Source organism: Variovorax sp. Varisp41, from assembly GCF_047325085.1.
Classification (GTDB): domain Bacteria; phylum Pseudomonadota; class Gammaproteobacteria; order Burkholderiales; family Burkholderiaceae_C; genus Variovorax.
In genome coordinates this window covers 336,890-782,850 of the sequence record NZ_CP168541.1, presented here as the reverse complement: position 1 = coordinate 782,850, position 445,961 = coordinate 336,890, and the positions used below count along the sequence as shown (strand labels likewise).

424 protein-coding genes and 5 pseudogenes (2 of these 429 running past the window's edge) are annotated in these 445,961 nt (G+C 70.0%); 200 read left to right on the top strand and 229 right to left on the bottom strand.

Annotated elements, in window-relative coordinates:
* The 5 genes from ACEN9J_RS34835 to wrbA form a co-directional block, all read right to left on the bottom strand.
* Positions 1–573, bottom strand: partial view of an FAD-dependent monooxygenase gene (locus ACEN9J_RS34835; RefSeq protein WP_413765610.1) — the start only. The gene continues 1,209 nt to the left of window position 1, outside the view; the window shows 573 of its 1,782 coding nt (coding positions 1–573); the start codon lies at positions 571–573; the stop codon falls past the left edge of the window.
* Positions 570–1,160, bottom strand: coding sequence for a hemerythrin domain-containing protein (locus tag ACEN9J_RS34830; protein ID WP_057594193.1), 591 nt, complete (start codon positions 1,158–1,160; stop codon positions 570–572). The genes ACEN9J_RS34835 and ACEN9J_RS34830 overlap by 4 nt, the downstream gene beginning before the upstream one ends.
* 83 nt (positions 1,161–1,243) lie before the next feature.
* The gene (locus ACEN9J_RS34825) at positions 1,244–2,089 is read right to left on the bottom strand and encodes a helix-turn-helix transcriptional regulator (RefSeq protein WP_413765609.1); all 846 of its coding nucleotides are present in this window, start codon (positions 2,087–2,089) and stop codon (positions 1,244–1,246) included.
* A 156-nt stretch (positions 2,090–2,245) separates the two neighbouring features.
* Positions 2,246–3,094: an IclR family transcriptional regulator gene (locus ACEN9J_RS34820; protein WP_057594191.1), complete on the bottom strand. Its 849-nt coding sequence runs from the start codon at positions 3,092–3,094 to the stop codon at positions 2,246–2,248.
* 55 nt (positions 3,095–3,149) lie between these two features.
* On the bottom strand, positions 3,150–3,767 hold the full coding sequence (gene wrbA / locus ACEN9J_RS34815; protein WP_413765608.1) for an NAD(P)H:quinone oxidoreductase: 618 nt from the start codon (positions 3,765–3,767) through the stop codon (positions 3,150–3,152).
* A 134-nt stretch (positions 3,768–3,901) separates the two neighbouring features.
* On the opposite strand from wrbA, the gene ACEN9J_RS34810 reads away from it, so the two are divergent.
* Complete coding sequence (locus tag ACEN9J_RS34810) at positions 3,902–4,609, top strand: NIPSNAP family protein (protein ID WP_296726860.1); 708 nt, start codon at positions 3,902–3,904, stop codon at positions 4,607–4,609.
* The gene (locus tag ACEN9J_RS34805; protein WP_413765607.1) at positions 4,609–5,208 is read left to right on the top strand and encodes an NAD(P)-dependent oxidoreductase; all 600 of its coding nucleotides are present in this window, start codon (positions 4,609–4,611) and stop codon (positions 5,206–5,208) included. Before ACEN9J_RS34810 ends, ACEN9J_RS34805 begins: the two co-directional genes overlap by 1 nt.
* An 18-nt stretch (positions 5,209–5,226) precedes the next feature.
* Here ACEN9J_RS34805 and ACEN9J_RS34800 read toward each other — a convergent pair whose 3' ends face one another.
* Positions 5,227–5,643 carry a DUF1801 domain-containing protein gene (locus ACEN9J_RS34800; RefSeq protein ID WP_413765606.1) on the bottom strand — a complete coding sequence of 139 codons (417 nt, stop codon included), beginning with the start codon at positions 5,641–5,643 and terminating at the stop codon, positions 5,227–5,229.
* Positions 5,644–5,742: 99 nt separating this feature from the next.
* Between ACEN9J_RS34800 and ACEN9J_RS34795 the strand changes: the two genes are divergently transcribed.
* The gene (locus ACEN9J_RS34795; protein ID WP_413765605.1) at positions 5,743–6,321 is read left to right on the top strand and encodes a hypothetical protein; all 579 of its coding nucleotides are present in this window, start codon (positions 5,743–5,745) and stop codon (positions 6,319–6,321) included.
* Positions 6,322–6,325: 4 nt separating this feature from the next.
* Here ACEN9J_RS34795 and ACEN9J_RS34790 read toward each other — a convergent pair whose 3' ends face one another.
* Genes ACEN9J_RS34790 through ACEN9J_RS34780 form a run of 3 tightly spaced genes read right to left on the bottom strand, consistent with a single transcriptional unit; the run spans position 6,326 to position 8,662 of the window.
* Positions 6,326–7,519 carry an MFS transporter gene (locus ACEN9J_RS34790; protein WP_413765604.1) on the bottom strand — a complete coding sequence of 398 codons (1,194 nt, stop codon included), beginning with the start codon at positions 7,517–7,519 and terminating at the stop codon, positions 6,326–6,328.
* The gene (locus ACEN9J_RS34785; RefSeq protein ID WP_413765603.1) at positions 7,516–8,334 is read right to left on the bottom strand and encodes an SDR family NAD(P)-dependent oxidoreductase; all 819 of its coding nucleotides are present in this window, start codon (positions 8,332–8,334) and stop codon (positions 7,516–7,518) included. The genes ACEN9J_RS34790 and ACEN9J_RS34785 overlap by 4 nt, the downstream gene beginning before the upstream one ends.
* A 4-nt stretch (positions 8,335–8,338) precedes the next feature.
* Positions 8,339–8,662: a 2Fe-2S iron-sulfur cluster-binding protein gene (locus tag ACEN9J_RS34780; RefSeq protein ID WP_057594183.1), complete on the bottom strand. Its 324-nt coding sequence runs from the start codon at positions 8,660–8,662 to the stop codon at positions 8,339–8,341.
* Between the two features lie 86 nt (positions 8,663–8,748).
* Between ACEN9J_RS34780 and ACEN9J_RS34775 the strand changes: the two genes are divergently transcribed.
* The 4 genes from ACEN9J_RS34775 (at position 8,749) to ACEN9J_RS34760 (ending at position 11,454) form a co-directional block, all read left to right on the top strand.
* Positions 8,749–9,747, top strand: coding sequence for a quinone oxidoreductase family protein (locus ACEN9J_RS34775; RefSeq protein ID WP_413765602.1), 999 nt, complete (start codon positions 8,749–8,751; stop codon positions 9,745–9,747).
* A 104-nt stretch (positions 9,748–9,851) separates the two neighbouring features.
* Positions 9,852–10,217, top strand: a complete 366-nt coding sequence (locus ACEN9J_RS34770; RefSeq protein ID WP_413765601.1) for a VOC family protein — start codon at positions 9,852–9,854, stop codon at positions 10,215–10,217.
* Positions 10,218–10,241: 24 nt separating this feature from the next.
* Positions 10,242–10,883 (top strand): hypothetical protein, encoded by a 642-nt coding sequence (locus ACEN9J_RS34765; protein WP_413765600.1) that lies wholly within the window; start codon positions 10,242–10,244, stop codon positions 10,881–10,883.
* 160 nt (positions 10,884–11,043) lie between these two features.
* The gene (locus tag ACEN9J_RS34760) at positions 11,044–11,454 is read left to right on the top strand and encodes a hypothetical protein (RefSeq protein WP_413765599.1); all 411 of its coding nucleotides are present in this window, start codon (positions 11,044–11,046) and stop codon (positions 11,452–11,454) included.
* A 61-nt stretch (positions 11,455–11,515) separates the two neighbouring features.
* Here ACEN9J_RS34760 and ACEN9J_RS34755 read toward each other — a convergent pair whose 3' ends face one another.
* Entirely contained in the window at positions 11,516–12,454 is a 939-nt protein-coding gene (locus tag ACEN9J_RS34755; RefSeq protein ID WP_413765598.1) for a LysR family transcriptional regulator, read from the bottom strand.
* A 120-nt stretch (positions 12,455–12,574) separates the two neighbouring features.
* Here ACEN9J_RS34755 and ACEN9J_RS34750 point away from each other — a divergent pair, with 120 nt between their 5' ends.
* From ACEN9J_RS34750 to ACEN9J_RS34730, 5 genes are all read left to right on the top strand, one after another.
* A complete protein-coding gene (locus ACEN9J_RS34750; RefSeq protein WP_413765597.1) occupies positions 12,575–13,807 on the top strand; it encodes an MFS transporter in 1,233 nt (410 codons plus the stop codon).
* A gap of 101 nt (positions 13,808–13,908) precedes the next feature.
* Positions 13,909–14,184 carry a hypothetical protein gene (locus ACEN9J_RS34745; protein WP_296785902.1) on the top strand — a complete coding sequence of 92 codons (276 nt, stop codon included), beginning with the start codon at positions 13,909–13,911 and terminating at the stop codon, positions 14,182–14,184.
* A 34-nt stretch (positions 14,185–14,218) separates the two neighbouring features.
* The gene (locus tag ACEN9J_RS34740; protein ID WP_413765596.1) at positions 14,219–14,641 is read left to right on the top strand and encodes a GNAT family N-acetyltransferase; all 423 of its coding nucleotides are present in this window, start codon (positions 14,219–14,221) and stop codon (positions 14,639–14,641) included.
* Positions 14,642–15,189: 548 nt separating this feature from the next.
* Complete coding sequence (locus ACEN9J_RS34735; protein ID WP_413765595.1) at positions 15,190–17,502, top strand: AAA family ATPase; 2,313 nt, start codon at positions 15,190–15,192, stop codon at positions 17,500–17,502.
* A gap of 306 nt (positions 17,503–17,808) precedes the next feature.
* A complete protein-coding gene (locus tag ACEN9J_RS34730; RefSeq protein WP_413765594.1) occupies positions 17,809–18,630 on the top strand; it encodes a hypothetical protein in 822 nt (273 codons plus the stop codon).
* Positions 18,631–18,648: 18 nt separating this feature from the next.
* On the opposite strand, the gene ACEN9J_RS34725 is transcribed toward ACEN9J_RS34730, so the two are convergent.
* The 3 genes from ACEN9J_RS34725 to ACEN9J_RS34715 form a co-directional block, all read right to left on the bottom strand.
* Positions 18,649–19,191 (bottom strand): nitroreductase family protein, encoded by a 543-nt coding sequence (locus tag ACEN9J_RS34725; RefSeq protein ID WP_413765593.1) that lies wholly within the window; start codon positions 19,189–19,191, stop codon positions 18,649–18,651.
* A 112-nt stretch (positions 19,192–19,303) separates the two neighbouring features.
* Entirely contained in the window at positions 19,304–19,912 is a 609-nt protein-coding gene (locus ACEN9J_RS34720; RefSeq protein WP_413765592.1) for a 7-cyano-7-deazaguanine synthase, read from the bottom strand.
* Entirely contained in the window at positions 19,909–21,126 is a 1,218-nt protein-coding gene (locus tag ACEN9J_RS34715) for a PfkB family carbohydrate kinase (RefSeq protein WP_413765591.1), read from the bottom strand. Before ACEN9J_RS34715 ends, ACEN9J_RS34720 begins: the two co-directional genes overlap by 4 nt.
* A 659-nt stretch (positions 21,127–21,785) precedes the next feature.
* On the opposite strand from ACEN9J_RS34715, the gene ACEN9J_RS34710 reads away from it, so the two are divergent.
* Positions 21,786–21,977 (top strand): hypothetical protein, encoded by a 192-nt coding sequence (locus ACEN9J_RS34710; protein ID WP_413765590.1) that lies wholly within the window; start codon positions 21,786–21,788, stop codon positions 21,975–21,977.
* A 128-nt stretch (positions 21,978–22,105) separates the two neighbouring features.
* Here ACEN9J_RS34710 and ACEN9J_RS34705 read toward each other — a convergent pair whose 3' ends face one another.
* Positions 22,106–22,615 carry a DUF1993 domain-containing protein gene (locus ACEN9J_RS34705; RefSeq protein WP_413765589.1) on the bottom strand — a complete coding sequence of 170 codons (510 nt, stop codon included), beginning with the start codon at positions 22,613–22,615 and terminating at the stop codon, positions 22,106–22,108.
* 849 nt (positions 22,616–23,464) lie between these two features.
* Positions 23,465–24,316 (bottom strand): LysR substrate-binding domain-containing protein, encoded by an 852-nt coding sequence (locus ACEN9J_RS34700; RefSeq protein WP_413765588.1) that lies wholly within the window; start codon positions 24,314–24,316, stop codon positions 23,465–23,467.
* 95 nt (positions 24,317–24,411) lie between these two features.
* Between ACEN9J_RS34700 and ACEN9J_RS34695 the strand changes: the two genes are divergently transcribed.
* The 5 genes from ACEN9J_RS34695 to ACEN9J_RS34675 all read left to right on the top strand — a co-directional run bounded on the left by ACEN9J_RS34695 (position 24,412) and on the right by ACEN9J_RS34675 (position 30,602).
* Positions 24,412–25,293, top strand: a complete 882-nt coding sequence (locus ACEN9J_RS34695; RefSeq protein ID WP_413765587.1) for a DMT family transporter — start codon at positions 24,412–24,414, stop codon at positions 25,291–25,293.
* A gap of 88 nt (positions 25,294–25,381) precedes the next feature.
* On the top strand, positions 25,382–26,560 hold the full coding sequence (locus ACEN9J_RS34690) for an alpha/beta hydrolase (protein ID WP_413765586.1): 1,179 nt from the start codon (positions 25,382–25,384) through the stop codon (positions 26,558–26,560).
* A 4-nt stretch (positions 26,561–26,564) separates the two neighbouring features.
* The gene (locus ACEN9J_RS34685; protein ID WP_413765585.1) at positions 26,565–27,806 is read left to right on the top strand and encodes an MFS transporter; all 1,242 of its coding nucleotides are present in this window, start codon (positions 26,565–26,567) and stop codon (positions 27,804–27,806) included.
* Between the two features lie 31 nt (positions 27,807–27,837).
* A complete protein-coding gene (locus ACEN9J_RS34680; protein ID WP_413765584.1) occupies positions 27,838–29,013 on the top strand; it encodes an acetyl-CoA acetyltransferase in 1,176 nt (391 codons plus the stop codon).
* A 14-nt stretch (positions 29,014–29,027) separates the two neighbouring features.
* The gene (locus tag ACEN9J_RS34675) at positions 29,028–30,602 is read left to right on the top strand and encodes an acyl-CoA synthetase (RefSeq protein WP_413765701.1); all 1,575 of its coding nucleotides are present in this window, start codon (positions 29,028–29,030) and stop codon (positions 30,600–30,602) included.
* Positions 30,603–30,612: 10 nt separating this feature from the next.
* On the opposite strand, the gene ACEN9J_RS34670 is transcribed toward ACEN9J_RS34675, so the two are convergent.
* Together ACEN9J_RS34670 and ACEN9J_RS34665 are read right to left on the bottom strand one after the other, a co-directional pair.
* Positions 30,613–32,112 (bottom strand): aminotransferase class V-fold PLP-dependent enzyme, encoded by a 1,500-nt coding sequence (locus tag ACEN9J_RS34670; RefSeq protein ID WP_413765583.1) that lies wholly within the window; start codon positions 32,110–32,112, stop codon positions 30,613–30,615.
* A 61-nt stretch (positions 32,113–32,173) separates the two neighbouring features.
* Positions 32,174–32,641: a Rid family detoxifying hydrolase gene (locus ACEN9J_RS34665; RefSeq protein ID WP_413765582.1), complete on the bottom strand. Its 468-nt coding sequence runs from the start codon at positions 32,639–32,641 to the stop codon at positions 32,174–32,176.
* A 210-nt stretch (positions 32,642–32,851) separates the two neighbouring features.
* Between ACEN9J_RS34665 and ACEN9J_RS34660 the strand changes: the two genes are divergently transcribed.
* Entirely contained in the window at positions 32,852–34,210 is a 1,359-nt protein-coding gene (locus ACEN9J_RS34660) for a cache domain-containing protein (RefSeq protein WP_413765581.1), read from the top strand.
* The gene (locus ACEN9J_RS34655; protein WP_413765580.1) at positions 34,207–34,932 is read left to right on the top strand and encodes a response regulator transcription factor; all 726 of its coding nucleotides are present in this window, start codon (positions 34,207–34,209) and stop codon (positions 34,930–34,932) included. Before ACEN9J_RS34660 ends, ACEN9J_RS34655 begins: the two co-directional genes overlap by 4 nt.
* Here ACEN9J_RS34655 and ACEN9J_RS34650 read toward each other — a convergent pair.
* Complete coding sequence (locus ACEN9J_RS34650) at positions 34,910–35,725, bottom strand: glycerophosphodiester phosphodiesterase (RefSeq protein ID WP_413765579.1); 816 nt, start codon at positions 35,723–35,725, stop codon at positions 34,910–34,912. The genes ACEN9J_RS34655 and ACEN9J_RS34650 overlap by 23 nt on opposite strands.
* A 144-nt stretch (positions 35,726–35,869) precedes the next feature.
* Between ACEN9J_RS34650 and ACEN9J_RS34645 the strand changes: the two genes are divergently transcribed.
* On the top strand, positions 35,870–36,160 hold the full coding sequence (locus ACEN9J_RS34645) for a DUF1330 domain-containing protein (RefSeq protein ID WP_057594164.1): 291 nt from the start codon (positions 35,870–35,872) through the stop codon (positions 36,158–36,160).
* Between the two features lie 33 nt (positions 36,161–36,193).
* Here the strand turns inward: ACEN9J_RS34645 and ACEN9J_RS34640 are convergent, their stop codons facing one another.
* Both ACEN9J_RS34640 and ACEN9J_RS34635 read right to left on the bottom strand, forming a co-directional pair.
* The gene (locus ACEN9J_RS34640) at positions 36,194–37,174 is read right to left on the bottom strand and encodes a tripartite tricarboxylate transporter substrate-binding protein (RefSeq protein WP_413765578.1); all 981 of its coding nucleotides are present in this window, start codon (positions 37,172–37,174) and stop codon (positions 36,194–36,196) included.
* On the bottom strand, positions 37,171–38,067 hold the full coding sequence (locus ACEN9J_RS34635; RefSeq protein ID WP_057594162.1) for a LysR family transcriptional regulator: 897 nt from the start codon (positions 38,065–38,067) through the stop codon (positions 37,171–37,173). Before ACEN9J_RS34635 ends, ACEN9J_RS34640 begins: the two co-directional genes overlap by 4 nt.
* 313 nt (positions 38,068–38,380) lie before the next feature.
* Between ACEN9J_RS34635 and ACEN9J_RS34630 the strand changes: the two genes are divergently transcribed.
* Positions 38,381–40,675 (top strand): TonB-dependent receptor, encoded by a 2,295-nt coding sequence (locus ACEN9J_RS34630; RefSeq protein ID WP_413765577.1) that lies wholly within the window; start codon positions 38,381–38,383, stop codon positions 40,673–40,675.
* Position 40,676: 1 nt separating this feature from the next.
* On the opposite strand, the gene ACEN9J_RS34625 is transcribed toward ACEN9J_RS34630, so the two are convergent.
* Entirely contained in the window at positions 40,677–41,144 is a 468-nt protein-coding gene (locus ACEN9J_RS34625; RefSeq protein WP_057594160.1) for a YybH family protein, read from the bottom strand.
* Positions 41,137–41,544: a hypothetical protein gene (locus tag ACEN9J_RS34620; protein ID WP_057594159.1), complete on the bottom strand. Its 408-nt coding sequence runs from the start codon at positions 41,542–41,544 to the stop codon at positions 41,137–41,139. Before ACEN9J_RS34620 ends, ACEN9J_RS34625 begins: the two co-directional genes overlap by 8 nt.
* A 386-nt stretch (positions 41,545–41,930) precedes the next feature.
* Between ACEN9J_RS34620 and ACEN9J_RS34615 the strand changes: the two genes are divergently transcribed.
* From ACEN9J_RS34615 to ACEN9J_RS34605, 3 genes are all read left to right on the top strand, one after another.
* On the top strand, positions 41,931–42,320 hold the full coding sequence (locus tag ACEN9J_RS34615; protein ID WP_057598454.1) for a hypothetical protein: 390 nt from the start codon (positions 41,931–41,933) through the stop codon (positions 42,318–42,320).
* A gap of 50 nt (positions 42,321–42,370) precedes the next feature.
* Positions 42,371–44,605: a hypothetical protein gene (locus ACEN9J_RS34610; protein WP_413765576.1), complete on the top strand. Its 2,235-nt coding sequence runs from the start codon at positions 42,371–42,373 to the stop codon at positions 44,603–44,605.
* A gap of 133 nt (positions 44,606–44,738) precedes the next feature.
* Positions 44,739–45,542, top strand: coding sequence for an alpha/beta fold hydrolase (locus ACEN9J_RS34605; protein WP_413765575.1), 804 nt, complete (start codon positions 44,739–44,741; stop codon positions 45,540–45,542).
* Positions 45,543–45,548: 6 nt separating this feature from the next.
* Here the strand turns inward: ACEN9J_RS34605 and ACEN9J_RS34600 are convergent, their stop codons facing one another.
* The 4 genes from ACEN9J_RS34600 to ACEN9J_RS34585 all read right to left on the bottom strand — a co-directional run bounded on the left by ACEN9J_RS34600 (position 45,549) and on the right by ACEN9J_RS34585 (position 49,244).
* On the bottom strand, positions 45,549–46,871 hold the full coding sequence (locus ACEN9J_RS34600; RefSeq protein ID WP_057591241.1) for a hypothetical protein: 1,323 nt from the start codon (positions 46,869–46,871) through the stop codon (positions 45,549–45,551).
* 142 nt (positions 46,872–47,013) lie between these two features.
* Entirely contained in the window at positions 47,014–47,370 is a 357-nt protein-coding gene (locus ACEN9J_RS34595; protein ID WP_261211093.1) for a hypothetical protein, read from the bottom strand.
* A 14-nt stretch (positions 47,371–47,384) separates the two neighbouring features.
* Complete coding sequence (locus tag ACEN9J_RS34590; protein ID WP_093347169.1) at positions 47,385–48,356, bottom strand: tripartite tricarboxylate transporter substrate-binding protein; 972 nt, start codon at positions 48,354–48,356, stop codon at positions 47,385–47,387.
* 141 nt (positions 48,357–48,497) lie between these two features.
* The gene (locus tag ACEN9J_RS34585) at positions 48,498–49,244 is read right to left on the bottom strand and encodes a GntR family transcriptional regulator (RefSeq protein WP_413765574.1); all 747 of its coding nucleotides are present in this window, start codon (positions 49,242–49,244) and stop codon (positions 48,498–48,500) included.
* A gap of 62 nt (positions 49,245–49,306) precedes the next feature.
* Between ACEN9J_RS34585 and ACEN9J_RS34580 the strand changes: the two genes are divergently transcribed.
* From ACEN9J_RS34580 to ACEN9J_RS34510, 15 genes are all read left to right on the top strand, one after another.
* The gene (locus ACEN9J_RS34580; protein WP_064262198.1) at positions 49,307–50,284 is read left to right on the top strand and encodes a Bug family tripartite tricarboxylate transporter substrate binding protein; all 978 of its coding nucleotides are present in this window, start codon (positions 49,307–49,309) and stop codon (positions 50,282–50,284) included.
* Between the two features lie 10 nt (positions 50,285–50,294).
* Positions 50,295–51,143 carry an HpcH/HpaI aldolase/citrate lyase family protein gene (locus ACEN9J_RS34575; protein WP_261211095.1) on the top strand — a complete coding sequence of 283 codons (849 nt, stop codon included), beginning with the start codon at positions 50,295–50,297 and terminating at the stop codon, positions 51,141–51,143.
* A gap of 38 nt (positions 51,144–51,181) precedes the next feature.
* The gene (locus ACEN9J_RS34570) at positions 51,182–52,312 is read left to right on the top strand and encodes a CaiB/BaiF CoA transferase family protein (RefSeq protein ID WP_413765573.1); all 1,131 of its coding nucleotides are present in this window, start codon (positions 51,182–51,184) and stop codon (positions 52,310–52,312) included.
* Positions 52,313–52,388: 76 nt separating this feature from the next.
* The gene (locus ACEN9J_RS34565; RefSeq protein WP_413765572.1) at positions 52,389–52,682 is read left to right on the top strand and encodes a type II toxin-antitoxin system Phd/YefM family antitoxin; all 294 of its coding nucleotides are present in this window, start codon (positions 52,389–52,391) and stop codon (positions 52,680–52,682) included.
* Positions 52,683–52,767: 85 nt separating this feature from the next.
* Positions 52,768–53,085: a toxin-antitoxin system YwqK family antitoxin gene (locus ACEN9J_RS34560; protein WP_413765571.1), complete on the top strand. Its 318-nt coding sequence runs from the start codon at positions 52,768–52,770 to the stop codon at positions 53,083–53,085.
* A gap of 116 nt (positions 53,086–53,201) precedes the next feature.
* Entirely contained in the window at positions 53,202–53,711 is a 510-nt protein-coding gene (locus tag ACEN9J_RS34555) for a hypothetical protein (protein WP_413765570.1), read from the top strand.
* A 215-nt stretch (positions 53,712–53,926) separates the two neighbouring features.
* Positions 53,927–54,541 (top strand): isochorismatase family protein, encoded by a 615-nt coding sequence (locus ACEN9J_RS34550; protein WP_296726997.1) that lies wholly within the window; start codon positions 53,927–53,929, stop codon positions 54,539–54,541.
* Positions 54,538–56,043, top strand: a complete 1,506-nt coding sequence (locus tag ACEN9J_RS34545; protein ID WP_413765569.1) for a GMC family oxidoreductase — start codon at positions 54,538–54,540, stop codon at positions 56,041–56,043. The genes ACEN9J_RS34550 and ACEN9J_RS34545 overlap by 4 nt, the downstream gene beginning before the upstream one ends.
* Positions 56,043–56,942, top strand: a complete 900-nt coding sequence (locus tag ACEN9J_RS34540) for an alpha/beta hydrolase (RefSeq protein ID WP_413765568.1) — start codon at positions 56,043–56,045, stop codon at positions 56,940–56,942. The genes ACEN9J_RS34545 and ACEN9J_RS34540 overlap by 1 nt, the downstream gene beginning before the upstream one ends.
* A 60-nt stretch (positions 56,943–57,002) precedes the next feature.
* On the top strand, positions 57,003–57,917 hold the full coding sequence (locus tag ACEN9J_RS34535; protein ID WP_261211103.1) for a LysR substrate-binding domain-containing protein: 915 nt from the start codon (positions 57,003–57,005) through the stop codon (positions 57,915–57,917).
* 139 nt (positions 57,918–58,056) lie between these two features.
* Positions 58,057–58,584 carry a 2,4'-dihydroxyacetophenone dioxygenase family protein gene (locus ACEN9J_RS34530; protein ID WP_057591227.1) on the top strand — a complete coding sequence of 176 codons (528 nt, stop codon included), beginning with the start codon at positions 58,057–58,059 and terminating at the stop codon, positions 58,582–58,584.
* Positions 58,581–59,321, top strand: coding sequence for an SDR family NAD(P)-dependent oxidoreductase (locus tag ACEN9J_RS34525; RefSeq protein WP_413765567.1), 741 nt, complete (start codon positions 58,581–58,583; stop codon positions 59,319–59,321). The genes ACEN9J_RS34530 and ACEN9J_RS34525 overlap by 4 nt, the downstream gene beginning before the upstream one ends.
* A gap of 49 nt (positions 59,322–59,370) precedes the next feature.
* Positions 59,371–60,354, top strand: coding sequence for a tripartite tricarboxylate transporter substrate binding protein (locus ACEN9J_RS34520; RefSeq protein WP_093347213.1), 984 nt, complete (start codon positions 59,371–59,373; stop codon positions 60,352–60,354).
* 25 nt (positions 60,355–60,379) lie between these two features.
* A complete protein-coding gene (locus tag ACEN9J_RS34515; RefSeq protein ID WP_057591225.1) occupies positions 60,380–61,099 on the top strand; it encodes an SDR family NAD(P)-dependent oxidoreductase in 720 nt (239 codons plus the stop codon).
* 95 nt (positions 61,100–61,194) lie between these two features.
* Positions 61,195–62,037, top strand: coding sequence for an IclR family transcriptional regulator (locus tag ACEN9J_RS34510; RefSeq protein WP_413765566.1), 843 nt, complete (start codon positions 61,195–61,197; stop codon positions 62,035–62,037).
* A gap of 12 nt (positions 62,038–62,049) precedes the next feature.
* Here ACEN9J_RS34510 and ACEN9J_RS34505 read toward each other — a convergent pair whose 3' ends face one another.
* On the bottom strand, positions 62,050–63,261 hold the full coding sequence (locus ACEN9J_RS34505) for an NAD(P)/FAD-dependent oxidoreductase (protein ID WP_413765565.1): 1,212 nt from the start codon (positions 63,259–63,261) through the stop codon (positions 62,050–62,052).
* Positions 63,246–63,425, bottom strand: a complete 180-nt coding sequence (locus ACEN9J_RS34500; RefSeq protein ID WP_413765564.1) for a hypothetical protein — start codon at positions 63,423–63,425, stop codon at positions 63,246–63,248. The genes ACEN9J_RS34505 and ACEN9J_RS34500 overlap by 16 nt, the downstream gene beginning before the upstream one ends.
* 235 nt (positions 63,426–63,660) lie before the next feature.
* Here ACEN9J_RS34500 and ACEN9J_RS34495 point away from each other — a divergent pair, with 235 nt between their 5' ends.
* The 6 genes from ACEN9J_RS34495 (at position 63,661) to ACEN9J_RS34470 (ending at position 69,045) form a co-directional block, all read left to right on the top strand.
* Positions 63,661–65,619 carry a PAS domain S-box protein gene (locus tag ACEN9J_RS34495; protein ID WP_413765563.1) on the top strand — a complete coding sequence of 653 codons (1,959 nt, stop codon included), beginning with the start codon at positions 63,661–63,663 and terminating at the stop codon, positions 65,617–65,619.
* Positions 65,620–65,656: 37 nt separating this feature from the next.
* Positions 65,657–65,992 carry a YnfA family protein gene (locus ACEN9J_RS34490; RefSeq protein WP_057591221.1) on the top strand — a complete coding sequence of 112 codons (336 nt, stop codon included), beginning with the start codon at positions 65,657–65,659 and terminating at the stop codon, positions 65,990–65,992.
* A 167-nt stretch (positions 65,993–66,159) separates the two neighbouring features.
* The gene (locus ACEN9J_RS34485) at positions 66,160–66,669 is read left to right on the top strand and encodes a hypothetical protein (RefSeq protein ID WP_261211116.1); all 510 of its coding nucleotides are present in this window, start codon (positions 66,160–66,162) and stop codon (positions 66,667–66,669) included.
* A gap of 71 nt (positions 66,670–66,740) precedes the next feature.
* Entirely contained in the window at positions 66,741–67,586 is an 846-nt protein-coding gene (gene kdsA, locus ACEN9J_RS34480) for a 3-deoxy-8-phosphooctulonate synthase (RefSeq protein ID WP_057591219.1), read from the top strand.
* Positions 67,587–67,626: 40 nt separating this feature from the next.
* Positions 67,627–67,863 (top strand): hypothetical protein, encoded by a 237-nt coding sequence (locus ACEN9J_RS34475; protein ID WP_413765562.1) that lies wholly within the window; start codon positions 67,627–67,629, stop codon positions 67,861–67,863.
* 57 nt (positions 67,864–67,920) lie between these two features.
* Positions 67,921–69,045 (top strand): 3-deoxy-7-phosphoheptulonate synthase, encoded by a 1,125-nt coding sequence (locus tag ACEN9J_RS34470; protein ID WP_413765561.1) that lies wholly within the window; start codon positions 67,921–67,923, stop codon positions 69,043–69,045.
* An 8-nt stretch (positions 69,046–69,053) separates the two neighbouring features.
* Here ACEN9J_RS34470 and ACEN9J_RS34465 read toward each other — a convergent pair whose 3' ends face one another.
* Complete coding sequence (locus ACEN9J_RS34465) at positions 69,054–69,677, bottom strand: NAD(P)H-dependent oxidoreductase (protein WP_413765560.1); 624 nt, start codon at positions 69,675–69,677, stop codon at positions 69,054–69,056.
* Between the two features lie 78 nt (positions 69,678–69,755).
* On the opposite strand from ACEN9J_RS34465, the gene ACEN9J_RS34460 reads away from it, so the two are divergent.
* The gene (locus ACEN9J_RS34460) at positions 69,756–70,364 is read left to right on the top strand and encodes a TetR/AcrR family transcriptional regulator (protein WP_413765559.1); all 609 of its coding nucleotides are present in this window, start codon (positions 69,756–69,758) and stop codon (positions 70,362–70,364) included.
* Positions 70,365–70,380: 16 nt separating this feature from the next.
* Here ACEN9J_RS34460 and ACEN9J_RS34455 read toward each other — a convergent pair whose 3' ends face one another.
* Entirely contained in the window at positions 70,381–71,268 is an 888-nt protein-coding gene (locus tag ACEN9J_RS34455) for a hypothetical protein (protein WP_413765558.1), read from the bottom strand.
* Between the two features lie 224 nt (positions 71,269–71,492).
* Here ACEN9J_RS34455 and ACEN9J_RS34450 point away from each other — a divergent pair, with 224 nt between their 5' ends.
* Positions 71,493–72,914, top strand: a complete 1,422-nt coding sequence (locus ACEN9J_RS34450) for a trypsin-like peptidase domain-containing protein (protein ID WP_413765557.1) — start codon at positions 71,493–71,495, stop codon at positions 72,912–72,914.
* Between the two features lie 39 nt (positions 72,915–72,953).
* On the opposite strand, the gene ACEN9J_RS34445 is transcribed toward ACEN9J_RS34450, so the two are convergent.
* Genes ACEN9J_RS34445 through ACEN9J_RS34435 form a run of 3 tightly spaced genes read right to left on the bottom strand, consistent with a single transcriptional unit; the run spans position 72,954 to position 75,607 of the window.
* A complete protein-coding gene (locus ACEN9J_RS34445; protein WP_413765556.1) occupies positions 72,954–73,961 on the bottom strand; it encodes an ABC transporter substrate-binding protein in 1,008 nt (335 codons plus the stop codon).
* Positions 73,962–74,003: 42 nt separating this feature from the next.
* The gene (locus ACEN9J_RS34440) at positions 74,004–74,738 is read right to left on the bottom strand and encodes an ABC transporter ATP-binding protein (protein ID WP_296792431.1); all 735 of its coding nucleotides are present in this window, start codon (positions 74,736–74,738) and stop codon (positions 74,004–74,006) included.
* On the bottom strand, positions 74,735–75,607 hold the full coding sequence (locus tag ACEN9J_RS34435; protein WP_413765700.1) for an ABC transporter permease subunit: 873 nt from the start codon (positions 75,605–75,607) through the stop codon (positions 74,735–74,737). The genes ACEN9J_RS34440 and ACEN9J_RS34435 overlap by 4 nt, the downstream gene beginning before the upstream one ends.
* A 215-nt stretch (positions 75,608–75,822) precedes the next feature.
* On the opposite strand from ACEN9J_RS34435, the gene ACEN9J_RS34430 reads away from it, so the two are divergent.
* The 5 genes from ACEN9J_RS34430 to ACEN9J_RS34410 all read left to right on the top strand — a co-directional run bounded on the left by ACEN9J_RS34430 (position 75,823) and on the right by ACEN9J_RS34410 (position 82,849).
* A complete protein-coding gene (locus tag ACEN9J_RS34430; protein ID WP_413765555.1) occupies positions 75,823–77,505 on the top strand; it encodes a hypothetical protein in 1,683 nt (560 codons plus the stop codon).
* A 218-nt stretch (positions 77,506–77,723) separates the two neighbouring features.
* Complete coding sequence (locus tag ACEN9J_RS34425; RefSeq protein ID WP_413765554.1) at positions 77,724–79,367, top strand: ABC transporter substrate-binding protein; 1,644 nt, start codon at positions 77,724–77,726, stop codon at positions 79,365–79,367.
* A gap of 7 nt (positions 79,368–79,374) precedes the next feature.
* On the top strand, positions 79,375–80,292 hold the full coding sequence (locus ACEN9J_RS34420) for an ABC transporter permease (protein WP_093352605.1): 918 nt from the start codon (positions 79,375–79,377) through the stop codon (positions 80,290–80,292).
* Entirely contained in the window at positions 80,289–81,164 is an 876-nt protein-coding gene (locus tag ACEN9J_RS34415) for an ABC transporter permease (protein WP_413765553.1), read from the top strand. The genes ACEN9J_RS34420 and ACEN9J_RS34415 overlap by 4 nt, the downstream gene beginning before the upstream one ends.
* The gene (locus tag ACEN9J_RS34410) at positions 81,161–82,849 is read left to right on the top strand and encodes a dipeptide ABC transporter ATP-binding protein (protein ID WP_413765552.1); all 1,689 of its coding nucleotides are present in this window, start codon (positions 81,161–81,163) and stop codon (positions 82,847–82,849) included. Before ACEN9J_RS34415 ends, ACEN9J_RS34410 begins: the two co-directional genes overlap by 4 nt.
* A gap of 9 nt (positions 82,850–82,858) precedes the next feature.
* On the opposite strand, the gene ACEN9J_RS34405 is transcribed toward ACEN9J_RS34410, so the two are convergent.
* Positions 82,859–83,884 (bottom strand): ABC transporter substrate-binding protein, encoded by a 1,026-nt coding sequence (locus tag ACEN9J_RS34405; RefSeq protein ID WP_413765551.1) that lies wholly within the window; start codon positions 83,882–83,884, stop codon positions 82,859–82,861.
* 232 nt (positions 83,885–84,116) lie between these two features.
* Here ACEN9J_RS34405 and ACEN9J_RS34400 point away from each other — a divergent pair, with 232 nt between their 5' ends.
* The 9 genes and pseudogenes from ACEN9J_RS34400 (at position 84,117) to ACEN9J_RS34360 (ending at position 92,466) form a co-directional block, all read left to right on the top strand.
* The gene (locus ACEN9J_RS34400; protein WP_413765550.1) at positions 84,117–84,935 is read left to right on the top strand and encodes a MetQ/NlpA family ABC transporter substrate-binding protein; all 819 of its coding nucleotides are present in this window, start codon (positions 84,117–84,119) and stop codon (positions 84,933–84,935) included.
* Positions 84,932–86,038, top strand: coding sequence for a methionine ABC transporter ATP-binding protein (locus tag ACEN9J_RS34395; protein WP_413765699.1), 1,107 nt, complete (start codon positions 84,932–84,934; stop codon positions 86,036–86,038). The genes ACEN9J_RS34400 and ACEN9J_RS34395 overlap by 4 nt, the downstream gene beginning before the upstream one ends.
* Entirely contained in the window at positions 86,019–86,675 is a 657-nt protein-coding gene (locus ACEN9J_RS34390) for a methionine ABC transporter permease (RefSeq protein ID WP_413765549.1), read from the top strand. Before ACEN9J_RS34395 ends, ACEN9J_RS34390 begins: the two co-directional genes overlap by 20 nt.
* Positions 86,676–86,739: 64 nt before the next feature.
* Positions 86,740–87,771: pseudogene (locus ACEN9J_RS34385) on the top strand (acyl-CoA dehydrogenase family protein); the annotation flags it as partial.
* Positions 87,720–88,058, top strand: coding sequence for an acyl-CoA dehydrogenase family protein (locus ACEN9J_RS34380; protein WP_413765698.1), 339 nt, complete (start codon positions 87,720–87,722; stop codon positions 88,056–88,058). The pseudogene ACEN9J_RS34385 and the gene ACEN9J_RS34380, both read left to right, overlap by 52 nt.
* A gap of 39 nt (positions 88,059–88,097) precedes the next feature.
* Positions 88,098–89,117: an ABC transporter substrate-binding protein gene (locus ACEN9J_RS34375; protein WP_413765548.1), complete on the top strand. Its 1,020-nt coding sequence runs from the start codon at positions 88,098–88,100 to the stop codon at positions 89,115–89,117.
* 4 nt (positions 89,118–89,121) lie between these two features.
* A complete protein-coding gene (locus ACEN9J_RS34370) occupies positions 89,122–89,910 on the top strand; it encodes an ABC transporter ATP-binding protein (protein ID WP_413765547.1) in 789 nt (262 codons plus the stop codon).
* On the top strand, positions 89,907–90,800 hold the full coding sequence (locus ACEN9J_RS34365; RefSeq protein ID WP_413765546.1) for an ABC transporter permease: 894 nt from the start codon (positions 89,907–89,909) through the stop codon (positions 90,798–90,800). The genes ACEN9J_RS34370 and ACEN9J_RS34365 overlap by 4 nt, the downstream gene beginning before the upstream one ends.
* A complete protein-coding gene (locus ACEN9J_RS34360) occupies positions 90,787–92,466 on the top strand; it encodes an amidohydrolase (RefSeq protein ID WP_413765545.1) in 1,680 nt (559 codons plus the stop codon). Before ACEN9J_RS34365 ends, ACEN9J_RS34360 begins: the two co-directional genes overlap by 14 nt.
* A gap of 6 nt (positions 92,467–92,472) precedes the next feature.
* Here the strand turns inward: ACEN9J_RS34360 and ACEN9J_RS34355 are convergent, their stop codons facing one another.
* From ACEN9J_RS34355 to ACEN9J_RS34340, 4 genes are read right to left on the bottom strand one after another with little or no spacing between them, the layout of a single operon-like run.
* Positions 92,473–93,279: an ABC transporter permease gene (locus ACEN9J_RS34355; RefSeq protein ID WP_413765544.1), complete on the bottom strand. Its 807-nt coding sequence runs from the start codon at positions 93,277–93,279 to the stop codon at positions 92,473–92,475.
* A gap of 13 nt (positions 93,280–93,292) precedes the next feature.
* The gene (locus tag ACEN9J_RS34350) at positions 93,293–94,060 is read right to left on the bottom strand and encodes an ABC transporter ATP-binding protein (protein WP_413765543.1); all 768 of its coding nucleotides are present in this window, start codon (positions 94,058–94,060) and stop codon (positions 93,293–93,295) included.
* On the bottom strand, positions 94,057–95,028 hold the full coding sequence (locus ACEN9J_RS34345) for an ABC transporter substrate-binding protein (protein ID WP_413765542.1): 972 nt from the start codon (positions 95,026–95,028) through the stop codon (positions 94,057–94,059). Before ACEN9J_RS34345 ends, ACEN9J_RS34350 begins: the two co-directional genes overlap by 4 nt.
* Before the next feature lie 14 nt (positions 95,029–95,042).
* Entirely contained in the window at positions 95,043–96,176 is a 1,134-nt protein-coding gene (locus tag ACEN9J_RS34340; protein WP_413765541.1) for an aryl-sulfate sulfotransferase, read from the bottom strand.
* A gap of 103 nt (positions 96,177–96,279) precedes the next feature.
* Between ACEN9J_RS34340 and ACEN9J_RS34335 the strand changes: the two genes are divergently transcribed.
* Entirely contained in the window at positions 96,280–97,233 is a 954-nt protein-coding gene (locus ACEN9J_RS34335; RefSeq protein WP_413765540.1) for a LysR family transcriptional regulator, read from the top strand.
* 3 nt (positions 97,234–97,236) lie between these two features.
* On the opposite strand, the gene ACEN9J_RS34330 is transcribed toward ACEN9J_RS34335, so the two are convergent.
* Both ACEN9J_RS34330 and ACEN9J_RS34325 read right to left on the bottom strand, forming a co-directional pair.
* A complete protein-coding gene (locus ACEN9J_RS34330; protein WP_413765539.1) occupies positions 97,237–98,448 on the bottom strand; it encodes an acyl-CoA dehydrogenase family protein in 1,212 nt (403 codons plus the stop codon).
* A 98-nt stretch (positions 98,449–98,546) separates the two neighbouring features.
* Positions 98,547–99,788 carry an acyl-CoA dehydrogenase family protein gene (locus ACEN9J_RS34325; protein WP_413765538.1) on the bottom strand — a complete coding sequence of 414 codons (1,242 nt, stop codon included), beginning with the start codon at positions 99,786–99,788 and terminating at the stop codon, positions 98,547–98,549.
* Positions 99,789–100,072: 284 nt separating this feature from the next.
* Between ACEN9J_RS34325 and msuE the strand changes: the two genes are divergently transcribed.
* Entirely contained in the window at positions 100,073–100,669 is a 597-nt protein-coding gene (gene msuE / locus ACEN9J_RS34320) for an FMN reductase (protein ID WP_093352586.1), read from the top strand.
* Between the two features lie 24 nt (positions 100,670–100,693).
* Here msuE and ACEN9J_RS34315 read toward each other — a convergent pair whose 3' ends face one another.
* Entirely contained in the window at positions 100,694–101,038 is a 345-nt protein-coding gene (locus ACEN9J_RS34315; protein WP_413765537.1) for a DUF3088 domain-containing protein, read from the bottom strand.
* A gap of 131 nt (positions 101,039–101,169) precedes the next feature.
* Between ACEN9J_RS34315 and ACEN9J_RS34310 the strand changes: the two genes are divergently transcribed.
* From ACEN9J_RS34310 to ACEN9J_RS34295, 4 genes are all read left to right on the top strand, one after another.
* The gene (locus ACEN9J_RS34310; RefSeq protein WP_413765536.1) at positions 101,170–102,243 is read left to right on the top strand and encodes an LLM class flavin-dependent oxidoreductase; all 1,074 of its coding nucleotides are present in this window, start codon (positions 101,170–101,172) and stop codon (positions 102,241–102,243) included.
* Positions 102,244–102,258: 15 nt separating this feature from the next.
* Positions 102,259–103,368 carry an LLM class flavin-dependent oxidoreductase gene (locus tag ACEN9J_RS34305; RefSeq protein WP_413765535.1) on the top strand — a complete coding sequence of 370 codons (1,110 nt, stop codon included), beginning with the start codon at positions 102,259–102,261 and terminating at the stop codon, positions 103,366–103,368.
* Between the two features lie 31 nt (positions 103,369–103,399).
* On the top strand, positions 103,400–104,302 hold the full coding sequence (locus ACEN9J_RS34300) for a class I SAM-dependent methyltransferase (protein WP_413765534.1): 903 nt from the start codon (positions 103,400–103,402) through the stop codon (positions 104,300–104,302).
* Positions 104,303–104,462: 160 nt separating this feature from the next.
* Positions 104,463–105,005 (top strand): hypothetical protein, encoded by a 543-nt coding sequence (locus tag ACEN9J_RS34295; protein ID WP_057591196.1) that lies wholly within the window; start codon positions 104,463–104,465, stop codon positions 105,003–105,005.
* A gap of 77 nt (positions 105,006–105,082) precedes the next feature.
* On the opposite strand, the gene ACEN9J_RS34290 is transcribed toward ACEN9J_RS34295, so the two are convergent.
* Positions 105,083–105,463, bottom strand: coding sequence for a RidA family protein (locus ACEN9J_RS34290; protein WP_413765533.1), 381 nt, complete (start codon positions 105,461–105,463; stop codon positions 105,083–105,085).
* Between the two features lie 254 nt (positions 105,464–105,717).
* On the opposite strand from ACEN9J_RS34290, the gene ACEN9J_RS34285 reads away from it, so the two are divergent.
* The 3 genes from ACEN9J_RS34285 (at position 105,718) to ACEN9J_RS34275 (ending at position 107,319) form a co-directional block, all read left to right on the top strand.
* The gene (locus ACEN9J_RS34285; protein WP_261211142.1) at positions 105,718–106,173 is read left to right on the top strand and encodes a surface-adhesin E family protein; all 456 of its coding nucleotides are present in this window, start codon (positions 105,718–105,720) and stop codon (positions 106,171–106,173) included.
* Between the two features lie 107 nt (positions 106,174–106,280).
* Complete coding sequence (locus tag ACEN9J_RS34280) at positions 106,281–106,601, top strand: hypothetical protein (RefSeq protein WP_261211143.1); 321 nt, start codon at positions 106,281–106,283, stop codon at positions 106,599–106,601.
* Positions 106,585–107,319 carry a Fic/DOC family protein gene (locus tag ACEN9J_RS34275; protein WP_413765532.1) on the top strand — a complete coding sequence of 245 codons (735 nt, stop codon included), beginning with the start codon at positions 106,585–106,587 and terminating at the stop codon, positions 107,317–107,319. The genes ACEN9J_RS34280 and ACEN9J_RS34275 overlap by 17 nt, the downstream gene beginning before the upstream one ends.
* Before the next feature lie 128 nt (positions 107,320–107,447).
* Here ACEN9J_RS34275 and ACEN9J_RS34270 read toward each other — a convergent pair whose 3' ends face one another.
* Positions 107,448–108,959, bottom strand: a complete 1,512-nt coding sequence (locus ACEN9J_RS34270) for a CoA-acylating methylmalonate-semialdehyde dehydrogenase (protein WP_261211145.1) — start codon at positions 108,957–108,959, stop codon at positions 107,448–107,450.
* A gap of 125 nt (positions 108,960–109,084) precedes the next feature.
* On the opposite strand from ACEN9J_RS34270, the gene ACEN9J_RS34265 reads away from it, so the two are divergent.
* Genes ACEN9J_RS34265 through ACEN9J_RS34255 form a run of 3 tightly spaced genes read left to right on the top strand, consistent with a single transcriptional unit; the run spans position 109,085 to position 113,878 of the window.
* Positions 109,085–110,029 (top strand): LysR family transcriptional regulator, encoded by a 945-nt coding sequence (locus ACEN9J_RS34265; RefSeq protein ID WP_057592669.1) that lies wholly within the window; start codon positions 109,085–109,087, stop codon positions 110,027–110,029.
* Between the two features lie 58 nt (positions 110,030–110,087).
* On the top strand, positions 110,088–111,221 hold the full coding sequence (locus ACEN9J_RS34260) for a metallophosphoesterase family protein (RefSeq protein ID WP_057592670.1): 1,134 nt from the start codon (positions 110,088–110,090) through the stop codon (positions 111,219–111,221).
* Positions 111,218–113,878, top strand: coding sequence for an AAA family ATPase (locus ACEN9J_RS34255; RefSeq protein ID WP_413765531.1), 2,661 nt, complete (start codon positions 111,218–111,220; stop codon positions 113,876–113,878). Before ACEN9J_RS34260 ends, ACEN9J_RS34255 begins: the two co-directional genes overlap by 4 nt.
* Positions 113,879–113,899: 21 nt before the next feature.
* Here ACEN9J_RS34255 and ACEN9J_RS34250 read toward each other — a convergent pair whose 3' ends face one another.
* The 12 genes from ACEN9J_RS34250 to ACEN9J_RS34195 all read right to left on the bottom strand — a co-directional run bounded on the left by ACEN9J_RS34250 (position 113,900) and on the right by ACEN9J_RS34195 (position 124,250).
* On the bottom strand, positions 113,900–114,136 hold the full coding sequence (locus ACEN9J_RS34250) for a hypothetical protein (RefSeq protein WP_057592671.1): 237 nt from the start codon (positions 114,134–114,136) through the stop codon (positions 113,900–113,902).
* Between the two features lie 118 nt (positions 114,137–114,254).
* A complete protein-coding gene (locus ACEN9J_RS34245) occupies positions 114,255–114,719 on the bottom strand; it encodes a carboxymuconolactone decarboxylase family protein (RefSeq protein ID WP_057592721.1) in 465 nt (154 codons plus the stop codon).
* A gap of 120 nt (positions 114,720–114,839) precedes the next feature.
* Positions 114,840–116,261, bottom strand: a complete 1,422-nt coding sequence (locus tag ACEN9J_RS34240) for a PLP-dependent aminotransferase family protein (RefSeq protein ID WP_413765530.1) — start codon at positions 116,259–116,261, stop codon at positions 114,840–114,842.
* 16 nt (positions 116,262–116,277) lie between these two features.
* A complete protein-coding gene (locus ACEN9J_RS34235; RefSeq protein ID WP_413765529.1) occupies positions 116,278–117,066 on the bottom strand; it encodes a class II aldolase/adducin family protein in 789 nt (262 codons plus the stop codon).
* Positions 117,067–117,110: 44 nt separating this feature from the next.
* Positions 117,111–118,079 (bottom strand): Bug family tripartite tricarboxylate transporter substrate binding protein, encoded by a 969-nt coding sequence (locus ACEN9J_RS34230; RefSeq protein ID WP_413765528.1) that lies wholly within the window; start codon positions 118,077–118,079, stop codon positions 117,111–117,113.
* 17 nt (positions 118,080–118,096) lie between these two features.
* Positions 118,097–119,080, bottom strand: coding sequence for a Bug family tripartite tricarboxylate transporter substrate binding protein (locus ACEN9J_RS34225; RefSeq protein WP_413765527.1), 984 nt, complete (start codon positions 119,078–119,080; stop codon positions 118,097–118,099).
* Between the two features lie 80 nt (positions 119,081–119,160).
* On the bottom strand, positions 119,161–119,355 hold the full coding sequence (locus ACEN9J_RS34220) for a hypothetical protein (RefSeq protein ID WP_093352531.1): 195 nt from the start codon (positions 119,353–119,355) through the stop codon (positions 119,161–119,163).
* Between the two features lie 9 nt (positions 119,356–119,364).
* Positions 119,365–119,955 carry a 3-phenylpropionate/cinnamic acid dioxygenase subunit beta gene (locus ACEN9J_RS34215; RefSeq protein ID WP_413765526.1) on the bottom strand — a complete coding sequence of 197 codons (591 nt, stop codon included), beginning with the start codon at positions 119,953–119,955 and terminating at the stop codon, positions 119,365–119,367.
* 26 nt (positions 119,956–119,981) lie between these two features.
* Positions 119,982–120,791, bottom strand: a complete 810-nt coding sequence (locus tag ACEN9J_RS34210) for an SDR family NAD(P)-dependent oxidoreductase (protein WP_413765525.1) — start codon at positions 120,789–120,791, stop codon at positions 119,982–119,984.
* Positions 120,792–120,811: 20 nt separating this feature from the next.
* Positions 120,812–122,176: an aromatic ring-hydroxylating oxygenase subunit alpha gene (locus ACEN9J_RS34205; protein ID WP_203207009.1), complete on the bottom strand. Its 1,365-nt coding sequence runs from the start codon at positions 122,174–122,176 to the stop codon at positions 120,812–120,814.
* 53 nt (positions 122,177–122,229) lie between these two features.
* Complete coding sequence (locus ACEN9J_RS34200; protein WP_413765524.1) at positions 122,230–123,237, bottom strand: 2Fe-2S iron-sulfur cluster-binding protein; 1,008 nt, start codon at positions 123,235–123,237, stop codon at positions 122,230–122,232.
* A 23-nt stretch (positions 123,238–123,260) separates the two neighbouring features.
* The gene (locus ACEN9J_RS34195) at positions 123,261–124,250 is read right to left on the bottom strand and encodes a Bug family tripartite tricarboxylate transporter substrate binding protein (RefSeq protein WP_413765523.1); all 990 of its coding nucleotides are present in this window, start codon (positions 124,248–124,250) and stop codon (positions 123,261–123,263) included.
* Positions 124,251–124,425: 175 nt separating this feature from the next.
* Here ACEN9J_RS34195 and ACEN9J_RS34190 point away from each other — a divergent pair, with 175 nt between their 5' ends.
* The 3 genes from ACEN9J_RS34190 (at position 124,426) to ACEN9J_RS34180 (ending at position 126,744) form a co-directional block, all read left to right on the top strand.
* Positions 124,426–125,190: an IclR family transcriptional regulator gene (locus ACEN9J_RS34190; protein WP_261211158.1), complete on the top strand. Its 765-nt coding sequence runs from the start codon at positions 124,426–124,428 to the stop codon at positions 125,188–125,190.
* A gap of 65 nt (positions 125,191–125,255) precedes the next feature.
* Positions 125,256–125,534, top strand: a complete 279-nt coding sequence (locus ACEN9J_RS34185; protein ID WP_413765522.1) for a helix-turn-helix domain-containing protein — start codon at positions 125,256–125,258, stop codon at positions 125,532–125,534.
* Positions 125,524–126,744 (top strand): type II toxin-antitoxin system HipA family toxin, encoded by a 1,221-nt coding sequence (locus ACEN9J_RS34180; RefSeq protein ID WP_413765521.1) that lies wholly within the window; start codon positions 125,524–125,526, stop codon positions 126,742–126,744. The genes ACEN9J_RS34185 and ACEN9J_RS34180 overlap by 11 nt, the downstream gene beginning before the upstream one ends.
* Before the next feature lie 18 nt (positions 126,745–126,762).
* Here ACEN9J_RS34180 and ACEN9J_RS34175 read toward each other — a convergent pair whose 3' ends face one another.
* From ACEN9J_RS34175 to ACEN9J_RS34105, 15 genes and pseudogenes are all read right to left on the bottom strand, one after another.
* Entirely contained in the window at positions 126,763–127,140 is a 378-nt protein-coding gene (locus ACEN9J_RS34175) for a VOC family protein (protein WP_208512416.1), read from the bottom strand.
* 31 nt (positions 127,141–127,171) lie between these two features.
* Positions 127,172–128,644 (bottom strand): SRPBCC family protein, encoded by a 1,473-nt coding sequence (locus ACEN9J_RS34170; RefSeq protein WP_413765520.1) that lies wholly within the window; start codon positions 128,642–128,644, stop codon positions 127,172–127,174.
* On the bottom strand, positions 128,644–129,084 hold the full coding sequence (locus ACEN9J_RS34165) for an SRPBCC family protein (RefSeq protein WP_057592685.1): 441 nt from the start codon (positions 129,082–129,084) through the stop codon (positions 128,644–128,646). Before ACEN9J_RS34165 ends, ACEN9J_RS34170 begins: the two co-directional genes overlap by 1 nt.
* A 3-nt stretch (positions 129,085–129,087) precedes the next feature.
* Entirely contained in the window at positions 129,088–130,776 is a 1,689-nt protein-coding gene (locus ACEN9J_RS34160) for a flotillin family protein (protein WP_413765519.1), read from the bottom strand.
* A 17-nt stretch (positions 130,777–130,793) separates the two neighbouring features.
* Positions 130,794–131,624 (bottom strand): phosphoenolpyruvate hydrolase family protein, encoded by an 831-nt coding sequence (locus ACEN9J_RS34155; RefSeq protein WP_413765518.1) that lies wholly within the window; start codon positions 131,622–131,624, stop codon positions 130,794–130,796.
* 31 nt (positions 131,625–131,655) lie between these two features.
* Positions 131,656–132,873 (bottom strand): Tm-1-like ATP-binding domain-containing protein, encoded by a 1,218-nt coding sequence (locus ACEN9J_RS34150; protein ID WP_413765697.1) that lies wholly within the window; start codon positions 132,871–132,873, stop codon positions 131,656–131,658.
* Positions 132,874–133,410: 537 nt separating this feature from the next.
* Positions 133,411–133,908: pseudogene (locus ACEN9J_RS34145) on the bottom strand (ABC transporter ATP-binding protein); the annotation flags it as partial.
* Positions 133,908–134,729 carry an ABC transporter ATP-binding protein gene (locus tag ACEN9J_RS34140; RefSeq protein ID WP_413765517.1) on the bottom strand — a complete coding sequence of 274 codons (822 nt, stop codon included), beginning with the start codon at positions 134,727–134,729 and terminating at the stop codon, positions 133,908–133,910. The gene ACEN9J_RS34140 and the pseudogene ACEN9J_RS34145, both read right to left, overlap by 1 nt.
* A 71-nt stretch (positions 134,730–134,800) precedes the next feature.
* Positions 134,801–136,063: an ABC transporter substrate-binding protein gene (locus ACEN9J_RS34135; protein WP_413765516.1), complete on the bottom strand. Its 1,263-nt coding sequence runs from the start codon at positions 136,061–136,063 to the stop codon at positions 134,801–134,803.
* Between the two features lie 16 nt (positions 136,064–136,079).
* A complete protein-coding gene (locus tag ACEN9J_RS34130; protein WP_413765515.1) occupies positions 136,080–137,234 on the bottom strand; it encodes a branched-chain amino acid ABC transporter permease in 1,155 nt (384 codons plus the stop codon).
* Entirely contained in the window at positions 137,231–138,181 is a 951-nt protein-coding gene (locus tag ACEN9J_RS34125; protein WP_057592689.1) for a branched-chain amino acid ABC transporter permease, read from the bottom strand. Before ACEN9J_RS34125 ends, ACEN9J_RS34130 begins: the two co-directional genes overlap by 4 nt.
* Positions 138,178–139,473, bottom strand: coding sequence for a metal-dependent hydrolase family protein (locus tag ACEN9J_RS34120; protein WP_296785574.1), 1,296 nt, complete (start codon positions 139,471–139,473; stop codon positions 138,178–138,180). Before ACEN9J_RS34120 ends, ACEN9J_RS34125 begins: the two co-directional genes overlap by 4 nt.
* Positions 139,474–139,501: 28 nt before the next feature.
* Positions 139,502–140,809, bottom strand: a complete 1,308-nt coding sequence (locus ACEN9J_RS34115) for an amidohydrolase family protein (protein WP_208512426.1) — start codon at positions 140,807–140,809, stop codon at positions 139,502–139,504.
* Positions 140,810–140,811: 2 nt separating this feature from the next.
* Positions 140,812–141,609: an alpha/beta fold hydrolase gene (locus tag ACEN9J_RS34110; RefSeq protein ID WP_413765514.1), complete on the bottom strand. Its 798-nt coding sequence runs from the start codon at positions 141,607–141,609 to the stop codon at positions 140,812–140,814.
* Positions 141,606–142,481 carry a fumarylacetoacetate hydrolase family protein gene (locus tag ACEN9J_RS34105; RefSeq protein WP_413765513.1) on the bottom strand — a complete coding sequence of 292 codons (876 nt, stop codon included), beginning with the start codon at positions 142,479–142,481 and terminating at the stop codon, positions 141,606–141,608. The genes ACEN9J_RS34110 and ACEN9J_RS34105 overlap by 4 nt, the downstream gene beginning before the upstream one ends.
* Before the next feature lie 173 nt (positions 142,482–142,654).
* Between ACEN9J_RS34105 and ACEN9J_RS34100 the strand changes: the two genes are divergently transcribed.
* From ACEN9J_RS34100 to ACEN9J_RS34090, 3 genes are all read left to right on the top strand, one after another.
* Positions 142,655–144,196, top strand: coding sequence for an alpha/beta hydrolase fold domain-containing protein (locus ACEN9J_RS34100; RefSeq protein ID WP_413765512.1), 1,542 nt, complete (start codon positions 142,655–142,657; stop codon positions 144,194–144,196).
* Positions 144,197–144,338: 142 nt separating this feature from the next.
* Complete coding sequence (locus ACEN9J_RS34095) at positions 144,339–145,364, top strand: alpha/beta hydrolase (protein ID WP_057592692.1); 1,026 nt, start codon at positions 144,339–144,341, stop codon at positions 145,362–145,364.
* A gap of 32 nt (positions 145,365–145,396) precedes the next feature.
* Entirely contained in the window at positions 145,397–145,783 is a 387-nt protein-coding gene (locus ACEN9J_RS34090) for a response regulator (RefSeq protein WP_057592693.1), read from the top strand.
* Between the two features lie 16 nt (positions 145,784–145,799).
* On the opposite strand, the gene ACEN9J_RS34085 is transcribed toward ACEN9J_RS34090, so the two are convergent.
* Together ACEN9J_RS34085 and ACEN9J_RS34080 are read right to left on the bottom strand one after the other, a co-directional pair.
* Entirely contained in the window at positions 145,800–146,903 is a 1,104-nt protein-coding gene (locus ACEN9J_RS34085) for an NAD(P)-dependent alcohol dehydrogenase (RefSeq protein WP_057592694.1), read from the bottom strand.
* A 59-nt stretch (positions 146,904–146,962) separates the two neighbouring features.
* A complete protein-coding gene (locus ACEN9J_RS34080; RefSeq protein ID WP_413765511.1) occupies positions 146,963–148,450 on the bottom strand; it encodes an aldehyde dehydrogenase family protein in 1,488 nt (495 codons plus the stop codon).
* Between the two features lie 247 nt (positions 148,451–148,697).
* Here ACEN9J_RS34080 and ACEN9J_RS34075 point away from each other — a divergent pair, with 247 nt between their 5' ends.
* The 3 genes from ACEN9J_RS34075 to ACEN9J_RS34065 all read left to right on the top strand — a co-directional run bounded on the left by ACEN9J_RS34075 (position 148,698) and on the right by ACEN9J_RS34065 (position 151,086).
* The gene (locus ACEN9J_RS34075; RefSeq protein ID WP_057598457.1) at positions 148,698–149,651 is read left to right on the top strand and encodes an AraC family transcriptional regulator; all 954 of its coding nucleotides are present in this window, start codon (positions 148,698–148,700) and stop codon (positions 149,649–149,651) included.
* Positions 149,652–149,707: 56 nt separating this feature from the next.
* Positions 149,708–150,199 (top strand): GNAT family N-acetyltransferase, encoded by a 492-nt coding sequence (locus ACEN9J_RS34070; protein WP_413765510.1) that lies wholly within the window; start codon positions 149,708–149,710, stop codon positions 150,197–150,199.
* 467 nt (positions 150,200–150,666) lie between these two features.
* Positions 150,667–151,086 carry a BLUF domain-containing protein gene (locus tag ACEN9J_RS34065; RefSeq protein WP_413765509.1) on the top strand — a complete coding sequence of 140 codons (420 nt, stop codon included), beginning with the start codon at positions 150,667–150,669 and terminating at the stop codon, positions 151,084–151,086.
* Positions 151,087–151,124: 38 nt separating this feature from the next.
* Here ACEN9J_RS34065 and ACEN9J_RS34060 read toward each other — a convergent pair whose 3' ends face one another.
* On the bottom strand, positions 151,125–151,778 hold the full coding sequence (locus tag ACEN9J_RS34060; RefSeq protein ID WP_261211184.1) for a hydrolase: 654 nt from the start codon (positions 151,776–151,778) through the stop codon (positions 151,125–151,127).
* 152 nt (positions 151,779–151,930) lie between these two features.
* On the opposite strand from ACEN9J_RS34060, the gene ACEN9J_RS34055 reads away from it, so the two are divergent.
* Positions 151,931–152,812 carry a LysR family transcriptional regulator gene (locus ACEN9J_RS34055; RefSeq protein ID WP_413765508.1) on the top strand — a complete coding sequence of 294 codons (882 nt, stop codon included), beginning with the start codon at positions 151,931–151,933 and terminating at the stop codon, positions 152,810–152,812.
* Positions 152,813–152,861: 49 nt separating this feature from the next.
* On the opposite strand, the gene ACEN9J_RS34050 is transcribed toward ACEN9J_RS34055, so the two are convergent.
* The 6 genes from ACEN9J_RS34050 to ACEN9J_RS34025 form a co-directional block, all read right to left on the bottom strand.
* A complete protein-coding gene (locus ACEN9J_RS34050; protein ID WP_057592704.1) occupies positions 152,862–153,218 on the bottom strand; it encodes a hypothetical protein in 357 nt (118 codons plus the stop codon).
* A 35-nt stretch (positions 153,219–153,253) separates the two neighbouring features.
* On the bottom strand, positions 153,254–153,916 hold the full coding sequence (locus tag ACEN9J_RS34045; RefSeq protein WP_172705240.1) for a hypothetical protein: 663 nt from the start codon (positions 153,914–153,916) through the stop codon (positions 153,254–153,256).
* A gap of 3 nt (positions 153,917–153,919) precedes the next feature.
* The gene (gene pip, locus ACEN9J_RS34040; protein WP_413765507.1) at positions 153,920–154,876 is read right to left on the bottom strand and encodes a prolyl aminopeptidase; all 957 of its coding nucleotides are present in this window, start codon (positions 154,874–154,876) and stop codon (positions 153,920–153,922) included.
* A 133-nt stretch (positions 154,877–155,009) separates the two neighbouring features.
* On the bottom strand, positions 155,010–155,900 hold the full coding sequence (locus tag ACEN9J_RS34035; protein WP_413765506.1) for an SDR family NAD(P)-dependent oxidoreductase: 891 nt from the start codon (positions 155,898–155,900) through the stop codon (positions 155,010–155,012).
* A gap of 202 nt (positions 155,901–156,102) precedes the next feature.
* Positions 156,103–156,663, bottom strand: coding sequence for a peroxiredoxin family protein (locus tag ACEN9J_RS34030; protein ID WP_413765505.1), 561 nt, complete (start codon positions 156,661–156,663; stop codon positions 156,103–156,105).
* Between the two features lie 41 nt (positions 156,664–156,704).
* Positions 156,705–157,250 (bottom strand): carboxymuconolactone decarboxylase family protein, encoded by a 546-nt coding sequence (locus ACEN9J_RS34025; RefSeq protein ID WP_413765504.1) that lies wholly within the window; start codon positions 157,248–157,250, stop codon positions 156,705–156,707.
* Between the two features lie 100 nt (positions 157,251–157,350).
* On the opposite strand from ACEN9J_RS34025, the gene ACEN9J_RS34020 reads away from it, so the two are divergent.
* Positions 157,351–158,220: an AraC family transcriptional regulator gene (locus ACEN9J_RS34020; RefSeq protein WP_057592710.1), complete on the top strand. Its 870-nt coding sequence runs from the start codon at positions 157,351–157,353 to the stop codon at positions 158,218–158,220.
* Here the strand turns inward: ACEN9J_RS34020 and ACEN9J_RS34015 are convergent.
* Positions 158,127–158,861 carry a class I SAM-dependent methyltransferase gene (locus ACEN9J_RS34015; protein ID WP_413765503.1) on the bottom strand — a complete coding sequence of 245 codons (735 nt, stop codon included), beginning with the start codon at positions 158,859–158,861 and terminating at the stop codon, positions 158,127–158,129. The two genes, ACEN9J_RS34020 and ACEN9J_RS34015, sit on opposite strands and share 94 nt — an antisense overlap.
* Positions 158,862–158,957: 96 nt before the next feature.
* Between ACEN9J_RS34015 and ACEN9J_RS34010 the strand changes: the two genes are divergently transcribed.
* Positions 158,958–159,581 carry a TetR/AcrR family transcriptional regulator gene (locus ACEN9J_RS34010; RefSeq protein ID WP_261211196.1) on the top strand — a complete coding sequence of 208 codons (624 nt, stop codon included), beginning with the start codon at positions 158,958–158,960 and terminating at the stop codon, positions 159,579–159,581.
* Here ACEN9J_RS34010 and ACEN9J_RS34005 read toward each other — a convergent pair.
* The 7 genes from ACEN9J_RS34005 to ACEN9J_RS33975 form a co-directional block, all read right to left on the bottom strand.
* Positions 159,565–160,068: a hypothetical protein gene (locus ACEN9J_RS34005; protein WP_057592712.1), complete on the bottom strand. Its 504-nt coding sequence runs from the start codon at positions 160,066–160,068 to the stop codon at positions 159,565–159,567. The two genes, ACEN9J_RS34010 and ACEN9J_RS34005, sit on opposite strands and share 17 nt — an antisense overlap.
* Before the next feature lie 67 nt (positions 160,069–160,135).
* Entirely contained in the window at positions 160,136–161,122 is a 987-nt protein-coding gene (locus tag ACEN9J_RS34000) for a Bug family tripartite tricarboxylate transporter substrate binding protein (protein ID WP_057592713.1), read from the bottom strand.
* Positions 161,123–161,166: 44 nt separating this feature from the next.
* Entirely contained in the window at positions 161,167–162,201 is a 1,035-nt protein-coding gene (locus tag ACEN9J_RS33995; protein ID WP_413765502.1) for an alpha/beta fold hydrolase, read from the bottom strand.
* Between the two features lie 35 nt (positions 162,202–162,236).
* Positions 162,237–163,103, bottom strand: a complete 867-nt coding sequence (locus ACEN9J_RS33990; RefSeq protein WP_413765501.1) for an isocitrate lyase/PEP mutase family protein — start codon at positions 163,101–163,103, stop codon at positions 162,237–162,239.
* A gap of 2 nt (positions 163,104–163,105) precedes the next feature.
* The gene (locus ACEN9J_RS33985) at positions 163,106–164,098 is read right to left on the bottom strand and encodes a tripartite tricarboxylate transporter substrate binding protein (protein WP_057592716.1); all 993 of its coding nucleotides are present in this window, start codon (positions 164,096–164,098) and stop codon (positions 163,106–163,108) included.
* The gene (locus tag ACEN9J_RS33980; protein ID WP_413765500.1) at positions 164,095–165,039 is read right to left on the bottom strand and encodes a hydroxymethylglutaryl-CoA lyase; all 945 of its coding nucleotides are present in this window, start codon (positions 165,037–165,039) and stop codon (positions 164,095–164,097) included. The genes ACEN9J_RS33985 and ACEN9J_RS33980 overlap by 4 nt, the downstream gene beginning before the upstream one ends.
* A gap of 8 nt (positions 165,040–165,047) precedes the next feature.
* On the bottom strand, positions 165,048–166,244 hold the full coding sequence (locus ACEN9J_RS33975) for a CaiB/BaiF CoA transferase family protein (RefSeq protein WP_413765499.1): 1,197 nt from the start codon (positions 166,242–166,244) through the stop codon (positions 165,048–165,050).
* A gap of 163 nt (positions 166,245–166,407) precedes the next feature.
* Between ACEN9J_RS33975 and prpR (ACEN9J_RS33970) the strand changes: the two genes are divergently transcribed.
* Positions 166,408–168,372: a propionate catabolism operon regulatory protein PrpR gene (prpR, locus tag ACEN9J_RS33970; protein WP_413765498.1), complete on the top strand. Its 1,965-nt coding sequence runs from the start codon at positions 166,408–166,410 to the stop codon at positions 168,370–168,372.
* Between the two features lie 18 nt (positions 168,373–168,390).
* On the opposite strand, the gene ACEN9J_RS33965 is transcribed toward prpR (ACEN9J_RS33970), so the two are convergent.
* Together ACEN9J_RS33965 and ACEN9J_RS33960 are read right to left on the bottom strand one after the other, a co-directional pair.
* Positions 168,391–169,131, bottom strand: coding sequence for a cobalt ABC transporter substrate-binding protein (locus ACEN9J_RS33965; protein ID WP_057592719.1), 741 nt, complete (start codon positions 169,129–169,131; stop codon positions 168,391–168,393).
* Between the two features lie 23 nt (positions 169,132–169,154).
* Positions 169,155–171,338, bottom strand: a complete 2,184-nt coding sequence (locus ACEN9J_RS33960; protein WP_413765497.1) for a TonB-dependent receptor — start codon at positions 171,336–171,338, stop codon at positions 169,155–169,157.
* A 277-nt stretch (positions 171,339–171,615) separates the two neighbouring features.
* Here ACEN9J_RS33960 and ACEN9J_RS33955 point away from each other — a divergent pair, with 277 nt between their 5' ends.
* Positions 171,616–172,605, top strand: a complete 990-nt coding sequence (locus tag ACEN9J_RS33955; protein WP_413765496.1) for a DUF4434 domain-containing protein — start codon at positions 171,616–171,618, stop codon at positions 172,603–172,605.
* 3 nt (positions 172,606–172,608) lie between these two features.
* Here ACEN9J_RS33955 and ACEN9J_RS33950 read toward each other — a convergent pair whose 3' ends face one another.
* Positions 172,609–173,298 carry an NBR1-Ig-like domain-containing protein gene (locus ACEN9J_RS33950; protein WP_261211209.1) on the bottom strand — a complete coding sequence of 230 codons (690 nt, stop codon included), beginning with the start codon at positions 173,296–173,298 and terminating at the stop codon, positions 172,609–172,611.
* A 161-nt stretch (positions 173,299–173,459) separates the two neighbouring features.
* Here ACEN9J_RS33950 and ACEN9J_RS33945 point away from each other — a divergent pair, with 161 nt between their 5' ends.
* The gene (locus tag ACEN9J_RS33945; protein WP_413765495.1) at positions 173,460–174,359 is read left to right on the top strand and encodes a DMT family transporter; all 900 of its coding nucleotides are present in this window, start codon (positions 173,460–173,462) and stop codon (positions 174,357–174,359) included.
* Between the two features lie 34 nt (positions 174,360–174,393).
* Here the strand turns inward: ACEN9J_RS33945 and ACEN9J_RS33940 are convergent, their stop codons facing one another.
* From ACEN9J_RS33940 to ACEN9J_RS33920, 5 genes are all read right to left on the bottom strand, one after another.
* Positions 174,394–177,183, bottom strand: coding sequence for an NfrA family protein (locus ACEN9J_RS33940; RefSeq protein ID WP_413765494.1), 2,790 nt, complete (start codon positions 177,181–177,183; stop codon positions 174,394–174,396).
* Positions 177,180–178,877: a glycosyl transferase family protein gene (locus ACEN9J_RS33935; protein ID WP_413765493.1), complete on the bottom strand. Its 1,698-nt coding sequence runs from the start codon at positions 178,875–178,877 to the stop codon at positions 177,180–177,182. The genes ACEN9J_RS33940 and ACEN9J_RS33935 overlap by 4 nt, the downstream gene beginning before the upstream one ends.
* Positions 178,878–178,895: 18 nt before the next feature.
* Entirely contained in the window at positions 178,896–181,106 is a 2,211-nt protein-coding gene (locus tag ACEN9J_RS33930) for a cellulose biosynthesis cyclic di-GMP-binding regulatory protein BcsB (RefSeq protein WP_413765492.1), read from the bottom strand.
* Between the two features lie 50 nt (positions 181,107–181,156).
* Positions 181,157–182,290 (bottom strand): non-hydrolyzing UDP-N-acetylglucosamine 2-epimerase, encoded by a 1,134-nt coding sequence (wecB, locus tag ACEN9J_RS33925; protein WP_208510019.1) that lies wholly within the window; start codon positions 182,288–182,290, stop codon positions 181,157–181,159.
* 246 nt (positions 182,291–182,536) lie between these two features.
* A complete protein-coding gene (locus ACEN9J_RS33920; protein ID WP_261211219.1) occupies positions 182,537–183,574 on the bottom strand; it encodes an alpha/beta fold hydrolase in 1,038 nt (345 codons plus the stop codon).
* 284 nt (positions 183,575–183,858) lie between these two features.
* Between ACEN9J_RS33920 and ACEN9J_RS33915 the strand changes: the two genes are divergently transcribed.
* The 3 genes from ACEN9J_RS33915 to ACEN9J_RS33905 all read left to right on the top strand — a co-directional run bounded on the left by ACEN9J_RS33915 (position 183,859) and on the right by ACEN9J_RS33905 (position 184,810).
* A complete protein-coding gene (locus ACEN9J_RS33915) occupies positions 183,859–184,152 on the top strand; it encodes an antitoxin of toxin-antitoxin stability system (RefSeq protein WP_413765491.1) in 294 nt (97 codons plus the stop codon).
* Positions 184,149–184,436 (top strand): type II toxin-antitoxin system RelE/ParE family toxin, encoded by a 288-nt coding sequence (locus ACEN9J_RS33910; RefSeq protein ID WP_413765490.1) that lies wholly within the window; start codon positions 184,149–184,151, stop codon positions 184,434–184,436. The genes ACEN9J_RS33915 and ACEN9J_RS33910 overlap by 4 nt, the downstream gene beginning before the upstream one ends.
* A gap of 134 nt (positions 184,437–184,570) precedes the next feature.
* The gene (locus ACEN9J_RS33905; RefSeq protein ID WP_057594656.1) at positions 184,571–184,810 is read left to right on the top strand and encodes a hypothetical protein; all 240 of its coding nucleotides are present in this window, start codon (positions 184,571–184,573) and stop codon (positions 184,808–184,810) included.
* A 42-nt stretch (positions 184,811–184,852) separates the two neighbouring features.
* On the opposite strand, the gene ACEN9J_RS33900 is transcribed toward ACEN9J_RS33905, so the two are convergent.
* On the bottom strand, positions 184,853–185,272 hold the full coding sequence (locus ACEN9J_RS33900) for a LysR substrate-binding domain-containing protein (protein ID WP_413765489.1): 420 nt from the start codon (positions 185,270–185,272) through the stop codon (positions 184,853–184,855).
* 199 nt (positions 185,273–185,471) lie between these two features.
* Between ACEN9J_RS33900 and ACEN9J_RS33895 the strand changes: the two genes are divergently transcribed.
* From ACEN9J_RS33895 to ACEN9J_RS33875, 5 genes are all read left to right on the top strand, one after another.
* Positions 185,472–186,359 carry a LysR family transcriptional regulator gene (locus tag ACEN9J_RS33895; protein ID WP_261211223.1) on the top strand — a complete coding sequence of 296 codons (888 nt, stop codon included), beginning with the start codon at positions 185,472–185,474 and terminating at the stop codon, positions 186,357–186,359.
* 94 nt (positions 186,360–186,453) lie between these two features.
* Positions 186,454–188,457 carry an aconitase family protein gene (locus tag ACEN9J_RS33890; protein ID WP_413765488.1) on the top strand — a complete coding sequence of 668 codons (2,004 nt, stop codon included), beginning with the start codon at positions 186,454–186,456 and terminating at the stop codon, positions 188,455–188,457.
* A gap of 38 nt (positions 188,458–188,495) precedes the next feature.
* Positions 188,496–189,479 (top strand): Bug family tripartite tricarboxylate transporter substrate binding protein, encoded by a 984-nt coding sequence (locus ACEN9J_RS33885; protein WP_413765487.1) that lies wholly within the window; start codon positions 188,496–188,498, stop codon positions 189,477–189,479.
* Positions 189,480–189,482: 3 nt separating this feature from the next.
* Positions 189,483–189,968, top strand: coding sequence for a ribonuclease E activity regulator RraA (gene rraA, locus ACEN9J_RS33880; protein ID WP_413765486.1), 486 nt, complete (start codon positions 189,483–189,485; stop codon positions 189,966–189,968).
* Between the two features lie 115 nt (positions 189,969–190,083).
* Positions 190,084–192,210, top strand: coding sequence for a putative bifunctional diguanylate cyclase/phosphodiesterase (locus ACEN9J_RS33875; RefSeq protein WP_413765485.1), 2,127 nt, complete (start codon positions 190,084–190,086; stop codon positions 192,208–192,210).
* 17 nt (positions 192,211–192,227) lie between these two features.
* Here the strand turns inward: ACEN9J_RS33875 and ACEN9J_RS33870 are convergent.
* Positions 192,228–193,049 (bottom strand): annotated as a pseudogene (locus tag ACEN9J_RS33870) (LysR substrate-binding domain-containing protein); the annotation flags it as partial.
* A gap of 149 nt (positions 193,050–193,198) precedes the next feature.
* Between ACEN9J_RS33870 and hutU the strand changes: the two are divergent.
* The 7 genes from hutU (at position 193,199) to ACEN9J_RS33835 (ending at position 202,449) form a co-directional block, all read left to right on the top strand.
* Positions 193,199–194,935 carry a urocanate hydratase gene (gene hutU, locus ACEN9J_RS33865; RefSeq protein WP_413765484.1) on the top strand — a complete coding sequence of 579 codons (1,737 nt, stop codon included), beginning with the start codon at positions 193,199–193,201 and terminating at the stop codon, positions 194,933–194,935.
* Between the two features lie 17 nt (positions 194,936–194,952).
* Complete coding sequence (locus ACEN9J_RS33860) at positions 194,953–195,909, top strand: ABC transporter substrate-binding protein (RefSeq protein ID WP_057598460.1); 957 nt, start codon at positions 194,953–194,955, stop codon at positions 195,907–195,909.
* Between the two features lie 10 nt (positions 195,910–195,919).
* The gene (locus ACEN9J_RS33855) at positions 195,920–196,813 is read left to right on the top strand and encodes an ABC transporter permease (RefSeq protein ID WP_413765483.1); all 894 of its coding nucleotides are present in this window, start codon (positions 195,920–195,922) and stop codon (positions 196,811–196,813) included.
* Positions 196,810–197,604, top strand: coding sequence for an ABC transporter ATP-binding protein (locus ACEN9J_RS33850; protein ID WP_413765482.1), 795 nt, complete (start codon positions 196,810–196,812; stop codon positions 197,602–197,604). Before ACEN9J_RS33855 ends, ACEN9J_RS33850 begins: the two co-directional genes overlap by 4 nt.
* A 7-nt stretch (positions 197,605–197,611) precedes the next feature.
* Positions 197,612–198,799 carry a CaiB/BaiF CoA transferase family protein gene (locus ACEN9J_RS33845; RefSeq protein WP_413765481.1) on the top strand — a complete coding sequence of 396 codons (1,188 nt, stop codon included), beginning with the start codon at positions 197,612–197,614 and terminating at the stop codon, positions 198,797–198,799.
* Positions 198,800–198,846: 47 nt separating this feature from the next.
* Positions 198,847–199,767, top strand: a complete 921-nt coding sequence (locus tag ACEN9J_RS33840; RefSeq protein ID WP_261211241.1) for an NADPH:quinone oxidoreductase family protein — start codon at positions 198,847–198,849, stop codon at positions 199,765–199,767.
* Positions 199,768–199,902: 135 nt separating this feature from the next.
* Positions 199,903–202,449 (top strand): PAS domain S-box protein, encoded by a 2,547-nt coding sequence (locus ACEN9J_RS33835; protein WP_413765480.1) that lies wholly within the window; start codon positions 199,903–199,905, stop codon positions 202,447–202,449.
* Here ACEN9J_RS33835 and ACEN9J_RS33830 read toward each other — a convergent pair.
* The 6 genes from ACEN9J_RS33830 to ACEN9J_RS33805 form a co-directional block, all read right to left on the bottom strand.
* On the bottom strand, positions 202,446–204,569 hold the full coding sequence (locus ACEN9J_RS33830; RefSeq protein ID WP_057594671.1) for a putative bifunctional diguanylate cyclase/phosphodiesterase: 2,124 nt from the start codon (positions 204,567–204,569) through the stop codon (positions 202,446–202,448). The genes ACEN9J_RS33835 and ACEN9J_RS33830 overlap by 4 nt on opposite strands.
* Positions 204,570–204,662: 93 nt before the next feature.
* Complete coding sequence (locus ACEN9J_RS33825; RefSeq protein ID WP_413765479.1) at positions 204,663–206,738, bottom strand: hypothetical protein; 2,076 nt, start codon at positions 206,736–206,738, stop codon at positions 204,663–204,665.
* Between the two features lie 142 nt (positions 206,739–206,880).
* On the bottom strand, positions 206,881–207,294 hold the full coding sequence (locus ACEN9J_RS33820; protein WP_057594672.1) for a transcriptional repressor: 414 nt from the start codon (positions 207,292–207,294) through the stop codon (positions 206,881–206,883).
* 129 nt (positions 207,295–207,423) lie between these two features.
* Entirely contained in the window at positions 207,424–207,585 is a 162-nt protein-coding gene (gene hemP / locus ACEN9J_RS33815; protein ID WP_261211258.1) for a hemin uptake protein HemP, read from the bottom strand.
* 229 nt (positions 207,586–207,814) lie between these two features.
* Positions 207,815–208,654 (bottom strand): isocitrate lyase/PEP mutase family protein, encoded by an 840-nt coding sequence (locus ACEN9J_RS33810; protein ID WP_413765478.1) that lies wholly within the window; start codon positions 208,652–208,654, stop codon positions 207,815–207,817.
* Positions 208,655–208,738: 84 nt separating this feature from the next.
* Positions 208,739–209,221, bottom strand: coding sequence for a TIM barrel protein (locus ACEN9J_RS33805; protein ID WP_413765477.1), 483 nt, complete (start codon positions 209,219–209,221; stop codon positions 208,739–208,741).
* Here ACEN9J_RS33805 and ACEN9J_RS33800 point away from each other — a divergent pair.
* Both ACEN9J_RS33800 and ACEN9J_RS33795 read left to right on the top strand, forming a co-directional pair.
* Positions 209,118–209,837: a LysR substrate-binding domain-containing protein gene (locus ACEN9J_RS33800; protein ID WP_413765476.1), complete on the top strand. Its 720-nt coding sequence runs from the start codon at positions 209,118–209,120 to the stop codon at positions 209,835–209,837. The two genes, ACEN9J_RS33805 and ACEN9J_RS33800, sit on opposite strands and share 104 nt — an antisense overlap.
* Positions 209,838–209,942: 105 nt before the next feature.
* Positions 209,943–210,914, top strand: a complete 972-nt coding sequence (locus ACEN9J_RS33795) for a tripartite tricarboxylate transporter substrate binding protein (RefSeq protein ID WP_261214301.1) — start codon at positions 209,943–209,945, stop codon at positions 210,912–210,914.
* A 24-nt stretch (positions 210,915–210,938) separates the two neighbouring features.
* Here the strand turns inward: ACEN9J_RS33795 and ACEN9J_RS33790 are convergent, their stop codons facing one another.
* The 3 genes from ACEN9J_RS33790 to ACEN9J_RS33780 all read right to left on the bottom strand — a co-directional run bounded on the left by ACEN9J_RS33790 (position 210,939) and on the right by ACEN9J_RS33780 (position 212,700).
* Positions 210,939–211,343 carry a hypothetical protein gene (locus tag ACEN9J_RS33790; protein WP_057595744.1) on the bottom strand — a complete coding sequence of 135 codons (405 nt, stop codon included), beginning with the start codon at positions 211,341–211,343 and terminating at the stop codon, positions 210,939–210,941.
* Between the two features lie 40 nt (positions 211,344–211,383).
* Positions 211,384–211,656: a hypothetical protein gene (locus ACEN9J_RS33785; RefSeq protein ID WP_413765475.1), complete on the bottom strand. Its 273-nt coding sequence runs from the start codon at positions 211,654–211,656 to the stop codon at positions 211,384–211,386.
* Positions 211,657–211,767: 111 nt separating this feature from the next.
* Positions 211,768–212,700, bottom strand: coding sequence for a LysR family transcriptional regulator (locus ACEN9J_RS33780; RefSeq protein ID WP_296728538.1), 933 nt, complete (start codon positions 212,698–212,700; stop codon positions 211,768–211,770).
* Positions 212,701–212,789: 89 nt separating this feature from the next.
* Between ACEN9J_RS33780 and ACEN9J_RS33775 the strand changes: the two genes are divergently transcribed.
* The 3 genes from ACEN9J_RS33775 to ACEN9J_RS33765 are packed head-to-tail and all read left to right on the top strand — an operon-like array spanning position 212,790 to position 215,634.
* A complete protein-coding gene (locus ACEN9J_RS33775; RefSeq protein WP_413765474.1) occupies positions 212,790–214,100 on the top strand; it encodes an MFS transporter in 1,311 nt (436 codons plus the stop codon).
* Positions 214,097–215,002 (top strand): polysaccharide deacetylase family protein, encoded by a 906-nt coding sequence (locus tag ACEN9J_RS33770; RefSeq protein ID WP_057595740.1) that lies wholly within the window; start codon positions 214,097–214,099, stop codon positions 215,000–215,002. The genes ACEN9J_RS33775 and ACEN9J_RS33770 overlap by 4 nt, the downstream gene beginning before the upstream one ends.
* Positions 214,999–215,634: an aspartate/glutamate racemase family protein gene (locus ACEN9J_RS33765; protein WP_413765473.1), complete on the top strand. Its 636-nt coding sequence runs from the start codon at positions 214,999–215,001 to the stop codon at positions 215,632–215,634. The genes ACEN9J_RS33770 and ACEN9J_RS33765 overlap by 4 nt, the downstream gene beginning before the upstream one ends.
* Before the next feature lie 16 nt (positions 215,635–215,650).
* On the opposite strand, the gene ACEN9J_RS33760 is transcribed toward ACEN9J_RS33765, so the two are convergent.
* From ACEN9J_RS33760 to ACEN9J_RS33720, 9 genes are read right to left on the bottom strand one after another with little or no spacing between them, the layout of a single operon-like run.
* On the bottom strand, positions 215,651–216,760 hold the full coding sequence (locus ACEN9J_RS33760) for a CaiB/BaiF CoA transferase family protein (protein WP_413765472.1): 1,110 nt from the start codon (positions 216,758–216,760) through the stop codon (positions 215,651–215,653).
* On the bottom strand, positions 216,757–218,505 hold the full coding sequence (locus ACEN9J_RS33755) for an FAD-dependent oxidoreductase (protein WP_413765471.1): 1,749 nt from the start codon (positions 218,503–218,505) through the stop codon (positions 216,757–216,759). Before ACEN9J_RS33755 ends, ACEN9J_RS33760 begins: the two co-directional genes overlap by 4 nt.
* Positions 218,498–218,953 carry a Zn-ribbon domain-containing OB-fold protein gene (locus ACEN9J_RS33750; RefSeq protein WP_413765470.1) on the bottom strand — a complete coding sequence of 152 codons (456 nt, stop codon included), beginning with the start codon at positions 218,951–218,953 and terminating at the stop codon, positions 218,498–218,500. Before ACEN9J_RS33750 ends, ACEN9J_RS33755 begins: the two co-directional genes overlap by 8 nt.
* A complete protein-coding gene (locus ACEN9J_RS33745) occupies positions 218,950–220,131 on the bottom strand; it encodes a thiolase C-terminal domain-containing protein (protein WP_413765469.1) in 1,182 nt (393 codons plus the stop codon). Before ACEN9J_RS33745 ends, ACEN9J_RS33750 begins: the two co-directional genes overlap by 4 nt.
* On the bottom strand, positions 220,128–221,420 hold the full coding sequence (locus ACEN9J_RS33740; RefSeq protein ID WP_413765468.1) for a CaiB/BaiF CoA transferase family protein: 1,293 nt from the start codon (positions 221,418–221,420) through the stop codon (positions 220,128–220,130). The genes ACEN9J_RS33745 and ACEN9J_RS33740 overlap by 4 nt, the downstream gene beginning before the upstream one ends.
* 11 nt (positions 221,421–221,431) lie before the next feature.
* Positions 221,432–222,412 carry a Bug family tripartite tricarboxylate transporter substrate binding protein gene (locus ACEN9J_RS33735; protein WP_261214272.1) on the bottom strand — a complete coding sequence of 327 codons (981 nt, stop codon included), beginning with the start codon at positions 222,410–222,412 and terminating at the stop codon, positions 221,432–221,434.
* 31 nt (positions 222,413–222,443) lie between these two features.
* Positions 222,444–223,193, bottom strand: coding sequence for a FadR/GntR family transcriptional regulator (locus tag ACEN9J_RS33730; RefSeq protein WP_261214255.1), 750 nt, complete (start codon positions 223,191–223,193; stop codon positions 222,444–222,446).
* Positions 223,194–223,209: 16 nt separating this feature from the next.
* Positions 223,210–224,181 carry a PDR/VanB family oxidoreductase gene (locus ACEN9J_RS33725; RefSeq protein WP_413765467.1) on the bottom strand — a complete coding sequence of 324 codons (972 nt, stop codon included), beginning with the start codon at positions 224,179–224,181 and terminating at the stop codon, positions 223,210–223,212.
* Entirely contained in the window at positions 224,178–225,497 is a 1,320-nt protein-coding gene (locus tag ACEN9J_RS33720) for a Rieske 2Fe-2S domain-containing protein (RefSeq protein WP_261214252.1), read from the bottom strand. Before ACEN9J_RS33720 ends, ACEN9J_RS33725 begins: the two co-directional genes overlap by 4 nt.
* 252 nt (positions 225,498–225,749) lie before the next feature.
* Here ACEN9J_RS33720 and ACEN9J_RS33715 point away from each other — a divergent pair, with 252 nt between their 5' ends.
* Positions 225,750–226,451: a nitroreductase gene (locus tag ACEN9J_RS33715; RefSeq protein WP_413765466.1), complete on the top strand. Its 702-nt coding sequence runs from the start codon at positions 225,750–225,752 to the stop codon at positions 226,449–226,451.
* A 15-nt stretch (positions 226,452–226,466) separates the two neighbouring features.
* Here the strand turns inward: ACEN9J_RS33715 and ACEN9J_RS33710 are convergent, their stop codons facing one another.
* From ACEN9J_RS33710 to ACEN9J_RS33700, 3 genes are all read right to left on the bottom strand, one after another.
* The gene (locus tag ACEN9J_RS33710; RefSeq protein WP_413765465.1) at positions 226,467–228,074 is read right to left on the bottom strand and encodes an MFS transporter; all 1,608 of its coding nucleotides are present in this window, start codon (positions 228,072–228,074) and stop codon (positions 226,467–226,469) included.
* 159 nt (positions 228,075–228,233) lie between these two features.
* On the bottom strand, positions 228,234–229,409 hold the full coding sequence (locus ACEN9J_RS33705; protein ID WP_413765464.1) for a PDDEXK nuclease domain-containing protein: 1,176 nt from the start codon (positions 229,407–229,409) through the stop codon (positions 228,234–228,236).
* Between the two features lie 45 nt (positions 229,410–229,454).
* Positions 229,455–230,438, bottom strand: coding sequence for a Bug family tripartite tricarboxylate transporter substrate binding protein (locus ACEN9J_RS33700; RefSeq protein WP_413765463.1), 984 nt, complete (start codon positions 230,436–230,438; stop codon positions 229,455–229,457).
* Between the two features lie 154 nt (positions 230,439–230,592).
* Here ACEN9J_RS33700 and ACEN9J_RS33695 point away from each other — a divergent pair, with 154 nt between their 5' ends.
* Positions 230,593–231,321, top strand: coding sequence for a FadR/GntR family transcriptional regulator (locus ACEN9J_RS33695; RefSeq protein WP_413765462.1), 729 nt, complete (start codon positions 230,593–230,595; stop codon positions 231,319–231,321).
* Positions 231,322–231,343: 22 nt separating this feature from the next.
* Here the strand turns inward: ACEN9J_RS33695 and ACEN9J_RS33690 are convergent, their stop codons facing one another.
* On the bottom strand, positions 231,344–233,593 hold the full coding sequence (locus ACEN9J_RS33690) for an acyl-CoA dehydrogenase (RefSeq protein WP_413765461.1): 2,250 nt from the start codon (positions 233,591–233,593) through the stop codon (positions 231,344–231,346).
* A gap of 166 nt (positions 233,594–233,759) precedes the next feature.
* On the opposite strand from ACEN9J_RS33690, the gene ACEN9J_RS33685 reads away from it, so the two are divergent.
* The 6 genes from ACEN9J_RS33685 to ACEN9J_RS33660 all read left to right on the top strand — a co-directional run bounded on the left by ACEN9J_RS33685 (position 233,760) and on the right by ACEN9J_RS33660 (position 239,143).
* Positions 233,760–234,638 (top strand): FadR/GntR family transcriptional regulator, encoded by an 879-nt coding sequence (locus tag ACEN9J_RS33685; protein ID WP_413765460.1) that lies wholly within the window; start codon positions 233,760–233,762, stop codon positions 234,636–234,638.
* Between the two features lie 163 nt (positions 234,639–234,801).
* Positions 234,802–235,599: a CoA-transferase subunit beta gene (locus tag ACEN9J_RS33680; protein ID WP_413765459.1), complete on the top strand. Its 798-nt coding sequence runs from the start codon at positions 234,802–234,804 to the stop codon at positions 235,597–235,599.
* A gap of 11 nt (positions 235,600–235,610) precedes the next feature.
* Entirely contained in the window at positions 235,611–236,507 is an 897-nt protein-coding gene (locus tag ACEN9J_RS33675) for a CoA transferase subunit A (protein ID WP_413765458.1), read from the top strand.
* The gene (locus tag ACEN9J_RS33670; RefSeq protein ID WP_413765457.1) at positions 236,500–237,711 is read left to right on the top strand and encodes a CaiB/BaiF CoA transferase family protein; all 1,212 of its coding nucleotides are present in this window, start codon (positions 236,500–236,502) and stop codon (positions 237,709–237,711) included. Before ACEN9J_RS33675 ends, ACEN9J_RS33670 begins: the two co-directional genes overlap by 8 nt.
* Positions 237,712–237,749: 38 nt before the next feature.
* The gene (locus tag ACEN9J_RS33665) at positions 237,750–238,778 is read left to right on the top strand and encodes a Bug family tripartite tricarboxylate transporter substrate binding protein (RefSeq protein WP_413765456.1); all 1,029 of its coding nucleotides are present in this window, start codon (positions 237,750–237,752) and stop codon (positions 238,776–238,778) included.
* Between the two features lie 131 nt (positions 238,779–238,909).
* Complete coding sequence (locus tag ACEN9J_RS33660; RefSeq protein WP_413765455.1) at positions 238,910–239,143, top strand: DUF1778 domain-containing protein; 234 nt, start codon at positions 238,910–238,912, stop codon at positions 239,141–239,143.
* A gap of 271 nt (positions 239,144–239,414) precedes the next feature.
* On the opposite strand, the gene ACEN9J_RS33655 is transcribed toward ACEN9J_RS33660, so the two are convergent.
* Positions 239,415–239,813: a Zn-ribbon domain-containing OB-fold protein gene (locus tag ACEN9J_RS33655; RefSeq protein ID WP_413765454.1), complete on the bottom strand. Its 399-nt coding sequence runs from the start codon at positions 239,811–239,813 to the stop codon at positions 239,415–239,417.
* A 2-nt stretch (positions 239,814–239,815) separates the two neighbouring features.
* Positions 239,816–240,985, bottom strand: coding sequence for a thiolase domain-containing protein (locus ACEN9J_RS33650; RefSeq protein ID WP_413765453.1), 1,170 nt, complete (start codon positions 240,983–240,985; stop codon positions 239,816–239,818).
* A 190-nt stretch (positions 240,986–241,175) separates the two neighbouring features.
* Here ACEN9J_RS33650 and ACEN9J_RS33645 point away from each other — a divergent pair, with 190 nt between their 5' ends.
* Genes ACEN9J_RS33645 through ACEN9J_RS33615 form a run of 7 tightly spaced genes read left to right on the top strand, consistent with a single transcriptional unit; the run spans position 241,176 to position 248,596 of the window.
* Positions 241,176–242,840 carry a long-chain-fatty-acid--CoA ligase gene (locus tag ACEN9J_RS33645; protein ID WP_413765452.1) on the top strand — a complete coding sequence of 555 codons (1,665 nt, stop codon included), beginning with the start codon at positions 241,176–241,178 and terminating at the stop codon, positions 242,838–242,840.
* Positions 242,841–242,899: 59 nt separating this feature from the next.
* Positions 242,900–243,673 carry an SDR family NAD(P)-dependent oxidoreductase gene (locus ACEN9J_RS33640; RefSeq protein ID WP_413765451.1) on the top strand — a complete coding sequence of 258 codons (774 nt, stop codon included), beginning with the start codon at positions 242,900–242,902 and terminating at the stop codon, positions 243,671–243,673.
* Between the two features lie 14 nt (positions 243,674–243,687).
* Positions 243,688–244,725, top strand: a complete 1,038-nt coding sequence (locus tag ACEN9J_RS33635) for a hypothetical protein (RefSeq protein ID WP_413765450.1) — start codon at positions 243,688–243,690, stop codon at positions 244,723–244,725.
* On the top strand, positions 244,722–245,513 hold the full coding sequence (locus ACEN9J_RS33630; RefSeq protein ID WP_413765449.1) for an enoyl-CoA hydratase/isomerase family protein: 792 nt from the start codon (positions 244,722–244,724) through the stop codon (positions 245,511–245,513). Before ACEN9J_RS33635 ends, ACEN9J_RS33630 begins: the two co-directional genes overlap by 4 nt.
* A 47-nt stretch (positions 245,514–245,560) precedes the next feature.
* A complete protein-coding gene (locus tag ACEN9J_RS33625) occupies positions 245,561–246,427 on the top strand; it encodes a MaoC/PaaZ C-terminal domain-containing protein (RefSeq protein WP_413765448.1) in 867 nt (288 codons plus the stop codon).
* Entirely contained in the window at positions 246,424–247,431 is a 1,008-nt protein-coding gene (locus ACEN9J_RS33620) for an NADPH:quinone oxidoreductase family protein (protein ID WP_413765447.1), read from the top strand. The genes ACEN9J_RS33625 and ACEN9J_RS33620 overlap by 4 nt, the downstream gene beginning before the upstream one ends.
* Before the next feature lie 28 nt (positions 247,432–247,459).
* The gene (locus tag ACEN9J_RS33615) at positions 247,460–248,596 is read left to right on the top strand and encodes an acyl-CoA dehydrogenase family protein (RefSeq protein WP_057594645.1); all 1,137 of its coding nucleotides are present in this window, start codon (positions 247,460–247,462) and stop codon (positions 248,594–248,596) included.
* Positions 248,597–248,633: 37 nt separating this feature from the next.
* Here ACEN9J_RS33615 and ACEN9J_RS33610 read toward each other — a convergent pair whose 3' ends face one another.
* From ACEN9J_RS33610 to ACEN9J_RS33580, 7 genes are read right to left on the bottom strand one after another with little or no spacing between them, the layout of a single operon-like run.
* Positions 248,634–249,773: an acyl-CoA dehydrogenase family protein gene (locus ACEN9J_RS33610; RefSeq protein ID WP_057594630.1), complete on the bottom strand. Its 1,140-nt coding sequence runs from the start codon at positions 249,771–249,773 to the stop codon at positions 248,634–248,636.
* On the bottom strand, positions 249,770–250,138 hold the full coding sequence (locus tag ACEN9J_RS33605; protein ID WP_057594631.1) for a DUF6285 domain-containing protein: 369 nt from the start codon (positions 250,136–250,138) through the stop codon (positions 249,770–249,772). Before ACEN9J_RS33605 ends, ACEN9J_RS33610 begins: the two co-directional genes overlap by 4 nt.
* Positions 250,139–250,155: 17 nt before the next feature.
* On the bottom strand, positions 250,156–251,160 hold the full coding sequence (locus tag ACEN9J_RS33600) for a phosphotransferase family protein (protein WP_413765446.1): 1,005 nt from the start codon (positions 251,158–251,160) through the stop codon (positions 250,156–250,158).
* A 1-nt stretch (position 251,161) separates the two neighbouring features.
* On the bottom strand, positions 251,162–252,685 hold the full coding sequence (locus tag ACEN9J_RS33595; RefSeq protein WP_413765445.1) for an acyl-CoA synthetase: 1,524 nt from the start codon (positions 252,683–252,685) through the stop codon (positions 251,162–251,164).
* Positions 252,673–253,578 carry an enoyl-CoA hydratase-related protein gene (locus tag ACEN9J_RS33590; protein WP_413765444.1) on the bottom strand — a complete coding sequence of 302 codons (906 nt, stop codon included), beginning with the start codon at positions 253,576–253,578 and terminating at the stop codon, positions 252,673–252,675. Before ACEN9J_RS33590 ends, ACEN9J_RS33595 begins: the two co-directional genes overlap by 13 nt.
* Complete coding sequence (locus ACEN9J_RS33585; protein ID WP_413765443.1) at positions 253,575–254,708, bottom strand: acyl-CoA dehydrogenase family protein; 1,134 nt, start codon at positions 254,706–254,708, stop codon at positions 253,575–253,577. Before ACEN9J_RS33585 ends, ACEN9J_RS33590 begins: the two co-directional genes overlap by 4 nt.
* 6 nt (positions 254,709–254,714) lie before the next feature.
* Positions 254,715–255,899: an acyl-CoA dehydrogenase family protein gene (locus tag ACEN9J_RS33580; protein WP_413765442.1), complete on the bottom strand. Its 1,185-nt coding sequence runs from the start codon at positions 255,897–255,899 to the stop codon at positions 254,715–254,717.
* Between the two features lie 258 nt (positions 255,900–256,157).
* On the opposite strand from ACEN9J_RS33580, the gene ACEN9J_RS33575 reads away from it, so the two are divergent.
* Complete coding sequence (locus tag ACEN9J_RS33575) at positions 256,158–258,149, top strand: hypothetical protein (protein WP_413765441.1); 1,992 nt, start codon at positions 256,158–256,160, stop codon at positions 258,147–258,149.
* On the opposite strand, the gene ACEN9J_RS33570 is transcribed toward ACEN9J_RS33575, so the two are convergent.
* The 6 genes from ACEN9J_RS33570 to ACEN9J_RS33545 all read right to left on the bottom strand — a co-directional run bounded on the left by ACEN9J_RS33570 (position 258,139) and on the right by ACEN9J_RS33545 (position 264,343).
* On the bottom strand, positions 258,139–258,564 hold the full coding sequence (locus ACEN9J_RS33570; RefSeq protein ID WP_413765440.1) for a hypothetical protein: 426 nt from the start codon (positions 258,562–258,564) through the stop codon (positions 258,139–258,141). The two genes, ACEN9J_RS33575 and ACEN9J_RS33570, sit on opposite strands and share 11 nt — an antisense overlap.
* 186 nt (positions 258,565–258,750) lie before the next feature.
* Positions 258,751–259,647 (bottom strand): LysR substrate-binding domain-containing protein, encoded by an 897-nt coding sequence (locus tag ACEN9J_RS33565; protein WP_413765439.1) that lies wholly within the window; start codon positions 259,645–259,647, stop codon positions 258,751–258,753.
* A gap of 3 nt (positions 259,648–259,650) precedes the next feature.
* Positions 259,651–261,114, bottom strand: a complete 1,464-nt coding sequence (locus ACEN9J_RS33560; protein WP_413765438.1) for an efflux transporter outer membrane subunit — start codon at positions 261,112–261,114, stop codon at positions 259,651–259,653.
* The gene (locus ACEN9J_RS33555) at positions 261,111–262,073 is read right to left on the bottom strand and encodes a biotin/lipoyl-binding protein (RefSeq protein WP_413765437.1); all 963 of its coding nucleotides are present in this window, start codon (positions 262,071–262,073) and stop codon (positions 261,111–261,113) included. The genes ACEN9J_RS33560 and ACEN9J_RS33555 overlap by 4 nt, the downstream gene beginning before the upstream one ends.
* Before the next feature lie 45 nt (positions 262,074–262,118).
* Positions 262,119–262,325: a DUF1656 domain-containing protein gene (locus ACEN9J_RS33550; RefSeq protein WP_057594640.1), complete on the bottom strand. Its 207-nt coding sequence runs from the start codon at positions 262,323–262,325 to the stop codon at positions 262,119–262,121.
* A complete protein-coding gene (locus tag ACEN9J_RS33545) occupies positions 262,322–264,343 on the bottom strand; it encodes an FUSC family protein (RefSeq protein ID WP_413765436.1) in 2,022 nt (673 codons plus the stop codon). The genes ACEN9J_RS33550 and ACEN9J_RS33545 overlap by 4 nt, the downstream gene beginning before the upstream one ends.
* Before the next feature lie 153 nt (positions 264,344–264,496).
* Between ACEN9J_RS33545 and ACEN9J_RS33540 the strand changes: the two genes are divergently transcribed.
* Both ACEN9J_RS33540 and ACEN9J_RS33535 read left to right on the top strand, forming a co-directional pair.
* The gene (locus ACEN9J_RS33540) at positions 264,497–265,291 is read left to right on the top strand and encodes an AraC family transcriptional regulator (RefSeq protein ID WP_057594647.1); all 795 of its coding nucleotides are present in this window, start codon (positions 264,497–264,499) and stop codon (positions 265,289–265,291) included.
* A 54-nt stretch (positions 265,292–265,345) separates the two neighbouring features.
* Entirely contained in the window at positions 265,346–266,263 is a 918-nt protein-coding gene (locus ACEN9J_RS33535; RefSeq protein ID WP_296723371.1) for a DMT family transporter, read from the top strand.
* On the opposite strand, the gene ACEN9J_RS33530 is transcribed toward ACEN9J_RS33535, so the two are convergent.
* Positions 266,258–267,442, bottom strand: coding sequence for an MFS transporter (locus ACEN9J_RS33530; protein WP_413765435.1), 1,185 nt, complete (start codon positions 267,440–267,442; stop codon positions 266,258–266,260). The two genes, ACEN9J_RS33535 and ACEN9J_RS33530, sit on opposite strands and share 6 nt — an antisense overlap.
* 10 nt (positions 267,443–267,452) lie before the next feature.
* On the bottom strand, positions 267,453–268,286 hold the full coding sequence (locus ACEN9J_RS33525) for an isocitrate lyase/PEP mutase family protein (RefSeq protein ID WP_413765434.1): 834 nt from the start codon (positions 268,284–268,286) through the stop codon (positions 267,453–267,455).
* 114 nt (positions 268,287–268,400) lie between these two features.
* On the opposite strand from ACEN9J_RS33525, the gene ACEN9J_RS33520 reads away from it, so the two are divergent.
* A complete protein-coding gene (locus ACEN9J_RS33520) occupies positions 268,401–269,348 on the top strand; it encodes a GlxA family transcriptional regulator (protein ID WP_057593004.1) in 948 nt (315 codons plus the stop codon).
* Between the two features lie 21 nt (positions 269,349–269,369).
* Here ACEN9J_RS33520 and ACEN9J_RS33515 read toward each other — a convergent pair whose 3' ends face one another.
* Entirely contained in the window at positions 269,370–269,744 is a 375-nt protein-coding gene (locus ACEN9J_RS33515) for a nuclear transport factor 2 family protein (protein ID WP_057593005.1), read from the bottom strand.
* Between the two features lie 103 nt (positions 269,745–269,847).
* Here ACEN9J_RS33515 and ACEN9J_RS33510 point away from each other — a divergent pair, with 103 nt between their 5' ends.
* The 7 genes from ACEN9J_RS33510 (at position 269,848) to ACEN9J_RS33480 (ending at position 274,479) form a co-directional block, all read left to right on the top strand.
* A complete protein-coding gene (locus ACEN9J_RS33510) occupies positions 269,848–270,789 on the top strand; it encodes a LysR family transcriptional regulator (protein WP_413765433.1) in 942 nt (313 codons plus the stop codon).
* Between the two features lie 249 nt (positions 270,790–271,038).
* Complete coding sequence (locus ACEN9J_RS33505) at positions 271,039–271,509, top strand: PA2169 family four-helix-bundle protein (protein ID WP_413765432.1); 471 nt, start codon at positions 271,039–271,041, stop codon at positions 271,507–271,509.
* A 2-nt stretch (positions 271,510–271,511) separates the two neighbouring features.
* The gene (locus tag ACEN9J_RS33500; protein WP_413765431.1) at positions 271,512–271,718 is read left to right on the top strand and encodes a hypothetical protein; all 207 of its coding nucleotides are present in this window, start codon (positions 271,512–271,514) and stop codon (positions 271,716–271,718) included.
* Between the two features lie 19 nt (positions 271,719–271,737).
* Entirely contained in the window at positions 271,738–271,920 is a 183-nt protein-coding gene (locus tag ACEN9J_RS33495; RefSeq protein WP_296723326.1) for a DUF3606 domain-containing protein, read from the top strand.
* Positions 271,917–272,234, top strand: coding sequence for a hypothetical protein (locus ACEN9J_RS33490; protein ID WP_413765430.1), 318 nt, complete (start codon positions 271,917–271,919; stop codon positions 272,232–272,234). The genes ACEN9J_RS33495 and ACEN9J_RS33490 overlap by 4 nt, the downstream gene beginning before the upstream one ends.
* A complete protein-coding gene (locus ACEN9J_RS33485) occupies positions 272,231–273,103 on the top strand; it encodes an SDR family oxidoreductase (protein WP_413765429.1) in 873 nt (290 codons plus the stop codon). The genes ACEN9J_RS33490 and ACEN9J_RS33485 overlap by 4 nt, the downstream gene beginning before the upstream one ends.
* Positions 273,104–273,216: 113 nt before the next feature.
* A complete protein-coding gene (locus tag ACEN9J_RS33480; protein ID WP_413765428.1) occupies positions 273,217–274,479 on the top strand; it encodes a putative Na+/H+ antiporter in 1,263 nt (420 codons plus the stop codon).
* Between the two features lie 4 nt (positions 274,480–274,483).
* On the opposite strand, the gene ACEN9J_RS33475 is transcribed toward ACEN9J_RS33480, so the two are convergent.
* Genes ACEN9J_RS33475 through ACEN9J_RS33465 form a run of 3 tightly spaced genes read right to left on the bottom strand, consistent with a single transcriptional unit; the run spans position 274,484 to position 277,106 of the window.
* Positions 274,484–275,962 (bottom strand): aldehyde dehydrogenase, encoded by a 1,479-nt coding sequence (locus ACEN9J_RS33475; protein WP_413765427.1) that lies wholly within the window; start codon positions 275,960–275,962, stop codon positions 274,484–274,486.
* 11 nt (positions 275,963–275,973) lie between these two features.
* Complete coding sequence (locus tag ACEN9J_RS33470; protein WP_413765426.1) at positions 275,974–276,570, bottom strand: thiamine pyrophosphate-dependent enzyme; 597 nt, start codon at positions 276,568–276,570, stop codon at positions 275,974–275,976.
* A complete protein-coding gene (locus tag ACEN9J_RS33465; protein WP_413765425.1) occupies positions 276,570–277,106 on the bottom strand; it encodes a phosphonopyruvate decarboxylase in 537 nt (178 codons plus the stop codon). Before ACEN9J_RS33465 ends, ACEN9J_RS33470 begins: the two co-directional genes overlap by 1 nt.
* 109 nt (positions 277,107–277,215) lie before the next feature.
* On the opposite strand from ACEN9J_RS33465, the gene ACEN9J_RS33460 reads away from it, so the two are divergent.
* Positions 277,216–278,148 carry a LysR family transcriptional regulator gene (locus ACEN9J_RS33460; protein WP_413765424.1) on the top strand — a complete coding sequence of 311 codons (933 nt, stop codon included), beginning with the start codon at positions 277,216–277,218 and terminating at the stop codon, positions 278,146–278,148.
* A 6-nt stretch (positions 278,149–278,154) separates the two neighbouring features.
* On the opposite strand, the gene ACEN9J_RS33455 is transcribed toward ACEN9J_RS33460, so the two are convergent.
* The 14 genes from ACEN9J_RS33455 to ACEN9J_RS33390 all read right to left on the bottom strand — a co-directional run bounded on the left by ACEN9J_RS33455 (position 278,155) and on the right by ACEN9J_RS33390 (position 290,366).
* A complete protein-coding gene (locus ACEN9J_RS33455) occupies positions 278,155–279,159 on the bottom strand; it encodes a biotin-dependent carboxyltransferase family protein (RefSeq protein ID WP_413765423.1) in 1,005 nt (334 codons plus the stop codon).
* Positions 279,152–279,853: a 5-oxoprolinase subunit B family protein gene (locus ACEN9J_RS33450; protein ID WP_413765422.1), complete on the bottom strand. Its 702-nt coding sequence runs from the start codon at positions 279,851–279,853 to the stop codon at positions 279,152–279,154. Before ACEN9J_RS33450 ends, ACEN9J_RS33455 begins: the two co-directional genes overlap by 8 nt.
* A gap of 8 nt (positions 279,854–279,861) precedes the next feature.
* The gene (locus ACEN9J_RS33445; protein ID WP_413765421.1) at positions 279,862–280,620 is read right to left on the bottom strand and encodes a LamB/YcsF family protein; all 759 of its coding nucleotides are present in this window, start codon (positions 280,618–280,620) and stop codon (positions 279,862–279,864) included.
* Between the two features lie 16 nt (positions 280,621–280,636).
* The gene (locus ACEN9J_RS33440) at positions 280,637–281,089 is read right to left on the bottom strand and encodes a VOC family protein (RefSeq protein WP_413765420.1); all 453 of its coding nucleotides are present in this window, start codon (positions 281,087–281,089) and stop codon (positions 280,637–280,639) included.
* Between the two features lie 3 nt (positions 281,090–281,092).
* Positions 281,093–281,866, bottom strand: a complete 774-nt coding sequence (locus ACEN9J_RS33435; protein ID WP_203207251.1) for an SDR family NAD(P)-dependent oxidoreductase — start codon at positions 281,864–281,866, stop codon at positions 281,093–281,095.
* Positions 281,867–281,879: 13 nt separating this feature from the next.
* Positions 281,880–283,055, bottom strand: a complete 1,176-nt coding sequence (locus ACEN9J_RS33430; RefSeq protein ID WP_413765419.1) for an NAD(P)/FAD-dependent oxidoreductase — start codon at positions 283,053–283,055, stop codon at positions 281,880–281,882.
* A gap of 22 nt (positions 283,056–283,077) precedes the next feature.
* On the bottom strand, positions 283,078–283,860 hold the full coding sequence (locus tag ACEN9J_RS33425) for an NAD(P)H-dependent oxidoreductase (RefSeq protein ID WP_413765418.1): 783 nt from the start codon (positions 283,858–283,860) through the stop codon (positions 283,078–283,080).
* 33 nt (positions 283,861–283,893) lie between these two features.
* Positions 283,894–284,664, bottom strand: coding sequence for an AraC family transcriptional regulator (locus ACEN9J_RS33420; protein WP_261213131.1), 771 nt, complete (start codon positions 284,662–284,664; stop codon positions 283,894–283,896).
* Between the two features lie 23 nt (positions 284,665–284,687).
* A complete protein-coding gene (gene hutC / locus ACEN9J_RS33415; RefSeq protein ID WP_057593077.1) occupies positions 284,688–285,407 on the bottom strand; it encodes a histidine utilization repressor in 720 nt (239 codons plus the stop codon).
* Between the two features lie 63 nt (positions 285,408–285,470).
* Positions 285,471–286,214, bottom strand: a complete 744-nt coding sequence (locus ACEN9J_RS33410; RefSeq protein WP_413765417.1) for an amino acid ABC transporter ATP-binding protein — start codon at positions 286,212–286,214, stop codon at positions 285,471–285,473.
* A 14-nt stretch (positions 286,215–286,228) separates the two neighbouring features.
* Complete coding sequence (locus ACEN9J_RS33405) at positions 286,229–287,368, bottom strand: amino acid ABC transporter permease (RefSeq protein WP_413765416.1); 1,140 nt, start codon at positions 287,366–287,368, stop codon at positions 286,229–286,231.
* Between the two features lie 15 nt (positions 287,369–287,383).
* Positions 287,384–288,259, bottom strand: coding sequence for an ABC transporter substrate-binding protein (locus tag ACEN9J_RS33400; protein ID WP_413765415.1), 876 nt, complete (start codon positions 288,257–288,259; stop codon positions 287,384–287,386).
* A 68-nt stretch (positions 288,260–288,327) separates the two neighbouring features.
* Positions 288,328–289,299: a Bug family tripartite tricarboxylate transporter substrate binding protein gene (locus ACEN9J_RS33395; RefSeq protein WP_413765414.1), complete on the bottom strand. Its 972-nt coding sequence runs from the start codon at positions 289,297–289,299 to the stop codon at positions 288,328–288,330.
* Positions 289,300–289,415: 116 nt separating this feature from the next.
* Entirely contained in the window at positions 289,416–290,366 is a 951-nt protein-coding gene (locus ACEN9J_RS33390; protein ID WP_261213141.1) for a TauD/TfdA family dioxygenase, read from the bottom strand.
* 498 nt (positions 290,367–290,864) lie between these two features.
* Here ACEN9J_RS33390 and ACEN9J_RS33385 point away from each other — a divergent pair, with 498 nt between their 5' ends.
* From ACEN9J_RS33385 to ACEN9J_RS33330, 12 genes and pseudogenes are all read left to right on the top strand, one after another.
* Positions 290,865–291,506 carry a GntR family transcriptional regulator gene (locus ACEN9J_RS33385; RefSeq protein ID WP_057593057.1) on the top strand — a complete coding sequence of 214 codons (642 nt, stop codon included), beginning with the start codon at positions 290,865–290,867 and terminating at the stop codon, positions 291,504–291,506.
* 54 nt (positions 291,507–291,560) lie between these two features.
* Entirely contained in the window at positions 291,561–292,475 is a 915-nt protein-coding gene (locus ACEN9J_RS33380) for a LysR family transcriptional regulator (RefSeq protein WP_057593058.1), read from the top strand.
* A gap of 257 nt (positions 292,476–292,732) precedes the next feature.
* The gene (locus ACEN9J_RS33375) at positions 292,733–293,575 is read left to right on the top strand and encodes a transporter substrate-binding domain-containing protein (protein WP_413765413.1); all 843 of its coding nucleotides are present in this window, start codon (positions 292,733–292,735) and stop codon (positions 293,573–293,575) included.
* Positions 293,576–293,627: 52 nt separating this feature from the next.
* Positions 293,628–294,377 carry an amino acid ABC transporter ATP-binding protein gene (locus ACEN9J_RS33370; protein WP_057593060.1) on the top strand — a complete coding sequence of 250 codons (750 nt, stop codon included), beginning with the start codon at positions 293,628–293,630 and terminating at the stop codon, positions 294,375–294,377.
* A 21-nt stretch (positions 294,378–294,398) separates the two neighbouring features.
* A complete protein-coding gene (locus ACEN9J_RS33365; protein WP_261213147.1) occupies positions 294,399–295,079 on the top strand; it encodes an amino acid ABC transporter permease in 681 nt (226 codons plus the stop codon).
* A gap of 21 nt (positions 295,080–295,100) precedes the next feature.
* Positions 295,101–295,787: an amino acid ABC transporter permease gene (locus ACEN9J_RS33360; protein WP_057593062.1), complete on the top strand. Its 687-nt coding sequence runs from the start codon at positions 295,101–295,103 to the stop codon at positions 295,785–295,787.
* A gap of 45 nt (positions 295,788–295,832) precedes the next feature.
* On the top strand, positions 295,833–296,768 hold the full coding sequence (locus ACEN9J_RS33355) for an N-carbamoyl-D-amino-acid hydrolase (RefSeq protein WP_057593079.1): 936 nt from the start codon (positions 295,833–295,835) through the stop codon (positions 296,766–296,768).
* Between the two features lie 20 nt (positions 296,769–296,788).
* Positions 296,789–298,300, top strand: a complete 1,512-nt coding sequence (gene hydA, locus ACEN9J_RS33350) for a dihydropyrimidinase (RefSeq protein ID WP_413765412.1) — start codon at positions 296,789–296,791, stop codon at positions 298,298–298,300.
* Positions 298,297–298,986: an aspartate/glutamate racemase family protein gene (locus ACEN9J_RS33345; protein ID WP_413765411.1), complete on the top strand. Its 690-nt coding sequence runs from the start codon at positions 298,297–298,299 to the stop codon at positions 298,984–298,986. Before hydA ends, ACEN9J_RS33345 begins: the two co-directional genes overlap by 4 nt.
* The gene (locus ACEN9J_RS33340; protein ID WP_413765410.1) at positions 298,986–299,708 is read left to right on the top strand and encodes an aspartate/glutamate racemase family protein; all 723 of its coding nucleotides are present in this window, start codon (positions 298,986–298,988) and stop codon (positions 299,706–299,708) included. Before ACEN9J_RS33345 ends, ACEN9J_RS33340 begins: the two co-directional genes overlap by 1 nt.
* A gap of 148 nt (positions 299,709–299,856) precedes the next feature.
* Positions 299,857–300,840 (top strand): annotated as a pseudogene (locus ACEN9J_RS33335) (IS5 family transposase).
* A gap of 246 nt (positions 300,841–301,086) precedes the next feature.
* Positions 301,087–302,565 carry a benzaldehyde dehydrogenase gene (locus ACEN9J_RS33330; RefSeq protein WP_413765409.1) on the top strand — a complete coding sequence of 493 codons (1,479 nt, stop codon included), beginning with the start codon at positions 301,087–301,089 and terminating at the stop codon, positions 302,563–302,565.
* A gap of 30 nt (positions 302,566–302,595) precedes the next feature.
* Here the strand turns inward: ACEN9J_RS33330 and ACEN9J_RS33325 are convergent, their stop codons facing one another.
* Positions 302,596–303,720 (bottom strand): YeiH family protein, encoded by a 1,125-nt coding sequence (locus ACEN9J_RS33325; RefSeq protein WP_413765408.1) that lies wholly within the window; start codon positions 303,718–303,720, stop codon positions 302,596–302,598.
* 85 nt (positions 303,721–303,805) lie between these two features.
* Between ACEN9J_RS33325 and ACEN9J_RS33320 the strand changes: the two genes are divergently transcribed.
* The 7 genes from ACEN9J_RS33320 (at position 303,806) to ACEN9J_RS33290 (ending at position 310,788) form a co-directional block, all read left to right on the top strand.
* Complete coding sequence (locus tag ACEN9J_RS33320; RefSeq protein WP_261213158.1) at positions 303,806–304,759, top strand: LysR family transcriptional regulator; 954 nt, start codon at positions 303,806–303,808, stop codon at positions 304,757–304,759.
* A 190-nt stretch (positions 304,760–304,949) separates the two neighbouring features.
* Complete coding sequence (locus tag ACEN9J_RS33315) at positions 304,950–305,285, top strand: DUF305 domain-containing protein (RefSeq protein ID WP_057593081.1); 336 nt, start codon at positions 304,950–304,952, stop codon at positions 305,283–305,285.
* Positions 305,286–305,324: 39 nt separating this feature from the next.
* Complete coding sequence (locus ACEN9J_RS33310; RefSeq protein WP_413765407.1) at positions 305,325–306,812, top strand: YncE family protein; 1,488 nt, start codon at positions 305,325–305,327, stop codon at positions 306,810–306,812.
* A gap of 40 nt (positions 306,813–306,852) precedes the next feature.
* The gene (locus ACEN9J_RS33305; RefSeq protein WP_057593069.1) at positions 306,853–307,416 is read left to right on the top strand and encodes an RNA polymerase sigma factor; all 564 of its coding nucleotides are present in this window, start codon (positions 306,853–306,855) and stop codon (positions 307,414–307,416) included.
* Positions 307,413–308,237 carry an anti-sigma factor family protein gene (locus ACEN9J_RS33300; protein WP_413765406.1) on the top strand — a complete coding sequence of 275 codons (825 nt, stop codon included), beginning with the start codon at positions 307,413–307,415 and terminating at the stop codon, positions 308,235–308,237. The genes ACEN9J_RS33305 and ACEN9J_RS33300 overlap by 4 nt, the downstream gene beginning before the upstream one ends.
* 172 nt (positions 308,238–308,409) lie before the next feature.
* On the top strand, positions 308,410–308,922 hold the full coding sequence (gene msrB, locus ACEN9J_RS33295; protein ID WP_057593071.1) for a peptide-methionine (R)-S-oxide reductase MsrB: 513 nt from the start codon (positions 308,410–308,412) through the stop codon (positions 308,920–308,922).
* A 30-nt stretch (positions 308,923–308,952) separates the two neighbouring features.
* Positions 308,953–310,788: a cytochrome c biogenesis protein DipZ gene (locus tag ACEN9J_RS33290; protein WP_413765405.1), complete on the top strand. Its 1,836-nt coding sequence runs from the start codon at positions 308,953–308,955 to the stop codon at positions 310,786–310,788.
* A gap of 1 nt (position 310,789) precedes the next feature.
* Here ACEN9J_RS33290 and ACEN9J_RS33285 read toward each other — a convergent pair whose 3' ends face one another.
* The 3 genes from ACEN9J_RS33285 to ACEN9J_RS33275 form a co-directional block, all read right to left on the bottom strand.
* The gene (locus tag ACEN9J_RS33285) at positions 310,790–311,290 is read right to left on the bottom strand and encodes a guanylate cyclase (RefSeq protein ID WP_413765404.1); all 501 of its coding nucleotides are present in this window, start codon (positions 311,288–311,290) and stop codon (positions 310,790–310,792) included.
* A gap of 13 nt (positions 311,291–311,303) precedes the next feature.
* Positions 311,304–311,984 carry a M24 family metallopeptidase gene (locus ACEN9J_RS33280; RefSeq protein ID WP_064262252.1) on the bottom strand — a complete coding sequence of 227 codons (681 nt, stop codon included), beginning with the start codon at positions 311,982–311,984 and terminating at the stop codon, positions 311,304–311,306.
* A gap of 91 nt (positions 311,985–312,075) precedes the next feature.
* On the bottom strand, positions 312,076–312,957 hold the full coding sequence (locus ACEN9J_RS33275) for a substrate-binding domain-containing protein (protein WP_413765403.1): 882 nt from the start codon (positions 312,955–312,957) through the stop codon (positions 312,076–312,078).
* A gap of 194 nt (positions 312,958–313,151) precedes the next feature.
* On the opposite strand from ACEN9J_RS33275, the gene ACEN9J_RS33270 reads away from it, so the two are divergent.
* From ACEN9J_RS33270 to ACEN9J_RS33250, 5 genes are all read left to right on the top strand, one after another.
* The gene (locus tag ACEN9J_RS33270) at positions 313,152–316,415 is read left to right on the top strand and encodes a GLUG motif-containing protein (RefSeq protein ID WP_413765402.1); all 3,264 of its coding nucleotides are present in this window, start codon (positions 313,152–313,154) and stop codon (positions 316,413–316,415) included.
* Positions 316,416–316,486: 71 nt separating this feature from the next.
* A complete protein-coding gene (locus ACEN9J_RS33265; protein ID WP_261213172.1) occupies positions 316,487–318,211 on the top strand; it encodes a ShlB/FhaC/HecB family hemolysin secretion/activation protein in 1,725 nt (574 codons plus the stop codon).
* A 21-nt stretch (positions 318,212–318,232) separates the two neighbouring features.
* The gene (gene exbB / locus ACEN9J_RS33260; RefSeq protein WP_057589813.1) at positions 318,233–318,673 is read left to right on the top strand and encodes a TonB-system energizer ExbB; all 441 of its coding nucleotides are present in this window, start codon (positions 318,233–318,235) and stop codon (positions 318,671–318,673) included.
* Between the two features lie 4 nt (positions 318,674–318,677).
* A complete protein-coding gene (locus ACEN9J_RS33255; protein ID WP_216087390.1) occupies positions 318,678–319,037 on the top strand; it encodes an ExbD/TolR family protein in 360 nt (119 codons plus the stop codon).
* A complete protein-coding gene (locus ACEN9J_RS33250; protein WP_413765401.1) occupies positions 319,034–319,735 on the top strand; it encodes a TonB family protein in 702 nt (233 codons plus the stop codon). The genes ACEN9J_RS33255 and ACEN9J_RS33250 overlap by 4 nt, the downstream gene beginning before the upstream one ends.
* Before the next feature lie 156 nt (positions 319,736–319,891).
* On the opposite strand, the gene ACEN9J_RS33245 is transcribed toward ACEN9J_RS33250, so the two are convergent.
* From ACEN9J_RS33245 to ACEN9J_RS33230, 4 genes are all read right to left on the bottom strand, one after another.
* The gene (locus ACEN9J_RS33245; RefSeq protein WP_413765400.1) at positions 319,892–321,328 is read right to left on the bottom strand and encodes an aldehyde dehydrogenase family protein; all 1,437 of its coding nucleotides are present in this window, start codon (positions 321,326–321,328) and stop codon (positions 319,892–319,894) included.
* A gap of 138 nt (positions 321,329–321,466) precedes the next feature.
* On the bottom strand, positions 321,467–321,973 hold the full coding sequence (locus ACEN9J_RS33240; RefSeq protein ID WP_413765399.1) for an HPP family protein: 507 nt from the start codon (positions 321,971–321,973) through the stop codon (positions 321,467–321,469).
* Positions 321,974–321,979: 6 nt separating this feature from the next.
* Positions 321,980–323,179, bottom strand: coding sequence for an NAD-dependent formate dehydrogenase (locus ACEN9J_RS33235; RefSeq protein ID WP_039262297.1), 1,200 nt, complete (start codon positions 323,177–323,179; stop codon positions 321,980–321,982).
* A gap of 140 nt (positions 323,180–323,319) precedes the next feature.
* Positions 323,320–326,919: an ATP-binding cassette domain-containing protein gene (locus tag ACEN9J_RS33230; protein ID WP_039262296.1), complete on the bottom strand. Its 3,600-nt coding sequence runs from the start codon at positions 326,917–326,919 to the stop codon at positions 323,320–323,322.
* Positions 326,920–327,042: 123 nt separating this feature from the next.
* On the opposite strand from ACEN9J_RS33230, the gene ACEN9J_RS33225 reads away from it, so the two are divergent.
* The 3 genes from ACEN9J_RS33225 (at position 327,043) to ACEN9J_RS33215 (ending at position 328,746) form a co-directional block, all read left to right on the top strand.
* A complete protein-coding gene (locus tag ACEN9J_RS33225) occupies positions 327,043–327,966 on the top strand; it encodes a LysR substrate-binding domain-containing protein (RefSeq protein WP_413765398.1) in 924 nt (307 codons plus the stop codon).
* A gap of 116 nt (positions 327,967–328,082) precedes the next feature.
* Complete coding sequence (locus ACEN9J_RS33220; protein ID WP_057589819.1) at positions 328,083–328,322, top strand: DUF6364 family protein; 240 nt, start codon at positions 328,083–328,085, stop codon at positions 328,320–328,322.
* Between the two features lies 1 nt (position 328,323).
* On the top strand, positions 328,324–328,746 hold the full coding sequence (locus tag ACEN9J_RS33215) for a TA system VapC family ribonuclease toxin (RefSeq protein ID WP_413765397.1): 423 nt from the start codon (positions 328,324–328,326) through the stop codon (positions 328,744–328,746).
* Positions 328,747–328,927: 181 nt separating this feature from the next.
* On the opposite strand, the gene ACEN9J_RS33210 is transcribed toward ACEN9J_RS33215, so the two are convergent.
* Positions 328,928–330,400, bottom strand: a complete 1,473-nt coding sequence (locus ACEN9J_RS33210; protein WP_413765396.1) for a PLP-dependent aminotransferase family protein — start codon at positions 330,398–330,400, stop codon at positions 328,928–328,930.
* Between the two features lie 193 nt (positions 330,401–330,593).
* On the opposite strand from ACEN9J_RS33210, the gene ACEN9J_RS33205 reads away from it, so the two are divergent.
* Together ACEN9J_RS33205 and ACEN9J_RS33200 are read left to right on the top strand one after the other, a co-directional pair.
* Positions 330,594–331,769: a pyridoxal phosphate-dependent aminotransferase gene (locus ACEN9J_RS33205; protein WP_413765395.1), complete on the top strand. Its 1,176-nt coding sequence runs from the start codon at positions 330,594–330,596 to the stop codon at positions 331,767–331,769.
* Positions 331,770–331,813: 44 nt separating this feature from the next.
* Positions 331,814–332,695 carry a PhzF family phenazine biosynthesis protein gene (locus ACEN9J_RS33200; RefSeq protein ID WP_413765394.1) on the top strand — a complete coding sequence of 294 codons (882 nt, stop codon included), beginning with the start codon at positions 331,814–331,816 and terminating at the stop codon, positions 332,693–332,695.
* 11 nt (positions 332,696–332,706) lie between these two features.
* On the opposite strand, the gene ACEN9J_RS33195 is transcribed toward ACEN9J_RS33200, so the two are convergent.
* Positions 332,707–333,399, bottom strand: a complete 693-nt coding sequence (locus ACEN9J_RS33195) for a glutathione S-transferase family protein (protein WP_413765393.1) — start codon at positions 333,397–333,399, stop codon at positions 332,707–332,709.
* Positions 333,400–333,584: 185 nt separating this feature from the next.
* On the opposite strand from ACEN9J_RS33195, the gene ACEN9J_RS33190 reads away from it, so the two are divergent.
* Both ACEN9J_RS33190 and ACEN9J_RS33185 read left to right on the top strand, forming a co-directional pair.
* Positions 333,585–334,406, top strand: a complete 822-nt coding sequence (locus ACEN9J_RS33190; RefSeq protein WP_413765392.1) for an SDR family oxidoreductase — start codon at positions 333,585–333,587, stop codon at positions 334,404–334,406.
* Between the two features lie 35 nt (positions 334,407–334,441).
* Entirely contained in the window at positions 334,442–336,025 is a 1,584-nt protein-coding gene (locus ACEN9J_RS33185) for a class I adenylate-forming enzyme family protein (RefSeq protein WP_413765391.1), read from the top strand.
* Between the two features lie 34 nt (positions 336,026–336,059).
* On the opposite strand, the gene ACEN9J_RS33180 is transcribed toward ACEN9J_RS33185, so the two are convergent.
* Both ACEN9J_RS33180 and ACEN9J_RS33175 read right to left on the bottom strand, forming a co-directional pair.
* Positions 336,060–336,920 carry an isocitrate lyase/PEP mutase family protein gene (locus ACEN9J_RS33180; protein ID WP_093349771.1) on the bottom strand — a complete coding sequence of 287 codons (861 nt, stop codon included), beginning with the start codon at positions 336,918–336,920 and terminating at the stop codon, positions 336,060–336,062.
* Positions 336,921–336,961: 41 nt separating this feature from the next.
* Positions 336,962–337,915, bottom strand: a complete 954-nt coding sequence (locus ACEN9J_RS33175) for a tripartite tricarboxylate transporter substrate binding protein (protein ID WP_057589879.1) — start codon at positions 337,913–337,915, stop codon at positions 336,962–336,964.
* Between the two features lie 207 nt (positions 337,916–338,122).
* Between ACEN9J_RS33175 and prpR (ACEN9J_RS33170) the strand changes: the two genes are divergently transcribed.
* Positions 338,123–340,090, top strand: coding sequence for a propionate catabolism operon regulatory protein PrpR (gene prpR, locus ACEN9J_RS33170; protein WP_413765390.1), 1,968 nt, complete (start codon positions 338,123–338,125; stop codon positions 340,088–340,090).
* 134 nt (positions 340,091–340,224) lie between these two features.
* Here the strand turns inward: prpR (ACEN9J_RS33170) and ACEN9J_RS33165 are convergent, their stop codons facing one another.
* From ACEN9J_RS33165 to ACEN9J_RS33150, 4 genes are all read right to left on the bottom strand, one after another.
* Positions 340,225–342,063 carry a hybrid sensor histidine kinase/response regulator gene (locus tag ACEN9J_RS33165; RefSeq protein WP_413765389.1) on the bottom strand — a complete coding sequence of 613 codons (1,839 nt, stop codon included), beginning with the start codon at positions 342,061–342,063 and terminating at the stop codon, positions 340,225–340,227.
* 106 nt (positions 342,064–342,169) lie between these two features.
* Complete coding sequence (locus ACEN9J_RS33160; RefSeq protein WP_413765388.1) at positions 342,170–343,510, bottom strand: amidohydrolase family protein; 1,341 nt, start codon at positions 343,508–343,510, stop codon at positions 342,170–342,172.
* Positions 343,511–343,571: 61 nt separating this feature from the next.
* Complete coding sequence (locus tag ACEN9J_RS33155) at positions 343,572–344,360, bottom strand: alpha/beta fold hydrolase (RefSeq protein ID WP_413765387.1); 789 nt, start codon at positions 344,358–344,360, stop codon at positions 343,572–343,574.
* A 10-nt stretch (positions 344,361–344,370) separates the two neighbouring features.
* On the bottom strand, positions 344,371–345,240 hold the full coding sequence (locus ACEN9J_RS33150) for a fumarylacetoacetate hydrolase family protein (protein WP_413765386.1): 870 nt from the start codon (positions 345,238–345,240) through the stop codon (positions 344,371–344,373).
* A 185-nt stretch (positions 345,241–345,425) separates the two neighbouring features.
* Between ACEN9J_RS33150 and ACEN9J_RS33145 the strand changes: the two genes are divergently transcribed.
* Together ACEN9J_RS33145 and ACEN9J_RS33140 are read left to right on the top strand one after the other, a co-directional pair.
* Positions 345,426–346,352 (top strand): helix-turn-helix domain-containing protein, encoded by a 927-nt coding sequence (locus tag ACEN9J_RS33145; protein ID WP_261213212.1) that lies wholly within the window; start codon positions 345,426–345,428, stop codon positions 346,350–346,352.
* Between the two features lie 22 nt (positions 346,353–346,374).
* Positions 346,375–346,611, top strand: a complete 237-nt coding sequence (locus ACEN9J_RS33140) for a hypothetical protein (protein WP_413765385.1) — start codon at positions 346,375–346,377, stop codon at positions 346,609–346,611.
* A 32-nt stretch (positions 346,612–346,643) separates the two neighbouring features.
* On the opposite strand, the gene ACEN9J_RS33135 is transcribed toward ACEN9J_RS33140, so the two are convergent.
* Positions 346,644–347,279, bottom strand: coding sequence for a TetR/AcrR family transcriptional regulator (locus tag ACEN9J_RS33135; protein ID WP_413765384.1), 636 nt, complete (start codon positions 347,277–347,279; stop codon positions 346,644–346,646).
* A 199-nt stretch (positions 347,280–347,478) separates the two neighbouring features.
* Between ACEN9J_RS33135 and ACEN9J_RS33130 the strand changes: the two genes are divergently transcribed.
* The 3 genes from ACEN9J_RS33130 to ACEN9J_RS33120 are packed head-to-tail and all read left to right on the top strand — an operon-like array spanning position 347,479 to position 350,642.
* Positions 347,479–349,098, top strand: a complete 1,620-nt coding sequence (locus tag ACEN9J_RS33130) for a tannase/feruloyl esterase family alpha/beta hydrolase (protein WP_413765383.1) — start codon at positions 347,479–347,481, stop codon at positions 349,096–349,098.
* Between the two features lie 39 nt (positions 349,099–349,137).
* Entirely contained in the window at positions 349,138–349,965 is an 828-nt protein-coding gene (locus ACEN9J_RS33125; RefSeq protein WP_413765382.1) for a TatD family hydrolase, read from the top strand.
* Positions 349,962–350,642: an alpha/beta family hydrolase gene (locus ACEN9J_RS33120; RefSeq protein WP_413765381.1), complete on the top strand. Its 681-nt coding sequence runs from the start codon at positions 349,962–349,964 to the stop codon at positions 350,640–350,642. The genes ACEN9J_RS33125 and ACEN9J_RS33120 overlap by 4 nt, the downstream gene beginning before the upstream one ends.
* A gap of 7 nt (positions 350,643–350,649) precedes the next feature.
* Here the strand turns inward: ACEN9J_RS33120 and ACEN9J_RS33115 are convergent, their stop codons facing one another.
* The 6 genes from ACEN9J_RS33115 to ACEN9J_RS33090 are packed head-to-tail and all read right to left on the bottom strand — an operon-like array spanning position 350,650 to position 355,412.
* The gene (locus tag ACEN9J_RS33115; RefSeq protein ID WP_413765380.1) at positions 350,650–351,870 is read right to left on the bottom strand and encodes a pyridoxal phosphate-dependent aminotransferase; all 1,221 of its coding nucleotides are present in this window, start codon (positions 351,868–351,870) and stop codon (positions 350,650–350,652) included.
* Positions 351,867–352,532 carry an RraA family protein gene (locus ACEN9J_RS33110; RefSeq protein WP_413765379.1) on the bottom strand — a complete coding sequence of 222 codons (666 nt, stop codon included), beginning with the start codon at positions 352,530–352,532 and terminating at the stop codon, positions 351,867–351,869. The genes ACEN9J_RS33115 and ACEN9J_RS33110 overlap by 4 nt, the downstream gene beginning before the upstream one ends.
* 35 nt (positions 352,533–352,567) lie before the next feature.
* Positions 352,568–353,233, bottom strand: a complete 666-nt coding sequence (locus tag ACEN9J_RS33105; protein ID WP_413765378.1) for an RraA family protein — start codon at positions 353,231–353,233, stop codon at positions 352,568–352,570.
* A gap of 24 nt (positions 353,234–353,257) precedes the next feature.
* On the bottom strand, positions 353,258–354,160 hold the full coding sequence (locus tag ACEN9J_RS33100) for an amino acid ABC transporter substrate-binding protein (RefSeq protein ID WP_413765377.1): 903 nt from the start codon (positions 354,158–354,160) through the stop codon (positions 353,258–353,260).
* A 34-nt stretch (positions 354,161–354,194) separates the two neighbouring features.
* Entirely contained in the window at positions 354,195–354,881 is a 687-nt protein-coding gene (locus ACEN9J_RS33095) for an RraA family protein (protein ID WP_413765376.1), read from the bottom strand.
* Positions 354,882–354,887: 6 nt separating this feature from the next.
* Positions 354,888–355,412: a Bug family tripartite tricarboxylate transporter substrate binding protein gene (locus ACEN9J_RS33090; protein WP_413765375.1), complete on the bottom strand. Its 525-nt coding sequence runs from the start codon at positions 355,410–355,412 to the stop codon at positions 354,888–354,890.
* A gap of 95 nt (positions 355,413–355,507) precedes the next feature.
* Here ACEN9J_RS33090 and ACEN9J_RS33085 point away from each other — a divergent pair, with 95 nt between their 5' ends.
* The 13 genes from ACEN9J_RS33085 (at position 355,508) to ACEN9J_RS33025 (ending at position 370,347) form a co-directional block, all read left to right on the top strand.
* Positions 355,508–356,431, top strand: a complete 924-nt coding sequence (locus ACEN9J_RS33085) for a LysR family transcriptional regulator (RefSeq protein ID WP_057589843.1) — start codon at positions 355,508–355,510, stop codon at positions 356,429–356,431.
* Between the two features lie 102 nt (positions 356,432–356,533).
* A complete protein-coding gene (locus ACEN9J_RS33080) occupies positions 356,534–356,983 on the top strand; it encodes a hypothetical protein (RefSeq protein WP_413765374.1) in 450 nt (149 codons plus the stop codon).
* A 194-nt stretch (positions 356,984–357,177) separates the two neighbouring features.
* Positions 357,178–357,741 (top strand): phosphatase PAP2 family protein, encoded by a 564-nt coding sequence (locus tag ACEN9J_RS33075; RefSeq protein ID WP_413765373.1) that lies wholly within the window; start codon positions 357,178–357,180, stop codon positions 357,739–357,741.
* Entirely contained in the window at positions 357,738–358,751 is a 1,014-nt protein-coding gene (locus tag ACEN9J_RS33070) for a glycosyltransferase family 2 protein (RefSeq protein WP_413765372.1), read from the top strand. Before ACEN9J_RS33075 ends, ACEN9J_RS33070 begins: the two co-directional genes overlap by 4 nt.
* On the top strand, positions 358,748–360,313 hold the full coding sequence (locus ACEN9J_RS33065; RefSeq protein WP_413765371.1) for an ArnT family glycosyltransferase: 1,566 nt from the start codon (positions 358,748–358,750) through the stop codon (positions 360,311–360,313). The genes ACEN9J_RS33070 and ACEN9J_RS33065 overlap by 4 nt, the downstream gene beginning before the upstream one ends.
* Positions 360,310–361,161, top strand: a complete 852-nt coding sequence (locus ACEN9J_RS33060; protein ID WP_413765370.1) for a ChbG/HpnK family deacetylase — start codon at positions 360,310–360,312, stop codon at positions 361,159–361,161. Before ACEN9J_RS33065 ends, ACEN9J_RS33060 begins: the two co-directional genes overlap by 4 nt.
* A 103-nt stretch (positions 361,162–361,264) precedes the next feature.
* A complete protein-coding gene (locus tag ACEN9J_RS33055) occupies positions 361,265–361,774 on the top strand; it encodes a sigma-70 family RNA polymerase sigma factor (protein WP_413765369.1) in 510 nt (169 codons plus the stop codon).
* Positions 361,764–362,774, top strand: coding sequence for a FecR domain-containing protein (locus tag ACEN9J_RS33050; RefSeq protein WP_413765368.1), 1,011 nt, complete (start codon positions 361,764–361,766; stop codon positions 362,772–362,774). Before ACEN9J_RS33055 ends, ACEN9J_RS33050 begins: the two co-directional genes overlap by 11 nt.
* Positions 362,775–362,909: 135 nt before the next feature.
* Positions 362,910–365,351, top strand: coding sequence for a TonB-dependent siderophore receptor (locus tag ACEN9J_RS33045; RefSeq protein WP_413765367.1), 2,442 nt, complete (start codon positions 362,910–362,912; stop codon positions 365,349–365,351).
* 11 nt (positions 365,352–365,362) lie between these two features.
* A complete protein-coding gene (locus tag ACEN9J_RS33040; protein ID WP_413765366.1) occupies positions 365,363–366,100 on the top strand; it encodes a DUF4198 domain-containing protein in 738 nt (245 codons plus the stop codon).
* A gap of 88 nt (positions 366,101–366,188) precedes the next feature.
* Positions 366,189–366,716: a sigma-70 family RNA polymerase sigma factor gene (locus ACEN9J_RS33035; RefSeq protein ID WP_057589852.1), complete on the top strand. Its 528-nt coding sequence runs from the start codon at positions 366,189–366,191 to the stop codon at positions 366,714–366,716.
* Complete coding sequence (locus tag ACEN9J_RS33030; protein ID WP_314733652.1) at positions 366,713–367,669, top strand: FecR domain-containing protein; 957 nt, start codon at positions 366,713–366,715, stop codon at positions 367,667–367,669. The genes ACEN9J_RS33035 and ACEN9J_RS33030 overlap by 4 nt, the downstream gene beginning before the upstream one ends.
* Before the next feature lie 128 nt (positions 367,670–367,797).
* Entirely contained in the window at positions 367,798–370,347 is a 2,550-nt protein-coding gene (locus ACEN9J_RS33025) for a TonB-dependent siderophore receptor (RefSeq protein ID WP_413765365.1), read from the top strand.
* A 25-nt stretch (positions 370,348–370,372) separates the two neighbouring features.
* Here the strand turns inward: ACEN9J_RS33025 and ACEN9J_RS33020 are convergent, their stop codons facing one another.
* From ACEN9J_RS33020 to ACEN9J_RS33010, 3 genes are all read right to left on the bottom strand, one after another.
* Positions 370,373–370,903, bottom strand: coding sequence for a transcriptional repressor (locus ACEN9J_RS33020; RefSeq protein WP_413765364.1), 531 nt, complete (start codon positions 370,901–370,903; stop codon positions 370,373–370,375).
* 73 nt (positions 370,904–370,976) lie between these two features.
* Complete coding sequence (locus ACEN9J_RS33015; RefSeq protein ID WP_413765363.1) at positions 370,977–373,130, bottom strand: TonB-dependent receptor; 2,154 nt, start codon at positions 373,128–373,130, stop codon at positions 370,977–370,979.
* 378 nt (positions 373,131–373,508) lie between these two features.
* Positions 373,509–373,850 carry a hypothetical protein gene (locus ACEN9J_RS33010; RefSeq protein WP_057589884.1) on the bottom strand — a complete coding sequence of 114 codons (342 nt, stop codon included), beginning with the start codon at positions 373,848–373,850 and terminating at the stop codon, positions 373,509–373,511.
* Positions 373,851–373,997: 147 nt separating this feature from the next.
* On the opposite strand from ACEN9J_RS33010, the gene ACEN9J_RS33005 reads away from it, so the two are divergent.
* Positions 373,998–374,753: an FTR1 family protein gene (locus ACEN9J_RS33005; protein WP_296724706.1), complete on the top strand. Its 756-nt coding sequence runs from the start codon at positions 373,998–374,000 to the stop codon at positions 374,751–374,753.
* Position 374,754: 1 nt separating this feature from the next.
* Here the strand turns inward: ACEN9J_RS33005 and ACEN9J_RS33000 are convergent, their stop codons facing one another.
* From ACEN9J_RS33000 to ACEN9J_RS32950, 11 genes are all read right to left on the bottom strand, one after another.
* Positions 374,755–375,237, bottom strand: a complete 483-nt coding sequence (locus ACEN9J_RS33000) for a transcriptional repressor (RefSeq protein WP_057598520.1) — start codon at positions 375,235–375,237, stop codon at positions 374,755–374,757.
* Positions 375,238–375,381: 144 nt separating this feature from the next.
* Positions 375,382–376,173, bottom strand: a complete 792-nt coding sequence (locus ACEN9J_RS32995; protein WP_413765362.1) for an ABC transporter permease — start codon at positions 376,171–376,173, stop codon at positions 375,382–375,384.
* Complete coding sequence (locus ACEN9J_RS32990; RefSeq protein WP_413765361.1) at positions 376,170–376,820, bottom strand: ATP-binding cassette domain-containing protein; 651 nt, start codon at positions 376,818–376,820, stop codon at positions 376,170–376,172. Before ACEN9J_RS32990 ends, ACEN9J_RS32995 begins: the two co-directional genes overlap by 4 nt.
* Positions 376,821–376,899: 79 nt before the next feature.
* Positions 376,900–379,497 (bottom strand): PepSY domain-containing protein, encoded by a 2,598-nt coding sequence (locus ACEN9J_RS32985; RefSeq protein WP_413765696.1) that lies wholly within the window; start codon positions 379,495–379,497, stop codon positions 376,900–376,902.
* A gap of 6 nt (positions 379,498–379,503) precedes the next feature.
* On the bottom strand, positions 379,504–380,223 hold the full coding sequence (locus ACEN9J_RS32980) for a hypothetical protein (protein ID WP_413765360.1): 720 nt from the start codon (positions 380,221–380,223) through the stop codon (positions 379,504–379,506).
* 3 nt (positions 380,224–380,226) lie between these two features.
* Positions 380,227–382,707, bottom strand: a complete 2,481-nt coding sequence (locus tag ACEN9J_RS32975) for a TonB-dependent siderophore receptor (RefSeq protein WP_413765359.1) — start codon at positions 382,705–382,707, stop codon at positions 380,227–380,229.
* Between the two features lie 124 nt (positions 382,708–382,831).
* On the bottom strand, positions 382,832–383,836 hold the full coding sequence (locus tag ACEN9J_RS32970) for a FecR domain-containing protein (RefSeq protein ID WP_296724691.1): 1,005 nt from the start codon (positions 383,834–383,836) through the stop codon (positions 382,832–382,834).
* The gene (locus tag ACEN9J_RS32965) at positions 383,833–384,339 is read right to left on the bottom strand and encodes a sigma-70 family RNA polymerase sigma factor (protein WP_057596271.1); all 507 of its coding nucleotides are present in this window, start codon (positions 384,337–384,339) and stop codon (positions 383,833–383,835) included. The genes ACEN9J_RS32970 and ACEN9J_RS32965 overlap by 4 nt, the downstream gene beginning before the upstream one ends.
* Before the next feature lie 131 nt (positions 384,340–384,470).
* Positions 384,471–385,247 carry a tetratricopeptide repeat protein gene (locus ACEN9J_RS32960; RefSeq protein WP_413765358.1) on the bottom strand — a complete coding sequence of 259 codons (777 nt, stop codon included), beginning with the start codon at positions 385,245–385,247 and terminating at the stop codon, positions 384,471–384,473.
* A 29-nt stretch (positions 385,248–385,276) separates the two neighbouring features.
* Positions 385,277–387,643 (bottom strand): TonB-dependent receptor, encoded by a 2,367-nt coding sequence (locus tag ACEN9J_RS32955; RefSeq protein WP_296724685.1) that lies wholly within the window; start codon positions 387,641–387,643, stop codon positions 385,277–385,279.
* A 425-nt stretch (positions 387,644–388,068) separates the two neighbouring features.
* Positions 388,069–389,031, bottom strand: a complete 963-nt coding sequence (locus tag ACEN9J_RS32950) for a GlxA family transcriptional regulator (protein WP_296724819.1) — start codon at positions 389,029–389,031, stop codon at positions 388,069–388,071.
* A 74-nt stretch (positions 389,032–389,105) separates the two neighbouring features.
* Between ACEN9J_RS32950 and ACEN9J_RS32945 the strand changes: the two genes are divergently transcribed.
* The 6 genes and pseudogenes from ACEN9J_RS32945 to ACEN9J_RS32920 all read left to right on the top strand — a co-directional run.
* Positions 389,106–389,804, top strand: a complete 699-nt coding sequence (locus tag ACEN9J_RS32945; protein WP_413765357.1) for a GNAT family N-acetyltransferase — start codon at positions 389,106–389,108, stop codon at positions 389,802–389,804.
* 33 nt (positions 389,805–389,837) lie between these two features.
* Positions 389,838–390,554 carry an SDR family oxidoreductase gene (locus ACEN9J_RS32940; protein ID WP_208510179.1) on the top strand — a complete coding sequence of 239 codons (717 nt, stop codon included), beginning with the start codon at positions 389,838–389,840 and terminating at the stop codon, positions 390,552–390,554.
* A gap of 67 nt (positions 390,555–390,621) precedes the next feature.
* Positions 390,622–391,413, top strand: a complete 792-nt coding sequence (locus ACEN9J_RS32935; RefSeq protein ID WP_413765356.1) for an exodeoxyribonuclease III — start codon at positions 390,622–390,624, stop codon at positions 391,411–391,413.
* 75 nt (positions 391,414–391,488) lie between these two features.
* Positions 391,489–392,085, top strand: coding sequence for a TetR/AcrR family transcriptional regulator (locus ACEN9J_RS32930; RefSeq protein WP_057596267.1), 597 nt, complete (start codon positions 391,489–391,491; stop codon positions 392,083–392,085).
* 129 nt (positions 392,086–392,214) lie between these two features.
* Positions 392,215–393,300 carry an NmrA family NAD(P)-binding protein gene (locus ACEN9J_RS32925; protein ID WP_296724239.1) on the top strand — a complete coding sequence of 362 codons (1,086 nt, stop codon included), beginning with the start codon at positions 392,215–392,217 and terminating at the stop codon, positions 393,298–393,300.
* Between the two features lie 74 nt (positions 393,301–393,374).
* Positions 393,375–393,875: pseudogene (locus ACEN9J_RS32920) on the top strand (GNAT family N-acetyltransferase); the annotation flags it as partial.
* Between the two features lie 67 nt (positions 393,876–393,942).
* On the opposite strand, the gene ACEN9J_RS32915 reads toward ACEN9J_RS32920, so the two are convergent.
* Together ACEN9J_RS32915 and ACEN9J_RS32910 are read right to left on the bottom strand one after the other, a co-directional pair.
* Positions 393,943–395,310 (bottom strand): amidohydrolase, encoded by a 1,368-nt coding sequence (locus ACEN9J_RS32915; RefSeq protein WP_296724238.1) that lies wholly within the window; start codon positions 395,308–395,310, stop codon positions 393,943–393,945.
* Between the two features lie 21 nt (positions 395,311–395,331).
* Positions 395,332–396,714, bottom strand: a complete 1,383-nt coding sequence (locus ACEN9J_RS32910) for a nucleobase:cation symporter-2 family protein (protein ID WP_413765355.1) — start codon at positions 396,712–396,714, stop codon at positions 395,332–395,334.
* Between the two features lie 128 nt (positions 396,715–396,842).
* On the opposite strand from ACEN9J_RS32910, the gene ACEN9J_RS32905 reads away from it, so the two are divergent.
* On the top strand, positions 396,843–397,733 hold the full coding sequence (locus ACEN9J_RS32905; protein WP_296724232.1) for a LysR family transcriptional regulator: 891 nt from the start codon (positions 396,843–396,845) through the stop codon (positions 397,731–397,733).
* 104 nt (positions 397,734–397,837) lie between these two features.
* Here ACEN9J_RS32905 and ACEN9J_RS32900 read toward each other — a convergent pair whose 3' ends face one another.
* Both ACEN9J_RS32900 and ACEN9J_RS32895 read right to left on the bottom strand, forming a co-directional pair.
* On the bottom strand, positions 397,838–398,224 hold the full coding sequence (locus ACEN9J_RS32900; protein ID WP_413765354.1) for a hypothetical protein: 387 nt from the start codon (positions 398,222–398,224) through the stop codon (positions 397,838–397,840).
* Between the two features lie 48 nt (positions 398,225–398,272).
* Positions 398,273–398,932 (bottom strand): MSMEG_1061 family FMN-dependent PPOX-type flavoprotein, encoded by a 660-nt coding sequence (locus ACEN9J_RS32895; RefSeq protein ID WP_413765353.1) that lies wholly within the window; start codon positions 398,930–398,932, stop codon positions 398,273–398,275.
* A 71-nt stretch (positions 398,933–399,003) separates the two neighbouring features.
* Here ACEN9J_RS32895 and ACEN9J_RS32890 point away from each other — a divergent pair, with 71 nt between their 5' ends.
* Positions 399,004–399,792, top strand: a complete 789-nt coding sequence (locus tag ACEN9J_RS32890; protein WP_413765352.1) for an AraC family transcriptional regulator — start codon at positions 399,004–399,006, stop codon at positions 399,790–399,792.
* A 9-nt stretch (positions 399,793–399,801) separates the two neighbouring features.
* On the opposite strand, the gene mobA is transcribed toward ACEN9J_RS32890, so the two are convergent.
* Genes mobA through ACEN9J_RS32855 form a run of 7 tightly spaced genes read right to left on the bottom strand, consistent with a single transcriptional unit; the run spans position 399,802 to position 405,709 of the window.
* Positions 399,802–400,401, bottom strand: coding sequence for a molybdenum cofactor guanylyltransferase MobA (gene mobA / locus ACEN9J_RS32885; RefSeq protein WP_296724220.1), 600 nt, complete (start codon positions 400,399–400,401; stop codon positions 399,802–399,804).
* 21 nt (positions 400,402–400,422) lie between these two features.
* A complete protein-coding gene (locus ACEN9J_RS32880) occupies positions 400,423–400,992 on the bottom strand; it encodes an NADPH-dependent FMN reductase (protein WP_057596263.1) in 570 nt (189 codons plus the stop codon).
* Between the two features lie 14 nt (positions 400,993–401,006).
* Entirely contained in the window at positions 401,007–401,978 is a 972-nt protein-coding gene (locus tag ACEN9J_RS32875) for a tripartite tricarboxylate transporter substrate binding protein (RefSeq protein ID WP_413765351.1), read from the bottom strand.
* Between the two features lie 18 nt (positions 401,979–401,996).
* A complete protein-coding gene (locus tag ACEN9J_RS32870) occupies positions 401,997–402,854 on the bottom strand; it encodes a fumarylacetoacetate hydrolase family protein (protein ID WP_296724214.1) in 858 nt (285 codons plus the stop codon).
* 34 nt (positions 402,855–402,888) lie between these two features.
* The gene (locus ACEN9J_RS32865; RefSeq protein ID WP_057596260.1) at positions 402,889–403,626 is read right to left on the bottom strand and encodes an IclR family transcriptional regulator; all 738 of its coding nucleotides are present in this window, start codon (positions 403,624–403,626) and stop codon (positions 402,889–402,891) included.
* A 33-nt stretch (positions 403,627–403,659) separates the two neighbouring features.
* Complete coding sequence (locus ACEN9J_RS32860) at positions 403,660–405,159, bottom strand: bifunctional 3-(3-hydroxy-phenyl)propionate/3-hydroxycinnamic acid hydroxylase (RefSeq protein ID WP_413765350.1); 1,500 nt, start codon at positions 405,157–405,159, stop codon at positions 403,660–403,662.
* Positions 405,152–405,709 carry a VOC family protein gene (locus ACEN9J_RS32855; RefSeq protein WP_413765349.1) on the bottom strand — a complete coding sequence of 186 codons (558 nt, stop codon included), beginning with the start codon at positions 405,707–405,709 and terminating at the stop codon, positions 405,152–405,154. Before ACEN9J_RS32855 ends, ACEN9J_RS32860 begins: the two co-directional genes overlap by 8 nt.
* 148 nt (positions 405,710–405,857) lie before the next feature.
* On the opposite strand from ACEN9J_RS32855, the gene ACEN9J_RS32850 reads away from it, so the two are divergent.
* Positions 405,858–406,847: a Bug family tripartite tricarboxylate transporter substrate binding protein gene (locus ACEN9J_RS32850; protein WP_261213298.1), complete on the top strand. Its 990-nt coding sequence runs from the start codon at positions 405,858–405,860 to the stop codon at positions 406,845–406,847.
* 18 nt (positions 406,848–406,865) lie between these two features.
* Here the strand turns inward: ACEN9J_RS32850 and ACEN9J_RS32845 are convergent, their stop codons facing one another.
* Both ACEN9J_RS32845 and ACEN9J_RS32840 read right to left on the bottom strand, forming a co-directional pair.
* Positions 406,866–408,569 (bottom strand): long-chain-fatty-acid--CoA ligase, encoded by a 1,704-nt coding sequence (locus tag ACEN9J_RS32845; RefSeq protein ID WP_413765695.1) that lies wholly within the window; start codon positions 408,567–408,569, stop codon positions 406,866–406,868.
* A 15-nt stretch (positions 408,570–408,584) separates the two neighbouring features.
* On the bottom strand, positions 408,585–409,022 hold the full coding sequence (locus ACEN9J_RS32840) for a nuclear transport factor 2 family protein (protein WP_413765348.1): 438 nt from the start codon (positions 409,020–409,022) through the stop codon (positions 408,585–408,587).
* A gap of 151 nt (positions 409,023–409,173) precedes the next feature.
* Between ACEN9J_RS32840 and ACEN9J_RS32835 the strand changes: the two genes are divergently transcribed.
* A complete protein-coding gene (locus ACEN9J_RS32835) occupies positions 409,174–410,232 on the top strand; it encodes an AraC family transcriptional regulator (protein WP_296724197.1) in 1,059 nt (352 codons plus the stop codon).
* A gap of 174 nt (positions 410,233–410,406) precedes the next feature.
* Positions 410,407–412,068 carry a tannase/feruloyl esterase family alpha/beta hydrolase gene (locus ACEN9J_RS32830; RefSeq protein WP_413765347.1) on the top strand — a complete coding sequence of 554 codons (1,662 nt, stop codon included), beginning with the start codon at positions 410,407–410,409 and terminating at the stop codon, positions 412,066–412,068.
* Between the two features lies 1 nt (position 412,069).
* On the opposite strand, the gene ACEN9J_RS32825 is transcribed toward ACEN9J_RS32830, so the two are convergent.
* Complete coding sequence (locus ACEN9J_RS32825; RefSeq protein ID WP_296724190.1) at positions 412,070–412,741, bottom strand: TetR/AcrR family transcriptional regulator; 672 nt, start codon at positions 412,739–412,741, stop codon at positions 412,070–412,072.
* 166 nt (positions 412,742–412,907) lie between these two features.
* Between ACEN9J_RS32825 and ACEN9J_RS32820 the strand changes: the two genes are divergently transcribed.
* Both ACEN9J_RS32820 and ACEN9J_RS32815 read left to right on the top strand, forming a co-directional pair.
* Entirely contained in the window at positions 412,908–413,711 is an 804-nt protein-coding gene (locus ACEN9J_RS32820) for a crotonase/enoyl-CoA hydratase family protein (RefSeq protein ID WP_296724188.1), read from the top strand.
* A 33-nt stretch (positions 413,712–413,744) separates the two neighbouring features.
* Complete coding sequence (locus tag ACEN9J_RS32815) at positions 413,745–414,734, top strand: Bug family tripartite tricarboxylate transporter substrate binding protein (RefSeq protein ID WP_296724185.1); 990 nt, start codon at positions 413,745–413,747, stop codon at positions 414,732–414,734.
* Between the two features lie 9 nt (positions 414,735–414,743).
* Here the strand turns inward: ACEN9J_RS32815 and acs are convergent, their stop codons facing one another.
* The 24 genes from acs to ACEN9J_RS32695 form a co-directional block, all read right to left on the bottom strand.
* Positions 414,744–416,741: an acetate--CoA ligase gene (gene acs, locus ACEN9J_RS32810; RefSeq protein WP_413765346.1), complete on the bottom strand. Its 1,998-nt coding sequence runs from the start codon at positions 416,739–416,741 to the stop codon at positions 414,744–414,746.
* Between the two features lie 38 nt (positions 416,742–416,779).
* Positions 416,780–418,063, bottom strand: coding sequence for an MgtC/SapB family protein (locus ACEN9J_RS32805; RefSeq protein WP_413765345.1), 1,284 nt, complete (start codon positions 418,061–418,063; stop codon positions 416,780–416,782).
* A gap of 25 nt (positions 418,064–418,088) precedes the next feature.
* The gene (locus ACEN9J_RS32800; protein ID WP_296735775.1) at positions 418,089–419,693 is read right to left on the bottom strand and encodes an alkaline phosphatase D family protein; all 1,605 of its coding nucleotides are present in this window, start codon (positions 419,691–419,693) and stop codon (positions 418,089–418,091) included.
* 50 nt (positions 419,694–419,743) lie between these two features.
* Positions 419,744–420,766, bottom strand: a complete 1,023-nt coding sequence (locus ACEN9J_RS32795) for a porin (RefSeq protein ID WP_413765344.1) — start codon at positions 420,764–420,766, stop codon at positions 419,744–419,746.
* Positions 420,767–420,924: 158 nt separating this feature from the next.
* The gene (locus tag ACEN9J_RS32790; protein WP_296735772.1) at positions 420,925–422,184 is read right to left on the bottom strand and encodes an alkaline phosphatase family protein; all 1,260 of its coding nucleotides are present in this window, start codon (positions 422,182–422,184) and stop codon (positions 420,925–420,927) included.
* The gene (locus ACEN9J_RS32785) at positions 422,181–422,981 is read right to left on the bottom strand and encodes a phosphodiesterase (RefSeq protein ID WP_296735770.1); all 801 of its coding nucleotides are present in this window, start codon (positions 422,979–422,981) and stop codon (positions 422,181–422,183) included. The genes ACEN9J_RS32790 and ACEN9J_RS32785 overlap by 4 nt, the downstream gene beginning before the upstream one ends.
* On the bottom strand, positions 422,978–424,678 hold the full coding sequence (locus ACEN9J_RS32780; protein WP_296735767.1) for a dipeptide ABC transporter ATP-binding protein: 1,701 nt from the start codon (positions 424,676–424,678) through the stop codon (positions 422,978–422,980). The genes ACEN9J_RS32785 and ACEN9J_RS32780 overlap by 4 nt, the downstream gene beginning before the upstream one ends.
* A 14-nt stretch (positions 424,679–424,692) precedes the next feature.
* Positions 424,693–425,538: an ABC transporter permease gene (locus ACEN9J_RS32775; RefSeq protein ID WP_057591920.1), complete on the bottom strand. Its 846-nt coding sequence runs from the start codon at positions 425,536–425,538 to the stop codon at positions 424,693–424,695.
* 3 nt (positions 425,539–425,541) lie between these two features.
* Positions 425,542–426,498 (bottom strand): ABC transporter permease, encoded by a 957-nt coding sequence (locus ACEN9J_RS32770; RefSeq protein ID WP_093346069.1) that lies wholly within the window; start codon positions 426,496–426,498, stop codon positions 425,542–425,544.
* A gap of 49 nt (positions 426,499–426,547) precedes the next feature.
* A complete protein-coding gene (locus ACEN9J_RS32765) occupies positions 426,548–428,113 on the bottom strand; it encodes an ABC transporter substrate-binding protein (protein WP_413765343.1) in 1,566 nt (521 codons plus the stop codon).
* Between the two features lie 109 nt (positions 428,114–428,222).
* Positions 428,223–429,668 carry a phosphonoacetaldehyde dehydrogenase gene (gene phnY, locus ACEN9J_RS32760; protein ID WP_413765342.1) on the bottom strand — a complete coding sequence of 482 codons (1,446 nt, stop codon included), beginning with the start codon at positions 429,666–429,668 and terminating at the stop codon, positions 428,223–428,225.
* Complete coding sequence (gene psrA / locus ACEN9J_RS32755; RefSeq protein WP_413765341.1) at positions 429,665–430,762, bottom strand: iron-containing alcohol dehydrogenase PsrA; 1,098 nt, start codon at positions 430,760–430,762, stop codon at positions 429,665–429,667. The genes phnY and psrA overlap by 4 nt, the downstream gene beginning before the upstream one ends.
* A gap of 10 nt (positions 430,763–430,772) precedes the next feature.
* Positions 430,773–432,011: a phosphonoacetate hydrolase gene (gene phnA / locus ACEN9J_RS32750; RefSeq protein WP_413765340.1), complete on the bottom strand. Its 1,239-nt coding sequence runs from the start codon at positions 432,009–432,011 to the stop codon at positions 430,773–430,775.
* 172 nt (positions 432,012–432,183) lie between these two features.
* Entirely contained in the window at positions 432,184–433,725 is a 1,542-nt protein-coding gene (locus tag ACEN9J_RS32745) for an amidase (protein WP_413765339.1), read from the bottom strand.
* A 55-nt stretch (positions 433,726–433,780) separates the two neighbouring features.
* Entirely contained in the window at positions 433,781–434,473 is a 693-nt protein-coding gene (locus ACEN9J_RS32740) for an ATP-binding cassette domain-containing protein (protein WP_057591914.1), read from the bottom strand.
* Positions 434,467–435,237 carry an urea ABC transporter ATP-binding protein UrtD gene (urtD, locus tag ACEN9J_RS32735; protein ID WP_296735752.1) on the bottom strand — a complete coding sequence of 257 codons (771 nt, stop codon included), beginning with the start codon at positions 435,235–435,237 and terminating at the stop codon, positions 434,467–434,469. The genes ACEN9J_RS32740 and urtD overlap by 7 nt, the downstream gene beginning before the upstream one ends.
* Complete coding sequence (gene urtC / locus ACEN9J_RS32730; RefSeq protein ID WP_296735750.1) at positions 435,234–436,349, bottom strand: urea ABC transporter permease subunit UrtC; 1,116 nt, start codon at positions 436,347–436,349, stop codon at positions 435,234–435,236. Before urtC ends, urtD begins: the two co-directional genes overlap by 4 nt.
* A 5-nt stretch (positions 436,350–436,354) precedes the next feature.
* Complete coding sequence (gene urtB / locus ACEN9J_RS32725; protein WP_057591911.1) at positions 436,355–437,248, bottom strand: urea ABC transporter permease subunit UrtB; 894 nt, start codon at positions 437,246–437,248, stop codon at positions 436,355–436,357.
* Positions 437,249–437,313: 65 nt separating this feature from the next.
* Positions 437,314–438,561, bottom strand: a complete 1,248-nt coding sequence (locus ACEN9J_RS32720; RefSeq protein ID WP_261210604.1) for a transporter substrate-binding domain-containing protein — start codon at positions 438,559–438,561, stop codon at positions 437,314–437,316.
* A gap of 259 nt (positions 438,562–438,820) precedes the next feature.
* Positions 438,821–439,420 (bottom strand): ANTAR domain-containing response regulator, encoded by a 600-nt coding sequence (locus ACEN9J_RS32715; protein WP_057591909.1) that lies wholly within the window; start codon positions 439,418–439,420, stop codon positions 438,821–438,823.
* A 16-nt stretch (positions 439,421–439,436) separates the two neighbouring features.
* Entirely contained in the window at positions 439,437–440,582 is a 1,146-nt protein-coding gene (locus ACEN9J_RS32710) for a transporter substrate-binding domain-containing protein (RefSeq protein ID WP_296735746.1), read from the bottom strand.
* Between the two features lie 153 nt (positions 440,583–440,735).
* Positions 440,736–441,989, bottom strand: coding sequence for a cation:proton antiporter (locus ACEN9J_RS32705; RefSeq protein WP_296735744.1), 1,254 nt, complete (start codon positions 441,987–441,989; stop codon positions 440,736–440,738).
* A 42-nt stretch (positions 441,990–442,031) separates the two neighbouring features.
* Entirely contained in the window at positions 442,032–442,598 is a 567-nt protein-coding gene (locus tag ACEN9J_RS32700; RefSeq protein WP_082321724.1) for an RNA polymerase sigma factor, read from the bottom strand.
* A gap of 11 nt (positions 442,599–442,609) precedes the next feature.
* Positions 442,610–445,961, bottom strand: the 3' portion of a protein-coding gene (locus ACEN9J_RS32695; RefSeq protein ID WP_413765338.1) for a filamentous haemagglutinin family protein. Its footprint extends 9,968 nt past the window's final position; the window shows 3,352 of its 13,320 coding nt (coding positions 9,969–13,320); its start codon lies beyond the right edge, outside the window; its stop codon occupies positions 442,610–442,612.

The following is a 445,961-nucleotide window of genomic DNA, read 5'->3' as shown; positions in this document are numbered from 1 at the left end:
GCCCACGGTCTTGCCGCCGTCGGCGCCGATCAGATACTTCGCGCGAACGCGGTATTCCTCGCCGCTGTCGCGGTCGAGCACGCGCGCGGTCACGCCGTTGTCGTCCTGCTCGAAGGACTGCAGCTGGTGGTGGTAGCGCACCTGCGCGTTCGCCTCGGCCGAGGCCAGCTCGCGCAGCAGCGGCTCCATGCGCACCTGCGGGTAGAGCGTGGATTCGCAGGGGCTGTCCTTCGCGTAGTGCTGCGCGAGCGAGCCACCGCCGAAGGACTCGATGCGGTAGAAGGTGCGGCGGTCGAGCTCGCCGTCGCCGGCCAGCGTGGTGCACCAGCGGATGTGCGAGATGTGGGCCAGCGGCATCGAGCGTTCGTAGACGCGCTCGGCCACCTCGAACTGGCGCAGCAGCTCCATGGTGCGCTGGCTGATGTAGCGCGCCTTGGGCAGCCGGCCCGGCGCCGGATGGCGTTCGATCAGCAGGCTGGCGATGCCCTGGCGCGAGAGGAACAGCGAGGCCGCGAGGCCGCAGCCTCCGCCGCCGACGATGAGAACGGGAACGTCGATGTCTTGCATGGTCATTTCTGGAGCGTGGGATCGGGGCAGGAGGTGCGGGCGGTGATGCGCGCGAACAGGGCGCGGTGGCCCTGCGTCATCGCGGCATCGGTGTCGCCGCGCTGGCGCGCGAGTGCCTCGGCGAGTTCGCGCCAGTCGGCGGGCGAGAGGTAGTCGGCGGCCACTGGCAGCACGTAGCTTTCCTCGACCTCCATGTGGCCGAGGTAGACGGTCGAGTGCGTGTGCAGCAGCAGCTGGAAGGATTCGCGGTGCACCTCGCCCATCAGCTCCCAGGCGGTCAGCGCATGCTCGAGCTCGCGCACCGACGACTCGCCGCGCTCGTGCTCGGCCTCGAGCCGGGCCAGCACCGGGCGCAGCGCCGGGCAGCGCTCGCGGATCTTCGGGAACAGCAGCTCGCTCTCGCTCGCGTGGTGCATGCGCGCGGGCATCTCGTCGAGGTAGAACAGCATGGCGCGCAGCTCGTCGAAATCGGGCCGGCGGGCCGAGCGGCGCGCCTGCTCGACGCTGTCGCCCAGTGCCCGCAGCACCGTCGCGAGGGCCTGGTGATCCTCGAGGATCAGCTGGACGGCGGAGGGTTGGAGCAGGGGCGGCATCGGTGCGACTCGGGCATGGCCTCATTGGGGCACAGCCGGGCGCCGGGGTCAGTCCCGCTGCAGGGGACGCGCGACGTCGCGCTCTAGTGCAGCGCGCGCGAGGCCATGGTCTGGAAGCGCTCCGCGCTCCAGCGGCCCCAGCGCGCGAGATACCAGGTCAGCAGCTCGCGCTCGCTGCCGATCACCAGCCGCTGGTAGGCGCGCTTGCGGTAGGTCTTCACGGTCTCCTCGCTCACCGCGAGGTCGAGCGCGATGCCGACCGACGACAGCCCGTAGAGGATGCGTGCGCAGACCTCGGCCTCGCGCCGCGGCAGCGGGCTGGTCGCCACGATGCAGTTCTCGATCTCCTCGAGCGTGGTCAGCGCCTGCGCCACGTCGGGCCGGCTCTGGCACACGTCGGCGTGCTTCGAGAGCATCGCCAGCAGCAGCTCGGCCGCCTGCGCGAGGCGCTCGATGCCGTCGTGCGCGAATGGCGTGTGCGGGTCGGCGCGCAGCACGCTGAGGCCGAAGGCGCCGTTGGCGCCACGGCCGCACAGCAGGATGCGGTCGCGCACGTGCGGGTAGACGCGCGGGCGCAGGTCGTCGTATTCGTGGTCGCTGAAGTCGACGTGGATGATGGTGGCGGCCGCGCCGTCGACGCGGCGCTGGGCTTCCGTCATGGCCGGGTCGTGCTTCCACAGGCCCTGCTTGACGTAGCTCTCGACGCGGTCGCGCGCGGTGCGCTCGGGCTGCACGCAGCAGGCCGCCACTTCGCGCAGCTCGTCCTGGCCGAGGCGGAAGGCCGCGAAGTGATCGGCGCCACACAGCGCATGCAGGTAGTTCGCGAGCGCGGGCGCGAAACGCTCGCTGCCCATGCCGTCGACCAGGCGCGCGAGCTGCGCTTCCGAGGAGGAGGCGGCCGCGGGCCGGTCCTGGATCATCACCGTCATCATCGTTGTCTCCTGGGGTACCGCCAGGCGCCTCCGGGGCGCCAACTGCCCGGACTTCTGTGTTCCGGGCAGGTTTCAAATTCCGTAATCAGATTACGCTCATCGAAATCCTGACTGTGTGAGGAGAAACCCTCCGCTGCGCTGCGGCAGGCGGTTTCAGCCCCAGCCCATGCGGCGCGAAACGTCCTCGGCGCGCGCCGACAGCACGGTCGCCACGTGGCCGTCGAGCCGGGTGTCGATCAGGCCGGCCGAGCCCATCACGGTCATCACGCCGGCCACCGCGCCCGCGTGGTCGAAGATCGGCGCCGACACGCCGTGCAGCCCCGGATTGAGATCGCCCTGGATGCGCGCGAGCTTGCGCTTGCGCACCGACTCGAACAGCGTCTCGACATCGGCGCGCGTCATCTTCCCGGCGGCCGGGTTCGGCGTCGCGCCCGGATGCGGCACGCCCGAGAGTTCGCGGTCGATCAGCGGCGCCGTCACCGAGGCCGGCAGGTAGGCACCGAAGATGCGGCCGGTGGAGGAGGTCAGCATCGGCATCACCGAGCCGGGGCGGCCGCTGATGATCAATGCGTCGTTGGTTTCCTCGAAGCGCACGAAGGTCGGACCGGCCGCGCCCCAGACCGCGAGGCCGACGGTGAAGCCGAGTTCGTCGCGCAGCTCGCCCAGCGTGGGCGAGGCCACCTGCACCACGTTGAGCCGGCGCAGTGCCGCGAGGCCCAGCCGCACCGCCAGCGGCCCGAGCCGGTAGCCGCCGCTGGCGGCGTCGCGCTCGGCCAGCCCGCTGCGGCAGAAGCTCACGAGGTAACGGTGCGCCTTCGGCGGCTGCATCTCGGCGCGCTCGGCCACGGTCTTGAGCATCAGCGGCGCGCCGGTGTCGATCAGCGCGGACAGCACGCGCACCGCGGTGTCGACCGCCTGCACGCCGCCCGCGTCCTCATCGCCGGCGCCAGGGCCCGTGCCGTTCGTCTCGTCGGCGCCATGGCCGGACTTCGCATCTTTCATGGGGGAGGGCGGGACCATCCGCACGAGACTAGCACGGGCATCGGAACCGCCTGCCTCAGCCGGCGGCCTGCGTCCGGGCCGCCGCGAGCACGCCCGCGAAGCGCGCGAGCCGCTCGCCCTGGTAGCGCGCGGCGTCGAGCTTCTCCGCGGGCAGGCCCTGGCCGCGGCCGTCGCTGAAGCTGCTGCCGTAGGGGTTGCCGCCGGCCGCCGGGATCCGCTTGTCGGTGTAGCCCACCGGCACGATGACCGAACCCCAGTGATAGAAGACGTTGTGCAGCGCGAGCAGCGTCGATTCCTGCCCGCCGTGCAGGTTGCCGGCCCCCGTGAAGGCGCCCGCCACCTTGTCCTGCAGTCCGCCCGCGGCCCACAGCGGGCCCAGCGTGTCGATGAACTGCTTGAGCTGCGCGGCCGGCAGGCCGAAGCGCGTGGGCGTGCCGAACACGAAGCCGTCGGCCCAGGCGAGGTCGTCGGGCGTGGCCTCGGGCACCTCGCGCGTGGCCTCCAGGTGTTCCTTCCAGGCCGGCTTGGCATCGATGGCCTCGGCGCCCGCGAGTTCGCGCACCTTGCGCAGGCGCGTTTCGGCGCCCATGGCGCGCGCGCCTTCCTCGATGGCCTGGGCGATGCGCCAGGTGTGGCCGGTGCTGCTGTAGTAGACGATGGTGAGCTTGGCCATGGTGCGCGGGTCGGGTTGTTGTAGTAGTTGCGGGCGCGGTGCCCGCCGCCGGCCAGCATAGGCAGCGCCCCGCGCGCGGTATGCCCCCCTGCGGCGGGACAGACAGCCGCCGTGCCATGGCTATGGTGGCGGCCATGATCCACGAACTGCGTCTTTACTCGGTGGCACCGGGCCGCATGGCCGACGTGCACGACCGCTTCAACCACCATTTCCCGGCCCTGTTCGAGAAGCACGGCGTCGACTGCGTCGCGCGCTGGCAGGCCGTGGCCGGCCCCGACGCGCCGCGCTTCGTCTACCTGATGGCCTACCGCGACTATGCGCACCGCGAGGCCGTGTGGGCCAGCTTCTATGCCGACGCCGAATGGTGGCGCGTGCGCGCCGAGACCAACGCGGGCCACGAGATGGTGGAACGCCACGACCTGTTCTTCCTCAAGCCGAACGCCGCCTGGCCGGCGCTCGCGGGAGCCGAGGCCGCCGTGCCGGTGGGCGGCCTGCACGAGCTCGTGCAGCAGCAGATCGCGCCCGGGCAGAACGCCAACGCCAATGTGTTCCTGCACGAGACCTGGCTGCCGCGCGTGCGCGAAGCCGGCGCGCGCGTGCTCGCCGTGTGGGACATGGCGGCCGGCGCCGGCATGCAGAAGGTCGTGCTGCTCTACGCCTGGCCCGACGCCGCGGCCTGGCATGCGGGCCGCCAGCGGCTGGATCGCGATGCCGCGCTGCAGGCCGAGTTCGCGGCGCAGCGCGCGCGCCATGGTACCGCGCTGTTCCAGCGCGCCGAGGTCAACCTGCTCGAGCCCGCGCCGGGCGCGACCATCCGCGCCGGGCTGGGCCGCATCGCCTGATGTCGCCGCTGAAGATCGCGCTGGTGGGCGGCACCGGGCGCGTGGGACGGCACGTCGCGCTCGAGGCCGCGCGCCGCGGCCACCTGCTGCGGCCCTTGCCGCGCGCCGAGTTCGACGTGTTCGATGCGGAGGCGCTCGCGCGCGGCTTGCAGGGGCAGGACGTGCTGGTCAGCGCCTATGGCGCGCCGGCCGAGGTGGCGCCCTTGCTGGTGCGCGCCACGGCCTCGATGCTGCAGGCGGTGCGCACGGCGGGCGTCGCGCGCATCGTCACCGTGGGCGGTGCGGGCGGCCTTGCGGTGGCGCCGGGCCGGCGGCTGGCCGACACGGCGGACTTTCCGGCCGAACTGCTGCCGAAGGTGAGGGCGCACGAGGAAGCGGTGGCCCTGCTCGCCGCCTCGGGGCTCGACTGGACCTGCCTCGCGCCCGCCGCGCGCATCGCGCCGGGCGAGCGCAGCGGCCGCTACCGTTGCGCGGTCGGCGCGCTGGTCAGCGATGCGCAGGGCCGCAGCGGCATCTCCTATGCGGACTTCGTCTGCGCGCTGGTCGACGAGCTCGAGGCCCGGCGGTATTCGCGGCAGCTGGTGGGCATCGGCGACTGAGCTTTCGCCCGCGGCGGGCTATGCCGAGCGCTTCGCCTTCGCCAGCCGCTTCGTCACGTTGAGCGCCACCGCCTCCTGGAACAGCGCCTTGAAGGCCTGCGCATCGACCGTCTCGCCTTCACCGATGTCGATCGCGCGCCGCGCATTGCCCTCGAGGCTCGCGTTGAACAGGCCGGCCGCATCCGCGAGCGAGGCGCCCTTGGCGAAGGTCAGCTTCACCTTCCCCTTGTACGACTCGCCGGTGCAGACGATGCCGTCGTGCGACCAGGTCGGCGTGCCCATCCACTTGAGTTCCTCGACGATCTCCGGATCGGCCTCCTTGATCAGCTGCCGCATGCGGCCCAGCGTCTGCGTGCGCCAGTCGCCGAGTTCGGCGATCTTGCGGTCGATCTGCTCCGAGATCGGGAGGTCCATCTTCGAATCCGGCTTCGTCATTCGTGCTGCTCCTGGTTCTTGTCGTTGCCCTTCGCGATGGCCGCGCGTGGGCGAGGAACGCATTCTGCATAGGGACGCGGCGAACGCGAAAGACGGCACGTGGCGGTGCTCGCCACCGGGAACGGCGCACATGGAAGTACCCTGCGGGTGATGACCGAGAAAAACACCGCCCCCTTGACCTGGCACTTCGATGTGCGCGCCTCGTCCGACGGCACGCATCGCTTCTGCCAGGTCCGCCTCGACACCGGAGCCGGCGAGATCGGCGACCCCGATGCCTGGTCGGTCGTCGGGCTGGTCCAGGCGGCGATCGACGACATGCTCGAGAGAACGGCGCGGCAGGCCTTGTTGCCCGGCATGGCGCAAGCGCCGGCCGAAGACCTGTTCGCCGATCTCGCCGCCTGGCACCGTGGAGAAGTGCGCCTCGCATTCGCCGTCGCCGGCACCGATTCGCGCCCTTATTCCGCGCTGCCCGAGGCAACCGAACTCTTCGATGGCGAGGAGGCCTTCCTCGTGCGCCTGGAGGGCGGCGCGGCGCGGCTGCTGTGGCGCGACTACGTGTCGGAGGATGCGCGCGCAATCGTGGTCGACTTCGAGGACTGGCGCGCGGGCTGGCTGCGCGTGCGCGAGGAGATCGGGCGCGACGGCGGGCAACGCACGGTGCGCCGGGACAGCGTGTGAGCGCTCAGCCGGCCGGGCGCGGATTCGCCGCCGCCCGCTGCCGCAGGCTCAGCGCGAAGCCCGCGCCGATCGCCAGCAGCGCCGCCGCGCAGGCCAGGAACACCGGCCGCGTGCCGATGCGGTCCACCGCCGCCGAGGCCACGGCCACGCCGAGCGCGATGCCGAGGAACATGGTGGAAGCGAACAGGCTCACCGCGGTGCCGCGCAGCGCGGGCACCATCTGCGTGGCATGGGTCTGCAGCGTGCCATGCAGCGCGTAGAAGCCCAGGCCCGCCACCAGGCAGGCCGGCAGCGCCAGCGCCCAGTGCTGGCCGAGCGCGAGCGCCAGCCAGCCCAGGCCCAGCGCGATGCCGCCACCCAGCACCAGCCCGCCTTCGCCGAACACCGTTAGCAGCCGGCGCGCCGCGAACGCATAGAAGAAGCCGCCAACGCCATAGAGCGCCACCACGCCCGCCGCGCTCGAGAGCCCGAGGCCGTATTCGCGCACCAGGAAGGCCGGCAGGAAGGCCAGGCCCGAGAAGGCGAAGGCGCCCTCGGCCATCACCACCAGCAGCATCCAGCGCGCCCAGGGCTCGGCCAGCACGCGCAGGATGTCGCGCAGATGCCCATGGCCGTGACCGGAGGGCGCGCGCACCGGCTCGGCGCGCACCTCGCGGTTGAGGCTGATCGCGAGGCCGCCGACGCAGAACACCACGGCCAGCAGCGCGAACACCGCGCGCCAGCCCAGCCATTCGGTGAGCACGCCCGACACCCACTGCCCGGCGATCATCCCGCCCAGCGACAGCATCAGGAAGCGCGCCAGCACCGGCTGCCTGTCGGCGTAGGGCACGGTGTCGCCGACCCAGGCCAGCACCAGCGCGATGATGCCGGCCGCCGCGGCGCCGGCGAGAAAGCGCGCCACCACGAGCATCTCGAGGCTCAGCGCCGCCAGCGCGAGCAGGTTGCCGGCCACGCAGCCCAGCGCCGCGAAGCCGATGGTGCGGCGCTTGCCGAAGCGGTCGCCGAGCGGGCCGAACAGCAGCTGCAGCAGCCCATAGGCCACCGCGTAGACCGACACCGTGAGCGCGGCGCGGCCGGTGGTGACGCCGAAGCTCTGCGCCAGCGCGGGCAGCATCGGGTCGCAGACGCGCATCATCGCGCTGCTGCAGCAATGCACCGTGGCCAACGCCGCCAGGCCACCGGGCCGCACGCCGGTCATCGCGCCTGCGCGTCCTGCTTCTCGAAGCCGGGGCGAGGGATCAGCGACAGCCAAGTAGTGCTGAGGCCGCCGTCGACCAGCAGGTCCTGCCCGTTCACGTAGCCCGAGCGCGGGCTGGCCAGGAAGGCCACCACCTCGGCGATGTCCTTCGGCCCGCTGATGCGCCCGGCCGGTACGATGGCCTCGCGCTTCGCGAGCACCTCGGGCTGGGTGTAGATGCCTTCGGTGAGCGGCGTGCGCACCATCGCCGGGCTCACCACGTTGCTGCGGATGCGGTGCTCGCCGAGCTCCACCGCCAGCAGCTGCGACAGCATCTTCACGCCCGCCTTGCTGATGCTGTAGGGCCCGCTGTAGGGCTGCGGCACGCGGCCCGAGATCGAGGCCACGTGCACCATGCTGCCGCCGCCCGCGGCGATCATCTGGCGGCCGAAGGCCTGCGCGCACAGCAGGAAGCCGTCGAGGTTGACCGCCATCAGCCGGTGCCAGCGCTCGATGTCGATGTCCATCAGTGCCGCGGCGTAGATCGTGGCCGCGTTGTTCACCAGCACGTCGCAGCGGCCGAGCTCGCGCTCGACGGCGGCCGCGGCGCGCTCCACATCGCCCTTGTCGGTGATGTCGCAGCCCAGCGCGATCGCGCGCGCGCCGCTTTCCGCGATGTCGGCGGCGGCGCGGGCCGCGCCCGCCTCGTCGCGGTCGAGCAGCGCCACCCTGGCGCCCACCGACGCGAGCTCGCGTGCGATCTCGATGCCGATGCCGCCGGCCGCGCCGGTGACCACGCAGACCTTGTCTTCCAGTTGCAACCAGCTTGCGGTCATGGCGTCAGACCTGCGGGTTGGCGATGCGCAGCACCAGGCCGTCGAGCGCCGCGCTCATCACGAGCTGGCACGAGAGCCGGCTCGTGGCCTGGCGCGGCGCGGCCGTGTAGTCGAGCATCTGGTCCTCGGTCGAGGCCATGGCGGGCAGTGCGTCCGCGGGGCCGTCTTCCACGAAGACATGGCAGGTGGCGCAACTGAGCGAGCCGCCGCAGTCGCCGACGATCTCGTCGATGCCGTGGTCGCAGGCGGCGCGCATGAGGTTGGTGCCGACGGGAACGTCGACGTCGCGGCGGGCGCCGTCGGCGCAGATGAAGGTGGCCTTGGTCATGGCGCCACTGTCGGGCGCGCTCGCCCCGGTGTCAGTCCCCTCGGAGGGGACGGGCGCGGCGCGGCACTCCTGCGCACACTCGCGGCATGCAATCCATCGCCATCCATCGCCACGGCGGGCCCGAGGTCCTCGAAGCCCTGAACCTCGAACTGCCGCCGCCCGCGCCGCGCCAGGTGCGCGTGCGCCACACCGTCATCGGTCTCAACTTCTCCGACATCAACGTGCGCAACGGCGGCTTCTACCTCGGCCGCGGGCCGCGCTTCCCCGTCATCCTCGGCAACGAGGCCGCCGGCGTGGTGGAGGCGGTGGGTGCAGAGGTCACCGAATGGCGCGCGGGCGACCGCGTGGCCTATGCCGGCACCGGCGGCCTGTTCTTCCAGGACACGGGCGCCTACGCCGAGGCGCGCAACCTGCCGGCCGACTGCCTGGTGCGCCTGCCCGACGACATCGACGACCGCCAGGCCGCCGCCATGCTGCTCAAGGGACTGACCGCCTCGGTGGTCATCCACCGCTGCCACCGGCCGCAACCCGGCGACACCATCCTCGTGCATGCCGCCGCGAGCGGCGTCGGCAGCCTGCTCGCGCAATGGAGCCGGCACCTGGGCGCCACCGTGATCGGCACCGTCGGTTCGCAGGCCAAGGCCGAGTTCGCACGCGCGCACGGCTGCGACCACACCATCCTCTACCGTCAGGAGGATTTCGTGGCCGCGACGAAGCAGCTCGCGCCGCAGGGCCTGGCGGCCGTGTTCGACGGCGTCGGCAAGGACACCTTCATCCCTTCCTTCGACTGCATGCGCCCCTTCGGTGCCGTGGTGAACTACGGCAACGCCTCGGGCCCGGTGCCGCCCTTCGACCTGATGCTGCTGGCGCAGAAGGGTTGCCTCGCGCTGCACCGGCCGGGCTTCGGCTTCCACGCCATCACGCCGGAGACACGGGCACAGGCCTGCGGAGAGCTGTTCGACCTGGTGCGAAGCGGCGCGCTGAAGGTCGAGGTAAGCCGGACCTATGCGCTGGCCGAGGCGGCGCTGGCGCATGCGGATGTGGAGCAGGGGAGGACGGTCGGGTCGGTGTTGTTGATTCCGTGAAGGGAGCGGTGCGCGGTCGCCGTTGACGATGTTGCTTGTCCTTGATGGAGGCACGCGTTTAGGATGCCGTTCGACCGCACCACACAGCCCCGGGGGGAGGCACCATGGAACTTCACACCGCGCGAATCTTCGTCCAGGACCTCGGCGATGCTGCCCGTTTCTACGAACAGACATTGGGCCTGCCGCTGAAGGCCGACGGACGCGAACATGGCTATTGCGTGTTCGGCTCGGGGCCGCTGAACCTGGTGGTCGAACGTGTCGACGAGGACGCCCCGACGGAGGACCAGGTGCTCGTGGGACGCTTCACGGGGTTGTCCTTCGACGTGAAGGACATCGACGCGAAGTACAAGGAACTCTCGTCGCTCGGCGTCGCGTTCAGCGGACTTCCCGAGCGGCAGCAATGGGGCGGGATTCTCGCGACCTTGCGCGACCCGGCGGGCAACGAGATCCAGATCGTGCAGCAGCCCTGACGACCCGACCCAAGGAAAGAAAACGTGCCGAAGAAATTCTTCAACCTGCGCTTCGACAGCGAATCTCCTCAGGACTCCGTGGGCGGCGCCTATCTGGCGCCCGAGGGCCAGGGCCTGCCGTGTTGCACCCAGTGCGAGCGGCAGATGATTCCCTTCCTTCAGTTCACGCTGCCTCGCGCGGCCGAGCTTCCGTTTGTCGACGGAAGCAGGCTGTCGGTGCTGATGTGCCCCGAGCACAACGAGATCCCGAGCTTCGAGTCCTTCGAAGCGCTGCCGCCGGCCTACTGGAACGAGGGCGAAGGCCACTGGTTCGCATCGCTCGAGAAGCCGCGGCCCATGCATCGCGTGCCCAGTCCCCCCGTTCTGCAGACCGCCGAACTCGTGATGGCCGATGCGCCCGCCGACGAGTACTACCGCATCGCGGTGGGTGGCGAGCCCGAGTGGGTGCAGGACGAAGAAAGCTTCACCTGTTCGTGCGGCTCGGCGATGGAATTCGTTTGCCAGGTCAGCGACAGCTTCCAGTTTCTCAAGCTGCCCGATGCACCCGAGCAGCCCGACGGTTCTTCGGCCCGAGGCTATGTGCTCTTTCTGGGCAACGAGGTCTACGTGTTCGCCTGCGCGCGGCAATGCGACCCGCGGGCCGTGTGGGTCACGGTGCAGAACTGAGCGCACCCTCTCTGCGCTTGCGCGCAGCCGTGGCCTCTGCCTAGCCCCCCGAGCGCCGTCGTCCTACCTGCTCGGCACCCCTGTTTTCCTAGAGTGCATTCACTGCAGCCGCACAGGGCGGCTCGGTGACAAAGACACTCAACCAGACAGGGGCCTTCTCATGAAAAAACATCTTCTCGTTCTCGCCATCGCATCGAGCTGCTTCGCCATGGGCGCAGCCAACGCGGCCGACGGCATGACCAAGGACCAGTACAAGGTCGCCAAGGAAAAGATCGAGGCCGACTACAAGGTGGCCAAGGCCCAGTGCGACACGATGAAGGACAACGCCAAGGACGTCTGCGAGAAGCAGGCCAAGGGCACGGAGAACGTGGCCAAGGCCGAACTCGAACAGCAATACAAGCCGACCGCCGGCCACGCCAAGAAGGTCGCCGAAGAGAAGGCCACGGCCACCTACGAGGTCGCTAAGGAAAAGTGCGATGACCAGTCGGGCGATGCCAAGAGCGCTTGCGTGAACCAGGCCAAGGCCGATCACGACAAGGCCAAGGCCGACATCAAGGCGATGAAGGGCTGAGAACGCCCATGAAGGTGCCCGCGCGAGCGGGCGCCTTGCAGTGGCCGCAACCGCTGCAGGCCTAGCGTTCGCCGGGCCAGATATCCCGCATCCGCTCGGCTTCCTGTGCGAATTGCTCGGCCAGGAAGTCAAGCAGCGCCCGCACCCGCGGGACCATGTACTGCGTGGCATGCCGTATCGCGTACACACCCGGTTCCTTCGCCACGTAGTCCGGTAGCAGGATCCGAAGCCGGCCGCGCCGCACATCCTCGGCCGCGTCCCAAATCGTCTTGCGCGCGATGCCTCGTCCCGCCAGCGTCCAGGCGCGCACGAGTCCTCCATCGTTCGTTTCCCATGCATCGGCCATCGGCACTGTGTGCTGCCAGGTCTCGCCGTCTCGTGCGAAGTGGAATTCGTTGAGCGGCCCGGCCGCGGTCACCAGCACGATGAAGCGATGGCCCGCGAGCGCCTCGGGCGTGCGTGGAGTGCCGTGGCGCTCCAGGTAGTCGGGCGAGGCGCAGAGCACCCGGCAATTGGGTGCCAGCCGCCGTGCGACCAGGGCGCTGCTCTCGGGCTGCCCGAAACGGATCGCGAGGTCGACGTTGTCCTGGTGGAGGTTCGACACCGAGTCGGTCAGTGTCAATGCCACCCGTACGCCGGGGTGAAGGCTCGCGAACATGTCCAGCCACCGATCGAGCACCTGCCGCCCGAAGTCGGTGGAGGCCGAGATCCTGACCTTGCCCTGCACCATGCCCTGCCCCTCGCGCAGCAGGGCTTCCACCTCATGGATGCTCTGCAGCGCGACCTCGCAGTGCGCCAGATAGAGCCGGCCTTCCTCGGTCAGCCGCAGGTGCCGGGTCGTGCGGTCGAGCAGCTTCGCGCGCAAGGCCGTCTCCAGCTTCTTCAGCCGGGCGCTCGCCGCCGCGGGCGACAAGCCCAGCTTGCGTCCAGCGGCGGAGAGGCTGCCCATCGAAGCCGTCTCCGCGAACAGGCGCATGTCGCCCCATCGATCGGTTGCCATCTTTCACTTGGATTTGAAGTTCATTCAATTTTCCGCCCAATTCTCAAAGTTGGAGCGCAGCCACACACTGCCGGCTTCCGTCCTGGCTGGCCAGGACCCCGCACACAGGAAGCATCCGACATGACACGAGCCATCGGCGCCGCGGCGCGCCCCAGCGACCTTTCCTCCGAGCCGGATGCGGCCACGCGGCTGCCCTGGGCCGCGCTGCTCGCGCTGACCCTGACCAGCTTCATGGCCACGGCGAACGAGGCGGTGCCCGCAGGCCTGCTGCCGCAGATCGCGCGGGGCCTGGGGGTGTCCGAGGCCTGGGCCGGACAGTTCGTCACGCTGTGCGCGCTCGGCGCCGGATTGGCCGCCATTCCGCTCACGGCGGCCACCCGTGCGTGGTCGCGCCGCAAGGTGCTGCTGCTCGCGCTGGCCGGGTTCTGTGCCTGCAATGCCGTGACCGCGCTCTCCACCCACCTGGCACTCTCGCTGGCTGCGCGCCTCGTCGTCGGCCTCGCGACCGGCCTGGCCTGGAGCGAACTGGCGACCTGTGCCCGGCGCCTGGTGCCGAGCCGGCTACAAGGTCGCGCGCTGGCGATCGTCATGGTCGGCATTCCGCTGGCCTTGTCGTTCGGCGTGCCGCTGGCCGCGTGGCTCGGTCGTCAGATCGGCTGGCGCTGGATGTTCGGCGGCATGTCCGCGATCGGACTGGTGCTGGTGGGCTGGGTGCGCGCGAGCGTTCCGGACCTGCCGGGCCGTGACAGCGGCGAGCGGGCGGACTATCGCCGGGTGCTGGCCACGCCCGGTGTCGGGCCGGTGCTGCTGATCGTCATGCTCTGGATCTTCGCGCACTACCTGCTCTACACGTACATCGCGCCATTCCTTGCGCAGCGCGGCCTGCTCGACCGGCTCGATACCCTGCTGCTGAGCTTCGGGCTGGCCACGGCCATCGGCCTCTGGGGCGTGGGCTGGCTCGTCGACCGTCATCTGCGCGCGTTGCTCCTGGGATCGCTCGGCACCTTCGCGGCGGTCGGCGTGGCGCTGGGAGAGGCCGGTTCATCCTTCGCGCTCGTGTTCATCGGCGTGTGCTTGTGGGGATTGAGCTTCAGCGGCGCGCCCACGTTGCTGCAGACCGCGCTGGCCGATGCGGCGGGAGACGCGTCCGACATCGCGCAGTCGATGCTGGTCACGGTCTTCAACCTGTCTTTCGCGGCCAGCGGACTGTTGGGAGGCGTGCTGCTAGGCACCGTGGGCAGCGCGGTGTTTCCCTGGCTCATGGCGATATTGGCATGTGCGGGAGCATGGGTGGCGTGGCGCTTTAGGGCCAGCGCGTTTCCTTCGGATCGGCGTCGCGCGCCGACGCGCTGAGATCGAGCCCTGGCCCGGTGCCGACGGCGGTGCGGTCCGGAACGGGCACTCGGCTCTATGGCAGGATGCGCGCAAAGAAACCCGAAGACGAGGAGACGGCCATGTCCTTGCTGCGACGCTTGCGCGGAGAGCCCCGATTCGCGATGCCCTGCCTTGGCAGAACCTTGACGCTGTACCGGCAGGGCTCGCAGCTCGGACTGCTCACCGGTCTGGGAACTGTCGCGCTGTTCAATCTTCCCTGGCATCTGGTGGCAGGAGGCGAGGAAGTGGCCCGGCCCTTGGTCGCCGTTGCCGGGGCCTATCTTGCTGCGACGCTCATCGCGTCGCGTGCGCCGGTCGAGATGGATGCGCGTGACGCCGCGTCTCGCTGGCTTTGACTACCGCTGCCGGCTGGAAGCCGGCTCTTGAATCATGAGCAACTTCGAGATCTACACCCCAACCGCTGAAGAGGTGCACTCGGGCGAGTTGGGCCGCCGTATGCGGCAGTTCAACTACCGCTTTGTCGGCGAGTACGGGCAGGTGCAACCGGTCTGGGTCAGCGCAAAGGACGACACGGGTGGGCTCGTGGGTGGGTTGCGCGGATTCGTGTTACTTCATTGGCTGAACGTGGAACTGCTGTTCGTGGACGATGCGGCTCGGAACCAAGGCCTGGGGCGAAGGCTGCTCGAAACGGCGGAACAGAAAGCCCGCGAGCTGGGTGCCCGCAATGCGACGTTGAATACCTTCGAATGGCAGGCACGTGAGTTCTATCTCAAGCAGGGCTACGAAGAGTTCGGGCGCATCGATGACTACGTTCAGGGCTTCTACGTGGCGTACATGAAGAAGGCGCTGTAGTCATAGTGCTTGCTGAGCATTGTGCGAATTCATTGGATGAGCGAGCGCGAAGCACATAGGGTCGGTCGTGTGCGGGTTCCATTTTGATAACGCGGACTTCAATTTGAAGGACGCGGCTGCTTCGATGGCCTTGACTGGCCGCAGAAAGCTTCCAGGCTGATTTGACCGATGTCCGCTTGAGACTGGGAGCCGCCGGTCAGGTTGAGTGGGCCTATGGCCGCTGTGACCAACACCGGTCATCCGGCATTTCGCAGGCGGAGGTCCGCTGCATTTTCAGAAGCAGGCGCACAAAATCTCAGGTGCGCTAACTGCATGGCGCGAGTTGCAGTTCCATCCAAGTGCAACTCAGGGCGCCGAACTGAGGTTCTCGACCCCGAGCCGTCACTCAGATCTTGGCAAACTCGTCCCTCCTTCGTGCCACCCGCGCGACCTTGCTCATGTTAGTTGTCGCTGAGCGCGCATTAACTCAATTCTTTTGCCGCCCCGGAGCCCAGAACTGGGCGGCGCCACCCGTAACATACGGAATCAGGTTTCGCCAAGGAGGTTGCGTGCTCGATAAAATCATCTGTTTGGACAACGTGGGGGTGTTCCAGCAGGGCATCCCCAAGGCGGTCGACCTAGGCAAGGTTACATTGGTATACGCCGAGAACGGCCGGGGCAAGTCCACGCTCGCAGCTGTTCTCTCCTCGCTTGGTTCCGGAGACACCGTCCCAGTGGTTGCGCGGCACACCTTCGGCGGGGGGGCACAGAAGGCCCACATTCGCGGGACCAGCGCTGGCAGGTCAATGAACGCCATACTCAACGGAACTATCTGGTCGGCGACCTGCCCAGAGATTCTCGTCTTCGACCAGCACTTCATTGAGCGAAACGTCCATGCCGGGTCAGAGGTTTCGACTTCCCATCACGAGGCGCTTCTTGAGTTCGCCTTGGGCGATGCGGCTGTCACTAAGAAGCTCGAAGTCGACGAAGCAAGTGATGACCAAACCAATGCAACAAGGCGGCGTACAGCGGCCGAGGAGAAGCTAAGGGGGTTCATGGGCAAGATGCCCTACGGGACCTTTGAGAAGCTGGTTCAGTTCGACAACGTCGACGAGCGCATCCTCGCCGTTGAGCAGCGGATCGCAGCCGCGCGTGACGCCGCGTCTATCACCGCTCGCGCGTCACTCTCCTTGCTCTCTACGCCATCCGTGGATTTCTTTGAAGTACGAGCTGTCCTTGCTCGGTCGCTCAAGGACGTTCACGCCGAAGCGTCCCGCATCGTGCGAACCCATTTGGCTCACCTCCCACAAAAGGAGGACGCCGACGCTGAAGCATGGGCTTCATCTGGCCTAGCCTTCATGCGGGGAACAGACTGCCCCTTCTGCAGCCAATCCACCGAAGGCCTTCCACTCATCGCGGCCTACCAGTCTTACTTCGATGAGGCCTACACCAGACTGATGGCCGAAGTTCACGACCTTGAACGCTTGGCGTTGAACTCTCTGGACCCTGGCGGAATTGCCGCCTTTGAGAGGACGGAAGAAGCGAACCGGGAGCGCATCAATGTTTGGAGCCCGCAGCTAGCACTGACCCTGGACCTTCCAGATATCAATGCAACTCGGAAGCAGATGGCTGCGGCAAAGGTTCGGCTTGATGGCATCGTGTGCGAGAAGCTGCACGCCCCACTGGTCGCAGTTTCCGACGCCGAGCTCAACGACATTCAGACCTCACTGCTTGAAGCCTTCGCAGTAGTGACCCGGTACAACCAACAGGTAGTCGCCGCCAACAAGCTGATCGCCGAGTATCAAGCGAAGCTGGCGAGCGAGAAGGTCTCTACGCTGCAAGAGCAGCTGGCCGCGATGCGCGCCAATAAAACTCGCTTCCAGCCCGAGGTTGTGGCGCTGGTTGCAGAGCGCCAGCAAGCAGATACGGACCGCAACACCGCAGAGGCCGCGAAGAAGGTTGCGCGCGAGCAGCTTGACACGCTGATGGAATCGGTACTTGGAAGCTTCCAGTCTGACATCAATACCTGGTTGGCCAAGTTTGGCGCCGACTTCACCGTGGTGAAATTGAAGCCCACGTACGTCGGTCCCACGGGAGCCCCACGGACAGAGTACGGGCTGTCGCTTCGTGGCAGTACAGTTCCCGCCGGGAGGAGGTCTCTGGGTCCGTGCTTCCAAACTGCGCTGAGCGACGGCGACAAGCGCTCGCTCGCGCTAGCGTTCTTCCTAGCTCGGCTGTTCGGCGACCCGGGTCCGGCAAATCGCGTGGTGATCGTGGACGACATGTTCACGAGCTTGGACAAGCATCGCAGAGCACAGACCGTCGACGCAATCGCTTACGTCGCCCGGAGCGTCGAACAGGTCTTCGTGTTCGCCCACGATGCGTTCTTCTTAAGAGACGTGAACCGCCGCTTGGTTGGAAAGGGCATCTGCACTCCCGTTGTCCTCGAAGCCGCACGCGCTGCCAATGGCTATTCGGAGCTGCGTGCCGCCTTCGACCTCGATGAGGTCTGTGCTACGGACTTTTACAAGCGATACCGCGCGCTGGAGGCCTTCTTGGACGGCAAGCCGTCAGAGAGCTCGCTATCGACAGCCCAGGGCATGCGGCCGCTCTTGGAAGGACATCTTCATCGCAGGTTCCCTGGTCGCATCAGCGAAGGCTTGACCGTTGGTGCAGTGCTGGCAACCATCAAGACCGAACCAAACTCCAGCCCGTTGTCCGTCCTACAGCCCAGCCTCGGCCACCTGAATGAGCTGAATGACTTTGCATCTGCCTTTCATCATGACACCAGTGGCATAGCGGCACGCACTGAAGTGACCGACTCAGAGCTGCATGCGTACGGCAAGCAAATGATGCAGTTCCTTCATACAGGCAGCCTCTGATCGACGCGGCGTTCGTGAGGCATGCCCACCGATCTTCGAAGTCTTGGGCGACGCGCCATAATGCCGCTCGGCCGCTACAAGGGAGGGCTTTCCGGGATGGAAATCGGGCCAAACACGGCCAGACTTCCATTGCCTCATGTAAGGAGCCTTCCCGCGGCGCTGTGACGCCTAGTTGCAGCGAAGTAAATGTCTATTGAGTGCGGCCGTCTGAGGGTGGTTGGAGTATGCGGGGTCGAGTTGAGTGAAGCTGTCCTTTCGAACGGACGTGTATGGGAGCAGTCCGTTGAACTACAGGATCCTCTAGCTATGACGCAGTCGGCGGTTGTTCTCACGCATCCCGGTTCCGTGCAGGTCCAACTTCCACATCCTCTTCACGAAGTTATGGATGGCGTCGTGTGGGGTGCCCTTGAGGCATTCCCCACTCCAGCCTACTGGCACTTTCAGGTTGTCGCTCGCCGCCTGACCGGTCAACCGGCACTCTACAAGCTTGGCCGTTCGCTGCTCGAAGAGGTAGGCGCATGCCTACTGGGTGGTTACGGCATACCTGCGACCGTCGGGCTCGCAGCCTTTGACCGCCTCAAGGAGCTCGGCGCATTTTCAGGAGAGCTGCACTCGCAGGATCGCCTCGAAGCCTGGCTCCGTGAGCCGTTGGTGCTTGGTGATCGAACCGTCAGCTACCGATTTGCCGCACAGAAGGCAAAGTACCTAGCGGCTGTGCTACCAATGCTTCGTGACGTGCCCTGCTTTACACAGGGGCGCGCCTTGAGGGATTGGCTGCTCCAACTCGCAGGCATAGGCCCGAAGACAGCATCCTGGATCGCACGAAACTGGCTGGATGCCGACGACGTTGCGATCCTCGACATTCACATCATGCGCGTGGGCCAGGTCATGAACCTGTTTCCTCGTCAGTTCACGGTCGAGCGCAACTACGTCGAGCTAGAAGAGCTCTTCCTCAGATTCAGCTCAGCACTGGGCGTCCGCGCGTCGGAACTCGATGCTGTGATGTGGCATGAGATGGCTTCGTCGCCCGCAGTTGCCGGATTCGTGCTTGAGCAGCTCGAAGTGGCCACACCTGCAACCCGCAACCGGCGAGCCAAGGCATTCGCCGGGCAGCTGTCGCTCGTCTAACGACGTTCAGCGACCCGACTATTCCCTCCCCACAACTGCCAGACCAACGCCGCGAAGTTCTTGCGCTGATGTGGTTAGGCCTTGCGTGATACGTCCTTCGCCCGTGATCCCAAGGGGGCAAAAGGCTAGCCCCAAGGCCTCGGCGACCATCGACATATAGCCAAGCACTACCCCTGCATCCCTCAGGACCAGCGAGTCCGGATGTTCGTACTTCGACCCTGTCTTTCCAGGTTCGGCGACAAGGGCAATGACCCAGCCTTGTCCGAGTTCCAGCGAACTGCTGGCCGCCCGAATAGCTTCAACTGCGCCAGCCTCGGAGCCCAGCACCTCCATGAGTGCGTGTAGGGCTGGGTCGTAGCGGCTGAGCAGGGGACCACCACGGCCCAAGAGCACATGAATTGGGTGCAAAGCGCCAGCCGATGGATGTGGACGAGATTCTTGGTTGGGACCGAATGGGCTCGGTCGGGACGAGCGGCTCCGGCATGCAAGCCACAGAAACTCGCCCAGCGCCTGAACGTCCATCTCTCGCTTGAACGTCCGCCTTGTTTGGCGAAGTTCCATCAACGTGACGATGTCTACCGTCAGTGACGCCGACCTCGGCGGGAGCTGAAAAGTGCGGCCGCTGGGCCACACAACTTGTTCGTACCAGGAAGGGTCGTCGCGGGGCCGCGCGTCAGGTAACACCAGAATACTCCGGCCCCAGTTCGAAATACGTGGACAGGTACTTGTTGCAGCCTCGGCAATCGCCGCAAGTGATGTCTGCTTTGTGGCAGCTATGCGACCAAGCGAGCAGACCTGGAGGCACCATTGATGCCCTAACCAACTCGACCGTAGTTTTGTCGATGGCCGGAGCCGCAATGCGCAGGCCTCCTTCTTGGTACTGCATCAAACCGTCCATGTACTCAACGAATTTCGGGGTGCCATCGAGGTGACTCTCTCCATCCGATTTGACAGTTCCGATATAGAGCGTCTTCACCCCAAGCGCTATGGCCCGCATGCTGGCCAGCGTTATCAGCATCTGGTTCCGATACGGCCACCAGTCGGACGTTGTCGCGAGCACCGCCGGTTCTGTATGGGCCATATCACCGGACCCAAGCGAGCTGCAGTCCACGGAAATCACTTCGTGGGGAACGCCCAACTCTTGACACACCTGACGGGCTGCCAATATCTCGGCCTTGGCCGCCTTTTGACCATAGTCAATGGTGAGTGCCAGGTCGGGCCGCTTCCACCATGCAATCGCAACGGAGTCCATCCCTCCCGATAACAGAAGTGCAGTCTTCATAACTTCACGGCCTCCCAGAGCGTCGAATAAACGGCCGTGGTGTAGTTGCCGCAAAGGACACAGTCAGAGCCCTCCATCATCTTCAGGCTTTCCTCCCCATGCCGCTCGCTATAGACAACCACTGGCTTTCCAAGAGCTCGCGCATACCCAATCTCGTAGACAGTGCCGGCATCGAGCCCATCAGTTATCGCAAAGAGCATGTCCGACTGGTGGATGCCTTCGATGTCCTTGGCAACTACGTCGGCGGCCGAGCCTAGGCCAATGTCGTGGTACGGCGAGAAGACCTTCAGGCCGAAGCTCTGAAGAGTTCCTCGCGCGAGCGAAACCATCCACACTTGAGCTAAATCGAAGAACGCGCCTGCAAGGTAAACCTGAGGGCGTCTGCCTGCCGCATAGGACGCTGAAACTTCGATAGGCGAGAAGCTTTCCGATTCAAGGGCCTGCCTAGTCGGCAAGCCCATGTTCTCGCTGTAGTAAGCGGTTGCGCGTGAGGCAACGGTCGCGGCTTCAACTGGGGAGAGCCCGTCGTGCATCCAAGCGTTGGCGAAGTGCGCGACAAAGCAATCCCCAGAGCCAATCTTCCAGACCCTCTTGGTTCTGAATGCGGGCACCATCTTAGCTCCATGAGCAGTCCAGACGTAGGCGCCTTCCGGGCCCATCTTGACGATGACAACCTCGGCCTTCTGCTTTTGGCCAATGACGGGTGCCGTCTCACGCGGATGACCATCGGGGATGCCGGCCATCTGGGCCGCTTCCCATGTGTTCAACACGAGAGCTAGGTGCTCTGCCGTTGAACCGTTCGCATCAAATGGCTCGGCAGAACTTTCGTTCTGGGGGTCATAGACCGCCCATTTGGCGTGGACGATGGCGTCACCTTCTAGCATCCCGAACCGCACAACGTGATCCGCACTCAACTCGATGGCTGGATGCGGTTTCGCTGGAACACCCCTGATCGACGGGACGCCCATGTCATGCAGATACTCGAAGCTCACCGCCCCGGTCACGAGAGTCTCCCGGATGACTAGGCCCGACTTCCACGCAGCTAGTTGCCCAAATTCCTCCAAAGTGCCCGCGTCAAAGTACGAGTGCAGTTCGACCGGTACGCCCATTTCCGCAATAGCAACCGCAGCACGACCGGCGGACCCATACACCTGAGCCCAATGGGGGTGGACACAGTCTTCGCGGTATACGCCGCCGACAACCTGGATCGCCATCAGACGTGCTCGATGCGAATTCTGACCTGTCCTCCATTCACGGCAAGGACCACGGCTACGTAGGTATGCCCTTCGCCAATGCAAGTTCGCAAGCGGGTTACGTCGGGACCAGCAAGACCCCCAACAAGTACCCCATCCTTGAGAACTTCCACAACTAAGACGTTCTGCCGACGGGTGACACTTACAACGAGCACATCGTTCGGCCGAAGCGTTGCTGCGGCCGGCTGAGGGCTCGTAAGCTGTGTCTCAAACCTCAGTCGCTCACACGGTGTCTCATCATTGATCCGACTGCCACCACCACCACCACCTCCTCCTCCCGACATTGTTCTCTCCCGTAGGTTGAATCTCAGGCATCCCAGAAAAGCGGCGATGAGGGCGCGGCTCACCCGTCAACCACATCACTAGGTGTTGCTTAGAGGTTCGCGAGTTTCAATTTGTATACGCCAACGCTGTTGTACCAGAACTGGCGGGCATTGCCAAAAAATCAGACTAGTTGTGGCAAGCCTCAGTTGTTTAGTACCTCTAAACGCATGCCAGGCTTGTTCTTCCGCTCGCCGTGGGGCACCCCATCGCAAAGTACTCCGCTTGGCCGGCCTGCGCGTCCGGTCGCCTCACGCCATGGGCGAACTGGCGGGACGCCGACAAGAACTCACCATGAGATGGAAGGCTTCGAAAAACTTGCAAAGATCTTTGCTTCGACCGCTTTCAGCAATCAAGCTGACGGTGCCGCCGGAGGCTTGACTGACCGCAAACGCTGCATAGCCGCCATCATCAAACCAACGTCAAAACGCCCGCAACGGGTCGGCCGCGTAATTCACAGCCCAACGCAGCAGACATTTGGTCGGCGTTGACCAGCCTCCAAGCAAATTAAGGCAGATAGAGCCTCCATCCACAGTCCGCTGAAATCGCGCAGCGACGGAGGCTCTAGTTGCTATCGAGCCGCAGTGGCCCGAGTCGCTGAACTCCTATCTGCCTTGGTTCAGTAGGCACCCATGTAGTCGCGCTTACCGACCTCAACACCGTTGTGGCGCAAGATGGCATAGGTGGTGGTCACGTGGAAGAAGAACTGCGGCAGTCCGTAGTGCAGAAGATATGCACTTGCGGCCAGCTTCTTTTCCTTGGGGGTGCCGGGGCGCAATACGATCTCGCGGCTCTCGCTTGAATCAAATTGCTCGGGCTTGAAGGAGCCGATATGGGTCAAAGCTTTGGCGATCAACGCTTGCAGGTCGGCGAAGCTGACCTCGGTGTCGGGCCAGGACGGCACCTCGGCACCAGCCAGGCGGGAGGCAATGCCCTTGGAGAAGTCCGCGGCGATCTGTACCTGACGTACCAGCGGAAACATGTCAGGGAACAGTCGCGCCTGCAGCAGCGCATTGGGGTCGATGTTCTTCTGCGTCGCGTGGTCTTCGGCCTTCTTGAGCACGTCGGACATGGCGCGCAGCATCTGCTGCATGACGGGAATGGAGGCGTTGTAGAGCGGGCTGGTCATAGTGAGTTCAGTTCTGAAATTGGGCGCGATGGCCGGAGTTGGCGTGGCAGAGATCCTGCCGACCATCCAAGGCTAACAGCACAGGGTGAACTGAATCGGCCCGGCTTCTGGGGCCAGCTTTTCTTCCGTCGCTCACGCCGATCGGGACCGGCCCGCCACGGCCTCTTCGAGGTCCGTGCCCCGCGCATCGCAGAAGCTGCATTTGTTGGCGCTTGCCGCAACTTCGTGCCAAACGGCACCGCACCCCGCCCACTTCTTCCCTAGAGTGAATGCCCCTCTCACTCGCGACCCCACCTAGGGAAGCAGAAAGGCGCAACACACCCAACCACACCGAAATGTTCAAAGACTGCTCGCCTCGCGGCAGGTCGTCATTGCGAAAGCAGCGACGCAAATGCGAGGTATCAAAAGGCGACGGCCAGGGTGTTGGAGCACCCCAGCCGTCTAACCAAGTTCGTGCAACAACCTTGGAAGGAAACGCACAAAAATGGCTACCAAGACTATAGCCCGGCGTCGCACGCCAGTAGCTTCCCGAGAATCCGCCCAAGCCCCGGCGGATCTCCTCGAAAACACCCTCTCCCAGCTCGAAGCGCTTCTGTGGGCCTCCCACGGAAAGGACATCGATTGGTGCAGCGGTGACGGGCCTCGCCAACTGGACAACCTTCTCTGGCTCGCGGCGGAACTCGCTCGCAAAGCCGGGGAGCTGTTTCAGTTGAGCGAGATGGCGCGACGTGGCGCGCTCGAGACTGGCGGGTAAGGGCCGGTCTGCGGGCCGCGATTTCGCGGCCCGCTTGGGAGACAAGTCCTATCCTGTCCTCGCTATTCGCAAGGACTGCCAACTGATCGCGCCAGTCAGAGCGCAATAGCCCGCACGATGTGATCCGCCAACAACCCAGCCGCCCGCGGCAGACCCGCTGCCCGATGCAGCCGTATATCCGCCCCAGGCAGCCGCGGCATGCCATCGCGCTCCGACAGCGCCCGCAGGCTCGGCGGAAAGGTGCCCGACTTCACCACCGTCACCGCCAGTCCCTGCGCCGCGATGGATTCCACGGCCGCGAGGCTGTGGCTCACGAAGGCCAGTCGCCATGGCCGCCCCGACGCATCGAGCGCCTCGGTCGCCCATTGGCGGAACAGGCAGCCCTGCGGATAGAGCGCGACCGGCAGCGGGTCCTGCGATTCCACCGAGTGCGAAACGGCCGTGGCCCACACCGCCTGTTCGCGCCGCAGCAATTCGCCGCCGCCCTGGCCTTCGGGATGCATCGCGATCACGAGGTCGAAGTCTTCGCCCAGCCGCTCGGGCATGCGCGCGGTCAGGCCGGTCTCCATCTCGATGTGGATGCGCGGATACGCGGCCACGAAGCTGGCGAGCACCGGCGGCACGACGAAGCTGCCGTAGTCGTCCATGACGCCGAGCCGCACACGGCCCTCGACCTTGTGCTGCTGCAGATGGCCCACCGCCTCGTCGTTGAGCAGCAGGATGCGGCGCGCATAACCGAGCAGCCCCTCGCCCGCGAGGCTCAGGTCGACGTTGACCTTGGTGCGGTGAAAGAGCTCGGTGCCCAGCCGCTCCTCGAGGCGCTTGATCTGCATGCTCACGGCCGACTGCGTGCGGTTCAGCGCCGTTGCCGCGCGCGTGAACGAACGGTGGTCGGCCACGGCCACGAAGGCCTTCAGCAGCTCGGGGTCGAGCGTAGGGATGCTCATTTCATTTGTTGATCAGAGTGACCAAATAAATTCCATTGATTGATGATAGAGGGCTGCCTACGCTGCTGTCACTTCATCGACAAGGGAGCACGAGCGTGAGAGAACTCTTGGGCATCGCGGCCGCGATGCTGTCCAGCGCGCTGGGCGGCGCGGCGGTGGGCGCAACGCGCTATGTCGCGGGCGTCATCGATCCGGTGGCGCTCGGTGCCTTTCGTTTCGGCATCGGCTTCTGCCTCTTGCTGCCGATGGCTCTGCTGCGTTCTGGCGAGTCGTGGCCCGCGCCGCGCGACTGGCCCGCGGCCGCCGGGCTGGGGCTGCTGTTCTTCGGCCTGTTCCCGCTGCTCTTCAATGCCTCGCTGCACCACACGACCGCCGCGCGCGGCGCGCTGGCGCTGTCGGCGCTGCCGCTGCTCACCATGGCCGTGGCGGGCGTGCTGCGCGTCGAGCCCTTCACGCGGCGCAAGACGGTCGGCGTGCTGGTCGCGATGGCGGGCGTGGGGCTGGCGCTGCTGTCGGGGCTGCGCACCGCCCCGCCCGATGCCTGGCGCGGCGACCTGCTGATGCTCGCGGCCGCGCTGTGCATGGCGTTCTACAGCGTGGGCTCGCGTCCGCTGATCCGCCGTTCAGGGCCATTGACCTTCACCGCCGTGGCGATGGCGGTCGGCGCGCTGTGCCTCACCGGCATCGCCTGGCAGGGCGGCAGCTTCGCGCCCGTGGTGTCCTTCGGCACGGCCCAGTGGCTGGCCATCGCCTACCTCGGCGTGTTCGGCGGCGCGATCGTCTTCTTCCTCTGGGCGTTCGCGCTGGGCCGCACCACGCCCACGCGCGTGGCGATCTCGGTGACGGTCAATCCGGTGGCGGCGGGCCTGGTGGGTGCCTGGCTGCTGGCGGAGCCGCTGCGGTGGAACCTCGTCGCGGGGCTGCTGGCCGTGCTGGCGGGGATCGTGATTGCGGCGACCGGGGCTTCGCGCGGATAGGCCGATTGCGCACTCGGCCAGGAAGGCCGGGCCCCTGTACCTCCACCGGGGGACTGCCATCCCCCCCGCCCGGTCCTACATTCCCCTCATGACCGAGTCCTTCACCGTCCAGACCGAGTGGGTGCACCTCCAGTACGACGAGCACGCCGCCTTCACCGAGACCTACGGCTTCTCCGGCAACCAGGGCGCGGTGAACCTCGAGGCGATCCGCTTCCGGCCCGAGGGCCAGGCGTCCGACACGCTGATGGTCTTCATGCATCCCGCGTCGACGCTGCAGCTGCTGCCGGTGCCGCGCGCGATGGCGGCCACCGGCGCGCACGTGCTGTGCGCGGGCAGCCGCTACCAGCGCAACGACACGGCGCTGATCATGGAAAAAGTGTTCCTCGACCTGAGCGCCTACATCCGCCATGCGAAGCAGGTCTGGGGCTATCGCCACGTGGTGCTGGTGGGCTGGTCGGGCGGCGGGGCGCTGGCGGTGAGCTACCAGGCCGAGGCCGAGGATCCGCGCATCACGCACACGCCGGCCGGCGATGCGGTCGATCTCAAGGGCAAGGGGCTGATCCCGGCCGACGCGGTGATCTACCAGGCCGCGCACCTCTCGCGCGCGCACCTGCTGGCCGAGACCATCGATCCCTCGGTGAATGACGAGCTGAATCCCGACGACCGTGACGTCGAGCTCGACATCTACGACCCGCGCAACCCGAACCAGCCGCCGTATTCGCCGGCCTACATCCAGCGCTACCGCGTGGCACAGCTCGACCGCATGCGCCGCATCACGGCCTGGGCGCGGGCGAAGCTGGCCGAGCTCCAGGCGCGCAACACCGGCGAGATGGAGCGGCCCTTTCTCGTGCACCGCACGCTGGCCGATCCGCGCTTTCTCGATCCCACGCTCGACCCCAACGACCGCCGGCCGCGCTGGTGCTACATGGGCAATCCCGAAACGGTGAACTCCGGGCCGGTCGGGCTTGCGCGCTTCACCACCTTGCGCAGCTGGCTGTCGCAATGGTCGCTCGACGATTCCTGCGGCAACGGGCTCGAAGGCGCGCGCCGCATCCGCGTGCCGCTGCTGGTGATCGAGAACAGCGCCGACGACGCGGTGCCGACCACGCATCCCAAGATGCTGTTCGAGGCCGCGGCCTCGCCCGACAAGCTCTTTCGCGTGGTGAAGGGCGCGACCCACTACTACGCCGGCCAGCCCGAGCTGCTGCAGGAAGCCACGGCGCTGATCCGCGGCTGGCTGCAGGAGCGCGACCTGCTCGAGCGCTGAGTCCGTGAAGACTGGCGCTGTCGCCGCAGTCGCTGCGATGGGGCCGGCGCTGGTCGTCGGCGTGGTCACGCTCTCGACCGCGGTCCAGCCGCTGGGCACCGACCTCTACCTCGCGGCGCTGCCCGCGATCCGCAACGAGTACGCGGCGCGCGTGGGCGTGGTGCAGCTCACGCTCGCGGTGCTGGTGTTCAGCTTCGGATTGAGCCAGCTGCTGTGGGGCCCGGCTTCCGACCGCTTCGGCCGGCGGCCGGTGCTGGTGGCGGGCTTCCTGCTGTACGCGGTGGGCGCCGCGGTGGGCGCGATGGCGCCGAACATAGAGGTGCTGATCGCCGCGCGCGCGGCGCAGGGCCTGGGCATCGCGGCCTGCATGGTCTGCGGCCGCGCGATCGTGCGCGACCTGTTCGAGCAGCAGCACGGCACGCACGTGATGACGGTCGCGATGTCGGTGCTGGCCTGCCTGACGATGCTGATCCCCGTGACCGGCGCGCTGCTGGCCCAGACCCTGGGCTGGCGCGCCACGCTGTGGTCGATGGCGTTGTGCGGCCTGGCCGGCGCGCTGCTGGTGCTCGCGCGCGTGCCCGAGACCGCGCGCTCGCTCAAGCCCGATGCGCTGCGCCTCGGCCCGTTGCTCGCGGGCTATGCGCGCATCGCGCGCGATCCGGCCTTCCAGTCGTGGACCCTGCTCAACGCCTTCGGCTACGCGGCCAACTTCGGTTTCTTCTCGAGCTCGGCCTATCTCTTCATCGAAACCTTCGGCGTCTCGCGCGTGGGCTTCGGGCTGGTGATCGGCGGCGCCTCGGTCACCTACCTCGCGGGCACCATGCTGTGCCGGCGCTGGATCGCGGCGCACGGCATCGTGACCTCGGTGCGGCGCGCGGGCTTCCTGTCGCTGCTGGCGGCGCTGGTGCTGGTGGTGCCGCAGCTCGCCGGCGCGCACACGGCCGGCACGCTCACGGCGGGCCTGTGGCTGATGCTGCTGGCCTACGGCATCCACCAGCCCTGCGGCCACGTCGGCATGGCCACGCCGTTCCCGCTGCAGGCCGGCGCGGCCTCGGCGCTCGGCGGCTTCATCTTCGCGGGCGCGGCCTTCCTCTGCGGCGGCTGGATGGGCCTGATGTACCGCAGCGGCAGCGCCGCCGTGCTGTCGCTCACCACCGGCGTGCTCGCGGCCGCGGCCGGCACGATCGCGCTGACCTTGGTACAACGTCATGGCCGGCCCGTGCCCGCGCGGCCCGCCGTGCCCTGAATCCCGCTTTCCATTCCTTCCAGGAGACATCATGCGCAACGACAACGCCTACATCGTCGGCTGGGGCCACACGCCCTTCGGCAAGCTCGACAACGCCGAGCTCGAGCAGCTCATCCGCGACGCCGTGCAACCCGCGCTCGACAGCGCGGGCGTGGCGGCCGAGGACATCGACGGCATCTTCGTGGGCCACTTCAACGCCGGCTTCGTAGGCCAGGACTTCACGGCCTCGCTGCCCGCGGTGGCCATGCCCGAGTTCCGCCACACGCCGGCCGTGCGCTGCGAGAACGCCTGCGCCACCGGCTCGGCCGCGATCTGGGCCGCGCTCGACGCCATGGCCGCGGGCCGCATGAAGCGCACGCTGGTGATCGGCATGGAGCGCATGAACGGCCTGCGCACGCCCGAGGTGGCGGCCACGCTGATCAAGTGCTCGTACGTGAAGGAGGAGGGCGCCGACCCGGCCGGCTTCGCGGGCATCTTCGGCGGCATCGCGAGCAACTACTTCGAGCGCTTCGGCGATCAGTCGGACGCGCTCGCGGCCATCGCGGCCAAGAACCACGCCAACGGCATGCACAACCCCTATGCCCACATGCGGCGCGACTTCGGCTTCGACTTCTGCCGCACGCCCTCGGACAAGAACCCCTTCGTGTCGGGACCGCTCAAGCGTTCCGACTGCTCGCTGGTGTCTGACGGCGCGGCCGCGCTGGTGCTGTCGACCGAGCCGCTCTCGGGCGCCAGGGTGCCCGCGGTGCGCTGGCGCTCGCGCACGCACGTCAACGACTTCCTGCCGATGTCGCGCCGCGACCCGACGCAGTTCGAGGGCGCGGCCATGGCGTGGAAGAAGGGCCTGGCCTCGGCCGGCGCCTCGCTCGACGACCTGGGCTTCGTCGAGACGCACGACTGCTTCACCATCGCCGAGCTGCTCGAGTACGAGGCCATGGGGCTCGCGCCGCACGGCGAGGGCGCGCGCGTGATCCTCGACGGCGTGACGCGCAAGGACGGCCGGCTGCCGGTCAACCCTTCGGGCGGACTCAAGTCCAAGGGCCATCCGATCGGCGCCACCGGCGTGTCGCAGCACGTGATGGCCGCGATGCAGCTCTCGGGCACGGCCGGCGGCATGCAGGTCGAGCGCACGCGCATGGGCGCGGTGTTCAACATGGGCGGTTCGGCGGTGGCCAGCTACCTCAGCATCCTGGAGCCGGCCTCGTGAGTGCGGCGCAGGCGATGAACCTGGGCCGGCTGCTCACGCAGACGGCCGCGCTCTTTGCCGAGCGGCCGGGCCTCATCCAGGAAGGCGGACGTAGCTGGACCTGGGGCGAGATCGAGGCGCGCGTGGCCGCGATGACCGCGGCGCTGCGCGCGCTCGGGCTGAAGAAAGGCGACCGCATCCTCGTGCTGTCGCGCAACAACCTGCAGATGTTCGAGAGCTGCTGGGTCGCGTTCCGCCTCGGCTGCGTCTGGGTGCCGACCAATTTCCGGCTCACGCCTCCCGAGGTGGCCTACCTCGGCGCGTCGAGCGGCGCGGTCGCGATGATCGTGGAGGACATCTTCCCCGGCCACACCGACGCGGTGCGCGCGGCCTCGCCGGCGCTCGCGCACGTGCTCGCGATCGGCCGCGCGCGCGAGGGCGAGCATTCGTACGAAGACCTGCTGCGCGCGCACGAGGCACACGACGCGGCGCAGGCCGAGCACGAGACCGTCGACCGCGACGACCCGCTGTGGTTCTTCTACACCTCGGGCACCACCGGCCGGCCCAAGGCCGGCGTGCTCACGCACGGACAGATGGCCTTCGTGGTCGCCAACCACCTGGCCGACCTGATCCCGGGCACGACCGAGCACGACTGCTCGATCGCGGTGGCGCCGCTGTCGCACGGCGCGGGCATCCATGCGCTGCTCAACGTGGCGCGCGGCGCGGCCACCGTGCTGCCGGCCAGCGAGAAGCTCGACCCCGAGGCCTTCTGGGCCTCGGTGCAGGCGCACCGCATCAGCAACCTCTTCACCGTGCCGACCATCGTCAAGATGCTGGTCGAGCATCCGGCGGTCGACCGCTACGACCACAGCTCGCTGCGGCACGTGATCTACGCGGGCGCGCCGATGTACCGCGCCGACCAGAAGCTCGCGCTGAAGAAGCTCGGCAAGGTGCTGGTGCAGTACTTCGGGCTAGGCGAGGTCACCGGCAACATCACGGTGCTGCCGGCCGCCATGCATTCGGCGGACGACGAGGACCCGAACGCCAACATCGGCTCGTGCGGCCGCGCGCGCACCGGCATGGAGGTGGCGATCCTGGATGCCGAGCTGCAACGCCTGCCCACGGGCGAGGTCGGCGAGATCTGCGTGCGCGGCCCCGCCGTGTTCGCGGGCTACCACGGCAACGAGGAGGCCACGCGCAAGGCGCTGCGTGGCGGCTGGTTCCACACCGGCGACCTCGGCCGGCTCGATGCGCGCGGCCTGCTCTACATCACCGGCCGCGAGTCCGACATGTACATCTCGGGCGGCTCCAACGTCTATCCGCGCGAGGTCGAGGAGGTGCTGCTCACGCATCCCGCGGTGGCCGAGGTGGCGGTGCTCGGCGTGCCCGACCCCAAGTGGGGCGAGGTCGGCGTGGCGGTGGTGGTGCGGCGCGAGGGCGCGCAGGTCGATGGCGATGCGCTGATCGCGCACCTCGACGGCCGCTGCGCGCGCTACCGCTGGCCGCACCACGTGTTTTTCTGGGAGGCGCTGCCGAAGTCGGGCTACGGGAAGATCGCCAAGAAGGACATCCGGCAACTGCTGGTCGAGCGCGGCGAGATCGCGGCGTAGGCGGTCCGTCTCAGGCCATGGCGCGCGACGTGGCCCACATCGCGTCGACCAGCCGGTCGATGTCCGCCGCGTCCGCCCACAGATGGGTCGACACGCGAACCACCCAGTGCCTGGCCTCGGAGCCGATGACCGGGACATCGACGTTGCGGATCAGGAAGCCCGGCGCGTGGTCGCTCATGAGCCGCGCCACGAAGCTGGCGGACTTTTCCTTGTTGCCGATGTCCGCCGGATTCACGAAGGGATTGAACGAGGTGATCGCCGACAGCAGCTTCGGATCGTCCTTGGGCGAGTAGAGCCGGTCCACGCCCCACTTCTCGGCGATGCGTTCCTTGAGGTAGCTCGCCAGCGTCAGGTCGTAGGTCTCGATCTTCTTGCGGCCGACCTGGTCCCAGAGCTGGCCGGCCTTGACCAGCGCGTTCCACAGCGGCAGATGCATGCTGCCGCACACGCTGACCTGCGCGGCGATGTCGTAGGTCGCAGTCTGGTTGGTGCTGCGTGCCATCGGCTTGGCGAAGCTCGAGGTGTGAACGGGATACCACGTCGGCAGGGGCAGCGGGTTCGATGCCGCGCGGATCTTGTTGCGCACGATCAGGATGCCGGTCGACCCGGGCCCGCACTGCCACTTGTGGCCGGCGCCGGACATGAAGTCCATGCCGAGCCTGGCGTAGTCGTAGTGCATCATGCCCGGCAGGTGCGCGCCGTCGACGATGCTGATCAGCTCGTGCTTGCGTACCACGGCCATCAGCTCCTCGATCGGCAGCATGGTGCCGGTCTTGTAGGTGGGCGAGGACCACATCATGGCGCGCACCCGCTTGCCCGCGTTGCGCAATTCGAGGATGCGCTGCTCGAAGAGATCGGCGTAGTCCGAGGCCCGCTGCGCATTGCCGACCGGCAGCTCCACCCTGGACACCTCGATGCCGTAGCGGGCCTGCGCGATCCACAGCGGCGTGTCGCCGCCGACGTGCTCGTGGTTGGTCGTCACGACGACGTCGCCGCTCTTCCAGTCCAGGCCCAGGATCGCGTGGCACATGCCCGAGGAGGTGTTGGCCGAGAGCGCCAGCTCGTCGGGGTCGACCCCGAAGGCCGGCGCCAGCGCCTTGCGCTGCTCCATGAGGTCGGTGTAGCCGCTCGCCGATTCCCTGGCCTTCGCGCGGTTCTCCTCGTCGAACAGGTCGAGCACCAGCTTGGGCATCGATCCCGCGGTGCCGATGTTCATGAAGGTCTTCGCGGGGTTGAGCACGAACATGCCCTGGACCTGGGTCCAGAAGGCCTCGTCCTGGAGCAGTCGGATGCGCAGCGCGTCGGCCGCGGTGGGGATCGTCGCCGCGAAGGCGACGCCACCGCCGTCGCCACCCCCGCAGCCCGCGAGCTGGCCCAGCGCGGCCAGTCCGGCGCCCGCGCCCAGGACCCGCATGAAATCCCTGCGCTTGGAGGACCATCGGCCCGCCGTGTGAATCGAGAACGCCGGTTCCGGTCCGGTGACTGGGGTGCGTGGCTGTGCTGCATGCATTGCTTCTTCCTCCCTGGGGTGACTCGATGAATGAATGGACTGCGGGTGCTCGCCGGCGGCGTCACCTTCTGCCGGCGACGACCGCGATCTCGATCAGCACGTCGCGCGGCAGCCTGGCCACCTGCACCGTGGCGCGCGCGGGTGGCTGGCTCTTGAAGTACTCGCCGTACACGCGGTTCATCGCCGCGAAGTCGTCGAGGTTCTTCATGTAGACCGTGCTCATCAGCACGTCGGCGTGCGAGAGCCCCTGCGAGGCGAGCTTCTCGCCGATGTGATCGAGCACCGCGCGGGTCTGTGCCTCGATGGTGGTGCCCTGGGTCGCGGTGCCCTTCGCATCCAGCGGGAGCACGCCCGAGAGATAGACGACGCCGCCGTGCGCAACCATCTGCGAGTACGGGCCGATGGCCGGATAGATCCTGTCGGTCGACAGCGCCTGCCTCGCGGGTTGCGGCGGCAGGGTGCAACCGGTCAGCAGCGTGGCGAGTGCGATCGCCGACGGCAGCGCTGGGCGGGGCAGGTGGTGGTGCATGCGGTGTTCTCCCTCTGGGCACGATGAAAGGAATCGGTGCTGTGTCGCCGCGCTGGCGACCCGGGAAATTCTGCGGACCGCGCCGCCGCGAACTCAGAGGACTTCTCCCTGCGTAGTCCTACGCGAAATATTCGCGAGTGCATCGCATGCCGGTGCGCGGGAGATCGCGGTGCAATATCGCGGTGTTCGAAGGAAGCCAGGGAGCAGAAGATGAAAAGCAGGACGATGGTGCTGTTCACGCTCGTGCCGACCGCATTCACGCTGGGTGCGATCCTGTTGGCCGTCTACTTCTATTCGATCGAGCTGAGCAACCAGCAGCACCGATTGCTCAAGGAGGCGTTGATCGCCAGCAAGATGGCCGAGCTGCGCGGCTACGTGAAGCTCGCCCGCAGCGCCTTGCCCGCGCGCGAGCAGACCGAGGGCGTCGCCGACCTGCTGTCGCGCCTCGACTTCGGCACCGACGGCTACTTCTTCCTCTACGACGACAAGGGCCGCAATCTGATGCATCCGCGGCAGCCCGACCTGGTCGGCAAGGACCTGATGGAGATGCGGGACCCGTATGGCGGCACGCCGATCAAGGACCTCGTGGCCGCGAGCAACCAAGGCGGGGGGTTCGTCTACTACTACTGGAACAAGCCCTCGGAGCGGCGTACCGTGCGCAAGCTCGGCTATGTCGAGCCGGTCTCGCCCCATCGGTGGATGCTGGGCACGGGCCTCTATGTCGACGACATCGAGAAGAGCATCCGCGAATTCGACGCGCAGGCGCGGGCGAACATCCACGGCGGGCTGCTGGTGCTGCTGGCCATCTGCGTGCTGTGCCTCCTGCTCATCAGCGGCACCGGGCTCGCGCTGAACATCCGCAACCAGCAGCGCGCGACCGGGGCATTGCGGCAGCTCGCGCGCAGGGTCGTGCGCTCGCAGGAGGACGAGCGCGCGCGGGTCGCGCGCGACCTGCACGACGGCATCGGCCAGATCCTGGTCTCGATCAAGTTGCTGCTCGAAACGGCCATGGCCACGGCCGACCGGCACGGGAACGACGTACCCGTCTCGCCCGGCAGTCCGGGCTCGGCGCGTTCCTTCGTGCAGCGTGCGCTCGACCGCCTGGGCCAGGCGCTGGTCGAGATCCATCACGTTTCGAACGACCTGCGCCCCGCCGCGCTGCAGGACCTCGGGCTGGCGGCCGCCTTGCGCGCGATGGTGCTGGCGATCGGCGAGGAGGGCGGTCCGCGGGTCCGTTTCTCGGCCCACGGAGCGCACTGTCCGCTGACGCCGCAGCAGGGAACGGCGCTGTTCCGCATCTGCCAGGAGGCCTTGACGAACGCGCGGCGGCATGCGGCGGCGCACCGCATCGACGTGCTGCTGCTGTCGACCGCGCGCCGCGTGGTCCTGAGCGTTACCGACGACGGCAAGGGATTCGACCCGCAGCGCGTGCGCCCGGATCGCGGCGGAGGATCGGGCCTGAATCACATGCGCGAACGCATGCTGATGCTGGGAGGCACGGTCTCCATCGACTCCACGCCCGCCGGCACCGTGGTCACGGCGGTGCTGGATCCGAGGAGCCGGCCATGAACGGGCGCGATGCCGTCGGCATCCTGCTGGTCGACGACCATCCCTTCGTGCGCGAAGGGGTGCGGGCCCGGCTCGAGGCCGTGGCGGAATTCCGGGTCGTGGCGGAGGCCGCCAATGGACTGGAGGGCCTCGATCTCGCGCTGATGCATGCGCCGTCGCTGCTGCTGACCGATATCGGCATGCACGGCATGACGGGGCTGCAACTGGCCGAGCGCTGCCGGCAACGGCTCCCTGCCACGGCGGTCATCGTGCTGTCGATGCATGGCGGCCTCGACTACTTCGAGCGTGCGTTCCGGGCCGGTGCCAGGGGCTACGTGCTCAAGCACGCGCCGGCCGAGGAACTCGTGACCGCGATCCGCACGGTCATGGCCGGAGGCTGCCATTTCAGTCCCGAGCTGATGTGCGAGCGCGTGGGCGAGAGCGATGCGCCGCCCGATCGGCTCCATCGGCTGACGGCGCGCGAGCGCTTCATCCTCGCGGGCCTGGCGCGCGGCCTGTCGAACCGCGACATGGCCGACGAGCTGCGGATATCGGCGCGCACCGTCGAGAGCTACAGGTTCAGCCTGAAGCGCAAGCTCGACATCAGCGGCCAGGCCGCGCTGGTGAAGTTCGCGCTCGAGAGCATGCCGCGCCTGGCCCGGGAAGCGCCGCTGCTCGGGCCGATGGACCAGCGATGCCCGGAGCGTGGCGACGCGGTCGTCAGCGGGTGGCGCAGGCCGTGACGGCGTAGTGGTCTTCGTCCGTCAGAACGACCTTGACTTCGGGTCGTGCCGACAGGTATCGCAGCATGCCGGCGTCGTTGACGGTCGACAGCAGGATCGCGGCCTCGTCGAAGGTGGCCGCGGTGACCGGCGTGTAGCGCGCGGCGGTCATCGAGATGGCGTCGGCGCCCACGAAGGCATAGGCCAGCTTCATGAAGGCCGCGTGCAGCCGGTACAGCGGCGCGCTGTACTTGCGGTCGTTGGGGCTGATGGCGTAGCTGGTGTGCACGCCCTGGTCGGCCAGCCAGGACAGGTACAGCGGCTGGCTCGATTCCACGAACGCGCGCTCGGTGAGGCCGTAGCGCTCGAGCAGCGCGCTGAGCCGGTGCGTCGCCTGGTGGGCGGTCCAGGGCGAGAGCTTGCGCAGGTCCTTCGCATCGAGCCAGAAGAGGCCGCTGCGCGGGAAACGCGACAGCACCGATTCCAGGCGCAGCGGCTGGCCGTCGAACAGGGTGTAGGGCCGGTCGTGGGAGACCACGAAGTCGTCGAGCTCGGGGTCGAACAGAACGTCGATCTCCACGCCGGCCGCGCCGCGCCTGAAGGCCTCCGCGATGCCCGCGAGGCTGTTCTCGCCGCCGGCTGCCGCATACCCGCGATGGGCCCAGGCCTTCTGGCATGCGGGAAAGGCAAAGGCCGGCGTCCGGGCCGCCGCGTACCGATAGAGCGGGTCGCTCATCGACAGCAGGAGGCCGAACAGCAGCAGAGGCACCAGCAGCCATCGCCAGCGCCGCCATCGAAAAATTGCACCAGCCATGGAACCTCGCGACGTGGAGTGGACGGAGTGCGATGCGAGCCAGGAGATTGGCCGGTGCAGTGTAGGTGGCTTGCGGCCGGGCCGAGGCGCGAGGCGCCTTGCCCCGCTATATTGAAAGCCTTTGGCAACTACAGAGAAATCGACATGGCAAAAGCCTATTGGGTCAGTGCATACCGTGCCGTCAAGGACGCCGACAAACTCGCGGCCTACGCGAAGCTGGCCGGTCCGGCCATCGCCGCGGGCGGCGGGCGTTTCCTGGCACGCGGCCTGCCCGCGAAAACCTACGAATACGGTCTGGCCGAACGCACCGTGCTGATCGAGTTCGACAGCGTGGCGCAGGCCACGGCCACCCACGACAGCCCCGACTACCAGGCCGCGCTGGTCGCGCTGGGCGACGGCGCCGAGCGCGATCTGCGGATCATCGAAGGCAGCTGAGCGAAGCGGGAGCGGGCCGGACCGGGGCCCGCTTCAGTCCAGCGTGATCCCCGTGCGCCTGGACAGCGCCGCGTACTTGTCGATCTGCTGACGCAGGAAGGCGGCGAAGGCCGCCGGCGGCGCGACCGAAACCTCGACCCCGCCGGCCGCCAGCCGGTCATGCACCTGCGGGGTCTGCAGGGTCCGTGCGAGTGCGCTGCTCAGCGCCTCGACCTGCACCGGCGGCGTGTGCGCCGGTGCCACGAAACCATAGAAGCCGATCAGCTCGAAGCCGGGCAGCGACTCCGCGATCGCGGGCAGCTGCGGATAGGACGCGGCCCGCCGGGCGCTGGTGATGCCCAGCGCGCGCAGGCGCCGCGACTGCAGGTGCGGCAGCGCGCTCTCCAGGGTGACGAAGGCCAACGGCAGATCGCCATTGAGCAGCGCGCGGTAGATCTGCGCGCTGCCGTTGTAGGGCACGTGCTCGAGCGTCACGTCGGCCTCGATGGCGAGCAGCTCGCCAGCCAGGTGCGACACCGAGCCGATGCCCAGCGACGCGTACTGCAGCGGCGGATCGGTGCGCCTTGCCAGCGCGATCAACTGGGCCACGTCGCGCGCGGCGAAGCCCGGCTGCGTGACCAGCACGACGATCGAATGGCCGCCGAGGCACAGGGGCTCGAAATCGTCGAGCGCGTCGTAGGGCATCTGCTGGCGCATCGCCTCGTTGGCGGCATGCGGCGAGAACACCATGCCGATGGTGTTGCCGTCGGGCGCGGCCATGGCCACGGCCTGCGTGCCGACGATCATGCCGCCGCCCGCGCGGTTGTCGACCACCACCGGCCGATCGAGCACGCTCGACAGCTCCCTGGCGATCAGCCGTGCCATGAAGTCGGCGGCGCCGCCCGGGGCCTGCGGCACGATCATGCGCAGGGGCCGGCCCGTGTCATTGGCGGCCAGCGCGTGGCGGCCGGACAGGCCGGCGCACGCGATGGCGGCGAGCAGAGCGCGCCGCGTCGCCAGCGTGCCGCCGTTCACCGCCGCAGCCTGCGCGAGGCGCGCCGGAACTCGTCGGCCAGCGCCGCGGCCGAGGGGGTCAGCGGCCGCTTCGTCGGCGTCACGAGGTGCTGCACGGCCGGCGGCAGATCGAGCTTGATGGGCAGGACCTTGAGCAGCCCGCGTTCGCGCAAGGGCTCCAGCCCGCCCAGGCTGTTGAGCGTGACGAGGTCGCTCTGCAGCAGCATCGACACCAGCGCGCTCGAGGAATCGCAATGCGCCACCAGCGTCGGCGCCGGCAGGCCCTGCCGCGTCATCAGCGTGACGATCATCGGCCCGCCCGACTGCTGCACGCTGTAGAGCCAGCCATAGGGCACCAGCGCGGCCAGGTCGCGCGCATCGGCGGCCGGGTGGCCCGCGCGCACGACGATGCCCATGTCGGAACTGCACAGCTGCTCGGTGTGCAGGTCGGACAGGCTCTGGTCGGTGGGCAGCGGGCCGACCGCGAAGTCGATCCTGGCTTCGCGCAGCGCCGCGATGGTCGACGACGAGCGACCGCCGAGCACGCTGATCAGCGCGTTCGGCGTGTGCTCGCGAAAGCGCGCCACGGCGGTGGGCAGCAGCATGGCCTCGGCCGTGGCCGACAGGCCGACCGTGATCAGCTTGCGGCCCTCGCCGCCGGCGCTCTCGAGCTCCTCCTGCAGATGGCGCAGCTCGGCATCGATCACGCGCGCGCGGCGCAGCACGATGCGGCCGAACTCGGTGGGCTCGACGCCGCGCGCGGAACGCACCAGCAGCGGAACGCCCAGCGATTTCTCGAGCGCGGTGAGGTTCTTGCTGACTGCTGCCTGCGCCAGGCCGAGCTTGCGCGCGGCGGACCGCACGCTGCCGGTTTCGATGACGGCTATCAGATCTCGGAGGTGGGCCTCGCGCACTTTGTCTCGTGTCTCGTTGTCGTTGTGGTCGCGAATTATCCGGCAAGCGTCCGCCGGGGTGCAGCGCCGCCGCGGACGTGTGCGGCATGCGCTGCAACGAGCGAAATACCAGCATCCATGCGGGTTTGCGGCGTTCGCGGTGCGCCGAAAGCCGCTCGCATGCGCCCACCTTTGGTGAACGAGTTAACCGCCGATGTCCTTCCGGGGCGCCACGGGCCGCGACTAACCTCTGCCGCTTTCGCGCCGCGGCGCCGGCGCATCCGAACAAGAACAGAGACATGCGACTTCCCGCTACAGATCGCGCCAGGCCTTCATGAACAGGTTCCTCCTGTCGCTCGCGCTGGTCGCGGCCTTTCCCTGCGTTGCAACCGATGCCATGGCCCAGGACGCGCCCGAGCGCGCCAGGTCGCTCGGCATCGTCACGGTCACCGGCGCCCGGCCGAGTTCGCTGCCCACGCAGATTCCCACCACCATCGAGGGCGTGACGCGCGCCGAGATCGAGACGCGCGTGAACGCCACCGACAGCGAGGACGCGCTCAAGTACCTGCCGAGCCTGCTGGTGCGCAAGCGCTACATCGGCGACTACAACCACGCGATCCTTTCCACGCGCGCCTCGGGCACCGGCAACAGCGCGCGCTCGGCCGTCTATGCCGACGGCATCCTGCTGTCGAACTACCTGGGCAACGGCATCGCCAACGGCACCAACTTCGCGCCGCGCTGGGGCCTGGTCACGGCAGAGGAGATCGAGCGGGTCGACGTGATGTACGGCCCGTTCTCGGCCGCGTACCCTGGCAACTCGGCGGGCGCGGTGGTCGACTACGTGACGCGCATGCCCGACAAGCTCGAGGCCCATGTGAAGGCGGGCTTCTCCTCGCAGCCCAACGAGCTCTACCGCACGAAGAAGAGCTTCAACGGCTGGCAGACCAGCGCCTCGCTGGGCAGCCGCAGCGGCGACTGGTCCTGGTGGATCGACGTCAACCGCACCGACAGTCAGGGGCAGCCGCTGACCTTCACCACGGCGACGCTGGCGTCCACCGTGGCCGGCGGCGCGGGAACGCCGGTGTTCGGCGCGGTGCCCGGCCTCAACACCACCAACGCCCCGTGGCTGATCCTCGGCGCGGGCACGCAGTACCGCACCGTGCAGGACCACGCCAAGCTCAAGCTGGCCTACGACATCTCGCCCACGCTGCGCGCGAGCTACACGCTCGGCTGGTGGCAGAACGCGGGCAGCGGGCAGAGCGAGAGCTACCTCGTCGATGCACGCGGCCAGCCGGTCTACAGCGGGCCGGTCAACATCGGCGGGCGCAGCTTCACGCTCGCGCCCACGGCCTTTCCGTGGACCGAGGACCGCGCCACGCACTTCATGCACGGGCTGTCCGTCAAGAGCAACACCCAGGGTGCCTTCGACTGGGAGGTGGCCGCCAGCCTCTACGACTACGCCAAGGACACGCAGCGCTCGCCCACGGTCGCGCTGCCGCTGGCGGCCCTCGGCGGTGCCGGCACCTTGCAGGACCAGGGCGGCACCGGCTGGAACACGCTCGCGGCCAAGGGCACCTGGCGCCCGCAGGGCGTGGGCGGCGCGCACGTGGTCGACTTCGGTGTCGGCCGCGATGCCTACAAGCTCGTCATCGCCAAGACCAACGTGCTCGGCGACTGGCGGGACGGCCCCGCGTTCACCCCCGTGAGCCAGGTCGGCGGGCGCAGCCGGACGCTCAGTGCCTGGGCGCAGGACGCATGGTCCTTCGCACCGCGATGGAAGACCGTGCTCGGGCTTCGCTACGAGAAGTGGAAGGCCACGGACGGCTTCACCGCCACGGCCACGAGCGCACAGCCCTATGCCTCGCGCAGCGAGTCCGACCTCTCGCCCAAGGCCGCCCTGGCCTACCAGCTCGCGCCTTCGACGGTGATCAAGGCCTCGGTGGGCCGCGCGGTGCGCTATCCGACGGTGGGCGAGCTCTACGGCGCGACCTCGGGCGGCGCGCTCTCGTTCGTCAACGACCCGAACCTCAAGCCCGAGAAGTCGTGGACCGGCGAACTCACGGCCGAGCAGGACCTGGGCAACGGCTTGCTGCGTGCCACGCTGTTCCACGAGACCACGAAGAATGCGCTCTACAGCCAGCTGATTCCGAACTCGACCGTCTCGCGCGTGCAGAACGTCGACCGGATGCGCACCACCGGCGTGGAGCTCGCATACACCGGGCAGGACGTCGGCATCCAGGGCCTCGATCTCGGCGGCAGCCTGACCTATGCCGATTCGAAGACGGTGGCCGACGCGGCCTTTCCGGCGGCGGTGGGCAAGTGGCAGCCGCGCGTACCGCGCTGGCGCGCCACGGCCTACGCCACCTACAAGCCCGATGCGCGCTGGGCCTTCACGGTGGCCGCGCGCTACAGCGGCCGGCAGTACTCGAACCTCGACAACAGCGACGTCAACGCCTTCGCCTATTTCGGGGCGAGTCGCTACTTCACGGTGGACCTGCGCGTCCGCTACCAGATCGACAGGCAGTGGTCGGCCGCCTTCGGCATCGACAACGCGAACAACGACCGCTACTGGAACTTCCACCCGTACCCGCAACGCACCTACACGGCTGAACTGCGCTTCGACCTCTGAGTCAGGGCGCGGCGGGCCGAGGCGGTTGCGCCCAGAGCTTGTCGCTCGACCAGTGCAGGTGGACGATGCGGAAGCTGTCGCCCGCGCGGCGCACGATCGCGGTCTCCTGCATCACCTGGTCGATGGGCTTGCCGTCGGGCAGCTTGCCCGTCACGTGGTAGGTGCTGAGCACCCAGCGCTCGTTGCCGCTGCCGCCGAGGCGGCGCGCCTGCAGGGTCCAGGTGGAGACGGCCGCCATGTCGATGTCGCCCGGCAGGTGGCTCAGCGCATAAGCCTCGATCGTCGGGTCGGTGACGCCGAACTCGAACACCACCAGCGAACGGTCGAGGTAGGAAAGCGCACCGCCCGTGTCCTTGCGCTTGAGCGCGGCGTGAAAGCCGTCGACCGCGTCGGCCGGCAGCTTCACGGTCTGCGCTGCCGCCGCGGTGGCCAGGACAGAGAACGTTGCGGCGAGCAGCAGCCTACGCATGGGGGTCGACCAGCTTGGGGTCGATCAATTCGATGACGACGATGTCGCCGGCGTTCACGCCTTCCATCGAGGGATCGGTGGCGCGCACCGTGAGTTCGTCGGGCGTATTGCTCTGGAGCCACAGGGTGCGGCCGAACATCTTGCCGCGGATGAAGGTGAGCCGCCAGCCGCGCATCTCGTTGCGCTTGGGGGCCACCATGCCCGGGCCGATCGGTTCGAAGCGCAAGGTGGCGATGCGGCCCGCCTTGCCGGCCTGGCCCAGGCCGGTCACCTTGGCCGTGAAGCGCCGCACGGCGGGATCGACCGCGTCGTGGCCGGCCACCGCTTGCTGCGCGAGCAGCAGGGCCGCGGCCATGGCCGAGGCCCGCGCGCCGGCGAGGATCCATGTCGTCAGCAACATCGCTGTCCCTTGCCTCCATTGAAAGAAGCCGGCGATGTTATCGACGCGGCGCGCGCGCGCAAGGGATAACGATGCATCGCGATCGACGTCCGCATGCGATGAAAACACGCGGCTTGCGTGCCGCGACGCCAGTGTCGGCGAGGGTCTCGGACAGGGCCCGCGATGCGATTCACGCGCTCACCTGCGACGAACGTTTTAACCGTTGGTCGTCTTCTGACGCAGGGCTTTCACAACTAATCTCTGCGCCCACTCCACGACCACATCGACACCTTATGCAGGCTTCCGTGACGCATCGCATCCGCTGGCCCTGGTGGCTTGCGGCGGTGTGCGTCATTGCGCTGTCGGCCACGTGGTGGTGGCCGTCGTCCGATGAGGCCGTCGTGCCGATGCCGCCGGTCGCTGTGGCTCCCGCGCCGGTGGTGGCGCCGGCGCCGAAGCCCGTGCCGGTGGCCGCGAAGCCGGTCGACGCCGCGCTGTCGGTCGCGGCCTTCAAGCTCGTCGGCACGGTCGTGGCGGCCGATGGCGTGGACAGCTTCGCGCTGATGCGCCGCACCGACGACTCGCAGCTGTTGCAACTGCGTGTCGGTGGCCACCTCGAGGGCCTCACCGTCAGCGCGATCCAGCCCGACAGCGTCGTGCTCGCGGGCGCGGGGCAGTCGGTCGTGATCGAGACCGACCGCACCGTCGCATCGCCGCTGCCTTCCCGCCCGGCCCACCCGCCGGAGCCGGACGTGGAACCGGCATTCGCGGGCGACCCCGCCCCCTTCGGACATTGACGCGAAGACTTTCCCCTGGCCCCGTGTTTTTTGACAGAGAAAGAAGAACCATGAAGAGAAGACAAGCCCCCAGAGCCAACCTGCTGTTGGTTGGCGCCCTGACCAGCGCCTTGCTGCTCGCCGCCTGCGGCGGCAGCAACGACAGCGCGCCGCTCATCGTCGGATCGGCGCCGCCCCCCGCGGGGTCCACCGACCAGCCGCCGGCCGACACGGGCCCGGTGGCCCAGCCGTACGTGACGCCGCCGCGGCTGTGCGAAGCCGGCCCCGGGGACCAGGCAGAGCCGGGCGTCAACGGCCACATCCCCAAGTCGGCGATGTACGACGCCACCGCTAATCCCGATGGCTTCCAGGGCTACTGGTGCGGTGCGCGCAAGGTCGCGCAGAACACGCTGTTCGGCCGCGGCGCCTTCGGCGACCTGCAGATCAAGGCCAAGGGCTCGACGCGTTGCGCGTACGCCTCCAACCGCGATGGCGCGGCCGGCGGCGATGCCGCGCTGACCACCGGCATCATCGTGTTCGACATGAAGACGCCGACGAAGATGCAGGTCGTGCCCGCGAGCGGCGACACCACGGTCGTCGGCACCGCGCCCTCGGCCACCGTCAAGGCCACGAGCACCAACAAGTGGGGCGAGGAGACCACCGCCGCCACGCCGGTCAACCCGAACGGGAAGATCCTGCGCACGCCGGCGGCGATCGAGGCGTACTCGGGCCTCGAGCTCTCGGGCGACCTGCTGGTGGCCGGCTACAAGGACAACAAGATGGTGGACGTCTACGACGTCAGCGACTGCCTGCACCCGGTGCCGCTGAACGCGAGCTACCAGTCCTCGGGCGGCCACCACGACGGCTGGCTCTCGCCCGACGGCAAGACCTGGTACGGCGTGCCCTTCGGCACCACGGCCAAGGACGGCGGCACCACGCTCATCACCGGCGGCACCTCGCCCACGGACGACAACTTCGCCAACTACACCATCGACAACAAGCGCGTCGACCTGCACATCACCAACCTCGACGATCCGAAGAACCCGAAGCTGCTGCTGAGCTGGAACCGCTCGCAGCTGCCCGACGAGGTGAAGAGCAACAAGAACTGGCGCATCATGGCCGCGACCAACATCCATGACGTCAGCACCAATCCCGACGGCACGCGGCTCTATCTCGCGGTGTACGGCGGCGGCGGCCAGGTGGCCGGCAACCTGCCGACGCCCACCACCACCTTCTGGCGCGACCAGACCTGCGCCAACGGCCTGCTGATCATGGACTCGAGCGACATCGTCAAGCGCGTGGCCGATCCGAAGCTCAAGTACGTGAGCTTCCTCTCGTGGTGCGACCAGCAGCCCAACCCCGAGTTCGAGCAGGGCGGCTATGCGCGCATGACCTCGACCGCCGCGACGCACGCCACCGAATGGGTGCGGCACGTCAACGGCAAGGAGTACATCGTCTCGACCGACGAGTCGTACGCGCTGACGACCAGCGACACCAACGGCCTGCCGAACCAGTGCAAGCAGCAGAGCTTCGGCCGCATGATCGACATCTCGGACGAGAAGCATCCGAAGATCGTCGGCACCTACGAGCAGGATGCCAACAAGGCCAGCGTCTGCCCGACGCTGGTGGCCGAGGGCGGCAACGTCCCGATGGTCCACTACCTGAACTTCGACGACCGCAACCACATGCGCGTGGCCGTCTACGCGGCCGCATCGGGCGGCATCCGCTTCGCCGACTGGACCGATCCCACCAGCCCGAAGGAAATCGGCTACTACGTCGCGCGGCGCAACACGCCGAGCAAGATGGACTTCACGCGTCCCGACCCGCGCTACGACGCCGAGAACTGCCTCTACTACACGGGCTGGAACCAGGGCGGCCTGGTCTCGCTCGAGCTGACCAACCCGCAATACAACCCGTGCATGAGCCGCAGCGCGAACGTCAGCGGCAAGGTGGCGACGGCGCAGGGCGACATCACGGTGGCGCTGAAGGCCGGCCGCGACAGCAAGGGCCCGAGCGTCAGCCTGAGCATCGAGGGCCTGGGCAACAAGGTGCAGCTGGGTGCGGTGACGCGCCTGGGCTCGGCGATCGACGCCGATGGCGCGCAGGTCACGGCCACCAGCAACTCGGTGCAGATCGACGCCGACGGCAGCTTCGACGGCCAGCCCGCGAAGTTCCGCCTGCAGGTGACCGACAACGGCGGCAACAAGGGCTTCTTCTCGCTGAGCTGCACCGAGGGCTGCTCGTTCACGACCAATGGCTACCTGCAAAGCGGCGGGAAGCTGGCGGTGGCGAACCTCAAGAGCTGAAGATGCGAAGGACCGTGCATGCCTGTTGACCTTCGCTCGCGCGGTCGATAACATCGCGGCACTTTCAAAACGCCCTCCCGGTTCGCCGGGAGGGCGTTTTCTTTTTGTTCCGCAACTTCCATGGAACCCAGAGATGAAAGCACCCCTCGAGATTCGCCCCGCATCGCACGCCGGCCTCGGATACGCCCGACATGGCCATGGGCCGGTCCCCGTGCTGATCCTGCACGACTGGCTCGGCGACCACGCGAACTACGACGCGCTCCTGCCCTGGCTCGACGGCCAGGCGTTCACCCATGTCTTCGCCGACCTGCGCGGCTATGGGCTGTCGATGGCGCTGCCGGGCGAGTTCACGGTGAAGGAGATCGCCGCGGACTGTCTCGCGCTCGCCGACCGCCTCGGCTGGCGGCGCTTCCACGTCCTCGGCCATTCGATGACCGGGATGGTCACGCAACGCCTCGCGGCGGACGCGCCCTCGCGCATCGCGAGCGCGATCGCCGTGTGCCCCGTTTCAGCCGCTGGCAACAAACTGAGTCCGGAGGCCTTGGCCTTCTTCGCGAGCACGGCCGACGACGACGATGCGCTTCGGCGGCTGTTCAAGTTCGTCGGCGGTGGCCTTTCCGACGAATGGATCGAGGGCAAGTTGCGGCAAAACCGGGAGGCGGTGGCGCCGGCATGCCGCAGGCGCTACCTCGACATGCTGGTCACGGCAGATTTCGCCGACGAGGTGCGGGGGCTCGACACACCGTTCCTGGTCGTCGTCGGCGACAGGGATCCGGGGCTCGATGCGGAGGCGATGGAGCGCACCTTCCTCGCGTGGCATCCGAACGCGGAGCTGCGGGTGGTGCCCGATTGCGGGCACTACCCGATGCAGCAGCATCCGTCGTACTTCGCGGGTGTGGTCGAGGGGTTTCTGAAGCGCCAGGCAGCCTTGCCTTGATGCCGCTCACCCCACGATCGGCTGCGCCATGATCCAGAGGCTCAGGCTCGTATAGGCCACCATCAGCACCAGCATCGGCAACTGGCTCAGCATCGCCGCGCGGTGGTTCGCGAAGCGGCGCGTGGCCTCGACATGGGCGACGACGACCGCGAGCACATGGCCGACGACGATCAGCGTCACGGCCGTGTACCAGTAGACGGCCGGGCTCACGATGCCGAGGTCGACCGCGCGGCCGCGCGTGCCGAACAGGTTCCAGCCCCAGCCGAAGGGATCGGAGGCGAGCGGGACGATGAACTGCCCTGTCGTCAGCAGCAGCGAGGCATAGTGGGCCAGGTGGTAGGCCACGGCAATCGGCACCAGGCTCCAGACCATGGCGTTCACGGCCGCGCGTTCGGTGCTGCCGGCCAGCCGCAGCATCCACGCGCCCACGGCGCGAAAGATCAGCACGAAGGCCACGGGGAACAGCAGCAGCATGACGCTGTTGAGCCATTGCGTCTCGTCCATGCCGGTCGCGGAAGACAGCGTGAACAGCGTCTCGGCCACCGTGCGCGAGGTCTGCGCGGCGGTGCCGATGCGGTCCATCAGCGGGGTTTCGTGGAAGCCGTCGAAGGTGACGGTCGCGAGCATCAGCAGCACGAAGGCCGCCACCGAGTTCGGCACCGGCTCGGTCGTCAGCAGGCCGGCGCCGTAGGGCCGAAGCCGCAGGCGCGCGGGCTCGGTCGGCGTCGAGCCGCGCAGCTCGAGCGGTGCGAAGCGGCCCAGCACGCGGAAGGCCATCGCGAAGGCATCGGCCCGGTGGCGCCAGGCCTCCACGCCGAACAGCAGCATGCCGGCCCAGCTCAGCAGCGCATAGCCCAGCAGGGCGCCGGCGAGGGCGGCGGGCAGGTCCTTGTCCTGCCACACCAGTTCGGTCCAGGCGAAGGCGAAGAACAGCGCGACCGCCGGCCAGGCACCCAGCCATTTCGGCCAGGGCAGGCCCAGCGATTCGCGGCCGCCGCCGACCAGGCGCGCGGCGGCGCGGTACAGCGTGGGCAGCGGATTGACGATCTCCCACAGGTCGCCGACCAGTGCGCAGAAGAAGGCCATGCCGACCCACCACAGCACCCAGACCATCGTGACGATCAGGTTCGCATAGGCGTCGGAATTGCCGAGGAAGCCGGTGGCCAGCGTCAGCACGAACAGCGCGCAGCCCAGCGTTCGCAGCACCACCGCGAGCGGATGCGCGATGCGGCGCAGCGGCGCGAAGCGCAGCAGGTCGGTGTCGCGCAGGAAGGAGGAACCGAAGTCGTGGCGCCGCGCGAACAGCGCGAGCGCCGCGAAGGTCAGCACGAGGGTCGCGCCGGCCCCCGTGAGCCACAGCCACAGCGGCAGCGGCAGGTCGAAGCGCTGGCCGAAGCCGTGCGCCCGCGCGCCGGCCGAGGCGCACGCGATCGCGAGACCGGTCCCGAAGCGAAGCGTTTTCAGGGCGCGCCTAGGGATGGACTTCGATGAACATCACGGCGCGGTGGTTGCCCGGGCCGTGGCGATGCTCGTGCACCGGGAAGCGGCCCGCGAGGCTGGCCTTGAAGCTCAGCAGCGCCGGCGCGGGCGGCGTCACCTGCGTTTCGATGTCGTAGCCGTGCAGGTGCAGCACCAGGGGCTGGTCGCTGACCACGCTGATCTGCACCTGGTCGCCCTGGCGCACCTTCAGCGTGTCGTCGCCCTTGATGCGGCCGCCCACGAGCTCGATGGAGAACTTCGGCGAGGCGGCCGCCGCGGCGCCCGCGAGCGGCGCCAGCGCCGCGAGGGCGATCAGCCGCAGGCGCAGGCGGTTCGGATTCGTCGTCATGGCGCGGTCCATGCTCAGTCCGCGTACTGGCCGGCCGCCTTGATGACCGCGCCCCACTTCTCGATCTCGGTCTCGACGAACTTCTTGTGCTCCGGACCGTTGACGCGCGCATCGGTGATGATCACGGCGCCGAGCCCTTCCTGGCTCTTGATGAAGGCCGGGTCCTTGAGCGCCACCTTCAGCGCCGCATTGAGCTTGTCGGTGACCGCCTTGGGCGTGCCCGCGGGCGCGAACAGGCCATGCCAGATGCTGACGTTGAAGCCCTTCAGGCCGCTCTCGTCGAGCGTGGGCAGGGCGGCCAGCACCGGCGTCTTCAGGCGCTGCTGCGTGGTCACGGCATAGGCCCTGACCATGTTGCCCTCGATCTGCGCGGTGGTGTTGGTGGTCTGGTCGCACATGATGTCGACCTGGCCGCCGATCAGGTCGGTCATGGCCGGTGCCGTGCCCTTGTAGGGGATGGTCTGCGGCGCGATCTTCAGTGCGCTCTGCAGCATCAGGCCGCACAGGTGCGAGGCCGAGCCGATGCCGGCGTTGGCGAGGTTGGTCTTGCTGCCGTTGGTCTCGAGCCACTTGCGCAGCTCGGTGAAGTTGTTCGCGGGCACCGACTTCGAGCTGATGAGCGTCATCGGCACTTCGTTGATCAGGCCCAGGTACTCGAAGCCCTCGAGCGTCTTGTAGGGCAGCTTGCGGTACAGCGAGGGCGAGGTCGCCATGCTCACGTGGTGCAGCATCAGCGTGTAGCCGTCGTTGGCCGCGCGCGCCGCCTTGGCGGCACCGAGCGTGCCGCCGGCGCCGCCGGTGTTGTCGATGGTGATCGCCACGTTGCCCAGCGGCTTGCGCAGCGCCTCGGCGAAGTCGCGCGCCACCTTGTCGGTGGGGCCGCCGGCCGCGAAGGGCACCACGATCATGATCGGTTTGTCGGGATACTCGGCGAACGCAGGAAGGGCGGCGAGGGCCGCGATCGCGATCGTGAACAGGCGCTTCATTGATGTCTCGTTATGGGTGAAGCCGAAAATGCTATAGCCCACCCACGCCGCGCAGAAGACGCCTGGTTGTTAAGGCGGTCACCTTAGGTGAACACCGACAGCCTGGGCATCGGTGGCGCCCGATGCCCGGCCGTTCCGAACTCAGAGGCTCGCGAGCGGCAGCCGAGACCGATAGCGCGAGCGCCCCTGCGGATAGAGGCCGACCGAGCACTGCACCAGCTTGCCCGCCGCATCGAACCAGTGGCGCGTGACCTGCAGGCAGGGTGAGCCGGGCACCGCATCCAGGCGCTCGGCCAGGCGCGATTCGAGCGGCGCCGCGTCGATCTCCTGTTCCACCACCGCGACGCCCACGCCGTAGAGCCGCTCGATCAGCTTGAAGACCGGGCCGTTCCATGCTTCCAGGCGCTCAGCCACGCCCGCGAACTCGGGCCGCATGTAGAGCCACAGCGCGCCGGTCGGGCGCGCCTCGCCGCGCAGGTAGCGCAGCGTGTCGAGGAAGAACCACTGGCTGCCCGGCTCTGCCTGCAGCAGCCCGGCCAGCTGTTCGTCGGCCGCGACGAGGCCGGCGCGCTCCAGCTTGAGTTGCGTGGTGCGCGCGGCCTCCATGATGCTTTCGAGCGTCTGCTGCGAATGCACGAAGAAGGGCGTGGGATTGCGCGCCAGCACATGGGTGCCGATGCCGGCGCGCGAGTCGATCACGCCGAGCTTGCGCAGCGCGCTCATGGCCTCGCGCAGGCGGTAGCGCGTGGCGCCGAACTGCGCCTGCAACTGGGCTTCGGAAGGCAGCAGGCTGCCGACGGGATAACGGCCTTCGTCGATCTCGCGGACGATGGCGTCGACGATGTCCTGGATGGTCAACGCCGCGCCGGCACTTGTTGGATGCGCCATGAAGAGATAATATTCGAATATTCGACTAATTAGGCGAAGCAGACGCCACTGGAGACAAACGCATGCATCGTAGAGACTTTATCCGCGCACTGTCCGCAGGCGCCGCACTGCCGCTGGCCGGCGTGGCACCGCTGGCGCTGGCCGACACCTACCCCAGCAAGCCGATCCGGCTGGTGGTGACCCAGGGCACCGGCTCGGGCAGCGACGTGATCGGGCGCCTGCTCGCGAGCAAGCTCGGCGAGCGGCTCAAGCAGAGCGTGTACGTGGAGAACAAGGCCGGCGGCGGCGGCATCATCGGCCACCAGTTCGTGCTCGATCAGCCGGCCGACGGCTACACGCTGCTGCTGAGCACCACCGCGCCGCTGGTGGTGGTGCCGGCGATGAACCGCAACGCGAAGTTCCACCTGCGCGACTTCACCGCGGTGGCCGCGGCGCTGCGCAGTCCCTACATGGTGCTGGTCGGCACCCAGCCCGACAGCCCGCGCAGCCTGCAGGAACTGACGAAGCGGCTGGCGGCCGCGCCGTCGAGCTATTCGTCTTCCGGCACCGGCACGCTCACGCACCTGGCGACCGAGATGTACCTGCAGCAGGTCAATGCCAAGGCCACCCACGTGCCCTACAAGGGCAGCGGCCAGTCGCTGGCCGACCTCGCGGGCGGGCAGGTGCTGTTCTCGACCGACTCGCCGATTGCCGCCGGTGCGCTGATCCGCGGCGGCCGGCTGCGGGCCCTGGCCGTGACCTCGGCGCAGCGCCTGGCCACTTATCCCGACGTGCCGACGATGGCCGAGCTCGGCTATCCCGGCCTCACGCTCAACACCATGGGCGGGCTGTTCGGCCCGTCGAAGCTGCCCGCGCCCATCGTCGAGCGCATCAGCACCGAGATGGCGGCCGTGATGTCCTCGCCCGAGGTCAAGGCCCAGTTCGCGAGCATGGAGACCGAGCCGCTGGTGATGCCGGTCGAGAGCTTCCGCACCCAGATGCTGAAGGACGCGCCGGTGTGGGAAGGCGTGGTGGCCCGCCTGGGCATCACCGCCGACTGAGGAGCCGCCGATGGACGCCCACCGCATTCGCTGCGCGCTGTTCGTGCCGGTGCTCGAGCCGCGCTTCTTCGCGCGCGCGGGCGAGCGCGGCGCGCAGGCGCTGATCCTCGATCTCGAGGACGCGATCGCGCCGCAGCGCAAGGCCGAGGCGCGGCTCGCGCTGGCGCATGCGGCCGGTGCGCTGCGCGGCACCGGCCTGCCGTTGATGGCGCGCGTGAATGCGGAGGCCGAACTGCTCGATGCCGACCTCGAGGCCTGCGTGGCCGCGGGCGTCGATGCCGTCATGCTGCCCAAGGTCGAGTCGCCGAGCGAGGTGCGCGCGGCCTTCGTGCACCTCGAGCGGCATGCGCGCGAGCGCGGTTCGACCGGGCCGCGCTCGCTGGTCGCGCTGATCGAAACCCCGCGCGGCGTGCTGCGCGCCGATGCGATCGCGGCCGCCCATCCCGCCCTGCGCGCGCTGGGCTTCGGCGCCGAGGACTACGCGGCCGCGATCGGCCGTCCTCCGCATGCCGACCTGCTGGTGCCAGCCGCGGCGCGCGTCGCGATGTGCGCCGCGGCCGAGGGCCTGGCCTGCTGGGGGCTGGCCGCCTCCATCGCCGAGCTCGACGACATGGACGCGCTCGAAGACGCGGCGCGCCTGTCGCACCGGCTGGGCTTCAGCGGAACGCCCGCCGTGCACCCGGCACAGGTGCAGGTCTTCAACCGCGTGTTCGCGCCCACCGAGGCCGAGATCGCGCAGGCCCGCAAGGTGCTCGAGGCGCATGCCCGCGCCGACGCCGAGGGCCTGGGCGCGCTGCGGCTCGATGGCCGCATGATCGATCGCCCCATGGTCGATCGCGCGCGCCGCCTGCTCGCCTAGTTCTTCATCACACTCCACGACCCGAAACGACGACATCGATGGCGCAACAGATACTCGACGGCATCCAGGTGCTGGACTTCACCACCTACATCGCGGGCCCCTACGGCGCGAGCCTGCTGGGCGACCTGGGCGCCGACGTGATCAAGATCGAGGCGCCCGAGGGCGACCCGATGCGTTACTACCCCTCGACCCTGCCCGGCGAGAGCCGCGCCTTCATCGGCGTGAACCGCAACAAGCGCAGCATCGTGCTCGACTTGAAGCAGCCCGCGGATCGCGAGACCTGCCACCGGCTCGTGGCCCAGGCCGACGTGGTGCTGCACAACTTCCGCCCCGGCGTGGCCGAGCGGCTGGCGCTGGACTGCGACACGCTGACCGCGATCCAGCCGCGCCTGATCTATTGCAGCTTCACCGGCTATGGCCCCGATGGTCCGCAGGCGCAGCGCCCGGGCTTCGACCAGGTGCTGCAATGCCGCACCGGCATCGCCAAGGCGCAGGGTTATCCGGGCGACGAGCCGCGCGTGGTGTGGGGTTCGGCCGTCGATTTCTACGGCGCGAGCCTGATCGCCACCGGCATCTGCGCCGCGCTGTTCCAGCGCGAACGCACCGGCCTGCCGCAGCGCGTCGATACCTCGTTGCTGCAAGCGGCGCTCGCGATGCAGGCGGGCCGCATGGTGTGGTCCGAGGGCGAGGGCCCCGGCGTCGACCGCGACCTGCGCGGCGGCGCGCTCTCGGGCATCCACCCCACGCGCGAAGGCTATGTCTACCTGCAGGCCCAGACCCAGCCGTTCTGGGAGGCGCTGTGCGAACTCACGGGCCTCGCGCATCTCGCGCGCGATCCACGCTTTGCCGACATGCGCCTGCGCAAGGCCAACGAGGCCGAGCTGGTGCCGCAACTCCGCGCCGCGTTGCTGCGGCACGACGCCCGCGAATGGGAAGCGATCTTCGGCACGCGCGTGCCGTGCACCGTGGTGCGCGGCATCGAGGAGGTGTTCGACGACGATCAGGTCGCCCACCAGGGGCTGCTGGAGACGCATGCGCATCCCACGCTGGGCAGCTATCGCGCGGTGGTGGAGCCGATTCGCTTCAATGGCGAGCGCGGGGTGAAGCGGGAGGCGAGGGCGCCGATGCTGGGGGAGCATACGGAGCAGGTCGTGGGTGGGGGTGGATAAGTCGAACGGGCTTGCGGCTATGAGCGAAGGCGGTTGCTAGACTGACGTCGACGCAATCCCTATCGGACTCAGCGAAATGGCATCGAGAGCATCGGACATTGTTCCCATCAGCGAAGCGCGCGCTCGTCTCTCTGCACTCGCCGCGGAGGTGGTCAAAAGCGGATCGGAGAAGATGTTGACCAGGAACGGTGTGCGCTACGTCGCGTTGGTCGATGCGCGTCGCCTGGACTACTACCATGCCCTCCAAGCGGAGCACGCAAATCTCGTGCTGGCTGAAGATGCCATCGCTGGCTTACGGGAGGCCTTGACCGGGTCGTTCGTGCCCGATGAGGAATTGGAAGAAGCACTCGGCGTTCGACCAGCACCGTGAGCGCTCGCGCCGGCGGCAGGATTCTGGCGATTCCATTGGCCGCCACTACCATCCGCCTGTCAACGCGTTTCTCAGCAACCACGACATGACCACCGAAGCCGACCTCAACATCGCCGAGATCCCCTACGAATCGGGAACCATCCGATTCCGCTACACGAGGGTGATGTCGCCCGACAAGACGCGATGGATCCGGCATGGCTCGTTCGTGGCCTATCACGAGAACGGCACGGTGGCATCGGAAGGCCACTACGTCGACGGGAAGGAAGACGGGCTCTGGCGCGACTTCCATCCCGATGGCCGGCGGGCCTCCGAGGGGCACTATCGCGACGGGCGTGAAGTCGGCGTGTGGCGCTTCTGGAATGCCGATGGGACTGAAGGGCCGAGCGAGAGCCACGGCGGTTGAGCGCAGAGGCCATGCCGAAGCCGTGGCAAATCAAGCTTCGATGAGCGCGCGTGGCGCGTCACCCAATGCACGAAACGACCCGGATTTCTGGACGTTGAAACCAGGAGGGAACCAGGATGAATCTCGGATTTCGCATCGCCACCTTCGCCGCTTTTTTCGTGGTCATCAACGGGTTGGTCGGCGGTGCTTGGGGTGTCATCCTCGGCTTGAGCATGGCATTCATCGGGACCGTGTTTCTGCACAGCTACTTGAAGGAGCGCAGGGAAAAGGCCGGCTTGGGCTCCGAGGCTGAAGTCCAGCGCACGCCGCCGTCGGCGGCCGAACTTCGCCTGATCGATGCCCACAAGACCTTGAATTGGGCACGCCTGTGTTTCCTGCTGATGGTGATGGGCTTCTTCTTCGCGGGCTCTCCGGACACACGGTATGCAACGTACAGCACGGCGGGATATGTCACGCTTTTCTTCGCGTTCCACGTGCTGATCGGGCGTGCGGCGGTACTGGCCGAACGAAGCTGGGTCGGCTATGGGCTGCTGCCTCTCTTGCTGCCCGGTCTCGGCGGGCTCGTCGCCTTTGGCGTGCTGCGTCACAAGGTCCCCTATCCCGACCAGCGTTCCCTGCCGCGGTAGTCCATGGAGGCTTTGGACGCCGGCCATGCTGAGGCGCGGTCGCTTGCGCTCGCGATCTCCAAAGCATCCGCCCCATTGGAACCTCTCCCACCCTCCAACCCATTGGAAGATCCTTCCAGCCCCGATCCCCGCCGATCTCGTTGACCCTGCCTGGCGCATCCGTTCGAATGCCTCACGTTTCGAACCCGCACCAACCATCGCAAGGAGTCACACCAATGCAAGCCCAACGCACCCGCATGACGCGGGACAACACGGCCGTCCTGCTCATCGACCACCAGGTCGGACTGATGACCGGCGTGCGCGACATGACGGTCAGCGATCTCAAGCACAACGTGGTCGGCCTCGCGAAAGCGGCCAAGGTCCTGGGCCTGCCGATCGTCGCGGTGACGACGGCGCGCGACAGCATGTGGGGACCGACGGCCTCCGAACTCAAGGAAGCGCTGGGCGGCGGCGAGATCATGGACCGCTCGACGGTCAACGCCTGGGACTACCCGCCCTTCGTGGAAGCGGTGAAGGCAACCAAGCGCGACCACCTGATCATCGCGGGGCTGTCGTTCGAGGTCTGCGCCTCGCTGCCGGCGATCTCGGCGCGCGAGGAGGGCTACCAGCCGATCGTTGCCATCGACGCCTGCGGCACCTTCTCGGCCGCCAAGCGCGAAGCGGGCATCGCGCGCCTGACGACGCTCGGCATCGAGATCTCCGACTACGCGACCCTGATGGTCGAGATCATGGGCGACAACGCCGATCCGAAGGCGCTCGACGTGTATGCCGCGCTCGACATGCCGTTCGCGGTGCTGATGGGCCAGGTGGCCGGAGCGCTGTCGCGATGAGCGCTGCCTTCGACGTCATCGTCGTCGGTGGCGGCTCGGCGGGCGCTGTGCTGGCGCATCGGCTCAGCGCCGATCCGGCGCGCAAGGTGCTGCTGCTCGAAGCCGGCGAAGCCTACCGGCCGAATGTGTTTCCACGCGACCTCGCCGATGCCGACACTGCGGGCGGACCCGACGGCCACGACTGGGGCTACCAGGCCGAGACCGGCCTCGCTGGCCGCAGCATCCACGCGCCGCGCGGCAAGACGCTGGGCGGCAGCTCGGCCGTCAACGCGGCGGTGGCGATGCGCTCGCGGCCCGCGGACTTCGCGAAGTGGCGCGCGCTCGGCATCGAGGGCTGGCAATGGCCCGAGCTGCTCGAGGCCTTCAAGGCGATCGAGAACACGCCCGACGGCGACGACGCGTTCCGCGGCCGCGCGGGTCCGCTGCCGATTCGCAACCGGCGGCGCGACGAACTGACGCCGGCGCTCAATGGCTTTGTCGATGCGACGGCCGCGCTCGGCTTCGCGCGCGTGGCGGACTTCAACGGCGAACAGCAGGCCGGCGTCGCGCCATACCCGCTCAACGTGATCTCGGGCCGGCGCATCAACACCGGCATCGCCTTCCTCGGCGAGGACGTGCGCGCGCGGCCCAACCTCACGATCCGTGGCGGCGTGGAGATCGACCGCGTGCTGTTCGAGGACGGCCGCGCGGTGGGCGTGGTCGATGCCGAGGGCGAGAGCCATCGCGCGGGCCAGGTGATCCTCAGCGCGGGTGCCTTCGGCAGTCCGGCGATCCTGCTGCGATCGGGCATCGGTCCCGCGTCGCACCTGGCGTCGCTGGGCATTCCGCTGGTGGCGGAACTGCCGGTCGGGCAGGGCCTGCAGGAGCATCCGTTCTATTACAACGTCTATGCGCTGACGCCCGAGGCGGCGGGCATGCATCCCGCGGCAGGCGCGATCCTCTGGGCCGCGTCCTCGCAGGCCGAGCCCGGCGACCTCGACCTGCACATCTCGGCCACCCATCTGTTCGATCCGGCGCTGAGCCCCACGGGCGGCGCGATCGTGCTGGCGGTGTCGGTGACGCAGCCCGAGGCGACCGGCAGCCTCGAGCTGGCCGACCGCGATCCGCGCAGCGCGCCGCGCATCCGCTACAACCTGCTGGGCACGCCGCGCGACATGGCGCGCATGCTCGAGGCCGTGCGGCTGTCGCGCGCGATCGGGCGGCAGTCGCCGTTCGCGCAGATGGTCGCGGCCGAGATGGCGCCGGGGCCGGAGGTCTCGGACGGCGACGACCTGCGGCGCGCGATCGAGCAGCAGCTCGACGGCTATGCGCACCCCACCTCGACCTGCCGCATGGGACCGCCCGGCCAGGGCGTGGTCGATGGCGGCGGGCGCGTCCACGGCGTGCCGGGCCTGTTCGTGATCGACGCGTCGATCATGCCCAGGGCACCGAGCGCGCCGCCCAACATCACCACCATGATGATGGCCTGGCATCTCGCGGGCCACGGTTTCGGAGTTCGCTGATGGCCCTCGTTCCCATCGATCCCCAGGACATCGCAGCGGCGCGCGCGCTGCGCCTCGAGTTCGGCCGCTTCTGGTCCACCGCGCCCGGCACGCCGCGCGACATCTACGACCGCTTCATCGCTCAGACGCCCACCGCTTCCGAGGTCGCGGCGCGCGAGGCCGTCGACGAAGCCGCTTCCGGCTGGTGGGTGGAGCCCGCGCAGGCCGTGCCCGGGCGCGCGCTGCTGTTCATCCACGGCGGCGGTTACGGCCTGGGCCATGCGAGCGCCTATGTCGGATTGGCCAGCCAGCTCGCGGTGCGCACGCGCGTGCCGGTCTTCGTGCTCGAGTACCCGCTGGCGCCCGAGGCCGTGCTGCCCGCGGCGCGCGACCTCGCGCTGCGCACGCTCGCGGGGCTGGCAGCGCGTTTCGGCGCGGTGGCGGTGGCGGGCGACTCGGCCGGCGGCGGACTGTCGCTCGCGACCGTGCTCGAGGCCGCGAAGCAGGGCATCGCCGTGTCGTCGCTGGTCGCGTTCTCGCCCTGGACCGACCTGAGCCTGAGCGGCGCGAGCGCGCAGGAACTGGCGGTGGGCGATCCGCTGCTCGACGTGGGCTATCTGCGCGCTTCGGCCGCGGCCTACCTGGGCGGCGCGCCGGCCAGCGATCCGCGCGGTTCGCCGCTGTTCGATGCGGACCTGTCGCGCCTGCCACCCACGCTGGTCCAGGTCGGCTCGGACGAGGTGCTGCGCGACGATTCGCGCCGTCTCGTGGAAGCGGCCAGCGGCGCTGGCGCCCAGGTCGAGCTCGAGGAATGGCAGGGCATGCACCACGTGTTCCAGCTCAACACGCGCGAACTCGCGAGTGCGCGCAAGTCGCTCGACCGCGCGGCTGCGTTCGTGGCTCGTCACTGGAGCGCCTGATCCGTCGCGGAACATGCTAAGTTGGCGCGGCTTCGAAGACTTCATCGGCGAAGGACACGCGTGCTCGACCTCAACGACTTTCGGTACTTCGTGGAAGTGATCGACCGGGGCAGCCTCTCGGCCGCGGCGCGCGCGCTGCAGCGGCCGGTCTCGACGATCAGCTACCGCATCCAGCAGCTCGAGGCCGAGCTCGGCCTGACGCTGCTGGCGCGCACCTCGCGGCGCATCACGCTGACCGAATCGGGCGAGGCCTTCTACGGCCATGCGGTCGCCACCATCGCGCGCGCCAACGAGGCCGAAGCGGCGATGCGCAGCCGCAGCACGGAGCCGACGGGCACCGTGCGCTACACGGTGTCGGTCGCGACCTCGCAGTTCGCGATGACCGGGATGGTCGCGAGCTTTCTCGCGAAGTACCCGAAGGTGAACCTGCTGCAGGACGCGAGCGACGCCAACGTCGACATCGTGGCCGACCGCTACGACTTCGCGATCCGCGCCTACTCGGGCGCGCTGCCCGATTCGAACCTGGTGCAGCGCCCGCTCGCTGAAGCGCCCTGGCACCTGTTCGCGGCGCCCGAGTTCCTCGAGGCCGCCGGCGCCATCGAGACGCCCGACGACCTGCTGGGCTGCGCGACGCTGTTCATGAAGCGCGGCGGCCTCGCGCCGCTGTGGCAGCTCAAGCGCGAGGACGACCGCGCGCAGACCGTGCAGGTCGCGATCCGCCCACGCATGGAGGGCACCTGCATGGTGACCCTGAAGCGCGCGGCCGAGGCGCGCATGGGCGTGGTCGCATTGCCGGCCTACATCTGCCGCGACGAACTGCGCGCCGGCCGCCTGCGGCGCGTGCTGCCCGACTGGGTGGCGGCCGACTCGACCATCTCGGCGCTGATGCCGAGCCGGCGCGGCATGAGCGCGGCCGCGCGCGCCTTCATCGAGCACCTCGTCGAAGCCTTTCCCGCCGCCGTCCGCCTCGACTGAGCGCAAACACCTCCTGTGATCCGAACCGCCGCGCCCATGCGGCGGCGCGGTCGCGCGCGCCATCAGGGTTTACGCAAAGATGTGCGCCGCATGTCGATGTCTACAATATGGACATACATCCACAATATGGACAAGCGACATGCCCCTCGATGATTCGGACCCGACCCCGAAGATGCCCTACCAGTACCCGAATCCTCCGGACGCGCTGCCGGAGATCGTGGTGCAGCATGCGATCCCGACCGACGAGCGCCTGTGGGTGCCGCAGGCCGAGAACGTGTGGTTCCGGCCGCTGTGCCTGAACGCGAGCCAGGGCTACTGGATGAACCTGCTGAAGGTGCGCAAGTCGGGCGTGCTGAGCCGCCACCGCCATCCGCAGGCGGTGCACGGCTTCGTGCTCAAGGGGCGCTGGCGCTATCTCGAGCACGACTGGGAAGCCACCGAGGGCAGCTACGTGTTCGAGCCGCCGGGCGAGACGCACACGCTGTACGTGCCCGAGGACGTCGAGGAAATGATCACCTACTTCCAGGTCAACGGTGTCATGTACTACACCGATCCCTGGGGCAAGGGCATGGGCTACGAGGACGTGTTCACCAAGATCGACATGTGCCGCAAGCATTTCGAGAACGTCGGCCTCGGCGCGGACTACGTCAAGCAGTTCATCCGATGAGCACGACGGCCTACGGCCGCGCCGGCTACGACTTCGCGGGCGCGGTGGCGGTGGTCACCGGCGGTGCCAGCGGCATCGGCGCGGAGGTCGCGGCGCAGCTGCGGCGCAGCGGCGCGCGCGTGGCGGTGTGGGACATGGCCGAGGCTGGCGCGAGCGACGACGCCTGGCAGGTCGACGTGAGCGATCTCGCCACGGTCGAGCGCGCCGCCGCCGCGGTGGCCGCGCGCTTCGGCCGCATCGACTTCGTGGTCAACAGCGCGGGCTTCGCGGGGCCGACGATGCCGCTCGATGCCTACGACCCCGCCACGTGGCGCCGCATCGTCGACGTGAACCTGGTCGGCACCTTCAACGTGTGCCGCGCGGTGGTGCCGCACCTGCGTGCCGCGGGCGCGGGCCGCATCGTCAACATCGCCTCGCTGGCCGGCAAGGAGGGCACGCCCAATGCCTCGGCCTACAGCGCGGCCAAGGCCGGCGTGATCGCGCTGACCAAGTCGCTCGGCAAGGAGCTCGCGACCACCGGCATCCTGGTGAACGCGATCGCGCCGGCCGCGGTGCGCACGCCGATCCTCGAGCAGATGTCGAACGAGCACGTGCAGACCATGATCGGCAAGAGCCCGATGCAGCGCCTGGGCGAGAGCGCCGAGGTGGCCGAGATGGTGGCCTGGCTGTGCTCGGGTTCGTGCAGTTTCAGCACCGGCGCCACCTTCGATCTCTCGGGCGGCCGGGCCACGTACTGAAGCAAATTTTTTCGGTCCCATTCATTTTCAAACCACGGAGACAAACCCCATGATTCGCTTCGCCTCGAAACTGCAACGCCTCGCGGCGCTGTCGCTGCTGCCGGTGGCGGCGCTGCTGGCCGCCGCGCCCGCCTCGGCGCAATCGCGCGACTATCCCAACAAGCCGGTCGAACTGGTGGTGCCGTTCCAGCCCGGCGGCGGCACCGACGCGCTGGCGCGCGCCTTCGCCGACGCCACGCGCAAGCACATGCCGCAGAGCATGATCATCGTCAACAAGCCCGGCGCCAGCGGCGCCATCGGCTGGCAGGACGTGATCAATGCCAAGCCCGACGGCTACCGCCTCGCGGTGGTCACGGTGGAACTCACGACGCTGCCGCACATGGGCCTCGCGAAGTTCACCTACGAGGACCTCGCGCCCATCGCGCGCCTCAATGCCGACCAGGCCGCGATCACCGTGCGCGCCGATGCGCCGTGGAACACCATCGAGGAATTCCTGGCCGCCGCGAAGAAGGACAGCGGCAAGCTCAGCGTGGGCAATGCCGGCAACGGCTCGATCTGGCACCTGGCGGCCGCCGCGCTCGAGGACAAGACCAGCGTGAAGTTCAACCACACGCCGTTCCAGGGCGCCGGCCCCGCGGTGCTCGCGCTGATGGGCGGCCACATCGACGCGGTGGCGGTGAGCCCGGCCGAGGTCACGACCTACGTGCAGGCCGGCAAGCTCAAGACGCTGGCCGTGATGGCCGAACAGCGCGTGAAGGGCTTCGAGAAAGTGCCCACGCTCAAGGAACGCAACATCGACCTGGTGATCGGCACCTGGCGCGGCATCGCGGCGCCGAAGAACACGCCGCCCGAGGTTATCGCCTACCTGAAGACCGTGAGCCAGCAGGCCGCCAACGAGCCGGCCTTCCGCGAGGTGCTCGACAAGCAGAACCTGGGCTTCGCCTATGCCGACGACGTCGCCTTCAAGGCCACGATGGCCAAGGACAGCGCCTACTTCAAGACGCTGATGGGCAAGCTCGACATCAAGAACTGATCCACGCAAAGGCAACTCCCGTTTCATGACTTACGAGGCAGCACTCTTCAAGGGCAAGCGGGCACTGGTGTCCGGTGCCACCCAGGGCATCGGCGCCGTGATCGCCAACCACCTGGCCGCGCTCGGCGCGCAGGTCACGGCCATCGGCCTGGGCAACGGCGACGGCACGCTCGATGCCGCGGTCGAGGTCCGGCAGGCCGACGTGACCTCGGACGCGAGCCTCGAGGCCGCGATCGGCGGCATCGAGCGCCTGGACATCGTCTTCAACTGCGCCGGCATCATCCAGCGCGGCGCGGAGCACGACCTCGCGGTGTTCGAGAAGGTGCTGGCCGTGAACCTCACGGGCACGATGCGCGTGTGCGGCATGACGCGCGAGCGCCTCAAGGCGAGCGGCGGCTGCATCGTCAACACGGCCTCGATGCTGAGCTTCTTCGGCGGCGGGCTGGTGCCCGGCTATGCCTCGAGCAAGGGCGGCGTGGCGCAGCTCACCAAGTCGCTGGCGATCGCCTACGCGGCCGACGGCATCCGCGTGAACGCGATCGCGCCGGGCTGGATCGCGACGCCGCTCACGAAGCCGCTGCAGGACGATCCCGCGCGCGCGGGCCCGATCCTCGCGCGCACGCCGCTGGGCCGCTGGGGCACGCCCGACGACGTGGCGCGTGCCGCGATGTTCCTCTGCACGCCGGCCGCGTCGTTCATGACCGGCGTGGTGCTGCCGGTCGACGGCGGCTACATGGTGAGCTGAGGGCGCGCCGCATGCGCGTGGACTGGATGGAGGGTATGGATAATGGCCCGGCCCTCGTTCCCGCCGGTGCCCGCGCCGGCCTCGTCCCTTCGTCCATGCCCGCTCCCCGGTCTTCCTCCGCCGCTCCCGCCTCTTCGGCTTCTTCCGCGAACCAGGTCGCGGGCACCGCGTCGTTCTCCAAGTTCATGCACGTGCTGCAACTGGTGGCCGATGCGCAGGAGCCGGTTAACGTCGCGGCGCTGATGCGCGCGAGCGGCTATCCGCGGCCCACGGTGCATCGCATCGTGGCGGCGCTGATCGCCGAGCGCCTGCTGGTCGAGCATCCGCACAGCGCGACCCTGGGGCTGGGCCCGCGGCTGATCCAGCTCGCGAGCCGCAGCTGGGGCCGTTCCGAACTGCGGCTGGCGGCGGTCGACGAGCTCAAGCGGCTGCGCGACCTCACGGGCGAGACCGTGCACCTGGCCGTGCCCAACGACACGACCATGGTCTACATCGAGAAGCTCGAGAGCCCGAGCGCGGTGCGCATGGCCTCGCGCATCGGCACCAGCGTGTCGCTGCATGCCACCGCCGTCGGCAAGGCCTACATGGCTGCGCTCGACGACGGCGCGCTCGAGGCGCTGGTGAAGCGCCTGCCGATGCCGCGCTACACGCCCAACACCACCGTCGATGCCGCCGCGCTGCGCGCCGAGGTGCGCAAGACGCGCGAGCGCGGCTGGTCGGTCGACAACGAGGAGAACGAGGCCGGCATCTTCTGCTTCGGCGCGGTGATCCGCGGCGTGGGCGGCGTGCCGGTGGCGGCGATCAGCGTGAGCACGCTGGTGTTCCGCCAGAAGGAAGATCCGGCGCAGGCCTACGTGGCGCCGCTGCTCGAGGCCTGCCGCGTCATCTCGGAGCGCATCGCGCAGACGCCTTCGCTGTCGGGTAGCGACGTGCTCTGACGCGCGTGCGGCTCAGGCCAGCGCCTTGAGCTGGAAGCCCGGCGCCCGCGCTTCTTCTTCGCTCAGCGCCACGCCCTTGGCCAGAAGCCGGCGCGCGAGCATGTGATCGCCCGCGCGGTTGAGGGTCTCGACCGCCGCGAGGCGCCCTTCGCGGATGCACAGCACGGTGGCGGCCGACGAGGCCGCATCGCGCAGCACCACGTGCGCGTCGTCGGCCGCGCGCAGCCCGGCGATCTGCAGCTTGAGTTCTCCCTGGTCGCTCCAGAACCACGGCACCGGGCCGTGCGCCACCGTCTTGCCCGCGAGCCGCGCCGCCACGCTGCGCGCCTGGTCGCCGGCGTTCTGCACCGATTCAAGCCGGATGTGGCGTCCGCTGACCGAGTCGGGAAAGGCCGCCACGTCGCCGATGGCCGAGATCGCCGGATCGGAGCTCAGCAACTGCGCATCGACGCGGATGCCGTTGTCGACCGCGAGCCCGGCCTGCGCCGCGAGCTGCGTGCGCGGCTCGGCGCCGATGCCGACCACCACGAGGTCGGCGGGCAGCGTCTCGCCGTCGGCGGTGCGCACCGCCGCGATCCGGCCCTCGCGGCTCTCCAGTGCGGTCACGCCGCAGCCGAAGCGCAGCCGCGTGCCGCGACCCTCGTGCGAGGCCGCCACGGCCTGCGCGCTGTGCGGCGAGGCGGCCCGCGCCAGCGCGCGATCGGCCACGTCGAGCACCGTCACCTCCAGCCCGAGGGCACGCGCCACCGAGGCGAACTCGAGCCCGATGAAGCCCGCGCCGACCACCACCGCGCGCCGGCTGTCGGCCATGCGCTCGCGCAGCCGGTCGGCATCGGCCAGCGTCTGCAGGCTCATCACGCCCTCGAGGTCCGCGCCCTCGACGCGCATGCGGCGCGGGCTCGATCCGGTGGCGATCACGAGATGGTCGTAGGCGATCGCCTGGCCCGATGTCAGCACCACGCGCTGCGCGGCGCGATCGATCAGCTCGACGCGGCCCTGCACGCGCTGCACGCGCTGTTCCTCGAAGAAGCGCTCGGGCCGGAAATGCAGGTCGCTCGCGCTCGCCTTCGCGAGCAGGTAGGCCTTCGACAGCGGCGGCCGCTGGTAGGGCAGGCCGGCCTCGTCGCCCACGAGCACGATGGCGCCGTCGAAACCTTCCTGGCGCAGCGAGGCGCAGCACTGGAAGCCCGCGTGGCCCGCGCCGACGATCACGACCTGCTGCATGGGGTGTGCCCCGGGAAAGGGGAGAGAAGGGCGCGCACGCGCGTCCATGCGTCGCGATGCAGCGCGGCGTGCGGCTGCCTTTCGGGCACGCGCGGCGCCTCGAGCGAAGGCCGGCCGCCATCGGGCGCGTCGGTGTCGAGCTTGTAAGGGATCAGCCATTCCATCTGCGTGTCTCCTGCAGCGCGATGGTCGGGCCGCGGGGGCGGCTTGTCTGTCCCCGCCGTAGGGGACGCTGCGGCGCAGCATGCGCGGCGCACCGGAATCCGGTGGGAGAGGCCGGCGCGCCGACCGCAAATGTAGGCAATGTCCCACGATCCTCTTTCCCGCAAGCGCGAATACTCCCCGGTCCACCCGCGGGGGAGAACCGGCGCGCCCCACTGTCCGAGAGAACAAACAAACATGCCAGACCCTGCCGCGACCGAGCGGCTGTCCCTCGCCAACCTGTCGGACGCCGATCACCGGCAGATGATCGACGCCGTCACCGACTACGCGATCTTCTTCCTCGACCCCGACGGCATGGTGCTGAGCTGGAACGCCGGCGCGCGGCTGGTCTGTGGCTACGAAGACGCCGAAGTCCTGGGCCGCCATGTCTCGATGTTCTATCCGGCCGAGGCACAGCAGCGCGACGCGCCCGGCCAGGAACTCGCGCAGGCACGCGAGGCGGGCCATTTCCAGGACGAGGGCTGGCGCGTGCGCAAGGACGGCTCGCGCTTCTGGGCCAGCGTGGTCATCACGCGACTCATCGCGCCCGACGGCAGGGTGCGCGGCTTCTCGAAGATCACGCGCGACCTCAGCGCGCGGCGCCAGCAGGACGAGCTGCTGCGTGCGAGCGAGGAGCGCTTCCGGCTGCTGGTCGAGGGCGTGAAGGACTATGCGATCTTCATGCTCGACCCCGCGGGCCACGTGATCAGCTGGAACGCGGGCGCGCAGAAGAACAAGGGCTACGAGGCGGCCGAGATCATCGGCCGGCACTTCTCGACCTTCTATCCGCCCGACGTGGCGGCCAGCGGCTGGCCCGCGCAGGAGCTGCGCAACGCGCTGCGCGACGGGCGCTTCGAGGACGAGGGCTGGCGCGTGCGCAAGGACGGCAGTCGCTTCTGGGCCAGCGTGGTCATCACGGCGCTGTACGACGCCGCGGGCCAGCACAAGGGCTTCGCCAAGGTCACGCGCGACCTCAGCGAGCGCCGCCGCATCACGGCGCTGGAGGACGAGGGCCGGCGCATGGCGACCTTCCTCGCGATGCTCGGGCACGAGCTGCGCAATCCGCTCGCGCCGATCTCGAACGCGCTCGAGCTGCTCAAGCGCGAGAAGATCGAGTCGCGCATCTTCAACAGCACGCGCGACATCATCGACAGGCAACTGCGGCAGATGACCCGGCTGATCGACGACCTGCTCGACGTGGGCCGCATCACCAGCGGCAAGATCCACCTCGAGGCCAAGCCGGTGCGGCTGCGCGAGGTGATCCACGACGCGGTCGAGACGGTGCGCCCGCTGATGGCGCTGAAGTCGCAGCTGCTCGAGCTGCAGGTCGACGGCGCCGATCCCTGGGTCACGGGCGACCGGGCGCGGCTGGTGCAGGTGGTCAGCAACCTCGTGCACAACGCCGCCAAGTTCACCGACAGCGGCGGGCGCATCGAACTGCGGCTCGGCCTCGGCCCCGCCGCGCCCGGCACCGCGGACGCCAGCCCGATCGAGGCCGAGATCGCGGTGCGCGACACCGGCCCGGGCATCGCGCCGCAGGACATCCGCCGCATCTTCGACCTGTTCGTGCAGGGCGAGCAGGATGCCGCGCGCTCCAAGGGCGGGCTCGGCCTCGGGCTGAGCCTGGTGCAGCAGCTGGTCGCGCTGCACGGCGGCCGCGTCAGCGTGTTCAGCAGCGGGCGCCCGGGCGAGGGCAGCGAATTCGTCGTCAACCTGGCGGCCGTGGCGCAGCCGCTGTCGGCTGAGGGTGCATCGGGCCGGGCGCCCGGCGAACGGCTGGTGCTGGTGGTCGACGACAACCAGGATGCCGCCGAGACCATGGCGCTGCTGATGGACGCGCTCGGCTATGCCAGCGCGGTCGTACACGACGGCTTCGCCGCCATCGAGGCGGTCAAGGCCGGCCGGCCCGACGTCGTGCTGCTCGACATCGGCCTGCCCGGCATCGATGGCCACGAGGTCGCGCGCCGGCTGCGCGCCGAACTGGTCGACCCGCCCGCTCTGATCGCCGTGACCGGCTACGGCCAGCCCAGCGACCGCGACACCAGCTTCGAGGCTGGGTTCCTCGGGCACCTGACCAAGCCGGTCGATGTGGACCGGCTGGCACGGATGCTGGAGCGGCTGTTCCAGGACCAGCAGGCAGGCGCGGCGACGGGTTGATGGCAGGGCGGGCCGTGCCCGGACCGAGAATCCCCGCATGGACCTGCTCAAGACCTTCGCCCTCTTCGTCGCCACCGCCCTGGCCGAGATCGTCGGCTGCTACCTGCCCTATCTCTGGCTGCGCCAGGGCCATTCGGCCTGGCTGTTGCTGCCCGCGGCGGTCTCGCTGGCCCTGTTCGCCTGGTTGCTGACCCTGCATCCGACCGCGGCGGGCCGGGTGTATGCGGCCTACGGCGGGGTCTACATCGGCGTGGCGGTGCTGTGGCTCTGGGCGGTCGACAAGGTGCAGCCGAGCGTGACCGACTGGGTGGGCGTGGGGGTCAGCCTGCTCGGCATGTTCATCATCATGGCCGGGCCGCGGCTGGCGCGCTGAGCCGCAAGGGGCATCGGATCGGGGTAGATTCCGGTTTTCGCTATGTCAGTTGGAATATGGCGAAATCCTGTTTCGCGGATGGCGGCCATACGCCGAAGCGGATCGCGCCGACCGGGCGCGCCGCGCAGAATGCCGGCCTGCCACCTGTCGATCACCGAGGAACCACGATGAGCCTGGATGCCGTTGTGCCCGTGGAGCAGCGTCGCTTCGCGGGCGAAGAAAGCCCGAATCCGCGCGCGGGGGCCCTGTTGCATGTGCTCGGCGGCGTGCCGCGGCCATCCGCGTTCTCGCGCGAGGCGCTCGAGCGCATGGCGCGCCACGACCTCGGCCCGACCCAGGTGCTGTGCTATTCGGGCCGCGCCGTGGCGCAGGTCGACAGCTACGCGGGCGCGCGGCTGGTCGACGTGCTCGATGCCTGCGGCTTCTCCGAGCGGCCGCGCTCGGAGCTCAAGCGCTGCGTGGTGGTCGCGCTGGGCGACGACGGCTACCAGGCCATCTTCAGCTGGAACGAGCTCTACAACAGCACGATCGGCGAGAAGGCGCTGGTGCTGTACGAGAAGAACGGTGGCCCGCTCGAGCCGCACCTGGGCGCGCTGTGCCTGATCTCGGCCAACGACGCGCGCCTGGGGCCGCGCCACCTGCGCGGACTGCTGCAGATCGCCGTGAAGATGCCCTGAACGCCCGGCCTGGGGCTCGGCCGCCGGGAGCGCCGACAATAGGCCCCAAGATTCAGGACAGGAGCTCCCCCATGAAAAACGTCACCATCCCCCCCGGTATCGGCGTGCGCAACGACGGCCCCTTCGTGCTGTTCGGCGGCGTCAACGTGCTCGAGTCGAAGGACCTGGCGCTGCGCACCGCCGAAGAATTCGTGCGCGTTACCGGCAAGCTCGGCATTCCCTACGTGTTCAAGGGAAGCTTCGACAAGGCCAACCGCTCGTCGATCCACTCGTACCGCGGCCCCGGCCTCGACGAGGGCCTGCGCATCCTGCAGGAGGTGAAGACGGCCTTCGGCGTGCCGGTGCTGACCGACGTGCACGAGCCGGCCCAGGCCGCGCCGGTGGCCGAGGTGGTCGACGTGCTGCAGCTGCCGGCCTTCCTCGCGCGCCAGACCGACCTGGTGGTGGCGCTCGCGAAGACCGGCCGCGTCATCAACATCAAGAAGCCGCAGTTCCTGAGCCCGAGCCAGATGTTCAACATCGTCGAGAAGTTCAGGGAAGCGGGCAACGACCAGATCATCCTGTGCGACCGCGGCACCTGCTTCGGCTACGACAACCTGGTGGTCGACATGCTGGGCTTCGGCGTGATGAAGAAGACCACGGGCGACCTGCCGGTGATCTTCGACGTGACCCATGCGCTGCAGCAGCGCGAGGCCGGCGCCGCCGCCTCGGGCGGCCGCCGCGAACAGCTGGTGGACCTCGCGCGCGCGGGCATGGCGCTGGGCCTCGCGGGCCTGTTCATCGAGGCCCATCCCGATCCGGCCCAGGCCAAGTGCGACGGACCGAGCGCGCTGCCGCTGCACCAGCTCGAGCCCTTGATGGCGCAACTCAAGGCGCTCGACGACCTCGTGAAGTCGTTCCCCGTCCTGCAGATCTAGCTTTCTTCAGACCGTCATGCGGGACTGCGAGCATCCCCGCATGTTGGGCCCTCTCATCTCCATCGCGCTGACGGTGGAACAACACGACACGAGCGAGTACTACTGGGTGCTGCTCGAGTCGTTCGACGGTTCGCCCGAGTACGAGCGCCTGCTCGAAGCCGCGGCGGGATTTGCCACCTACCTCGATGCGCTCCAGGCCGGCTATGCCGTGCTCAAGGGACTGTCGGAGGACCTCGCGGTCGGCCCGCGCGACGAAAGGCGCTCGCGCTTCCTCTGAGGGCCATGGGTGCGTTCGGGGACAATCGGCGGGCCCTCCGACATTCCACCCACGACCATGCCCCGCCTCGACGACCCCCTCCACGACGCCGAAATCGGCTCCCGCGACAGCACGCTCGACACCACCCGGATCGACGACGTGCGCATCGGCGCCGTGCGCCCGCTCATGACCCCCGCCCTGCTGCAGGAGCGCGTGCCCGTGCGCGACAACACCCTGGCGCTGGTCGAGGGCGCCCGCGCCGCGATCGCCGACGTGCTGCATGGCCGCGACGACCGGCTGGTGGTGGTGGTCGGCCCGTGCTCGATCCACGACCACGACCAGGCCATCGAATACGCGCAGCGCCTCAAGAAGTTGGCCGATTCGCTGCAGGACGACCTGCTGATCGTGATGCGTGCCTACTTCGAGAAGCCGCGCACCACCGTGGGCTGGAAGGGGTACATCAACGACCCGCACCTGGACGGCAGCTTCGCCATCAACGAGGGCCTGGAGCGCGCGCGGCGCCTGCTGCTCGAGCTGACCACGCTGGGCCTGCCGACCGGCACCGAGTTCCTCGACCTGCTGAGCCCGCAGTTCATCGCCGACCTGATCGCCTGGGGCGCCATCGGCGCGCGCACCACCGAGAGCCAGAGCCACCGGCAGCTGGCCTCGGGCCTGAGCTGCCCCGTCGGCTTCAAGAACGGCACCGACGGCAGCGTCAAGGTCGCGGCCGACGCCATCCTCGCGGCCCGTGCGCCGCATGCCTTCATGGGCATGACCAAGATGGGCATGGCGGCGATCTTCGAAACGCGTGGCAACGACGACTGCCACGTGATCCTGCGCGGCGGCAAGGCGCCCAACTATTCGGCCGCCGACGTCGAGTCCAGCTGCCAGGCGCTGCTGGCGAACGGCCTGCGGCCGCAGGTCATGATCGACGTCTCGCACGGCAACAGCAGCAAGCAGCACCAGCGCCAGATCGTGGTGGCCGAGGACGTCGCGACGCAGATCGCGGGGGGCGAGCGGCGCATCACCGGCCTCATGATCGAGAGCCACCTCGAGGAAGGGCGGCAGGACCTCCAGCCCGGCGTGGCGCTCAAGCACGGCGTCTCGATCACCGATGCCTGCATCGGCTTCGCGCAGACGGTGCCGGTGCTCGAGGGGCTGGCTTCGGCGGTGAAGGCGCGGCGGCGGTTGGCGAAGGGCTGAGCCTGGGGTTAGCCTGCCAGCTCGGCAGCCGCTCGTTGCGACGCTTCCTTCGCGAAGGCGTTGCTGCCGAGCCCCCGCGCGGTGACCAGATGCGCGGCCCCGCCTTGCCCATTCACATCGACCAGGAACTCCGAGGTGCGCACCGGCGCGCCGCAGAAATCGAAGATGCCGTGGTCGATCTGCGTGCGCATCGCCTTGTCGTAGCCGTGCCGCGCATAGGTGCCGCCGTCCGCGCCGCCAATGCCGATCAGGTGGATCGGGAGGTGGCCGAGCCGCTTGCCGAGCGAGCCGTCGGGCCGCTCGTCGTAGGCCCAGCCGTTGGAGAACACGCGGTCGATCCAGCCCTTGAGTTGGCCCGGGAACGACCACCAGTAGACGGGATAGACGAGCACCAGCGCGTCGGCGCGGTCGATGCGCTGCTGCTCGCGCAGCACGTCGGCCGGCAGCGGCGCCTGCAGCAGGTAGGCGGAAGCGTCGGCCTGGCCGAAGGCCGGCTGGAAGCCCTCCGCGGCGAGGTCGGCGATCTCGGTGCTGTGGTCGCCGGAGGCCGCCACGCCCTCGGCGTAGGCGCGCGCGACGGCATGCGTGAGCGATTTCGGATCGGGGTGGCTGACGACGACGAGGGCGTGCATGGAGCTTCCTTTCTTGCGGATGGATTTAAACTACTGTTGGTATATTACTTTCTGTAGGTTACCTTTGGTAGGTTAATCATGTCAAGCACCCCCCCGAAACCGCCCGCGCCCGTCGCGGCGAAGAAGCGCCTGCCCAAGGAGGAGCGCAACCGCCAGCTCATGGACGTGGCCTGGTCCATCGTGCGCGGCGAGGGCACCGACGCGCTCACGCTGGGCTACCTGGCCGAGCGCGCGGGCGTGACCAAGCCCGTGGTCTACGACCACTTCGGCACGCGCACCGGGCTGCTCGGCGTGCTCTACGAGGAGTACGACGGCCGGCAGCACGCGCTGATGGATGAGGCCCTGCGGGTCGCGGCCCGGTCGCTGCCGGCCGTGGCCAAGGTGATCGCCGCCACCTACGTCAATTGCGTGATGGAGATGGGCCGCGAGATGCCCGGCGTGAGCGCTGCGCTGGCCGGTTCGCCCGAGCTCGATGCGCTCAAGAAGGAGCACGAGGCGCTGTTCCTCGCCAAGTGCCGCGATGCGCTGCAGCCCTTCGCGAAACAGCCGCTCGCGCTGGCGGGCATGCGCGCGATGCTGGGCACGGCCGAGGCCGTGTCGTTCGCGGCCGCCGCGGGAGAGATCGAGCCGGCGGACGCGGAGCATGAGATCTACGACGCCATCATGCGCATCGCGCGCCGGAGCTGAATCGCTGCCGCCCGGGTCAGTCCTCCTCGAGCACCGACGAACTCTCGAGCCAGAAGCCCCCGATCATCCCGACCGTGAGCGCCCCGATGGCGCCCCACAGGCTCAGGAAGGTGTGGATGTTGTAGTGCCCGGGGCGCTGCGCCAGCGCGGCCGACAGCTCGGGCTCGACGATCCCGCCGAGGCCTCGCGCGGCCGCGAAATCGAAGCCGGCCGCGCCGAGGAAATGAACCGCCAACAGCAGCGGCAGCATCGTGATGAACGGCAGCCAGGCGCCGCGCACCTTGCGCCATGCCAGCAGATAGGCGGCCAGCAGCAGCACCGCGCCCACCACGATCGTGCCCAGCAGCACGGGCTGGCGTGTCAGCGGCAGCAGCCAGGGCCAGAGCCATTGCAGCGGATAGAGCGGCCATTCCGCGTTCGGCGCCAGCCCGCCCGGCCGCGCGAAGGCCTGCCAGCCCTGCGCGAGCGTGATGCGTCCCACCAGCGCCGAGGCACAGGCCACCGCCGCGATGCCGAGGCAGGCGATGCGCAGCGGCGAGCTGCGCGGCTGCGGCCACACATGCGGGGGCAGGGCGGGCATCGGTGGATCGCCCACGCGCCATGAGCGCGTCGTGACGATCGCCGAGGCACGCGGGGTGGCGAGCTCGCCGCGCACCAGCCAGTCGGTCGCCAGCACCGCGAGCGCGAAGGCCATCGCGGCCGTGAGCCAGGCGCAGGCACCGGGCATCTCGACGAAGCCGAAGGGCGTGAGCATCGGCAGCTCGCCATAGACGAGCCCGGCGCAGCCGTAGGCCAGCATGATCGGAACGCAGAGGATCAGGGCCGCGCGCGTCAGCAGCACATCGCTGCGGGCGGGCTGGTCGCGCAGCGACTGGAGGCGCGACCAGGCGCGGGTCAGGCTCATCGATCCCATCTTCGTCGGAGTGGTCGGAGCCTCGGCCGAGGCCCCCTTGGCGTCGACGTTAGCACGCGGCGTCGGCGCCCGGCCTTTCATGAAATTTTCATGACAAAGCGCAGTCCGGCAAGCGCCGGACCGTCTTGTCTTCGAGGCCCACGCCGTCTGCGCGCCTCGACCCCTGCTCGTCGGTGCGTCGTGCGGCTGGGCCATGTTCCTCCCGAAAGACTGCCATGCCCGCTTCGCCCGCCAGACCCTCGCCGCGCACCGCCGAAGCGACGGCGCGGACGCGGCGCCTCTGCGCGGCGCTGGCGGTCGCGCTCGCTGGGCTGGCGTTCGGCCTGCCGTTGCAGGCCGCGATGCCCTGGCCGAGTTCGGGGCTCGCGGAGCTGGTCAAGCGCTACGGCCCGGCCGTGGTCCACATCGGCGTGGAGCGGCCTTCGGCGCCGGCGCGCCGCCTCAGCGACCGCTGGCTGCTGCTTGTGCCCGGCGCGCAGCCGCAGCCCGCCGAGACCGAGCAGGCCAGCCTGGGCACCGGCTTTCTCATCAGCGCCGACGGGCTGATCCTGACCAACGCGCACGTGGTGGCGCGCGGCACGCAGATCACGGTGAAGCTGCCGGACCGGCGCGAGTTCCGCGCGCGCCTGGTCGGGCTCGACGCGGTGGCCGACGTGGCCTTGCTCAAGATCGACGCGAGCGGCCTGCCCACGGTGCGCATCGGCGAGCCCTCGAGCGTGGAGCCGGGCGACGGCGTGGTGGCGATCGGCTCGCCCTACGGCTTCGGCAACTCGGTGACGGCCGGCATCGTGAGCGCGAAGGGGCGCCTGCTGCCGGGCGCGGAGTACATGCAGTTCCTGCAGACCGACGTGCCGATCAACCCCGGCAATTCGGGCGGGCCGCTGTTCAACCTGCGCGGCGAGGTGATCGGCATCAACTCGCGCATCTACAGCCGCAGCGGTGGTTACCAGGGCCTCTCGTTCGCGATTCCGATCGACGCGGCCATGCGCATCAAGGACCAGCTGCTGGCCACCGGCAAGGTCACGCGCGGGCGCATCGGCGTGTCGGTGCAGGAGGTGGGGCAGGCGCTGGCCGACACCTTCCGCCTGCCGCGCCCGGCCGGCGCGCTGGTGAACTACGTGGAGCCGCGCGGCGCGGCCGAGACCGGCGGGCTGAGGCCGGGCGACGTGATCCTGGCGGTGCAGGGCCGCGAGGTGGTGCAGGCGGCCGATGCGCTGGGCTTCATCGCCGAGCAGACGCCGGGCGACAGCGTGCGCCTGATGGTGTGGCGCGACCGCACGGAGCAGGTGCTCGAGGTGCGCGTCGACGGCTTCGAGACGCCGCCGCTGGCGACAGGTGCCGCGAGCGCGCCGTCGCGCCTGGGCTTCGCGGTGCGTCCGCTGGCGCCGGCCGAGCGGCGGTTGCTGCGCGTGGAGGGCGGCCTGCTGGTGCAGCGCGTGAACGCGGCGGCCTCGCGCGCGGGCGTGCAGCCGGGCGACCTGATCCTCGCGCTCAACGGCCAGCCGATCGACAGCGCCGAGGCGCTGGCGCAGCAGCTCGACACGGCCGACGGCACGGCGGCGCTGCTGGTGCAGCGCGCTGGCACGCGCATCTTCGTGCCGATCTGCACCCGCGCGGGCGAGCCGCGCTGCGGCTGAGGAGCCGTCGCCTTCCTGCCGCGAGGCGTCGCCCCGTCCTCACAGCCGCGCGAGGTAGTCCGTGACCCTGGCCTTCTGCGGCAGGATCTTGCGCTCCGACAGCCAGTCGGAGGCCTTCTGGAATTCCTGGATGAACTTCGCGTCCTGCACGCCGCGCACGTCCCAGCGGCGCTTGAGCTTGACCAGTGTGTCGCGCACCGCGTCGCTGTAGCCCGCGTCCTGCTGGTTCAGCGTCTCGGCCTCCACCGGATGCTCGCTGATCCACTTCGCCTCGGCCGCGTAGGCCGCGTTCACGGCGCGCACGATGGCCACGTTCTCCTCGGCGAACTTGCGATGCGTGACGTAGGAGTTGAAGTCGATCAGGAAGTCGAGGTCGCGGCCCTCGAAGAAGACGTCGTGCGCCTTGTACTCGGTGCGCGCGATGTCCACGCCCGGGCTCCACATCGACCAGGCGTCGATCTTGCCCTGCGCGAAGGCCGGGCCGGCGTCGGGCGGATTGAGGTAGACGAACTTGACCTTGCCGCGGTCGATGTTGTGCTTCTCGAGCGCGGCCACCAGCAGGAACTCGCCGAGGCCCGAGCGGTTGACCGCGACCGACTTGCCCACCAGGTCCTGCACCTTGTCGATGCCCGAGCCGTCCTTGGCGATGATCGCGGTGCTGCGCGGCTCGACGATGGCGAACTGCGTGAACACCAGCGGCGAGCCCGCGAGCATGGCGGCCAGCGCGGGCGTGGTGCTGCCGCCGAAGCCGAAGTCGGCGCTGCCGCCGGTCACGGCCTGCAGCGAGGGCGCATGGTTGGGGAAGGGGCCGATCCACTGCACCTTGATGCCGTCCTTGGCGAGCAGCTTCTCGAACTCGCCGCGGTTCTTGGCCAGCGCGGGCAGGCCGCCGCGGCCCCAGGTGAGGCGCACGGTGTCGGTGTTGCGCGTGGCCTTGGCCGGGCCGGCGGCCTGCGCCTGGGCCAGGCCCGTGGCCAGGGCGCCGGCGCCGACGACGGCGGTCTGCAGGAAGCTGCGGCGCGAGGCCGGGGAGAACGAGGAGGTCATGAAGGGAAGAGGCCGGTGGAGAAAGGAAAACGAAAAGGAGGTTCAGGCGGGCACGCTGTCGGCCGCCACGCCGAGCTCGGCCAGCAGCGCCTCGCGCAGCGCCGTGGCATCGGGATGCGTGCGCCTGGCATTGGCTTCGGGCGACACGGCGTATTCGCTCGCGATCGCGCCGTCGCGCATCACGAGCACGCGGTCGGCCAGCGCCACCGCCTCGTCGACGTCGTGCGTGACCAGCAGCACGCCGGGCCGGTGGCGGCGCACCAGCTCCTTCACCAGGCCATGCATGCGGATGCGCGTGAGCGCGTCGAGCGCGGCGAAGGGTTCGTCGAGCAGCAGCAGCCGGGGCTCGCGCACCAGCGCGCGCGCCAGCGCCACGCGCTGCGCCTGGCCGCCCGAGAGGTTGCGCGGCCAGTCGTCGAGCCGGTCGCCGAGGCCGACCTCGGCCAACGCAGCTTGAGCGAGCGCCTTGCCGGTGGTCTCGTCGAGGCCCAGCGAGACATTGCGCCAGAGCGAATCCCACGGCAGCAGCCGGTGTTCCTGGAACACCACCGCGGGCTGGCGCGGTCCGTCGATACGTCCGCCGTCGATGGCATCGAGGCCGGCGAGCGCGCGCAGCAGCGTGGTCTTGCCGCAGCCGCTCTCGCCGAGCAGCGCGACGAATTCGCCGCGCGCGATGCGCAGGTCGAGCCCGCCGATCACGGTGCGCTCGCCATAGCGGCGCTGCAGGCCGTGCACGACGACGGCGGGCGCCTCGGGTTGCGATGGTTGCGCGCTCATCGCCGCTCTCCCGCCGCATAGTTGGGATGCCAGGCCAGCAGCCGGCGTTCGAGCAGCCGGGCCACCGCATCCGAAGCCACGCCGATGGTGGCGTAGACCACGATGGTCAGCACGATCACGTCGGTGCGCAGGAACTCGCGCGCATCCATCGCGAGGTAGCCGATGCCCGAGCTGGTGGCGATGGTCTCGGCGATCACCAGCGCGAGCCAGGCCACCGCGAGCGCATAGCGCACGCCCGCGAGGATCGAGGGCAGCGCGCCCGGCAGCACGATGCGCCGGATCAGCGTGGCGTTGCTCAGGCCCGTCACGCGGCCGAGCTCGAGCAGCTTGGGGTCGACCTGCCGGATGCCCAGCACGGTGTTGATGTAGATCGGGAACATCACGCCCAGCGACACCAGGAAGATCTTGCCGCCCTCGTCCACGCCGAACCAGACGATCACCAGCGGCAGCATCGCGAGGAAGGGAATGGCGCGGATCATCTGGATGCTGCGGTCGAACAGCGCCTCGGCCAGCCGCGAGAAGCCCACCACCGTGCCGAGCGCGAAGCCGATCGAGCCGCCGATCACGAAGCCGGTGGCCGCGCGCAACAGGCTGGTGCCCATGTCGCTGATCAGCCGCCCTTCCTGGACCAGGCCCCAGGCCGTGGCCGCCACCTTGCTGGGCGCGGGCAGCACGTGGATCGAGAGATGGCCGGCCCGCGCCGCCAGTTCCCACGCCACCAGCACCAGGGCCGGCACCAGCCAGGAGATCAGCAGCAGCCGGTTGCGCGACAGCACGCGTGGCGCGCGGCGCGGCGGCAAGGGCTTGGCGGCCGGCTCGACGGCAGCGGGTGCCGTGGGCAGCGGGAGGTTGTCGAAGACATGAGACATCGAGGCGAGGCTTTCCATGAGGGTCCCCGTGAGTCGGGAGCCGGCGCAGGCTAGCGTGCGCCCACCTGCAGGCCAAAGAACGAAAACGGATCAACGTATGCGGATTCCGTGCTTGCATTGCGCGCCCGAGGGCCAAGACTGGGGGCGCCTGTCCCCGGGGCCGCGTGTCTGCCCGTTGGTAACCCCACGCCGCGAGGCGGTTTATTCTTCCCGCCATGACCCTGCTGCTCGACGCCACCTTCCCCCGCACGCTGGTGCAACTGGTCGAACGCTTCGGCGCCAATCCGGTCACGCGCATCGAAGCCTGGCTGTTCGAGGACGCGCCCATGCGCCGCGCCGCCGAGCAGGCGCTCGCCGCGGCGGGCGTGCAGGCCGTGCTGCGCAGCGCCTACAAGCCGCTGGTGCATTTCTTTCTCGAGGAGTTCGAGGGCGATGGGGCGACCTCGATCGAGGTCCGCACGCCCGCGGGCCAGGGCCAGCGCTTTCGGCTCGAGGCCTATCCGCTGGCCGGCCTGCTCGGTAACGACATCGCGCTGCGTTTCACCGAAGGCGATCTGCCCGGCGAGCACCTCGTGACGGCCGGCGCGCGGCAGTGGCGCGTGTTCGCGCCCAACGACGCCACCGCCTCGCCCTGCGGCTGGCTGCGCGTCTGGGACGGCGATGCGCTGGTGCACGACGCCGCGCTGCCCACCGAGTTCGAGGCCGCCTGCGCGGCCGCGCTCGACGCGGTGCGCGGCCATGCCTGGCCCGACACGCTGCCGCTGTTCGACACGCTCGAGATCGCGATCGCCACCACCGGCATCGAACGCCGGCTGCCCTTCGGCGAGGAGACCATCGACACCTTCGAGGCGCTGCACGAGGACTGCTACTACGGCGCGCTCGAGTTCTTCAAGGCGCGCGCCGGCCTCGACGATGCCGACCGCACGCTGCAGCCCGGCCACATCGTGCCGCTGATCTCGCGCAGCGAGGACGACACGCGCGTCACGGTGCGGCTGGCCGCGCATCGGCGGGTGGACCCGCCCGTCGACGCCACCCTGGTGCTCGACAGCGCCGACCGCTCGCTGGCCCCGGTCGAGGTCGAGGCCGCGATGGCGCGCCTGCCCGGCGAGCGTTTCGGCGTGACCTCGTTCCAGGGCCGCCCGGTCGCGGGCCTGCATGTGCGCGGCACGCGGCAGGGCCTGGTGGTCACGGCCGGCCAGCATGCGAACGAGAGCTCGGGCGTGGTCGGCGCGTTGCGCGCGGCACCGCTGCTCAATGCGCTGCCCGGCGCGCACTATGCGCTGGTCGCGCTCGAGAACCCCGACGGCGCGGCGCTGCATCACCGGCTCCAGCAGACCGATCCCACGCACATGGCGCATGCCGCGCGCTACACCGCGCTGGGCGACGACCTCGAGGCACGCATGAAGCCGCCCTTCGGCGAGAAGGCGCCGCGGCTCGAGGCGATCGCGCGCACCGGCGCGCGCCTGCACCTGAGCCTGCATGGCTATCCGGCGCACGAATGGACGCGCCCGCGCGCCGGCTACGTGCCGCGCGGCAGCGAGCTGTGGACGGTGCCCAAGGGCTTCTTCCTGATCCTGCGCCAGCACCGCGGCCACGACGGCCTGCGCTTCCTCGATGCGCTCACGAAGGAACTGCTCGCGGGCTCGGCCGAGCTGGCCGCGTTCAATGCGCTCCAGCAGCGCATGTGGCATGCCCACGTCGGCGAGCTGCCGTTCGCGCCCATCAACGGCATTCCCTGCATGGTGATCACCGACGAGCGCTCGAGCGTGCCGTTCACGCTGGTCAGCGAATTCCCCGACGAGACCGTGCGCGGCGCGGCCTTCCGGCTCGCGCACACGACGCAGATGCGGACCGTGCTGGCTGCAGCGCGTCTCTACTGGGGCGGACTTCTGGATTGAGCGGATGAAAGGCGCGGAGGCGCTCCATGCGCGCTGAGCGAGATAGCTTCTGCGAAAACTTTCGTTAGCCGCGAAGCCCTGAGCTTCGAAGATCGGCGCTGCCCGTGCACGGGTGTTCGCCCGGGCCTGCACGGCCGGCGCCGCGCGCGCCGACTCCTTGTCCTTTCTTCCAGGCGCGGATTCGTCCGCGCGGCTTTCTCACGTTCCTTTCCGTCGTCATGAAGATCTCCCTTGCCCTTGCTTCCCCGCGGCGCGCGCTGCCGCGCATCCTCCAGGCCGGCCTGCTCGCGGTCTGCGGCATGAACCTCGCGCTGGCCGCCGACACGCCGCGCCAGGGCGGCGAGGTGGTCTTCGGCGTCACCACCGATCCGATCTGCTTCAACCCGCACCGCTCGACGCAGCAGAACTCCTACATCCTGATCCGCAACTACATCGACTCGCTGGTCGCCAAGGGCAAGGGCGGCAAGTTCCTGCCCTGGCTGGCGCAGGAGTGGAGCGTCTCGCCCGACGGCAAGACCTATGCCTTCAAGCTCAAGCCGGGCCTGCAATTCCATGACGGCACGCCGCTCGACGCGGCGGCCGTGAAGTTCAACTTCGACTTCGTGCGCGACACCAAGAACACCAACGCCGCCGGCGAACTGCTCAAGGCGGTGGAACGCGTGCAGGTGGTGTCGGCCAGCGAAGTGCGGCTGCAGCTGGCCCGGCCCGACTCGGGCCTGCTCGAATCGATCGCCAGCGTGCGGCTGGGCCTGATCTCGCCGAAGTCGCTGCAGTCGGGCGACGACCTGTGCGGCGGCGGCCCCGCCATCGCGGGCAGCGGTCCCTTCGTGTTCCAGAACTACGTGCGCGGACAGTCGGCCGGCTTCGCGCGCAACCCGCGCTACCAGTGGGCGCCCGGCTATGCGGCGCACCAGGGCCCGGCCTGGCTGGATCGCGTGACGGTGCGCTTCCTGCCCGAGTACGCGGTGCGCGCGGGCGCGCTGAGCTCGGGCCAGGTCGACGTGATCGAGGGCGTGCAGCCCACCGACGTGGGCCTGTTCAAGGACCAGCCGGGCTTCCAGTTCCTGGTCGGCCCCGCGGGCGCGCAGACCTCGTTCACGCTCAACGTCAACTACACGATCCCGCCGGCCACCGACGTGCGCGTGCGCCGCGCATTGCGCGACGGCGCCGACATCGATGCGCTGGTCAAGAGCGTCTACCGCGGCGCCTATCGCCGCGCCTGGTCGAACATCGGACCCGACAGCTTCTTCTACAACAAGGCGCTCGAGGGCAGCTGGGGCAACAACCCGGCCGCGGCCAACAAGCTGCTCGACGAAGCGGGCTGGACCGGCCGCGACGCCGAGGGCTTCCGCACCAAGGACGGCCAGCGCCTGACCATCGAGGTCGGCTATCCGCAGCCCTTCGTGCGCGACAACCGCGACGTGCTGATCCAGGGCCTGCAGGCGCAGCTGCGCAAGAACCTGGGCTTCGACCTGCGGCTGCGCTTCGTCACCGGCGGCGAGTGGGCGCAGCAGCTGCAGAAGGGCTCGTGGAGCATCTATCCCAACACCTACCTGCCGGCCGACGCGGCGCAGGAGCTGCAGGGCAACATCGGCGAGAGCGGCTTCATCCGCGCGGTGGCCGACAAGGGCGACAAGACGCTGTTCGGCTACATCAACGACGCGCTGGCTGCCACGAATCTCGAGGAGAAGAAGAAGCTGGTCGACGCCGCGCAGCGCCACGCGGTGGACCAGGGCATCATCGTGCCGCTGTTCTCGGCCAACTACCAGCTCGCGGCCAAGAGCCGGGTGCGCGGCCTGTCGTTCGAGACGCAGCTCGACTCGCCGTCGAACTTCCACGACGTGTGGCTGTCGGAGCGCTGAGCCCGTCATGTGGCGACTGGTGATCTCGCGGCTGGGCGCCGGCCTGCTGGTGGCGTGGGGCAGCGCCACCGCGGCCTTCCTGGCCCTGCATGCGCTGCCGGGCCGGGTCGAGGACATCCTGGCCGGCGACCTCGACTACCCGGGCCTGCGCGAGGCCATCGCGGCCGAGTGGGGGTTGGACCGCCCGCTGTGGGAGCAGTACCTGGGCTTCCTGGCGCGCATCGCCAGCGGCGACTTCGGCACCTCGTACGAACTGCGCCAGCCGGTGGCGCGCGTGGTGATGGCGCAGCTGTGGCCCACGGTCGAGCTCGCGCTCGCGGCCGGCGTGCTGGCGCTGCTGTTCGCGGTGGTGGTGGCCACGCTGACCTCGGGCCGCGGGCGCTTCGCGCGCGCGGCGGCCTCCACGCTGGAGCTGGTGTTCGCCTCCACGCCGGTGTTCTGGCTCGGCATCCTGCTGCTGATGGCCTTCTCGTTCACGCTGCGCTGGTTCCCGGTCTCGGGCGCGGCCGACTGGCGCGCGCTGGTGCTGCCGGCGACCGCGCTGGCGCTGCCGACCGCGGGCCTGCTGGCGCAGGTGCTGCGCGAGGCGATGGAGCGCGCGCTCGAGCAGCCCTTCGTGGTCACGGTGCGCGCGCGCGGCCTGGGCGAGCTGCGGCTGCGCCTGCGGCACGTGCTGCGGCATGCGGCGCTGCCGGTGGTCACGCTCGGCGGCTGGATCATCGGCGGCCTGCTCGGCGGCGCCGTCATCACCGAGAAGGTGTTCGGCCGGCCCGGCCTGGGCACGGTCACGCTCAACGCGGTGCTGAGCCAGGACGCACCCGTGGTGCTCGCGGTGGTGCTGCTGGCGGCCTTCATCCACGTCGCGGCGTCCACCTTGCTGGACCTGCTCTATGCACTGATCGACCCGAGGCTCAAGGCATCATGACTTCCGCATCCGAGACCGTCGCGCTGCCCGCGGGCAGCGCACCCGCGTCGAGCGCGCCGCGCCGGCGCCTGCCGCCGCTCGCGGTGCTGCTGTCGGCGCTGTTCGTCGCGCTGCTGGTGATCGCCACCGTCGCGCCGCGCTGGCTGGCGCCGCTCGATCCGCTCGAGGGCGACTTCCTCGCGGTGCTGCAGCCGCCGGGCGCCGAGCATCCCTTCGGCACCGACCGGCTCGGCCGCGACGTGCTCTCGCGCACCGTGCATGGCGCGCGCTACTCGCTGTTCATCGGCATCGGCGGCACCGCGATCTCGGTGCTGGCCGGCGTGCTGCTGGGCCTGGTGGCGGGCCAGAAGCAATGGCTGCTCGACGAGGGGCTGTCGCGGCTGTTCGACGTGATCTCGTCCTTTCCGGGCGTGCTGCTGGCGATGCTGGTGGTGGTGTTCCTGGGCCCGGGGCTGGCCAACATCGCGCTCGCGGTCGGCATCGCGGGCGTTCCGAAGTTCGCGCGCGTGGTGCGCGCGCAGACGCGCATCGTGCGCCAGGCCGACTACGTGACCCATGCCTACATCTACGGCCGCAGCCGCGCCCAGGTGTTCTTCGGCCACCTGCTGCCCAACGTGCTGGTGGCGGTGCCCGTGACCGCCACCGTCTACGTGGGATCGACCGTGCTCGCGGCCTCGGGCCTGAGCTTCCTCGGCCTCGGCCCGCAGCCGCCCACGCCCGAGTGGGGCGTGATGCTGGCCGAGAGCCGCGACGTGCTGCGCGTGGCCTGGTGGCCCGGCGTGTTCCCGGGCGCGGCCATCACGCTCACGGTGATCTCGTTCACCGTGCTCGGCCACCATCTGCAGCGGCGCTTCGAGGGGAGGCTGGCATGAGCGATGTTCCGCTGGTCGATGTGGAGGGCCTCACGGTCCGCTTCGACACGCCCGCGGGCGAGCGCACCGTGGTCGAGGCGCTCGACCTGCGCATCGCGCGCGGCGAATGCGTGGCGCTGGTCGGCGAGTCGGGCTCGGGCAAGAGCGTGACCGCGCGCAGCCTGCTCGCGCTCGCGGGGCCGGGCGCGCGCGTGAACGCGCGCAAATTCCTGATCGACGGGCGCGACGCGAACCGCTTCGATGCCACCGACTGGCGCCGCCTGCGCGGCACCTTCGCGGGGCTGGTGATGCAGGACGCGCTGGTGTCGCTCGATCCGCTGCGCCCCATCGGCCGCGAGGTCGGCGAGGTGCTCGAGCATCACGGCCTGCTGCGCGGCCGCGCGGCGGTGCGCCGGCGCGTGCTGGAAACGCTCGCGCGCGTGGGCATGCCCGATCCCGAACGCCGCATCGGCCAGTATGCGCACCAGCTCTCGGGCGGGTTGCGCCAGCGCGCGCTGATCGCGGCCGCCATCGCGGGCCTGCCGCCGCTGATCGTCGCGGACGAGCCGACCACCGCGCTCGACGCGGCGCTGCAAAAGCAGGTGATCGAGGTGCTGGCGCGGCGCGTGCGCGACGAAGGCAGCGGCCTGCTGCTGATCAGCCACGACCTGTCGGCGGTGGCGGGCATCGCCGACCGTGTGCTCGTGATGCGCCATGGCCGCGTGCTCGAGCAGGGCCCGGTGCGCGACGTGCTGTCGAGCCCGCGCCATGGCTACACCCGGCAGCTGATCGCGGCCGTGCCCTCGACCTCCTCGCGCGGCAGCCGGCTGTCGTCGGCGCGCTTCGAGTCAACCGGCGCGGGCCCCGAGACGCGGCTGCGCATCGTGCGCGAGCCGCTGCCGCCGCGCGCGCCGGTGCCGGCCGCGCAGGCACCGGTGCTCGAGGTCCAGGGCATCGGCAAGCGCTTCGCGGTGCGGCGCGGTCTGAGTCCGCGCGAGGACTTCGTGGCGCTCGAGGACCTGTCGTTCTCGATCGCGGCCGGCGAGGTGCTCGGCCTGGTCGGCGAATCGGGCTCGGGCAAGTCCACCTGCGCGAAGATCGTGCTCGGCCTGCTCGAGCCCGACGCGGGCACGGTGCGGCTGCTGGGCCAGCCGTGGTCGGGCATTTCCGAGGCTGCGCGCCGGCCGCTGCGGCCACGGCTGCAGTACATCCCGCAGGATCCGCTGAGCAGCTTCGATCCGCGCTACCGCGTGTCGCAGGTGATCGCCGAGAACCTGCAGGGCCTGCCGCGCGCCGAGGTGGGTGCGCGCATCGCGGCGCTGCTGCAGCAGGTGGGCCTGGCGCCCGAGCTGGCCGAGCGCTTTCCGCGTTCGCTCTCGGGCGGCCAGCGCCAGCGCGTGGCGATCGCGCGCGCGCTCGCGGCGCAGCCCGCGCTGATCGTCTGCGACGAACCGGTGTCGGCGCTCGACGTCTCGGTGCAGGCCCAGGTCATCGACCTGATCGCCGAGCTGCAGTCGCGGCTGGGCACGGCGCTGCTGTTCATCTCGCACGACATCAACCTCGTGCGCCATGTGGCCGACCGCGTGCTGGTGCTCAACCGTGGCCGGCTGGTCGAGCAGGGGCCGGTGGAGCAGGTGCTGTCGCGGCCCGCGCACGACTACACGCGCTCGCTGCTGGCCGCGGTGCCCGAGCCGCTGGCGGCCTGAAGCAGGCGCTCAGGCCAGCACGTCCACCGTCAGGAATTTCGCGAAGCGCGCCGGATCGGTGCTCTTCTTGAGCACGCCCACCTGCTTGAGGTCCACCGCATAGCTCTCGATCTCCTTCGCGAGATCGAAGCGCCTGGCATGGTGCGTGTAGCCGATGGTCGAGAGGATGTTGCCGAGGTCCTGCTGCGCCACCTTCGGGAACAGCCTGCTTACCGCGCGCCCGGCCTCGTTGGGGTTCTCGGCGATGAAGTCCGCGGCCTGGTGCAGCGATCGCACCACGGCCGCCACCTGCTGCGGATTGCGTTTCACCAGTTCGCCGCGCGCCGCGACGATGCAGCACAGCCGGTCCTTGAAGTCGCCCTTGAGGATGTTGGCGATCTCGAGGTAGGCGCCGGGGTTGCGCTTCTCGATCAGGTAGAGGTTCGGGTCCGAGTCGGCGATGACATCGATCTCGCCCTTCTTCTGCGCGATGTCGAGCTGGTCGGCCGGGAACACGCGCCACTGCACGTCCTGGTCGGGGTTCACGCCGCGCCGCGCCAGCGCGGTCGAGAAGAACTGGCGGCCATAGCCCGCGGGACTCGAGACGCCGATGGTCTTTCCCTTCACGGCCTCGATGCTCGCGATGCCCGAGGTTTTGGGCGCGAGCACGCGGATGCAGCCCGCATGCGCGGTGCCCACCACCTTCACGTCGAAGCCCGCTTCCAGCGGCTTGAGCCAGGCATGGATCAGGCCCAGCGAGATGTCGGCCTTGCCGGTGGCGATCGATTCGAGCACCTGGTCGACCGCGCCCGCGAAATTGATGATCTCCACCTTCACGTTGTTCTTGGTGAAGTAGCCCAGCTCGTTGGCGACCACGATCGGGCTCAGGCACAAGCCGGTGCCGGTCCACGACAGCGTGATCGGCTTGTCGTTGTCGGCGCCCCAGGCACGGCGGCCCAGCAGGCCGAGGCCGGCGGCGCCGAGCGCGGCGGCGGCACCGCGCACCAGCGTGCGGCGGCTCGGCGGAAGCGGGAGGGAAGGCAGCGAAGCGGTCATCGAAGGAACTCCAGGCAAGGTGGCATGCGAAGCCGTCGACCGTATCGGCGAGCCTGCGCCACGGCAACTTCGGAATGCGCATGTGCAAGCGCGTCAGCGGCGCGCGGCGCGGATCGATCCGCGCCTTCGTCGCGCAGCGAGATTGCTTGTGCGAAAACTTTCCTTTCCCGCCATGGCGGGGCCTTCGAAGATCGGCCGCAGGAAAAAAACCGGCAACCGAAAAGAGAAAGCCATGCACACACGCAGTGTTCTTCGCGCCCTGGGCGCACTCGTCCTCGCCTCGACCGCGCTCTGGTCGCAGACCGCGGCCCTCGCGCAATCGCAGACCCTGCGCGTGGGCGTGCGCGGCGGCGTCGACGAGGAGATCTGGGAAGTGGTCACCAAGGTCGCCAGGCGCAACGGCCTCGAGGTCAAGCCGGTGGTCATCACCGGCTCGGCCAGCCCCAACGAGGCACTCAACAACGGAGACCTCGAGGCCAACTCGTTCCAGCACATCCCCTTCCTCAACGACCAGGTCAAGCAGCGCGGCTACAAGCTGGTCAGCGTGGGCAACACCTACATCTCGCCGATCGCCTTCTATTCGAAGAAGCACAAGGCCTTCAAGGACCTGCCCGACGGCGCCAGGCTCGGCATCCCCGACGACCCGAGCAACCAGACGCGCGCGCTGGTCGTGCTGCGCGACCAGGGCGTGCTCACCCTGCGCGAGGGCTTCGATCCCTTCAAGGGCACCGCCACGCTGGCCGACGTGACCGGCTACAAGAAGAAGGTGCAGCTGGTGGAGGCCGCCTCGGTGGTGCTCGCGCGCTCGCTCGAGGACGTCGACGCCTCGGCCATCGTCAACACCTTCGCCTACCAGGCCGGCCTGATCGCCACGCGCGACGGCCTCGCGGTCGAGAAGAAGGAGAACAACCCCTACGTCAACATCATCGTGGTGCGCGAGAAGGACAGGAACGCGGCCTGGGTCAAGCCGCTGGTCCAGGCCTACCAGTCGGAGGAAGTGCGCCAGTTCATCCAGACGCGGTACCAGGGTTCGGTACTGCCCGTCTTCTGAGCGCCGCGACGACGCCGGCACCGGCGCCGGCGCCGGCCCACATCGTCTTCGAGCAGGTCTCCAAGAGTTACGCGGGCGCGGCAGGCACGGTGGCGGCGCTCGAGGCGGTCTCGTTCGCCGTCGAGCGCGGCGAGGTCTTCGGCATCATCGGGCGCAGCGGCGCGGGCAAGTCCACGCTGCTGCGCACCGTCAATGCGCTCGAGGCCGCGAGCGGCGGCACGGTGCGCGTCGACGGCGTGGACGTGGGCGGCCTCGACGAGGACGGCCTGGTCGCGCTGCGCCGGCGCATCGGCATGATCTTCCAGCACTTCAACCTGCTGTCGGCCAAGACCGTGCGCGACAACGTCGCGCTGCCGCTCAAGGTGGCGGGCGTGGAGTCGCGGCGCATCCGCGAGCGCGTGGACGAGCTGCTCGAACTCGTCGGCCTGGCCGACAAGGCCGATGCCTGGCCGGCGCAGCTCTCGGGCGGGCAGAAGCAGCGCGTGGGCATCGCGCGCGCGCTGGTGCACCGGCCGCAGATCCTGCTGTGCGACGAGGCGACCTCGGCGCTCGATCCCGAGACCACGCAATCGATCCTCGCGCTGCTGCGCGACATCAACCGGCGCTTCGGCCTCACGGTGGTGCTGATCACGCACGACATGGCGGTGATCCGCGAGGTCTGCGACCGCGTGCTGGTGCTCGACCGCGGCCGCCTCGTCGAGCTCGGCGAAGTGTGGCGCGTGTTCGGCAAGCCGCGGGCCGAGGCCACGCGCGCGCTGCTGCAGCCGCTGCTGCACGACCTGCCGCCCGACCTGGCGGCGGCACTGGTGCCGGAGCTCGAAGGCCTCGAAGGCATCCCGGGCCGGTCGGCCCTGCGGGTGCTGAGCCTGGGCTTCGACGGCGCCGCGCGGCCGCGGGGCCTGCCCTTCGAGGCACTGGCCGCGCTGGGCCCCGGCGCGACCTGGCTGCACGGCGGGCTCGACCGCATCCGCGGCCATGCGCAGGGCCGGCTGCTGGTGGCCGTGCCGGTGGGCGCGGACCCTTCTTTCGACATCGACGCCGCGCGCCAGGCGCTCGCGGCCGACCGCATCGAGGTCCTGGGCTATGTCCACGCCGCAGATTGACAAGTACGTCCAGGCCTTCTTCCAGACGCTGCTGATGGTGGGCATCTCGGCCTTCATCGCGATCGTGCTGGGGCTGGTGCTCGCGGTGGTGCTCACGGTGACGGCGCCGCGCAACCTCTATCCGCGGCCGCGCTTCCACAGGGCGCTGTCGATCACGGTGAACGTCTGCCGCGCGATCCCGTTCATCATCCTGCTGATCGCGCTGCTGCCGGTCACGCGCTTCCTGGTCGGCACCACGCTCGGCACCTGGGCCGCGGTGGTGCCGCTGGCGGCCAACCTGATCCCGTTCTATGCGCGCATCGCGCAGGTCAGCCTCAACGATGTCGACGCGGGCCTGATCGAGGCCGCGCGCGCCATGGGCTGCCGGCGCTGGCACATCGTGCGCCACGTGCTGTTGCCCGAGGCGCTGCCCGGGATCATCGGCGGCATGACCGTCAGCGTGATCGCGATGGTCAATGCCTCGGCCATGGCGGGCGCCGTGGGCGCGGGCGGCCTCGGCGACCTGGCGATCCGCTACGGCTACGAGCGCTACGAGACGCGCGTGATGTTCGAGGTGATCGTGATCCTGATCGCGCTGGTGTCGGCGATCCAGTTCGTCGGCGAGTGGCTGGCGCGGCGCGTCGACCACCGGCGCTGAACGCGCGGCGCATATCCATGCTCCGGAATGTTCTAAGCGAACGGGGTCCGGCTCGGCATCATGCGTGCAGCCGCCGCGGCCGGCGTCGCCGCTCTCCGATCCCGCGTTCCGGCCCGCCCCCGCTTTCCGCTTCCTCTTCTCCACCGCAGGCCGCCATCCCGTGTCCTCTTCTTCCGCTCCCCAGGGCACGCCATCGGCGGCCGATCCCTTCGCCGAGGACTTCGGCATCTTCACCGAGCCGGTGCTCGCGCTCGCGAACACCCTGGCCGCCAGTGCCGCCGAGCGCGACCGCGCGGGCGGCACGGCACTGGCCGAACGCGCGCTGCTGCGCCGCAGCGGCCTGCTCACGCTCGCGATCCCCGCGGCCCATGGCGGCCAGCAGGCGGCCTGGCCGCTGATCTTCCGCATCCTGCGCCGGCTCGCGCAGGCCGACAGTTCGCTCGCGCACCTGTTCGGCTTCCAGCACCTGCAGGTGGCGAGCGTGCTGCTGTTCGGTTCCGAGGCGCAGCAGGCGCGTTTCCTCGGCGAGGCGGTGGAGAAGCGCTGGTTCTGGGGCAATGCCGTGAATGCGCGCGACACCCGGCTGCAGGCGGTGCGCACCGACGACGGCATCGAGATCGACGGCGTGAAGGGCTTCTGCTCGGGCGCCCCGGACTCCGACGTGCTCAACATCTCGGTGGTGCTCGGCCCCGAGCCCACCGACCGGCTGTTCGCCGTGGTGCCGACCTCGCGCGCGGGCATCACGGTGCTCGGCGACTGGGACAACATGGGCCAGCGCCAGACCGACAGCGGCAACGTCGAGTTCCGGCGCGTGCGCATCGCGCACGACGAGATCCTCGGCCCGCCCGGCGTGGCCTCGAGCCCGCGCGCCACGCTGCGCAACCTGATCGGCCAGATCGTGCTGACCGAGATCTACCTCGGCAACGCCTTCGGCGCGCTGCGCGCCGCCATCGAGCACCTGCGCGCCCACACCCAGCCCTGGCCCATGGCCGGCGTCGAGCGCGCCGAGGACGACCGGCTGCTGCAACTGCGCGCGGGGGAGATGTGGTCGGCGCTGCAGGCCGCCACCGCGCTGTCGAACCAGGCCAACGAGCGCTTCCAGCAGGCCTGGGAACAGGGCTTCGCGCTCACGGCCGACAGCCGCGGGCACTCGCGATCGACGTGGCCGCCGCGCGCACGCAGGCCGCGCGCACGGCGCTGCATGTCACCTCGCAGATCTTCGAGCTGGTGGGCGCGCGGGGCACCGCCTCGAAGCACAACCTCGACCGCTACTGGCGCAACGTGCGCGTGCACACGCTGCACGACCTGCTCGACTACCGGCACCAGGGCATCGGTGCCTGGCTGCTGGCGGGCGACGTGCCGAATCCCTATGGCTATGGCTGAGCCCTCGCGTTCCGTATTCTTTTTCCTCCCTCCGACCCCATGAGCTCCTCGCATCCCATCGACCGCCGCCGCTTCGGCCTCGGTCTCGCCGCCCTCGCCGGTACCGCCGGCCTGTCCCTGCCGCTGCGCGCGCAATCGCTCGAGAAGATCGTGGTCGCCGAGAGCCAGGGCTTCAGCTGGGCCATTCCCTACCTGGTGTCGAGCCGCAACCTCTGGAAGAAGCACGGCATCGAGGCCACCACCCTGCAGTTCACCTCGGGCCGGCTGGCCTTCGACGCGGCCGTGGCCGGCAAGGCCCAGTTCGCGACCGCCACCGACAGCGTGATCGGCCTGGCCGGCGCGAACGGCGTGCGCGCGGTGATCGTGGCCGAGTTCAGCCGGCTATCGAGCGGCATGGTGGTGGCGGCGCGCAGCGACCGCGGCATCGCGACCGGCGCGCAGCTCAAGGGCAGGCGCGTGGCGACCACGGTCGGCACCAGCGGCCACTACTTCCTGAGCCGCTTCCTCTCGCTGCATGGCCTCGCGCTCAAGGACGTGACGCTGGTCAACCTGCGCGGCCCCGATGCCGTGACCGCCATCGCCAAGGGCGACATCGATGCCTTCGCCTGGGGCTGGGACGCGGGCCAGAAGGCCATCGCCGACAGCGGCGGCAAGGTCAAGGTGCTCGACGACACGGGGCTGGAGAAGGTGTTCCTGAGCCACTACGTGCTGACCGCGAGCGAATCGCTGGTGCAGTCGCGCGCCAAGCTGGTGGAGGCCGCGGTGCGCAGCCTGCTCGATGCCGAGGCCTTCTACCGCGCCCAGACCGCCGAGGCGATCGCGCTGGTGGCCGAGCGCACCAAGGCCACGGTCGAGACCACCAAGGCCGGGCTCGAGACCGTCTCGGTCGGCGTGCGGCTCGACGAGCGGCTGCTCGACGACCTGGTGCTCAACGCGCAGTGGGCCGTCGAGGCCGGGCTCGCGACGCCGCCGAAGGAAGACCTGCGCGCGCTCTACCGCAAGCTGATCTACGCCGATGCGCTGAAGGCCGCGGCGCCCGATCGCGTGCGCCTGGGCTGAGGCCATGGGCGCGAACGACACGGCCCCCCGCGCGATCGTCAGCGTGCGCGATGCCTCCAAGCTCTACGCCTCGTCGAACGGCGAGCTGAACTGGGCCATGACCGACGTGAACCTCGACATCGGCGAGGGCGAGTTCGTCTGCGCCATCGGCCCGAGCGGCTGCGGCAAGACCACGCTGCTCAACGCCATCGCGGGTTTCGTCGAGCCCACCACGGGCAGCGTGACGGCCGGCGGCCAGCCCGTGACCGGGCCCGGCGCCGACCGCGGCGTGGTGTTCCAGGAGTACGCGCTGTTCCCCTGGCTCAATGCGCGGCGCAACGTGGAGTTCGGCCTCAAGATGCTGGGCCTGGGCGCCGCCGAGCGCCGCGCGCGCGCCGAGGAACTGCTCGCGCTCATGGGCCTGTCGCATGCGGCGCGGCGCTATCCCTTCGAGCTCTCGGGCGGCATGCGCCAGCGCGTGGCGGTGGCGCGCGCGCTCGCCACGCGTCCGAAGGTGCTGCTGATGGACGAGCCCTTCGCGGCCATCGACGCGCTCACGCGCGCGAGCCTGCAGCGCGAGCTGCTGCGGCTGTGGCGCGAGCTCGGGCTGTCGGTGTTCTTCATCACCCACAACATCGAGGAGGCGGTCTTCCTCGCGCAGCGCGTGGTGGTGATGAGCCCGCACCCGGGACGCATCCGCGAGATCGTCGAGGTCGACCTGCCGTATCCGCGCGAGCGCGCCGACCCGGCCTTCGGCGCGGCCTATGCGCGCATCGCGGCGGCCTTCGCGCAGTCGGAAGAGGTGGCCTCGTGAGCGCGGCGCTCGACGACCTGCGCGCGCGCGCCGAGGCGGCGCCGGCCGAGGCATCGCTGTCGCGGCGCGAAGCGCTCGAGCGCGACTTCTGCCGCGACCAGATCGCGCGACAGCGGCGCGCGCGTCGGCGCCAGCTGTTGCTGGGCGCGGCCGGCATCGCGGCCTTCCTGCTGGCGTGGGAGATCGGGCCGCGCGTCGTGCCCGGCATCAACACCAAGATGTTCCCGCCGCCCTCGCAGGTGGCCGGCGTGCTGCTCGACATGGCCTGGCGCAAGGGCGACATCTGGCCGCACGTGGGCGCGAGCCTGCTGCGCGCGCTCTGGGGCTTCCTGCTCGGCGCCTCGCTCGGCGTGGTGGCCGGCGTGCTGACCGGGCGCAGCACCACCCTGCGCCAGTTCACCGACCCGGTGCTGCACGGCCTGCGCGCCATCCCGGCGATCGCGATCGTGCCGCTGGCCATCGTCTGGTTCGGGCTCGGCGACCTCTCGAAGGTGATGCTGATCGCCTGGGGCGCCTTCTTTCCGGTCTGGGTCAACACCTTCATCGGCGTGCGCGACATCCCCGCCGTCTACCTGCGCTCGGCCGCCGCGCTCGGCGCCAGTCCCTTCGCGGCCATGACGCAGGTCGCGCTGCCGGCCGCGCTGCCCTTCGTGTTCGCGGGGCTGCGCCAGGCCACGGCCGTGTCCTTCGTGGTGCTGGTGGCGGCCGAGCTGGTCGGGGCCGAGCAGGGCCTGGGCTACCTGATCTCGTTCGCGCACCTGGTGTTCCGCGTCGACATCATGTTCGTGGGCCTGCTGTTCCTCGGCGCCATCGGATTTTTGGCCGACCAGCTGTTCGCCTGGCTGCTGCACCGCCTGTTCCCCTGGTATGGCGCCGATGGCCGCCGCTGAGCTGATCCTGGCCAATGGCCAGGTGCTGACGATGGAACCGGGCGCGGCGCCCGGGCAGGCGGTGGCGCTGGCCGGCGGCCGCGTGCTCGCGGTCGGCAGCGAGGCCGAGGTGGCGCGCACGCGCGCGGCCGGCACGCGCGTCATCGACCTCGGCGGCCGCACCGTGCTGCCCGGCCTCGTCGACGCCCATGCGCACATGGAGCGCGAGGGCCTGAAGACCTTGCGGCCCAGCCTCGCGCATGCCACCTGCATCGCCGACCTGCTGGCGGTGGTCGCGGCCGAGGCCGCGCGCACGCCGCCGGGCCGCTGGATCGTGACCATGCCCGTGGGCCGGCCGCCGTTCTACTTCGGCGGCCCGTCCAACCTGGCCGAACGGCGCATGCCGAACCGGCACGAGCTCGACGCGGTGGCGCCCGATCATCCGGTCTACATCCCGGGCCTGTTCGGCAACTGGGGCGTGCCGCCGGGCCACAGCGCGCTCAACAGCCGCGCGCTGGCGCTGCACCGCATCGACGAGCACACCTGCCCCGACTGCGGCGGGCTGCAGATCGAACTGGGCGACGACGGCCGGCCCAACGGCGTGATCGTCGAGACCAACAAGCGGCCGCTGGTCGAGTTCTCGGTGCTCACGCAGGTGCCGGCCTTCGGCTTCGACGACCGGCTCGAGGGGCTGCGCCGTTCGCTGCCGCTCTACCACGCCTGCGGCACCACCAGCATCTACGAGGGCCACGGCTCCTCGCCCGAGACCATCGCGGTCTATCGCCGGCTGTGGGAGGAGGGCGGGCTCAGCATGCGCACCCGCCTGTGCGTGAGCCCGACCTGGTCGAACGTGGCCGAGGCGCGGCTCGCGATGCGCGACTGGCTCGCGCATGCGCGCGGGCGCGGCAGCGGCGACCCGATGCTTGCCATCGGCGGCATCTACGTCGGCCTGGGCGGCGACCGCGCCGCGGCCAACGCCGTGCGGCGCGCGCTGCCCAACACCGGCTGGATGGGCTTCGTCGAATGGGCCAACCGCATCGAGGACTTCCGCGACTACGCCTGGCTCGCGGCCGAGCACGACCTGCGCGTGCACAGCGTGGTGGTCGACCGGCTGACCGAGGTGCTCGAGGTGTTCGAGGCCATCGACGCGCGCTTCCCGCTCGCGGGCCGGCGCTGGGTGGTGGAGCACGTGGGCTACGTCACGGCCTCCGACATCGAACGCGTGAAGCGGCTGGGCCTGATGGTCACGAGCATCCCGTTCTACATGCTGTGGAAGAACGGCGCGCCGCGGCTGGCCGACCGCGAGCGGCAGGAGGAATTCCTGCCGCAGCGCGCATTGCTCGAAGCCGGGCTGCCGCTGGCCGCGGGCAGCGACAACATCCCCGTGAGCCTGTTCACCGCGGTGTGGGCCTCGGTGGCGCGCGAGGAGCGCACCACCGGCCGTGCCATCGGCCCGGGCCAGGCGCTGAGCCGGCTGCAGGCGCTCGAGACCGTGACGCGCAACGGCGCCTTCCTGAGCTTCGAGGAGGACCGCAAGGGCACGCTGGCGCCGGGGCGTTATGCCGACCTCGCGGTGCTCGATGCCGATCCGCTCACGGTGCCGCTGGAGGCGCTGGGGCAGGTGCATGCCGAGCTGACGCTGGTCGGTGGTCGCGCGGTGCACGACAGCGGCGGCTGGCTGGACTGAAGGGCCTCAGCCCGGCATCGCCGACTCGTGCCAGTGCCGCAGCAGCGCGCGGCCCACCGCGCTCACGAGCGCGAAGAACAGAAAGCCCAGCAGCGTGGCCGCGATCACCTCGGCGAACAGCAGCGCCGTGTACATGCGCCCCTGCGCGAACACGATCTGCACGCCGAGTCCGCCCTCGGCATTGCCCGAGCCGATGATGAACTCGCCGACGATGGCGCCGATCACCGACAGCCCCGCCGACACGCGCAGGCCCGCGATGATGTGCGGCAGCGCCGCGGGCAGCTGCAGCTTGCGAAAGGCGGTCCAGCGGCTGCGGTTGTGCAGCGCGAACAGCTCGACCAGGTTGCGCGAGGTGGAGCGCAGCCCCAGCAGCGTGTTGTTGACGATCGGGAACAGCGACATGATCAGGCTGATCACGACCACCGAGCCCTCGTTGTAGCCGAACCAGAGCACGATCAGCGGCGCGATCGCCACCACCGGCACGGTCTGCAGCAGCACCACGTAGGGATAGAGGCTGCGCTCGAGCAGCCGCGACTGGCTCAGCAGCGCCGCCAGCGCGATGCCGCCGACGATGGCGATCAGGAAGCCCAGGCTCGCTTCCTTCAGCGTGGTGAAGGCGGCCATCAGCAGCAGGCCGGCGTTCTCGATGGCGGCCGCGCCCACCTCGAGCGGCGAGGGCAGCAGGTAGCCCTTGCCGCGGTAGACGGTGGCGGTCAGCGCGAACCACAGGCCGATGACGAGCACGGCGACCAGCACGACGGGCCAGGCGTCGCGCGTCCAGCGCGCGGCGATCGAAGAGGAGGTTGGGTTCATGACGCTTCCTTCCTCATGCGAATGCCGCGCGCGGCACGGTCTCGCGCCGCAGCGCGGCCGTCACCTCGCCGGCCAGCCGCGCGAACTCCGCGCTCGCGCGCAATTGCGGCGTGCGCGGAAAGGCGAACGGCACCTCGACGACCTCGACCACGCGGCCCGGCCGCGGCGACATCACGACCACGCGCTTCGAGAGGAACACGGCCTCGTGCACGCTGTGCGTCACCAGCACGCCGGTGAAGCCGGCCTGGCGCCACAGCGCCGACAGCTCCTCCTGCAGCAGCTCGCGCGACAGCTCGTCGACGGCGGCCAGCGGCTCGTCGAGCAGCAGCAGGCCGGGGCGCAGCGCGAGCGCGCGCGCCAGCGACAGCCGCATGCGCATGCCGCCCGAGAGCTGGTGCGGATAGAGCTTCTCCATGCCCGCGAGGCCGACCAGCGCGAGCGCCTCGGCGGCGCGGCGCTGCAGCTCGTCGGGCGCGAGGCCTTCGAGCTCCATCAGCAACTGCGCATTGCGCTCGGCCGTGCGCCAGGGCAGCAGCGCCGGCTCCTGGAACACGAAGGCCCTGGCGGCCTCGGCGCCCGGTCCCAGGCGGCAGCGGCCGGTGCTGGGGGCCACCAGGCCGGCCAGGATGCGCAGCAGCGTCGACTTGCCGCAGCCCGAGGGGCCGACCAGCGAGACGAACTCGCCGGCGCGCAGTTCGAGGTCGATCGGGTCGAGCGCCTGCAGGCCGCGGTCGAAGCGCTTGGAGACACCCTCGAGCGCGATCGAAGCGCCGATGCTCATGGCCGGCAGCCGGGCACGAGGCCGCGGTCGTAGGCCTGGCGCTCGTCGAAGCCCGCAGGCAGGAAGGCCACGCTGCGCAACTGGCCGGCCAGCTCCTTCCAGCGCGCGTCGTCCATGCAGCCGACGCGGTTGAGGTCGTGCGAGACCAGCGTCTCGATCATCAGCTTGTTGGCGGCGTCGTAGATCTCGGGCGAGATCTGTTTGTTCATGCCGGTCAAGAGCGGCTTGAGGCCCGAGGGGTCGCGCACGTAGTTGCGCCAGCCCTGCTGTACCGCGGCGATCGCGGCCTTCACCAATGCGGGCCTGGTGCGAATCAGCTCGTCGGTGGTGAACAGCACGCTGTAGGGCCGGTAGCCGAGCGAGGCCAGCGTGATCTGCTGCACCGCGAGGCCGCTCGCGGCCATGCGCGCGGGCAGGAACAGCGAGTAGCCCTGCTGCACCATCTTCGGATCGTCGCGGAACAGGCTCAGGTCGCCCGAGACCGGGATCTCGCGCGTGTTGGCGAGCTTGTAGCGCTTCTTGGTCCACTCCCAGTAGGCATTGCCGATGTTGACCGCGAAGGTACGGCCCTGCAGGTCGGCGATGCCCTTGACGGCCGGGTCGGCGTGATACACCAGCGTGTAGGGCACGTGGTCGAGGTGCGCGAACACGGCGCGCACCGGCGCGCCGCGCAGCCGCGCGAGCAGCACGTCGTCGGCATTGCCGATGCCGAACTCGGCCTGGCCCGAGGCCACCTGCGGCACGGTCTGGATCTTCGGGCCGCCCTGCAGCACGCTGATGCGGATGCCCGCTTCCTTGCCGAGGCCGTCCTGTTGCGCCTGCCAGTAGCCGGCCTGGTCGGGCTGCGCGAACCAGTTCGAGAGGATGCGCACGTTCTGCGGCTCGGGCGCGGCGCTGGCCGCGGGGGCGAAGGGGAGCAGCGCGGCGGCGGCGCACAGCGCGCGGGCGAGGAGGGTGGAGGTTTTCATGGCGCGATCGGTCATCAGGCCCGCAGCCACGGCAGTTGCTCGCGCGTGTAGCGGTAGGTCTTGAACACGCTGTTGAGCCGGCCCGGCCCGGTCTTGCGCGCGGCCTCGTCGGGGTACTCGTCGAACCACGGGATCACGTACTCCCAGACCACCTCGCCCTCGGGCGTGACCTCGAACAGCCGGCCGGTGGCCGACTCGGTGACGTGCGTGTTGCCGTTGGGCAGCCGCTGCGCGTTGCCCATGAAGGCGGTGTAGAAGGCGTTGACCATCTCGTCGGCATAGGACCACGCGACCTCGTGGGTCGCGGGATCGATCTCGAGAACGCGCGAGAAGGCCACGTGCGCGCCATGGCGGAAGTTGCCGTTGTCGAACACCAGGATGCGGCCATTGGGCAGCGCCACCGGCGCATGCTGGTGCGAGACCACGCTCGGCGGAATGTGCAGCCGCACCTGGCCGCTGGCCTTGTCGACGCCGATCACGCCCGAGGTGGTGCGCAGGCTCATGAGCACCAGGCCGTCGGCGTCGACGTCGAGCCCGTTGACCAGCGGCCAGTGGTAGCGGCCGAAGCCCGGGTGGATCGGGAAGTCCTCGGGCGCGAGGTGCTCCCAGCACTTCCATTCCCAGACGATCTCGCCCGCGCGGTTCACTTCACGGATCACGTCGCCGTACATGGTGTCGTCGCCGGCGTGCGCGGTGCCGCCGGGCACGCGGCGTGCGAAGTCGGCGGGCACGGGCGCGCAGGCCGCGTACAGCAGGTTGCCGTTGGGCAGCCACATGGCGTCGTGGTGATGCGACGGGTCCTCGTAGTGCCAGACCAGCTCGCCCTCGGGCGTGAGCTCGCGGAAGTCGCCGCCGTGCCACATCGACCAGGCGGGGTAGCGGTCGAGCGAATCGGCGTGGTTACCGTTGTAGCCGAGGTTGCCGTTGCCGAGGATCACGGCATGGCGGCCCGCGCGCACCGGCAGCTTCCATTGGTGGACCACCTCGCCGTCGATGCCGACGAGGTAGACGTGGCCCCGCGCGGTCTGAGGCGCGATCAGCGTGTAGCCGCCCGCGCTGAGCACGGGATCGTGGGCGATCAGGCCGACGCCGCGGCGGCGCTGCGTGACCTGGTCGACGGTGGAGGCGGGACGGATGCGAGTGTTCAAGACGGGTTCCTCAGTGCGATGGCGCCGAATCTAGGCCGCCCGAGCCGTCAGGAAAATCTGATTGTTTCGAACGGTGCGTCAGGAAAAAACGTACATTGCCCCGATGCGCGCCATCTCCCAGTCCTTCCGCTGCTTCGACGAGGTCGCCCGCCGCGGCTCGATCCGCAAGGCGGCCGAGTCGCTGCACCTCACGGCCGCGGCCGTGCACCAGCAGATCCTCAACCTCGAGGAGCAGGTCGGCGCGCCGCTGTTCGACCGGCTGCCGCGCGGCATGCAGCTCACGACGGCGGGCGAGATCATGATTGCCGCGGTGCGCCGCGGCCAGCGCGACTTCGACAGCGCGCTGAGCCAGGTCGAGGACCTGCGCTCGCTGCGCCGCGGCCACATCAACCTCGCGGTCTCGCACTCCTCGGCCGAGCAGCTGGTGCCCGAGGTGATCGAGGCCGCGATGAAGAGCTACCCCGGCGTGACCTACGGCGTGCGCTCGGGCAGCGGCGAGAACATCCTGCGCTGGGTTGCGACCGGCGAGGCCGACATCGGCTACTGCCTGCGCCGCAAGCCGCCGCCGGGCGTGGAGGAGATCGGCGCCTTCGCGCAGCAGCTCGGGCTGGTCACGCCGCCCGGCCATCCGCTCACGGCGCTGGGCAAGCTGCCGCGGCTGCGCGACTGCCTCGAACATCCGCTGATCCTGATGACGCCCGATACCGAGCTGCGCGCGATGGTCGACCAGATCGACCTGCGCGCGCACCGCCAGACCCGCCCGCTGGTGGAGACCAGCTCGGTCGCGATGGTGCGGCGCCTGGTGGCCGGCGGCACCGGCATCGGCTTCCTGATCGCCGAGAACGTGGTGGAGGACGTGGCGGCCGGCCGCTTGGTGTGGACCGGCCTGGCCGACGCGGGCGCGCGCTCGTTCAGCTGCCTCTACCAGCGCGCGGGCCAGACCACCGCGGTGGCGATGGGCATGTTCCTGCAGTTCCTCGCGCAGGCGATCCAGCAGATCGAGCAGCGCTTCGACCGGCCGGCCGGTGCGTTGGCGCTCGATGCGTTCGCGCAGTAGCGCTCAGCCCTGGGCCGGCTCGCCGAGCACGCCCAGGTAGCTCTTGCCGATCACGTCGTGGCTGGCGATGGAGTTCGGCGGATGGAACGGGCCCGAGCGCACGTCGCGCACCAGGCGTTCGAGCTCGTTGCGCCGCAGCAGCGAGGAGGCGCCGACGACATCGGTCGCGAGGTCGACCACGCGCCGCGCGCCGTCCACCGCATGCTGCTTGGCCGCCAGCAGCTTGGCGGGCCACAGCGGGCCGTGGTCCGCGCCCTCGGCCCAGTCGCGCGCGGTGCGCTCGAGCAGGGCCTCGATGCTGTCGAGCTCGATCGCGGCACGCGCCACCGCGAACTGCGCGGCCGGATGGTGGGCGTAGCTCTTGCCCCCGAGCGCGGCCGAGTGGCGCTTGCGCGCCGATTCGAGCGCGAGGTCGAAGGCCCGGCGCGCGATGCCGAAGTAGACGGCGGCGATCGGCAGGATCGCGGCGCCGAAGATGCCGTCGACGAAGGGATCGCTGGGCGGGCCGGCCGGTAGCACGCGCGACACGTAGGCCGCCTGCGCCACCGCGCCCTCGAGCACCGTGTCGTCGCTGCGCGTGGCGCGCACGCCGAGCGCGTCCCAGGTCGCCTCGGTGCGGTGGCCCGGGTCGGCGCGGCGGATGAAGGCATGCACGATGCGCGGCCGCGCGGGATCGGAGTCGTCGAGGCCGTGCACGCCGAGCCAGTCCCAGACCGGCGCCAGCGAGGTGAACACCTTGCGGCCGTCGAAGCGGTAGTCGCCGCCGGGCAGCGGCTGCGCCTTCACCGTCGAGCCGGCCAGGCCCAGGTCGTTGTTGGGTTCGCCGTGGCCGGCCGCGAAGATCCTGCCGTCGACGATCTCGCGCAGGATCCAGTCGGTGGAATGGTCGCCGCGCGCATGCAGGTAGGCGGCCGTGCCGCTCCAGTACAGGTGCATGTTGATGGCCAGGGCCGTGGCCGGCGCGAAGTAGGCCAGCCGCGACTGCTCGCGCAGCACCGCGGGCAGGTCGAGCCCGAGGCCGCCGAGCGCCTTGGGCACCCAGAGCTTCAGGTAGTTGGCGCGCCGCAGGTCCTCGAGGTCCTCGTCGAAGAAGCGGCCCTCGCGGTCGTAGCCGGCCGCGCGCGCGCCGATGCGTTCGAGAACGGATTCGGCGAGGACGGGCGGCTCGTCGTTGCGGCCGGCACGCGGGGCCGGGTGGGCGGTGGCAAGGCTCATGGCGATCTCCTGGAGGACAACGGCGATGGCCCGAAAGTACCCGCGGGTAGAACGGGGCGGAAGGAAGCGATTCGTCTATCCATATCCGCCGGCCGCGTTCAGCTCCTGCCGACGCGGTAGAAGGTCGGCGGCGGCGTGCCATTGACCGCGAAGGCGCCGACCTGGCGCTCGCGGTAGACGCGCGGGTTGTGCGAGGAGATGGTGCGCGCGTTGCGCCAGTAGCGGTCCAGCCCGTGGGTGCGCAGCGTGGCCGAGGCGCCGAGCGCGTCGAACAGCTCGGTGCTCGCGTCGAGCACCAGCCGCGTGACGACCGAGACCGCCTGGTCGACCTCCACGTGCGAGGCGGCCGCGGCAGCGGCGCGCGCCTCGTCGGGCAGCGAAGCATCGAGGTGCGCATCGTGCGCGCGCTGCAGCGCGCCGGCCGCCTGCAGCATGATCGCGCTCGCGCCATAGGCCGCGCTGCGGCCGCGGCCCACCACCTGCAGGATCTGCGGATCGTCGGACACGCGCGCGGCATTGCCGTGGCTGTAGCTGCGGTCGCGCTCGCGCACGCGCTGCGCGAGGTCGTCGCTCGAGGCGCGCGCGATGCCGGCCAGCGAAGCCAGGTGCACGGTCTGGAAGTAGGGCGAGGCGTAGGGAAAGCGCTGCTTGCTCGGGTTGACCCACAGCGGATCGATCGCCACGTCCTCGAAGGTGGCGGTGCCGCTCGCGGTGAGCGCCTGGCCGAAGCCGTCCCAGTCGTCGAGCACCTGCACGCCCGCGGCCTGGCGCGGCACCGAGATCATCGTGGGCTGGCCTTCGTCGTCGTCGGCCACGGCGTTGATCCAGTCGGCGAACAGCGAACCGGTGGTGTAGAACTTGCGCCCGTCGAGCCGCAGCCCGCGCGGCGTGGCGCGCAGCCGGGTCGAGAAGGCGCCGACCTTGGCGTCGCCGGTCTCCGAGAAGCCCGAGCCCACGAGCTCGCCCGCGGCGAGCCGCTCGAGCCAATGCGTGCGCCACGGCGACTCGGGCGCGAGCAGCACGTCCTCGGTGAAGCCGAAGTGCGCGCGCAGGGCGTTGACCACGTTGGTGTCGGCCGCGCCGAGCTCGGTCAGCAGCGCTAACAGTTCGACCAGGCTGGCGTCGGCGCCGCCGCGTTCGACCGGCAGGCGCAGCCGCGCGACGCCGGCTTCGCGCAGCCAGCCGATCTCCTCGTGCGGCAGCTGGTGCGCGAGGTCGCGCGCCACCGCGCCCTCGCGGATGCGCGCGAACACGGCGCGGAACGGCCGCGCGAGTTCGTCGTAGCGCGCGCTGGGCGGTGCGCCCCAGGGATGATCGATGGCGGAGGTGGGGAGCGTCATGCGGGGGAAGAGAGAAGAGGGGGAGGGAGAGGGCCGGCGCGATTCTGGGACGCGCATCGGCCGCGCGGAACGAACGATTGCGCACATCCATATGCGGCCCATATGCGGCTTCTCCCATGGCCGCCGCGCATGCCTGCCATGCGCGCGGCGCACCCCGTGCGGCGCATAGACGAAGTTCGCAGAAGCACATGCGAAAGTCGAGGTTCACGCGCCGCGCACGGCGCGCAGAATGGCCGCAGCCCTAGTCTGCACACGCGCAGCCCGCCGGCCGCGCCATCCATCCCATGCCCCAAACCCCCCTCAAGATCGTCGCCCTGTCCGGCGGCCTGCAACGCCCCTCGCGCACCCTGGTGCTGGTCGAGGAGCTGATCGAAGGCATCGCCCAGGCGATCCCGGTCGAGAGCCGCGTGATCGAGATCGGCAACCTGGTGCCGCAGTTCGGCGCCGTGCTCTACCGCCCGCAATTGCCGGCCGCGGTCGAGGAAGCCCTCGTGGCCCTCGAGTCGGCCGACCTGGTGATCGCCGCCAGCCCCGTGTTCCGCGGCGCCTACAGCGGCCTGTTCAAGCACTTCCTCGACTTCGTGCACCACGATGCGCTGATCGACAAGCCGGTGTTGCTGGCCGCGACCGGCGGCAGCGAGCGACATGCGCTGGTGATCGACCACCAGCTGCGGCCGCTGTTCAGCTTCTTCCAGTCGCACACGCTGCCGATCGGTGTCTACGCCACCGACCGCGATTTCGAGAACTACCAGGTGCGCAGCGAGCTGCTGCGCGCGCGCATCGCGCTGGCGGTCTCGCGTGCGCTGCCGGTGCTGCGGCAGCTGCAGCCGCAGGCCGAGCGCGCCGCCGCGCCGCGACCGCAATTGCACGCGGTGGCCTGAAGCCGGGCCGCGCCCGCTCGGGGGTCAATGCACCTTCGGAAAACCGTGGCGCTCGGCCAGCAGCGCGAGGATGCGGCGCGTGTCGGTCACGAAGCGCAGGGCGCCGAGCGACTGCGCGTCGGCCGGTGCCGGCGACTCGTCGCCGAACACCAGCACCGGCAGGCTCTGGTGCGCCTCATCGAGCACCGCCACCACGGCCGCGCGCGGGCGCGGGAACGGCAGCCGGTGCACCTCGATGCGCGCGGCCTGTTCGGGCGCCGAGGCCAGCAGCCCCTCGATGGGCAGGCCATCGGGGCAGACGAAGGCATCGCCCGGGTGCTTGTCGTCGGTGAAGCCTGCCTCGAGCAGGAAGAGTCGGTCGCGGCTCATGCGAGAAATCCTTTGGAAGTCGGTGAAATGAAGAACCCAACGATGGAGCGAAGCCGCTCGCGGGCGAACGAAGAAAAGCACATGTGCATATCCGCATCGCGCGCTTGCGTTCCGGTGGTGGGGGCACGGCGATGAGCGAACCCACCGAATTCCTCTGGTACGTCCCCAACCAGGTCGTGGCCGGCCATCGCGGCGATGCCGCCGTCGAGGGCCACAACAGCCTCGATACGCTGACCCGGCATGCGCTGGCGCTCGAGGCGCATGGCTGGAAGGGCGCGCTGATCGGCGCCGGCTGGGGCCGGCCCGACACCTTCACGGTGGCGACCGCGCTGGCCGCGCGCAGCACCAGTTTCGAGCCGTTGATCGCGATCCGCCCGGGCTACTGGCGGCCCGCGCAGTTCGCATCGGCCGCGGCCACGCTCGACCACCTGAGCGGCGGCCGCGTGCGCATCAACATCGTCTCGGGCAAGGACCAGCTCGCGGCCTATGGCGACAGCGAGGGCGACCCCGCGCAGCGCTATGCGCGCACGCGCGAGTTCATCCACCTGGTGCGCCGGCTCTGGACCGAGGAGGGCGTGACGTACCGTGGCGAGCACTTCGGCGTGGAGAACGCCACCGTGCAGCCGCGCATCGAGGTGCGCGGCACGCGGCGCCATCCGACGATCTATTTCGGTGGCGCCTCCGAAGCGGCCGAGCGGGTGTCGGCGACCGAGGCCGACGTGCAGCTGTTCTGGGGCGAGCCGCGCGACGGCATCGAGGAACGCATCGAGCGGTTGAAGGCGCTGAGCCGCGGCCTCGACCGCGATCTGCCGCCGCTGCGCTTCGGCCTGCGGGTCACGACGCTGGTGCGCGACACCACCGAGGAAGCCTGGGCCGATGCCGAGGCGAAGGTGGCGCAGATGGCGCGCGGCGCGGCGCCCGGCGAGCCCGACCGCGCGCAGGCCGTGGGCCAGCGCCGGCTGCTGCGGCTGCACGAGCGCGGCGAGGTGCTCGACGACAACCTCTACACCACGCCCGGCAAGTACGGCGGCGGCGGTGCCGCCACCACCTGGCTGGTGGGCTCGGCGCAGGACGTCGCGCGCTCGCTGCGCAAGTACCAGGCGCTGGGCATCACGCATTTCGTGCTGTCCGACACGCCCTACCTCCACGAGATCCGCCGGCAGGGCGAGCAGCTGCTGCCACTGCTGCGCGATGCCGCGGCATAACCCTTCCTCATCGCGATGACCTCTACTTTTTCCAGCGGGCCCGGCCCTCGCTTCGGCATCTGGGCGCTGGTGCACGGCAGCCGCGCCGCGCTGCAGGATCCCGACGAACCCTATGACGCCTCCTGGCGGCGCAACCGCGCGCTGGTGCTCGAGGCCGAGCGGCTCGGTTTCGATTCGGTGCTGGTGGCGCAACACACGGTCAATCCGCACGATGGCGAGAGCGCCCAGCTCGAGGCCTGGACGGCGGCCGCGGCGCTGGCCGCGCTCACTTCGCGCATCGAGATCATCGCGGCCATCAAGCCCTACCTCTATCACCCGGCGGTGCTCGCGAAGATGGCGCTGGGCATCGAGGAGATCAGCGGCGGGCGCTTCGCGATCAACCTCGTCAATGCCTGGAACCGGCCCGAGCTCGAGCGCGCCGGCATTCCCTTCGCCGAGCACGATGCGCGCTATGCCTATGGCCGCGAATGGATCGAGGTGGTGGAGTCGCTGCTGCGCGGCGAGCGCACGCGCTTCGCGGGCGAGCACTTCAAGCTCGACGACTACCGGCTGAGCCCGGCGGGCCTGCACCGTGCGCGGCCGTGCATCTACGTGGGCGGCGAATCGGAGCCGGCGCGCGCGCTGGTGGCCGATCGCGGCGACACCTGGTTCATCAACGGCCAGCCGCTGGCCGACGTGCAGGCGCTGATCGCCGACCTGCGGCGCCGCGAGCGGCCGGCCGGCTGGGCGCCGCTGCAGTTCGGGCTCTCGGCCTTCGTGGTCGCGCGCGAGACCGACGAGGAGGCACGCACCGAGCATGCGCGGCTGCTCGCGCTCGCGGCGCTCGACGCGCCGCTGCGCGCGGCCAACAAACCCAACATCGATCCCAAGGCCGTGATGTTCCAGACCGCGCAGAAGTCGCCGCGCGTGGGCTCGAACGGCGGCACCGCGGCCGAGCTCGTGGGCAGCTACGACAGCGTGGCGCGCCGCATCGAGGCCTTCCACGCGGCCGGCATCGAGCTGTTCATGCTGCAGTTCCAGCCCTTCGAAGCGGAAATGCGCCGCTTCGCCGATCATGTGCTGCCGCGCGTGGCCGGCGCGGCTGCGCGATCGCTCGCGGCACGCGCGGATGCCGCCCTGGCCTGAGAGCGTCCATTTCGAGAAAGAGCAGCGTCCCATGTCCATCGCATCCCTTGTCGCCATGCCCGGCCGTCACTCGGATCGGCGCCGCGCGCTGCTGCTGGGCCTGGCCTCGGCCGCCGTCGCGCCCGTTGCCATGGGCGCGACCGATCCCGCGCTCGCCGCGCTGCAGTCGGCGATCGACGGTCCGCAGCGCAGCGCGGCCAACCGCGCGCGCGACGGTGCGCGGCATCCGCTCGAGACGCTGTCCTTCTTCGGCCTGCGGCCCGAGTGGTCGGTGGTCGAGATCGCACCGGGCGGCGGCTGGTACACCGAGATCCTCGCGCCCTTTCTGAAAGCCCGAGGCCGCCTCTACGCGGCCCATGCGCCGGCCGACGGCACGCCCGAGCAGCAACGCGCCCGCACGGCCTTCGCGAAGAAACTCGCGGACGATCCCGCCAACTACGGCCGCGTGGTGCTCGGCACTTTGCCCACCGACCGCTTCACCGACATCCATCCACCGGGTGGCGCCGACGCGGTGCTGACCTTCCGCAACATCCACAACTGGATCGCCGACGGCCATTTCGACGAGACCTTGCGCGCCTTCTTCGACGTGCTCAAGCCCGGCGGCGTGCTCGGGGTGGAGGAGCATCGCGCGCTGCCTGGCACCTCGCTCGCGCGGACCATCGACAGCGGCTACGTGGCGCAGGACTTCGTGATCGCGCGCGCCCGCGCGGCCGGCTTCGTGTTCGACGGCGAGAGCGAGATCAACGCCAACCCGCGCGACACGCGCGACCATGCGAACGGCGTCTGGGCGCTGCCGCCGACGCTGCGCGGCGGCGAGGTGGAACGCGCGAAGTACCTCGCCATCGGCGAATCGGACCGCATGACGCTGCGTTTCGTGAAGCCGCGGCGCCTCCGGGTACGGGACATCGTCCGGCGGGCGCCTGGGGGGCTCTGACGAACACGCCTCGGCCCCGAGCGGCCGGGGCACTCCCAAATGTGATCGGCCGTAAGCGCGGCCCCGGCGGGGTGCCGCCACCTCCAACAGCATATGGTCGCAAGGCCCGTGGTCTTCGCAGAATCCAGGCTTCTTTGGGACAACCGTCGAGGAGCCGTCAGTGAACGCCACCGTGAAGAGTCATGTCATCCAGATCCTGAAATACGACAGGGCGATCGCGAAGCACAACTTCGCGATCAACAACCTGAGGGTCTGGCCGAGCGCCTACCGTGACGTCGCGCGCGCCGTCGAAACCGGAAAGATCCGGATCGGCACGAACGTCGGGAAGGGCAATGCCGCGGAGTACGACGCCAGATTCGGTGTCATGGACGTGGCGGAAACACTGAACCTGCTCGACGAGCGCGACCGCGCGCTGGTGATCCACGAGGCGACGCATGCGCACCTCGACATGCTGACGCTGGGCAAGCATTCGGGGTACGAGAACGAGGCCATGGGCTATATCGCCGAGGCCCTGTACATCCTGGCGGTCAATGGCCGCGACGTCGGCACGCAGTCGTTCCGGCAGATCGCCAAGGGGATCGCGGCCCAGGTCTTCAAGGGACAGTACGGCATTGCCCAGAAGGACGTCGAGATGCTGACCGCCGACATCGCGAAACAGCGCTTCTATGCCTCGCGGCCGTTCTATGTGAGCGATGGTCTGTGAGCAGGTAGCGGCGAGCGCGGCTCGCTGCCGCCCCGTGCGGTGAGTCGAGGCTGCGCGTTGCCTCTCTTCCCATCCACTCAACCGCGCAGCGCCGTCACCTCGATCTCGATCTTCATGCGCGGATCGGCCAGTCCCGCCGAGATCATCATCGCCGCGGGGCGCACCTCGCCGAAGTACTTGCGCAGCACCGGCCAGCAGGCCTCGAACTCGGCGCCGTTCGGCAGCACGTAGGTCACGCGCACCACGTCGCGCAGGCTGGCGCCGGCTTCCTGCAGCGCCGCCTCGATGTTCTTCAGGCATTGCTCGGTCTGCTCGACCACGTCGTCCGAGATGGTCATGGTGCGGTAGTCGAAGCCCGTGGTGCCCGAGACGAACACCCAGTCGCCCGCGACGACGGCGCGCGAGTAGCCGATCTGCTGTTCGAAGGTGGAGCCGGAGCTGATGAGCTTTCTGGTCATGGGTGCGATCCTTTGCAAATTCGGTGGGTCATGCGTTGACGTCATGTCGGAAAACGCCTCGGCATGCGGCCGGCGCGCAAGCTTTGTCCGGCGTCGGGCGGGCCAACGGCATGCTTTCCGCAGGTCCTCCACGTCGGCGTCCGACAAATCCGGCAGGCCCCAAACTGTAAATTCCTGTGTCAGCGAACCGGATTCTTCGGTTATTTTCCCTGCCGACCTGGCGGGGCCCGGTCGCGACAACGAGGAGCAAACGCGTGAGGCATTGGTGGCTGGCGGCGGGTCTTTCAGTGGCGGGCAGCCTGGCATGGGCGCAGCCCGCATGGTTCACCGTGGTCGGCGATCCGCTCGACAAGGCGGCCGACACGGTGCAGGTCGATCCCAACCGCATCGCGGCACCGCCGCCCGCGGAAGGCGAAGCCGCGCCCGAGAAGCCGCTGATCGAGATGAACGTGCGCGTGAACCGCTCGGGCCCGCGCTTCAACTGGGACCGCATCCCCTATCGCTCGTACGAATCGCGCGTGGTCTTCGACTGCCAGGCGAAAAGCGCGACCTACGTGCAGGCGCGCTTCTATGCCGAGCCGCTGTGGCGCGGCGAGCCGCACCATGTGGCCGACTACAGCGCCTCGCCCAAGCCGATGCGTTTTCTCGACATGACGCCGAATCCGACGGCGCGGATCGTGCGGGCGGCTTGCCGGATGCGGGCGAGCTGAGTCGGCTGGCCGTCGGTTCGTTGGCAGCATGTAAGTTGTTGATGTAATTGAGGTTTTTGAATAATTTTCGGGCGGGGTGATAAAATGCGGGGGCCATCGACACACCCATGAAACTCCAGGATCGCACGCACACGCCTTCGCGCGCGCACAAGGGGCACATGCTCCCCCGCGGTCTGGTGCTGCCTGTCAGCGGTGTCGAGGCCTTCGTCCGGAATCTCGCGCACGAGCTCGGTGTGCGCTACACCCGCACACCGGCCGATCAATGGGCGGACACGGTCACGCGGCTGGCGGGCGACGAGGTCCGCTCCGGCGATGTGCAGGACCTGCTCATTGCATTGAAGCGGGCGGGCAAGCTCTCCACCCAGGACATGGCCACCTTGCTGGTCAATCACCTGCGCGAACAGAAGCAGCGTGTTCGATCCGTTTAAGGACTTCGACGAGCGGGGCTACCTCCGCAATCTCTACACGGAGAAAGACCCGCAGATCGTCCAGGAACTCGAGCACCAGCTGTTTCGAGCGGGGCTCGATGAAGCGTTGGCATTCCTCGCGACGCGGCGGACCGTGGCCTACGCGGAGTTCCTGGAAGTTCACAGGATCCTGTTCTCGGCCTTCTATCCCTGGGCGGGACAGGACCGGGCGGCCACGGCGCCCGATTCGGCCGTCTCCAAGGCCGGCACGTGGTTCAGTCATCCGCGCGATGCGCGTCGCGCGGTGGAGGCCGGACTGCGCATGGCCGCCAACCCGCGGCAATTGCGGCAGCGGCCCGGAGAGGTCATGGGGCTGTTCGCCTATGGGCATCCGTTTCTGGACGGCAACGGGCGGACGATGCTCGTGATCCATAGCGAGCTGTGCCATCGCGCCGGTTTCTGCATCGAGTGGCACCGGACACGGAAGGCCGACTACCTTGCGGCACTGAGCGCGGAGATCGCGTCGCCGGGCAAGGGGATCCTCGATGCGTATCTGCTGGCGTTCGTGGGCGTGCCGCAGGAGCGGCACCTGTGGGGCGGCGCGATCGGTGGGCTGCCGGGTCTGAGCGGCCGAGGCATCGAGGACACCGTCGAGGGCGAATACACCGATGAGCAGGTGTCGCAGAAGTACCGCGAGTTCGAGCAGCAACGGGACTACCGCATCGACCCCGACGTATGAAGCAGTCCCCATTCCGTCGTCGGCCCGTGCCATGACCCCCAATGCACGCAGCCGCCAACGGGTTCCCCGGCGGCGGCTGCATTGCCCCTCGAGGGGGCGTTCAATCAGCGAACGAAACGTCGAGTCGCTTACTTTGCCGTAGGCATCACGAACTCCGCCCCCTTCGGCGTGCTCTCGGGCCAGCGCTGCATGATCGACTTCTGCTTGGTGTAGAAGCGCACGCCTTCCTCGCCATAGGCGTGCATGTCGCCGAACAGCGAGCGCTTCCAGCCGCCGAAGCCGTGCCAGGCCATCGGCACCGGGATCGGCACGTTGATGCCGACCATGCCGACCTGGATGCGGCGGCCGAATTCGCGTGCCACGTTGCCGTCGCGGGTGAAGCAGCTCACGCCGTTGCCGAATTCGTGGTCATTGACGAGGTCGACGGCGTCCTTGAAGTTGGCGACGCGCACGCACGACAGCACCGGGCCGAAGATCTCTTCCTTGTAGATGCGCATCTCGGGCGTGACGTGGTCGAACAGGGTGCCGCCCATCCAGAAGCCGTCGTCGCAGCCCTTGCCGGCCTTGGCGCCGTCGAACTGGCGGCCATCGACCAGCAGCTTCGCGCCTTCCTTCTCGCCCTGGGCGATGTAGCCGGTGATGCGCTCGTGCGCGGCACGCGTGACGATCGGGCCCATCTCGGCCTCGAGGTTCTCGCCGTCGAGCACCTTCAGCGTCTTGGTGCGCTCGATCAGCTTGGGCATGATCTTCTCGGCCGCGTCACCCACCAGCACCGCCACGCTGATCGCCATGCAGCGTTCGCCGGCCGAGCCGTAGCCCGCGCCGATCAGCGCGTCGACGGCCTGGTCGATGTCGGCGTCGGGCATCACCACCATGTGGTTCTTGGCGCCGCCCAGGGCCTGCACGCGCTTGCCGTGGCGCGCGCCGGTCTCGTAGATGTAGTTGGCGATCGGGGTCGAGCCCACGAAGCTGACGGCCTTGACGTCGGGATGCTCGAGCAGCGCGTCGACCGCGGCCTTGTCGCCCTGCACCACGTTGAACACGCCGTCGGGCAGGCCGGCCTGCTTGAGCAGCTCGGCGATGCGCAGCGAGGGGCTCGGGTCGGTCGGGCTGGGCTTGAGGATGAAGGTGTTGCCCGCGGCGATCGCCACCGGGAACATCCACATCGGCACCATCACCGGGAAGTTGAAGGGCGTGATGCCCGCGACCACGCCCAGCGGCTGGCGCAGGGTCCAGTTGTCGATGCCGGTCGAGACCTGGTCGGTGAAGTCGCCCTTGAGCAGCTGCGGAATGCCGCAGGCGAACTCGACGATGTCGATGCCGCGGCTGACTTCGCCCTGCGCGTCGGTGAACACCTTGCCGTGCTCGGCGGTGATCAGGTGGGCCAGCTCGTCCTTGTGCTGGTTGAGCAGCTCGAGGAACTTGAACATCACGCGCGCGCGGCGCAGCGGCGGGGTGTCGGCCCAGGCCGGGAAGGCGGCCTGCGCGGCGGCCACGGCGGCGGCGACCTGGCTGGCATCGGCCAGGCCGGCGCGGCCGGTGACGGCGCCGGTGGCCGGGTTGGTCACGTCCTGCGTGCGGCCCGAGGTGTTGGCGACGGCCTTGCCGGCGATGTAGTGATCGATGGACTGGATGGGCATGGTGCGTGTCTCTGGTGTGAAAGGAGGCGGGAATGCGGGGGATCGAGGGCAGTTTAGGCAGCGAGGCCGCCGCCGCCTAGACGCGAAGCTTGAACTTATTGTTTGCGATAGTGAACAATGGATCCATGAAGACCCAAAATATCGAGTCGCTCTGGACCCACCTGCACTGGCTCACGGTGCTGGCGCAGCAGGGCAGCTTCACGGCGGCGGCGCTGCGGCTCAACGTGAGCAAGGCGGCCATGAGCCAGCGCATCGCCGAGCTCGAGCGCGCGGCCGGCGCCTCGCTGGTGCAGCGCACCACGCGCAGCGTGCGGCTCACCGAGGCCGGCCAGCGGCTGGTGGAGGACATGCGCGGGCCCTTCGAGCAGATTGCCCACAGCTTCGAGGGCGTGCGCGACCTGGCCGGCGTGCCGCGCGGGCTGGTGCGCGTCACCGCGCCGGTGGCGCTGGCGCGCCAGCAACTGGTGCCGCGGCTCGCGGCCTTCCTGCGCGCGCAGCCCGAGGTGCGCATCGAGCTCGACATGTCCGATCGCCTGAGCTCGCTCGCGATGGAGGGTTTCGACCTCGCGATCCGCCACACGGCGGCGCCGCCCGACACCCACGTCGCCTGGACCCTGTGCGACACCCGCTCGGTGCTGGTCGCGAGCCGCGCCTACCTGCGTCGCCGCGGCACGCCGCGCGAGCCGCAGGCGCTGGCCGAGCACGACTGCCTGCACTACCCGCGCGCGCAGGAAACGCCGACCTGGCATTTCGAGGCGCGCGCCGCGGCCTCGAAGGCGGCGGTGCAGCGCATCACGGTGCCGGTGTCGGGGCCGCTGGTGGCCAACAACAGCGAGGCGCTGCGCGACGCGGCCGTGAGCGGCCTGGGCATCGCGCTGGTGCCCGACTTCAGCGCGCAGTCGGCGCTGCAGTCGGGCAAGCTGCAGGAGGTGCTGCCGCAATGGCGCTCGGTCGGTGCCTTCGGTGAGAAGCTCTACGCGATCCGCCCCTATGCCACCCATGTGCCGCGCGCGGTGGCCGTGTTCGTGGCCTGGCTGCGCGAGACCCTGGCCGAGGGCTTCGACGCGTGAGCGAAGCACCGACAATGCAACGCCACGGCGCGAGAACGCCGCACCCTCCCATCCTTTCATGACACGTTTTCTTCATACGGCCGACTGGCAGATCGGCCGCCAGTTCGCGAGCTTCGACCCCGAGCACGCGCCGATCCTGGCCGAGGCGCGCATCGCCGTGGTCGAGCGCCTCGCCGCGCTCGCGCTCGAGCACCGGGTCGACGCGGTGCTGGTCGCGGGCGACGTGTTCGATGCCCAGACCGTCTCCGAGCGCACGCTGCGCCGGCTGTTCAATGCACTGGCCGCCTATTCCGGCCCCTGGCTGCTGATTCCCGGCAACCACGACGCCGCGCTGGCCGAGAGCGTGTGGACCCGCGCGCAGCGCCTGGGCGCGGTGCCGTCCCACGTGCATCTGCTGCTCGCGCCCGAGCCGCGCCTGTTCGAGGCCCAGGGCTTCGCGGTGCTGCCCGCGCCGCTCGCGCAGCGTCACACCTACAACGACCTCACGGCCTGGTTCGACGAGGCCGACACGCCCGCGGGCTTGCTGCGCATCGGCCTCGCGCATGGCAGCGTGCAGGGCTTGCTGTCGGAGGACATCGACTCGGCCAACCCGATCGCGCCCGAGCGCGCGGCGAGCGCACGGCTCGACTACCTCGCGCTCGGCGACTGGCACGGCTGCAAGCGCATCGACGCGCGCACCTGGTACGCGGGAACGCCCGAGCCCGACCGTTTCAAGGACAACGGCTCGGGCCAGGCGCTGCTGGTCGAGATCGACGCGCCCGGTGCCGAGCCGCGCGTCACGCAGCTCCAGGTCGGCCGCTTCCGCTGGCAGGCCATCGCCGGCGTGCTGCAGGTCGCGACCGACGTCGATGCGCTCGAAGCGCAGCTCGAGGGGCTCGATGCGCACGACGTGGTCGACCTGCGCGTGCAGGGCCGCATCGACCTCGCGGGGCTGCAGCGGCTGCAGGCCACGATCGGCCGCGCGGAGGCGCGTGCACGCCATCTGCAGGCAGACCTGTCGGCGCTGCGGCTCGAGCCCACCGACGAGGACATCGCCGGCCTGCGCGCCGATGGCTACCTCGGCGAGGTGATGCAGGAACTGCGCGAGGCCCAGGCCGGCGCCGACCCGGCGCAGGCGCGCATCGCGCAGGACGCACTCGCGCTGCTCGCGGCCGAACTCGCGCGCGGCGCGGCGGAGGGGGCCCGGCCATGAAGCTGCAGATCACCCGCTTGCGTGTCGAACAGCTGCGGCGCTTTCGCGCGCCCTTCGAGCTCGATGGCTTCGAGCCCGGGCTCAACATCGTCGCGGCCGCCAACGAGGCCGGCAAGAGCACGCTGGTGCGCGCCATTCGCGCGGCCTTCTTCGAACGCCACCGTTCCACCCAGGTCGAGGACCTGCGCCCCTGGGGCGAGGGCACGGGCGCCGCGCCGCAGGTCGAGCTCGACTTCCTGCTCGACGGCCAGCCGCACCGGCTCATGAAGAGCTTCCTCGCGAAGAAGCGCTGCGTGCTCGATGCCGGCGCGCGCAGCCTCGAGGGCACCGAGGCCGAGGACCACCTGGCGCAGCTGTTCGGCTTCTCGTTCGCGGCCAAGGGCGCGAGCCGGCCCGAGAACTGGGGCATTCCGGGGTTGCTGTGGGTGGAGCAGGGACGCGGCCAGGAGCTCGACGTGAGCCATGCGCGCGACCACCTGCACGATGCGCTGCGCGACCCGGCCGGCGATGCCGCGGCGCCGCTGGCCGCGAGCGGCGGCGATGCGCTGCTCGACAGCCTGCGCGCGCAGCGCGACGAGCTGCTGACCTCGACCGGCAAGCCGCGCGCCGCCTATGCCGAGGTCATCGAGCAGGCCGCCGCGCTGCAGGCGCAGCGTGCCGCGCTCGATGCGCAGATCACCACCTACCGCGAGCAGGTCGACCAGCTCGCGCTGATGCGCCAGCAGCACCAGGCCGACGAGACGGCCCGGCCCTGGGATGCGCTGCGCGAGGAACTGCAGGCCGCGCAGACGCGCAACGAGGCGCTGCAGGCCGGCCAGGCGCAATTGCTTGGCGACCGCGCGCGGCTGCGGCAGTTGCAGGAAACGCGCGACCTGCTCGCCAAGGCGCTCGAGGGCCTGGCGCAGCAGCAGGCGACGGCGCAGGCGCGCGAGCGGGCCGCCGACGAGGCCGAGCGCCAGTTGCGCGAGAGCGACGAGGCCGTGGCCCAGGCGCGCACGCAGGCCGATGCGGCGCAACGGCGCGTCGATGCCGCGCGCGAGGCCTGGCGCGCGGCGAGCCAGGAAGCGCAGCGGCGCGGCCTGCAGCAGCAACTGCAGCAGGCCCAGGCCGAGGTCGTGCGCCATGCCGAGAACCTCGCGCGTGCCGAGGAAGCGCAGGAGCGGCTCGCGGCCCTGCGCGCCACGGCCGGCTCCACACCGGCGATCCAGCCGGCCGAGCTCGATCGGCTGCTCAAGCTCGAGCGCGCCGAGCGCGATGCCGACCTGCGCCGCCAGGCTGTCGCCACGCGATTGCAGTTCATGCTGCCCGAAGGCCAGGCGCTGCGCCTGCAGGCGCGCGGCGAAAGCCACGAGCTGCGCGCCGAGGGCGAACGGCTCGTCGACGCGCCCGCCACGCTGCACCTGCCCGGCGGGGGACAACTGATCATCACGCCCGGCGGCAACGACCTCGCGGGCCTGGCGCGCCAGCATGCCGATGCGCGCGAGGCGCTGCAGGCGGCGCTGCGCTCGCTCGGCGTCGACGAGGTCGCGCAGGCCCAGGCGCGGCAGCGCGCCGCGGCCGACCTCGAGGCCCAGACCCGGCTCGCGCAGCAGGCGCTGGCGATCGTCGCGCCGCGCGGCATCGACACGCTGCGCGGCGAGCATGCCCAGGCGCAGGCCCGCCATGCGGGCGCGCAGGCCGCGCTCGAACGGCTGCCCGCACCGCCCGCGGGCGAGTTGCCCTCGATGGAAGAGGCCGAGGCCGCGCAAGAAGCCGCCGTGGCGGCCGAGCAGGCGCTGCGCAAGACCCTGGGCGAGGCGCAGCGCCGCCAGTCGGCCGCGCAGGGCGCGAGCGAGGCGGCTCGGCGCGAACTGGCCGCGGCCCAGGCCACGCTGGCCGACCCGGGCCGCCAGCAGCGCCAGGCGCAGGCGAACCAGCAACTGCTGGCCGCGAGCGCCGAGGCCGATGCCCTGGCCGCGCGCATCGATCTCACCGAGACCGAATTGCAGGCCGCGCGACCCGACATCGTGCTGCAGGACATCGAGCGGCTGCGGCGCAGCATCGAGCAACTGATGCGCGGCCACCAGCAACGGCGCGAACAGCTGCTGGTGCTCGAGAGCGCCTTGCAGCAGTCCGGTGCCCAGGGCCTCGAGGAACAGCGCGAGGCGCTGGCCGGCCAGCTCGCGCAGGCGCAGCGCCGGCAGGCCGACCTGCAGCGCCGTGCCGAGGCGCTGTCGCTGCTGTGCCGCAAGTTGGAGCAGAAGCGGCAGGCCACGCTGACCCGGCTGCAGGCACCGCTGCAGGCGCGCATGCAGCACTACCTGCCGTTGCTGATGCCCGGCGCCACGGTCGAGATGGATGCGGGACTCGCGCCCGCCACGCTCACGCGCGCGCGCCTGGGCGGCGCGGTGGAGAGCGGTCAGTTGCAGGAGTTGAGCTTCGGCGCGCGCGAGCAGCTGCGGCTCATCAGCCGCTTCGCCTATGCCGACCTGTTGCAGGAGGCGGGCCGTCCGACCCTGCTGATCCTCGACGACGCGCTGGTGCACAGCGATGCGCCGCGCCTGGCGCAGATGAAGCGCGTGCTGTTCGATGCGGCGCAGCGGCACCAGGTGCTGCTGTTCACCTGCCATCCGGAGGATTGGCGCGACATGGGGGTGGCGCTGCGGCCGCTGGCCTGAGCGGGCTTGGCCCGGCTGGCCTTACTTCGCCAGCCCGACCGGCATGCTCGCCAGGGAGATCTCTTCGGGTTGCGTCTGCACCGACACGGCCGACACGGGTGCCTGCGCCACGGCCGCCCGCTCTCGCTGGACCGCGAGGTAGAGGCAGCCCATCGTCACGACCACCACCACCAGCGACACGAGCACGGTCCATGTGGCGAGCGATGCCTCCTTGGGGCCGCCGCCGTCCGTCATCCAGTTCTTTTGCGCCACAGCCATTTGGGAACCTCCGGGAATATGGCGGGAATGATCGTGGCGGGGGCTTGGGGCGGTGCGTCGGACGGCGCCGATGAGGCCTGTAACTGAATGCCTCCTGCGCGTGGGAGCGGCCGCCGCTTCAGGCCTTGGCGGCGGCCACGGCCGCGGCCGGCGTGGCGCGGAAGGTCACGCCAAGGCGGTTGAAAGCATTCATCAGGCCGATGGCATAGGTCAGGTCGACCAGTTCCTTCTCGCTGAATTCGGTTCTGGCGGCCTGGTAGTCGGCATCGGGCACGCCGGTGTCGGCCACGCGGGTCACCGATTCCGACCAGGCCAGCGCGGCGCGTTCGCGCGCGCTGAACACGGCGCCGGCCTCGTGCCACACCGGCACAAGCACCAGCTTGTCGACGGCGAGGCCGCCCTTGAGCAGGTCGCGCGAATGCATGTCGATGCAGTAGGCACAGCCGTTGATCTGCGAAACGCGCAGGTAGACGAGATCGACCAGTTCCTTGGGCAGGCCGCTCTTCTGGAGCGCGGCGTACACCCCGCCGAAGGCCTTGTAGCCTTCGGGCGAAACCTTGGCGTAGTCGATGCGATGGGTCATGACGGAATCCTCTGGATGCGATGTGGCGATGAAGGACTTCATGGTGCCCGTGCTTGGCATAGTTCGAAAGAGCCAAGATCGGCCTTGTGCACTAGGCCATGATCCGGCCTTCCCGCTCGCTCACAGCAGCTTCAGGATCCGCCGCGCCAGCGCCTCGGCCGTGGCCTGCGAATCGACGTTCGTGAACCCCACCATCAGCGCGGGCGCGATGCCCCGGTCGACGGCCCAGTCGGTCAGGGCCTCCGCGAACAGCCCTTCGTCGCGCATGCGCGCGACCAGCCGGCGGTCGGAGCGCCGGCCCTGCAGCCGCAGGATCAGGTGCATGCCTCCGGGCTGTTCGTCGATGCGCACCCTGGCGCCGAGCACGCGCTCGAGGCCGGCGCGCGTGGCATCGCGGCGCTCGGCATAGAGCCTGCGCATGCGCTGGATGTGGCGCGCGAAGTGGCCCTCGGCGATGAAGTCGGCGACGATCGCCTGCGTGAGCTGCGGGCTGCCGCCCGCGAACATCGACAAGGCCTGCTCGAAGCGCCCGACCTGCGCCTCGGGCACGACGAGGTAGGCCAGCCGCAGGCTCGGGAACAGCACCTTGCTGAAGGTGCCGGCATAGATCACGCGGCCGTCGCGGTCCAGGCTCTTGAGCGCGGGCAGCGGGCGGCCGGCATAGCGGTACTCGCCGTCGTAGTCGTCCTCGACGATCCACGACCGGTTGCGCCGGGCCCAGTCGAGCAGCGCGAGCCGGCGCGGCAGCGACAGCGAGACGCACAGCGGGCTCTGGTGCGCGGGCGTGACCACCGCGGCGCGCGCCTTCGGGGCGAGCCGCAGGCCTTCGTCCACCACCAGGCCCTCGGCGTCCACCGGCACCGCCACGCCCGCGAGCCTCATCGCCGCCAGCAGTTCGCGCGTGGGCGGATAGCCGGGGTTCTCGAACCACACGCGGTCGGCCGGTTCGAGCAGCGCCTGCGCGACCAGCTCGAGCGTGTGGCGGTAGCCCGAGGTGAGGAAGACCTGCGCGGGTGCGCAGTCGATGCCGCGCGACACATGCAGGTAGGCGGCGATCCCGGCGCGCAGCGCGGGCAGGCCCGGCACCGCCTGATGCGTCATGTCGATGGGCTGCATCGCGCGCGCGGCGCGTGCGCCGAGTCGTGCCCAGATCTTGCGTGGGAAGACGTCGAGCGCGGGCAGGCCCATCTGGAACGGCAGGATCGAATCGGGCCGGAAGCTCGGCGCGTAGGGCCTGGCCGCGGGCGCGGGCCGTTCGCGCGCCAGGGGCATGCGCGGCCGCAGGCCCGGCGACACCACCGTGCCCGCCTGCCCGCGCGCCTGGATGTAGCCCTCGGCCGCGAGCAGGCCGTAGGCGGCATCGATGGTGCCGCGCGCCAGGCCCAGCTCCTGCGTGAGCGCGCGCGCCGAGGGGATGCGGTCGCCCGGGTTCAGCGTGCCGTTCGCGATGGCGTTGCGAAAGCGTTCGTAGATCTGGCGGTAGAAGGGCTCGGCGGATTCGCGGTCCAGCGGGGGAAGGGTGCCCTTGCTGCCGGCGGCCATGGCGTGCGGCGCCCGCTCAGCCGAACATCGCGCGCGAGATGCCCGCGCGCCGCAGCATGGCCTCGAACACCAGCCGGTTGACGGGGCCGCGCCCCGCGACGCGCGTGGCCGGCACGGTCTCGAGGATCTCGGCGGGAATCGCGCGGTTCGGTCCGCGCCCGGCATCGGAGGCGAGCTGGATCTCGCAGGCGCGCTGCAGGGTCCACAGGCGGTTGAAGGCGGTCGGGATGTCGGGCCCCGCGGCCAGCAGCCCGTGGTTGCGCAGGATCAGGTGGTTGGCCTGGCCGAGCGAGCGCACCAGCCGCGGCTGCTCGTCGAGGTTCGTGGTCACGCCCTCGTAGTCGTGGTAGGCCACGTCGCCGTACATCATCGCGCTGTAGAAGTTGTCGTGCCGCAGGCCCTCTTCCTTCGACGCGACGGCGCAGCCCGCGGTGGTGTGCACGTGCATGATGCAGTGCGCATCGGGCCGCGCGGCATGCACCGCGCTGTGGATCACGAAGCCCGCCTTGTTGACGGTGTAGGCGCTCTCGCTTTGCGAGTTGCCGCCGATGTCGGTGCGGATCAGGTTCAGTGGCGTGACCTCGGCGTAGTGCAGGCCGAAGGGGTTGATGAGGTAGCGCGCTTCCGATCCCTCGCCGGCCTCGTCCACACGCAGCGTGATGTGGTTGAAGATCAGCTCGGTCCAGCCGAGGTGGTCGAACAGCCGGTAGCAGCAGGCCAGGTCGAGCCGGGCGGTCCATTCGGCGGCCGGCATGCCGGCCGGCGCGGGGGGAGCGGGTGGGGCCGAGGCCGCATCCATCGTCATTCGTGTGTCTCCTGGGTTCTTCGTTCGGATCGTGGGTGCGCTGGTCAGTCGACGGTGGCGCCGGTCGACTTGATGACCGCGCCCCAGCGCGTCACTTCCTTGTCGATCCAGCGCGAGAAATCCTCGGGCGAGCCGGCCACCACGTCGAATTCCAGCTCCCGGAGTTTCGCGCTGATCTCGGGCGAGCGCACGATCTTCACGATCTCGGCATTGAGCCGGTCGATCACGGGCCGCGGCGTGCCGCCGGGCGCGAGGAAGCCGACCCACGAGGTGGCGACGAAATCGGGGTAGCCCGACTCGACCATCGTCGGCACCTCGGGCACGTTCGCGAAGCGCTTCTCGCCCGTGGTCGCGATCACGCGCAGCCGGCCGTCCTTGACGAACTGCTGCACGTTGCCCGGCACCAGGAAGGCGCTCTGCACGTTGCCGGCCACGAGGTCGACCAGCGCCGGCCCGGCGCCCTTGTACGGCACGTGCGTGATGTCGACCTGCGCGGCGGACTTCAGCATCTCCATCGTGAGGTGCGAGGCGCTGCCCACCGCCACCGAGGCATACGACAACCCGCCCTTGCGCGCCTTGGCCAGCGCCACGAACTCGGCCGGCGTCTTCGCGGGCAGGTCGGCATTGACCACGAGGTACTGCGGCGAGGTCACGGCCAGCGTGATCGGCGCCAGGTCCTTGCGCGGATCGAAGGGCATCTTGCGGAACAGCGTGGCGTTGATCGCGATCGGCCCGTTGTAGCCCACCAGCAGCGTGTGGCCGTCGGGCGGCGACTTGGCGACGTAGTCGGCGCCGATGTTGCCGCCCGCGCCGGGCCGGTTCTCGACGATCACCGGCTGGCCCAGCGCCTCCTGCAGCTTCGGCTGCACCAGCCGCGCCACCGTGTCGTTGGTGCTGCCGGTGATCGGCACGATGATGCGCACCGGCCTGGTGGGCGCCCAGGGCGCGGCGGTGCTGGCGCCGGCCAGCACGGCGAGGCCGAGCAGGCTTGCGAGCTTCTTGATGCGGTTCATGGCGTCTCCTTGGCGGGCTACTTCTGCGGCGCGGGAATGGAGGCGATCACGCCCGCCCACTTGTCCGACTCGGCGTGGATGAAGCTCTTGAAGCCGGCCGGCCCGAGGTAGCGCGGTTCGGCCGCGAGCCCGACGATCTGAGACTGCACCTCGGGCCTGGCGACCACGGCCTGGATCGCGCCCGCGAGCTTCTCGATCGCCTCGGGCGGTGCCTTGGCGGGCGCGAACAGGCCCATCCACGCGGTTGCCGAGTAGCCGGGCACGCCGCCCTCGGCAAGGGTCGGAATTTCGGGTGCGACCGCGCTGCGCGTGGCGCTGGTCACGCCGAGCGCCACCAGCGCGCCGCTCTTGATGTGCGGATAGGCCGAGGTCAGGTCGACCACCGCCACCGGCAGCTGGCCGCCGAGCAGGTCGGTCACCGCGGGGCCGCTGCCGCGATAGGGCACGGCGACCAGCTTGAGCTTCGCCATGCTGGCCAGCAGTTCGCCCGCGAGGTGCTGCGCCGTGTACTGGCCGGTGGTGCCGTAGCTGGTGCCCTCGGGCGTGGCGCGTGCCTTCTCGATGAAGCCGCGCAGGTCGCGCAGCCCGGTCTTCGCGCCGGCCACCAGCACCAGCGGGATGTCGGCTACCTTCGCGACCGGCGCGAGCTGCTCCTGCGGCTTGAGCGGCGCGGCATCGGGCAGGTTCGGATTGACCACGATCGCGCCGGTGGCGCCCATGCCGATGGTGTAGCCGTCGGGCGCGGACTTCGCCACGCCGATCAGGCCGGTCGCGCCGCCGCCGCCGGGCTTGTTGTCGACCACCACGGGCTGGCCCAGCGCGGTCGAGAGTTCGCGCCCTACGATGCGCGCGATGCCGTCGGCCGAGGCGCCTGGCGCGAAAGGAACGACCAGCGTCACCGGTTTGGAAGGAAAGGGCTGCGCCGTGGCGGCGAAGGCGCAAAGCGCGAGGGCGGCGCTCGCGAGCGCACGCGCGCTCAGGCGCGTCGAAAGGATCTTCATGGGGCTTGTCTCCGGTTCGTGGGTGGCGTCGGCGGACGGCCGGGCTTCGATGGCCCGGTCCTGCCCGTCGTGTGTCGATGTCAGTCGGGCGCGAGGTCCTTGATGTCCTCGCAATGGATCAGCTCTTCGTCGCCCGCGGCGAAGTCGCCGCGCGGCGCGCTCAGGATGCGCAGCTGCACCCAGATGCCGTCGCCCATGTTCTCGACGATCTCGCCGATGGCGCCGCTGCGCAGTTCGAGCCGGCGGCCCGCCTCGAGGTGCATGATGTTCAGCATGGGCGGGCCTCAGAAGAACATGGTGAGGTTCTTGGCCAGCAGCACGTTCTGGCCGAGCCGGATCTCGCGCCGCGCGAGCTGCCACCGGCCGTCCACGCGCCGCAGCACGTCGCTGCGCTTGCCGGCGAAGTAGTACTCCTCGTGCTCGCAGCGGTTCTGGTAGATCAGGAAGCCGCTGAGCACCGACACCTCCTGCTGGCCGGCCGCGTTCTCGCCGATCGCGGTGAGCTGCACGTTGGTGACGAGGCGGCACAGCCGCGACAGCGGCTCCTCGGCCCAGTGCACGCCGGTGAGGATCTGTTCGGCGCGCTTGGTCAGGGTCCACTTGCCCTCGTTGAACCAGCTCATGTCCTTCTCGTAGCGGGTCTTCTCGCGCGTCTCGTGCTGGCCGAACTTGACGTTGAACATCATCGGCATGAAGTACACGAGGTCCTCGGTCAGCGTGTCCAGCCATTCGCGAAAGCGCCGCTGGTCGAGCATCTCGGCCTCGTCGTAGAGGAACTCCTCGATCTCGCGCTTGAGTTCGTAGTAGCGCGCGTCGCGTGGCGGCCTCGGCGGCGGGCTGGCGACGGCGGTCGGTTCGGTGAGGGTCTCGGTCATCGATGCGTCCTTCGTGGGAGGTTCGGTCAGGAATTCGGTGCGGGCGGGATCGGTCCGCCCTGGTTCGCGAAGCAGCCGACGTCGACCACCGTGCCAGAGACGGTGGCGGCGTCGTCGGACAGCAGGAAGGCCACGGCGTTGGCCAGGTCGCGCCCGTTGGCCGGGCGGCCCGCCACCGTGCCCGCGACCTTGCGGCCCGCGAACAGCGCGGCGTCGCCGCCCACGCGGCCCACGCTCATGCCCGAGACGATGCCGCCGCCGCCGGGGATCGCGAGGTTCACGCGGATGTGCTGGTGGAAGTGGTCGTAGGCCATCGCGGTGGTGAGCGCGAGCACCGCGCCCTTGCTGGCCGCGTAGGCCGCCATGTTGGGCTTGCCGTGGCCGGCGCCCGAGCCGATGTTGACGATCGAGCCGCCGCCCTGCGCGGCCATCGTGGGGATGACGGCGCGCGAGGCGAGGTACACGCCCTTCACGTTGACGGCCAGGATGCGGTCGAACATCTCCTCGCTCGTGTCGAGCACCGTGCCGAGCGGGCCGATGGCGGCGTTGTTGACCAGGCCGTCGATGCGGCCGAAGCGCGACAGCGCGCGTTCGACCACGCGTTCGACATCGGCGGCGCTCGACACATCGGCCTCGAGCACCTCGATGCGCTCGGCCAGGCCCGCGGCCTCGGCCGCGGCGCGCACGCCCTCGAGGCCTTGCGCGGTGCTCGAGACCTGCGGCTGCGCGAGCCCGAAGGCCAGCACGCGGTGGCCGCGCCGGGCCAGCTCGAGCGCAATGGCTTCGCCGAGGCCGAAGGTGCCGCCGGTGACGAGGGTGACGGGCTGGTGCGCCATGCCTGTTGATTCCGCTGCCGTCATCCGGCGAAGCTCGCCGCGCCGGTGTCGTGGCGGCCCAGCAGGGTGTCCCAGTCGGCGCCGTCCATGTAGTCGCGCCAGCGGCGGTAGAACTGGCGCGGGTTCTCCTCGCTGACCTGCAGGCTGACGTTGCCGGGCACCGGACCCTCGGTCGTGACCTTGCCCATCGACTGCTGGTAGTTGTAGGGATAGCGCTTGGCGATGGTGCCGCGGCTGCCCGCGGTGGCGTAGTTCCAGTTCTCCATGTCGTCCTGCTCGGTCATGCCGGCCGGACCCGAATAGCGCATGTAGTAGGTGCGCAGGAAGTCCTTCACCTCCTGCGGCGCGTCGGCGTCGACCAGGAAGAAGCGCCAGGCCTCGGTCGACTCCGGCCCGTTGGGATGCCACACGCAGAGGTTGCGCGGCTGCTTGCCGTGGAACGAGGTGTTCGGATAGATGGTGCCGACGAAGGGCACCAGCCGGTTCTTCTCGGCGCCGAGCCGGCGCTTGCGCTCTTCGTGGCAATGGCGGAAGTACTCGGCGATCACCGGGTTGTTCTTGTAGGTGTCGACGAAGGGCGTGTCTTCCGGCAGCAGCGCGCTGTGCACGCCGTGGCCGGCGGGGAAGTTCACCCACAGGTGCTGCGCGTACTCGAGCTCGTTGTCGCGCCGGCCCTTCACGCCGACCTCGGCGCTCGGGCCGATGCCGATCAGGTCGACCGAGCGGTGGCTCACGTTGTGATAGGTGTCGCCGAGGAAGTTCTCGGCCGCGAACTTCCAGTTGCAGGGGATCACCCATTTCTGCACGCCCACCAGCACCTCGGAGCCGCCCTCGCGGCCGTCGCGGCAGTCGAGCGCGAGGTCGAGGTGCGCGCGCGCGTCGCCCAGGTAGGTGAGGAAGTCGGGCGCGTCCTTGTCCCAGGTGGCCCACACCGTGCCCTTGTAGATCGCGAGCTGCGCGACCTCGATCAGCGACCAGTTCTCCTTCTCGAGGCAGCCGTCGTAGATGGCCTTGAACTGCGGCACGCCGAACAGCTTGCCCTCGGTGGTGTAGCTCCAGCTGTGATAGGGGCAGGTGAAGAGCTGCGTGTTGCCGTGGTCGTACTGGCACACCTTCATGCCGCGGTGGCGGCAGGAGTTGAGGAACACGTGCACCTTGTTCTTCTTGTCGCGCGTGAGGATCACCGACTCCGCGCCCATGCGCGAGGTGAAGTAGTCGCCGGGCTTGGGGATCTGGCTCTCGTGGCCCACGAAGAGCCAGGCGCGCGTGAACACCTTCTCGAGCTCTTCCTCGTAGACGTCCTTGCTCGAGAAGATCTCGCGGCTGATCGTGCCCTGCTTGAGGTCGACCATCCGGTGATAGACCATCGGTGTCGTCGTCGTCATTCGTTGCGTCCTTGTCGTCGTGTGCGTCGGGTGGGGAATCGGAAAGCGGCGCTTCAGTTGAAGCGTTCGCAGAGCATGTCGGCGCGCGCCAGGCCGGCCGAGGCCGCGGCACTGCGGCCGGCCTCGACCATCGGCGGCGGGCCGCACAGGTAGATGCGCGTGGCGGGATCGAGCGCGAGCGTGCCGATCAGGTCGGTGGCATAGCCGCCATGGCAGGCGTCGCCGGGCTCGGCCTCGGCGGCCAGGCGCACCTCGAGCGCCGGCAGCCGTTGCTTGAGCTGTTCGATGCGCTCGAGCGCGAACAGGTGGGCGCTGGTGCGCACGCCGAGCAGCAGCGTGGTCGGCTGCATCGCCGCGCCTTCGCGCGCGGCGATCGCCTCGAGCATCGAGAGGAAGGGCGCGAGACCGGTGCCGCCGGCCACGAACAGGCGCGGCCGCGGTTCCTGGCGCAGGAAGAAGCTGCCGCGCGGCTCGCTCAGTTCGAGCGTGGCGCCGACCGCGGCCGACTGCGCGAGCCAGCTCGAGAAGGCACCGCCGTCGACCAGCCGCACATAGAACACCAGCGTGCTGTCGCCCGAGGCATTGGCCATCGAGTAGGAGCGCCAGGCCTCGCTGCCCGCAGCGCGCAGGCGCACGTACTGGCCGGGCTGGAAAGTCACGGGCGCATCGACGCGGACCTCGAGCCGCATCGTCTCGAGCGCCACGCGCTCGATCGCGCTGACCGTGCCCGCGATCGGTGGCGGCTCCTCGGCCGTGGCCTCGGAGAGGTCGTAGGGCAGCTCGATCACGCAGTCTTGCGTCGTGACACGCGAGACGCAGCACAAGGTGGCGCCGTCCGCGCGGTCGGCATCGGGCAGCACGGCGCGGTCGTAGTCGCCGAGTTCGACGCTGCCGCAGACCAGCTGCGCGGTGCAGGTGCCGCACTGGCCGTTGCTGCAGTCGGTCAGCAGGTGGAGCCCGGCCGCGGCGGCCGCGGCCACGACGGTGTCGCCGGGATTCGCGTCGACGCGGCGCGTGCCGCCATCGGCGAAGAGCAGGGTGATCGCGACGCTGGCGCTCATCGGTGGCTCCTTGGGTGCGCCGGTCAGTCGACCTTGAGGTTGGCGTTCTTCGCGAGCGCGGTCCAGCGCGCGATGTCGGCGGCGATCTGCCTGCCGAAGGCCGCGCTGTCCACATGGCCCGGCTCCATGCCGAGGGCCTGCAGCTTCTTCACCGTGTCGGGCTCGGCCAGCACTTCCTTGAGCGCGGCGCGGATGCGGTCCGCCACCTCGGTGGGCGTGCCCGCGGGTGCCACCAGGCCGGTCCAGATCGGCACGTCGTAGCCGGGCGTGCCCGACTCGGCGATGGTCGGCACCTGCGGCAGCACGCTCGAGCGCTTCGCCGTCGTCACGGCCACGGCCTTGAGCCGGCCGGCCTGGATCTGCGGCAGCACGGCCGCGATGTCGAGGAAGCCGAGGTCGACCTCGTTGCCCAGCAGCGCGGTGATGACCGGCCCCGTGCCCTTGTAGTTGACGTGCGTGAACTTCGCACCGCCCTCGCTGGTGTAGAGCTCGGCCGCGAGCTGGAACGAGGACGAGGCCACGCCGTGGTTGAGTCCGCCGGCCGGTGCCCTGGCCGCGAGCGCCTTGAGCTCGGCCATGGTCTTCGCGCTCGACGCGGCGTTGGTCGTCACCACCAGCGGGAACGAGCCCAGCAGCGCCACCGGCTGGAAGTCCTTGACCGGGTCGTAGGGCAGCTTGCCGTAGACCGCCGGGTTCACCGTCATCGCGCCCGACGAGGCCACGAACAGCGTGTAGCCGTCGGCCGGCGCCTTGGCCACCAGCTCGGCCGCAATGATCGAGTTGGCGCCCGCGCGGTTGTCGACCACGAAGGACTGCTTGAGCCGCTCCGAGAGCTTGACCGAGATCAGCCGGGCCAGGATGTCGTTGGTGCCGCCGGGCGCGAAGCCGACCACCACGCGCACCGGCTTGTCGGGGTAGGCGGCCTGCGCGGGCGCGGCCAGGGCTGCAAGGCAGAGGGCGGCGGCCGCCAGCAGAGAGCGGCCGCGGAGGCGGGAAGGGGTGGCGGGGTTCATCGTGTCTCCAATCGCTTGTCGGTCCGTTTTGTCCATTGTGCGGACAATGCGCTCATTATACGGACAAGATTCGATCGCGCAATCGGGTCGCGTCGGCGCGGCCGCGCGGCGTGGGGGAGGGGATCGGGCGGGAAGCGAAAATGCCGCGATGCAAAGCGACGACACAGGAGGGGCCATGGAGCCGAAGGAGAAGAACTCGGAGAACGTGCGCGCGGTCAACCGCGCCCTCGACATCCTTCTGGCGTTCACCAAGGACGACGCCGAGCTCACCGCCGGCGAGCTGCTGCAGCGCGTGGACCTGAGCCGGCCCACGCTCTACCGCATCCTCTACACGCTCGAGACCAAGGGCTTCATCGTCTCGGTCGGCGACCCGCAGCGCTTCCGGCTCGGGCCCTCGGTGGCGCGGCTGTCGCACGTGTGGACCGAGACGCTGGACCTGTCGGCGCTGGCCGAATCGATCATGCGCGGGCTGTGGAGCGAGACCCGCGAGACGGTCGCGATGTTCGTGGCGCAGGGCGAGATGCGTCTGTGCCTGGCCGAGATGCCGAGCCCGCAGCCGCTGAACTTCAAGCGCGGCGTCGGCTACACCGAGCGCATCGCGCGCGGCGCCAGCGGCCGCGCGATCCTGGCCTTCATGCCCGGTGCCGACGAACGGCTGGAGCAGTACACCAGGGACCTGAAGATCGATCTCAAGAAGCTGCGCGCCGAACTCGAGCGCACGCGCGAGCGCGGCTACGCCGTCAGCCGCGACGAACTGATCGAAGGCGCCGTGGCCGTGGCCGCGCCGTTCTACAACGGCCGCGGCGTCGCGGGATCGATCGGCATCTTCGGCCCGGCCGCGCGCATCGGCGAAGGGCATGTGGATGCGCTGGGGCGGCAGGTGGTCGAGGCTTGCGCGCGGCTGTCGCAGGCGTTGGGGGTGAAGGGGGCGGTCCCGTAGCGGATCTTCTTTAAGAGTGTCCTGGATAATGGACATTTTCTGGATTTTTCCGGAAAATGTGGCGCATGCAGGACAAGATCAGGCTGCCCATCGAACTCGGCCAAGCCATTCAACGAGCGCGCAAGGAAGGTCGCCTGAAGGCAACCGACATTGCTACGCGGTCGGGCCGCGCGCGCAATGTCCTCTATCGGCTGGAACGCGGGGAGGACATCACCGTCGCGTCGCTGCTGGACATCCTGCGCGCCATGGATCTCACGATCCGCCTCGAGCGCCTGGGCATGCCCACGCTGGAGGAAGTCGCGCAGCGCTTCGGACAGGACGAGGACGACGACGATGCTTCCTGAAAAGATCAGGCAGCTCGAGGTCGAGATCGCCGGCGCGCCGGCCGGCCAACTGCTCAAGCATTCGATCTACGAGTTCCGGTACTTGGACAGCCGCGCGGAGCAGCCCTCGGTCGCGTTGCTCATGCCGCCGACCCGGCCGACCTACCAGGACGGCAATCTCTTCGCGGTGATGGACCAGAACCTGCCCGAGGGCGACCTGTACCTGCGGCTGCGCGCGATGTTTCCCAAGCAGGAGCTGACCCCGATGCACCTGCTCGCGGTGGTGGGGTCGAACGGCATCGGCCGACTGGGCTTCCGGCTGCCCGGGGCGCCGGCGCTCGCCGCGCCCCGGCTCATCGACCGCAAGACCCTGCTGGCCACCCGCTACACGCCCGAGGTGTTCGACGAACTGGTGAGGGCCTACCTGAGCACCGGTGCCGGCATCGGCGGCATGCAGCCGAAGATCATGGTGCCGGACCGGGTCAGCGTTCCGGTGCCCACCATCATCGTGAAGGCGGCCGCGCCGTCCTACCCCGGCCTGTCGGCCAACGAATTCCTGTGCCTGACAGCGGCCGGCCACGCCGGCATCGAGACACCCACCTTCGACCTCTCGGACGACGGACAACTGCTGCTGGTCGACCGCTTCGACATCGCCGCCGATGGCTCCCGCATCGCCTTCGAGGACATCGCGGCGCTGATGGGGCTTCGCGTGCGCGATATCCAATCCGACCGGAAGTACCACGGGAGTTACCAGCGCATCGCCGAGCTGATGCGGTACCTCCAGTTGCCGATCGAAAACCTCGAGCGTTTCTTCGAGCAGGTTGCTTTCAGCGTCATGGTGCGCAACGGCGACGGCCATCTCAAGAACTACGGCCTGCTCTATACCTCGGCGGCCGACTGCCGCCTCGCGCCGATGTTCGACGTGGTGACGACGTCCCTCTACCGGTACACGCGCTACGAAGGCGGACCCGAGCTCGAGGACCGCACATTGGCCCTCAAGCTCTTCGCCGGCAAGGGCCACACCAAGGCCTATCCGACGACCGAGGAACTGCTGCAGTTCGGCAGCAAGGTCTGCGCGGTCGCGAAGCCGGAAAGGGTGCTCGCGCGAATCGCCGAGGGAATGGGCAAGACACTGGACCTGGCGGCCCGTGACCCGCGGATTCCCAAGGAGCTGCTGGCACAGATGCGAGACATCTGGAGCGATGGCATGGCCCACGCCAAGGGTCGGTAGGCCAGAGGAACACCTGTCCTAAAGCGTCTCCGCCGGATCGAAATCCAGCTCCACCTTCGCCCCGTTCGGATCGTGGCAGAACAGCTGCCAGGTCCCCGCGCCCGCCTGCTGCCGCAGTTCGTACTTCACGCCCGCCGCGTCGAAGCGCGCTTTCACCGCGCGCAGGTCCTGCGCCGTGAAGGCCATGTGGTCGATGACGCCGGTGCGCTGCGCGGGCACGGGCCGGCCGAAGTACAGGTGCAGCACGGCCTGCGGCCCGCTGCCGTAGAGCCAGGCGCCCGGAAAGCCGAGGTCGGGCCGGTGGCCCACGCGCAGGCCGAGCAGGCCGGTGTAGAAGTCCAGCGTCTGGCGCTCGTCTTCCGCGGTGACGGTGAAGTGGTTCATGCCGACGATCACGGGCGTTCTCCTTGCATAGCGTTAACAGGCCCTAGGCCAGCAGAACCAAAGCGCCGATGCTGGCGCGCGATTCGAGGCGTTCATGGGCGCGCGCCGCGGCATCGAGCGCGAAGCGTTCGATCGGCGGCTTGCGGAGGGCGCCGCTGGCGAGCGCATCCCACAGGCGCTGCGCGCGCTCGGCCAGTTGCGCGGGCGTGGCGACGTAGTCGAACACCACGGGCCGCGAGAAGCTCAGCGACTTGGCGATCAGCAGGTCGGGCGGCAGCGCGGCCAGCGCGCCGCTGGCCTGGCCGAGGCTGATCCAGTGGCCGCGGCGCGCGAGCGCCGCATGGTTCTCGGCGCGCGCGGCCTCGCCGAGGCCGTCGACCAGCACGTCGACGCCGCCGCAGGCGCGCTGCACCGCATCGGCGAAGCGGTAGTCGCGCGTGACGACCACGTGCTCGCAGCCATGGTCGCGCGCGACGCGCGCCTTCTCCTCGCTCGAGACGGTGCCCACCACCACCGCGCCGAGGCTGCGCGCCCAGGAACACAGCAGCAGGCCGACACCGCCGGCCGCGGCATGCACGAGGATGCGCGTGCCGCGCTGCACGCGGCCGAGGTCGCGCAGCAGGTAGTCGGCCGTGAGGCCCTTGAGCAGCAGCGCCGCGGCCTCGTCGTCCTCGCCGGCCGCGGGCAGCCGCACCACCCAGTCCGCGGGCACCGAGCGCACGCTGCGGTAGGCGCCGGGCACGGGCCCGAGGTAGGCCACGCGGTCGCCGGGAAAGAGGCCGCTGACGCCGGGGCCGACATCGATCACGCTGCCGGCCGCCTCCATGCCGGGCACGCCGGGCGCGCCCTCCGACACCGGCAGCATCGACGGCATCCAGCCGCGGCGCAGGTAGACGTCGAGGAAGTTCACGCCGATCGCGCGCTGGCGGATGCGCACCTCGCCCTCTGCGGGCGCCGCCGCTTCGTCGTCGCGCGGGCGCAGGACCTCGGGGCCGCCATAGGCTTCGAGGCCCACGCTGCGCCGCGGCAGCGCGAGCGCGGCCGATGCGGCGATGCCCACGGAAGAGGTGGGCGCCCCGCGCTCGAGGTAGCGCCGCAGGTTCTCGAACCCCGCCTCGTAGACGCCGCGCGCCACCGTGTCGCGCAGCTCGCGTTCGCGGCCCGGCGGCGTGGCGAAGGTCGATTCCCAATGCCAGAAGGTGCGGTCGCCATCGGTCACGGGCTTCAGGGTGACGGTGGCCACGTAGCGCTGCAGCGGCAGGGTGGCCTCGACGATGCAGTAGGTGCTTTTGTGCTCGCTGTCCGACAGGCTCAGCAGCTGCTCGCGGATGCGGTTGCCGTCGCGCAGCGTGAAGCTGCGCACGCAACCCACCTGGTCGCCGCGCTCGTCGCCCTCGATGCGGCTGGCCTCCACCACCTCGTGCCAGTCGGCATGGCTGTTGAAGTCGCGCAGCACCGCCCACACGCGCTCGATCGGCGCGTCGATGACGGTGGAGCGCACGACCCGCTGCAGCATCAGCGTCCTCCGAAGTGCCGCTTCAGCGCATCGAAGCCGCCCTGGAACACGCCCTCGCCGATCGAGTCGGCCAGCTCGCGCTCGCGATGCTCCTCGCAGTCGAACTCGGCGCTCCATTCGGCGAAGCAGCGCCCGCCGTCGGTCACCGGCGTGAGCTTGAGCGTGGCGGTGTAGTGACTCACGCCCATCGGGCTCTCGAGGATCTCGTAGCTGCAGCTGTAGTCGTAGTCCGAGAGCGCGAGCAGCCGCTCGCGGATCATGCCGCCGTCGCGCAGGTGGAAATGGCGGATGCAGCCCACGCGGTCGGCCGGCTGGTTGTTCTCGATCCGGCTGTCGGCGATCAGCGGATGCCACTGCGGCAGGCCGTTGAAGTCGCGCACGCGCGCCCACACGTTGTCGGCGCTCGCGTCGATCACGCTCGAGACGTAGACGTTCACCATGCCTTATTCCTTGGGCGTGCCGGCGCCCAACGCGGCACGCGCGCCGCTGCTTTCGTTGACCAGCTTCTGAATGTCGCCGCCCTCGATGCCGATTTCGCGCAGCAGCTGGTCGACCAGCGGCGCCTGGGCCCGGAAGCGCAGCGCCGAGTTCACCAGCCCGTCGGCGAAGTTGCCGCCGCCCTCGGCATTGCGCGCGCCGCCCGAGGAACCGCCGAAGCCGTCGACCTGCAGGATCTTGATGCCCTCGATGCGCTCCATCGGCCGCACCGACTCGCGGATGATGCCCTCGGCCTTCTCCACCAGCCGCATGCGCAGCGCCGACAGGCGCGCCTCGGGCGTGAGCATGTTGTGCGCCTCGTTCATCCAGCGCGCGGCCTCGGCCTCGATCTCGGCGCGCACGCGCGTGGCATCGGCGCGGATCTTCTCTGCGTCGGCATCGGCCTCGGCCTGGGCACGCAGCGCGGCGCCGCGGTGCGCGCTCGCGTCGTGCTCGGCCTGGGCCGCGGAGGTCAGCCGCAGCGCCTCGCGCTCGGCGACCAGCGCGGCCGCGATCAGCTCGATGGTCTTCTTGCGCTCGGCGCTCTCGACCTCGCGCGCGGTGAACACCTTCTCCTCGGCCGTCACCGCCTGGGCGCGCGCGGCCTCGGCTTCTGCCTGGGCCTCGCTCTGCGCCTTGCTCTCGCGCGCCACGGCGATCGAGCGCTGCTGCTCGGCCAGCTCGAGCGAGGTGCGGCGCTCGAGCTCGGCGCTCTGGATCGCGCGCTCCTTGCCGATGCGCTCCTCCTCGATGGTCTGCTCCGAGCGGATGCGCGCGGCATCGATGCTCTGGCGCGCCGCGATCTGCGCGCTCTCGGCATGCTGCTCGCGCTGCGCGCGCTCGATCGCCACCTCGGCGCGCTGGCGCGAGCGCGCCATCTCGACCTCGCGCTGCTGCGTCAGCCGCGCATGCTCGCTCTCGCGGTCGATCTCGAGCGACAGCTTCTCGGCCTCGAGGTTCTTGTTGCGAATCGCGATCAGCGTGTCCTGCTCGACGTCGTTGCGCTGCTTCTTGCGGCGCTCGATCTGCTCGGTCAGCCGCGTCAGGCCCTCCGCGTCGAAGGCATTGCTCGGATTGAAGAACTCCATGCCGGTCTGGTCGAGCTGCGTGAGCGAGGCGGCCTCGAGCTCCAGGCCGTTGTTGGTCAGGTCCTCGGCCACCGCCTCGCGCACCCGCTTGACGTAGGCGCCGCGCTTCTCGTGCAGCTCCTCCATCGTCATCTCGGCCGCGGCGGTGCGCAGCGCGTCGACGAACTTGCCCTCGACCAGCTCCTTGAGCTGCTCGGGCTCCATGGTGCGCAGGCCCAGCGTCTGCGCGGCCACCGCCACCGACTCGGCCCTGGCCGCCACGCGCACGTAGAACTCGGCGATCACGTCCACGCGCATGCGGTCCTTGGTGATCAGCGCCTTGTCGCGCCCGCGGCTGACCTCCAGTCGCAGCGTGTTCATGTTGACCGGGATCACGTCGTGCACGATCGGCAGCACGAAGGCGCCGCCGTCGAGCACCACCTTCTGGCCGCCCAGGCCGGTGCGCACGAAGGCGCGTTCCTTGGAGCTGCGCAGGTAGAGCCAGTGCAGCAGCCAGACGACGATCGCGACCGCGATCGCCACCACCAGCAGCCCGAGGATGAAACTTCCGAATTGAGAACCTGACATGGATGTCGTCTCCTGGTTTATCGCGTGATCTGAACGAAGCGGCGCGTGGTCTCGGTCAGCGCCACCTCCGCGGGCAGGCGCTCCATCGAGCTGGCGCCATAGAAGCCGTCGCAGGCGGGGCAGCGCGCGAGCACGTACTGCGCATCCTCCGGCGTGGCGATGGGGCCGCCGTGAAAGAGCACGATCACCCCGGGGTTCACTTCCTGCGCGGCCGCGGCCCAGCGGTTGATCAGCGGCACGCAGTCGTCGAGCTTCAGCGAGGTCTCGGCGCCGATCGCGCCGCCCGTGGTCAGGCCCAGGTGGCAGACCACGATGTCGGCGCCCGCGCCGGCCATGGCGCGCGCATCGGCCTCGCCGAAGACATAGGGCGTGGTCAGCAGGTCGAGGGCGCGCGCGCGCGCCACGAGCTCGACCTCGAGGCCGTAGCCCATGCCGGTCTCCTCGAGGTTGGCGCGGAAGGTGCCGTCGATCAGGCCCACGGTCGGGAAGTTCTGGATGCCCGAGAAGCCCAGCGTGATCAGCCGGTGCAGGAACTCGTCGGGGATCATGAACGGGTCGGTGCCATTCACGCCCGCGAGCACCGGCGTGTGCTTCACCACCGGCAGCACCTCGCGCGCCATCTCGCACACGATCTCGTTGGCATTGCCGTAGGCCATCAGCCCCGCGAGCGAGCCGCGCCCGGCCATGCGGTAGCGGCCCGAGTTGTAGATCACGATCAGGTCGATGCCGCCGGCTTCCTCGCACTTGGCCGACAGGCCGGTGCCGGCGCCGCCGCCGATCAGCGGCCGGCCCGAGGCGATCTTGGTGCGGAAGCGCTCCAGCAGCGCGGTGCGTGAGATGCGGGTCATGGTTCTGGGCTCCTCCTCGGTTGTTCGTGGCTCATGCGCGGCGTGCGCCGGGCGCGGCCCGCGAGACCTCGCGCCAGGCCTCGACCAGCGCATCGGCGAAGGCTTCGTCGTTGATGTGCAGCGGCAGCCGCTTGAGCTGACGGTTGGGTCCGGGCCTGAAGCCGGCCTCGAGCGCCGCGAACAGCGCGCGGTCGGCCTCGGGGTCATGGAAGGGCTGGCCCGGCCGGTCGATGGCCGAGACCCCGCCTTCGGGAATGAGGAATCGCACCGGCCCACGCATGGCGTTGAGCTTGGCGGCGATGAACTCGCCGATGGCGCGGCATTCGTCGGCCGTGGTGCGCATCAGCGTCACCGTCGTGTTGTGGCGGTAGAGATTGCGCGCCCGGAAGCGTTCGGGCACGGTCTCCCAGGCGCCGAAGTTCACCATGTCGAGCGCGCCGCACGAACCCACGTAGGGCAGGGCGTGGCGCGCGAACACGTCGAGCCGGTCGGGCCCGGCCGACAGCACGCCGCCCGCGATCTCGTCGGCCACCTCGGTGGTCGACACGTCGATCGCGCCCGCGAGCAGGCCCGAGTCCGCGAGCTTCTCCATCGACTGGCCGCCCACGCCGGTGGCATGGAACACCAGGCAGTCCCAGTCGTCCTCGAGCCGCCGCGTCACGGCCTGCACGCAGGGCGTGGTCACGCCGAACATCGTGAGGCCGATGGCGGGCCGGGTCACGGCCGACACGGAAGCCGGATGCGCCACCATGCCGGCCAGCGCATTGGCTGCGTTCGACAGCACGCTCTCGCTGATGCGGTTGATGCCCTGCACGTCGGTGACCGAATACATCATGCAGATGTCGCTCGGGCCCACGTAGGGCCGTGTGTCGCCGCTGGCCATGGTCGAGACCATGAGCTTGGGCACGCCGATCGGCAGCGCGCGCATGCCCTGCGTGGCCATCGAGGTGCCGCCCGAGCCGCCGGCCGAGATCAGGCCGCCGAGGTCGCGCCGCGTGCGCAGGAAGGCCTCGAAGGCCAGGCCCATGGCGGCGGTGGCGCTGCCGCGGTCGCCGCTGAACACCGCCGACTCGCCCTTGGGATGGTGGCGCGCCACCTCGCGCGGATGCACGCTCGCGGTCGAGGGCTTGCCCGAGGTCGAGAGGTCGACCGTGACCACGCGCAGGCCCAGCCGCTCGATGCACTGGCGCAGGAAGAACAGCTCGCGGCTCTTGGTGTCGAAGGTGCCGGCCACGTAGGCCGCGCGCACGCTGCTCGCGGCCACCGGGAAGTCGAACACCTGGCCCGAGGCGGCCGCGGGCTGCGCCGCTTCGGGCGCGGGCTCGGGCGGTGCGATCAGGCGCGGGATGTCGGCCGCGGGCGCGGCCGTGCCGCCGGCGTTCCAGCGCGTGAAGCCGCGCACGCTGGCCGGCGCGAGGTCGTCGAGCGAGGGTGCGCCATCGCCATGGGCGCGGCGCACGGTGTAGACGCGCGGCGCATCGCCGCGGCCGTCGTCCCCGCCCGCGCGCGGCGCCGGTTGCCCCGCCTCGGCCTCGTCGCCATGGCCGCCCGAGCGCACGCCCAGCAGCTTCTCCTGCAGCTCGCGGTCGGCTGCGAGCTCGGCCGCCGGCATCTCGCGCGCGATGCGGCCGTTGACCATCAGGCCGATGCGGTCGGCCACCGAGATCGCCACGCCGAGGTTCTGCTCGATCAGCAGCACCGCGATGCGGCCCTCGGCCGCGAGGTCGCGCAGCGCCTGCGCCACCTGGTCGACGATGACCGGCGCCAGGCCCTCGGTCGGCTCGTCCATCACCAGCAGCTTGGGGTTCAAGAGCAGCGCGCGGCCGATCGCGAGCATCTGCTGCTCGCCGCCCGAGAGCTGGGCGCCGCCGTTGCCGCGTCGCTCGGCCAGCCGCGGGAACATCGCATAGACGCGGTCGACCTCGCGCCGGCGGCTCGCCACCAGCCGCAGCGTCTCGTCGACCGAGAGCGAGGGCCACACGCGCCGGCCCTGCGGCACGTAGGCGATGCCGCGGCGCGTGATCTCGTTGGGCGCCAGGCCCAGGATCTCCTCGCCGCCGAAGTGCACGCTGCCGCGCGCCGGCACCAGGCCGGTAAGCGCGTTGCACAGCGTGGTCTTGCCCATGCCGTTGCGCCCGACGATGCCGAGCACGCCGCGCTCCAGCGACAGGCTCACGCCCTGCAGCGCATGGGCACGGCCGTAGTAGACGTCGAGGCCCTCGACCACCAGCGCGGTGGACCGGCTGGCCCCCGTGTCGCGATCGCCGCCGCCGAACCAGGCCATCAGTGCTTGCTCCCCATGTAGATCGCCTGCACCTGCGCATCGCCCTCGATCTCGGCCGGGCTGCCGGTGCGCAGCACGCGGCCGTTGTGCATCACCGTCACGCGGTCGACCACGCGCAGCGCGATGTCCAGGTCGTGCTCGATCAGCACGAAGCTCATGTGCGCGGGCAGCGAGGTCAGCAGCGCCACCAGCTCGCGCCGTTCGGCCGGCGAGAGACCGGCCGCGGGCTCGTCGAACAGGATCAGCCGCGGCGCGCCGGCCAGCGCCATGCCGATCTCGAGCTGGCGCTGCTGGCCGTGCGCGAGGTTGGCGACCTTCTCGTCGGCGATGTGCGCGAGGCGCGCGCGTTCGAGCAGGTCCTCGGTCGCGCGCGTGCTGGCATGGCCGGCGCCGGGCCGGCGGAAGCTGAAGCGGCCGCTGGCCACGCCGCGCACCGCGAGGAACAGGTTGTCGCGCACCGAGAGGTCGCGAAACAGCAGCGAGGACTGGTAGGTGCGCCGCAGGCCCTTGCGGATGCGGTCCTGCGGCGGCAGGTCGGTGATGTCCTCGCCGAAGAAATGGATGCGTCCCGCGGTCGGCGGGAAGTCGCCCGTGATGGCGTTGAACAGCGTGGTCTTGCCGGCGCCGTTCGATCCGAGGATGGCGTACTTCTGCCCCGCCGTGACCGCGAGCGAGACGCCGTCGACCGCGCGCAGCGCACCGAAGGCGCGCGTCACGCCGTCCAGGCGCAGCGCATCGCTCGACAGGAGCTGCGTGCTCCCGCCGCGCGCGGGTTGGGGCGCGCGCGAAGCGGGCGGTCGCAGCGTGGTGATCGTGGCCATCCTGGATGTCTCGAAGTGGGGTGGGCGCGCGGGGCGGACCCCGCGCGTTCGTTCGACGGTGGTCGCCGGCCTCAGGTCCGGCAATCCGGCACGTCGCGCGTGCCCATCCCCATCTTCTTGAAGTCGGCGTCCGACAGCCCCAGCGTCTGCGAGATGTTCGGCACCGACTTCACGACCTTGTTGTAGAACGAGCCGTCGGGCGCCTTGCTCACCTCGGTGATGTAGGTCGTGCCCACGCCGTTGCGGTTGGCATCGATCTTCACGTCGCCGGCCGGGCCCTTGAAGTTGGTCTTCTGCAGCGCCTCGCGGTAGGCCTTCTGGTTGTTCGACAGGTCGCCCTTGACCGCGTCGAGCGCATCGAGCGTGGCCTTGGTGTTGATGTAGTAGAGGTAGGCGAACAGCGACGGGCTCGGGAAGCCGTCCTTGAAGCTGGCCTTGTAGTCGGCCACGAACTTCTTCCACTCGGGCGTGTCGATCGAGTCGGCCATCGGGCCGGCCGAGGCCGTGCCCAGGAGCGATTCGCGGCGCTTGCCCTTGAAGTTCAGCACCGTCTGGTCGACCGTGATCGAGCCGCCGATCATCGGCTTGTCGCCGCCGGCCTGCTCGTACTGGGTCAGGAAGTTCACCGCGTCGGAGCCGCCGAGCACCACCAGCAGCGCATCGACGTTCTTCGGGATCTTCGCGATCACCGAGGCGTAGTCCTTGGTGCCCAGCGGCACCCAGGCCTTGTCGACCACCTTGCCGCCCTTGGCGCAGTAGCTGGCCATGAAGCCCTGCACCTGCGAGTAGGGGAAGCCGTAGTCCTCGGCGATCAGGAAGGTGCGCTTGTAGCCCTTGGACAGCGCATGCTCGCCCAGGCCCACCATCCACTGCGCGCCCTCGGTGTTGAAGCGGTAGAAGTTGGGAGCCGGGTCCTGCAGCGTCGCGGCCTGCGCGCCGGCCGAGCCGTTGATGAAGGTGACGTTGGGCTGCGTCTTCGCGTAGTTCTTGACCGCGATGCCCTCGTCGCCCGACAGCGGGCCGATCATGATCTGCACCTTGTCCTGCTCGACCGCCTTGCGCGTGGAGTTCACGGCCTTGTCGGGCGTGGCGTCCGACGAGACCTTCACGAACTCGATCTTCTTGCCGCCGGCCATGCCCTTCTTCTCCTTCAGCGCGAGGTCGGCGCCGCGCATGCCGTCCTGGCCCGGCGCCGCGAACGGTCCCTCGAGCGAGGCCAGCAGGCCGATCTTGAGGGTTTCCTGCGCCTGCGCGAGGCCCGCGGCCCCGGCCATCGCGAACAACGCCGCGGCGGCGACGATGCCGCGTCCGAACACCTTCTCGACTCTCTTCATGTCTCGCTCCTTCTGGTCACTGGTGAATGCGGCCTGAGCCACGGGTGGGGAAAGGTGCGCCCAGGCGCGTGCGCAATCGATGCCACAGGCCCAGCAGTCCGTCGGGGGAAAAGAGGACGATCGCGAGGAAGACCCCGCCGATCACGAGATTGAAGCGTTCGCGGTCGACCAGGTCGATAGCGAAGTTCTGCAGCAGCACGAAGACGATCGCGCCGATGAAGGCACCGATGGGGTGCTTCATGCCGCCGAGCACGGCAATGATGAGGATGTTGATCATCGCCCCGATGCCGACCGTGCCGGGCGAGATGCGGCCGTTGTACCAGACCAGCAGCACGCCGCCGACCGCTGCCAGGAAGCCCGAGACCGCATAGGCCGCGACCCGGTGCGCGGTGACGTCGAAGCCCAGCGCCTGCATGCGGCGCGGGTTGTCGCGGATGCCTTGCAACGCCACGCCGAAGGGCGCGCGGATCAGGTGCTTGATGAAGAAGTAGCCCGCCGCCGAGCAGCCCAGCGTGAGCAGGTAGAAGGGCACGGGCTCGCGCAGGTCGAGCCCGAACACGGTGGGCGCGGCCAGCTTGCTGAAGCCCTGGAAGCCGTTGAACAGCGTGTAGTTCTGCTGCGCGAGGTAGAAGAAGGCCACGCCCACGGCCAGCGTGATCATGATGGTGTAGATGCCCTCGGTGCGCACCGAGAGCCAGCCCACCGCGGCCGAGAACAGCGTGGCCAGTGCCAGCGCGACGATCACCGCGAGCCACCAGGGCCAGCCCAGGCTGATCGCGGTGTTGCTGCTGCTGCCGACGATCGCGACCACGTAGGCCGCGAAGCCCGCTACCGTCATCTGCGCGAGCGAGACCATGCCGCCGTAGCCGCCGAGGAAGGTCAGCGACAGCGCGATCAGGCCGAGCGCGAGCGACTGGGCGCCGATCTGGAAGGTGAAGAAGGGCGAGGCGACGAAGGGATAGACCAGCACCAGCAGCGCGACCAGCACATGGCGCCAGCGCACGGGGCGCAGCAGCCTGCCGAGCCAGCGCGGCAGCTCGCCGTGGGCCGCCGGCGGTTCGGCGGGTTGCGATGGCGATGCGACCGCGCGCGGCAACGCGGTGACGCGCGCCTCCTGCGCGGGCATCGCACCGCCCGACTTCATGGCACGGCGCCACTGCGCGGCGCTCATGCGGCTTTCCCCATCAGCCCGCGCGGCTTGAACGCCAGCGCGACCACCATGATCACGAAGGTGAAGACCACGCTGTAGGTCGGCGCATAGGCCAGCCCGAACTGCTCGGCCAGCCCGATCAGCAGCGCGCCGATGGCGGCACCGACCACGCTGCCCATGCCGCCGACGATCACCACCACCAGCGAGGCCAGCAGGTAGCGCGTGTCCTCGCCCGGCGAGATCGACAGGGCAGTGCCGCCGACCACGCCGGCCAGGCCCGCGAGGCCGGCGCCGATGGCGAAGGTCAGCGCGAACACCAGCTGCACGTTGACGCCCGAGGCGGCCAGCATGCCGCGGTCGTCGACGCCGGCGCGGATCATCATCCCGATGCGCGTGCGCGCCAGCAGCAGCCACAGGCCCACGCCGATCAGCACCGAGGCCAGCAGCACCACCAGCCGGTAGGTCGGGAACTTCTCGACCAGCGGCAGCGTGGTCGAGCCGTAGATCCACGAGGGCGGATCGAAGGTGTAGATCTCGGCGCCCCAGATCCACAGCATCAGGTCGGCGAACACGATCGACAGGCCGATGGTCACCAGCGTCTGGCGCAGGTCCTGGCCCTGCATGTGGCGGAACACCAGCAGCTGCATCAGCAGGCCCAGCACCGCGGCCGCGAGGAAGCCCGCGATCACCGCGAGCACCCACGAACCGGTGTGCTCGCCGACGAACCAGCCCACGTAGGCGCCGAACAGGTAGAGCGAGCCGTGAGCGAGGTTCACGTTGCGCATCAGGCCGAACACCAGGGTGAAGCCGCTGGCCACGAGGAAGTAGAGCGAGGCCAGCGTGAGGCCGTTGAGCAGGGTCTTGAAGAACAGCGAGGCGTTGTCGGCCACGGCCCAGACCGCGAACACCGCGATCGGCACGCCGAGCACCAGCCACAGGGCCCAGCGCGTGAGAGCGGCGCGCGTCATGCGGCGCGCTCCCAGCCCCGGTCCCAGCCGCGTTCGGACGCGATCGCCGGTGCCTTGGCGAACTCGCCGTCCTTCATCACGGCCAGGATGCGCTTCGCATCGCGCAGGATCGAGAGGTTGGCCAGCGGGTCGCCGTCGACCAGCATCAGGTCGGCGAGGTAGCCCTCCTTGACGAGGCCGAGGTCGTCGGGCCGCATCATGATCTGGCCGCCGTACAGCGTGGTCGAGCGGATCGCCTCCATCGGCGTGAAGCCCAGGTACTTGACGAAGAACTCGAGGTCGCGCGCGTTCTGCGTGTGCGGCGTGAAGGCGAAGCCGTAGTCGCCGCCGGGCAGCACCCGGATGCCGCGCTTGTGCATCTTCGCGAGCGAGACGCAGGCCGCGTCCCATTCGATCTGGTAGCCCATGTCGGCCGCCATCTGGTAGGTGACGCCGTAGGGCTCGGCCTCGTGCAGCATGGCGTAGAGGATGGCGATGCCGGGCGCGACGAAGACGCGGTCCTTGGCGGCCTCGAGCATGTCGAGCGCCTCCTCGTCGACGAAGCTCGCGTGGTAGATCAGGTCGATGCCGTGGCGCAGCGCCTGCTTCACGCTCTCCGACGAGCGCGCATGTGCCACGCCGCGCTTGCCGCGGATCTTGACCTCGCGCATCGCCGCGGCCACTTCCTCGTCGAGCATCCAGGTGGTTTCCGAAGGCGACTGCGGCGTGAAGTTGTCGCCCGAGAGGTTGAGCTTGATCGAGTCGACGCCGTACTTGAGGAACAGGCGCACCGCCTTGCGCATCTCGTCGGCGCCCGAGATGTTCACGCCGAAGCTGAACTCGGGAAAGGGCAGGTGCGGCAGCGTCTCGTCGCCCAGGCCGCCGAGCACCGTGATCTCCTGGCTCGCCGCGAGGTAGCGCGGGCCCGGTATCTGGCCCGAGTTGATCGCGTTGCGGATCACCACGTCGAGCCGCGGCTTGGCGCAGGCCGCGCCCACGCAGGAGGTGAAGCCGGCCTCGAGGTAGCGCTTCGCGACCTTGGCGCACCACAGCACGTGCTCCTCGAGCGGCATGGTCTGGATCGCCGCGAGCGTGGCGGCGTCGTTCCACGAGAAGTGCGTGTGGGCCTCGCACATGCCGGGCATGAGCGTGGCGCCCGCGCCGTCGATCACGGTGGCGCCGCCGGGCGCGATCGGCGCGGTGCTGCGGCCCACCTGCCGGATGCGGTTGCCGCGCACCAGCACGCTGCCGCTGTAGGGGTTCTGCCCCGTGCCGTCGAGGATGCGCACGTTGGTGAAGACGACGTCGGCCATGCGGTGCTCCGGTCGGGATGCGGGAGGCCTAGGCGGCCCAGCGGGTGGGAGGGGCGACGCGCAGGCCCTGCGCCTGGCGCAGCGGCGGCGCGCGGTGGAACTCGCCGTCCTTCATGACGGCCAGGATGCGCGACTTGTCCTGCAGCACCGTGATGTCGGCCAGCGGGTCGCCGTCGACGAGCAGGATGTCGGCCAGGTAGCCCTCGCGGATGTAGCCCAGCACCTTGCCCATGCGCATCATCGGACCGCCCCAGGCGGTGGCCGACAGCAGCGCCTCCATGGGGCTCATGCCCACGTACTTCACGAAGTACTCGAGGTCCTTGGCATTGGTGCCGTGCGGCGTCCAGGCGAAGCCGTAGTCGCCGCCGGGCAGGATGCGGATGCCGCGCTTGCGCATCGCGCGCATGCTCTCCACCGCGGCATCGAGCTCGCGGTGGTAGCCCATCTTCGTGGTGACTTCCTTCGTCAGGCCCCACTGGCTCGCGTGGTGGCAGGTGTTGATCAGCCACGCGAGGCCGGGCGCGATGAAGTGCTCCATCTTGTGCGCCTCGAGCAGGTCGAGCGCCTCGTTGTCGGTGAAGCTCGCGTGGTAGATCACCTCGATGCCGTGCTTCACGCACTGCTTGATCGACCAGGTGGAGCGCGCATGGGCGGCCACGCGCTTGCCCCAGGCCTTGGCCTCCTCCACGCAGACGCGGATCTCCTCCTCGGTGAACTGGCTCATCTCGCTGGGCATGCCGGTGATCGACTCGCCCGAGAGATTGATCTTGAGCGAATCGACACCGTACTTGGCGAACATGCGCACGCAGCGGCGCATCTCCTCGGCGCCGCTGACCACCGCGCCGAAGGCGAACTCGGGCTGCGGCAGGTGCGGCTGCGTGGTGTCGCCGAGCCCGCCGGGCACGGTGATCTCCTGGCTCGCGGCCAGGTAGCGCGGGCCGACGATGGTGCCGTCGTTGATGGCGTTGCGGATCACCACGTCGAGCCGCGGCTTGGCGGTGGCGGCACCCACGCAACTGGTCCAGCCCATGTCGAGGTAGCGCTTCGCGACCTCGGCGCACCACAGGATGTGTTCCTCGGGCGGCATGCGCTGGATCGCGTCGAGGCTGGGCTGGTCGTTCCACGAGAAATGCGTGTGGGCCTCGACCATGCCGGGCATCAGGAAGGCGCCCGCGCCGTCGATGACCTGGGCGCCATGCACGGGCGCGGAGCGCGCGCCGTGCGAAGTCTTCACGACGCGCGCGATGCGGTTGCCCTGCACCAGCACGTCGCCGGTGAAGGGCGCCTCGCCGCCGCCGTCGAAGATGCGGACGTTGGTGAACAGCACGTCGGCCACGGTCAGCTCCTCGCCTGCGCCGCCAGGAATTCGCGCAACTCGCGCTGGCACTCGTCGGGGCGCTCGACGGGTGTCCAATGGCCGCACTTCGGCAGCACCACCACGCGCTTGCTCGCGGCGCGGTGCAGCCGGTCGGCCATGGCGCGCACCGCCTGCGGCGGCGCCACGCCGTCCTCGTCGCCGGTCACCAGCAGCACCGCGGCCTCGATGTTCTCCACCGCCGCGGGCTGCGCGCCGGCCAGGGCCTCGCAGCTGCGCGCATAGGCTTCGCCTTCCTGCCGCATCAGGCTCTCGCGCACGAAGGCCACCGCCACCGGCAGCCGCTGGCGCGTGTCGGCCGAGATCGCGCCCTGCAGCAGCGCCTGCGTGATCTCGTGCATGCCCGCCGCGCCGCCGCGCGCCTTGTCGGCGCGGGCCTTCATCGCGGTGCGTGCGGCGTCGGGCGGCGCGATCAGCGGGCCGAACAGCGCGAGGCTCGCGACGCACTTGGGATGCGCCGCGGCGATGTGCTGGCAGACGATGGTGCCCATCGAATGGCCGACCCAGTGCGCGCGCTGGATGCCCAGGCGTTCGCAGACCGAGAGCACGGTCGCTACGTAGCGCTCGATCGTGAGCGGCCCTTCGGCGCGCTGCGAACGGCCGCTGCCGGGCAGGTCGATGCGCACCACGCGATGGCGCGCCAGCGCGGGCATCAGCGGCGTGTAGGTGTTCGAGCTGCCGCCCAGGCCATGCACGCAGACGACCACCGGGCCTTCGCCCTCGTCCTCCACCGCGATGCGGTCGATGAACTGGAAGCTCATGGCAGGGCCTCGAAGCGGTTCTCGATGACGCCGATGCCGTCGATCTCGATGCGCACCGTGTCGCCCCGGCCCAGCCATTGCGGCGGGTTCAGGCCCATGCCCACGCCCGAGGGCGTGCCGGTGGCGATCACGTCGCCCGGATGCAGCGTGATGCCGCGCGAGCAGGTCTCGATCAGCGTCGGGATGTCGAAGATCATGTCGCGCGTCAGGCCGTCCTGGCGCAGTGCGCCGTTGACCCAGCCGCGCACGCGCGTGGCGCGGCCGTCCACCTCGTCGGCCGTCACGATCCACGGGCCCATCGGGCAGAAGGTGTCGAAGCTCTTGCCGAGGTCCCACTGCTGGTGGCGCATCTGCACGTCGCGCGCCGTGACGTCGTTGACGATGGTGTAGCCGAACACGTGCTCCATCGCCTGCGAGCGCGGGATGTCGCGCCCGCCGCGGCCGATGATCACCGCGAGTTCGGATTCGTAGTCGATCTGCACCGACACCGAGGAGCGCGGCAGCCGCACCGGATCGCGCGGACCGATCACGCATTCGCCGAGCTTGCCGAAGACGATCGGCCACGGATCGCTCTCGGGCATGCTGCTGCGGAACACCGAGCCCGCGAGTTCGGCCGCATGCGCGCGGTAGTTGCGCCCGACGCAGAACAGGCCGCGCAGCGGGCGCGGCAGCGGGGCGCGCAGGGTGATCACCTCGACCGGCAGCCGCGTGCCCGAGGGCTGCGGCAGCGGCTCGTTGCGTGCCAGCGCCTCGATCAGCGGCAGCACGCCGCGCGAGGCGTCGCCCACCGCCAACGGCGTGGCTTCCCGGCCGTCGGCCGAGATCGTGCCCGCATGGTTGCGGCCACCCCAACTCCAGCTTGCGAAGCGCATCGACTTTGTCTCCATATGGCCCCGGGGTCGTCGCGCTGCGATCGCCCCGGTGGCTCCGGAAGTCATTCGGCATTTTTGAGACGTGAGTCTCAAATCTGGGTGCGCGGATCATACGAGCCGTGTCACCATCTCCACAAGACGACTTCCGCATTTCCCATCCCCGTACAAACCCGATGGCAAGACTCAAGCACACCCCGAGCGAGGCGCCGCGCGCGCCGGAACGCGGCGTTCGCGCCGCCACCTTCCGCCAGCTGCTGCAGGCCGCGATGGACATCATTCGATTGAAGGGCCACATCCCCTCGGTGGCCGAGGCGGCGGCGCATTCGAACGTGTCGCGCGCGACCGCCTACCGCTACTTCCCGAGCCGCAGCGCGCTCGTCACCGCGGTGGTCGACAGCTCGCTGGGCCCGGTGCGCCAGATGGCGTCGGACAACCCGAACGGCCGCGAGCGGCTGCACGAGCTGTTCTGCCAGACCTTCCCGCGCTTCAAGGAATTCGAGGCACCGATGCGCGCCGCGGCGCAGCTCTCGCTCGAGCAGTGGGGCCTCGAGCGCGCGGGCCTGCTGGCCGAGGAACCGTACCGGCGCGGCCATCGCGTGCGCATCCTCGAGCATGCGCTCGAGCCGATGTCGCCGCTCTTGAACCCGCGCATGCGCGACCGCTTGCACCATGCCCTCTCGATCGTCTACGGCATCGAGCCCTACGTGGTGCTCAAGGACATCTGGGGCCTCGAGGACCGCGAGGTCGAGCGCACCGCGCTGTGGATGGCCGATGCGCTGGTCGATGCGGCGCTGCGCGACTCGGCGGCGAAGCGTGCGGCGGCCGAGGCGGCCGCGGCGTCGACACCGCCGCCGGCGCCCGAATGGTTCGATGCGCAGTACAACAACCGTGCGCGCATTCCCGAACACCCGTCGATCCTGAAGTACTGGGCCGATGCGTCGGCGCAGGCGCTGCGGCGACCCGAATGGATTCGCGATCTGGCCTACGGCGACGACGAGAGCGAGCGGCTCGACATCCTGCCGGCCGCATCGGGTGCCGGGAAGGCGCCGGTCTTCGTCTACATCCATGGTGGCTACTGGCGCGCGCTCGACAAGCGTGACCATGCCTTCCTCGCGCCGCCGCTGGCCGATGCCGGCGCCACCTTCGTGCAGCTCAACTACGCGCTGTGCCCCGCGGTCGACATCGAGCACATCGCGCGGCAGATGACGCAGGCGCTGGCCTGGGTGCATCGCAACGTCGCGGCGCATGGCGGCGATCCCGCGCGCATCGTCGTCGCGGGCCATTCGGCCGGCGGCCATCTCGCCACCATGCTGCTGGCCTGCGACTGGCAACGGGTCGGGCCCGACCTGCCGCGCGACCTCGTCAAGTCGGCACTGCCGATCTCGGGCGTCTACGAGCTCGAGCCCTTGCGGCACGCGCCCTTCCTCGCGGCCGACATCGGGCTGACCGAAGCCTCGGCGCTTCGACTGAGCCCGGCCGCGATGCCCGCGCCGAAACAGGGCACGCTGGTGACGGTGGTCGGCGGCGACGAGAGCGAGGAGTTCCATCGCCAGGCCGAGCTGATCGCCAAGGCCTGGGGCCGCCGCGTGGTGGTGGGCGCCGAGCGGCCCGCGCATCGGAACCACATGAGCGTGCTGGCCGATCTCGCGGACCCGGCATCGGGCACGCACCGGCAGGCGCTGGGTCTGCTCGGGCTCGCAGTTCCGGCGCGCTGAATTCGACCCGCGCGGGGCACGCGGCGGGGCGAGGGGTTTCGAAGCCTCACGCCCTGGCGCGCCCACGTCCGACAAGCCCCCCGGGGTGCCTGCGTCGTACAAGTTGCTCAACCTCTTCCCTCTTCAGCCCCAGGAGCAACCGGTGAGCGACGACAAGAAGCCCAACCCTCTTCTCAATGCGGTGTCCAACGTCGTGGCGGCGCTGCGCGCGGACGACGACCAGATCGCGGTGGCGAAGGCCCATGACGCGCTGGAGCCCCAGGCGATCGAGAAGCTCACGCCGCAGGAGGCGCGCCGTCAGCCCACGCCGGCCGATGCCGTGAAGAAGGTGCTCGAGCAGCAGAACCGTTCGGCCGTGCCCGAGGCGCTGGTGCCCGGCGTGACCACGCGCGAACTCACGGTCGATGGCGCCACCGGCCCGCTGGCGGCCACGCTCTACACGCCCGCGGGGCAGGGGCCCTTTCCCGTCGTGCTGTACTTCCATGGCGGCGGCTGGGTGATCGCGAACCGACAGGTGTACGACGGTGGCGCGCGCGGGCTCGCCGCGGCCGCGCAGGCGATGGTGCTGTCGGTCGACTACCGGCTCGCGCCCGAGCACAAGTTTCCGGCCGCGTGGGACGACGCGCTGGCGGCCTATCGTTGGCTGATCGAGAATGCGGCCTCGCTCGGCGGCGATGCTTCGCGCCTCGCGCTCGCGGGCGAATCGGCTGGCGGCAATCTCGCGGTGGCGACCGCGATCGCCGCGCGTGATGCCGGCCTCAGCGCGCCACGCCATGTGCTGTCGGTCTATCCCGTCACGCAGACCAGCCGCAACACCGAGTCCTACCTCGAGAACGCCATCGCCAAGCCGCTCAACCGCGCGATGATGGACTGGTTCTTCACCCATGTGACGCGCAGCGAGCAGGACCTCGACGACCCGCGGCTGTCGCTGGTCGATGCGCCGCTGGCCGGGCTGGCGCCCGTCACCATCGTCAATGCTCGGCTCGATCCGCTGCGCAGCGACGGCGCGAGGCTAGAGAGCGCGCTGATCGACGCGGGCGTGGAGATCGCGCGCAAGGAGTACGAAGGCGTGGCGCACGAGTTCTTCGGCGCCGCGGCGGTGCTCGAGAAGGCGCGGGACGCGCAGGCCTTCGCGGGCGAGCGGTTGCGCCGGTCGTTCGCGCTCTGAGGGCCAAGGGTCCACACGATGGCGAAGACACCATGAGCCTGAACGGTTACCTCGTAGAGGACAACCCCCTGATCCGCGACAGCCTGATCGCGACACTGGAAGAGCTCGCGCCCGTGCACATGGTGGGCACGGCCGAAACCCAGGCCGAGGCCGTGGCCTGGCTGCACGATGCCGACGGCCAATGGGACGTGGCCGTGGTCGATCTCTTCCTGCGCCACGGCACCGGCTTCGGCGTGCTCATGGGCTGCAAGGACCGCCTGCCGCGCCAGCGCATGGTGATCTTCTCGAACTTCGCGACGCCCGACATGCGCGAGCGCGCGATGCTGCTGGGCGCCGATGCGGTGTTCGACAAGTCCACGGAGATCGAGGGCCTGCTGCGCTTTCTCGAGGAGACGGAGCGGGCGGCGGATCGGACCTGAGGGCCGGGCGCGTCGTTCAGTCGGGAAAGCGCAGCACGGCCTTGATGGTCCGGCCCTGCTCGCCGTCTTCCACCGCCTCGTTGATCTGATCGAAGGCATAGAACCGGATCAGCCTGTCGAAGGGGAAACGCCCCTGCCGATACAGCTCGACCAGCTTCGGGATGAACAGGTCCGGCACCGAGTCGCCCTCGCAGATGCCGCGGATCTTGCGGCCCAGCAGAAGGCCCCAGGTGTCGAGGCCGATCTCGCTGCCGAATGCGGGCGCGCCGATCATGCCGCACTCGCCCATGATCTGGATCGAGTCGACGGCCTGGCGCAGGGCCGTGAGATTGCCCGAGGTCTCGAGCGAGAACTGGGTTCCGCCACCGCCGGTGATCTCCTGGATGCGCCGCACCGGGTCGGTGGTTCGCGGGTTGATCACATGGGTGGCGCCGAGCTCGAGCGCGAACTGCAGGCGCGCCTCGTTCGGGTCGACGCAGATGCGGATCGCGCAGCCGGTCACGTTGGCCGCGAGCAGGGCCGAGAGGCCGACCGATCCCGCGCCGTAGATGGCGATCGAATCGCCGGCCTGCGGGCGCAGCGAATTGATGACCGCGCCCGCGCCGGTCTGCACGCCGCAGCCCAGCGGGCCCATGATCTCGAGCGGCACATCGGACGGGATCTTCACCACGCTGCGCTCGGTGCCCAGGGCGTAGGTCGCGAACGAGGACTGGTTGAAGAAGGCACCGTGCACGACGTCGCTGCCCTTGTGCATGGTGGGCGTTCCGTCCATGCGCGCGAAGCCGAAGTTGGCCTTGAAGAAGTGCCGGCAGTACATGGGCTTGCCGGTCTGGCAGGTGTCGCAGTGGCCGCAGGAGTTGCAGCTCATCACGACGTGATCGCCGGGCTGGAGCTTGCTCACGCGGCTGCCGACCTGCTCGACGATGCCCGCGCCCTCGTGGCCGTACACCGCGGGGAAGGGCGCGGGCACCACCTGGTCGCGGGGCAGGGTGTCGGTGTGGCAGACGCCGCAGCTCTTCATGCGGATGAGCACTTCGTCGTCGCGCGGCGGCTCCAGCTCGATGTCCTCGAGGGTGAACTTGCCACCCTTCTCGCGCATGACGGCGGCTGTGATCTGCATGGGATGACCTCTTCAGGTGATGGGGATGAGGGGAGGGCGAAGGGCTGCGTGTCGCGTGCTCAGGCCTTGGGTGCGAACCAGGGCGCGGCCACTCGCGTCTGGATCGTCACGGCCTTGAGGTGGGTGTACATGTTGAGCGTCTCGTGGCAGTACTCGCTGCCGATCCCGCTCTCCTTGAAGCCGCCGAAGGGCGAGCCGCTCGCGAGGTTGAAGTAGTGGTTGATCCACACCGAGCCGGCCTGCAGCCGTTCGGCCGTGTCCCAGGCGTTGCGCAGGTTGCTGGTGTAGAGGCCGGCGGCCAGGCCGTAGCGCACGCCGTTGGCCTCCTCGATCATCCGGTCGTGGTCCTTCCAGCGGATCACGCTGAGCACCGGGCCGAAGATCTCTTCCTGCGCGATGCGCATGTGGTTGTCGGCCTCGAACACCGTCGGCGCGATGAAATGGCCGTGGGCCTGCCCTTCGACGGCGATGCGCTGGCCGCCGGTCATCAGCCGCGCGCCTTCGGCCTTGCCGATGCCGATGTAGTTCATCACGCGCTCGCCCTGCTCGGGCGACACGAGGTTCGAGAGCACGGTGTCGGGCGCGAGCGCCGCTCCGACCTTGACGCGCTCCATCCCGGCGACGAGGCGGTCCATCACGGCGTCGTAGACCGCGTCGTGCACGAACAGCCGGGTGCCCGCGAGGCAGGACTGGCCGTTGCAGTACAGGGTCGCGAACATCGCGTTGTCGACCACCGCGTCGATGTCCTCGATGTCGGGAAAGATGATGTTCGGGCTCTTGCCGCCCAGTTCCAGCGACACGGGCACCAGCCGCTCGGCACCGGCGCGCGAGATGATCCGGCCGACCTCGCTGCTGCCCGTGAAGGCCAGCTTCGCCACGCCGGGGTGCGCGGTCAAGGCGGCGCCTGCTTCCTCGCCGAAGCCGGGCACGATGTTGATGACGCCCGGCGGAAAGATCTTCGCGATGTGCCTGCACAGCTCCAGCGTGCTGAGCGAGGCGTTCTCGTCGGGCTTCAGCACCACCGTGTTGCCGGCCGCGATCGCGGGCGCGATCTTGAAGGCCGCCATGATCGCGGGCACGTTCCACGGAATGATCTGGCCGCACACGCCGTAGGGCTCGCGGCGGGCGACCATGTAGCCGCCGGGAATCGGGCGGCCGAATCCCTCGTGCGTGATGGCCGCGGCCGCGAAGTAGCGGTACTGCGAGATCGCGAACTGATGATCGAGGCCGGTCTCGAAGAGGCGCCGCCCGATGTCGACCGAATCGATGCTTGCGAGGCGCTGCTGATCGGCCTCCACGGCCGCCGCCAGTTTCAGCAGCAGGGCCGAGCGTTCCTCGGGCGCGGTGGCGCGCCAGGCCGGGAAGGCCTTGGCGGCGGCCTGCACGGCCGCATCGACCTCGGCCGCGCCGCAACGGGCAATGCGGGCGATCTGCTCGCCCGTGCCGGAATGCAGGGCCGCGAAGGTGGGGCCGTCGACCGGCTGGAACGCGTTGTCGATGAAGGCACCGTAGGTTTCGGAAAGACCGAGGTCTTGGATCGAGCTCATCAGGGGATTCCTCTGCATGGATGGATGGAAGCGCGACCGGCCCGGTTGGCTCGGTCGGCTCGGCTGGCGCCAGTCTTGAGGAAGAAGCGGCGCGCCGCGATCCGGAATGCGAAGCGCTATCCGCGATGCGCAGGAAGAGGCCTCCGGGCGTTCCCGCATCGCGTTTCCATGCGGGGAACGCACCCCTAGAATGCTCGCGCGGCCGCGGTGCGCACGAGCCACCACGCAGTCCGTGGAAGGGGCGACCATGCACTATCGAACCCATGATCTCGACGAAGCGATCCACGCCGTGGGCGCCGTGTACTGCCCGCACGAACTCCACCTGGATCGCCGGGCCAGGGCCCTGGACACGCGGTTGAGCGCGACCGAGGCACGGCCGCTGGCGCTGGTCCAGTTGGCCTACGGTGCGCGCGTGGAAGTCGACGCGGGCGAATTCCCCGGCCTGTTCCTGTTCATGCGCTGCACCGCCGGCGAAGGCACCGTCTCCCAGGGCAACCGCAGCGCCACCTGGCGGGCCGGCACGACGATCCCCGTGTCGGCCGGCCGGCCCACCCGTTTCGATTTCGGCGCCAGCTTCGAGCAGATCACCTTCCGGCCCGACACGGCCGCCTTGGAGGCTTGCTGCGCCAGCCTCGTCGGCCGTCCGCTCGACGATGGATTGAAGTTCGATCCGGTGCCGTTCACGTCGGCGCTCGAGCGTTCATGGTCCGGCGTGTGGGACCTGGTCGATACCCTGCCCGCGGCGCTGCCGGCGCCGGCCTATCGGTCGCTCGAGCAGTTCGTCCTCATGTCGCTGCTCCACGGGCATCCGCACAACTACACCGGCTGGATGCGCGGAGAGCGGCCGGCGTCGCGGCCGGCGCGCCTCGCGACCCTGGCCGAGTCGTTCATTCACGACCGCATCGCGGACCTGTCGCTGACGGTGTCCGACATCGCCGCTTCGCTGGGCGTCGGCGTGCGTGCCTTGCAGCTCGCGTTCCAGGCGCACCGCGGCATCACGCCGACGGCATACCTGCGGCGCATCCGTCTGGCGCAGGTGCGCGAGCGTTTGCTGGACGGGGAGGACGACGATACGGTGACTGACATCGCGTTCGCCCATGGCTTCTTTCACCTGAGCCGTCTCGCGCAGCAGTACAAGGCGCAATTCGGCGAGTCGCCTTCCGACACCTTGCGCGCGCGCCATCGCCGTTCGGCACGCTGAGCCGCCGCGCGAGTCCGTACCATGGCGGGTTCGCCATTCGCCTCGACCCGCTCTCCATGTCAGACCCCGTTTTCCGCCAAGCCCTTTCTTCCGATGCCGAACGCTGCTACGCGATCGAGATCGGTGCCTATGAAGGCGACGAGGCCGCCACCCTGGCCAAGATCCGCACGCGCATCGCGCAGTACCCGCAGGGCTTCCTCGTCATGGAACTCGAGGGGCAGGTCATCGGCTTCATCAACAGCGGATGCGCGCACGAGGTCGTGATGTCCGACGAGGCGTTCAAGGAACTGGTCGGCCACGACGCCGAGGCGCCCAACGTCGTGATCATGTCGGTGGTCATCGATCCGCTGTTCCAGGGGCGGGGATACGCCACCGTGATGATGAAGACCTTCGTCGAGCGGATGCGGCGGGCCGGCAAGCGCACGATCCACCTGATGTGCAAGCAGCGGCACGTGGCCCTCTATGAACGGCAGGGCTACGGGTACGTGCGGCCTTCGCCGTCGGACCATGGAGGGATGTCCTGGCACGAGATGGTGATGGCGCTTTAGCGAGCGACATCGGCTCACTGAATTCCGGGGGGGCGATCTCCGATGCAGTTCGGCCGTGCCCGGACCGCGATCCTGCGCTACGAGTTCGATCCGAACGCCTTCGCCCGAGATATACCGATGCGGCCGAAACTTCCCCGGAGCCCTGCTAGTCGCCGAACCAGAAAACCACCCAGAGGCCGACGGATCCATACACGACGAGCATGGCCATGGTGTCCCGTTGAAGAGCAAGGCGTGCTTGCTGCAAGCGAACACGAATCATCATGTCAACCCCTCTCTCCGCAGTCGCTCCCCTCGGCCGAGATTGCGCGAGGCTTGCCGATTCGTCAAGCCGAAATTAGTTCGCGCGGGCGATGACCTTCAGGCGAGGCGGGAGGGTCGAGGAAGTCTGGAGGGACGCTGCGCCATCCGTGCCGCGGCCTGCTTTTTTCCTTCACGAGGGCGACGTCGGCATGGCTTAGGATTTGCGCATGCTGGTACGTTTGATCTACGCAAGCCGCGCACCGTCACCGCATCCCGGTGATTTCTCGAGCATCCTCCACACATCGCGCACCCGAAACCCGCGGTTCGGCATCACCGGCGCGCTGTGCTTCCTCGACGGCGCCTACATGCAGTACCTGGAGGGCGAGGAACGCGAGGTGCGCGCGCTCTATGCCGCGATCGAGCGCGACAGGCGCCACCAGTCGCCGCGCTTGCTGGAGCTCGTGGGCATCCCGGCGCGCTTCTTTCCGGCCTGGTCGATGGCGCTGCTGAAATGGGACAAGCGCCTCGAGACCCTCTTCCATGGCCTCGTCACGGGGCAGGTGCTCGATCTCTACGAAACGCCGGGCGAGGACGCGGCCGCCATCTTCCGCGCGCTGGCGAGGACGCCGAACTGGCGCACGGCATGACGCGCGGATGAAGGCCCTTCACGCCTTCCTGTCCATCGTCATGCCGCGTCGGCGGGCACGGGGGTCTTGAGCAACTGCTGCTCCCACAGGTAGGCGATGCCGCTGCCTCCCGCGTGCTGCGTGATCACCTGGGTCAATGCGGCGGCGCTGTCGGTGCGTGCCCAGTCGCGCTGCCATTCCGAGGCGACCGCGAGCCAGGTGAGCATGTTCGCGCCGGCCGCGATCATGCGCTGGATCGCGACATGGTGCGCCTCGACCGAGACGCCGCCGGACGCATCGGTGACCACGGTGACGTCCCAGCCTTCGCCGAGTGCCTGGATCGTCGGCATCGCGACGCAGACCTCGGTCCACAGGCCCGCGATGATCAGTTGCTTGCGCCCCGTGGCCTTGACCGCGTCGACCACCACCTTGTCCTGCCAGGTGTTGATGAAGGTGCGGTCGATGACCTCCTGCCCGGGAAAGACCTCGGTGAGTTGGGGAAAGAGCAGGCCGCCGCGCTCGGCGATCACGCTCGTCAGGATGGTGGGCACACCGAAGGCCTTGGCGGCCTTCGCGAGGCCGACGGTGTTGTTGATGACCATCTGCGGTTCGTGCGAGTTGAGGTTCGCGAGCTGGTAGGGCTGATGGTCGATCAGGACGAGGACCGAGTCTTCGGGACGAAGAAGCGAAGAGAGGCCGTTGCGAGAAGTCATGGCTGGTTCCTGTGTTGCCGCTGTTGCGGGAGGGGTTTCGAGACGACGGATTCGCTCGTGGCGATGTCGTCCGCAGGGAGTATTGCGATCCATCTCTTCGCCCGGTAGTACCATCTTTCGGCGAACTGTGTCGCGATTGGAGGAACGCCAGCTTGGACATCGAGGACCTGCGTACATTCGTCGAAGTGGCCAGCGCGGGAGGGGTTTCACCGGCCGCCGTGCGGATGGGCATCTCCAAGTCGATGGTGAGCCGGCGGCTGCTTCGGCTCGAAGCGGAACTGGGTGTCCAACTGCTCGCGCGATCCACGCGCGGTGCCGCGCTCACGGAAGCGGGCAGCACCTTCCGCGACCATGCGGCCAAGGTCTGCATCGACATCGACACGGCCATGGAGGCGATCCTGCCCGCGGGCGAGCTTCGCGGGCGCCTGAGGATCGCGGTGCCGTTGAGCTTCGGCCCGACCCACTTCGCGCCCATGCTCGCCGAGATGGCGAAGCGCCATCCGCAGCTCCACATCCAGACCTGCTACAGCGACAGGTTCGTCGACCTCATCGCCGAAGGCTTCGACTGCGCGATCCGGGTCGGCTATCTCGAGGACTCCAACCTCATCGCGAGGAGCGTCGGCCCGATCTACGGCAAGCTCGTGGCGAGCCCGGACTACATCAACACGCACGGGTCGCCCGAGACGCCGGACGAACTCGGTGCCCATGAAGCGCTGATGCAGGGCACCGAGGCCTGGCAACTGAGGGATGGCGACCGGATCATCACGGTCCGACCGCAGGGCCGATTCAAGGCCGACAACGGCACGGCACTGGTCGCGGCCGCGGTGGCGGGCCTCGGCATCGCCTATGTGCCGGACTGGCTCACGCACGAGTACATCGCCGCCGGCGCGCTGGTGCCGGTCATGACGCGCTATCCACCGCCGCCCGCGGGTGCCTACGTCATCCGGCCGCCGGGCCAGCATCCGGCCAGGAAGATACGCGTGCTGACCGAACTGCTGGTCGAGCACTGCGAGCGGTTGTCGCACCCCGCGTGAGCGGGTGCCTCGTTGCTCTTCGGCGCGGTGTGGATGCGCGCCGGAAGCCTCAGACCCGGAACCAGATCTTGAACGTCACATACAACGCATACCCCAGCGCCAGCACCAGCCACGCCATGTAGAAGACGTTCGACCAGTACTCGCCCGCATGCATCGCCAGCGTGTACACCTGCCCCGCGCAGCCCTTGCCGATGCAGGGCACCTCGCCCCGGACCAGCGCGCGCAAGGTGGCGACGAGGAGGTAGCACGCGATGCCACCCGCCACGAGGAAGCCGATCGGCCCGACGAAGCCCTTGGTGAGCTCGTCGTTCTCGTCGCGGTTGCCTTTCGCAAGCAGTTTCTGACCGAAGCGGTACCAGGCGAAGCCCAGCAGGAGCATCAGCGAGTAGTAGAGGAAGTCGCGCATCGACGGCGGGATGATGTGTGTGGATGGCGCCGATCCTAGCGCTGTCCGTTTCGCGTCCACCGCTCCACCGCGGCCACGGCCCGCTGGCCCGCATTCGCCGCCTGCGGATGCGAATGCGCCGCGCACATCCCGGCGATCCCGCGCAGCGCTTCGGCCGGACGCTTCGCGATCTCCATCGCGAGCGCTTCCGCCACGAAGAAGTTCTCGTGCGAGGCGAGTTCGCGCAGCAGCGCGGTATCGCGCAGGTCCAGCGATGGAATGAAGGCGATGGCCGCATCCTCGTCGTCCGGGGATGCAAGCAGCGAACGGATGAACGTGCCCACGCCTGCCTGGTCGCCGGCGAGCGGAGAGACCGAAGGATGGAGGTCCTCGACATCTCGATCTTCGGCATCGGCGCGTCGGGCCGCGTCCAGAAAGGCCTCGATGTCGGCGAACACCACGCGCGAGTCGCCGTCATGAGCCAGGTACAGGACCGCGCCGGCGAGCGGTGGTGCGGTCAGCAGCACGTGATGGTTGCTTGTCCGTGCATCGTCGAGCACCAGGCCGCCGAGGCGTCGCAGCATCGGGTGAAAACGCAGCGCCAGGCTCCAGCGAACGATCTCCGCGTCGGGAAGCAGTGCCGTGCCCGGCAGATCATGGTCTTGGATGCGCGCCAGATATGCATCGAGGGCTTGCCGCTCAGTGCTCGAGAGATTCACGCTTCAGCGCCCGGCAAACCCATCCGTCGCCCGCAGCAAGCGATCGAGGATCCCGGGCTCCGAATACGCATGCCCGGCTCCCTCGATCAGATGGAACTCCGCCTCGGGCCAGGCCTTGTGCAGGGCCCAGGCGTAGCGCGCGGGGCAGGGCATGTCGTAGCGGCCGTGCACGATCACGCCCGGGATGCCATGCAGCCGGTGCGCGTCGCGCAGCAGCTGGCCGTCCTCGAGCCACGCGTCGTGCACGAAGTAGTGGTTCTCCAGCCGCGCGAAGGCCAGCGCGAAATGGTCGTCGGCATGCGAGGCCGCGAGCGCGGGGCTCGGCAGCAGCGTGATGGTCTGACCCTCCCAGACGCTCCAGGCGCGCGCGGCCTCGATCCGGGCCACCAGGTCGTCGCCGGTCAGCCGCTTGCGGTAGGCCGCGATCATGTCGCCGCGCTCGGCCTCGGGGATCGGGGCCTGGAACTGCTCCCATCGGTCGGGGAACATCTCCGACACGCCGAACTGGTAGTACCAGTCGAGCTCGGCGCGCGTGACGGTGTAGATGCCGCGCAGCACCAGCTCGCTCACGCGCTCGGGGTGCTTCTGCGCATAGGCCAGCGCCAGCGTCGAACCCCACGAACCGCCGAACACCAGCCAGCGCTCGGCGCCCACCAGTTCGCGCAGGCGCTCGATGTCGGCCACCAGGTGCCAGGTGGTGTTGGCCTCGAGGCCCGCATGCGGCTCCGAGAGGCCGCAGCCGCGCTGGTCGAACAGCAGCAGGTCGTAGCGCGCGGGATCGAACAGCCGCCGGTGCTCGGGCGAGATGCCGCCGCCGGGGCCGCCGTGCAGGAACACGGCGGGTTTGGCGCCGGGCGTGCCCACGCGCTCGTAGCGGATGCGGTGGCCGTCGCCCACGTCGAGCATGCCGCTCTCGTAGGGTTCGATCGGGGGGTAGAGCTGGCGCAGGGTCTCGGTCATTCGATGCTTTCTTCGGGGTTCATGCAAAGCCGCGCGAGAGCGCGAACTCCACGCCCGCGAGTGGAGTCGGACCGCATTCTGCAACGACCTCGCGCCGAGCCCGCGGCGGCACGTCTGCCCAGACCAGCAACGCTCAAGCCGCCTTCAAGGCATCCTGCCCATAAGTCCCCGCCGCCCGCACATCCGCCGGATCGAAGCTCGCCCCCGCCCCCTGCTGCTCGCGCTGTGCCGCGAGCCGCGCGCCCTCCTGCGCGGCCATGTCGAACAGGCGGTTGGGATCGTGGCGGCGCAGTTGCAGCGCGGCCGCTTCCAGCCCGGCCGCGATCTCGATCTCGCGCTGGCCCGAAGCCATGCCATCGAGCAGCAGGCCGGCCGCGACGGCGGGCTCCATGCCCTGGTCGATGTTCGCGTCGGAACGGCCGCGGGCACTGCCGTCGGCGCCCAGCGCATTGATCGACACCGCGGTGCGCACCGAGCCCGGCAGCGCGACGCTCACTCGGATGCCGTAGGCCTGCTCGACCTCGGCGCGCAGGGCATCGAAGTAGCCCTGCACCGCATGCTTGGCACCGCTGTAGCCGGTGCGCAGCGGCGCGCCGACCTTGCCGGCCACCGAGCCGATCACGGCGATGTGGCCGCCGCGGCGCTCGGCCATGCGCGGCAGCACGAGCTGCGTGAGGGCGACGGGGGCGAGGTAGTCGACCTCGATCAGGCGGCGATAGACGGCGAGATCGGTGTCGATGGCGAGGCTGCGCTGGGCGATGCCGGCATTGTTGATCAGCACGTCGATCCGGCCCTGCCAGGCGGCGGCGCGCTCGACGATGGCCGGCAGGGCGTCGTAGTCGGTGGCCTCGAAGGGCAGTACCAGCACGCGTTCGGGGGCGCGCGCCGCGAGAGCGGCCAGCGGCTCGGGGCGGCGGCCGGAGGCGATCACGCGCGCGCCGCGCTCGAGCAGCGCGAGCGCGAGTGCCTCGCCGATGCCGGAGGAAGCGCCGGTCACCCAGGCGGTCTTGTTCTCGAAGTACATCTGAAAGCTTTCCTTGACGTGGAGCGGAGTGGGATCCCGCGGCGCGTGTCGGTGTGTTGGATTCGGATGTTCTGCTCCGACGAGGCCGCGGGCGTGGCGTGCGCCTCGGTCATTGTGGCGGCGCGGCACGGGCCTGACCATCGGCCAATGGGGGTAATGCAAGAGTGTGCGCGAGTCGGGCCTGAAGCCTTTAGGCGCAAGCTCAGCGAGCCGCGCAGCCGGTGTCGCCGCAGCCATCGCCGGGGGCCGCCTCCTCTGCACGCACCGCATCCGCGACCAGCGGCGCGGCGAACTCCTCGGCCGCGAGCTGCCCGATGGCCGCGCCCAGCGACATGTCATCGAGCAGTCCGAAGTGGCTCAGCCGCAGCCGCCCCTGCCTGTCGATTAGCACCACGCTCGGCGTGCCCTGGAACTGGTAGGCGCGCATGGTCTGCGGAATGCTGCTGCCGGGCGAGGGCCGGTCGATGCCGATCGGGAAGACATAACGGTACTCGCGCACGAAGGCCTCGAGCGCCGCGGGCGTCATGACCGCGTGGTGTTCGAACACCGAGTGCAGCCCGATCACCGCGACGTCCTTCGCGGCGAACAGCTGCCGCGTCTTCTTGGCCTGCGGCAGGCCGTGCGTGGCGCAGGCCGGGCACAGCATCTGGAAGGCATGCAGCACCACGACCTTGCCGCGCAGCGATTCGAGCGTGACGGGGGCCTCGGTGTTGAGCCAGCGATCGACCTGCAGTTCGGGCGCCGGGGGATGGATTCTCGACATGGTGTTGGCTCCAATGAGATGGCAGGGCCCGGCGCCGCCGCTCAGGCGGCCGCGCGCAGCTTCACGCCCGGGAAATCGACGGGCACGTCGAGGGCGACATTCACATAGTTCGTGAACAGGTTCAAGGCCACGTGCGCCAGCAGTTCGACGATCTGCCGGTCGTCGAAGCCCGCGTCGCGCAGCGCCTGCACCTCGGCGGCGTCGATCCGGCCGCGCTGCTCGACCACCGCGAGCGCGAAGCGCAGCGCGGCGGCGGTCTGCGGGTCGGCGGACTCGCCGTGCTGTGCGGCGGTCATCTCGGCCGACGAGGCGCCGGCCTTGCGGCCCAGCGCCGTGTGCGCGGCCAGGCAGTAGTGGCAGGCATTGCGGTCGGCGATCGCCACCGCGATCTTCTCGCCGAGCTGCGCGGGAATCACGCCGCCGCCGAGCGCGCCGAACGATCCCCACAGGCTTTGCAGCGCGGCCGGCGAGTTGGCGACGGCGCGGAACATGTTGGGCGTGGCACCGAAGGCGCCGTGGATCTGCGAGAGCAGGGCCTGGGTGTCGCCGGTGGCTTCGGCGGGGGAGACGAGGGGGATACGGGACATGGTGCTTTCCTTTCAAGGGGTTGTGTCGGTGAAGGAAGTTTGCTGGTGATCCTCGTATCATTCGGATCGTTTTATCCGCCAAACATATCTTTTCGTCCGAATGGCCGCGCCACCTCCCATCGACAGGCTGTCCTCGCTGCTCGAGCGCTTCCGCGTGCGGGCGCACCTGTTCCACAACGGCCCGCTGTGCGGCACCACCAGCTTCGCGGCCGAGCCGGGGCGCGGCTTCCTGCACGTGCTGCGCCGCGGCGAGATGGTGGTCACGCATGCCGCGCGCAGCGGCGCGCCGCGCAAGCTGGTCGTGAAGGAGCCGAGCCTGCTGTTCTATCCGCGCCCGCTGACGCACCACTTCCACAACGCGCCCGTCGAAGGCTCGGACTTCGTCTGCGCGACGCTGGATTTCGATGGCGGCGAGACGCATCCGCTGGCGCGCGCGCTGCCGCCGCTGATCCGCCTTCCGCTGCGCGAGGTCGAGGGGCTCGAGCAGTCGCTGGCGCTGCTGTTCTCCGAGACCCTGCGCGTGCAGTGCGGCCACCGGCTGCTGGCCGACCGCCTGTTCGAGGTGGTGCTGATCCAGCTGCTGCGCTGGCTGCTCGATCATCCGGAACACAGCGAACTGCCGCCGGGCCTGCTGACGGGGCTCGGCGATCCGCGGCTCGCGCGCGTGCTGGTCGGCCTGCACGAGCGGCCCGGCGAGCCCTGGCCGCTCGAGCAGATGGCGCGCGAGGCGGGTTTGTCGCGCAGCGCCTTCGCGCAGCGCTTCCGCGAGGTGGTGGGCACCACGCCCGCCGACTACCTCGCGCTCTGGCGGCTCAGCATCGCGCAGGCGCAACTGCGTGGCGGCGCCTCGGTGAAGACCATCGCCGACGCGCTCGGTTATGCCAATGCCTCGGCGCTGTCGCGCGTGTTCGCGCAGAAGCTGGGCGTGTCGCCGCGCGAGTGGCTGGCGGCTCGGCGCCTGCCGCGATAGAGCGAGATCGACCCCGTCAGCGTCGGGATCACCGCGGTCTCCTCGACCTCGGCGAAGCCCGCTTCCTGCATCAAACGCGGCACGATGCCGTCGGCATTGGGCTGGGTGTCGGCGAAGCCGTCGACGCACTGCACCAGCCTGAACAGCGTTCGCATGGCCCGGGTGCGCTGCAGGCCGTAGTCGGCGATGTGCAGCTCGCCGCCCGGCACCAGCGCCGCGTGGATGGCCGCGAGGCCCGCGCGCTTTTCCGCCAGCGGCACCTGGTGCAGCACCAGGCTGGTCACGATCTTGGTCGGCTGCAGCGGCCACAGCAGCGCGGCCGCGTCGCGCAGGTAGCCACAGTGCAGTTCGCAGCGCACGCCGGTGGCGGCGAGCTTGGCGCGGGCGCGCTCGAGGATGCGCTCGTCGGGGTCGATGCCGATCAGCCGAGGCGTCGACCCCGAATGGCCGAGCAGCGCGAGGAAGGAGCCGGTGCCGCAGCCCACGTCGGCGATCACGTCGGAAGGCCGCGGCGCGAGCTGCGCCAGCAGGGCCGAGCGCCAGTGCCGCTCGCGCGTGAACAGCGACACGATGGGGTCGTAGGCGCCGAGCACCGGCACCGCGGGGGTGAAGTCGCGCGCCGGGCGCAGGGTCTTGTTCATGGCCATCTCCTGGATTCCTGGGTGTTCCGCTTCGCTGCGTTGCGATCGATAATCCGAGCAATTGCTCACAATGTCTACTCGCATTCGAGGAACGCCATGGCCCGCGCACCCGTCGTCCACCCGAGAAAGAAGGCCTCGCAGGAGCGTTCGCGCGCGACCGTCGACGCGCTGATCGAGGCCACTGCTCGCGTTCTGGTGCGCGAGGGCTTCGAGCGCGCGAGCACCAACCGCATCGCGGCCGAGGCCGGCGCCAGCATCGGCTCGCTCTACCAGTACTTCCCGACCAAGGAGGCGCTGGTGGCCGCGGTCATCGAGCGGCACAAGAACGACATGATGGAAGTGCTGCGTCGCGCGCTGGTGCGGGTCGCGGGCATGCCGCTCGAGCAGGGTGTGCGTGAACTGGTCGCGTTGATGATCGACGCGCACCGCGTCGACCCCGAGCTGCACCGCGTGCTGGTCGAGCAGATTCCGCGCATCGGCCGGCTGGCGGAGGTGGAGGGTTTCGACCGCGAGGTGCGCGAACTGGTGCGGGCCTACCTCGAGGCTCACCGCGCCGAGCTGCGCACGCTCGACCTCGATCTCGCGGCCTTCGTCTGCGTCTCCTCGGTCGAGACGCTCGCGCACGAGGCCGTGCTGCACAACCCCGCGCTGCTCGCGAACCGCAAGGTGAAGGCCTTCACCGACGAGGTGACCTTGCTCGTGATCAGGTACCTGACCTAGCCGCGACGCGTTTCGCGGCGGCGCGCAATAGCACGCGCGAGTAGAGCTTGTGGAAGCCCGTCAGCGCATCGATCGTCCAGCCGAGCCCGCCCTTCGCGCGCGGCAGGACGGCCGAGCCGAAGAACAGCGTGGTCCGCGGTGCCGCGCCGTCCGCGCGCGGCGCCACCATGAGCCAGCTGCGCGTGCGCCCGGTTGCCAGCACGATCTGGTCGGCCGCGCGCGCCTCGACGCGCCAGGCCGAGAAGGTCTCGACATGGCCCGCGGCCAGCGCGGCGGCGTCGCCGTCGTTCGCGCGCCGTCCGAGCACGATGCCGAGCAGCCAGCGCTCGGGCTTGAAGGCCGGCGAGGTGTAGAAGGCCTCGACGTAGGCGGCCAGTGGCACGCGGCCGTCGACGGCGAGCGTGTGGCAGTCGGTGTAGGCACCCGTGCCCTCGTAGCGGGCGAGCAGGGCATGCGCGGGCAGGGCGCGGATCTCGATCGGGTTCATGGGGCGGCGGCGGTCGCACGAGGATGCGTGCGCGTGCATTGTGCGGTGGCGCGCCGCGCGCCCGACGTCAGTCGACCCGCACCTTGGCCGCCTTCACGATCTGGTCGTATTTCGCGAGGTCGGCGCGGATCTGCTGGCCGAACTCCGCGGGCGTGTTGCCCAGCGCCGAGATGCCCAGCGACGCGAGCCGCTCTCGCACCTCGGGCGACTGCACCACCGCATGCAGCTCGCGCTGCAGCCGCTCGACGATGGGCTGCGGCGTCTTCGCGGGCGCGAGGATGCCGATCCACGAGCTCGACTCGAAGCCCGGCACGCCCGATTCGGCGACCGTGGGCACCTCGGGCAGCGAGGCCAGCCGCTGCGCGCTCGACACGGCGATCGGGCGGATCTGGCCCTTCTGCACGAAGGGATAGGCACCGGCCACCGCGGTGTAGAGCATCGGCAGCGAGCCGCCGACGAGGTCGGTCATCGACTGGCCGCCGCCCTTGTAGGGCACGTGCACGAAGTTCGCGCCGGTACGGGCCTTGAGCAGCTCGCCGGCCAGGTGCGGCGTGCTGCCGGTGCCCGCGCTGCCGTAGGATACGCCGCCCGGGTTGGTCTTCGAATAGGCCACCAGTTCGGACAGCGTCTTCGCGGGCACCGAGGGGTGCACGACGATGATCAGCACCGCGTCGCCGATCTTGCTGACCGGCACGAAGTCCTTGAGGGTGTCGAACGGCACCTTGGCATAGACGTGCGGGTTGATGACCAGCGTGCCGTCGAAGCCCAGCAGCAGCGTGTAGCCGTCGGGCGCCGCGGTCGCCACCATCTGCGTGCCGATGTTGCCCGAGGCGCCGGGCCGGTTGTCGACCACCACGCTCTGGCCCAGGCGCGCACCGAGCTTGTCGGCTACCACGCGCGCGCCGGTGTCGGTCACGCCGCCCGGCGTGAAGGGCACGATCAGGCGGATCGGCTTGTTCGGGTAGTCCTGCTGCGCGGCCGCGGGGCCCATGGCCAGCGCAAGCGGCAGCGCGGCCGCGAGCAGGCGCGCCAGCGTGTTCTTCCATGCATTCATCGCTTGTCTCCTTCGTTCGTTCTTCGATTCGCTCTTGGTTCTGTTCAGCGCTTCAGGCCCTGCTTCGCGAGCCACTGGTCGACGCGCTCGGCAATCGCATCCGAGTTGCGGTCCATCATGAGCATGTGAGAGTTGCCGCGCCAGCCGAGTTCGGGCAGCAGCAGCCGGTCGCCCGTGCCGCCGGCCGCGATCAGCCGCTGGCGGAAGTTTTCCTGCTGCGCCGTGATGCGCGTCCAGAACGGATAGCGCTCGAGGTTGTCGCCCCACACCCACAGCATGGGCACGCCCTTGAGGCGCGCGAAGTCGGTGGTCTCGGGGTTCGGCGAGCCCGAGGTCTCGACGGCGACGATGGCCTTGACCTTGTCGGGGTACTTCAGGGCCGAATTGAAGGCGAAGTTGCCGCCCTGGCTGTGGACCACGATCACGCAGGGGCAGGCCTTCCGCACATAGGCGTCGTAGGCCGCCTGCGTGGCCGCGTCGTTGGTGCTCCAGCGCGGAATCGACTGCTTGGCGAACTGGTCGAAGCTGGCCACCGGGAACTGCGTGCCCGGCAGCGCGCGGCGCTTCGCCGGATCGGTGTCGTACGAGCCGGTCTCGCCGATGCGGAACAGCTCCCAGCCTTCCTTCTTCGGCCGGAAGAAGGGCTCGCTCTTGAAGATCTCGGGATAGCGCGCCCACGAGGCGCGGCCGCGCTCGACCGCGTCGCTCACGTACACGTCCCAGCCGGCGCGCAGAAAGTGGTTCTCCCAGCCCGGCTGACCGTCGGGCTTGGTCTCCCAGGTCACGCCCGAGAGGCCGCCGCCGTGCCACAGCAGCAGCGGATAACGGCCCTTCGGGTTCGCCAGGCGCGTGTAGCGCGCATAGAGCCCCTCGACCTCGAAGTCGCCGTTGGGGTCGAACTTCAGCGGCGGCGCGCCGGGCGTGAACACCAGCTCCTTCTCGGGCAGGCCCGAGAGCGTGACGGCGCGTCCGCCCACGTGATAGCTGCCGACGTCGGCCACCTGCAGCGTGCCCGTCGAGCAGCCGGCCAGCGCCGCGGCCGCGATGCCGAGCAGCGCGAGCTTCCATGCATGTCTCATCTCTTGTCTCCGTTGTTGTTCGTAGGGGTGGGGCGCTATCGTGCCCAGCGTTTCTCGAAGTCCCAGACCTCCTCGAAGCCGATGCGCCGGCAGAACTCGTTGAAGTCGAACAGGTCGTCGCCCGGTGCCAGGCTGCCGCCGCTGGTCTTCAGGTGGCGCAGCGCGCGTTCCATCGCGGCCGCGGCCGCGAGGCTGGTCATCGACGGATAGATGGCGAGCGAGAAGCCGATCTCCCGCAGCGCCTGCGCGTCCAGCATCGGCGTCTTTCCGCCGTCGGACATGTTGGCCATCATCGGCAGCTCGAAGGCCGCGCAGGCGCGGCGCATCTCGTCCTCGGACTGCGGCGCCTCGAAGAACAGGATGTCGGCGCCCGCGCGCGCATAGGCCTCGAGCCGGCGCAGCGCCTCGTCCACGCCGAGTTCGGCGCGCGCATCGGTGCGCGCGATGATCAGGAAGTTCTTCTTGTCCTCGCGCGCCTCGGCGGCCACGCGGATCTTGTCGACCATGTCCTGCACCGGCACGCAGCGCTTGAACGGCGTGTGGCCGCACTTCTTCGGGAACTCCTGGTCCTCGAGCTGGATGGCGGTGACGCCGGCCGCCTCGTAGCCGCGCACCGTGTGGTGCACGTTGAGCAGGCCGCCGTAGCCGGTGTCGGCATCGGCGATCACGGCCGCGCCGCCGCTCGCGCGCACCAGCGTCGCCATGCGGTCGAGCATCTGGGTGTAGGTGGCGATGCCCGCGTCGGGCAGGCCCAGGCTCGAGGCCGTGAGCCAGAAGCCCGAGCCGTAGACGATGTCGAAGCCGACCTTGGCCGCCATGGTGGCGGCGATCATGTCCTGCAGGCCGGGGATGACGATGAACTCGCGGCGCTCGAGCTTCTCGCGCAGAAGGGGGCTGGCCATCGTCACTCGGCCCGGATGCCGCCGCGTTGCGCGACCTGCGTCCACTTCTTCGTCTCGGCCGCGAGGAAGCTGCGGAACTCGGCCGGCGGCGTGAGCGTGATGTGCGCGCCCTGGTCCTCCATCTGCTTGAGCACGGCCGGGTCGGCCGCCACCTTCTTCAGGTCCTGGTTGATCTGCGCCACGATCGGCGCGGGCAGGCCGGCCGGGCCGAAGAGGCCATACCAGCTCAGCGACTCCACGCCGTCGAGGCCGGCCTCCTTGAAGGTCATCGCATCGGGGAACAACGCCATGCGCTGCGTGTCGGCCACGCCGACCACGCGCAGCGCGCCCGAGCGCACGTGGGGCAGGGCGGTCAGCACGCTGGTCACGCCCATCGGCAGGTGGCCGCCGATGATGTCGACCATGATCGGCGCGCCGCCCTTGTAGGGCACGCCGGTCGATTGCAGCTTGCCGGCCTGGCGGATCATCTCGCCGGTCAGCCGGGTCTGGCCCTCGGAATAGCCCACGCCCAGCGGTTCCTTGCGCGCGGCCTCGATCACGTCGCGCAGCGTCTTGTAGGGGCCGTTGGCCTGCACCACCAGCACCGAGGGCGAGTTCGCGATGTTGGTGATCGGCGTGAAGGCCTTGTCGGTGTCGTAGGGCAGGCTCTTCATCAGCACCGGATTGACCGCGTGCGAACCCACCACCAGCAGCAGCGTGTGGCCGTCGGCAGGCGCGCGCGCGACGAAGTTCGAGCCGATCACGCCGTTGGCGCCGGTGCGGTTGTCCACCACCACCGATTGGCCCCACAGGTCCGACAGGCGCTGCGCCATCAGCCGGCCCACGATGTCGGTGCCGCCGCCCGCGGAGTAGGGCACGACCAGCGTGACGGGCTTGGTCGGGAACTTGGCGGCCGGTGCTTGCGCCCAGGCGCCGGCCGAGGCCATGGCGGCCAGCGCGGCGAGTGCCGTGCGGCGGGTGGGATGCGCGGTGAAGGGAGTCGATGGGTTCGTCATGTCGTTGCTGTCTCCGGGGATGTGTTGTTGGATGAATTCGTCTTCTCGCGCTGGCGCCGCAGCCAGGCGATCGCACGGCCGCCGAGCGGGCGCTGCAGCCGTTCCTGCGCGAAATCGATCGCCTCGAGCAGGCCGTCGAGCGAGATGCCGGTCGCAAAACCGCTGCGCTCGGCCATCAGCACCAGGTCTTCCGTGGCGAGGTTGCCGGCCGCACCGGGCGCGAACGGGCAGCCGCCGATGCCGCCCACGCTGGCGTCGAAGCGGCGGATGCCGGCCTCGAGCGCAGCCCAGGCATTGGCGACCGCCATGCCGCGCGTGTCGTGCAGATGGATCGCGAGCCGTTCGGGCGCGATCGCTTCGGCGAGCACGCGCATGCGTTCTTTCACCATGCCCGGCGAGGCCGAGCCGATGGTGTCGGCGATCACGATCTCGCCGGCGCCCGCGGCCTGCATGCGTTGCGCGAGGCGCAGCACCTCGGCCAGCGGGGTCTCGCCCTCGAACGGGCAGTCGAAGGCCACGGCCACATAGGCGCGCGTGCGCAGGCCCAGCGCTTGCGCCGCGGCCAGCGTGCGTTCGCTGACCTCGGTCGCCTGCTCCAGGCCCATGTTGATGTTGCGCTGGTTCATGGTCTCGGTGGCCGAGAGCACGACCGCGATTTCGGCCGCGCCGGCAGCATGCGCGCGCTCCAGCCCCTTGAGGTTGGGCACCAGCACCGAGCAGCGCAGCGCGGGCAGCGCCGCGTGCACCAGCGGCAGCAGCTCGGCCGCGTCGGCCATCTGCGGCACGGCCTTGGGCGACACGAAGCTGGTGGCCTCGACGCTGCGCACGCCGGCCGCCGCGAGCAGTTGCACCAGGCGCAGCTTGTCGTTGGCGCCCAGGTGCACCGGCTGGTTCTGCAGGCCGTCGCGCGGCGCGACGTCGGTGATGTGGATGGCTTCCATCGTCATCTTCAGGCGATGGTGCCGGCCTGGCGCAGCGCGTCCAGCTTCGCGTCGGAATAGCCGACCCAGTCGCCGAGCACGCGGCGCGTGTGCTCGCCGAGCGACGGCGGGCTGCCGTAGGCCTTCGGCGCGGCGGCCGAGAGCTTGATCGGGTTGCCCGGCATGCGCACGGTCTCGCCGGTGTGCAGCGGCACCTCGACCACCATGTCGCGCGCCAGCACCTGCGTGTCGCTGAGCGCCTGCGCGAAGTCGTTGACCGGCCCGCACGGAATGCGCGCCTGGCGCAGCCGCGCGAGCCAGTGGGCGGTCGGCTGCTTGCGCAACTCGCCGGCGATCAGCGCGTCGATCCCGGCCTTGGCCGCGAAGCGCACCGGCTGCTGCCGGTAGGCCGGGTCGCGCAGCTCCGGCAGGTCGATGAACTCGACGAAGCGCTCGAAGAAGGGGTCGCCGATGCAGGCGATGATGATGTGGCCGTCGGCCGTGGGATAGCTGTTGTAGGGCACGTGCACGAAGTGGCCGTTGCCGATGCCCGCGGGCACGTGGCCCGACATCAGGTGCATGGTCGCCATGTAGTTGAGCAGCGAGATCTGCGCGTCGAGCATCGAGATGTCGACGTGCTGCCCGCGCCCGGTGCGCTCGCGCTCGGCCAGCGCCGCCAGCACGCCCATCGCGCCGAACATGCCGCCGCCGAGGTCGCCGATCGGGATGCCGCTGCGCGTGGGGCCGCTTTCGGGCGTGCCGGTGATCGACATGCCGCCGCCCATCGCCTGCACCACCTGGTCGAAGGCCGGGCGCTGCGTCTCGGGGCCGGTCTGGCCGAAGCCCGTGACCGAGCAGGTCACGATGCGCGGGTTGACCTGCGACAGCGATTCGAAGTCGATGCCCAGGCGCTGCGTGACGCCGACGCTGAAGTTGTCGAACACCACGTCGGCCCGGCGCACCAGGTCGAGGAACACGGCCTTGCCCTCGGCGCTCTTGAGGTCCACGCAGACGCTCTCCTTGTTGCGGTTCAGCGTGAGGTAGTAGGCGCCCATGCCGCCGCGTGCGTAGTCGGGATCGTTCTCCAGCAGGCGTCGGGTGCCTTCGCCGCTGCCGGGCGGCTCGACTTTGATGGTGCGCGCGCCGAGGTCGGCCAGCAGCATGGTGCCGTAGGGGCCCGACAGCATGTGCGTCAGGTCGAGCACCGTGATGTGTTCGAGTGCCAAGTCGTGTGTCTCCTGAAAGACTTTGGTGTTGCACGGCATGTGCCAGCGCATGGGGCTGGAGGCAAGTCGTTGATGTGAAAGGATATTTTCCAAGAGACTCGGGTTTTCACTGTGTCTTGTGCGACATGGATGAAACGCTTGGCATGTTTCAATGCAACGCATGATGGAACGCCCGCTCCCCTCCGACCCGGCCTCGCCCGCGCGCCGCGGCCTGCCGCGCCTGTGTTTCCTGAGCTACCGCCAGATCCGTGAATTCGCGCTGCCCGTGGTGGCCGAGTACGTCGGCCGCGCCGAGATCGAGGTGGTCGACGGCACCTTCGGCGACGCGCTCGCGATCGCGCGCGACCGCCTCGAGCGCGGCCTGGTCGATGCCTTCGTGAGCGCGGGCTCGAATGCGAGCATCCTGCGCGCCGGCCTCGAGGCGCCGGTCGCGACGATCCAGCTCGGCGGCTTCGACCTGATGCAGGCGCTGATCAAGGCGCGGCGCATCGCCAAGCGCGTGGGCGTGGTGATGTACGGCCAGACCATTCCCGAGCTCGACGAGGTCAAGGACCTGCTCAACATCGAGGTCAGCCAGTACGCCTACCGCACGCCCGACGACGCGCGCCAGCGCTTCGAGTCATTGCGCCGCGAGGGCTTCGACGTGATCGTGGGCTCGAGTCTGGTGGTGGAGCTGGCCCAGCAGGCGGGGCTGCACGGCCTGCTGGCCTATTCGCTCGCGAGCATCCGCAAGGGCTTCGAGGACGCGATGGAGCTCGCGCGCGTGGCGCGGCTCGAGGCCGGGCGCTACGAGCAGCTCAACGGCGTGCTGCACAACCTGCAGGAGGCGGTGCTCGCGGTCGACCGCGACAACCGCATCATCGCGGTCAACCCGCCGATGCAGCTGCTGCTGGGCCATGCGCCCGCGCGCCTGCTGGGCCGCTCGCTCGAAGTGATGCAGCCCGAGCTGTCGCTGCAGGCCACGCTCGACCAGGGCCTGGAGGAGCGCGCGCTGGTGCAGCGCTTCGCGCAGCGCGACTGGGTGGTGAACCGCACGCCGATCCGCGAGCACGGCGAGATCGTCGGCGCCGCGCTCACGCTCTACGACGCGCGCGCGATCCAGGAAGCCGACACCAGCCTGCGCATGCAGCACGGCCGCCGCCAGAGCGCGGCGCGGCACCGCTTCGCGAGCCTGGTGGGCCACAGCCCGGCTTTCGCGCGCGCCGTGCAGACCGCGCAGCGCTTCGCGCGCAACGACCTCACGGTGCTGATCGCGGGCGAGAGCGGCGTGGGCAAGGAGCTGTTCGCACAGTCGATCCACAACGAGAGCACCCGCGCGGGCCGGCCCTTCGTGGCGGTGAACTGCGCGGCCTTTCCCGAGGCGCTGCTCGAGAGCGAGCTGTTCGGCTACGAGGAGGGCGCCTTCACCGGCTCGCGCCGCGGCGGCAAGCGCGGCCTGTTCGAGACCGCGCACACCGGCACCCTGTTCCTGGACGAGATCGGCGACATGCCGCTGCACCTGCAGACGCGCCTCTTGCGCGTGCTGCAGGAGCGCGAGATCACGCGGCTGGGCGCGACCGCGCCGATTCCCGTCGACGTGCGCGTGATCGCCGCCACGCACCAGCCGCTGCAGCAGATGATCGCCGAGCGGCGCTTTCGCCAGGACCTCTACTACCGCATCAACACCCTGCGCCTGGTGCTGCCGCCGCTGCGCGAGCGCCGCGAGGACGTCGCGCTGCTGGCCCAGGTGCTGGTGGAGCGTTGCCTGCAGCGGCAGGGCCATGGCGCGCTCGATGCGCGGCGAGCACTGGCACCGCTGATGCCGCGCCTGCTGGCCTACGGCTGGCCCGGCAACGTGCGCGAACTCGAGAACGTGGGCGAGCGCATCGCCGTGTTCCTCATGCAGTTCGAGCGGGTCGAGGAGATCCGGTGGGAGGAGCTGCGGCACGAGTGCCCGGAGCTGTTCGCGGACGAGAGCGCCGTGCCGGTCGAGGTGAGCGGTGTGCCCGCGAAATCGCAGTGGCGCGAACTGCTGGCCGCGAACGGCGGCAACCGGCAGCAGACCGCGCGGCAGCTGGGGGTGAGCCGATCGACGTTGTGGCGGTGGGTGCGGGAGATGGAGGGCGCGACCGACGATCCGCCCGCGTAGAACGCGGGCGGCGATCGATCACTTGTTCGGCGCCGCCGCAGGCCCCGCCGGCAGCGCCGCGATGCCGTCCGCCTTCACATAGGTCAGCGTCGTCACGTAGCTCACGCTGTCGAACTTCTCGGGTCCGTTGGCACCGGGCCGCTCGCCGGCCACGGCGTCGCTGACGCTGACCTCGGCCACGTAGGTGCCCTGCCACGGCAGGTCGAACTTCACCAGGCCCTGTTCGTCGGTGTGGCCTTCCTTGGCCCAGCCCGATTGCGTGACCAGCGCGACCTTGGTCTTGGCCTTGGGCTGGCCCTTGAAGAACAGCTTGAACTCGCCGGCATTGCCCGCGGGCACGATGTCGAGCACCAGCTTCGGTTGCAGCGGCGCGAAGCCGGTGACCAGGCGCGCGGCCGGGTGGTAGCGGCCGACGGTCTGCTTGTCGCCCTGCTTGCGGTTGAACAGCGGATAGCCCGCGTCCTCGGCCACGATGCTCTCGCCGGCCGCGGCGCCGAAGGGCAGCGCGAAGCCGCTGGCGGTCTTCTGCGCGTCGACGCTCTGCTCGCCCCTGGCCGACACCAGCGTGGCGGTGGGCTTGCCGAACTTGTCGAGCAGGCCCGGCGAGACCTCGCGCAGGTTCTCGCCGAACTCGCCGAAGCGCACGACGGCGGTCTTCTCGCCGGCCGGTTGCTCGATCCAGATCTGGTGCGCCTGCGCGGCACCCGCGAAGCCCAGCAGGGCGAAGGCGGCGGTGGCGATGGCGGTGATGCGGTTCATGCGTAAAGCTCCTTGGTTCAGGTTCAGAAATCGACGGTGGCCGACAGCATCAGCGTGCGCGGCGCGCCCACGGTGACGTAGGTGCTGGTCACCCAGTAGTTCTTGTCGAACACGTTCTCGAGGTTGGCGCGGAAGGTCACGGGCTTGCCGCCCATCTTCGTGGCGTAGCGCGCGCCGATGTCGAGTCGCGTCCAGGCCGGCACGCGCAGGATGTTGGCGGCGTCGGCATACACGGAAGACGTGTGGATCACGCGGCCGTTCAGGCTCAGGCCCGCCACCCACGGCGTGTCCCAGTCCAGGCCCAGGTTGAAGGTGCGGTCGGGCACGCCGGCCGCGTCCTTGCCCTGGTTGGTGCCGCCGGCGGTGCGCGTGAGCTTGGCGTCGTTGAAGGCCGCGCTGGCCATCACGCGCAGGCCCTGCTGGAGCTCGCCGTAGGCCGTGAGCTCGAGGCCGCGGTTGCGCTGCTCGCCGCCGAAGCTGTAGACCAGCGTGGCCGGGTCGGTGAGGGCATTGGGCCGCGTGATCTGGTAGACGGCGGCCTGCGTCGTGAGGCGGCCCCAGTCGACCTTCACGCCGGCTTCGTACTGCTTCGACTTCTGCGGCGCGAAGGTCTCGCCGACGTTGGCGGTGCCCGGGCCCGCCGTGCCGCCGCGCGTGAGGCCGGCCGTGTAGTTGGCATAGACCGAGACGTTCTGCACCGGCTTGAACACCAGGCCCACCAGCGGCGAGGTCGCGCTGGCCTTGTAGCGACTGGTCGATGTGCCCGAGGTCTGCGAGAAGCTCTCCTGCTCGATGGTCTGGTCGCGCAGGCCCAGCGTCGCGAGGAAGCGGCCGTCGGCGAAGGACATGGTGTCGGCCAGCACCACGCTCGACTGCTTGAGTTCGGCCGACTTCACCGCGGGCGTGCGCGGCGTGGTCACCAGCGGCAGTGGAGAGGGAAAGTACAGGCTCGACGGATTCGTGGTGCGCGAGGTCGCGTAGAAGAAACCTGACTCCTGGTCGAGCAGGTTCACGCCGAGCGCCACCGTGTGGCCCACGCTGCCGGTCTTGAACTTCGTGCGCACGCCGGCATCGGCCGCGGTGGTCTTGCTGTAGAAGTCGTAGTAGGCGTTCGAGACGTTGAAGCTGCCCAGCGAATTGGGCCGGCCGCTCGGGAACACCTGCTGGTAGTCGAGGTCGGTGTAGCCCACGCTGCCGTAGACCATCGTGCTGTCGCTGATGTCGTACTCGACGCGCGAGATGGCCGTCTTGACGTTGTCGTTCAGCTCGGTGCCCGGGTAGAAGTTCAGGCGCGCCGACGGCGGTTCGGGAATGCGCGTGATGCCGGCCGCGAAGCTGGTCTGCGGGCGGAATTCGCGCGTCTCGCCCTTGCTCGCGAAGGCGTCGAGCGACCAGCGCAGGCGCGTGCCGAGGTAGTCGAGGCCCAGCGAGCCGAGGCCGAGCTTCTGCTTGCCGTTGTCGATGTTGCCCTCGCCGTTGCGGAACACGCCGTTGACGCGCACGCCCCACTGGTTCTCGTCGCCGAAGCGGCGGCCCACGTCGAGGTGCGTGCCGAGCTGGCCCTTGCTCATGTAGGTGGTGGTCAGGCGCGTGAGCGGCACGTCGGCCGCGCGCTTGGTCACCACGTTGATGCTGCCGCCCACGCTGCCGCTGGGGCCGACGCCGTTGGCCAGCGCGCCCGGGCCCTTGAGCACCTCGACGCGCTCGATCATCTCGAGCGGCACGCGCGTGGTGGGCGTGAGGCCGAACAGGCCGTTGAGCCCGATGTCGGCGTTGGGCACGGTGAAGCCGCGGATCTGGAAGTCGTCGCCGAAGCCGCCGCGCGAGGTCAGCGGGCGCACCGAGGCGTCGTTCATCACCACGTCGGCCACGCTCAGCGCCTGCTGGTTCTGGATCAGCTCGGCCGTGTAGTTGGTGGTGCTGAAGGGCACGTTCATCAGGTCGGTGATGCCCAGGATGCCGAGGCTGCCGCCGCGCGCGAACTGGCCGCCGGCATAGGTCTTCTGCAGGCCGCCGATGGCTTCGGCTTCGCCGGAGACGACGACTTCGCCGAGCTGGCCCGTCGCGGGCGCGGTGGCGGTCTGGGCCGCGGTGCCGGCGGCGGCGAAAGCCAGGCAGGCGGCCAGGCAATGGCGTGCCAGGGGGCGGAGGGAAGAGGGAGGAAGGGTGGAGGCGGTGCGGGAGGCGGGAGCGGAACGGGAGGACATCGGTCGGGGATCGGCGAGAAAGAGCAGGCACCGGCGAGCCGGTGCGGGGGCGGGGCGAGGTCGGAAACGGGGCGGCACGACGCTGGCGGGCCAGCATGGCCGGGCTCTGGCGAGCTTGTTATGAATGAAAACGATTCTCATCATAGGTTGGCGTTGCTGCAAACCTTCCTATGCCTTTTGACCTTTGTGGACAAATGTGTCCTCGAGACCACAGCGACCTGCGGCCCGCCGCCGGAGCGCGAAGCCGTCGCGCGGGACGCGCCGATACTGTGGCCCGATGTCTTTTCTCCCCGCGCCCTTGCCGCTCCCGCTGCTTCGCCGACGCAGTTGCCTGATGCTGGCCGCGGCCGCCCTGCTGGGCGCCTGCACCGCGCCGCCGCCGAGGTTCCAGGGCAGCTTCCTGCAGCCCTGGAAGAGCCATGAATCGTTCTCCATCGACGAATGGCGGCGCCGGCTGCGCATCACGCGCGCACTCGGTTGCGACGAGATCGTGTTGCAGTGGAGCGCCCTCTACGGCGGTGCATTCGACTGGACGCTGCCCGACAGCCTGCTCGCCATGCTGTTCGAGGAGGCCGCGCGCGAGGGCATGGGCATCCGCATGGGCCTGCCCTACGACGAGAGTTGGTGGAAGGCCATGGGCTCGAAGGATCCGGCGGTGCTGCCGTCCTTGCTGGCCACCGCGCGCGATCGCTGCCTGCGGTTCATGGAGTCGGCGCGCTGGCCCAAGCTGCCGGGCTTTCGCGGCTGGTACCTGCCTTACGAGCTCGACCAGTACAACTGGGCGACCGCCGAGCGCCGGCAGCAGCTGGTGGACTGGCTCGAAGGGATCGCGACCGTCGCCCGCCGCACGGGCGGCCAGCCGCTTGCGGTGTCGACCTTCTTCAGCCGGCTGCCGACCGAGGGCTCGCTCGCGGAACTCTGGTCTCGGATCCTCGACCGCGTGCCGCTGCTCCCGATGTTGCAGGACGGTGTGGGCGTGGGCGGCATGGACAACCTCGTGGGGCTGGAGCCGCTGCGCGCGCTGTTGCGGCGGCGCGGCGTGGCCTTCGATCTGGTGGTCGAACTGTTCGAGCAGTTGCCCGCGGCGCCGGGGGGCGAGGAGGGTTTCAAGGCGCGTGCCGCGACGCCCGAGCGCGTGCGACGGCAGATGGAGATCGCGCGCGGCTATGGCGCGGAGCGCGTGATCGCGTTCGCGATCGATCCGTGGGTGGTGGGGGAGACGCCGGAGGCGAAGCGCCTGCTCGAAGCGTGGGGCGTCGCTTTCTAGGTCCTACTGCGCCATCACCGTCACGACGACGTGGAAGAAGAACTTGGGGCCGAAGCAAGGAACGCCTTCCGCATTCGTCATGCGCCAGATCGATGCCACGGTGCAGGTGTCTTTCGGTGCCGCAAAGTCCACGCCGATGTGCACGGGTTGCCCCGGCAAGGTGTCGGGCACTTCCACTTCGCGATAGAGGCTCGCCAGATAGGCCTCCTGAACCGCCTCGAGGCTGCCGTCCGGCAGCCGTCTCGCGATCGCGTACTCGCCGTCGACGCGGATCAGGCGACGCCCGCGCCAGGGGCGCGTGCCGAGGTTCTGGATCTCCCAGATCTTTCTGAATGTCTCGCCGGGCGAGACCACCGCATGGTCGGGTGTGGTGACGTCGGCGTTGAAGGCCGCGATGTCGTTCGGGTCGTGAGGATTGTGCGAACGATTGGTCGGCAAGGGGAAGGCGCCGAAGGCCGTCGAACCCTCGAGGGCTGCGTAGTAGCGAAAGAGGAGGAGGGGCGAAACCTGCAGCGCCCCCGCCAGCTTGATCAGCGTGCGTACGGACGGGTCGCGCTTGTTGCCATTGGCGAGTTCGTAGAGATAGGTACGGGCAAGGCCCGCTTCAGCCGCGATGGCGGTGAGTGACCTCCCCAGCTCTCTGCTGCGGCGCGCCAGCAAGGCGCGAAGCGGCTCCGTCGTCTTCGATGGCATGCGTCCTGGTCGCGAAGACCTCTCCCTTTCAGTCGCATGCAGCGTACACCGGAACTGACACTCGGTTCGCCACTTCTTACGGGTGGGTTTTGATAATTCGCGCCGAGGAACAACGGCGCTCGAACCGGATGTTCCCCTGTTCTGGAAATCCGAAAGTCATGATGAATTCAATCGAACAGACACATCATCGAAGGCGGCAATGGGAGGTCGCTTTGATATTCGTCACGGCGCTGTGGGGATGGTCATTCGTCGCCATTCACGATGCCTTGAATGGCATGAGCGACTCGGCCTTCAATGCCTGCAGATTTCTCGTGGCAGCGGTTGCGATGTTGTTGGTGGCCGCCGCGCGTCGGCGGCGTATCTCGAAGATCGATCTCGTGCAGGGAGGCATGGCGGGGATGGCTCTCTACCTCGCCTTTCTCTTTCAAACCAAGGGACTGAAGTTCACCTCGGCCTCGAATGCCGCCTTCATCACGGGCTTGGCGGTGATCTTCACGCCGCTGCTGCTGTTCTTCTGGCGCCATGTGAAGCCCGAAAGACGGCAGGTCGTTGGCATTTTTCTGGCGACGATCGGATTGGCCTTGCTGACACTGAAAGGTCTGAGCGTTCGATGGGGCGATCTGCTGGTGTTGATGTGCGCGGCTTCATTTGCGCTGCATATCATTCTTCTATCTCGTGCCAGCAAGATGGCAGATGCCTTCAATATCGCGCTGATTCAGATATCCGCCGTCGGACTTCTGTCTCTGGCCCAATCGGTCGTGTTGGGGGAATGGGCCATTCCTCCAGCCGGGGCGGCGGTCAACGCGATACTCGTGATCGGAGTCCTTGGCACAGCGCTTGGCTTCTATGTGCAAACCAAAGCGCAAGTCGCCTCTTCACCCAACAGGATTGCGCTGATCATCGTTCTGGAACCGGTATTCGGCGGCCTGTTCGGCTACTTTCTCGCCGGCGATCGACTGACGCTTCAGAACTGGATCGGTGCTGCATTGATCGTGGCCGGGATGCTGGTCACGGAGATCCGTCTAACCAAACACCGATCCGAACCGAGCAGGCATCCTTGATGTGCCTGAGGTCGTCGACCGGGCCCACATGGGCCTAGTACGACAACGTCAGATTCAAGAACACCCCCTTCGCCCGCCCCGCCACCCCTCCCAGCGTGGTCCGGTACTGCAAGCTCGCATCCACATGCGAGCGCTGCGCGTTGTAGCGATCCTCGTTGAACCAGTAGCGCAGGGTGATGCCCGCGCCCGCGCCGGCCGACCAGCTCGATCCGCGGTCGGACAGGGCCACGCTGTCGAAGCCCGCGATCGGCACGCCGCTCGCGCGGTTGCGGTTGGAGAACCAGTCCGCGGCGAGCGTGACGTGGGGGAAGAACACGAGGCGGTCGTTGTAGTCGGTGACGAAGCTGCGCCCGATGCGCACCTCGCCCGCGGCGAAGCCCTGGCCGCGCTTGAGGCGGCCGCTGCCGTCGGCGAGCACGTTGCCGGCGGTGTCGCGCACGGTGTAGGCGGCCGGCATGTCGAGCAGGGTGTAGCCGGCCTGCAGGTAGCCCTCCATGGTGAACCAGCTGCGCGTGTCGAGCCGCCGGCCGGTGCCCTCGTAGAAGCCGTAGAGCAGGTAGGCCTGCCAGCCGCCCGAGCCGGTGTTGGCGCGGTAGTCGAGGGCCGCGGAGCGGTTGTTGAGCTGGCAGCGCAGGCTCGCGGGCGCGGGATCGATGGTGCCGGAACGCGTGGCGCTGCCCAGCATGAACTGCCGCTCGAGGCCGAAGGTGAGGCCGGTCGACGTGTCGGGCGTGTAGCGCACGCCGAGGGCGCCGCTGGTCGAGGGCAGGCCCGCGATGCCGCGGGTGCGCTGCTCGGGCGTGATGCCGATGCCGCCGCAAGGGTTCTGCACGAGCTGCGCGGCGGTCACGTCGGTGCCGGCGTGCAGGGTGGTCGAGAGGCGGCCGTAGACATCGAAGATGCTGCGGTTGGTGTTGAGAATGCCGCTCGGGCGCCAGAACACCTCGGTGGTGTTGAAGCTCGCGTTGCCGGGCACGGCCACCGGCTGCCCGGGCAGCCCGAAGGAGGCGGCGTGCGCGCCGCGGTAGCCCACGGTGCTGTTGACGCCCCATTCGCGCGAATAGCTGGCGATGGTGCTGCGCAGGTCGTGGAGCTGCTGGCGGTCGAGCGAGAGCCAGCCCACGTCCTCGTCGTCGACGGCCTGGCGCAGCGTGGCGGCCGCGCCGACGCGGTCGCCGGTGCCGGCGGCCGCCTGCGCCTCGTCGAGCAGGTTGCTGCGCGGGGCCTGGCCGGTGTTGCGGGCCGCGACGAAGTCCTGCAGCGCGAGCGCCGGGTCCTTGTTGGCGATGTGCAGGTAGCCGCGCTGGCGCAACAGGGTGGCGTTGGCGGGCTGCGCGGCGATCGCGGTGTCGAGCCGCTGCAGCGCCTGCTGGCGTTCCGCGGTCGTGCCCGCGGCGAGCGTGGTGGTCAGCAGCTTCTGGCGCGATGCGTCGTCGGGCCGTTCGGCCGCGGCCTGCTTCGCCAGCGCGATGGCCTCGGCATAGCGCTTCTGCGCATAGGCTGCGTAGGCGCGCGTGGCGGCATCGCCGGCCTGCGGCGAGTCCCAGGGCGCGAGCGCGCAGGTCGGGCCCTCGGGCGTGTCGTTGCAGAGCTTCACGGGCGCATAGGCGGTGACCGGCGGCGTGGCGGGCGAGCCCCATCCGCTCGCCGCATCCTCGGCCCGCTGGCGGCGCGAGCGCACCTGCGTGTCGTCGGGCGGCAGCGGCGCGAGCAGCGTGCGCGCGCGCTCGCCGTCGCGCGCGGCCAGCGCGAGGTCGACACCGATCAGGCGCGCGTCGCGGCGCTGTGCCTCGTCGACCTGCGCATCGGCGACCACGGCATCGACATCCTGTTGCGCCGCGCCGCCGCGCGACAGCTGCTGGCGCAGGTAGGCGCGTTGCAGCCGCAATGCCGCGCTGTCGTCCTGCGCGGCCATGGCCTCGGTGGTTGCCTGTTCTGCGCCTTCGAGGTCGGGCACGGCCTGCAGTGCATCGATCAGCAACTGGCGATGGCTCGCGACATCGGGTGCGATGCGCACCGCCTCGCGGGCCTCGTCGACGGCCGCGCGCGGCTGCTGGCGCGACAGGGCGTCGTAGGCCTTCTGCGCATGCCGCAGCGCGATCGAACGACTGGCCTGCCGCACGCGCGCGGCGATCTCGGCGGCGTTCGGCGCACCCAGCTCCAGCGCGGTGGCTGCCGCCTGCACGAGTTCATCGGAGCGCTGCTGCCGTGCGAGCGCGTCGAGCCACAGCAGCACCCAGGGGCCCTGGCTCGGATCGGCGCGCACCGCTTGTTCGGCCGACCTCGCCGCCTCGGCATCGCGGCCCTCGGCGTAGTCGCGGTAGGCCTGCGCCGCGAGCGGGAAGCCCGCGCGGTAGGCCTCGGTGCCGGGCGTGCCGCCGGCGGGCGTGGCGCGCAGGTTGGCCAGTGCCGTGCGCAGCGCCGCGTTGCCATGGCCCTGGTCGATGGCACGCTCGGCCGCGCGCGCGGCCTCGTCGTTGCGCCCCAGCTTCTGCAGCGCATACACGCGCAGCAGGTGCACGCGCTGCGCCGCGGGTTGCAGGCGCAAGGCCGCATCGGCGCGCGCGAGCGCGGTCTCGAAGTCGCCGCGGCCATAGGCCTTGAAGGCCTGGTCGGCCAGTTGCCAGGCACGGCCATGCGATGAGCGCTTGCGCGGCGCGGTGCGCGTCGGCGCCGGCGCGGCGCCGGGCGTGGAAGCGGTTGAAGCCGACGTCGAGGGCGAAGGCGCGGCCGGCAGCGAATGCACGGCGGCGAACGCGGGCACCGCGGGCCAGGCCGCGGCCAGCGCGACCGCCAGCAGCGTGCGGTTGTCGAGCCCCTTCATGCCGGCACTCCCTGCGCGCCCTGCGGCGCGAGCGGCGCCAGCACCGAATCGCCGCGCTGGAACGAGATCGCCTCCTCGAGCGTGCCCGCGTCGAGCCAGCCCTGCTCGAGCAGGATGCTGCCGAGCTTGCGGCCCGTGCCGCGCTGGATCGTGAGCGCGTTGTCGAGCTGCGTCTCGTCGATGGCGCGCCACGACAGCAGCACTTCGCCCAGCCGCTGGCGCTGCTGCACCAGCTGGTCGGCCGATGGGAAGTCGTGCATGGTCTTGTCCCACACCAGCCGCTTGCCGAACAACTTGTGCGAGAGGAACAGCTTCCATGCGCGCGCCGCGGCCATGGCGTTGATGAAGTTGCCGATCACCATGCGCGGGATCGACAGCAGCCCGTGCTCCCAGCCATAGAGCGCCGACACGAAATGGAAGCGCTGCGCGAAGCGCAGCAGCAGCGCCACGGCATTGAGCTCCATCACCGTCATGAGCCAGCCGCCCGACTGGAAGATCGACGGGTAGTAGACGGTCCACCAGCCCATGGCGTCGGCGAAGAAGAAGACCAGGAAATTGAGCATCAGCAGGTAGCCGAGGATGGCCACGAAGGCGGTGAACAGGCCCTTGCGGTCGCGGAACAGCAGGTACTTGGTGGCCAGCGAGCCGGCCCAGCCCATCTGCTCCCAGCCCTGCAGGCCGATGCCCAGGGTCCAGCGCGCCTTCTGGCGGTAGGCGGTGCGGAAGGTGTCGGGGAAGTACTCGCGCACGCCCAGCGGCATGCGCAGCGAGCCGAGCTTCTCGCTGCCCGCGCCGAACCAGGAGGTGCGCCGCGTCACGTACTCGACGTCGAACTTGCCGAAGATCTGCTTCATGCCGAGCCGGCCCAGGCGCGCGCCGATGTCGTAGTCCTCGGTCAGGCTGGCGGTGTTGAAGGGCTGGTTGTCGAGCTCCGCGGCCAGCGTCTGCAGCGCACGGTGCGAGAAGCAGGTGCCGACGCCGGCCGAGGGCACCATGCGCGACAGGCTCTCGCGCACCACGAGGTCCTTGCTGTGCCACTCGGCGAACTCGTCCATGTAGGTGCCGGCCACCAGCTCGAACCAGTGGCGCTCGAGCGAGGTCACGGGCAGCTGGATGAAATCCATCCGCGGCAGCAGGTAGTTGAAGTACTTGAGCTCGAGCGGATGCAGCACGTCCTCGCTGTCGTGCAGCACGACGCCCGCGAAGGGCTCGCCCATGGTGCGCTCGTGCTGGAACAGCGCCTGCACCACCCAGTTGAGGCAGTCGGCCTTGCAGGTCGGGCCGTCGTGCGGCACCTCCACGCGCACCAGCTGGCGGTAGCGCCGGCGCATGCGCTCCACTTCGGCGATGGTGCGCGCATCGTTGCGGTAGGTGCCGACGAAGATGGCGTAGTTCTTGTACTCGAGCGTCGACACCATGTTGGCGAGCATCGGCGCGATCACGTCGTACTCGAGCCAGGCCGGCACCATGATGGCCATCGGCTGCTCGCGCGCCGCGCGCAGCTGCGCGGCGGTCAGGCGCCGGTAGCGGCGGCGCACGGTCAGCGAGCGGTAGATCTCGCGCACCCAGTACCAGGCATCGACGAACAGGTCGTCGATGCTCGACAGCAGGATCACCACGCCGACCACCGCGGTCACGATCTCCAGACCGCGGTAGTAGTCGGCCAGCAGGAAGGGTCCGTAGAGCTCGAACATGCGGCTTCTGTCGGATCCTTACTGCTGCGACTTGCGCGCATGGCGGCGCCGCGCGCGCCAGGCCAGCAGGATCAGCAGCAGCAGCGCGAACACGGCCACGCCGATCACCGGCATGCCCCAGGCGGCGTACGAACGCCATTCGAAGAACGCGCCTTCGCCGCCGCGACGCGCGCTCTCGTCCGCGGGATTGCCGCTGTCGAGCCAGCTCACGGGGCCGTCGGCGCCGAGCATCGCGATGTCGCCGCGGTTCAGCACGAAGGGCTTGGCCGGCACCACGGCGCGCGCGCCGATCGGCTGCCACTGCATGCCGTCCTGGCCATGCGCGCGGCTCACCTCGATGGCGCTGAGCTGCGACAGGTCGTCGAGCTCGAGCCACGGCGCCTTGCGGCCATGGATGCGCAGGCTCGCGTCCTTGACCTCCACCTTCGAGGCGGCGCCGTCGACCGCCACCTGCAGCGCGAGGAAGGGCCGGGTCGGCGAGAAGGCGCCGGACTGGGCCACCACCAGCTCGGAGCGCACCGGCGTCACGCCGGCGGCCACGGCCATGCGCACCAGGCGCGCGAGGCTCGCGGGCGCGTCGGCCAGCCAGGCCTGCGGCACGGCGACCTGCGGGTTGCCCGACATCAGCGGCAGCAGGCCGACGAAGCTGCCATCGGGCCGCGCGTCGCCCGCGCGCACGAAACTGGTGGGCAGCACGTTGACCGGGAAGCCCTGCGGCATTTCCTGGCAGTCGTTCGAATAGGGCTGGCGCTGGAAGGACACGCGCACCACGTTGCTCAGGCCCAGCGCATAGCCGGGAATGCGCGCATCGAGGCGCTCGGGTCGGCCATCGGCCTCCAGGCGCTTGGCCGACAGCAGCACGTCGTTCCAGAACACAGAGGCCACGGGACGCGTGGACGAGGCGCCGGGCGCGGCCGCCACGTCGATCACCAGCTCGGAAGGCATGCGGCCGTTGGCCGCGACCACGCCCAGCGGCAGGGTGGCGGTCCACTCGCCGCGCGACACCACGTCGAAGCCGGCCTCGCTGGCGCCGAGGCTGTTGAGGCGGATCGCCGGACGTTCGCTCGCATCGGGCGCGTCGGCCGTGCGCACGCCGGCCTCGCGCGACACCAGCAGATTGCGCCAGGTCTCGGCGAAGACGCCGGCCGCCTGCGCGCCCGCGTTCTCGGGCACCACGATCACCGGATGCGCGCCCAGCGTGGCGAGGCGCACCTGGCCGGCGCTGCCGGCATCCGCGGCGAGCGCGGTCTGTTGCTCGCGCCAGAGCGCGAAGGCGCGCAGCGCGTCGGCGTCGCCCGCGAACTGCACGGCCAGCGCCTCGAGCGCCTTGGCGATCTGCTGGCGCAGCGCCGTGTCGGCCACCAGCAGATCGCCGCTGGCCGCGGTGGCGCCGAGCACCAGCAGCGCGCCGACCTCGGCCTCGTTCTTGAGTTCGTAGCGCGCATTGCCGCCGGCGAGACCGGCGAAGGCCGGCAGCGCGGCGAGCCCCGCAGGCACCTGCCAGCCCGAGGTGTCGACGACATCGCCGGCCACCGGGAAGGCCTGGATCTGCACGCGGCGGTTGGCCTGCTCGAGCGCAACGCCGAGGCGCCAGGCGCTGTCGTAGCTGGTCTTCGAGAGATTGCGCGAAGCCACCAGCAGGACCGGGCGCGCGGGCAGCGTGGCCCAGGCGTCGGCGAGGCTGGTCAGCGCGCCGCTGCTGAAGCGGTAATTGAAGCGCGTCTCGGGCGAGATCGCGAGCACGTTGCCGGTCGAGCGTTCGAGTTCGCAGACGCGGCGCGCCACGTTGTTCGACCACTGGACGCCGAGGCGCACGAAGTTCGCCGTGCGCGCGACGCCGGTGTCGACCTTGAGGCTCTGGCTCGCGTCGCCCTCGGCCGCCTCGATGCGGCGCGCCTGCACCGGCCGGCCGTTGACCGTCAGCAGCATCGAGGTGCTGCCGCCCTCGGCCTTGTGATAGCGGCCGCTGAAGTCGATGCTGGCCTCGGTCAATGCAAGGCCGCGCGGCACCGGCAGGTAGAACTCCTGGCGGCTGTCGAAGCCGTTGAGCAGCACGGTGTCGCCGATGCCCAGGTCCGACAGCGCGAAGCTGCGGTTGACCCAGGTCTCGCCCTGCAGGCGCTGCAGCGCGTCGCTCGCGGGGCTGGCGTGTGCGAGGAAGGCGGTGCTCAGGGCGAGCAGGGCCGTGGGTGCGAGGACGGCGATGCGCCGCGAGAACAGAGAAGGCATGGAAAGACTCGGCAGAAAGACTTGGAAAAAAGAGGGACGGCGCTCGGCGCTCATGGCACGAACTCGGCGGTGTGCCGCTCGCACAGCACGTCCACGATGCGCTGGCTCGCGCGCGCGTCGCCGTAGGGATTGCCGCGGCGGCAGAACTCGGCATGCACGGCGGGGTCGTCGAGCAGGCGGCGCGCCTCGCCCACGATGCGTTCGGGCGAGGTGCCCACCAGTCGCACCGTGCCGGCGGCCACGGCCTCGGGGCGCTCGGTCACGTCGCGCATCACCAGCACCGGCTTGCCCAGCGAGGGCGCCTCTTCCTGCACGCCGCCCGAGTCGGTGAGGATCAGGTAGGCGCGCTGCATGAACCAGACGAAGTCGAGGTAGCCCAGCGGCGCGATCAGGTGCACGTTGGGCAGGCCCGACAGCTGGGCCTTCACCACGTCGTGCACGTTGGGGTTCAGGTGCACCGGGTAGACGATCTGCACGTCGTCGCGCTGTGCCAGCTCGCGCAGCGCGGCGCAGATGTTGCGAAAGCCCTCGCCGAAGTTCTCGCGGCGGTGGCCGGTGACCAGCACCAGCCGGCGCCTGGCATCGACCCAGCCGTGGCGCTTCTCGAGCGTGGCGGCCAGCGGGCGGTCGGACTCGAGCCGCTCGACCGTGGCCGCGAGCGCGTCGATCACCGTGTTGCCCGTGACCCAGATGCGCCCCGGCGGCTTCTCGGCGAGCAGCGCGTCGCGCGAGGAGGGCGTGGGCGCGAACATCCAGCTGCTGACCGAATCGACGAAGCGGCGGTTGAGCTCCTCGGGGAAGGGCGAGCGGATGTCGCCGCTGCGCAGGCCGGCCTCGACGTGGCCGACCGGAATGCGGCGATGGAAGGCGGCCATGGCACAGGCCGCGGCGGTGGTGGTGTCGCCGTGCACCAGCACGCAGTCGGGCTGCTCGGCTTCGAGCACCGCGTCGGCGCCCGCGATCAGGCGGCCGTAGAGCCCGTTGAGCGACTGGTTGGGCCGCATCACGTCGAGGTCGTGGTCGGCCTCGAGGTCGAACAGCGACATCACCTGGGTCAGCATCTCGCGGTGCTGGCCGGTCACGCACACGGTGCTGCGCACGCGCGGCTCGCGGCGCAGGGCGGCGACGAGGGGGGCCATCTTGATGGCCTCGGGACGGGTCCCGAAGATCGACAGTACGTGCATTTCGAGGAATCAGTGGCTGGCGCCGACGCACAGCCTCCCCGCGTGTGGACGCAAGGCGGCGGCAAGCCGGACACGAACAAATGAATAAAGGGGTACTCGCGTACCCCCTCAGGGCGGGACCGGTCTGCGCCGTCTGACCCTCGAAGCCGACAGTGTAACTAAAGCTTTAGCAATCTTTCAATAAATGAAAACATAAGTGTCTACTTTTTGGCACTTCTGGCTGCCGAGGCGGCGGCCAGACCCGGCTCAGACGGCGCGTCGCGCCACGTCCACCACGGCGGTCGCGAAGGCCTGGGGCGCTTCCTGCGGCAGGTTGTGGCCGATGCCGCCGTCGACCTGCCGGTGCTCGTAGAAGCCCGAGAACTTCTTCGCGTAGCTCGCCGGCTCGGGATGCGGCGCGCCGTTGGCATCGCCCTCGAGCGTGATGGTCGGCACCGTGATCGCGGGTGCCTTGGCGAGCCGGTCCTCGAGCGGCTGGTACTGGGCTTCCCCCTCGGCCAGGCCGAGGCGCCAGCGGTAGTTGTGGACCACGATCGCGACGTGGTCGGGGTTGTCGAAGGCGCGCGCGCTGCGTTCGAAGGTCGCGGCATCGAAGTTCCACTTCGGCGAGGCGAGCTGCCAGATCAGCTTCGAGAACGCGTTGCGGTTCCTGTCGTAGCCCAGGCGGCCGCGCTCGGTCGCGAAGTAGTACTGGTACCACCACTGGAACTCGGCCTCGGGCGGCAGCGGATTTTTTCCGGCCTCCTGGCTGCCGATCAGGTAGCCGCTGACCGACACCAGCGCCTTCACGCGCTCGGGCTGCAGCGCCGCCATGATGCAGGCCGTGCGCGCGCCCCAGTCGCAGCCCGCGACCGTGGCGCTGCGGATTCGCAGCGCGTCCATCAGCGCGAAGATGTCGGCCGCCACCACCGACTGCTGGCCGTTGCGCGGCGTGTCGGCCGAGAGGAAGCGCGTGGCGCCGTAGCCGCGCAGGTAGGGCACGATCACGCGAAAGCCCGCGGCCGCGAGCAGTGGCGCGACGTCGACGAACATGTGGATGTCGTAGGGCCAGCCATGCAGCAGGAGCACCGGCGCGCCGTTGGCGGGGCCGGCCTCGAAATAGGCCACGTTGAGCACGCCCGCATCGATGTGCTTGAGCGGCTCGAGGCGCCGCGGCGTGCCGCCGGCGGACGTCGTGTTCGACTGCGCGAACGCGGGAACGACCGCCGCGAATTGGGCCGTGGCGAGGCCGATGGCGGCCTTGGCGAGGAACGAGCGGCGCTCGAGCGGGGAAGAAAGCGTCATGGGAACTCCTTGCGAATGGTGGTGGATGGCATCGGGCCGAGGGCCTGTCGCGCCGGTGTCGTTCGCGCTGCCTGGCGATCGATGGCGCGGATGTTCATTCGCGGGAGTGGCCGGGGGCCGGGGCGGCGTATCGCTGTGTATCCGGGGTGGGTTCGCAGACAGTAAATTTCGTTTTTCGCGAGGGATGAGCTTCGACCTGAAAGGGCTGAGGGATCGAGGAACGCTTGCGGCAGGGTTTGTTGAGATAATGACGACGTATATACCTGGTCAGTACAAGGAGTGCCATGTCCAAGGAAGCCGTATTCACGATGAAGCTCGAGCCCGAGCTGCGCGACGAGTTCATGGCCGCCGCCCAGGCGCTGGACCGTCCGGCATCCCAGGTGGTGCGCGATCTGATGCGGGAGTTCGTACGCAATCAGCGCGAGGCGCAGGAGCATGAAGCCTTCGTGGCGCGAAAGGTGGAAGCCGGCCGCCGCGACATGCGAGCCGGCGATGGGCGCTCGCATGACGAGGTCGAGGCCGACTTCGCCGTTCGGCGCAAGCAACTGTTCGAGCGGAGCATCAAGGCTGACGCGTGAGGGTTCGTTGGACCCGTCAGGCCGAAGGCGATCGGGAAGACATCCTGGCCTACATCGCCGCCGACAACGTGCACGCGGCGATCGCGATGGACGAATTGTTCGGCGCCGCCGCTGCCCGGCTGATCGACTTTCCATTGCTCGGCAAGCGAGGGCGGATCGCCGGTACCCGGGAGCTGATTCCGCACGAGAGCTATCGCATGGTCTACGAGGTGGACGATGCCGCGCAAACCGTTTGGGTGTTGACGCTGCTGCACACGGCTCGGCAGTGGCCGCCCGCGCGTTGAGCCGGGCTTGCGCATCCGCGCGTCCCGCCTGCCGACCCACCCACCCACGCGGGCGGCTCCTACGCGGCGCGGCCGCGCCGTCCATAGACTCGTTTCCAGTCATTGAAGACCTGGACAACGAGAGGACCATCCGAATGAGCTTCGAGGAAAGAATCGACCTGTGGGAACACGCGTTCATCTGCCGAGCGGAACCCGACGGCAGCGGCCGCTACCTGGCGCGGCTCGACTATGCGGGCGGGCCAGCCTTCATCGCCGATGAACTGCCCGCGGACGACCTCGGCCACGGCAGTGCCGAGGAGGCGCTGCGGCAAGCCCAGCTGCAGGCCATGCGATGGGTGCACGACCGCACGGGCGACGCGCAGGGCCATTTCTGACATTTCTGAGCCTCGCGCCTTGAGCGCCGAGTCCCGGCAGGCTCAGGCGGCCGGCGATTGCAGCGCGGCCGCGAGGAAATCCACCAGCGCCGCCACGCGCCGGCTGGGCGCACCGCCGGGGAAGACCGCGAAGAGGTCGATCGGCCCGGCCACGTAATTGCCCAGTACCACCTCGAGCGCGCCGGCCGCCAGTTCGTGGCGTATGTCCTGCCGGTTCTTGAAGATCACGCCCGTGCCGTTCACGGCCCATTCGCGCAGCACCGAGCCGTCGCTGGCCTCGCGGTCGCCCGACACCTTGACGTTGAAGGACCGGTCGCCATCGCGAAAGGTCCAGGCCGCGAGCGGCGCGCCGGGCCTTGCGAGCACCAGGCAGTTGTGCTGCGTCAGCTCACCAGGATGGGCCGGCCGGCCGCGCGCGTTCCAGTAGGCCGGCGCGGCGCAGACCAGCCGCTCGCCGGGCACCAGCAGGCGCCGAGGCCTTCGCGCTGGCAGCCGACGAGGTCCCGGTGCTGCTGCTTGCCATCGGCCATGCCATGTCCCAGAACTGGCCGCGCAAGCCGCGCCGGCCGCTGGCGCAGGTGCTGCAGCTGGTCTGAGCGGCGGCGCGATCGGCGCGGAGGGCGACTGAGAGAATGCGGCGAAGCCTCCACCCACCCGCTCCATGGCACGCCGCATCGATCCCTACAGCATCCGCCTCTTCGTCGCGGCCGCCCAGGCGGGCTCGATCGCGCGCGCGGCCGAGCGCGAGCACATCGCGGCCTCCGCGCTGGGCCGGCGCATCACCGACCTCGAGCACGCCTTCGGCACCGCGCTGCTGGTGCGCTCGCCGCGCGGCATCGCGCTGACCGACGCCGGCCGGCTGGTGCTCACGCGCGGCATCAAGATCGACGAGGACCTCGAGGCGTTGGCGCGCGAGGTCCAGAGCGAGGGCGGCGAGCTGCGCGGCACGGTGCGGCTGTACGCCAACATGTCGGCCGTGGTCGGCTTCCTGCCCGAGCGGCTGCGGCGCTTCATGCAGGCGCATCCGCAGGCGCGCGTGGCGCTGCACGAGCAGGACACGCGCGACGTGCTGCGCGCCTGCCTCGACGATCTCGCCGACGTCGGCGTCGGCGTGGAGCAGGCGGTGCCGGCCGGGCTCGAGGCCTGGCATTTCGCGCACGATCCGCTGCAGGTGGTGGTGCCCGCGGGGCATGCGCTCGCCGCGCTCGACAGCGTCTCCTTCGCCGCCGTGCTGCGCGAGCCGCTGATCGGCGTGCACCAGGGCGGCGCGCTCGACCGCTCGCTGCACGAGCGCGCCGAGGCCGGCGGCGGCCGCTTCTCGCCCACGGTGTCGGTCAGCAGCTTCGACGCCGTCTGCCGCATGGTCGAGGCCGGGCTCGGCATCGCGATCATTCCGCGCAGCGCGGCCTCGGCCTTCGCGGGCACCGCGCGCTTCGAGCGCCGTCCGCTCGACGAGCGCTGGGCCGACCGCAACCTGCAGCTCTACAGCCTGCGCCGCTCGCCGCAGCCGCGCCTGGTGCTCGCGCTGATCGACAGTCTGCGCGGCTGAGCCGGCCGCGGGTTTCACCTGATCACGCGTTTCGCGTGACCCCCTCTGCCGCCTTGGCGCTTCCCGCGCGCCGGCGGCGGCCGCAGCATGCGGCATGCTCCACGACAGACAAGAAGAACCGCCCGGCGACGCGGCGCTTCGCTTCGATCCCCGCATCCTGTTTCTCGGCACCGCGCCCGACGCCATCGAGGCCGTGCTGCGCGGCGAACGCTCCAGTCTGGCGGCGGCCGGCGCGCTGCGCGACGACGTCTCGACCGACGAGATCACGCCGATCGCGATCCTCACGCACTACGACGAGCAGCTCGGCCGCTTTCCCTACACCGGCCTCGAGGTCGACGGCCGCAAGCCGGTCGCGCCCGGTGCCATCGCCGCCTCGGGCATCGAGGTCGTGGTGGCGGGCGGGCGCTACGGCAAGGGCTCGTCGCGCGAGCACAGCCCCGCGGCCGAGAAGCTGGCCGGCGTGCGGCTGGTGATCGCGCGCAGCTTCGAACGCATCTATCGGCAGAACGCCGACAACATCGGCCTGTTCACCTCCACCGATTTCGGCCTGGTCGAGCGCATCGAGGCCGGCGAGGCCATCGCCTTCGACGAGCTGCTCGCGGGCCGCGACGCGCTGGCCTGCGCCATCCTGCGCAGCGGCGGGCTGCTGCGCTTCGGCGCCTCGCACCTGCGGCAGCCCGAGGCCGAGCCGGCATCGGACACGGAACGTCCGCGCACGCTGTTCGAGAAGATCGTCGAGCGGCATGCACTCTCGACGCCCGTCACGGGCGGGCGGCCCGCGCCGGGCGACGGCGCCTTCGTGCGCGCCGACCTGCGCTTCATCCACGAGTACTACACCGGCATGGCCGCGCACATGCTGCATGCCGCCTTCGGTCCGCGCCTGGAACTGCACCGGCCCGACAGCATCGTCGTGTTCGAGGACCACACCTCCTACGTGGAGGAAAGCCCGACCCATGTGCGCGGTGGCCTGGTGCCCAACGTGCATCGCATGGTGGAGGCGCAGCGCCGCTTCGCCGCGCAGTACGCGCTGCGCAGCCATCGCACGCCGACCGAGGACGAGGCCGCGCGCGACGACGGCTCGAACGTGGCCGGCATCTCGCATGCGATGGTGGCCGAGCGCCATGCGCTGCCGGGCCAGCTGATCGTCGGCACCGATTCGCACACGCCGCACAGCGGCGCGCTCGGCTGCGTGGCCTTCGGCATCGGCACCACCGACATGGCCAATGCCTTCGTCACCGGCGCCGTGCGGCTCACCATGCCGCGCTCGCTGCGCGTGGAACTCGCCGGCCGGCTCGCCGAGGGCGTGACGGCCAAGGACCTGGTGCTGCACCTGCTGGCGCTGCCCTTCATCCGCGCGGGCGGCGGGGTGGGCATGGTGTTCGAGTTCACGGGCGCCGCGGTGCGGGCTCTGTCCATCGACGAACGCGCGACGCTCACCAACATGACGGCCGAGCTCGGCGGCTTCACCGGCATCGTCGCGCCCGACGAGGAGACGCTGCGCTTCCTGCGCGAGCGGCGCGGCATCGAATTCGAACTCGAGCCGTGGATGCGCAGCGACGAGGGCGCGGTGTACGACCGGACCCTGCATGTCGACTGCGCCGCGGTCGGCGCCATGCTCGCCGCGCCTGGCGACCCCGGCAACGGCTTGCCGCTCGCAGCGCTCGCGGCGCCGGTGCGCGTGGACATCGCCTATGGCGGCTCGTGCACCGCCGGCAAGCGCGAGGACTTCGCGCACTACCACGAGGTGTTGCACTGGGCCGCGTCGCGCGGGCTGCGCGTGGCGCCCGGCGTCGAACTGTTCCTGCAGTTCGGCACCACCGCCGTGCGCGACCACTGCATCGCCGCCGGCTATCTCGAGGCCTTCGAGCGCGTCGGCGCGCGCATCCTGCAGCCCTCGTGCGGCGCCTGCGGCAATTGCGGCCCCGGCGGATCCACGCATGCCGCGCAGGTCACCGTCAGCGCCATCAACCGCAACTTTCCGGGCCGCGGCGGTCCCGGCAGCGTCTGGCTCGCGAGCCCGCCCACGGTGGCCGCGAGCGCGATCGCGGGCGAGCTGTTGTCCTTCGCGCAGCTGCGCGCAAGGCATGGCGAGGCCTGAGCGCCAACGACAAGATTCAAACCAACGGAGACGACCCCATGACGAGCATCTCGATGAAACGCCGCGCGCTGGCCGCGATGGCGACCGCGTTCACCCTCGCGCCGATCGGCGCCTGGGCCCAGGCCCTGGGCGGCGACAAGCCGCTGCGCATGATCGTGCCGCTCGCCGCGGGCTCCACGGTCGACGCGGTCGCGCGCGCCGTCGCACCCGCGCTGGGCCGCGGCACCGGCCACCCGGTGGTGGTCGAGAACGTCGCCGGCGCGGGCGGCATCCCGGGCACGCAGCAGATCGTGCGCGCGCCCAAGGACGGGCTGACGCTCGGCATGATCTCGTCCAACCACGTCATCAATCCTGGCATCTACAAGTCCATTCCCTTCGACAGCCTCAAGGACATCACGCCGATCGCCGTGCTCGCCACCGTGCCGCTGGTGCTCGTGGTCAACCCGGCCCTGCCCGTGAAGTCGGTCAAGGAACTCCTGGCCCACGCCAAGGCCAAGCCCGGCACCCTGAACTACGGCTCGGCCGGCAACGGCAGCACGCTGCACCTCGCGGCCGAACTGCTCGTGAGCGAGACCGGCATCGACATGAAGCACGTGCCCTACCGCGGCACGGGCCCGTTGATCACCGACCTGATCGGCGGGCAGGTGAACCTGGCCTTCGTGTCCGTCTCGCAGGTCGCGCCGCAGGTCAAGGCCGGCACGCTGCGCGCGCTCGCGGTCAGTACCCGCCAGCGTTCGGCCGCGCTGCCCGAGGTTCCCACGCTCGCCGAGGCCGGCGTGTCCGGCTACGAATTCGATGCCTGGATCGCACTGGTCGGTCCCGCGGGCCTGCCCAGGCCGGCGGTGGACGCGGCAGCCACGGCGATCCGCGCGGCCATGAAGTCGCCCGAGGCGCAGGCCGCCATCACGGGGCAGGGGCTCGCGGTGCTCGACATCGGGCCCGATGCGGCGCCGGCCTTCTTCCAGTCGGAACTGGCGAAGCACCAGAAGCTGGTCAGGCAGTCGGGCGCGACGCTGGATTGAGGCATGCACGGCAACGACACATACGAGGCCACCGCCGATGTCGCCGACCGGCTCGGTTCCGATGCCAGGGTCTGTGAAGTCGGCTTGCGCTCCTTCGGATCGACACGCCGCGCCTCGGGCCTCGTCGCCTGCCTGCGTGTCCACGAGGATGCCGGCCTGGTGAGGGACCTGCTCGCGACCGCGGGCGAGGGGCGCATCCTGGTCGTCGATGGCGGCGGCACCTGCCGCATGGCGCTGCTCGGCGACCGGCTCGCGCGCATCGGCCTGTCCAACGGCTGGGCCGGTGTCGTGATCCATGGCGCCGTGCGCGATGCCGAACTGCTGGCCGCGCTGCCGCTGGCCGTGCTCGCGATCGGGACCACGCCCCGGCGCGCGAGCCTGGCCGGGAAGGGCGAGCGCGACGTGGTGCTGGCCTTCGGCGGCATCGAGCTCCGGCCCGGCGATCGGCTGTGGCTCGATGGGGACGGCGTGGTCGTGTCCGCGGCCTGATGCCTTCTGTCGGCGCAGGCCGACGCCCCGAAGGGCAGATGGACGAATCGCGCCGAGGTGCATTGGGTGCGCAATGGTTGGAGGGGGTGAGAGCTCCCGCTACCCGTTGCCCACCATGGTCGATCTTCCATCAGGTCAAGACCACTCGAGCGGCCCGTCGCCCGACGAACTCTCGAGGCGGGTGAGGGGCGACCAGCTCCTGTCGGTGCAGCGCAGCGTGCGCGCCGTGGTGCCCTCGGGCATGGCCGTGGGCTGCGTGACCGCCGGGGTCGCGCTCTATGCCTCGGCCCACTGGGCCGGGCCGGCGGCATGGCTGATGCTGGTCGTGCTGTCGAACGCCTACCGCGCCTACGTCTGCCGCTCGCTGCGCGCGGTCGAACGGGCCGTGGCCCGCATGGACGAGCGCGAACTCGCTCTGCGCTTCCGCCGGATCACCTTGTCGTCCCTGCTGTCGGGCTGCGTGTGGGCACTGCTGCCGCTGTTCTGCGACAGCGGGAACCCGTCGGAGACGCTGTTCTTCCTGACCATCGTCTGCGGCGTCTGCGCCGGCTCCGTGATCTTCAGCGCGGCCTATGCCCCGGTGCCGATCGTCTTCGTGACACCCGCGCTGGCCGCGGTCACCGCGTGGCTGCTCCATGCCGGCGGCTTTCATCACGAGGCGCTGGCGGCGATGGTCTTCGTCTACCTGTGCACGCTGGTCTACGCCTCGCGGCGCGGCGAGCGCGCATTCCGCGCCAGCAGCCGGCTGAAGAACGAGGCGCTGTTCATGGCGGCCGAGCTGCAGCGCACCCATGCCGAGTCCACGCGCGCGACGCGCGAGCTGGACTTCCGCGCCAATCACGATTCGCTGACCGGCCTGCTCAACCGCGAGGGCTTCGCGAAGGCGGCCGCGCGCTTCGAGGCCGCGCAGGCGGACGTGGTGCCGCATGCCGCGCTGATGCTGGACCTCGACGGCTTCAAGGCCATCAACGATGCCTTTGGCCACAAGACCGGCGACCGCGTGCTGCAGGACGTCGGCCAGTGGCTGCAGCAGCGGCTGGCGCAGCATGACGCCGTGGTCGGCCGCTGGGGCGGCGACGAGTTCGCGGTCTTCTATCGCCCGCGTGGCGCGGCCGATGCGCCCGAGCACGTGGCGCAGGGGCTTATCGACTCGATTGGCCATGCCACCTCGCACTACGGCGGGCAGCTCGGCGTGAGCGTAAGCATCTGCACCAGCCTCGAACGCTCGGCCGAGGAGATGCTGGCCTTCTCCGACGAGGCGCTCTACGAGGCCAAGCGGCGCGGGCGCAACCGCTGCCACCGCTTCGACGAGGTGCTGCACGGCCGTCTGCTGCGTCGGCGCGACATCGAGCGCGACATGGTCGAGGCGATGGCGACGCGCGCCATCTGCGCCTGGTACCAGCCGATCCTCGCCGACCGCGGGCGGCGCCTGCACAGCCTCGAGGCCGTGCTGCGCTGGCGGCATCCGAAGCACGGCTGGGTCGCGCCCGGCGAGGTGATCTTCGCGGCCGCGAGCACCGGGCTGGCCGAACGCCTGCTGCGCCACATCCTCGAGGAGGTCTGCCATGGCCTGGTGCAACTCGGTGGCATCGGCGGCGCCTTCGCCGAACTGCCGGTGGCCATGAACGTGTCGCCGCGCGAGATGTCGCAGTTGCCGGTCGATGTCATCACCGCGCAGGTGCTCGCGGCCCACGGCCTGCCGCCGCAACGCCTGCAGATCGAGATCACAGAGGAGGTCGCGCTCGACACCTCGACCGCGCGCGCCCGGCTGCGCGCGCTGGCCGAGTCCGGCGTCGCGGTCGCGATCGACGATTTCGGCGTCGGCTACTCCTCGCTGGCCTCGCTGCGCGGCGAGCATGTGCACCAGGTGAAGATCGACCGCAGCTTCGTGTTCGGCCTCGATTCCTCGCCGGCGAGTTGCCTGATGGTGGAGGCGGTGGTGCGGCTCGGACGCTCGATGGACATCGAGGTGGTGGCCGAGGGCGTCGAGAGCCAGGAGGAGTTCGAGACGCTCGTGCGGCTGGGCTGTCCGCTGCTGCAGGGTTTCTATTTCATGCGGCCGGCGCCGTTGGGACAGGTGGTGGCGTGGGCGCAGCGGCGCGAGGATTCCCCTTCCCGTCACGATGGCATCGAGGTCCTGAACGATGGATGCGGACAGCTTGCACGGAAGCCGTCGATCGAGCGCTGCGTCGCTACCAGTTCCTGCGCCAGCCAGCCCCTGAAAGCGCGCAGCGGCGGATAGTCCTTCTTCTCCGCCGGATAGACCAGGTAATAGGCCAGGTCTTCGCTGGCCATATGGCGATAGGGCACGGCCAGCCGGCCTTGCTCGATGTCGTCGGCCACGAGGAAATAGGGCGCGAGCCCGATGCCGAGGCTGGCGGTGACCACCTGCACGATCATCAGGTAGTGCTCGAACACCGGTCCCGGCGGCGTGTGTCCCATCTCCACGCCCAGGCTGCCGAGCCAGAAATTCCACGAGTCCATGCGCGAGGCCAGGTGCACGAGCGTGTAGTCCAGCAGCCGGCGCGGCTCGTCGAACGGGCCGTAACGGCGCAGGAAATCCGGGCTGCAGATCGGCACCACCGCGTCCTGCAGCAGGAACTCCATCTCGGCGCCGCTCCATGAGGCCTTGGCGCCGAAATGAATGGCCGCATCGATGTCCTCGATGTGGAAGTTGAACGGCGACAGGTGGGTGGTGAGGTTCAGGATGACGTCGGGATGGCGCGCCGAGAAATCGGAATAGCGCGGCATCAGCCACCGGGCCGCGATGCTGGGCAGCACCGCGAGGTTGAAACGGCCGCTGCTGCGGCCCCCGGCCTTGAGCTCGACCGACGCGGCCTCGAGCTTGTGCAGCAGCGGCTGGATGCGCCGCAGGTACGCATCGGCCGCCGGCGTGAGCGTCAATCGCTTGCCTTCACGCACGAACAGCAGCGTGCCGAGTTCGTCCTCCAGGGCCTTGATGAGCTTGCTGATCGCGCCCTGCGTCACGCACAACTCGTCGGCCGCGCGGGTGAAGCTGTGGTGCCGGGCACTGGCCTCGAACGCGAGCAGGCACGAAAGGGAGGGCGTGTGGGTTCGCATTCAATGCATGAGCGTTGGTCATCAACCAAGGAGGAAAAATCGCTTTCGGCCGTGCAACGCAATTTTCATAATCGTCGCGGACACGCCGCATTCTAGGGAGAACAGGCGTAATTCCCATCGTTTCAGGCACGCCATCTTTTTCCGGATCCATGAGCAATGGAATTGGTGGCAACGCTGAATCGGCCGCCTTGGCATGGACCGCACAGGAGAAGAAATTGCCTCACGAGACATCGTTGCCCCGGGTCGTTCGCGCAGACCGCGGGACCGAACTTCGAGCCCGCAGCTGGCGCACGGAAGGGCCGTTGCGCATGCTGATGAACAACCTCGATCCGGACGTTGCGGAGAATCCTGCGCAATTGATCGTCTATGGCGGCGTGGGGCGCGCGGCGCGCAATTGGGACGCCTTCGATCGCATCGTCGAAACGCTCGAGCGGCTGGACGACGACCACACCCTGCTGGTGCAGTCCGGCAAACCCGTGGGCGTGTTCCGTACCCATGCGATGGCGCCGCGCGTACTGATCGCCAATTCCAACCTCGTGCCCAAATGGGCCACGCAGGACCACTTCAACGAGCTCGAGCGCAAGGGCCTGATGATGTTCGGCCAGATGACGGCCGGCTCCTGGTTCTACATCGGCAGCCAGGGCACCGTGCAGGGCACCTACGAGACCTATTCGGAGGTCGGGCGCCGGCATTTCGGCGGCTCGATGGAGGGCCGATGGATGCTCACCGCGGGGCTCGGCGGCATGGGCGGCTCGCAACCCCTGGCCGGGCGGATGACGGGGGCCGCGATCCTCGTGGTGGAGTGCCAGCAGAGCCGCATCGACATGCGCTTGCGCACCGGCTACCTCGACGTGCAGGCGCGCGATCTCGCGCATGCGCTCGAACTCGTCGACGAGGCACGCGCGCAGCGCCGCGGGTTGTCGATCGCGCTGTGCGGCAATGCCGCCGAGGTTCTGCCCGAGATCGTTCGCCGCGGCCTGTGTCCCGACGTGGTGACCGACCAGACGGCCGCGCACGACCTGCTGCACGGCTACCTGCCCGCCGGCTGGGACGTGGCGCGCTGGGAGGCGGCGCGCACGAGCGACCCCCGCGCGGTCGAGCAGGCGGCGCGCGCATCGATCGCGCTGCATGTGCGCGCGATGCTGGACTTCAAGGCGCGCGGCGCCGTGGTGTTCGACTACGGCAACAACATCCGCCAGGTCGCGCTCGATGAGGGCGTGACGCAGGCCTTCGACTTTCCGTCGTTCGTGGTGGCCTATGTCCGGCCGCTGTTCTGCGAGGGCAAGGGGCCTTTCCGCTGGGTCGCGCTCTCGGGCGATCCGCAGGACATCTACAAGACGGACGAGCGCCTGCGCGCCTTGTTCCCGCAAGACCAGGCGCTGAGCCGCTGGCTCACGATGGCACGCGAGTGCGTCAGGTTCCAGGGCCTGCCCGCGCGCATCTGCTGGCTCGGCCTGGGCGAGCGGCATCTCGCCGGCCTCGCGATCAACGAGATGGTGCGCAACGGCGAGCTCAGCGGGCCGATCGCCATCAGCCGCGACCACATGGATTCGGGCTCGGTGGCCAGCCCGAACCGCGAGACCGAAGGCATGCTCGACGGTTCCGACGCCGTGGCCGACTGGCCGCTCCTGAATGCGCTGCTCAACACGGCCTGCGGTGCCGACTGGGTCAGCATCCATCACGGCGGCGGCGTGGGCATGGGCTATTCGATCCACGCGGGCATGGCGCTGGTGGCCGATGGCACGCAAGGCACCGACGAGCGCATCGCGCGGCTGCTCTGGAACGATCCCGCCACCGGCGTGATGCGCCATGCCGACGCGGGCTACGAGATCGCCGCGCGCACCGCGCGCGAGCGCCAACTGGACCTGCCTTCGCTGGCAGCCTGACTCTGAAGGAGCACGTCATGAAATGGACAAGGTACTTCCTGGCCCTCGGGCTCGTCGTCGGCGCGTCGATGGCCTCGGCGCAGAACAAGCACGTGGCGATCGCGAACATGGTCGACATTCCCCAACTGATCCAGGTCAAGACGGGGCTGGTGGACGCGCTGCGCGGCGCGGGCTATGTCGAGGGCCAGAACCTCAGGCTCGACTACCTGTCGGCGCAGGGCAACGCGGGCATCGCCACGCAGATCGTGCGCAAGTTCGTCGGCGAGGCGCCCGACGTGATCGTCACCATCACCACGCCGATGGCGCAGGCCGCCTTGTCGGCCACGAGGACGGTGCCCGTGGTCTTCACCGTGGTGACCGATCCGCTCGGCGCCAAGGTGGTCCCTTCGCTGAAGCGTCCGGGCGGCAACGCCACCGGCATCTCCGACCTCGCGCCGATCGAGCGGCAGCTGCGCCTGATCAAGGCCTTCATGCCGCAGGCCAGGCGCCTGGGGGTGATCTACAACACCGGGCTCGATGGCTCGCGCTACCAGATCGAGGTGCTCAAGCCGCTGCTCAAGGCCCATGGCATGACGCTGGTCGAGGCGAATGCGCCCACCTCCAACGAGGTCGGTTCGGCCATGCGTTCGCTCGTAGGCAAGACGGACGTGGTCTGGATTCCCAACGATCCGACCGTGTACGCGGCGCTCGAATCGGCGGTGCGCATCGGCCAGGAACAGAAGATTCCCGTGTTCACGGCCGAGACCCGCACCGTGGAGCGCGGCGCGGTCGCCTCGATCGGCTTCGACTACAACGCCGTCGGCGAGGAAGCGGCCCGCCAGGTGGTCAGGATTCTCAAGGGCGCGAAGCCCGGCGATATCGACGTGGAAACGCCGCAGGTGTTTCGCACGGTCGTGAACCAGCGCGCCGCGCAGGCCGCGGGCCTGAGCATTCCGGACGACGTGGCCCGCCAAGCCAACATCGTCAATCGCTGAGGAGGGCGAGATGAATTTCTACGCCTTGCTGGGCGCGCTCGAGACGGGGCTGATCTTCGGCTTCGTCGCGCTCGGCACCTACATCACCTTTCGCCTGCTGAAGTTTCCCGACATCACGGTGGAGGGCAGCTTCCCGCTCGGCGGGGCCGTGGCCGCCGCATCGATCGTCGCGGGCGCCAACCCCTATCTGGCCACCTTGCTGGCCTTCGTCGCCGGCATGCTCGCGGGCTCGCTCACGGCCTTCCTCAATGTCCGGCTGCGCATCCTGCACATCCTCAGCGGCATCCTGGCCTCGGTCGCGATGTACTCGATCAACATGCGCATCATGGGGCGGCCCAACACGCCCTTGCTGGGCACGGACACGGTGTTCACGGGCCTGGGCACGCACTTCGCCGGCAGTGCCTATGCGGTGCCGCTCGTGCTCATCCTCCTGTGCACGGCGATCGTGCTGCTGCTCAACCGCTTCCTCGCTTCCGAGACCGGGCTGGCCCTGCGGGCGACCGGCGCCAATCCGCGCATGGCGGCGGCCTACGGCATCCACACCGGCCGCATGACCTGGCTGGGGCTCGCCATGGCGAACGGACTGTCCGCCCTCGGCGGTGCGCTTTTCGCGCAGACGCAGGGCTCGGCCGACGTCAACATGGGCGGCGGCGTGGTGGTCGTCGGCTTTGCCGCCGTGATCGGCGGCGGGGTGCTGATCAGGAACACGACCATCGTGCGCGCGACCTTGTCCGCGCTGGTGGGCGCCGTGCTCTACCGCATCGCGGTGGCGCTGGCGCTGGACGTCGACAGCATCGGGCTCACGCCCTCGGACCTGAACATGGTGACCGCGGCGCTCGTGGCACTGGCACTGGTCGCGCCCGGCGTGGGCCTGGCCGGCGCGCTGCGCGGGAGAAAAGGATGATCAGGGTCGAGAAGCTCGATGTCGTCTTCAACGCCGGTTCCGCGCTCGAGAACCACGTGCTGCGCGGCCTGTCGCTGGACATCCCCCAGCAGCAGTTCATCACGGTGATCGGTTCCAACGGCGCCGGCAAGTCGACCTTGCTCAATGTGCTGGCGGGAGAGACGACCCCCACCGGCGGGGCCGTCGCGATCGATGGCGAAGCCATCGCCGGCTGGCCGGTCGCGCGTCGCGCCGGTGCCATCGCCCGCGTCTTCCAGGACCCGCTGGCGGGCACCTGCGAGGAACTGACGATCGAGGAGAACATGTCCATCGCGCTGGCGCGTGGCCATGCGCGCGGACTGGGTCACGCGGTGACGGCGCCTCGGCGCGAGCGCATCCGCGCGGCGCTGGCCCGGCTCTGCCTCGGCCTGGAGAACCGGCTGCACGACCGCATGGGCCTGCTCTCGGGTGGGCAGCGCCAGGCGATCAGCCTGCTGATGGCGTCGCTCAACGAATCGAAGCTGCTGCTGCTCGACGAGCACACGGCCGCGCTCGATCCGCGCACCTCGGAGTTCGTGATGAAGCTCACCGACGACCTCGTGCGTGAATTGAAGCTCACGGTGCTGATGGTCACGCACAGCATGCGCCAGGCGCTCGATCACGGCGACCGGACCATCATGCTGCACCAGGGGCGCATCGTCTTCGACATCGCCGGCAGCGAACGCGAGCGGCTCGATGTTCCGGACCTGCTGGCGCTGTTCTCCCAGCGCAGCGGCAAGGAACTCAGCGACGACAGCCTTCTTCTGGGATGACCCTCTCATGACCCAACAACAACTTCTGAATGGCCTGCGCATCGTCGACCTGTCGCGCGTGATGTCGGGGCCTTACTGCACCGCGCTGCTGGCCGACGTGGGGGCCGAGGTGATCAAGATCGAGACGCCCGTGACCGGCGACGATTCGCGCCACTTCGGCCCCTTCGTCGACGGCCGCAGCGTCTACTTCTCCTTGCTGAACCGCAACAAGAAGAGCGTCACGCTCAATCTCAAGGACGAGCGCGCGCGCGAGATGCTGTATGCGCTGATCGACACCGCCGATGCGGTGGTCGAGAACTTCCGCCCCGGCGTCGCGCAGCGGCTGGGGGTGGACTACGAGACGCTGAAGGCGCGCAATCCCTCGCTGGTGTACCTGAGCATCTCGGGCTTCGGGCAGCAGGGCGAATTCAAGGGGCGACCGGCCTATGACCTGATCATCCAGGCCATGTCCGGGCTCATGAGCACCACGGGCCGTCCCGGGCAGGAACCCACCTGCGTGGGCGACTCGGTGGCGGACCTCGTGACGGGCCTGTTCGGTGCCTGGTCGCTGATGACGGCGCTGTTCGCCCGCGAGCGGGACGGGCAGGGACGCCAGATCGATCTGTCGATGTTCGATGCGATGCTGGCCCTGCAGCTCACGAGCGCGAGCCGCCTGTTCGCCAGCGGCACGGCGCCGCAGCGCGTGGGCAACCGCCATCCCGTGACCTCGCCGGTGGACTGCTTCGAGGCCAGCGACGGCTGGGTGGTGATCGTGGTCAGCAACGACGGGTTCTTCCGCCGCTTCGCGCCGTTGATCGGCAAGCCCGAGTGGGTCGAGGACCCGCGCTTCGTCGACAACCTGCAGCGCGCGCGCAACGAGCCGGCGCTGAAGGCGGCGATCACGGCATGGTCGCGCGAGCGGACCGTGGACGAGGTGGTCCAGGCCTGCCTGGAGGCCGACGTGCCCGCGGGCCCGGTCTGGGATCTGCAGCAGGCCCATGCGCAAGCCGCGCGGCAGGATCGAGGGCGCGTCGCCCAGGCGCAGGATGCAGAGCGCCCCTGGCCGTTCGTGCTGCAGCCGGCCGTGTTCTCCTCGGGGGATCCGGCGAAGGTCCAGGCCGACCCCTTGTTGGGCGCGCACACCGACGAGGTGTTGCAGGGCATCGGCATCGCACCGGCGGATCTTGCGCAACTGCGCGCGCGGGGGGCCGTATGAAGGCGTGGATCGTCAGGGACACCACTCAGGCCCCGGAGCTCATGGAGATGCCGCTGCCGCATCCCAAGCCGGGCCAGGTACTGGTACGGGTGGCGGCGGCCGGGCTCAACTTCTCGGACGTGCTGATGGCGCGCGGCGCCTACCAGATCCGGCCGCCGCTGCCCTTCACCCCGGGCCAGGAGATCAGCGGCATCGTCGAGAGCGTCTCGGGCGGTGGCGCCTTCGGCCCCGGCGACCGGGTCGCCACCAAGGTCCTGTGGGGCGGCTTCGCGCAGTTCGCGGTGGCCGAGGCCTCATGGTTGGTGCGCGTGCCCGAGGAGGTCCCGCTGGCCGAGGCCGCCGCGCTGCCGGTGGTCTGGCCGACCGCGTGGATCGCCCTGTTCGCGCGCGCCCGGTTGCAGGCCGGCGAGACGGTGCTGGTGCACGCGGCCGCCGGCGGGGTCGGGCTGGCGGCCACCCAGCTCGCGGTTCGGGCCGGTGCGCGCGTCATCGCCACCGCGGGTGGCCAGGACAAGCTCGCGCGCTGCAGGGAGCGCGGGGCTTCGGTCTGCATCGACTACCGCGAGGACGACTGGGTCGAGCAGGTGATGCAGGCCACCGGCGGCAAGGGCGTGGATGTGGTCATCGATCCCGTGGGGGGCGATATCACGGACCGCAGCGTCAAGTGCCTGGCCCACGGCGCGCGCCTGTGCCTCGTGGGTTTCTCGAGCGGGCGCATTCCCGAGATCCGCGCCAACCGGCTCCTGCTCAAGAGCGCCTCGGCGCTGGGCATCTACTGGAGCCATGAGCGCGACCTGCCGCTGATCGGGCAGGCGCTGGACGACGTGCTGGCGGGTTTCAGGCAGGGGCAGCTGCATGCCGACGTGGGCGGCCGCTACGGCTTCAGCGAATTGCCGCGTGCCTTGAGCGACCTGCAGGAGCGGCGCACCTTCGGCAAGCTGGTGCTTCTGCCCGACGCAAGCGCCTGACCCCGTCCCCGTTGCCGGTGGCGCGAAGTCCGCGCCAAAACGGCCTGCCCGCCGACGCGTCCCGCCCCGCGGCGCCCCTACGATACCGCCCTGGACAGGCGTATCGAGGGATGCGCCCAGCACGCGGACGCACTCATGAAGAACAGCGAGACACATGGCGGGCCCGGCACCGCACTGCAGCATGGCGGGCATTTCCGGCCGGACGGCACGCCCGCCGCCGCGTTCCTGCGCGAGCACGACTGGACCCGCTCGGCGCTCGGGCCGCCCCAGGGCTGGGCGGGCGCACTGCGCCACGCGGTGTCGCTGATGCAGGACTCCGCGGTGCCGATGTGGCTGGCGTGGGGCCCGCGGCTCGGCATGGTCTACAACGAGCCCTACGCCCGGATCCTCGGGGGCAAGCATCCCCGGGCCATGGGGGCGCCGCTGGCCGAGGTCTGGGCGGAGATCTGGCCCGACGTCGGGTCGCTGGTCCAGACCGCCTTGTCCGGCAGCCCGGTCTATCGCGAAGACCTGCCGCTCGTGGTGAACCGCGAGGGTCGCGAGGAACAGACCTGGTTCACCTTCTCCTATGCGCCGCTGCGCGACGAACGAGGCGCCGTGCATGGCCTTCTGTGCACGGTCTGGGAAACCACCGACAAGGTGCTGACCCAGCGCCGGCTGGCCGTGGAGGAGGACGAGGCGACGCGGCGCCAGGCGCAGCGCATGGAGACCGAGGAGCGCTACCGGCTCGCGGTGCTGGCCACCAACGACGCGGTCTGGGACTGGCGCCTGTCCGACGGCCACGTGGTCTGGAACCAGGCGCTGACCACGCTGTTCGGCCACACGGAGGAAGAGACCAGCGCCGACTGGTGGCTGGACCACATCCATCCCGAGGACCGCGAGCGCGTCGAGACCGGCATCCATGCGGTGATCGACGGCGGCGGCACGGCCTGGACGCAGGAATACCGCTTCCTGCGCAAGGACGGCAGCCATGCCGCGGTGTTCGACCGCGGCACGGTGCTGCGCGACGCGCAGGGCCGGCCGCTGCGCATGATCGGTGCCATGCTCGACCTGACCGAACGCAAGGCGGCCGAGCTCGCGCTGCGCGAGAGCCACCGGCAGTTCCGCACCCTGTTCGAGACCATCGACGAGGGCTTCTGCGTCATCGAATTCCTCGACGGCCCGCACGGGCCGATGAGCGACTACATCCACGTCACGGCCAACCCGGCCTACCTGGCCAATGCCGGCATTGCCGACGTGGCGGGACAGCGGGTGCGCGAGATGGTGCCCGACGAGGCCGACGGCTGGGTCGACATCTACCGCCGCGTGCTGCTCACGGGCGAGCCGGTGCGCTTCGAGCGCGAACTGGTGCGCACCGGCCGCTTCCTCGAGCTGGCCGCCTTCCGCGTCGAGCCGCCCGAGCGCCGCCAGGTCGCGGTGCTGTTCCAGGACGTGACCCAGCGCCACCGCGCCGAGCGCGCGCTGCTCGAGCTCAACGACTCGCTCGAGCACCGCGTGGCCGAGGAGGTCGCGCAGCGGCTGAAGACCGAGGAGGCGCTGCGCCAGGCGCAGAAGATGGAGGCGGTGGGCCAGCTCACCGGCGGCATCGCGCACGACTTCAACAACATGCTCGCGGTGGTGATCGGTTCGCTCGACCTGCTGGGGCGGCAGCTCGCGGCCGACGACGTTCGCGCCCGGCGCTACGTCGAGGCCGCGCGCGACGGCGCGAAGCGTGCCGCGCTGCTGACGCAGCGGCTGCTCGCCTTCTCGCGCCCGCAGCCGCTGCGCCCCGAGTCGCTCGATGCCAACCGGCTGGTGGCGGGCATGTCGGACCTGCTGCGCCGCTCGCTCAGCGGCGCGATCCAGCTCGAGACCGTGCTGGCCGGCGGCCTGTGGCGCACGCATGCCGACCCCAACCAGCTCGAGAACGTGATCCTCAACCTCGCGGTCAACGGGCGCGACGCCATGCCCGAGGGCGGGCGGCTCACCATCGAGACCGCCAACACCCACCTCGACGAGCGCTATGCGGTCGAGCACCTCGGCCTCTCGGCCGGGCAGTACGTGATGATCGCCGTCAGCGACACCGGTTCGGGCATGCCCGCCGCCGTGGTCGCCAAGGCCTTCGACCCCTTCTTCACCACCAAGGAAGTGGGCCGTGGCACAGGACTGGGCCTGAGCCAGGTCTACGGCTTCGTCAAGCAGTCGGGCGGCCACGTGAAGATCTATTCGGAGGTCGGCGAGGGCACGGCCGTGAAGGTCTACCTGCCGCGCCTGCTCGGCGCGCCCGCCGAGGACGAGAAGGCCGAGGCCGCCCCCGATGCACCGCTGGGCGGCACCGAGGAGCTGATCCTCGTGGTGGAGGACGAGCCCGCGGTGCGCCAGCTGACGGTGGCCGCGCTCACCGAACTCGGCTACCGCGTGCTGCAGGCCGACGGCGCCGCGGCGGCGCTGAAGCTGATCGACGCCCATCCCGAGATCCAGCTGCTGTTCACCGACGTGGTGATGCCCGAGACCAACGGCCGCAAGCTGGCCGACGAGGCGCTGCGGCGGCGGCCCGGGCTCAAGGTGCTGTTCACCACCGGCTACACGCGCAACGCAGTGGTGCACAACGGCGTGCTCGACGCGGGCGTGCACCTGATCGGCAAGCCCTTCACGATCGAGGAACTGGCGGTGCGGGTGCGCGAGGTGTTGGACGCGTCCTAGGCCGCGGCGCGCACCGCGAGCCAGTCGAACAGCTGCGAGGCCGGCAGCGCGCGCGAGTACAGGAAGCCCTGCAGTTCGTCGCAGCCCATCGTCAGCAGGATGTCGCGCTGGATCTCGTTCTCGACGCCCTCGGCCACCACGCTCAGGCCCAGCGCATGTGCGAGCCGGATCACGGCGTCGACCACGGCGCGCGAGTCCTCCTTGGATTCGAGGTCCTGCACGAAGCTGCGATCGATCTTGACCTGGCGCGCCGGCAACCGGCGCAACTGGCTCAGGCTCGAGTAGCCGGTGCCGAAATCGTCGATCGACAGGAACACGCCCACGGCCGCGAGGCCCTCGAAGGTGCGGTGCGTGGCGCGGATGTCCTCCATCGCCACCGACTCGGTGATCTCGCACAGCAGCAGCGAGGCCGGCACCGCATGCCGGGTCAGCGCGCGCTCGACGCGCTCGACGAAATCGACCTCGCGCAGCTGCATCACCGACAGGTTCACCGCCACCGGCATCGACAGGCCCTGCGCGCGCCACAGCGCGATCTGCCGGCAGGCTTCGTCGAGGATCCAGTCGCCCAGGCGCACGATCATGCCGAAGCGCTCGGCCAGGCCGATGAACTGCGCGGGCCCGATCAGGCCGAGCTCGGGGTGGTTCCAGCGCACCAGCGCCTCCACGCCGCTGAGCGAGCCGTCGCGCCCGTCCATCTTCGGCTGGTAGTGCAGCTCGAACTGGTTCAGGTCGACGGCCCGGCGCAGGTCGCTCTGCAGCCGCAGCTGCGCCGCCACGTCGGAGCCCATGTGCGATTCGAACATCACGTAGTTCGCGCCGCCGGCGCGCTTGGCGATGTACATCGCGGCATCGGCATTGGCCACGAGCTTGTCGGGCTCGCCCTGGCCCGGGTAGACCACGATGCCGATCGAGCAGGCGATCTGCAGCGGCTTGTCCTGCAGCGAGAAGGGCTCGGCCAGCCGGCGCAGCGCGCGGTTGGCCACCTGCGCGGCCTCCGCCGCGTCGCTCACGCCCTCGAGCAGCAGCAGGAACTCGTCGCCGCCGATGCGCGCCACCGTGTCGCCGTCGCCCGCGACCTCCCCGAGCCGCCTGGCCGCGGCGCGCAGGATCTCGTCGCCGGCCGCGTGGCCGAAGGAGTCGTTGATCGGCTTGAAGCCGTCGAGGTCGACGAACAGGATCGCCACGCGTTCCTTCACCAGCGGCTGGTTGACGCGCGCCATGCGCGCCAGCGCGTGCTGCAGCCGGTCCTCGAACAGCACGCGGTTGGGCAAGCCGGTGAGCGCATCGGTGAAGGCGTAGCGCTGCAGTTCGCGGTTGGCCTGCGTGAGTTCGGCGTTGGCGTTCTCGAGCGAGTTGGCCAGGCGCTGCGTGACCACCTGCATGCGCCCCTCGAGGATCGAGCCGAGCAGCGTGCCCAGCAGCAGCACGCACGAAGCCAGCACCACGATCACCGTGAGCCCCGCGCCGTGCAGTTCGTTGGCGCTCAGGCAGACCGAATCGGGCGCGAAGTTGGCCGCGGCCATGCCGGTGTAGTGCATGCCGCAGATCGCGATGCCCATCACCAGCGCCGCCAGCAGTTGCACGGCGGGGCGCCGGGCGGTGCTCACGCGGCCCAGGTTGCGCATGATGAGCAAGGCCGCGGCGGAGGCTCCGACGCCCACCAGCGCGGACAGCGCCACGATCACCGGCTGCCACAGGATGCCGGGCGCCATCTGCAGTGCCGCCATGCCGATGTAGTGCATGCCGCAGATGCCGCCGCCCATGACCAGCGAGGCCACGCCCAGCCGCCCGAGGCTGTAGTTGGGCCGGCTCGCGACCCATAGCGCCACCCCGGAGGCCGCGACCGCCGCGACCCACGACAGGAAGGTGTACCAGCCCGAGAAGCCCAGCTCGATCGGCAGCGTGAAGCCCAGCATGCCCACGAAATGCATCGACCAGATGCCCGTGCCCAGCACCACCGAGCCCACGCTCCACCACAGCGGCCGGAAATCCCCGGCGCTCCCGCGCATGCGCCGCGACAGGTCGAGGGCGACGAAAGAGGCCAGGGTGGCGATCAGCAGCGAGGCCGCGACGATCAGCGGGTCGTGGTGGGAAGGGAGAAAGAGAGACGGCGGGTTCACCGCCCGAGTATCTCGCGAGCCTGTAACAGAGTCCTGTCGCGGGGGCGAGTGGCCCTGCGGTGGGCCCGAGTTGGAGGCCGCCGCTCCGGCCGGTCAGTGCCCCACCGCCGCATCGAGTGCCGGCGACGCCTGCATCGCGTTCCACTGGAACTTCAGGCTCATGCCCTCGCCCTCCGGATCCGCCCGCTCCGTCTTGCCCTGGGCCGCATTCAACCGGGCGTCGACCGGCAGGTAGGACGCATAGGCGAAGCGTTCGGTCCGTGGCCAGTTCGGCTGACCGTTGTAGAAGTAGTCGGAGAGTTGGAACCAGATCGGCAGCAGCGACAGGGTCGTGACGTCGCCGTTGTGCAAGTTCATCTTCGACTTGCCGACGGTGGTGCCGATGTGGAAGCGCTGCTCGACGGCATCGAGGCGCGCATAGGTGGCGTCGGAGAAGGCGGTGAGCACCTCGTGGTCGACGAAGGGAAGCAGCGCGAGGGTGCCCGAGCCCGAGTGCGCATAGGCCACGCGGTCGCCCTGCACGCAGCGGCCGCTGGCCGACCATTGGCCACGGGTGTCGTTGGCGGGCACGATGACCGCGTTGTTGTTCTTCAGCGCGCCGTCGACCTCGGTGCGCCGCGCCTGCATGTCGGCGCGCAGGTGCAGGTCGATGTCGACGTGGGCGAGGAAGGTCGCGCCGGCGCAGCTTCCGTCGACGCGCTTGCTCTCGTAGCTCACGCGGCCCTGCCACGAGCCCAGCTGCCGGATATTGCTCTTGAGGCCGTTGACGGTCGCGCTCACCTCGCCGTGGGTGGCGTTGCCGAGCGTGGCCTCGAGCTTGTTCTCGCCCCAGGTCACCTGGACGGGCGTGCCGCCCACGCTGAGCTCGCCCGCCTGCTTGCCGAAGTCGCCATGCACCACGAGCTTGTTGTCGGCCCTCATCTCGAGGTGGGTGATGACCGGCGCGAGTCGCAGGAAGCCACCGCCATCGAGGACGATCTTCGCGTCGGGCTGGCGCTTGCCGTCGTCGTCCACGATGCCCTCGGTGACGTCGAGCTTGCGCTTCTGCAGGTAGGTCCAGACGTCCTGAAAGACGAAGGAGCGGTTCGGCTTGGCCAGGGGCTCGATCTTGTTGACGCCGGCCATGCGGTCGACGAGCAGCGCGATCGAGGGATAGGCATTGGGGTTGGCGTTGCCTTCCCACCCGACGACGGTGCCGGCGCCGCGGCCCTTGAGCGCGTCGCGCAAGGGTTTCGCATCGGGCGTGCCGCTGTTGCACGACAGCATGATGGCGAGCGCGTCGGGCGAGAAGCGCAGATGGCGCTGGATGAACTTCGACGTGAACGCGAGCTTGGGCGGATTGCCCCAGTTCCCGGTCTGCGGCAGGGTGCGGATGCGGTGATAGATCAGGTTGCCCGCGTCGAGGTCCTCGCGGTAGACGAAGTCGTTGGCGACGGTGGCGTTGTCGTCGAGCATGGCGGCGAATTCCTTGCGATCGCCCGGGCCATATTTGGCGGTGTGCGTGTTCATGTAGAAGAAGCCGACCTCGCCCATCTGCTTGAGGTTGTCGATGGTCAGGGTCTGGCGCGCGACGCTGTAGCCGCGCTCGGTCAGCGCCTGCTTCATCGAACGCAGCAGCGGCGCGCCGTGGCGGAACTCGTTGTCGCCGTTGGGCGCGCCCGAATGGGTGAACAGCGCGGCCCGCGCGGCGCCGGGCGCCGCCGCCATGGCGACGCTGGCGGCGAAGGGCGCGAGGCGCAGGCCTTCCTCCTCCTCGGGCGGCGGCTCCTCCAGCCCCTGGGGCACGCGCCAGTTGTCGGTGTAGAGGAAATAGCGGCCGTCCTTGAAGCGGGCCCACAGGCTGGCGTCGTCCACGCCGGCGTCGGCGAACTCGGGCTGGGTCAGCACCCAGTCGCGCAACTGCGCCCATTGTTCGGGCGTCGGCGTGGCGCGATTGCCGGCGATCTGGCCGAACTGCAGGTCGAGCCGGTCCATGGCCGAGAGCCGGATCGCGCTGTCGACCTCCTGCACGGGTGGGGGCTGCTGCGGCTGCCCGTCGGGGTTGCCGCTGGCGATCGGCGGCATGCCGATCGCACCACCGCCGCCCCCACCGCCGCAGGCGCCCAGCAGCAGGGCGAAGCCCAGGAAGGCGGCCTGCCAATGGCGCCGCGGGTTGTTCGTTCGTTGCATGGAAATGTCCGTTCGTTCGGGCTCGAAGCGAGGGAACGGATTCTGGGGAGCCGGCGTCGATCCCGACACTCCCGTTCGGGAGTCGACGGAGGAGGTATGCCGAACGGCGAAACTCAGGCGTTCGCCTGCTTCGCGAGGGTCGCTAGCGCCGCGCGCCGAAGGCCGTGACCACGTAGTCGGAGAGCTCGTAGCCCAGCTCCGCCGCGATGACCTTCAGGCGGTTCTCGATCTCGGGGTCGAAGAACTCGAGCACGTCGCCGGTCTTGGTGCACACCAGGTGGCCGTGGTGGCGCTCACGGTCGTTGAGTTCGTAGACGGCCTTGTTGTTGCCGAGCTGGCTCTTCTTGAGCAGGCCCGTCTGCTCGAACTGGGCCAGCACGCGGTAGACGGTGGCCAGGCCGAGGTCGGTCTGCTCGGCCACCAACTGGCGGTAGACGTCTTCCGCCGCCATGTGCCGCTGCTTGCTGGTGCGGAACAGGTCCAGCACCTTCAGGCGGGGCAGGGTGGCCTTGAGCCCGGTCTGCTTCAGGTCGGGAGCGGCGGCGTGCTCGTCCATGCGCGTGCGTCCGGTCGATGTTCGTCGGCGTGGGAAAAAAATGCATGGCTGGCCGGTGAACCGATGGCTAGCAAAAAACGACCCTTGGAGACCGTTGAGTCTCGGAGTCGCCCCACGATGAAACTGAAACTACTTGGTCAGGATGAGCTTGCCCAGCTTGGTGGCCTGCAGCCTGTACACGAATCCGTTGTGCGAGATCTCGACCACCTTCTGCCCGCGCAGCAGCGCGGCGCTGTCGAGGCTGGCCGTCGCCTGCGCGGCGGCTTCACGGGCGACTTCGTCCGCGAGCACCGGCGCGTGCACGAAGGCCTCGGCCGTCACCTCGACGGGCTGCGGCGCGGCCGCGCGGCGCACGCGCAGGGTCGGACGTTGGCTCGGCAGTCCCGACGGGGACGATTGGCTTCCTTGAGAGAGGAGAGCTTGCATGGTGGCGGTGGTTGCTTTGGAGTGAAGCTGGTTGGTGACTTGGCTCGACTATAGCACTGAATGAGAGTGATTCGCATTAATGAAAACTGAATTTTCATGCGGCGGGTGAAAAGAGCGCGTTGAGCTCGCCGACCGACAGCATGCGTTCGTCCATCGCATCGAAGCGGCCGTGCGCAAAGGCCTCGCTCGCGAGTTGTCCCACCAGGCCCAGCGCCGCCTGCAGCGGGCCGCAGCCGAGGCTGATGCGACGCGCGCCAGCCCGCGCGAGGCTCTCGGCCGGGGGCGCGCCGGCATAGCCCGCGTACACGTTCACCGGCAGGGCCACCGCGCGGGACAGGCCTTCGATCTCCTCGGGGCTCGCCAGGCCGGGCACGAAGATGCCGTCCGCGCCCGCCGCCGCGCAGAGCGTCGCGCGGCGCAGCGTTTCCTCGAAGCGCGCCGCCGGGTCATCCCAGGGAACGATGTGCGTGTCGGTGCGCGCATTGATGAAGAAGCGCCCATCGAGCGCACGGATGGCGGCGATGCGCTCGCACAGCACTTCGGGCGGCGCCAACTCGCGCGTGCCGGACCGCGTGCCGTCCTCGATGTTGATGCCGGCCACGCCCAGATCGATGAGCGCGGCCGCCACGTCGCGCACTGCCTGCGTGCTGTCGCCGTAGCCGCGTTCGAGGTCCACGCTGAGCGGCAAGCGCGTCACGCGGCGGATGCGTGCGCAGACCGCGATCAGTTCATCGGCGGGCATCCGTTCGCCGTCCGCGTAGCCGAGCGACCAGGCGATGCCCGCGCTGGTGGTGGCGATGGCGCTCGCGCCGGCGCGTTCGATGACGCGGGCGCTGGCGGCGTCCCAGGCGTTCACGAGGATCAGGGGCGCGGGGCCCGTGTGCAGGCGATGGAAGAGGTCGGTCCTGGATGGCGTGTCGTCGTTGCGTTGCATGGTCACTGGCTCCGTGAGGAGGGGTTGGAAGTGACCGCAGCGTAGAAGCGACCCGCCGTCGCGGCTTGGAAAAAACTGCTGTTCTCAGCGCGCACGCAGTTCGATGCCGTGCGCTTCCAGCCACCCGAAGCTGGCCAGGGTGCCGTCGCTCGGGAAGTATTCGCAGCCGATCCAGCCCGTCCATCCGAGCTGCTTCAAGGCCCGGAACACCGTGGCGAAGTTGATCTCGCCACTGCCCGGCTCGTGCCGACCGGGCACGTCCGCGATCTGGACGTGCGCCGCATGCGGCAGGCTCTGGCGCATGCGCTCGATGAGGTTCCTTTCGCCGCGCTGCAGGTGGAACAGGTCCAGCATGATCTTGAGGTTGTCGCGGCCCAGCTGTTCGATGAGCGCAATGGCCTGGGATTGCCGCGTGAGCAGGAAGCTCGGCCGGTCGATCTCGTTGAGCGGCTCGATCATCAGGATGAGACCATGGCGCGCGGCGATGACGCAGGCGTCGTCGATGTTCCTTGCGAAGACCTCCCACGATGCCTCGCGGGTCACGCCCTGCGGCACGCCGCCCGACATCGCATGGATCTTCGGGCAACCGATCTCGGCCGCGCAGATCGTGCTCGAGGTCTACGAGAGCCCCAGCACCTTCCTCGCGGCGCACCTGATCAACGAGCGCGTCGAGCTCAGCGTGCTGGTCGACGACGTGGCGCTGCCCGGCATCGAGGCGGTGCCGCTGGTGGACGAGCCGCTGTACTTCGTGCAGCCGCGCCGCAAGCCGCTGGTGCGCGCGGGCCGCAGCATCGACCTGCCGACGGTGGCCAGCGTGCCGCTGATGCTCACGACGCAGGTCACCACCTTGCGCGACCTGGTCGACCGCGCCTTCGCCGAGGCGGGCGTGGCGCCGCAGATCAAGGCCGAGGCGAGTTCGATCCATACCGTGCTGGCGATGGTCGCGCAGGGTGGCGCGGGCACCGTGATCCCGCATTCGGCGCTGGCCTGGCATGCCGCCGCGCAGTTGCTGCGACAGACCCCGATCGAGCCGCAGATCGTGCGCCGCGCGACGCTCGCGCATTCGCGCCTGAACCGGTTGCAGCCCGCCGCCGCCTGCGTGCACGCACTGATCGTGAGCGTGGTGCGCGAGCTGGTGCGCTCCCGCCGCTGGGACGGGGCCCGACTGGTGGCCGGAAACTGAGCGTGCGTGGCGCCATCGCTCGGCGCTATACCGGTAGCAGGATTTCGTAGTGTTCAGTTCGGGAGGCCGTCCCTACAGTCGACTGCACAAATCGACGGAGACACCATGAACATCCTCAGGGCCACACGGCTCGTATCCTGGGCGCTGATCGCCATGCCCCTGCTGGCGGGCGCGCAGCCCGACTATCCCGCGCGCCAGCCGGTGCGCCTGATCGTGACCTTCGCGCCGGGTGGCGGCTCCGACACCATCGCGCGCTCGCTCAACGCCAAGATGAGCGAGAAGCTCGGCCAGACGGTCATCGTGGAGAACAAGCCGGGCGCCGGCGGATCGATCGCCACCGACTACGTCGCGAAGGCCGCGCCCGACGGCTACACGGTGCTGTTCACCGTCTCCTCGCACAGCATCAACCAGGCCCTGTACCCCTCGCTGCCCTTCAACACCGAGCGCGACCTGCGCGGTGTCACGCTGATCGGCGCGCTGCCGCAGGTGCTCGCGGTCCATCCCTCGGTGCCGGCCAGCAATCTCAAGGAGTGGATCGCGCTGGGCCAGCGCGATCCGCGGTACCGCCAGTACGCGACCGGCGGCATCGGATCGCCGGGCCACTTCGCGGGCGGGCTGCTGCAGTCGATGGGCAAGCTCTCGCTGCAGCACATTCCCTACCGCGGCGCGGGACCCGCGATCGCGGACGTGGTGGGCAACCAGGTGCCCGCGGTGTTCGGCACCCTGAGCGGCGCGCTGCCGCACATCCGCAGCGGCAAGCTCAAGGCGATCGCCGTGACCTCGAAGGAGCGCTCGCCGCTGCTGCCCGAGGTGCAGACCATCGCGGAGTCGGTGCCGGGCTACGAATCCGACACCTGGATCGGCACCTTCGTGCCGCACGGCACGCCGCAGGCCGTGGTCGACAAGCTGCACCAGGCCACGCTCGCGGCCCTGGCCGACAACGAGGTCAAGGCACGCATGGAAACCCAGGCCGGGCGCGTGATCGGCGGCTCGCCCGAGGCGCTCGACAAGCTGGTCTCGCAGGAGATCGTGCAGTTCACGCGCGTGGTGCGCGAGCAGGGGATCAAGCCCGAATAGGCGCTCGATCGAGCGAGCTGGCGGCTACCGCGCGGCGCCCTTGGCGGGGCATGGGTAGAGCTCGCGCATGTGCAGCCGGAACGCCTGCTCCATCGGCATCGTCCGCTGCTCGGGCGGCAGGTGCAGCAGGAAGGGGATCAGCGTGTCGGTGGTGACCTTCGCGGACTTGCCGGGGCAGCTGTCGATCGTGGTGCCCGCGGCCCTGGCCTTGAGCACGTCGGTGCGGTAGTTGTCGCCGATGTTCGCCAGCCCGCGGATCGCCGCCACGTAGTCGGCGTTCTGCTCCGCGCGCTCGGGACCGACCTCGCCGAGCACCTGCGCGCCGCGCAGGAAGTCGTCCACCGTCAGCGCTGCGCTGCGGTCGGGCCCGATGGACGGCGGGAGGTCGCGCGAAGGCGTCTGCGCCAGCGCTGCCGGACAGGCGAACATCGCGAGCAGAAGGGCGGCACCGGCAAGGCGCCGCACCGGTTCAGAGAGAGTTGGCTTCACCACCGGGCAGGTTGTAGGTATCGGAACCGGGGAATGCCTCGGAAGGCTTGGGGATCGCGCGCCTGTGGATGGCGGCGAAGCTCAGGCAGCAGGCGGCGCCGACGATGGGAATGAGCCATACCAGGGCCAGCTGCCATGCGCGCTGCGGCCCCGAGTAGAAATCGCTGCGCAGCACCACGACCGTCGCGGCCAGGTCGCCCGCGAGGACCGCGATGGCGATGGCTGCGAGGACGTAGGGAAGGGGGCCGTGCAATGGGTGTGCTCTGGGGAGGGGTCGAACGAATGTAGCGACGGGGTTGCGCGGGCGTCAACGGCCTGGAACAGATTGACACAGCGGAAACGTCTTTCGCTCCTCGATGCGGCTTCAATGCGCGGCGGCTTCGGCCGCCTCGTCCGGCAGGCTCCCCTTCGATTTCACGAACGCCTGCATGTGCTTCAGGAAGGCGTTCGCCGCCGGCGTCAGCTCCGCGTCGCTGCGCGAATAGACGCCCATGTTCCGCTTGACCGTCGGCCGCACCAGCATCCGCGTCTGCACGCCGGTGCGGCGCGAGAGCTGGCGCACGTTGACCGGCAGCGCGGCCACGCCCATGCCCGCGGCCACCATGCTGATCAGCGTGGAGGAGAAGGTCGCGACATGCGCGGGCACCGGCCGCAGGCCGACCGAATCGAAGGCCGCGTCGGCCAGTGCGCGCGACGGGCTCTGGTCGGACAGGCTGATCAGCGGATGCCTGGCCAGCTCGCGCCAGGTGACGGCGCCGCGCTCCGCGAGCGGATGGCCATCGGGCACCAGCGCCACCAGATGGTCCTGGTAGAGCGTGACCTCCGTCAGCCCCGGCTCGCCTTCGACCAGCGTGCCGACGCCGAGGTCGACCTCGCCGCGGCGCACCTGGTCGCGGATGGTCTCCTCGAAGCCGTCCTTGAGGATGCACTGGATACCCGGATGGCGCTGCTGGAACGACTGGATCACCCAGGGCAGCAGCGTGGCGGCGATCACGATGGAGGCGGCCACCGTGACCCGGCCGCGCTTGACCTCGGCCAGCGCGCGCGATCCGGCGACCGCGGCCTCGAGGTCCTCGAGCGCCTTGCGCGCCAGCGGCAGGAACTCGGCGCCCGCCTCGGTCAGCTGGACCACGCGCGTGCTGCGGTAGAACAGCCGCAGGCCGATCTGCTCCTCGAGTTCCTTGACCAGCGTGGACAACGCGGAGGGCGACAGGTGCATGCGCTCGGCCGCGCGGGCGAAGGCACCGACCTCGGCCACCGCGAGGAAGGCGCGGATCTGGCGCAGCGTAATATTCATATTTAACGAATAATCGTTCGGATCATTCTGATTGTCCAAGCATTGAGCCGGTGCTGCAATGGCGCCGTCCATCGATCAGGAGCATCCCCATGACGACATCCGCCACGGCGAACACGGCCCCGCGCGCCGAAGACCGGCCCGCATCCTCGACCAGTCCGCGGCGCGTCGCCGCCGCGAGCCTGGTCGGCACCACGCTGGAGTTCTACAACCACTTCGTGTTCGGCACGGCGGCGGCGCTGGTGTTTCCGAAGCTGTTCTTCCCGCAGACCGATCCCTTCGTCGCGACCATCCTGTCGCTGCTGTCGTACGGCATCGCCTTCGTCGCGCGACCGGTGGGCGCCGCGATCTTCGGCTCGCTGGGCGACAAGCTCGGGCGGCGCTTCGTGCTGGTCTCGACCTTGCTGGTCATGGGCCTGTCGACCTTCCTGATCGGGCTGCTGCCGACCTACGAGCACGTCGGGCTGCTCGCGCCGCTGCTGCTGGCGCTGCTGCGCTTCGCCCAAGGGCTCGCGCTGGGCGGCGAGTGGGGCGGGGCGGCGCTGATGGTCAACGAGTTCGATGCCAGCGGGCGCCGCCGCGGCTTCTACGGCAGCCTGGTGCAGGTCGCGAGCCCGATCGGCGTGCTGATCGCCAATGCGATGTTCGGCTTCATGAACACGGTCACCACCGACGCGCAGTTCATGGACTGGGGCTGGCGCGTGCCCTTCCTCGCGAGCATCCTGCTCGTCGGCATCGGCTATTTCATCCGCCGCACGATCGAGGAATCCCCGGTCTTCAAGAGCCTCGAGAAGAGCGACCACAAGGCCGAGGCGCCGCTGGCCGAGACGCTGCGCAAGCACTGGCGCCAGGTGCTGCTGGCGATCGGGGTGCGCGCCGGCGAGGGCGTGATCTGGTATGTGTTCTCGCTGCTGCTGCTGATCTACGTGCCGAACCGGCTCGGCCTGCCGCGGCAGGTGGCCTTGAATGCCGTGCTGTGGGGTGCGGCGGTCGGCGTGGTCGCGATCCCGCTGTTCGGTGCGCTGTCCGACCGCTTCGGCCGCAAGCCGATGCTGCTGCTCGGCGTGGCCGCCTCGATCGTCTGGTCGTTCGCGTACTTTCCGCTGCTGGAGACGCGCAATCCCTCGCTGGTGGTGTTGGCCTCGGTGATCGGCATGGTCTGCCAGGCTTCGCTGTGGGCGCCGCTCGCGGCCTTCATCCCCGACATGTTCGAGTCCAGGGTGCGGTGCACGGGCGCATCGCTGGGCTTCCAGCTCGCGGGCGTGTTCGGCGGCGCGCTCGCGCCCAGCATCTGCGTCTGGCTGCTCGACCGTTTCGACAGCCCGCTGTCGATCTCGATCTACTGCACCCTCGGCCTGCTGCTGATCGGGGTGTGCGTGGCGAAGGCGAAGGTGCAGCGATGAGCGAGGCGGTGCGCGACTTCATCGGCTACGGGCGCGTGCGTCCGGACTTCGAATGGCCGGGCGGGCGCCGCGTCGCGCTCAGCGTGGTCGTCAACTACGAGGAGGGCGCGGAGAACTGCGTGCTCGAGGGCGATACCTTTTCGGAGGTGCTCAACAGCGACGTGTCGGGCGCGACGGCGCGCGCCGGGCGCCGCAACCTGGTGGTGGAGTCGCACTACGAATACGGCAGCCGGGCCGGCCATTGGCGCATCCTCGACCTGCTCGCCGAATGCCGGGTGCCGGCCACCTACTTCGCGGTGTCGGGCGCGCTCGAGAAGCATCCCGAGGCCGCGCGATCGATCGTCGAGGCCGGACACGAGGTGGTCTCGCACGGCGCGCGATGGATCGACTACGACGAGGTGCCCGAGGCGACCGAGCGCGCGCACATGGTTCGTTCGCTCGACGTGCTCGAGCGCCTGTGCGGCGAACGCCCGGTCGGCTGGTACACGGGCCGCGTGAGCCCGCGCACGCGCGCGCTCGCCGTCGAGCAGGGACTGCAGTACGACTCGGATGCCTACAACGACGACCTGCCGTACTGGACGCGGGTCGGCGACAAGCCGCACCTGGTGCTGCCCTACAGCTTCGACTGCAACGACATGCGCTTCGCCTCGGCGCCGGGCTTCGACACGCCCGACGACTTCACCGACCATCTGCGGCGCACGCTCGCCTGCCTGCGGCGCGAGGGCCGCCGGCAGGCGTCGATGATGTCGATCGGCCTGCACCTGCGCCTGGCCGGGCGGCCCGGGCGCACGGAGGCGCTGCGCGAGTTCCTGCTCGCGGCTTCCGAATTCCCCGATGTCTGGTTCTGCCGGCGGCGCGACATCGCGCAGTTCTGGCGGCATCGCTTTCCGGCCACGCCATGACGGCGAGGACGCTGTTCCTCAATCCGAACTCGAGCCGCGAGATCACGGCCACGCTGCGGCGCCACATCGCGCGCGGCGGCTGGCCGTCCGGGTGCTGGGCCGCCGCCGAGGTCGAGGCGGCGCCACGGATCATCGGCTCCGCCGTCGACAACGCGCGGGCCGAGGCGGCGCTGGCGAGCGCCCTGCCGGGCCTGAGCGAGGGCTTCGACCGGGTGGTGGCGATGTCGTCGGTCGACACGGGCTACGAGATCGTGCGCGAGCGCTTCGGCGATGCGGCCCATGGTTTCACGCGCAGCGTGCTGGCGCTGCACCGCAAGCTCGGCCACCGGCTCGACATCGTGACCTTCGACCGCGGCATGACGGCGCTCTACGAGGCCGCCTTCGAGGCGACCGGCCATGCGGGCACGATCGACGGCTGGCAGGTGATCGATCTCGCGCCGGCCGTCATCGCCGCGCAGCCCGAGATCGCGCTGGATGCGCTGCGCGAGCGCTGCGAGGGCTTCGGCGGACGGCAGCCGGTCTTCGTGGTCGGCGTGGTCGGTCTGGCGCTTGCCGCGGGGCTGCGCGATGCCGGCATGCGGCAGGTGATCGATCCGGTGGCGGACCTGCTCGCCTGGCTCGGCGAGGGCTGAAGCGCCGACGGCCCGCTCAGTCCCAGCGCGCCAGTACCTCCGCAGCCGGCGTCGCCTCGCGCGCCGCCGGCCCCTGGATTCGCGAAGGCGTGCGCGAGAAACGCGGCGCCGGTGCCGGCTGCCGCACGCCTTCCACCTCGACGAAGGCCTCGCGCGCACTTTGGTGCGGATGCGCGGACGCCTCGCTCAGCGCGAGCACGGGCGCGACGCAGGCATCGCTGCCGTCGAACAGCGCGGTCCATTCGTCGCGGCTGCGGGTGCGGAACAGCCGCTCGAACTCGGCGCGCAGCGCGGGCCAGCGCGCGCGGTCGTGCTGCGCGTCGCGCAGCGCGGGGTCGACGCCCAGGCGTTCGCACAGTTCGGCGAAGAACTGCGGTTCGATCGGCCCGATGCAGACATGGCGGCCGTCGCCGGTGGCGTAGCTGCCGTAGTAGGGCGCGCCGCCGTCGAGCGCGTTGGTGCCGCGTTCCTCGCGGAAGGTGCCGCGCATCGCGCTGGTGGCGAACAGGCTCATCAGCGAGTTCACGCCGTCGACGATGGCCGCGTCGACCACCTGGCCCTGTCCCGAGCGCCGGCTTTCTAGCAGCGCGGCCAGGAGGCCGACGACGAGGTAGAGGCTGCCGCCGCCGTAGTCGCCCACGAGGTTCAGCGGCGGCACCGGCGCCCCGCCGGCCGGGCCGATGGCATGCAGCGCGCCGGTCAGCGCGATGTAGTTGATGTCGTGGCCCGCGGCCTGCGCGAGCGGGCCGTGCTGGCCCCAGCCGGTCATGCGGCCGTAGACCAGCCGCGGATTGCGCCGCAGCACCTCGTCGGGGCCCAGGCCCAGGCGCTCCATCACGCCGGGCCGGAAGCCCTCGACCAGCACGTCGGCACGCGCCAGCAGGCCCAGCACCTCCTCGCGCGAGCCCGGGTCCTTGAGGTCGGCCAGCACCACGGTGCGGCCGCGGCCCGTGATGTCGCTGCGGTCGCCGAGTCGGCGCGCGGGGCGGTCGATGGTGATCACGTCGGCGCCCATGTCCGACAGCAGCATGCAGGCGAAGGGCGCGGGCCCGAGGCCGGCGAATTCGACCACGCGCAGGCCGGCGAGCGGGCCGCTGGCCTCGCGGGGAGTGAAGGTGGGATTCATCGTGGGGAGGAAGGTGTGTGGGGGTTGCGTCGTGCCGCATGCCGCGCGATGCGCCAGCCGAACACGATCGCGGGCCCGAGCGTGATGCCCGGGCCCGGATAGGCGCCGCGCATGATCGAGGCCATGTCGTTGCCGCAGGCGTAGAGGCCCGCGATGGGTTGCCCGTCCGTGTCGAGCACGGCGCCGTCGGCATCGGTGGCGAGACCCGAGCTCGATGCGGCTTCGCCGGGCCAGACCGCCAGCGCGCAGAACGGCGCTTGCGCGATCGGGCCGAGACAGGGGTTCGGCGCATGCGCCGCATCGCCGTTGAAGCGGCCGAGCTCGGTGCTGCCCTTGCCGAAGTCCGGGTCCTCGCCGGCTTCGGCATGGCGGTTGTGGCGCGCGATGGTGGCTGCCAGCGTGCGCGCATCGATGCCCAGCCGTGTGGCCAGTGCGTCGATGTCGTGCGCGAGCACGAGATAGCCCGATGCCTCGTGCCGCCGCAGCGCGCTCGCGCGCGTGCCGGGCGGGATCGTGCCGAGGCCGTAGGCGCGCACGAAGGCCGCGTCGCAGACCAGCCAGGCCGGCGGCGTCGATGCGCCGGGGCGCATGCGCGCGAGCAGGGCTTCGACGAAGTGGTGGTACGAGGCGCTCTCGTCGACGAAGCGGCGCCCGTCGGCATCGACGGCGATCAGCCCGGGCTTGGCGCGGTCGAGGTACAGGTGCGGAAAGAGCCCGGGTTCACCGCCGGCGCGCGGTGCCAGCGAAACGGGCTGCCAGAAGAAGTCGCCCCGATGGCGTTCGAGCCGGGCCCCGGCCCGCAGCGCGGCATCGAGGCCCTCGCCGCGGTTGCCTTCGAAGGACTGCGGCCGCAGCGTGCGCGGCGACACGCTGGCCGGCGCCAGCTGGGCGCGCAACGCCGCGTGATGGCCGACACCGCCGGTGGCGAGCACCACGCCGAGGCGGCTCGCGATGCGCCGCGTCGATCCCTCGTGTTCGAACACGCTGCCGGTGACGCGGCCCGCCGAGATATCGAGTTGCCGCAGCCGCATGCCGAATCGCACCGGCACGCCGGCCTGGCGCAGGCTGAAGTACAGCCGCGCGACGAGCGCATTGCCCAGCACCAGGCGCGTGCCGCGCGCATGCGTGAGCCGGTCGCGCGCATGGCGCAGCACCAGCCGCGCGACATGGCGGAAGTTCGCGACGCTGCGCCAGCGGTAGGCCAGGGCCTGCACGTCGGCCTTGTTGGCCATCATGCCGCCGAGCACCATGAACTCGGGCATCGGCGCGCGGATGCGTTCGAAGTCGCGGCCCAGCCGCCGGCCGTCGAAGGGCAGCGGCGAGAGCGCGCGTCCCGCCACGGCCGCGCCGGGCAGCGCGAGGTAGTCGGGGTGGCGGCCGGCCGAGGCGAAGCGCAGTTCCGAATGCGCTTCGAGGAAGGCGATCGCCTCGGGAGCACTCGCGAGATAGGCGGCGCGCAGCCCGCGCGGATCGTCCTCGCCGAGGATCGCGTCGAGATAGCGCGCTGCCTCGGCGGCCGAGTCGGCGAAGCCCGCCGCCGCGCCCTGCGCATTGCCCGGCACCCACAGCGTGCCGGCCGAGGTGGCGGTGGTGCCGCCGACCTGTTCGCCGGCCTCGCACAGCACCACGTCGAGGCCCATGAGCGCGCCCGCGAGCGCGGCGCTCATGCCGCCCGCGCCGGCGCCGATCACGAGCAGGTCGCAGGTGTCCGCCTCCTGAGCGCCGGTGCGCGCGGACTCAGGCACGCCGCCACTGCAGCAGCGCGTACGGCGGCTGCGCATCCGGATGGTGTTCGAACACGCCCTCGACCTCGGCGCCGATCTCCACCGCCTGCATCGGATCGCCGAGCAGGTTGCCGACCATGCGCACCTTGCCGGCCCCGGGCAGCTCGACCAGCACCACGAGGTAGGCGCCATGCTCCTTGAGCGCCGCGTGCGCCGGATGCCAGACGCGCTCCCAGCTGAAGATGCGGCCGCGCGGCGCGACGTCCACCCAGGCGGGATCGAAGGCATGGCAGCGGTGGCAGATCCACTCGGGGCCGAACTGCCAGGTGCCGCAGTGGGTGCAGCGCTGCACGCGCAAGACGCCCTCGCGCAGGCCTTGCCAATAGGGTTCGGACAATCCGTCGGGCTCCGAAACGGGGATCGGCAGGCCCGCGGGCAGGTAGCGTTTCTCGTCGTTCGTGTCGTTCACAGCACGTTCTCCGATGCCAGCAGCAGGTCGCTCGCGGGCGTGACCATCGGGCCGCCGATCACCAGCGCGACATCGCTGCGCGCCGCCTGGCTGGTCGAGCTGCCGCGCACCTGGCGCACCGCCTCGAGCACCAGCTCGAAGCCATGCATGTAGCACTCGGCGAGATTGCCGCCGCTGGTGTTGAGCGGCAGCCGGCCCGTTGGGGCGACGAGGTTCTCGAGCGTGAGGAAGTCGTTGGCCTCGCCGGGCTCGAAGAAGCCGTGCTCGGCCAATGCCATCGCCACGCCGCCGGTGAAGTTCTCGTAGCTCTGCACCACGCCCACGTCGGCCGGCGCGATGCCGGCCATGGCATAGAGGTCGGGGGCCACGGTGTCGAAGCCCGCGCTCGCATAGCGCGGCGCATTGTGCGGATGGGCGCCGGCGCGAAAGCCCGAGCCCGAGGCCGCGCCGAGCAGGTAGGCGGGCTTGTGCGCGAAGTCCTTCGCGCGCTCGGCCGCCACCAGCACGATCGCGGCAGCGCCGTCGTTCTCCATGCAGCAGTCGTACAGGTGGAAGGGCTCGGCGATCCAGCGCGAGGCGTCGTACTTCGCGGCGTCGAGCGGCTTGCCGTGCATCACGGCGCGCGGATTGGCCTGCGCATGGTGGTAGGAGGCGAGTGCGATGGCACGCAGCGCCTCCTGTTGCACGCCGTGCTCGTGCATGAAGCGGCGCACGCGCATAGCGAAGCGCTGCGGCGGCGAGAGCACGCCATGAGGCATGAGGTAGGCCTTCTCGCCGGAGATGGTGTCGATGCCGCCGACCTGTCCGAAGCGCCCGTGCTGGCCCTGCGCGAGCGCGCGGAACACGACCACGCAGTCGGCCAGCCCGGCCGCGATGGCGGCCGCGCCATTGGCCACCGCCGCGGCGCAGCCGCCACCGCCGCCACCCCACTGCATGGTGGCCGAGCGCAGGCGGTGGATGCCGAGCGCGGCCGCCAGCCGCGAGGCCTCGCTGCGGTCGTCACTGTACGAGGCGAAGCCGTCGATCTCGCGCGGGTCCAGGCCCGCGTCGGCGCAGGCGGCGAGGATGGCCTTGAGCGCGAGCTTGAACTCCGCGTCGGGCGACTGGCCGTGGCGGTAGTAGGTCGTCTCGCCGATGCCGACCACGGCGACCCGGCCGCGCAGCGTGCGGTTGGTCATGCGGGCGTGCCGGCGGGTTCGTGCCGCTCGGCGGGCGGGCCGAAGGCGCCGGCGCGCGCGAGCGCCGCGAAGCGCTGCTCGTCGTAGCCCAGCGCCTCGCGCAGCACCTCCTGCGTGTGCTGGCCGACGGTGGGCGCGGCCACCGGGTCGGCGATCGGCGTGCGCGAGTAGCGGATCGGCAGCGCCATGTTCGGCACCCAGCCCACCTGCGGATGCGGGATGCGCGTCACCAGCCGGCGCTCGCGCGCCTCGGGCGAGCGGATGGCCTCGCCGACGGAGCGCACCTGGCCGCAGGGCACGCCGGCCGCGCGCATGCGCGACTGCCAGTGCGACCAGGGCTGCTTCGCGAAGGCCTCGCCGAGCAGCGCGAACAGCACCTCGCGCCGCTGCGAGCGCTCGCGGCCGCTGGCATAGGCCGGGTCCGCGGCCACGTCGGGCCGCTCGAGCACCTGCGTCATCAGGCGCTGGAAGATCTTGTTGTTGCCGCAGTTGATGTAGAACGAGCCGTCCTGGGCCTCGAACACGCCCGAGGGGCAGGTGTCGGGGCTGGTGTTGCCGTGGCGCTGCGGCTCGGCGCCGCTGAACACGTGCTGCAGCGTCGCATAGCCGGTCATCAGCACCGCGTTGTCGAACAGCGCCACCTCCACCGCCTGGCCGCGGCCGGTGCGCTCGCGCGCCACCAGCGCGCCGAGGATCGCGTTGGCCGCCATCATCGCGGTGCTGATGTCCATCACCGGCGACAGCGCGCGCACGCCCTGGCGGTCGGCATAGCCGTTCATCGAGACGAAGCCGCTCTCGGCCTGCGCGATCGGATCGAAGCCCAGGCGGTCGGCGAAGGCGCCCTCGCGGCCGTACGCCGACACCGAGCAGTAGACGAGCTCGGGATTGGCCTTGCGGCAGCTCTCGTAGTCGAGCCCGAAGCGCTCCATCACGCCGGTGGAGAAGTTCTCGACCACGACGTCGGCGCTCGCGACCAGGGCGCGCGCCACCTCCAGGCCCTCGGGCGTCTTCAGGTCCAGTGCCACGCTGCGCTTGTTGCGGTTCGACCAGAGGAAGGGCGCGCCCTGCGCGAGCTCGGGATGCACCGGCGGGTACTGGCGGAAGTCGTCGCCGCGCCCGGGCGCCTCGATCTTGATCACGTCGGCGCCCATGTCGGCCAGGATCATGGTGGCGAAGGGGCCGGCGATGAAGTGGGTGAAGTCCACCACCTTGATGCCGGCCAGCGCCTGCGGCGCGCCCGCGGGGCGCGGCTGGTGCTCGGGGAAATCGGATTCCAGTTTTTCAAGCATGAGGGCGGTTCTCACATCTGGATGTTGGCCTTGCGCACGACCGGGCCCCATTGGCCCATCTCGTCGCGGATGAGCTTCTCGAGCTCCTGCGGCGTGCTGCTGCGCGCCTCGACGTTGCGCACCGAGAACATCTTGCGCACCTCGGGTCGCGCGACCGCGGTCACGATCGCGTCGTGCAGCTTCGTGACGATCTCGTCGGGCGTGTCCTTCGGCGCGAGCACGCCGAACCAGGCCGAGCTGCGGAAGCCCGGCACCTCGTCGGCGATGGCCTGCAGACCCGGCACGGTCTCGGTGGCCTTGGGCGTGCCCACGGCCAGGTAGCGCACCCGGCCCGAGCTCACCAGCGTGGCGCCGTCCAGGCCGGTCACGAAGGCGGCCTGCAGCTGGCCGCCGGCGAAGGCGGTCATCATCGGCGCGCCGCCGTTGTAGGGGATGTGCTGCATGCGCAGGCCCGCGGCCTCGTTGAAGTACTCGGCCGTCAGGTGCGACAGCGAGCCGTTGCCGACCGAGCCGACGTTGAGCGCATTGCCGTTCTTCTTCGCGTAGGCGAGAAAGTCCTTCAGCGTCTTCGCCGGGCTGTCGGCGGGCACGGCCAGGATCATCGGCGTGATCGCGACGGTGGAGATCGGGCGCAGGTCCTTGAGCTCGTCGTAGGGCACCTTGCGCATCAGCGAGACCACCGCATTCGGGCCGGTGTTGCCGAACACCAGCGTGTAGCCGTCGGGCGCGGCCTTGGCCACGTAGTCGGTGCCGATGGTGCCGCCCGCGCCGGGCTTGTTCTCGACGATCACGGTCTGGCCCAGCGTCTCGCTCATCGACTGCTGGATGGCGCGCGCGAGTTGGTCGGTGCTGCCGCCGGCGGCATAGGGCACGATCATGCGGATCGGCTTGTTCGGATAGCCGCCCTGCGCATGGGCGGGCAGGGCACCGAGCACGAGCGCGGCGCAGGCGGCGCCCAGCAGCGCGCGGCGGGGGAAGAAAGAGCTTGTCATCGGGGGTCTCCTTGGGTTCGTGGGTGTCGTGTCAATCCGTGTCGCCGAGCACGCTCGACCAGTAGCTGCGCGCGCGGTCCATGTGGCGCAGGATCAGCAGCTGCGCCTTGGCCGCGTCGCGCGCGCGGATGTGGCCGAGCAGGCGGCGGTGGTCGAGCAGCGAGGCGCGGCCCTGCACCGTGTCGGCGAACATCGCCTCGCGGCGCCGGCCGGTGAAGCGGTAGAAGGCATGCAGCACGCGCACCAGCACCGAGTTGTGGGTGGCATCGACCAGCGCGACATGGAACTCGGTGTCGGCCGCGGCGATGTTGCCGCCCTCGGCCAGCACCTGCTCGGTGCGCTGCAGCACGGCTTCCATGCGAGCGAGGTCGGCCTCGGTGCGGCGCTGGCAGGCCAGGCCCGCGGCCAGCACCTCGAGATGGCCGCGCACCTCCATCGTCTCGGCCACTTCCACCGGCGTGGGCACGGCGCCCATGTCGGTGAGCATCACCAGCGCCTCGAAGCTGCCTTCGCGCTCGACGTGCCGCAGGTAGATGCCCGAGTTGGGCCGCGATTCGACGATGCGCAGCGTGACCAGCGTGGCCAGCGCCTCGCGCACCGCGTTGCGGCCGACGCCGAGGCGCTCGGCGAGGTCGCGCTCGGAGGGCAGCCGGTCGCCCGGTTGCAGGCGCCGGTCGCGCAGGTAGGCGAGGATGCCGGCGATGGCGCCATTGCCCGCGCCCGCCGCGTTGGAAGCACTGGCTTCCTGCGGTTCCGCCGTGGTGTCGAGCCGGGTCGTCATGGACTGCTCACCTGCCTCAGAGGTCCAGGACCAGCGTCTTCGAGCGCGAGCCCGAGCAGCAGATCATGATCGCCTCGTTCGACTGCTTCTCCTGCGCATCCAGGTAGTCGTCGCGATGGTCGGGCTCGCCCGCGATCACGCGCGTGCGGCAGGTGCCGCAGACGCCGGCGCTGCAGGCATAGGGCACGTCGATGGCGTTGTCGAGCAGCGTGTCGAGGATGGTCTTGCCCGGTGCCACCGCGAGGCGCTGGCCGCTGCGCTCGAGCACCACCTCGTAGCCGCCCTCGGTGGCGGCCGCGCTGCCGGCGGCGAAGCGCTCGAAGTGCACCGTGTGCGCGGGCCGGCCGGCACAGGCCTCGACGAAGGCGTCGATCATGCGCGCCGGGCCGCAGCAGTACAGGTGCGCGCCGGCCGGCGCGTTGCGCACGATGGCCGCGATATCCAGCCGCTCGGCCCGCGAGGAGCCGAAGCAGAACTCGACCTCGCCGCGGCCGCGTCCGCCCTGCATGGCGCGCAGCGTGTCGGCGAAGGCGGTCTCCTCGGGCGAGCGGCCCGCGTAATGCAGCTGCCAGCGCCGGCCCAGCTCCTCGAGCCGGTGCAGCATCGACAGGATCGGCGTGATGCCGATGCCGCCGGCGATGAAGACCGAGTGCGCGGCCTCCTCGGCCAGCGCGAAGTCGTTGGCCGGCAGGCCGGCGCGCAAGCGGTCGCCCACGCGCGGCTGCGCATGCATCCAGGCCGAGCCGCCGCGGCCCTGTGCGTCGCGCTGCACCGCCACCACGTAGCGCGCGGCATCCGAGGGCGCGTTGAGCAGCGAATAGCTGCGGATCATCTCGCGCGGGAGGTGCAGGTCGATGTGCGCGCCGGCCGTGAACGGCGGCAGCGGCCGGCCGTCGGCCGACACGAACTCGTACGACGCGATGCCGCGTGCCTCCAGCCGGATCTGGCGCAGGCACAGGTCCAGCGGCGCGGGATTGCCCAGGCTCATGGCGTGTAGCCGAAGTCGGCGCCCAGGCGCGCGGTCATCAGCTCGCGGCCCGATTCGCTCCAGGCCTCGCCGGCCGGCAGCGTGAGCGACACCGCGCGCACCATCGGCAGGTCGGGATCCTCGATGCGCGGCGGGCGCTGCTGGCGCACCGACAGGTTGCGCACCGTCTCGAGCAGCAGGCGCCGGGTCATCGCGATGCCGGTGTCGCTCATGCCCAGGTGCTCCTTCGAGCGGTCGTAGATCGGCGCCACGCCCGACTGGCAGGCCGCGTCCTGCACCCACAGGCCGGGCAGGCCCGAGAACCAGGTCTTGGTCTGCGCGTCGTAGTTGAAGAGGAAGGCGCTCTGCAGGTTGAACCTGGTCCAGTACTTCGCGAAGGGCTCGGTGGCGGGCCGCGGCGCATAGGCGTTGATGCTCGGGTGGCCGGTCTCGCGGCCGCCGTGGCCGTTGTCGAACAGCTTGCGCGTCTTCTCGTAGAACTTCTGCGCCGGCGTGTACGAGAACATGATGCACAGCGTGTGGTGGTCGTCCAGCGGCACCCAGGCGTGGCCGCTGAGCTCGGGGTAGTTCGACTGCGGCGGCACCAGCGTGTAGAAGGGCAGCAGGAACTGGTTGACGCGCCAGTAGTGCGTGTTCTCGTCGAGCACGCGCTTGGAGGCCACGCTCATGCCGAAGTCCTGGCGCTTGCATTCGAAGGTGGGCCGCAGGTCCTTCTTCGCGGTCCAGTCGCTGATCGCGCCCTGCTGGTCGATGCGCCCGTGCAGGATCGGCGCGTGGGCCGAGTCGATCTCGCCTTCCACGGCCTGCAGCCAGTTGCATTCCTGCACGCGGAAGCTCACGTACACGTTCTCCTCGGGCACCAGGTTCCACTCGAGGTTCGGCAGCGGCGGCGGGTTCTCGCGGTCGGGCCCCATGTAGGTCCAGACGATGCCGTTGCGCTCGCGGCAGGGGTAGTTCTTGATCGTGACCGTGTCCTTGAGCCGGCTCTGCGCGGGCTCGGCCGGCGTGTCCTGCACGCGGCCGTCGACGCCGAACTTCCAGCCGTGGTAGATGCAGCGCACACCGCAGTCCTCGTTGCGGCCGAACACCAGCGGCGCGCCGCGGTGCGGGCAGGCATGGTCGATCAGGCCGACGCGGCCCTCGCTGTCGCGGAACGCGATCAGCTCCTCGCCGAGCAGGCGCACGCGCTGCGGCTGGCCGTCGGTCTCGAGGTCGCGGCTGGGCAGGAAGGGGATCCAGTAGAGGCGCATCAGCTCGCCCATGGGCGTGCCGGCGCCGACGCGCACGAGGGTTTCGTTGTCTTCTTGCGAGAGCATGGCTGCGGTTTTCCTTGTGGGGCAGGGCCATCCGGCGTGGTCGACCACCTTGGATGACCAGATTGGTAGGACCAATGCTAAATTCGAGACCGCGCGATGCAAAGCTTTTGTCTCAATAACCTTGTGAATGGATCAACCATAGATGATTGAGGTGCAAAAGGTGGCCGCCGTCGCGCATGTCTTTCGCCGCGCCGCCAGCGCGAGCGCGCCGGCACGGTTAGGCTCCCTCGTCTTCATCCCGTTGCCCGAGCCATGACCACTTCCCCGCCCGTTCCCGCGCCGGATCTCGCCGCGGCCCTCGACACCGTGCTCGACGCGCGCTACAGCTGCCGCGGCTATCTCGCCGACCCGGTGCCGCGCGACGTCATCGACGCGATCCTGCGCGCCGCCCAGCGCACGGCCTCGTGGTGCAACTCGCAACCCTGGCAGGTGGTCGTGACCGGCGCGGCCGCCACCGACCGCCTGCGCGCGGCGATGGCCACGCCCGAGGCACTGGTCGACCAAGGTTTCGAGATCGCGCCGCCCGCCGAGTACCGCGGCGTCTACCGCGAGCGACGCCGCGAATGCGGCTTCCAGCTCTACGACAGCGTGGGCATCGCCCATGGCGACCGCGAGGCTTCGGCGCGCCAGGGGCTGCTGAACTTCTCGTTCTTCGGCGCGCCGCACGTCGCGCTGATCCACACCGATGCCGCGCTCGGCGCCTATGGCGCGCTGGACTGCGGTGCCTACGTGTCGAACTTCATGCTGGCCGCGCGCAGCCGCGGCGTGGCGAGCATCGCGCAGGCCGCGCTCGCTTCGCGCGCGAAGTTCCTGCACCGCTGGTTCGACATCCCGGACGACCGCCAGGTGGTCTGCGGGATCTCCTTCGGCTACGAGGACCCGGCACACCCGGCCAATGGGTTCCGCACCTCGCGCGCTACCGTCGGCGACGCCGCGCGCTGGGTCGAGGACTGATCCGGCGGCCCGCGCTCAGGGGCTGCGCTCGGCCAGGTAGTGGCGCGTGAGCACCGGTTCGTGCGGCACCTGGAAGCTGCGAGCGAGCGCCTCCAGCTCGTGGCGCGCGACGGTGGCCCGCGCGCGCTGGCGCAGGTAGTCGGCCCACGAGGTGACGATGAAGCGCTCGACGTAGCGGCTCGGGTCGTCGAGGTCGCGGTAGACGCGCCAGAAGGTGGCACCGTCGCGCTTGCGCGGCACCGCGAGCTGCTGCACCGCGTCGAGGAAGCGCCGCGCGTCGGCATCGCGGATGCGGTAGACCACCTCGACGGCGACCGGCCCGGCCTCGAACTCGGGTTCGTGCTGCACCGAGAACTCCTCGTGCAGCGGCGCCAGCGTGACCTCGTCGTCCGCGCCCATGCGCAGCGGATACGGCCGCGCCAGCGCGATGCTCGCGAGCATGCCCGCGGCCGACAGGCACAGCGCCGCGCTCAGGCCGATCAGCGAGGACATCGCGCCCCAGAGCGCGGAGCCGAGCGCGAAGGCGCCGAGCGAGCACAGCGTGTGCATCGACGCGGCGCGCGCCCGCACCCAGGATGGCGCGCTGGTCTGGGTGGCGGCGTTGAAGGTCGACATCATCGTCATCCAGGCCGCGCCGCCGAGCACGAAGCTGGCGCACACGAGCGGCCGCCAGGTCGAGAGCGCGCCCACCAGCATCGCGCTCGAGAACACGAGGCAGCAGCCGGCGGCCAGCGCATCGAGCGAGAAGCGCGAACGGATGCGCCCGACGAAGAAGCCGGCGGCGACGGCGCCCGTGCCCAGGCAGGCCATCAGCAGGCCGTAGCCCGCCGCGCCCAGCCCGAGCCGCTGCTGCGCGATCACCGGCAGCAGGGCCCACAGGGCCGAACCGAGCCCGCTGAAGCCGGCCGTGCGCACCAGCTGCGCGAAGATGGCGGGCGAATGGCGCGCATAGCGCAGCGCGCTGAGCATGCCGCCCCACAGCCGCTCGGCCGGCAGGCGCCCGGGCGAGGGCGGCCGCGGCGGCCCGCGCCGCGTGGCCCAGCTCATGCCGAAGGCGGTCAGCACCGCGACCGCGAACACGGCGGCGCCGCCGGTCAGCGCGAACAGCACGCCCGCGAGGCCGGGGCCGACGGCGCGCGCGCCGTTGAAGGTCATCGACACCAGCGTGATGGCCAGCGGCAGCTCGGTGCGCGCCACCGTGTCGCTGACGGCGGAGTTCCACGAGGGCGACTGCAGCGCCGTGCACACGCCCAGCAGGAAGGTGAAGAACAGCAGACCGCCGGGGCCGATCCAGCCGGCCAGCGCGAGCAATGTGAGCGTCAGCGCGGCGAGCCCGTAGACGCCCTGGATGCGCAGCATCAGCCGTCGTCGGTCGATGGTGTCGGCCAGCACGCCGGCGGGCAGCGACAGCAAAAACATCGGCAGGAAGGAGGCGGTCTGGACCAGCGCCGAGAGGAAGGACGAGGCCGTGAGCTCGATCATCAGCCACGAGGCCGCCATGTTCTGCATCGCATTGCCGACGAAGAACAGGCTGCCGGCACCCCACAACCCGCGGAAGGCGGGCTGGGCGAGCGGACTCCAGAGCGAGGCTGCGTTCGGGGCGGTGGGAGTGCTGGGATTCAAGCGCGGGGCGATCGGCGGCGGGCGAGGCAAATCATATAGATGCATGCGCCGGCCCGCTCGCGGCGCACCCGGCCAACGGTTTCCGCACCTCGCGCGCGGCCGTCGGCGACGCCGCGCGCTGGGTCGAGGAGCGACCTCGTCGCGAACCGGCGGCGCCGCTCAGTCTTTGCCGCGTCGCTCCTGTGTCGCGACCGGAGGCGGCAGCGCACCGCGCACCACCTGCTGGAGCTGGCGCACCGAAGGCAGCTTGCCGCGCAGTTCGCTCGGTAGGGCCGCCTGCAACTGGTACTCCGCCACGCCGATAGGATTGGTCTTGCTGCGCAGGGCGAACTCGACCTCCAGGTTGTCCTTCTCGGCGCACAGGATGATGCCGATCGACGGGGCGTCGCCGGGCGCGCGCTCCCTGTCGTTGAGCAGGTTGAGATAGAAGTCCATCTTGCCCGCGTACTCGGGTTCGAAGGAGCCGACCTTCAGTTCCACGGCGACCAGGGCCTTGAGGAAGCGGTGGTAGAAGAGCAGGTCGATGAAGTATTCCTTGCGTCCCAGCACGAGGCGGTGCTGGCGGCCGATGAAGCAGAAGCCGTAGCCCAGTTCGAGGATGAAGTCGCGCAGCCTGTCGAGGAGCCGGGTTTCCAGTTCGCGTTCCTTCACCGCCTGGCGGATGCCCAGGAACTCGAGGCTGTAGCTGCTCTTGAGGACCTCCTCGGCCTGCCCGGCCATGGCGGGCGGCAGCACCCGCGGGAAATTGTGGCTCTTGCCCTCCGCGCGCGAGCGTTCCCAGGCGCCGGCCTTGATCTGGTTGAGCAGGACGTTGCGGCTCCAACCCAGCGCGGCGCTGGCGCGCAGGTAGTACAGGCGCTGTGCCGGGTCGGCGGTCTTGCCCAGGATCTGCAGGTGATGGCCCCAGGGAATTTCTGCGACGAGCTGTCGCAGAGAGTCGTTGCCGCCGAACGGCACGGTTCTCCGTGCAGCGCCGAGTCGGTGGGTATTGCGCCCCGAGCCCTTGGTCCTGGCACTTTCTGCGACAAGCTGTCGCAGAAAGTTGGGTTCGCTGTAAGCCTCGACCATGCGCCGCATGTCCCAGACATTGCGTGCCGAGAAACCCCGTGTGCCGGGAAAGGCCGCGCGCAGGTCCCGGGCGATCCGCTCGACCACGGCCTGGCCCCAGCCGTTCGTCTGCTGCTTGTCGAGGATGGCTTCGCCGATGTCCCAGTACAAAGCGATCAGGCCGTGATTGACCGCGCGGGCCGCGGACTGGCGGGCCGCCGCGACACGCTCCTTGAGCGCCTCGATGAAGGATGCGTAGTCGGCAGCTTCGCCGCTGGGCAAGGTCATGCGTGCACTATAGGGTAGCCCCACTGCGCCGCATGCGGCGCCCGCTCAGACCTTGATGCGCCCGGTCGCGACCAGCTTCTGCGTCAGCGCCAGCTGCTCGGCCAGGAAGCTCGACAGCTTCTGCGGGCCCCAGCCGGCGGGCTCGAAGCCCAGCTCGAGCAGCTTGGGCGCCACGTCGGGCAGCTTCACGATGCGCGCCATCTCGGCATCGAGCTTGTCGATGATGGCCTTGGGCGTGGAGGCCGGCGCGAACAGCGCGCCGAAGCCCGGCATGTTCACGTCCGGGAAGCCGGCCTCGGCGAAGGTGGGCACGTCGGGATAGAGCGGAAAGCGCGTCGGGCTCGCGACCGCCAGCGCGCGGATCTTGCCCGGGTAGCGCGAGACCCCGCCCAGCGACACCACGGCGGTGTCGATCTGGCCGCCGATCAGGTCCTGCAGCGCCGGCGCCTCGCCCTTGTAGGGCACGTGCACGGTGTCGATGCCGGCGGCCATGTTCAGCAGCTCGCCCACGAAGTTGCCGCCCGAGCCGGGGCCGTAGGAACCGTACGAGATCTTGCCGGGCCTGGACTTCGCCAGCGCCACCAGTTGGTCGAGCGTCCTGACATTGAGCGACTCGCGCACGCCGATGGCGATGGGCGTGAGCGCGAGCATGCTGATGGGCGCGAGGTCGGCGAGCTTGTAGGGCTGCTGAGCGGGCTGCAGCACCAGGTTGCTGATCAGCGCGCTGTAGCTGACACCGAGCGTGTAGCCGTCGGGCGTGGCGCGCGCCACCGCGGAGGCCGCGATCGCGCCGCTCGCGCCGGCCCTCGACTCGACGATGCACGGCTGGCCCCAGGCCTCGGTGAGCTTCTGCCCGATGACCCGCATCATCGTGTCGTGCCCGCCGCCGGCCGGCGTGGGAATGATGAACTTGATGACGTTGTCGGGATAGCCCGGCGCGGCGCGCGCGGCCAGGGGAAAGGCGGGCAGCGCCGAGGCGCCCAGCAGGCCGAGGCCGGTGGCCAGCGCGTGGCGGCGGGAGTGGGTCATGAGGCTTGTCTCCTGGTCGGATGGTTTGTGATGTAATTGGTTGAACCATAGCGAAAGCCTTGTCGATGGTCAATTGGCGTCAGCGCCAGGAAGGGCACACTATCGGCTCGGCATCCAGCCATCGACGTTCGTGATCCAGAGGAGGAAAGGAGCCATGTCGGAATCCGCACCAGTCTTCGCGCCCGTGCGCATGCGCCGCGCCTTCGAGGCGATTTGCGACCAGATCCGCCAGCAGGTGGTGGAGGGCGTGCTGAGCGCCGGCGACCGCCTGCCCAGCGAGCGCGAGCTGTCCGAGCAGTTCGGCGTGAGCCGCAGCGGCGTGCGGGAGGCGCTGCGCAGCCTCGAGATGGCCGGCATGGTCGAGGCCGTGACCGGCATCAACGGCGGCTTCTACATCAAGCAGTCGCATCCCGAGGGCATCACGCAGGCGGTGCGCGACATGGTGGCGCTCAAGCAGGTGCCGGTGTCGGACCTGACCGAGGCCCGCATCCTGCTGTGCGGGCTGGCGATCCGGCTGGCCTGCGAGCGCGCGACGGAAGAGGACTTCGCCGCCATCGAGGCCGACATCGAGCGCTTCGCCGAGCTGGTGAAGCAGGGCCGGCCGGTGCGCGACAGCGGGCAGATCACGGAGTTCTACCGACTGATCGGCCGCGCCACCCACAACGAGGTGATCGTGATGCTGATCGATGCCTTGTCGGAAATACTGCGCGGCCTGATCGCGCAGCTGCAGACGCCGCACAGCAACGTGGTGCAGGTGCGCCGCAAGGTGCTGCGCCTGATGCGCGACCGCGATGCGGACAAGGCCGGCGCCGCGCTGGCCAAGCACCTCAACGCACTGAACGCGCTGCTGCTCGAGATGGAGCGCAAGAAGCCGGCACGCTGAGCCGCGCCGGCCCGGGGCGCGTTCAGCGCGGCAGGCCGAGCCCGCGCTGCGCGATCAGGCTGCGCTGGATCTCGTTGGTGCCGATGCTGATCACCCACATCAGCGCATGGCGCAGGTTCTGCTCGATGCGCCCGCGCAGCACCGCGCCGGGGCTGCCCTCGCCGAGCGTGCCTTCCATGCCGAGCAGGTCGAGCGCCACCTCGCCGAAGCGCTCCATCAGCTCGCCCGAGTAGACCTTGCTCGCGGCCGCGTCGTGCAGCGGCGTCTCGCCCGCGTCGACGCGCTCGGCGCAGTGCATCATCATGCGGCGCCCGGCCTCGATCTGCCCCGCCAGGTCGGCGATGCGCTCGCGCACCAGCGGATCGAGGCGCATCGGCCGGCCGTCGGCGCCCGTCGCGCCGCGCAGGTGCTCGCACAGCTGCTCGAAGGCATGGGCCACCTTCATCACGATGCCGCCGCCGATGAAGCCGCGCTCGGTGGCCAGCGCCCCGACCAGCACCTTCCAGCCGCCGTGGAGCTCGCCCACCATCGCCTCGGCCGGCACGCGCACGCCGTCGTAGAAGACATTGGCGAAGCTGCCGCCGTACATCGTGGTCGAGGTGCGGATGGTAATGCCGGGCGTGTCCATCGGCACGATGAACAGGCTCAGGCCGGCATGCGGCGGGCTCGCCTCGGGGTCGGTGCGCGTGGCCAGCAGCATGTAGTCGCCCCAGTAGGTGGTGGTCCAGATCTTCTGGCCGTCGATCACGTAGTGGTCGCCGTCGCGTACCGCGCGGGTGCGCATCGACGCGAGGTCGGAGCCCGCGTCGGGCTCGCTGTAGCCCATGCCGTAGATCGCCTCGCCGCGCAGGATCTCGGGCAGGTAGCGCGCCTGCTGCGCCGCGCTGCCGTGCACCTGCAGCATCGCTGCCTGCACCGGCGCGCCCACGCGCGGCGCCTCGGCGCGTTCCATCTCCTCGACGAAGGCCAGTTGCTCGAAGGCGCCGCGCGCCTGGCCGCCGAAGCGTTGCGGCCACGAGAGGCCGATCCAGCCGGTGCGCCCGAGTTCGCGTGCGAACTCGCGGTCGTACTCGCGCGCCTTGAAGTCCAGCGCCTCGTGCGCGGCCTTGCGCTCGCCCGACCAGTGCGTCTGCAACCAGGCGCGCACCTCCTCGCGAAAGGCGTTACCGGCCGGGCCCAGGTCGTATTCGGGCAGCGTGCGCGGCGTGTCGCCGAGGAAGTGATCGGCCAGCGCCTCGCGCGCGCGGCGCCCACTGCCGTGGCGCAGCACGTCGAGGTGCACCTGCTTGAAATGGCGCGGCGCCTCGTGCTCCTCGCTGTAGCCGATGGCGCCGAAGGTGTGCTGCGTTTCCAGCGACACCCGGCGCAACGTCGTCGCGGCCAGCGCGCAGGCCGCCTCGGCGAACACGCGCCAGTTGTCGGCGCCGAGGTCGTGCTGCCGCGCTGCGCCGGCCTGCGTGAGCCGTGCGCCCAGCAGCGCGATGTGGCTGTCGGCGAGCTTGTGCTGGATCGCCTGGAAGCTGCCAATCGGGCGGCCGAACTGCCGGCGCTCGCCCGCATAGGCCACGGCGAGCTCGAAGGCGCGTTCGGCGGCGCCGGTGGCGCGCGCGCACAGCGCGAGGCGGGCCATCGCGTGCAGCGCGCCGAGCTGCTCCTCTGACAGTGCGAGGACGGTGGCCGCGATCCCGTCCAGCGCGACGCGGAACAGCCCCTGCGTTCCCATCGCGGGCGTGGCCTCGATGCGCACGCCGGGCGCGCGCAGGTCGATCAGCGCGAGCGCGGGGCCGTCCACCACCACCGCGAGGTGGGTGGCGCTGTCGGCATGCTCGACGAAGGCAAGTTCGCCGTGGAGCCTGCCGTCGTCGTCGATGCGCGCCTGGCCCGCGCCGCGGTCGCCGTCGAAGGCCCCGAAGCACAGCACCACGCGCGCCTCGCCGGCACGTTGCAGCGCGAGCAGCGCGGGCTCCTCGCCCTGCGGCGTGCGTGGCGCCGCGAGGTTCAGCAGCGTGCCGTGGTGCAGCGGCAGGGTGCAGCCCGCGCGGCCCAGTTCCTCCATGACCAGCGCGATCTCGCGCAGGCCGCCCTCCGAGGGATCCGATCCCAAGGCGGCAAGGCCCTGGGCCGCGAGCTGCTGCCACAGCGCCTGCACGCGCGCGGGTTCGCGTGACCATGGCACGGCGGTGGCGGGCGGCCAGTGGCGCTCGAGGAAGCCGCGCACCGAGTCGCGCAGCAGGGCGCGCTCTTCGTCGCCGGGAAGGGTGGTCGGGGGCATGGGCATGTCTCTCCTGGATCTCGGAAAATTTGAATGGTAGAACCATTGCTGAGATCCGGCAACCGCCATGGTCGCGAGGGCTCGGCCCGCAGCGGCCTGCGCAACGCGGCCCCTTATCATTTGGCTCAAAGGTCCAACTTTTAGTTTTTCCAACGGAGGATTCCCCATGGACGCCAAAGAACCGTCGCCGCCCGCGGCCGACGCACGGAGCGCCAAGTTCCAGCCCATCCGTTCCGCGCGTGCCTTCGAGGAGATCGCCCAGCAGATCCGCGGCGAGCTGTCGCAGGGCCGGCTCAAGGTCGGCACGCGGCTGCCGTCGGAGCGTGCCCTGTCCGAGCAGTTCGGCGTGTCGCGCAACACGCTGCGCGAGGCGCTGCGCTCGCTCGAGCATGCGGGCCTGATCCGGCTGCAGAAGGGCGCCAGCGGCGGCGCCTTCATCAGCGGGCGCAGCGGCGACGCCATCGCCACCGGCCTGATGGACATGTACCACATGGGCGCGATCCAGCCGGCGCAGCTCACCGAGGCGCGCATCTGGCTCGAATCGATCCTGGTGCGCGAGGCCTGCGCGCGCGCCACGCCCGCCGACCTCGAGGCGCTGGCCGCCAACATCGACGCGGCCGAGGAGGCGCTGCGGCGCGACGACTTCCCCGCGCGCGCGGCGACCAACCTCGAGTTCCACCGCATCCTCGCGCGCATGACCGGCAATCCGATCATGGTGATCGTGATGAACGGCGTGCTCAACGTGCTGGCCGAGTTCATCGGCCAGATCGGCCACGAGGAGAACGCCTACGTGCTGCCCTCGCGCCGCCGCTTCCTCAAGCACCTCGCGGCCAAGGACGCCGACGCGGCCGTGGCGGAGATGGAATCGAGCCTCAAGCGACTGCAGCGCAGCTATCTGTCGAAGGTGGGCGAGGACGCCGCGCAGGATGCCCCGGCCGCCGCGCCCGCCGCGCCGCGCAAGGCGGCGGCAAGGGCGCCGGCCGAAAAGCCCGCCACCAAGCCGGCGGCCAAATCCGCCACCCGCGCCCCGAAGACCGCGCGCTGAAGCCGCGCGGCACGCGCCGCCACGCCTTCGTCCCATCCGCAGAGGACCGCCCGCCGCAAGGCGCGCGGTCCTTTCTTCTTGCGCGCCCGGCAGGTGAATCCCGCTTGACAGTGCCATGGTTGATTCCTAGGATCAATGAATGGTTGAACCAAATATCAAGCAAATGACACAGGACGACGACAGGCCGTCGACCGGCGAGCTGCTCGCCGTGCTGCTGGCGCGCGACTTCGCCGATGGCGAGAAGGTCATCATCGGCACCAACTCCGACATCCAGCTGGCCGCTTGCAACCTCGCGCGCGAGATGCAGGCGCCCCGGCTGTGGTGGATCTCGGGCCCCGGCGGCATGGTGAACCCGGTGCGCGACCACCTGCTGTCCACGGCCGACTCGGAGAACATCGAGTCCTCCGAGGCCTGGATGGACCTGCCGAACATGATCGATTTCATCGACTGGAAGATCCACTTCTTCGACTTCGCGATCCTCTCGGCGCTGCAGGTCGACCGCTTCGGCAACATCAACACGGTGGTGGTCGGCGACCAGGCCCGGCCCAAGGTGCGCGGCCCCGGCACGGTGGGCATCAGCGCGCTGTGCGGGCTGGCCAAGCGCTTCTATGTCGCGCTCACGCGCCACGATCCGGGCGCCTTCGTGCCGCGCGTCGACTTCCTCTGCGGACCGGGCCACATGGAAGGCGGCAACTCGCGCGAGGAGGCCGGTCTGCCGCCGGGCGGGCCGCGCCTGGTGGTATCGCCGCTGGGCGTGTTCGACTTCGAACCCGTGAGCAAGGCCATGCGCGTGCGCTCGATCCATCCGGGCGTGACGCTCGAGCAGATCCGCAAGGCCACCGGCTTCGAGCTGGTGGTGGAGGGCACGCCGCCCGTCACGCGCATGCCCGAACCCGAGGAGCTGCGCCTGCTGCGCACCCGTGTCGACACGCGCGGCACCCTGCGCCGCAAGTTCCCCTGAAGAGACGAGCCATGAGCCCCAACAACAAAAGCAAGCTGACCACCCTCGACGAGGCCGTGTCGGTCATCCAGGACGGCCAACGCGTCGGCCTGGGCGGCTGGATCTTCAATGCCCAGCCGATGGCGCTGGTGCGCGCGCTGATCCGCAAGGGCGCGCGCGACCTCGACCTGGTGCCCGCGCCCGGCTCGATCGCGCCCGACATGCTGATCGGCGCCGGCTGCGCGCGCAGCACCGCCTGCGTGTTCATCAGCTTCGAGCAGTTCGGCCTCGCGCCGCACTTCCGCCGCCGCGCCGAGGCCGGCACGCTGAAGGTCTACGAGCTCGACGGACCCGGCATCGCCGGAGGCTTGCGCGCCGGCATCTGCGACATGCCCTGGACCGCGATCCCCGACCTGGGCACCGACCTGCCGCGCCACACGCCCGAGCACTACTGGCCGCTGCCCTCGAAGCCCGGCGAGCGCAAGATGCTCGCCGCCGCCGCGATCAAGCCCGACGTGTGCCTGCTCCACGCGCAGCAGGCCGACGAATACGGCAACGTGCAGTACCTCGCCACGCCCTTCTTCGACGCGATGCTCGCACAGGCCTCGCGCCACGTGATCGTCTCGGTGGACCGCATCGTGTCGTCCGACACCATCCGCCGCTCGAACCACCTGACCAAGCTGCCGAGCGTGATGGTCGACGCGGTGGTGGAGGCGCCCTACGGCGCCCACCCGAGCGCCTCGCCCACGCTGTACCGCGCCGACGAGCGCCACCTGCGCGAGTACGTGAAGGCGAGCGCCGACGACGCGGCCTTCGATGCCTACCTCGCGCGCTATGCGCGCGGCACCGCGGCGCATGCCGATTACCTCGACGCGCTCGGCGGCTCGCGCCTCGCCGGCCTCGCCGTGACGGAGAGCAACCTTGGCTGAGCCGACCAACAACTCCGCCGCCGCGAAGCCCGGCGTGCTCGACGGCGTGCGCGTGCTCGACTTCACCGCGATGATGTCGGGCCCCTACTGCACGCGGCTGATGGCCGACCTCGGCGCCGAGGTCATCAAGGTGGAGCCGCCCGAGGGCGACCACATCCGGCTGCGGCCGCCGCGGCGCCAGGGCCGCAGCACCTACTTCGCGCAGCTCAACGCCGGCAAGAAGAGCCTCGCGCTCGACCTCAAGAAGCCCGAGGCGGTCGCGCTGGTGCGCGAGTTGGTCGCCCAGTGCGACGTGCTGGTGGAGAACTACCGCCCCGGCGTGATGCAGCGCCTGGGCCTCGATTACGCGACGCTCTCGGCGCTGAACCCGCGGCTGGTGTACTGCTCGATCTCGGGCTTCGGGCAGGAGGGTTCCTGGTCGGGCCGCAGCGCCTACGCGCCGGTGCTGCACGCGGCCAGCGGCTACGACATGGCCAACCTCGACTACCAGGAGGGCGACGTCGAGCGGCCGCTGAAGAACGGCATCTTCGTGGCCGACGTGCTCGGCGGCTCGCTGGCCTTCGGCGCGATCCAGAGCGCGCTGTTCCGCGCCGCGCGCACCGGGGAGGGCGACCACATCGACCTCGCGCTGATGGATGCGATGCTGGGCCTGCTCGTCTACGAGTGCCAGGAGGCGCAGTTCCCGGCCGAGCGGCGTCGCCCGCTCTACCGCCCGACCAAGGCGAAGGATGGTTTCCTGCTGATCGCGCCCGTGAGCCAGAACAACTTCGAGGCGCTGGCGCGCGGCACCGGCCATCCCGAATGGATCACCGACGCGCGCTTCGCGACCAGCCAGGAGCGCGAGCACCACTGGGGCGCGCTGATGCAGCTGCTCGACGACTGGGCCGCCGATCGCAGCGCCGCGCAATGCGAGGCCGAGATGAATGCCGCGGGCGTGCCGTGCTCGCGCTACTTCACCGTGCGCGAAGCGATGAAGCTGCCGCCGCTGGTCGAGCGCCAGGCCTTCCAGACCATCGACGACGGCGCCGGCGCGTTCCAGGTGCCCAACCCCGCCTTCCGCTTCGCCCGCACCGCGGCGCATGCGCGCGGCAGCGTGTCCGAGCTCGGCGCCGACGGCCCCGCGCTGCTGGGCAGCCTGCTCGGGCTCGGCGAGGAGCGCATCGCGGCGCTGCGCGAGAGCCGCGCGCTGCACGTGCGCGGCTGAGACACACAACGAAGGAGACAGACATGATGAACAGTTGGATGCGCCTTCCGCGAGTCGCCGGCAAGGCAGGGAGCCCGGCGCGAGCCGCGGCCCGCGGCTTCTGGGCCGCGTTGCTCGCGGCCGGCGCGCTCGCGCTGCCGCAGGCCGGCATCGCGCAGTCCGCGGCGTCGGATTTCCCGAACCGCCCGATCACCATCGTCGTGCCCTATCCGCCGGGCGGCACCACCGACGTGCTCGCGCGCGTGCTGCAGGAACCGATGCAGCGCTTCCTCAAGCAGCCCGTGATCATCGAGAACAAGGCCGGCGCCTCGGCCGTGCTGGGCACCAAGTTCGTTGCCAAGGCGCCGGCCAACGGCTACACGCTGCTGTTCCCCAACAACGGCCTGGTGATCTCGCCGCAGGTCTCGAAGGAGGCCGACTACGCGCCGCTGAAGGACTTCGCGCCGGTGTCGCTGGTCTCGCTGCAGCCGATGATCCTCGCGATCAATCCCTCGGTGCCCGCGAAGTCGGTGCAGGAGCTGATCGACTACGCGAAGGCCAATCCGCGCAAGCTCGACTTCGCGACCGCCGGGCCGGCCTCCTTCGGCCACCTCGCGACCGAGCTCTTCAGCCGGCGCGCCGGCATCGAGATGACCCACATCCCCTACAAGGGCCAGGCGCCGACCACGCAGGCGATCCTGACCGGCGAGTCGAAGGTGCTGCTGAGCACCAGTTCGTCGCAGATGAATGCCTTCATCAAGGAGGGCAGGGTGCGCCTGCTCGGCGTGTCCTCGCTGCAGCCCTCGCCGCTCGCGCCCGGCGCGCCGCCGATCGCCAACACCCTGCCGGGCTTCAACCCCGAGGTCTGGTTCGGCCTGTTCGCCCCGGCCGGCACGCCGCGCGAGGTGGTGGCCCGGCTCAACGACGCGATCGTGAAGTCGCTGGCGCTGCCCGAGGTGAAGGAGAAGTTCGACACCGCCGGCGCGGCGGCCACCGGCAGCACGCCCGAGCAGCTCGGGGCGCGGATCGCGGAGGAGTATGCGACGTGGACCTCGGTGATTCGTGAGGCCAACATCAGGACGGATTGATTCGAGAATAGGAGGCCGGCTGTTTCCTTGACATCCATGCACAAAGAAAGAACATCGGGAGATGGATCGACTGCAGCAAGGTGAACCCGGTAACAAGCAGCTCGACCTTCACTCGGATGTGGGAGTTTTCCGTGAAGAAAAAGAAAATCGTTGAGCGTGCCGCAGCTTCGACGGAACGTACATTGAACGAATCCATCGTCGGCGGTCCGCAGGAAGCGGCGGCGAAGATTGTGTTGGAGCACGAGATCATTCATCTGAGTCGAGAGGAACAGATTGCTTTTGTGAGCGCTTTGCTCGCGCCCTCTGAACCAGGGCCGCGCCTCGAAACAGCGATCAGGAGTTACCGCCAAAAGATGGGCCAGTGATGACCGCTCCACCTTGACTCGAAATACATCGATCACGCTCAGGGGACGAACGGTCTCCGCTCGTTCGACTATCGCAATGGGGATTTGACTGGATGCTGGAGGGAGTGCGAAAGTCTGCCGAAGAGCAGATGCTCGCACTTTCCGCTTCGGCCTGGTCAGCCGTTGCAACTGGCGTAGATCGCCTTGGAAGGGGGGGCGGTGGTTCATGCCCAAGATCGGGTGTGGAAGACCAGCAGGCGAAGCGCCTCCAATTGCCTTCGTTTTCCAGCGCTCAAGCCGGCGCAAACATCGGCACCGCGAACCCACCCTCCGCCGGCTTGAAACACACCTTCACCCGATCGCCGATGCGCAGCGCATCGAGATCGGCATCGACGATGTTGGTGAGCATCGTCACCCCTTCGTCGAGCGTGACGTAGGCGATCGCATAGGGGATCGGGCCGGCGCGTCGCGTCACGCTGACGCTGTAGACCGTGCCGAGTCCGCTGGCGTCTTCCCATGCGGTGTCGCCCAGGCAGTAGGGGCACAGCGCGCGCGGATACCAGTGGACCTTGGCGCAGGCGGTGCAGCGCTTGATGCGCAGCACGCCTTCGCGCGCGGCGTTCCAGTAGGCCTCGGTGGCGGCGTCGACGATCGGCGCGCCGAGCGCGCGGTCCTGGTAGGGGGTGCTCATCTTCAATTCCTTTCGAGGATCAGGGTGGCGCTGCCGTGGCGCGAGCCGAGCAGGCCGCCCGTGCCCTGCGCGAGCGCGAGGCCGCAACCGGGGACCTGCACCTTCGGATGCGCCTCGCCGCGCAGCTGGCGCATCGCCTCGATGACCTTGGTGATGCCGCCGCGGTTGGCGGGATGGTTGTTGCACAGGCCGCCGCCATCGGTGTTGAACGGCAGCTTGCCGATGCCCGAGATCAGGTTGCCGTCGGCCACGAAGCGGCCGCCCTCGCCCTTGCGGCAGAAGCCCAGGTCCTCGAGCTGCATCAGCACGGTGATGGTGAAGCTGTCGTAGATCGACGCGTACTGGATGTCGGCCGGCGTCACGCCCGCTTCGGCGAACGCAATCGGGCCCGAGACGGCGGCGCCCGAGTAGGTGAGGTCGAGCTGGCCATTGGCCTGGCCCTTCACGGTCTCGCCGGCGCCGAGCACGCTGACCACGGGCCGCGCGAGCGAGCGCGCGATCTCGGGGCGCACCACCAAGAGCGCGCCGCCGCCGTCGCTGACGACGCAGCAGTCGAGCTTGTGCAGCGGGTCGGAGATCATCGGCGAGGCCAGCACGTCCTGCACCGTGACGGGATCGCGCAGCATCGCGTTCGGGTTGTGCTGCGCATGCGCGGCGGCGGCGACCTTGATCCAGGCGAGCTGCTCGCTGGTGGTGCCGAACTCGTGCATGTGGCGCGCCGCGGCCAGCGCATACATGTTGACCGTGACCGGCGCATAGGGCATTTCCCAGGCCACGTCGGGCGTGGCCGCGGTCACGTTGCGCGGGCCGGTGCCCACGCCGCTGGCCTCGGTGCGCGGGCGTCCCGCGAGCGTGATCAGCGCGACGTTGCACTTGCCCGCGGCGATGGCCTGCGCGGCATGCGAGACCTGCACCAGGTAGGCCGAGCCGCCGGTGTCGGTGCTGTCGACGTGGCGCACCTTGAGGCCGAGGTAGTCGACCATGCTCAGCGGGCCCAGGCCCGGCGCGTCGCCCGCGCAGAAATAGCCGTCGACGTCCTGCAGCGACAGGCCGGCGTCGGCCAGCGCGCCGCGCGCGCATTCCGCATGCAGCTGCGGCACGGTCTTGTCGGGCGCCTTGCGCGTGGGGTGTTCGAAAGCGCCGGCGATGCAGGCCTGCCGCTTGATGCTCATTCCAATGGCTCCGTGTGATCGCCCGTTGCGGGCTCGAGGTGCGTCGCGCCGGCCGGATCGTTGCCGCCCGCCTTGACGCTGTGTCGCGAGGCTGATTATCATTGGTTCAACCAAAATAAATCAACAGGCAAATCGGCGGCGCTGTCTCTCGCGCGATGCCGCGGCCCGGCGAAGACCAAGGACGACAGCCATGACCCCGCACGATTCGAAGCACTGGCCGCGCACCCTGCCGCGCGACATCGACGTCCCGCCCACCAACCTGTGCGCGAACCTGCTGGTGTCGGCCATGCGTTCCCCGCAGCGCGCGGTGGTGGTCGACGACTTCGGCAGCCTGTCGTACGCGGCGCTGGTCGAGCAGGTGGAGCGCATCGCGGCCTTCCTGCAGCATGACCTGGCCGTGCGCCTGGGCGACCGGGTGCTGCTGTACCTGCCCAACGGCCGTGGCTGGATCGCGGCCTATTTCGCGATCCTGCGCATCAACGCGGTCGTGGTGCCCGTCAATCCGATGAACAAGCGCGACGAGCTGCCGCACTACCTCGAGGACAGCGAGGCGGTGGTGGCCTTCTGCGGCGCCGACAACGTGGCGGAGCTGCTGGCCGTGCCGGGCGCGCACCGGCTGCGCCGCGTGGTGATCGTCGGCAGCCCGGCGCCGGTGGAGGAGCCGCTGGAAGCCGCCGAAGCCTGCGACGCGGCAACCGGCGCGTCGCGCACCATCGGCCTGCGCCGCGTGCTGGCGGCCACCGGCGCCCCCGTGGCCCCGCTCGAGCACCTGCCCGACGCGCTCGCTCTGATCCTCTACAGCTCGGGCTCCACCGGCGTGCCCAAGGGCTGCATGCACACGCACCGCACGCTCAATGCCAGCACGGTCGCGGTCGCGCACTGGATGGGCATGGTCCCGCACTCGGTGCAACTGGTGGCGCTGCCGTACTTCCACATCACCGGCATGCAGAACCTGCTGAACGCGCCGATCTACGGCGGCGGCACGCTGGTGCTGATGAAGCGCTGGGACCGCGACCAGGCCGCGGCGCTGATCGCGCGCCACCGGGTCAGCCACTGGACGGCGATGCCGACCATGGTGATCGACTTCCTCGCGAGTCCGCGGCTGGCCGAGTACGACCTGAGCTCGGTGCGCCGCATCGGCGGCGGCGGCGCGGGCATGCCCGAGGCCGTGTGCGAGCGCCTGAAGCAACTGACCGGGCTCGATTTCCTCGAGGGCTACGGGCTCTCGGAAACCGCGCATGTCTCGGGCAACCCCGCGCATGCGTTCAAGCGCCAGTGCCTGGGCATGCCGCTGTTCGGCACCGACCTGCGCATCGTCGATCCCGAGACCCTGCGCGAACTGCCGCCCGGCGAAGTCGGAGAGATCGTGATGTCGGGGCCGCAGGTGTTCGCGGGCTACTGGCGCAACGAGCAGGCCACGCGCGCGGCGCTGCTGGAGATCGACGGGCGGCGCTTCGTGCGCAGCGGCGACCTCGGGCGGCGCGACGAGGACGGCTACTTCTTCATCGTCGACCGGCTCAAGCGCATGGTCAATGCCTCGGGCTACAAGGTCTGGCCGGCCGAGGTCGAGGCGATGCTGCACGAGCATCCGGCCATCGCCGAGGCCTGCGTGATCGCCGCACACGATGCCTACCGCGGCGAGACCGTGAAGGCGGTGGTGGTGCTTCGCGAGGCGCATGCGGGCCACGTGCGCGAGGCCGACGTCATCGAATGGGCGAAACAGAAGATGGCCGCCTACAAGTACCCGCGGCTGGTCGAGTTCGTGCGCGAGCTGCCCAAGTCGCCGACCGGAAAGATCGCCTGGCGCCAGTTGCAGGACGCCGAGCGCGCGAAGGCCTCGATGGCGTCCGCCTGAGCGAAGCGCACCGCCTCGTACACCCAGTTCAATCCCCATCCATCATCCAACGGAGACCTATGCAGAACCTCGTCAATCTCGAAGGCCGCACCATCGTCGTGACCGGCGCCGGACAGGGCATCGGCAAGGCGATCGCGACGCTCGCCGTGGAGCTCGGCGGCAACGTCGTCGCGCTCGACCTCAACCCCCACACGCTGGGCACGGCGATGTCCGCGCTGCCCGCCAGCCGCGTGCAGCAGGTGGTCGGCAGCGTGACCGACGCGGAGCTCGCCGCGCGCGCCGTCGCCGAGGCCGTGGAGCGCTTCGGCGGCGTGCACGGCCTGGTGAACAACGCCGGCATCACGCGCCCGGCCATGATCGAGAAGATGACGCCGCAGCAGTGGCAGGAGGTGATCGACGTGCACCTCACCGGCACCTTCTACTGGCTGCAGGCCGTGGGCCGCCACATGGTGGCGCGCGCGAAGGCGGGCGACACCAGCGGCGGCGCCATCGTCAACATCTCCTCCGACGCCGGCCGCAAGGGCTCGATCGGCCAGGTGAACTACGCGGCCGCCAAGGCCGGCATGCTGGGCGTCACGATGACCGCGGCGCGCGAATGGGGCCGCTACAACATCCGCACCAACTCGATCTGCTTCGGCGTGGTCGAGACCCCGATGACCGAGGTGGTGCGCGGCGAGAAATTCCGCGACGGCATGCTCGCGCAGATCCCGCTGGGCCGCTGGTCCACGCCCGAGGAGGTGGTGAAGACGGTGTGCTTCCTGATGTCGGACGCGGCCTCCTACATCACCGGCCAGCACCTGGGGGTCAACGGCGGCTTCCACATCAGCCTCTGAGCACGGGGCGAACCATGTACATGCCGCCCCACAGCAAGCTGCGGCTCGATCCGCGGGACGAGTACAACCACGTGCCCGAGGCCGTGTCCAACTACAACGAGAGCGCCTACTTCAACGCTTTCGACAGCGCGCGCGGCATCGGTGCCTGGATGCGCCTGGGCAACCGGCCGCACGAGGGGCATGCGGAGCTCAGCTGCTGCGTCTACCTGCCCGACGGGCGCGTGGGCTTCATGCACCAGCGCCCGAAGATCGAGCACAACGAGGCACTGGACGCGGGCGGCATGCGCTTCGAGGTGGTCGAGCCCTTCAGGCACCTGCGCGTGCGCTACGAGGGCGAACTGCTGCTGATGGACGACCCGCATGCGATGGCCGACCCGAGCAGCGCCTTCAAGCGCTATCCGAAGCGGCCCGCCTCGATCGCGCTCGACTTCCGCGGCGTCTCGCCGATGCACGGCGGCGAGATCGTCGCGCTCGACGGCAGCCCGATCGTGCTGGACCCCGAGCATGCGGTGTACCGCGGCCACATCGAGCAGAACATGGCGGTGACCGGCCACATCGCGGTGGACGGCCTGCGCTTCGACATCGCCGGGCACGGCTACCGCGACAAGTCCTGGGGGCCGCGCCACTGGCACAGCTTCTACTGGTACAAGTGGCTGCCCGTGACCTTCGGCGACGACTTCGGCGCGCTGCTGTCGATCAAGGGCCGCAAGGGGCAGCCGAACCACGTGAGCGGCAACGTGCTGCGCGACGGCCGCTACGAACCGGTGGTCGACGGGCGCATCGAGACCGACTACGACGCGCAGCACTATCCGCGCGCCTTCACCGCGCAGGTCCGCACGGCCGAACGCAGCTACACGCTGACCGGCAAGGTCGGCGCGCTGGTGCCGCTGCGGCATCGCCGCGTGGCCGGCGGCGCCGGCGACTACACGCGCATCACCGAGGGCATCACCGAGTACCGCTGCGAAGGGCGTACGGCGCTGAGCATGTCGGAGTACTGCGACCTGATGGTGGACGGTGTGCCGATCTCGGTGCGCGAGGCGCAGGCGCGATGAAGACGCTCGACTACCGGCTCGACGATGGCGTGGCGACGCTCACGCTCAATCGCCCCGAGGCGAAGAACGCACTCGATCCGTCGATGGCCGACGAACTCGGCGAATGCCTCGCCGCGATCCGCGCCGACGAGTCGGTGCGGGTGCTGGTGCTCGCCGGCGCCGGCGGCGCGTTCTGCGCGGGCGGCGACGTCAAGGCCATGGGGCAGGGCGGGCCGCGCACGCCCGAGCAGCGGCGCGCCGGCATGGCGCGCTACACGCGCATCTGCACGGAGCTCATGGCACTGGACCGCCCCGTGATCGCCGCGGTCGACGGCGTGGCCTACGGCGCGGGTTTCAGCCTGGCGCTGATGTGCGACATCGTGCTGCTCTCGGAACGCGCGCGCCTGTGCATGGTGTTCCAGCGCATCGGTCTCGTGCCCGACATGGGGGCCTTCTACACGCTGCCGCGCGTGGTGGGCCTGCAGCGCGCGAAGGAGCTGATCTTCTCGGCGCGCGAGATCGACGCCGCCGAGGCGCTGCGTCTGGGCCTGGCGATGGAGGTCCTGCCCGCCGAGGCGCTGGCCGCGCGCGCGCAGGTGATTGCGCGCAGCTTCGCGGGCGCTTCGCCGGTGGCGATGAGCATCGCCAAGCGCGCCCTGCAGGCCTCGCTCGGGAGCGACCTCCAGACGCTGCTCGAGATCGAGTCGTCCGGCCAGGCGCTGGCTTCGAACAGCGACTACGCGAAGGAGGCGGTGCGGCGCTTCGCGGCACGCGAGCCCGCGCAGTTCCGCTGGCCGCCTGCCGCGTGAAGCGCGGCGACCCTGACAGATTCACCGACACGACAAGGCAAGCGACGATGCTCGACTATCAGAAGGCCCGCGACTGGCAATCCGGCGAGGTGCGCCACGACTACGCACCGAGGGACACCATGCTCTATGCGCTCGGCCTCGGCCTGGGCGCCGATCCGCTCGACGAGCGGCAACTGCGCTTCGTCTACGAGAAGGAGCTCGCGGCGCTGCCGACCATGGCCGCGGTGCTGGCTTCGCCGGGCTTCTGGATGCGAGAGCGGCGCGAGATCGGCATCGACTTCATGAAGCTGGTGCACGGCGAACAGGCGCTGCGCCTGCATGCGCCGCTGCCGCCGTCGGGCACGGTGCTCGGGCGCACGCGCGTGACGCGCGTGGTCGACAAGGGCGAGGGCAAGGGCGCGGTGCTGCATGTGGAGAAGGAACTGGCCGATGCCGAGGGCCGGGCGCTCGCCACCGTCGAAAGCGTGTACTTCCTGCGCGGCGACGGCGGCTTCTCCCAGGCCGACGGGCGCGGCGACGAAGCCGCCGCGCCGGCGCCGGCCACGCCCGAGGGCGCGCCCGAGCATGTGCTGGACCTGCCCACGCGGCCGGACCAGGCGCTGCTCTACCGGCTCTCGGGCGACCTCAACCCGCTGCATGCCGAGCCGGTCTTCGCGGCCAGGGTGGGCTTCGCGAAACCGATCCTGCACGGCCTCGCGACCTGGGGCATCGCGGGCCGCGGCCTGCTCGAGGCGCATGCCGGCCTCGATCCGGCGCGGCTGGTGGCGATGCGCGCGCGCCTGTCGGCGCCGGTCTATCCGGGCGAGACGATCCGTCTCGAGAGCTGGCGCAACGGCAACGAGGTGGCGTTCCGAGCGCGCGTGCTCGAGCGCGATGTGCTGGTGCTGACGCACGGCCGCGCCGAGCTGCGATGAAGGCCTGGCGCGTCGAGGCGATCGGCGATCCGGCCGGCCTGCGCCTCGCCGACGTGCCCACGCCGACACCGGCCGCCGACGAGTACCTCGTGAAGGTCGAGGCGGCGGGCCTCAACTTCCTCGACACCCTGCTGGTCGAGGGCCGCTACCAGGTGCGGCCCGCGCTGCCGTTCACGCCCGGCATGGAGGTGGTGGGCACCGTGGTCGGCGGGCCCGAGGCGGGGCTGCGCGTGGCGGCCGCGACGCCGTCCGGGCGCTTCGGCGGCTTCGCGGAATACGCGCTGGTGCCGCGCGCGGAGGCGGTGGTGCTCGAGCCCGACGTGCCGCCCGGCGTGGCGCTTGCATTGCGCGGCAACTATCCGACTGCGCTGTATGCGCTGCGCCATGCGGGCCGGCTGGCCGCCGACGAAACCCTGCTGGTGCACGCGGGCGCGGGCGGCGTGGGCAGCGCGGCCGTGCAGTTGGGCAAGGCCATGGGCGCGCGCGTGATCGCCACGGCGGGCAGCGACTCCAAGCGCGAGCTCTGCCGCGCGCTGGGCGCGGATGCGGTGGTCGACTACGGCGATGCCGGCTGGGTCGACGCGGTGCGTGCGCTCGCCCCGCGCGGCGTGGACCTCGTCTTCGATCCGGTGGGCGGCGAGGTTGGTGCGCAGAGCGCGCGCTGCCTCGGCTTCGGCGCGCGCCTGCTGGTGGTCGGCTTCGCGGGCGGCACGCTCACGCAACTGCCGGCCAATCGCCTGCTGCTCGCCAATGCCTCGGCCATCGGCGTGCTGTGGGGTGAGGTGCGCAAGCGCGAGCCGGCCCTGGCGAGCCGGCTGGCGCAGGAGATCCGCGACTGGTGGCGCGAAGGGCGATTGCATCCGCTCGAGGCCACGGCCTTCGACTTCGCGCGGCTGCCCGAGGCGCTGGCTGCCCTGGCGCAGCGGCGCACCTGCGGCAAGGCGATCCTCGCGATGTCCCCGATGTCGCCGACGGAACGTGCAGGATCGAACTCGCTTGCATAGAATCAATGGTTCTACCAAAGGAGACATGATGGACTTCAACCTACCCGCCGATGCCGAGGAGATGCGCGTCGCCACGCGAGACGCCGTCGACGCCTTGCTCAAGCTCGAACCGCGCTACCACGAGACCGGGGAGGTGCCCGAGCAGGTCGAGAGCACCCTGCGCGAGATGGGCTTCTACGGCATGGCGATTCCGGAGGCCTACGGCGGCATGCCGGTGGACCACCTCACGAGCGTGGCGGTGCAACTGGAGCTCGCGCGGCTGCCGCCTCAGTTCTGGCCCTTCGTGCGCTCGGCCATCGGGCCCGGCGTGCACATCATCGTGGACCATGGCAGCGAGGCCCTCAGGAAGAAGTGGCTGCCCGAGATCGCCTCGGGCCGCTCGCGCAACTGCATCGCGATCACCGAGCCGCACGCGGGCTCCGACGCGGCGCGGATGCTGACCTCCGCGAAGCGCGAGGGCGACCACTACGTGCTCAACGGCACGAAGACCTTCATCTCGAACGCCAACCACGCGCATTCGATCACCGTGCTGGCCTCGACCGACCGCGCGGCTGGCAAGCACGGCATTTCGGCCTTCCTGCTCGACACCACCACGCCGGGCTTCGAGGTGGCGCGCACCATGCCGACCATGGGCTGGATGGACGACAGCCTTTGCGAGATCACCTTCACCGATTGCCGCATCCCGGTGGAGAACCTGCTGGGCGAGGAGGGCCGCGGCCTCTCGTACGCGATGTCGGGGCTCAACGAGGGCCGCCTCAACGTGGGCTGCCAGGCACTCGGCCCGGCGCAGATCGCGCTCGACGAGACCATCGAGCATGCGCGCACGCGCGTCACCTTCGGGCAGGCGCTGGCCGAGCACCAGGCGATCCAGCACATGATCGCCGACATGGCGATGGACCTGCATGCCGCGCGCATGGTGCTGTTCGAGGCCGTGTGGCGCGCCACGCGCGGCGAGGATGCGCGCATGAAGGCCTCGATGGTGAAGGTGATCTGCACCGAGGCGGCCTGTCGCATCGCCGACAAGGCGCTGCAGATCTTCGGCGGCTCGGGCTACTGCCGCGGCACCATCGTCGAGCGCGTGTACCGCGACCTGCGGGTGCTGCGCATCTACGAGGGCGCCTCGGAGATCCACCGCAACATGATTGCGCGGCAGTTGCTGGCTTGAAGCAAGGCCGGTGCGGGCGCGGCGCCCGCGCCCGGTCTCATCGCATCAGCTCGCGTGCGATCACCACGCGCTGGATCTGGTTGGTGCCTTCGAAGATCTGGTTGAGCTTGGCGTCGCGCATCATCTTCTCGACCGGATAGTCCTTCACGTAGCCGTAGCCGCCGAAGACCTGCACCGCGTCGGTCGTGACCTTCATCGCGACGTCGCTCGCGAAGCACTTGGCCATGCTCGCGAACTTGGGCAGCGCGGCCCAGTCGCCGGCGTCGGCCAGGCGCGCGGTCTCGTAGACCAGGCAGCGCGCGGCCTCGATCTGCATCGCCATGTCGGCCAGCATGAACTGGATCCCTTGGAACTCGATGATGGCGCGCTTGAACTGGCGCCGCTGCTTGGCATAGGCCAGCGCCGCATCGAGCGCGCCCTGCGCCAGCCCGACCGAGGCCGCGGCGATGGCGGGGCGGTTGAGGTCGAGCGCGCGCATCGCCGAGCGGAAGCCCTTGCCCTCCTCGCCGAGGCGGTTCTCGGCCGGCACGCGCACGTTGTCGAGGTAGATCGGCACGTTGATCGTGCCCTTCATGCCCATCTTTCGCTCGTTGCGGCCGAAGCTCAGGCCCTGGCTGTTCTTCGCGTCGACGATGAAGGGGCTGATGTCGTCGGCGCCGCCGCCTTCGCCGGTCTTGGCGAAGACCAGGATGTAGTCGGCACGGCTGCCGAAGGTGCACCACTGCTTCTGGCCGTTGAGCAGGTAGCTGTCGCCGTCGGCCACCGCGCGCGTGCGCATGCCGCCCACGTCGCTGCCGCAGTCGGGTTCCGACAGCGCGATCGCCGTCACCGTGCGGCCCTCGGCCAGGAGCGGCAGGAAGCGTTGCTTCTGTTCCTCGGTGCCGAAGTGCATCAGCGGCAGCGCGAACATGGTGTTCATGCCGGCCATCAGCGCGCACGACTCCGACACGCGCGAGATCTCCTCGCGCGCGATGCAGACCATCGTGAGGTTGGCGCCGGGGCCGCCGTAGGCCTCGGGCACCCACAGCTGCAGCAGTCCCATGTCGCCGTAGATCGGGATCAGCTCCTCGGGAAAGCGGTCGTTCTCGTCGATCTCGGCGGCGATGGGCGCGACATGGCGCTCGACCATGCGGCGCACGCTGTCGCGAAAGGCGATCTGTTCTTCGGTGAAGTTCATGGGGGGAGGTCCTTGGTGATCCAGCGGGGGTTGTTGATGGCCAGCGCTTCGGCCAGCGCGGCGCGCAGGTGCGTCGCGACGCCGGGCGCGTCGGGGTCGAGCCGGCCGTCGCGCAGCGCATCGGCCAGCGCGAGGGACGGGGAGGTGGGCGTGGGCGCGTCCTGCAGCAGCGCGAGCAGACGCTCGCGCGCCGCCGCGTCGTGCGCGGCGCCGAGCCGCAGTTCGCGCTCGACGATGCGCAGCACGTTGATCGCGATGCGGGTCTGGAAGCGGTGGTAGCCCTCGAGCGAGGGCATCAGCTCGTCCTCGAGATAGCGCGCGGTCGCCGCGAGCAGGGTGGGGGCGGGCGGGACGCTGTCGGACATGGCCGCGGTTCCTTTGTTCAGTGCTCGACAAGCTGGAAGAAGTCCCACAGCGGCTCTTCCATGCGCCGGCCCACGGCGCACAGCTCGAGGCTCGCGGGCGTGCCGTCGTCGCGGGTGGCGAGGCCGCGGCGCACGCAGCCGATGGCCCACTTGAGATTGGAGAAGGCTTCCCAGAAGCGCACGCGCGCGGGATCGACCGGCGCGCCGCCGGCGCGCTCGTAGGCCGCGTACAGGTCCTCGCGCGCACCGAAACCGCCGACCTCGGGCGCGGCGCCGAAGCGCCAGGTCCGCATGCACAGCACGCCGAGGTCCTGCATGGGATCGCCGCGGCGTGCGATCTCCCAGTCGAGCACGCAGCGGATGCCCTCGGGCCCGACGATCAGGTTGCCGGTGCGGAAGTCCGCATGCACCAGCGCGTCGGCATCGTCCGCGGGCAGGTGGCGGCGCACCCATTGCAGCGCGAAGTCGAGCGCGGGATGACGAAAGCCCGTGGCGTCGAGCAGGCCCGCGTATACCGCGAGTTCCTGCGCGGGCGAGAGCCGCTGCAGGAAATCCAGTCCCGTGGTGGGCATGCGATGGATGGTCGCGAGAATCCGCCCGGCCTGCTCCGCCATCGCCGCGCGCGCACCGGCATGCGCGGGGTCGGCGACCAGCTTGCGGCCCAGCGTCTCGCCTGCCACATGCTCGGTGACGTAGCCGCGGCCGAGGCCGTCGTGCAGGTCGAGGATGGCGCGTACCCTGGGCGCCGGCACGCCGTGGGTGCGCGCGGCGATCATCAGCCGCGCATCGTCGGCGGCATCGAGCTTCGGTGCCGACGATTCCTTTCTTTCGGGTGTGGCGGCTGGTGCCTGCTGCAGGATCAGCGCGACAGGGCCGTCGGCGGTCGCGAGCTCGAAGGACCAGGTGGTCTTGGTCGCGCCGCCCGTGAGGCGGCGCAGCGCCTCGACGCGGCCGTGCAGTCCCGCATGGCGGCTCAGCGCGGCGGCGAGCCGTTGCGCCATCGCTTCCGTGGCGGGCGCCATTTCAGATCCTGCGGCCCGCGCCTTGCCAGAACGGATCGCGCAGGCGGCGCTTGAAGATCTTGCCGCTGTCCTCGCGCGGCAGCGACGCGTGGAAGTCGATGCGGCGCGGGACCTTGTACCGGGCCAGCCGCTCGGCGAGGAAGGCGCGGATCGCTTCCGCGTCGGGCGCGGCGCCAGGCATGCACTCGATGGCCGCGGCCAGCGACTCGCCCATCTCGTCGTCCGGAATGCCGAACACCGCGCAGTCGCGCACCGCGGGGCATTGCAGCAGCACGGCCTCGATCTCGGCCGGATAGATGTTCACGCCGGCCGAGATCACCATGTCGGCGCGGCGGTCGCACAGGTACAGGTGGTCGTCCTTGACGTAGCCCACGTCGCCGCAGCTGATCAGCCCGTCGCGCTCGACCTCGCGGCGCTTCTCGGGATGGTTGTGGTAGGTGAAGTCGGCATAGGCCGGCACGCGCACGAAGATCTCGCCGACCTCTCCCGGCGCGACCGGGCGTCCGTCCTCGCCGTAGAGCGCCATGCGCGCGCCGGGCGTCAGCCGGCCCACGCTGCCGGGAAATTCCAGCCAGTCCTGCGGCGTGCTCAGCGTGGCGGTGCCGACCTCGGTGCCGCCATAGGTCTCGTACACCACCGGTCCCCACCAGTCCATGAGCGCGCGCTTGGTCTCGGGCGCGCAGGGCGCGCCGGTATGGGTGACCCAGCGCAGCGAGCCCAGGTCGTAGCGGCGGCGCACCGCCTCGGGCAGCTTGAGCATGCGCACGAACATCGTGGGCACCGCCACCATGTGGCTGATGCGGTGGCGCTCGATCGCGGCGAGCACGGCCTCGGGATCGAACTTGGTCTGCATCGCCAGCACCTCGCAGGCGGGCAGCGCCTGGCGCGCAAAGGCATTGGGCGAGGAGTGGTACAGCGGCCCCGCGATCAGCGCGCGCACGCCGGGCTGCAGGCCGTACACGCTGCGCAGCAGTTCGACATAGGCGCGCGCCTGCTCGGGCGTGGCGGCCTCGCGCCGCACGCCCTTGGCGCGGCCGGTGGTGCCCGAGGTGTAGATCATGGTGGCGCGGCTGCGCATCGGCGGGCCGTCCCAGGGCGCGAAGGCCGCGAGCCAGGTGTTCCATTCGAGCGCACCGCCCGGCACCGCGGCGGCCTCGTCGGTCAGCGCGAAGGCGCGCACCGCCTCGGGCGGCGTCGGTACCGTGACGACGGCGGTGTCCACGGGGAAGCGCTCGCGCACCGGCGCGAGCAGGTCGGCATGGCCCACGATCACGCGCGGACGCACGTCCTCGACGATGTAGAGCACCTCCTCGGGCTTGCCGTGCCAGTTGATCGGCACGGCGTAGGCGCCGAGCGCGGCCGCGGCCTGCTGCGCCTCGAGGAAGGCGAAGTCGTTGCGCAGCAGCAGTGCCACCGCGTCGCCCTCGCGCACGCCGAGCGCATCGAGGCCGCGCGCGGCCTGCAGGGCGCGCTGGGTCAGCAGGTCGCGCTCCATGGCGCGCCCGTCGAGGATCACCTGGCCCATGTCGTCGTGTCTCCGATGGGGGCGAACGGCGGCTCCGTCCACCAGGGGTAGGGGGCGGGCATGCCGGTGCTGACGGCATCGGGAAAGCGCGCGGGCCGCTTCTCGCGGAACGAGGCCACGCCTTCGGCCGCGTCGGCCGAAGCGCCGCGCGCGCGCAGCGCGGCGCTTTCGAGGCGATGGGCCTCCATCGGATGCGCCGCGCCGAGCATGCGCCACATCAGTTGCCGCGTGAGCGCCACCGACACCGGTGCCGCATGCGTGGCGATCTCCGCGGCCAGCGATTGCGCGCGCGCCAGCAGCTCGCCGGGTTCGCACAGCTCGCTCACGAGGCCGCCCGCGCGGGCCTCCTCGGCATCGAAGACATGGCCGCCCATGCTCCATTCCAGCGCCTTCGAGATGCCGGCCACGCGCGGCAGGAACCAGCTCGCGCAGGCATCGGGCACGATGCCGCGGCGCGCGAAGACGAAGCCGAAGCGCGCGTCGCGCGAGGCGATGCGGATGTCCATCGGCAGCAGCATCGACGCGCCGATGCCGACGGCCGCGCCGTTCACGGCGGCGATCAGCGGCTTGGTGCTCGCGAACAGGCGCAGCGCGAGCACGCCGCCGCCGTCGCGGCCCGGCTCCTCGCCCGATTCGGCGTCACGCGCGGCCGCGGCCGGATCGAAGGCCCGCGCGCCTTCCGACAGGTCGAAGCCGGCGCAGAAGGCACGGCCCGCGCCGGTGATCACGATGGCGCGCACCGCGTCCTGCGCATCCGCGAGGTCGAGCGCGCGGCACAGCTCGCGGCGCATGGCGCGGGTCATCGCGTTCATGCGCTCGGGGCGGTGCAGCGTCAGCGTGAGCACCGGGCCCGACAGGTCCCAGCGCAGGGTCTCGAAGGCGGGTTCGCTCATGCCATCGCCGCCAGCCGCGCCGACTGCGCGTCGACATCGCCGAAGAGCTGGTCGAGCAGCGCGAGGCGGCGCAGGCAGTGGCCCACCGCGTATTCCTCGGTCATGCCGATGCCGCCATGCAGCTGGATCGCCGCGTGGCACATGCCGCGGCCGTGGCGGCCGATCATGAGCTTGGCGCGCGCGAGGTCGGCGCGCGCGCCGGGTGCGTCGAGGTCGTCGGCGGCGACAGCCGCCACCAGCGCCATGCTGCGGCACATCTCGAGGCTCACGAGCATTTCCGCGGCGCGGTGGCGCAACGCCTGGTTCTCGCCGATCAGGCGGCCGAACTGGCGGCGCGTCTTCAGGTAGTCGACGGCCAGCCGGTAGGCCGACTCCATGAGGCCGACGGCATCGGCGCAGACCGCGGCGGTGCCGGCGGCCAGCGTTCCCTCGAGCGCGCGCAGCGCGGTGGCGGCATCGTGCGGATCGTGCAGCGGCAGCGCGGTGGCGGATTCGAAGCGCAGCTCGCCGGCCGGCGTGTCGTCGACCAGGCGATGGGCGCGGCACCGCACGCCCGGGTCCTGGGCATCGACCAGGAACAGGGCGAGGCCCTGTGCATCGTCGGGCACGCCTGCGACGCGTGCGCTGACCACGACATGGTGAGCGGCCGTGGCATGCAGCACGTTACATTTCACGCCGTCGAGCCGCCAGCGCTCGCCATCGCGGCGCGCGACGGTCTCGATCCACAGCGGCGCCTGGTGCCCGGCCGCTTCGTCGTGGGCCCAGGCCAGGCGGACTTCACCGCTGGCCACGCCGGGCAGCAACCGCGCCTGCATGTCGTCGTCGCCCGCGAGCCGCAGCGCGGTGGCACCGAGCACGACCGAGGCGAGGAAGGGCTCGAGCGACAGCGCGCGGCCGAGCTCCTGCATCACCGGCAGCAGGTCGACCGCGCCGCCGCCGAAACCGCCGTGGGCCTGCGGCAAGGGCAGGGCGGTCAGTCCCAGATCGGCCAGTTGCCGCCACACCGCTTCGCTCCAGCCCGCGGGCGTGGCGGCGATCGCGCGGCGCTGCTCGAAGCCGTAGACATCGCCGAGCAGGCGCGAGAGGCTGGCCTGCAGCGCCTGCTGCTCTTCATTGAGTTCGAAGTTCATGCGGGCCTATCCCAGGATCGTCTTGGAAAGAATGTCCTTCTGGACTTCGCTCGTGCCGCCGTAGATGCTGGCGGCGCGGCTGTAGAAGTAGCGCATCGCGAGCGGCCCGGCCCAGTGCTCGGCGCCGGGCCCGTCGTGCGCGCGGCGCTCCATCGCCGCGGGACCGGCGATGCGCTGCAGCAGCTGCGCGATCTCCTGCTGCAGCTCGGTGCCCTTGAGCTTGAGCACGGAAGCGAAGCCCGGATTCTTCCGCGCCGTGTCGTTCGACAGCAGGAAGCGCCAGTTCGTGACCTCGAGCGCGCGGATCTCGGCGTCGAGCACGGCCATCTCGGCGCGCAGCCGCGGGCTGTCGAGCAGCGGTCGGCCGGCCTGCGTGAGGCGGCCGGCCAGCTCGCGCGCATAGTCCAGCCGCTCGCGGCACAGGCCCACGTTGGCGATGCCGGTGCGCTCGTTCATCAGCAGGTACTTGGCGCAGTCCCAGCCGCGGCCTTCCTCGCCCACGAGGTTGCCGACCGGCACGCGCACCGCGTCGAAGAAGACCTCGTTGAGATGGTGCTGGCCGTCGATCGAGGTGATCGGGCGGATCGTGATGCCCGGGCTGCGCAGGTCGATCAGCAGGAAGGAGATGCCGTGCTGCTTGCTGCCCGTGCCATCGGTGCGCACCAGCGCGAACACCCAGTCGGCCAGGTGCGCGGTGGTGGTCCAGATCTTCTGGCCGTCGACGACGTAGTGTTCGTCCTCGCCTTCGCCTTCCCGCCTGGCCGAAGTGCGCAGCGAGGCCAGGTCGGAGCCCGAGCCCGGCTCGGAGAAGCCCTGGCAGAACCAGAGGTCGAGGTTCGCGAGCTTGGGCATGAAGAAGCGCTTCTGCGCCTCGGTGCCGAACTTCAGCAGCACCGGCCCGAGCATGCCCACGTTGAACACCTGCGGCAGCGGCGCGGGCGCGCGGAACAGCTCGTCGAGCAGGATCAGCCGCTCGGCCTGTCCGAGCTCGGCGCCGCCGTACTCACGCGGCCAGTGCGGCGCCGCCCAGCCTCTCTCGTTGAGGATGCGCTGCCAGGCGACGGTGTCCTGCTTGCGCGGCGGATGGCCCAGGCGCAGGCGTTCGCGGATCTCGGCGGGCAGCCGGTCCTCGATGAACTGGCGGACCTCGCGGCGGAAAGCGGCTTGGTCGGGGGGCGTGTGTAGGTCCATCGGGCGGGTGGCGGGCTGGGAGTTGGCTTGGGGAATCATATGCCTGACTTTCTATTGGATCAACCATTGCCTTTCTAGCCCGGCTGAAAAGCATCCAATGAGTGTTATGTCAAATCAAATCGACAAAAGACGATGCAGCCGCGGCCCTCGATTTACCAGTTCTCGGGGATTGGCTCTCGAGGCGGAGCTCCCTAGGATCGCCCGTTTTCCCGACCCTGCCCCGCGATCGCCATGTCGTGCCACCGGGCTCATCGTTTCATGCAACAGCACACGCCCGCGGCCATCCCCGCCCCTGTTTCGTCAACCCACAGCACCGGCTCGCTTCGGGCCGTCGCACGCCGCAGCTGCGCACTGCTGGTGCTGCTGCTGGCCGCTTGCGGCGGTGGTGGAGGCAGCGGTGGCGGCGCGTTCGCACTGCCGCCCGTCGGCCCCGCGACGACGCCGACGGAGCCCTCCGCGCCGACGGAGCCTTCGGTGCCGACGGAGCCTTCCGTGCCGGAGCCGCCCCCGCCGCTCACCATCGGGGGAACGGTCACCGGATTGAAGGGCCACGGGCTCGTGCTGGCGAACAACGACGACACGCTGGCGGTGTCGGCCGATGGTGCCTTCACCTTTTCCACCGCGCTGGCGCAAGGCGCGACCTACGCGGTGAGCGTGCGGTCCCAGCCCGGCGGACCTTCCCAGGTCTGCACGGTCAACGGCGGCACGGGCACCGTGGCCGATACGGCGGTCACCGGGGTGAAGGTGCTGTGTGCCACGCAGTCGTACACGGTGGGCGGCACGGTCGGCGGACTGGCCGGCACGGGCCTGGTGCTGCAGAACAATGCGGGGGACGATCTGCCCGTCGCGGCCAACGGCAGCTTCGTGTTTCCGGTCGCGGTGGCCAGCGGCGCCGCCTATGCGGTGACCGTGAAGACGCAGCCCGGCGGACCGACCCAGCTGTGCTCGGTGGCGCAGGGCAGCGGCACCATCGACGCGGACGACGTGGCTTCGGTGCAGGTGGTCTGCGCCACCCGCACCCGTGCGGTGAACGTCACGGTGAGCGGTCTCGACGGACAGGGCCTGGTGCTGCAGAACAATTCGGGCGACGACCTGGCCGTCGGCGCCAATGGCAAGCGCCAGTTCGCGACCTCCGTCGCCGAAGGGAGCACGTATGCCGTGACGGTGAAATCCCAGCCGCGCATGTACACCCAGTTCTGCACCGTCGACCGGGGCAATGGCACGGTCGCCGCGGCGGACATCGACGATGTGAGCGTGGCCTGCGCCACTCCCGCGACGCGCAGCGTCTACGTGTCCTCCTTGCTCGGCTCCAGCATTCCCATGCTCATGCGCTATAGCGCCGCCGACCTGACGGCACAGGCATCGACCATCGCGCCCGCCACCTTCGTGTCGTTCGCGGCCGATCCGAAGGGGCGTCTCGTGTTCGGCGGGAGCGACAGCGGTCGGGTGTATGCCATCCGGCAAGGCGATGGCATCGATACGATGAGCTCCGCAACCTTGGGCGCCCGCGGAGCTGTCGCGGTGGGCATGCATCCCAGCGGCGACTATCTCTATGTCGTCGCGAACGGCGACGGCCTGCTGAGCACGTATGCCGTGCCCCCGGCCACGCCCGCGGCACCGGGCGTTCTTCAGCAGAAATTCCTCTCGGGCGCCAGCGGTACCTCCCCGCTGCCGCTGCCGCTGGCGGTGGATCCGCTGGGGCGCTTCGTGTTCGTCGGCACCAGCGGCCAGGGCATCCAGACGCTGCCGATCCGCGCGGATGGCACGCTGGATGACCCGGTCCGGCAAGCAACAACAGACGTGGTATCGGTCGTGGTCCACCCTTCCGGCGCCTACCTCTATGCCATCGGCACGGATGGCATGTTGCGGACCTACTCGATCCATGCGTCGACCGGCGCCCTCACGCAGACGGCCCTGACGGTGGCCGGCCTGGGAGTGGATGGGTCGACCTCCCTGGCCATCGACGGCAGGGGCCGCATGCTCAGCCTGGTCGATACGGTCAACCAGTTGCAATACACGCGGGCGATCACCGACATGGCCACCGGCGCACTGGGGACGCCCTTCCCGATCCACGGCCTGATCAATCCTGTGGCCACCGCCTTCGACCCTTCGAGCGACGGCGTGAACTTTCTCGTGGGCTCCCTCAACCTCTTCCGCCGCACCATCGACCCCGCCCAGGCCAGCTACGCGAACACGCTGACCACGCAGGTCGGGCCCGCGATCAGGGCGATGGTGCTGCTCAATCGCTGAGAGGCCCGCGGACGTTCGTGCGGCAGGCGTCGAGCGGGTTCACGCGCGCCTCCAGCTTGCGCGCCCGGCTCGACCGAACGGGTCGGCGACCCGGCGCTTCCCCGAGAATGCCCGGCTGCTGACGCTGCGCGTGCGTCAGCGCGGAGAGTCCTTCGGCCGTGACTTCGAGAACGACCGCGCGTGCGATCACGAGCTCGCCGGTGCGCTCCCTGCGCGGCGGGTCGAAGCGTGCCTTCACGAGGCCGGCAGCCTCCAGCGAGAGGAGCTGTTCGATCTCGTCGGGGGAGGTCGATTCGGCGGGCAGGCGCCGCTGCCAGAAGGACGCCAGCAGCCTCATGCTGTCCAGCACGCGAAGCTGCCGCTCGTTGAGGATCTTTCGACGCATCGCTACCGTCTCCTGGCTGAAGTCGAACATTGGCGCCCCGAAACGACTTTATGGAACGAGGAACATGCCCTGCTCGTAGGCGCTTTTCCGATCACGCCGCCATCCATGTGCCTTGCAGGGGGCCGTGCGAATCGGCGCGCCACGACGTGAGAGCGTCCAGCCAGGCCAGCCCAGCCCAGGTTCAGGGCAAGCTTCGACGGATCGCCGGTGCCCGCATCAGCGCACGGAGAGATCCCCGGCGCTCGACGTGAGGAAGTCCAGGAATGCCCGCAGTGCCGCGCTCTTGTGATTGCGATGCGCGTAGGTCGCATACAGCCAGATCGTCGGGGGCATCGCATCTTTCAGCACGGGCACCAATGCACCCGAGCCCAGGTGCGCGCGCGCCAGCACCTCGGGCACGCAGGTGACGCCGAGCCCTTTCACCGCCAGTGCGATCAGCGGTGCGGCATCGTCCGCATCGAGGCGGCTGCGCACGGGCACGTGGTGCGTCTTGCCATCGATCAGGAAGGGCAGCCGGGGCGACGCGTCCCACAGCGAGAAGGTCAGCAGTTCGTGCCGGGCCAGGTCCTCGGGCTTCGACGGCATGCCCTTGCGGGCCCAGTATTGCGGCGATGCGCAGAGCACCAGCGGCACGGGCCGAAGCTTGCGCACCACGACGTCCCTGGCCTCGATCGGCCCGATGCGCAAGGCGACATCGATGCCTCCCATCACCAGGTCGTCGTCGCGATTGCTCAGGTGGATGCTCACGTGCACGTCGGGGTGGTCGGTGATGAAGTCCTCGATCTGCCAGCCCAGCAGGCTCAGCGACAGGCCGTGCGGTGCCGCGACCCTCAGGCGTCCGCGCGGATGCGCCGCGAAGTCCGACAGTTCCGTGCTCAGCTCCTGGAGCAGGCCGAACAGAGGCGCCAGCCGCCGCGCGAGCGTCTGCCCGGCGTCGGTCGGCGTGACCGAACGCGTCGAGCGGTTCAGCAGCCGCACGCCCACGCCCTTCTCGAGCTGGGCCACGATCTTGGTGACGCTGGCCTTGGAAATTCCCAATGCGATGCCCGCGCGCGTGAAGCTCTTGCGGGCGACGACTTCGGCGAAGACCTTGAGCTGCTGCAAGTCTTCCATGGGCTATGGCGCCACGCCGGCGAGCAGGTCCCGCCCCTGGCCTTCCCAGCCGCCGCCGAGCGTCATGAACACGGCGAACTGGTCGTCCGCGAGCCGGGCTTCCGATGCCGCGAGGGCCGCCTCGCTGGCCGCCAGCGTGCGCATGGCATCGAGCGCATCGAGTTGCGCGGTCTTGCCGCTGACGTAGAGCGTGCGTGCCTGTGCCGCCACGACGGCGCTCTGGTCGCGGGCGGCCGCGAGGGCGGCGTGCCGCTCCAGTTCGCGCGCGTAGGACTCGAGGGCGCTCTCGACCTCGCGCAGCGCCGTGAGCACGGTGGCATCGAAGCGCGCGGCGGCCTGCCGCGTGGCGGCTTCGGCCTGCGCGATGCGCGCGCGGGCCACGCCGTTGGTGGGCAGCGTCCAGCTGATCAGCGGCCCCAGGCTGTAGCTGAACGACTCGCGGTTGCCGAACCGGTCCATGAAGCCGGCCGAGCTGGCCGACAGGCCGAGCACGACCTTGGGATAGAGCTCGGCCGTCGCCACGCCGATGCGGGCGGTGGCGGCCGCGAGGCTGCGCTCGGCCTGTCGCACGTCGGGCCGGCGACGCAACAGGCTTGCACCATCGCCCACGGGCAACGGGCCCGCCACGCGCGGCGGGCTGTCGCATGCGGCCACCTGGGCCGGGAAGTCGCGCGGGGCCGCGCCGGTCAGCGTGGCCAGCCGATACAGCGCGTTCTGGCGCTGCGCCCGCAGCGGCGGCAGCGAGGCGCGCAGCAGTTCGAGCTGGCCGCGTGCGCGCGCGGTGTCGATGGCCCCTACCCTGCCGCCCTGCTGCAGCCGTTGCGCGAGCTGCACGGCCTCTTCCTGCAGCCGCACCGATTCGCGGGCGCTGCGCAGACGCAAGCCGGTGGCGCAGGCCTCGGCATAGGCCCGGGCCGTGCCGCCGGCGACGTTGACGCGCACCAGGTCGACGGCCGCCCGCGCCGCGCCGCTGCCGGCTTCGGCCGCCTCGATGGCGCGGCGCAACTGGCCGAACAGGTCGAGCTGGTAGGACAGGTTCGCGCCCACGCCATAGGTGAAGCGGCTCGGCGGCTCGTAGTCCTTCTGCACGAGCGTGAGCCCCGAGACATGGCCGAAGCCGGGGCCGCCGTTCAGGGCCAGCGTCGGCTGCTGCGGCCCGCGCACCTCGGCTTCGAGCGCCTGGTCGCGCTCGAGGCTGGCCATGGCCTGCCGCAGGTCGGCGTTGTGCGCCAGGGCCCGGGCGACCAGTGCGTCGAGTTGCGGGTCCTCGTAGAGATGCCACCAGTTCGGCGGCAGCGCCGCGTCCGTCGCATTACCGCCGGCCGACAGGAACGGCCCCGCGGAGGCCGCCTGCGCGGGCGAGAGCGCGGCCGGCGCGACATAGTCGGGGCCGATGGGCGAATGGGCACAGCCGGCCAGCAGCGCGCCCGCCGCGACGGTGGCCAGGTGTCGGTGAAGGTGCGTCATCCTCGTGGCTCCGCACGGCGCGCGGCGGCGGCCGTCTCTGGCGCCGCCGAGGCCCCGAGCACCTGCACCGTGACCGTCTGGCCCGTGACCAGCCGTGTGCCCGCCGGCAGCGCGTCCAGCTTCACGCGCACGGGCACGCGCTGCGCGAGCCGCACCCAGTTGAAGGTCGGGTTCACGCTGGGAAGCAGGTTGGCGCCGGTGCTGCGATCGCGATCGGCGATGCCGGCCGCGATGCTCTCCACGCTGCCTTCGAGCGCGCCGGCGTCGATGGGCGTCACGCGCACCCGGTCGCCCAGGTGGATGCGCGGCAGCTTGTTCTCCTCGAAATAGCCTTCGACGTAGACCGACCCCGCATCCACCAGTGCCATCACCGGATGGCCGGCGCTCGCGTAGGCGCCCTGCCGCAGGTCGAGGTTGGTCACGAGGCCGTCGGCGGGCGCATGCACCTGTGTGCGGCGCTGGTTCAGCCGCGCGGTGTCCAGCGCGACCTGCGCCTGGCGCAGCGCCACCTCGGCCGCGCGCAGGGTGCCGTTCGCCTGGTCCAGCCGCAGGCGCGACTGCTCGCGAAGCTCCCGCGAGACCAGCTCGGCCAGGCCCGTGTTGCGGTCGTTCTCGCGCCGTGCCTGCGCGATGAGGATGCGCTGGTTGTCGAGCGCGACGGCCTGCGCGGCGACGGCCGCTTCGGCCTGCTGCACGGCCAGTTCGAAGCGGGCCTTGTCCAGCGAGAACAGCGGCGCGCCGGCGGCGACGAACTGGTTGTCGCGCACCGCGACCTCGGTCACCAGGCCGGACACGTCGGGCGCGACCTGCACGACCTCGGCGCGCACGCGTCCGTTGCGGGTCCAGGGGGCCAGCTCGTAGTGGTCCCACAGTTGCCAGGCGGAGCCGCAGGCGGCGGCGACGACCGCCAGGGTGAGGAGCGCGCGGGCGCCCGGTCGGGCCCATGCAGGAAAGGACATGGCGTCAGGTCTCATGAAAAGGCAATGGAATGCGAAGCGCGGAAATCAGGTGGCGAAGGCGCCGGTGAAACGGGCCAGGGCATGAAGCAGCAGCACGTACACCGCCAGGTCGAACAGGGCCGGGTGCCACACCCAGCGGTAGACGCCGGCCAGCGCCAGCAGGCGGCGCAGCGCCCAGGAACACGCCAGCGCGCCGCCGGCCAGCAGCATCAGGCCCGGCAGGTACACGCCGTGGAAACTCGTTTCGATCATGGGTGGAGCGTGCCGTCGGCCGCCGGAAAGAGGTTGCGTCGAAGGCCCACGAGGGCCGCGATGGCGGGCGGCGCGGCACCACCGTGCAGCGCGTCGAGCAGCAGGCGGTCGATCTGCGGCAGCAGCGGTTCATCGCGCCGTGGCGCTCCCGCGGCCCGGGCGCGAAAGACCCGGGCCGAGTCCGCGAGCAGGCGGCCGAGGGCTCCGGCGGGGAGGCAGCGGCGCCACTGTTGCAGGGTCGCGATGTCGGCACCCGTGCGCAGCTCGCGCAGCGCCAGCCGCGCGTGGGCCCGGGCTTCCTCGCCCGCGCCCGGTGCCGTGCGCGGTGCGAGCAGCGCGATACGGTCCAGCATCCGGCCCGCATAGGCGTCGCGCGCGGATGCGCCCCGCGGGCGAGCCGCGAGCTCGGCCAGGTCGAGCGAGGTCGCGCGCCGTAGGCGCCGGGCGCTCCAGTCGCTGCCCACGCTGCGCACCAATGCGGTGACACGCGCCGCGGCCACCCCGCCCAGGATCAGCGCGAGGTTCGAGTTGAGCAGGCTCGGCAGGTCCGCGCTGGCGGTGTCCTGCAAGGCGAGCGTGCCGGCCACGCCGAAGAACAGGCCCAGTGCCGCGAGCGAACTGGCGGGCCGCGCGATGTAGCAGCCGACCAGCAGGAAGAACGGCGCGATGCACAGCGCCAGCATGCCGAAGTCGCGCGCCAGCGGCATCACCACCAGCACGCAGAACACCGACACCGGCAAGGACCACAGCAAGGCGACGACGAACTTGTGCATGGCGGGCACCGGATCGTCCATCGTCGCGAAGAAGCTGCTGAAGACGGCCGCCGACATCGCCGCGGCCGACCCCGAGGGCCATGCCGTGGCGATCCAGGCCGCGCAGCATGCGCAGGTGGCCAGCACGGCCGTCGCCGCCGAGCGCAGTGCCAGGCCCCGGTCCCGATGCAGCACCTTCTGGCCGAGTGCCGCGCTGCGCCGCGGCGGCATCGCGCCGCCGGCGAGGCCGGCGTCGATGTCGGCGCGCAGCCCGACGCAGGCCCGCCACTCGAACACCAGTTCCTCGAGCCGTACGGCGAGGTCGATGCGCAGCGCGCGGATCCAGGGCGACGCCGCCGGCCCATCCGCCAGGGCCTGGAACGCGGCGCGTGCTTCGTCCATGGACGCGGCCGGCTGCCCCGCTCCCGGCGGCGCCATCGAGCCCGCGTGCCGCTCGAGCGCCGAGACGATGTCTTCCGGCACCTCGCCCTCGGCGGCCTTCAACGCCTCGAGCCGGTCCTCGATCGCCGACAGCGTGGGCGCGAGCGCCGAGAGGCGGTCCTGCATGGCGCGAATGGCGCCCGCGGTCCAGCGCAGGTTGCCGGTGTCGAAGGGCACATGGGTCGACAGCAGGCGCAGCTGCGTGATGTCCAGCGCGAGCCGCTGGCGGTCCGCGGCCATGCGCATGCCGTCAGCGTGCCCGTCGCCGAGCAGGTCGTTCATCCAGCGGCGCGCGTCGCCGAGCGCGCGGTCCATCAGGGCCAGCAGCGACGGCGCCAGGCTGGCCGGCAGCACGAGACCGTGGACCAGGCTGGCGCACAGGATGCCGAGTCCGATCTCCTGCACCCGCGCCACGGCCGTGTCGAACATGGCCGCGGGCGCTTCCACCAGCGGGAAGCCGATGAGCGTGGCCGAGTAGCCCGCGAGCAGGAAGACATAGGAGCGCGCGCTGCGGTCCAGCAGCGAGAGGTAGAGGCACAGCCCGGTCCACAGCGCGAGCGCCAGGGTCAGCAGCTCGGGCGCGGCCGACAGCGCGGGGACCAGCACCACGGTGGCCGCGCAGCCGAGCACGGTCCCCACGAAGCGATGGAGCGCCTTGGAGCGCACCTGGCCCGCGAGCGGATGCGCCACGATGTACGCGGTCATGAAGGCCCAGAAGGGCCGCGGCAGGCCGGCGCGGCAGGCCAGGTAGAGCGCGAGCATGGCGCCTGCGAAGCTCTTGAGGGAGAAGAGCATCTCCTGGCGAGAGAAGCGGATCCGTTGCATGCGTCGATGCTAGGCAGCGCCGTGCGTGTCGGAAATTGCAATCCCGGCCGAACGATTTCTCTTTTCGGCCATGGCGCGGGCGGCGTCCCTTCCGTGCGGAGCCCGCGGCCGGCGGGCGAGAATGGCCGGCTCGCAGCAACCCTCATGGAGACCATGCAACGCCTCGAGGTCGTCCCCGAAGGCCTGGACTACCCGCTCACCGTGCCCGTCATGGCGCTTCGCGTGGACGTCGAGGCGCGTGCGCGCGAGATCCCGGTCCATCAGCACCAGATGGGGCAGCTCGTCATCGCGCTGCGCGGTGCCGTGTCGTGCGAGGTGCCGGGCGCGCTGTGGATGGTGCCGCCGCAGGCGGGCGTATGGATTCCGGGCGGCACGCCGCACAGCAACCACGGCACGGCGAACGCGCTGATCTTCTACCTGTTCGTCGCGCCGGGCGCGGGCGCATTGCCGACCAGGTGCTGCACCCTGGCCATCAGCACCATGCTGAGCGAGATGATCCAGCACCTGGCCGGCCTGGCGCCGACCTACGAGCCCGGCAGCGCCACGGACCGGTTCGCGCATGTGGTGCTCGACCAGCTCGGCGCGATGCCGAACGAGGACTTCTCGCTGCCGATGCCGCAGGATGCGCGGTTGCGCAGGATCTCGCGCGCCATCTCGCTCGACCCTTCGGATCGCCGGACCCTGCAGGACTGGGCCGCCGAGACCGGCACCAGCGAGCGCACCCTGACCCGGCTGTGCACGGCGCAGACCGGCCTGAGCTTCGGCCGCTGGCGGCGCCAGCTGCACATGATCGTGGCGCTGCGCGAACTGTCGGGTGGCGCGACCGTGCAGCAGGTGGCCTATGGCCTGGGGTACGAGTCGCCGTCCGCCTTCATCACGATGTTCAAGAAGGCCTTCGGCAAACCGCCGGCCACCTACATCGCCGAGCGGTTCAAGGTGGGCCCTTGATCCGCGCGCCCTGCCCCGGCAGGCAGAATGCGGCAGGAGCGAGACAACCCACCCATGCAATCGACCGGAACCCTGCGCGGCATCGCCGCGATGCTGCTGGCCTGCGCCTTCTTTGCCTGCATGGACGCGCTGCTCAAGACCCTGGCCGGCCACTATCCGCCCGCGCAGGTGATGGCGCTGCGCGGCCTGACGGCCCTGCCGCTGGTGTGCCTCTACGTCGCCTGGCGCCGCGAGGCCGCCGGCGTCTTCAACCGCCGGCTGCGCTGGCGCCTGCACCTGCTGCGCGCCGTGCTGAACATGGCGATGCTCATGCTCTTCGTCCATGGCCTCAAGACCCTGGGCCTGGCCGAGGCCTACACCCTCACCTTCATCGCGCCGCTGCTGATGGTGCTGATCGCCGTGCCGATGCTGGGCGAGTCGATCCACGCGCGGCACTGGGTCGCCATCGGGCTGGGCTTTGCGGGCGTGGTGATCGCGCTGCGGCCCGAGCAGGGCGCCTTCCTCTCGATGGGCGCGATCGCGATCCTGGTGGCCGCGGTCTGCTATGCGCTGTCGAACATGCTGGGCCGGCTCATCAGCCGCACCGAACCGAGTGCCGCGCTGGTGTTCTGGACCACCGTCGGCATGGCCGTGGGCGGCAGCCTGCTGGCGGCGCCGCAATGGGTGCCGATCCGCGCCGAGCACGCATGGATGCTCGCGGGCCTGGCCCTCAGCGGCTTCCTGGGGCAGCTGGCCATCGCCGAGGCGTTCCGCCACGGCCAGGCCGCCGCCATCGCGCCCTTCGAGTACAGCGCCCTGGCCTGGGCCCTGCTGCTCGACTGGCTGTTCTGGCAGGCCGTGCCCGACGCCTGGACGCTGGGCGGCGGCGCGCTGATCGTCGCGAGCGGCCTCTGGCTGGCGCGCAGCGAGGCATCGAGGTCGGCCCGGAACAAGCAGCGGCCGGCCGCCCCCGTGACGCGCTCGTCCTCATGAGCGCGCCGGCAGCGCGGCGCCCGAAGCCGCCTGCGCGCGGTGGCCGGCGATCCGGCGCCCGGCCATGTGCGAGCTAAAGATCGCCAGCATGAAGACGCCCACGCTCAGCAGGCTCAGGCAGTGGGCGCCGAGCAGATGGATGCCCACGGCGCCGAGGATGCCGGCCGTCGTGACGCCGAGGTAGGTCGCCGCGGTGTTCAGGCCCAGCAGCACCGGCGCGATGGCCGGCGCGACGTTGACGAGCCGGTACTGTTGCGGCCCCTGGATGCCCCAGCCCGTCGCACCCCAGATGGCGACCGCCACCACGGCGGGCCATAGCGAAGCGCTGGTCCAGGGCAGGAAGGCCATGTCCACCGCCTGCGCCACGAGCACCGCGAACATGACCGTCGTCGGAGAAGTCCGGTCCAGCACGCGCGCCAGCGCGATGTTGGTGAGCGTTCCGCTCGCACCCCAGACCACCAGCAGCGCGCCGAACACGAGGGAGTTGACCAGCACGCGATCGAACACCACCGAGAAGTAGACGTAGACCAGGAAATTGCCCGCCATGCCCAGGTAGGTGGTCAGCAGGGTCCAGCCGATGCGCGAATCCTTCAGCGGCGCCAGGCGTGCCATGAGGCCGATCCTAGGCGCCAGCGGCACCCGCTCGAGCAGCACCAGGATGCCCAGGCCCGCCGCCAGCCCCACGGCCGCGACGAAGTACATCGTCCAGCGCCAGTCGCCGAGCCCGCCGAGCACCGTGCCGATCGGCGAGCCCAGCGCCGTGGCCGCCGTCAGGCCCGCCACGATCACGGCGATCGCCTGGCCGCGGCGGTTCGGCTCCACGATGCTCGCGCCCGTCCCGGTCGCGGTCGGCGAGTACATGGCCGCGCCCAGCCCGGCGAACACGCGCGAGGCCAGCGCGAGCGCGAAGGTGGGCGCGAGCGCGGTGGCGAGGTTCGCGAGCACGAAGATGCCCAGGCCCGCCAGCATCAGCCGTTTGCGCGGCACGTTGCCCGCGATGGCGGCAATGGTCGGCGCCAGCAGCGCGTAGGAGATCGCATAGAGCGTCGTCAACTGGCCGGCCACGGCGATGTCGACGTCGAAGGCATGCGCCAGTTGCGGCAGGATGCCGGCCACCACGAAGGTGTCGGTGCCGAGCGCGAACATGCCGAGCGCCAGCACGAGCAATCGCTTGTCCATGGCTTTTCCTTCAGCGCGCCGCGGCGAAGAGTTGCTGCATCTCCGCGAACGGCTTCGCGCCGGCCGAGAGCGGATCCGAATGGCCGGTCTCGAGGAAGCTCCTGGCGGCGCGCTCGGCCTGTCCCCAGATCCACTGCGGTATGGCCGAGCCCGCGCTGAGGCGCCGTACGCCGAACCTGGACAGCTCGGCCGCCGCGGGCAGGCCGCCCCAGGCCATCACGTTCAGCGGCAGCCGCGTGGCGAGGGCGACGTCCTCGATCTCGGTCGGCTCGCGCAGGCCCGGCACGAACAGGCCGTCGGCGCCGGCTTGCGCATACAGCCCCGCGCGCCGGATCGTTTCCTCCACCCGCTGCGAGGGCTCCGCGAGCCCGGCAAGGATCACGTCGGTGCGCGCGTTCACGAACAGGTCGGTGTTCGTGCGGTGCAGGAATGCCTTGATCGCCTCGATCTTGGCCGCCAGGGTCTCCGGCGCGTCGCGCCCGTCCTCGATGTTGATGCCGGTCACCCCGAGGTCGAGCAGCCGCCGCACGAACTCGACGACGGCCTTCGGGTCGTCCGAATAGCCGTTCTCGATGTCGACCGACAGCGGCACCGTGAGCACCCGCGCGATGCGGGCGACCGCGCCCACGGCTTCGTCGACCGGCAGTTCCCGGCCATCCGCGCAGCCCAGCGACCAGGCGAGGCCCGCGCTGGTGGTGGCGATGGCCGCGGCGCCGGCGCTCTCGAAGAGCCGTGCCGAGACCGCGTCCCAGGCGTTGGGCAGCACCAGCGGCGTGGCGGCGTGGTGAAGCTGGCGGAAATGCGCGGCCGTGTTCTTCGGCTTGTCGCGGTTCGGATGGGTCATTGCGTGCTCCTGGAGTGGGCCCCTCGCGGGGTGACAGGGGCTCATCTTCGCGATAAACTGCGATGACGTTAAGGTCGGGTTTCCGTCTTTTTGCGCCATCAAAGGAGCTCTCGAATGATTCGTGTCGGCGTGGCGATCTATCCCGGTTTCCAGCTGCTCACTTTGGCGGTCGTCTCGGTGTTCGAGTACGCCAACATGTCGCTTGATGAGCCGCTGTATGCCCACACCCTGCTCTCCGAGCACGGCGGGCCCGTCAGGTCCTCGTGCGGCGTGGAAGTCGGCACGGTGCCGTTCGGCAACGCGCGCTACGACACCGTGCTGGTGGTCGGCGATACGGTCGTGACCGAGGGCTCCCCTGCCCTGCTGGGCTTCCTGCGCAAGTCGGCCCGCCGCGCGCGGCGCCTGGGCGCGGCCTGCACCGGCGCCTTCAATCTCGCGCAGGCCGGGCTGCTCGACGGCAAGCGCGCGACCACCCACTGGGCGCACGTCGTCAAGATGCGGCGCGACCATCCCGAGGTGCTGCTCGAGGAGGACAGCATCTTCGTGCACGACGATGGCGTCTGGACCTCGGCCGGCGCGACCGCCTGCATCGACCTCGGGCTGGCGCTCGTCGAGCAGGACTGCGGCGCCGATGTCGCCAAGCTCGTGGCGAAGCGCATGGTGGTGTATCACCGCCGCACCGGCGGCCAGTCGCAGCATTCCGCGCTGCTCGAGCTGCGCCCGCGCACCGACCGCATCCAGAAGGCGCTCACCTATGCGAAGAGCCATCTGACGAACGAGCTCTCGCTCGAGGAGCTCGCCGAGGCCGCAAACCTCAGCCCGCGCCAGTTCGGCCGCGTGTTCAGGGAGGAGACCGGACAGACGCCGGCCAAGGCCATCGAGCGGCTGCGGACCGAGACGGCGCGGCTGATGATCGAGTCGCAGCTGCTGCCGATCGAGACCGTGGCGCGCGACACCGGCTTCGGCGATCCCGACCGGATGCGCCGGGCCTTCCTGCGGGCCTATGGGCAGCCGCCGCAGGTCATCCGCCGGGCCAATCGGTCGGAGGCGCGGCGTGCTTGAGGCCGGCGGCCGGCATGCGCTTCAGTCGAAGGTCCGCGCCACGAAGGACGACTTGTTCGTGATCGACCAACGCCCCTCCACCTCGTGCATCACGAAGTGATCGTTGAACAGCTTCTGGCCGATCCGCACCTTCACGGTGGCCGTCGAAAGGCTGTCCGAGATGTGCGTCATCGACAGGATCGCCTCCTCGCGAGGTGCGTCCATCGAGCGGGGGCTCGGCCTGCCATGGATGAGCGCCGCATACTCCGGCGCCGACAGGGTCTGCAACTGGCCGTCCTGGAGCCACTGGACGAGGCAGGACGGATGAAAGACCTGGTGGAAGTCGCGGCTCTTCGGCTCGTGGGCGAGGTTGAAATAGTCGTCGATCAGGGCGGCGACGGCGTGGGTCTGGGTCATTGCTAACTCTCTGCGAGGGATGGAAGCTTCGTATGGTGAAAGCTCCTCCCTCGCCCGGCTACGGCGAATCGGGCATCGCAGCCATTACAGGAAGACATGGATCATGGAAGACCTCGATGGAGGACTCGTCGGCGGCTTGCTGGTGCTGGCCGCGGTCGCCGAATGCAGGAGCTTCAGCGGCGCCGCATCGCGCCTGGGCCGGACGCAGCCCGCGGTGAGCCGCGCCATCCAGCGGCTGGAAGACCGGCTGCGCGCGAAGCTCGTGCATCGCACCAGCCGGCAGGTCGAGGTGACGGATGCGGGGCATGCGCTGCTGGCGAAGGTGCTGCCCCTGCTTCAAGGCATCGAAGAGGCGACGGTCGGCGCGTCGGACCAGACTTCGGTCGTCAACGGAACGCTGCGCGTGGCGTGCGATGCGGTGTTCGCCCGCCTCGTGCTGGCACCGGAACTGGCCGAATTCCTCAAGCGCCATCCCGCGCTCCAGTTGAAGCTGGAGACGCGCAACGATCTCCCGGACCTGGTCGGCGACGGATTCGACCTCGCCATCCGGTTCGGAGCGCCATCGGTGTCGACGCTGGTCTGCCGCAGGCTCTACAGCCCGCGGATCCTGACCGTGGCCGCGCCCGCCTACCTCGAGCAACGCGGCCGGCCGCGGTCGCCGCAGGACCTGGTCGACGGCGGCCACGAATGCATCCATGCCATCGACCCATCCACCGGCCGGCTCTTCGACTGGGAGTTCTGGCGCGGCGACGAGAAGCTGAAGGTGGCCGTGCGCGGCAGCCTGACGGTCACCGATGCGGGCACCAAGATCGGCGCCTGCCTCGCGGGCTACGGCATTGCGCAGGTGATCGACCTCGGCATCGAGACGCACCTGCGCGCGGGCACGCTGGTGCCGGTGCTGACGGACTGGCCCGACGAGACCTTTCCGCTCTACGTCTACTACCCGGGCCGGGAACACGTGCCGGCCAAGGTCAGGGCGTTCATCGACTTCGTCGTGCGCATGATGCCGGGGGCGCAATCCGGAGAGCACGCGCGCTCGGCCTGATTTGAACGCATGTCCGCCATCTCCTGGTCGAAGCCGAATCCTTGCCCCCTGCTTCGGGTTCTCGGCCTCGCACCGTGCGGCAGGCGTAGGCGCGTTTCCGTTTCCCGCGACGTCCATGCGCCCTGCGCCGTTCCTGGCGCCGTCGGCGCGCCACGACGAGTTGGCGCGGCGGGCACCTACAAGCCGGTCCGGCTCGGCGCGTCACCGTGAGCCCTCGATCAGCCGACCAACCCAACCAGGAGCCACACCATGTCCACCGCATCCATCACCAGCGACGAAGTCCTGTCGATCCTCAACGACCTGCTCGAGAACTCCCGCGATGGCGAGTACGGCTTTCGCGCTTGCGCCGACGAGGTGGAGGACGCCCGGATCAAGCAGGTCTTCGCGAACCGCTCGGCCCAGTGCGCCGCGGCCGCCGCCGAACTGGCGACGCTGATCCGCTCGCTCGGCGGCGAAGCCGACAAGGGCGGCAGCGTCAGCGGCGCGCTGCATCGCGGCTGGGTCCATGTGAAGGGCACGCTGGGTGCGGACAGCGCCCTGTCGATGCTCGAGGAGTGCGAACGCGGCGAGGACTCGGCCGTTGCGCGCTACCGCAAGGCGCTGAAGAACGACCTGCCCGCCGAAGTGCTCGCCGTCGTGCAGCGGCAGGCCGATGGCGCCCAGCGCAACCACGACCAGATCCGCGACCTGCGCGACCAGTACAAGACCAGGAAGGGCTGAGCATGACCACGCGCAAACCCATGTCGCCCGTGAACATCGAGCAGAACCGCGAGGTCGGCATCGACACGCCGCTGGACGGCAGCCGCATGGGCCGCGAGGCCGACAAGCCCTCGGGCGACCCGGGCGAGCGCGGGCACGATGCGCCGGCGCCCGATGCCGAGCGCGCGAGGCGGCCCGCGGACGCCGGGCGCAACGGCGAGAAGGCCTAGACATTCCACAGGAGGTCCCATGGCAGACGATCCCAAGAAGACCGCGCTCGATCGCAAGCTCATCGCGCTGCACGAACCCCACGAAGTCCGGTCATGGACCGAGAGCCTGGGCTGCACCGAGACGCAACTGCGCGACGCGGTGAAAGCCGTCGGCAATTCGGCCGACGAGGTGCGCCAGTACCTGGCCGAGAAACTGAAATGAGCCGCCTTCGGCGAATCGCCGTATTCGTCGAGGAAGTCGGGGCGGGGAACTACCACTGGGTGCTGCACGAGCAAGGCGGCGACGCCAGCGAATGGATCGAGTTGTCCGCCAGTCCGATGGCCTACGACCTGTGGCTCGACGCCTTCGAGGACGGATGCGCCGAACTCGTGCGGATGGTGCCCGACGAGCGCAACGGTCCTCGCGATGCCGGCGAGGACGAGGACGCGCCGCCGGTCGGCCCCATCGGTGGCACCTCCCGCGACGGCGCAGCGGCGAACGCGCCACCGAATCCCCGAACCGAGGACCCGTCATGACCGATCCACGCGAAGCGGCTCCCCAGCCGCCGTTCTCCACCTCTCTGCAGCAACCACCGGGCCTCGAATCCGAGATGTCGCCCCGTCCCGATTTCGGCGAGCACTCCTACGTTGGCGCCGGCAAGCTCCTCGGCAAGGCGGCCCTTATCACGGGCGGCGACAGCGGCATCGGCCGCGCAGTCGCGCTGGCCTTCGCCCGCGAAGGCGCGGACGTGGTGATCTCCTACCTGGCCCAGGAAGAATCCGATGCCCAGGTCACCCGCGGCCTGGTCGAGGGCGCCGGTCGCCGCTGCGTGCTCGCACCCGGCGACATCCGCGAGGAGGCGCAGTGCCAGGCTCTTGTGGCCAGCACGCTCGAACACTTCGGGCGCATCGACGTGCTGGTGAACAACGCCGCCTTCCAGATGTCGCACAAGTCGCTCGAGGAGATCAGCGCCGGAGAGTTCGACCGCACCTTCCGCACCAACGTCTACGCGAATTTCTATCTCTGCAAGGCTGCGGTGCCCCATATGAAGCCCGGCAGCTCGATCATCAGCACCGCCTCGGTCAACGCCGACAAGCCCAACGCCACGCTCGTGGCCTATGCCGCGACCAAGGGCGCGATCCAGAACCTGTCGGGCGGCATGGCGCAACTGCTCGCCGACAAGGGCATTCGCGTGAACTGCGTGGCGCCCGGCCCCTTCTGGACGCCCCTGATTCCCTCGACCCTGCCGGCCGGCAACGTCAGGGAGTTCGGCACGCAGACGCCCATGAAGCGCCCGGGCCAGCCGCGCGAGTTGCAGGCCGTCTACGTGCTGCTGGCCTCCGACGAAGGCAGCTACATCTCGGGGGCGACGATTCCGGTGACGGGCGGCGTGCCGTTCATCTGAGCGGCGGCCCGAACCCATCGGGTAAAATTCCTCCCGGGTGGGCTGCCGTTTCAGGCATTCCAGGATTTGCGCAGGTCGGGCCGCCTCGCGGTTTCGCCTCGTCGAGGAATCCCATGTCCCACACCCCGATCCAGTGGATCGCCGCGGCCATCTTTGCCGTCGCCCTGCTCCACACCTTCAGCGCCAGGCAGTTCGAGCGCCTCTCCCACCGTTATCCACGCCACGCCGGCCTGTTCCACCTGCTCGGCGAGGTCGAGGTCGTGTTCGGCTTCTGGGCCATCGTGCTGGTGGTCTCGATGGCGCTGCTCGCCGGCGGCGGCAGCGCACTCGACTATGCCGAGTCGCGCAACTACACCGAGCCGCTGTTCGTCTTCGTGGTGATGGTGATCGCGGCCTCGCGCCCGGTGCTGCGCACGGCGATGTCGCTGGTCGATGCCCTCGCGCGCCTCGCGCCCGTGCCCACGCCGGGCGCGCGTGCATGGCTCGGTCTCGCGGCGGTGCCGCTGCTCGGCTCGCTGATCACCGAGCCGGCCGCCATGACCATCGCCGCGCTGATGCTCGCGCCGCAGGTCTTCCGGCCGCGCGTGGCGGAGGCCGTGAAGTACCTGGCGCTGGGCGTGCTGTTCGTCAACGTCTCGATCGGCGGCACGCTGACCTCCTATGCCGCGCCGCCGGTGCTGATGGTGGCGACCACCTGGCAATGGGACAGCGCCTTCATGCTCGCCACCTTCGGCTGGAAGGCCGCGCTCGCGGTGCTGCTGAACGCCAGCGTCGCCACCTGGGTGTTGCGCAAGCACCTGCAGCCCGCCGCGGCGGGCGACGCGGGCGCGGCGGCGCGGGAGCGCGTCCCGCTGCCGGTGGTCGCGGTGCACCTGGGCCTGCTCGCGGGCGTGGTACTGTCCGCCCACCATCCCGTGGTGTTCCTCGGCCTGTTCCTGATGTTCCTCGGCTTCACCCAGGCCTACGAGCGCCACCAGAGCCCGCTGATCATCAAGGAGGCGCTGCTCGTGGGCTTCTTCCTCGCGGGCCTGGTCGTGCTGGGCGGCATGCAGCAGTGGTGGCTGCAGCCCATCGTCTCGGCGCTCGCGCCCGTCGCGCTGTTCCTCGGCGCGCTGGGCCTCACCGCGATCACCGACAACGCCGCCCTCACCTACCTGGGCTCGCTGATCGTCGGCATTTCGGACGAATCGAAGTACATGCTGGTCGCGGGCGCCGTGGCCGGCGGCGGTCTGTCGGTGATCGCCAACGCGCCCAATCCCGCGGGCGTGGCGCTGCTCAGGCGCGGCTTCGCCGACGAGACCATCGGCGCGGGCGGCCTGCTGCTCGGGGCGCTCGGGCCTACCGCCGTCGCGGCGGCGGCGTTCCTGTTCCTTTGAGGCCTCAGCGCATCACGAAGGGATTGCCCGTCGCCGCGCCGGCGTTGATCCACACCGACTTGGTCTGCAGGTACTCGCGGACCGCGTCAATGCCGTTCTCGCGGCCCAGGCCCGAGTCCTTGTAGCCGCCGAACGGGGCCATGAAGCTCACGGCGCGGTAGGTGTTGATCCACACCGTGCCGGCCTGCAGCTTCTCGGACATGCGCATCGCGCGGCCGATGTCCTGCGTCCACACCGCCGCCGCGAGGCCGAAGCGCACGTCGTTGGCGATGCGCAGCGCGTCGGCCTCGTCCTCGAAGCGGATCACCGACAGCACGGGACCGAACACCTCCTCCTGGGCGATGCGCATGTCGTTGCGCACGCCCGTGAAGATGGTGGGCTGCACGAACCAGCCCGTGCCGCACTCCGGGCCCGTGCCCTTGGCGCCGCCCAGCACGGCGGTCGCGCCCTCGGCGCGCGCGATGTCGATGTACTCGAGCACCTTGCGGTACTGCGGCGGCGTGGTGATCGGGCCGACCTGGGTGTCGGCGCTCATCGGGTCGCCCATGCGCGCGGTGCGCGCCACCGCCAGCAGGCGCTCGACGAAGGCGTCGTGGACGCTGTCCTGCACCAGCAGGCGCGAGCCGGCGATGCAGGTCTGGCCGGTGGCGGCGAAGATGCCCGAGATCGCGCCGAACGCGGCCTGCTCGAGGTCGGCGTCCTCGAACACCACGTTGGGCGACTTGCCGCCCAGCTCCATGGCCGTGTGCTTCAGGAGGCGCCCGGCCCGCTCGTTGATCAGGCGGCCGGTCGAATCCGAGCCCGTGAAGCTGATCTTGGCCACCAGCGGATGCTCGACCAGCGGCGTGCCCACCTCGGCACCGAAGCCCGTCACCACGTTGAACACGCCCGGAGGAAAGCCGGCCTCCTCGAACAGCTGCGCGAACTCGAGCGTCGAGGCCGAGGTGAACTCGGAGGGCTTGGCCACCACGGTGCAACCCGCCGCCAGCGCCGGCGCCAGCTTCCAGGCCAGCAGCAGCAACGGCGAGTTCCACGGCGTGATGGCCGCCACCACGCCCACGGGCTCGTGGCGCGTGAAGGCGAAGTAGCCCTTCTTGTCGAGCGGCAGCGTGCTGCCCTGCACCTTGTCGGCCAGCCCGCCGTAGTAATAGAACCACTGCGGGATGTAGTCGAGCTGGCCGCGCATCTCCGCGAGCAGCTTGCCGTTGTCGCGGACCTCGGTGGCGGCCAGCCGGGCCGCGTCGCGCGCGATCAGGTCGCCGAGCCTGCGCATCAGCGCGCCGCGCTGCGTCGCGGTCAGTTCCGACCAGGGCCCGCTGGTCAGCGCCTGGTGCGCGGCGCGCACGGCCCGGTCGACGTCCTGCGCGTCGCCGCGCGGGATCTGCGCCCAGCTCTCGCCGGTGAAGGGGTTCTGGGTCTCGAACCAGGTGCCGCCATGCGGCTCGCAGGCGTCGCCGCCGATGTGCAATGAATAGCGTTGCATGGGCTTGCCCGTCAGAAAGGGGTGAAGCCCAGCGCGGCGCGGAAGCGGTTCTTGATGTACGAGCCGTCGCGCGGCGGCAGCGCGCGCGGTGGCTCGTTGGCATCGATGAACACCTGCGCGAAGGTGGTTTTCCGCCGGGCGTTGATGCGCTCGGCCAGGTCCTCGCACGCATCGATGCTGCTCACGGAGAACGCATCGGCGATGCCGAAGCCCCTGGCCACCGCCACCAGATCGGCGCCCAGGCTCGAGTGGCTGCGCTGCATGCCGGTCTCGCCGAAATGGCCGTTGTCCAGCATCACGATGCTGAGGTTCTTCGGCTGCTTGACGCCGATGGTGCCGAGGCTGCCGATGCCCATCAGCTGCTCGCCGTCGCCGGTGATGACGACCACCGACTTGTCGCGCTGCGCGAGCGCCAGGCCCAGCCCCAGCGAGGCGGCGCCGCCCATGGCGCCCCACAGGTAGTAGTTGCGCTCGCGGTCGCCGCTGGCGAACACGTCGTAGGAGGCCGAGCCCAGGCCCGTGACGATCAGGGCATCGGGAATGGCGGCGATCACCTTGGCCACGAATTCGCGGCGGTCGGCGCGCTGCGCCGGGGTCTTCGTGTTCATCACTTGCGCTCCCACTTCTTGCGGCCGATCAGTTCCTGTCCCAGCAGCACGGCGACCTTCTCGCCGGCCTCGAAGGCGGCATCGAAGCCCGCGCTGACGATCTCCTCGACCTCCTCGGGCTTCGAGGCGCGCAGCACATGGATGCCCATGAGCTCGAGCGCGGCCTGCGTGGCCTTGCCCATCGGACCCTGCCAGGGATTGAACTCGGCGTATTCGCCGCGCATGGTCACGAGCGTGAAGAACGGGAAGTCCGCGGCCCGCAGCAGCGAGAACATGTTCACGCAGTTGCCCACGCCGCTGCTCTGCATCAGCAGCACGGCGCGCTGGCCGCCGAGCCAGGCGCCGCTCACCAGCGCCACGCCCTCCTCCTCGGTGGTCAGCACGACGTCCTCAATGTCGGGGTCGGCGATGGCGCTGCGGATCACGTGCGAATGGCCGGCGTCGGGCACGTAGGCGATCTGCCTCACGCCGCCCGCCTTGAGCACGCGGAAGGCGGCCTGCTGCCAGTCGGGGGCGGCCTGGGTGGTCTGGTTCATGAATCGGGGTTGGTTGGTGAAAGTGCCAGAAATCATAGAATTTGATGCCTGGGAATGTGAAATAGAAATTCGAGATTCCACGATCACGTTTGCGCATGGAGGCGACCACATGGACCTGAAGCAACTGCGCGCCTTTCTCACGGTGGCCGAGACCGGCAACGTCACGCGCGCGGCCGAGGTGCTGCACCTCGTGCAGCCCGCGGTGTCGCGGCAGATCCGTCTGCTCGAGGAGGACATCGGCGCGCCCCTGTTCGAACGCGAGCGCCACGGCATGGTGCTGACCGATGCGGGGCTGGCGCTCGTCGGCTATGCGCGCCGCGCGCTGCTCGAGCTGGACCGGGCCCGGGCCGAGATCGGCACCGTCGACAACAGCATCGGCGGGCTGGTCACCTTGGGGCTGCTTCCGAGCACCATCGACATCCTCTCGAGCCCGCTGGTGGCGACGCTGGCGGCCGACTACCCGGGCATCCGCGTGCGCATCGCGATGGGCTACGCGGGCACGCTGCTGCGCTGGCTCGAATCGGGCGAGGTCGATGCCGCGCTGCTCTATGGCGCGGAGCGCTCGCCCAACATCCAGACCACGCCGCTGATCGAGGAGGCGCTGTGGGTCATCGGCCCGAAGAGCAGCAAGCTGCGGCCCGACCGGCCGGTGGCGCTGGCCGAACTCGCGGGCCGCAAGCTGGTGCTGCCGAGCGCGCCGCATGGCATCCGCACGCTGGTCGAGCATGCCTGCGCCGTGGCCCAGGTGACGCTCGACCTGTCGGCCGAGACCAATGCGCTGAGCGTGCAGAGAAGCCTGGTGCTCGGCGGCCATGGCCTGACCATCCTGCCGCCGATCGCGGTCGCGGAGGACCTGCGCGCGCAGAAGCTCAGGGGCGCGCCGCTGGCCGATCCGGGCATCCGCCGGACCATCGTGCTGGCCCTGCCCGTCAACCGGCCGATCGCGCGCCATGTGCGCTGCGCGGTCGACGTGCTCACGCAGGAAGCGCGGCGCGCGATCGATGCCGGTGCCTGGCCCGAGGGGCGATGGCTCGGCGCCTGAGGCGCGCTATGCCAGCACGACGCCGCTGATCAGGTTCTCGGCCATCAGGCGGTCCGGCAGGCTGCCCGGCGGTTGGGCCATCGCCTGCAGGAACCGGCTTCTCGGCGGCGCTTCCAGGCGCACGAGCCGGATCGCCTCCGCCGGGTCCACGGCCTGGAAGCGCAGCCCGTCGCCCGGTCGGAGTTGCGACAGGCCATCGAGGTCGCAGGACAGGACGGTGGCGATCTTCGGATAGCCGCCGGTGGTCTGGTGGTCGGCCAGCAGCACCGAGGCCACGCCATCGCCACCGACCTGGATCGAGCCGCGCACGATCGGTTCGGAAGGAATGGACAAGGCATTGTTCAAGGCCAGTGCCGGTCCCGCGAGGCGCATGCCCATGCGGTCGCGGGCGGGCGTGACCGAGAAGCCCGCGTCGAGGAAAGCGGCGACGGAGGCGGTCTCGAAGCTGTCGGTCTGCGGCCCGAGCACGACGCGCACGAGCGGGCGCGGACTGGCCAGCGCGGGCGCGGTGCGGTCTCCCTCGCGTTCCTGCACGACCTGCGTATTGCGCAACACGATCTCGGCGCCCGGCACCAGGCTGCCGCCGCCGAGACCCGATGCCGAATGCGTGGCGCTGTGCCCGGCCCAGCGCTCGCACACCGGCTCGCCGCTGAAAGCCAGGTAGGCCCAGCTGCCCCAGCGGCCCGGACGAATCGACAGCGTGTCGCCCGCGCGCAGCGTTCGCACGCACCACGAACCCGTCGCCGCGCCCGAATGGCGGACCTGGAACTCGCCGCCGGCGATGCCGCAGCTCACCTCGCCCGCTTCGCACAGCAGCTCCAGCCCACCCAGCGAAATCTCGATCGCGGTGGCATCCGGCGGGTTGCCGAGCGCAACATGGGCCGCGGCATGCGCGAGCCGGTCCATCGGGCCCGAGGCGGGCACGCCGAAGCGCAGCATGCCCGGTCGGCCGCCGTCCTGGTACGTGACCAGCGGGCCGCAGGCGCGCACGCGCAGCCTGGCTTCAGCCATGGCTTTCGTTCTCCAGCCTGGCTTCGTATTGCGCGCGGCCGATGCGCTTGAAGCGCACGCGGTCGCCCACACCGAAGAGAAAGGGCGCGCCGTCGTCGCGCGTCAGGATGCGCGTGGGCGAGCGGCCGACGATCGACCAGCCCGTGGGCATCCGCAGCGTGGTGACGAGGCACTGCGGCCCCGCGATCAGCACGCTGCCCGCGGCGATGTCGCGCAGGGCCGAGGGCTTGCGCGGCACCTGGATCCGCGGCGGCACGCCCGACATGTAGGCATAGCCCGGCGCGAAGCCGTACATGCGCACCCGGTAGTCGCCCTGCAGGTGGAGGTCGATCACCGCGTCGATGCCCAGGCCACAAGCCCGTGCCACCGCTTCGAGGTCGGGCGCGAGGTCGTCGTCGTAGCAGACCTCGACCTCGCGCGCTTCTCCCGCCGGCGGGCCGGCCGGCGGATCGCGCTGCAGCGTCTCGGCCGCCTCCCGGATCCGCGCGTGATCGGTGACCAGGGGATCGAAGACGATCAACAGGCTGACGAAGGCCGGGATGCATTCGAGCAGGCCCTCGGGCGGCGCATGGGCCAGGGCCCGGTCGAGCGCGAGCACCGCGGCGCTGGCCGGGTCGGCGATCGCATCGGCGAAGGACACCAGCAGCGAGTGGTCCGCGACCGGCACATAGCGCGGCCATTCCGGCGTCGACATACCCGCGGCTATCCGAGGAACGGGGCCAGCACGATCCCTTCGGCCGTCAGCCGCTGGCGGATGTGCCGTGCCATCTCGACCGATTCGGCGTTGTCGCCATGGACGCAGACCGAGTCGGCCTTCAAGGCGATGGGGTCGGCGCCCTGCACCGGCATCTTCCCGGTTCGCACGAAGCCGATCAGCCGGTCCGCGGCCGCCTCGGCATCGTGCAGGACCGCGCCCGGCTGGCCGCGCGGCACCAGCTGGCCATTGGGCTGGTAGGCACGGTCGGCGAAGATCTCCGAGAAGGCGCGCAGCCCCTGCGCGCGCGCGGCCCGCTCGAGGCAGGTGTCCGAGATGGCGAGGATCGCGAGCGCGGGGTCGATCTTCTCGAGCGCGGCGACGATGGCCTGGGCCACGCCCATGTCCGCGGCCGCGAGATTGCCGAGCGCGCCATGCGGCTTGACGTAGCGCACCTCGGTGCCCGCGAGCCGGGCCATCGCCACCAGAGCGCCGACCTGCGCCGCGACCATGCGGCCGATCTCGGCGGGCTGCATCGGTATCACGCGCCGTCCGAAGCCCTCGCGGTCGTTGTAGCCCGGATGGGCGCCGACATTCACGCCGCGCTCCGCCGCGAGCCGCAGGGTGCGGTACATGGTTTCCGCATCGCCCGCATGGCCGCCGCAGGCGATGTTGGCACTGGTCACGCAGTCGAGGATCCGCGCGTCGTCGCCCATCGTCCACGGGCCATAGCCCTCGCCCAGGTCGGAATTCAGATCGATCCGCATGGCCCGCTCCTCGCTGCTATTTGCCCGGATGGTGGGTCGCCCGCGTGAGCAGCGTGACGCCCGCGCCCTCGGCGATGTCGTAGTAGGTGAAGCCCGTGCGGTTCGCGCGGCGCCCGCGCATCAGCACTGGCAGGCCCAGCGCGGTGGCCTGCGCCTGCGCGGCATCGGCGTCCGGCACCTCGAAGCCGACGTGGAACACGCCCTCGCCCTTGCTGTCCAGGTGCAGCCGCTGCGGCGTCGGCTCGGCGCCGGGCTGGCACAGCTGGAGCTGCACGGTCGGCAGGTTGCACACGCGGTACTTGAGCGCGAGGAAGCCGGGCTTGCTGGGCGCCTCGAGCTCCTCGTATTCGGCCAGCGGCGGGTATTCGGTCCAGGGGCCGATGCCGATAGCCTCGTAATAGGCCTGCGTCCGGTCGATGTCGTGCACCACGATGCAGAGGTGGTGCAGCTTGGCGAAGGGATGCGTCATCGCTCAGCCCTTGACCGGGACCACGTAGTTCAGCACGCGCCGGCCACCGTCCACGTACATGGTCTCGCCGGTGATGTAGGAGGCATCGTCGCTGGCCAGGAAGGCGACCACCGAGGCGATCTCGGAGGGCTGGCCATAGCGGCCCAGCGGCGTGCGCGAGAGGATGGCATGGTTGCCCGCGCTCTGCACGAAGGCCCCGGCCACCATGTCGGTCATGATGGTCCCGGGCCCGACGCCGACCACGCGGATGCCGTGCGGCGCGAAGGCCACCGCCGCGGTCGAGGTCACCTGGTTCATGCCGCCCTTGGAGATCGCGTAGGGCGCGACGTTGGGATTGGCCAGTCCCGAGTTGATCGAGGACATGTTGATGATCACCCCGCCCTTGCCGCGCGCGACCATCTCGCGCCCCGCTGCCTGGGTGCCGTAGAAGGCGCCCTTGAGATTGACGTCGAGCACGCGGTCGAGCATCTCCTCGGTCACGTCGAGGAACTCCACCACCGGCGCGATGCCGGCGTTGTTCACCATGATGTCGAGGGTGCCGAAATGCCGGACCGCCGCCTCGACCAGGCCGACCACCTCGCTCTTCTTCGACACGTCGGCGCGCACCGCGAAGACGTTGGCGGCCGGGCCGATCTCGGCGGCCGTCTTCTCAAGGGTCTGGGCGTCGATGTCCGACACGACCACCTTCGCGCCCTCGGCCAGAAGCCGTTCCGCCGTCGCGCGCCCGATGCCGCGCGCGGCGCCCGTCACCACTGCCACCTTGCCTGCCAGTCTCATGGCGATCTCCTTTTCAGTAAACGATGGATTCGAACAAGGGCGTGGCGCTGCGGATGCGCGCCCAGCCCAGGGGACTCATGTCGATGCTGCGGAACGCGCCCGTCGTGATCAGCTCGGCCACGCCGCGGCCGACCGCCGGCGCGTGCATCACGCCATGGCCCGAGAAGCCGGTCGCGAAGATCAGGTTGCCGAGCTCGTCATGCGGACCGACCACGCCGTTGTGGTCGAGCGTGTTGACCTCGTAGTGGCCGGCCCAGGCGCGCTGCAGCCGCAGTTCTTCCATGGCCGGGATGCGCTTGGCGAGCAGGGGCCAGAACAGCGACTCCATCAGGTCGTGGTGCGGCTCGAAGTCGCCATCGGCGTCCCCGTCGATCTCGGCCGGGGGCTGGATGCCGCCGATGAAGCCCTCCCCTTCGGGCCGGACCCAGATGCCGCTCGAATCGAACAGCATCGGAAGCTCGCTCGCCTTGAACGGCGTCTTGAACGAGAACACGGTGCGCTTCTTCGGCACCACGGGCAGCGCGATGTCCAGCAAGGCGGCCAGGCGGCCCGACAGCGCGCCCGCGGCCAGCACGCAGAAGTCGCAGGCCAGCACTTCGCCGTTCGACAGCTCGACGCCGGTCACGCGCGCGCCGTGGGTGCGAAAGCCGCTGGCCGTCGCCTCCACGTAGTCCACGCCCAGCCGACGCGCCGCGCGGCGCACCTCCGACAGCAGGCTCCAGGCATCGAACCAGCCTTCGTGCTGCACGCCCAGCGTTCCGATGCCCACGTCGCCGAAGTCCACGCCCGGATAGCGCGCGGCCAGCTCGCCGGGATCGAGCACCCGGATGTCGGCGCCATGGCTGCGCTGCATCCGCACGGCTTCCAGCCGCTGCGTGACCTGGTCGTGGCCGCCGAGGATCAGGTAGCCGCGCTCGCGGTAGCCGATGTCTGCCTCGTCGCCGAACACGGCCTTGATGTCGCGGAACATCCGGGCGCCGTAGAGGCTCATCCGGATGTTCGCGGCCGTGCCGAACTGGGTGCGTATCGAGGCCGCGGACAGCGCCGTCGACGAGAACTGGTACGAGGCATCCTTCTCGACCACGGTGATCGGTCCCGCGAAGCCGGCCTGGCGCAGCGACCAGGCGCAGAAGCTGCCGATGATGGCGCCGCCGACGATGACGACGCGCGGTGATTGGGCGGAGGACATGCGGGTTTCCTGCACAGTACGCTCAGGCATTGGCCGACGCCGAGTCCTCGAAACTCTGGCCGGCGCGCGGATTCCACTGCACGCCCGAGCGCGCCACCACGCCCGGCTTGAGCCGCTGCGATTCGTCGTAGTCGCTCCAGGGATGGAAGAACAGCGGCTCGATGCGCTCGATGCCGCGCAGGCGCTCGGCATGGGCATCGAGGCAGGCCTGGCGCTCCTGCGGCGACAGCCGCGCGGGCATCCAGGCGGCGAAGGGCGGCAGCACCGTGAAGCCCGTATAGGCCAGGATGCCGTTGTGGATCGGCCAGAGCACGTGATGGAGATCGCCGTCGATGCCGTTCGGCTCGTAGAGCGTGGAGGCCGTGCCGGTCGTGATGCTGAGCATCGCGCGCTTGCCCCTGAAATGCCCGGTCTCGTACTTGCGCCCCGCCGAGTAGGCGAAGCCGCGGCTCAGCACGCGGTCGACCCAGCCCTTGAGGATGGCGGGCATCGAGAACCACCACAGCGGGAACTGCAGCAGCACGAAGTCGGCCGCCGCCAGCTTCGCCTGCTCGGCCGCCACCGCGGGGTGCTGCGTGCCGGCCGCGAAGGCATGTTCCTGCTCTCGCGAGAGATCGAGATAGTCGGCGTTCGCGCGCCCGCCCTCGAAATCGGCCGGGCCCAGCGCCGGGCTCCAGCCCATGCGGTAGAGATCGCTGACGACCACCGAATGGCCCATGCGCTCGAGCTCTCGGACAGCGACGTCCTTCAGTGCGCCGTTGAACGATGCGGGTTCGGGGTGGGCATAAACGATCAGGCAGTTCATGCCGCGAATTCTGAGCGCCGGGCTCAGGCGCAGCTAGAACGCACGGCGCACCGGGTTGCGGTTTTCTGCATAGTCGCGGCGCGAGGCGCGGTACTGCGCCGGCGTCATGTTCGTCGCCACCTTGAACTGGCGCGAGAAGGCGCTGTGGTCGGCATAGCCGCAGGCGGCCGACACCTCCGTGATCGAGGCCGGCGTCTCCTCGAGCAGCTGGCAGGCCTTGTCGATGCGCTTCTTCATCAGCAACTGCTTGGGCGTCACGTGGAAGACCTCGAGCACCAGGCGCGCCAGCGTGTCCATCGACACCGAGGCATGGGCGGCCGCCTCGGCGATCAGCACCGGTCCGTCGAGGCCCGCGTCGATGAAATCCAGGAAGCGCCGCAGCCGCCGGTAGCTGTGATGGCGCTCGTTGGGGCGCGGCAGGTCGCGCGACAGCCCGGCCAGGCCGACGATGCGGCCGTCGGCATCGAGCAGCGGGAACTTGGAGCTCAGGCACCAGTAGCGGTCGCCGCGCCAGGTCTGGTACATGCGCAGCAGCTCGCGCATCGGCCGGCCGCTGTCGATGACCTCGAGGTCCTGCGCCACCGTGCTGAGGCCGCTGGCCGGGAACAGCTGGTCCGCGGTCTTGCCCACCACGCTCTCGCCGTCCTGCAGGCCGGCGCGGTCGATCAGCGTCTGGTTGGCCCAGAGGTAGCGGCCCTGCTGGTCCTTGACGTAGAACAGCACGTCGGGCAGCCGGTCGAACAGGGTCTCGATCAGCCCGGGCGTGCGCGTGAGCCACGCCTGCACCTGTTCGTCGAGTCGCATCGTGTGTCCCGGCTCGGCGGGGTTCAGGGCGAGGGCCGGAACCGGCTGCCCAGGCTGTAGCGCGAGGCCGGGTTCAGGCAGCGCACCCAGGTCACGGGCACCTCGCGCAGCCAGGTGCGCCGCGTCAGTTGCAGGCAGGGCTCGGTGGGCTTCATTTCGAGGATGCGCGCCTGTTCCGCCGTCGGCATGACGGCATCGACCACGTGCTCCACCAGATCGGCCTGCACCAGCGAGAGCAGGTATTCGCCCGGCGTGATGTCCGAGAAATCCTGGTCGAGGAAGGCCGGCGCCATCTTCGGGTTGACGTAGCGGTCCTCGAGCTGCACGGGCACCCCGTTCTCGAGGTGCACGCTCTGCAGCCGGAAGATCGACTGCCCCGGCAGCATGTTGAGCCAGGCCGCGATGTCGGGCGCGGCCGCCACGCGCTCGCGCGACAGGCCGCGCCACCGGTGCTCGTGGCCGCGGGCCCGGATCTCGCTCGCAATGTTGGCGATCTGCAGCAGCGTGGACTGCGGCTTCTTCTCCGCCACGAAGGTGCCGACCCCCGCCACGCGCACGATCCGGCCCGCGTTCGCGAGCTCGCGCAGCGCCTTGTTGACGGTCATGCGCGAGACGCCGAACTGCGTGACCAGCTCCAACTCGGATGGCAGCCGCTGGCCCGGCTGCCAGGTGCCGTCGAGGATGCCCTGCGTCACATGGGCCTTGATTCGCTCGTGCAGGGTCGTCGTCATTCCCTCGAGCATGCCACGGCCGCCCTCCTCGTCCGGAGCGTCGCGGCGCGGCCGGCGGGCGCTTCGGTCGCTCATCTAGATGCGCTTCGCCTCTTTGATGCTGCGCAGGAACGAACGGGTCCGGTCCTGCCGCGGGTCGCCGAAGATCTGCTCGGGCGGCCCTTCCTCGCAGACGACGCCGTCGCACAGGAAGCAGACCTTGGACGAGACCTCGCGCGCGAAGCCCATCTCGTGCGTGGCCAGCAGCATGGTCATGCCTTCGTTGGCGAGGTCGCGCACGATGTTGAGCACCTCCGACACCAGCTCGGGATCGAGCGCCGAGGTGATCTCGTCGAGCAGCAGCACCATCGGGTCCATGGCCAGCGCACGCACGATCGCCACGCGCTGCTGCTGGCCGCCCGACATGCGGTCGGGATACTCCCTGGCCTTGTGCGCGAGGCTGAAGCGCTTGAGCAGCACCATCGCGCGGTCCTCGGCCTCCTCCCTCGACTGCTTGAGCACCTGGATCGGCGCCAGCGTCACGTTCTGCAGCACGGTCATGTGCGGGAACAGGTTGTAGCCCTGGAACACGATGCCGATGTCGCGCCGCAGCGAGTTGACGTCGACGCCCGGCCCGGTGATGCGGTCGCCGTGCACGCGGATCTCGCCGGCGTCGATGGGCTCCAGCCCGTTGATGCAGCGCAGCAGCGTCGACTTGCCGGAGCCCGAGGGACCGATCAGGCTCACCACCTGGTGCTCCTCGACCGCCATCGCGAGCCGGTTGAGCACCGGCAGCTCGCCGTAGGACTTCGAAATTTCCCTGATCTCGATGAAGGACATGTGTGGGGACTCGGTTATGCGTTGCCCGCCCGCATGCGGGCGCGATCGCGGCGGGCCATGCGCTCCACGAAGCGCGTCTGCGGGATGGAGATGACGATGAAGAGCAGCGCGACGGTGGTCGCGGCCGACAGGTTGTAGTAGTTGGAGGCCACGATCATCGATTGGTTGAAGGAGTCGACCACCCCGACCACGTTGACCAGCGCGGTGTCCTTCTGCAGCGCGATGAAGGCATTGAGCAGCGGCGGAATGATCTGGCGCACGCCCTGGGGCACGACCACGAAGCGCAGCGTCTGCATGTGCGACAGCCCGAGCGACCGGGAGGCGGCCGTCTGGCTCCAGTGCACGCTCTGGATGCCCGCGCGGTAGATCTCGGCCACGTAGGCACCGACCGTCAGGGTCAGCGCGATCACGACATAGGTCGTGAGCGACAGGTCCTTGAGGATGGGCACGCCCGTCAACGGCAGGCCGAAGCCGACCAGGTAGATCACCAGCACCGCGGGAATCGAGCGGAACACGTCGACATAGGCGGTGGCGATGAAGCGCAGTGGCTTGCCGGCGGCCCCGGGCGCGAACATGGCGAGCGCCACGATCAGGCCCCAGACCAGCACCAGCACCTCGGCGATCAGGAAGATCTTCACGTTGACCCAGAACGCATCGAGGACCAGCGGGAAGGTCTTCACGATCAGCGGCACCAGGAAGAAGGTCTTGGCGACCGCCTGGTTGTTGGCCAGCAGGAACTGGAAGCCCAGCACCACGATGAACTGCGCCAGCGTGTGGCCGAGCGCGACCCAGCTCTGCACGCAGGCGTCGGAGCGCTCGATGCGCGCCGCCACGATGTCCATGCGGCCCGCCGCCGCGCGCACGCCGCGGCAGCGCTGGAAGGCGCGCCACAGCGGCCGGACCACGGCCAGCGACGCGAGCGCCAGGACCCCGGCCCCGGCCGTGATCCACCAGCCGTCCCAGGCGCTGCCCCGCAGGGCCTCGCGCAGGGACTGCAGGGTGTACCAGCTGGCCGCGACGACCAGGATCACGCCCGCCAGCGCGAAGAGGAAGAGCATCAGCGGCACCTTCGGCATGCCTCCGATGTTCAGGCGGCGCTCCTGCCCCGCGACGGGCGAAGGCAGGCCGGCGGACTGCTGCGTTGCACTGTTCATGGTCGGATCTCGGTCTCAGGGATTGAAGACGGGCACTTTGGTGGGATCGGCGCCGAGGCTGGGCGTCAGGTACTGGTTCGCCAGGCGCGCGAAGGTGCCGTCGCGCTTCATCTCGTCGATCAGCTTGTTGAAGGTCGCCATGTTCTGCGAGTCCTTGTTGACGAGGCCGCCCCAGCGCTCGCCGGTGTCGTAGCGGCCGACCACCTCGAACAGGCCGTTCGACTGCTTGGCGCGCGCCAGCAGGTTGGGCGTGTCGTAGAGCACGGCATCGACCTGGCCGGCCGCCAGCGCCGCGTACATCGCGGCCGCCTCGGCGAAGACCTTGGGCTGTTCCACCGGCTTGACGTTGTCGGCGAGGTAGCCAAGGATGGTGGTGCCCTGCTTCACGCCGAGGCGCAGCTTCCTGATGCTCTCCTTGTCGACCTTGACGCCGGCCTTCACGAGGATGCCCTGGTCCGAGCTGAAGTAGGGTTCGGTGAAGTTCACCACCTTCTTGCGCTCGTCGGTGATGGTGATCTGGCTCAGCGCGATGTCGAAGCCCTGCGCCTGGCCCGTGAGGATCTGCGCGAACGAGCGGTTCACCACCATCACCTTGTCGAGGCCGGCGCGGTAGGCCATGTTGGCGGCCATGCAGTATTCGAAGCCGTCCTTGATGGTGTCGATCGAGTCGCCGTTCCACCAGCCGGGCGACGGCAGCACGGGCCGCACGGACAGCGCGCCCGGCACCACGGTCTCAAGCTTCACCGAGCCGCGCTGGCCCGTGACTTCGCACTTGCCGTAGTCCGGCGCCGCGGAAGCCGCGAACGAGGCGGCGCTCACGAGGAGGGCTGCGAGTACCGAGGCGATGGGCCTGGCGTGGGACGTGGTTCGCTGGCGCTTGGGGGATGTCATGTCGGGGCTCCGTTGGGTTGGTTGGAATCGAGGGAAAAAAGCGGTCCGGGTGGCGGTGTGCGTGGTGTTCAGGGCGTGACTTCGATGCGGTGGTCTTGGATGATCCGACCCCAGCGGGCGGTCTCCTTGTCGATGCCGGCCTGGAATTCGGCCGAGGACATCGGCAGGTAGATCAGGCCCTGCGCGGCCAGCAGCTTCTGGATCTCCGGGGTTTGCGCGGCATCGCCATAGGCCTTGTACAGCTTCGCGACGATCGCGGCCGGCGTGCGCGCCGGCGCGATCAGCGCATACCAGGACAGCACGGGGTCGTCGAGCAGGCCGAGCTCCTTGAGCGTCGGCACCTCGGGGAACTGCGCGACGCGCTCGGCCGTGGTGACGGCCAGCGGCCGCAGCTTGCCGGCCTTGATGAAGGGCTGCAGGCTCGACAGCGTGTCGAAGGTGGCGTGCACGTCGCCCGCGATGACCGCGGGCAGGGCTTCGTTGGTGCCCTTGTAGGGCACGTGGACGATCTGGATGCCGGCCTTGGCGTTCACCAGCTCGAAGGTCAGGTGCGCGGGGCTGCCGAGTCCCACCGAGGCGAAGTTGTAGGCACCGGGCTTCGCGCGCGCCGCCTCGACCAGGTCGCGCGCCGACTTGAACTGCGAAGTGACGGGCACCACCAGCACCAGCGGCGAGGCGGCGAACATCGCGATCGGCAGCAGGTCCTTCTTCACGTCGTAGGGCATCTGCTTGTAGAGCACCGGATGGATCGTCAGCGGCCCGAGGTTGCCCATGCCGACGGTGTAGCCGTCGGGCGCGGAGCGCGCCACGTCCGACACGCCGATGCGGCCCGCGGCACCGGGCTTGAAGTCCAGCACCACCGGCTGCCCCAGCGCCTGCCCGACGCGGTCGTTGAACGCGCGGGCGATGGTGTCGTTGAGTCCGCCGGGCGGCCAGGGCACGACGAAGCGGATCGGCCGGCTCGGCCAGTCCTGCGCCGACGCGGCACCGGCCGTGCAGATCATGAAAGCCACGGCCAGCCATCGCATCCATCCATTCATGGGAACCTCCAGCGAGAACGCACGCAAGTTGCAGAAGGCAGCACCCCCTTGCAAAGGAGGTCCTGCGGCGAAGACAGGGATCCAGGGCCTGGCCGGGCGCCGACCAGGGCGCGGGTTCAGGCGGGCAGCGCCGCCGCGGGCTGCGCGATGCCGCCGTGCGGCTTGCCCGAACCGACATCGCCCCACAGCACGGCATGGTCGGGCGGCAGCGCGCGCGAATTGGGCACCGAGAGCCACAGGCGCATGAGCATGCGGTCCTCGCCGGTCTGCACGTTGTCCTTGAAGGCGGTGCGGCCGTGGTAGATCACGTGGTTGTTGAGCAGCTGGATGTCGCCGGGCGCGAAGCGCATCTCGAAGCATTCCTCCTCGGCCACCTGCATCAGCAACTGGATGGCTTCGTGCTCGGCCTCGCCGAGCTTGCGCACGCCGGGCAGCATCTGCGCATTCTCGATGTAGGTCAGCGAGAAGTGGCTCGTGAGCTTGCCGTCGCGCACGCCGAAGATCGGCAGGTCGTAGGCCACGTGCTCGCCACCGGCTTCCTCGCCGAAGCGGCTGCGCGGAATCGGCTGGCACAGCAGCGCATGCAGGTCGGGCCGGCGCTCGAGGATGCGGTTGTAGACCGTCGCGCTGCTCGCGAGCTTGCTGACGCCGCCTTCGGAAGCCTGGCGCACGCACAGCAGCCCGACCACGTCGCAGCGGTCGGTGTGGAAGCGCAGCTGTCCCGGCGACAGCGTGCGCGCGCCCGACGAGAGGAACTGCTTGCCATGCTCGTCGACGGTCGCGCCGTAGAGCTTGGCGCCGACGCCCATCCCCTCGTCCTTGATCTCGCGCATCACCTCGCCGCGGTAGTTCTGGAACATCGGCGTGCCCAGGTGCGCGCCCAGCGCGTACCAGATGCGGCGCAGCTCTTCCTGCTGGTAGCGCCCCACCTCGAGGCCGCGGATCTTGACCATGCCCGAGCCGTTCTCGAGTTCTTCTCGCACCTCGTCGAAGAAGGCCTTGGCATCGGGCAGCGGGAAGTTCTGGCGGTCGATCCGGCGCCAGTCGAGGCCCTCGGTCTTTTGCAACGCAGTATCGATTTGATCCAGAACGACGGCGGGAAACTGTTTGACCCACCGATGGTTTTGGCCCATCTCGGCACCCGACCAAACGCAGGCGCCGCTCAGATAACTCGACTCGGACATGAACTCTCCAGAAAGATGATTGGGCTTTGTCTACTGATGTATAGACAGGTACAGATGTTAGGCAGCCATTCGCTTCCACCGCAACGGGCAAGAGGGCAAATCAAGGGCAAATACCTAGGAATGGCTCCATGATTGAATTCAAGATTGGATCCAATGTGGGGCGCAACGCACACATTCGTCGCCTGGCAGGCCCCTTCCGAACTTCAGGAAAAACGGCGAGCAAGAAGCGTTCCAGATTGGATCCAATCCAGGATCTCGTTTTTAACCGTTGCCGCGGCTGCCGGCTATACAGGATGTCCCGGCCCCCTCGTCCAAGGGATCCGAAATGGGATCTTCCGTAGAATCCCCGCAGTTCATGGCGAAGACAACAAGGGAGTTCGAATGGTGGCCCAGGCACCGACCGGCGAGCAGATCCTCTCGGCCGATTCCGTCACGGAATCCTTGCGGCAACTGATCCTGAGCGGCGAACTGGGGATCGGCGTGCAGCTCAAGCAGCAGGCGCTGGCCGAGCGCTTCGGCGTCAGCCGCATCCCCGTGCGCGAGGCCTTGAAGCGGCTCGAGGCCGAGGGCTTGATCGAGCACCGCGCCCACGCGGGCTCGACCGTCGCGTCGCAGTCGATCAAGGACCTGGTCGAGGCGCTCGACATCCGCATCGCGCTCGAGACCCGCGCGCTCAAGCTCGCGATCCCGCACCTGCGCCCCGCCGACCACCGCGCCGCGCGCGAGATCATCGCGCGCTACGACGGCAGCGAATCGCCGCAGGAGTGGGCCGACCTCAACCTCGAGTTCCACCTGACGCTCTACCGCCCCTGCGGGCGCGACAAGCTGCTCAGGATGATCGAGGAAAGCGTGCGCGGCATCGCGCGCCACCTGCGCGCCCTGCAGTCGCATAAGGTGGGGCGCAAGTCCTCGCAGTCCGAGCATTCGCAAATCCTCAAGGCCTGCATCGCCAAGAACATCCCGCTGGCGGTGGAACTGCTCGAGAAGCACATCGAGCACACGCAGGCGGCGCTGCAGGAATAGGCGCCCGCGGCGCGGTTCCAGGGGCGGCGCGATGTAGCGCTAAAGTTCCGCGCCATGAATCTGCGCCAAATCGAAGTGTTCCGGGCCATCATGGCCACCGGCTCCGTGAGCGATGCCGCCCGCCTGCTGCATGTGTCCGTTCCCGCCGTGAGCCGGGTGCTCTCGCACACCGAGACCCAGCTCAACTTTCCGCTCTTCATGCGCATCAAGGGCCGGCTGTCGCCCACGGCCGAGGCGCGGCGCCTGTACCACGAGGTCGAGGACGTCTACCAGGGCGTGCAGCGCATCAGCGACCTCACGCACGAGCTCTCGGCGCGCCGCTCGGGCCTGATCAGCGTGGTGTCGAGCCCGGGCATCGGCCACATGCTGGTGCCGATGGCGATCGCGCACTACCACCAGGCCAACCCCGAGACGCGCGTGCATTTCAAGTGCCTCAACCAGGACCTGCTGCGCGAGCGCCTGCTGAGCCGGCATTTCGACCTCGGCATCTCGCTGGAGGCGGTGGACCATCCGAACCTCATCACGATGCCGGTCGCGCGCTGCCGCATCGTGTGCATCTGTCCGCGCACGCATCCGCTGGCCGCGCGTAACGCGGTCGGCGCGCAGGACCTGCTGCCTTACGACCTGATGTCGTACCCGCGCGGCACGCCCTTCGGCGAACTGGTGCGCCACTTCTTCGCCTCGCAGGAGAACGTGCCGCGCACCATGCTCGAGGTGGGTTCGCCGCAGAACGCCTGCGCGCTCACGCACCTGGGCGCGGGCATCGCGCTGGTCGACGAGTTCTCGCTGCAGGCCTGGCCCGACGCGCGCTTTCGCATCCTGCCGGTGGAAGGCATCGAGCCGCTGGTCGCGCACCTCGTGCACCTGCGCACCGACCCGCTCTCGCCGGCCGCCGAAGCCTTCGCGCGCACCCTGCGCAGCGTGCTGATGCAGCGCGGGCTCGCCGCGCCGCAAGTGCAGGAGGACTGACCGGCGGGCCCGCCGCCGCGGGCCAGGGAATGCCCCAATAGCATGCGATTCGCACCGCATATAGGCGTGCGCCAGCATGGTGCACCAGCCCGAGGCCAGGTGTTAACCCACGCGCAAGGACGCCGCACAAAGCATCAATCGACGCCGCTTTTCCCGCTCGAAATAATTCGTCGCATGGCCGCCGCACACCACGGCGATGCAGTTCGCACCCCGCGAACCCTGCCGTTCCGACCGCGACTATTTCTGGAGAAAAGCCCATGTTCCGTCACCTCAAGTCCCTGCTGGCGCCGCTGGCCTTCGCCCTCATCGCGGGTGGCGCCGCCGCCCAGCCCGCGCCGCTGCGCACCGGCGTCGATCCCAACTTCCCGCCGCATGCCTTCCCCAAGCTCAGCGGCGGCTATCAGGGCTTCAACGTCGAGCTCGGCGAGGAGATCGCCAAGCGTCTCGGCCGCCGCATCGAGATCGAGGGCGCGCAGTACTCGGCGCTGATCCCCGCGCTCAACGCGGGCAAGTTCGACTTCCTGATGGCGCCGACCACGGTGTCGCCCGAGCGCGCGAAGTCCGTGCTCTTCACCGAGGGCTACCTCGAGAACAACTTCACGCTGGTCGTGAAGAAGGATCGCAACGACATCCAGCGCCTGGAAGACCTCAAGGGCAAGACCATCGCCGTGAACAAGGGCTCGGGCCCCGAGGAATGGGCGCGCAACAACCAGGCGCAGTACGGCTACGAGATCGCCGTCTACGGCACCAACGCCGACGCGGTGCAGGCCGTGATCTCGGGCCGCGGCGACGCCAACCTGGCGGGCGTCACGCCCTCGGCCTGGGCCGTGAAGAGCACGCCGGCGATCAAGACCACCTTCGTCATCAAGACCGGCTCGGTCTGGGCCATTCCGTTCCGCATCGAGGACAAGGCCGGGCGCGACCAGGTGAGCAACGTGCTCAAGTGCATGAAGCTCGACGGCTCGCTGCAGAAGCTGCACACGAAGTGGTTCGGCGCCGAGCCCGCGGCCGACTCGGCCACGGTGGTCTCGCCCGCCGGCCACGGCATCCCGGGCCTGTTCGGCTACGAGGCCACGAGCGCCAAGCCGGTCTGCAAGTAAGCGCGTCCCTGCCCTTCCCGTCCACCCAGTCCCCCACAAGCCGAGCATCGCCGTGACGTCTTCCCCGCTCCTGCAAGTCCGCAACCTGCACAAATCCTTTGGCAGCGTTCCCGTGCTCAACGGCATCGACCTCGACGTGCAGGCGGGCGAGCTGGTCTCGGTGATCGGGCCCTCGGGCTCGGGCAAGAGCACGCTGCTGCGCTGCTGCAACCGCATGGAGGACGCGAGTCGCGGCGAGGTGCGCGTGGAGGGCCATGACATCTATGCGCGCGGCGCCAACCTGAACCGGTTGCGCGAGCGCGTGGGCATGGTGTTCCAGGCCTTCAACCTCTACCCGCACCTCGACGTGCTGGGCAACGTGACGCTGGCGCTGCGCAAGGTTAAGAAGATGGCGCGCGACGCGGCCGAGCACAGCGCCATGGAGGCGCTCGCGCGCGTCGGCATGGAGCACAAGGCGCGCGTGCGCCCGACCCAGCTGTCGGGCGGCCAGCAGCAGCGCGTGGGCATCGCGCGCTCGATCGCGCTGAAGCCCGCGCTGGTGCTGTTCGACGAGCCGACCAGCGCGCTCGACCCCGAGATGGTCGGCGGCGTGCTGCAGGTGATGCGCGAATTGCGCGCCGACGGCATGACCATGGTGGTGGTGACGCACGAGATGGGCTTCGCCAAGGCGGCGTCCGACCGCGTGGTGTTCATGGACGGCGGCGTCATCGTCGAGCAGGGCTCGCCCGCGCAGGTGTTCGAGGCGCCGGTGCATGCGCGCACCGCGGCCTTCATCGCCAGCATCGGCAGCCGCGCGCTCTGAGCGACCGACCGGAAGCGCCGCATGCAGTTCGACAAGCTCGTCTTCACCTTCTTCAACGGCGACATCGCCGCGCGCTACCTGCCCCAGGTGCTGGACGGCGCGCGCGTGACGATCGAGCTGGGTCTGGCCGTGATCGCCGCCGGCCTGGCGCTGGGCATCGTGCTGGCCTACCTGCGCAGCCTGCCGGTGCGCGGGCTGCCGCTGCTGGTGTCGACGCTGGTCGACATCCTGCGCGCGCTGCCGCCGCTGGTGCTGATCATCCTGCTCTACTACGCGCTGCCCTTCCTGGGCGTGTCGCTCGGCGCCTTCGCCTCGACCTGGCTGGCCCTGACGCTGGTGCTCGCGGCCTTCTCCGAGGAGGTGTTCTGGGCCGGCATCGAGTCGCAGCCGCGCGGCGTGATGGAGGCCGCGCGCTCCACCGGCCTGAGCCACACGCAGGCCATGGTGCACGTGCTGCTGCCGCAATCGTGCCGGCTGATGGTGGCGCCGCTGACCAACCGCGTGATCGCCATCACCAAGGGCACGGCCTACGGCTCGGTGGCCGCGCTCAACGAGATCCTGAACCAGGCCACCTCGGCCACCAGCTTCGCGGGCAATCCCACGCCGCTGATGATGGGCGCGCTGGGCTACCTCGTGATCTTCCTGCCCGTGGTGGTCGCCGGGCGCTACATCGAGCGGCGCCACGGCGCGGGCCGCCACTGACGCCGCCGAACGGAGCCCTCCATGGAACTCATCCTCCAGTACTTCTTCAACCTCGGCGTGGTGCGCGAGGTCGGGCCCTACATCCTGCAGGGCCTGCTCAACACGCTGCTGCTGTCGGCCTGGGTGATCCCGCTCGGGCTGGCGGCCGGCATGGTGCTGGCGCTGGCCGGCTTCGTGATCCGCAACCGGCTGGTGCGCGCGCTGCTCGTGGTCTACATCGACTTCTTCCGCGCCTTCCCGCCGCTGGTGCTGCTGATCTTCCTCTACACCGGCCTGCCCTACCTCGGCATGGAGCTCTCGCCGATGGCCTGCGTGGCGCTGGGCTTCATGCTCAACAACTCGAGCTACTTCGGCGAGATCCTGCGCGCGGGCCTGGAGTCGGTGCCGCGCGGCCAGCGCGAGGCCGCGCTGTCCACCGGCATGGGCCGCCCGGCCAGCCTGCTGTTCGTGGAGATCCCGCAGGCGGTGCGCAACGTGTTCCCCGACCTCGTGAGCAACATGATCGAGGTGGTGAAGCTCACCACCATCGCCAGCGTGGTGTCGGTGCCCGAGATGCTGTATGCCGCGCGCTCCGCGCAATCGATGCTCTACAACCCCACGCCCATCGTGCTAGCCGCGCTGATCTATCTCGCGCTGCTGTGGCCGCTGGTCGTGCTGCTGGGGCGGCTGGAGAAACGCCAGCGCCGACCCAACCCCAAGGCCGCCTGAGGCGCCTGTCCACTACAACCACCAACGCTGATTGAGGAAGCAATGATGACAAGCAAACGTACCCTGGGCCTGGCCGTCGCCCAGATGGGCCCGGTACATCTGGCGGACACCCGCGAGGCGGTCGTGCGCCGCATGGTCGAGCTGATGCGCGACGCCAAGGGTCGCGGTGCCGAGATGGTCGTGTTCCCCGAGCTCGCGCTCACCACCTTCTTTCCGCGCTACTGGATGGACGAGGCCGAGGCCGAGGCCCGCTTCTTCGAGCCGGCCATGCCCAATGCGCAGGTGCAGCCGCTGTTCGACGAGGCGAAGAAGCTCGGCCTGGGCTTCTACCTCGGCTATGCCGAACTGACGCCCGAGGGCACGCGCTACAACACCGCGATCATCGTGGACCGCGCGGGCGCCATCGTCGGCAAGTACCGCAAGATCCACCTGCCCGGCCATTCCGAGCACAAGCCCGAGGCGCCGTTCCAGCACCTGGAGAAGAAGTTCTTCGAGGTCGGCGACCTGGGCTTCCGCGTCTTCGACACCATGGGCACGCGCTTCGGCATGTGCCTGTGCAACGACCGGCGCTGGCCCGAGACCTACCGCGTGATGGCGCTGCAGAGCGCCGAGGTGGTGGTGCTGGGCTACAACACGCCCTCGCTCAACATCCACTGGAACGAGCCGGTGCACCTGCGCACCACCACGCACCTGGTGTCGCTGCAGGCCAATGCCTACCAGAACGGCATCTGGGTGGCGGCGGCCGCCAAGTGCGGCTCGGAAGACGGCCACCACATGATCGGCAGCTCGGCCATCGTTGCGCCCACGGGCGAGATCGTGGCGCGCTCGCTCACGGAAGACGACGAGGTGATCTGCGTGAAGGCCGACATGTCGCTGGGCGAATACTTCCGCCAGCACGTGTTCAACTTCGCCAAGCACCGCCGCCCCGAGCACTACCGCCTGATCGTCGAGCGCACGGGCGCGGGCGAGCCGCTGGTCTGAACGCGCGCACGGAACCCCTCATGGACACCACCATCGCTTCGCTGATCGGCGAAGAACCCTTCGACCTCACGATCCGCGGCGGGCGCATCGTCACCGACGGCCGCGTGGTCGAGGGCGACCTCGGCGTGCGCGACGGCCGCATCGCCGCCATCGGCGGCTCGCTGCCGCCGGGCCGCCGCGACGTGGACGCCACCGGCCGCTGGGTGCTGCCGGGCGGCATCGACAGCCATTGCCACGTCGAGCAGCGCTCGGGCATGGGCATGATGTGCGCCGACGATTTCTACTCGGCCACCGTGTCGGCCGCTTTCGGCGGCACCACCACCATCCTTCCCTTCGCGGCGCAGCACCGCGAGATGTCGGTGCCCGAGGTGCTGGCCGACTACAGCCGGCGCGCGGCCGAGAAGGCGGTGATCGACTACGGCTTCCACCTGATCCTCGCGAATCCCGACGACGCCACGCTCTCGACCGACCTGCCCGCGGCCATCCGCGACGGCATCACCTCGCTCAAGGTCTACATGACCTACGACCGCATGAAACTCGAGGACTACCAGTTGCTCGAGGTGCTCGCGCTGGCGCGGGCCGAGGGAGCGCTGGTGATGGTGCATGCCGAGAACAACGACATGATCCGCTGGATCGCGCAGCGCCTGATCGACCGCGGCCACACCGCGCCCAAGTTCCACGGCGTGGCGCACGACCCGCTGGCCGAGACCGAGGCCGCCTACCGCGCCATCGCGCTGGCGCGGCTGGTCGACGTGCCGCTGCTGCTGGTGCACGTGGCCGGCGGCGACACCGTGGAAGTGATCCGCCAGGCCCAGACCCTGGGTGCCAACGTGCTGGCCGAGAGCTGCCCGCAGTACCTGTTCCTGACGGCGGCCGACATGGACCGCCCGGGCCTCGAGGGCGCGATGTTCTGCTGCTCGCCGCCCGCGCGCGATGCCGATGCGCAGGAAGCCATCTGGCGCGGCCTGATCGACGGCACCCTGGCCACCTACTCGTCGGACCACGCGCCCTACCGCTTCGACGAGACCGGCAAGCTGCCCAAGGGCGACGCCACCACCTTCAAGGAAATGGCCAACGGCGTGCCCGGCATCGAACTGCGCCTGCCGCTGCTGTTCAGCGAAGGCTTCCTCAAGGGGCGCATCGACATCCACCAGTTCGTGGCGCTCACCGCCACCAACCACGCCCGGCTCTACGGCCTGGCGCCGCGCAAGGGCGCGATCGCGCTGGGCGCCGACGCCGACATCGCGGTGTGGAACGCCGAGCGCGAGACCACCATCAGCGCCGCGATGCTGCACGACAACGCCGGCTACACGCCCTACGAGGGCCGGACCATCCAGGGCTGGCCCGAGGTGGTCGTGAGCCGCGGGCGCGTGGTGATCGAGGATGGCGCGCTGCATGCCGAGCGCGGCAGCGGCCAGTACCTGCGCCGCGGCGCGCCGGACCTCGCGCGCCGAGCCCCGGTGGCGCCCGCGCAGCGCCCGCACGGCCGTGTGCTGAAGGCGCTGATCGGCCTCGGGGAGGACAAGGCATGAACACGCACGCCACCCTGCCGCGCGTGCGCGTGCTGAACCCGAACAGCAGCGTCTCGGTGACCGAGGCCGTGGCACGCGCCTTCCGCGCCACCGTGCCGCCCGCGCAATGCGACTTCGATTGCGTCACCGCGCACGACGGCCCGCCCGGCATCGTCACGCAGGACGACTTCGAGCTGGGCGCGCGCCTCGCGGCCGAGGACGTGGCCGCCCATGCCGCCGAGGCCGATGCCTTCGTGCTGGCCTGCTTCAGCGACCCCGGCATCGCCGCCGCGCGCACGCGCAGCGAGCGGCCGGTCGTCGGCCTGGGCGAGGCCGGCATGCGTGCCGCCATGGCGCGCGGCGCGCGCGTGGGCGTGATCGCCATCGCGAGTGCCGCCATCCCGCGCCACCTGCGCTACTGGGAGGCGCTGGGCGTGCGCGAGCGCGTGGTGGCCGAACGGCCGCTCGACCTGCCGGTGCACCTGTCGGGCGACGCCGCCCATGCGCTGGCGCCGATGATCGCGGCGGCGCGCCTGCTGGTCGACGAGGATGGCGCCGACGTGGTGCTGCTCGGCTGCGCCGGCATGGCCGAGCTGCGCGCCCCGCTCGAAGCCGCGGTGGGCGTGCCCGTGATCGATCCCTGCGAGGCGGCGGCCGAACTCTCGGCCCGGCTCGCGCGGGCCTGGCGCGACGGAGCCGCCACGTGATGAGCGCACCGCGGCGGCTGGGCGTGCTCGGCGGCATGGGCCCGCTGGCCGGCGCCGCCTTCGCGCTGCGCATGGTGCAGCTCACGCCGGCCGACAACGACCAGCAGCACATCCCGGTGCTGTTGTGCAACGACCCCGCCATTCCCGATCGCTCCTCGGCCTTCCTCGGCCAGGGGCCGAGCCCGCTGCCCGGCATGCTGCGCGGCATCGACACGCTGGTGGCCGGAGGCGCCGACTGCATCGCCATCCCGTGCAACACCGCCCACCTGTGGTTCGACCAGCTGCAGGCCGCGAGCCCGACCCGGCTGCTGCACATCGTCGAGGCCGTGGTGGCGGACCTGCGCCGCCAGGGCGTGACCGAAGGCAAGGTCGGCATCCTCGGCACGCCTGCGACCATCGCGATGGGGCTGTACCAGCGCTACCTGCGTGACGCGGGCTACCAGCCCATCGAACCCTCCACCGAGGAGGTGCGGCGCCTGTGCGTGCCCGCGATCGCGGCCGTGAAGGCCAACCGCATCGACGAGGCTTTCGCACCCGCGGCCGAAGGCATTCGTGCGCTCGCGCGGCAAGGCGCGCGCGCGGTGGTGCTCGGTTGCACCGAGCTGCCGCTGGCCGTGCCGGCGGCCCGGCGCGGGGAGTTCGATGTGGTGCTGACCGATTCGATCGATGCGCTGGCGCGCGAGGCCATCGGGCTGATGCGGCCCGCCGTCGCGACCGGCTGAAGAAATCGGCCATCGCTATATTTTGTTGAATATAGAGATATGGCGGCCGACGGTATGGGGGAATCTCCTAGGGAAATGCTGATCAATAGGTCGCGGCAGGCACGGCCCGTGCGTGGGTGAAGACACCACAAGTCACAGCACCACCAAGATGAACCAACGCAGCTTTGCCAGCGCCGAGTACGCGATGAAGAAGAAGCAGACGCGGCGCGAGAAGTTTCTTGCCGACATGGAGCGCGTTGTGCCGTGGTCTCGCTTGATCGCAGTGATCGAGCCGCTGTACCCCACGAGCGGGCGCGTCGGGCGTCAGCCGATCGGCATTTCCAGGATGTTGCGCATGTACTGCCTGCAACAGTGATATGGCCTGGCCGACGAAGCGCTGGAGGACGCGCTGTACGACAGCCAGGCGCTGCGCGACTTCGTGGGCATCGACCTGTCGCGCGAGTCGGTGCCCGATGCCACCACGCTGCTGAAGTTCAGACGACTGCTGCTGGACAACGATCTGACCAAGGCACTGTTCGACGAGATCAACGCCCATCTTGCCGAGCAAGGCCTTCTGATGCGCGCGGGCACCATCGTGGACGCGACCATCATCGCAGCGCCCAGCTCGACCAAGAACGAGGGCAACGCGCGCGATCCCGAGATGCATCAGGTCAAGAAGGGCAACGCCTGGCACTTTGGCATGAAGGCGCACATTGGCGTGGATGCTCAGTCGGGCCTGGTGCACACGATGGTTGCGACGGCGGCCAACGTCAACGACGTGACGCAAGCCGGCGCGCTGCTTCATGGAGAGGAGGCCGCGGCCTTCGGCGACGCCGGCTATCGGGGCGTCGACAAGCGCGAGGAAGCACAGGGCCCGAAGTGGCACGTGGCGATGCAGCCGGGCAAGCGCCGGCAACTGGACTTGACGCGCGAGTGGGCGCGCATGCTCGAGAAGGCCGAGCAGTTGAAGGCGAGCATTCGCGCCAAGGTCGAGCACCCGTTCCACGTGATCAAGAACTTGTTCCGTCATAAAAAGACCCGCTACAAGGGCCTTGCGAAGAACCAGTCGCAGCTGTTCATCCTGTTCGGGCTGGCCAACCTGGTCATCGCCAGGAGATCGTTGCTGCGTGCGGCGGCCCGAGGTGCGTCTTGAACATCGAAAGTGGTGTCTTCAAAGGCTCGAAATGCGCGCCAATGAGCCTTCATCGCGCAAACTCGATCGCACTCGTGACCGCCTCGCGTCGCGATCATTTCAACCAGCGCAGCAGCGCTCATTGATCAGCATCTCCCTAGAGCGAAGCTCGGGGTGCTGCTCAATGATTTGACGCACGCCTCTTCTAGGCGTCGCCTTGCCGGCGCCTGCCAGATCCCCGATCCTCATCCAGGAAGGACCTTCCCCATGACCACCACCCCCGATGCCGCCGGCCCATGGCTGGCGTCGACGACCTGGAACAGCAAGGCCTTCAGCCGCGGCTGGCGGGCCCTCGGAAAATCGAGCGACGTGATCGAGCCGGCCACCGGCCGCACCCTCGGCGCCGTGGCGATCGCATCGCCCGACGACATCGCCTCGGCATCCGCCGATGCACGCGCGGCCCAGGCCGCCTGGGCCGCCACGCCCTACGACCAGCGCGCGGCCGTGCTGCGCAAGGCCGCCGAACTCGCCGCCGCGAACCGCGAGGAGATCGTCGACTGGCTGGTGCGCGAGAGCGGCTCGATCCGGCCCAAGGCGGAGTTCGAGCTCGCGGTCACCATCAAGGCCTTGCACGAGGCCAGCGCGATGCCGTCGCAGGCCCAGGGCCAGGTGCTGCCTTCGGAGCCCGGGTGGCTCAGCATCGCGCGCCGCCGTCCCATCGGCGTGGTGGGCGTGATCTCGCCATTCAACTTTCCGCTGTATCTGGCCATGCGAGCCGTGGCGCCGGCGCTCGCGGTCGGCAACGCGGTGGTGCTCAAGCCCGATCCGCGGACCTCGGTGTGCGGCGGCTTCAGCATCGCCCGGCTGTTCGAGGACGCGGGCCTGCCCGCCGGCGTGCTCCACGTGCTGCCCGGTGGCGGCGATGCCGGCGAGGCGCTGTGCAAGGACCCGAACGTCGGGATGATCCAGTTCACCGGTTCGACCGCCGCCGGCCGTCGCGTCGGCAAGGTGGCCGGCGAGCACCTGAAGAAGCTGTCGCTCGAGCTCGGCGGCAAGAACTCGCTGATCGTGCTCGACGACGCGGACATGGACCTCGCCATCGCGAACACGACCTGGGGCGTCTACCTGCACCAGGGGCAGATCTGCATGTCGGCCGGGCGCGTGCTCGTCCATTCGAAGATCGCGGACGAGTTCACCCGGCGCATGGCGGAGAAGGCGAACAACCTGCCGGTCGGCGATCCCGCGAGCGGACAGGTCGCGATGGGCCCGCTGATCAACCAGGGCCAGGTGGACCACGCGACGGACATCGTCCATCGCTCGGTCGCGCAGGGCGCGAAGCTCGCCGCGGGCGGTGAGGCGAAGGGGCTGTTCTTCGGCGCCACGGTGCTGTCGGGCGTGAAGCCGGGCATGGCGGCGTTCGAGGAGGAGATCTTCGGCCCGGTCGCCTCGATCACGCCCTTCGACAGCGACGAGGAAGCGGTGCGGCTCGCGAACCAGACCGACTTCGGGCTCTCGGCCGCCATCATCTCGAGATCGGTGGGCCGGGCCATGGCGATCGGCGAGCAACTGCGCGTGGGCCTGCTGCACATCAACGACCAGACGGTCAACGACGAGGTGGTCAATCCCTTCGGTGGCGTCGGCGCCTCGGGCAACGGCACCAGCATCGGCGGGCCCGCCAACTGGGAAGAGTTCACCCAGTGGCAGTGGATGACGGTCAAGGACGCCGCGCCACGCTATCCCCTGTGATGCGCCTTCGGAAGCGCGCCGCGCCGCGGCTCAGCTCCAGAGCCGTGCCACGCCCGCGCTGATCGCGAGGCCGCCGACCACGAGCCAGGCGAACAGGAGCGCCGCCAGCGCCAGGGGCCTGGCGCCCGCCTTGCGGATCGCCGACACGTGGGTCGTGAGGCCGAGGCCGGCCATGGCCATCGAGAGCAGGACCGTGTCGATGTCGACGATCCGGTCGATGGCCGCGGGCGGCAGCAGCGCGAGCGAGTTGAAGCCGGCCACCGCGACGAAGCCGAGCGCGAACCACGGAATGACGATGCCGCTCGTGCCCTGGGTGCCGGCCATGTCGGACCCGCCCGGGCGGCGCGAGAGCCACGCCGAGAGGACGATGAGGAACGGCGCCAGCATCATGACGCGGACCATCTTCGCGATCACGGCCGTGTCGGCGGCCTGCTCGCCGACGGCCCGTCCGGCGGCCACGACCTGCGCCACCTCGTGGACCGTCGAGCCGACGAACAGCCCGTAGCCGGACTGCGTCATCGGCACCAGGGCATGCACGGCTTCGAGCCGGTACAGCATCGGGTAGAGGAAGATGGCCACGGTGCCGAACACGACGACCGTCGCCACGGCCACGGCGACCTGCTCCGCCTTCCCGCGCACCACGGGCTCGGTGGCCATCACCGCGGCGGCGCCGCAGATCGAGCTGCCGGCGCCGATCAGCATGGCGGTCTTCGGGTCGAGGCCGAAGACGCGCGTGCCGAGGACGCAGGCGATGCCGAAGGTGCTGCACAGCACCAGCGCGTCGATCGCGAAGCCGGCCCAGCCCACGTTGCCGATGTCCTGGAAGGTCAGCCGCACGCCGTACAGGACGATGCCCAGCCGCAGCAGGCGGGTCTTGGAGAGCCCCACGCCGGCGGCGGCGACAGGCGCGACACGCCCGTAGACCGTGTTGCCGACCAGCATGCCCAGCACGATCGCGAGCGTGAGGGCGCTGATGCCGCGGGCCTGGAACCAGTCCTGCCGACCCAGTTGCATCGCGAGCGCCGCGATGGCGGCGGTCAACGCCAGGCCGGGCAGCCAGGCGCGCCAGGGCGGACTGCCGGTGCTCGCGGCGGAATGCGACGGGGGAGATGCGGTGCTGGCGGAACGCGCCAGGAGGTCGGCTTCGGGAGGCATGAAGCGAACTTTGGCCGCCGCCTGCATAACCGGCAAACAGATAGTTTTGCTATAAACAATCTGTCGAACAGATATAAAGAGGCCCATGCGCCTGACCTTGCGCCAACTCCAGATCTTCATCGCCGTCGCGGAAACGGGCACCACGACGGCGGCCGGGGCCCGCATCGCGCTGTCCCAGTCCGCCATCAGCGGCGCGCTCAACGAACTCGAGGGGCTGCTGTCCTCCCGGCTGTTCGACCGGGTCGGCAAGCGGCTGGTGCTTAACGACGTGGGGCGGGCACTGCTGCCGCGCGCGCGAGCGGCGCTCGACGACGTCCAGGACATCGAGGCCCAGTTCGGCATGGGGCCGGTGGGCGGCACCGTGGAGGCACCGGCGATCCGGCTGCGGGTCGGCGCCAGCACCACGATCGGCAACTACCTGCTGCCCGCGCTGGTGGCGAGCTACCGGCGCACCTGGCCGGCCGTCAGCGTGGACGTGCGAATCGGCAACACGCGCGAGGTCGCGGCGGCCGTGGCGCGGCTCGACGTGGACATCGGCCTGATCGAAGGGCCCTGCCACGAACCGGACCTGCGCGTGCAGCCCTGGCTCGAGGACGAGCTCGTGATCGTCTGCGCGCCCTCGAGCGCGCCGCCGCCTGCGGGGAGCGGCGCGGGCGTGCCGCTCGAGGCCTTGCGCCAGGCGTCCTGGCTGCTGCGCGAAGTCGGCTCGGGCACGCGCGAGACCGTCGAGCAGGCCCTGCTGCCGAAGCTGCACCACCTGCGCGAGGAGATGCAGTTCGGCAGCACCGAGGCGATCAAGCAGGCCGCGGTCGAGGGCCTGGGCCTGGCCTGCCTGTCGCGCTGCGCGGTCGAGGACCTGGTCACGCTGGGCCGCCTGGTCGTGCTGAAGACCGATCTGCCGAAACTCGCGCGCCGTTTCTACCTCGTGCACCACGCCCGCAAGCGGCTGTCGGGCAACCTGCAGCGTTTCGTGGCGCACTGCGTGGCGTCGGAGATGGCCGAAGGCGGGCCCGAAGAAATATCGCATCGCATGGAATAAGCCGCCCGCGGCGGCGTCTACGTCTGCAACAGCCCCTCTTCTTCGAGGACGAACGATGCAGACGACCCCTTCCTTCCGCCCGCGGCGCACCCGCGTCCTGGCCCTCGGCGCCGTGGCCCTCGCGGGCGCGGCGGCCGCCTTCGGCGCCCTGCGCGGGCCATCGACCGGCATGGCGGGCGATGCCGGCCTGATGGCCCGGCTGATGGACGTCTGCAGCTCCCGCGACCCGGCGCAGGCGGGATTCGCCGCCGAGAACGACGCGGCCATGGCCCGGATGATGGCCGGCATGGACATCAAGTCCTCGGGCAACGTCGACCGCGACTTCGCCGAGATGATGATCGCGCACCACCAGGGCGCGATCGACATGGCGCAGGCCGAGCTGCGCCACGGCGGCAACGAGCAGTTGCGCCGCATCGCGCAGGAAATCATCGTCGAGCAGCAGCAGGAGATCGCCGCCATGCGCCTGGCGCTCGACCAGCCGCTGCCGCCTTCCACGCCCGCACCCACGCAGCCCGTTCGTCCCTGAGGGACGCCGGGCCCACGCCATCTTTTTCCTGGAGCACGCATGAAGAACCGCCCCTCCCCCCGCTTCCCCCGCTGGCTGACGGCCCTCGCGCTGCTGGCCTCGGCCGCCTGCGCGCAGGCCGGCCAGGCGCCGCGCGCCGCCGCCGAGGCCGACATCCCCATGAGCCACCGCGACCGCGTGTACGCGGCCGAGCAGTTCTCCAACACGGTGTCGGTCACCGATCCCGTCGACAACAGGTTGCTGGGCGTGATCCGCCTCGGCGATCCGGCGCCCGGCAACTTCAGTCCGCTGTACCGCGGCCAGGTGCTGGTGCACGGCATGGGCTTCTCGCCCGACCACCGCACGCTCGCGGTGGTGTCGATCGGCTCGAACTCGGTGAGCTTCATCGACACCGCGACCAATGCGGTGAAGCACACCACCTACGTGGGCCGCTCGCCGCACGAGGCCTTCTACACGCCCGACGGCAAGGAGGTGTGGGTCACGGTGCGCGGCGAGAGCCATGTGGCGGTGCTCGACGCCGCCACCTTCGAGGAGAAGACGCGCATCGCCACGCCCAACGGCCCGGGCATGCAGATCTTCTCGCCCGACGGCAAGTACGGCTACATCTGCTCCTCGTTCAATCCCGAGACCGTGGTGATCGACACGGCCAGCAAGCAGGTCGTGGGCCGCATGAAGCAGGACAGCCCGTTCTGCCCCAATATCGCCGCCACGCCCGATGGCAAGCAGGTCTGGCTCACGCTCAAGGACATCGGCCGCACGATGGTGTTCGATGCGAAGCCGCCGTTCGCGCCGATCAAGGCCTTCGACACGGGGCCGATCACCAACCACGTCAACTTCGCCACCACCGCCAAGGGCAGCTTCGCCTACGTGACCGTGGGCGGCCTCAACCAGGTCAAGGTGTTCCGCACCGACGACTTCTCGCAGGTCGCGACCATTCCCGTCGGCAAGCTGCCGCACGGCGTGTGGCCCTCGGGCGACGGCAAGCGCATCTACGTGGGACTCGAGAACGCCGATGCGCTGGCCGCGATCGACACGGCCACCCACACCGTGGTCGCGAACGTGCCCATCGGCCAGGCGCCGCAGGCGATCGCCTATGTGCCGAACGCGGTGCCGGCCGGTGCGGGCGACGGCACGCAGGGCCTGCAGCCGCCGGGACTGGCGGGCCAGGTCGCCCACCTCTCGCTGGTGGCGGCCGGGCCGCGCAGGCAGGCGGCCGCGGCTGGCGCGCCCACCAGCGTGGCCCTCTTCGACCAGGGCCTGCTGCAGGTGCTGCAGGCTTCGGCCACCGGCTTGGAGCCGAAGCAGCCCTATGTGCTCGCGCTGGCCGACAAGCCCGACGGCAGCGGCACGCTGCAGCCGCTCGCCAGCTTCATGACCAACCCGGCGGGCGCCGCCATCGTGAATGCCATCGGGCCGATCCGCCAGCAGGTGAAGGACGGCGCCGCGGGCGATACTCGGCGCTACCTGGTGATCGCGCCGCAGGTCGGCGGCAGGCCCGCGGCCCCGGTGCAGGTCCAGGACCTCTGATGGCGCCGGGCCCTTTCGCGATCCACCGCCACGCGCATCCATGAGCGACCTGATCCTGCTCGTCGAGCCGATGATTCCCGCCCTGCGGCGCTATGCGCGCGCGCTGCTGCGGGACCGCGAATCGGCCGACGAACTGGTGCAGGACTGCCTGGAGCGCGTGATCGCGCGCTGGGCCCAGCGGCGCGAGGCCGAGGACACGCGGTCCTGGGTCTTCGCGATCCTGCACAACCTCGCGGTGCAGCGCATGCGCCAGCAGTCGCGCCGCGGCCTGCACCTGGCCATCGACGAGATCGACAAGATCGACGAAGAGGCGCTGGGCATGCCCGCGCAGCAGGAGCATCGCGTGCGGCATCACGAGCTGATGCGCGCGATCGACGGACTCTCGGAAGACCAGCGCGCGGTGCTGCTGCTGGTCGCCGTGGAGGACCTGTCCTATGCCGAAGCCGCCGCGGCGCTCGGCATTCCGGTGGGCACCGTCATGTCGCGCCTGGCCCGCGCGCGCCAGCGGCTGCATCGCATGCTCGACGGCGTCGAGGCCATGCCACCGGCCGATCCGTCGCATGCCGAGCATTCGGCACGCCCCCACCTGCGGAGACTCAAATGAACGTCGATCCACCCGGCGCCCGCCCCATCCTCGAAGAAGACCTGCATGCCTACGTCGACGGCGTGCTCGACCCGCGCCGCCATGCCCAGGTGCAGGACTACCTGCGGCAGCATGCCGAGGCGGCACGCGAGGTCGAGGCCCATGCGCGGCACCGGCGCGAACTGCGCGAGGCGCTGGCGCCCATCGCCGAGGAGCCGCTGCCGCCGTCGCTCAATCTCGCGCGCATGGTGGCGGAGCACGACCGGCAGGCGCGCGATGTCGGGCGCACGCCTTCGCGCCGATGGCCGTGGGGCATGGCCGCGGCGCTGGTGCTCGCGCTCGGCGTGGGCGGCGGCGCGGGATGGTCGCTGCGCGGGGTGCAGGCGAACGAGGCCGGCGGCATCTTCGCGCTGGGGCGCGAAGCGGCGCGCGGCTACGAGACCTATGCCTCCGACGCCAGCCGGCCCGTGGAGATGGGTCCCGCGCAGCGCGCGGAGCTCGTCGGCTGGGTCTCGTCGCGCCTGGGACGCCAGGTCGCGATCCCCGATCTCGCGGCCGCGGGCTACGGCTTCGTGGGCGGCCGCCTGGTCATGACCGAGCACGGCCCGGCCGGCCTCTTCATCTACCAGGATGCGCGGGCCACGCGGCTCGCGCTGATGGTGCGGCCGATGGCCGTCGACCAGGACACGCCGACCATGAAGCGGATCGACGGCCCGCACGCGGGCTATGCCTGGGCCGACCGCGGGCTGGGCTATGGCGTGGTGGGGGCGAACGAGGCGAACGTGCTGCATCCGCTGGCCGACGAGATGCGGCGCCAGATCGGCGAAGAACTCAAGGGGTAGGCCCGGGCGGCCGGGCGAAGTGGATGCCCGGGGGCGTAACCATTTGCCCCTGGCAACCGAACTAGCGTTCGAAGCGGCGGCGTTGCGCCAACCTGGCGCCCCGCATCTGCTTCGTTATATTCACGAGTACATATCGAGGGCGGCATCCGCCGCTCATCGTCCAGGAGTTGTCATGACCCATCGTCCGGATCGTCGTTTCTTCCTCGGGGCCTCGGCCTCGACACTGGCGGCCGCGGTGGCCGCTGCCTGGGGCTGGCACTCCGGCGCCACGCACGCCGCGGAACCGGCCAAGTTCGAGGTCACCCGAACCGACGCCGAATGGCGCAAGCTGCTCACGCCGAACCAGTACGCGGTGCTGCGGCAGGACGGGACCGAGCGGCCCTACAGCAGCCCGCTCAACGACGAACACCGGGAGGGCCGCTTCGCCTGCGCGGGCTGCGCGCTGGAGCTCTTCTCCTCGAAGACGAAGTTCGACAGCAAGACCGGGTGGCCCAGCTTCTGGCAGCCGCTGCCGAATGCCGTCGGCGAGAAGAGCGACAGCTCCTTCGGCATGACGCGCACCTCGGTGCACTGCCGCCGTTGCGGCGGCCACCTGGGCCATGTGTTCGACGATGGCCCCAAGCCCACGGGCCTGCGCTATTGCATGAACGGCCTGGCGATGAAGTTCGCGCCCGGCGCCGCCTGATCCCGATTCCCCGCACCCTGGCCCTCCACCATGCTGCTGTTCGTCGTCGCCTACCTGGGCGGGGTCCTGACCATCCTGAGCCCCTGCATCCTGCCGGTGCTGCCCTTCGTGTTCGCGCGCGGCGACCGGCCGTTCATGAGCAACGGGCTGCCGCTGCTGGTCGGCATGGCGCTGACCTTCGCCGGCGTGGCCTCGCTCGCCGCGGTCGGCGGCGGCCGGGCCGTGCAGGCGAACCAGTACGGGCGCATGGTCGCGATCGTGCTGATGGCGCTGTTCGGCCTGGCGCTGCTGCTGCCGGGGCTGTCCGAGCGGCTCGCGCGGCCGCTCGTGGGCTGGGGCGAGCGGCTGTCCGCCTCGGCCGAGGCCGGCGCTGACGGCGCGCCGCGCTCCGCCTTCGGCACCTCCCTGCTGCTCGGCGTCGCCACGGGCCTGCTGTGGGCGCCCTGCGCGGGCCCGATCCTCGGGCTGGTGCTGACCGGCGCCGCGCTCGGCGGTGCCAGCGTCCGGACCTCGCTGCTGCTGCTGGCCTATGCGGCGGGCGCCGCCACTTCGCTGGCTGGCGCGCTGCTGGCGGGCGGGCGCCTGTTCAAGGCCATGAAGCAGTCGCTGGGCGCGGGCGAATGGATCCGCCGCGGCATCGGCGCGGCCCTGCTGTGCGGCGTGGCGGCGATCGCGCTGGGGCTGGACACCGGTGTGCTGGCGCAGCTCTCGCTGGCGGGCACCTCGTCGGTCGAGCAGGCGCTGATCGACAGGGTGCGGCCCAGGGAGGCCGCGCCGTCCGGCGACGAAGCGCCGCTGGCGACGACCGGGCCCGATTCCACCGTGATGATGGCGGGCTCCAACGCGATGATGGCCGCGAACGCCGCGATGCGGGCCGAAGGCACATCCGCCTCGGCGCTGCCGGCCGAAGGTCCCGCCCCCTCGCTCGACGGCGCCGTGCAATGGCTCAACTCGCCGCCGCTGAGCATGGAGGCCCTGCGCGGCAAGGTGGTGCTGGTCGACTTCTGGACCTACTCGTGCATCAACTGCCTGCGCGCCCTGCCCTACGTGCGCGCCTGGGCCGAGAAGTACAAGGACGAGGGCCTGGTGGTGATCGGCGTGCATGCACCGGAGTTCGCGTTCGAGAAGAAGCTCGACAACGTGCGCAAGGCCGTGAAGGACCTGAAGCTCGACTACCCGGTGGCGGTCGACAACGACTATGCGATCTGGCGCGCCTTCAAGAACGAGTACTGGCCCGCGCACTACTTCATCGACGCGCGGGGACGCATCCGCCATCACCACTTCGGCGAAGGTGCCTACGACGAGTCGGAGCAGGTGATCCGGCAGCTGCTGGCCGAAGCGGGCCGGGGCACGATGCCGGGCGGCCTCGTCCAGGTCGAGGCGCAGGGTGCGCAGGCCGCGGCGGACAGCGCGAACGTGAGATCGCCCGAGACCTACATCGGCTACGAACGCGCCGAGAACTTCGTCTCGCCCGGTGGTCCGGTCCGTGGCAAGGCGCACGCCTACACGGCACCGTCCCGGCTCGAGGCCAACCAGTGGGCGCTCGGCGGCAACTGGACCGTGGGCGGGCAAAGCGCGGTGCTCGACAAGGCGCGGGGGCGCATCGCCTACCGCTTCCATGCGCGCGACCTGCACCTAGTGCTCGGATCGACGGCGCCGGGACATCCCGTGCGCATCAAGGTGACCATCGACGGCAAGCCGCCGGGCGAGGACCACGGCATCGACATCGACGCGCAGGGCAAGGGCGTGGTCGACGGCCAGCGTCTCTACCAGCTGGTGCGCCAGCGCGGCGCGGTGGCCGACCGGCGCTTCGAGATCGAGTTCCTCGATCCGGGCGTGGAGGCCTTCGCCTTCACCTTCGGCTGAATCAGTCCCAGATGTCCGCGTCCACTAGGTATTCGGGAAGCGCGCGGGCTGCCAGCACGAGCAGGCCGAAATGCCCGTCGTCGAGCTTGCGCGGCACGGTGTCGAAGTGGCTCAGCGTCCCGACCACCCGCGCATCGAGCAGCGTCAACGCGACGGCGTGGTAGGCGCGGATCACGCCCTGGTAGGGGCTGCCGTCCAGCAGGGCCTCCCGGGTGGAGTCCTCGACATGAAGGAAGGCGTCGCGCAGCACGAACCGGCAGAAGCTGTCCGCGAGCGGGAAGACGGCGAAGCGTTCGGGCCGGGGCTGCCCGAGCTTGTCGATCAGCAGCACGTTCCTGACCTCGTCGCCCTGCAGCTTGAAGATGGCGGTGAAGCGGTGCGGAACCGCCGCATTCAACGCCCGCAGCGCGTGTTCGAAGGCCTGCGCCTGGATCAGCGACAGGACCGTGTCCGCGCTGGCTTCGAGTCGCCGCCTCGGGGGCGTGGGAAGGGTGAACGTCATCGGGCGGGCCGCGCTAGCAGATGGCTTCGTGCACCACTTCGTCCGCGATGAGCAGGTCCTTGTAGAACGCGCCGAACGGGCGCGTCGGATGCGCGATCTGGATCTCCAGCACCCAGAGTCCCGGATCGCGCCCGGCCGCGGGAATCGCAGGCGGGAAGTCGCCGACACGGTGCCCGTGGAGGCCCAGGTTGAGGCGCCATCCCCTCGCCTGCGCACGCTGCGTCGCGTACGCATACAGCGCCTCGCCATCGAGGCCCTCGGTGCGCAGGCGCGAACCCACTTCATGCCAGATCGCTCGCACGGTTCTCGCGCAGTCCTCCATCTGGGGATCACCGCCGACCACGAAGGTCTCGCCGGCGTCGCCCTCGTGGCCTTCCCACACGGGGCCGATGTCGATGAAGAAGATGTCCTGTTCGCCGAGCACGCGGCCCGGGTCGGATGCGTCCCTGGCGGTCTTGAGCGTGTCCTCGCCGAAGCGGATCGCGACCGGATGCCAGTTGCGCTCCATCTCCAGCGCCTGCAGCGTCGTCGCCGCCAGGGCCGTGGCCTGCGCATGCGTCATGCCGGGCCGGATGCCGGACGCGATCTGCCGGACCGCGCGCTGCGACAGCGAGCGTGCGCGCCGCAGGGCCGCCAACGGCAACCCCGCCTCGGTGACGGCGGATCGGAGCAATTCGGGAAGCATCATGGTCATCGGCGGTATCCGTCTGCCTGGATCGGGGCAATCGCTGTATCTTACAAAATACAGCGATGCCCGATCGAACCCCGCCGGCGATGCTCCTGCCCTAGATGTAGCAGTTCTTCAGGATGATCGCGCGACCGGCCGTGCTGCCCACGTAGGCGATGAAGGCGTCGACCGCGGCGTTGGTCGAGCCCGCGCGGCCGCGGATCGCCACGGCGTCCTGCAGCAGGCGGTCATGCGGCGGGTTGCCGTTGACCGTGGCCGGCGTGTACTCGAAGTAGGTGCCGGTCAGCGGCGTGCGGATGGCGCCGGTGCTGCTGTCGCACAGCTGGGACTTGGCGACGAAGCCGACATTGGGATAGGTCGTGGCGCTGGTGCTCGCATTCACCGCCGTGTAGGTGGTGCCGATGGTCGTGTACTGCGCGAACTTGGCGTCGTAGGCACCGCCCGGGTAGGTGATCGCGTTGACGCGGCTGAGCACCTGCTGCGCGGCGGTGCCGTACGGCGCGGTGACCGGGTTGGCGATCGCGACCTGGCCGTTCGCGTAGGCGTAGCTCGCGGGATTGGTGAAGCCGCTCGAACCGCTGGTGCTCACGTTCGGACCGTACTTGGACCACAGGATCAACTTGCCCTCGGCATAGCGGAACGGCACCTGCACGACGGTGGGATGGCCGGTGCGCAGGGCGGCCGGCGTGGTGTCGTCGGCCGCGAAGAACAGGTCGTAGGGCGTGGTGCCGCCGGGCGCGGCCAGCGCGGTGTTGATCGCCGTCTGGAAATCGCCCGTCGCGCCATAGGTCACGGTGAAGCTGCTGCCCGAGAACGGCAGGCCCGAGGCACCGAAGGCATTGACGAGCTGGACCATCGCGCCCTGGAAATTCGCGGCCACCGCCACGGTGATCGACTGCGCCCAGGTGGCGGATGTACCCAGCATCAGCACCGATGCCGACACGCTCAATGCAATTTTCTTGACCGGAAGTCTTTTCACGTTATCTCCTCGAAGAATTGAATGAATGGTTGTCCGTGAGTCTTTAGCGCTATATAGAGCTGCATATAGGTTGCATAGCATTCGAGTAATGCATGAACATCGAATTGATGTCATATGCGAGCTAAAAACGTTCTATTGCGCCAAAAAAATCACGGACGCTATACTCTCAGAAATATAATGAGACAGGTGAAAGAATGAAGCGACTCACGAAAAAATCCAGAAGAACCCACTTCGAATTGAATTCGAAAGTATGCGCGGCGATTTACGCGTTGCTTTGTTCTTATTCATTCCCGGGAATGGCCGCGCCGCAGGGCGGCACGGTCACCAGCGGCAGTGCCACCATCGGCCAGATGGGCAGCGTGACGCGGATCGACCAGAGCACGCAGCGCGCGAGCATCAACTGGCAGGGCTTCGGCATCGCCGCCGGCGAAACCGTCAATTTCAACCAGCCCAATGCCTCGGCGATCACGCTCAACCGCGTCGTGGGCAATGAACGCAGCGTGATCGAGGGCGCGCTCAATGCCAATGGCAAGGTCTTCCTGGTCAATTCCAATGGCGTGCTTTTCACCCGTGGCAGCAGCGTGAACACGGCCGGCCTCGTGGCCAGCACGCTGGACATCAGCGACGCGGACTTCGATGCCGGGCGCTTCGTTTTCCGCGGCAATGGCGGCAGCGGCTCGGTCATCAACATGGGCACGCTCACCGCGGCTCAGGGCGGCTATGTAGCGCTGCTCGGGCGCTCGGTGTCGAACCAGGGCGTGATCGTCGCCACCAAGGGCACGGTGGCGCTGGGCAGCGGCGAGAAGATCAGCCTCAACTTCAATGGCGATTCGCTGGTGAGCCTCAGCATCGACGAAGGCACGCTCGGCGCGCTGGTCGAGAACAAGGGCGCGATCCAGGCCGACGGCGGCACGGTGATCCTGACAGCGAAGGCGGCCGACGATCTGCTGGGCAGCCAGGTCAACAACACCGGCATCGTGCAGGCGCGCACGATGGACGATCTCAAGGGCCGCATCGCCTTGCGCGCCGATGGCGGCACGGTCGACGTGGGCGGAACGCTCGATGCCTCCTCGCCCGCGACCGGCGGCGGCGGAACCGTCGAGACCTCGGGCCGCAGCGTGCGCGTGTCGGACGACGCCGTTGTCACGACCCAGGCCGCGAACGGCGACACCGGCACATGGACGCTGGCTTCCGATGCCTTCACCGTCGGCGCTGGCGCGAACATCAGCGGTGCCCAGCTCGGCAGGCAACTGGGTCGCAACAACGTGGCGATCTCATCGACGGGCGGGAACGGCGCCGATGGCCATCTGTACATCGAACAGGCCGTGAACTGGTCGGCCAACACCGCGCTCACGCTGACCGCGGCCAACGACGTGCGCATCGATGCGCCGATCGCGGCGACGGGCGCAAGCGCAGGGTTGAACCTGAACTTCGGTAGCGGCGGAGACTACCGCATCGATATGAGCAAAGGCGCATCGGTCACGCTGAGTGGCGCCAACGCGACCCTTGCGATGAACGGGCAGGCCTACACGCTGATCCACAGCATGAGCGATCTGGAGAGGATCGACGACGCTGGTGGTGTTGCGGCCGGGCGCTATGCGCTCGCGGGCAACCTCGATGCGTCGGGCAAGACCTATGACAACACCGTGGTGTCCAAGTTGTCGGGCACGCTGGCGGGCCTGGGGCACACCATCAGCAACCTGACGATCCGGCAGCCGGACTCCAACCCCTGGACCATTGCAAGCGGCCTGGTGGGAACGGCCCAGATCGGCAGCGCGATCCGCGACATCGGCCTGATCGGCGTCAATGTCGATGCCTACGGCCGGGTCGGCGGATTGGTCGGAGAGAACATCGGCGGCAGCATCAGTCACACCTACGTGACGGGGACGGTGCGCGGCGTCAACAACGTGGGCGGCCTGGTGGGATACAACGGCGGCAGCTTCGACATGGAAACCGGGTTTCCCATCAATGGCAACGGCATCATCTCCGATTCTTTTTCCGCTGCGACGGTGACCGCTTCGTCCCGCTATACGGGCTCTGCTTTCACTGACTTCGGCGGCCTCGTAGGAAGCAACAAGGGAGCAACCTACAAGATCCTTCGCTCCAGTGCGACCGGCAACGTGTCGGTCCTGGTCGACCTCGGTTCGAGCATCGGTCACCAGAATGTCGGCGGGTTGGTCGGGAGCAACATCAACAGCACCATCGTCGACTCCCATGCCACAGGCAATGTGACGGTGTCCGACAACATCGAGTCGGTCGGCGGGCTGGTGGGGTTGAACAACACCGGCCTGTTCGTCACACCATCGGCCCTCATCTCGAATTCGTACGCCACTGGTGACGTCACGGGCGGAAGGTCCAGCATCGGTGGCCTCGTTGGGCAGAACGCAGAGACATCCCGGATCGTCGATTCCTACGCCACCGGCAATGTAAAAGCAAACAACAGCACCCAGAACATCGGTGGCCTGGTCGGCTGGAACAACGCCGGCACCATCTCCGGATCGCATGCGAGCGGTACCGTCACGGCGTCCGGAGTTTCCGTGGGCGGGCTTGTCGGCAACAACGGAGGCGCGGCAGCGAGTATCACCAACTCCTATGCCACCGGCGACGTGAATGGCGGACCTGTCAGTCAGGGTGTGGGCGGCCTGGCGGGTTCGAACAGCGGCACCATCTCCGGATCGCATGCCACGGGCAACGTCAGGGGCGAGATCGCGGGCGGCCTGGTCGGCGGCAACGCGGGCCTCATCACGGATTCCTTTTCGAGCGGCAACGTGTTCGGCTCCTACGCGGCCGGTGGCCTGGTCGGGCAGATGGACGGTGGCTCGATCCTCAACTCGCGTGCCAGCGGCAACGTGACGGGCGGCGCCGACTACGACTTCACCGGCGGACTGGTGGGCCGCATGCAGGGCGGCGACATCGACAACTCGCACGCCACCGGGTCGGTCATCCACGGCAACGACACCACGGGTCGCCTGATCGGGAACAACACGGGTTCGGGCACCATCACCAACAGCACCTACCGCGATGCGGCGGCCGAAGCAGCGGCCCAGGCCGCGGCCGAGGCGGCGGCCCGCGCGGCCGCGGCAGCGCAAGCCGCGGCGGAGGCGGCCGCCCGAGCATCGAGCGAAGCCGCGGCACAGGCCGCTGCCGAAGCGCAGGCGGCCGCCGTCGCCGCCGCGCAGGCCGCCGCGCGCGCGGCGGCGCTGCAGGAGCGCGCGCAAACGGGTTCGCGTCTCGCGGCCGCCGCAACCTCGGAAGCCCAGCGCCAACCGGAACGCCCCGCGCCCCAGACGACAGCGGGCTTCACGCAACGGGCCGCGGCACTGGCCGACAACATCGTCTTCGCCGATCGGCGCAGCTTCTCCGCCAACGTGGAACGCATCGAGATCGACGGCAAGGTGTTCGAACTCGAGGACGAAGGCGCCAAGGCGCCCGCGGCGCCGCCGTCGACGCCGCGCTGACATCGCCGCCCCGCGGCGGGACGGCATGGCCGGTCCCGCCTCCCCCTTCTCCTTTTCGTTCCCGTTGCGACATGAACCCCCTTCGTCCCGTCTCGTCCTCACGCCGGGCGCATCCCGCGCTCGCCGCCTTCTCCGTGCTCTGCTCGCTCGCCACCAGTGGCCATGCCCAGGTGGCGCCCATCCCCAATTACGGCAGCGGCGATGCGCTGCGCGAAGCCCAGCCGCCGCGTCCGCTGGGCACCCCGCGCCAACCGCCCGCGCCGGTGATCGTGGAGCAGCCCGAGCGGCCGCTCGCCCTGCCGGCCGGCGAGACGCTGACGGTGCGCGACTTCAAGGTCGAGGGCGCCGACGAGATTCCGCCCGCCGAGCTGCGGGCCGCGCTCGATCCCTACCGCGGCCGCGCGCTGTCGATGGCCGAGATCGAACAGGCCGCGGGCCGGATCACGGCGCTGCTGCGCGACCGCGGCTACCTCGTGGCGCGCGCCTATGTGCCGCGGCAGGACGCGAGCGCCGGCACGCTGACGGTCCGGGTCCTGATCGGCAGCTACGGCAAGCTCACGCTCAAGAACCGCTCGCTGGTGCACGACGCGACCGTGGCCGATGCGTTCGCGCCCTTGCAGGCGGGCCAGCCGGTCTCGCGCGCGCAGCTCGAGCGCGCGATGCTGCTGGTCGGCGACATGCCCGGCGCCACCCTGCCCCGCCTCACGATCTCTCCCGGCGAAGCCCCGGGCACTTCGGACTTCGATGTCGAGGTGGGCGAGCGCAAGCGCTTCAGCGGCTATGTACTGGGCGACAACCAGGGCTCGCTCTACACGGGCAAGAACCGCCTGAGCGCGGGGCTCGACATCAACTCGCCCTTCGGCATCGCCGACCGGCTGAGCCTCAACCTGATGGGCACCGAGGGCGGCGGCCTCGACAACGGCCGCGTGGCCTACGGCTTTCCGCTGACCGCGAGCGGCCTGCGCCTGGAGCTGGCCGCCGCGCGCACCACCTACCACCTGGGCGGCGACTACGAGGACCTCGAGGCCAGGGGCCGGGCACGCACGGTCGAAGCCACCTTGAGCTATCCGCTGCTGCGCAGCCGCGCGCAGAACCTGTCGCTGAGCCTGAACCTCGCGCAGCGCCATCTGCGCGACGAGGTGGGCGCGGTCGAGAGCGTCGACCGCAAGACCACCCGGGTCGCGACCTTCGCCGTGCAGCACGAGCGCTGGGGCGATCTGCTGGGCCGGCCGGGCTACACCAGCGTCGTCGCCGGATTCAGCTACGGCCACCTCGACATCGACAACCCCGCGCAGGCGGCGCTCAACCGGGCCGGCGCCAACACGGCCGGCGACTTCGCGCACCTGAACCTGCGGCTCGCCGCCAACGTGGAATTCGCCAAGGGCTGGACCGCGAGCAGCGCGCTGAGCCTGCAGAAGGCGCTGCGCAACAAGAACCTCGATGGCAGCGAGCAGATGAGCATCTCGGGCCCCAACGGCGTGAAGGCGTACCGCGAGTGGGTGAGCGGCGACAACGGCTACCTGCTCAATGCCGAAGTGCGTTATGCGCTGCCGGCGCCCGAGGGGCTCACGCATTCGGTGGGCGTCTTCGCCGACCTCGGACGCGCCTGGCTGCAGAACGCCGACTACACGACGCGCAACGGCGTGCGCCTGTCGGACGTGGGCATCGGCTACCAGGCGCGCTACGGCGCGCTGTTCGGGCGGCTGCAGGTCGCGCGCGCCATCGGGTCACGCCCGCAGGAGATTGCGCGCGAGGGCCGCACGCGCGTGCTGGTGCAGGCCGGCGTGCTGTTCTGAAGCATCGAGGAGGACCACGGAATGAACATGAACTGGCTCGCCGGCGCCATCGACTACGGCGTCATCGGACTGCTGGTGGTGCTGAGCGTCTTCGTCGTCGCGATCGGCATCGAACGCGCCTGGCTCTACAGCCGCATCGACACGCACGCGATCCGCGACATCAAGTCGCTCGAGCTGCTGCTCACGCGCAAGCTCTTCGTCATCGCCTCGGTGGCGAGCAACGCGCCCTACCTGGGCCTGCTGGGCACGGTGTTCGGGATCATGCTGACCTTCTACAACATGGGGCAGGACGCCTCCATCGACACCGGGAAGATCATGGTCGGCCTCGCGCTCGCGCTGAAGGCCACGGCCGTGGGCCTGGGGGTGGCGCTGGTGTCGGTGGTGCTCTACAACACGCTGCTGCGCAAGGTGCAGGTGTTGATCCTCGAATGGGAGATCGCGCGTGACCGAAAAGCCGATTGACAGCATGAACATGCTCCCCTTCGTCGACATCATGCTGGTGCTGCTCACCATCGTGCTGACGACCTCGAGCTTCATCGCGAGCGGGCGGATTCCGGTCAACCTGCCGCAGGCCAGCGCGAGCCCTTCGGAGACCTCGCAAACGCAGACCATCGTGATCGATGCGGCGGGCACGATCCACTTCGGCGGCGAGGCCCTGAATGCCGACGCGCTCAAGACCCGGCTCGCCGCGATGGACAAGCAGACGCCCTTCCTGCTGCGCGCCGACCGCACGGTGCAGCTGCAGCGCTTCATCGACGTGGCCGATGTGCTCAAGCAGCTGGGCTTCGCCAAAGTGGCGGTGCAGACGGAGCCGGCGCCGCGATGAGGTTCGCCATCGGTCTCGGCCTCTCGGTGCTGCTGCACGCGGCGCTGGTGCTGCCGTGGCTGGTGCGCGCGCGGCCCGAGGCGTCGCCACCACCGCGCGAGCAGCTGGTGGTCGACCTGCTGGGCATGGTGAGCAACCGCCAGGTCGAGCAGCAGCAGGTGGCGCGGCCGGCCGAGCCTCCTCCTGCGGCGCCGCAGCCGAAGCCGGTGGCGCGCAAGGAGACACGCGAGCGGGCACCGGCGCCGCGCCAGGCCGCACCGAGCCCGGTGCAGGTGGCGCGCGTCGAGGAACCCGTGCGCGCCCCGCCGGAGCCGCCGACGCAGGCGCCCGTGGCCGCGCCGCCGCCGGTCGCGAATGCCGCCGAGGAAGAGCGCATGCAGCAGACCGTGCGCGCGCGCGACGACGGCGCCGATGCCCTGCGCAAGTACCTCGCGGGCCTGCGCAAGGCGATCCAGGGCAAGCTCGTCTATCCGGTCGAGGCGCGCGAGGTCGGCTATGTCGGCGCGCCGACGATCCGCTTCACGCTGACCGAGGAAGGCAACATCCTGTCGGGCTCGCTCGCGGTGGCGAAGAGCAGCGGTTACCCGGTGCTCGACGAGAGTGCCATGCGGGCGGCGCAGGCCGGCGCGCCGTTCGAGAAGCCGCCGCGGCGGATGGAGGTGGCGATCGCCATCGGGTTCGTTCAGGAACGGCAGTGAGGTTCGGCCTGCTGTTCGGGGCGCGTGCACAGGACAGCGGGTACTTCCCTCCGCGAATGTCCCCGGCCTTCGGCCTCCTCCTTGATTTCGCTGCGGGAAGCACCCGCTGCCCTGTGCACGTGGATGCCGCGGGCAGGTGTGCCGGGTACCGCAGACTCAGGCCGCGGCCTTCGGCGCGAAGCCGAGCATGGCCTTGACCTCGAGGAATTCGCCGAACGCGTGATCGCCCCATTCGCGTCCGTTGCCGGACTGCTTGAAACCACCGAACGGGGCGCTCAGGTCGAGGGCCGCGCTGTTGATGTTCACCTGTCCGGCGCGCAGGCGCGCAGCGACCTTTCGCGTTGTCTCGGGGTCCGTGCCCGACACGTAGGCCGCGAGCCCGTAGGGCGTGTCGTTGCCGATCTCGATCGCTTCGTCGACCGTGTCGTAGCCGAGGATCGTCAGCACGGGGCCGAAGATCTCCTCGCGCGCCACCGTCATCTGGTTGTTCACCTGGGCCAGCACCGTGGGCTTGACGTAGTAGCCGGTCTCCAGGCCCGCGGGCTTGCCGGGACCGCCGGCCACCACCGTGGCGCCTTCGTCGATGCCCTTCTGGATCAAGGTCTGGATCTTGTCCCATTGCGCGGCCGAAACCACCGGGCCGAGGGCCGCGCCGCTGGCGGGATCGCCGACCGTGGTGGCCTCCGCCGCTTCCTTCGCGATGGCCAGGGCCTCGGCCATGCGCGCATTGGGCACCAGCATGCGCGTGGGCGCATTGCAGGACTGCCCCGAGTTGCCCATCACGCCGCGCACGCCGGCCGTCACGGCGCGCTTGAAGTCCGCGTCCTCGAGGATGATGTTCGGCGACTTGCCGCCGAGCTCCTGGTGCACGCGCTTGACGGTGGGGGCCGCGTTGCGCGCCACCTCGATGCCGGCGCGCGTGGAGCCCGTGAACGACACCATGTCGACTTCCGGATGGCTGGAGATCGCGGCGCCCACGGTCGGCCCGTCGCCATTGACGAGATTGAAGACCCCGGCGGGCACCTGGGCCGCATCCAGGATCTCGGTCCAGATCACCGCCGAGAACGGCGCGATCTCCGAGGGCTTGAGCACCATCGTGCAGCCCACCGCGAGCGCCGGCGCCACCTTGCAGGCGATCTGGTTGACGGGCCAGTTCCAGGGCGTGATGAAGCCGCACACGCCGATCGGCTCCCTGACCAGCAGGGTGGTGCCGCGCGCCTCGTCGAACCTGTAGGTCTTCAGGACTTCGAGCGCGGTCTGCAGGTGCGCCAGGCCCATGGCGGCCTGGGCGTCCCTGGCCAGTGCGGCGGGCGCGCCCATCTCCTCGGTGATGGCCGCCGCCATGTCGGCATAGCGCTTCTTGTATTCGGCCACGATGCGCTCGAGCAGCGCGATGCGCTCCTGCACGCTGGTCCGCGAATAGTCGCCGAAGGCGGCGCGAGCGGCGCGCACCGCGCGATCGACATCGGCGGCCGAACCCATCGAGATGCGGCCGGCCGGCTTCTCGGTCGCGGGGTTGATCACGTCGATGCTCTTTGCCGTGGCGGGGTCGACCCAATGGCCGTCGATATAGAACTGCAGGTAGTCGCGCATGCCGATGTCTCCTGATGAGCCGTTGTCGCAGGATTGCGTTGTGCTTGCCAGAATACATCGGGTGCGGCGTCCGCGCGGTGAAAAGGCCGGTTGTTCCATTTCGAAACACTGCCTCGGGCGGGCGGCCGCCCGAGGCGGTCACGCAGCCCGTCTCGCGGCCCGGTAGCGGATCGCGAAGCGGTACAGCCGGCTCAGCAGCACCAGCACGCAGGCGCCGGCCAGGGTCGGCAGCACGAGGAAGTCCCAGCCCGGCTGGCTCAGGAAGATGATGACCGGGTTGCTGCCGGCCGGCGGGTGCACCGTGTCGGTGGCCATCATCAGCATCGCCGCGCAGGCGCCGGCCGCGGCCATGGCCCACCAGCCCGGCCCCAGCAGGTGCAGGAACAGCAGGCCGACCGCCGAGGACAGCAGGTGGCCGCCGATCACGTTCTTCGCCCGGGAGAACGGCACGTCGGGAAACCCGAACAGCAGCACGCAACTGGCGCCGAACGAACCGATCACCCAGGCGTCGTGCGTGGTCGCAGCCAGCGCGCCCACCGTTGCCAGCGCCACGAACGCGCCCAGGCCCGCCAGCAGGATGCCGGCGATCCGGTCGCGCCGCGGCGCGCCTGCCTCCTTGCGAGGCGCCGCGGTCGTCGAGAGCACGAGGTGCTACTTCTTGAAGCGCGCGGCTTCTTCCGAGCCGCCAGTGGCATTGCCCGCGCTGTACGAATGCGCGCCCACGCCCGCGAGCTGGCCGCCCTGCACGATCAGGTACTCGTTGCGGATCGGCCGGTTCTCGAAGTAGCACTCGAGGATCTCGCGCGTGCCGGCCGCATAGCGCGACTGCGCCGACAGGCTGGTGCCCGAGATGTGCGGCGTCATGCCGTGGTGCGGCATCGTGCGCCACGGATGGTCGGCCGGCGCGGGCTGCGGGAACCACACGTCGCCCGCATAGCCCGCGAGCTGGCCGCTCTCGAGCGCCGAGGCGATCGCGTCGCGGTCGCACAGCTTGCCGCGCGCCGTGTTGATCAGGTAGGCGCCGCGCTTGAACTTCTTCAGGCTGTCGGCATTGATCATGTGCTCGGTCTCCGGGTGCAGCGGGCAGTTCAGCGTCACCACGTCGCAGACCTTGGTCAGGCTCTCGAGGCTGGTGTGGTGCGTGAGGTTGAGTTCCTTCTCGACCGATTCCGGCAGGCGGTGGCGGTCGAGGTAGTGCAGCTTCACGTCGAAGGGCTTGAGCAGCCGCAGCACGCGCAGCCCGATGCGCCCGGCGGCCACCGTGCCCACCTGCATGCCCTCGAGGTCGTAGGAGCGCGCCACGCAGTCGGCGATGTTCCAGCCGCCCTTGACCACCCAGTTGTACGAAGGGATGTAGTTGCGCACCAGGCCCAGCGTCATCATCACCACGTGCTCGGCCACGCTGTTGCTGTTGCAGTAGGTGACCTCGGCCACCGTGATGCCGCGGTCGATCGCGGCCTGCAGGTCGGTATGGTCGGAGCCGATGCCCGCGGTCACGATCATCTTGAGCTTGGGTGCCTTCGCGATGCGCTCGGCCGTCATGTAGGCGGGCCAGAAGGGCTGCGAGATCACGATCTCGGCGTCGTGCAGCTCGCGGTCGAGCACGCTGTCCGCGCCGTCCTTGCTCGAGGTGACCACGAGCTGGTGGCCGTTGGCCTCGAGGTACTTGCGCAGGCCCAGCTCGCCCGAGACGCTGCCCAGCAGGGTGCCGGGCTGGAAGTCGATGCGCCGCGGCGTGGGCAGCGTCTGTCCGTCGGGATAGCGCTCCAGGTGCGGCAGGTCGTCGCGGGCGTAGGTGGTGGGATAGCCCGTCACGGGGTCGTCGTAGAGCACGCAAACAATCTTGGCCAAAGTCATCTCCTGGTTGATGCGGCAGCACATCGCTGCACGGAGGAGATGGTTTCGCAGCGCGCGATTTCAGGCCAATCGTTTGATCGGATGGGGCGATAGGCGCGGCTTATGAAGCCCGCCGCGGGCCGGACCGCGCACCCTCATGCCCGCGCCCGTTGCGATGGTTCGGCACTCGCGCCCTGGTGGCTCGCCAGCTTCGCATACACCCCCTGCCGGCGCAGCAGCTCGTCGTGCGTGCCGGCCTCCGCCAGCGTGCCGTGCTCCAGCACCAGGATCAGGTCGGCGTCGCGGATGGTCGACAGCCGGTGCGCGATCACGAGCGTGGTCCGGTGCCGCATCAGCGCATCGAGCGCGCCGCGCACCTGCAGCTCCGACAGCGTGTCCAGGTGCGAGGTGGCCTCGTCGAGGATCAGCACCGGCGCGTTCTTGAGGAAGGCGCGCGCGATCGAGATGCGCTGGCGCTGGCCGCCCGACAGCTGCATCCCGCGTTCGCCGACGCGCGTGGCCAGGCCCTCGGGCAGCGTGCGCACGAAGTTCGTCAGCGCGGCGCGGTCGAGCGCGAGAGCCAGTTCCTCGCCGCTGGCATCGGGGCGCGCGAGGCGGATGTTGGCCTCGAGCGTGTCGTTGAACAGGTAGGTGTCCTGCGACACCAGCGCGACGCGTTCGCGCAGGCCGTCGAGCCGCAGCTCGCGCACGTCCACGCCGTCGAGCCTCACGCGGCCCTGGCGCGGATCCCAGAAGCGCAGCAGCAGGCTGGCCACGGTGCTCTTGCCGGCGCCCGAGGCGCCGACCACGGCCACGGTGGCGCCGGCCGGCACCTCGAAGCCGAGCTCGTGCAGGGTGTCCTGCGCCTTGCCCGGATAGGCGAAGCAGACGCGCTCGAAGGCCAGCGACAGGCCGCGACCCGCGGCCGGCGGCGGCAGCGGGCCGTCGACCACGGGCTCGGGCTCGTTCTCGACCACGTGCAGGCGGCGCGTGGCCGCGATGGTGTCGGCCAGCTGGCGGCTGACCTGCGAGATCTCCGACACCGGCAGGAAGGTGGCGAGCGCGATCAGCACCAGCAGCGGCAACATGCCGGCCGGCAAGGCACCGCTCGCGACCTGCAGCGCGCCGACCACGGCCACGGCCAGGCCGCCCAGGCCCATCGCGATCTCGAACCACGCGGTCTGGCGCGACAGGTCGTTCAGGATGTCCAGGCGCCGCGCGCGGCTGCGGTCCGCCACCTCGAGGAACTGCGCGCGGCGGCGGCCCGTGGCCTGGAAGGCGGTCAGGTCGGCCAGGCCCTGGATGGTCTCGGCGGTATGGGCGCTCATCTCGCCCAGCGCATGGCGGGCGCGGTCGCCGAGCGCATCGACCTGGCGGCGGCCCCGGATCGGCGACACCAGCGCATAGGCGAGGAACGGCAGCAGCGCCAGCGCCACGGGCCAGCTGTAGAGCGCGAGGAAACCCAGCACCGACAGCGGCACCAGCACCGAGACGATGGCCGGCGCGATGGTGTGGGCGTAGAAGTACTCGACCATCTCCACGTCGTGCGTGGCGAGCGCGACCAGGTCGCCCGAACGGCGCTGCAGCAGGTAGGCCGGCGCGAGTCGCTCGAGCTTGTCGTAGAGCTTCACGCGCATGTCGGCCAGCAGCTGGTAGGCCATGGCATGGGCCAGCCACGACTCGAGCCAGTGGAACAGCGCGGCCAGCGGCGCCGCGACCAGCAGGCCGACGATCAGCGCCGAGGTGTCGCGGCCGTCGCGGATCGCGGCCACCACCAGCGCGCTGAGCACGCCGACGCCGATGAAGGCCGCGACACGCGCCACGCCCAACACGATGGTGGCGATCAGCGTGCCGCGCCAGGGCCGCACCACCGACAGCAGCGTGGCGAGCGTGGCCTTCCAGCCGACCTGCTCGGCGTCGGCATCGAGCGGGCGCAGCGCGGGGCCGCGATCGCCCTCCTCTTCCGCGGCAATGCGCCGCACCGATGCGGCCTGCGCATCGACCGGCGCGGGCGCCGCGGCGGCGAGGCCCACGGCCTGCTCGTGCATCAGGCGGTGGTAGAGGCCCTGCCGTTGCATCAGCACCGCATGGCGGCCCTCCTCGACCACGCGCCCCTGATCGAGCACCAGGCAGCGGTCGGCGCCGATGATGCTGGCCAGCCGGTGCGCGAGGATCAGCGTGGTGCGGCCGACCATCAGGCGGTCCAGCGCCTGCTGGATCAGCGCCTCGTTCTCGGTGTCGACCGAGGACAGCGCCTCGTCGAGGATCAGGATCGGCGCGTCGCGCAGCAGGGCACGCGCGATCGCCACGCGCTGGCGCTGGCCGCCCGAGAGCTGCAGGCCGCGCTCGCCGACCTGGGTGGCGTAGCCCTGCGGCAGCGCCATGATGAAGTCGTCGATGTTGGCGGCCCGCGCCGCGGCGCGCACCTGCTCGTGGGTGGCGTCGGGGCGGCCCAGGCGCAGGTTGTCGTCGAGCGTGCCGTGGAACAGCGTGATGTCCTGGCTCACCAGCGCCATGTGGCCGAGCAAGGTTTGCGTGGCCAGGCCGTTGACGTCGTGGCCGCCCACGCGCACCGTGCCCGATTGCGGCACGAACTCGCGCAGCAGCAGCCGCACGATGGTGGACTTGCCGGCGCCGCTCGGGCCCACGATGCCCACGCGCTCGCCGGCCGCGATGCGGAACGACAGGCCCTGGTGGGCGGCGCGCTGCGGCGAGTAGGAGAAGGCCACGCCGTCGAATTCGATGGTGGGCGCGAGATGCGCGGGCCCGGCGGCGTTCGACCGTGTTTCAGGCGAAGCGGTCGGCGCTTTTGCATCCATCAGCGCATGGATGCTCGCCGCGGCCGATTGCCCCAGCATGCCCCGGTGCAGCACCGAACGCAGCTCGCGCAGCGGACGGAAGATCTCGGTGCCGGCCATCAGCACGATCAGCAGGGCTTCCACGCTCATGTCGCCGGCCGTCACGCGCCAGGCGCCCACCGTGAGCGCCAGCGCGGCACCGAGTGCCACGCCGAGGTCGCTGATGCCGCGCGTCAGCAGGCTCACCGACAGCACCCAGAAGGTGTTGTCCGAGAGCTTGCGCGCGCGGGCCGCCAGCCGCTCGCCCCAGGCCTTGCCCTGGCCGTAGGCCTTCAGCGTGGGCAGGCCCTGCATCGCATCGAGGAACTCCTCGCCGAATTCGTTGAGCGAGCGCGTGCGCGCCAGGCTCGCGCGGCTGTCGAGCATGTGGACGGCCATCGGCCCGAGCAGCGCGAACAGCGCCGCGGCCAGGAAGACGAGCGCGGTCGGCAGGTCCCAGAAGGCGATGACCGCGAAGATGGCGAACGGCGCCGCGGCCGCGATCACGACCTGCGGCAGGTACTGGCCGAAGAAGGTCTGCAGCTGCTCCACGCCATCGACCACCGTCAGCATCACGCCGCCGGTGCGCTGGTTGGCGAACCAGGCCGGGCCCAGTGCCACGATGCGGTCGTAGAGCCGTGCGCGCAGCGCCTGCTGCACCTCGGCCGAGGCGCGGTTGGCCTGCACCGTGCGCAGATGGTCGAACAGCGCGCGCAGCAGCACCATCGCGCCCACGCAGGCGGCCGGTGCGATCCAGTCGCCGTAGGGCGCGCCGTCGAACACGCGCGCCAGCAACTGGCCGAGGAACACGTAGCGCGCGATGCCGGCCGCCAGCGCCAGCAGGCCGAGCAGGATGCCGCCCGCCATCTGCAGGCGCAGGCCCGCTGTCAATTGCCAAAGCCGAATATCGAAATACATGGTGATGCGATCGGTTCTTCCTGTCGGGCCGTCATCGTCATGCATCGCGCGGGGCGGCGAAAGCGATGGTTTTTCAATCCTGGGTTGAGATAGATTGCACCCTTTGCCGCTCCACCCCGCCCCATGCCTCCACTGGCTGCCTTGCGCGCCTTCGAAGCCGTTGCCCGCCTGGGCAGCCTGAGCCGTGCCGCCTCCGAACTCCATGTCACGAAGAGCGCCATCAGCCACCAGCTGCGCGCGCTCGAGGAAGACCTCGGCGTGACCCTGCTGCATCGTGGCGGCACGGTGCGTCGCGCGCGGACCACCGAGGCCGGTGCCGCGTTGCTGGTGTCGGTGCAGCAGGCCCTGACCCTGCTCGAGACCGCCTGCCGCGACACGCGCGCCGGTGCCCATGGCCGGCGGCGCAACAGCCTCAACATCTCGGCCAATCCCTCGCTCGCGGCGCTGTGGCTGGCGCCGCGGATCGGGCGCTTCATCGAGCTGCATCCCGACATCGACATCCAGCTGTTCCTGCACGCCAGCCAGGATCCCGCCTGGGACGCGCAGGACATCGATCTCGCGTTCCTGCACGTGCGCGCGCTGGGCCCGCACCTCGCGGCGCCCGGCGACATCCCGCTGATGACCGAGACCGTGGTGCCGGTGTGCAGCCCCGCGCTGGTCGAGCCCGGCGAGCGCGACGACCCGCGCGTGTTCACGCGCCACCGCTGGCTCGAGGAGAAGCACATCGACAGCCCCGAGACCGACTGGCGCACCTGGCGTCCCCGATTGGGCTTGCCCGACAGCGCGAGCCAGGAGCCGCTGGTGCTCAGCGGCCTGAGCACCGTGGTCGCGGCTGCCGCGGCGGGCGTGGGCATCGCGCTGGGGCGTGCGCCGCTGGTCGACGAGGAACTGGCGCGCGGCCGGCTGGTGGCGCTGACGCCGGGCCTGCGCATGGCCGGCTCATGGGGATACGTGATGCGCGTGCGTGCCAACCGGCCGATGGATGCCTCGCTGCCGACGCTGGTCGAGTTCCTCGCCGAGGAGGGGCGGCGCGCTCCTGCGTGGTGAGGTTCGACGCGCGGGCGGTTTGTTCGGGACGCTGCCTCGGCGAGCGCGTCAGGTTGACTTTCGTGGCAATCGAACTACGATACAGAAATCTGTATCGAAAATCTCGCGGCGACCTCATGAAGACTACGCTCAATCTCAATGACAGCTTGCTGACGCAGGCCAAGGCGATGGCAGTGCAGCAACGCACGAGTCTCACGCGCCTCATCGAGGAAGGACTGCAGCTGCGGCTGAAGGCGAGGCCCCTTCCGACCGGCGCCGTTCGCTTGCCAGTGTTTCGCGGCAAGGGCGGATTGGTCGATGGCATCAGCGGCTTGAGCAACAAGGAAATGCTGGACGCCGCCGATCGTGACGCCTGATGTGAATATCCTGGTCGCCGCCTCGAGGAGCGACCATCCGCAACACGTGCCCGCGCTTGCATGGCTCGAGCAGGCCCTTGCAGGCGCCAGTGCGGGAAGGCCGCTTGCGCTGCAGCCCATGGTGATTGCCAGTTTCCTTCGACTCGTCACGAACCCGAGAGTTTTCGTAACGCCTACGCCGATCAGCGCAGCGCTGAAGTTCGTCGATGCGATTCTCGAAGCCCCGGGAGTGGAGCAGCCGCAGCTCGGCGGCGAGTGGCATTTGCTGCGCGAAATCTGCACCAACAACAAGCTGGCAGCGAACGGTATACCGGATGCATGGCTGGCGGCGGCTGTCGCCCACCAGGGCGAACACCTGGTGACGTTCGACGGCGACTTCAGGCGACTCCTCTCGCGGGCGCAATTCACCCGGCTTTCGGCTTAGGGCCTGTCAGCACTACAACGAGCCCCTTTGCGGGGCAACCCGAGGGAAAGCTCGCCAGAGCCCGCCCCTCGGCGCTGCGTTTCTTGCATGTGCGGATGGACACGCGGCATCACGCGCCGTGATGGACGGGCTCTGGCGAGCTTCGCGACCCCTTGCATCGTGTTCGCAGGCCCCTGGAAGCTCAGGACCGGTGCTGGCGGCCTGCGAGCTGCCCCAGCCGCCGAACCCCCTCCTCGATCCGCTCGCTCCAGCGCCAGCCGGCGCTCAGTCGCAGGCAGTTGCGAAAGCGCCGGCTCGCCGAGAAGACATCCCCCGGCGCGAAGCAGATGCCGAGCTCGAGCGCCGCGTCGAACAGCGCGCGCGAGTCGAAGCCGCGCGGCAGTTCGACCCACAGAGCGAAGCCCCCGGCGGGCCGGCTGACGCGGGTCTCGGCCGGAAAGCTGGCCTCGATGGCGCGGGTCAGGTGCCGCAGGTTTTCTTCGAGCAGGCGGCGCAGCCGGCGCATGTGCGCGTCGTAGGCGCCGCTGGCCAGGAAGTCCGCGAGCGCGACCTGCGGCAGCACCGGGCTGCAGAGACTGAAGGCGAGCTTGCGGTCGACCACCTGCTGCGCGTATTTGCCTGGCGCGATCCAGCCCACGCGATAGCCGGGCGCGAGGCTCTTCGAGAACGAGCTGCAGTAGAGGGTGTTCGCGCCGCCGTCGAGCGCGATGAAGGGCGTGGGCCGCTCGCGCGCGAAGTGGATGTCGCCGTAGACATCGTCCTCGATCAGCGGCACGCCGTGCCGCGCGAGCAAGGCCAGCAGCTCGCGCTTGCGTGCGTCGGGCATCGACACGCCCAGCGGATTGCTGAAGCTCGACGACAGCAGGCAGGCCGCCACCGGGCCGGCATCGAGCAGCCGAGCGAAGGCCTCGATGTGGATGCCCTCGACGGGATCGGTGGGCAGCTCCAGCACCTTGAGTCCGAGCACCTCGAGCGTGTGGAGAAAGCCGAAGTAGGTCGGCGACTCCACCGCGATGGTGTCGCCGGGCCTGGCGACGGCGCTCAGCGCGAGCGTGAAGGCTTCGGTGCAGCCGTTGGTGATGACCACGTCGTCGGGCGAGAGCGCATGCCCGATGCGCATTGCGCGCCGCGAGATCTCGCGGCGCAGCCGCGGGTCGCCGCGCGGCGTGCCGTAGACGTTGTGGCGATCGCCATGCTGGCGCGCGGCACGCGCGAGCGCGAGGTCGAGCCGGTGGGAACGCAGCAGGGCCGCGTCGGGCACCGCGCAGCCCAGCGGCACGAGCGCCGGGTTGGAGGCGTGCTCGAGCAGGGCCGCGACGGCGCCGCTGATCGACACGGTCGAGGCCTTCGAACGCAGGCGCGAGGCCGAGGGCAGCGCCAGCGTTCCGCCCTGCGTGGCGGCGACGTAGAAGCCCGACTGCGGCCGCGCGACCAGCACGCCGCGGTCCTCGAGCAGGCGGTAGGCCTGCAGCACCGTCGAGATGCTGATGCCGTGCTGCTCGCTGACGGCGCGCACCGACGGCAGGCGCTCGCCGGGCGCGAGCGTGCCGTTGTCGATCGTGTCGACGATGAGTTCCGCGAGCTGCTCGTAGCGATGGGGTGCGGGCACGTTGCCGGCCGCTTGCCTGTTGCGCTGAAGGGTGCCTGTGTTCATGGGGGGCTCGTGCATGACGAGGCTCGATTGTGGGTGAAGCGGCTTCCGAAGGCACGCGAACTGTGCTGGTCCGAATTCACGGAAATTGTGGCTGTTCCGATGGCCCGGCGATCACTAGCATGGCCGGTATTTCCCGCTGCCCGACACGCCCCGGGCGCTGGATGACCCTCCCACCCGGGCGACCTGGAAACGAATGACAGTGCTTGAACACGAAGCCCCCGCGGCGGCACAGCCGGCGTGGCGCGGCCGCTTTCCCTGCAACGAGATCATTTCCCTGCTCGACGTGAACCGGCCGTTCAACCTGGCCGAGAGCACCTCGCAGGACCTGACGGTCGGCGACGTGCTCGACATGGCCGGGCTCGAGACCTTGCGCGGCCTGAAGCTGGGCTACGGCCGCTCCGCCGGCTCGGTCGAACTGCGCGAGGAGATCGCCAAGGCCTGCGGCGTGCCCGCCGAGCAGATCGTCACCACCCAGGGCACGGCGCTCGGGCTGTTCCTGCTGGCCTTCGAGGTCTGCCGGCCCGGCGACGAAGCGGTGCTCGTGACGCCCTGCTTTCCGCCGAGCCGCGACTGCCTGCGCGGCGCGGGTGTCACCGTGCGCGAGGTCGGGCTGCGCTTCGAGAACGGCTACCGGCTCGACCTGGACGCGATCGCCGCCAGCCTGTCGCCGAAGACCCGGCTCGTGAGCCTCGCCTCGCCGCAGAACCCCAGCGGGGTGCGCACGCCGCGCGCCGCCATCGAGCAACTGCTCGCGCTGCTGCAGAGCCAGGCGCCGCAGGCCATCCTGTTCATCGACGAGACCTACCGCGAGGCCGGCTACGGCGACGAGGCCATCCCTGAAAGCCTGGCCGCGCTGCATCCGCGCATCGTCACGGGCGCCTCGGTGTCGAAGGCGCTGGGCGCGCCGGGCCTGCGCACCGGCTGGCTCACGGTGCCCGATGCGGACCTGCGCGCGCGGCTGGTCGTGGCCAGGATGAACACCGTGATCTCGGGTTCGGTGCTCGACGAGGCGCTGGCCACGGCGCTGCTGCGCCATCGCGAACCCGTGCTCGCGCCGCGCCGCCGGCTGCTCGCCGAAGGCCTCGCGGCACTGGCGGCCTGGTGCGAGGCCGAGCGCGAGCGCATCGAATGGATCCGCCCGGACGGCGGCGCGCTGTGCTGCCTGCGCCTGCGCGCCGATCGCTTCGACGACGCGGCCGTCTCGCGTTTCTGGGACCTGCTGCCGCGGCACGAACTGCAACTGGCCTCGGGCGCCTGGTTCGGCGAGAGCGAGCGCGTCTTTCGCCTGGGCTTCGGCTACCTGCCGCCGGACCGCCTGGCGCCCGCGCTGTCCGCCCTTTCGACGGTGCTGGACGCCGCCGCGAAGTGAATGCACGACACTGCCTGACGCACCGACATCCCCTGGAGCCCCGCATGAAACAACCCCATCGCTACACCGTGGTCGACGTCTTCACCGCCCGACCGCTGGCCGGCAATCCCGTGGCCGTGGTGTTCGACGCCGACGGCCTGGACACCGAGGCCATGCAGGCCATCGCGCGCTGGACCAATCTCTCGGAAACCACCTTCGTGCTGCCGCCCACCGTGCCCGAGGCCGACTATCGCCTGCGCATCTTCACGCCGCGCAACGAGCTGCCCTTCGCCGGCCATCCGACCCTGGGCAGCGCGCATGCCTTCCTCGAAGCCAAACGGGGCACGCTGCGCGACGGCGGCCGGCTGGTGCAGCAGTGCGGTGTCGGCCTCGTCGACGTGACGGTGGAGGACGGCCCCGAGGGCCGCGAACTGGCCTTCGCCCTGCCCTCCGCGCAACTGGCGCCGCTGGCGGCCGACGACCTCGCGGAGCTCGGACGCATCCTGGGCCGCCAGCCGAGCCCCGAGGCCGCGCCGGCCATCGTGGACGTGGGCCCGCGCTGGGTCGTGCTGCCGCTGGCCGACGCGGCCACGGTGATCGACCTGCAGCCCGACTTCGCGCGGCTCGCGGCCTTCGAGCGCCGTCTCGGCGTCACCGGCCTCATCGTGTACGGCCGCTACCCGCAAGGCGAGGTGTCGATGGAGGTCCGGGCCTTCGCGCCCTCGAGCGGGGTCGAGGAAGACCCCGTCTGCGGCAGCGGCAATGCCAGCGCGGCGGCCTTCCAGTGGGAACGCGGCCTGCTGCCGTCCGACGGCATCGCCTACGTGGCCGCGCAGGGGCGCTGCGTGGGACGCGATGGGCGCGTGAAGGTGCGCGTCGATGCCCACGGCAAGGTGCGCGTGGGCGGTGCCTGCGTGAGCTGCGTGGAAGGCACGCTCTCACTCTAGCGGCCCGCGCTTCAGCCGTGCGCCGGCGGCCGCCTGCCGGTGCCCACGCCGGCCGTCGGCACCAACGGCAGGCCCAGCCGCGCGGCCGCCTCTTCCTGCACCGCCATCGCGCGCTCGAAGCCCGCGCGCGCACTCAGCCGTGACCAGTACGCGCCCACCGCCGGACCGAAGCGTTCGTGCAGACCCAGCACGCGCGCCAGCATCAGGGCGTAGCCGAGCGAGATGTCGGCGGCCGTGAAGCGGCCGGCGCAGGCGAAGTCCTGCGTCTCGAGCAGCTGCTCGATCGTCCGCAGGCGGCCGTGGAAGAACTGCGCGTAGTCCTGCGCGGCCTGGGGCAGCCGGCGCTCCTGCGGCTCGAGCGTGCCGTAGCGCAGCACCAGGGCCTGCGGAAAGGTCAGCGAGGCCTCGCCGAAGTGCAGCCAGTTGAGGTACTGCGCATAGCCGGCCTCGCCGCGCTCCACGTTCAACGGCGTCGGCGCATGCAGGCTGGCCAGGTACTGGCAGATCGCGACCGACTCGTTCATGCGGATCTCGCCATCGACGAGCAGCGGCACCGTGCCCTGCGGATGGATCGCGAGGTAGTCGCGCTGCAGCACGCGCGGCGGAAACGGCAGCATCTCCAGCCGGTAGGGCGTGCCGAGTTCCTCGAGCATCCAGAGAACGCGGAACGAACGGGCATTCGCGCAGTGGTAGAGCGTGATCATCGGGTGCGGGGCTCGACGCCGGAAGTGGGCCTGCCGATCGTCGCTCGCAGCGGGCCGGCGCGCCTTGCGTCGATTGGCTGAGTTGCCGCGCGCCGCCATGCCAGCCAGTCTGCGCAAGCGCCGCCCCGCCCGGCGCGCATAGCCTGCGCATCCCGCGATCGAGCGATCGCGATTCCGGAGCGTTCATGCCTTCCCTCAGATCCAAGACCCTCTTCGTCACCGGTGCGAGCCGCGGCATCGGCAAGGCCATCGCGCTGCGGGCCGCGCGCGACGGTGCCAACATCGTGGTCGCCGCCAAGACCGCGACGGCCGACCCGCGCCTGCCGGGCACCATCCACAGCGCCGCCGAGGAGATCGTCGCGGCCGGCGGCCAGGCGCTCGCGGTGGTGGTCGACGTGCGCGACGAAGCGCAGGTTCGCGCGGCCGTCGATGCCGCCGTGGCGCGCTTCGGCGGCATCGACATCCTGGTCAACAACGCCAGCGCGATCCACCTCGAGACGGTGGAGCGCACGCCGATGAAGCGCTACGACCTGATGTTCGAGATCAACGCGCGCGGCAGCTACCTCTGCGCGCAGGCCTGCCTTCCGCACCTCGAGAAGGCCGCCAATCCGCACATCCTGACCCTGTCGCCGCCGCTGGACCTGAACCCCAAGTGGTTCGCGCGCCATGCGGCCTACACCACCTCGAAATACGCGATGAGCATGCTGAGCCGCGGCCTGGCCGAGGAGCTGCGCGAACGCGGTATCGCGAGCAATTCGTTGTGGCCGCGCACCGTGATCGCCACCAGCGCGCTGCGCATCGCGGCGCCCGAGGTGGCGGGCCAGGCACGCGTGCCGGCCGTCATGGCCGACGCCGCCTGGCACATCCTGACCCGGCCGAGCCGCGAGCTCACGGGCCAGCTGCTGCTCGACGAGCAGGTGCTGCGCGAGGCCGGCGTCACCGACTTCGCGCCCTACCTCGTGACGCCGGGCGTCGAGCCGCTGATCGACTTCTTCGTGGAACCGTGACCTCTTCGCTTCGACACCCTTCAGGAGACCCTCGCATGCAGACCATCGACCCCGAACGCGCGGCCATCGCGCGCGTGTCCCTCGCCGACATCGTGCGCCGCGGCGCCCGCCGCCATCCCGGCAAGACCGCCGTGATCCAGGGCGAGCGCCGCATCAGCTTCGCCGAGCTCGACGCGGGCAGCGAGCGCGTCGGCGAGGCGCTGCGCGACCAGGGATTCACGGGCCACCGCATCGCGACCCTGTGCCTCAACTCGATCGAGCACCTGAGCGCGATCCAGGCCATCCACAAGTCCGGCAATGTCTGGGTGCCGGTCAACGTGCAGCTCGACGCGGCAGCGATCGAGCACGTGCTGAGCCATGCCGAGGTCGGGGGGGCCTTCATCGACGCCGCGCTCTACGCCGTGCCGGCGCTGCGCGCGCTGATCGAGCGCCTGGGCCTGCTGACGGTGGTGATCGGCGGCCCGCAGCCGGCCGCCGCGGGCACCCTGCCCTTCGACGCGCTGGCCTCGCGCGCGCCCACGCAGCCGCTGGGCGCGCCGGGCGGCGACGACGAGCTCGCGCTGATCATGTACACCAGCGGCACCACCGGCAAGCAGAAGGGCGTGATGCATTCGCACCGCTCGGTGCATGGCGCGCTGCTGAGCTGCGCGCAGAGCTTCGAGGCCACCGAGCACGACGTGGTCGGCTCGGTGCTGCCGCTGTTCCATTGCGCGCAGCACACCATCAGCATGGGCGCGCTGCTGACGGGCGCCACGATCTGGCTGGCCAGCGGCTTCGATCCCGCGGCCATGCTGGCGGCGATCGAGCGCGAGCGCATCAGCTGGCTGTCGTGCCTGCCGATGATGTACGACGCGCTGATGAAGCATCCGCGGCGCCCCGCCACCGATCTCTCGTCGCTGCGCCTGTGCATGTACGGCCTGGCGCCGATACCGAAGAACCTGCTCGCGCAGATCCGCAGCGAGCTGTGCGCCGATGTGCGCCTGGGCACCGGCCAGACCGAGATGTACCCGCCGACCATGGTCTACCGCGCGAGCGACCATCCCGGCAAGGACGGCAACTGCTGGGGCATGTCGGTGGCGGGCGTCGAGACCGCGGTGATGGACGACGACGGCCGTCTGCTCGGACCGGGCGAGATCGGCGAGATCGTCCATCGTGGTCCCAACGTCTTCCTCGGCTACCTCAAGGACCCCGAGGCGACGGCCGCGGCGCGCCGCTTCGGCTGGCACCACACGGGCGACATCGGCATGTTCGAGGCCGACGGGCAGATGCTGTTCCTCGACCGCAAGAAGGACATGATCAAGTCCGGCGGCGAGAACGTCTCGAGCATCAAGCTCGAGGCGGTGCTGCTGGCCCATCCAGCGGTCGGCGCCGCGGCCGTGGTGGGCCTGCCGCATCCGCATTGGGGCGAGGCGGTCGCGGCCTTCGTGGTGCGGCGTCCCGGCGCCGAAGCCTGCGGCGAGGACGAGCTGCTGGCCTTCTGCCGCGAGCGCCTGGGTCGCTTCGAGGTGCCGAAGTCGATCCGCTTCGTCGATGCGCTGCCGATGACGCCGACGGGCAAGGTGCAGAAGTTCCAGCTGCGCAGCGGGCACCTGGAGCTGTTCGCGTCCGGGCAGCGATGAAGGGTCCGCACCCCTCAACGCCCGAACACCCCCTTCATGTGTAGCGGCGCTCGAGCGCATCCCATTCGGGCTTGCCCACCAGCCGCTGGCGCTCGGCGAACGGTGCGACCAGCGCGGGATCTTCCTCGAGCCGCCTCGCATCGCGCAACACCGTGAGTGCCTTCTGCATGCCGACCACGGCGCCCTGCAGCGCGGCGTTCGCGTACAGCACGAGGCCATAGCCCATGCCGCCGAGGTCCTCGGCGCCGAAGACGGGCGTCTTGCCGCCGATCACCATGTTCATGAGCTGCGGCCGGTCGAGGCGCTGCGGCAAGGCGCGGATCTGCTCGGCGCTGGTGACCGCCTCGACGAACAGGATGTCGGCGCCGGCCTCGGCGAACTGCTGCGCGCGCTCGATCGCGGCTTCGAAGCCCAGCACGGCACAGGCGTCGGTGCGCGCCAGGATCAGCAGGTCGGGGTCCTGCCGCGCATCGACGGCCGCCTTGATCTTGCTCACGGCCTCCTCCGTCGAGATGACGGCCTTGCCCTCGAAGTGGCCGCAGCGCTTGGGCGCGATCTGGTCCTCGAGCTGGATGCAGTCGGCGCCCGCGCGCTCGAGGGTGCGCACCGCATGGCGCACGTTGAGCGCGTTGCCGAAGCCGGTGTCGGCATCGACGATCAGCGGCACGCGCACCGCATCGCGGATGCGCGCCGTGTGGTCGGCCATCTCGGCCAGGCCCACGAAGCCCTGGTCCGGCAGGCCGAACCACATGTTGGTGACGCCGGCGCCGGTGATGTAGATCGCCTCGAAGCCCAGGTCCTCGACGATGCGGGCCGACAGGGCATTGAAGGCGCCCGGAACGATGACGCCGCGGCGGGCCTGCGCCAGGGCGCGCAATTGTTGTTTGGTATTCATGGATCGGCTGGAAGGAAAAGGAAGAAGAGCCCGCGGTGCGCTCACTTCTCCTGCATCCGGGCCGCCTTGACGATCTCGCCCAGGCGCTTGCGCTCGGCATCGGTGAACTTCACGAACTCCTGGCGCGTGCCGCCCACGGGCTCGATGCCCAGGCCCTGGAGCTTGGCCACGGTGGCGGGGTCGCGCATGGCCTTGTCGACGGCGGCGGCGAGCTTGTCCAGGATGTCGTTGGGCGTGCCGCGCGGCGCATGCAGCCCGGCCCAGTGCGCGATCTGCAGCTCGGGGAAGCCCTGCTCGACGGCCGTGGGCAGTTGCGGGTAGGCCGAGATGCGCTGGGTCCAGGTGGTGGCCAGCGGCTTGAACTTGCCCTCGCCCCGGATGTGCGGCAACGCGATGATGCTGGCCTCGGAGGTGCCCTCGACCTGCCCGCCCAGCACGGCCGTCGTGCTCTCCGAGCCGCTCTTGTATGGCACGGCCTGCAGCTTCGCGCCGTACTTCACATTGAGCATCTCGGCCACGAAATGCGGCGTGCTCCCGGTGCCCGCGGTCGCGAAGTTGAAGCCCGCGCCCTTCTTCGAGGCCTCGACGAAGTCGCGCAGGTTGTCGTACGGGGCCGACTGGGGCACCACGATCACCGAGGGCGCCAGGCCGATCATGACCACGGGCACCAGGTCCTCGTCCTTGAACGGCAGGGACTTCTTGATCATGCTGTTGGAGATCACGCCCGCGGCGCTGATCAGGAAGGTGTAGCCGTCGGGCGCGCTGCGCGCCACCAGGTCGGCGCCGAGCGAGCCGCCCGCGCCGGGACGGTTGTCGATGATGACCGGCTGGCCCAGCACCTTGGCCGCCCCTTCGGCCGCCGAGCGCGCCAGCAGGTCGTTGGCGCCGCCCGCCGCGAACGGCACGACGAAGCGGATGGACTTGGCGGGCCAGGCCTGGGCCTGCGCGGCCAGCGGCAAGGCACAGGCCAGCGCGGTGGCGGTCAGGCAGGCGATGGTGGAAAGGCGATGGAAGCGCACGGAGGTCTCCTGGTTTTTCAGCTGGAAACCGGGGTTTGCGCAAGCGCTGTGCCATCGGCCCGGGGAGCGCGCGCCTTGTCGCCAAGTCATTGATTCGAAAGGAATTCGCGCTGCCTCGGCGGGCGCTCGCCCGGGTCTGGATTTCAATTTGATTTCATGAATGAGACAATGAAATCCATTGAAATGAATACATCGCCCGCCGCCCCGAGCGCTCATTCCTCCGTCACGCCGCGGCCGCTGCACATCGTGGCCGTGGCCCGCCACCGACTGGGCCGCGTGCTGGCGCGGCTGATACCGGAGGTGGCCGGGCAGGCGGAGGTCGAGCTGGTCGGGCAGGCCTTCGACGATGCCGTGGCGGCCGTGCGCGCGCTGCATGCCCGGCGCCCCGTCGACGCGGTGGTGGCCGCGGGCGCCAGCGGCGAATGGCTGCGCCGGCACCTGGACATTCCGGTGGCCATCGTGGAGGTGCGCGGGTTCGACCTGATGCGCGCGCTGGCCGCGGCGCGCGCCCTCTCGCCCCGGGTAGGTCTGGTGTCGTTCGACGGTCCGTCGGAGCACCTTGCGCAGCTCGACACGCTGTTCGGCATGGGCATCGCGCAGTTCAGCTACCGCGGCGCGGAGGACGCGCCGGCCTGCGTGGAGGCCCTGCGCGCCGCCGGCATCGAGGCCGTGGTGTCGCCCGGGCTGGTGGCCGACCTGGCCGAGCAGGCCGGCATCGCCAGCGTGCTGATGTACTCCGAGGATGCGGTGCGCCAGGCGCTGCAGGACGCCCTCCACCTGGCACGCCACGGCCATGCCGAGCGCGCGCGCCGCGAACGGCTCGGCACCATCCTCGGCCAGTTGCAGGACGGCGTGGTCGCGGTCGACCTGCGCCAGCGCATCGAGGCCCTGAACCCTGCCATGGCGCAACTGCTCGGCGCTTCCGTGGCGCAGCTCGTCGGCCGCGTGCTGAGCGAGGTGGAGCCCGTGCTGGACCTCGGCGCCACCCTGCGCCTGGGCGAAGCCCCGGTCGAGGAGGTGCTGCAGATCGGCATGCGCACGCTGGTCGTGCGGCGCGCGCCCATCGTCGAGAACGGCGAGGTCACCGGCGCGCTGCTGGTGTGCCGCGACCCTGCCGCGATCCAGCGCGCCGACCGCCACCTGCGCGCCAACCAGCGGCAACGCGGCGCGCCCGCGCGCTACCGGATCGAGGCCTTCGCGGGCGACGGCGCCGCGGCACGGCGCGTGCGCGAGCTGGCGCGGCAGTGCGCGGCCAGCGACGCCACCGTGCTCATCGTCGGCGAGAGCGGCACCGGCAAGGAACTGGTGGCCCAGGGCATCCACAGCGCGAGCCGGCGCGCCACCCAGCCCTTCCTGGCCGTGAATTGCGCCGCGCTGGGAGAGAGCCTGCTCGAAAGCGAATTGTTCGGCCACGAGGAAGGCGCCTTCACCGGCGCGCGGCGCGGCGGCAAGACCGGCCTGATCGAGGCCGCCCACACGGGCACCCTGTTCCTCGACGAGATCGGGGACATGCCCCTGGCGCTGCAGACCCGGTTGCTGCGCGTGCTGCAGGAGCGGGAGGTGCTGCGCGTGGGCGCGACCGCGGCGGTGCCGGTCGACCTGCGCGTGATCGCGGCCACCCATGCCGACCTGGCGGGCCAGGTGGAGCGTGGCCTCTTTCGGCGTGACCTGTACTACCGGCTCGCGGTGCTGCGCATCGAGACGCCACCGCTGCGCGAGCGCGGTGCCGATATCGCGTCCCTGGCCGCCGGCCTGATGGCGCGCCGCGCGCCCGCGGCGGGTGTGCCCGCGGACCGGGCATCGGCCTGGCTCGCCGCCTTGCTGGAGCTGGCCGCGGGCTACGGCTGGCCCGGCAATGTTCGCGAACTCGAGAACCTCGTCGAGCGCCTGCTGGCCTGCCACGGCTACCTGGCGCCCGAGGGCCGGCTGGACCGCGCCCGGCTGCTCGAGGTGTTCGCGGAATGCACGCAGGCGCGTCCGGCGCCCGCGCGCAATCGCCTGCTCAAGGGCGCGCGCACGGCCGCGGAGCGGCAACGGGTGCGCGAGGTGCTGCAGTCGGTCCAGGGCGATCAGGACCAGGCCTGCGTCATTCTCGGCATCAGCCGTTCGACGCTGTGGCGGCGGTTGCGCGACGAGGCTCCGAAGGCCTGACGAGGCGATTCCTTTCGGGGTGACACCCACTTCTGCGCAGCTTCGAGAGCATGCAAAGGATGATCTGGTGCGACGTTGGCGTGGAGTCGGCGGACACCTGAACCGCAGGTGTCGCAGATCGCCCGCGGGCCCTCTCAGCCCCGCTCTTTGTGCTCCCCGCGAATGATCTGGTGCAACGTGCGCAACAGCACCTCCGGCTGCACCGGCTTGAACATCACGACCAGCCCGCTGGCATAGGCCGCGCGCACCCGCTCGGGATCGGTATCGCCCGTGACCAGGATCGTGGGCACGCGGCGGCCGGCGAGCCGGCGCAGTTCGGCGGTCGCCTCGATGCCGTCCTGCGGATCGGCGAGCCGGAAGTCGATGAGGAAGGCGTCGAAGCCGTCGGGCGTGGCGCGCACCTGCGCGCTGGCATCGGCGAGCCGGCAGGTGATCTCGATGCGCTCGCAGTAGGGCGCGAGCCACATGCGCACCGCCTCGCCCACCGGCTGCTCGTCGTCGAGCAGCAGCACGCGCGGCGGCACCAGCGGCGGTTCGGTGGTGTCGGCCTGCGCGGCATCGGGCACGGCCGCGGGCGCGACGGGCAAGGCGGCGGGCACGGGCGGGCGGCGCGGCAGGTCGACCCAGAACACGCTGCCGTGGCCGAGCCGCGAGCGCACGCCGATCTCGCCGCCGAGCAGGTCCACCAGCCGCTTGACGATCGCCAGCCCGATGCCCAGGCCGCGCGCGACGTCGCGCTGCGGGTTGTCGACCTGGTAGAACTCGTCGAACACATGCGGCAGGTGCTCGGGCGCGATGCCCAGGCCGGTGTCCCACACGGCCAGCCGCAGGCGGTCGCCGCGCGGCCGCGCGCTCACGAGGATGCCGCCCTGGCGCGTGTACTTGAGCGCGTTGTCGACGAAGTTGGTCAGCACGCGCAGCAGCAGGTCGCCATCGGTCTGCAGCCATTCGGGCGCGGTGTGGAAGCGCAGCGCGAGGCCCGCCTGCTGGGTGCGCGGCTCGAAGATCTGCGACAGCCGCAGGAACAGCGGGTCCACCGCCATCCGCACCGGCTGCGGCACCACGGTGCCGGCATCGATCTTCGAGATGTCGAGCATCGCGTTGAGCAGGCCGCTCACCGCATCGGTGGCCTGCACCACGCGGCCGGCCACGGGCGCCAGCGGATGGTCGGCCAGGTCGCGCTCGAGCGAGCGCGAGAACAGCGCCAGCGCATGCACGGGCTGGCGCAGGTCGTGGCTGGCCGAGGCGAAGAAGCGGCTGCGCTCGCGGTTGAGCCGCTGCAGCTCGAAGGACTGGCGCAGCAACTGCTCGCTCAGCAGTTCCTTGTCGATCTGGTCGGACAGGCTGCGCCGGATCAGCTGGTGCTGCGACAGCGCATAGCGCGCCATCGAGCCGCCGAACAGCAGGCCCACCACGCAGGTGAACCAGCCATCGGTGCCGCCCATCCAGGCGAAGCGCGTGACCACGCCCAGCGTGAGCGGGATCGTGACCACGGGCACCATCGCGCGCCAGGTGGCGATCACCGGCACCGAGCCCATCAGCACCGCGAACATGCCCAGCAGCAGGATCAGGATGCGCATCGGCGACTCGGTGCCCGGCGGCATCAGCGCCCAGGGCGCCAGGGTCCACATCGACATGTAGGCACCCAGCGGCAGCATGAAGCGCCACGCGCCATCGGGCTGGCGCAGCGTGAACTCGGGCTCGGGATAGAGGCGCGCGTTCCAGCGCATGAACACCAGTCGCAGGCACAGCAACGTGCAGATCGCGACGCCCCATGCCAGCGCGCCGTAGCCGCGCGTCATCCCGAAGAACACGCCGGCCATCGCGATCGCCGAGGCCAGCGCCGTCAGCACCGTGGGCGGGCCCATCACGAACATGCGGCGCAGCAGGCGTTCGCGGACCAACTGCGCATGGGAATCGGCGGGTCCGGGCACTTGGCCCGACGGGGTGGAGGTGGCGCCCGGCGTACGCATGGGCGGCAGTGTAAGGGTCGGCCGCTTCGGGCCGAGGCCCGGCGGCCGCCGGGAACGCGATCGAGGCAGCACGCCGGCTCATCACGGGCGGGCTTGCAAGCCAAGCTCACTGCATCTCGGCCAGCGCCTCCTTGACGCCCTGCTCCTGCAATGGCGTGTCGCCGCCGTCGAGGTGCAAGGCCGCGTGCGGCGGTACCGGGGTTGCGCAGTCCTTATGGATCACGCCATCCTTCATCACCAGTTGCACCCTGGCCGGGTCCGTCAGCAGCGACAGGTCCTGCAGCGGGTCACCGTCCACCAGGACGATGTCGGCGAGAAAGCCGGCCTTCAAGCGTCCCAGTTCGTCGGGGCGCAGCATGATCTGTCCGCCAAGCCGGGTCGCAGCCATCAGCGCCTCCTTGGGTGTCATGCCGATGTAGTCGACGAAGTACTGGAGGTCGTTGGCATTGGTGCCGTGCGGCATCCACGCGAATCCGTAGTCGCCGCCCGGCAGGATGCGAATGCCGCGCTTGTGCATCTCGCGCAGCGACGCCGATGCGATCTCCAGTTCGCGCTTGTAGCCCATCTGCGTGGCGACCGCCTCCGTGATGCCGTACTCGGCCGCGTTGTAGGTCGTGCGAATGAGCCAGCCGATGCCCGGCGCGACGAAGTGCCGGTCCTTGGCCGCCTCGAGCATGTCGAGCGCTTCCGAATCGGCAAAGCTGGCGTGGTAGACCATCTCGATGCCGTGGCGCACGCACTGCTTGACCGACTCGCTGGAGCGCGCATGCGCGGCCATGCGCTTGCCGTAGCGCTTCGCTTCCTGCGCCAGCATGGCGACCTCGTCTTCGGCGAACGGCGACATCTCCGCGGGCAGGCCGGCGATGTACTCGCCCGACAGATTGATCTTCAGGTGGTCCACGCCGTACTTGATGAAGGTACGGGCCGACTTGCGGATCTCCTCGGGGCCGCTGCAGACGCTGCCGAAACTCAGTTCCTCGAACTTCATGTGCGGCAGCGTGTTGTCGCCCAGCGCGCCGATGGTGGTGATCTCCTGGCTGCCGGCCAGATAGCGCGGGCCGGGGAACTCGCCCGCGTCGATGGCGTTGCGCAAGACCACGTCCAGCCGCGGCTTGGCCGCTGCCGCGCCGATCGCGGAGGTCCACCCCATGTCGAGGTAGCGCTTGGCCACGCGCACGCACCAGAGCATGTGCTCCTCGGGCGGCATGAACTGAATGGCCGCGAGGGACGGCTGGTCGTTCCACGAGAAATGCGTGTGGGCCTCGGTCATGCCCGGCATGAGAAAGCGGCCTTTGCCGTCGATCACGCGTGCGTCATCGGTGCTCACTCGCTGGGGGAAGCGCGCCACTTCGACGATGCGCTTTCCCTCCACGAGAAGGTCGCCAGCGTACGGGTCCTCGCCCGAGCCGTCGAAGATGCGAACGTTGGTGAATGCAATACGGGTCATCGTTGTCTCCTCCGGCATGCGCTGCCGGCCATGGGGTTGTCGAATGGCGCCTGGCGCCGTCTCAGCGCAGTGCCGCGTAGAAGGCTTCGATTTCTCGTGCGCAGCGCTGCGGCTGTTCGAAGGTCGTCCAGTGGCCGCACCCGTCGAGCACGATGACGCGGCTGCCCGCGATGCGCTCCTGCATGGCGCGGACGTTGTGCGGCGGCGCCACGCCATCCTGATCGCCGGTGACCAGCAGGGTGGGCACATCCAGGCGTTCGAGCGCGGCCGACCGAGCATCGGCGAGCGCCGCGCAGCTTTGCGCGTAACCCTCGGGCGACTGGCGCATCACGCTCTCCCGCACCAGCGCGAGCACCGCCGGTTGTTGTTCCTTCGTCTGCGTGCTGGTCGCGCCCTTCACGATGGCATCGGCGATCTCCTGCATGGCGGCCACGCCGCCTCGCGCCGCGTTGGCACGGGCCGCGATGTTGGGGCGGGCGGCATCGGGAGGCGCGGCCAGCGGGCCGAGGAGCACCAGCGATTTCACCGTGCCGGGACGGCGAAGCGCCAGGTGTTGGGCGACGATCGTTCCCATCGAGTGGGCCATGACATGCACCGATCCGATGTCGAGCGCCGAGAGCAACTGCACCATCGCGTCCACGTAGCGCTCGATCGACAACGCCTTGCCGTCTTGCGGCAGCGGCGACCTCGCGCTGCCTGGAAGATCGGGCCTGATGCAGTGGAAGCCGCCGAGCACCGGCAACAGGGGTGTCCAGTTGTTCGAGGAGCCGCCGAGCCCGTGGATGCACAGCAGTGCCTCGCCCGTGCCGTCGATCTCGACGGCCAGGTCGTTCAGAATTCGAGTCGTCATGCGCAGCCCTTCAGACGAACTTGTTCTCGATGGCGCCGAGCCGGTCGATCTCCACGCGCACCACGTCGCCGGCGCGCAGGTAACGCGGCGGACTCATGCCCATGCCCACGCCGGCCGGCGTGCCGGTCGCGATGACGTCGCCGGGGTAGAGCGTGATGCCCCGCGAGATGGTCTCGATGAGCGTGGGGATGTCGAAGATCATGTTCTCGGTCGGACCGTCCTGGCGCAGTTCGCCGTTGACCCAGCAGCGCACGCGCGTCCTTGTGCCATCGAACTCGTCGGCGGTGACGATCCACGGGCCCATCGGGCAGAAGGTGTCGAAAGACTTGCCCAGGTCCCACTGGCCATGGCGCATCTGCACATCGCGCGCGGTCACGTCGTTGACGACCGTGTAGCCGAACACATGCGACATCGCGGCGGCGCGCGCGATGTTCTTGCCGCCCTTGCCGATCACGACGGCCAGTTCGGCTTCGTAGTCGATCTGGGTGGAGACCTCGGAAGGAACGAGCACGTCGTCGTGCGGGCCCACGACGCACTCGGGCACCTTGGTGAAAACGATGGGCCACTCGTCGGTCCTGGCCGTGTTGTCCTTGAACACCGAGGCCGCCAGTTCCTTGGCGTGCGCATGGTAGTTGCGACCCACGCACCAGAGGTTGCGGCGAGGCTTGGGCAGCGGCGCATCGAGCACCACGTCGCCCAGGTCGACGGCGGGGCCGGCCGGCTCCGGGAGCGAGCCGCCCTCGGCGAGGGACTGGATCAGCGTCAGCACGCCGCTTTCGGCCTGGACCTGCGTGAGCTGCAATGGGGTGATGGTCTTCCTGTCGGCGGAGACGAGCCCGACCTTGCGGTGGCCTTCGCTCGTGAAAGTGGCGATTCGCATGAAGCTTTGCTCCTGTGTTGTGGCGATGCGGCAACTTTAGGAATTGCGAGCCCACGCCGCTTATCGGTCGATCCGGCGACGTATCGAATCGTCTGGTGCCCTCCTAAGGACTTACCCGAGGCACGGTGCCGGTCGCGGAGCCGGGAAGGAACAATCGCCGCAAACCACCTCGATGAAGCAGACAGATGCAGGAAGCCTATGCACTTCACGAAGGCGCGTTCGGCACGGCGATCGTCCTGGAGGCGAGCGCCAATCTGGTGTCGCACGCCCACTCGGAAACGCAGCTCGCCCTTTGGCTCGGCGGGGCGCGCGCCTGCGCGCATGTCGGTGCGCAAACCGTGCCCTACAGCGAGAGCGTGGCGCTGGGCGTGAACGCGTTCGAGGCGCACGACATGGTTCGCCTGGACGACAGCGGATCGAGCCTGTTCATCGTCTTCATGATCAAGAAGGAGTGGCTCGACGAGCTCGGCCAGGCGAAGGACCGCAGCTTTCGCTTTCCCTCGCCGCGGGTGCCCATCGGCGATGCGCTGCGCCGCTCATGCTGGCGTGTGCTGGACCTGATGATCTCCGCCGGCAGCGGACGCGACCAGGTCGACAGGGAGGTGGAGCGCCTGCTGGAAGCCGCCATCGCGGCCTCCAGGACGGGCGGCGAGGCCCCTTCGGTCGCGGCGGGCATCGGCGTCACGCTCGATCATCGCCTTCGGGCCGCCATCGCCCATATGCGCGCGCACGTCTCGGAGAAAACGACCATCGACGAGATCGCTGCCAAGGTCGGCCTGTCGCGGGCGCACTTCTTCGCGTTGTTCCGCGACCAGTTGCACACGACACCGCAGGTGTTCTGGAGCGGCGTGCGCGTCGAGGAAGCGATGCGTCGCGTCAGCGAAGGTGGCGAACTCACGGACGTGGCGCTCGACCTGGGTTTTTCGGCGCCCGGCAACTTCTCGCGCTTCTTCAAGGAGCACACGGGGATTTCGCCATCGATCTTCAAGCGGGCCACGCGCGCGCCTTCTCCTGTCACCGTGACGGGCATTCCGCGCGAGGGGCAGAGCCCCTCTCCATCCGCCGATGTGCCGGAAGATGAAGGCGAACGCGGCCATATCCGCAGCATATGAAAACCACTCCTGAATCGGTCTGGTGCTGCCCGCCGGCATGCCGGCGGCGGCGCGGCGCGAAGTCCCGCAGGCCTGGCAGCGCACGCTGATCAGCCCGAAGCTGCGCCAGCCCCTGGTCGCGCGGGGCTTCGATCCCGTCTCGGGCGATCCCGCTGAAATGCGGCGCACCGTCGCCGCCGAGATCGCGCGCCACCGCGCGCTGCTCGCGAGCGGCCGCATCAAGCTCGATGGAGCGGCCTGCCCTTCGCAAGATCCATGACGGAGAGACGCGCGATGGGGCCGATCAGCCGATCACGGCTTGCGCGCCTTCGGCGTCTTCTTCTTCGGCTCGATCTCCAGCCCCGTGATGCCGTTGAGGAACAGCTGCGTCGCGATCGGTGCCATCTGGTCGTAGGAGAAGCGTCCCCCGGGCTTGAACCAGGTGAACATCCAGTTGAGCATGCCGAACAGGAACATGGTCAACAGCTTGTGCAGCTGCGAGGCGTGCAGGTCGGGACGTGTGGCGGCGATGGCGTCGGCGAACACCCGCACCACCGTGCGCTCCTTGTCGAGCACGCGCGCCTGCGCCTCGGGGGCCAGGAAGCGCACGTCCTCGGTGAGCACGCGGTGCTCGTGCTGCGCCTCGGCGTACTCGGCCATGAAGGCCTCGATCAGCTCGGGCAGTCGCTCGTCGGGCGCGAGCTGCAGCGCTTCCACGCCCGTGACGATGTCGACCAGCCGCGACACATGGCCGTCGGCGATGTGAAGCAGCACCTCGGCCTTGTCCTTGAAGTGATGGTAGAGGCCGGGCTTGGACAGGTGGCTGGCCTCGGCGATCTCGTTCATCGACGTCGCCGCATAGCCCTTGCGGGCGAACAGCTCGGCGGCGGCCCTGGCGATCAGGCTGCGCTGGTCGCCGGGACGGGAGGAAGCGGTGTCAACGGTCATGGATGGCAATGAGGGGCTGCGCGCGAGGCCACGCGGTCCGCGATCTTAGGGGTTAGTCCCGAGCCCTTGCCGCTTGCCCGTGTCCGCACTGCTGCGTTAGCCTTGCGCGGCTTCCAAACCGACCGGTCGGTTGGTTTTCTGATCGATCCACCGGCACCCCATCAAAAAATCGGAGACAACCATGCGTGACGAGAAGTGTGTGAACCGTGTCCTGCTGTCGGCGGGCCTGCTGATGGCCGCCGGCCTGGCCCTGCAGGGCTGCGGGGGTGGCGGCGGAGGCGGCGGCGGCTTCTTCCCGATTCCGGCGCCCGCGCCCGCACCGGCCGCGCCGCCGCCCGCGGGTCCGTCGGGCCCCAGCGTCGAGCAGCTCAAGAGCACCTGCAACGGCCTCAAGGGACAGGTGCTGGCGGGCGTCACGGTCACGCAGACCGCGCGCTTCGAAGCCAAGGCGGCGGTCAACGCTTCGGGCTTCTGCCAGGTGCTGGGCACGCGCGCGCCCTTCCTCGACATCGAGATCGACGTGCCCGACAACTGGACCGGCCGCTACTGGCAACAGGGTGGCGGCGGTTTCGACGGACGCATCGCCTCGGCGGTGACCAAGGACGGCGGCGGCGCGGTGACGGCGGTCGACCCCACGCTCGCGATCAAGGGCGCGGTGTACGCGGCCTCGAACGGCGGCAACCGCGCGAGCGTGCCCGCGCAGGCGGCGCCCGGCGTCTGGGCCAGCGGCACGGCCGAGGGCCAGCAGTCGGCGACCGACTACGCCTATGCCGCGGTGGGCACCACGCTGCGCTTCGGCAAGGCCGTCGCCCAGGCCTTCTTCGGCAAGGCGCCGACGCACAGCTATTTCAACGGCTGCTCCAACGGCGGACGCAATGCCTACATCGCCGCGCAGCGCTGGCCGCAGGAGTTCGATGGCATCGTCTCCGGCTGCGAGACCATGGACATGGCGGGCCAGACCAGCGCCTGGCTGCGCGCGGCCTCGCTGACCGGCACGCCCGCGGCGCTGAGCCCCGCGCAGACCGGCGCGGCCTATGCGGCCGCACTGTCGGCCTGCGATGCGCTCGACGGCGCCAGCGACAACCTGATCGGCAATCCGCAGGCCTGCAGCTTCGATCCGGCCGTGCTGCAGTGTGGCATGGCGGGCGCGAGCAGCGATCCGGCCCTTTGCCTGAGCGCCGCGCAGGTGGGCACGCTCCAGTCCTTCCTGTCGCCGCTGAAGCTCTCGAACGGCTCGACCGTGCTCTCGGGCTATTCGTGGGGCAACGGCCTCGGGCTCGGCTGGGGCGGACTCGGCGGCGGCTTCGCGCTGCTCGCGAGCGGCGACCCCGCCTGGCTCACGCCGGCCAGGCAGGCGGGCTTCCAGCTCGAGACCGACTACTACATGCTCGGCGCGGGCCTGGCGCGCATCGGCGCCGACCACGACAAGGCCGCCATCGCCAGCTACGTGGCCTCGGGCCGCAAGCTGATCTCCTGGCACGCCGGCAGCGACGCGCTGCTGTCGCCGAACGACCACTATCGCAACTGGACCACCATGACGGGCATCGCCAGGTCGCTGGGGCTCGCCGATCCGAACAGCGCGACGCGCTTCTTCATCGTTCCCGGCGGCGGGCATGGCGCGGGCGGCAGCCTGCAGGAAGTGGACTGGGCCTCGGCCATCATGGGTTGGGTGGAGAACGACGACGCGCCCACGCAGCTGACCTACAACTTCACCAGCGGCGGCGCGGCGCGCAGCATGCCGGCCTGCCAGTACCCCAAGTACCCGAAGTACAAGGGCTCGGGCGATGTGAACGCGGCGGCGAGCTACAGCTGCAGCTGAGGGCCGCGGCATCGCGCGGTGTTCTCGTACCATCGATGCATGAGCATCGAAGCGCAAGCCGCCTCCCCTCTCCTCGTCGACATCGGCGTCAACTTCCACTCGAGCCAGTTGGCGTCGATGACCGCGCCGCTGCTGGCGCGCGCCAAGGCCGCGGGCGTCGCGCAGATCCTGGCCACGGGCACCTCGCTCGCCTCGAGCCTGCGCGCGCTCGAGCTGGCGCGGGCGCATCGGGGCCTGGTCTTCGCGACCGCGGGCGTGCATCCGCATGACGCGAAGTCCTTCGACGCCGCCACCTTCGAGCAGCTGGCCGAACTCTGGCGCTGCCCCGAGGTCGTGGCGGTCGGCGAGTGCGGCCTCGACTACAACCGCAACTTCTCGACGCCCGAGGCACAGCGCGCGGCCTTCGACCGGCAGCTCTCGATGGCCGCGCGGACCGGCAAGCCGCTGTTCCTGCACTGCCGCGATGCCTTCGCCGATTTCCACGACATGCTCGCGCCCGTGGTGGCCGATGGCGCGCACGGCGTGGTGCACTGCTTCACCGGCGACCGCGCCGAAGCCGAGGCCTTTCTCGCGATGGGCCTCGATATCGGCATCACGGGCTGGGTGACGGACCTGCAGCGCGGCCAGGCCTTGCGCGCGGCCATCCGGGCCATTCCGCTGGACCGGCTGCACCTCGAGACCGATGCGCCCTACCTGATGCCGAAGAACGCGGGCCTGCGCGGCAAGCCGAACGAACCGGCGTACCTGCCTTGGGTGGCCGCGGGCGTGGCCGAACTGCTCGAACGCGATGTCGCCGAGATCATCGCGGCCTGCAGCGCCAACAGCCGGCGCTTGTTCGGACTCCCACCCGTCGAGGCCGCCGCATGAGCACGTCGAGAAAGATCGCGATCGAGGTCGACGCCGAGCTGCGCGTGTCGGGCCTGATCGATGCGGCCGACGATGCGCGCTTCGCCGTGGTGCTCGCGCACGGTGCGGGCGCGGGCATGACGCATGCGTTCATGGAGGCCGTGGCACGCGGCCTCGCCGAGCGCCGCATCGCCTGCCTGCGCTATCAGTTCCCGTACATGGAGCGCGGTTCGAAGCGGCCCGACGCGCCGCCGCTCGCGCATGCCGCGGTGCGCGCGGCCGTGGCCAGCGCCGCGGCGCATTTCCAGGGCCTGCCGCTGTTCGCGGGCGGCAAGTCCTTCGGCGGACGCATGACGTCGCAGGCCCAGGCGCTGGGCCTGCTGCCCGATGTGGCCGGGCTGGTCTTCCTCGGCTTCCCGCTGCATGCGGCCGGCAAGCCCTCGATCGATCGCGCGGCGCACCTGCACGAGGTCGACGTGCCGATGCTGTTCGTGCACGGCGCGCAGGACAAGCTCGCGGAGCCGCCCTGCTTCGCGCAGGTCGTCGCCTCGCTCGGTGACTGGGCGAGCGTCGACGAATACGCGGCGGCCGACCACGGCTTCCATGTGCCGAAGAAATCGGGCCTGACCGACGAGTTGGTGATCGAACAGCTGCTCGACCATATGGCGGTGTGGATGCAGGCCTGGCTGCTGCCCTGAATCCGGCTCAACGCAGCGCGCGGCAGAAGCGTTCGATGCGATCGCAGGCGATGCGCAGCGACTCCTCGTCGAGCGCGTAGGCGATGCGGAAGTACGGCGAGAGCCCGAAAGCCGCGCCGTGGACCACGCCGACATCCGCCTCCTCCAGCAACGCGAGCGCGACATCCTCGTCGCTGGCCAGCAGGGTGCCGGCCGCCGTCGTCCGGCCGATCAGCTCCTCGCACGCGACGAAGGCATAGAAGGCGCCCGAGGGCGCATCGCAGCGCAAGCCTGGGGTGGCGTTCAGCGCCGCGACCAGCAGGTCGCGCCGCCGCTCGAAGCTCGCGCGCGATCGCGCGATGAAATCCTGCGGCCCGTCGAGCGCGGCGATCGCCGCATGCTGCGAGATCGAGCTGGCGCCCGAGGTCTGCTGGCCCTGCAGCTTCTCCATCGCTTCGAGCAGCCAGCGCGGGCCGGTGCCGAAGCCGATGCGCCAGCCGGTCATGGCATAGGCCTTCGAGACGCCGTTCATCGTCAGCGTGCGCGCGGCGAGGCGGGGTTCGGCCCGGGCCAGCGTGTGGAAGGCCAGCCCGTCGAAGACCAGGTGCTCGTAGATGTCGTCGGCCAGCACCAGCACCTGGGGATGGCGCAGCAGCACCTCGGCGAGCGCGCGCAGTTCCACGAGCGTGTACACGGCGCCCGTCGGATTGCTCGGCGAGTTGAGGATCAGCCACCGGGTGCGCGGCGTGATCGCGGCTTCCAGCGCTTCGGGCCCGAGCTTGAACCCGGAAGCGACGCCGCAAGGGACCACGACCGGCCGGGCGCCGCACAGCTGCACGATCTCGGGGTAGCTGACCCAGTACGGCGACGGAACGATCACCTCGTCGCCGAGGTTCAAGGTTGCCGCGAGCGCGTTGAAGATCACCTGCTTGCCGCCCGAGCAGACGATCGTGTCCTGCCAGCCGACGTCCAGGCCGTTCTCGCACCGGAACTTGGCCGCGACGGCCTCGCGCAGCGCGCGCAGGCCCGCGACCTGCGTGTAGCGCGTGTGGCCCCCCCGGATGGCCGCCACCGCCGCGTCGCCGATGTGCGCGGGCGTGTCGAAGTCGGGCTCGCCGGCCGACAGCGAGACGATGCGCGCGCCGCTCGCGCGGCGCGCCGCCACCCGGTCCATCATCCTGTAGGTCGCGGAGGGCTGCGCCGCCGCGAGGTGGACGTTCAATCTCGCCGCCGCGGTGTCGTCGCTCATGGCGCCTTGCGCTGCAGCGTGTGATAGCCCATCGCCGCGCGCGCTTCGCCCAGGGTCTTGCCCTCGGCGATCCAGGCGCGGATCTGCGACTCGGCCGCTTCGATCCCGTGCGCGAGTTCCGCGACCTCGCGGGCCCGCGCGCGCGGCACGACCAGCACGCCGTTCGCGTCCGCCACCACGATGTCGCGCGCGGCCACGCGGGCCTGGCCGATGGACACAGGGACGTTCACGCCCTCGACCTGCACGCGGTCCTTGCCGGTGCGCATGAAGCGCCCGCGCGTGAACAGCGGGTAGCCGTCGTCCAATGCCTTCGACACGTCGCGGCAGACGCCGTCGATCACGGTGGCGGCGATCCGCCGCTGGCCGGCGTACTGGGTCATGATGTCGCCCCACACCGTGCAGTCGGTGCGTCCGCCGTTGTCGATCACGAGCACGTCGCCCTCGGCCACCTCGTCGATGAAGTCGCCGACCGAGCCCGCGGGCGTGCTGGCCGGGACGTACTTCACCGTGAAGGCGGGCCCCACGGTCACGCCGGCGTAGTCGGCCAGCGGCACGAGGCCGAAGCAGTGGCCCGGCAGGCCGAGCTTGTCCATGGCGTCCGAAACGCCGGGGGTGTCGAGGCCTTCGAACAGGGCCACGAGGTCCTTGTCTTCTTGTTGCATGGGAATGGCTTTCACTGGGAGTGTGGTGATGGATGTCAGAGGCCGTGGGCCGACAGGGTTCGCTCGAGCCAGCCCTGTTCGACGCGCCCGGTGGCGATCTCCGCCTTGATCGCGTCCTCGGTCCGGGCGGTCTGCGCGACGGCCGCGAGCAGGCGCTCCCCGTCCGCGGGATCGAAGCAGACCACGCCGTCCTCGTCGCCGACCACCACGTCGCCCGGATGCACCACCTGCCCGCCGACGCAGACGTCGCGGTTCATGGAGCCGGGGCCGAACTTGTAGGGCCCGCGATGCGTGTGGCTGCGTGCGTGGCACGGGAAGTCGGCCTCGAAGAAGGCGCGCACGTCGCGGATCGCGCCGTCGATCACGAAGCCCGCGCAGCCGCGCTGGATCGCGTACAGCATGATGAGTTCGCCCACCAGGGCGTTGTTCGGGTCGCCGCCGCCATCGATCACGAGCACATGGCCCGGCTCGATCTCCTTGAGCGCGCGGTAGACGAGCAGGTTGTCGCCGGGCCGCGCCTTGATCGTGTACGCGGTGCCGACGAGCTTGCGCGAGCGGTTGAAGCGCCGCAGGCCGAGCATGCCTGACATGCGTTGCAGGTTGTCGCTGATGTGCGGCGTCACCACGTCCCGCAGCGCGGCGGTCAGCGCCTCGGGCGCGAGCTTCGGGACGGGCCCGATGTCGAAATTGGAAAAGGTCAAGATGATCTCGCTGGGTGTCGTGGTCTATCGCGTGGCCGCGTAGCTTTCCATCGGCAGGTCGTTCGGGTCCTGCCAGAGCTTCTGCAGCGCGGCGGGCGGCACCATGTTCAGCCGCACGTTGCGCGGCGGAATGGGTTCGGCGTACCACTTGTTCCACAGCGCCTTCATCTCGCCCGAACGCATCATGTCTCGCAGGGTCTGGTCGGCCAGCGCCTTGAGCGGCGCGTCGTCCTTGCTCAGCATGATCGCCAGCGGCTCGGTGTTGAGCACCTCGCCCACCACGGCGAAGTCGGCCGGGTTCCGCGCGTTCGCGATCGACGCATTGAGCAGGCCGGCGTCGATTACCCAGGCGTCGGCCCTGCCCGATTCGAGGATCAGGAAGCTCTCGGCGTGGTCCTTGCCGAGGATCTCGTTGAACTTCAGGCCGGTGGCGCGGCTGTTGCGCCGCAGGTGCTGGACCGAGGTCGTGCCCGTGGTCGCGACCACGGTCCTGCCCTCGAGGTCCCTGATCGAGCGGATGCCCGAGTTGGCTCGCACCGCCATGCGCACCTCCTCGATGTAGGTGGTGAGCGTGAACGCGACGTCCTGCTGGCGGGCCTGGTTGTTGGTGGTGGAACCGCACTCGAGGTCTACCGCGCCGTTCCTGACCAGCGGCACGCGGTTCTGCGAGGTGACGACCTGGTAGCGGACCTCGAGCTTCTGCAGGTTCAACTGCCTCTTGATCGCGGCGACGATCCGCTGGCAGATGTCGACCTGGAAGCCCACGGCCTGGTCGCTGCCCAGCACATAGGACATCGGCAGCGAGCTGTCGCGCACGCCGAGCGTGACGACGCCGGTGGCGCGGATGCGATCGAGGGTCTGGGCCGGTGCTTCGGCCGCGATGCCCAGCGCGAGCGCGACGGACAGGAGGCTTGCGAGTTTCTTCATGGAGTACCTCGGGGATGGATCGATGCGGATCGGCCTATCGCGCTTCGGCGGGCCGGCGTTCTTCCATCACCGCCGCGAAGTGCCTGTCGTGCATGGCCTCGGCCACCGACTGGCCGGCGCGGATGCGCGACACCATGCCGGCCTGCTTCGCTGCCGTTCGCTCGGCGATGTCGAGGACCTCGTCGATGCGCGCGGCCGGCACGAAGACCGTGCCGCAGCGGTCGGCGATCACGAAGTCGTCCTGCGCGACCTCGACACCGGCGACCGTCACGGGCGCGCCCGAGCCCGTCTGCACCAGGCGGTTGCGCGCACTGACCATGGTGACGCCGCGGCCGTACACCGGATAGCCGATCTCCTCGCTGCCGTCGATGTCGCGGCTGAAGCCGTCGATCACCGTGCCGCGGATGTGCTTCATCGTGGCGGCATTGGCGACGATGTCGCCCCAGCACGAGACGCCCTCGATGCCGCCGGCGATCACCAGCACCCGGTCGTCGCCCTGGCTCTCGGCGATCACGCTGGTGATGGGATGCACCGTGAGGCCGCCGTCGGCCTGCTTGGGCGCCAACTGGATGGTGGAGGCGCGGCCGACGATCCTCGGGCAGTGCCACAGCGGGCGCAGGCCCACGGTGGCGCCGGGCAGTTCGAGGAAGTCGAGCGCGTCGGACACGGTGTTGGTGTCGAGGTCGGCGAGGCGGGAGAGTCGTTGGGCGTCGGTGCTCATGGTCTTTCAGGGGCTGGTGATGCGGAGGTTCGACCGCTGGGCGATCGATCGGTAGAGCCTGCTTTCCGTCGCGATGAGCGCGGCGAACTCCGCGCTGCTCGATCCGATCGCCTGCAGGCCCTTGTCGTCCATGGCGGCCACGAACTTCGGGTTCGCGGCGATCTCGCGCGCGGCGGCTTCGAGCGCCGCGGCGATCGGGCCGGGCAGGCCCTTCGGCGCCCAGAGCCCGTACCAGGTGTAGAACTCCAGGCCCTGCAGGCCGGCCTCCTCGGTGGTGGGAATCTCGGGCGCGGAGCGCAGCCGGGTCTTTCCGGTCACGGCCAGCGCGCGCACCCGGCCGCCGCGGGCGACGACGTCCGCGGCACCGCCCGCGGGATAGGGCACGACCATCCGGATCGGCTTGTCGGGATAGCCGGCCTGCGCGGCCCCGGCGAGGACGGGCAGCACGAGCGGCAGCGCCAGCGCGCCGCGAACCAGCCGCCGCCACAGGCGGCGCGCAACGGCATCGAGGGAGGCGATCGAGTCTTTCATGGCGTTCATCGAGGCAAGGAAGCACCGATGTTCCGGGGCCGTGCCCGATACGTCCATTCGCAAGACAGGAAGAACTTGATACGCTTGGCCTATCGATGATCAACTTTCGCCTGCTCCGCCATCTCTACCTTTTCTCGGTGGTCGCCGAGGAGCTGCACTTCCGGCGCGCCGCGGCGCGGCTGGGCATGTCGCAGCCGCCGCTCACCGAACAGATCCAGGTGCTGGAGGCCGCGCTCAAGGTGCGGCTCTTCGAGCGCTCGAGCAAGGGCGTGCAGCTCACGGCCGAGGGCGCGGCCATCCTGCCGGCCGTGAAGAAGCTGGTGTTCCAGATGGACCGCGTGGAGGTTTCGGTGCAGGAGGCACTGCGCGGCCGCGGGCGCATGCTCACCATCGGCGCCATCACCACGGCCATGGCCAGTCCCCTGCCCGCCGTGATCGAGCAGCTGAAGGCCGAGGTGCCGGACGCGAGCATCTCGGTGATCGAGATCGACAGCGCCGAGGCACTGGTCGCGCTCGACGAGGGCGCGATCGACGTCGCCTTCGCGCGCATCGAGGGCGATGCGGGGCTGCAGGTCCAGGCGCGGCCGCTGCGCACCGAACGGCTCGGCGTCGCCCTGCCGTCGTGGCACCGGCTGGCCGCGCGCAAGACCATCGCGATGCGCGAACTCGCGGACGAAGAGTTCATCATGTTCCCGCGCGCGGTGAGCCCGAGCTTCTTCGACGGCATCGTCGCGGCCTGCCGCTCGCACGGCTTCACGCCGCGCATCCTGCACGAGTCGCGCTCGGTCACCTCGCAGATCGCCATGGTCGGCTGCAGCCAGGGCATCGCGCTGGTACCGCTGGGATTGCACGACCTCGGAGGCGAGCGGGTCGCGATCAAGCCCTTGAAGGAACCCGTGGACATCGTGACCATCGCGGTCGCATGGAGCGCGAGGACGCGGGATCCGATGGTCGAGCGCGTCGTGGCCATCGCCGCCTCGATGGGCGCCGCCTACCGAAAGCCCGTGGCCGGGCGATGACAGATCCATGACGCAACCGGGTGGCGTCAGCCTTCGCGCAGCTTGCGGGATGCTGACCGGCCCGATCAGGTTCCGTTCACGCAAGGCTTCTAGCATCCGCGCATGCTGCTCGCACGCATCCGCCGATTCGCCGAAGCGCACCATCGCGCATGGTGCTTCGCGGGCATCCTGCTGGTGTTCCTGCAGCCCTTCATCGCCGTCCACTTCTGTTGCGACGGCATCGAGGACGAGCCCATGCTGCGGGTGCGCGCGCTCGGAGAAACGAGCCAGTTCGAGGCCGACGACCGCGAGAACCATGCCTCCGATCGCGAGACCACGATCTTTGCGCAGGTGCCCGCGGGCATCGATCACCCCCATGCGCTGAATGCGGGCCTGAACACGCTGCTGGCGCTGGTGCTCGCGCTGCTGCCCCTGGCGCTGATCCCCATCCGGCCGATCCGGCCGGCCAGCCGTCTCGGCCCCGCGCAGGTGCCGCCCCGCGGTGGCGCGCCACCGCCCGCATTGCCGTGGAAGCGCCGCCCTCCCGCCGCCGCACCACCCCTCGCGCACTGAGAGAAGCGACGCCTCGCGCGTTGCCCCCCGCGCCGCGCATGCCTTGCCGCGGCAGCCCTTCTCTTCCTCGATCGGAGGTCTCCCGTGTTCGTCTTTTCCGGGTGCGCAAGCCGCGCCCTGTGCAGCCCTGCGCCGCTCGCGCGCATCGGCTTGCCCTCTTCAATCGTCTTCGCTGCCGCGTCGAGGCCTGCGCGATGAGCGATCTGAACATCACCCTGTTCCAATGGCTCGCGGCCGGCACGCCGCCGGCGCGCCCGGCGCTGCTCCTCGCCACCGCCTTCGCGCTCGGCGGCGCCTGGCTCAGCGCCGGAATCGTCGGCCTCGCGATCTGGAAAAAGGCCGCCGACCGGGCCTACCTGTGGATCGTGCTCGCGGCCGCGGGGCCCTGCGCGATGCTCTCTCATGCCATCGCGTTGCGTCTGGACCAGCCGCGTCCCTTCGTGCTGGGCATGGCGCAGGCCTACATCGAGCACGCGGGCCGCGGCTCGCTGCCCAGCACGCATGCGAGCGTGATGTTCATGGTGGCCGCGGCCTGCCTGCTGCGCCCGAGCCTGCGCCGTGTCGGGCTCGCGCTGCTGGCATCGGCCATCGTCACGGGCTGGGCGCGCATCTACGTGGGCGTGCATTTCCCGCTCGACATCGCCGCCGGCCTCGCGCTTGGCACGGCGCTCGCATGCGCGCTGGCCGTCGCGCTGCGGCTCGCGCGCCGCCTGCTGCCCGCCGACGATACGGCGCCCGCGACCTGGAGGCTGCCGTGAACGCGCGCACACCCTTGCACCGCGCGCCCGAAGCGGTACCGGCGCCCACGGCACCCGAGGCACGAACGCGCAGCCTCTCCTGCGTGATCCCCTGCTTCAACGAAGGCCCGAACCTGCGCCGGCTGCTGCCGCTGCTGGAAGACATCCTCTGGTCCACGCATCTGAGCTGGGAGATCGTGATCGTGGACGACGGCAGCACCGACGACACGGCCGCGGTGGCCGAGGCCTGGTGCGAGCTGCGCGGCTTCCGCTGCATCTCGCTGTCGCGCAATTTCGGCAAGGAGGCCGCGCTCACCGCGGGGCTGGCCGCGGCCGTGGGCGACGCGGTGGTGCTGCTCGACGGCGACCTGCAGCATCCGCCCGAGCTGCTGCACGCGATGCTCGCGCAGTGGCGCGCGGGCGCGGAAGTGGTCTATGCGGTGCGCGAGCGGCGCGACGATGAGAGCCGTTTCAAGCGGCTCGGCAGCCGGCTCTTCTATCGGCTGCTCAATGCCTCGGACCGCTTCGCGGTGCCCGAGGACGCGGGCGATTTCCGGCTGATGGACCGCAAGGTGGTCGACGCGCTGATGCGCCTGCCCGAGCGCGGCCGCTTCATGAAGGGGCTCTACGCCTGGGTCGGCTTCCGCGCGGTGGCGCTGCCCTACACGCCGGCGCCGCGCGCCGAGGGGCACTCGAGCTTCAACGCGCGCCGCCTCGTGCTGCTGGCGCTCGACGGGCTCACCGCCTTCACGACCTGGCCGTTGCGCATGGTGAGCGTGGCGGGCCTCGCGATCGCGCTGCCGGCCTTCGCCTATGGCCTCTACCTGTGCGTCGAACGGCTGCTGTTCGGCAACGCGGTGTCGGGCTGGACCACGATCGTCGTGAGCCTGATGTTCTTCATCGGCATCCAGCTGATCTCCACCGGCATCCTCGGCGAGTACGTCGCGCGGATCTACGAGGAGTCGAAGGGGCGGCCGCTGTACGTGGTCCGCCGCGAGGGTGGCAGCGGCCTCGCCACGGAGGGTCCGTGAGCGGCGAGGCTCGGGGGCGCGCGCAGGTTCTGCGGGTCGGTATCGTGCTGGTCGCGTGGTTGCTGGCGACCTCGGGGGCCCGGTCGCTGATGGCGCCCGACGAAGGCCGCTACGTGGGGGTGGCGCTGGCCATGCTGCATTCGGGCGACTGGCTGGTGCCGCGGCTCGACGGCCTGCCGTTCTTCCACAAGCCGCCGCTTTTCTACTGGATCGGCGCCGCGGCGATGGGCGTGGCGGGGCCGGTCGAATGGGCCGCGCGGCTGCCCTCGGTGCTGGGCGCGAGCGCCGCCGGCATCGCGCTGTTCGCCTTCCTGCGGCGCTGGACCGACGACCGGCTGGCGCTGTGGTCGACGGTGGTGCTCGCCACCATGCCCTACTTCTTCCTCGGCGCGCAGTTCGCGAATCTCGACATGCTGGTGGCCGGCTGCATCTCGGCGACGGTGCTGCTCGCGGCCTGGGCGGTGCTGGCGCACGACGAGGGGAAGCCATGGCGCGCGGCGCTGGCGCTCGCGCATGCCGGCGCCGCCGCCGGCCTGCTCGCCAAGGGCCTGATCGGCCTGCTGCTGCCGTTCCTGGTGCTGGCCGCCTGGTGCGCCTGGACCCGGCGCATGGCGACGCTGTGGCGGCTGTGCCGCTGGCTGCCCGGCTGGGCGCTGCTGCTCGCGCTCGCGGCGCCCTGGTTCGTGGCGATGCAGCGCGCGTATCCGGAGTTCTTCGACTATTTCGTGATCACGCAGCACTTCCGGCGCTTCGCCTCGAGCGGCTTCAACAACGAGCAGCCGTTCTGGTTCTACCTGCCGGTGCTGGCGGGCCTGACGCTGCCGTGGTCGCCCGGCCTGCTGCTGCCGCGCCGCGGGAACGCGGCGCCGGAGCTCGGCGCCGCCGCGCGCGACGTCGACCGGCTGATGTGGACCTGGCTGATCGTCATCGTGGTCTTCTTCTCGCTGCCGCGCTCGAAGCTCGTCGGCTACGTGCTGCCGGTGCTCGCGCCGCTGGCCTGCGTTGTGGCGCGGCGCATCCTGGCCAGCGGCCCGATGCGCGAAGGGCGGGGCCTGAAGGCCGCCGCCGCGGCGGCGATGGCGCTGTGCCTGGCGGGCGTGGGCACGCTGGTCGCGATGCCGCAGCCGGGCGCGCGGCTGCGCCTGCCCGCGGACGCGAGCATCGGGCCCGACGACCAGGTGCTGATGCTCGACAGCTACATCTACGAGATCCCGTTCTACTGGCATCTGCGCGCGCCGGTGATGGTGCTCGGCGAATGGAAGAACCGGCCGGAGCCCGAGCGCGACGACTGGCGCAAGGAACTCACGGATGCCGCGCGCTTCGACGAGGCCCGGGCCTCGCGGCTGCTGGTCGATGCATCGCGGCTGCCCGCGATCCTGTGCGCGCCTCGCGTCACCTGGCTGGTCGGCCCCAACAACTCGCAGCTCCAGCATCCGTGGCTCGCGGGCACGAAGCTGGTGGCGGTCAACGACCGGCTGGCCGTCTGGCGCCACGACGGCGCGGCGCGCCGCGGATCGCATTGCGCGGGCCTGTCCGACGGCCTGCCGGAGCGGCAACCATGAACGCATCGCCGCGCGACACGGCCCCCGAGGGCACCCGGCCGGTCTGCATCTGCGCCGACGACTTCGGCATGGGGCATGCCATCAACGAAGCGGTGCTCGCGCTGGTCGAGCACGAGCGCCTCAGTGCCGTCGGCTGCATGGTGCGCCGCGCCGCCTGGTCGTCGGGCGCGCGCCTGCTGCGCCGGCTCGACCGGCAACGCACCGACATCGGCCTGCACCTGGACCTGACGCCGCCGGCCGCGCCCGGCGGCCGCGAGCCGGGCCTGCTCGGCCTGCTGGTCGCGCCTCGGCTGCGCCCGGCGGCACGGCAGGCGATCCAGGCGGAGATCCGCACCCAGCTCGCGCGCTTCGAGGACGCGATGGGCCGCGCGCCCGCCTTCGTCGACGGCCATCGGCACGTGCACCAGTTCGCGGGAGTGCGCGAGCTGCTGGTCGCCGAGCTCGCGCGCCGCTATCCCGATGCGCCGCCGTGGCTGCGCAGCACCGAGCCCGGCTGGCGCCGCGGCAGCGACGGCTTCAAGGCCGGTGTCATCCACCGCCTGGGCGGCGCGGCGCTCGCGGCGCTGGCACGCGAGCACGGCATCCCCATCAGCCGGCGCCTGCTCGGGGTCTACGGTTTCTCGGGCGACGGCCAGGCCTATCGCGCGCGCCTGCTGGCCTGGCTCGCGGTGGCCGGGCGCGGTGACGTGCTGATGTGCCATCCCTCGCTGGGCCGCGTGCCCGGCGATCCGCACGGCGCGGCGCGCATGCGCGAATACGCGGTGCTGCGCGCGCTGGCGCTGCCCGCGGCCGGCGAGCCGGGCGCGATCCGGATCGCGCCGCTGTCGGCGGTGCTCCAGGGCGGCTGAACGTCGCCGGCGTTGTCCGGTCGCGACGGTCGCGGCCGGCATGCACACGAAGTTCGTACAATGAGAACCATTCTCAACGAGCCGTGCGGCCTGCCGTCCTCCGATGTCCACCTCCGATGCCTCCGTGCGACTGGTCGCCGCGCTCTACGGCGAACACCATTCGTGGCTGCTGCAGATGCTGCGGCGCAAGCTCGGCAACCTCGAGAACGCGGCCGACCTGGCGCAGGACACCTTCGCGCGCATCCTGTCGGCCGACGAGACCGGCCCGCTGCGCGAACCGCGCGCCTACCTCACGACCGTGGCCGGCCGCATCGCGGCGCAGTACTTCCGTCGCCTCGCGCTCGAGCGCGCCTACCTCGAGGCGATCGCCCACCTGCCCGAGGCCACGAGCCCCTCGCCCGAGGAGCGCCTGCTGGTGCTCGAGGCGCTGGCCGCGGTCAGCCGCGTGCTCGACGGGCTGAAGCCGCGCACGCGCGAGGTCTTCCTGCTGTCGCAGCTCGACGGCCTGCCCTATGCGGAGATCGCGCAGCGGCTCGGCCTGTCGATCCACGTCGTGCAGAAGGACATGGTGAAGGCCTACGCGCATTGCTACGACGCCGTCTATGGCGGCTGAGACCGGCACGGCGCCGCGGCGCGCGGTCTTCCAGCCCGCGGGCGATGCGGCGCTCGATCGCGCCATCGTCGCGCAGGCGGTCGAATGGCTGGTGCGGTTGCAATCGGGCGCCGCCTCCGCCGCCGAGCGCGCGGCCTGCGAGCATTGGCGCGGCGCGCATCCCGACCACGAGCAAGCCTGGCAGCGCGTGCGCGGCCTCGGTGCCGACCTGCGCGACGGCGTGCACGGCCTCGCGCCCGAGACGGCCCGCGGCGCATTGCGCGGCGCCGACGCGGTGCGGCGGCGCTGGGCGCTCAAGGCCTTCGTGCTGGCCGCGAGCGGCGGCGTGGGCGCCTGGGTGCTGCGCGACGACATGGCCTACTGGCGCGCCGACTATCGAACCGCCACCGGCGAACGGCGCGACGTGCTGCTGCCGGACGGCACGCGCGTGGCGCTGAACACGCGCAGCGCGATCGACGTGGATTTCGGCGCGGCCGAGCGCGGCATCCGCCTGCTCGGCGGCGAGATCATGGTCAGCTCGGGCCACGACCCGGCCGCGCGGCCGCTGGTCGTGCATGCGGGGCCCGGGCGCGTGGTGCCGATCGGCACGCGCTTCCTGGTGCGCGCGCCCGATGCCTCCGCCCCGGGGCAGGTCGTCGTGCTCGAAGGCCAGGTCGAGCTCGGCGTGGCCGGCCGCGAAGGCTCGCTGCGCCTGCCCGCCGGCCAAGCCGCGCGCTACGCGGCGGATGGCATCTCGGCACCCGAGCCCGGCAGCGAGAACGCCGCGTCCTGGACCCAGGGCGTGCTGGTGGTCGAGCGCATGCGGCTCGACGACTTCCTCGTGGAGCTGGGGCGCTATCGGCCCGGCGTGCTGCGCTGCGACCCGGCCGTGGGCGCCATCCTCGTGAGCGGCGCGTTCCCGGTCGCGCGGACCGATGCGGTGCTCGACATGCTGGAAGAAACGCTGCCGGTACGTCGCCGTTCGCTCGGCCCTTACTGGACGACGATCGCGGCGCGATAGCAGGGGCAACGGGCCGCGAAAAAAAGATCGAAGAAAAACGGCAGGTTTCCAGACCTCGTGCATCAAGCAGGAAGAGACACCCCGCGGCGAAGGCCGCGGGGCCCCATCTTCCAACGATCACGGAGAGTTCTTCCCATGGCATTCGATGCTCGGTCCGCCGCCCGGACCGGCCCCTTCCCGCTCGCGCCCTTCGCCCGCTCCGGCTGCCTGAGCGCGGCCCTGGCGCTGCTCGGTGCCTCGGCCGCCCCGACGCTGGCCCAGCCCGCGCCGGCCACCGAGGCTGCGCGCAGCTATGCCATCGGCGCCGGCTCGCTCGACAGCGTGCTGGGCCGCTTCGGCCGCGAGTCGGGCACCATGATCGCGATCGACCCGACCCTGACGCAGGGCCTCGCGAGTCCCGGCCTGCAGGGCCGCTACGCGGTGCACGAGGCCCTGGCCAGGCTGCTGGCCGGCAGCGGGCTCGAGGCGGTGCCGGGGGCCGGCGGCGGCTGGCGACTGCGCCGCATCGGCGCGCCGGCCACGGGCGCGAGCGCGCTGCCCGACGCGGCCGCCGAGGCCGCTGCACGCACCGGCACGCTGGCGCCGGTGGTGGTCAGCGCCCAGCGCGAACGGCTCTACGACGTGCAGGACGTGAACGCCGGCGCGCTCGGCGTGCGTTCGCTGCAGGACCTGCCCTTCGCGGTCGGCTCCTACACCGTCGACACCATCGAGAACCAGCGCGCGCGCACCGCGCTCGACGTGCTGCGCAACGATCCCTCGGTCACGCCCACCTCGGGCTTCTCCTCGTTCGACGGCGTCGCGGTGCGCGGCTTCTCGGCCAACTCCTTCAACAACGTGCGCCGCGACGGCCTGCTGGCGAACATCTACAGCGACGTGCCGCTGGAGAACAAGGAGCGCGTCGACGTGCTCAAGGGGCTGTCGGGCTTCCTGTACGGCGTGGGCGAGCCCAGCGGCATCGTCAACTACGTGCTCAAGCGCCCGACGCGCGAGCGCTTCGCCAGCGTGAGCGCCGAGGTGCGCAGCTATGGCGGGCGTTATGCCAGCGTCGACGCCGGCGGTCCGCTGAACGAGGCCGGCACCGTGGGCTACCGCTTCAATGCCGCGAGCGAGCGGGTCGGCGACTTCACCCATTTCGGCGACCTGCGGCGCGACTTCCTCAGCGGCGCGATGGACATCAAGCTCAACCGCGACGCGCTGCTGCAGCTCGACTTCGACTGGCAGCGCAAGTCGCTGGCCGCCAGCGGCATGATCGGCCCGCGCAGCGACGGCCTGCTGGTGCCCGCGCGCAGCTTCGATCCGCGCACGCTGGTCGGCCAGCCCTGGGGCCAGTACAAGACCGACGCGTGGAACCTCGGCGCGCGGCTGAACTACGCGCTCAGCGAGAACTGGGACCTGACGGCGCAGCTCGCGCTGAGCCGCACCAAGCGCAACGCGATCTTCTTCAATGCCTCGAAGGTGGCGCCGAACGGCGACGTGCTCGCCGGCAACACGCGCTACGAGGGCGAGGCCTATCCCACCACCGCGGGCCAGGTGTTCGCGACCGGACGTTTCGACACCGGCTCGATCGGGCACGAGGCGGTCATCGGCTACTCGTACTCGAGCCTGCAGTCGCCCGATGGCGACTACCTGCGCTTCCCGCAGTACATCGGCAACATCTACCGGCCGCTGCCCTACGTCGCGCCCTTCATCCCCGAGGACACGCACCTGCCCGCGAGCAAGGCGCGCCAGAGCAGCCTGTTCGCGAGCGACACGATCTCCTTCGGGCCGAACTGGCAGCTGCTGATCGGCGCGCGCCACATCGACTACGGCAGCGACATCGGCAGCAAGTACGACGGCACGCCGAAGTACACGACCAGCGTGACCGTGCCCACGGTGAGCGCGATGTACAAGCCCTCGGAGCGCACCACCTTCTATGCGACCTACGGCGAGGGCTTCGAGCAGGGAGCTTATGCACCGAGCTATGCCGACAACGCGCTGCAGAAGCTCGGGCCGATCAAGAGCCGGCAGTACGAGATCGGCGTGAAGAGCCGCGTGCGCGACGGCTTGATGGTGACGGCCGCGGCCTTCGACATGGACAAGCCGCTGCAGGCGGTCTCGCCGGCCGACAACGTCTTCCGCCAGCAGGGCCGCCAGCGGCATCGCGGCGTGGAGTTCACGGCCAATGGCGAGATCACGCCGCAACTCAGTGGCATCGCCGGCGTGTCCTGGCTCGACGCGCAACAGCGCGAGACCGGCGACCCCGCGCTCGAGGGTCGCCGCCCGAGCAACGTGGCGCGCTTCCAGGCCAACCTGTTCCTCGACTACCGGTTGATGGCGGTGCCGGGGCTGTCGCTCAACACCGGCATCTACCACGTCGGCAACCGGCCGCTGGACCGCGCCAACGCGCTGATCGTGCCGAGCTTCACGCGCTGGGACCTGGGCGCGGCCTATGTCACGCGGCTGATGGGCGCGCCATCGATCCTGCGGCTGTCGATCGAGAACGTGACGAACCGGCGCTACTGGAGCTCGGTCAACTACGGCGGCGTGACGCAGGGCAATCCGCGCACCGTCCGGCTGTCGATGACGGCCAACTTCTGATGAAGGCGCGCATGAAGATCGATGCGAGGAATGGCCCGCGGCACATGGTCCTGGCGCTCGCGGCCCTGTGCTGCGGCGCGTCGTCGGCCCATGGCGTGTGGGTCGCGCAGCGCGCGGGCGAGCTGGCCGTGGTGCTCGGCGAAGGCGCGCTCGACGAGGCCTACGAGCCGCGGCAGCTGCGCGAGACGAAGGCCTTCACCGCCAGCGGCGCGGCAGCGCAGGCGCAGGTGTCGGCGCGTGCGCGCAACGCGGTGGTCGAGCCGGCCAAGGACGCGGCCGTGCTGTGGGTGGCGCTCGAGGACGGCTTCTGGTCGCAGGGCCGCGACGGCAAGTGGGTCGGCGGCTCGCGCCGGCAGGTGCCCGATGCGCGCAAGGCCGGGCACTACATGAAGTACGGCACGACCCTGCTCGCGCCGGTCCGCCTGCCCTTCGCGCCGATTGGCGCCGAACTGGAGATCGTGCCGCTGGCCGATCCCTTCGCATTGCGGCGCGGCCAGCGCCTCGCGGTTCGCGTGCTGTCGAAGGGCCGGCCGGTGGCGGGTGTGGAGGTGATCGGCGATTTCACGGGCCACACCGCGGGTCCGCGCGTGAGGACGGACTGCGAGGGCCGCGCGACGGTCACGCTGGGCAGCAGCGGCCTCAACGTGATCGCCGCCTCGCTGGTGCGCCCGCGCGGCGACACCAGCGAGGCCGACGAGGACGGGCTGGAAGCCACCCTCGCCTTCGTGCTGCCGCGCGCCGGCCACTGAGCGGGGGGCGCGTAGCCACAAGGCATTACAATGCGAAGGATTCCTATTTAGAAACAGAGGGCGGCAGCAGGTCTGCACGAGAAAGCGCATGGTGATCGGCGAATCAGCCCTGCAGCGGGAGGTCCACGCGCTCTACAGCGACCACCACGGGTGGCTCTGCGGGTGGCTGCGCAGCCGGCTCGGCAACAGCGGCGATGCGGCGGACATCGCGCACGACACCTTCATGCGCGTGTGGACCGGCTACCGCGCCGATGCCATTCCGCCGTTGCGCGAGCCGCGCGCCTACCTCACGACCGTGGCGCGGCGCCTGATGGTCAATCACTTCGAGCGCCAGTCGCTCGAGCGCGCCTACCTGGCCTCGCTGGCCCTGCTGCCCGAGGCGCTGGTGCCCTCGGTCGAGGAGCGCGCGATCCTGCTCGAAACGCTGCACGAACTCGACGCCCTGCTCGACGAACTCCCGCCCGCGGTGCGCACCGCCTTCCTGATGTCGCAGCTCGAAGGCCTGTCCTATGACGAGATCGCCGCGCGGCTGAAGCTCAGCGTGCGCACCGTCACGCGCTACATGGCGCAGGGGTTCCGGCAATGCCTGCGGCTGATGCTGGCGCAGGGCGCGTGAGACCCGCGGGCGCCCCGGTCGATCCCCGGCTGCTCGACGAAGCCGCGCAGTGGCTCGCGCGCCTGCATGCCGGGCGCCCGAGCGCGGCCGACCTGCAGGGCTGCGAGGCATGGCGCAACCAGAGCCCCGAGCACCAGCGCGTCTGGCAGAGCGCCGAGCAGTTGAGCCGCCGCTTCGGCGCGGTGCCCGCGGCCGTGGGCATGCCGGTGCTCGACCGGCGCCGGGACGCGGCCGGCCGGCGCGCGCTGCTGCGCACGGTGGCGCTGCTGCTCGGCGTGCCCTCGGCTGCATGGATCGGCTATCGCACCCTGCCCTGGCAGGCGATCGGCGCGGACGTCAGCACCGCCACCGGCGAGCGCAGGCACCTGACGCTGCCCGACGGCAGCGGGCTCGACCTCGACACCGCATCGGCCGTGAGCCTGGACTTCGACGACACGCAGCGGCTGCTGCGCCACCGGGCCGGGGAGATCCTGATCGAGACCGCGCCCGACCCGCGTCCCTTCCTCGTCCAGACCGCGCATGCCAGCCTGCGCGCGCTCGGCACGCGCTTCGTGGTGCGCAGCGACGACGCGCGCGGCCGGCTCGGCGTGCTGGAAGGCGCGGTCGAGATCCGGCCCGCGCGCAATCCCGGTGCCCCCGTCATCGTGCCCGCGGGGCGCCAGGCTTTCTTCAGCGCGACGAGCGTGTCGGCGCCACGCGCACTGCCAGCCGGCGCCGATGCCTGGGCCCGCGGCGTGCTCTATGCCGAGGAGATGCGACTCGCGGACTTCGCGGCCGAGCTCGCGCGCTACCGCAGCGGCGCCCTGCATTGCGATCCGGCGGCGGCCGAGATCCGCGTCTCGGGTGCCTTCCAGCTCGACGACACCGACCGGATCCTGGAACTGCTGGCCCGGACCCTGCCGGTGCGCATCGAATCCAGAACGCGTTATTGGGTGACCATCGCCGCGCGTTGACCGACCACCACCCCTTTGGCCCGCCACCCCGGCGGGTTCTTTTTTTGCGCCGCCCTGTCCGGTTTTCGCGGCTCGCCTGTCATGCAGGACGAGACCCGCTTTCAACGATCGACGACAGGAACCCCTTCATGACCGAACGGCCCCGCCCTTCCGCTTCCCGAACCCTCCGCGCGGCGCCGCCCCGCCCGCTCGTGCGCAGCGTGCGCGGCGCGCTGTGCCTGCTCGGCCTGTGCGGCACGCTGGCCGCGCCGCTGGCCCGGGCCGCCGATCCCGCCGTGGCCCAGGCCGCCGCGCGCTACGACATTCCCGCCGGCCCGCTGGGCCCGGCGCTGCTGAATTTCGCGGGTCAGGCCGGCGTCAACCTCAGCATGGACCTGGCGCGCACGCGCGGCCTCTCGACGCCGGGCCTGCGCGGCGCGTTCGCGGTGCAGGAAGGCTTCGAACGCCTGCTGGCCGGCAGCGGCCTGCGCACGCGCGCGCTGGGCGGCGGCAACTTCACGCTGGAGGCGGCCGATGCGGCGGCACCGGCCAGCCGTCCCGCGCCAGCACCCGCGGGCGCCGCCGCGCCGGCCGCCGATCCCGCGAGCCCGGGCGATGCGCTGGCGCCTATCACCGTGACCGACCGCACCCAGAGCAACCTGATGGCACCCACGCGCCAGGTCACGGTGATCGAGCGCCAGGAGCTCGAGGTCCTGCGCCAGGGCTCCGACAGCGTGGCCACCCTGCTGAGCAAGGTGGTGCCCGGCATGGCCGACTCCAGCCACACCATCACCGACTACGGCCAGACCCTGCGCGGACGCAACATGCTGGTGCTGGTCGACGGCATTCCGCTCAACACCAACCGCGACTCCTCGCGCAACCTCGCCAACGTCAATCCGGCCGACGTCGAGCAGATCGAGGTGCTGCGCGGCAGCAGCGCGATCTACGGCAGCGGCGCGGCCGGCGGCATCGTCTCCATCCGCACGCGCCAGCCCGACGGGCAGACCCGCGCCGAGACCACGGTGACCGGCGTGACGCCGCTGTCGCGCATCGGCTCGGCGGGCTTCGGCGGCGAGGTGCAGCACTACCTGTCGGGCGCGGGCGAGAAGCTCGACTACACGCTGAGCCTCGGCGCGCGCCGCGTCGGCGCCTCCTACGACGCCAAAGGCAACCGCATCGCGCCCGAGCCCAGCCAGGGCGACCTGTTCGACTCGAACATCTACAGCGCCTCGGCCAAGATCGGCTGGCGCATCGATGCGGACCAGCGGCTGCAGCTGTCCGCGAGCCACTACGACGCGAAACAGGACACCGACTACGGCTCCGATCCCTCGGTGGCGAAGCTGCCCGCCGGCAGCGCCGCGGCCCGGCCGCTGCGCGGGCTGCAACTGGCCGAGCAGAACCGCGTGAAGAACACGCTGGTCGGCATCGACTACCAGCACCGCGACATCGCCGGCAGCTCGCTGGCCGCGCAGTTCTACTACCGCGACTTCTTCACCCGCTTCGCGCCCTTCGATGCGCGCGGCGTGTCGGTGCGCGGCGCCAACGTGGACCAGGTCACGCAGAACTCCGAGGTCTACGGCGGCCGGCTGACCATCAAGACGCCGCTGGGCGCGGACAGGAAGACGCAACTGACCTGGGGCGCCGACTTCAACCAGGAACGCAGCGACATGCCGCTGGACATGTTCGAGCCGCGCCTGTACGACCTGAGCGGCGGCCTGAGTTTCCTCAAGACCGGCTCGCGCATCTTCATGCCGCCGATCGCCACGCGCAGCCTCGGCGGCTTCGCCCAGCTGCAGCACCGCTTCGACGACCGGTGGTCGGTCGAAGGCGGCGTGCGCTACGACCGCGCCCGCACGCGCTTCGACAGCTTCGTGCCGCTGTCGCAATCGCGCGTGGCCAACCCGCGCCCGGTCAACGGCGGCGCGGTCGACTACAAGGGCTGGACCTACAACGCGGGCCTGGTCTTCAACCCGACCAAGGCGCACGACCTCTACCTGTCGTACAGCCAGGGCTTCGAGCTGCCCGACATCGGCCTGCAGGTGCGCAATGCCACGCCGGCCTTCAACATCGCGGGCTCCGACCTGCAGCCGGTCAAGACCGACACCGTCGAGCTCGGATGGCGCGGCCGCTTCTCCAACGTGGTCGCGAACCTCGCGGCCTTCCAGTCGCAGTCGGACCTCGGCGCCGTGCAGAGCTTCAACAACGGGCTGAACCTGCTGCGCACCAAGGAGCGCATCCACGGCCTCGAAGGCGCGCTCGACTACTTCAGCGACGACGAGCGCTGGGCCCTGGGCGGCAGCTTCACCTGGATGAAGGGCCGCGAACTGCCGCAGGGCGCCGCGCGCTACCAGGACATGACCGGCTACCGCATCCCGCCGCTCAAGCTGACGGCCTACGTCGAGTACAAGCCCGATGGCCGGTGGAGCCACCGGCTGCAGGCGACCTCGTATGCGGGCAAGGACTACCGCCTCGACGGCGTGAGCAGCTTCGGACGCCGCGACACCAGCGGCTACACCACCGTCGACCTGATCAGTCGCTGGAAGATCGACGACAGGAACAACCTGGCGATCGGCGTGGAGAACCTCTTCAACCGCAAGTACTTCCCGCTCTACAGCCAGCTGCTTCGCAGCAACAACAACACGAGCCGCCTGCCGGCTCCCGGTGCCGTGCTGAAGCTGAGCTATACGCACCGCTGGTGATGGCGGCGCGCGGGAGGCACGAAGCTCAGTCGTCCCGCGCTTCGCGGCAGGCTTCGCACAGCACCTGCACCTCGACCGCCTCCACCGGCAGCGGCAGGCTATGGGCCTTGCCCGCATCGGCGATGAGCCGCGACAGCAGGCCCGTGCCGCGGAGGTCGACCGAGCGCCCGCAGCCGGTGCACACCAGCCGGCCCGCGGCCTCGGAAGGCGCGGCGGCTTCGTGCTCGGGCAGGCGGTAGGTCGAGACGGCGCGGCCGTTGCGCTCCACCAGCAGGTGCTCGATCGCGCCCTCGGCGGCCAGGCGCTTGAGCGCCGAATAGATCGCCGACATGTTCATCGGCGTGCCCCGCTGCGTGAGCCTGCGGTGCAGATCGCGCGGATGGAAGCTGTCGCCCTCGGGCTCGGCCATGACCGCGAGGATGCGGTCGTGCTGCAGCTGGTTGCGGTCGGTGACGCCGGAATGCGCTCCGAACGCCGGATGGCGCAGGCCCGCCTTGCGGTTGACGAGGCGGATCATCGCGTCGGGCTGCCAAGGCGGGCTCGTGGGTGGATTCATCGTCGGGCTCCTGAAAGCTTCGGTTCGCGGGCGGACACGGCCGGCGGGCGATGAAGCCCGCCGGCCGCGCGCATCAGAACTTCGCGTTCAGCGACACGCGGAACGAGCGCGGCGCGCCCGGCGTGATGTTGGTGTTGCTGTTCGCGTTGAGGAAGTACTTGCGGTTGAACAGGTTCTCGACGTTCAGCTGCATCTGCACGTTGCGGTTGAGCGTGAAGAACACGGCCGCGTCGACGCGCGTGTAGCCCGGCAGCACCACGTTCGGGAACGGCTGCGCGGCGGTCACGATCTGCTCGCTCGACGCGAACATCTTGGCCTGGTGGATCACGCCGACACCCGCGCCCCACATGGGCGTGAAGTCGTAGCGGTTCCACAGTGCGAAGGTGTGCTTGGGCACCTGGCCGACGCGGGCGCCGGCGCGGATCGTGGCCGAGGTGTCGGCCTTGAACTTGGCGTCGGTGTAGGAGTAGCCGCCCGAGACGCTCCAGGCCGGCGTGATGTTGCCGCTGAGGCCGAGCTCGAAGCCCTGGGTGCGCTGGCCGTCGCTGAGGATGGTGCGCGCGCCGGTCGGGTCGGTCGGATCGAGCACCACCACGTTGGAGCGGTCGAGGCGGTAGAGCGCGGCGGTGGCCGCGAGCGCGGGCAGCACGTCCCACTTGGCGCCGATCTCGTAGTTCTTGAACTTCTCGGGCTTGAGCGCCGACGAGCTCAGCGTGAGCGAGGACAGCTGGTCGCCCGCGCGCGGCTGGTAGGCGATGCTGTAGTTCGCATACAGCGACAGCGGCTCGATCGGCTTGTAGATCACGCCCAGGCGCGGCGACACGAGGTCGTCGTCGGTCTTGAAGCGGTCGCCGTTGCGGTTGTTCCGGAAGTCGACGCGGAAGCGGTCGTAGCGCAGGCCCGCGATGAGCTGGAACTGCGGGCTCAGCTCGATCTGGTCCTGCACGTAGAGCGCCGCGACCTTGGCGGTGCCGCTGTTGTTGGCATCGGTCGCGGACTGGCGGTAGAACACCGGCGCGTAGGTCGTCGGCAGCCACAGCGGCACGTTCACGCTGGTGGCCGTGTTGTTGAAGTAGCCGGTGTTGCGGAAGTTGTCGGTGTCCTGCTTGCCGATCTCCGCGCCCACGAGGAACTTGTGCTTCACCGCGCCAGTGTTCAGCGTGAAGCTGACGTCCGTCTGATTGAAGAAGCTCTTGCGCGTGGTCGCGTTGTCGTAGGCGCTGATCGCCACCGTGGTGCCGAGCGCGTTGACCGCGCCGGGGAACACGTTGCGGTAGAACTTGTCCTGCTCGGACCAGCGCGTGCGGTTGCGCAGCACCACGCCGTTGTCGAACTCGTGCTCGACCAGCGCGTTGAAGGCATCGAGCGAGGACCAGGTCGGGCTGCCGGCCGCGTTGCCGAAGAAGGTCGAGGGATCGGTCGCCACCGGCACGCCGCGGAACGAGGTGATGCCGCGGTCGGCGATGCGCTTGTCCTTGAAGTGCTCGTAGCCCAGCGTCACCAGCGTCTTCGCGCTCGGGCGCCAGCTCAGGGTCGGGTTGATGCCCGAGCGCTCGAGCCAGACGCCGTCGCGGTAGCTCTTGGAGTTCTCGTACAGGCCGTTGAGACGCAACGACAGCTGGTCGTTGATCGGCTGGTTGATGTCCGCCGTCAGGCGGCGGTTGCTGTGCGAGCCCAGCGTGACCGAGGCGCCGTACGAAGGCGTCCACTCGGGCTGCTTGCTCACGCGGTTGATCAGCCCGCCGGTGGCGCCACGGCCGAAGATCATCGCGTTCGGGCCCTTGAACACTTCCACGCGCTCGATGTTGTAGAGGTCGCGGTAGTACTGGACGTCGTCGCGGATGCCGTCGATGAAGAAGTCGCCGGTGGTGCTGATGCCGCGGAAGATCGGCGTCTCGCGGTTGCCCTCGCCCTGCGCGAAGCCCACGCCCGGCACGTAGCGCGCGGCCTCGGCAATGCTCTGCACCGCGCGGTCGCGCAGCTCGTCGCCGGTCACCACGCTGATCGACTGCGGCGTGTCGCGCAGCGGCGTGTCGGTCTTGGTGGCGGTGGTGCTGCGCCGGGCGGCGTAGCCCTGCTCGGCGCCCGTGGCGGTGATGGGCGGCAGCGAGTTGGTGCCGGTCGCGGTCTGCGACCAGGCGGTCGATGCGCCGAGGGCCAGGGTGGCGCCGGCGGTGAGCAGGTGAATCGCCCGGACGACGGCGCTGGGCGCGGTAGCGGGTGCCATGCCCGGAAGGCGCGGGCTGCGTGACTTGTTCATTTGGAACCGATGAAGGAAAGAGAAGGCGCATTCGCGCCGGCTGCGAAAGAGCGCATCGCCGCTGCCATCTCCCCCTTCTGATCGCGGCCGCGAAAGAGACGGAAATACGAACGATTCGCAATTTCGAGCAAATGTAGAAGCAGGTAGTAGTACTGTAAAGTGCTACTGATTCGGCGCAAACCGATCCCTGCGAATCGGATTCAAGGGAGAGAAAAGGAAGTCGCCGGCTCTGCAACCCAAGGACAAGTAGTCCTTGCAAGAACTACTTTCGTGTTGGGGAAATGCCACGCAAGCGCGCACGGCCAACCCTCCGGCGAGTCCCGGATCCAGACGAATCGGAGGGGGTCAGGAGGGCTTGCTCGGGGTCTTCTCGACCCGGGCGGAACGCACGCCGCTGATCTGGCCGCGCACGACCTTCCAGAAGTTCTTGGTGCCGTCGAGCAGGCGCCAGGCGTTCGAGCGATGCGCGAGCACGCCGACCTCGGGCAGCACGTCGCGCAGGTTCTTCAGGCCGAGGATCTTCAGGTACTTGCGCACGGTGGTCGGGCTGTGGATCAACAACACCACGCGCCAGCCGTAATGCCGCCCGAGCAGCAGCATGCCGATCGCGCTTTCGAGGTCGTCGAGGTCGCCGTTGAACTCGTCGACGGCCCGGTCGACGATGCTGAGGATTTCTTGATCGTTCACGGCCACGGCGATACCCCTGAGTGCTGCTGAGCGCTGTTTCTGTTGTCGAAGGCGCGACGGCAGTGTCGCACGGGGCCGCTCGAGGACGGCCGTGCGATACTTTAACAATGAGAATCGTTGTCATCTCGACGCCGCGCCGACCCACCGATGTTTGACGCCTTCGCCATCACCCTGCGCGAGCTGGCCGAGCTGATCCTGATCGTGGGCTCGCTGTATGCCTGCCTGCGCGAATCCCGGCGTCTCTCGCTGCTCAAGTACGTCGGCTGGGGCCTGGGCCTGGGGCTCGCGCCGGCCGCGGCGCTGTCGATGCTGCTGATGGATGCCTCCATCGACCGCAACGTCAGCGCCGGGCTCAGCACCCTGATGGCGATCGGCATCCTGGTCATGGCCACGAGCATGGCGGCCTCGGTGCGGCAGATCCGCGGCCGCGTCCACCTGTTCCATGAAGCCTGGCTGGACAGCCCGGCCGCGCCCTTCCTGGTCGTGGCCTTCGTCGCGCTGTCGGCCTTTCGCGAATCGCTCGAGATCGCGGTCTTCGTGCGCGCGATCGGCGCGCGCGCCGGCATGGTGGATGCCGCGCTGGGCGTGCTGCTGGGCGTCGCGGCCACCGGGCTGCTGCTGCCCGCATGGCAGTGGCTGCACCTGCGCGCGCGGCTGCTGCTGGCGTTCCGCGTCTCGGCGCTGCTGCTGGCCCTGCTCGCGATCCAGCTGCTGCTCTACAGCGTGGCCGACCTGCTGCGCATTCCCGAACTGCGCGACGACGGCGTGGCCTGGGCGCTGACCGTGGCGCCTTTCTTCGAGGAGGGCGCGCGCCATGCCTGGCTGTGCGCCGTGCTGATGCTGCCGCCGCTCTACTGGGTGCTGCGCGGCTGGTGGTCGGAGACGGCCGCGCGCGTCGAGTAGCTCAGTCGGGCGCGCCCGCGCTGCAGCGGTTGCACGCGATCCACACCACGATGTCCTCCTTCGAGGCGACGGGCAGCCCCTGGTCGGCTCCCACCTTCGCGACCTGCTCGCGCAGCTCGACATCCTCGGCGACCACGCTGGCGCCGCAGCTTCGGCACTGGAAGCGGATGCGCGAGGGCGCGCTCTGCGCACCGTAGACGTAGCTGAACACCGGCCGTCCGCGCACCTGCCGCACCCGCCGCTCGATCACCTTCTTCTTCTCGAGCAGGTGCAACGTCCGGTACACGCGCGACACCGCGGCGGCATTCGATTCCTCGACCCCGCGCGGATAGAGCTCCTGGGCCGTGCAGGCCTGGCCGGCGTTCGACATCAGCCGGCCGAGGATCTGCAGCCGCTCGGCGTTGACGCGGATGTCCGCTTCCTCGAGGCGCTGGCGGACGACGTCGTCGCCGAGCGTTTCTTCCCGGTGTTTTTCAGCAGGCATGGGCATGGTCGATGGGGCGGTACGGTAGCTGCCGCGGTGCGGCGCGCTCTCCAAAAGCATGATGCAGCGCAGTTGCAAAACTGCCGAACGGATTGAAAACAGCAGGTAAAGATGGGCGCATCGTCCGTCCAGGGGGTTGCCGGTTCAGCGCAGGCGGTCGGCACGCAGCCGCTGCCGGTCGTCGGTGAAGGAGCGCGCCGCCAGATAGACCGCGCCGGCGGCCGCCATGCCGCCGGCACCGGTGAGCAGGAAGAGCAGCAGGATCTGGTACTTCGCGGCCTCGACCGGGTCCATGCCCGCGAGCAGCTGGCCGGTCATGATGCCGGGCAAGGTGATCACGCCGGCCGCCGACATCTGGTTGACGATCGGGATCATCCCCTTGCGGATGGACGCGCGGATCAGCGCCGCCATCGCCTGGTGAATGGTCGCGCCCAGCGCCAGCCGGGCCTCGATGCGCGCACGCCCCTCGGTCACGCCCTCGAAGAAGCTGTCGAGGCCCAGGCTGGCCGAATTGAGCACGCTGCCGAGCACGATGCCCATCAGCGGGATCGCATAGCGCGGGTCGTACCAGGGCTGTGGCCGGATCGCGGTCATCAGCGCCAGCACCACCGTCGCCACGCTCGACACGCCCACGGCCGCCGCGCCGATGCCGAAGTTGCCGCCGCCGCGCAACCGGTGCGCGGGCCGCACCGCCACCTCGCGCGCCGCGGCCAGGATCATCAGCAGCACGATGGCCAGGGTGGCGCCCGGCGAGGCCGCCGCGAACACGAAGCGCAGCACCAGCCCTACCAGCAGCAGTTGCACCACCATGCGCACGGCCGCCCACAGCACCTGCCGATGCAGTTGCAGCCCCAGCAGCAGCGAGGCGAGCGCGTTCAGCAGCACCAGCACCGTGGCCAGCACCAGATCGGTGGCGTCGAGGTGGATGGGGCTCATGCGACGTTCCCCGCCGGCTGCAGCCGGCCCGCGTTCAGTTCGAGATGGCGTGCCGCGACGCGCGCGGCCTGCTCGTGCGAATGCGTGACCCACAGCAGCGTCAGCCCCGCGGCCTGTTCGCGCGCCAGCAGCGCTTCGACCGCGAGCGTGGTGGCGGGGTCGAGCGAGGCGGTGGGTTCGTCGAGCAGCAGCACCACGGGGCGGTGCGCGAGCGAGCGCAGCAGGGCCAGCCGCTGGCGCTCGCCGGTCGACAGCCGCGCGATGTCGGCCTGCAGCACGTCGCGCGGCAGGCCCAGCTCCGCGATCCATCCCGCGAGCACGCCGCTGTCGAGCCCGGCCGGGAAGTGCTCGGCCACGCCCATGCCCCACCACGCCGGCTCCGCCGCCTGGTAGATCACGCGCCGGCGCCATTCGGGACCCGACAGCGCCGCGCGATCGATGCCGTCGAGCACCACGCGGCCCTCGCCCGGGTCGAGGTCGGCCACCAGCCGCAGGAACACGCTCTTGCCCGAGCCTGAGGGGCCGAGGATGGCGATGCATTCGCCGCGCGCGGCCTGCAGCGCGATGGGGCCGACGTGCAATGCACGCAGGCCCTCGATGGACAGGTGGGCCGGGGCGGGAGCGGAAGGACGGGAAAGCTCGGGCATGCGCGAAAGAATGGCCAAAGCCCCGAGCTTGCCGATCAAGCTGAACGGCGGCTGAAGCGCCGCCTTCGCGCGCGCCGCCTCAGTACACGTCGCGCCGGTAACGCCCTTCGGCGATCAGGTCGTCGAGCGTGGCACGCCCCAATGCGGCCTCGAGCGCCTCGTCCACGCCCGCCGCCATGCCATGCAGGCTGCCGCAGACGAAGATCGCGGCGCCCTCGCCCACCCAGCGGCGCAGGTCGCCCGCGTGCTCGCGCAGGCGGTCCTGCACGTAGATGCGCGGCGCATGGTCGCGCGAGAACGCGAGGTCGACGCGCTCGACCTGGCCCGCGGCCTGCCAGTGGCGCAGCTCGTCCATGAAGAAGGCGTCGCGCGCCAGCTGGCGCTCGCCGAACACCAGCCAGTTGCGCCGATGGCCGCGCTCGATGCGCTCGCGCAGGTGGCCGCGCAGGCCGGCATAACCCGAGCCGTTGCCCACGAAGATGCAGGGGCGGTCGTCGGCCACGGGCGCGAAACCGGGGTTGGCGAGCAGGCGCAGCGGCACCTGCGCCGTCAACGGCGCATGCGCCGTGAGCCAGCCCGAGGCGATGCCCAGGCCCTGCTCATGGCGCGCCTGCCGCACCAGCAGCCGCACGTGGCCCTCCGAAGGCAGGCTCGCGATCGAATAGCGGCGCGTGGCCAGCGGCACCAGCGCATCGGCCAGCGCCTGCGCGTCGAGGCCTTGCACCAGGGCCTGCGGCGCGGGCACGGCGCTGCGGGCCAGGGCCTCGGCGAGCGTGCAGTGCCGGCCCTGGAACACGACGGGTGCATCCGCGGTCCACGGCGTCGCGCGCAACAGGGCCGCCACCGTGTCGGCCGCCAGCCGCGGCTGCAGTTCAGCCAGCGCGCCGGGCCGCCACGCCGCAGCCGCTTCGGGCGGCGCGGCGAGTTCGATCTCGTAGAGCGGCGCACCGAGGCTGCCGGGATTCAGCAGCCGGCGCGCGCCCAAGGTCCAGGGTTCGAACGCGGGCTCGAGCGGTTCATCGGCCAGCGCCTCGGCCGGGATCGCATCGGCGCCGCGCAGCGCCACCAGTTGGCGGCGCCAGCGCGCGAGAGCGGCCGTGTCGCCGTTGTCGACCTCGATCATCGGAAACAGCGACTGCGCGCCCGCCGCCACCAGCGCATGGTCGAGTGCATGGCCGAAGCCGCAGAAGCGCGCGTAGTGCCGGTCGCCGAGCGCCAGCAGGCCGTAGCGCAGGTGCGCGAGCGCATCGCCGCCGACCTGCACCAGCCGCTGCGCGAAGCGCCGCGCCGCATCGGGCGGGCCGCCCTCGCCGAAGCTGCTGGCCACCAGCAGCAGGCGCTGGTGATGGCGCAGCTGCTCGGGGTCGAGCCGCGCGAGCGAAGCGACGGTCACGCGCAGGCCGCCGGCCTCGAGCGCGGCGGCGCTGCGCAGCGCGATGCCCTCGGCCGTGCCCGACTGGCTCGCGAAGGCCACGAGCACGCCCTCGGGCGCTGCCGCGCCATCTGTCGACGGTCGCCCTGCCCCGGCGGCGAGCGCCGCGCGTTCGGCCGCCACCGCGCGCTTCTTGCGCCGGCGATCGAGGTAGAGCATCCAGCCCGTGACCGTGAACACCGGCAGCATCAGCGCCGCGAGCATCATCGCGATGCGCCCCGGCAGCCCGAAATAGGTGCCCATGTGCAGCGGATAGATGGCGGCCAGGAAGCGGCCGCCCAGGGGCTTGCCATCATGGCGCTCGTCCTGCGCGACCTCGCCGCCCGGCAGGCGCACCGTCATGCGGTTGCGCGCGCGTTCGTGCGCCGGATGCGCATCGAGCCAGGTGAACAGCACCGTGGGCGCGGCCCCCGTGGGCACGCGCAGGATGACCTCGCTCCAGCCGCTGGCGGCGGCCTGGCGCTGGAACGTGGCCCAGGCGGGCGCCACGTCGACCGCGCCGGCGTCGTCGCGCGGTATGTTGCGCACGCGCGGCGCATTGCGTGCCTGCGCGGGCGCGCGTGGCTGGCCCGCGAAGGCATCGACGCGGTCGCGCACGGCGTCGAAGGCCCAGTAGACGCCGGTGGTGGTGAACACCAGGTACATCAGCAGGGCGCAGGTGCCGGCCACCGAATGCAGCCCCCACAGAAAGGGCCGGCCCTTGAGCGCGGGATCGAAGGTGAACCAGGCGCGCCAGTCGAGCGGCCGCCGCGGCCAGCGCAGGTACAGGCCCGACAGCGCCAGCACGAACAGCGCGATCGCCAGCACGCCGGCCGCGACGCGGCCCGGCTCGCGCGGCAGCAGCAGCCAGCGGTGCAGCGCCTCGACCCATTCGAAGAACTCCGCGCCCGCCAGCGGCGGCAGCGGCCGGCCCGCGTAGGGATCGAGGTAGACGGTGTCGCCGCGGCGCTCGCCGGGGCGCGGCGCGAAGATCACGCGCGCCGCGGCGCCGGGTTCGGCGAACAGCGCGAGCGTGCCGACCTGGCGGCCCGGGAAGGCCTCGCGCACGGCCGCGAGCAGCTGCGGCGGCGCGAGCGCCTCCTGCGTCTGCACCGCCACGTGGCGGCCGCCCGGATTGAGCGCATCGATCAGCTCCTCGCGGAACGACAGCACCGCGCCGCTGAGCCCGATCACGAGCAGCACGCTGCCCGCTGTGATGCCCAGCAGCCAGTGCAGCTGGAACCAGGCCTGGCGCCATGTCGGCATCGTCATTCAGCGCGCTCCCGCGGCCCAGTCCACGGCCGCGTCGAAGAGCGCGCGACCGGCCGCTGCCAAGTTGGTGAAGCCGTCGTTGCCGAGGAAGAACATCACGCGGCGCGCCGGCGCGAGCGACTCGTAGTCCATGGTGGCGCCCTTCTCGTAGCCGAAGATGGCCGCCTTCTCGGGCTGGCCGTAGAGGGTGGCGATGGTGGTGGCACCGAGTCCGGGCCGGCCCCAGCTCATGCCGGCCTGTCGCTGGTAGACGTTGGCCACGCCGGCTGGCAGGCCCGCGCCCATCGGATGCGGTGCGTTGACCAGCCACAGGTAGCGTTCCTTCGCGGCTTCGCCGAAATCGACGTCGTGCCGCTTGCCCGTCATCGCGAGATCGTCGAGCAGGTCGTTCTCCCAGGTCAGCAGCGGTACCGGCAGCTGGCGCCAGCCGGGATGCACGTCCTTCGCGGCCACGGTCGAGGAGATCACGACCAGCTCGGCGCCCGCCGCCGCGCCGGGCTCCACCGCCTGGTCGAGCATGGCGACCGCGAAGCCGCGCGTGCCCAGGTGCTGCGCGACCTGCTCGTCGACCGCCGCGTTCGGGCTGCCGCGCTGCACCAGCAGCACGAGCTTGCGGCCGGGCGCGGCCAGAGCGCCGGCCGCGCCGGCCAGTCCCGCTGCAAGCGGCAGCGCGAGCCGCAGCAGCGCGCCACGGCGATCGATGGAAGCGACGTCCCTCATGGCCTAGAACTCGAAGGTGGTGAGCAGCGACACCTGGCGCGCGTCGCCCATGGAGATGAAGTAGGTGTTCGCGGCCGAGGGGTAGTAGGTCTTGTCGAACAGGTTCTTCACGTTGAGCTGGAACTTGACCTTGCGGCCGTGGATGCGCGTGTCGTAGGTGGCGAAGGCATCGGCGGTGGTGTAGCCCGGCAGCATGAAGCTGTTGGCCGAGTCGCCGGGCCGCTTGCCCACGTAGTGCACGCCGCCGCCCACGCGCAGCCGGCCCTCGGCGCCGAAGACCTGGCCGAAGTCGTACACGGCCGACAGCGACGCGGTCTGGCGCGCCACGTTCCACAGCCGGTTGCCGGCGTACAGCGGGTCTTCGGTGGTCTTGGCGTCGATGTAGGCGTAGCTCGCGATCGCGCTCCAGTTTTTACCGAGCTCGCCGGCTACGTCGACCTCGAGGCCGCGCGAGCGCGCCGCGCCCGAGGTGCGCCAGTCGGTCAGCTTGGTCACGTCGTTGAACTGCGAGACCAGCACGTTCTTCTTGCGAATGTCGAACAGCGCCACGGTGCCGGTGAGGCCGCCGGCGAGGTCGAGCTTGGCGCCGAGTTCCCACGACCTGCCCTGCTCGGGCGCCACCGAGGCGTCGAGCACGTAGCCCGAGGACAGCGGCGCGATGGTCGAGCTCGGCTTGAGCGACTCGGTGTAGCTGCCGTAGAGCGACAGGTTGTCGCTCCACTTGTAGACCAGTCCTAGGCGCGGCAGCACCTTGGAGCCGTCGGTGTCGGTGTTGGCCTTGAACGGACGGCCGCGGCCCGCGGTCTGCGACCAGGCCTGGTAGCGCAGCGCGGCCACGGCGATCCATCGGTCGCCGAGATGGATCGAGTCCTGGAAGAAGAAGGACTGGTTGTGCAGCTTGTCGGTCTGGTCGCTGTCGCTGGCCGACACCGTGGCCGACGGGAACTCGAGGCCATAGACCGGGTTGAGGTAGCTGAAGCTGCGCGCGACGGCCTGGCGCAGCAGGTCGGCGCGGTAGATCTTGCGGTACTCGGCGTCCCAGCCGAACTGCAGGTCGTGGCGCATGCCGCCGAGCTCGACGCGGCCGTCGACGTAGGCTGTGGCATAGCTGTCGGTGCTCAGGGCGCCGTGCGTGGCGTCGTTGCTGCGCGTGAGCGTGCCGCGCGTGGCGTTCACACCGGTGATGCGCAGCTGGTTGGCGTCGTAGGTCTCGCGGTTGTAGCTGAGGTTCAGGTGGCCGGCCCAGCCGCCGCCGAACTGGTGGTCGACCGAGAGCTGGGCCAGGTGGCTCTCGCCGCGCATCTCGTTCCAGGGCTCGTCCAGGCGCCGCGTCTTGGGCAGGTCCAGCGGGCTCCTGGTGCGCGGGTCGAGCGCGGTGCCGCGGTCGAAGGGCGTCACGAACTTGCGGTACTCGTACCAGAGCACGGCCTGCGTGTCCTCGCCATACCAGGCCAGCGAGGGCGCGACCAGCGTCTCGCGGTGGGTGCCGAAGTTGCGCCAGTAGTCCTCATCCACGCGGTCGACGATCAGCCGGTAGGCCAGGCCGTTCTCGCCGATGGGACCGGTGGTGTCGAGCGTCTGGCCGGTGCCGTTGCGCCCGCCCGCATAGCCCGAGGCGCCCAGCGACAGCGCGGTGCGCTGGCGCAGCTGCGGCTTCTTGCTGACCACGTTGATCACGCCGCCGGGGTCCATCAGGCCGTAGAGCAGCGAGGACGGGCCCTTGAGCACCTCCACGCTCTCGGCCGCCGCGTTGAGGCCACGACCCTGCACCAGCGGCATGCCGTTGTGCATGATCGAGCCGTCGCGGTTGCCGCCGAAGCCGCGCTTCATGATGGTGTCCTGCGTGCTGGCCAGGGTGTTGCCCTGGTTGATGCCGCTGACGTTGGCGAGCGCATCGTCGATGTTGCGCGGGCGCTGGTCGCGGATCGCCTGCGCGGGCACCACGTTGACCACCTGCGGGATCTCGAGCACCGGCGCGGTGGTGCGCAGGGTCGAGGCATCGGGCGTGGGCTGGTAGCGGTCGTCGGCATCGCCGGGCACGGGTGCCGCGCGCGCCACCACGCGCACGGCAGGCAGCGCGCCGGCGCCCTCGATCACGCCGGGCTCGGCCTGCGCGCTCGCCGAGCGGCGCAGGATGAATTCGCCCGCACCGCCCTCGACCGCCTCGAGGCCCGTGCCAGCGAGCAGCGTGGCGAAGCCGGCCTGCACCGTGAAGCTGCCGTCGAGGCCGCGCGAGTTCAGGTCCCGGGTGTGGGCGGGATCGAAGGACAGCGCCACGCCCGCCGCGGCCGCGAAGCGGCCCAGCACCGCGGCCAGCGGGCCGGGCTCGATGCGGTAGGCGCGCGCGGCGCCGGGCGCGCTGGCGCTGGCGGCGAGCCGCGCCGGCTCGGCGGCCAGCGCCGTGACGGGCATGGCGGCCGCCAGCGCCAGCAGGCACAGCAGCGCCTTGGAGACGGGGGTGGGTGAGGACGGGTGCGCGTGCATGGGATTCCTTCGGCAGAACTGCAATCCATGGCGCTCGCCATGGTTCTCAGGAGGAAGGCCGAACGAAATCGGAAAAGATGAAAGGCGGCGGAAGATTTCTTTGCGCGGACCCGGAATGCAGGAATCAGGCCGGCACCAGCGAGACCCAGTAGCGCGTGAGGCTGGCCACGCGCACCGGGAAGCTGCGCGCGATCACCGACAGCGCCCTGTCGGTGTCGTGGATCGGGAAGGCACCCGACACCTTGAGGTTCGCCACCGCCGGATCGCAGGCCAGCCGGCCGCGCCGGTAGCGCGCGAGTTCGGCCACCACCTCCCGCAGCGTCCAGTCGTTGACGACCAGGCTGCCCTGGGCCCAGGCGGCCGAGGCCGTGTCGGCCGCATGCGGCACGCCCACGCCGTCGCGGCCGATGTCGACCTGCTGGCCGGCCTGCAGCCGCAGCGCGCGTTCGGGCGCATTCGCGGCCCGGACCTCGACCGCGTCGTCGAGCACCGTGACGCGCGTGATGCCGCCCTCGCCGCGCACGGTGAAGCGGGTGCCGAGCGCGAGGATGCGGCCCTGCGCGGTCTCGACCATGAAGGGGCGCGCGTCGTGGCTGCCGGGCATGCGGTGGCGCGCTGTCTCCGCGAGCAACTCGCCCTCGCGCAGCCGGACCAGCCGGCGCGTGCCGTCGAACACCACGTCGACCGCGCTGCGCGTGTTGAGCAGCAGCCGCGAGCCGTCGGCGAGGTCGATGCCGCGCTGCTCGCCGGTGCCGGTGCGGTAGTCGGCCAGCAGCGCGGACCAGCCCCCGCCGCCATCGGCCACCTGCCACGACAGGTAGCCGAGCGCGCCGCCCGAGGCGACCAGCGCGACGCCGCGCAGCAGGCGCCGGCGGTCGGTGCGCGCCGCGCCCGCCGCGCGCAGGGTCGAAGCCGCGATGTGGCCGGGCACGCGCTGCAGCGTGGCCTGCATCGCCTCGAGCTTCTCCCAGGCGCGGCGGTGCTCCGCATGCGCGCGGTGCCAGCGGCGCCAGGCCTCCTGGTCGGCCGGCGTGGCCTCGCCCGAGCACAGCTGCGCGTACCAGGCGATCGCTTCCTTGCGCACGCGGGCCTCGTGGCCGGCGGGCAGGTCGAGTTCGAAAGAGCTCATGGCGCGAGCAGATAGCAATGCTCGAGCGCCTTGAGCATGTAGTTGTTGACCGTGCGCACCGTCACCTGCAGCCGCTGCGCGATCTGCGCATAGGTCAGGCCCTCGAGCTGCGAGAGGATGAAGGCCTGCCGGATCGCGGGCGTCATGCCGTCGAGCATGGCGTCGATCGCGCTCAGCGCCTCCAGCACGATCGCGCGCTCTTCCAGCGAGGGCGATTGCGGCTCGGGCAGCGCGGCCAGGGTCTCGAGGTAGGCGCGCTCGAGCGCGCGGCGGCGGTGGAAGTCGACCACCAGCCCGTTGGCGATGGTCGCGAGATAGGCGCGCGGCTCGGCGGCGGCCACCGGCTCCTTCTTGCCGAGCACGCGCACGAAGGTGTCCTGCGCGAGATCGGCCGCGTTGTGCGGGCAGCCCAGCTTGCGGCGCAGCCACCCCTGCAGCCACCCGTGGTGGTTGCTGTAGAGCGTTTGCACTTCGTGCGGGGGCACGAACTCGGCGGCCGGCATGGCATCTCCCGCAGCGACTGGCTGCGCTCAGGATTTAATACGAATGGTTCTCAATTGTAGCAGCCGCATGCGACCGCGTTCCGGTGAGCTTCCGGTTCGTGCCGCGCCGGATAACGGGCGCCGGGCTGGCTTCAGGCGCGCGCCGCCCGGGCCTCCAGGCGGTCCGCGACCTCCCTGAGCGCCGCCAGCGGCGAGGCCCGCAGCCGCTGGACGACCTCGGCCAGGTAGTGCTTCGGCGCGGTGTCCGGAATGCGCTCGAACCAGCGCACCGCCGCGTCGATCTCGCCCTGCTCGGCCAGCATGCTGGCGTGGCTGAAGCAGCCGCGAAAGTCGCCGGCCTCGGCCGATGCGCGGTAGAGCGCGCGGGCCCGGTCCCGGTCCTGCGGCACGACGAGGCCGTCCTCGTGGTAGCGGCCGAGCATGTTCATCGAACGCGCATGCCCGAGCGCCGCCGCGCGCCGGTACCAGTCGAAGGCCGCGGCGTGGTCCAGCGCGACGCCACGCCCGGTCGCCAGCAGGTTGGCGAGGTTGTACATGCCCCAGTCGAGGCCGAGCTCGGCGCTCGCGCGGTAGGCGCTCGCCGCGCGCTGCGGATCGGGCGCGGTGCCCCAGCCATGCTCGAAGCAGCGCCCGAGCATGTTGGCCGCCATCGGATGGCGCTGCTCAGCCGCGCGCTGGAACCAGGCGAAGGCCGAGGTCTCGTTGCGCGCCACGCCGCGGCCATCGAGCAGCCATTGCCCGAGCACCGCCTGCGCTTCGGCATGCCCCGCATGGGCGGCCGCCGACAGCCAGGTCGCGGCGCGCTCGGGCGGGCCGGCGAGCAGCGCGTCCCATTGCGCGCGCGTCAGGGTGTTGAGCGCGCTCGCGTTGGGGAACACGAACGCGGGGGATGCGCCTTCGCTGTTCACTCTCGTCGTCGTGTCGAGCGCTTCGGCGATCAGAACGAGAAGTTGCCCGTCAGCGTCACCGAGCGGCCCGGCGCGATGTTCGCGTAGTGCGTCGAGTAGGCCGTGTTGTAGTAGATGCGGTCGGTCAGGTTCTGGACGTTGAGCTGCAGGTTGAAGCTCTTGTTCACGCGGTAGCCGGCCATCGCGTCGATGCGGGTGTAGCCCGGAATGCTGCGCTTGATCAGCGTGGCGCCGCCCGTGCCGGCCGCCCAGGCGAAGCCGCCGTAGACCTCGCTCTGGTAGAAGGCGCCCAGGCCGAAGGTCCAGTCGGAGGTGGGCTTGTAGGTCGCCCAGATGCTCGCGCTGTGCTTCGGCGTGTTCGGGAAGGGCTGGCCCGTGCCGGCGTTGGGCACGTAGACCGTGCGGCCGTTGGCGTCGGTGGTGCTGCTCTGGCCGAGGTTCTTGCCCTTGCTGTCGAGCAGCGTGTAGCCGCCGAAGACCGAGAGCTGGTGCGTGATGTTGCCCGAGAAGCCGAGCTCGAAGCCGCGCACCTGCTTGTCCCCGGCCAGCGACACGGTGCCGTCGGTCGGGTTGGTGATGCGCGCGTTGGTGGTCTCGATCTGGAAGATCGCGCCGGTCAGCGACAGCTTGCGCTCCAGCAGGTCCCACTTGGTGCCGATCTCGATGCTGCGGTTCTTCTCCGGCTTCAGGTCGATCGCGGTGTTGGCCACGCCGCCCACGGTGCCGCTGAGGGCCTGGCTCTCGGAGCCCTGGCCCAGGCTGTTGCCGCCCGGCGTGGAGGAGGTTCCGATCGACGCGTAGATGCTGCCGTTGCTGGCGGGCTTGTAGACCACACCGAGCTGGTAGTTGAGCAGCGTGTCGTTGCGCTCGAACCTCGTGCGGATGCCGCTCGTGAGCACTGGCAGCGCCATGCCACCGGTGGCGGTGGTGCTGGGATAGGGGTTGGTCTGCTGCGTCTTGTAGCTGTCGAGGCGCAGGCCCGCGTTGACGATCCACTGCGGCGACAGCTCGATGCTGTCGAAGCCGTAGAGCGACGCGGTATCGGTGCGGTAGCTGGTCGGGTTGCCGTTGGGCACGAAGGTGCCGAGCCACGGGTCGCTGGACGTGGGGTAGTAGAGGCTCGTGCAGACGAAGCTCGAGCCCACGCTGGCGCCACCCGGGCACTTCTGCTGCGCCGTGTAGGCGCGGTTGACCTGGGTGTAGCTGTCGTTGTCGGCGCGCTCGCGCGACAGCTCCAGGCCCGTCGTGTAGCTGTGCTTGACGCTGCCGGTCTGCAGCTTGCCGCTGAGCTCGGTGGCATTCGCGAAGGTGTCGATGTCGCGCATGCTGCCGTTGAAGCGGCGCCACACCAGGCCGCGCGCCACGTTGCCCTGGCTGTCGTCGGGCTGGGTCCAGATGTAGTCCATGCTGCTCTTGGTGAAGCGCGTGATGTTGCGCAGCTTCATCTCGGGCGAGATGTCGTGTTCGACCTGCAGCGTGACCGAGTCGGACTTGTCCTTGCGGAAGTCGCGGCCCTCGACGCCGTACCAGTTCTTGCGGTCGAAGCCGTAGGTCGGCTGGAGCTCGACCACGCCGAAGCGCGGGAAGCTCGAGGGCAGGTAGTAGGGAATGCCGCCGTCGGGCACGTCGTCGGTGCGCATGTGGAACAGCGACAGCGTCACGCGCGTGGGCGTGCCCAGGCCCCAGCTGATCGAGGGCGCGATGCCGAAGCGCTTGTTGCTCGGGCCGTTGCGGCCCGCGACATCGGCGCCGAAGTCCATGAGGTTCAGGCGGAAGGCGCCGTTCTCACCGAAGCTGCGGTTCCAGTCGATCGTCTCGCGGTGGTACTTGTCGCTGCCCAGGCCGACCGAGCCGAGGAAGAAGTTCTCCTGCTTCGGTGCCTTGGTGTAGAGGTTGATCGTGCCGCCGGCGCCGCCGCGTCCGCCCGAGGTCGAGTCCGGTCCCTTGACCACTTCCACCGACTCGAGGTTGAAGACCTCGCGCGTGCTCGGCGCGATGTCGCGCAGGCCGTCGACGAAGGTGCTGGCCTGGCTGTCGTAGCCGCGCAGGAACGGGCGGTCGCCGACCGGGTTGCCGCCCTCCCCGGCGCCGAAGGTGATGCCGGGCGTGGTGCGCAGCGCCTCGGTCAGCGTCGTCGCGTTGATCTGCGTCATCACTTCCTGCGGGATGACGGTGACGGACTTGGGCGTGTCGAGCAGCGGCGCCGTCTGCTTCGAGGACGAGGACTGCTCCACCTTGTAGTCGGGCGCCGCATCGACCTGGACCGCCTTCAGCGCGCCCTGCGCATGCGCCGCGCCGACCGATCCGAGCGCGACCAGAGTGGCGGCGGTCGTGGTGGCGGCGTGCGCGTTGAGATAGCGCGAAGTCGAGTGCTTGCGGCTTCTGATGTAGGTCATGTTGTGAGTGATTTGTCGAGGTGAAAGCGCTGCCGGCGCGCGGCGCCGGCGGTCACGCCGGGTGTGCACTGGAAGTGACATCGGCGTAACAAAGTACCCGCAAATGATAATGACTCGCACTATCGATTTACGGCAACTTTACCTTTGGTTTGCGAAACTTGTTGCCCTCTGACGACGCAATCAATTCGAATGAGAATTTATCTCATTACGAATAAAAGCCTTTCGCCGGCGTCTCGAATTGCGGCGAAGCCTGAGCGTGGAATGCGCTCGCAACACGGCGCGCGTCGAATGAGCGAGCGCTATTTCGCCAATGCGCCGGGCCATGAAAGAAGCAGAGCAATTGCGCGTCCACTGAATCGACGCGCCAATTTGGATGCCTTGCGGATCGCGCCATTGGCGGACACGAAGAGATCGTGCCCCACGACCTATGCCAGCGCCGAACGCAGTTCCCGCACCCCGCGCCCCAGCTTGCGCCGCAGCAGGCTGCGCACGGTCGCGGCATCGGCATAGCCGACCTCGCTCGCGATCTCCTCGAGGCCCTGGCCGATCGAGACCAGGTGCTGCGCATGCTCGACGCGCAGGTCCTGGAAGAAGGCCAGCGGCGACTTGCCGAGCACGGCCTCCATGCGCCGCTGCAGGGTGCGCGGGCTGACCGCGAGCGCGTCCGCCGCGTCGTGCAGCGAGAAGCCCCGCGCGAGGCGCTCGCGGGCCCAGCGCTCGAAGCGCTCGATCAGCGGATCGGCATGCGCGAGGTGGTCGGGAATGATGTATTGCGCTTGCGAGGGCCGCTTGTCGACCAGCATCAGGCGCGACACCAGCGCGGCGGTCTCGGGGCTCGCCTGCCGCATCAACCACAGTGCCAGATCGAGATGCCCCATCGCCGCGCCGGCCGTGACCACGCGGCCCGAGGCCACCACCATGCGCGACTCGTCGAGCCGTACCCGCGGATAGCGCTCGCGGAACAGCGGCGCCAGCGGCCACATGGTGGTGGCCTCCTGGCCGTCGAGCAGGCCGGTCTCGGCCAGCAGGAAGCTCGCGATGCAGGCGCCGCCCACGCCGCTGCCCTGCGCATGCCAGCTGCGCAGCATGGCCATGGCATCGCGCACGTCGCGCCGGCCCAGCGCCTCGACCAGGCGCGCGGGCTGCTTGGTGTTGAGCGCGGGCACCAGCACCCAGTCGGGCTGGCGCAGCGCGTCGGCCGGGTCCACCACCATGGTCAGGCCATGCGCCGTGCGGATGCGCTGGCGCATGCCAACCACGCGCAGCTCGAACGGCGGCCGCGCCGCGCCCTGCTCGGCCGCCACCTCGTTGGCCGCGGAGAACAGGTCGAGGAACACGCTCAGGCCGGTGTCGAACACGCCGTCGAGCGCCAGGATCGCTAGCTTCATCATGGCGCGAATGATATCAATATTGTCATTTACGACCGTGGTCCTCCAGGAAAGACAGCCCTACGCTAGAGACCATGACATCACCCATCGACTCCCCGCTCGACCGTTCGGCCTGGACCTCGCTGGTCGGCCCGCAGGCGCACCTGGGACACGGCAACGCCCTGGCCCGCCGCTACCACCCCGAGGTCGCGCCGTTCGCGGGGCTGGTCGAGGAAAGCCCGGCCGCCTTCGAGGCGCTGCGTGCGCTGCTGGGTCCGGACGATCGCGTCATGGTGCCCACGCTCGCGCCGGTCGCCGACATCGACGGCCTGCAGGCCAGGCTGCTGGGCCAGGTCCACCAGATGGTCGCGCTGCACCCCGGCTCGGGCCGTGCGGCGCAGCTGCAAGCCACGCCGCTCGACGCCTCCGATGTGCCCGATGCCCTGGCCCTCGTCGCCCGCACCCGGCCCGGCCCCTTCGGCCCGCGCACGCTCGAGATGGGCGATTACCTCGGCATCCGCGACCAGGGCCTGCTCGTGGCCATGGCCGGCGAGCGCATGCGCTTCGACGGCCACGCCGAGATCAGCGCGGTCTGCGTCGACGACGCCTGGCGCGGCCGCGGCCTCGCCGCCGGCCTCGTGAACCTGCTGCGCGCGCGCATCGAGGCGCGCGGCGAGACCGCCTTCCTGCACGTGCTCAGCGACAACGCGAATGCCATCGCGCTCTACGAGCGGCTCGGCTTCCGCCATCGCCGCACCCTGTTCCTGCACCAGATCGCCCTGGCCACCGTTTGACTCACCCCGCGCTCCGGCGCACAAGGAAACACCATGAAGATCCAAGGTTCCGTCGTATTCGTGACGGGCGCCAACCGTGGCCTCGGCCTCGAATTCGCCCGCCAGGCGCTGGCGCTCGGCGCCGCCAAGGTCTATGCCGCCGCGCGCGAGCCCTCGCAGATTCCGCTGCTGGGCGTGCTGCCGATCCGGCTCGACGTGCGCGATCCCGCGCAGGTCGCCCAGGCCGCGGCCGATTGCCGCGACGTGACGCTGCTGATCAACAACGCGGGCATCGGCCGGCTCGGCGGCTTCGTCGGCGGCGATGCCGAGACCGACCCCGTGGCCGTCCTGCGCGAGCAGCTCGAGACCAACCTCTTCGGCATGCTGCACATGAGCCGCGCCTTCGCGGGCGTGCTGGGCCGCAACGGCGGCGGCGCGATGCTCAACCTGCTGTCGCTCTTCAGCTGGGCCAACACGCCGATGATCGGCGCCTACGGCGTGAGCAAGGCCGCGGCCTGGGCGCTGACCAACGGCCTGCGCCACGAGCTGCGCGCCCAGGGCACGCAGGTGGTGGGTTTCCATGCCGGCCCGATCGATACCGACATGGTGCGCGCGCTCGAGGTGCCGAAGGCCTCGCCCGAGGACGTGGTGCGCCAGTCGTACGCGGCCATCGAGGCCGGCCAGGAGGAGGTGCTGGTCGACGAGGGCACGCGCCAGGTCAAGGGCGCGCTGTCGCAGGGCATCTACCTGCGCGACGTCATGGCCGGGTGATTTCTGCGGGCAGGAGGACGCGTTGTCCGACGCGCGAAGCGCCGGCACGCGCCGGAAGATGGCCGCCATGAAGATCGCCACCTTCAACGTCAACGGCATCCACAGCCGGCTCGACCGGCTGCTCGAATGGCTCGCCGCGTCGAAGCCCGACGTGGCCTGCCTGCAGGAACTCAAGTCGCCCGACGCCAAGCTGCCGCTCGCCGCGATCCGGCGCGCGGGCTACGGCGTGGTCGCGCACGGCCAGCCCGCGTGGAACGGCGTGGCCATCCTCGCGCGCGGGCGTGAGCCGATCGAAACCGGGCGCGGCCTGCCGGGCATGGAGGACGACCCGCAGAGCCGCTACCTCGAGGCCGTGATCGACGGCGTGGTAATCGGCTGCCTCTACCTGCCCAACGGCAACCCGCAGCCCGGGCCGAAGTTCGACTACAAGCTGCGCTGGTTCGAAGCCTTCCACAAGCATGCGAAGAAGCTGTACGCGAGCGGCCTGCCCGTGGTGCTCGCGGGCGACTACAACGTCGTGCCGACCGATGCCGACATCTACAACCCCGCCTCGTGGCGCGACGACGCGCTGCTGCAGCCCGAGAGCCGCGCTGCCTACGCGCGCCTGCTGAAGCAGGGCTGGACCGACGCGATCCGCGCGCGCCATCCCGAACGCGCGCCCTTCACCTTCTGGACCTACTGGCGCAACCGCTTCCCGCGCGACGCAGGCCTGCGCATCGATCACCTGCTGCTCAATGCCGAACTCGCGCCGCTGCTGCGCGATGCGGGCGTGAACCGCGACGTGCGCGGGCGCCCGGGCGCGAGCGACCATGCGCCGGCTTGGATCGAGCTCGACCTGCCCGGCGCTTCGCGCCCCTGACGCACGCCGACCCGTCGCGGAAGGCATGGGCCGTCGTATGATGAAGATCATGCAAAGAACCGGACCGCGAGCCGCATGAGGTATTCGCCAGAACACAAGGCACAGACGCGCGAACGCATCCTCAAGGAGGCCGCGAAGACCATCCGCCGCGATGGGGTCGCCGCGGTCGGCGTCGCCAGCGTGATGGCGGATGCGGGGCTCACGCATGGTGCCTTCTATGCGCACTTCGGCTCCAGGGATGCGCTGGTCGACGCCGCACTCGAACGCATGTACGGCGAGATCGCCGAGCGCTTCGCAAAGGTGACGGCCGAGCTGCCGCCGGACCGGGCCCTGGCCGCCTACCTGCGCTTCTATCTCTCCCCCCAGCATCGCGACAGCATGACGATCACCTGCCCGCTGCCGCTGCTCGTGAACGAGGTTGCCCGCCTCGGCGCCGAGGCGCGCCGCGACTTCCAGCGCGGCGTCGAAACGCTGACCGAAGCGCTCGCCGGGCCGATCGAGGCGCTGGGCATCGGCGAGGCCCGGGAGTTCGCGGGCTCCGTGGTCGCCGAGATGGTCGGCGCGATGACCCTGGCACGCGGCATTGGCCAGCGCAAGGCCTCCGATGCGGTGCTCGAGCGCTCGCGCGATTCGATATTGGGCCGGCTGCGGCTGGACGCCGCGAGCCTCTAGGCCGCGCGCTCCGCTTCCCTCTCTCCGCTTCATCCGACTTGTCGAAGGCACGTCGAATTCGCCCAATAGAATTATGTACGTCATACAATGATGTCGCTCTCACTGTGAACGATTCAAAGGAAAGATGAAATGAACTCCAAGAACACCTCGAGGATCTTCGTCGTCGGCGGCACCGGCGCCCAGGGCATGCCGATCGTGCGTGCGCTGGTCGCGGACGGCCGTTACGCCGTGCGCGTGCTCACGCGCGACACGGCCTCGCGCCGCGCGAAGGAACTGCTGGCACTGGGCAACGTGAGCCTGCTCGAGGGCAGCTTCGCCGACGAGGCCGTGCTGCGCGAGGGCTTCTCGAGCTGCGACGGTGCCTTCGTCAACATCGACGGCTTCAATACCGGCGAGAAGACCGAGACCTACTGGGCCTTCCGCGCCTACGAGATCGCGCTCGAGCAGGGCATCCGCTTCTTCGTCTACGGCAACCTCGACTACGCGCTCAAGAAGGCGGGCTTCGACGCGGCCTTTCGCACCGGCCATTACGACGGCAAGGGCCGCATGGGCGAATGGATACGCTTCCAGAACCAGGCCCACCGCGAGCGCATGGGCGCGGCGATCTTCACCTCGGGCCCCTACATCGAGATGGCGATCTCGGCGATGACGCCGATGTCCCCCGCCGTGGAGGACGGCGTGCTCACCTGGCGCGTGCCGCTGGGACAGGGGGCGGTGCCGCACGTGGCGCTCGAGGACTGCGGCCACTACGTGCGCTGGCTGTTCGATCATCCGAACCTCGCCAACGGCATGGACCTCGAGGTCGCGATCGAGCATGTGCGCTATGCCGATCTCGCCGCAGCGTTCGAGCGGGTCACCGGCCAGCCGGCGCGCTATGTCGACACCGACCTGGCCGCTTATTGGCAGGGCCCCTTCGGCCGCATCGCCGATGCGCCGGCCGGCTACAACGCCGATCCGCGCGACAAGAGCACGATGAGCGTGCGCGACAACTTCACCGGCTTCTGGAACGTCTGGAAGCACGACGTGGTGCGGCGCAACTACGAGCTGCTCGACGAGATCCACCCGGGCAGGATCCGCAGCGCCGAGGAATGGTTGCGGCGCGAGGATCGCCTCGGCCGCGAACAGGGCAAGGGCACGCTGTGGGAGCGTGTCCAGGTCGGCCAGCAGCAGAGGATTCTCAAGATGACCGAGGACATGCGGCAGGGCCGGTTGTAGTCCCGCGCTTCGACCACCGGGAAGCGCTGACGCGCGTTCGATGCCGTGCATGACCGGCCCGAGAATCCGACACCATGAACATCCACATCCGCCAGGAAACGCCCGCTGACGCCCAGGCCATCGAAGCCGTCACCATCGCGGCCTTCGAACATGCCGCGCACACAAGCCATACCGAGCAGTTCATCGTGAGGGCACTGCGCGCGCGGGGCCAGCTCACGGTGTCGCTGGTCGCCATCGAGGGCGAGCGGCTCGTCGGCCATGTGGCCGTGTCCCCGGTTCGCATCGACGGTCGGGCGGGCGATTGGTACGGCCTGGGTCCGATCTCGGTCCGGCCCGACTGCCAGGGCCGGGGCATCGGCTCGCTGCTGATGGCGCAAGCCCTCGACGCGCTGCGCCTTCTGCGCGCCGGTGGCTGCGTGCTGCTGGGGGATCCGGCCTATTACGCGCGCTTCGGCTTCAGGGCCGAGCCCGGCCTGACGCTGCCGGGCGTTCCGCCCGAGTACTTCATGGCACTCGCGCTGGCGGGGACGGTGCCGAACGGCAGCGTTGCGTACAGCGAGGCCTTCGACGCCACGAAGCCCCCTGCCGGTGCCGACACAAGCTCGATCAGCCAAAGGTCGGAAATCGGAGGAATTCAACACTCTAAGCCACGAGTGCATTGACCGTGCCATGCGCACGCAGCCATTGGGCGCGGCGCTCGAACAACCGGGGTACAGCGCGATTGACCAGGGCGATGGTCTCCGACAGATCGCCTGAGAGCAGGCGGCCACCCTCGACGACGATGCGGCCCGCCACCATGGTCAGGTCCACGTCGCCGCCTTGGACCGCATGAACGAGGTTGTGGTGCAGATTGCCGTCCACACCGCCCAGCAGGGGCGTCATCCGCGGGGTGTCCGTCCGCACCGTGATCAGATCGGCCGACTTGCCCGGCTCGATCGAGCCGATGGCGTGGTCAAGGCCCAACGCGCGCGCGCCCCCCATGGTCGCCATCTGACAGACCGACCAGGCGTCGAGCGCGGCGGCGTCCAGCTTGGAGAACTTGGCCAGCAACGAGGCTGTCTTCATCTCCTCGAACATGTCGAGGTTGTTGTTCTCCTTTTCGCCGTCCGTGCCGAGGCCCACTGCAATGCCTCGGGCCAGCATGGCTTCCACCGGCGCCGCGCCGCTGGCGAGTTTCATGTTGCTGACCGGGTTGTGGGCCACGCCGATGTGTCGCGCAGCAAGAATGTCCATCTCCTCTTCCGAAGGCCAGACGCAATGCGCGAGCATGACATGGTGGGCGTCGAGCAGGCCGAACGCTTCGAGCGCCTGGATCGGTCGCATGCCATGGCGTCGCAACGTCTCCTCGACATCGAACCGGCTTTCGTTGCTGTGCGTGTGAAAGCCGACCCTGTGACGACGGCTGATCTCCGCGCAGCGGCGCCACGCGGGAGGCGTGGCGTAGAACATGTGCTCGAGTCCGACCCAGACCTGGATGCGGCCCTGGGCGCCGCCGTGCCAACGTTCGATCAGCGCTTCGTTGGCGTCCAGCGTTTCGAAGTAGTCGTGCTCCGGGTGCTCCGCAACGTAGGGCACCAGCACGGCACGGATGCCTAGATCGGCGGCAGCCCTCGCACTTCCTTCCATGTGGCGCCACATGTCCACGATCGTCGTCGTGCCCGACAGCAGGGCCTCGGCATAGCAAAGGCGGGAGGCCAGTTCGGCCTCCTCGGCGTTGACAACCCGGTGCATCGGATCGATGTGCTGCTGCAGCCATTCCCAGACCGGCAGCCCCTCCGCCGTGCCGCGCAGCAATCCGGAGTGGGCATGGGTGTTCACGAGGCCCGGCATCAGCAACCGATTCTTCAGGCGCCGCACCGGTACGCTGGGGTGAGCGGGAGCGAGTTCGGCGATGGTGCCGACAGCGCCGATGCACCCGTCGGCACCGACCAGCACGGCGCCGTCGCCGATGACGGTGTGCTCGGCATTCATCGTGACGAGATGGTCGGCGTGGAGGATTTGGGAGTTCATGGGGTCTTTCGAGAAAGGGAGTCAGGTCTCTGCCATCGCAGCGCTGCGGGCAGCGGCGTCGCTGGCCTGCTGGCGCGTGCCGAGTCCGTTGAACATCAGGTTGAGCGCGATGGCCGTGAGGGTGGTCAGGACGATGCCGCTGTCGGTGGCCACGCGTGTCCACGTGGGCAATTGCGAGAAGAAGCCGGGCGACAGCAGCGGGACCGTGCCGACGCTGACGCTGACCGCCACCACCAGGGCACTGCCGTTGTGGCGTTCGTAGTTGACGCTCGCCAGGATGCGCAGGCCCATCACCGCGACCATGCCGAACATCACGAGTGCCGCGGCACCCAGCACGAATGGAGGCGTGGCGGCGACGATGTACCCCATTTTCGGGAACAGCCCCAGAGCGACCAGGATCAGGCCGCCGGCCACACAGACGAAGCGGGTGCGGACGCCGGTCAACGTGACCAATCCGATGTTCTGGGAGAACGAGGTGTAGGGAAAAGCGTTGAAGATTCCGCCCAGCACGGCGCCGAGACCGTCGGCGCGCAGACCGCGCACGAGGCGATCCGGCGTGGTCGGCTTGTCGACGATTTGGCCGAGTGCCAGGAACATGCCGGTGGACTCCACCAGCGTGACCAGCATGACCAGGCACATCGAGACGATGGCCACGGGATCGAAGACCGGCAGCCCCAGCGCGAACGGCCTGATCATGCCGACCCAGGGCGTCGTGTTCAGTTCGTCGAGCCGGACTTCCCCGAAGAGGCAGGCCGCAACGAAGCCGAAGCCGATGCCGAGCAGCACTGCGATGTTGGCAATGAAGCCCTTCGCGAAGCGCGACAGCAGCAGGATCACCAGCAACACACCCAGCGAGATGGCCAGGTACAGCGGCCGTCCGTAGGCCGGGTTTGTGCTGCCGTCCGGCAGGGTCGGCTGCCCGCCCGCCGCCCAGTCGATACCGACCTTCATCAGGGTGATGCCGATGACCAGCAGCACCGAGCCGGTCACGATCGAGGGAAAGAAGCGCAGGAAGCGGCCCATCAGTGGCGCGACCAGAATGCCGAATACGCCCGAGGCGATGACAGCACCGAAGATGCCGGGCAGCCCGAGCGAGGGGTTGCTGCCGATCACGATCATTGGGGTGACGGCCGTGAAGGTCACGCCCATCATGACCGGCATGCGGATGCCGAACTTCCAGAACCCCAGCGCCTGGACCAGCGAAGCGAGGCCCGCCGCGAACAGATCGGCGTTGATGAGGAGGACGATCTGGTCGCGCGGCAGCCGGAGGGCCGCGCCCAGGATCAGCGGCACGACGATGCAGGCCGAGTACATCACCAGCACATGCTGGAGGCCAAGGAGTGCGGTGCGCGCTGCAGGCAGCCGCTGGTCCACGGGATGGGTCGTCAGGTCTGTCGAGGTCATGTCTTCATTCCGTTCTTTGATGCACAGCGTCGCGTGGGAACTGGCCGTTCATGGCGGGGCGTGCGGATTCTGGGAGGCGGTGAGGCATGTGTAAAAATGGACTCCATCAGAATTTCCGATACATCGCGGTGAGGTTCTCTTTCGACCAATTGGCCGTGTTCGTCGCCGCTGCGCGCGAGAAGTCGTTTTCCGCGACTGCCCGCAGGCTCGGCAAGACGCAGTCCGCGATCAGCACCGCGATCGCTGATCTCGAGGTGGACCTCGGGGTTGGCCTGTTCGATCGGAGCGGGCGTTATCCCGTGCTCACGCCCGAAGGCGCCGCCTTGCTGGAAGAGGCGGAGGCGATCCTGTCGCGCTGCGGGAGCCTGCAGGAACGCGCGAGCGCGCTGACCTGTGCGTCGGAGGCTCAATTGGCCTTGGCGGTCGAGGATGCCTTTCCCGGCGCTGCGCTCGCACCGGTTCTGGCGGAGTTGCATCGACAACATCCTGGTGTCCGGCTCGACCTCCTGCAGCCGTCCGGTGCGGGGATGCTGGACATGGTCCTGTCGGGGGGTGCTTCACTTGGCTTGGGTTGCGCCAGATCGAACTACCCACAGGGCATCGGCTTTTCCCGGCTCGGCCAGGTCACGATGGTCAACACCGTGCGCCACGATCATCCGTTGGCACAACTGGAACGGGTGCGCTTCGCACACTTGGCCGACCACCTGCAATTGCTGCTGGCGGCGCAAACGGCCCACCTTCTCACGAGCGAATACCTCAGCGCACCGAAGAAGTGGTTCGTCCAGAGCGAAGGGACGCTGATCGATCTGCTCAGGAGCGGCATCGGCTGGTCGATCGTGCCGCGGCGCCTGATCGCTGCGGATCTCGCGGCGGGCACGTTGAAGGAGCTCCGACTCGAGGCTTATCCCTTCACTGAATGGTCGATCGGCCTCGACCTGATCTGGAGCGTGGAGGCCAAGCCCGGTGCGATCGCCACCTGGCTGAAGAGGGAGCTGGCAAGGACCGAGGCCGTGGCCTAACCAGCCAGCCCGGAATCCAGCATTTGCGGCTCATTGCTTTCGCGCGATGGCGCACGATCCTGGACAAGATTCTTGGGGAGCGAGTGGAGGTCATCGAAGCGCAGCTAACTTCGCGCCAGGAATCGCTCGGCCGCCGCCACCCCATCGCTCTCGCTGCGCACGAAGTCGAAGGACAGCCCCAGCACCTTGCCCGCGCCCTGGGCCGCCAGCCGCACCGCCGCGGGAATCGTGCGTTCGCCCGTGACGAACACCAGGCCCGCGCAAAACGCGCGCAGATGTTCCTTGTGGCGCTTGAAGAACAGCGCGCGGCGCTTGCGGTCCTCGTGGCTCTCCTCGGGGTGGTCGCCGGGCAGGTGGTCGGTCAGCAGCACGAAGCGCTCGCCGCGCTCGAGCAGCGTGGCCAGTTGCGCCTCGGTGTCGGTGTCCTGCGAATGGGCCCTCGGGTCCTCCTTGAGGAACACCAGCGGGAATCTCGTCGTGTCGAACAGCATCGCGTTCTCTCCAGAAAAAAGGGAAGGCTTCGTGGGGCGCTCGATTCGTCAGTACAGCTCGTGCCTGACCGCATGCGCGTAGTGCGCATCGATCTGCGCGATCTGCTCCGTGCCGAGCTCGGCCGAGGCATGGTCGCGCCTGCCCAGCGCGGCCAGCATCTGGCCCACGGTCGGCAGCGCATCGCGCGCGAGGCGGGCGCTGTCCTGCCACAGCCGGGCGCGGTGGATCGCCTTGCCGCAATGCAGCAGCACCTCGTCGATCTGCACCACGGTCGCGGTCTTGGGAATGCGCTCGCCCTCGCGCAGTTCGCTCAGCAGCCCGGCATCGGTCGAGACCCGGCCGCGGCCGTTGATGCGCAGGAAGAGTTCGAGGCCCGGGAACAGGAACACCATCGCGAGCCGCTCGTCGCGCCGCAGGTTGCGCATCGACTCGATGCGGTTGTTGCCGGGCCAGTCGGCGAAGGCGACCGTGTGCGCATCCAGCACATGGACGAAGCCCGGCGGGCCGCCGCGGGGCGAGGCATCGAGCCCCTGCTCGCTGCCGGTGGCGAGGCAGAAGAAGGTGGCCTGCGCGAGATAGGCCTCGTGGAAGTCGACCAGGCGATCGAGCACCGCCTTCTGGGTCATCTCGGAGGGCGCGGCGTACAGCGCGTCGAGGTCGGGTTCCAGGACCGGATCGACGAAGGAAGGGCGAGGTCTTGGATTCATGGCGCCCAGCGTACGGACAAAGGCCTTGGCGGCTGTAGACTGGATCGGCCAATCGATAGCTCTCAGCCGCCATGACCGATCCCATTCTTCGCCTCGCCGGCCTGGTCGACCGACAGGATGGCCCGGTCCTGATCGCGGCCGAGGGCAGCCAGGGCGAGGAGCTGGCGTCGGGCCCGCATCGCCATGCGCGCGGCCAGCTGTTCGGCTCGCTGCGCGGGCTGCTGTCGGTCGGGGTCGAGGACGGTGTCTGGATCGTGCCGGCCATCCACGCGGTCTGGCTGCCGCCGCACCAGGAGCATTCGGGGCGTTCGCACGGCCCGTTCCATGGCTGGAGCGTCTATGTGGCAGAACCGGCATGCGCCACCCTGCCCCCACGGCCCTGCACGATCCGCACCTCGGGCCTGCTGCGCGAGGCGGTGCTGCGCGCCTGCAGTTGGCCGCTCGAGGCGCCCAAGCCGCTGGACGAAAGCCGCGCGCACGTGGCCGCGGTCATCCTCGACGAGATCCGCAGCCTGCCGGTCGAGCCCTTCGGCCTGCCGCTGCCGAGCGACCCGCGGTTGCAGCGCATCGCGCATGCGCTGATCGCCGAGCCCGCCGACGAGCGCGGCCTCGAGCAATGGGCGCGCTGGGCCGCCGTGAGCTCGCGCACGCTGAGCCGGCGCTTCGTGGTGGAGACCGGCTTCAACTTCACGGCCTGGCGGCAGCGCGCGCGCATGATGCGCTCGCTCGAGATGCTCGCGGCCGGCGTTTCGGTGACGGCGATCGCGCTCGACCTCGGCTATTCGACCCCGAGCGCGTTCATCGGGCTGTTCCGGCGCACCTTCGGCGAGACGCCGGCGAGCTACCGGGCGCGGCTGTGAACGCTACGCTCAGCCTTGCAACTGGCGCAGCTCGTCGCTGGTGTTGGCATTAAAGAAGGCCGCTGCATCGTCGAACGCCACCTGCACCCTGCGGTGCTGCGCGGTCCATTGGCCGAACTTGCGCTCGCCCGCCTGCAGGAAGGCGAGCAGGCTCGGCGCCAGGCCGGTGCGCAGCAGGCAGAACACGGGCTGCGCGCGCAGCTCGCCGTCTTCGCGCGTGGCGGCCATCGCGATCTCGGCGCCCTGCGCGGCCGCGGCCTCGGCCAGCCGGTCGACCAGATCCGACGGAAAGTCCGGCGTGTCGCAGGGCACGGTGACCAGCCAATCGGTGCGCGCATGCTCGAGCCCGGTCAGCAGGCCCGCGAGCGGCCCCGCATAGCCTTCGATGGAGTCGGACCACACGGGCACGCCCATCGCCTCGTAGTCGGGCAGGTTGCGGTTGGCGCTGAGCATGGCTGTGCCCACCTGCGGCTGCAGGCGGCGCAGCGCATGCAGTGCCAGGGGAATGCCGCGGTGGTCCTGCAGGCCCTTGTCGACGCCGCCCATGCGGCTGCCGCGGCCGCCGGCCAGCACCAGGCCCGTGATGTCTTCGCGCGCGATGGGGTTCATGCGCGCATTCTCGCTGGCGCCCTACGACCTCAGCGTTTGCAGCGCCGAAGTCCAGCGCAGCAGTTCGTCGAGCATCGCCTTCGCGGCCGCCGCGTTGGCGGGGTTGGCCGACAGGCCGCCCTCGGCCTGCAGTTGCTGGCCCACGTTCGTGAACGCGACCGCCTCGAGCATCGGCACCACCTTGAGCGTGCCGAGCAACTGCTTGGTGACCTGCACCGCGCGGATGCCGCCCGACATGCCGCCGTAGCTCACGAAGCCGACGGCCTTGTACTGCCATTCGCGCACGAGGTAGTTCAGGGCATTGACCAGCGCGCCCGGCGGTGCGAAGTTGTATTCGGGCAGCACGAACAGGAAGGCATCGGCCTCGGCGACGCTCGCGCTCCAGGCGCGCGTGTGCTCGTGCGTGTAGCGCTGCAGGCGCGGATGCTCGGGTTCGTCGAACACCGGCAGGCCGAAGGCGGCCAGGTCGACGAGACGGGCTTCGAAGCCGCCGTGCGCTTCGGCGATGCCGTGCGCCCACTGGGCGACGGCCGGGCCCACGCGGCCGGGCCGCGTGCTGCAGATCAGGGTATGGAGGATGGGACGGGTCATCGCGGAATCCTAAGTCATGGCGCGGCCAGTCCGAGGCGCGCGAGGGTCGCGGCCTTGAGGCGGCTGTCCTCGCGCACCTGGCGCTCGAAGTCCTTGCCCGGCTGGAAGTCGACCACCTGGTTGGCGCCGCGCGCCCAGGCCTGGTATTTGGGCGAGGCCACGGCCTCGCGGCACGAGGACTCGAGGCGCGCGACCACCTCGTCGGGCGTCTTCGCGGGCACCAGCACGCCGCCGAAGCTCGCCTGCACCACGGGCACGCCCGACTCCTTGAGGGTGGGCACGTCGGGGAACGAGGGATGGCGCTTGTCGGTGTACACGGCGATCAGGCGCAGCGCGCCCGATTGCAGGTGGCCGGTGATCGAGCTCGCGAGCACGGCGCCGAAGCTCAGGCGCTCGCTCAGCAGGTCCTGCAGCATCGGCGCGTCGCCCTTGTAGGGCACGTGCGTGAGCGCGACCTTGCTGGCGGCCTCGATGTCCGAGGTGCCCAGGTGCGGGATCGAGCCGGTGCCCGAGGTGCCGTAGCTGACCCTGCCCGGTTCCTTCCTCGCATCGGCCAGGATGTCCTGCACGCTGCGGTACGGCGACTTGGCCGGCACCGCGATCGCGAAGATGTTGTCGAACACCTTGCAGACGTAGCGGAAGGAGTCGAGCCCGTAGTTCAGGGCCTTGAGCCGGTGCGGCTCGCTGGTCAGCGGCACGGCGGGCGTGAAGACCACGGTGTAGCCGTCGGCGCGCGCGCCGGCGCCCGTGTTCAGGCCGATAGTGCCGGCCGCGCCGTCGCGGTTGATCACCGCGAAGGGCTGGCCGAGGTTCTCGGACATGGCCTGCGCGAGGCTGCGCGCATTGATGTCGAGCCCGCCGCCGGCGGCGAAGGGCACGATCATCTGGATCGGGCGCGAGGGATAGTCGGAGGCCGCCGCGGCGGGCAGCGCGGCGCATAGCGCAGCGAGCAGCAGCGCGCTGCGGCGATCGAATCGTCGGTTCATGGGAATGCCGCCGGCAGGTTACTCGGCGCGGATGCCGTTGCGCAGCACGCCGATGGCGTCGACCTCGATCTCGACGATGTCGCCGGGCTTCATCCACACCGGCGGGTTGCGCTTGGCGCCCACGCCGCCCGGCGTGCCGGTCACGATCACGTCGCCCGCGGCCAGCGGCGTGAAGGCCGAGATGTGGGCGATCTGGCGCGGGATGCTGTGGATCAGCTTGTCGGTGGTGGTGCGCTGCATCTCCTGGCCGTTGAGCCGCGTGACCAGCGTCATCACGCGCCCGTCGGCGATCTCGTCGCGCGTGACCATCCAGGGGCCGAAGCCGCCGGTGCGCCAGAAGTTCTTGCCGGCGGTCCATTGCGGCGTGGCGGTCTGCCAGTCGCGGATGCTTCCGTCGTTGTAGCAGGCATAGCCCGCGATGTGCGACCAGGCATCGGCCTCGGCGATGCGCCGGCCGCCGCGGCCGATCACGACTGCGATCTCGCCCTCGTAGTCCAGGCGCGTCGACTCGGGCGGCAGCACGATGTCCTCGCCGTGCGCGAGCTGCGATTCGGCCACGCGCAGGAACAGCGTGGGTTGCTCGGTGATCTCGCGGCCGGTCTCGCGCACGTGCTCGCCGTAGTTGAGGCCCACGCAGACGATCTTGCCGGGGTTGGGAATCACGGGCAGCAGTTGAAGCTCGCTCAGCGCCAGCGTGGCGCTCGCCTGGCCCACGGCCGTGGCGGCCTCGGCCAGCAGGTCGGCCGCGATCAGCGCCTTCAGGTCCGCGGCGCGTTCGCCGAAGATCTGGCGCAGGTCGACGACGCGGTCCGCGCGGTCGCCGGTCACCGCGCCGTAGCTGTCGGTGCCGTTGAGTTGGTAGCTGATGAGTTTCATGGTCTGTCCGTGAGGAGGAGTGGGTGAAGTAGAACTACGCCAGCCGACCTCCAATGCGCTGCGCGCCCTCGGTGATCAGGTGAACCATCTTGTCGAGGTCGACGATGGACAGGCGCGAGGTGTCGAAGACCAGCTGGATGGCGGCCCATGCGCCCCCGTCGGCCTTCGGGATCGGCGCGGCCACGGCCGCGAGCTGCGGTTCGAGTTCGCCGATCGACACGTAGTGGCCGGCCTTGCGGATCCCCGCGTAGAGACGGCGGAATTCGCTCCACTCGGCCGGCAGCCCGCTGCGCACGACCTCGTCGTGGCGGGCATCGAAGACCTTGCGCAGCTGCGGCGGCGCGAAGGTCGACAGCAGCACCTTGGGCGCGGCGCCCAGGAACAGCGGCCGCGGCCGGCCGCGCCCGTAGGCCAGCGTCGGCGGCGCACCGCCCATCTCGCGATGGGTGTCGAGCACCTGCATGCCGAAGATGCCCGAGCTCACGCAGTCGAAGCCGGTGGCGGCCACCAGTTCGCGCATCACCGGGATGCCTTCGCGCAGCACCGGGTCGGCATTGCGGATGTAGTGGTCCAGCAGGATGATCCGCGGCCCGAGCGCGTAGTGCGAATCCTCCACGCGCTGCAGCAGCCCGGCCTCGAGCAGCAGCCGCACATAGCGGTAGCCGGTGGGCAGCGAGACCTCGAGCGCCGCGGAGATGTCGTCCGCCGTGCGCGTCAGGTGGGTGTCGTCGAACAGGTCGAGCACCCCCAGCATGCGCCCCAGGCTGGACATGGATTTTTCCGGCACGCCAATTCCTCCAGAGTGTCATGGCGCGACGGGGAGGTGTTGCGAGATGCGATCCAGATCGTGCCCCGTGCGCGCGACGCCGACGATATATCGGTCGGGGCGCAGTATCACCGCCCGCGCCTCGTGGGCCTCGAGCCAGTGGCGCAGCGGCGCGTCGGGCCGGTCGATGACGATAGCATCGGCGCGGCGCCAGCGTTCGGCGGTGGCGGGCGCGGCGGCCGCGAGCGCGTCGGGGCTGCCGATCACCGCGCTGCGCCGGCCCAGCAGCTCGTCGAGCAGGCGGCCGTCTGTCAGCCGCGGCTGGGGAAAGGGCCGCCCGGCGAGCGAGCCCGCGTCGGCATCGAAGGCGCCCTGGCCCAGCAACTGCGGCGGCAGCTCGAAGATCTCGGGTCGCCCGGCACGAAAGCGCGCATCGCGCTCGGCCGCGCGCGCGGGATCGGTGGTCTCGATGATGTTGCCCAGCCGCACCGCGAGCTCGATCAATGCGCGCACATGCGGCGCGCGTTCCGACTCGTAGGTGTCGAGCAGCGCGGCGGGCGCGCCGCGCGCGAGCACGGCCTCGAGCTTCCAGGCGAGGTTGGCCGCGTCGCGGATGCCCGCGCACATGCCCTGCCCGAGGAACGGCGGCGTCTGGTGGCAGGCATCGCCGGCCAGCAGCAGCCGGCCCTGGCGCCAGCCCTGCGCGATGACGGAATGGAAGGTGTAGATGGCGGCGCGCTCGAGCCGCGCCTGCTCGGGCTTCACCCAGGGCGCGACCAGCCGCCACAGCGTGTCGGGTTGCACCAGCGCTTCGCGGTCGTCGTCGGGCAGCACCATGATCTCCCAGCGCCGCCGGTCGCCGACCACGTTGCAGTAGGTCATGGGCCGCGCCGGGTCGCAGTGCTGCACCGTGTGGTCGGGCAGTGCGACCGGTTGCCGCAGCAGCACGTCGAACACCAGCCAGGGCTGGCGCAGCCCGAGGTCGACCATCGCGCTGCCCATCTGCCGGCGCACCGGCGAGCGCGCGCCGTCGCAGCCGACGACATAGCGCGCGCTCAGCGTGGCGTTTTCCTGCCGCTGCAGGTCGCGCACGCTCAGCGTGGCGCCGTCCGCGTCCTGCGCGATGCCGGTCAGCTCGTGCCGCAGCCGCAGCTCCACGTTGGGAAAGCGCGCGAGGCCTTCGCGCAGCACGGCCTCGAGCTCGGGCTGGTGGAAGTAGTAGTTGTTGGCGCAGCCATGCGGGCCGAGCGCGGCGCTGCCGCCGCGGATCAGCATCGTCTCGCCCGCGCCGTTGACGAAATGCATGCCCTGCTCGCCGGGGCGCGCGATGGCCAGCACGCGCTCGCGCAGGCCCGCGCCCTGCAGGATGCGCAGCACCTCGCCGTCGAAATGGATCGCGCGCGGCAGCGGGAAGATGCCGGCCTCCTTCTCGAGCACCAGCACCGACAACCCGGCCGCGCCCAGCAGGTTGGCGAGCGTGGCACCGGTCGGCCCGAGTCCGACGATCGCGACGTCGTGCATCTCCATCGCTTCAGCCACGCTGGTCTTCCTGCATGCGGCGCGCCACCTCGGCCTGCCATTGGGCGCGGCTCATGAACTTGGGGAAGCGCTTCGCGATGGCCTCGGCCTGCGCGAGGATGGCTGCGTCGGACTGCGACAGGTCGATGGTCTCGCGCAGCGGCTGGTCGCAGTACCAGGGCGTGTCCATGAACAGCTCGAGCCGGTTGCCCTCGGGGTCGCGGCAGTAGACGGAGATGGCGTTGCCGTGCGTGACCGGGTGCATCTCGCTCGCGCCCTCGGCCAGCAGCCGGTCGTGGAAGCGGCGCAGCGCGCCGAGGTCGGGCACGCGGAACGAGATCTGGTTGACCACGTTGAAGCCCGGGTTCGAGGGCCGGCCGGTGGCCAGCACGAGCTGGTGGTGCTCGCGCGGATCGCGGCTCAGGAACACCAGCTGCACCGCGCCCAGGTCGCCCGCGTCGGTCTGCGTGAAGCGCAGCGCCTGCTTGTAGAAGCGCGCCATGCGCGGCAGGTCGCTCACATGGAGGCCGATGTGGCTGAACTGCAGGTCCGAGGGGCCGAAATCCGTCATCTCAATGTCTCCAAACGATAAATCGCACGGAGCTTTTCCGTCTCGATGATGAAATACTATAGTTATTCTCATATTTTGACAATAACTATGTTTTATCTATCATCGCGACCGGTGCAAGCCGCACCCAAGATCGAATGGAGACAAACCGATGACTGTTTCGAAGACGCGGGGCCGCCGCTGGCTGGCCCATGGATGCATCGCCGTCGCGGGCGTGCTGGCGGGCGCGGCCTGGGCCCAGGCCGACTACCCGAGCAAGGCGGTGCGGATCATTGCCCCCTTCCCCGCCGGCAGCGGCCCCGACGCGAACGCGCGCGAGATCGCGGCCGAGCTCACGAAGCTGCTGGGCCAGAGCTTCTATGTGGAGAACCGCCCCGGTGCCTCGAACATCATCGGCACCGAGGTCGCCGCGAAGGCGCCGGCCGATGGCTACTCGCTCTACATCGGCACCACCAGCTCGCTGTCGGTGGTGCCGCATCTCTATTCGAAGCTGCCCTTCGATGCCGAGAAGGACTTCGCGCCCGTGAGCCTGCTCGGCGTGCTCAACACCGGCCTGATCGCCACGCCCGGCGTGGAGGCGCGCGACGCGCGCGCACTGATCGCCGCGCTCAAGGCCCGGCCCGATTCGGTGGCGGTCGCGACCGCGGGCATCGGCAGCTACTCGCACCTGTCGGCCCTGTGGTTCAACAGCGCCGCGGGCGTGAAGACCAACCTCGTGCCCTACAACAGCAGCAGCCCCTACGTCGACCTGATCGCGGGCCAGGTGCAGCTGATGTTCGACGGCCTGCCGGCCGCCGCGGGCAACATCCACACCGGCAAGCTCAGGCTGCTGGCCATCACCGGCAAGGAGCGCGCGCCGAGCTTCCCCGACGTGCCCACCTTTGCCGAGGCCGGCCTGCCCGACTACGCGCCGATCGCCTGGCAGGGGCTGCTCGCGCCCGCGGGCACGCCCAAGCCCGTGCTCGAGAAGCTCAGCGCGGCGATGCGCAAGGCCTGCCAGTCGAGCGAGCTCGCGCGCAAGTGGCGCGACTACGGCGGCGAGCTGCGCTGCAACACGCCGGCGGAGTTCAAGGCCTTCATCGATGCCGATCGCGCGATGTGGGGCAAGGTGATCCGCGAGGCGCGGATCAAGCTCGATTGAGCGGTGAGCGGCGCGGCGTCAGCAGGCCGCATCCGCCGCGTCCTGCCGCTCCTGCAGCAGCCGCCACATCACCTTGCCACTGCCGCTCTTGGGCAGCGTCTCGGCGAACTCGAAGGCGCGCGGCACCTTGTAGCTCGCCATGTTCACGCGGCACCAATCGATCAACGCCCGTTCGTCGAGCTCCGCATGCCCGGGCCGGCGCACCACCACGGCCTTGACCGACTCGCCGCGGTAGCTGTCCCGGGTGGCGATGACGCAGGCCTCCTGGATGCCCGGGTGCCGGTACATCAGCGCCTCGACCTCGGCGGGCCAGACCTTGAAGCCGGACGCATTGATCATGCGCTTGAGCCGGTCGGTCATGAAGAAGTAGCCGTCCGCGTCGACGCGGCCGATGTCGCCGGTGCGGAAGAAGCGCAGGCCCTCGATCTCGACGAAGGCGGCGCGCGTGGCCTCGGGCTGGCGCCAGTAGCCCGCGAAGACCTGAGGCCCGCGCACCACGATCTCGCCGTCCTGTTCCGGCCCCAGCGGCTGCAGCGTCTGCGGATCGATGACGCGCGCGTCGACACCGATGTAGGGCAGGCCCAGGCACTGCTGGCGGGCGGCGTCGGGCGGATTGCTGTGCGAGGGCGCGGCTGTCTCCGTCAGGCCGTAGGCCTCGACATAGCGCAGTCCGGTCTTCTCGAGCAGCCGTTGCGCGACCGCCTTGGGCATGGCCGCGCCGCCGCCGCCGATGTAGGCCAGGCGCGAGAGATCGAGCCGCTCCCAAGCGGAAGCCGACATCAGGTCGATCACCATGGTCGGGATGTTGGCCCAGTGCGTCACGCCGCGCGCCGACAGCAGGTGCGCCGCCACCTCGCGGTCCCAGCGCGGCATGAGCACCGAGCACGCGCCCGCGTGGATGGCCGCGTGCATCACGCCGACCATGCCGGTGATGTGGAACATCGGGACCACGGCCAGGTTCACGCTCTCGGGCACGAGGCCGTTCCAGGCCTTGACCGCCATCGCGTTGTGCATGATCGCCGCGTGCGACAGCATGCAGCCCTTGGGATGGCCGGTCGTGCCGCTGGTGTAGGGCAGCGCTGCGAGATCGCCGGCGGCGCAGGTGGGCGCCGGTGCCTCGTCGCCGCTGGCCGCATCGGCCCAGTCGTGCACCTGGCCCCGGCGCAGCGCCGGCATCGGATGCGGCGCGGTCAGCCACTCGCGCCAGGCAACGGGCCATTCGTGCGGCGGCACCGCCGCGGGATCGAAGGCATCGGTGAAGCGCGTGACCACCAGGTGGTCGAGGCCCTCGCCCGGCGGCAATGCATCGCTGGCACGGACCATCTCCGCCGCGAGGTCGGCCGTGGTGAAGGCCAGCTTCGCCTGCGCGTCGGCGATGAAGTGCCGGAGCTCCTGCGCCTTGTTCATCGGGTTGATGGGCACCACGACGGCATTGGCGCGCAGGATCGCGAAATGCGCGATCACCAGCTGCGGGCAGTTCTGCATGTCGAGCAGCACCCGGTCGCCCTGGCGCACGCCGAGGCGGTGGAGCCGGCCCGCGAGCGACAGCACCGCCTGCCAGAGTTCGCCGTAGCGGAACTCGCGCCCGAGGAAGACCAAGGCGGCGCGATCGGGATGGCGCCGCGCGCTGGTCTCGAGGTTGGCCCACAGCGGCGTGCGTGCGGGGGCCAGCGTGCGCGGAACGCCCGCAGGCCAATGCGGGATGTTCGGGAGGTCTTGCATGGTCATGCCCCGCGCTCAGTACCGGATGCCGCCATCCATGGCGATGCCCGCGCGGCTGAACGCCGCCATCGCCTGCGCGCCGTTCATGTAGACGTCCTTGCGAGTCACCTCGTGGCGCGCATCGACCGTCACCAGGTCGAGCATCTCGACCGTGGCCGTGAACGGACTGCCTTCGGCATCGCGCAGCGCGATGGCCGTGCACCATTCGAAGGTCCAGTGGCCGTCGCCGAAGAAGAGGCGCAGCGGCTCGAGCGCGAAATCGAACTTCGCGAACATGGCGGCGCATTGCTGCTGCAATGCCGCGCGGCCGTGCACGGGCGCGGAACCATCGTGCAGCTGGAAGACCGTGTCGGGCGAATGCAGCGCGGCGATGCGTTCGGGCGAGCGGGCTTCCCAGCTCGCGTGGTAGCGCTCGAAGACCTCGCGCAGCGGATGCCGGAGGTCGGCGTTCATGGGTGATGGCATGTCTCGTTCCTGGTTGGAGAGCCGGTGCCGAAGGGCACGGATCGCCGCGCAGTGTTCCGCCGGGCGGGTGGTAGCACCAGGGTCGATCGCGCCAGCGAGGGGTCAGAATCTGCCAACCACCCGAAGCCCGCGAATGGACATGGACGCCTCCCCCTCCACCTTCGAGATCGTCGGCAGCCACGGCAGGGACCTGGACGCGATCGTCCACAGCATGCTGGGCCTGCGCGCGCTGGTGCGCGAGATGGCCGACCAAGGGATAGATGCCGACACCCTGCTGCGGGGCAGCGGTGTGCAGGCGCGGCAGCTCGGCGACTCCGAGGCGCGCATGTCGAACGCGCAGAAGATCTCGATCCTGCGCAATGCCCAGCGGCTGAGCCGCCACCCCGACGTGGGCCTGCGCGCCGGCGCGCGCCAGCAGCTCGGCGACTTCGGCATCTATGGCTATGCGACCGCGAGCTGCGCCACCATCGGCGACGCGATCATCGTCGGCATGAAGCACCTGAAGCTGGTCGGCCCGGTGCTCGAGAAGCGCTTCCGTCTCGAGGGCAGGCTCGCGAAGTTCGAGGGCCGCGACGTCATGGACCTCGGCGACCTGCTGCCGCTGGCCACCGAGTTCTGGATCGGCACCACGCTGAGCCTGGCCAGCTGCGTGCTCGGCGCGCCCTTCCCTTCCCGCTCGCTGAAGCTGCCCTACCCGCGTCCCGCGCATGGCGATGCCTATGCGGCGATGTTCGAGTGCGAGGTGCGCTTCGATGCCGGCACGCTCGAATGGTCCTTCGATGCCGAGCTGCTGCGGCGCCCCTGTCCCCAGGCCAATGCCTATGCGGCCGACCAGTGCCGGCGCGTGTGCGAGAAGCTGCAGCACAACGCCGGCGAAGGCGGCGGCCTCGCGCAACACGTGCGCATGGCCTGCCTGGGCGGGCGCGGCCAGATGCCCGGCGCCGAGCAGTTCGCCGAGCGCTTCGGGCTCTCGGTGCGCACGCTGCACCGCCGGCTCGCCGACGAGGGCGTGCGCTTCCAGGAGTTGGTCGACGAGGCGCGGCTCGAGCTGTCGACCGATCTGCTGCGCAGCACGCGCCTCACGATCGACGAGGTGGCGCTGCGCACCGGGTTCTCGGAGGCGGCGAACTTCCGCCGCGCCTTCCGCAAGTGGACCGGGCTGGCGCCGGCTGCCTACCGGGCGCGGCACGCGGGCTGAGCCCGGATCGATGCGCTCTCGGCGCCTGGCCGAGTCTTTTTCGACCATTCAATTCTGTATGGAAAAGTCAGGGTAAGCCCTGGCTGCGCGTCGCTTCGCTCTCCCTATCATCCGCTCCGACCATTCACATCTGTATGGTGAATGATCGAACTGGCGCCCCAAACCGGAGACAACATGACTCGCAACAGATCGATAGCCCTTGCCCTTTCATGCAGCCTGGCCGCGCTGGTCGCCGGCTGCGGAGGCGGCAGCGGCGGGGGTGGAGACGCGGCCGCGCTGGCGGCCGCGATCGCAGCGGCCAATGCCGGCGCCAACGGGCTGGGATCCGCACCGCCGGCCCCGCGGGCCGCGTTCAAGGAGCGCTGCAGCGGACTCGTCGGCAAGGCCGTCGGACCGGGCAGCATCGCCACGGCCGAAGTGATGGCCGCGTCCGCAACCACGCTGCAGACCTGCCAGGTGCGTGGCGCCATCGTGAGCTCGCCCACCTCGACCATCAACTTCCGCATCGACCTGCCCGAGGACTCGGTGTGGAACCAGCGGCTGGTGCAGATCGGCGGTGGCGGCTACGACGGCGTGGTCGTCGGGCCCGACCTCGTGATGCTGGCCAATGGCGACGTCTACAAGCGCGGCTATGCATGGGTCAGCGCGGATGGCGGCGTGCAGGTGCCTGACCTGAGCTCGACGCTCAACAACCCCTCGGCCTTCGACAACTTCGCCTTCGCCTACCACCCGCAGGTGCTGAAGGCGGCCAGCGCCGCGATCCAGTCGATCTACGGCAAGCCCGCCGCCAGGACCTACTTCTACGGCATGTCCACGGGCGGCCGCGAGGCGCTGCTGCAGGCGCAGCGCTATCCGCAGAGCTACGACGGCATCGTGGCCGGCGAGCCGGTGGTCGATTACAGCAACGTGATCCAGCGCGGGATCGCGCTGGCCAAGCTGGCGTTCTCGAACAACGGCGCTGGCTGGCTCAGCCCGGCCAAGATCAAGCTGTTCGGCGATGCCCAGATGGCGGCCTGCGATGGCCTCGATGGCGCGGTCGACGGCGTCATCTCCCATGTCAGCGCCTGCCGCTTCGACGTGCGCACGCTGCGCTGCCCGGGCGGCGCGGACAGCGGCGACAGCTGCCTGTCGGATCCGCAGATCGCGTCGGTCGACTTCATGCGCTCGGACTTCACGCTGCCCGTGCCGGTGGCGAACGGCATCACCAGGGCGCCGGCCTGGGGCGTGGGCGGAGAGGCTGCCGCGGCCGGCAACTGGACCATCGCGCAGTTCGGCGCGAGCCCGACGGCACCCGCGAGCCAGCTCTACTTCTTCTCCGACTGGTGGCTCAAGTACCAGGTGACCTCGAACGTCAACACGACGGTGCTCGGCTACACGCCGGGGGCCGATCCGGCGCGCTGGCTCGAGCTCTCCGAGAAGGTCAACGCGACGAATCCCGACCTGTCGGCCTTCGCGGGACGCGGCGCCAAGCTGCTGCTGTGGGCCGGCGCGAGCGACAACCTGGTGCCGCCCGGCTATGCCACGGACTACTACCAGAGCGTGGTCGGCAAGCTGGGCCAGGAGACGACCGATTCCTTCATGCGCTTCTACATGCTGCCGGGCGTGGTCCATGGTCCGGGCGGCCCGGGTGCCGGCATCGTCGACAACCTCGCGATCCTCGAGAACTGGGTCGAGAAGGGCAAGGCGCCCGACGATTCGCTCACGGCGGCGCGGCTCGCGGCCGACGGCAAGAGCGTGGAGATGACCCGTCCGCTGTGCTGCTATCCGACCTGGCCGAAGTACCGCGGCACCGGCGACAAGAACCTGGCGGCCAGCTTCAGCTGCGCCTACGACTGAGCTAGCGTGCCTGGGCCTTGCCGGGCTCCGGCGCCAGCAGCATCTGGGCCACGAAGCGGCGGCGCTCGGCCTTGTCGGCGGCGGAGCCCTGGTTCCTGAACAGCGACTCCGACTGCATGTAGCAATAGAGCGTGAAGGCGCGCGAGCGCGCGGACCTGGCGTCGAAGCCGCACGAGAGGAAGCATTCCTCGATGTAGGCGAGCCGCTTGGCATCGACCTCGTCGACGATCATGCGCGCCATCTCGTCGCGCCGGGCCCAGGCCCGGACCGCGAGTTCGACCGAGGCGCCCTTCATGGCCGCGCGGCCATGGAACGGCAGCTCGACCAGCTCGACGATCAGGTCCTGCGCCTCGACGCCCTGCTTGCGGTAGCGCGCGATGATCTGTTCGGTCTGCGCCTCCTGCCAGCTCACGAGGATGCGCTTGAGCAGGTCGTCGCGATCGACGAAGTGCCAGTAGAAGGAGCCGCGCGTCACCTGCAGGAGCTTGGCCAGCACGTCGACGCGGACCGCATCGATGCTCTTGTCGATCAGCAGTTCGGTCGCGGCCACGATCCAGTCGGACGGCCCGAGCTGGGACCGCTCGGAGGCCGGTTTGGCGCCGGCCTCGCTCTTGCGCTGCAGGGCGGCCGAGGCCTTTCGCGGGCGCGGTTTGCCAGGGGTGGTCGTCAGCATGCGCCGATGATAGCGGAGGCCCGCATGCACCAGAGTCAGGGCCGCTTCCCTTGGGCAAACCCTGATCCGTTCGTCCGGATCCGGCTGATAGCATCGCTTCGCCATACACATCTGTACGTGTATTGAGAAACGCGAAAAAGCTCCTTCCCCGACCTCATCGAAAGCCATGCAGTACCAGTTCCTGACCCTCGAACTCCAGGAGGAGATCGCCCACCTGCACCTGAACCGCGCCGGCAAGCGCAATGCCCTCAACGACGGCCTGGTGCTGGAGTTGCGGCATGCGTTCGAGAACCTGCCCGGCCATGTGCGCGCCGCCGTGCTCGGCGGCCATGGGGCGCACTTCTGCGCCGGGCTCGACCTGTCCGAACTGGCCCACCGCGATCCGCCGCAGGCGGTGCAGCACTCGCGCATGTGGCATGCGGCGCTCGATGCCATCCAGTTCGGCCCGGTGCCCGTGATCGCCGCGCTGCACGGGGCCGTGATCGGCGGCGGCCTCGAGCTGGCCGCGGCCTGCCATGTGCGCGTGGCCGATGCCAGCGCCTTCTACGCGCTGCCCGAAGGCACGCGCGGCATCTTCGTCGGCGGTGGCGGATCGGTGCGCATTCCCAAGCTGATCGGCGTTTCGCGCATGGCCGACATGATGCTCACCGGCCGCGTGTACCGCGCCGACGAGGGCGAGCGCGTCGGCTTCTCGCAGTACCTCGTGGCCGAAGGCAAGGCCTGGTCGCACGCGCTCTCACTGGCCCACCAGGTGGCACGCAATGCGCCGCTGACCAATTTCGCGGTGATGCAGGCGCTGCCGCGCATCGCGGAACAGCCCGCGGACCACGGGCTGATGACCGAAGCGCTGATGAGCGCCATCACGCAGAGCGCGCCCGAGGCGAAGCTGCGCGTGCAGGCCTTCCTCGATGGCGCGGGCGCCAAGGTGCGCACGCCGCAGGCCGGCACGCACATCGCGCCCGCTGCCTGAGACAAGACATTCACAACGACCGAGGAGACTTTCATGCAGACACGACGGACCTTCATTCAGGCAGCGGGCGGCGGCGCCCTCGCCTCGCTGCTGCCGCTCGCGGCATCTGCCCAGGCACTGGACCAGGTCAAGATCTACTACGGCTTTCCCGCGGGCAGTGCCGGGGACAGCGTGGCGCGCCGCATCGGCGAGAAGGTCGCGGGCTCCGCGTACTCGCGCAACGTCGCGGTGGTCGACAACCGGCCGGGGGCCGGCGGGCGCATCGCGCTCGAGGTGCTGAAGTCGGCGGCGGCCGACGGCTCGGTGCTGGCGCTGTCGCCGTTCTCCTGCACCTCGATCTATCCGCACGTCTACTCGAAGCTCAGCTACGACGCGAACAAGGACTTCGCCGCCGTGTCGATCGGCGCGGTCATGCACCACGGTCTGGCGGTGGGACCGAAGGTGCCGACCAGCGTGGTCACCGTGCGGGACTTCCTGGCCTGGGCCAAGGCGAATCCGCAGGAGGCGAACTACGGCTCGCCGGCCGCGGGCTCCACGCCGCACTTCATCGGCGCCCTGCTCGGCCTCACGGCCAACGTCGACCTGCGGCACGTGCCCTATCGCGGCTCGGTGCCCGGCATCACCGACGTGGTGGGCGGGCAGATCGCCGCCATGGTCACGCCGAGCGGCGACTTCCTCGCCAACCACCGCGCGGGCAAGCTGCGGATGATCGCGACCTCGGGCCGCCAGCGTTCGCCGTTCTCGCCCGAGGTGCCGACCTTCGCGGAGCAGGGCTTCGCGGACCTCACGACCGAGGAATGGTTCGGCTTCTATGCGCCCGCGCAGACGCCGGCGGCCGCGATCGCCCGCGCCAACGCGGCCGTCAATGCCGCGGTCAAGGAGCGCGCCGTCATCGACAGCCTCGGCGTCGTCGGCCTGATCGCGCGCGGCTCGACCGCGGACGAGATGGCGAAGTCGCAGCAGGCCGAGTTCGAACGCTGGGGACCGCTGGTCAGGCGCATCGGCTTCACGGCGGAGTCGTAGGCGCGCGGATCAGTTCGTCTGCGACAACTGCTCCAGGATCGCCGGGTTCTCGAGCGTCGAGGTGTCCTGCGTGATCGCCTCGCCCTTGGCGATGCTGCGCAGCAGCCGCCGCATGATCTTGCCGCTGCGCGTCTTGGGCAGGTTGTCGCCGAAACGGATGTCCTTGGGCTTGGCGATCGGCCCGATCTCCTTGGCCACCCAGTTGCGCAACTCGGTGGCGATCTGCTTGGCCTCCTCGCCGGTCGGGCGCGCGCGCTTGAGCACCACGAAGGCGCACACCGCCTCGCCCGTCACGTCGTCCGGACGCCCCACCACCGCGGCCTCGGCCACGAGGTCGGTCTTGGACACCAGCGCCGACTCGATCTCCATCGTGCCCAGCCGGTGGCCCGACACATTGAGCACGTCGTCGATGCGGCCCGTGATGCGGAAGTAGCCGCGATCCGCACTGCGCACCGCGCCGTCGCCCGCCAGGTAGATCGTGCCGCCCATCTCTTCGGGGAAATAGCTCTTCTTGAAGCGCTCGGGGTCGTTCCAGATGGTGCGGATCATCGAGGGCCAGGGCCGCTTGATCACCAGCATGCCGCCCGCGCCGTTGGGCAGGTCCTTGCCGGTCTCGTCCACGATCGCGGCCATGATGCCCGGCAGCGGCAAGGTGCACGAGCCCGGCACCAGCGGCGTGGCGCCCGGCAGCGGCGTGATCACGTGGCCGCCGGTCTCGGTCTGCCAGAAGGTGTCGACGATCGGGCAGCGCTCGCCGCCGATATTTCGGTGGTACCACATCCAGGCCTCGGGATTGATCGGCTCGCCGACCGAGCCGAGGATGCGCAGGCTCGTGAGATCCCAGTTCTTCGGATGCACCTTCTCGTCGCCCTCGGCCGCCTTGATCAGCGAGCGGATCGCGGTGGGCGCGGTGTAGAACACGCTGACCTTGTGCTTCTCGATCATCTGCCAGAAGCGTCCCGCATGCGGGAAGGTGGGGATGCCCTCGAACACCACCTGCGTGGCGCCGGCCGCGAGCGGGCCGTAGGCGACGTAGGTATGGCCCGTGATCCAGCCGATGTCGGCGGTGCACCAGAACACGTCCTCGGGGCGGATGTCGAAGGTCCAGTCCATCGTCATCTTGGCCCACAGCAGGTAGCCGCCGGTGGCGTGCTGCACGCCCTTGGGCTTGCCGGTGGAACCCGAGGTGTAGAGGATGAAGAGCGGGTGCTCGGCATTCACCGGCTCGGGCGCGCACTCGCTGCTCTGGCCGGCCAGCGCCTCGGCGAAGGTCTTGTCGCGGCCTTCGACGCGGTTCCAGGCCGAGGGTGTGCGTTCGTAGACGAACACGGTCTTGATCGACTCGCAGCCGCCGAGCGCGATGCCGTCGTCGACGATGGCCTTGAGCGGCAGCTCCTTGCCGCCGCGCAGCTGGAAGTTGGCGGTGATGACCGCGACCGCGCCGGCGTCGATGATGCGTTCCTGCAGCGCCTTGGCCGAGAAGCCGCCGAACACCACGCTGTGGGTGGCGCCGATGCGCGCGCAGGCCTGCATCGCGATCACGCCCTCGACCGTCATCGGCATGTAGACGATGACGCGGTCGCCCTTCTTGATGCCCTGCGCCTTGAGCGCATTGGCGAACTGGCTCACACGCGCGAGCAGTTCCTTGTAGCTGACCTTCGTGACGGTGCCGTCGTCGGCCTCGAAGACGATGGCGGTCTTGTTCTCGACGGGCGTGCCGATGTGGCGGTCGAGGCAGTTGGCGCTGGCGTTGAGCTCGCCGTCGCCGAACCATTGGTAGAACGGCGCGTTCGATTCGTCGAGGATCCTGCTGAAGGGCTTGCTCCACTGCAGGTGGGTCGTGGCCTGGCGGCTCCAGAAGCCTTCGAAGTCTTCCTCCGCTTCCTTGCACAGCGCCTCGTAGGCGGCCATGCCGGAAATGCGGGCGCCTTGCGTGGCGCGGGCATCGGGCGGGAACACGCGGTTCTCGACCAGGACGGATTCGATGTTCTTCGAGGGATGGCTCATGGGTATGGGGTTCAAGAAGTGAGGGACCGATGCGGCGCTCAACCGACGCTCGGCAGGATCAGCGGCAGCACCAGGTGCCGGCCGGCCAGCCCGACGGCGCCTGCAACGGCGATGCACAGCATGGCCGTGCACAGCTTCGTGGTGAGGCTGCGTTCGCGCGTGCGCAGCACGAAGGACATGCTGAACGCGATATTCGTGAGCGAGGCCAGCACCGCGCCCGTGCCGGCGGTGGTGGCCGACAGGCTGCCCTGCGACGCGAGCGCGGCGGCCGCGGCCACGGCGCTCGCGCTCGACATCAGGCCGCCGACCACGCTCACGAAGTAGAAGCCCGCATCGCCGAACTGCCGCTGCGTGAGGCCGCCGACGATGTGCAGCACCAGGAACACCACGCCGTACTTGAGCGCCAGCGGCAGCGAGAACGGCAGGTCGAGCTTGATCTCGGGCACGTCGGGCACGGGGCCGCGCGTGGCTCGCCGGTAGCTCCACAGCACGAGCACCGCGCTCGCGAGCATCATCAGCGCGAAGGCGCCCGAGGCGCCCAGCAGCGCGAGCGGCGCCAGGATCAGCAGCAGCCCGGCATTGCGCACCACCATCGCGGTGGTCGCCAGCAGGATGCCGCGATAGGCCGTGCCCACGTAGGCGCCGCGCGTGGCGACCACGCGCGAGGCCATCTCGATCACCGTGAAGTTGCTGTTCACCAGCCCGCCGAGAAAGCCCGAGAGCTCGGTGCCGCGCGTGCCGTAGAGCTTCCAGAGGATGTAGTTCACGAAGCCGATGCCCGCGATCAGGATCACCGTGACCCAGGCGGCGCGCGGCTCCACCAGGTGCCACGGTCCCACGGCCCCGGCCGGCAGCGCCGGATAGATCACGATCGCGAGGATGGCCAGCAGCAGCGCCGAGCGCATCTCGCTCTCGGTCAGCCCGGCCGAGAAGCCGGCCAGCCGTTCCTTCCACGCCAGCAGCGCGGTGGCCAGCACCATCACGGCCGCGGGCGAGATGGTGTGGCCCTGGCCGCAGAGCACGCCGGCCAGGCAGGTCACGAGCATGGCGGCCGAGGTCGTGAGCTCGGCGCCCTGCCCGGCGCGCAGCGTTTGCACGTTGAGCAGCACCGCGAGCACGCCGACCAGCGCCAGGCACAGCAGCGCCACCGGCATGCCGAGCAGGCCGCCGAGCGCGCCCAGCATGCAGATGAAGCCGAAGGTGCGCAGCCCCGCCTCCTTGCCGCGGCGCTCGCGCTCCAGCCCGATCAGCAGGCCGAGCGCCAGGCTCAGCGCCAGCCGCACCAGGATCTCCAGGTAGGGCCACTCGGCCCCGGTGGTCATGGGGATGGTCTTGTCTGGCATGGGGTCAGACCGCCCGGGGGCCCGGCACGCAGTCGTCGACCGCGAAGCGCGCCAGCGTCGAGATGCCGCTGTCGGGTTGTGCCACGTCGTCGAGCACGCGCAGCGAGGTGAGCCAGCGCCCGGGCGTCACGTCGGCCACCGCATAGCCGCGCCGGTCGGAACGCGCGAGCAGGATGTGCGGGTTGTTGTCGGCGATCTCCTGCGCGCGGCTCTGCGCCGTGCCGCTGGCCGAGGCGATCGAGGTGCCGCAGAACTCGCTCGCGATGACCGGCGACTGCGGCCGCGAGAAGTCGGCCAGCACGCGGCTGACGTAGTTCTGGTGGATGTCGCCGCCGAGGAACACGGTGTTGCGCGCGCCCGCGCCCTGCACCGCGTCGAGCACGCGCTGGCGGCTCGCGGGATAGCCGTCCCAGGTGCTGGGGTGGTAGCTCTCGGCCGGCAGCATCTTGTAGTTGCGCTGCGCGAAGATGGTCTGCTGCGCCACCGCGCTCCAGCGCTCGCCCAGCGCGGCGTCCTGCGCCAGGCCCTGCTCGAGCCAGCGCTCCTGGTAGCTGCCGAGGATCGAGCGCGCGGGGTCCCGCAGCTCGGGGCAGCCCGTGGGCGTCACCGAGCTCGGCGATTCCTCGCCGGGCACGCGGCAGGGCTGGCGGTCGCGGTACTGGCGCGTGTCGAGCATGTGGAAGCGCAGCAGCCGGCCCCAGGCATGCCGCTCGTAAATGCGCAGGCCGTCGAGCGTGCCGAGCCCGCCGATGCCCTGCGTGAGCACCGAGGCGCGCAGCGGCATGTTCTCGTAGAAGGCCTGGTAGCCGGCGCCGCGCCGCGCGAGGAAGTCGCCCGCCGCACCGGTGCCTTCGAGGCCCGCGTAGTCGTTCTGCACCTCGTGGTCGTCCCAGGTCACGAGCCAGGGGCAGGCGCGGTGCGCGGCCTGCAGCTGCACGTCGGTCTTGTAGAGCGCGTAGCGGTCGCGGAAGTCGGCGAGCGTCTTGGCGGCCGGCAGCGTGTGCGTGCGCACCAGCTGGTAGCTCGGCGGCTTCTTCGGCATCGCGTATTCGTAGACGTAGTCGCCGAGGAACACGACCAGGTCGAGGTTCTCGTCGAGCATGTGGCGGTAGCCCGCGTAGTGGCCCTGCTCCCAGCGCTGGCACGAGACGAAGGCGAAGCGCGTGCGCCCGGGCATGGCGTGCAAGGCCGGCGCGGTGCGCGTGCGCGCTGTCTGCGTGACCGCATCGCCGTGCATGAAGCGGTAGAAGTACCAGCGGTCCGGCCGCAGGCCCGACACCTCCACGTGCACCGCGTGCCCGAGCTCGGCCAGCGCGTTCGCCTGGCCCGTGCGCACGATGCGGCGGAAGGCCTCGTCCTCGGCCACCTCCCAGCGCACCGTCAGCGAGGCGGGCAGCGGCAGGCGCGGCGTGTCGAAGGGCACGGTGCCGGGCACCGGGCCGTCGAGCAGCCGGGTCCACAGCACGAAGCCGTCGGGTGTCGGCGACCCGCTGGCGACGCCGAGCGGGAACAGGTCGCGCTGGGCCAGCGTGTTGGACCAGCTCCAGCGCGGCAGGGAGGTGGCGGCCGCGGCGGCCGAGGCCAGGCGGATGAGATCGCGACGGTGCATGCTTGTCTCCAATCGTGGATTGTGGGGGTGGTTCCGCGGGACGGGCGCGCTCAGAACGCGTGGCGGATGCCGAAGTTCTGGCCGCTGGCCGCGTGGTCGGCGAGGCCCGCGACGTCGCCGCCGACGGTCAGCGCGGCGCGGCGCCGGTTGCGCACATGGGCAAAGGTCGCATAGAGCGCGGTGCGCTTCGACAGGTGGTGCACGTAGCCGAGCGCGATCTTGCTGGCGCGCGAGCGGTCGCCCGGGTAGCGGAAGGCCACCTGTCCGTAGCTCGCGCGGATCTCGCCGGGGCCGACCGGCACCGTCACGCCGACGGTCGCGCCTTCGAAGCGCTTGGGGCCCAGCGGCATCTGCACCCGGTCCTGCGCGTAGAGCGCCTCGACCGATGCCACGCCGAAGTCGTAGGCGACACCGAGGCTGGCCGAGCGGATGTCGCGCGGGCGCGTGGTCGGCGCCTTGGGCCCGCCCATGGTCCGGCTGTAGGCCGCGCCCACGCGGAACGCGCCCTGCCGGTAGCCGAGACGCCCGCCGAGGTAGCGCTCCGCGTCGCCGCCGTCGACCGCCTCGGGCAGGCCGTACTGGAACTGGCCCGAGAAGCCACCCAGGTCGCGCGGCAGGAAGTAGCCGACCGAGTTGCTCACGCGCACATGCGAGCTCTGCCCCGCGTTGGCGCTGCCGTAGAGGGTGGCGCGGCCGCGGTAGACGATGCTCTCGCCGACGCCGTTGGTGACCCAGGGCCCCGAGAAGTCCGACTGGATCAGGTAGGTCGGCGTGTAGTCGCGGCCCAGCCGCAGCTCGCCCCAGGGGCCGGCCAGGCTCACGGTCGAGCGCCGCGCGAGGTCGAAGGATGTCGGGTTGTCGACGGCGAGCGAGCCCTCGAGCCAGAAGCCCGCGCTCAGGCCGCCGCCCAGGTCTTCCTGGCCGCGAAAGCCCAGGCGGCTGCTCGCGAGCCCGTCGGAGGCCAGCGCGGTCTGGCTGCCCTTGCCGTGCACGCGGTAGTGGGCGACGCCGGTGTCGATCAGCCCGAACAGCGTGACGCTCGACTGGGCATGGCAGGCACCGATGGCGAGCATGGCGCCGCCGGCGATGACGGGGGTGAATCTTCTTTGTCTCTTCATCTTTTTCTTCGAGTGGTTGGGGGTGACCCAGGGATGGCGACGCGCAGGCGGGCCCCTCACGCGCATGCGTGACGAATCCATCCGGCGTCGGGGGAGCGAAAGACGCGGCGCGTCTACTGCAATGCGCGTCCCTGCATGCCGTCCGCCGCCACGCCGAGGTGGCGCAGCACGGTCGGCGCGATGTCGATCAGCGACGCGGGTTGGCGTCGCTCGCCGGGACGAAGCCCTCCCCCTCTCAGGTAGAGAAAGGGATGCTGTTCGTGCTCGCCCAGTCCGCCGTGCTGCGCGCAGCCGACGGGCGATGAATCGCTGAACGGGCTCAGCAGCGAGACGCTGCGGCCCGGCACGCCATGGGGATTGGTGCTCGCGTCATGGCGCAGCGCCAGCGCCAGGCCGAGCGGGCCCTCGGTCGGCAGGCCGATCTCTGCGAGGGCCTGGCCGGCGAACACGCGTCCCGTGAAGTCCTGGTCCTGCAGCCACCGCACGAGTGCCGGGATCGCATCGCGTGCCTCGTCGGCGAAGTACAGCAGCGCGGCATTGCCGTTGGGCGCCACCACCACCTCCTGCGATTCGTGCGAGCGCTTCCAGCCGGCCTCGACCAGCAGCGCGTCGAGGTCGATCTTGCGTTCCACCGTCTCCATGCCGTGGTCGGAACAGGCGACCAGCAGGATCTCGTCGCCGGCCGGATCGAGCGCCTCCACGGTGCGCCGCACCTGGTCGACGCAGGCATCGGCGTGGGCGATCATCGCCAGGTGCTCGCCCGATCCGAGCGCCACGCCGTGCGCCGTGTGGTCGGGCTCCGAGAGCCACAGCACGGCCAGCGCGGGCGCGCGTTCGCGCAGCACCTCGCGGCAGAAGCGATCGGTCATCGCCCGGTCGCCCGCGGCGCCCACCTCGATGGCCAGGCCGTCCGTCAACGCGACACCGCCCGGTCCGCGCGAGCCGGCGCGGTGGTAGACATGGCCGAAGCCGTCGGGATCCTGCAGGTAGGCGGCGCCCGGCGACACGTTCGACATGACGATCGCACCGCCCTGCCGCGCCAGCCGCTCGGCCCAGGTCGGGCGCCGCAAGGTGCGGCCCGTGGCGCGGCGCAGGCGCTCGAGGAAGTCGGGCTTGCCCACCGACAGCCGCACCAGCGCGCCCTGCTCGCGCAGCACCATGGTGTTGCCCAGCAGGCCGTGGGCGGCCGGCAGGCAGCCGGTGGCCATCGAGGCCGAGCTGGTGCGCGTGGTCGAGGGAAAGACGCCGCGCGCCGAAACGAAGTCGGCACCCTGCGCGCGCAACGCCGCGAGCGCGGGAGCCACGTGGGGCGCGACTAGGTCCGCGCACAGGCTGTCGCAGACCACCACGACGGCGCGCCGCCCGCTCCTCATTTCGAAGCGTCCCGGGGCGCCGGGAGCGTGGACTTGTCGAGGTAGTCGTGGAAGTGGACCGTGACCTGATCCGCCGCGAGGAACACCACCGCATAGGCCGGCGGCTCGTGGCTCTTGGGCACCGGCGAGATGGTGTGCAAGTCGAACGGCACCTGGTGATTGAGGCCGCGCATGGTCGAAAACGGGATGCCGCGCCAACTGCCGCAGACCGGTCGGTGCACGTGGCCGAAGAACAGGTGGCGCAGGTTGCGCCGGCCCGCCACCAGCCGCGCGAAGGGCTCGGGGTTCGCGAGGCCGATGCGGTCGAGGCACGGAATGCCGATGTCGAACGGCGGGTGGTGCATGAACAGGTAGGTCGGCCGCTCGCCGAGTCGGTCGAGCTCGGCCGCGAGCCAGGCCAGACGCTGCTCGCAGTACAGGCCGCCGTTGCGGCCTTCGTCGAGCGTGTCGAGCAGCAGGAAGCTCGCGTCGGCCAGGTCGAAGCGGCCCTGCACGAAGCCGTTGCCGTCGCTCGGCCCGCCCGGGCATTGCGCCGCCAGCAGCGCGCGGATGTCGTGGTTGCCCACCAGCGGGAAGCACGGCATGGGCAGCCGCGCGAGCTGGGTGCGCAGCGCCGCGTAGGCCGCGCTCTCGCCGCGGTGCGCGAGGTCGCCCGTGATCACGCAGCAGGCCGCGTCGCGGTGGTGCTCGAGGATGTCGTCGATGCAGGCGGCGAGCCGTGCGTACGGGTCCAGGCCGTGCAGGATCTCGCCGGGCGCGACGAGGTGGGGATCGGTGATGTGGATGAACTTGGTCATGCGGCAAGGGTTTCGGGTGAGGCGGTCACGGAATGCAGGGCGGTGGCCTGCAGCAGCAGGCGCGTGTAGTCGTCGGCCGGGGCATCGAAGACCTGGCGCGTGGCGCCGGCCTCGCGGACCTCGCCATGGCGCAGCACCACGACGCGGTCGGCCATGCGCCGGACCACGCCGAGGTCGTGGCTGATGAACAGGTAGGCCGTGCCGGTCTTGCGCTGCAGCTCGAGCAGCAGCTCCAGCACCTGGGCCTGCACCGACACGTCGAGCGCCGAGGTGATCTCGTCGCAGACGATCAGGTCGGGCTCGGCCGCGAAGGCGCGCGCGATGGCAACGCGCTGCTGCTGCCCGCCCGAGAGCTGGCGCGGGTAGCACTCGAGCAGCGCCGGATCGAGGTGCATGGCCCGCATCAGCGCCTGCGCGCGTTCGCGCAGCGCCGGGCCGCGCAGCCCGGTGAACAGGGTCAGCGGCCGCTCGAGGATGGCGGCGATGCGCTGGCGCGGATTGAGCGAGGACAGCGGGTCCTGGAACACGATCTGCACCCGCCGGCGCAGCGTCGGCGAGCGGTCGGTGGCCTTCGCGGCCAGCGGCTGGCCATCGAAGTGCAGCGAACCGCCCGAGGGCGCCATCAGCCCCGCGACCAGCGAGGCCGCGGTCGACTTGCCGCTGCCCGATTCGCCAACCAGGCCGAGCGTCTCGCCGCGCCCGATCGCGAACGACAGGCCGGCCAGCGCGGGCCGCGCCATGGCCGGCGGGGGCTGGAACCAGGCGCGGCGGCGCGTCGGATAAGAGAACGCGAGGTCTTTCGCCACCAGCAGCGCGCCTTGCGCGTGCTGCGGCTCGCGCTCGGGCGGCTCGGCATCGATGCGCGGAATGGCCGCGATCAGCTGCCGCGTGTAGACATGCGCGGGCGCGCCGAAGATGCGCGCGGCCGACCCCTGCTCGACGATGCGGCCCTGGTGCATCACGATCACCTGGTCGCACATGCGCGAGATCACGCCGAGGTCGTGGCTCACGTAGATCAGCGAGGTGCCGAAGCGCTCGCGCAGGGTGCGCACCAGCTCGAGCACCTGGACCTCGGTGGTCTTGTCGAGCGCGGTGGTCGGTTCGTCGAGCACCAGCACGCCCGGGTCGCCGGCCAGCGCCGCGGCGATCACCACGCGCTGGCGCTGGCCGCCCGAGAGCTCGTGCGGGAAGCGCGCGCAGATGCCCTTCGGATCGGGCAGGTTGGTGGCCTCGAACAGCTCGAGCGTGCGCGCCCGCGCCTCGGCGGCGCCGCAGCCGCGCAGGTGGCGCACGGCCTCGTCGACCTGGTCGCCGATGCGCATGTGCGGCGTCAGCGAGCTCAGCGGGTTCTGCGGCACGAAGGCGATGTGCCGGCCGCGCAGCCGGCGCCGCGCGGGTTCGTCCAGGCGCAGGATGTCCTCGCCCGCGATGCGCACCGCCCCCGCGGTGATCACGCCGCCGGGCCGGCAATGGCCCAGCAGCGCGCGCGCCACGGTCGACTTACCCGAGCCGCTCTCGCCGACGATGCCCAGGCTGCTGCCGGCCTCGACCGTGAACTCGACGCCGCGCACCGCGCCGACGATCTCTCCGTCGGCGCGCCGGTAGCCGATGCCCAGGCCCTGGACCTCGAGCCGTCCGCCGATGCGGCGCGCCGCCTGCTGGCGCCGTGCCAGCGCATTGGATTCGGGATGCTTCATCGTTGCCTGTTCCTTCATGCCGCGTCCTGGCCGCGCGTGGCGTCCAGTCCCAGGGCCCGTGCCAGCGCCTCGGCGCCGAAGTTGAGTCCCACCACCAGGGTGGAGATGAAGACCGCCGGCGCCAGCACCAGCCAGGGTGCGAACGCGAGCTGGCTCACGCCCTCGGCGACCATCAGCCCCCAGTCGGGCGTGGGCGGCGAGATGCCCATGCCCAGGAAGGACAGCGAGCTCAAGAGCAGGATCGCGTGCGACATGCGGATCGCGAACTCGACGTAGACCACGTCGAGCGTGTTGGGCAGCAGCTCGCGCAGGATGATCGACACCGTGCCCTCGCCGCGCAGCTGCGCGGCCTTCACGTAGCCCAGCTGCACCTGTGTCAGCGCCTGGGCCCGCACGATGCGGATCACGCCCGGGAAGTACACCATCCCGATGAGCACGATCAGCACCGGCAGCGATTCGCCGAAGCCGACCGCGAACAGTGCGACGAACAGGATGCCCGGCAGCGCCAGCTTGAGGTCGACGATGCGCATCATCACGTCGTCGAACAGCCCGCCGAGGTAGGCGGCCGTCACGCCGAGGATGCTGCCGACGCTGACCGCAACGACCACGCCCGTGAAGGCGGCCAGCAGCGCCGTGCGTCCGCCCCACAGCAGGCGCGACAGGTAGTCGCGGCCCAGCACGTCGGTGCCGAGCCAGAACTCGGCGCTCGGCGGCTCGGCGCGGCCGCCGTTGAGCGACATCGGGTCGTAGGGCGCGATCCAGGGCGCGGCCAGCGCGACGGCCAGGTGCAGCACGACGATGCCGATGCCGAACAGGGCCACGGGCCGCAGCAGCGCGTGGTGGTTGATCTTGAACATCATGATTCAGCGGCTCCTGGCGCGGGGGTCGAGGGCGGCCACCGCGAGGTCGGCCAGCAGGTTCATCGAGACGACGGCCAGGGCCGCCAGCAGGCTGATGGCCTGCACGATCGGCACCTCGCGCTTGTCGACGGCCTGCAGCAGGATCATTCCGAGCCCGGGATAGCCGAACACCTTCTCGACCACCACGATGCCGCTGAGCAGGCCGGCCACGTAGAGCGCGGCCGAGTTGAGCGCCGGGATCACCGAGGCCGGCAACGCATGGCGCAGGATCAGCCGCAGCTCGCCCAGGCCGGTGAAGCGGGCGCGCTCGACGTAGTCGCTGGCCAGCGACTCGATCAGCCCGGTGCGGATCAGCTGCACCAGGTGGGCGATGGAGCCGAACACGATGGTCGCGACCGGCAGCACCGACACGGCCAGCAGCGCCGACGGCGGCGCGTCGGCGAAGGCCAGGATCACGGCCGGGAAGACCGGGATCCAGATCGCGAACACCAGCACCAGCAGGTTGCCCGAGGCGAACTCGGGGATCGAGTAGCCGATCACCGCGCCCATCGAGGCCAGCGTGTCGGGCAGCCGGCCGCGCCAGAAGGCCGCGACGATGCCCAGCAGCAGCGACACCGGAATGGCCACCAGCGCCGTCACGGCCGCGAGCAGCAGCGAGTTCTTCACCGGCTCGCGGATGATCTCGACCACCGGCGTGCCGCCGAGGATGGTCTTGCCGAAGTCGCCGCGCATGGCGCCCGTGAGCCACTCGAAGTAGCGCACCGGCGCCGGCCGGTCGAGGCCGAGGTCGTGGCGCTTTCGCGCCAGGTCCTCGGGATTCATCATCGCGATCTCGTCGGCCGTGAGGCTGACTTCGAGCGCGTCGCCGGGCAGCACCTCGGTCGCGACGAACACCAGCATCGAGGCCAGCAGCAGGGTCAGCGCGTAGAGGCCCACGCGCCGCAGGAAGGTCATGAGCATGATGGGTCGCCGTTCGCGCGCGGTTCGGTGAAGGGGATGCGGGGCCGGCTCACGATTTCCAGACCTCGTCGAAGCGCATCGACCAGAACTGCGAGTGGTTGCGCAGGTCGTGCACGTTGGGCTTGTGGATCAGCAGGTTGCGCCGTCCGCCCGCGGACAGGGTCGGCACCTCGTCGCGCAGGATCTCCTGCATGCGCACGTAGTTCGCGCGCCGCTTCTCGGTGGAGGGCTCGGCGAGCGACTTCTGGTAGAGCGCCATGTACTCGTCGCAGCCCGCGCCGCGCCAGTAGCCGCTCTCGTTGTTGTCGGGCCGCAGCCGGTACAGGCTCACGCCCGGATTGCGCGGGCCGGCCGGCGTGTAGGCGAAGCGGTGCTTGCGCGTCTTCTCGGCATCCTCGACGCGCCACTGGCGGTAGCCGTCGCTCGGCCGCTGCTCGATCGGCAGCACGATGCCGGCCTCCTTCACCGACTCGGCCAGCACCTGGAACACGCGCGGCACCTCGGGCCAGGTGGGCGCGAAATAGAAGGTCGGCAGCTTCACGCCGTTGGGATGGCCGGCCTCGGCCAGCAGCGCGCGCGCCCGTGCCACGTCGTGCATGCGCTGCAGCGGCTGGAAGGCGGCATTGGCCGGCGTCAGGTGCGAGTCGTTGCCGACCCAGCCGGCCTTCTTGCCGTAGACGATGCGGATGATCTTCTCGCGGTCCACCGCCAGCGCCAGGGCCTGCCGCACGCGCTTGTCGTCGAGCGGCGAGCCCTCGACCTTGGGGATCACCATCAGCGCCTGGTCGCCGCTGCTCGACAGGCTGTACTTGAGGTCGGGCGTGCGCTCGAGGTCGGGCAGCAGCCCGGGGTCGACGCCGATCACGGCATCGAACAGGCCGCCGCGGAATCCGTTCAGCGCGCCTTCCATGCGGCCGGGCGAGCTCACGACCTCGAGGCGGTCGAGGTAGGGAAAGCCGGCGCGCCAGTACTTCTCGTTGCGCTCGAGGATGATGCGGCGCTTGGGATCGAGGCTCGCGATCCGGAACGGCCCGGTGCCGATGCCCGAGAGGCCGATCGCCTCCTTCTCGGCCGCCGGCATGATCATCAGGTGGTACTCGGCGAGCACGTAGGGGAACTCGCTGTTCGGCGCGTCCAGCGTCATGCGCACCTTCCTGCCGACCTTCTCGACCTTGACGATCTGCTTGGCGTAGCCGGTCGCGGTCTGGTGGAAGCGGTAGGACGACACCACGTCGTCGGCCGTCATCTCGCGGCCGTCGTGGAACAGCACGCCCTCGCGCAGCGTGATGTCCCAGACCTTGAGGTCGGCGCTCGGCTCCCAGGCCGTGGCGAGCTCGGGCTGTACCTCGAGGTTCTCGTCGACCCAGGTCAGCGCGTTGTAGGCGCTGCGGTTGTTGAGGTCGAGCCAGTGCTGGGGATGGCGGCCGGTGCGCGCATCGCCCATCCGGTTGTTCGGGTAGGTGTTGGTGTAGACGAAGGTGCCACCGCGCTTGGGGGCGGCCTGCGCCGCCCGCGGAAAGAGCAGCTCGCAGAGCGAGAGCGCGGCGCCAGCGCCGGCGCCCGTCAGCAATCGGCGGCGCATGGCGTCGATCGGGCAGTTGTCGTTGGGTCTCATCGTGTCTCCTGGCAGTCATCGGGCGCCTGGCCGGCGCTCTTCGGTTCGCGCGGCCTCGCATCGCATGTCGATGCGAGGCGGCGCGCCGTTCAGTCCATTGTCGGTGGGCTCACCATGGCAGCGAGAGCGTCTTGCAGTTGGTGAACGACTTGATCGCCTCCTGCACCCCTTCCTTGTAGCCAAGGCCCGAGTCCTTGATGCCGCCGAAGGGCGTGAGCTCGATCCGGTAGCCCGGCACCTCCCAGAGGTTGACGGTGCCGACCTTGAGCTCCTTGGCGAAGCGCATCACGTCGTCCATGCGGTTGGTGCAGATGCCCGACGAGAGTCCGAAGGCGGTGCCGTTCGACATCGCGATGGCCTCGTCGATGTTCGCGAAGCGCAGGATCGGCGACACCGGGCCGAAGGTCTCCTCGCGCACCACGGTCATCTCGGGGCGCACCCGGTCGAGCACCGTCGGCGCGTACAGCGCGCCCTCGCGCTCGTTGCCGGCCAGCAGCCGCGCGCCCTGCTCGACCGCCTCTTCGACCACCGCCTGGAAGCGGCGCGCCGCGGCCTCGTCGATCACCGTGCCCATGTCGTTGCCCGCATCCATCGGATCGCCGAACTTCCAGGCGCGGGTCTTGGCCACCACGCGCTCGGTGAACTCCGCGGCCACCTTCTCGTGCACCAGCATGCGCTTGACGGCGGTGCAGCGCTGGCCCGAGTTCTTGTAGGAACCCTGCACGGCGAGATCGCTGGCGCGGTCGAGGTCGGCGTCGTCCATCACGATCAGCGGGTCGTTGCCGCCGAGCTCGAGCACGATGCGCCGGTAGCCGGCCTTGTTCGCGATGTACTTGCCGATCTCGACGCCGCCGGTGAAGGTGATCAGCTCCACGTGGCGGTGGGTCAACATCTCGTCGGCGATCTCGCGCGGGTCGCCCGTGATCACCTGCAGCATCTCGGGCGGCAGGCCGGCCTCGTAGAGCAGGTCCGCGAAGTACAGCGCCGACAGCGGCACCTTCTCCGAGGGCTTGAGCACCATGCGGTTGTTGGTCGCGACCGAGGGCACCACCTTGTGGGCTACCTGGTTCATCGGGTGGTTGAAGGGCGTGATGGCGGTGATCACGCCCAGCAACGGCTCGCGCGTGGTGATCACCTTGCGCTGCTTGCCGTGCGGCGTGAGGTCGCAGGAGAACACCTGGCCGTCGTCGCGCAGCGCCTCGTTGGCGCCGAAGTTCAGCACGTCGGCCACGCGGCCGATCTCGTAGATGCTGTCCTTCTTCGACAGGCCCGACTCGCTGGTGATCAGCGTGGAGGCCTCGTCGGTGCGCGCGCGCAGCAGCAGCGCGGCGCGGTTGAGGATCGCGGAGCGCTCGTAGCGCGACAGGCGCGGCACGTAGGCGTGCGCGATCTCGTAGGCGCGCCGCACGTCCTCCAGCGTGGCCATGGCGACGGTGCCCACCGTCTCGCCGGTGTAGGGGTTGCGCACGGCGATCGTGCGCGGCGTGTGGACCTTCTCGCCGCCGATGCGCAGCGCTTCGACGCGGATGTCCTGTCTGTCGAGAATGGCGCTCATGCCGCCTCCTTCTGTTGGGTGCCGATGAAGTTCTTGCCGCGCGCGCCGGTCAGTGCATGCGCGACCATGCGGTCGGCCTGCTCGCTCGACACGCCGTAGTCCGAGAAATGCGTCTTGACGCCCAGCCGCTCGATGAAGCCGGCCAGCTTCTCCGGCGCGCGGTCCAGCGGGCCGAGCGCGCGCTCGAGCACCGCGTCGCGGCCGGCGTCCTGCCCGATCGCGCGCCGCAGCACCATCGGCAGCGGGAACGAGCAGGCGATGCCGTGCGGCAGGCCGTAGCGCAGGGTCATCTCGTACGAGATGGAGTGCGCGAGCGCGGTGCGGGTGTTCGAGAAGGCCATGCCGGCCTGCAGCGCGGCCAGCGCCATGCGGGCGCGCAGATCGAGGTCGTCGAGCTTGTCCATCAAGAGCGGCAGGGTCTCGAAGATCTGCTGCACCGCCGCGACCGCGAAGGTGTCGGACAGCGCGTTCGCATTCACGTTCCAGATCGCCTCGAGCGCATGCGACAGCGCGTCGAGACCGCTCTGCAGCGTCACCGAGGCCGGCAGCGAGAGCATCAGCTCGGGGTCGACGATCGCGATGCTGGGCCAGGTCTCGGGAAGGTGCAGCGAATGCTTGCGCTGCGCCTCGCGGTCCCAGATCGTGGCCCAGGGCGTGACCTCGCTGCCGGTGCCGGCGGTCGTCGGCACCGCGATCAGCGTCTTCACGCGCGCCGGCACGAAGGGCCCGCCCGCGGCCAGGGCCGCCACCAGGTCGTCGAAGCGGCCGCTTCGCGTGCCGACCATCAGCGCCTTGGCGGTGTCGATCGCGCTGCCGCCGCCGACCGCGACCAGCACCTCGGCCTGCTGCGAATCGCTCCAGAACGCCTCGTAGAGCGCCCGCAGTTCGGCCACGTCGGGGTTCGGCAGCACCGCGTCGATCACTCCGGCCAGGCCGTCGCCGAGCAGGGCCTGCAGCCGGTCGACGAGCCCGAAGCGGCGCGCCTCCGGAAAGGTCACGACCACGGCCTTGCGGCCGGCCAGCAGCTTCGGCAGGGACGACAGGGCCCCTGCCCCGTACACGCTGCGCACGGGATTGAAGAATTCCTGGGACATCTGGACCTCTTCAGTGGGCGGCGCCCGCGTGGTTCAGGGCCAGGTCGAAGACGTCGAAGTTGCGCAACCGGCGACGCGGGTCCACGCCCTGCAGCGCGCGGTTGAACAGCAGCGGCACCTTCTGCTCCGAGACGCCGCCGTGCGAGCGCAGCGGCACCGTGAGGCCGCTGAGGTCGTGCCGCGCCGCGCTGGTGCCCAGCACCGTCAGGTGGTCGCCGACCACGACCAGGTCGCCGATGCGGTCGCCCGCGAGCTCGAACTGCCGCACCGCCTGGTCGCGCGTGAGCACCTGCTCCACGCCGGACAGGCCGGCCAGCGCCTCGTGCACCTGTTCCAGCGGCGCGCGGTTGACGTACACCGTCGCGAACGAGCCAAGCGCGCCGTGGTGCACCACGTAGGGATCGGTGATCGGCAGGATCACGCGCGTGCTGGCCTCGCCGAGCCGCGCATCGAGTTCCTGCTGCAGGTAGAGAACGCGCGGATTGCCGGCCGCGTCGGTCTTGGGGCTCATGCCATGGTCGGCCGTGAGGCCGATCACCGCGCCCAGTGCGTCGAGCCGCGCGAGGTAGCCGTCCATCATCGCGTAGAAGGCGTTGGCCTCGGGCGTGCCGGGCGCGCACTTGTGCTGCACGTAGTCGGTGGTCGAGAGATACATCAGGTCGGGCTTGCGCGTCTCGAGCAGGCGCACGCCGGCGGCGAAGACGAACTCGCTGAGGTCGGCGCTGTAGACCGAGGGCACGGGCTTGCCGACCAGATCGAGCACCCGGTCGATGCCGCATTCGGCGACGGTCGCCTTGTCGGCCTTCTCGGCCGAGAAGCAGATGCCGCGCAGGCCGTGGCCGAGCATGGTGCGCAGCTTGTCCTTGGCGGTCACGGCCGCCACCAGCGCGCCGGCATCGGAGAAGGCCGACAGCAGCGTGGGCGCGCGCAGGTACTCGGGGTCGTTCATCATGACCTCCTTGTCCGCCGCCACGTCGTAGAAGAAGTTGCCGCAGATGCCGTGCACCGAGGGCGGCACGCCGGTCACGATCGACACGTTGTTCGGGTTCGTGAAGCTCGGGACCACGCAGTCGCCGATCAGCGAGCTACCCTGCTCGAGCATGCGCTGCAGGAACGGCGCCGCGCCGGCCTGGATGGCCTGGGTGATGTAGTCGGGCTCGCAGCCATCGACGCACACCACGACCACCGGCGCGCGCGGCTTCGCGTAATGCCGTCCATTGGCCAGGACGGTCTCGGCTTGAAATGTCATCGGGAAGCTCCTTTGGAAATCAGTGCGTTGTCTCGGAGACCTTGTCGTCTCGCGCTGGGTGCACTGTCCGCTCGAAGCTTCTATTCGTCCAATTCAAGTTTTTCGGGCAATGTATTGAGCAGAACTATACATCGCCAGGGAAAGTACGGAGACGGCGCTCCGTACGCTGCGCTCAGGCGGCCGCGAGCCGCGGCGCCTTGCGATGCCGCGTCGCCGTCTCGTAGTCGTGCGCCAGCGCGAGCAGGGTCGCCTCGCTCCACAGCGGCCCGACGAACAGCAGTCCGAACGGCGCGCCCGAGGCGTAGTAGCCCGCGGGCACCGTCACGGCCGGCAGGCCCGCGATGTTGAGCTCGCCCACCGTGGTCTCCTGGATCGTGCCGCCGCGCGTGACCGGCAGCTCCTCGCGCATCTGCGGGAACACCAGCGCATCGAGCTTCTCGCGCGCGAACACCGCGTCGACGATGCGCAGATAGGCCTCCTTGAGCGCGATGAAGTCCGACAGGTCGGGCGGCGTGCCCGGCGACCTGAGCGCGGCCGCGAACTGCGGCAGGTTGTGCAGGTAGCTCAGCACGCCGCCGGGGGCGAAGGCGGATTCCTTCTCGGTCGCCTTCGCGAAATCGGCGAAGGACTTGAGCGCCGCGTCGGGGCCCAGCCGCTCGAGGTACTTCTGCAGGTCGTAGGGCACCGACTCCATGCCGCGCGCATCGAAGTTCGTGAGCGGCAGCGTGGGCTGGCGCAGCTGCGCGAAGCCGGTGTCGGCGAAGGGATCGTCGACCAGCACCGCGCCGCGCTGCACGAGTTCTTTCGCGGCACGCGCATAGAGCTCGCCCGCCTCGTCAGAAAGCGGCTGGGTGCGCCAGCCCGGCCCGTACAGGCCGATGCGCGCGCCCGCCAGGCTGCGGCTGCCGAACTGCGCGGTGTAGCCGCCCACCGGCTTCTTGCCGACGCCGGCCAGCGTCTTCGGATCCTCGGGCGAATAGCCCGCGAGCACGTCGAGGCACAGCGCCGCGTCCTTCACGGTGCGCGCGATCGGGCCCACGACGTCGCGGTTGCCCGACAGCGGCATCACGCCGGCGTTGGGCACCAGGCCGATGGTGGGCTTGATGCCGACCAGGTCCTGCGCCGAGGCCGGGTTCTGGATCGAGCCGCCGGTCTCCTCGGCCAGGCCCAGCACGGCCATGCTGGCGCCGACCGCCGTGGCCGTGCCCGCGCTGCTGCCGCCGGGCACGCGACAGGGCAGCACCACGTTGAGCGTGGGGCCGGCCCAGCTGTCGTCGGCATGGGTGCCGGTGTGGCTCAGCACCGGCACGTTGGTCTTGCCGAGGATGACCGCGCCGGCCGCGCGCATGCGCGCCACCACGGGCGCGTCGGTGGCGGGCATCAGGTCGACGCCGCCGCTCTTGCCGTGCAGCAGCGACCAGCCGGCCGTGGTCGGGAAACCGACCATGTCCATCGGGTCCTTGACGACCACGGGCACGCCCGCGAGCGGGCCGAGCGCCTCGCCGGCCGCGCGCCGGCGGTCGATGGCACGCGCATCGTCGATGGCCTCGTCGTTGAGGAAGATGATGGCGTTGTAGCGCCCGTTCCAGGTCTCGATCTGCGCGAGGCAGGCGCGCGCGAGCGACTCGGCCGTGAAACTGCCGTTGCGAAAGCCTTCCTGCACGGTGTCGACGGTCAGCGTGGCGAGGTCGATGGCGGGGGTGGTCTGGCTCATGGCGAAGAAACTCCTCGTGAATGCGGTGAATGAAGAGGGAGACAAAAAGGGAAATTCAGAAGGTCATGTGGCGATCGATGATCTCGTCGCTCAGCTGCTCGATGGGACCGCTCTCGACGATGGTTCCCTTCTCGAACATGGCGAAGCCGCTGGCCACGCGGCGCACGAAGTCGATGTTCTGCTCGACCAGCACCATCGTCAGGCCGAGCTCGCGGTTCATGCGCGCGATCGCGGCCTCGATCTCCTGCACCACCGAGGGCTGGATGCCCTCGTTGGGCTCGTCGAGCAGCATCACGCTGGGTTGCGCCGCGAGGGCGCGCGCCAGCGCGAGCTGCTGCTGCTGGCCGCCCGACAGCACGCCGCCGGGCCGGTCGAGGTTGGCCGCCAGGTACGGGAACAGCTCGAGCGCCAGCGGCGGGATCGCGCGCGGCCCCCGGCCCGAGAAGGCGCCCATCAGGATGTTCTGGCGCACGCTGAAGTCCGGGATGATCTCGCGCCCCTGCGGCACGTAGGCGATGCCGCCGCGCGCGCGCAGGTGCGTGGGCAGCCCGTCGATGCGCAGGCCGTCGAGTTCGATGCGGCCCGTGGCGCGCACCATGCTGCCCATCAGGGTGCGCAGCAGCGTGGTCTTGCCCATGCCGTTGCGCCCGAGGATGGCGGTGATCTTCCCCTTCGGGATGGAGAGGCTCACGTCCTGCAGCGCGTGGCTGCGGCCGTAGTAGCTGTCGACGTTGGAGAGTGTCAGCATGGCGTTCCGATCGCGTGGGAGATTCCGTGGGAGCCCAGGTAGGCCTGCCGGACGCGCGCGTCGCGCTCGATCTCGGCGACGCTGCCCTCGGCCAGCACGCGGCCCAGGTGCAGCACGGTGATGCGCTCGGCGATGTCGCGCACGAAGGCCATGTCGTGCTCCACCACCAGGATGGTGTGGCGCCCGCGCAGGCTCTTGAGGATCTGCGCGGTCTTGCGCGTCTCGCCGGCCGTCATGCCGGCCGTGGGTTCGTCGAGCAGGATCACCTTCGGCTGCTGCGCGATCAGAAGGCCCAGCTCCAGCCACTGCGTCTGGCCGTGGCTCAGGTCGCCGGCCTGCTGCTGCTGCACATCCTCCAGGCCGGCCAGCGCCAGGATCTCGTCGACGCGGCGGTCGGTCTCGCGCCCGAAGCCCCAGCGCAGGTTGCGCAGGATCGAGGGCTCGCGGCTCGCGGCCACGCACAGGTTGTGGCGCACCGTGAGCTCGCGGAACACGCTCGGGATCTGGAACTTGCGGCCGATGCCCGCGCGCGCGATCCGGTACTCGGGCCAGTTCGTGAGGTCGCGCCCGTGCAGCTCGACCCGGCCCTCGGTGCTGCGCGTCTTGCCCGAGATCAGGTCCATCAGCGTGGTCTTGCCCGCGCCGTTGGCGCCCAGCAGCACGCGCAACTCGCCCTCGGCCACGCGCAGCGACACGCCGTCCACCGCCTTGAAGCCGCCGAAGCTCACGCCCAGCGCATGCAGTTCGAGTGCGATGTCGCTCATGGCGCACCTCCGCTGGCACGGCGCTGACCGATGCGCTCGAGCAGGTCGTGCGCCCAGCCCGCCATGCCCTTGGGCAGGTACAGCACCACCAGCACGAAGGTGAGCCCGACGATCACGCGCCAGGCCTCGACCAGCGACTGGGTCTCGCTCGCCGTGGCCTCGAGCATATTGATCAGGATCGCGCCGATGCACGCGCCCAGCAGCGAGGCGCGCCCGCCCACCGCGGCCCACACCACCATGGTGATCGAGAAGCTCAGGTCCATGAAGGTGGGCGAGGCGAACTCGGCCACCACCACGTAGAGCATCCCGGCCACCGCGGCGATGGCCGCCGACAGCGCGAAGAAGAAGGTCTGGTAGTGCGCCACGTCGAAGCCCAGGTAGCGCGCGCGCTGCGGATCGCCCGAGGTGGCGCGCAGGATCACGCCGGCGCGCGTGGCGAGCAGCGCGCGCGCACCGACCAGCACCACGGCGAGCACGCCCGCGACCAGGTAGTAGGTCGACACGCCGTAGGGATCGAGCTCGTGCCCCGCGATGCGCAGCCAGGCCAGGTCCGACAGCCCGTTGAAGCCGTTGGTGATCGGCTGCGCATCGACCAGCAGCAGGCGCACCAGCAGCACCAGGGCCAGCGTGACGATCGACACGAACACGCCCGCGATGCGCTTGCGGAACAGCAGCGCGCCGAGCACGAAGGCCACCAGCGCCGGCAGCACGAGGCCCATGGCGAGGCCGAACCCCTGCGACTGGAACGGCTGCCACAGGAAGGCGCCCGGGTTGATGCAGCACAGGTCGACGGTGGCGCCGGGCTGCGCGTTCGACAGCATGAAGTCCGGCACCGGGTTGGCACCGCCATGCTGCAGGCTGGTGGGGCTGGCCATCTTCAGCGACATGGCCAGCATGTAGGCGCCGAGGCCGAAGAACAGCCCCTGCCCCAGGTTCAGGATGCCGGCATAGCCCCAGCTCATGGCGACGGCGATGCCGAGCATGCCGAACACCAGGTACTTGGCGAGCCGATTGAGCCAGAAGCCGTCGAGCACCAGCGGTGCCAGCGCGACCAGGGCCAGGAAGATTGCGTAGGCGGCGAAGGTCGCGCGCCGGTCCAGAGGAGTGCCCATGCCGCTCACCGCCCCTTGAACGAGAAGAGGCCCTGCGGCCGCACCACGATCAGCAGGATCACCAGGCCGAACACCACCGCGCGCGCGAGGATGTCGTTGCTGACCGCCGCCACCACGCCCGTGACCTCGCCGAGGCCGATCGAGGTGACGACCGCGCCGAGCAGGCTGCCGACGCCGCCAGACACCACCACCAGGAAGCTGTCGACCACGAGCGCCGTGCCCATGTCGGGCGAGACGGTCTTGAAGCCCGCCACCAGCACGCCGGTGATGCCGGCCAGGCCGGCGCCGAAGGCGAAGGTCCAGGCGTTGACGCGCTGCACGTCGATGCCGCAGGCCGCGGCCATGCGCGGGTTGCGGATGATGGCGCGCACCTGCATGCCGATGCGCGTGCGGTAGAGCAGCAGCCAGGTCGCGAAGGTCAGCACCACGGTGCAGGCCACGATGAAGGCGCGGTAGGCATTGATCGGCGTGTCGCCGACCATCACCGCGCCCTGCAGCACGGCGGGAATCGGCATGTTCTGCAGCCCCGGCCCCAGCCCTTCGATGTGGATGCCGAAGAAGGCCAGGCCGCCTTCGAGCCGCACCGCCTGCTGCACCAGGATCGCCACGCCCCAGGTGGCGAGCAGCGTGTCGCCGAGCCGGCCGTAGAGGCGCCGCACCACGCAGCGTTCGATCAGCAGGCCGAGCGCGGCGGCGACCACGAAGGCGATCGGGATCGCGGCGAACAGCCCGAGCCCGAGCCAGATCTGCGCCAGCACCGCGGCATAGGCGCCGACCATGATCATCTCGCCGTGCGCCATGTTCACCACGCCCATCGCGCCGTAGATGATGACCAGGCCGAGCGCGGCCAGCAGAAGAATCGAGCCCATGCTGAGCCCGATCAGGAGTACGTCCAACATCGGAAGTCTTTCTCTCGAGGGTGAATGCGGGCACGGCACATGCCGCCGCGCCCGCGGCCGGCTCTTCAGGCCTTGACCGGCGCGGCGCCGTTGCGCTTGCAGATCAGGTTGGCGTCGGTCTCGCCGTAGGCGAAGTACGGCAGCGGCCGCACCGGTTGCGGGCTCGCGTCGACCACCTTGCTCTGGCCGTCGGCCTGCCACTGGCCGATGCGCGGCGTGACCCAGGCATGCAGGCTCTCGGGATCGATGCGCACCTTGCCGCCGGGCGCGTCGTAGCTCTGGCCGCCGATGTGGGCGCGGATGGCGTCGGCCGTGGTGGCCTTGCCGGCCTCCACCGCCTGCTTCCAGAGGAAGACCTGGAAGTACGCGGCTTCGAGCGAGTGGTAGGTCACGGCCTTGGGGTCGTTGACGAACTTGCGGTAGCGCTCGATGAAGGACTTGTTGGCCGGCGTGTCGATCGACATGAAGTACGGCACCGAGGTGTAGCTGCCGGCCGCGTACTCGCCGCCCATGGCCGCGATCTCGATTTCGCTGATCACGGTGGCGCAGATCGGCACCGCGGCCTGCGACATGCCCTGGTTCTTGTACTCGCGGTAGAAGGCCACGAGCGAGTCGCCCACCACGTGCGAGAGCACCACGTCGGCGCCCGACTCCTTGATCTTGCGCACCACCGAGGCCCATTCCGAATGGCCGAGCTCGAGGTATTCGTCGGCCACCCACTTGGCGCCCGACTGCTCGATCAGCTTCTTGCTGACCTTCGACATCTCGCGCGGATAGACGTAGTTGGAGCCGACGATGAAGAACTTCTTCTTGCCGAGCTTCTCGACGATCCACGGCACGTAGTTGGCCAGCTGCTGGTTGGCGACCGCGCCGCTGTAGACCACGTTCTTCGAGCACTCGAAGCCTTCGTAGTGGGTTTGATAGAACAGCATCGCGTTGCGGCGCTCGAACACCGGCAGCACCGCCTTGCGGCTGGCCGAGGTGTGGCAGCCGAACACGGTCTCGATGCGGTCGCGCGTGATCAGCTTCGAGGCCTTCTCGTTGAAGGTCTTCGGGTCGGAGGCGCCGTCCTCGAGCACCACCTCGACCTGGCGGCCCATCACGCCGCCCGCGGCGTTGATCTCGGCCACGGCCATGCGCACGCCGTTGGCGAGCATCTTCTCGACGATCGACAGACCGCCGGTCTGCGAATAGAGCGCGCCGACCTTGATGGTGTCGGCCGCGTAGGCGCTGCGCATCAGCGCGGGCGACGAGAGGGCAGCCGCGGAAGCAGCCGAGGAAACGAGGAAGTGGCGACGGTTGGTTGTCAACATGATGGGACCTCAGGACGTGACGCAGCGACCATGCGCTGACGAATGGTTGAAGAGCTCGATGGGTGGAACCAGCCGACAGCACTGTCGGGCGCAGGCGAAAAAAAACCCACAACGCGGTGGGGACCGCGGCGTGGGCTTCATTGCCAGGTGGACCGGAGAACACACATGGTTCCCGGTGCCGGCTGCATCGGCGCCTGACGAATCAAGGGGATGCAGCCACCGAGCCGGAGGACCGACTCGATGCAGTCATGCTAGCGAGTTAAGGCGACGGGTGCAACAGGGTTTCCATGTTGATGATCGAACTCGCGATCTGTTCCATCGACAGGCGCTTGGCCATCGCCTGCGCGCGGATCGCCTGGTAGGCCTCGCCCTCGCTGATGCCCTTGGAGGCCATGAGGATCGTCTTCGCGCGGCTCATGGCCTGATCGCTCGTGATCTTGCGGCGCAGCTTGCGGTTCTCCTTGAGCATCGCCTGGCGCTCGGCCCACAGGCTGCGCGCGGTCACCAGGTGCGCGAGCAGGCCGAAGGGCTTGATCGGCTTCTGCACCACCGCGAAGGCCGCGCTCTCGAGCACCAGCTGCAGGGTGGTCGGGTCCTCGTAGTTGACGATCGCGATCACCGTCGGTTCGGGCCGCGGCATCGACTTGAGCAGCGCCTCGGTGGCCTGGCGCGACTCGCCTTCGACGAGCAGGAACAGCACGTCGACATTGGGCGGGACGGCGGCCGGCATGGGCCAGGCCATGCTGACCATGCAGCCCACGCGGCGCAGGTGGCTGACGAGGGCATCGCCCTCCTCGTCCGGCGGATGGACGACGACGATCTTGAGCTCGGGCAGTTCGCGCAGCAGCGAAATGGTCATGGCGCCTCCGCTTCCCTCAGGCCGGCCGTCCCGCGAGCGGATCGAACCGGTTCTCGTACATGTAGGGATCGGGCTTCACGCGCAGGCCCGGATCGTCCACCACCTGGAACGTGCCCTGCGCATCCACGCGCGCCACGCGCGGCCAGAGGTAGGTGTGGTGGTTCTCCTGGTCGATGCGCACCCGGCCCTGCGGCGCGTCGAACTCGTGCTCGTGCAGGTGCGGCAGCATCGCCTCGAGCCGGTCGCTGCCCGCGCGCTCGAGCGTCTGCGCATAGAGCATCACCTGGAAGTAGGCCGACTCCGCGCAGGCCGTGATCGGCAGGCCGGTGCCGAAGCGCTTGCGCCAGGCCGCGACGAATCGGAGGTTGGCCGGCGTCTGCAGGGTCGAGAAGTAAGGCGCCGCCGTGATGCTGCCCGCGGCCGCGCGCGCCGACATCTGCGCGATCTCGGCCTCCTGCGTCGACTGGCTCGCGATCGGGTGCGTCTGCTGGTCGAAGCCCGCCTCGCCGTAGGCCTCGTAGAAGCGCGCGATGCCGTCGCCGACCACGGTCGAGTAGACGACGTCGGGCTGCGCGGCCTCGATGCGCCGGATCACCTTCGGCATGTCGATGTCGGCCACCCGCAGCGGCACGTACATCTCGTCGAGCACCTCGCCGCCGGCCTGGCGGAACAGGTCCGCGATGATCCGGTTGGATTCGTAGGGGTAGACGTAGTCCGAGCCGATCAGGAACAGCCGCTTGCCGAAATGGCTCGTGAGGTAGCGCACCAGCTGCACCGAGTTCTGGTTCGGCGCCGCGCCCGTGTAGACGCAGTTCGGCGAGTACTCGAAGCCTTCGTAGAGCGTGGGATAGAACAGCAGCGCGCGATGCGCCTCGACCACCGGCAGCACCGCCTTGCGCGTGCTCGACATGTAGCAGCCGAAGATCACCGCCACGCCAGCCTGGTCGCACAGCTGCTTGGCCAGCTCGCGGTAGCGCGGCGGCCGCGAGGCCGGGTCGAGCACCACGGGCTCGATCGGCCGCCCGAGCACGCCGCCGCTCGCGTTGACCTCCTCGATCGCGAGCAGTGTCGCGGCCTGCTGCGTGCGCTCGACGGCCGCGGTCACGCCCGTCGATGAGAAAAGCACCCCGACTCGCCAGGGTTGTGGTTTGGATCCGGTCACATCAGGACTCCCAATGAAAAAAGCTCCCAGCAGCCTTCAAGGCCGCTGGGAGCTTCACTGCTCCATGTCAATGTCGAGGCCTCGCGGCGTCGTCCGCGCTACTGTAGCAGTCCCGCATGCACGGCAGGCAAGTCTTTTCGGAAGCCCCGCGCTTCAGTGGGAGGCCGGGCGTCCGTTGGTGTTCTCCACCGGCGCCACGCGCCGCACGATCCAGCGGAAGGCCGGACCGGTCAGCAGGGTCGACAGCACCGCGAGCGTGACCAGGGCCGCGAAGGCATGTTCCGACAGCAGGCCCTTGTCGCGCAGGATCGTCGCGGCCACGATCTCCATCAGCCCCTTGCATTGCAGCAGCGTGCCCACCGCGAGCGCCTCGCGCCGCGACAGCCACTTGGCCGGCGAGCACGCCAGCACCGCCACCAGCTTGGCGCCCACCGCCAGCACCAGCAGCGTGGCCGAGGCCTGCAGCGAGGCCCAGCCCAGCACGCTGCCGTCGATCTTGAGCCCGCTGTGGCCGAAGAACACCGGCGCCAGGCCGATCAATGCGAACTTGCCGAGGCGCTCCGCCGGCAGCCGCCGCGACCAGGCCGCCGGCACGATCGCGCCCGCGAAGTAGGCGCCGAGCAGTTCGTGCAGGCCCAGCTGCGAGCTCGACCAGGCGCCGGCCGCGAGGAACAGCGGCATCGCGAGCCAGATCGCCCAGGCCGGCGGCTCGCGCGTCGCCTTGCGCGCGACCGCCGCGATGCCCGCCAGCGTCGCGGCCAGCGCGATCGCGAGGGCCGGCTTGACCCAGGAGCCGGCCAGCAACGCCTGTCCCTCGGCCGCCAGCAGCAGCAGCGCCAGCCCGATCCAGAGCACCGCGTCGTCGAGCACCGCGATGCGCAGCGCGATGCGCGTCAGCGGCCGGTGCAGCGGCCCGAGCTCGCGCACGATGCCGATCAGCACCGGCAGCGCGCTGACCGCGAGGCACAGCCCGATCGCCAGCGCGCCCCACCACTGCCCGCCATGCGGCGCGGCCCAGCCCGGCAGGTGGTTGAACCAGAGCTTGGCGGCCAGCGTGCCCACCGCGAACGGCAGCAGCAGCGCCATCACCGCGCTGGCAACGAAGCGCAGCGTCTCGCCGGGCTGTGCCGGCGGCAGGTCGGCCGCGCCCGGCAGGTGCACCGTCTGCCGCGTTTCGAGTCCGGCCGTGAAAGCCAGCAGCAGCACGCCGATCCAGCCGATGAAGTCGCCGCCCGCCGACGGAATGCCGGCGGCCTTGGGCAGCACGCCAGTGGCCGCGAGCAGCAGGCCGATGATGATCGGCAGCACCGCGATCGGCACCGAGCGCCCGAGGGCGCGCCAGATGGCCCAGGACAGGCCCATGAAGAGGATCAGGTCGGCGAAGGTCGAGAGCAGGCTGGGGAGCATGGGTGGATGCTACCGTGGGCTTCGCCCGCGACGCGGCGGGCGTCAGTGCATGCTGTTGCAGCATGTGAGCGCATGGCGCAGCGCGGTGTCCACGCCGCGCAGCGACAGCCGGTAGCGCGACGCCACCTCCTGACGGCTCATCTCGTCGATGCGCAACGCGACCAGCACCGCCCGATGGCGGCGCGGCAGGCTCTGGATGGCGCGGTCCACCGCCAGCACGTCGGAGCGTGCCTCGGCGATCAGCTCCGGCCCCGGCGCGGGATCGGGCAGGCCGTCGATCCCGGCTTCGGCATCACTGGTGTATTGCGCGGCCCGGTTGCGGCGCAACTGGTCCATCGCGAGGTTGCAGGCCACGCGGTAAACATAGGCCTCGGGATTGCGCACCGCTTCGTGCGTGGCGTCGCCCAGGCGCACCCAGGCATCGTGCAGGCAGTCGCTGGCCAGGTCGGCATCGCCCAGGTGCCGCAGCAGGCGCTGGTGCAGGCGGCCGTAGTTCGCCACCAGCACGTCGCGCAGCCCCAGCGTCCCGCGATCCGCATCCGCGGCCGTCGCCTCGACATCCTCCACCGCGGAGGCTTCGAAGCAGAACCAGGCATTCATGTCCAACATGGACACGGCCGCTACTTGCCCTGGCGCAGATCGCGCCGCTCGGCCTCGGTCAGCTTCGACATCACGGCCGGGTCGACCGCGTCGCCGTGCGCGGCGATCTGCACGAAGCTGCGGGTCTGGTAGGGAACCTGGGCATTGCGACCTTGCTGCTCGCCGCGGTTCGTCGCCGGCGTCGGCGCGCTTCGATCGCTGCCTTCCGCGGGCTCGTTGCCGAAGCCCAGCACGCGCACCGTGAAGACCGAGGGCAAGGCCTTCCTCGCCTCGGCGCGGTCGCGCTGTATCGCGTCCTGCGCCGCGGCCGCCGCCGAACTCGCGGCCGCGCTGGCGTTGGACAACGCGCTCACGTTCACCGCCGCGACCACCGGCAGCCCGCTCGACTTGCCCTGCACCTGGATGTTCTCGGCGTTCACCACGCGCAGCGCGGCGATGTTGACGTTGCCCGAGACGCGGATGCCGGCCTCGCCCGCGTCGATGGTGCCCAGCGGCGCGATCAGGTCGATGTCGCCGGGCGGTACCTCGGGCAGCGGCGCGAGCGTGGCGATGCCCGCGCCCGTGCTGGGCACCTCGGGCGAGATCTTCATGTTGCCAATGCCGTCGTACACCTGCCGCGGCGGCGTGAAGACCACGGTGGTCTTCGAGCCGCGGCCGGCGTTGATGTCGCCCTCGGCCGACCAGGCCAGGATGTCGCCGCCGAAGGTGGTCATGACACGGCTCTGGCCCAGCAGGATGCTGCCGAGCGCATAGAGATCGATGCTGCCCTGGCCGCGCGTGATCAGGCCGGCGGTCGAAGGCGGTGCCGCGCCTTCGATGCCGTAGGTCTGGGCACCGCCCGGGGTCAGCACCTGGATGTCGCCGCCGAGGTTGGTGTGGATGCCGGAGCCGCCATACATCAGCAGGTTGCCCTGGTAGCCGATGTCCTGCCCGTCGGCGCCGCGCTGCGGGAACATCGCGGCGATGGCGTTGCGCCCGCGCAGGTAGCTGCCGAAGCGCGGTCCGTTGGCGTCGTTGTATTCACGGCCACCCTCGCGCAACTCGGCGAAATAGACCTGGCGCGCGAAGATGCGCTGCTGCTCGGGCGCCAGGGCGGCGAAGTAGGCCAGGGCTTCTTCCGCGGAGCCCTGGAAGCCGTAGCGCCCGGACAGCCACGCCGACAGCTCGGCGCCATAGGTCTTCGCGACCTTGTCGCCCTGGTCCGCCAGCGGCGTGCCCGAGGCCGCGAGGTTGGCGGGGTCCAGGTACTTCTTCAGCAGGCCCATGTAGTTGGCGCCCTGGGCCCCGAGGCCGGCCTGCACGACGATGCCGGCACCGGGGCGCGTATCGCTCGCGACCACGGGGCCGATGCTCGTGAGGTTGGCCAAGTCGTCCTGGACCAGGTTGCGGCCCGCGGAGATCTCGAGGGTGCCGGGTCCGGCGACCTCGAAGTTCGCATAGAGGATGTCGCGGCCGGCCTGGATCACGGAGACGTCGTTCTGGTGGGTGTGGACGATCAGGTTGCCGCGGCCCTGGGCCGGGGAATCGGGATTCGCCAAGCCGGGGAGCTCCAGCGGCGCGTCGTTGCTGCGCATGCCGGCATACACGATGTCCCGTCCCGCCTTCACGGCCACCGGTCCGGATGCCACGTAGTCGACCTGACCCGCGCGGGGACCGGTCGTGCCGGTGAAGGTCACCACCGTGCCGGTTCGCAGCCCGATGATGTCTCCATTGGCTGCGTAGAAGCGCGAGGGGGTGGAAGGACTGGCCGAGACGCTGGCATCGGCACTGAGGCTGTTGACATCGAATGCGAACAGCGGCGAAAGCCTGATGAGCGGCACAGGTGCAAGCCCGGAAACATTGGAAATCAGGATCCCCCCCGCGCTGTCGAAGCCCACAAAGCCCGGATGCTCGATCGTCGCGGTGGCCGATGCGTTCGCGCCGGACGAACTGATGGCGTAGCCGCCGCCATACAGCGAGCCGCCCGCCAGCAACTCCATGCGGCGCTCGCCCAGCGGGGCCAGCAACAGGCTGCTGTTCCATTGCTGCGCACTGCTCGCACCGCCGGTGATGGCCGTGGCGGCCGAAGGTCCGTAGTAGATGCTCCCCATGGTCGCGACCGCACTGACACGTCCCGGCAACAGGTACCAACCCCCATTGCTCACGTAGTCCCATTCGGTCCCGCTGAAGCTGGCGGCCGTTTCGCTGGCGCGGGTGTCGAAAGCGAGGTTGCCGCCCGCGCTCGACACATCGAGGGCCGTCCGGTCGGTCCACAGACTGAACCAGCTTCTCCCCCGGGAGCTGTTGCCGGCCGCGGACGTGAATGCGAAGGTGTTCGGCGTCGCCACCAGGCCTGGATCTCCCGTGCCGCCCAGCACCAGGTCCCCACGGCTTGAGATGCTGGCGCCGGCGTCGCCCTGCATCAGCATCAATCCGCCCGTGGCGCGCGCAATGCTGGCTTCGTAGGGATTCGATGCGCGAACCTCCTTCGGATCCTGTACCGCACCATAGAACAGCTCCACGGTGCCGATCCGTCCCGCCGACATGGCGAGGCTGCCCCGTAGGTTGACGAGCCTGCCATACAGGTCCTGCGTCTGGGCCACGCCAACGCCGTTGGGCCCACCCAGTCGCCCTTCGATGCTGCTGTTCCAGCCTCCATCGACGCGCAGGTCCAGATCCCCGCCTCCCGTCAGGACGAGACTGCCATCCGGCAACACCCGGCCGGTGCTGCCCACGGCGAGCACCACGCCCTGGCTGCGCGCCATGCCGTTCCCGCCGACACCGGTCGTCGAGCGCGTGGTGATGACCCCGGCGTTGCCGCCGACGCGGATGTTGGCGTCGCCGCCACCCAGGGTGCCCATCCCGGTGAAGCCGGTGACGGCGGGCCAGTAGAGCAGCTTGCCGTCGCCACCGGTCTGTTCGTTGTTGCTGTAGGTGCCGAAGTTGATCCACCAGGCCGTCGGCACGTCGCTCACCCCCGCCGTATGGCCCGTGCCCTGGCGCCACAGCCAATTGCCCACGCTCGAACTGGCCGAGGCCAGTTCCCCACTGGCGCTCCAGGAATCGCCGGTCAGATCGCCACCGACGTCGACCCACAGGTTGCCCCCGCCGTCCGGATACCAGGCCTTGTAGAGGCTGTCCGTGCCGCTGACCAGCTTCTCGTACGCGGGCGTCTTGTCGCCGGCGGTGTTCCACAGCACGGAAGTGCCATTGGCCTGCAGGCCGCGCGCCAGGTTGTAGTTGGCATCGAGCGTGGCACTGCCCAGGCTCCTGGGCGCGCCGGCTGTGTACACGCCGTAGGGCGACTGCATCGAGAAGTTGCCGCCCGCGGCCAGGTCCAGGTCGCCCGTGCCGGTGCGCAGCACGCTGAAGACGGGCGCCTTGGGCGTGACG

Coding starts and splice junctions, on each gene's coding strand:
- ACEN9J_RS34830 (WP_057594193.1), bottom strand. CDS start 1,160: ATGCCGCCCCTGCTCCAACCCTCCGCCGTCCAGCTGATCCTCGAGGAT.
- ACEN9J_RS34825 (WP_413765609.1), bottom strand. CDS start 2,089: ATGACGGTGATGATCCAGGACCGGCCCGCGGCCGCCTCCTCCTCGGAA.
- ACEN9J_RS34820 (WP_057594191.1), bottom strand. CDS start 3,094: ATGAAAGATGCGAAGTCCGGCCATGGCGCCGACGAGACGAACGGCACG.
- wrbA (WP_413765608.1), bottom strand. CDS start 3,767: ATGGCCAAGCTCACCATCGTCTACTACAGCAGCACCGGCCACACCTGG.
- ACEN9J_RS34810 (WP_296726860.1), top strand. CDS start 3,902: ATGATCCACGAACTGCGTCTTTACTCGGTGGCACCGGGCCGCATGGCC.
- ACEN9J_RS34805 (WP_413765607.1), top strand. CDS start 4,609: ATGTCGCCGCTGAAGATCGCGCTGGTGGGCGGCACCGGGCGCGTGGGA.
- ACEN9J_RS34800 (WP_413765606.1), bottom strand. CDS start 5,643: ATGACGAAGCCGGATTCGAAGATGGACCTCCCGATCTCGGAGCAGATC.
- ACEN9J_RS34790 (WP_413765604.1), bottom strand. CDS start 7,519: ATGACCGGCGTGCGGCCCGGTGGCCTGGCGGCGTTGGCCACGGTGCAT.
- ACEN9J_RS34785 (WP_413765603.1), bottom strand. CDS start 8,334: ATGACCGCAAGCTGGTTGCAACTGGAAGACAAGGTCTGCGTGGTCACC.
- ACEN9J_RS34780 (WP_057594183.1), bottom strand. CDS start 8,662: ATGACCAAGGCCACCTTCATCTGCGCCGACGGCGCCCGCCGCGACGTC.
- ACEN9J_RS34775 (WP_413765602.1), top strand. CDS start 8,749: ATGCAATCCATCGCCATCCATCGCCACGGCGGGCCCGAGGTCCTCGAA.
- ACEN9J_RS34770 (WP_413765601.1), top strand. CDS start 9,852: ATGGAACTTCACACCGCGCGAATCTTCGTCCAGGACCTCGGCGATGCT.
- ACEN9J_RS34760 (WP_413765599.1), top strand. CDS start 11,044: ATGAAAAAACATCTTCTCGTTCTCGCCATCGCATCGAGCTGCTTCGCC.
- ACEN9J_RS34755 (WP_413765598.1), bottom strand. CDS start 12,454: ATGGCAACCGATCGATGGGGCGACATGCGCCTGTTCGCGGAGACGGCT.
- ACEN9J_RS34750 (WP_413765597.1), top strand. CDS start 12,575: ATGACACGAGCCATCGGCGCCGCGGCGCGCCCCAGCGACCTTTCCTCC.
- ACEN9J_RS34745 (WP_296785902.1), top strand. CDS start 13,909: ATGTCCTTGCTGCGACGCTTGCGCGGAGAGCCCCGATTCGCGATGCCC.
- ACEN9J_RS34740 (WP_413765596.1), top strand. CDS start 14,219: ATGAGCAACTTCGAGATCTACACCCCAACCGCTGAAGAGGTGCACTCG.
- ACEN9J_RS34730 (WP_413765594.1), top strand. CDS start 17,809: ATGACGCAGTCGGCGGTTGTTCTCACGCATCCCGGTTCCGTGCAGGTC.
- ACEN9J_RS34725 (WP_413765593.1), bottom strand. CDS start 19,191: ATGGAACTTCGCCAAACAAGGCGGACGTTCAAGCGAGAGATGGACGTT.
- ACEN9J_RS34720 (WP_413765592.1), bottom strand. CDS start 19,912: ATGAAGACTGCACTTCTGTTATCGGGAGGGATGGACTCCGTTGCGATT.
- ACEN9J_RS34715 (WP_413765591.1), bottom strand. CDS start 21,126: ATGGCGATCCAGGTTGTCGGCGGCGTATACCGCGAAGACTGTGTCCAC.
- ACEN9J_RS34710 (WP_413765590.1), top strand. CDS start 21,786: ATGGAAGGCTTCGAAAAACTTGCAAAGATCTTTGCTTCGACCGCTTTC.
- ACEN9J_RS34705 (WP_413765589.1), bottom strand. CDS start 22,615: ATGACCAGCCCGCTCTACAACGCCTCCATTCCCGTCATGCAGCAGATG.
- ACEN9J_RS34700 (WP_413765588.1), bottom strand. CDS start 24,316: ATGAGCATCCCTACGCTCGACCCCGAGCTGCTGAAGGCCTTCGTGGCC.
- ACEN9J_RS34690 (WP_413765586.1), top strand. CDS start 25,382: ATGACCGAGTCCTTCACCGTCCAGACCGAGTGGGTGCACCTCCAGTAC.
- ACEN9J_RS34680 (WP_413765584.1), top strand. CDS start 27,838: ATGCGCAACGACAACGCCTACATCGTCGGCTGGGGCCACACGCCCTTC.
- ACEN9J_RS34675 (WP_413765701.1), top strand. CDS start 29,028: ATGAACCTGGGCCGGCTGCTCACGCAGACGGCCGCGCTCTTTGCCGAG.
- ACEN9J_RS34670 (WP_413765583.1), bottom strand. CDS start 32,112: ATGCATGCAGCACAGCCACGCACCCCAGTCACCGGACCGGAACCGGCG.
- ACEN9J_RS34665 (WP_413765582.1), bottom strand. CDS start 32,641: ATGCACCACCACCTGCCCCGCCCAGCGCTGCCGTCGGCGATCGCACTC.
- ACEN9J_RS34660 (WP_413765581.1), top strand. CDS start 32,852: ATGAAAAGCAGGACGATGGTGCTGTTCACGCTCGTGCCGACCGCATTC.
- ACEN9J_RS34655 (WP_413765580.1), top strand. CDS start 34,207: ATGAACGGGCGCGATGCCGTCGGCATCCTGCTGGTCGACGACCATCCC.
- ACEN9J_RS34650 (WP_413765579.1), bottom strand. CDS start 35,725: ATGGCTGGTGCAATTTTTCGATGGCGGCGCTGGCGATGGCTGCTGGTG.
- ACEN9J_RS34645 (WP_057594164.1), top strand. CDS start 35,870: ATGGCAAAAGCCTATTGGGTCAGTGCATACCGTGCCGTCAAGGACGCC.
- ACEN9J_RS34630 (WP_413765577.1), top strand. CDS start 38,381: ATGAACAGGTTCCTCCTGTCGCTCGCGCTGGTCGCGGCCTTTCCCTGC.
- ACEN9J_RS34625 (WP_057594160.1), bottom strand. CDS start 41,144: ATGCGTAGGCTGCTGCTCGCCGCAACGTTCTCTGTCCTGGCCACCGCG.
- ACEN9J_RS34620 (WP_057594159.1), bottom strand. CDS start 41,544: ATGTTGCTGACGACATGGATCCTCGCCGGCGCGCGGGCCTCGGCCATG.
- ACEN9J_RS34615 (WP_057598454.1), top strand. CDS start 41,931: ATGCCGCCGGTCGCTGTGGCTCCCGCGCCGGTGGTGGCGCCGGCGCCG.
- ACEN9J_RS34610 (WP_413765576.1), top strand. CDS start 42,371: ATGAAGAGAAGACAAGCCCCCAGAGCCAACCTGCTGTTGGTTGGCGCC.
- ACEN9J_RS34605 (WP_413765575.1), top strand. CDS start 44,739: ATGAAAGCACCCCTCGAGATTCGCCCCGCATCGCACGCCGGCCTCGGA.
- ACEN9J_RS34595 (WP_261211093.1), bottom strand. CDS start 47,370: ATGACGACGAATCCGAACCGCCTGCGCCTGCGGCTGATCGCCCTCGCG.
- ACEN9J_RS34590 (WP_093347169.1), bottom strand. CDS start 48,356: ATGAAGCGCCTGTTCACGATCGCGATCGCGGCCCTCGCCGCCCTTCCT.
- ACEN9J_RS34585 (WP_413765574.1), bottom strand. CDS start 49,244: ATGGCGCATCCAACAAGTGCCGGCGCGGCGTTGACCATCCAGGACATC.
- ACEN9J_RS34580 (WP_064262198.1), top strand. CDS start 49,307: ATGCATCGTAGAGACTTTATCCGCGCACTGTCCGCAGGCGCCGCACTG.
- ACEN9J_RS34575 (WP_261211095.1), top strand. CDS start 50,295: ATGGACGCCCACCGCATTCGCTGCGCGCTGTTCGTGCCGGTGCTCGAG.
- ACEN9J_RS34570 (WP_413765573.1), top strand. CDS start 51,182: ATGGCGCAACAGATACTCGACGGCATCCAGGTGCTGGACTTCACCACC.
- ACEN9J_RS34565 (WP_413765572.1), top strand. CDS start 52,389: ATGGCATCGAGAGCATCGGACATTGTTCCCATCAGCGAAGCGCGCGCT.
- ACEN9J_RS34560 (WP_413765571.1), top strand. CDS start 52,768: ATGACCACCGAAGCCGACCTCAACATCGCCGAGATCCCCTACGAATCG.
- ACEN9J_RS34555 (WP_413765570.1), top strand. CDS start 53,202: ATGAATCTCGGATTTCGCATCGCCACCTTCGCCGCTTTTTTCGTGGTC.
- ACEN9J_RS34550 (WP_296726997.1), top strand. CDS start 53,927: ATGCAAGCCCAACGCACCCGCATGACGCGGGACAACACGGCCGTCCTG.
- ACEN9J_RS34545 (WP_413765569.1), top strand. CDS start 54,538: ATGAGCGCTGCCTTCGACGTCATCGTCGTCGGTGGCGGCTCGGCGGGC.
- ACEN9J_RS34540 (WP_413765568.1), top strand. CDS start 56,043: ATGGCCCTCGTTCCCATCGATCCCCAGGACATCGCAGCGGCGCGCGCG.
- ACEN9J_RS34530 (WP_057591227.1), top strand. CDS start 58,057: ATGCCCCTCGATGATTCGGACCCGACCCCGAAGATGCCCTACCAGTAC.
- ACEN9J_RS34525 (WP_413765567.1), top strand. CDS start 58,581: ATGAGCACGACGGCCTACGGCCGCGCCGGCTACGACTTCGCGGGCGCG.
- ACEN9J_RS34520 (WP_093347213.1), top strand. CDS start 59,371: ATGATTCGCTTCGCCTCGAAACTGCAACGCCTCGCGGCGCTGTCGCTG.
- ACEN9J_RS34515 (WP_057591225.1), top strand. CDS start 60,380: ATGACTTACGAGGCAGCACTCTTCAAGGGCAAGCGGGCACTGGTGTCC.
- ACEN9J_RS34510 (WP_413765566.1), top strand. CDS start 61,195: ATGCCCGCTCCCCGGTCTTCCTCCGCCGCTCCCGCCTCTTCGGCTTCT.
- ACEN9J_RS34505 (WP_413765565.1), bottom strand. CDS start 63,261: ATGCAGCAGGTCGTGATCGTCGGCGCGGGCCACGCGGGCTTCCAGTGC.
- ACEN9J_RS34500 (WP_413765564.1), bottom strand. CDS start 63,425: ATGGAATGGCTGATCCCTTACAAGCTCGACACCGACGCGCCCGATGGC.
- ACEN9J_RS34495 (WP_413765563.1), top strand. CDS start 63,661: ATGCCAGACCCTGCCGCGACCGAGCGGCTGTCCCTCGCCAACCTGTCG.
- ACEN9J_RS34490 (WP_057591221.1), top strand. CDS start 65,657: ATGGACCTGCTCAAGACCTTCGCCCTCTTCGTCGCCACCGCCCTGGCC.
- ACEN9J_RS34485 (WP_261211116.1), top strand. CDS start 66,160: ATGAGCCTGGATGCCGTTGTGCCCGTGGAGCAGCGTCGCTTCGCGGGC.
- kdsA (WP_057591219.1), top strand. CDS start 66,741: ATGAAAAACGTCACCATCCCCCCCGGTATCGGCGTGCGCAACGACGGC.
- ACEN9J_RS34475 (WP_413765562.1), top strand. CDS start 67,627: ATGTTGGGCCCTCTCATCTCCATCGCGCTGACGGTGGAACAACACGAC.
- ACEN9J_RS34470 (WP_413765561.1), top strand. CDS start 67,921: ATGCCCCGCCTCGACGACCCCCTCCACGACGCCGAAATCGGCTCCCGC.
- ACEN9J_RS34465 (WP_413765560.1), bottom strand. CDS start 69,677: ATGCACGCCCTCGTCGTCGTCAGCCACCCCGATCCGAAATCGCTCACG.
- ACEN9J_RS34460 (WP_413765559.1), top strand. CDS start 69,756: ATGTCAAGCACCCCCCCGAAACCGCCCGCGCCCGTCGCGGCGAAGAAG.
- ACEN9J_RS34455 (WP_413765558.1), bottom strand. CDS start 71,268: ATGAGCCTGACCCGCGCCTGGTCGCGCCTCCAGTCGCTGCGCGACCAG.
- ACEN9J_RS34450 (WP_413765557.1), top strand. CDS start 71,493: ATGCCCGCTTCGCCCGCCAGACCCTCGCCGCGCACCGCCGAAGCGACG.
- ACEN9J_RS34445 (WP_413765556.1), bottom strand. CDS start 73,961: ATGACCTCCTCGTTCTCCCCGGCCTCGCGCCGCAGCTTCCTGCAGACC.
- ACEN9J_RS34440 (WP_296792431.1), bottom strand. CDS start 74,738: ATGAGCGCGCAACCATCGCAACCCGAGGCGCCCGCCGTCGTCGTGCAC.
- ACEN9J_RS34435 (WP_413765700.1), bottom strand. CDS start 75,607: ATGTCTCATGTCTTCGACAACCTCCCGCTGCCCACGGCACCCGCTGCC.
- ACEN9J_RS34430 (WP_413765555.1), top strand. CDS start 75,823: ATGACCCTGCTGCTCGACGCCACCTTCCCCCGCACGCTGGTGCAACTG.
- ACEN9J_RS34425 (WP_413765554.1), top strand. CDS start 77,724: ATGAAGATCTCCCTTGCCCTTGCTTCCCCGCGGCGCGCGCTGCCGCGC.
- ACEN9J_RS34420 (WP_093352605.1), top strand. CDS start 79,375: ATGTGGCGACTGGTGATCTCGCGGCTGGGCGCCGGCCTGCTGGTGGCG.
- ACEN9J_RS34415 (WP_413765553.1), top strand. CDS start 80,289: ATGACTTCCGCATCCGAGACCGTCGCGCTGCCCGCGGGCAGCGCACCC.
- ACEN9J_RS34410 (WP_413765552.1), top strand. CDS start 81,161: ATGAGCGATGTTCCGCTGGTCGATGTGGAGGGCCTCACGGTCCGCTTC.
- ACEN9J_RS34405 (WP_413765551.1), bottom strand. CDS start 83,884: ATGACCGCTTCGCTGCCTTCCCTCCCGCTTCCGCCGAGCCGCCGCACG.
- ACEN9J_RS34400 (WP_413765550.1), top strand. CDS start 84,117: ATGCACACACGCAGTGTTCTTCGCGCCCTGGGCGCACTCGTCCTCGCC.
- ACEN9J_RS34390 (WP_413765549.1), top strand. CDS start 86,019: ATGTCCACGCCGCAGATTGACAAGTACGTCCAGGCCTTCTTCCAGACG.
- ACEN9J_RS34375 (WP_413765548.1), top strand. CDS start 88,098: ATGAGCTCCTCGCATCCCATCGACCGCCGCCGCTTCGGCCTCGGTCTC.
- ACEN9J_RS34370 (WP_413765547.1), top strand. CDS start 89,122: ATGGGCGCGAACGACACGGCCCCCCGCGCGATCGTCAGCGTGCGCGAT.
- ACEN9J_RS34360 (WP_413765545.1), top strand. CDS start 90,787: ATGGCCGCCGCTGAGCTGATCCTGGCCAATGGCCAGGTGCTGACGATG.
- ACEN9J_RS34355 (WP_413765544.1), bottom strand. CDS start 93,279: ATGAACCCAACCTCCTCTTCGATCGCCGCGCGCTGGACGCGCGACGCC.
- ACEN9J_RS34350 (WP_413765543.1), bottom strand. CDS start 94,060: ATGAGCATCGGCGCTTCGATCGCGCTCGAGGGTGTCTCCAAGCGCTTC.
- ACEN9J_RS34345 (WP_413765542.1), bottom strand. CDS start 95,028: ATGAAAACCTCCACCCTCCTCGCCCGCGCGCTGTGCGCCGCCGCCGCG.
- ACEN9J_RS34335 (WP_413765540.1), top strand. CDS start 96,280: ATGCGCGCCATCTCCCAGTCCTTCCGCTGCTTCGACGAGGTCGCCCGC.
- ACEN9J_RS34330 (WP_413765539.1), bottom strand. CDS start 98,448: ATGAGCCTTGCCACCGCCCACCCGGCCCCGCGTGCCGGCCGCAACGAC.
- ACEN9J_RS34325 (WP_413765538.1), bottom strand. CDS start 99,788: ATGACGCTCCCCACCTCCGCCATCGATCATCCCTGGGGCGCACCGCCC.
- msuE (WP_093352586.1), top strand. CDS start 100,073: ATGCCCCAAACCCCCCTCAAGATCGTCGCCCTGTCCGGCGGCCTGCAA.
- ACEN9J_RS34315 (WP_413765537.1), bottom strand. CDS start 101,038: ATGAGCCGCGACCGACTCTTCCTGCTCGAGGCAGGCTTCACCGACGAC.
- ACEN9J_RS34310 (WP_413765536.1), top strand. CDS start 101,170: ATGAGCGAACCCACCGAATTCCTCTGGTACGTCCCCAACCAGGTCGTG.
- ACEN9J_RS34305 (WP_413765535.1), top strand. CDS start 102,259: ATGACCTCTACTTTTTCCAGCGGGCCCGGCCCTCGCTTCGGCATCTGG.
- ACEN9J_RS34300 (WP_413765534.1), top strand. CDS start 103,400: ATGTCCATCGCATCCCTTGTCGCCATGCCCGGCCGTCACTCGGATCGG.
- ACEN9J_RS34290 (WP_413765533.1), bottom strand. CDS start 105,463: ATGACCAGAAAGCTCATCAGCTCCGGCTCCACCTTCGAACAGCAGATC.
- ACEN9J_RS34280 (WP_261211143.1), top strand. CDS start 106,281: ATGAAACTCCAGGATCGCACGCACACGCCTTCGCGCGCGCACAAGGGG.
- ACEN9J_RS34270 (WP_261211145.1), bottom strand. CDS start 108,959: ATGCCCATCCAGTCCATCGATCACTACATCGCCGGCAAGGCCGTCGCC.
- ACEN9J_RS34265 (WP_057592669.1), top strand. CDS start 109,085: ATGAAGACCCAAAATATCGAGTCGCTCTGGACCCACCTGCACTGGCTC.
- ACEN9J_RS34260 (WP_057592670.1), top strand. CDS start 110,088: ATGACACGTTTTCTTCATACGGCCGACTGGCAGATCGGCCGCCAGTTC.
- ACEN9J_RS34255 (WP_413765531.1), top strand. CDS start 111,218: ATGAAGCTGCAGATCACCCGCTTGCGTGTCGAACAGCTGCGGCGCTTT.
- ACEN9J_RS34250 (WP_057592671.1), bottom strand. CDS start 114,136: ATGGCTGTGGCGCAAAAGAACTGGATGACGGACGGCGGCGGCCCCAAG.
- ACEN9J_RS34245 (WP_057592721.1), bottom strand. CDS start 114,719: ATGACCCATCGCATCGACTACGCCAAGGTTTCGCCCGAAGGCTACAAG.
- ACEN9J_RS34240 (WP_413765530.1), bottom strand. CDS start 116,261: ATGGCCGCCGGCAGCAAGGGCACCCTTCCCCCGCTGGACCGCGAATCC.
- ACEN9J_RS34235 (WP_413765529.1), bottom strand. CDS start 117,066: ATGACGATGGATGCGGCCTCGGCCCCACCCGCTCCCCCCGCGCCGGCC.
- ACEN9J_RS34230 (WP_413765528.1), bottom strand. CDS start 118,079: ATGAACCGCATCAAGAAGCTCGCAAGCCTGCTCGGCCTCGCCGTGCTG.
- ACEN9J_RS34225 (WP_413765527.1), bottom strand. CDS start 119,080: ATGAAGATCCTTTCGACGCGCCTGAGCGCGCGTGCGCTCGCGAGCGCC.
- ACEN9J_RS34220 (WP_093352531.1), bottom strand. CDS start 119,355: ATGCTGAACATCATGCACCTCGAGGCGGGCCGCCGGCTCGAACTGCGC.
- ACEN9J_RS34215 (WP_413765526.1), bottom strand. CDS start 119,955: ATGACCGAGACCCTCACCGAACCGACCGCCGTCGCCAGCCCGCCGCCG.
- ACEN9J_RS34210 (WP_413765525.1), bottom strand. CDS start 120,791: ATGGCGCACCAGCCCGTCACCCTCGTCACCGGCGGCACCTTCGGCCTC.
- ACEN9J_RS34205 (WP_203207009.1), bottom strand. CDS start 122,176: ATGACGACGACGACACCGATGGTCTATCACCGGATGGTCGACCTCAAG.
- ACEN9J_RS34200 (WP_413765524.1), bottom strand. CDS start 123,237: ATGAGCGCCAGCGTCGCGATCACCCTGCTCTTCGCCGATGGCGGCACG.
- ACEN9J_RS34195 (WP_413765523.1), bottom strand. CDS start 124,250: ATGAACCCCGCCACCCCTTCCCGCCTCCGCGGCCGCTCTCTGCTGGCG.
- ACEN9J_RS34190 (WP_261211158.1), top strand. CDS start 124,426: ATGGAGCCGAAGGAGAAGAACTCGGAGAACGTGCGCGCGGTCAACCGC.
- ACEN9J_RS34185 (WP_413765522.1), top strand. CDS start 125,256: ATGCAGGACAAGATCAGGCTGCCCATCGAACTCGGCCAAGCCATTCAA.
- ACEN9J_RS34180 (WP_413765521.1), top strand. CDS start 125,524: ATGCTTCCTGAAAAGATCAGGCAGCTCGAGGTCGAGATCGCCGGCGCG.
- ACEN9J_RS34170 (WP_413765520.1), bottom strand. CDS start 128,644: ATGCTGCAGCGGGTCGTGCGCTCCACCGTCATCGACGCGCCGATCGAG.
- ACEN9J_RS34165 (WP_057592685.1), bottom strand. CDS start 129,084: ATGGTGAACGTCTACGTCTCGAGCGTGATCGACGCGAGCGCCGACAAC.
- ACEN9J_RS34160 (WP_413765519.1), bottom strand. CDS start 130,776: ATGTCAGGTTCTCAATTCGGAAGTTTCATCCTCGGGCTGCTGGTGGTG.
- ACEN9J_RS34155 (WP_413765518.1), bottom strand. CDS start 131,624: ATGACCCGCATCTCACGCACCGCGCTGCTGGAGCGCTTCCGCACCAAG.
- ACEN9J_RS34140 (WP_413765517.1), bottom strand. CDS start 134,729: ATGGCCACGATCACCACGCTGCGACCGCCCGCTTCGCGCGCGCCCCAA.
- ACEN9J_RS34135 (WP_413765516.1), bottom strand. CDS start 136,063: ATGAAGAGAGTCGAGAAGGTGTTCGGACGCGGCATCGTCGCCGCCGCG.
- ACEN9J_RS34130 (WP_413765515.1), bottom strand. CDS start 137,234: ATGAGCGCCGCGCAGTGGCGCCGTGCCATGAAGTCGGGCGGTGCGATG.
- ACEN9J_RS34125 (WP_057592689.1), bottom strand. CDS start 138,181: ATGACGCGCGCCGCTCTCACGCGCTGGGCCCTGTGGCTGGTGCTCGGC.
- ACEN9J_RS34120 (WP_296785574.1), bottom strand. CDS start 139,473: ATGGCCGACGTCGTCTTCACCAACGTGCGCATCCTCGACGGCACGGGG.
- ACEN9J_RS34110 (WP_413765514.1), bottom strand. CDS start 141,609: ATGAGCTTCCAGTTCATCGACCGCATCGCGGTGGAGGACGAGGGCGAA.
- ACEN9J_RS34105 (WP_413765513.1), bottom strand. CDS start 142,481: ATGCGCTTCGCAAGCTGGAGTTGGGGTGGCCGCAACCATGCGGGCACG.
- ACEN9J_RS34100 (WP_413765512.1), top strand. CDS start 142,655: ATGGCAAGACTCAAGCACACCCCGAGCGAGGCGCCGCGCGCGCCGGAA.
- ACEN9J_RS34090 (WP_057592693.1), top strand. CDS start 145,397: ATGAGCCTGAACGGTTACCTCGTAGAGGACAACCCCCTGATCCGCGAC.
- ACEN9J_RS34085 (WP_057592694.1), bottom strand. CDS start 146,903: ATGCAGATCACAGCCGCCGTCATGCGCGAGAAGGGTGGCAAGTTCACC.
- ACEN9J_RS34080 (WP_413765511.1), bottom strand. CDS start 148,450: ATGAGCTCGATCCAAGACCTCGGTCTTTCCGAAACCTACGGTGCCTTC.
- ACEN9J_RS34075 (WP_057598457.1), top strand. CDS start 148,698: ATGCACTATCGAACCCATGATCTCGACGAAGCGATCCACGCCGTGGGC.
- ACEN9J_RS34070 (WP_413765510.1), top strand. CDS start 149,708: ATGTCAGACCCCGTTTTCCGCCAAGCCCTTTCTTCCGATGCCGAACGC.
- ACEN9J_RS34065 (WP_413765509.1), top strand. CDS start 150,667: ATGCTGGTACGTTTGATCTACGCAAGCCGCGCACCGTCACCGCATCCC.
- ACEN9J_RS34060 (WP_261211184.1), bottom strand. CDS start 151,778: ATGACTTCTCGCAACGGCCTCTCTTCGCTTCTTCGTCCCGAAGACTCG.
- ACEN9J_RS34050 (WP_057592704.1), bottom strand. CDS start 153,218: ATGCGCGACTTCCTCTACTACTCGCTGATGCTCCTGCTGGGCTTCGCC.
- pip (WP_413765507.1), bottom strand. CDS start 154,876: ATGACCGAGACCCTGCGCCAGCTCTACCCCCCGATCGAACCCTACGAG.
- ACEN9J_RS34035 (WP_413765506.1), bottom strand. CDS start 155,900: ATGTACTTCGAGAACAAGACCGCCTGGGTGACCGGCGCTTCCTCCGGC.
- ACEN9J_RS34030 (WP_413765505.1), bottom strand. CDS start 156,663: ATGTCGAGAATCCATCCCCCGGCGCCCGAACTGCAGGTCGATCGCTGG.
- ACEN9J_RS34025 (WP_413765504.1), bottom strand. CDS start 157,250: ATGTCCCGTATCCCCCTCGTCTCCCCCGCCGAAGCCACCGGCGACACC.
- ACEN9J_RS34020 (WP_057592710.1), top strand. CDS start 157,351: ATGGCCGCGCCACCTCCCATCGACAGGCTGTCCTCGCTGCTCGAGCGC.
- ACEN9J_RS34015 (WP_413765503.1), bottom strand. CDS start 158,861: ATGAACAAGACCCTGCGCCCGGCGCGCGACTTCACCCCCGCGGTGCCG.
- ACEN9J_RS34010 (WP_261211196.1), top strand. CDS start 158,958: ATGGCCCGCGCACCCGTCGTCCACCCGAGAAAGAAGGCCTCGCAGGAG.
- ACEN9J_RS34005 (WP_057592712.1), bottom strand. CDS start 160,068: ATGAACCCGATCGAGATCCGCGCCCTGCCCGCGCATGCCCTGCTCGCC.
- ACEN9J_RS34000 (WP_057592713.1), bottom strand. CDS start 161,122: ATGAATGCATGGAAGAACACGCTGGCGCGCCTGCTCGCGGCCGCGCTG.
- ACEN9J_RS33995 (WP_413765502.1), bottom strand. CDS start 162,201: ATGAGACATGCATGGAAGCTCGCGCTGCTCGGCATCGCGGCCGCGGCG.
- ACEN9J_RS33990 (WP_413765501.1), bottom strand. CDS start 163,103: ATGGCCAGCCCCCTTCTGCGCGAGAAGCTCGAGCGCCGCGAGTTCATC.
- ACEN9J_RS33985 (WP_057592716.1), bottom strand. CDS start 164,098: ATGACGAACCCATCGACTCCCTTCACCGCGCATCCCACCCGCCGCACG.
- ACEN9J_RS33980 (WP_413765500.1), bottom strand. CDS start 165,039: ATGGAAGCCATCCACATCACCGACGTCGCGCCGCGCGACGGCCTGCAG.
- prpR (WP_413765498.1), top strand. CDS start 166,408: ATGGAACGCCCGCTCCCCTCCGACCCGGCCTCGCCCGCGCGCCGCGGC.
- ACEN9J_RS33965 (WP_057592719.1), bottom strand. CDS start 169,131: ATGAACCGCATCACCGCCATCGCCACCGCCGCCTTCGCCCTGCTGGGC.
- ACEN9J_RS33960 (WP_413765497.1), bottom strand. CDS start 171,338: ATGTCCTCCCGTTCCGCTCCCGCCTCCCGCACCGCCTCCACCCTTCCT.
- ACEN9J_RS33955 (WP_413765496.1), top strand. CDS start 171,616: ATGTCTTTTCTCCCCGCGCCCTTGCCGCTCCCGCTGCTTCGCCGACGC.
- ACEN9J_RS33950 (WP_261211209.1), bottom strand. CDS start 173,298: ATGCCATCGAAGACGACGGAGCCGCTTCGCGCCTTGCTGGCGCGCCGC.
- ACEN9J_RS33945 (WP_413765495.1), top strand. CDS start 173,460: ATGAATTCAATCGAACAGACACATCATCGAAGGCGGCAATGGGAGGTC.
- ACEN9J_RS33940 (WP_413765494.1), bottom strand. CDS start 177,183: ATGAAGGGGCTCGACAACCGCACGCTGCTGGCGGTCGCGCTGGCCGCG.
- ACEN9J_RS33935 (WP_413765493.1), bottom strand. CDS start 178,877: ATGTTCGAGCTCTACGGACCCTTCCTGCTGGCCGACTACTACCGCGGT.
- ACEN9J_RS33930 (WP_413765492.1), bottom strand. CDS start 181,106: ATGCCTTCTCTGTTCTCGCGGCGCATCGCCGTCCTCGCACCCACGGCC.
- wecB (WP_208510019.1), bottom strand. CDS start 182,290: ATGCACGTACTGTCGATCTTCGGGACCCGTCCCGAGGCCATCAAGATG.
- ACEN9J_RS33920 (WP_261211219.1), bottom strand. CDS start 183,574: ATGACGCTTTCTTCCCCGCTCGAGCGCCGCTCGTTCCTCGCCAAGGCC.
- ACEN9J_RS33915 (WP_413765491.1), top strand. CDS start 183,859: ATGTCCAAGGAAGCCGTATTCACGATGAAGCTCGAGCCCGAGCTGCGC.
- ACEN9J_RS33905 (WP_057594656.1), top strand. CDS start 184,571: ATGAGCTTCGAGGAAAGAATCGACCTGTGGGAACACGCGTTCATCTGC.
- ACEN9J_RS33895 (WP_261211223.1), top strand. CDS start 185,472: ATGGCACGCCGCATCGATCCCTACAGCATCCGCCTCTTCGTCGCGGCC.
- ACEN9J_RS33890 (WP_413765488.1), top strand. CDS start 186,454: ATGCTCCACGACAGACAAGAAGAACCGCCCGGCGACGCGGCGCTTCGC.
- ACEN9J_RS33885 (WP_413765487.1), top strand. CDS start 188,496: ATGACGAGCATCTCGATGAAACGCCGCGCGCTGGCCGCGATGGCGACC.
- rraA (WP_413765486.1), top strand. CDS start 189,483: ATGCACGGCAACGACACATACGAGGCCACCGCCGATGTCGCCGACCGG.
- ACEN9J_RS33875 (WP_413765485.1), top strand. CDS start 190,084: ATGGTCGATCTTCCATCAGGTCAAGACCACTCGAGCGGCCCGTCGCCC.
- hutU (WP_413765484.1), top strand. CDS start 193,199: ATGAGCAATGGAATTGGTGGCAACGCTGAATCGGCCGCCTTGGCATGG.
- ACEN9J_RS33860 (WP_057598460.1), top strand. CDS start 194,953: ATGAAATGGACAAGGTACTTCCTGGCCCTCGGGCTCGTCGTCGGCGCG.
- ACEN9J_RS33855 (WP_413765483.1), top strand. CDS start 195,920: ATGAATTTCTACGCCTTGCTGGGCGCGCTCGAGACGGGGCTGATCTTC.
- ACEN9J_RS33850 (WP_413765482.1), top strand. CDS start 196,810: ATGATCAGGGTCGAGAAGCTCGATGTCGTCTTCAACGCCGGTTCCGCG.
- ACEN9J_RS33845 (WP_413765481.1), top strand. CDS start 197,612: ATGACCCAACAACAACTTCTGAATGGCCTGCGCATCGTCGACCTGTCG.
- ACEN9J_RS33840 (WP_261211241.1), top strand. CDS start 198,847: ATGCCGCTGCCGCATCCCAAGCCGGGCCAGGTACTGGTACGGGTGGCG.
- ACEN9J_RS33835 (WP_413765480.1), top strand. CDS start 199,903: ATGAAGAACAGCGAGACACATGGCGGGCCCGGCACCGCACTGCAGCAT.
- ACEN9J_RS33825 (WP_413765479.1), bottom strand. CDS start 206,738: ATGCAACGAACGAACAACCCGCGGCGCCATTGGCAGGCCGCCTTCCTG.
- ACEN9J_RS33820 (WP_057594672.1), bottom strand. CDS start 207,294: ATGGACGAGCACGCCGCCGCTCCCGACCTGAAGCAGACCGGGCTCAAG.
- ACEN9J_RS33810 (WP_413765478.1), bottom strand. CDS start 208,654: ATGCAACGCAACGACGACACGCCATCCAGGACCGACCTCTTCCATCGC.
- ACEN9J_RS33800 (WP_413765476.1), top strand. CDS start 209,118: ATGAGACCATGGCGCGCGGCGATGACGCAGGCGTCGTCGATGTTCCTT.
- ACEN9J_RS33805 (WP_413765477.1), bottom strand. CDS start 209,221: ATGTCGGGCGGCGTGCCGCAGGGCGTGACCCGCGAGGCATCGTGGGAG.
- ACEN9J_RS33795 (WP_261214301.1), top strand. CDS start 209,943: ATGAACATCCTCAGGGCCACACGGCTCGTATCCTGGGCGCTGATCGCC.
- ACEN9J_RS33790 (WP_057595744.1), bottom strand. CDS start 211,343: ATGTTCGCCTGTCCGGCAGCGCTGGCGCAGACGCCTTCGCGCGACCTC.
- ACEN9J_RS33780 (WP_296728538.1), bottom strand. CDS start 212,700: ATGAATATTACGCTGCGCCAGATCCGCGCCTTCCTCGCGGTGGCCGAG.
- ACEN9J_RS33775 (WP_413765474.1), top strand. CDS start 212,790: ATGACGACATCCGCCACGGCGAACACGGCCCCGCGCGCCGAAGACCGG.
- ACEN9J_RS33770 (WP_057595740.1), top strand. CDS start 214,097: ATGAGCGAGGCGGTGCGCGACTTCATCGGCTACGGGCGCGTGCGTCCG.
- ACEN9J_RS33765 (WP_413765473.1), top strand. CDS start 214,999: ATGACGGCGAGGACGCTGTTCCTCAATCCGAACTCGAGCCGCGAGATC.
- ACEN9J_RS33760 (WP_413765472.1), bottom strand. CDS start 216,760: ATGAATCCCACCTTCACTCCCCGCGAGGCCAGCGGCCCGCTCGCCGGC.
- ACEN9J_RS33745 (WP_413765469.1), bottom strand. CDS start 220,131: ATGACCAACCGCACGCTGCGCGGCCGGGTCGCCGTGGTCGGCATCGGC.
- ACEN9J_RS33740 (WP_413765468.1), bottom strand. CDS start 221,420: ATGCTTGAAAAACTGGAATCCGATTTCCCCGAGCACCAGCCGCGCCCC.
- ACEN9J_RS33735 (WP_261214272.1), bottom strand. CDS start 222,412: ATGACAAGCTCTTTCTTCCCCCGCCGCGCGCTGCTGGGCGCCGCCTGC.
- ACEN9J_RS33730 (WP_261214255.1), bottom strand. CDS start 223,193: ATGACGACCCGGCTCGACACCACGGCGGAACCGCAGGAAGCCAGTGCT.
- ACEN9J_RS33725 (WP_413765467.1), bottom strand. CDS start 224,181: ATGAGCCTGGGCAATCCCGCGCCGCTGGACCTGTGCCTGCGCCAGATC.
- ACEN9J_RS33720 (WP_261214252.1), bottom strand. CDS start 225,497: ATGCTCTCGCAAGAAGACAACGAAACCCTCGTGCGCGTCGGCGCCGGC.
- ACEN9J_RS33715 (WP_413765466.1), top strand. CDS start 225,750: ATGACCACTTCCCCGCCCGTTCCCGCGCCGGATCTCGCCGCGGCCCTC.
- ACEN9J_RS33705 (WP_413765464.1), bottom strand. CDS start 229,409: ATGACCTTGCCCAGCGGCGAAGCTGCCGACTACGCATCCTTCATCGAG.
- ACEN9J_RS33700 (WP_413765463.1), bottom strand. CDS start 230,438: ATGACCCACTCCCGCCGCCACGCGCTGGCCACCGGCCTCGGCCTGCTG.
- ACEN9J_RS33695 (WP_413765462.1), top strand. CDS start 230,593: ATGTCGGAATCCGCACCAGTCTTCGCGCCCGTGCGCATGCGCCGCGCC.
- ACEN9J_RS33690 (WP_413765461.1), bottom strand. CDS start 233,593: ATGCCCCCGACCACCCTTCCCGGCGACGAAGAGCGCGCCCTGCTGCGC.
- ACEN9J_RS33685 (WP_413765460.1), top strand. CDS start 233,760: ATGGACGCCAAAGAACCGTCGCCGCCCGCGGCCGACGCACGGAGCGCC.
- ACEN9J_RS33680 (WP_413765459.1), top strand. CDS start 234,802: ATGACACAGGACGACGACAGGCCGTCGACCGGCGAGCTGCTCGCCGTG.
- ACEN9J_RS33675 (WP_413765458.1), top strand. CDS start 235,611: ATGAGCCCCAACAACAAAAGCAAGCTGACCACCCTCGACGAGGCCGTG.
- ACEN9J_RS33665 (WP_413765456.1), top strand. CDS start 237,750: ATGCGCCTTCCGCGAGTCGCCGGCAAGGCAGGGAGCCCGGCGCGAGCC.
- ACEN9J_RS33655 (WP_413765454.1), bottom strand. CDS start 239,813: ATGAGCACCCCCTACCAGGACCGCGCGCTCGGCGCGCCGATCGTCGAC.
- ACEN9J_RS33650 (WP_413765453.1), bottom strand. CDS start 240,985: ATGAGCATCAAGCGGCAGGCCTGCATCGCCGGCGCTTTCGAACACCCC.
- ACEN9J_RS33645 (WP_413765452.1), top strand. CDS start 241,176: ATGACCCCGCACGATTCGAAGCACTGGCCGCGCACCCTGCCGCGCGAC.
- ACEN9J_RS33640 (WP_413765451.1), top strand. CDS start 242,900: ATGCAGAACCTCGTCAATCTCGAAGGCCGCACCATCGTCGTGACCGGC.
- ACEN9J_RS33635 (WP_413765450.1), top strand. CDS start 243,688: ATGTACATGCCGCCCCACAGCAAGCTGCGGCTCGATCCGCGGGACGAG.
- ACEN9J_RS33630 (WP_413765449.1), top strand. CDS start 244,722: ATGAAGACGCTCGACTACCGGCTCGACGATGGCGTGGCGACGCTCACG.
- ACEN9J_RS33625 (WP_413765448.1), top strand. CDS start 245,561: ATGCTCGACTATCAGAAGGCCCGCGACTGGCAATCCGGCGAGGTGCGC.
- ACEN9J_RS33620 (WP_413765447.1), top strand. CDS start 246,424: ATGAAGGCCTGGCGCGTCGAGGCGATCGGCGATCCGGCCGGCCTGCGC.
- ACEN9J_RS33615 (WP_057594645.1), top strand. CDS start 247,460: ATGGACTTCAACCTACCCGCCGATGCCGAGGAGATGCGCGTCGCCACG.
- ACEN9J_RS33610 (WP_057594630.1), bottom strand. CDS start 249,773: ATGAACTTCACCGAAGAACAGATCGCCTTTCGCGACAGCGTGCGCCGC.
- ACEN9J_RS33605 (WP_057594631.1), bottom strand. CDS start 250,138: ATGTCCGACAGCGTCCCGCCCGCCCCCACCCTGCTCGCGGCGACCGCG.
- ACEN9J_RS33600 (WP_413765446.1), bottom strand. CDS start 251,160: ATGGCGCCCGCCACGGAAGCGATGGCGCAACGGCTCGCCGCCGCGCTG.
- ACEN9J_RS33595 (WP_413765445.1), bottom strand. CDS start 252,685: ATGGGCCAGGTGATCCTCGACGGGCGCGCCATGGAGCGCGACCTGCTG.
- ACEN9J_RS33590 (WP_413765444.1), bottom strand. CDS start 253,578: ATGAGCGAACCCGCCTTCGAGACCCTGCGCTGGGACCTGTCGGGCCCG.
- ACEN9J_RS33585 (WP_413765443.1), bottom strand. CDS start 254,708: ATGAACTTCGAACTCAATGAAGAGCAGCAGGCGCTGCAGGCCAGCCTC.
- ACEN9J_RS33580 (WP_413765442.1), bottom strand. CDS start 255,899: ATGGACCTACACACGCCCCCCGACCAAGCCGCTTTCCGCCGCGAGGTC.
- ACEN9J_RS33575 (WP_413765441.1), top strand. CDS start 256,158: ATGCAACAGCACACGCCCGCGGCCATCCCCGCCCCTGTTTCGTCAACC.
- ACEN9J_RS33570 (WP_413765440.1), bottom strand. CDS start 258,564: ATGTTCGACTTCAGCCAGGAGACGGTAGCGATGCGTCGAAAGATCCTC.
- ACEN9J_RS33565 (WP_413765439.1), bottom strand. CDS start 259,647: ATGGAAGACTTGCAGCAGCTCAAGGTCTTCGCCGAAGTCGTCGCCCGC.
- ACEN9J_RS33560 (WP_413765438.1), bottom strand. CDS start 261,114: ATGACGCACCTTCACCGACACCTGGCCACCGTCGCGGCGGGCGCGCTG.
- ACEN9J_RS33555 (WP_413765437.1), bottom strand. CDS start 262,073: ATGTCCTTTCCTGCATGGGCCCGACCGGGCGCCCGCGCGCTCCTCACC.
- ACEN9J_RS33550 (WP_057594640.1), bottom strand. CDS start 262,325: ATGATCGAAACGAGTTTCCACGGCGTGTACCTGCCGGGCCTGATGCTG.
- ACEN9J_RS33545 (WP_413765436.1), bottom strand. CDS start 264,343: ATGCAACGGATCCGCTTCTCTCGCCAGGAGATGCTCTTCTCCCTCAAG.
- ACEN9J_RS33540 (WP_057594647.1), top strand. CDS start 264,497: ATGCAACGCCTCGAGGTCGTCCCCGAAGGCCTGGACTACCCGCTCACC.
- ACEN9J_RS33535 (WP_296723371.1), top strand. CDS start 265,346: ATGCAATCGACCGGAACCCTGCGCGGCATCGCCGCGATGCTGCTGGCC.
- ACEN9J_RS33530 (WP_413765435.1), bottom strand. CDS start 267,442: ATGGACAAGCGATTGCTCGTGCTGGCGCTCGGCATGTTCGCGCTCGGC.
- ACEN9J_RS33525 (WP_413765434.1), bottom strand. CDS start 268,286: ATGACCCATCCGAACCGCGACAAGCCGAAGAACACGGCCGCGCATTTC.
- ACEN9J_RS33520 (WP_057593004.1), top strand. CDS start 268,401: ATGATTCGTGTCGGCGTGGCGATCTATCCCGGTTTCCAGCTGCTCACT.
- ACEN9J_RS33515 (WP_057593005.1), bottom strand. CDS start 269,744: ATGACCCAGACCCACGCCGTCGCCGCCCTGATCGACGACTATTTCAAC.
- ACEN9J_RS33510 (WP_413765433.1), top strand. CDS start 269,848: ATGGAAGACCTCGATGGAGGACTCGTCGGCGGCTTGCTGGTGCTGGCC.
- ACEN9J_RS33505 (WP_413765432.1), top strand. CDS start 271,039: ATGTCCACCGCATCCATCACCAGCGACGAAGTCCTGTCGATCCTCAAC.
- ACEN9J_RS33500 (WP_413765431.1), top strand. CDS start 271,512: ATGACCACGCGCAAACCCATGTCGCCCGTGAACATCGAGCAGAACCGC.
- ACEN9J_RS33495 (WP_296723326.1), top strand. CDS start 271,738: ATGGCAGACGATCCCAAGAAGACCGCGCTCGATCGCAAGCTCATCGCG.
- ACEN9J_RS33490 (WP_413765430.1), top strand. CDS start 271,917: ATGAGCCGCCTTCGGCGAATCGCCGTATTCGTCGAGGAAGTCGGGGCG.
- ACEN9J_RS33485 (WP_413765429.1), top strand. CDS start 272,231: ATGACCGATCCACGCGAAGCGGCTCCCCAGCCGCCGTTCTCCACCTCT.
- ACEN9J_RS33480 (WP_413765428.1), top strand. CDS start 273,217: ATGTCCCACACCCCGATCCAGTGGATCGCCGCGGCCATCTTTGCCGTC.
- ACEN9J_RS33475 (WP_413765427.1), bottom strand. CDS start 275,962: ATGCAACGCTATTCATTGCACATCGGCGGCGACGCCTGCGAGCCGCAT.
- ACEN9J_RS33470 (WP_413765426.1), bottom strand. CDS start 276,570: ATGAACACGAAGACCCCGGCGCAGCGCGCCGACCGCCGCGAATTCGTG.
- ACEN9J_RS33465 (WP_413765425.1), bottom strand. CDS start 277,106: ATGAACCAGACCACCCAGGCCGCCCCCGACTGGCAGCAGGCCGCCTTC.
- ACEN9J_RS33460 (WP_413765424.1), top strand. CDS start 277,216: ATGGACCTGAAGCAACTGCGCGCCTTTCTCACGGTGGCCGAGACCGGC.
- ACEN9J_RS33455 (WP_413765423.1), bottom strand. CDS start 279,159: ATGGCTGAAGCCAGGCTGCGCGTGCGCGCCTGCGGCCCGCTGGTCACG.
- ACEN9J_RS33450 (WP_413765422.1), bottom strand. CDS start 279,853: ATGTCGACGCCGGAATGGCCGCGCTATGTGCCGGTCGCGGACCACTCG.
- ACEN9J_RS33445 (WP_413765421.1), bottom strand. CDS start 280,620: ATGCGGATCGATCTGAATTCCGACCTGGGCGAGGGCTATGGCCCGTGG.
- ACEN9J_RS33440 (WP_413765420.1), bottom strand. CDS start 281,089: ATGACGCATCCCTTCGCCAAGCTGCACCACCTCTGCATCGTGGTGCAC.
- ACEN9J_RS33435 (WP_203207251.1), bottom strand. CDS start 281,866: ATGAGACTGGCAGGCAAGGTGGCAGTGGTGACGGGCGCCGCGCGCGGC.
- ACEN9J_RS33430 (WP_413765419.1), bottom strand. CDS start 283,055: ATGTCCTCCGCCCAATCACCGCGCGTCGTCATCGTCGGCGGCGCCATC.
- ACEN9J_RS33425 (WP_413765418.1), bottom strand. CDS start 283,860: ATGAACTGCCTGATCGTTTATGCCCACCCCGAACCCGCATCGTTCAAC.
- ACEN9J_RS33420 (WP_261213131.1), bottom strand. CDS start 284,664: ATGCGACTCGACGAACAGGTGCAGGCGTGGCTCACGCGCACGCCCGGG.
- hutC (WP_057593077.1), bottom strand. CDS start 285,407: ATGCTCGAGGGAATGACGACGACCCTGCACGAGCGAATCAAGGCCCAT.
- ACEN9J_RS33410 (WP_413765417.1), bottom strand. CDS start 286,214: ATGTCCTTCATCGAGATCAGGGAAATTTCGAAGTCCTACGGCGAGCTG.
- ACEN9J_RS33405 (WP_413765416.1), bottom strand. CDS start 287,368: ATGAACAGTGCAACGCAGCAGTCCGCCGGCCTGCCTTCGCCCGTCGCG.
- ACEN9J_RS33400 (WP_413765415.1), bottom strand. CDS start 288,259: ATGACATCCCCCAAGCGCCAGCGAACCACGTCCCACGCCAGGCCCATC.
- ACEN9J_RS33395 (WP_413765414.1), bottom strand. CDS start 289,299: ATGAATGGATGGATGCGATGGCTGGCCGTGGCTTTCATGATCTGCACG.
- ACEN9J_RS33385 (WP_057593057.1), top strand. CDS start 290,865: ATGGTGGCCCAGGCACCGACCGGCGAGCAGATCCTCTCGGCCGATTCC.
- ACEN9J_RS33380 (WP_057593058.1), top strand. CDS start 291,561: ATGAATCTGCGCCAAATCGAAGTGTTCCGGGCCATCATGGCCACCGGC.
- ACEN9J_RS33375 (WP_413765413.1), top strand. CDS start 292,733: ATGTTCCGTCACCTCAAGTCCCTGCTGGCGCCGCTGGCCTTCGCCCTC.
- ACEN9J_RS33365 (WP_261213147.1), top strand. CDS start 294,399: ATGCAGTTCGACAAGCTCGTCTTCACCTTCTTCAACGGCGACATCGCC.
- ACEN9J_RS33360 (WP_057593062.1), top strand. CDS start 295,101: ATGGAACTCATCCTCCAGTACTTCTTCAACCTCGGCGTGGTGCGCGAG.
- ACEN9J_RS33355 (WP_057593079.1), top strand. CDS start 295,833: ATGACAAGCAAACGTACCCTGGGCCTGGCCGTCGCCCAGATGGGCCCG.
- hydA (WP_413765412.1), top strand. CDS start 296,789: ATGGACACCACCATCGCTTCGCTGATCGGCGAAGAACCCTTCGACCTC.
- ACEN9J_RS33345 (WP_413765411.1), top strand. CDS start 298,297: ATGAACACGCACGCCACCCTGCCGCGCGTGCGCGTGCTGAACCCGAAC.
- ACEN9J_RS33340 (WP_413765410.1), top strand. CDS start 298,986: ATGAGCGCACCGCGGCGGCTGGGCGTGCTCGGCGGCATGGGCCCGCTG.
- ACEN9J_RS33330 (WP_413765409.1), top strand. CDS start 301,087: ATGACCACCACCCCCGATGCCGCCGGCCCATGGCTGGCGTCGACGACC.
- ACEN9J_RS33325 (WP_413765408.1), bottom strand. CDS start 303,720: ATGCCTCCCGAAGCCGACCTCCTGGCGCGTTCCGCCAGCACCGCATCT.
- ACEN9J_RS33320 (WP_261213158.1), top strand. CDS start 303,806: ATGCGCCTGACCTTGCGCCAACTCCAGATCTTCATCGCCGTCGCGGAA.
- ACEN9J_RS33315 (WP_057593081.1), top strand. CDS start 304,950: ATGGCCCGGCTGATGGACGTCTGCAGCTCCCGCGACCCGGCGCAGGCG.
- ACEN9J_RS33310 (WP_413765407.1), top strand. CDS start 305,325: ATGAAGAACCGCCCCTCCCCCCGCTTCCCCCGCTGGCTGACGGCCCTC.
- ACEN9J_RS33305 (WP_057593069.1), top strand. CDS start 306,853: ATGAGCGACCTGATCCTGCTCGTCGAGCCGATGATTCCCGCCCTGCGG.
- ACEN9J_RS33300 (WP_413765406.1), top strand. CDS start 307,413: ATGAACGTCGATCCACCCGGCGCCCGCCCCATCCTCGAAGAAGACCTG.
- msrB (WP_057593071.1), top strand. CDS start 308,410: ATGACCCATCGTCCGGATCGTCGTTTCTTCCTCGGGGCCTCGGCCTCG.
- ACEN9J_RS33290 (WP_413765405.1), top strand. CDS start 308,953: ATGCTGCTGTTCGTCGTCGCCTACCTGGGCGGGGTCCTGACCATCCTG.
- ACEN9J_RS33285 (WP_413765404.1), bottom strand. CDS start 311,290: ATGACGTTCACCCTTCCCACGCCCCCGAGGCGGCGACTCGAAGCCAGC.
- ACEN9J_RS33280 (WP_064262252.1), bottom strand. CDS start 311,984: ATGACCATGATGCTTCCCGAATTGCTCCGATCCGCCGTCACCGAGGCG.
- ACEN9J_RS33270 (WP_413765402.1), top strand. CDS start 313,152: ATGAAGCGACTCACGAAAAAATCCAGAAGAACCCACTTCGAATTGAAT.
- ACEN9J_RS33265 (WP_261213172.1), top strand. CDS start 316,487: ATGAACCCCCTTCGTCCCGTCTCGTCCTCACGCCGGGCGCATCCCGCG.
- exbB (WP_057589813.1), top strand. CDS start 318,233: ATGAACATGAACTGGCTCGCCGGCGCCATCGACTACGGCGTCATCGGA.
- ACEN9J_RS33255 (WP_216087390.1), top strand. CDS start 318,678: ATGAACATGCTCCCCTTCGTCGACATCATGCTGGTGCTGCTCACCATC.
- ACEN9J_RS33250 (WP_413765401.1), top strand. CDS start 319,034: ATGAGGTTCGCCATCGGTCTCGGCCTCTCGGTGCTGCTGCACGCGGCG.
- ACEN9J_RS33245 (WP_413765400.1), bottom strand. CDS start 321,328: ATGCGCGACTACCTGCAGTTCTATATCGACGGCCATTGGGTCGACCCC.
- ACEN9J_RS33230 (WP_039262296.1), bottom strand. CDS start 326,919: ATGTATTTCGATATTCGGCTTTGGCAATTGACAGCGGGCCTGCGCCTG.
- ACEN9J_RS33225 (WP_413765398.1), top strand. CDS start 327,043: ATGCCTCCACTGGCTGCCTTGCGCGCCTTCGAAGCCGTTGCCCGCCTG.
- ACEN9J_RS33220 (WP_057589819.1), top strand. CDS start 328,083: ATGAAGACTACGCTCAATCTCAATGACAGCTTGCTGACGCAGGCCAAG.
- ACEN9J_RS33210 (WP_413765396.1), bottom strand. CDS start 330,400: ATGAACACAGGCACCCTTCAGCGCAACAGGCAAGCGGCCGGCAACGTG.
- ACEN9J_RS33205 (WP_413765395.1), top strand. CDS start 330,594: ATGACAGTGCTTGAACACGAAGCCCCCGCGGCGGCACAGCCGGCGTGG.
- ACEN9J_RS33200 (WP_413765394.1), top strand. CDS start 331,814: ATGAAACAACCCCATCGCTACACCGTGGTCGACGTCTTCACCGCCCGA.
- ACEN9J_RS33195 (WP_413765393.1), bottom strand. CDS start 333,399: ATGATCACGCTCTACCACTGCGCGAATGCCCGTTCGTTCCGCGTTCTC.
- ACEN9J_RS33190 (WP_413765392.1), top strand. CDS start 333,585: ATGCCTTCCCTCAGATCCAAGACCCTCTTCGTCACCGGTGCGAGCCGC.
- ACEN9J_RS33185 (WP_413765391.1), top strand. CDS start 334,442: ATGCAGACCATCGACCCCGAACGCGCGGCCATCGCGCGCGTGTCCCTC.
- ACEN9J_RS33180 (WP_093349771.1), bottom strand. CDS start 336,920: ATGAATACCAAACAACAATTGCGCGCCCTGGCGCAGGCCCGCCGCGGC.
- prpR (WP_413765390.1), top strand. CDS start 338,123: ATGAATACATCGCCCGCCGCCCCGAGCGCTCATTCCTCCGTCACGCCG.
- ACEN9J_RS33165 (WP_413765389.1), bottom strand. CDS start 342,063: ATGCGTACGCCGGGCGCCACCTCCACCCCGTCGGGCCAAGTGCCCGGA.
- ACEN9J_RS33160 (WP_413765388.1), bottom strand. CDS start 343,510: ATGACCCGTATTGCATTCACCAACGTTCGCATCTTCGACGGCTCGGGC.
- ACEN9J_RS33155 (WP_413765387.1), bottom strand. CDS start 344,360: ATGACGACTCGAATTCTGAACGACCTGGCCGTCGAGATCGACGGCACG.
- ACEN9J_RS33150 (WP_413765386.1), bottom strand. CDS start 345,240: ATGCGAATCGCCACTTTCACGAGCGAAGGCCACCGCAAGGTCGGGCTC.
- ACEN9J_RS33145 (WP_261213212.1), top strand. CDS start 345,426: ATGCAGGAAGCCTATGCACTTCACGAAGGCGCGTTCGGCACGGCGATC.
- ACEN9J_RS33135 (WP_413765384.1), bottom strand. CDS start 347,279: ATGACCGTTGACACCGCTTCCTCCCGTCCCGGCGACCAGCGCAGCCTG.
- ACEN9J_RS33125 (WP_413765382.1), top strand. CDS start 349,138: ATGAGCATCGAAGCGCAAGCCGCCTCCCCTCTCCTCGTCGACATCGGC.
- ACEN9J_RS33120 (WP_413765381.1), top strand. CDS start 349,962: ATGAGCACGTCGAGAAAGATCGCGATCGAGGTCGACGCCGAGCTGCGC.
- ACEN9J_RS33115 (WP_413765380.1), bottom strand. CDS start 351,870: ATGAGCGACGACACCGCGGCGGCGAGATTGAACGTCCACCTCGCGGCG.
- ACEN9J_RS33110 (WP_413765379.1), bottom strand. CDS start 352,532: ATGCAACAAGAAGACAAGGACCTCGTGGCCCTGTTCGAAGGCCTCGAC.
- ACEN9J_RS33100 (WP_413765377.1), bottom strand. CDS start 354,160: ATGAAGAAACTCGCAAGCCTCCTGTCCGTCGCGCTCGCGCTGGGCATC.
- ACEN9J_RS33095 (WP_413765376.1), bottom strand. CDS start 354,881: ATGAGCACCGACGCCCAACGACTCTCCCGCCTCGCCGACCTCGACACC.
- ACEN9J_RS33090 (WP_413765375.1), bottom strand. CDS start 355,412: ATGAAAGACTCGATCGCCTCCCTCGATGCCGTTGCGCGCCGCCTGTGG.
- ACEN9J_RS33085 (WP_057589843.1), top strand. CDS start 355,508: ATGATCAACTTTCGCCTGCTCCGCCATCTCTACCTTTTCTCGGTGGTC.
- ACEN9J_RS33080 (WP_413765374.1), top strand. CDS start 356,534: ATGCTGCTCGCACGCATCCGCCGATTCGCCGAAGCGCACCATCGCGCA.
- ACEN9J_RS33075 (WP_413765373.1), top strand. CDS start 357,178: ATGAGCGATCTGAACATCACCCTGTTCCAATGGCTCGCGGCCGGCACG.
- ACEN9J_RS33060 (WP_413765370.1), top strand. CDS start 360,310: ATGAACGCATCGCCGCGCGACACGGCCCCCGAGGGCACCCGGCCGGTC.
- ACEN9J_RS33055 (WP_413765369.1), top strand. CDS start 361,265: ATGTCCACCTCCGATGCCTCCGTGCGACTGGTCGCCGCGCTCTACGGC.
- ACEN9J_RS33050 (WP_413765368.1), top strand. CDS start 361,764: ATGGCGGCTGAGACCGGCACGGCGCCGCGGCGCGCGGTCTTCCAGCCC.
- ACEN9J_RS33045 (WP_413765367.1), top strand. CDS start 362,910: ATGGCATTCGATGCTCGGTCCGCCGCCCGGACCGGCCCCTTCCCGCTC.
- ACEN9J_RS33040 (WP_413765366.1), top strand. CDS start 365,363: ATGAAGATCGATGCGAGGAATGGCCCGCGGCACATGGTCCTGGCGCTC.
- ACEN9J_RS33035 (WP_057589852.1), top strand. CDS start 366,189: ATGGTGATCGGCGAATCAGCCCTGCAGCGGGAGGTCCACGCGCTCTAC.
- ACEN9J_RS33025 (WP_413765365.1), top strand. CDS start 367,798: ATGACCGAACGGCCCCGCCCTTCCGCTTCCCGAACCCTCCGCGCGGCG.
- ACEN9J_RS33020 (WP_413765364.1), bottom strand. CDS start 370,903: ATGAATCCACCCACGAGCCCGCCTTGGCAGCCCGACGCGATGATCCGC.
- ACEN9J_RS33015 (WP_413765363.1), bottom strand. CDS start 373,130: ATGGCACCCGCTACCGCGCCCAGCGCCGTCGTCCGGGCGATTCACCTG.
- ACEN9J_RS33005 (WP_296724706.1), top strand. CDS start 373,998: ATGTTTGACGCCTTCGCCATCACCCTGCGCGAGCTGGCCGAGCTGATC.
- ACEN9J_RS33000 (WP_057598520.1), bottom strand. CDS start 375,237: ATGCCTGCTGAAAAACACCGGGAAGAAACGCTCGGCGACGACGTCGTC.
- ACEN9J_RS32995 (WP_413765362.1), bottom strand. CDS start 376,173: ATGAGCCCCATCCACCTCGACGCCACCGATCTGGTGCTGGCCACGGTG.
- ACEN9J_RS32990 (WP_413765361.1), bottom strand. CDS start 376,820: ATGCCCGAGCTTTCCCGTCCTTCCGCTCCCGCCCCGGCCCACCTGTCC.
- ACEN9J_RS32985 (WP_413765696.1), bottom strand. CDS start 379,497: ATGCCGACATGGCGCCAGGCCTGGTTCCAGCTGCACTGGCTGCTGGGC.
- ACEN9J_RS32980 (WP_413765360.1), bottom strand. CDS start 380,223: ATGAGGGACGTCGCTTCCATCGATCGCCGTGGCGCGCTGCTGCGGCTC.
- ACEN9J_RS32975 (WP_413765359.1), bottom strand. CDS start 382,707: ATGCACGCGCACCCGTCCTCACCCACCCCCGTCTCCAAGGCGCTGCTG.
- ACEN9J_RS32970 (WP_296724691.1), bottom strand. CDS start 383,836: ATGAGCTCTTTCGAACTCGACCTGCCCGCCGGCCACGAGGCCCGCGTG.
- ACEN9J_RS32965 (WP_057596271.1), bottom strand. CDS start 384,339: ATGCCGGCCGCCGAGTTCGTGCCCCCGCACGAAGTGCAAACGCTCTAC.
- ACEN9J_RS32955 (WP_296724685.1), bottom strand. CDS start 387,643: ATGACCTACATCAGAAGCCGCAAGCACTCGACTTCGCGCTATCTCAAC.
- ACEN9J_RS32950 (WP_296724819.1), bottom strand. CDS start 389,031: ATGAAGCTAGCGATCCTGGCGCTCGACGGCGTGTTCGACACCGGCCTG.
- ACEN9J_RS32945 (WP_413765357.1), top strand. CDS start 389,106: ATGACATCACCCATCGACTCCCCGCTCGACCGTTCGGCCTGGACCTCG.
- ACEN9J_RS32940 (WP_208510179.1), top strand. CDS start 389,838: ATGAAGATCCAAGGTTCCGTCGTATTCGTGACGGGCGCCAACCGTGGC.
- ACEN9J_RS32935 (WP_413765356.1), top strand. CDS start 390,622: ATGAAGATCGCCACCTTCAACGTCAACGGCATCCACAGCCGGCTCGAC.
- ACEN9J_RS32930 (WP_057596267.1), top strand. CDS start 391,489: ATGAGGTATTCGCCAGAACACAAGGCACAGACGCGCGAACGCATCCTC.
- ACEN9J_RS32925 (WP_296724239.1), top strand. CDS start 392,215: ATGAACTCCAAGAACACCTCGAGGATCTTCGTCGTCGGCGGCACCGGC.
- ACEN9J_RS32915 (WP_296724238.1), bottom strand. CDS start 395,310: ATGAACTCCCAAATCCTCCACGCCGACCATCTCGTCACGATGAATGCC.
- ACEN9J_RS32910 (WP_413765355.1), bottom strand. CDS start 396,714: ATGACCTCGACAGACCTGACGACCCATCCCGTGGACCAGCGGCTGCCT.
- ACEN9J_RS32900 (WP_413765354.1), bottom strand. CDS start 398,224: ATGCTGTTCGACACGACGAGATTCCCGCTGGTGTTCCTCAAGGAGGAC.
- ACEN9J_RS32895 (WP_413765353.1), bottom strand. CDS start 398,932: ATGAATCCAAGACCTCGCCCTTCCTTCGTCGATCCGGTCCTGGAACCC.
- ACEN9J_RS32890 (WP_413765352.1), top strand. CDS start 399,004: ATGACCGATCCCATTCTTCGCCTCGCCGGCCTGGTCGACCGACAGGAT.
- mobA (WP_296724220.1), bottom strand. CDS start 400,401: ATGAACCCCATCGCGCGCGAAGACATCACGGGCCTGGTGCTGGCCGGC.
- ACEN9J_RS32880 (WP_057596263.1), bottom strand. CDS start 400,992: ATGACCCGTCCCATCCTCCATACCCTGATCTGCAGCACGCGGCCCGGC.
- ACEN9J_RS32875 (WP_413765351.1), bottom strand. CDS start 401,978: ATGAACCGACGATTCGATCGCCGCAGCGCGCTGCTGCTCGCTGCGCTA.
- ACEN9J_RS32870 (WP_296724214.1), bottom strand. CDS start 402,854: ATGAAACTCATCAGCTACCAACTCAACGGCACCGACAGCTACGGCGCG.
- ACEN9J_RS32865 (WP_057596260.1), bottom strand. CDS start 403,626: ATGTCCAGCCTGGGGCGCATGCTGGGGGTGCTCGACCTGTTCGACGAC.
- ACEN9J_RS32855 (WP_413765349.1), bottom strand. CDS start 405,709: ATGACGGATTTCGGCCCCTCGGACCTGCAGTTCAGCCACATCGGCCTC.
- ACEN9J_RS32850 (WP_261213298.1), top strand. CDS start 405,858: ATGACTGTTTCGAAGACGCGGGGCCGCCGCTGGCTGGCCCATGGATGC.
- ACEN9J_RS32845 (WP_413765695.1), bottom strand. CDS start 408,569: ATGCAAGACCTCCCGAACATCCCGCATTGGCCTGCGGGCGTTCCGCGC.
- ACEN9J_RS32840 (WP_413765348.1), bottom strand. CDS start 409,022: ATGAACGCCGACCTCCGGCATCCGCTGCGCGAGGTCTTCGAGCGCTAC.
- ACEN9J_RS32835 (WP_296724197.1), top strand. CDS start 409,174: ATGGACGCCTCCCCCTCCACCTTCGAGATCGTCGGCAGCCACGGCAGG.
- ACEN9J_RS32830 (WP_413765347.1), top strand. CDS start 410,407: ATGACTCGCAACAGATCGATAGCCCTTGCCCTTTCATGCAGCCTGGCC.
- ACEN9J_RS32825 (WP_296724190.1), bottom strand. CDS start 412,741: ATGCTGACGACCACCCCTGGCAAACCGCGCCCGCGAAAGGCCTCGGCC.
- ACEN9J_RS32820 (WP_296724188.1), top strand. CDS start 412,908: ATGCAGTACCAGTTCCTGACCCTCGAACTCCAGGAGGAGATCGCCCAC.
- ACEN9J_RS32815 (WP_296724185.1), top strand. CDS start 413,745: ATGCAGACACGACGGACCTTCATTCAGGCAGCGGGCGGCGGCGCCCTC.
- acs (WP_413765346.1), bottom strand. CDS start 416,741: ATGAGCCATCCCTCGAAGAACATCGAATCCGTCCTGGTCGAGAACCGC.
- ACEN9J_RS32805 (WP_413765345.1), bottom strand. CDS start 418,063: ATGACCACCGGGGCCGAGTGGCCCTACCTGGAGATCCTGGTGCGGCTG.
- ACEN9J_RS32800 (WP_296735775.1), bottom strand. CDS start 419,693: ATGCACCGTCGCGATCTCATCCGCCTGGCCTCGGCCGCCGCGGCCGCC.
- ACEN9J_RS32795 (WP_413765344.1), bottom strand. CDS start 420,766: ATGCTCGCCATCGGTGCCTGCCATGCCCAGTCGAGCGTCACGCTGTTC.
- ACEN9J_RS32790 (WP_296735772.1), bottom strand. CDS start 422,184: ATGAGGAGCGGGCGGCGCGCCGTCGTGGTGGTCTGCGACAGCCTGTGC.
- ACEN9J_RS32785 (WP_296735770.1), bottom strand. CDS start 422,981: ATGACCAAGTTCATCCACATCACCGATCCCCACCTCGTCGCGCCCGGC.
- ACEN9J_RS32780 (WP_296735767.1), bottom strand. CDS start 424,678: ATGAAGCATCCCGAATCCAATGCGCTGGCACGGCGCCAGCAGGCGGCG.
- ACEN9J_RS32775 (WP_057591920.1), bottom strand. CDS start 425,538: ATGATGTTCAAGATCAACCACCACGCGCTGCTGCGGCCCGTGGCCCTG.
- ACEN9J_RS32770 (WP_093346069.1), bottom strand. CDS start 426,498: ATGCTCATGACCTTCCTGCGGCGCGTGGGCCTCTACGCGCTGACCCTG.
- ACEN9J_RS32765 (WP_413765343.1), bottom strand. CDS start 428,113: ATGAGACCCAACGACAACTGCCCGATCGACGCCATGCGCCGCCGATTG.
- phnY (WP_413765342.1), bottom strand. CDS start 429,668: ATGAGCGCCATTCTCGACAGACAGGACATCCGCGTCGAAGCGCTGCGC.
- psrA (WP_413765341.1), bottom strand. CDS start 430,762: ATGTCCCAGGAATTCTTCAATCCCGTGCGCAGCGTGTACGGGGCAGGG.
- phnA (WP_413765340.1), bottom strand. CDS start 432,011: ATGACATTTCAAGCCGAGACCGTCCTGGCCAATGGACGGCATTACGCG.
- ACEN9J_RS32745 (WP_413765339.1), bottom strand. CDS start 433,725: ATGAGCCAGACCACCCCCGCCATCGACCTCGCCACGCTGACCGTCGAC.
- ACEN9J_RS32740 (WP_057591914.1), bottom strand. CDS start 434,473: ATGCTGACACTCTCCAACGTCGACAGCTACTACGGCCGCAGCCACGCG.
- urtD (WP_296735752.1), bottom strand. CDS start 435,237: ATGAGCGACATCGCACTCGAACTGCATGCGCTGGGCGTGAGCTTCGGC.
- urtC (WP_296735750.1), bottom strand. CDS start 436,349: ATGGGCACTCCTCTGGACCGGCGCGCGACCTTCGCCGCCTACGCAATC.
- urtB (WP_057591911.1), bottom strand. CDS start 437,248: ATGTTGGACGTACTCCTGATCGGGCTCAGCATGGGCTCGATTCTTCTG.
- ACEN9J_RS32720 (WP_261210604.1), bottom strand. CDS start 438,561: ATGTTGACAACCAACCGTCGCCACTTCCTCGTTTCCTCGGCTGCTTCC.
- ACEN9J_RS32715 (WP_057591909.1), bottom strand. CDS start 439,420: ATGACCATTTCGCTGCTGCGCGAACTGCCCGAGCTCAAGATCGTCGTC.
- ACEN9J_RS32705 (WP_296735744.1), bottom strand. CDS start 441,989: ATGCTCCCCAGCCTGCTCTCGACCTTCGCCGACCTGATCCTCTTCATG.
- ACEN9J_RS32700 (WP_082321724.1), bottom strand. CDS start 442,598: ATGTTGGACATGAATGCCTGGTTCTGCTTCGAAGCCTCCGCGGTGGAG.